Here is a 452,805-nt window from a genome sequence, read left to right as displayed (position 1 = left end):
GCATCACGGCAAGACTGGTCATCGCACAGCGAGCTCTCCGGCGGCTTCCGGTAAGACTCAAACGACAAGCCGTCGCACACGCCTTTGCAACCGGTCTGGTTGTCCCGCCACAAGGTCTTGACGCCGGCCCGCTCCAGCACATGCAGTAGCGAGTCGGAGCCCACGATGTTTTCGCGGTCGTAGTTGCGCCGGCCTGCGAGGGAGAACATGCAGGGCACGGAGACTTCCGTGTTGGACCCGCACGCGGTGACGTCGCTGAAATTGATGACATTCAGCTTGGACAGCTGTGGTGTGGTCTGCCGCGTGTAGCCATTGAGTCCCCAGTTCTGTGCGCGTACGGTTTCGCCAACCACCACGACCAGCAGGTGGGGTTTGGTCGACGGTGCGTGCGCCTGCTGCTTGGCATCGGCCGCCACGATCTGGCGTGGCCCCTCCGGACTCCTAGCCTCCTGACTGAGCACGCGCGTGATGGACGCCAGGTAGTTGCCCGGAGCGATCAGGTAGCGCAGCGCCTTGTCATTGCGCATCAGCGAGGAGATGTCCTGGAAGGTGGCCATCACCCCCACGCACGTGAGCAGCAACATCGCGCCCAGAAACAGCGTCCGGCGTAGCAGGGCCTGCTTGAGCGTGAAGCGGGGGAAGTGCAGCAGCCACAACGCGGTCGCCGGCAGCACGCCCATCAGCACGACCGTGCCCACCATGTCCCAGGTCAACAGCTCGCGAGCCTCGGCCACATCGGTCCGGATCACGTTGCGGACCATGCTCGGGTCCAGATATACCGCGTACATGCTGGCGAAGTACGCCGCTGAAGCGGTGGCCACCAGCAGGACCGCCAGAACAGGTCGGGCAATCCAGCGGTTGATCACCAAGCCGAACAGCAACGCATGCAAGCCGACCAGGGCGGCGGTCACCCCGATGTAGAAACGCAGTTCTCTCGCGCCACTCAGGACGCCTGACTCTTTGACACTGGCCCAGAAGGCGCCGTTTGCGGTGAACGCAAAGAAGACGGCAACCAACAGGATGACCAGCTCCAGGCTCAGCGCCACCCGCCAACGCGGACGGTGTGCGCTTGTTGACCCTCGGAGCGATGTGTCTTGGAATCGGGCGAAAACCTTGCGGAAACTCGCTCGATTCCGGTCAGGCATGGCCCACCTCGCTTTTGCACGAGGTGCGTTCCACCTGCAAGGTCACGTCGTGGATATCGAACTGCTGCTCGATCACCCGGGTGAGCTCGACCTGGATCGTCTCCGGATCGGGCACATCGGCGGCCAGCACGATGTGGGCCGTCAGCACGACCTGGCGCGTCCCCAACGACCACACATGAAGGTCGTGGACCTCTTGCACGGCCGGCATCTCGATCAACCGCTTACGGATGGCCGCCACATCCATGCCTTCCGGAACGCCTTGCATCAGGACATGCCCGGCCTGCCGGAGCAGGGTCCAGGTACGGGGCAGCACCCACAGGCCGATCAACACCGCAATGATCGGATCGACCAGTGTCCAACCCGTTACCTTGATGACGATCGCGCCAATGATCACGCCCACCGATCCGAGCATGTCGCTCCACACCTCCAGGTAGGCACCCTTCACATTCAGGCTGGTGCCACTGCCAGCGCGTAGCAGGCGCATGGAGATCAGGTTGACGATCAAACCTAGGGTGGCGATGACCAACATGCCCGTGGACGCAACTTCCGGCGGCTCACGAAAACGTCCCACCGCCTCCCACAGGATGTAACCGGCGACCACGAACAACAGACCGCCGTTGATGATCGCGCCGATGGCTTCCATACGGGCATAGCCATAGGTACGGCGAGCATCGGCCGGACGTCGACTCATACGCACCGCGATCAACGACACGGTGAGGGCGATGACATCAGTCATCATGTGCGCCGCATCGGATAGCAGCGCCAAACTATTTGTTACCAGACCGCCGATGATCTCGGCGATGAGGAACGTGGAAGTCAGGCCGAGCGCCCACCATAGGAGCTTCTCGTACCGGATCTCGGACGTTCCATGATCATGCCCTGTGCTCATGCGTGTTCTCCTAAGAACAGATGCAAAAGAGCGGCTAGGAACGGGGTAGGGCGACGGTGCGTACACCGCCGCCGTGCCCTGTCACGATTTCATGTGCGCCGGGGTGCGATTGAAGCGGGTGTGCACCCACCGGTAGAACACCGGCAGTACCACCAGCGTCAGCAACGTGGAGGAGATGATTCCGCCGATGACCACGGTGGCGAGCGGACGCTGCACCTCCGAGCCGGCACCCACGTTCAGCGCCATCGGCACGAAGCCCAGCGAGGCCACCAACGCCGTCATCAGCACCGGTCGAAGACGCGTGAGCGCACCTTCCCGAATGGCTTCGGCCATCGGCTGGCCGCTCTCACGCAGGCTTCGGATGAAGCTGATCATCACCAGGCCGTTGAGCACCGCCACACCTGAGAGCGCGATAAAGCCCACGCCCGCCGAGATCGACAGAGGAATCCCGCGCAGCGCCAACGCCAGCACGCCACCGGTCAAGGCCAGCGGGACACCGCTGAAGACGATGAGCGCGTCCTTGGCCGAACCAAAGGCCATGAATAGCAGGGCAAAGATTAGCACCAGGGTCACCGGCACCACGATGGACAGACGCTTACTGGCCGAGATCAGCTGCTCGAAGCTGCCGCCGTACTCGATCCAGTAGCCGGTAGGCACCGTCACCTGTTGATCGATGGTGGACTGCAGTTCGGAGACGAAGCTGCCCAGATCGCGGTCACGGACATTGGCGGTCACGATGATGCGCCGCTTGCCGTTCTCACGATTGATCTGGTTGGCTCCCTCGGAGATCTCCACGCGTGCCACCGAACTCAGCGGTACGACCTGCGCCTGAGCGGCGTTGGCCTGTGTACCCACCGACTCATCAGCCTGGTTGGCCGCGATGGCCGCCGTCAGCGAGATGGGTAATGCTGAGAGCGCCGTGGGATCCAGTCGCTGCTGTTCTGGCAAACGGACCACGATGTCGAAGCGTCGATCGCCCTCAAACAGCTGGCCGGCGACTTCACCCCCTATGGCCGTGGCCACGTTGCGCTGCACGTCAGCCGGATTCAGACCATAGCGTGCCAAGGCATCCCGATCGGGCAGCACCGAGAGCATGGGCAGGCCAGCAGCCTGTTCCAGGCGAACGTCAGCTGCACCGGGTACCTTGCGGGCGGCGGCCTCGATCTTCTGGCCCACTTCCAGCAACGTATCCAGGTCATCGCCGTACAGGTTGATCGCCACGTCCGCGCGCACGCCCGAAATCAGCTCGTTGGTACGCATTTGGATCGGCTGGGTGAACTCGTAGTTGTTGCCGGGGATCTTCTTCATCTCCGCCTCAACTTCCGCCACCAGGTCCGCCTTGAGCTTGCGCGGGTTGGGCCACTGATCACGCGGCTTGACCATCACGAAGGTGTCAGCCACCGACGGCGGCATCGGGTCGGAGGCGACCTCAGCCGTACCAATCTTCGACCACACTCGCTCCACTTCCGGGAACTGCAGCAAACGTTCTTCCACGATGCGTTGCATGCCCAAGGACTGGGTCATGCTGGTACCGGGAATACGCATGGCCTGAAGCGCGAAGTCGCCCTCATCCAGGCTGGGAACAAACTCGCTACCCATGCGAGAGGCGAGCAGACCACTGCCAACCAGCAGGGCGATCGCGCCGACGGCCACCAGCTTGCCGCTACGCAGGCTCAGATCCAGCAAAGGCTCATAGCGCCCGCGGAACCAGCGCATCAGCCAGTTTTCCTTCTCTTCGACCTTGCCACCGAGCAACATCGCCACGGCAGCCGGTACGAAGGTCAGGGACAGGATCATCGCGCCCGTCAGCGCCAGCACCACGGTGATGGCCATCGGGTGGAACATCTTTCCTTCCACACCGGTCAGGGCAAAGATCGGCAGGTAGACGGCGGTGATGATGCCCAGACCGAACAAGCTCGGACGGATCACTTCAGCCGAGGCGCTGGAGGCCACTTCAAAGCGCTCTTCCAGCGTCATCTCACGCCCGAGTTCATGCTGACGTTCGCCAAAGCGACGCAGGCAGTTCTCGATGATGATGACGGCACCGTCGACGATCAGACCGAAGTCCAGGGCGCCCAGGCTCATCAGGTTGGCCGACACGCCGCCACGCGCCATACCGGTCAGGGTGAACAGCATCGACAGCGGAATCACCGCGGCCGTAATCAACGCCGCACGGAAGTTACCTAGCAGCAAGAACAGGATGACGATGACCAGCAACGCGCCTTCGATCAGGTTCTTGGCAACCGTGGTGATCGTGCGATCCACCAGCGAGGTTCGGTCGTAGACCGGCGTGGCAGTCACACCCTTGGGCAGACTCTTGGCCGCTTCCTGAAGCTTGGCGGCCGCGGCTTGGGAGACGTCACGGCTGTTGGAGCCCACCAGCATGACCACCGAACCGAGCACGACCTCGTGGCCGTTCTGGGTCGCCGCACCCGTACGCAGTTCTTCACCGTCGGCCACATTGGCCAGATCACGAACCCGAATCGGCACGCCATCACGACGGGTGACGACGATCTTCTGGATGGCGGGAATGTCCGAGACCTGTGCCGGCACACGCACCAGGAACTGCTGGCCGTTACGTTCGATGTAGCCGGCACCCACGTTCTGATTGTTGGCCTGCAGGGCCGTGACCACATCTTCAAAGGTCAGGTCCAGCGAGCGCAGCTTGGCCGGATCGGGCGTGACGTGAACCTCACGCTTGAAGCCGCCCATGGTGTTGACTTCGGTCACACCGGGAACGTTGCGCAGCTGCGGACGAATCACCCAGTCTTGCAGCGTGCGCAGATCCGTGGCGGTGTAGGGCTTGCCATCGGGTTTGCGGGCTTTGGGATCAGCATCGATGGTGTAGGAGAAGATCTCGCCCATACCGGTGGCAATCGGACCCAGGGTGGGTTCGATACCTTCGGGCATTTGCGCCTTCACCTGCGCCACGCGCTCGGAGACCTGCTGACGGGCAAAGTAGATGTCCGTCCCGTCCTTGAACACGACGGTGACCTGAGACAGGCCGTAGCGGGAGATCGAGCGGAAGTACTCCATCTTCGGCAGACCGGCCATGGCCGTCTCGATGGGGAACGTAACGCGTTGCTCGGCTTCCAGCGGTGAGTAACCGGCCGCTTCGGTGTTGATCTGAACCTGGACGTTGGTGATGTCGGGGGTGACATCGATAGGGATCTGACGGGCACTCCAGATGCCGATGGCGATCAAGGCCACCGTCAACGTCATGACCAGCCAGCGATGATTAATCGCGACTTTTATGATTTTTTCGAGCATGACGGTCTCCTTAGTGCGCGTGTGTCGCGCCGGACTTTTCGATGTCCGCCTTGACCAAGTAGCTCTGGGTCACCACGATGTCCTCGCCGGCCTTCACGCCTTCCAGCACGGCCACTTGCGTGGAGTCACGATCACCCAGCTTCACCGGCCGCGCCGTGTAGGTATCGCCGTCACGCACAAACACCACGTCCTTGCCGTCCATGCTCTGGATGGCCGACTGCGGAATCACAACGCCCGCATCGCTGGTGGACATCGTGATTTGCGCTTTGACTGCAGTGCCTGGACGCCAGAAGCCATCCTCGTTGGGCAGTGCGGCACGGGCGATCAGGCTCTGGCTGGCCGTTGACGTGCTGGGCAGCACGCGTTCGATGGTCGTCGTAGCGCTGACGTTGTCGTACAGGCGACTGACCGTGACGGCCACACCCGGACGCAGGTATTGCGCATCGGCGCCGAACACATGCAGGTCGACCCAGACCTTGGACAGGTTGCCGATCTCAAACAGGGGCTGACCTTCGGCGGCTACGCCACCGACACTCCCTTGTCGACTGAGGACGACGCCGCTGATGGGTGCGGTGATGGTGTAGGTGGTGAGGCTGAGATTGCTGTGCACCACGGCCAGCGCCTGGCCTTGACGAACGGTGTCGCCCACGTTGGCGCGCAGGGCACGCACCACACCGGGGTAGCGAGCGGTGACTTGGGCCACGCCGCCCTCCATCGGCGTCAGCACGCCTTGGACTTCCAGTTCGTTCTTGATGGCACCCTCACCGACCTTGGCCACTTTCACGCCACTCTTGTCAGCTTCTTCCTGCGGGATCGTGGTCTTCTCGGCACCTTCTTCTTCATGACCGCCGGCTTCCTCACCGTGACCAGCTTCCCCTTCCTCGTGCCCGGCTTCGCCTTCGGCGCCGTGATCGTCACCCTCTGTGCTGGCTTCTTTAGCCGGTGCAGGTGCCGCTTTCTCTTCGGCGGCGTCCTTGGAACCACCACAAGCGGCCAGCATCAGGACAGCGCTCAGCAGCAACGTCGGAGCTGCAATCTTTGCAACGTTCTTCATTTGAAAATCCTTATGGGGTGGTGGTGCCGCTGGCGACGATCGGCTGCCCGGTCAGGCGCTGGATCTCGATCAGGGCAGCTTGTGCGTCGACGGCCACTTGCAGCTGGCGCACGCTGGCTTCCACGCGTTGCGCCTGCAGCTGCGACCACTCCAAATAGCTGATCGCACCGGCTTTCCACGCGTACTCGGCGGCCTTCTCAGCCTTCTCCAAGCGCGGGATCACGTCGGTACGCAGGCGACCGACTTCCAAACGGGCGGTGGAGTAGTTGCCGTAGGCGTTGGTCAGCGCGGAGTACAGATCGATGCGCAGGGATTCGCGCTCGATCGGCGTCATGGCCAGTTCGGCTTCAGCCGCCCGGATACCCGGTGCGGCACGGCGTGCCGACCCCAGCGGAATGCTGATGCCGGCCATGAACCCCACATCGCTGGTGGCACGGTTGTAGCGTCCACCGGCCTGCCACTGCAGATCAGGCGTTGCTTGCGTGCGGGCCAGGCGTAGCTGAGCCTCACGCACACGCTCCACACCCGCCAACTCAGCGAGTTCGGGCGTGTTCTGCAGGTAGTCACTCAGTGCATCGAAGCTCTGCAGTTCCGGCAGCACCAAGGGATTGCCCGCGGCCACGGTGAAGCTTGGCGTACGCTCATTCCACAGCGCCGCCAGGTTCTGGCGCGTGGCCGCTTCATCGGCAATGGCACGATCGCGATCCAGCTCGGCCGTGGCCAAGGCAGCCTGTGCGGTGAGCACGACCGACTCGGGCGAGGCGCCGGCGGTCAGGCGGGTACGTGCCGCATCGACAGCGCGCCTGCGTTGGACGATATCCAACTCGGCGATGCTCTTGCGCTTGGTCGCCGCGGTAACCGCCAGATAGCGCTGTGCCGTCTCGGCCAGCAGGTCCAGCCGTGCCATCTCGCGCTGCGGCGCCAACGTATCAATGTTGGCCAACGCCAGGGCTTGCCGGGCATTGAGCTTGCCGCCGCGCTCGATCACCCCGGCCAGGGTGACGGTGAGCTCGGCCTCGCTGAAACCGCGATAGTTGCCGGTGCCGAGCGTGTTTTCGATGGTTGCGCCGAGGGTCATCGGGGGCTTGAGGGCCGCCGATGCCAAGTTGGCATCCAGGACCTGACGACGCCCGTCGAAGATGCGCAGGTCAGGGTGTGTCGTGGCAACGCGCGCGATGGCGTCGTCCAACGAAAGGGTAGAAGAAGGCGCCGTCCCCGTCTGCGCGTACGCAACGGGCACGACCAAAAAGGCAGCGCATGCTGCCAGTCGCAACCACATGAGGTATCTCCGATTAGGCGAAAAAACGATGCACCGGCAAGCCGGCGTGCAGCGTTAGGCCGTAATCGGAGGACGGGTCAGGGACAGCGGCTGCAGGGAATCCAGCGGCTGGATCTCGTGCACAGGCGCGATCGCCTGAGGAGCGAGCGGTTCGACCACAAGGGCGGGCGAGGGAATAGCCACCGGGTGGCCGCAGGCATGGGCGCCATGGACCAGCGCGTGCAGCAGATCGCCGGCCGAACCCTCGTCCTGATCGCCGGCATCCTGATCAGCCACCGCGCTGGTGGCGTCATCGCTGACATCGCAGTGCTCGGGATCGGCATGATCGGCCACAGCTTGGGCCGACTCGTGGATATCGCCCACGGCCGCCAGCACCGGATTGGCCACCACCGCGAACAACAGCAGTGCCAGCGCCGGCAGGCGCAGGAATCGGCTGAGTTGGCGTAGGGCACGCGTCATGGTGCGCGCATGGTAGTCAGTCCCTTGCGCGTTAGACAATCACGCAATTCAGGAAACTGTCATCGCGCTGCAGCGTTAGGGTGTAACAGCGCTTGGCGTGCGTGACCGGGTTGGGTATCGTCGGGCCATTCGTGCAGCCCGGGACCCCCGCGTGCGCCTTCTGACCGCCCATCCCCGATCCTGGCTCGCCTTGGGCGCGCTGTGGCTGATCGTGGCGGCGGTGCTGGCCCATCCGGTCCTGACCCAGCTCGGGCAGCTGCATGGTCTGGAGCACAGCGCACCGCACCTGCGCGCAGCCGCGCATGCGCACGATGCCAAGGGCGAGGTGCCCGATGAGCACGCCACGGGGGCGCACAGCCTGTTCCATCACTCGGACGTGTGCGCACACGCGGTGATCCTGCCGGACTTCCCGGCCCTTGGGCCGCTCATCCCCGGGCAGGCCTATACGCCCATCGCCGCGGTCCTGGCGCTGGCCCAGCGCTCTACGCATCCCTTACGCCCACCCATCGCGTGATCGCGCCGGCGCACGCCGCCTTGGCGTAGCCGCTGCTTCGGGATCGCGTGCGCCGGTCGCAACGACCGTGCTGTCGCGTGGCACTCACTTGCGCTGTGGACACTCAGGTTCATCTGCGCAGCACTGACGAGATCGATATGGATACCTCCCTTGGCAAGTTGCGCCTGGACATTCCCGTTGTGCTTCCCCACGTGCGGGATGCCGCCGATGCGTGCATCGAGCGCCTGCAGAGCGAACTGCTCGCACGCCCTGGGGTGGACCGCGTCCACATCCGACCTGCCGAGGGGGAGGGCCCCGGCCAACTCTGCGTGCACTTCGATCCGCAGGTGATGTCGCTGGCCCGCATTCGCGAGCTGGCCCAAGCCGCGGGCGCACGCGTCACCGAAAGCTTCGGCCACCTCACCTGGACGGTCACCGGCATCGGACATGAGCGACGCGCCCGCACTGTGGCCGAACAGATGAGCTCGGTGTTCGGCGTGCTGGAGGCCCGCGCCAGCTCGGCCGGCACGGTGTATCTGGAGTTCGAGCGCGAGAAGATCGACGAGGGCGGGTTGGAGGCCTCTCTCAAGCGCATGGGCGTTACACGCGTGGTGACGGGCAAGCCGTCCCAGCACGAGGATCATGCCGGTCATGCGCATGACGGCAAACAAGGGGAGCACGGAGAGGAGAAGCACGACCACGACCACACCGGCGGCCTGCTCGGCCCCAACACCGAGCTGATCTTCGCCCTGACCTGTGGTGCGTTGCTGCTGGTGGGCTTTCTGATCGAGAAGTTCGCCGCTTCATTGCCGGGGTGGTTGCCCACAGCCTGCTATATCGGTGCGTATGTCTTTGGCGGCGCCTACACGCTGCGCGAGGCCTACGACAACCTCAAGCTCAAGCGCTTTGAAATCGACACCTTGATGCTGGTCGCCGCCGCCGGCGCCGCCGCGCTGGGCTCCTGGGCCGAAGGTGCGTTGCTGCTATTCCTTTTCAGCTTGGGTCATGCGCTGGAGCACTACGCGATGGGACGCGCCAAGCGCGCCATCGAGGCGCTGGCCGAGCTCGCGCCGGATACGGCGATCGTCATCCGCGGCGAGTCCACCACCGAGATTCCGGTCGGCGACCTGCAGCTCGGTGATCGGGTACTGGTGCGTCCCAACGAGCGCCTGCCGGCCGATGGATTCCTGCTGAAGGGCAACTCCAGCATCAACCAGGCACCGGTGACCGGCGAGTCCATCCCGGTGGACAAGCGGCCGGTGGAAGATGCCGCGCTGGCACGAAGCAGGCCCGACAGCGTCGATGCGGCCAGTCGGGTCTTCGCAGGCACCATCAATGGGGCCGGTGCGATCGAAGTGGAAGTGACCAAGCGCGCCGAGGACTCCGCGCTGGCGCGGGTGGTGAAGATGGTGAGCGAGGCCGAGACACGCAAGTCGGCCACCCAGCGCTTCACCGATCGCTTCGAGCGGATCTTCGTACCCGCGGTACTGGCGCTGGCGTTCCTGCTGCTGTTTGCCTGGGTGATGGTGGATGAGCCGTTCCGCGACAGCTTCTATCGCGCCATGGCCGTGCTGGTGGCCGCCAGTCCGTGCGCGTTGGCCATCGCCACCCCGAGCGCGGTCCTGTCCGGTATCGCCCGCGCGGCGCGTGGGGGCGTGCTCATCAAGGGCGGCGCGCCGCTGGAGGATCTGGGGTCGTTGAAGGCGATGGCCTTCGACAAGACCGGCACCCTGACCGAAGGGCGCCCGCGCATCACCGATGTGGTGGCGGTTGACGGGGCGTCGGAGACCGAGCTGCTGCAGGTAGCGGTCGCGGTGGAGTCGCTGAGCGATCATCCGTTGGCCGCCGCGATCGCGCGTGATGGTCGCAGCCGATTGGATACGGGCAAGTTGCCAACGGCCTCGGACTTGGAAAACCTGATCGGCCGCGGCGTCAAAGCCCGTCTGGGCGATCAGCCGGTATGGATCGGCAAGGCCGAGATGTTCGGCGCGGACGGGGTTCCCGCCCTGGGCGCCGCCGCGGCAGCGGCCATCGCCGCGTTGCGCGAGCAGGGCAGGACGACCATGGTCGTGCGGTTGGGCGATCGGGAGCTCGGCGCGATCGGCTTGATGGACACGCCACGCGAGGCGGCCAAGCAGGCGCTGATGCGCCTGAAGGCCATGGGCATCGAGCGCATGATCATGATCTCCGGCGATCACCAGAAGGTGGCCCAGGCCGTGGCCAAGGAGGTCGGCCTGGACGAGGCGTGGGGCGACCTGATGCCCGAAGACAAGGTCGAGGCGATCCGCAAGCTGCGCGATCAGGACAAGGTCGCCATGGTTGGCGACGGCGTCAACGATGCGCCTGCGATGGCCAATGCCACCGTCGGCATCGCCATGGGCGCGGCCGGCTCGGACGTGGCCCTGGAAACGGCCGATGTGGCATTGATGGCCGATGACCTGAAGCACCTGCCATTCGCCGTGGGTTTAAGTCGTCACACGCGCGGCATCATCCGGCAGAACGTCTTCGTCAGCCTCGGCATCGTCGCCTTCCTGGTGCCGGCCACAATTTTCGGGCTCGGCATCGGTCCGGCGGTGGCCGTGCACGAAGGCTCCACACTTTTGGTGGTCTTCAACGCACTGCGTCTGTTGGCCTATAAGGACAGGTCCTAGCGCCACAGCCTCAAGCTGATGACATCACGGTCGCGGCGGTGCCACATCGTGATCCTTCGCCGCGTCGTCACGGCCTGCCGAGTACCTCGGCAGGCCGCGCCAAGATCAGGGCTTCTTTCGGGTGCGCTGGAGCTCGGCTGCCACGAGCGCGCTCAATTGCTGAGGACCCAGTTCGGATAGCAGCTTGCCGTTGACGAAGAACGTTGGCGTGCCACGAATGTCGGCCGCTTCCACGGCGGCCACATCGCGTTTGATCAGGGTCTCGACCGCCCCGGTCGCCAGATAGCGCTGTGCACGCGCACGGTCCAAACCGACGGCGACAGCAAACTCCCATACCTTTTTCGGATCCGGCGCGCCATGGCTGGCCCACACAGGCTGCTTTCTCATCAAGGTCTCCAGCACCGGCTCGAACTTCTTCTGTTCCCGGGCCGCTTCCAGCACACCAATGGCCTCCTTGGAGACCTGTCCATGGAAGGGCACATAGCGGATCACCAGACGCACGTCCTTAGGATGGGCGGCCAGCAGTTGCTTCACGTGGGGATACATCGCACAGCAGGAGTCGCAGGCCGGGTCGAAGAACTCCACGATCGTGCCTGGCGCAGTCACCGGCCCCATGGGCGGTGCGCCGGCAGGCCAGTGAAAGAGCGCGCGGAATCAATCAAGGATACCGGCCGCACCCCGGTTTTACATAAGCGACGTTATGCGAAGTAAGTTATTGATTATACCGGATTAATTTGGAAATCGCAAGGTCTGTAGTTGCACCGTGCGCTAGCCGGCCACAGACGCGATAAGCTAAGCATTCCTTAGTTCCAGCCATTCTTGATGTCATGACGACGCCATCTGAGCGCACCCGCAATGTGTTGCAGGCGGGCGCGTTCCTCCGGCAGCTAGCGGCCAGCCAAGCCGTGCCCAAAGAGGTGCGGCAAGAGGCATATCGACTGCTGCGGCACTATCCAACCGTCAGCGACATCGAGGCGATTGCTGAGCACGAAGAGCGGCTGCGAGCGCTGACCCAGTCGGCCTTCGTACGACCCTACCTGAGCAGCGAGATCGAGGCGGATTGGTTCTCCGGATACCCGCTTGGCCCTCATCGCATCTGACTATGAAGCAACCGAGCAGGCCGCGTGCAAGAGGGACTACGTCCGCAGAGGCAGCGCTGGAGGCTTCCTTTGAACGGGCCCGCGACAGCGCAGCCGAGGAACGCGCATTCTTCAAGCGACTGATGGATGCGATCGTGTACGTGCATGCGCCCGTCTCGGATGACGCGCGGACACTGCGGCTGGTCCAGTTCCGCCATCCTGACGGTTTCGATGCGATCCCCTTCTTTACCTCGCTCGACAAGGCGCAGGCGGCCAGTTCGGCTGCTGTCAGAATTCTGGGAGTTCCAGGCCGTGAGCTGCTAACCGGTACTCGCGGCGCTACGTTGATGCTCAATCCCAACGACGACGGCGTTGTCCTCTACCCGGAAGAGGTTGCGGCATTGTTGGATACGGGCTTTCTGGCCAGGGTGGAACGGCTGGAGCCGGCGGAGTTCGCGGTGAGACCTGCCCAAGCCGCACCGGCTTGGCTCGCTCCGGCCATCAGCGGCAGCCTTGAACACGCCGACTTCGTCTCGTCGGCGTATCTCCTGGAAACTCACTCGTCGGGGGGCGTCGAACAGCCTCCCGGTCTGTTGATCTGGCTGGTGGTCGACCTGGCTTTCGCCGAGCGGGCGGCTCGTCTGGTGACCACCGCCATACAGCCCTTATGCTCAGATTTGGACGTCATCATCGACTTGGCGGTCCACGACGTATCGCAGCCTTTGCCGGCGGGCCTGGATGATCCCCAGATCGTGCCCATGTTCACGAGAATCAAGCCAACTTGAGCGCAGCTCATCGGCCTATGAGCCCTGAAGACAAACTGCTAGCACTCCTTCCGGAATTGACCGAGGAAGAGAAGGATCGGCGGACCCGCGAAGGTATCGCCGACGTCGACGCTGGACGTACGATCCCGCACGAGGAACTACTGCAATGGATCAGGCGATGGTCGGAGCCTTCTTGAGGGTTTCCGTTGGGTCAGGAGCGTGGAAACTCTTGAATCCAATATTCAAGAAGGGCACGCGTGCCTAAGCAGCACTTCAGAAATGCCTGGGTCACGCGGCTTCTGGTTCGATCAAGCCTAAGTCTGTAATCCACGCACTGCCTGACGTCGAGGGGTGTTTCCTCGTTGAATCATGGTGTTAGAGCCGATTCGGCTGTTTTTCTCACGAATCCCTGCCGACCCTCGACTTGGATCCACGCAGCTTCCATGCCAGCCACCAGCGCAGGAGCCAGGCCCACCAGCCTCAATCCCCCGGAATGCGCTCTGACATAATAGGCATTATGCGAAATTAGATAAATGCCGGGAGGCACCCACCTATTTGACCCGCCGCTTCTCCAGCTTCCGCGCCAAGGTTCGTCGATGCAGGCCCAACCGTCTGGCAGCTTCCGAGATGTTGAAATCGCTGGCTGCCAGGGCTTCGTGGATGTGCTCCCACTCCAGCGTCTTGATCGATGTGGTGCGGGCGGTCAGTTCCACGTCGGCATCTCCCGCGGCGCGCTGGAAGGCGGCCTCGATGTCGTCGGTGTTCGAGGGCTTGGCCAGATAGTGGCGCGCGCCCAGTTTGATCGCTTCCACGGCGGTGGCGATGCTGGCGTAGCCGGTCAAGACCACGATCACCATGTCGGGGTCGGCGTCGTGGAGATGCCTCACGCTGGACAGGCCGGATGCGCCGCCGGCCAGCTTGAGGTCCACGACGGCGTGGGTCGGCGCGAACTCTTCCAGCAACGCCGGCATGCCGTCCTCGCCCGCCAGGTGGCGCACCTGATATCCCCGCCGCTCGAACGAACGCACCAGCGTGCGTGCGAACGCCGCGTCGTCTTCGACGATCAGCAATCGTCGTTCAGCCGAGGTCGTCATAACGGCCCTCCTCGATCGCGATTCCGGCCAGCGGCAACGTCACGGTCACCACCGCCCCGCCCTGCGGCCGATTCCGTGCATCGAGCCGCCCGCCCAGCGTACGCGCCACATTGACCGACAGGAACAGGCCCAGCCCACCGCCCGGCCGTCCCTTGCTGCTGTTGTAAGGCGTGCCGAGCCGCTGCAGGACGCCGGGCTCGAAGCCGGGACCGGCGTCGGTCACCTCGACCACCACTGCATCGTCACGGCAGCGCACGTCCAGCCGGACCCATTCCGGCGAGGCTTCCAGCGCGTTGTCCAGCACGTTGAACACCATCTGCCGCAAACCCGCATCGGTGACGATACGCCGATCAAGGGCGCTTTGGATCCGGTAGTCGAAGCGATGCGGACTGCGCGCCTGCTCCCATTCATGCGCCAATTCGTCGAACAACGCATGCAGCGTGGTTTCCGTGGGCGCCTCGGCGCGGGTCTCGCCGGCAGCCATCAGGATATTGGTGACGATGGACTTGCAGCGCGCCACCTGAGCCTGCATTTCCAGCACGTCGTTGTGCAGCTCGCCGTCAGACGCCATGGTGGGCAGGTGCTCCCAATCGCCCAGGATCACCGACAGCGTGGACAGCGGCGTACCCAGTTCGTGAGCGGCCCCGGATGCCAGCAGGCCGATACGCACGATGTGCTCCTCCTCCACCGCCCGCTGCCGCAGTTCAGCCAGGCGCGCATCGCGTTCGCGGAGGATGCCGCCGATGCGGGTGATGAACACCACCAGCAGGCCGGCGACCAGCAGGAAGCAAATGAGCAACCCCTGCACATAGTGGTCGGCCAGGCCGCGCGCCGGTTCGACCGCCAGCTTCAGCGGCGCCGGCACCGCGGCCAGCCCGACCACGCACAGGGCCGCGGCCGCCGCGATCACCCAGCTCCGCGGCGACGGCAGCAGCACGGTGCCGATCACCACCTGCAGCAGGAAAAGGAACACGAACGGATTGCCGATACCGCCTGACAGGTACAGCTGGATGGTCAGCGAGGCGACGTCCACCAACAGGCCCAGCAGCAATGCGGCCTGCGACACATATGCGTGGCGGCGGCACCAAGCCTGGCTGGCCAGGTTGAACAGCACCAGCGCGGCGAGCACGGTGAACATCGGTGCCAGCGGCAGCGCGATGTCCATGCCGTATTGCACGACCAGGATCGTCGCCACCTGCCCTACCACCGCGATCCAGCGCAGTTGGATCAACTGCTGCAGGTTACGCAGACCGGAGCGGTCGTGCAGACCCTCCAGACGCGATGCGGCGTGGTCGGGAGGCGCGGCGGAATCAGCCTGGCGGAAGTACATGCGGGTCCGGAGGATGGCGCGGCCTTCGATGATCGCGCAATCGGTGCTCGGACGCGAACAGAAGGCCGCCCGCGACCCCCGTCAACAGCGCCATCCCGAACCAGGTCAGCGCGTAGGAAAGGTGCGCATCGCGGAACCTCACCACCGTCATGCCGCCGCGCGGCCATTCGCGCACGGCCGGATCGCGCTCGGCATCGATGAAGAAAGGCGCCACGCGCTCGGCGGGCAGTCCTCGCTTCCGCGCGATGGCGGTGACGTCGCGCGAGTACCAGCGGTCCTGCGCTGGGACGTTGCGGCGCAGGAAGCCGCCTCCGGGTTCGCTGATCCGCAGCAGTCCTTCCACCGACACCCTGCCTTTCGGAGCGGGCGCGAGCGTACCGCCGATCGGCACGAAGCCGCGATTGACGAGTACATAGTTCCCATCATCGGTCTGCAGCGGTTGCAGCACCCAGAAGCCACCGCCGAGTTCGGTGACAGCCTGTGTACGCGTCTCGCTGCCCGCTACGAAACGCCCCGTGATCGACACGCGCCGGTAGCTGTCGGTCGCGTCGGTGATCGTGGGCCATTGCGCGCGGGACGGCGCCGGCCTCGCATCGGCATGGACGCGGGCGTCGACACGCGCGATCAGTTCATGCTTCCAGGCCATCCGCTGCAGTTGCCAGACGCCCAGCGCGACGAATCCGCAGAACGCGATCGTCAGCAGCCCGGCGAAAGCGAGCCGCCACCGTCTGCTCGGCCGCGGTGACGGAACCGGTACCGCGGATGCCGGACCGTTCACGGCAGGCTCTGCGCCGCTTCCTGCGCGTGATGCATGTCGTGCGTGCCCGGCATCATGTGGGTGTTCATGTTGTGCATGACCCACAACGTACCGCTCAGCACGATTACCAGAAGCACGGCGGTGAAGATCAGGGCGAACAGGTTCCAGCCGCCTTCCGATTTCGGATTCATGTGCAGGAAATAGACCATGTGCACGACCACCTGCACCATCGCGAAAGCCAGGATCACCAGCGTGGTGATCGCGGGCGTGGGCAGCACCTTGTTCATCACCAGCCAGAACGGGATCGCGGTGAGAATGACCGACAGCACGAAGCCGGTCACGTACTCCTTCACGCTGACGTGCGGAATGCCGTCCTCAAGGAAGTCGTCGTGGTGCGAATCGGAGGAAGCGTTGCTCATCACTGCACGCCCATCAGGTAGACGAAGGTGAAGACGCCGATCCAGACGACGTCCAGAAAATGCCAGAACATCGACAGGCAGGCGATGCGGCGCGTGGTGGTCCGGTTCAGGCCCCACTTGCGCACCTGTACGCACAGCACGGCCAGCCAGATGACGCCGAACAGCACGTGCAGGCCGTGCGTGCCGACCAGGGTAAAGAACGCCGACAGGAACGCGCTGCGCTGCGGTCCCGCACCGATGTGGATCAGGTGGTGGAACTCGTAGAGCTCGATCGACAGGAAGCCCAGGCCCAGCAGGCCGGTGACCAGCAGCCAGCCGACCGTAGCGCGGCTGTTGCGCTTCATCATCGCCAGCATGGCGAAGCCGTAGGTGATCGACGACACCAGCAGGAGGCCGGTGTTGATCGCGATCAGGTGCAGGTTGGGCAGGAACAGGTCGCGACCGGACGGGCCGGCGGCATAGCTGCCGGAGAACACCCCGAACGTGGCGAATAGACTGCCGAAGATCATCAGGTCGCTGAGCAGGTAGATCCAGAAGCCCAGCAGCGTGCCGTTTTCCGGGTGGTGCCTGCCCTCGGTGTCCAGGAACACCGGCGAGCCGTCGGGTCGATGGAGGGCGATGGACTCAGACATGGGCGTGCTTCGCAAGGCCTTGGTTCAGGAGCGCGCGTTCCAGCTGTTCGGTGCGCGCCTGCTCGGTGCGGGCGACCTCGTCGGCCGGGATGTAGTAGTCGCGGTCGCGATCGAAGCTGTGCCAGACCGCATAGGCGATCGTCGCCAGCAGGGACACGCCCGCCAGCCACCAGACATGCCAGATCAGGGCGAAACCGCAGGCGGTGCTCAGCGCGGACAGGATGACGCCGGCGCCCGTGTTGCGCGGCATGTGGATGGCCTTGAAGCCCTCGCGCGGACGCTGGAAGCCCCGCTGCTTCATGTCCGTCCAGGCGTCGGTGTCGTGCACGACCGGCGTGAAGGCGAAGTTGTAGTCCGGCGGTGGCGACGAAGTCGACCACTCCAGCGTGCGGCCACCCCACGGATCGCCGGTGTGATCGCGCAGCTGTTCGCGGCGGCGGAAGCTGATGTAGATGCAGTACAGGAACGCGGCGATGCCAACCGCCACCAGCACCGCGCCGAAGGCCGCGATCTGGAACCAGATCTGCAGCGAAGGGTCCTCGAAGTGGCTCATGCGCCGGGTCACGCCCATCAGGCCCAGCACGTACAGTGGCGTGAACGCGAACCAGTAGCCGGCCAGCCAGAACCAGAACGAGACCTTGCCCCAGAAATCGTCGAGCCGGAAGCCGAAGGCCTTCGGGAACCAATGCGTCATCGCCGCGAACAGGCCGAACACAACGCCGCCGATGATGACGTTGTGGAAGTGCGCCACCAGGAACAATGAGTTGTGCAGCACGAAGTCCGCCGGCGGGACCGCCAGCAGCACGCCGGTCATGCCGCCGATCACGAAGGTGACCATGAAGCCCATCGTCCACAGCATCGGCACTTCGAAGCGGATGCGGCCGCGATACATGGTGAACAACCAATTGAAGATCTTCGCGCCCGTCGGGATCGAGATGATCATCGTGGTGATGCCGAAGAACGAATTAACGCTGGCGCCCGAGCCCATGGTGAAGAAGTGGTGCAACCACACCAGATACGACAGCACGGTGATGCAGACCGTGGCGTACACCATCGATGAGTAGCCGAACAGGCGCTTGCCCGAGTAGGTCGACACGATCTCGGAGAACACGCCGAACAGCGGCAGGATCAGGATGTAGACCTCCGGATGGCCCCAGATCCAGATCAGGTTGACGTACAGCATGGCGTTGCCGCCAAGATCGGTGGTGAAGAAGTTGGTGCCGACGTAGCGGTCCAGCGTCATCAGCGCCAGCACGGCGGTCAGCACCGGGAACGACACCACGATCAGCACGTTGGTGCACAGCGCCGTCCAGGTGAACACCGGCATCTTCATCATGCCCATGCCGGGCGCACGCATCTTCAGGATGGTCACCAACAGGTTGACGCCGGATAACAGTGTGCCCACGCCCGCTATCTGCAGCGCCCAGATGTAGTAGTCCAGCCCTACCCCGGGGTCCTGATTGCCCAAGTTGGACAGCGCTAGCCAGCCGGAGGTCGAGAATTCACCCAGGAACAGCGACAGCATGACCAGTGCTGCCCCGGCGGTGGTCATCCAGAAGCTGAAATTGTTGAGGAACGGGAACGCCACGTCGCGGGCGCCGATCTGCAGCGGCACCAGGTAGTTCATCAGGCCGGTGACCAGCGGCATGGCCACGAAGAAGATCATGATCACGCCGTGGGCGGTGAAGATCTGGTCGTAGTGGTGCGGCGGCAGGTAGCCCATGTTGTCGCCGAACGCCATCGCCTGATGCAGACGCATCATGATCGCGTCGGCGAATCCGCGCAGCAGCATCACCAAACCCAGCACCATGTACATGATGCCGATCTTCTTGTGGTCGATGCTGGTGAACCACTCGCGCCACAGCCAGCCCCACAGCTTGTACCTGGTGATCACCGCGAGCAGTGCGAGGCCGCCAAGGCAGGTGCCGATGAACGTCGCGGCGATGATCGGGTCGTGCAGCATGGGAATCGCGTCCCAGGCCAGGCGACCGGTGATCGGAGAGTGGGTGACGGTGCTGGTATCGAAAGCCATCGGGCGAATCCGGTGATCCAGGGGTGCGGCGGCGAGGCGCCTCAGGGCGCTTTCAAGCCGCCCGCAGTGGTGACAGGCGATGCGAGGGCCGCTGCCTGCGCGGTCTCGACCGTGCAGAGCTCGGAACGGACGAACGGACCGGCTGCGAGGTTGCCGCGGCGGGGGCGCTGCAGCGGATCGGCACTGTCCAGCCCGCGCCCGCCCATCGCGTCGTAAGCCATCATCTGGTCCATGCACAGGCGGTCGGTGTCGACGCAGCGGTTGACCACGGCATCGAACAGGCCCGGATCGACCGATGCGTACAGCCGAGCCGGCTCGCGCGAACTCGGGACTTCCAGCTGCAGATACTCCGCGCGCGTCAGCGCCTTGCCGTCGGCGCGGGCTTGCTCGATCCAGCGGCCGAAGCCTTCATCGGACAACGCATGGAAGCGGAACCGCATGTGCGAGAACCCCTCACCGCTGTAGTGCGACGAGAAACCTTCGTACTCGCCCTCCTTGTTGATCACCGCGTGGAGCTTGGTCTCCATCGCCGGCATCGTATAGATCATGCCCGCCAGCGCCGGCACGTAGAACGCGTTCATCGTGGACGACGACGTGAGGCGGAAGGTGATCGGCCGGTCGACCGGCGCGGCCATCTGGTTGACCGAGGCCACGCCATATTCCGGATAGACGAACAGCCACTTCCAGTCCAGCGCCACCACCTGCACTTCCAGCGGCTTGACCTCGGCGGGTACCGGACGCCCCTCGGCGATGCGGCCCAGCGGTCGGTACGGATCCAGCAGGTGCGTGCCGATCCACGTCACCGCACCCAGCGCGATGATGATCAGCAGCGGTACGCCCCAGATGACCAGTTCCAACTGCGTGGAGTGGTCCCAATCGGGCTTGTAGGTGGCCTGCGTGTTCGACGCGCGGTAGCGCCAGGCGAACCAGAACGTCAGCGCGATCACCGGAATGATCACGACCAGCATCAGCGCCGTCGCCACCAGGATCAGGTTGCCCTGGCGAGCGGCGATATCGCCGGCGGGATGGAGGACCTGCAGATTGCAGCCCGACAGCACGGCGGCGGCGGACATCGCCACGGCGGCCTGCAGGACTCTGCGTATGAGGGACATGGGGGGTGGGGGCTTACGGATTGATCGAGATCAATGTAGTGCGCCGGGCCCGCGCAGAGTATTGGACGTTTTGTCCTATCGCGACGGCGGGTCCAGTCTGCGACCCTATGGGCGTACCCTCCCCTGGTCCGATCCGGTAGTCCGTCCCCATGGCGTCCACCCTCCCCACGACTTCCACCCACGACCACGGCACCAAGGCGCATGCCGATGTCGCCCCGGGCGAGATCGCCGTGGGCGTGGTGATCGGGCGCGCATCGGAATACTTCGACTTCTTCGTCTTCGGCATCGCCTCGGCGCTGATCTTCCCGGCGGTGTTCTTCCCGTTCGTGGACCGGCTTGAAGGGACGCTGTGGTCGTTCGCCCTGTTCGCGCTGGCGTTCGTAGCGCGGCCGTTCGGCACCATGCTGTCGATGAAGATCCAGGCGCGCTGGGGCCGCGGCCTCAAGCTGACGGTTGCCCTGTTCTTGCTGGGTACCGCCACCGCCGGCATCGCCTTCCTGCCGGGTTACGCCTCGCTGGGCGCCGCCTCGATCGTCCTGCTCGCCCTGCTCCGAGTCCTACAGGGGCTTGCGCTGGGCGGCTCGTGGGATGGCCTGCCGTCGCTGCTCGCGCTGAATGCACCCAAGGAGCGCCGCGGCTGGTACGCCATGCTCGGCCAGCTGGGCGCGCCGGTGGGCTTCATCGTGGCCGCCGGCGTGTTTGCCTTCCTCTATGCCAGCCTGGAACAAGCCGACCTGTTGACCTGGGGCTGGCGCTATCCGTTCTTCGTCGCGTTCGCGATCAACGTGGTGGCGCTGTTCGCACGGCTGCGCATCGTGGTGGCGGACGAGTACCAGGACAAAATGGGCGAGCTGGAACTGGAACCCACGCCGATCCGCGAGCTGTTCCAGGCCAAGGGCCGCCACGTGGTGATCGGCGCATTCGCCGCGCTGGCGAGCTACGCCCTCTTCCACATCGTGACGATCTTCCCGCTGTCCTGGATCCTGCTGTATTCGCAGCAGTCCATCGTCAGCTTCCTGCTGGTGCAGATACTGGGCGCGTTCATCGCCGCCGGCGCGATCGTGGCCTCGGGCCTGATCGCCGACCGCGTCGGCCGTGCGCGCACGCTGGGCGGACTGGCGGTGGGCATCGCGATGTTCAGCGGCTTCGCGCCCACGTTGATGGAAGGCGGCCCGGTCGGCCAGGGCGCCTTCATCCTGATCGGCTTCGCGCTACTCGGCCTGTCCTATGGTCAGGCGGCGGGTGCGGTGACCGCGAACTTCGGCCGTCGGTATCGCTATACCGGTGCGGCACTGACGTCCGACCTTGCCTGGCTGATCGGCGCCGGATTCGCGCCTCTGGTCGCGCTGGGCTTGTGCGCGCGGTTCGGGCTGGAATGGCTCGGTGCTTATCTGCTGTCGGGTGCCATCGGCACGCTGCTTGCGCTCGGAATCAACCGCGCCCGCAACTACAAGAGCTGATTCGCACGGGCTTGCGTTGTGACTGCGTGCGGCGGCCGGGAATCCGGCTGGGCCACGAACGGATGGCGCAGATCCGCCGGGCGCGTCAGGGCGCCCGGACTCGGTTTAAAACGAAGGCGAACTGCCGAACACGGCAGAGGATACTTGCGTCCGATACGCCGGTACCGCCCTCACCGGCACCTCAGCGGTCGGTCGTGCAAATGACGAACGCACGCAGTTCCGCCATCTTTCCTTCGCGGAAACGCCACACATCGCAGTAGGCGTGCGGGGCTGGCGCGCCATCCACCTCCACCTCGATCGTGCCCAGCGCAACGACGAGGTCGCCGTCGGCAATCAGCTCATCGACGGTGAAGGACGGAGGACTTGCGTAGTTGTCGCGCATCCAGGCACGCACCGCCGCCTTTCCGGTGAGGCTGTCCTGGCCTACCGTGGTCCACACGAGATCGTCGACGCAGCAGGCCAGGAAGCCCTCGTGATCGCCCGCCCTGATGGCGGCGTTGGCCCGTTGAAGCGTCGCTTTGTTCTGCTCGGACATCGGCATGCTCCCGGTTGATACGTCGATTGGAGCAGCCTTGGCGTGGGCGCCGCGTGGAGGCGGCGCGCCGCATGCCGGTTGACTGATCGATCCGGGCTTAAACGCTTCTTAAAGTCGCCGCCGCAGGATGTCATCGAGCGATGCGGCAGTCCCCTCTTCGCTCCCGCGACGGACACGCCGGTCCGCATCGCATGCCCTTTTCCCCTTCCCCTCGCAAGGTAGGCTCATGCCAAGTTGGACCACATCCGATATTCCGTCGCAGATCGGGCGGACCGCCATCGTCACGGGCACCGGGGGCATTGGCTTCCACGTGTCGTTGGCACTGGCGCGTGCCGGCGCCCACGTCATCGTGGCCGGCCGCAACGCCGCGAAAGGCGCCGCAGCGGTCGACCAGATCCGGCATGCCGCCCCGCGTGCCAACGTGCGCTTCGGTTCGGTGGACCTGGCCAGCCTGGAGTCCGTCGAGGCCTTCAGCGACAACGTGCGGCGTTCGCTGGGCAGCCTGGACCTCCTGGTCAACAACGCGGCCGTGATGACGCCCCCTGAGCGCAAGGAAACCGTTGACGGTTTCGAGCTGCAACTGGGCACCAACTATCTGGGCCACTTCGCCCTGACGGCGCGCCTGCTGCCCCTGTTGCGCGAAGCCCCCGGCGCGCGTGTTGTCTCGCTGTCCAGTATCGCCGCGCGCAACGGTGCGATCGACTTCGACGACTTGCAGTCGCGTCGGCATTACGCGCCGATGGTGGCCTACAGCCAATCGAAGTTGGCCTGCCTCATGTTCGCCCTCGAACTGCAGCGACGGAGCGCCGCACAGGAATGGCGGCTCCAGAGCATGGCAGCGCATCCGGGCATCTCCCGCACGGAGCTCCTTCCGAACGGCGCCGGCCCCGGCAGCCTGCCGGGCCTGGCCAGACGATATCTGTGGTTCCTGTTCCAACCCGCTGAACAGGGTGCCCTGCCGCCTCTGTTCGCGGGAACTGCGCCGACCGCGCAGGCCGGCGCGTATTACGGCCCGGACCGGCTCGGCGAAACACGCGGCCGTCCGGCCCTGGCCAAGCTGCCACCGCAGGCGACAGATTCCGGCGTTGCGCAACGCCTGTGGCAGGAATCGGAACGCCTGACAGGCGCTGCTTTTCCGGCGCCTATGCGCGTGCCCTGATCCAGGGCGCGAGGAATCGCAGCCATTGCGGTCGCCAGCTCAGCGTGAAGGCCACCGCGAGCGCGGCACCAGCCAGGGCCATGAACCACACCAGCACGGCCATCGTGGCGTGGTCAGCGCCCAGGCAGAGCGCGAACGCGGCGAGCGCTGCGGCACTGCCCAACCCACGCAGCCCTCTGAGCACCGAGGGCGACGGGACATGGTTCCAGGCCTGCTGCGCGTGAACCGGCATGGAAAGCGCCAGCCAGCCCATGCCGGCGACGCTAGCGATCAGGGCAAGCGACAATAGGCTGCTGTGGGAGGCCGGATCAGGCACGCGCCGCCTCCTGCGAAGCCGCGCGCCCCTGCTCCGCGTGTTGCGCGCCTCGATGCAGCCTCACCGCCGCAAGGATCGCGACCATGCCGCCCGCGAGGATGAAAAGATCCACGCCCGCGACCGGCCAGTAGCCGCGCGCCAGCGTGCGCAGCAGATGGTCGCCCGTCGTCACCCAGTTCAAGACCACCACGGCGATCGCGAGTACGGCGATCGCCCAGCATTGTTCGCGCCACGCCGGATTCGGCAGGCCGCGTGCCACCGGTGCGCTGCGCAGACCCGCATGCACGAAGGCCACGGCCCAGGTACCCCAGAACGCGTAGCGCTCCCAGTCGCCGCGCGCAGGCAGGGCTTCCGGCAACAGCCGATTCGCCGCCAGGATGCCCAACGTCGCCAGCACCATGCCGGTCACCGTGGTGACCGCCAGCGCGTCGACGATCCGCGCGCCCTGGCTGCCCGTCTGCGCATGCTGGCGCTTGCGCTTTTCGACGAAGAAGACGAAGCCGGTCGCGATGCACACCGCGCCCGCCAGCCCGCCCAGCACGTACAGCCAGCGCAGCAGCCAATGACGGAAATGCTGCAGGTGCAGTCCGGTCAGGAATTCGGCCATGCGGCCCACCGGCGTTGCGGCGGGATCCTCGCGGATCAGTTCGCCGGTGGAGGCCTTGTAGTGGATCCCATCGCCGACCAGGGCGATGCGGTCGGTGCCGGCGCGGTAGACGCTGACGTACCCGTTGGCGTCACCGACATGCTGGAGCACCAGGAAGCCCACGTCGCCCGCCTTGTCGTTGGCTTCCCAACGGCGCTGCGCGTCGGCGACCATCGCATCGATGTTCGCCAGCCCCGCCGGCACGCCGGCGCGCTGGTGCGGCAGGCCGGTTTCGCGTGCTTCGATCTCGGCATGCAGATCGTGCAGCTCATGCAACTGCGTGTGGCCCAGCGGGAAGTAGTACGTCGCCGCGAAGATCAGCAGGCCCGTAAGCGCGAAGAAAAAATGGAACGGCAGCGCCACCACGCCGGTGAGGTTGTGCAGGTCCAGCACGCTGCGCAAGCGTGCCTTCCCCGGACGGAAGGTGAAGAACTCGCGGAAGATCTTGCGGTGCATGACCACGCCGCTGACCAGCGCGGCAAGCATCACCAGCGCGGACAGGCCAACGATGAAGATGCCCAGGTTCTTCCAGTCCAGCGTCAGGCTGTAATGCATCGGGTAGAAGAAACCGCTGCCGATCTTGAGGCGGTCGTTCGGTAGCGGCGTGCCATCGCGCGGGTCGATCGTGGCGTCCGCCCAGATCGCCTCTTCGGGGTCCTTGGCGTTGGGTACCTGGTAGCCGGCGAACAGCGCCAGCACCGGGTCGCGATGCGTGGTGTAGGCGCTCCAGTTCACCACGGTGTCGAACCGTTCCGGCATCGCGCCATTGACGCGCGGCGCCATCGCATCGATGGCGTGCTGCGTGGGCTGCATGCGTTCGAACGCCGGCCGCAGCACTTTCTCGAACGACGGCATGGGTTGCGGCTCGATGCGCGTGCTGGGGATCGCCCAGCGGTCGATTTCGCGATCGAAGACCGACAACGCGCCGAAGAAGAACGCCGCCATCAACACGAACCCCAGCACCAGGCCGAACCAGGTGTGGAGCCAGGCCATGGCCTGTCGGAAGCTCTGGAACATGATGTCCTCTCCCGCCTCAGACCAGCAGGGACTGCACGAAGGAGCCGGTGGCCGCGAGCGCGCCGCCACCGACCACCGTCACCAACCATACCCATCGCAGCCGACGCGCTGCGATGGCCCACAGGAACACGCCGAGGAACGCCAGCACGCCGATCATGCTGCCGAGGAACTCGGCGTCATGGAAATCCATACCGGCGGCGACCATCAGACTGGCGCCGGCGGCGACCACGCCCCAGGCGAAGGCATAACCGCCGAGGATGGCAGCCGCGACGCGGGCGATGACCTGGGGGCGATGCGAACGGGATGGGATCGTGGTGGTGTTCATGGTGGCGTCGGCTACCCTCTTGCGTACAGGCCGGTCCGGATCAGAACCGGTATTCCAGGCTCAGCGACCAGTGGCGCGGGGCGCCGTAGTAGCCGATCTGGTACAGCGTATTGATGTACTTCTCGTCGGTCAGGTTGCCGATGTTGGCGCGCAGGGTGGCATTCTCCAGGAAATCCCACGCCGCGAACGCATTCACCACCGCGTAACTGCCCTGGCGCACGGTCTGCTGCGTGTAGCTTTCGACATTCGAGATGTCGCTCTGCCAGCGGCCGCCGAGGCCGAACGAGAAGGCCTCGTAGCTCGGCAAGCGTGCGCTCAGCAGCAGGTTGGCCGTGCGGCGCGGTACCCAGTTGTAGGTCAGCGTGCCCTCTTCGCCGTCCATCTTCAGGTGCGTGTAGCCGAACACCAGATCCAGATGATCGGTGAGCTTGCCGGTGGCTTCGAACTCCCAGCCCTTCGACTCGACGTCCTTGGCGACGTAGTAGTTCATCAGGGTGTCGGGGTTATAGCCCTGGTACGTCGCCAGGCCTTCCTGCTCGGCGGTGAAGTACGCCAGCGTGGTCAACAGTCGGCCGTCCAGCCATTCCGCCTTCACGCCGGCTTCGTAATTCACGCCCTTCGACGGCGCCAGGTAGAAGCCGTCGAAGTTGCGCTGGTCCTGCGGCTGGTAGATGTCCGAGTAGCTGACGTATCCCAGGATGTTCTGGTTGAAATCGTAGGTCAGGCCGGCGTACGGGCTGGTGTTGCTCTCGGTTTCGGCGAACGGCACGCCGTCGTTATTGCCATCGCGGTGATACTCGGCGAAGTTGACGCCAACAATCGCCTTGAAGTCTTCGCTCAGGGCAATGCGGGCGGCGCCGAACGCGCGCTTCAGGCGCTGGTTGAACTGGCTCGACGGCACCTGCGCGCCCCACACCGGTTCGGGCACGGAATTGCCCGCGTACGGGAACCCGGGAAGCAGGCCGAACGCCGGCGAATCAGCGGGAGCCGGATTGAACCAGTACCCCTGCTCGCTCTCCGCCTGGCTGATGCCGAACATCGCTTCATGCTCGCGACCAAACAACTGGAAGCGGCCGTTGAGGGTCAGGTCGACCAGGTCCGACGTCAGTTCGTCCTGGCCCTTGTAGGCCCAGCCCAGTAGGCCGGTGCCGGTGACGGGATCGAGGCCGGTCAACGAATAAGCGAAGAACAGTTCGTCGTCGTTGTCGCCTTCGCGATGGTTGTAGGTCGCCTTCAGCTGCCAGTCGTCGCCGAGCTGGTGCGTGTATTCCACGAAGGCGGTCTGGGTGTTGGTGTTCCAGTAGGTCCAGTCGACCGTGGTGGAGGCGCCGACATCCCACGAGGGTTGCGTGCCGTCCGCGTTCACGAACGGCAGCGCGCCCCACATGTTGCCGGTGGTGTCGGCCTGCTGCCACGAATAACCGAACGCAAGCGTGCCGTTTTCGCCGATCTGGCCGTCGATGACCGCATAGCCGAAGGTACGCTCGGTTTCGAAGTCGCGCGGGTAGGAGTCGCCCTCTTCGCGCGCCACGATCACGCGGCCGGCCCATGTGCCGATCTCGTTGAACGGCATGGAGTAATCGAATTCCACGCGGCGCTCGCCCCAGGAACCGACCTTCACGCCTACCTTGCCTTCAGCCTCGTTGGTCGGGCGCTTGCGCACATAGTTGATCGTGCCCGCGGAGTTGCCGACACCGGTGAGCAAGCCGTTCGCGCCGCGGATCACTTCGATCTTCTCGTAACCGAAGGCATCCATCGCGCCGGTGGCGATGCCCCAGTCGTTGGGCATGCCGACGCCGTCGATCTGGGTGCTCTTGATCTCGAACCCGCGGGCCAGGTAGTTGGTGCGGTTGGTTTCCCACTCCTCCACCTGGATGCCGGTGGCCAGTCGCAATGCGTCGTTGAGGCTGTCGGCACCGAACTGGATCATCTGCTCGTTGCTGACCACGCTGATGGACTGCGGGGTTTCCTTGATGGCGAGATCGAGGTTGGTCGCGCCGTTGCTGACGCGGTTGGCGCGCTGCCCGCGGACCAGGACGGTGTCGAGGTCGGTCGCGCTCATGCCGCTGCCCTGCCCGCCTGCCGCGTCCTGCGGAGCCGCCAGCGCGGCCGCCGTGCCGCTTGCCAGCGCAAGGCAGATGGCGGCGCGCAGCGCGTTACGGGCAGTCAGGGAGGAGGTCGCCGGGCGGGCGCGGAGCGGGTACGAACGCGAAAGGCTCATTGGATAGGGGGCTTCGGAGACGTGGGGTGAGGAAGGCGCACGCTCACGCGCGCCGGAGCCGCGCGCTCCTCGGCAGCGCGTCTTCAGCGCAAGTGGCTGGGCACTTGATGCCCCTATTAAATGCGAATGATTGTCATTTTGCAAGTTGCGCCGGTGCCAGGCCCTCAGCGCTCAGTCTCTCGGCATGGCTGTAGACCACATGCCGGCCGGTGCGGGCGAAGCCCACTAGCGTCATGCCGCAGCGCTGGGCCAGGTCGACGGCCAGCGCCGTGGGCGCGGACATTGCCGCCAGCAACGGGATGCCGGCCGTGGCGGCCTTCGCCACCATCTCGTAGCTGGCGCGGCTGGTGACGACGGCGAACCCCGTGCCGCCATCAATGCCGGCGCGTTGCAGTGCGCCGACCAGCTTGTCGAGCGCGTTGTGGCGGCCGACGTCCTCGCGAACCAACTGCACCGTTCCGTCCAGCGCCACGAACGCTGCCGCATGGACCGCGCCGGAGGCGGCGTTCAACGGTTGATGCTCGGCCACCGCGTGCAGGGCAGCGTCCAGGGTGGCGGAGGCGATCACGCTGCCCTGCCCCACGGCGTCGGGCTGCCTGACCACATCTTCCAGACGCCGGTTGCCGCAGATGCCGCATCCGCTGCGGCCGGGCAACCAGCGGTGTTCCTCGGGCGGATGCGGTGGGCGCTCGGCGGAGACGGTGCGGATGTCCACGTGCAGGCCTTCCAGCAGCGTCCGGATATGCACGCCCATCAACTCGCCCGCCGGGAGCCCTAACTCCGTCAGCGCGAAGCCGTAGGCGAAATCCTCCAGGTCGCACGGCGTCACCATCATCACCGCCAGCGGCTCGCCATCGAGGTGGATGGCGAGTGGCACCTCTTCGGCCAAGAGGTCCTGTCGGTCCGAGCCCAGACCGTTGCGGACATCGCGCACGCCGCGGCGCGCGAGCCCGGGCCTGTGATCGCTGTTACCTGTCGACATGCGCGCCGGCGTCGTGCGATTTCGTGATGCGCACGGGAATCGACTTATAGGCAGGTGTCCCCGACTGGGGGTCGTGACTGTCCAACGGCACCAGGCGGTTGCCCTCGGGGTAGTACATCGCCGCCGATCCGCGCGGCAGGTCGTACTGCACCGCCATGAAGCCGCTCAGCTGCCGACGCATGCCGTCGCCGCCGGCCATGTGCGACTCGATGTCGATGCGGTCGCCATGTTGCAGGCCGCGCGCCCGGAGATCGTCGGCGTTCATGAACACCACGTCGCGCCGGCCGCTGACGCCACGGTAGCGGTCGTCGAAGCCGTAGATGGTGGTGTTGTACTGATCGTGCGAACGGACCGTGGTCAGTGTCAGCAGGTCCTGCGTGCGCGTCGACGGGTCTTCGTCGAGTCCCGGCGCGACCAGGAAGCGCGCTTTGCCCACCGCGCCCCAGTCGCGCTCCGATGCGCCAACGTAGAGCCGGAAGCCGCCGGGCTGGCGCACGCGCAGGTTGTAGTCCTTGAATATCGGGAACACGGCTTCGATCGCATCACGGATGCGGTCGTAATCCTCCACCAGCCACGCCCAATCCACTTTCGTCTGCGGCAGCGTCGCGCGCGCGATGCCGGCGACGATGGCCGGCTCCGACAGCAGGTGTTGCGAGGCCGGCGCCAGGCCGCCCTGCGAGGCATGCACCATCGACATCGAATCCTCAACCGTGACCGACTGCAGGCCGCCGGTCTGCACGTCGCGCTCGGTGCGGCCCAGGCACGGCAGCAGGAACATCTGTTTCGCCGTGATGAGGTGCGAGCGGTTCAATTTGGTGGCGATGTGCACCGCCAGATCGAGATTCCGCATGGCCGGAATTGTGGTGTCCGGGTCCGGCATCGCCACGGCCAGGTTGCCGCCCATGCAGACGAGCGCACGCGAACGACCGTCGCGGATCGCGCGCACCGCCTCCACCGCGTCGTGGCCGTGGGTCAGCGGGAACTCGAAACCAAACCGTTGCTTGATCGCATCGACCAGCGCCTGCGTGGGCTTCTCGGTGATGCCGACCGTGCGGTCCCCCTGCACGTTGGAGTGCCCGCGGATGGGCGCGATACCGGCGCCCGGGCGACCGATGTTCCCGCGCAGCAGCAACAGGTTGGCCATCTGCTGGACGTTCTGGGTGCCGCGCCGGTGTTGGGTCATGCCCATGCCGTAGCAGAGGATGACGCGCTCGGCGCGTGCGTAGAGCCGCGCCGCCGCGGTGATGTCGTCGCGCGAAAGCCCGGACTGCGCGACGATGTCGTCCCACGAGGTGCGCGCCAGGTCCTCGCGCAACGCATCCAGCCCCTGTGTGTGCTCGGCGATGAACGCGTGGTCGAGCACCCCCGGCCCGCCTGCCGCCAGATCGTCGGCATCGGTGTCGATGAGCCACTTCATCATGCCCTTGAGCAGGGCAAGATCGCCGCCGATCCGGACCTGGTAGTAGGTCTGAGCGATCGACGTGGCCCGGTTGGTCAGCATCTCGGCCGGATCCTGCGGCGAGGTGAAGCGCTCCAGGCCGCGTTCGCGCAATGGATTCACCGCGACAATCGGCACGCCGCGTCGCGACACCTCGCGCAACGTGGACAGCATGCGCGGGTGGTTCGTACCGGGATTGTGGCCGAAGCTGAAAAGCGCGTCGCAATGCGCGAAGTCCTCGAGGGTCACCGTGCCCTTGCCCACCCCGATGGATTCGGGAAGGCCGACGCTCGTGGCCTCGTGGCACATGTTCGAGCAGTCCGGGAAATTGTTGGTGCCGTACTCGCGCACCATCAGTTGGTAGAGGAACGCGGCCTCGTTGGAGGTGCGGCCGGACGTGTAGAACTCGGCCATGTCCGGGTCCGGCAAGGCACGCAGTGCCTCACCGATGCGGGCGAACACATCTTCCCAACTGATCGGAACATACCGATCGGAATCTGCGTCGTACATCATCGGATGGGTGAGCCGGCCTTCGTCCTCCAGCGCATGGTCGCTCCACTCCCACAGCTCGGACACCGTGTGCTCGGCGAAGAACTCCGGCGTCGCCCGCTTTCCCGTCGCTTCCCACGACACCGCCTTGGCGCCGTTTTCGCAGAACTCGAACGAGGATGTGTGGCGCGGGTCGGGCCAGGCACAGCCGGGGCAATCGAAACCGGTCGGCTGGTTGACGCGGCGCAGGGCGGCGGTCTCGCGTCCGACGGCCATCTGGCTTTTCACCGCGCGCGCGACGGCGGCCAGGGCGCCCCATCCGCCTGCCGCGCCGTCGTAGTCGTCGATGCCTGGAACCTTCCGCTCAGTCATCCGAAAAACTCCCTGCAGCAGCTTCATCCGGCTACCTCGCGCGAGGATACTCCAATGCCGCTTGCAGCATGGCGCAACGCCTAGCCCTGCGCGGATTGATCCCGATCAATGCGGCCTTCCGAACGTCGTCCTAGCCTGTGCGACATGGGCATCGTTTCTCTCTCCCCGCTGTTCGATGCGGACCTGCTGCGGCGCTACGACACGCCGGGCCCGCGCTATACCTCCTACCCCACCGCTCCGCAGTTCAGTGCGGCGTTCGGTGCGCAGCAACTGCGCGCGCAAGCCGACGCAAGCAACCAGGCCGGCCACACCCGGCCCCTGTCGCTTTACGTGCACGTCCCGTTCTGCACAAGTCCCTGCTTCTACTGCGGCTGCAACCGAGTGATCACCCGCGACCGCGCGCGGGGCGAGCTGTACCTGGATTACCTCTACCGCGAGATCTCGCGCATGGCGCCCCTGTTCGATAGCGGCCGGCCGGTTACCCAACTGCACTTCGGCGGCGGCACACCGAACTTCCTGACACCCGCGCAGATCGCCGATTGCGTGGCCGAACTCCGCAGCCAGTTCAGTTTCCTCCCGTCAGCGCGGATGGACTTCTCGATCGAACTGGATCCGCGTTCGGTCACGCCCGATGACATCGCCGAACTGGCCCGCATCGGTTTCAACCGGGCGAGCCTGGGGGTGCAGGACTTCGATCCGGTCGTGCAGAAAGCGGTGAACCGCGTGCAGGGCATCGATGAGACGCTGGCCATCCTCGCGGCCTGCCGCGTGCACGGGATGCGCTCGGTGAACATCGACCTGATCTACGGACTGCCCAAGCAGACCCGGACGGGCTTCGAACGCACGCTGGACGTCGTGCTCGAGGCACGTCCGGACCGCATCGCGGTCTACAGTTACGCGCACCTGCCGCAGCTCTTCAAGCCCCAGCAACGTATCGCGCTGGAGGACCTGCCGGACCCGGAAGCCAAGCTCGGCCTGCTGGAGTGCGCCATCGAACGCCTGGTCGCGGCCGGCTATGTCTACATCGGCATGGACCATTTCGCGCTGCCGGACGATGACCTGGCGCGCGCGCAAGCGCGGGGCGACTTGCATCGGAACTTCATGGGCTACACGACGCATGCCGAAAGCGATCTGATCGGCTTCGGCGTCAGCGCGATCAGTCATATCGGCGACAGCTTCAGCCAGAATCCGCGCGACATCGCCAGTTGGGAGCGGGCCATCGACGACGGCCGCCTGCCCGTCTGGCGCGGGATGCCACTGGACCACGACGACGTGGTACGCGCGGACGTCATTCAGGAACTCATGTGCCATGGCCGGCTGGATTTCGCGCGCCTGGGACGACGCCATAGCATCGATTTCGGCGCCTACTTCGCCGATGCCCTGCCCCGGCTCAAGCGGCTTGAGGATGACGGCCTGCTGGAGTTCACCAAGGCCGGCATCCGCGCCACGCCGCGTGGCCGACTGCTGCTGCGGGTAATCGCGATGTGCTTCGACCGTTACCTGCAACCATCGACAGGGCAGGACGCGCCGCGCTTTTCGCGGACGGTCTAAGCATCAGCGACAGGCTTCGTTGACACGATCGTCGAAGCGGCGGCTCGTAGCGAAGTCTCGCTTCAGGCCGAGGCGTGCGTAGGCGCGATCGCGCGCCACCTTGGCGCGTTCGCAGGCCTCGGGGTCGCGGTGGATCGAGATGACCGCACCCAACGATGCCGGGCGGATGCGCGCGTGTTTCTTATGTGGTGCCGCCACGCCCGTCCTGTTCGCCGTGCTGGGCGTGGCGCCGGTGACGGGGAGCGGCGGGTCTTTCGGGTAGTCGCGTACCCACTCCGTGCGCTGGTTTGCCGCGCAAGGCGTGGCCTGATAGGTCGTGGCCCCGTTCGTGTCGCGGCATTTGTGGATGGGATCGTCCGCCCAGGTGGACGTGCCGATACACACCAGGACGCACGCCAGCACGACGCGCGATTCGTGCGAGGACGACGAAAGGGTCATGGGGGCGCCTTGGGACGGAGGATGCAGGATCCCGCCTCCCGGCGCCGCATCGGGATAGGCACAGGCCGCGACGGGCTATCAGGAATTCCCGCCCGTTCACCGGTTCGTCACCCGACGCGGTGCGAGATGGCGGTGTCCCCTTCATGGGCTTCGCCATGACGACCGCTTACCTTTACCTCAATGCCGGGCTTTATTTGCTGCTCGCAGGCTGGTGTACCTTCGCACCGGCACGCACCGCAGCGGCCCTGGGCTATAGGGCGCTCAGCCGTTCCGGGCAGACCGAGTACCTGACGATCTACGGAGGCCTGCAACTGGGGTTGGCGTTCCTGTTCGCCTGGTTCGCCTGGACGCAGCAGATGCGCACGGGGCTGGTGATCGCGATCGCGGTCTACCTACCCATCGTGGTCTACCGCAACCTGAGCCTGCTGCGCTGGTGGCCCGTGGAGCCCACCACGCTGCTGCTGGCCATCACCGAATGGCTGATGCTGGCCGCGGCCCTGTGGCTGTGGTGGCAGGGCCGCGCCGTCTAAAGCAGGTTACGATCAGAAGCTGATCGGCAGGCGCGCCGTGAAGGTCAGGTCCGGCGTGTCGCGGGTCACGCCGACACCCAGCGCGACGTTGAGCGAGGTGCGGTCGCTGAAGCGGTAGGTGCCGCCGAGCAGCAACGTGCCGAGGGTCGTGCGTACCGCGCCGGCAACCTCCTGGCCGTCCTGCTCGGTCTTGTCGACGATGCTCTGGTCGTAGCCGATGCTGATGGCGGCCTTCTCGTTGAGAGCCAGGCCCATGCCCAGGTTGAAGCCCAGGATGTCGCCCGCCTTGATGTCGCCGAGGAATTCCGTCTGCCCGCCGAGCACGCGCCGCGACACATCGCTGCGCTTGAAGTTGTGCAGGTAGCTGAGGCTGCCGAAGAACACGACCGGGTCGGACGGGTACAGCCAGGTGATGCCCGGTTGCACGGCGTTGAAACCGCTGCCGGTGGGCAGGTCCAGCGGCAGGCCCGTGCCGGTGGTGTTGGCCACGCAGCGCGTCACGCAGTCCGTCGTCACCTCGAACAGGTCCTTGCCGGTACGGCTCTTGTAGCGCAGCCATGCGATGTAGAACGGCTTGTCGGGCCCGCCCCGGTTGAGCTGGTAACGCCCGGTGAGCTCGACATCGCCGATGCCGCTACCGCGCGCGTTGAACACGCGGTCCTGCGCCGAACCGGTGAAGATCTCGCGGCTCACGGTATCGCTGTGGATGTAAACGTAAGGCAGCTTGGCTTCCACTTCCATCCGTCGACTGACACCATAGCGGCCGGTGAGCGTCGCGACGGCGGTCGTGGTCTTGACCTGGCGTACGTCGATCAGGCCGATCAGGATCGCCGGGATGATGGTGTAGCCCACCAGCGCCACGCGATCGTTGGCCGAGTAGCCGTACTGCAGCGACGGCTCCAGCACCAGTTTGCCCTTGGGTGTCAGCACGCCGGGCTGATCGAAGATCTGGGCCACTTCCGGCGGGCGCGAATCGCTTTCCGGTGCCTGACCGACCCGTTCGGGCGCCTGTGCCTGGGCCGTCTGCGTGCCTTGGGCCTGCGCCACGGGACGTGTCTGCGGCGCTGCGGCTTGCGCATACGCTGGCGCTTGTGGCGCGTGCTGTGCTTGCGCGCCCTGTTGCGGCGCGGGCCCCACCACGATGTAGGGCTGCGATGGCGGCACGTCGCGGAAGGTCGGGGCCTGGTTGAGCGAGGGCACTATCACCGGCGTGGGCGCGCCGCGCGCGCGCGCGTTGGCGAGCACTTCTTCGTTGAGTGCGTTCTGCAGGTTGAAGATCTGCTGCTCCTGCGCCTGCATCAGCGCGCGCATCTGCTCCAGGCGCTGGGTCTGCTCGTTGAGCTGCCGCTGCAACGCGTCCAGCCGCGCGTCCGCGGTGATTTCGTAGGGCTGCAACGGAACGGGCGGCGATTCCGCTACCGGGATCGGCACGACGCCGAGCGGCTCCTGTGCCCTCGCCTGCCCCGCCACGCCCAGTCCCACGGCCAGCGCGAGCGGTGCCACCTCGATCAACGACGTCCCTTTCATGATGTTCCCCTTGTATAGGTAGGTGCCGCGTCGGTTGGGGCTCAAGGCCCGCCGGGTGCGCGGAGCAGCGCGTCCGTCAGCGCGCCGTTGGCGTTGAGGTTCTGGTATGCGCCGAGCGCGTCGGTGCCGACCTCGACACGTGTCAGCGTGCGGATGTCCTGGTCGTCGAGCGTGTTCTGGATGACGATGCCGCCGGCGATCTGGGCCGGATCGAAACGGTTGCCTTCGCCGATCTGCACCACCAGCCCACGGTTGAAGTCGGCTAGTGCCTGCGCCTGCTCGGGCGTGATGCGTGCCACGTCGGGTACCTGCACGGCGATGCGCGCGGTGACTTCACCATTGAGGTAGACCACGCGCTCGATGCCGAACGACAGCATCATGCCCGAGGGCATCTGGAAGCCGCCGCGCATCTGCGCCAGGCGGGCCGGGTCTACCGGACGCCATTCCGCGCCAAGCTCACCGCTCTGCCCTCGCGCACCGGAAGGTGCAAACAACACGGCCGCGAGCAACGCGACCCGCCATGCGGGGTGTCGGATCCTGTCCATGTCAGATGTCTCCTGGTCCGCGCCGGGGCACGGTGATGTTGCGCAGGCCATCGCGCTGGATTCCCATGTCGAGCGGCGCCGGAGGTGCGGTCTGCCAGTCGCGGGCCTGGTTGAAGCGGGCTTCGTCCCGTCGGTTGTGGACAACGAACATCACCCGGTTGTCCCACAGCGCTTCGAAGCGCGAGCGCGGCATCGCCCGGGTACCGCGAGCGGGGTCGCCGAGCAGCACGCGTCCGTTGCGCAACCCCTTCACCACCACGAAGTGCCGGTAGCCGCGGTCGTTGAGCAGCACAATCGCCGGCACGTTCTCTTCCTGCAGCTTGTCCAATGGCAATTCGAAGCCATCGGCCTCGTAGCCTTTGGAGCGCAGGTAACGACGCATGTCGAGCAGGGAGAAACCTTCCTTTCGGATCCTCGCTTGGTCGCCGTTGTTGTACATCTGCACGAAGACGTCCACCTCGCTGACGGGGTGGCCGTACTGGTGCGTGAGCAGCGTCGCGGTGGCCGCCGAGCCGCAGCTGAAGTCGTACTGCTGCGGCTGCGTGGTCTTGAAGCGCGCTTCCTTCAGGCTGGTCAGGCGTATCTGGTAACCCCCATGCGGAATGCGCAGGTCGGTGGTGGCTGCCGACGCACCGCCCAGCACCGCGAACGCGCAGGCGATCGCGACGCTACGCAGCCTGTGGCGCGGCCGCCGTGTCATGGCGGTCCGCCGCCGACGAAATCGACGGTCACGATCATCGCGTTCTGGATCAACACGTTGTTGCCGGTGTTCTGAATGACGGTGTTGATGCCGCTGGCATTGTTGAATGCGCCGTCCGCAATGCTGTTCGTGCCGGTGTTGACGTGGTGCGCGGTATTGCCGTCCACCGAACCGTCCACGTCCACCAGGTTTTCCACCTGCGTGCCATCACCGCCGCGAAGTCCTGCCAACCGGCCAGGATCGACGGTGCGCCCGAGCTCACTGACGGGCTTGAACGGCACCTGCATCGGCGCGGGTTCGATGATCGGTTCCTGCCGTGGCGCTACGCCCACCACCACCACATCCGCGGCCCACGCCGCAGATGCGAAAGCGCAAGCGCCCAGGACTGCCAGGCGCAGTCCGTTCCGTTGATGCGTAAGCATGGTCAGTCTCCCTTGCCATGCGTTCCCCGTGCAGCCAGGCAACGTCCCGCCGTCGGCGGGACGTTGGCGTCCGCGCGGAATGCCCCGGCCGCGAGACCGGGGCATCTGCGGAGCGCTTATGGGCCTACGGTCAGGTTGGCTTGCACGGTGATGCCTTGCTGGATCAGCGAGGCCATGCCGCTGTTTTGTGCGGCCACCATGATGCCGGCTGCGGATTGGCCGACGCTCGTCATGTTGTTGGACATGTCGAACGTGCCGGCGTCGACGGTAAGTGCACCGCCCGCGCCGCCTGCCCCACCGGTTGCGCCGTTGCCGACGCCGCCATTGCCGTCACCGCCGTTGCCGTCGCCGCCGTTGCCGACGCCGCCTGCGCCGCCGGTCGCACCGACCGCACCACTGGCGCCGTCGCCGGCCGTGGCATCGCCGTTGCTCGCACTCGATGATGCGCCGCCGTTGGTGGCATCGCCGTTGGTGGCATCGCCACCGTCGCCGCCGTCGCCCGCGGTCGCCGTCAGCGTGCCGCCCGCGCCACCGGTCGCGGTACCGGCACCGCCGGTGGACGTGGCGTCGCCGCCCGTGCCACTGCCAGCGCCGCCCGTGCCCGAGCCGTCGCCACCGGTCCCGGTGCCGTCGCCGGACATGCCCGCCCCGGCCGTTGCCGTGCTCGCGCCACCGGTCGAAGTCGCATCGCCCGAAGTGCCTGCGCCGCCGGTGGCCGTGCCGTCGCCGCTCGTGCCGTCACCGGCACCGCGTTCGCGTACATTGCCGCTGCCGGCGCCCGCATCGCCACCGGACGCACCGGCGATCGAGCCGGTATCGCCGCTCGCGCTGCCAGCGTCGCCGCCGGATGCGCCACTGGCGCCGCCGCCGTCACCGCCCCAGCCACCGGCGTCGCCGCCGCGACCACGACCGTTACCTGCCGTCGCATCGCCGTCGCCGCCCCAACCGCCTGCGTCGCCGCCATTCGCGCCACGGGTGTCGTCGGTGTTGCCGCCGCGTCCACCGTTGCCGGCCGTCGCATCGCCGATGGTCGCGCTGCCGTTGGACGAATCGCCCGCGGTCGCACTGCCGTTGTTGGCGTCGCCGCCGCTGCCGCCATTGCCACCGCTGCCGCCGTCGCCGCCATCGCCACCGTTACCGGTGCCGCCATCCGCCGATCCGCCGTAGCCCTTGCCGCCGTAGCCCGCGCCGCCGCGTCCACCGTCGCCACCGTTGGCGTTGCCCCAGTTGTTGGCGACATTGCCGATGCCGTACACGGTCACGCCCGAAACGCTGCCTTCGAGCCGCGTTTCGGCCACGGCCTTGCTGTGGTTGAAGGAGTTGGAGAAGGTCGAGGTCGCGGTGCTGCCGTTGTTGGCGGCGGTGGAACCGAAGCCTTCCGCATTCGCGCGCCCGCGGTTGTCGCGGTTGTCGCCGTCATGCGTGCTGTTGTCGCTGTGGTCCGAGTTGTCGGAGTTGTCGCTGTTGTCCGAGTTGTCCGAGTTGTCCGTGTTCGTACTGTTGTTGCTCAGATCCGCGGCGATGTTGACGAGGATGTCGTCGCCCCGCCCGTTCTCGGTGTTGGTCTGTTGAGCGAAGGCCTGTCCCGTCGTTCCGAGCGCCAGCAGCACGGCTGATGCGATCAGTGTCTTGCGAATGCACATAGTGAGTCTCCTTGTGGCCGCTCCGGAGCCCAGGGGAAGCCCTGAAAAGCGACGGGGGTCACATTCCCATAGCATTCGTTAGCCGTTTTCGGCTCAGACGTTAAATTTCCGTTTTCCTATAAGCCGCTCGTCCGCGCACTGCAGGTAACTGAAACATAGGGAATTCTGGTGGCCGCGCCGTGGCTGAGCCTGCGTTTCCGCCTGCGCGGTCTCAGCTGGGCATCGATACGGCATCGGCCAGCCGCGCGCCCATCCAGACCAGCAGCAGTCCCGCGACCAGGGTGATGGCGAGGTAGCCCATCATCATCGGCGGACGACCGCTTCGCGCGAACAGCAGGCACTCCACCATCAGTGCGGAATAGGTGGTCAACGCGCCCAGTACGCCCACGACAAGGAAGGCGCGCCAGTACACCGCGGACGCACCGCGCGCTTCGAGCCAGATGACGAGGAAGCCGGCCGCGAACGAGCCGATCATGTTCACGGCGAACGTGCCCCAGGGGAATCCGTTGCCGAGGTGTCGGAGCAGCAGGCCGCCGAGCGCGAAACGCCCCGCCGCGCCCAACGCGCCGCCGGCCATCACCAGCAGCAGTTGCTGCCACCCCACCATCGCGCTCACCGGCATGCAGCCACTCCCCTCGTGATCAGTCGTCGCGGCCGGCCTGCCGGCGCGCCTGGCGGCGTGCGTCGCGCAGGCGGTCGAGTTTTTCCTTCAGCTTGATCTCCAGACCGCGTTCGACGGGCTGGTAGTACACGCGCTCCCCCATCGCGTCGGGGAACGCCGTCTGGTCCAGCGCGATTCCGCCTTCCGCATCGTGGTCGTACTGATAGCCTGTGCCGTAACCCAGCGACTTCATCAGTTTGGTCGGCGCGTTGCGCAGATGCATAGGCACTTCTTGCGTGCCGTGCTCGCGCACGTCGGCCTTGGCTGCATTGAAGGCCATATACCCTGCGTTCGACTTGGCGGTACTCGCCAGGTAGATCACCAGTTGCGCGAGGGCAAGATCGCCCTCCGGGCTGCCGAGGCGTTCATAGGTATCCCACGCATCGATCGCCATCTGCAGGGCGCGCGGATCGGCCAGGCCGATGTCCTCCACCGCCATCCGGGTCATGCGGCGCGCCAGATAGGCCGGATCGCAACCGCCGTCGAGCATGCGGGCCAGCCAGTACACCGCGCCGTCCGGATTGGAGCTGCGCACCGCCTTGTGCAGGGCGGAGATCTGGTCGTAGAACTGTTCGCCGCCCTTGTCGAAGCGGCGTGTGCGGTCGGCCAGCACCTGCACTAGTGTCTGTGGCGTGATGCGGCCGCCTTCGTCGACGGCCAGTTCCGCCGCGATTTCCAGCAGCGTGAGCGCGCGCCGCACATCGCCATCGGCCGCGCCCGCGATTTCAAGCAGGGCGGCGGCGTCGACCTGCAGCCCTTGCCCACCCAGGCCATGTTCGGCGTCGTCGAGGGCAGCCTGCAGCGCCTGGCGGATGTCGTCGGGCGAGACGGCCTCCATCACGTGCACGCGGCACCGCGACAGCAAGGCGGAGTTCAATTCGAACGACGGGTTCTCGGTGGTGGCACCGACGAAGATGATCGTGCCTCGCTCGATATGCGGCAGGAACGCATCCTGCTGCGCCTTGTTGAAGCGATGCACTTCGTCCACGAACAACACGGTGCGACGCCCGCTGGCGAAACGCTGGGCGGCTTCCGCAAGCACCTGACGCACCTCCGGCAGGCCGGAAAGCACCGCGGAAATCGCCTTGAACTCGGCGTCGGCATAACGCGCCAGCAGCAGCGACAACGTCGTCTTGCCGCACCCCGGCGGGCCCCACAGGATCATCGAATGGACACGCCCGCTTTCCACGGCGCGACGCAATGCACTGCCAGGCGCGAGCAGCCGTCGCTGCCCGACCATATCGTCGAGGGTGCGCGGACGCATGCGCTCGGCAAGCGGGCGCAGCGTCTCGGTATCGACACTCAACAGATCGGGCGGCGGTTCAATGGGAGTGCGTGTCCTGGCCACGCGTCATTGTAACGTCGCCCCCGAGCCACTTGGCTGGATGTTCAATCAGGGGCCGCCGACCACATCCACGCCTTTACCCGGCGCGTACTTGAAAGTGCCCGCGGAGAAGGCCGGATTGCGCTTCCAGCCGGTGAAGCTGATCTCGGTGCGCTGGCCCACGGCGTCCTTCACTTCCATCTTGACCAGCGTGCCGTTGGTGAAGGCCAGGCGCGCGGTCTGGAAGCTGGCATCGCCTTCCTGCTTCGGCGTCAGGGTCAGCCACTGCACCCCGCCTTGTCCCGCGGCCTCGGCGACCTTGAACTGCTGGTCGAGCTTGCCCGGGTCGATCAACGCGGCAAGCGGGCTGTTCTCTTCCTCGATGCCCTGCTCGCGCACCGTCGCCTGCTGCAGGTCCGGGTCGTAGACCCACACCTTCTTGCCATCGGCGACGATCAGCTGTTCGTACGGCTTGTTGTATTCCCAACGAAACAGGCGCGGCGCGGACAAGGCTACGCGACCGCTCGAACTTTCTTTCAGCTTGCCGCCGCCGTCGTACACCTTCTGGGTGAACTGGCCATCCAGCCCCTTCAGGCCGGTGGTGAACGCCTTCAGCTCATCGCGCGCGCCGGCGAAGGCGCTGGTGGCGAACAGGGCGGTAGCAAGGACGGCAAAGCGTGCGGTGCGGAGCATGATGCGTTCCGGGTTGGGGACGTGGTACGGAGTGTGCGGGGATGAAACTGAACAGGCTGCAGACTCGGCGGCGCTGCCGACGGGTTCGTTCAGCCGGCAGGTCAGCGCGGCGGGGGCGGCGCCAGCACCTGGCGGTCGCCATTGTGTTCCGGCGGGCTCACCACCCCCGCGGCTTCCATGGCTTCGATCAAGCGCGCAGCGCGGTTGTAGCCGATCTTGAGACGGCGCTGAACGCCAGAAATCGACGCGCGACGGCTTTCGGTCACGATCTTGACCGCCTCGTCGTACAGCGGGTCGGACTCGTCGCCACCGCCGCCACCGGATTCGGGCAGACCGGTCGGACCGACGACGATGCCGTCGCCCATCGTCTGGATTTCTTCCAGCACGCCTTCGATGTAGTCGGCGCTGCCGCTGGCCTTGAGGTGTTCGACAACGCGGTGCACTTCCTCGTCGCTGACGAAGGCACCGTGGATACGCTCCGGCATCGCCGTGCCCGGCGGGAGGTAGAGCATGTCGCCATGGCCGAGCAGCGTCTCCGCGCCCGACTGGTCGAGGATCGTGCGCGAATCGATCTTCGAGCTGACCTGAAACGCGATGCGGGTGGGAATGTTGGCCTTGATCAGGCCGGTGATGACGTCCACGGAGGGGCGCTGTGTGGCCAGGATCAGGTGGATGCCCGCAGCGCGCGCCTTCTGCGCCAGCCGTGCGATCAGCTCCTCCACCTTCTTGCCGACGATCATCATCATGTCGGCGAATTCGTCGATGAAGATGACGATGAACGGCATCGGCTCCAGCGGGCGCGGCGCCTCGGCCAGGTCCGGGTTGGGCTTGAACAGCGGGTCCATCAAGGGCTGGCCGGCGTCCATCGCGTCCTTGACCTTCTTGTTGAAGCCGGCCAGGTTGCGCACGCCCACCGCGCTCATCAGCTTGTAGCGGCGCTCCATCTCCGCCACGCACCATCGAAGGCCGTTGGCGGCCTCCTTCATGTCGGTGACCACCGGCGCCAGCAGATGCGGGATGCCCTGGTAGACGCTCAGCTCCAGCATCTTCGGGTCGATCATCAGCATGCGCAGGTCTTTCGGCGAGGCCTTGTACAGCAGGCTCAGCACCATCGCATTGACCGCCACCGACTTGCCCGACCCGGTGGTACCGGCGACCAGCAGGTGCGGCATGCGCGCAAGGTCGGCCACGGTCGGGCGCCCGGCGATGTCCTTGCCCAACGCCAGCGTCAGCACGCTGCCGGACTTGTCGTATTCCTTGGAGCGCAGCAGCTCGGAGAGGAAGATCATCTCACGGCTGGTGTTGGGGATCTCCAGGCCGATCACCGACTTGCCGGGGATCACGTCCACCACGCGCACCGACTTCACCGACAGGCCGCGGGCGATGTCCTTGTCCAACGAACTGATCTGGCTGACTTTCACGCCGGGGGCCGGCTCCATCTCGAAGCGGGTGATCACCGGGCCTGGATAGGCGCCGACCACCTGGGCGTCGATGCGGAAATCCTTGAGCTTGAACTCGATCTGTCGCGACAGGGTTTCCAGGGTTTCTTCCGAATACCCTTTGGTCTGCGGCTTGGGATCGTCCAGCAGGGACAGCGGCGGCAAGCCGGACTCGTCACCGCCGGTGCCGTGGAACAACGGGATCTGCTGCTCGCGCTTGGCGCGCTCGCTCTTCTCGACGACCGCCGGTGCGGGCGGTTCGATCTTGACCGGCTCGCGCTTGGCGCGGGCGATGGCGTCGGTCTTGCGGACGGTCTCGCGCTCTTCGCGCATCGCGCGCGTCTGCTGCCATTCGTTGGCCTGCTGGCTGCCGCGACGGAACAGGTCCGGCAGTATCAGCACGTACTTGCCGATGCGCTCCATCACCGCGAACCACGACAGTCCGGTGGCCAGCGTTACCGAGGTGAGGAACAGCACCAGCAGGAACAGGTTGCCCCCGAGCCCGCCGAACAGCTTGAGCAGCGACTTGCCGACCAGCGTGCCGAGGATGCCGCCTGCGCCTGCGGAAAAGTGCTCGGCAGGTACGCCGCGCAGATGCAGCAGGCCGGTGGCTGAGATCAGGAAGGCCACCATGCCGATGAGTCGCAGCGCCGGGCCGAGATCCGCGTTGCCGTCCCCGTCGGTGTCCATGCCGAACAGTGCGATCCAGGCGATCGCGCCCAGGATCAGGGGCAGCAGGAAGGCCACGTAGCCGAACAGCCACAGCAACATGTCGGCCAGGTAGGCCCCGGCCAAGCCGCCCATGTTGTGCACCGGTGCGGTCAGGCTGCCGGATTGCGACCAACTGGGGTCTTGCGGCGAGAAGGTGAAAAGGCTGGCCAGCAGATACAACAACAAAGGGGCAATGGCGATCAGCGCGAGGTCGCGCCATAAGCGCTGCCGGCGCGGGTTGGGCGCGGCCGTCTGCTTACGCGTGGCCGCGGGGGCAGCTTTCGTTTTGCCATTGTCCGGGAGCTGCTTCGCCACCTTTGGACCAGACCTTAGGAAATTTCTGTTAGTGATTGATAGTAAACGAATCGTAGGCGCTACAACAGCGGGTATTTCGGGACAGGTTATCGGCTGGCCGAACGCCGGATAGCAAAAACGCCGCGCAGTCGCGCAGCGTCTTCGATAAAGCGTATCGGGGTCCGGCCCGCATCACCGCTTTCCATCTGCGTGCCTTGATTCGCCGGATACGCACCGCCACTCTATGGGCCGGCGAACGATGCGTTGATGCGTCGTTGCCTGCCCGATCACCCTTTTCGCGAGTATACATGAGCACTTCGAAGCACTGCCGCCTGTTGATCCTGGGCTCCGGCCCCGCTGGCTGGACCGCTGCCGTCTACGCGGCCCGTGCCAACCTCAAGCCTGTCGTGATCACCGGCCTGCAGCAGGGCGGCCAGCTGATGACGACCACCGAAGTGGATAACTGGCCTGGCGATGCGCACGGGCTCATGGGGCCGGACCTGATGACCCGCATGCAGGCGCATGCCGAACGCTTCGAAACCGAGGTCATTTTCGACCACATCCATACCGCCGACCTGTCCAAGCGCCCCTTTAAACTGATCGGCGACAGCGGCGAGTACACCGCCGACGCACTGATCATCGCCACTGGCGCCACGGCCAAGTACCTGGGCCTGCCGTCGGAGGAAGCGTTCAAGGGCCGCGGCGTGTCCGCGTGCGCCACCTGCGACGGCTTCTTCTACCGCGACCAGGACGTGGCGGTCATCGGCGGCGGCAATACGGCCGTGGAAGAGGCGCTGTACCTGGCCAATATCGCGCGCAAGGTCTACCTGGTGCACCGCCGCGACACGCTGCGTGCGGAGAAGATCATGCAGGACAAGCTGTTCGCCAAGATCCAGGCGGGCAAGATCGAGCCGGTGTGGCACCACACGGTGGACGAGGTGCTGGGCAACGAGGCCGGCGTGACCGGCCTGCGGGTGAAGTCGGTGCTGGACGACAGCACGCGCGAGATCGATATCCACGGCTTCTTCGTGGCCATCGGGCACACACCCAATACCAGCCTCTTCGAGGGCCAGCTCGACATGAGCAATGGCTACCTGAAGATCCGCTCGGGCATCGAGGGCAACGCGACTGCCACCACCATTCCGGGTGTATTCGCTGCAGGCGACGTGACCGACCAGCACTACCGGCAGGCCATCACCTCCGCCGGCTTCGGCTGCATGGCGGCGCTGGATGCGGAGCGCTTCCTCGACAAGGACGCCTGATACGCGGCGCGAGCGCTCCCACGGATGGACAAGCTCCAACTCAAGTACTGCATCTATTACGGAAGCTGGCTGGTCTGGCCGTTCATGGCCTGGCTGGCCTGGCGACTACGCCAGCGCGAGCGGCGCTGGCTGGTCGCGACGCTGTTGGTGGGCTGCCTGGTCTTCGCCTGGGCGCGCTTTGTCGAGCCGCAACGCATCCGTGTGCAGGAGACCGTGCTCGCCGGTACCGGCAGCACCGCGCGCGTGGTGCTGATCAGCGATATCCACCTGGGTGTGTACAAAGACCGCGCTTACCTCCAGCGGCTGGTCAATCGCATCAATACCCTGCAGGCCAATGCGGTGGTGATCGCCGGCGATTTCACCTACGAACCCGATCGTCAGCCACTGGCGCCGATGTTCGCCCCGCTGGCGGCGCTGCAGGTGCCTACCTATGCCGTGCTCGGCAACCATGATCAGCAGGCGCCGGGCCCGGATGTCGATGCGGAACTGCGCGCGGCCTTGGCTTCGCATGCGGTACAGATCATTGAAGGTCGTTCGGTGACGCTGAAGGGCTTTCGCCTTGCCGGCTTGGGGGATCGCTGGGCCCACAACGACGATCCGACGTTCCTCTTCGCGGCGCCCTCCTCCTTGCCCACGCTGGTGCTGACCCACAATCCCGATAGCGCGATCGCGCTGGGACCGGACCAGGCGGCGCTGGTCATGGCCGGACACACACACGGTGGGCAGATCCGCATTCCGTGGCTATACCGGAAGGTGATCCCGAGCCGGTACGGCTTCGATCGCGGGCAACAGTACCTGCGCACACCCCACGGCTCGGTGCGTGTCTACACCACCGTCGGGACGGGCGAGATCGGCCTGCCGATGCGACTATTCAACCCGCCGACCATCGACGTGTTGGACCTGCGTCCGTAGCATCGCCATGATGCCGGCCGTTCGTTTCCTCGCTTCGCTTGCCGATGTGCCCGCTTCCGCCTGGGATGCGCTGCACGATGCCCGCAATCCGTTCGTATCCCACGCGTTCCTGCAGGGGCTGGAGGCCACCGGCTGCCTGCGAGCGGACTGGGGATGGCGTCCGCACCATGCCTCGCTATGGGACGGCGATCGGCTGGTCGCTGCGGCGCCGGGTTACCTCAAGGACAACTCGCACGGCGAGTTCGTGTTCGACCATGCCTGGGCGCACGCGTATGCACAGCACGGGCTGGACTACTACCCGAAATGGCTGGGCGCAGTGCCGTACTCACCGGTCACCGGCCCGCGTCTGCTTGCGTCGGACCCGGCAGATCGTCCGGCCCTGCTGGCGGCGATCCAAGACGAGGCGCGGCGGCTGGGGGTGTCGTCCGCCCACGTCAATTTTCACGCCGATGGCGACGATGAGGCGTTCTCCGACGCGTGGTCGCCCCGTCTCGACGTGCAATACCACTGGAGAAACCCCGGTCACTGGCGCGCGTTCGATGACTTCCTGGCCGACCTGGACCACAAGCATCGCAAGAACATCAGACAGGAACGCGCCAAGGTCGAACGCGCGGGCGTGACGTTCCGCATCGTCCATGGCGACGAGGCACAGGACGCCGATCTGGAGGCGATGTACCGGTTCTACCTGGGGACGTTCCGCGATTACGGCAACTCGCCCGCGCTGACGCTGGCCTTCCTGCGCCACCTCGCGTCGACCCTGCGACGCGGGCTGGTGATCTTCCTCGCCGAGCACGCTGGCAGGCCGATCGCGGGCGCGCTATGCCTGCGCGGAGGCGAGACCCTATATGGCCGCTACTGGGGCGGCGATGTGCAGCTGCCCGGACTGCATTTCGAAACCTGTTACTACCAGGGCATCGCCTATTGCCTGCGCGAGGGGCTCACGACGTTCGAACCCGGCGCGCAGGGCGAGCACAAGATCGCCCGCGGGTTCCTGCCCACCTTTGTGCGGTCGCGGCACTGGATCTCGCAACCGGATTTCGCGCGGGCCCTGGCGGCCTGGTGCGAAGAAGAGGCCACGGCGGTGCGTCGCTACGCCCGAACGCTGCAAGGCCATTCGCCGTTCAAGCAACGCGACTGACGCCGCGATCTAGGCGGCGACTACAATCCTGCGCATGCGCCATCGGCCCTTCGTGCTGCCCTCCGATCCCTACGCACCGTTTCCTCCGGCAAGCAGCGCCCTGCGCGATCCGGACGGTTTGCTGGCCATCGGGGGCGATCTGTCGCTGCCTCGCCTGCTCAACGCCTATCGCGCGGGCGTGTTCCCATGGTTCTCATCGGGCCAGCCGCCGTTGTGGTGGTCGCCCGACCCGCGCACCGTCTTCGCGACGACGGGCGTCCGCCTGTCCTCGCGCTTTCGACGCGAGCTACGCCGATCCCCCTGGACGATCCGCGCCGATACCGCCTTCGAGCGCGTGATCACCGCTTGCGCGCAGGCGCCCCGGGCGGGACAGGACGGCACTTGGATTACGTCAGGCATGCGACAGGCCTATATCGACCTGCACCATGCCGGGCACGCGCATTCGGTCGAGGTCTACGAGGGCGATACGTTGGTCGGGGGCATCTACGGCGTCGCGTTGGGCCGGATGTTCTTTGGCGAGAGCATGTTCAGCGCACGCTCCGGCGGATCGAAAACCGCGCTGGCGGGTCTGGCGCATCGTTTGCATGCCTGGGGATGGCCCCTGATAGATGCGCAGGTGGAGAACCCCCACCTGCTGTCGCTGGGCGCGCAGAGGATGCCGCGCGCGGCATTCCTGGAGGCGGTGACGAGGCTGGTCGAGCGCCCCGGGATTGAAGGTGCATGGACATCGTCGTTTGACGTCCTGACGGCCGCCGAGCTGGCGCAAGTCCGGGCGCCATAACGGAATTTTTGCACCTGGGCCGTTGCGGGCGTACAATACCCGGCTTTATGGCATCCGCCATTCCTCGCGGCTCAGCACAGGCTTACATGTCGAAAGACGATTCCATTGAGTTCGAAGGCACCGTCACCGAGACGCTGCCCAACACCATGTTCCGGGTCAAACTGGAAAACGGGCACGAAATCATCGCCCACATCTCCGGCCGCATGCGCAAGAACTACATCCGCATCCTGACCGGCGACAAGGTGAAAGTCGAAATGACTCCGTACGACCTGACCAAGGGTCGCATCACTTATCGCATGAAGTAATTCTTGCAAGCATTTGATCTGCAAGGCGGCCGACAGCCGCCTTGTTTGTTTTTGGCGCAGTGGCGGCCGGCCCGGAAGGCCTCGTGACTTCCTTCATTGGGCCACAGGTCACTGGTTCCTCAGGCAGATTCGCGGACTCGCGCCAGCCCCTAACGTGGGCGCCGGCCAATCCAGGCCGCCACCTGACCCCACGCCATGAACGTCCGTCCCGTCCTCACCCTGGCCCTGCTGGGCCTGGCCTCCTTCGCGTCGCACGCGTCTGCCAGCGAATCCGCCACCGAGTGCGTCGATCTGGGTTCCGATCAGGAAATCGTACGGGCCGGCAGTGGCCAGCAAATTTTCCTGCGCGATGGCCAGGCCCATTACCGGATCGGCTTTGCCCGCGCCTGCGATTCCATCCAGCTGACGCCCAGCATCAAGATCAGCACCGACGGGCAGGATAATCGCCTGTGCCCGTCCGGGACCAAGGTCCGCACCAAGCAGGCGAACTGCGCGGTCGACGCGGTGGAGCTGATCAGCGCGGAAGAATTCGCAAAGCGCAAAAAGCGCAGTTCGCGCTGAGTTTATACGGCAACGATGCAATGAAAAGGCGGCCCGAGGGCCGCCTTTTTTCGTCGCCGTAACGCGGCAGACGGTTCACACCGTCGCCGGCAACAGCCGCTCCGGCTCCGCCTGCGCGTCGACCACCAGTTCGCCATCGCGCGCGTCGATGCTGACCCGGCCGCCGTTGACCAGCTTGCCGAACAGCAGCTCGTCGGCGAGCGGCCGCTTCACCTTGTCCTGGATAAGACGCGCCATCGGACGCGCACCCATCAGCGGGTCGAAGCCGTGCTGGGCCAGCCAGTCGCGCGCCGCCGGCGTGGCCGACAGGCTGACATGCTTCTCCTGCAGCAGCATTTCCAGCTCGATGATGAACTTGTCCACCACACGCAGGATGTGGTCGAAGCCCAGACCCTGGAACTGCACGATGGCATCCAGGCGGTTGCGGAACTCCGGCGTGAAGCTGCGGCGGATCACCTCCATCGCATCGGTGGAATGGTCCTGCTGCGTGAAACCGATCGTCCGCCGCGAGGCCTGCGCCGCGCCCGCGTTGGTGGTCATCACCAGGATGACGTTCTTGAAGTTCGCTTCGCGACCGTTGGTATCCGTCAGCACGCCGCGGTCCATGACCTGCAACAGGATGTTGAAGATATCCGGATGCGCCTTTTCCACTTCGTCCAGCAGCAACACACAGTGCGGCGTCTTGACGATCTTCTCGGTCAGCAGGCCGCCCTGGTCGAACCCGACGTAGCCCGGAGGCGCACCGATCAGGCGGCTGACCGAATGCGGTTCCATGTACTCGGACATGTCGAAGCGCACCAGTTCGATGCCCAACTGCAGCGCGAGCTGCTTGGTCACCTCGGTCTTGCCGACGCCGGTCGGGCCAGCGAACAGGAAGTTGCCGATCGGCTTGTCCGGGTTTCCCAGGCCGCTGCGCGCCAGCTTGATGGCCGAGGCAAGCGTCTCGATGGCCGGATCCTGGCCGAAGATCACCATCTTGAGGTTGCGCTCCAGATGCTGCAGCACGTCCTTGTCGGACGAAGACACCTGCTTGGCCGGAATGCGCGCCATCTTGGCGATGATGGTCTCGATCTCCTCGACGTCGATCAGCTCCTTGCGCGTCTCCAGCGGCAACAGCCGCTGGCGGGCACCAGCCTCGTCGATCACGTCAATGGCCTTGTCCGGCAGCAGGCGGTCGCCGATGTGCTTGACCGACAGGTCGACCGCGGCCTGCAGCGCATCGTCGGCATAGGTGACGCCGTGGTGCGCCTCGTACTTGGGCTTGAGGCCCTGCAGGATCTGGTAGGCCTCGCCCACCGTGGGTTCCACGATGTCGATCTTCTGGAAACGGCGTGCGAGTGCGCGGTCCTTCTCGAAGATACCGCGGTATTCCTGGAACGTCGTTGAGCCGATGCAGCGCAACTCGCCGGACGCCAGCGCGGGCTTGATCAGGTTGGACGCATCCATGGTGCCGCCTGAAGCGGAACCGGCGCCGATGATGGTGTGGATCTCGTCGACGAACAGGATGGCGCCGGGGATTTTCTTGATCGAGGCCAGCACGCCCTTCAGGCGCTTCTCGAAGTCGCCGCGGTACTTGGTGCCGGCGACCAAGGCGCCGAGGTCCAATGAGTAGATGACGGCGTCCAGCAGCACGTCGGGCACGTCGCCCTCGACGATGCGCTTGGCCAGCCCCTCAGCCAGCGCGGTCTTGCCCACGCCGGCTTCGCCGACGTACAGCGGATTGTTCTTGCGGCGGCGGCACAGAACCTGGATGGTGCGCTCGATTTCGTCGCCACGCCCCACCAGCGGGTCGATCTTGCCCTGGCGGGCCAGGTCATTGAGATTGCTGGCGAACTCGGTCAGGGCGTCGCCCTTGCCCTCGCCTTCCGCACCCTCGGCCTTGCCTTCGCCTTCCGGATGGCCGGCGGCGTCGTTCTCCTCGCCCTGCTTGGCGATGCCATGCGACAGGTAGTTGACGATGTCCAGCCGGGTCACGTCCTGCTGGTTGAGGAAGTAGACCGCGTGGGAGTCCTTCTCGCCGAAGATGGCCACCAGCACGTTGGCGCCGGTGACCTCCTTCTTGCCCGAGGACTGCACATGGTAGACGGCGCGCTGGAGCACGCGCTGGAAGCCCAGCGTTGGCTGGGTGTCGCGACCGTCGTCTTCCGCCAGGCGGGAAACCGAAGCTTCGATCGCCTGTTCCAGGTCGGCGCGCAGGCGGTTGGCGTCCGCACCCGTGGCTTTCAGGACGGCCTGTGCCGACGGGTTTTCGAGAAGTGCGAGCAGCAGGTGCTCGACGGTCATGAATTCGTGTCGAGCTTCTCGGGCGCGCTTGTAGCACTGGCCGATGGTCTGCTCGAGGTCTTTGCTGAACATGGTTGCCTCCGGGGCCGATGCCGACAATATGCGGCTTGGCGGGCGGTTTTCCATCACCCTACCGGATTTCAGTGTTCAGGGATCGTTACCTTGTGCCACGCGGCGGCGCCCCCACACCGTTCATGCCGGCCCGGCTGTCCCTGCCGGATCCCTCAGGACTTCTCCATCGTGCACAGCAAGGGATGCTGGTTCATACGGGAAAACTCGTTGACCTGGGCCACCTTGGACTCGGCGACTTCGCGGGTGTAGACCCCGCAGACGCCCCGGCCGCGGGTATGCACGTGCAGCATGACCTGGGTGGCCTTTTCCAGGTCCATCGCGAAGAACTGCTGGAGGACCGTGACCACGAAGTCCATCGGGGTGTAATCGTCGTTGAGCAACAGCACCTGGTACAGGGGCGGCGGCGCGACCTCGGGCCGGCTGGTCTCCACCAGCAAGCCGTGGTCGCGTTCGTTTTCGTTCTTGCGGGCCATGCGGCGATTATAGGCGCTGGCGCCGTTCGCCGCCGCAGCCGCGCGTTGGACGCCATGCGTGACCCCCGCCACAATGCACGCTCCCGTACACCGAGTCCGCCACGACCATGACATTCGCCCGCTCCGCTGCCGCCGCCCTCGCCTGCGCCGCCCTCGTGGCTGGCATTGCGCATGCCGCCGATGCTTCGGTCGAGGCGCGGCTGAATGCCCGTGGCCTGAAGTTCGAAGTCGATGCCGATGGCGACTACCGGGTGATGTACTCCTACCAGCAGGAGAAGCGGACCCAGTTGGTCTTCGTTTCCGGTTCTACCGAGCAGGTCGGCGGCCTGAGCATCCGCGAGGTGTTCTCGCCCGCCGGCCGGGTGGGGGCCGACGGCATCGACGGTAAGAAGGCGCTTGCCCTGATGGCCGCCAGCCGCGCGCTGAAGCTCGGCAGTTGGGAGATCGACGGCGACGTGCTGGTGTTCGTGATCAAGGTACCCGACAACGTGGATGCCGCCGCCCTGGAAGCAGCCATGGACATCGCCGCGGAAACGGCGGACAACAAGGAAATCGAACTCTCCGGCAACAAGGACGACCTGTAAGTGAGCTATCGCGAAGGACGCTTCTGGCAACCCGACGTCACTGTCGCCACGGTGGTGGTGCGTGACGGCAAGCTGCTGATGGTCGAGGAGCGGGCCCAGGGCCGCCTGGTGTTCAACCAGCCGGCCGGCCACCTGGAGCCTGACGAAAGCCTGCTGGAGGCCGCCCGCCGCGAGACCCTCGAGGAAACCGGCTGGGAGGTCGAATTGACGGCTTTCATCGGCGCTTACCAGTGGAAGGCCGAGAGCGGCCGGCACTATCTGCGTTTCGCCTTCGCCGCCACCCCCGTTCGCCACCAGCCCGAGCGTCCGCTAGACGATGGCATCGTGCAGGCGCACTGGCTGAGCCCGGAGGAACTGCAGCAGCGGGCCGACCGCCATCGCAGCCCGCTCGTGTGGCAGGTCGTCCAGGATTACCTGGGCGGCCGGCGCTCGCCGCTGTCCCTGCTCCAGCACGTGCCGTGAGCGCGCCGCGCATCATCGTCGGCGTGTCGGGGGGCGTCGATTCGTCGGTGGCCGCGTTGCGGCTCGTCCAGCAGGACGAAGCCGTCGCCGGACTCTTCATGCAGAACTGGGCCGACGACGGCACCGGTGAGTGCCGGGCCGAGGACGACCGCCGCGATGCGGTCGCCGTCTGCGGTCGCCTCGGCATCCCGTTTCATTTCCGTGATTTCTCGTCGGAATACTGGCGGGGCGTGTTCGAGCACTTCCTGGCCGAGTACGCGGCCGGCCGTACCCCGAATCCGGACGTGCTGTGCAATCGCGAAGTGAAGTTCAAGCACTTCCTCGACGCTGCCCGCGAGCTGGGCGCCGAAAAGATCGCCACCGGACACTACGCGCGCGTCGACCAGGTCGGCGGACGCTGGCGGCTGCTGCGCGGCATCGATCGCGGCAAGGACCAGAGCTATTTCCTGCACCAGTTGGGCCAGGCGCAGCTGTCGGCGACGTTGTTTCCCATCGGCGAGCTGCAGAAGTCGGACCTGCGCCGCATCGCCCGCGAAGCCGGCCTGCAAACGCACGACAAGAAGGACTCCACCGGCATCTGCTTCATCGGCGAGCGCGATTTCCGCGAGTTCCTCGGCCGTTACCTGCCCGCGCGGCGCGGTGAGATGCGCGACCCGCAAGGCCAGGTGATTGGCGAGCATCCGGGGGTCTTCTACTTCACGCTGGGCCAGCGCGAGGGCCTGCAGATCGGCGGCGTGCGCGGCCGGCCGCAGGCGCCGTGGTATGTCGTGGGCAAGGATGTGGCCCACAACGTGCTGTACGTCGACCAGGACACGCAGAGCCCTTACCTGATGTCCACGCGACTGTGGACCGAATCGGCGCACTGGGTCGCCGGCAGCCCGCCCGCCGGCCATTTCGACTGCACGGCACAGACGCGCTACCGGCAACCGGACGAGCCGTGCCGGGTGCAGGTCCTGGAGGACGGCACGGTCGCGGTGGAATTCGCCACGCCCCAGCGTGCCGTCACGCCGGGACAGTCGCTGGTGCTGTATGACGGGGATGCATGCTTGGGCGGCGCGGTGATCGCGCGCACCGACGCCCCTCTTGAACTGAAACTTGCGGAGCAGGCAGCTTGAGCAATCGATATTCCGACCGCGTGCTCGCCCTCGCCGGGCTGGCGCAGGCCCTCCACCAGGTTCGGCGCATCGCCGAAACCGGCCAGTCCGAATCCTCGGCCGTGCAGGCGTCGCTGGAGAGCGTGTTCCGCATCGATGCCGCCACGCCCGTGGCGGTGTACGGCCGCCTCGGCGACATCGCGCCCGGCCTGCGGGTGCTGCGCAACTACCTGGCGAAGGAAGCCGGCGACGACGCCCTGCCCCGCCTGGCGATGTCGGTACTGCAACTAGAACGGCGCTTCGTGAGCGAAGACAACACGGTACATGCGGTATCGCGGGGCCTGAAGGAGATCGCGCCGCGCGCCGAACAGCAGGGCAGCACGCACCCCGATGTGCTGTCCGCGCTCGGCGGGCTGTACGCCGATACGATCAGCCACCTGCGCCCGCGCGTGATGGTCCAGGGCAATCCGCATTACTTGGGTCAGCCGGGCGTGGTGGCCGAGATCCGGGCCATCCTGTTGGCCGCGGTGCGCTCGGCCGTGCTGTGGCGTCAGTTGGGCGGCACGATGTGGGACTTCGTCTTCGGTCGCCGGCAGATGCTCGAGGCCGTGGACGACTGGTTGGACTGACGTCTCAAGCCGGCACAAAAAAAGGCCCGGCTTTGCCGGGCCTTTTCGCTTCGTGCCGGTCGATCAGGCGGCCACGGTCTTGGCAACGTCCTGGTATTCCTCGATCTGGTCGAAGTTCATGTAGCGATAGATCTCGGCGCCCTTTTCGTTGATCACGCCGATGTCAGCCATGTACTCGGCCTTCGAGGGGATCTTGCCCAGGCGCGAGCAGATCGCGGCCAGCTCGGCCGACCCCAGGAACACGTTGGAGTTGCGGCCCAGGCGGTTCGGGAAGTTGCGGGTCGAGGTGGAGAACACCGTCGCGCCCTCGCGCACCTGCGCCTGATTGCCCATGCACAGCGAGCAGCCCGGCATTTCCATGCGCGCACCGGCGGTGCCGAACGTGCCGTAGTGGCCTTCCTTGGTCAGCTCGGAGGCGTCCATCTTGGTCGGCGGCGCGACCCACAGGCGCGTCGGGATGTCGCGCTTGCCTTCCAGCAACTTGGCGGCCGCGCGGAAGTGGCCGATGTTGGTCATGCACGAGCCGATGAACACTTCATCGATCTTGGTGCCGGCCACGTCGGACAGCGTCTTCACGTCGTCCGGATCGTTCGGACAGGCCAGCAGCGGCTCGTGCACCTCCGCCAGGTCGATCTCGATGACGGCGGCGTACTCGGCATCGGCATCGGGCTCGAGCAGCTGCGGGTCGGCCAGCCACGCCTCCATCTTGGCGATGCGGCGGCTGAGCGAACGGGCATCGGCGTAGCCTTCGGCGATCATCCACTTCAGCAGCGTGATATTGCTGGTGAGGTACTCGATGATCGGCTCCTTGTTCAGGCGCACGGTGCAGCCGGCGGCCGAGCGTTCGGCCGAGGCGTCGGACAGTTCGAACGCCTGCTCCACCTTCAGGTCCGGCAGGCCTTCGATCTCGAGAATGCGGCCGGAGAAGATGTTCTTCTTGCCCTGCTTGGCGACCGTCAGCAGGCCGGCCTTGATCGCGTAGTACGGGATCGCGTTGACCAGGTCGCGCAAGGTCACGCCCGGCTGCATCTCGCCCTTGAAGCGCACCAGCACCGATTCCGGCATGTCCAGCGGCATCACACCGGTGGCCGCGGCGAACGCGACCAAGCCCGAGCCCGCCGGGAAGGAAATACCCACCGGGAAGCGCGTGTGCGAGTCGCCGCCGGTGCCGACGGTGTCGGGCAGCAGCATGCGGTTGAGCCAGCTGTGGATCACGCCGTCGCCGGGACGCAGCGAGATGCCGCCACGGGTGGAGATGAATTCCGGCAGCGTGTGGTGCGTCTTCACGTCCACCGGCTTCGGATAGGCCGCCGTGTGGCAGAACGACTGCATCACCAGATCGGCGGAGAAGCCCAGGCAGGCTAGGTCCTTCAGTTCGTCACGCGTCATCGGGCCGGTGGTGTCCTGCGAGCCCACCGAGGTCATCTTCGGTTCGCAGTACGTGCCCGGACGCACGCCCTGGCCTTCCGGCAGGCCGCAGGCGCGGCCGACCATCTTCTGCGCCAGCGAGAACCCCTTGCCGCTGTCGGCTGGCTGCTGCGGCCGGCGGAACAGGTCCGTCGGCGGCAGCTTCAGCGCCTCACGCGCCTTCGCGGTCAGGCCGCGACCGATGATCAACGGAATACGGCCACCGGCGCGCACTTCGTCGAAAAGCACGTCGGACTTCACCTGGAACTCGGCGATCACTTCACCGTTCTTCAGCGCCTTGCCGTCGTACGGACGCAGCTCGACCACGTCGCCGTGGTTCATCCGCGACACGTCGAGTTCGATCGGCAGCGCGCCGGCGTCTTCCATCGTGTTGTAGAAGATCGGGGCGATCTTGCTGCCCAGGCAGACGCCGCCGAAGCGCTTATTCGGAATGAACGGGATGTCCTCACCGGTGAACCACAGCACGCTATTGGTCGCCGACTTGCGCGAGGAACCGGTTCCGACCACGTCGCCGACGTAGGCGACCAAATGGCCCTTGTCCTTCAGCGAGAGGATTTCCTGGATCGGCCCGCGCTTGCCGTCTTCTTCCGGCACGAACGGCGCATCGGGGCGCTTGTTCTTCAGCATCGCCAGCGCGTGCAGCGGGATGTCGGGGCGCGTGGTAGCGTCCGGCGCCGGCGACAGGTCGTCGGTGTTGGTCTCGCCCGGCACCTTGAACACGGTGACCGTCAGGCTCTGCGGCACTTCCGGCTTGCTGGTGAACCACTCGGCATCAGCCCAGCTTCGCAGCACGGCCTGCGCATGCGCGTTGCCCTGCTCGGCCTTTTCTTGCACGTCGTGGAAGCTGTCGAACATCAGCAGCGTGTGCTTCAGGCCCTCGGCGGCGGTCGCGCCCAACTCAGCGTTGTCGAGCAGCTCGATCAGCGGGTGGATGTTGTAACCGCCCAGCATGGTGCCCAGCAGTTCGGTGGCGCGCTGGGGTGTGATCAGCGGGGTCTTCTCGGTGCCGAAAGCCACGGCGGCGAGGTAAGACGCCTTGACCTTGGCGGCGTCGTCGACGCCGGCGGGCACGCGGTGCGTGATCAGCTCGACCAGAACGTCTTCCTCACCGGCTGGCGGGTTCTTCAGCAATTCGACGACCTCGGCCGTCTGCTGGGCCGACAGCGGCAGCGGCGGGATGCCCAGCGCGGCGCGCTCGGCTACGTGGTGGCGATAGGCTTCCAACATGGGTGGCTCCGGTCGTTCGATAGTGCGGTGGAAAGGGAAAACAGAGGGGTGCTTATTCGTTCGCGGGCACGATCAGCTTCAAACCCTTGAAGTAGTCGCGATGGAAAGCGGTGTCGAAGGTGATCAGGCCATCACATTGCAACAGCGCGTGCGCACCGACCAGGAAGTCGGCGATCGGCCGGGATTCGCCGGAGCGCTGCCGGTGCCGGCGCTGCATCTCGCCGGCCCGCAGCGCGGACTTGGCTTCGATGGCGTTGAAATGCACGCCCATCTCCTCGACGGCCGCCAGCGCATCCGCGCCATTGCGTAGCGAAGCGCACAGCTGCGCCAGTGCGGCATCGCACACGACCACGCGCCCGCTGCCCAGGCTCTGCCGCAGGCCGGCCTCCACCGCATCCGCTCGGGGGCCGTCGGTCAGCAGTTCGATCAGGACAGGCGCGTCGACGGCGATCATTCGCTGCCGGTGTCCGCGTCGAGGGAGAACTTGCCGCGCACGCGCGAAATAGCGTCGTCGACACTCTTCCGCAACACGATGCGGCTACCTTCCAGCTCGACCTTCAGTACGCTGCCCTTGGTCAGACCCAGCGCGTCGCGCACGGCCTTTGGCAGGGTGATCTGTCCGCGTTCGGCAACGATGGCTTCCATCAGCGGCCCCTCTTGAGTATGGAAGAATTGTACATACTTCTGAAGGCATACTCCAGCCAGGGTCGTCACGCCAGCAGCCAGACCGCCTCCCTTTCCGCCTGCGGCTTTGGTCGGATCACCGCCGTCTCAGTCTTGGCGGATAATCCGGGCAAGCCTCGACAAGACGCGCCGGGCGCAACGCTTATCCTGCACCTGCGCCCCTCCCCATGAAAAAGCTACAGGAGCCTCCCCGATGAGTGATTCCTTCGCCACCCGCCGCACCCTGGACATCAACGGCAGGTCGTACGCCTATTACAGCCTGCCGGCCCTCGCCGAACGGCTGGATCCCGCAGGCGGGTTCGCCCGCCTGCCCTACTCACTGAAGATCCTGCTCGAGAACCTGCTGCGCTGCGAGGACGGGGTCACCGTACTGCCCGAGCACATCCAGGCCGTGGCGCAGTGGGAGGCGACGCGGGAGCCCGATACCGAGATCGCCTTCATGCCGGCGCGCGTGGTGCTGCAGGACTTCACCGGTGTGCCCTGCGTGGTCGACCTGGCCGCCATGCGCGATGCCGTAGTGAAACTGGGCGGCAGCCCGGACCAGATCAACCCGCTGATCCCGTCCGAGCTGGTCATCGACCACTCCGTGCAGGTGGATGTCTTCGGCAGCCCCGATGCGCTGGATCTCAACGGCAAGATCGAATTCGATCGCAACAAGGAACGCTACGGCTTCCTGCGCTGGGGCCAGAAGGCGTTCGACAACTTCAAGGTGGTGCCGCCGAACACCGGCATCGTCCACCAGGTGAACCTGGAGAACCTGGCACGCGTGGTGATGACGGGCGAGCAGGATGGCCAAGCCATCGCCTATCCCGATACCGTCTTCGGCACCGACAGCCACACCACGATGATCAACGGTATCGGCGTACTTGGCTGGGGCGTGGGCGGCATCGAGGCCGAAGCCGCGATGCTCGGCCAGCCGTCTTCGATGCTGATCCCGCAGGTGGTGGGCTTCAAGCTGACCGGCAAGTTGCCCGAAGGCGCCACCGCCACCGATCTGGTGCTGACCGTCACCCAGATGCTGCGCAAACTGGGTGTGGTGGGCAAGTTCGTCGAGTTCTACGGCGACGGGTTGCAGCATCTGCCGCTCGCCGACCGCGCCACCATCGGCAACATGGCGCCGGAGTACGGCGCGACCTGCGGCATCTTCCCCATCGATCACGAATCACTGAACTACCTGCGTCTGTCAGGCCGCAGCGAAGACCAGATCGCCCTGGTCGAGGCGTATGCCAAGGCCCAGGGGCTGTGGCACACGCCCGACAGCCCGCATGCCGACTACAGTGCCACGCTGCATCTGGACATGGGCGACGTGAAGCCCTCGCTCGCCGGCCCCAAGCGCCCGCAGGACCGCGTGCTGTTGCAGGACGTCAAGCAGAACTTCCGCGACAACCTGGTGCCGTTCGCCGATGCCCGCCGCAAGCGCATCGACCTGGTGCAGGAAGACCGGTTGAAGAACGAAGGCGGTGGCGGCACCGCTGTCGGCGCCAAGGAAGCCGCCCACGAATCCGCGCCCGACAGCGGGGCGACGAAGAAGCTGCGCGACGGTGACGTGGTGATCGCGGCGATCACGTCGTGCACCAACACCTCCAACCCTGCGGTGATGCTCGGTGCGGGCCTGCTGGCGCGCAATGCGGCTGCAAAAGGCTTGAAAGCACAGCCGTGGGTGAAGACTTCGCTCGGGCCAGGCTCGCGCGTGGTCACCGACTATCTCCAGAAGGCGGGCGTCCTCGACGATCTCGAGAAGCTGGGCTTCTACGTCGTCGGCTACGGCTGCACCACCTGCATCGGCAACTCCGGTCCGCTGCCGGACGATGTCTCGGCCGCGATCGCCGCCGACGATCTGGTGGTCGCCTCGGTGCTGTCGGGCAACCGCAACTTCGAAGGCCGCGTGCACCCCGAAGTGAAGATGAACTACCTGGCCAGCCCGCCCCTGGTCGTGGCTTACGCCATCGCCGGCACCACCAACATCGACCTCATGACCGAACCGCTGGGTACCGGCAGCGACGGCCAGCCCGTCTTCCTCAAGGACATCTGGCCCAGTAACAAGGAGATCGGCGATTTCATCGCGGCGACGATCGGGCCGGAGATGTTTGCGAAGAACTACGCCGACGTGTTCAAGGGCGACTCGCGCTGGAATACCATCGCCTCGCCCGACGGCGATCTCTATGCGTGGGATGGCGATTCCACCTACATCAAGAACCCGCCTTACTTCGACGGCATGTCGATGGCGGTCGGCCGCATCGATGATGTGCACGGCGCGCGCGTACTGGGCCTGTTCGGCGACTCGATCACCACCGACCACATCTCGCCGGCCGGCAACATCAAGAAGGATTCGCCTGCGGGCCGCTTCCTGATCTCACGTGGCGTGCAGCCGGCCGATTTCAACAGCTACGGGAGCCGTCGCGGCAACGACGATGTCATGGTGCGCGGCACGTTCGCCAATATCCGCATCAAGAACCTGATGCTCGGCGGCGAGGAAGGTGGCAATACGCTGTACTACGGTAGCGGCGCGCCGGAGAAACTGTCCATCTACGATGCGGCGATGAAGTACAAGGCCGACGGCGTGCCGCTGGTGGTCATCGCCGGCAAGGAATACGGCACCGGCTCGTCCCGCGACTGGGCGGCCAAGGGCACCAACCTGTTGGGTGTGAAGGCAGTGATCGCGGAGAGCTTCGAGCGCATCCACCGTTCCAACCTCGTCGGCATGGGCGTGTTGCCCCTGCAGTTCGTCGATGGCCAGAACGCACAGTCGCTGGGCCTGGATGGTACGGAGACGTTCGATGTGACCGGTCTACAGGACGGCGCCGCGAAGACCGCGACGGTCACGGCGCGCAAGGCCGACGGCAGGACGGTCGAGTTCCAGGCCAAGGTCTTGCTGCTGACGCCGAAGGAAGTCGAGTACTTCCGCCATGGCGGCCTGCTCCACTATGTGCTGCGCCAACTGGCCGCAAGAAAAGCCGCCTGATCCTTCTTGGCAAAAAAAAGGCCGCCCTTGGGCGGCCTTTTTCATGCATACGCGTCAAGCGTCAGCGAGCGGCCGCCGGCGCGGCGCCTGTCGCCTGGCCTTTGTTCTTCACGTAGCGCTCGAGCCACTGATCCTGCTCCCACAGCAGATGCAGGACCGATTCCTTCGCCGCATAGCCATGGCTTTCCTTCGGCAGCAGGACCAGGCGCGCGGGTGCGCCGAAGCCCTTGAGGGCGTTGAAGTATCGCTCGCTTTGCATGGTGAACGTGCCGGAATTGTTGTCGGCCTCGCCATGCACCAGCAGCAGCGGCGTCTTCATCTTCTCCACGTGCATGAAGGGCGACATGTCGTTGTAGACGCCGGGCGCTTCCCAGTAGTTGCGTTCCTCCTGCTGGAAGCCGAACGGCGTCAACGTGCGGTTGTAGGCGCCGCTGCGCGCGATGCCGGCCGCGAACAGATCCGAATGCGTGAGCAGGTTCGCCGTCATGAACGCCCCGTACGAATGGCCGCCCACGGCCACGCGCGAACGGTCGATGTAGCCCAGCGCATCCACCGCATCGATGGCGGCCTTGGCGTTGGCGACGAGTTGGGTGATGAAGGTGTCGTTCGGCTCGTCCTTGCCCTCGCCTACGATCGGGAATGCGGCGTCATCGAGCACGGCATAACCACGCGCCACCCAGTACACCGGCGAACCGTAGCTCGGGAAAATGAACTCGTTCGGGTTGGTGGTGTTCTGGCCCGCGCTGTCCCGATCCTTGTATTCGGTGGGATAGGCCCACATCACCAGCGGCAGCTTTTCACGCTTGGCCGCGCGGTCGTAGCCGGCCGGCAGGTACAGCGTGCCGGTCAACGGCAAGCCATCGGAGCGTTTGTACGTAAGGACTTCCTTGTACACGCCCTGCAGGGCCTTGAACGGATTCTCGAAGCGCGTCACCGGCACGGGCGCGATGCGCTGCTTCAGATGACGCACGTAGTAGTTGGGGAACTCGGTCGGTGATTCGATGCGTACCAGCGCCGTACCCTGCGAGGGATCCAACAGCGCCTGGATGCTTTCCTTCTGGCCGTCCAGGCGCGAGGTGTACAGGCGCTCCTTCCTGCCGGTGGCCAGGTCCATCCGGTCGATGAAGGGGAACTGCCCTTCGGGCGTGAAGCCCTCGCCGATCAGGTGCGCCTGGCCGTTATCCAGCGCCAGTACGGCTTCACCTGCTGCGTTGCGCCGCGTCTCGAACTGGCCCGGATCGCTGTACTGGTCCTGATAGCTGCGGCTCACGAGCTCGCGCAGCGGTAATTCCACCTTCGAAGGATCGAACAGATAGGTGCGGGTATGGCGGGTATTCCACCAATAGTCGGTGACGATGGCATGCGTGTCGTCGCCCCACAGGATGCCCTGCAGGCGGTCGACGGTTTTGAACAACGACTGCGGCGTGCCCGTGAACGGTGCCTGCCAGGCGAACGCCTCGTCTCGGAACGGGACCTCCACTGCGGGATCGCCCTTGTCCAGCGCTTCGGTCCAGACCAGCGTGGCGGGCTGGTCCGCGCGCCATTCGACATCGCGACGGCCCGGGCGTACTGCCATGAAGCCCTTTGGCAGGTTTTCCGCCAGCGGCGCCTCGACGACGGTGGTCACCGGTTTGCCGGTGGTCTCCACGACTTCCGCGCGGTACGGGAAGCGGCCGTACGGCACCAGATAAGAGAACGGCTTCTGCAGGGTACGCAGCAGAACGTAGCGGCCGTCCGGCGAGAACGATTCCCCGGTGTACATCGCCGCGGCACGCCAGAGCGTCGCGCGTCCCTTCAGCGGAACGCGATGCAGTTCGGAGGTGGACAAGACGGCGAAGTTGCTCTCGTCCGACGGGTTCTTGAGCAGGTCCTGGTAAGTGCGGTTCTGGGCCTTGCTGCCATCGCTCACCGATACGGTCGGGCCGGTCGGCACGGCGCGTGCAGTATCGAGCAGCGCAGGACGCTGCGCCGGCAGCATGCGCACCAGCAGCGCCTGATTGTCGCGGAACCAGGTGAGCGGATTGCCCACGTTGCCGTTGACCCGCGCCTCGGTCAGGCGCCTGGCCTGTGCCGTGGCGAGCTCGACCACCCAAGCTTCCACGCCGGTACGCGTCGTGTGGGTAAAGGCCAGCCAGTGCTCGTCGGGCGACCAGACGAAGTTCGCCAGACGCGGACTGGCGGGCAGGCCCGCCACTTGCCGGGCCTTGCCGCCCTGCAGGTCTTGGATCTGCAAGTTGGTGAAGTAGGTCGTGGTGCTGGCGATGTTGGTGCGCGGGTTGACGCGCAAACCACCCAAGCGGAGCTCCTCGTCGGACAGTTCCGCCAGCGACTTGAACGTGTCGCGGTAGAACAACACCAGTTGCTGCTTACGACTGTCCGTGACCACGCTCGGAGGACGCTGTACATCGGCGAGCTGCAGGATCTCCGCAGGTGGTGTCTGGTACGGCAGGGCGTCTTGCGCAACAGCGTTTCCGGCGGCCAGCCACAGGCACGCCAGCAGTTTCCAGCGAATCGACATGAATGGTTTCCCCTTTGGACCAGCCGATCATCACGGCTCTCCCCCTGTCGTAGCAAGTCCGGTCGGGCGCGCTTACGGCGTTCCGCAGCTTGAAGGCCTTTGTCGAAGGTCGTCTGAGACGCCGCTATGGGAACTGACGTCCTGCGTTTCGCCTCCCTACTCCTTGTTCTCGCCTTGTCTGCCCGCGCACTTGCCGCACCGCCCGAGGCCGTCCAGGCCAGGCGCGTCGCCGAACAGTTCATCGCCACCAAACAAGCCGCGGCCAGCCCGCAGGAGGCTTATGAGGCGGGCGACATCGCCACCGCCGATCTGGACGGCGACGGCAAGGCGGAGGTCGTCGTGCTGTGGACGATGCTGGGCCCCACTTACTGGCACCACGGCGTCTCGGTGCTCGCGCGCAACGGGCAACGCTACGTACCCGCCGGCGAAGCCGAAGAACCGCTGGGCAGCGTGGAAGGCATGTCGGTGCGTAACGGGATTATCGAGCTGAAGACGAAATGGCCCGGGCCCAACGATGCCCGCTGCTGCCCCACCGTTCCCAAGACGTTGCGCTATCGCTGGAGCGGCGGCCGGCTTGCCCCAACGAAGTAGCGTTCAGCGCGGTGCGTTCCATTGCGCGTGATAGATCCGCCAGTCCCCCTCTTCGCGCCGCCACGCCGTCGTGACGTTGTAGGTGCGGGCCTCTTCCGGCAGCAGGCGGCCGCTGCCGCCCGTCAGCAGCACGTGGAAGGATACCGTCGCGTTGTCGCCCTCGACGCGTACCTCCAGCGGCCCGGTCGTCGCGCCCACCCGCGCATTCGCGAACGTGCGCGCACGCACGAGGTTGTGCAGCGCAGCACGGTCCATGCCCGCCGGCCCGGTGAAGTCGGCGCTGACGCCCTCCATAAAATCGCCGACACGCTTGTCCTCGACCGCCTGCTGCATGGCATCGAAGCGCTGCCTCAGCTGGGCCTCCGGCGCCTCCCGGCCGCAGCCCGCCAACCCTGCCATCAGCAGCATCGCCGCGGCCACGTAATTCAGACCCGTCTTCGCCATCGAAACCTTCGCCTTTTCCATCCGGAACGGTATGCTCCCGACAGGCGCCCTTTCGGCGCTTGCCCACACGCATGCCGCGAGGCAGCCCGAAGACCCTGGGGAGGGAGCAGAACGATGAGTCAGGAACGTCCGTGGTTCAAGAGTTACCCGCAAGGCGTGCCGCATGCGGTTGACCTGGAGCAGTACCGCTCCATCGTGTCCGTGTTCGATGAAGCGATCAGCAAGTACCGCGACCGCCCGGCGTTTCGCAACTTCGGCAAGACCCTGACCTACGGCCAGATCGACACGCTGAGCCGCCAGTTCGCCGCCTACCTGCTTGGCGAGCTGAAGCTCAAGAAGGGCGACCGCGTCGCCATCATGATGCCGAACTGCCTGCAGTATCCGATCGCGATCTTCGGCGTGCTGCGCGCCGGGCTGACCGTGGTGAACGTCAACCCGATGTACACCCCGCGCGAGCTCAAGCACCAGTTGACCGATTCCGGCGCCAGCGTGCTGCTGGTCGTCGACAACTTCGGCAAGACCGCGCAGGAGGCCCTGGCAGGCACGCAGGTCAAGCAGGTCATCACCACCGCGCTGGGCGACCTGGTCGGTTTCCCGAAGGGCGCCATCGTCAACTTCGTACTGAAGTACGTGAAAAAGATGGTGCCGGACTACGACATCCCGGGCGCCGTCCGCTTCAAGGACACGCTGACGCTGGGGCAGTTGCACGCGCTGCCCGAGGTCGACATCGATTCCGGCGACATCGCGTTCCTGCAATACACCGGTGGCACCACGGGCGTCGCCAAGGGCGCCATGCTGACGCACCGCAACCTCGTCGCGAACATGCAACAAGCCGGCGTGTGGGTCGGCACCGGGCTGGACTACGGCAACGAAGTGATCATCACCGCGTTGCCGCTCTACCATATCTTCGCGTTGACGGCGAACTGCCTGGTCTTCATGAAACTCGGCGGCCTCAACCATCTCATCACCAACCCACGCGACATGCCGGGCTTCGTCAAGGAGCTCAAGGCCACGCGGTTCACCGCAATCACCGGCGTCAACACGCTGTTCAACGGCCTGTTGAACACGCCCGGTTTCGATGAGGTCGATTTCTCCAATCTCAAGATGACGCTGGGTGGCGGCATGGCCGTGCAGCGCGCCGTCGCCGAGAAATGGAAGAAGGTCACGGGCGTCACGCTGGTCGAGGCGTATGGCCTGACCGAGACCTCGCCGGCCGCGTGCATCAATCCGATGAACCTGCAGGACTACAACGGCGCGATCGGCCTGCCGGTTCCGTCGACCGACGCCTGCGTCAAGGACGACGACGGCAACATGCTGCCCACCGGCGAAGTCGGCGAGCTCTGCATCAAGGGACCCCAAGTGATGAAGGGCTACTGGCAGCGTCCGGAAGAGACGGCCAATGTCATCGATGCCGATGGCTGGTTGCATACGGGCGACATGGCGAAGATGGACGAGAACGGCTTCTTCTACATCGTCGACCGCAAGAAGGACATGATTCTGGTCTCCGGCTTCAACGTGTATCCGAACGAGGTGGAAGACGTCATCGCCGGCATGGACGGTGTGCTGGAAGTCGCCGCGATCGGCGTGCCCGACGAGAAGTCCGGCGAAGCGGTGAAGGTCTTTATCGTGAAGAAGGACCCCGCGCTCACCGCCGAGCAGGTGAAAGCCTATTGCCGCGACAACCTGACCGGCTACAAGCAACCGCGGCAGATCGAGTTCCGTACCGAACTGCCGAAGACCAACGTCGGCAAGATCCTGCGCAAGGAGCTTCGCGATCCGCCGAAGCACAGCTGATTGCCCTATTCAGCTTGAGAGAAGGCCGGCCCAGCGCCGGCCTTTTTCTTTTTGTTCAGGACTTTAGGCGCCAATTCTAGACGGCTGTCACAAATCACGAGGCTCAATGCTCCCCGACGGGGTTTCCTTGCCGCAAGCGCGCGCATGCACTGGATTTTAATTATTCGTTCAGGTGTAGGATCGGCGCGTGATGCCACCTGCGTCACACAATCCGCCTCACCCGCATCCCCTGCCGCGCGGGAAAAACCCCTCCAAGGAGCTCTCCATGAACAACGTCGAAAAACTGCAGCGCACCCGTTCCTTCCCGACCATCCGCGTCGAGTCCGAACCCAGCGGTGATGCCCACTGGATGTACATGCACTCCGATGTCGCGCCGGGCGTGCGTCCGTGCTTCCGCAGCCAGATGCTCGACGACGTGCTGAGCTTCATGAATTCGATCACCCTGCGCGAGTCGCAGCGCCAGCCCGGCAAGCTGCGTCACCTCGTTGTCGCGTCCGATGCCACCGCGTTCAACCTCGGCGGCGACCTGGAACTGTTCTCGCAGCTGATCCGCGAAAACAACCGCGATCGCCTGTTGAGCTACGCGCGCCGCTGCATCGATGGCGTTTACCACCTCAACACCGGGCTGGGCGGCGACGTGCGCACCATCGCGCTGATCCAGGGTGATGCGCTGGGCGGTGGTCTCGAGATCGCCCTGTCCTGCCACACCATCGTGGCCGAAGAAGGCGTCGACATGGGCCTACCGGAAGTGCTGTTCGGCCTGTTCCCGGGCATGGGCGCGTACTCCTTCCTGTGCAAGCGCGTGTCGCCGCAGGTCGCCGAAAAGATCATCCTGGAAGGCAACATCTACACCAGCGACGAGCTGTACAAGCTGGGCGTGGTCGATGTGCTCGTGCCGAAGGGCCAGGGTGCCGCCGCGGTGCAGTCGATCATCGACAAGCAGCGCCGTTCCCCGCATGCGCACCTGGCACTGAACGCCTGCCGCAACCTGGCGCAGCCGGTCGGCTACGATGAACTGATGGGCATCACCGAGGTGTGGGTCGATACCGCGCTGACGCTGGGCGACAAGTCGCTGAAGATGATGGAACGCATCGTGCGCGCCCAGGAAAAACGCTCCACCCGCGCGGCTTGATGCACCGCCCGTAGTCCGCTGTCGCAGTACCGCACAGGGAATACAGGGGAAATCAGGGGGTTGAAGCGCGCAGCGTGCTTCAAGGGCGAGTCCGGATTATCGTACTCGCCTGGGACCCGCCTTCGGGCGGGCCTGCCGCTTCCGTCCAGAACGCAGACTCATTGCCAGACGTTGGATCAGGACGAGGAGCCTTCGCCGCCCTTTTCGACCGCGCCCCGCAACCGCTGGCGCGCTTCCAGCGCCGCACGGCCATGGCTCAGGTGCGAGTTCAGCGCCGCCAGGCGATGGCGCCACTCGCGGGTAATCTGCCAGTCGGCCAACCGCATCATCTCGCCGGCCGCCGCGGCCAGCTTCACCAGGCCCAGGTTGCTCGCCACGCCTTTCAGCGCATGCGCGTGCTCGCGCAGATGTTCGCCGTCGCCCCGCTCCATCGCATGCGCCATGGCGCCGATGCATCCGTCCGCATCGTTGAGGCACTGTTCGATGAACTCGCGTTCGAATGCTTCGCCCATGCCGAGCGCGGTGAGCTCGTCCAGCACGCTGACATCCAGCACGCCGTCGGACACTTCCGCGCGGGCCGGCACCACCGTCGCCGTCGCCGACACGCGGCCCGACGTGGCGATGTCCGCCAGCGCGTCCAGCAGCCGCGAGGCGACGACCGGCTTGGCGAGGAAGGCACGCGCGCCGGCCTGCTCGCAGCGCTGGATGGATTCGGGCGTGACGTCCGCGCTCAGGATCAGCACTGGCGTGCGGCTGCCGCTGCCCGCTTCCATCACGCGCAGTTGCTTCAGCAGGTCCAGGCCACTCAGGCCGGGCATGTGCAGGTCGCAGATCACGGCGTCGTAGGATGCCGACTCCAGCGCATCCAGCACTTCCTCCCCACCGTTCACACAGGTGATGCGATGGCCGGCCTTCTGCAGCAGGCGCTGCACGACCATGCGGTTCGCCTCGTGGTCGTCGGCGACCAGGATCTGCATGCTGCGCACGCGGGCGCGGTGACGGAGGAACGGATCCGAGAACGCGATGATGTTTTCGGCACTGTTGGCGTCGGGCTCTTCCTGCAGCCATTCGGCATGCCCCTGCACTGCCGGCACGATGACGCGCTCGGGCACGGCGTCAAACGGCAACTCGACCCAGAAGCAACTGCCGCGTTGTTCGTTGCTTTCGAACCCGATCGTGCCGCCCATGGCCTCGGTGAGACCCTTGGCGATCGTCGTGCCCAGGCCGGTGCCGCCGTAGCGGCGCGACAGGCTGACGTCGGCCTGCTCGAACGCTTCGAACAGCCGCTCGCGCAGCGCGACGGGCACGCCGATGCCGGTATCGGTGACGGTGAACCGCAGGCGCACGTGCTGGCCATCGACCAGGGTCGGGGCCACGGTCAGGCGTACTTCGCCCTCGTCGGTGAACTTGACCGCGTTGCCGGCCAGGTTCAGCAGCACCTGGCGCAGGTGGCCGGCATCGCCGCGCAGCTTGGCCGGGATGGCGTCGTCGACGACGCCTTCGTAGCGCACCTGCTTGCCGCGGGCCTGCGGCATCAGGATCAGGCCGATGCTGTCCACCAGCTCGCGCGGCGAGAACTCCACCACGTTGAGCTTGACCTTGCCGGCCTCGATCGCGGAGATGTCCAGCACATCCTCGACCAGGCCCAGCAGGGTCCGCGTGGAGGCCTGGATCGTCGAGAGGCATTCGCGCTGCTCGGTGTCCAGCCGCGTGGTGGCCAGCAGTTCGGACATGCCCGCCAGGCCGTTCAGGGGCGTGCGGAATTCGTGGCTCATGTTGGCCAGGAAGCGGCTCTTGGCCTCATTCGCGCGACGCGCTTCGTCGGTGGCGCGGGTGAGGTCGCGCAGCAGGCCCGACAGGTACATCGGCACCGCGATCAGGCCCAGCACCAAGCCGACACCGAGCGTCATGTTGCTGCGCCAGTAGTCGTTGGACGCGACCACCACCGCGAACGCGGCGCTGGCCATCGCAACCGCGACCACCAGGTAACGGTTGCCGTAGCGCAGGCCGTTGCCCACCGTGATCCACATCAGCACCACGTAGGCCCACGACAGCGGCTCGCCCATGCCGTTCATGGCGGCGGCGAGGAGGCCGTAATCGGCGATCATGCCCAGGCCACGACGCACATGCGACTTGCCGGGCTGTACCAGCAGCCAGGCGAAGATGCCCAGACCATTGACCAGGCCCGAGATGATGATCGTCAGGACGATGGCGTATTCGTCGGCCGGCAACGCGGCGCGCGAAGACGGCAGCAGCGCGTAGAACAGGATGATCGAGATGACCGCGATACGGATCGCGGCCTGGCCGTGCTCGCTGTCGCCGCGATGCGCCAAGCGGGATTTCACCCAGGTGAGGACGTTGGACATGGCTCACTCCATCCCTGGACGGCTCTGCACCGTCGAGTAGCGTTCGCAAATGTCGTCCAGCCGCACTCGCCCACGGATCAGCGCGTCGACACATGCAGGATCGAACAGGCGGCCACGCTGGGCGTACAGGTAGGCCAGGGCGGCGTCCTTCTCCCAGGCCTTCTTGTACGGGCGTGGCGAAATCAGCGCATCGAACACGTCTGCAACCGCGACTATCCTGGCTTCCAACGGGATCTCGTCCCCAACGAGGCCATCGGGATAGCCGCTGCCGTCGTAGCGTTCGTGGTGGCGCAGCGCGATCACCGCGCCGGCCTGGATGAAGCGGTTCTGGCTGCCGGAGAGCAACTGGTGGCCGATCTTCGGGTGGCGCCGCATGACCTCGGTTTCTTCCTCGGTCAGCGGACCGGCCTTCATCAGGACCGAATCGGGAATGGCGATCTTGCCCATGTCGTGCAGCGGCGCAGCCATTTCGATGGCGCGCACCTCGTCTTCGGGCAAGCCCAGTTGCTCGGCGATCAGGCCGGCCACGTGGGCCATGCGCTCCAGGTACGCGCTGGTGCCGCTGTCGCGGTATTCGATCGCGCGAGCCAGGCGCGACAGCGTCTCGCGTTCGCGCTCCTCGACCTCATGCATGCTGGACAGCAGGCGCTGTTCCAGCGACAGGGCACGCTGCTTGACGTTCTCAGATTGCTGGCGCAGTTGGAGCAGGTTACGGCAGCGGGCGCGCAGTTCGCGCGGGCGCACCGGCTTGACCAGGAAATCGATGACGCCCGCTTCGAGCGCGGCCTGGCGAATGGGCTCGTCGCCCACCACGGTGATCAGGATGATCGCGATGTCGCGGTGCATCGGCAGCCGGCGGAACCGGCGGGCGAACTCCAGCCCATCCATGCCGGGCATGCGGTAGTCGAGCAGCAGCAGGTCGGTGCGGTTCTTCTCGCACCATTCCAGGGCCGCCAGGGGATCGCCGAAATCGTGGACGGCCAGCTCGGACGCGATGTCCTCGATGACGTGACGCAGCATCGTGCGCGCAGACGTCTGATCGTCGACGATGACGATATTCAAAGCGTTACCCACCCCTTGGGGCCACATCATGTGGCTGTCGGGCAAGGATACTCCGGTGGTGGCAGCGCTCGCATCTAACATGTCGGCAGTCCTGTTCGACGACGCAGACCCTGGGAGGGTCCGTGATCCACGAAGGGAACCGATGCGAATCGCGGGGCCCCCTCCCCCGATCTCTATCGGCGCGGACGGCCTGAAGTTGACCGCCCTGCGGGTGAATCCACGCAGAAAGCGTGCCAGCCGGGGCCAGGGCGTCTTGGGCTGGAACAACGGGACCTCCGTCACGGAAAGAGGCCGTTCCGTCCATCCGTGACGGGCGACACGCCTGCGGGGGCGACGGTCCGGCGGCGACCCTGCCGCCGGGGGTGGACCCGCCGCGTCACACCGGCCGTAGCCGATACTGCCCCGGTGCGTCACTATCTTGACGCACCGGGCCTGCCCGTCAACCCTGGTTTTCGGGCCGCATGTAGGGGAACAGCAGCACGTCCCGGATCGAATCCGAGCCCGTCAACAACATGATCAGGCGATCGATGCCGATGCCCAGGCCGCCGGTGGGCGGCAGGCCGACTTCCAGGGCGCGGATGTAGTCGGCATCGAAGTGCATGGCTTCGTCGTCCCCGCCCTCCTTCGCCTGCACCTGCGCCATGAAGCGTGCGGCCTGGTCCTCGGGGTCGTTCAGTTCGGAGAAGCCGTTGGCCACCTCCTTGCCATTGATGAACAGCTCGAAGCGATCGGTGTAGCCCGGGTCGTTGTCGTTGGCGCGGGCCAGCGGCGAGACCTCCACCGGGTGGTCGGTGATGAAGGTGGGCTGCACCAGCGTGTGTTCCACGGTCTTCTCGAAGATCTCCAGCAGCAGCTTGCCCCAGCCATAGACCGGCTTCACATGGATCTTCAGCCGCTCGCAGTGGCGCACCAGTGCCTCGCGGTCGGTGCAGTCGGCGACGCTGATCTCCGGGTTGTGGTGGCGTACCGCCTCATCCATGCGCCAGCGGCGGAACGCGGGCTCCAGGTCGATATCCTGACCATCCCAGGTGACCTGGCCTGTGCCCAGGACCTCGTGGGCGACATCGCGGATCACGCCTTCCGTCAGATCCATGATTTCGGTGTACGTGGCGTAAGCCTCGTACAGCTCCAGCATCGTGAACTCGGGGTTGTGCCGCGTGCTGACGCCTTCGTTGCGGAAGTTGCGATTGATTTCATAGACGCGCTCCAGTCCGCCGACGACCAGGCGCTTGAGGTACAGCTCGGGCGCCACGCGCAGGTAGAGATCAAGGTCCAGCGCGTTGTGGTGAGTGGTGAACGGCTTGGCCGCGGCGCCGCCGGGGATGTAATGCATCATCGGCGTCTCCACTTCCAGGAAGCGCCTGGTGTCCAGCCACTCGCGGATCGCGCGGATGATGCGCGAGCGCTTGATGAAGACATCGCGCGCTTCCGGCGTGACGATCAGGTCCACGTACCGCTGGCGGTAGCGCTGCTCGACATCGGACAAGCCATGCCATTTGTCCGGCAGCGGGCGCAGCGACTTGGTCAGCAGGCGCAGGGCTTCGGCCTTCACCGACAGCTCGCCAGTGCGGGTGCGCGTCAGGCTTCCCTCGACGCCGACGATGTCGCCGATGTCCCATCCCTTGAACGCATCGTAGGTGTCGCCCAGCGTATTCGCCTGCAGGAACAGCTGGATGCGCCCGGACTCGTCCTGGATCTGGACGAAACTGGCCTTGCCCATCACCCGCTTGGCCATCAGGCGGCCCGCCAGTTTCACGTGCCGGCCCGCGCCTTCCAGCGCTTCCACCGTCCACAGGTCGGCGTCGCCGTACTGGGTCTGTAGGTCGCCCGCGTAATCGCTGCGGCGGAAGTCGTTGGGGAAGGCAATGCCCTGCCCGCGCAACGCCGTCAGTTTGGCGCGGCGCTCGGCGATGAGGCTGTTCTCGTCGGCGGGAGGCGTGGCGCTGGTGTGGTCGGTCATGGCGTTGGGAGGAGTGAGTGGGGAGGAGTGAGGAGTGAGGGAAGCCGGGATGAGGGAGCGGACCGCCGCTCACTCTTCACCCCTCTCCACTCACTCCTGCTTTCAGGCGTCGATGCGTTTGGCGCCGGCTTCCAGGCCGGACTTCAGGCTGGCCTCGACGAACTCGTCCAGGTCGCCATCCAGTACCTTCTGGGTATCCGAGCGCTCCACGCCGGTGCGCAGGTCCTTGATGCGGCTCTGGTCCAGCACGTAATTGCGGATCTGGCTGCCCCAGCCGATGTCGGACTTGGTCGCTTCCACCGCGTCGCGTTCCGCGTTCCGCTTCTGGATCTCCAGCTCGTACAGCTTCGCGGCCAGCATCTTCATCGCGTTGTCGCGGTTCTGGTGCTGGCTGCGGCCGGTCTGGCAAGCCACCACGATGCCGGTCGGCACGTGGGTGATGCGCACCGCGGACTCGGTCTTGTTGACGTGCTGGCCGCCCGCGCCGGACGAGCGGTACACGTCGGTCTTCAGGTCGGCCGGATTGATGTCGATGTCGATGTTGTCGTCGACTTCCGGCGATACGAAGACCGAAGTGAAGCTGGTGTGGCGCCGGTTGTCGGAGTCGAAAGGCGACTTGCGCACCAGGCGGTGCACACCGGTTTCGGTCTTCAGCCAGCCGTAGGCGAAATCGCCTTCCACGCGCAGCGTGGCCGACTTGATGCCGGCGACGTCGCCACCGCTGGCCTCCATCAGCTCGGTCTTCCAGCCGCGCGACTCGCACCAGCGCAGATACATGCGCAGCAGGATTTCCGCCCAGTCCTGGGCCTCGGTGCCGCCGGCGCCGGCCTGGATGTCCACGAAGGCGTTCGCGCTGTCCATCTTGCCGGAGAACATGCGCTGGAATTCCAGCTTGTCCACGCGGACGGCATAGCGCTCGACATCGGCGACGACGGCCTGCGCGGTGTCCTCGTCGTTCTCCATCTCCGCCAGCTCGAGCAGCTCCAGACCGCCGACGAGGCCTTCGTCGATCTCGCGGATGCCGTTGACGGTCTTGTCCAGCAGCGAGCGCTCGCGACCCAGCTGCTGCGCGTACTCGGGGTTGTTCCAGACATCCGGGCTTTCCAGCTCGCGGTTTACTTCTTCCAGGCGTTCGCGCTTGGAATCGTAGTCAAAGATACCCCCGGAGCGAGGCCAGCCTGTCCTGCAGGTCGGCGATGCGCTGGCGGATGGGGTTCAGCTCGATCATGGTGCGTAAGGAGGGGGGACGGGATCGGCCGGCAAGGATACCAGAGCCCGCCGCTGCGCCGGCCGGAAGCGTTTCCGGAACAGGACTTGCATCGTCAGGGCCGCCCCCGCCCCAAGCCGTCGCCGGTCATGCCCATGGTTATCCCGCCGCCACGTCACCTGCTGTCGGCACTGCTCGGCCTGTCGATGCTGGCGACCCTGCCCGCGTCCGCGGCCGCGCCACACGAGGAGCGTGCCGCCCAGGTCACCCTGTGCCTCAAGCTGCGAAGGGACGAACCGGTCAAGGCCGTCGCGCTCGCGCACCGCCTCCTGCAGGCGACGGATCTTTCGCTGGAGGACGAGCTGAAAACGCTCAGCTGCCTCGGCATCGCCGCGGGCCTGAGCGGCGAGCCCGAGCAGGCCCTGATCGCCGCGGAGCGGATGGAGCGGCGCGTGGGCGAGCGTCCGGACCTGGCCCCCGACCTGCAAATGCGCGCCTATTCGCACGCAGGCTCGATCTACCAAGGCGCCGGGCACATCCACGCCGCGGAAGCGGCTTACCTGCGTGCGGTCGAGGTGGCCTCACGCCTGGACGCGAGAGAAGCGGCGCTGGTGCAGGCCGCGACGCTGACCAACATCGGCCTCATCCACGCGGACTATCTGGATTCGCCGGATGTGGCGGACGAGTACTACCGCAAGGCCTTGGCCATCGCAGCCACGGTCGATCTCGAAGATCCGGTGATCGTGCACAACCACGCGCTGAACCTCGTGGCACTGGGCCGCACGACTGAAGCCTTGAAGGTCATCGCGCAGGGCGAAGCGATGGCCGAACGCAAGCAGGCCCACGCTGTGCTCGACCGCCTGCGCGCCGAGCGTGCCGGCCTATGGATCCGGCAAGGCAAGCTGGCGGACGCCACGCCTCTGCTCGACGCGGCGATCCGGTCGCAGGAAGTGAGCCAGGATGTCCCGGGCCTGGCGGGATCGCTGGCCAAACGCTCGGTCCTGCAGCGCCAGTCGGGCGATGCGCGCGGCGCCTTGGCGACCGCGCAGCGCGCCTGGTCGCTCGTGGATCACCAGCCGCAGCCGCAGAAACAGCGCGAAGTGCTGCTCGCCTGGATGGCCGCGCACGCAGCGCTGGGCGAGGCCGACAAGGCGCTGGCCGTGGGTTCGCGCCTGCATGCCCTGGAGATGGCATCACTCAAGCAGCAGCGGATGGAACTGCTGGCCGATCTTCAGGCGCGCAGCGAAAGCGCCGATGCCCAGCGCGAACTGGAACAGATGCGCCACGACGCGCAGATCAGTGCCCTCAACGACGACAAGGCGAAACTGGTGCGACGCGCCGGCGGCGCCCTGCTTGGGCTGCTCGTCGTCGCCGGCGTGGGCTTTGGCCTGCTGCAGCGACGCAAGAACCGCCAGCTGCGCGCGGTAAGCGCAACAGATCCGCTCACCGGCCTGCGCAACCGTCGCGCCGCCGGTGCCGCGCTACAGGCCATGTCCGCGCAACGCGCGTCGCCGGGGATGCGCCACGTGCTGTTCCTGATCGACATCGACCATTTCAAGAAGGTCAACGACAGCTTCGGCCACCACGCCGGCGACGACGTGCTGGTCGACATCGCCGATGCCTTGCGGGCGCTGTGCCGGCCGGGCGATGTGATCGCCCGCTGGGGCGGCGAGGAATTCCTGATGGCCTGCCCCGATCTGACAACGGCGCAGGCATGCACCGTGGCCGCACGCCTCCACGAACGACTGGGCGGCGCACGCGAACTCGCGCCGGGCCGTGCGTGGGACCTCACCGTGTCGCTGGGTTTCGCGCCTTTCCCGTTCTTCGAAGACGGGCGCGAGGGGTGGGAATACGCCATCCGCCTGGCCGACCGCGCACTTTACGCCGCCAAGGACCGCCGCAACGCCTGGGCCGGCCTCTGGGGCCGCTCGCTGCCCGACGGCACGACGGCCGCCGCCGTCCTCGAGGAACCCGAGAACGCCGTGCGCAGCGGCCATGTGGATCTGGTGGCGAGCTACGCCATCGAGCGTCTGCCCAAGGCGGTGCTGCGCGTGGCGTGAGCGGCTAGGCCTGCTCCGCCCCGGTCCGCGCGCGCAGGTCCTGCCGGTAGCGCCGGCTGCAGGGAAGCGTTGTGCCATCGCGCAGGTGCACGCGCGCATCGCCCGTCTCCAGCGGCTCGATGGACGCCACGTGGTCCAGCGCGACCAAATAGCTGCGATGGATGCGGGCGAACCGGCGGGGATCCAGCCTGGCCTCGATACCGGCGATGGTGCTGCGTAGCGGGTAGTCGTGGCCGCGCACACGCAGGTTCACGTAATTGCCGGCCGCCTGCAGCCACTCGATGTCGTTGGCCGCGACCAGGAACTCGCGCCCCAGCTTGCGGATCAGGAAACGCTCGGGACGGTCCACGGACTCCAATGCAGGCCCCTCATCCGGCTCGGCGAGCAGGCTGGCTTCGCCCTGCCAACGGCGCAGCAGCAGCCGATACGCCTCCATCGTCAGCACGATGTATACGAAGCTGCGGATGTCCTTCAGGTATTCATAGAACAGCTCGCGCGGCCACGGCCCGAAGTCGTAAGTCATGCCCTGGGTCCGGTAGGCCAGCATGCGCAGCCCCACCATCCCCACCACGTGGACGACGCACACCACCAGGCTCGCCCCGGCGTACCGGGCCAGCTGCCGCCGCCAGGCGCCCCAGTGGAAGGGGTAGCGACGGGTGAACCACGCCATGGCCGGGATGATCACCAGCACCCACATCAGCGCGCTGCTGATCTCCCAGACGGCAGGTTCCCAGGCCTGTACGGTCGAGTGCCCGCGCCTTAGTTCGATCAGGGTCGTGATGCTGTTGGCAATGCAGTTCGCGCCGGTGAGCGTGACCCAGAAGCCGGCCTCTGCGACGCGCCGCCAGGGCAGATAACGCTCGTAGGTCAATGAGGCGGTTTCCGTCATGCACGCATTCTAGCCTCGCGCTGTACGGCGCCCTCCGCGACTCGTCCCCGGATTCCCGCCGCTGGCCCCCAACCCGCCACGGCGCGTCCCTTCGTCGTGGCAGCAGACGGCGCGGCGGGCGACGCTGGTCTCCTCGCATAACCGGGGAGCCCCGATGCAACGTCGTCATGATCTGGACTGGGTCCGCGTAAGCGCCTTCACACTGCTCGTGCTTTACCACGTGGGCATGTACTACGTGACCTGGGACTGGCACGTGAAAAGCCCAGCGGCCAGCGACACGCTGGAACCCTTCATGCTGCTCAGTTCGCCTTGGCGGCTGGCGTTGCTGTTCCTGGTGTCGGGCGCGGCCACCGCGTTCTTGCTTGAGAAGGCCCGGCACACGGCCGCGGGGAACGGCACCCGGACGCGCTTCCTCGGCAGCCGCTCCTGGCGCCTGCTGGTACCGCTGGTGTTCGGCATGCTGGTGATCGTGCCGCCCCAGTCCTATTACGAAGTCGTAGAGCAACTGCCGGGCGGTTACCACGCGGGTTACCTGGCGTTCTATGCCCGCTACCTGACCGGCTACGGCGGCTTCTGCGATACGGACGGGTGCCTCGACATGCCGACCTGGAACCATCTGTGGTTCGTCGCCTACCTCTGGGCGTACACCGCGGTGTTGTGGCTCATCTGGCGCTTGGCGCCACGCGCCCTCGCCGCCACGGGACGTAGCCTCGACAAGGGGCTTGCCGGTGTCGGGGTATTGGTGTGGCCTGCGCTCTTCCTCGGCCTGGCGCGCATCCTGCTGGTGGGCCGCTTCGAACAGACGCATGCGCTGGTCGACGACTGGTACAACCATGCGCAGTATTTCAGCGTGTTCCTGCTGGGCTTCCTGATCGCACGTAGCGAGTCCGTGTGGACGGCGATGGCGCGGGTGCGCTGGACCGCCCTGCTGCTCTGGCTGGCCAGCTGGGCGGGCCTGATCGCCTATTTCGTCCGTTACGCCGATGGGCAGCCGCCCGAACTGCTCCGGAACGCCATGCGCATGATCTGGGGGCTGGACCAATGGTGCGCGATCGTGGCGGTGCTCGGCTTCGCCCGTCACTGGAATCCCGGCGACAGCCGCGTGTTGCGTTACCTCGTGCCCGCGGTGTTCCCGCTCTACATCCTGCACCAGACGGTCACCGTCGTTGCGGCCCATCACCTGAAGCCGCTGGCGATCCCGCCGCCGACAGAAGGCCTCCTGCTGATACTCATCACCTTCGTCGCGTGCTTCGCAGGCTACGAGGTCGTTCGCCGGATCAGCTGGCTGCGCCCCCTGTTCGGCCTGAAGCGTACCGTCGATGCACGGACCGATGGATCGCCGGCGATGGCCGGTTCCAGCGAGGCGTGAGAGCTCAGTCGACGGCCTGCCAGTGGCGGATCAGCAACTGGATGCCACGACGGTTCTGCCAGTCGTCGGTGTCCAGTTGATAGGCCGCATGGATGCGGACCGGCGGGGCCTGGTCCTGCCAGCCGTTGAAGTGGATCGCGTTGAGCGGCGCCGGATGCCCCGCCAGACGCAGCGAGAACTTCAGGTGCTTCTCGCCCAGCACGCGCCAGTCGAGCACGTCGAAGCGGCCATCGAACATGGGCTCCGGGAAGCCCTGCCCCCACGGCCCCGCGCCGCGCAAGGCTTCGGCGTGCGCGCGGTCGAGTTCTTCGGCCTTCAGCTCGCCGTCGCTCAACAGCACGTCCTGCAGCATGGCCTCATCGAGCAGTCTTGAGGCCTGCGCATGGAAGGCCTGGCGGAACGCAGGAAGCGCCCTTTCGTCCAGCGACAGGCCGGCTGCCATCGCGTGGCCGCCGAAGCGTTGCATGAGCCCCGGCTGCGCCGCGTCGATCGCGGCGAGCGCGTCGCGGATGTGGAAACCGGGAATGGAACGCGCTGAACCCCTGAGTGTCGTGCTGCCCGGTTCTGCGGGTGCGAACGCGATCACCGGACGGTGCAGGCGTTCCTTGATCTTCGACGCCACCAGCCCGACCACGCCTGGATGCCAATCGGCGTCGAACAGGCACGGCGCGAGCGGCACCTCGCCCTCCGAATCGATACGGGCGAGCGCCGCATGCGCTTCGTCCACCATCTGCTGCTGCACACCCCGGCGTTCGGCGTTGATGCCGTCCAGCACGCGCGCCATCTCGTCGGCCTGGGTGGCGTCGTCGGTCAGCAGGCAGGCGATGCCCAGGGCCATGTCTTCCAGCCGGCCCGCGGCATTCAAGCGTGGCGCGATGGCGAAGCCGATGTCCGATGCCGTCAACCGTGCGGGGTCGCGCCCGGCGACGCGCACCAGCGCCCGCAGGCCCTCACACCCCTGCCCCGCACGCAGGCGACGCAACCCCGCACCGACCAGGGCACGGTTGTTCGCATCCAGCGGAACCAAGTCGGCGACCGTGCCGACCGCGACGAGATCGAGCAGGGAGGTCAGGTCCGGTTCCGGACCGTCGAAGGCTCCGCGTTCGCGCAATACGCGGCGCAACGCAAGCAGCACGTAGAACATCACCCCCACGCCGGCCAACACCTTGCTGGGAAACGGATCGCCGCGCAGGTTGGGATTGACGATGGCATCCGCCGGCGGGAGTGCGTCGCCGGGCAGGTGGTGGTCCGTCACCAACACCTGCCAGCCGCGCGATTTCGCCGCGGCAATGCCCGCATGGCAGGCGATGCCGTGATCGACGGTGACAAGCAGATCCGGCTTCAGCGCATCCAGTTCCTCCACCAGCGAGGGCGACAGGCCGTACCCGTGGACGATCCGGTTGGGCACCGCCGGTGTGACCCGCTGCGCGCCCAGCAGGCAGAGACCGCGGACACCGACCGCGCAGGCCGTGGCGCCGTCGCAATCGAAGTCGCCGACGATGACGATGTGGCGGCCATCCGCGATGGCATCGGCGAGCAGCGTCGTCGCTGCGTCGATGCCGCCGAGGAGGTCGGGCGGAACCAGCTGCGCGAGCCTGGGCTGGGCCTGCTCCATCGAACAGGCGCCCCGGGCTTCGTAGACACGCTGCAGCAGCAGGGGCACGGTCGCCGGCCAGGTACCGGCCACGCCCGCGTCGCGTCGCCGGATCCGCGCAACGGACCTCATGCGGGCACGTGGTCCGGGCGCGCCGTATCGAGCCGCGGCAAGGCACGGCGCCAGAAACGCCAACGCTGGTCGCGACGCAGCGTGAAGAGGGCGCCGTCTTCGAAATCGAGCGTCAACGTGTCCAGCTCGCCCTTGCGCAGTGCCGCGAGCAGCGGGCGCAGCCCGTCGCTGCAGAACAGGTCCAGGTTGCGCAGATGGCGCAGGTCGATCAGCGCATCCACCCCGCCTTCGCCATCGGCATGGCTGGCATCGATACCGGCGGCCTGCGCGACCGCCTGCAGCAGGATGTCGTTGCCTTTCACCTGCCGGAACCCGGTGCGCACGAAATCCGGCAGGATGCCCGCGCCCCAGAACCACAGCGAGTTCACCGGTGGTTTGCCCTGGGCCACTCGCTGGGCGTTCCAGGGATGGTTGTGCAGCAGCACCTGCGCTTCGCTCAGCAGGGCGCGCCATCGCCGGCCGGCGTCACCGTGCGGGAGATGGGCGAGCAAGTCGTCGCCGAGCACCTCGTCCACCGGCGTGAACTCGGGCAGCTTCGCCTCCAGCGGCAGCCGCAGATACCAGCGCGCCGGGTGCGGCGCATCCAGCAACATGCCCGCGTCGCCAAACAAGGGTTTGAGCACCGGCAGCAGGTGCGCGGTGTCTTCGGCGGACAGGCCCAGCGACTCGCCATGCGCCAGCATGCGCGCACCGGTCATGTCCGGCGACACCCGTGCGGGATCGGCGCGCAGCCAACGGGCACCCGCGGCGTCGCCGGCATCGCGCTGGCGGGTCAGTGCGGCGATCGGCCAATGGTCCGGCACCAGTTGAAACTGACGACGCAGCTGCGCACGTTCGCCTGCCTCCACGTCCTGCCTGTCGCTGCGACCCAGCGCACGCGCCACGTCGTCGGGCAGCGCCTGCCCGACGAGGCGGGTCCGCGCGGGCAGCAGCAGCGTGGCCTGGGCCATCGTGGCTCAGTCGTCGCTGTAGGAGACGCCGACGATTTCGTATTCGCGCTGGCCGGCCGGCGCATCGATGGTGACCGAGTCGCCTTCGTGCTTGCCGATCAGGGCGCGGGCCAGCGGCGAGGAAATCGCGATCAGGCCCAGCTTGATGTCCGCCTCCAGGTCGCCGACGACCTGGTAGCGCTTCTCTTCGTCCGTATCCACGTCGGCCAGCACGACCTTGGCGCCGAACACGATGCGCGAGCCGGCATTGAGCTTGCTGACGTCGATGATCTCGGAGTGCGACAGCTCGCTCTCCAACTGTTTGATGCGGCCTTCGATGAAGCCCTGCTGTTCGCGGGCGGCATGGTACTCGGCGTTCTCCTTCAGGTCGCCGTGCGCACGCGCCTCGGCGATCGCGGTGATCACCTCGGGACGCTTGACCGTCTTCAGAAGGTCCAGTTCCTGGCGCAGGCGCTGGGCGCCCTGCATCGTCAATGGGGCTCTCACCCTTGCAGCTCCTTGTGCAGTTCCTGCAACGCCAGTACCGGGCCGGTGCCGCGGTATTCCAGCGAATGCACCAGCGCCTTGGCGCCGGCGACGGTGGTTGAATAGGTGACGCGGTGCTGCAGGGCCTCGCGCCGGATCGAGAAGGAGTCGGCGATGGCCTGGCGCCCTTCCGTCGTGTTGACGATATACACGATTTCGCCGTTCTTGATCAGATCCACCACGTGCGGACGGCCTTCCAGCACCTTGTTGATCTGCTCGCAGGCAATGCCGTGCTCGCGCAGCCACGATGCGGTGCCGGCGGTCGCAACGATCGAGTAGCCACGGCCCACCAAGTCCTGCGCCACCGGCAGCACGCGCTTCTTGTCCGGGTCGCGCACCGAGATGAACACCTTGCCCACCGGCGGCGCCTTGATGCCGCCGGCTTCCTGCGCGCGCGCCATGGCGGCGCCGAAGCTGCGACCCACGCCCATCACTTCGCCGGTGGAACGCATCTCCGGCCCAAGGATCGGGTCCACGCCCTGGAACTTGGCGAACGGGAAGATCGCTTCCTTGACCGAGTAGTAGTCCGGCACGATCTCTTTCGTCGCGCCCTGCCCGGCCAGCGTCTTGCCGGCCATGCAGCGGGCCGCAATCTTCGCCAGCGGCATGCCGGTGGCCTTGGAGACGAATGGCACGGTGCGCGAGGCACGCGGGTTCACTTCCAGCAGGTAGACGATGTCGTCGCTGCCGTCCTCGCTCGCCTGGATGGCGAACTGGGTGTTCATCAAGCCGACGACCTTCAGAGCCTTGGCCAGTTCGACCACTTGGCGACGCAGTTCGTCCTGCGTCTTCGCCGACAACGAGTAAGGCGGTAGCGAGCACGAGGAGTCGCCGGAATGCACGCCGGCTTCTTCGATGTGCTCCATCACGCCGCCGATCAGGACGTTGCCTTCGGCGTCGGCGATGATGTCCACGTCCACTTCCACCGCGTTGTCGAGGAAGCGGTCCAGCAGCACCGGCGAATCATTGGAGACCTTCACCGCATCGCGCACGTAGCGGGCCAGGTCGGATTCGCCGTACACAATTTCCATCGCACGGCCGCCCAGCACGTAAGACGGACGCACGACCAACGGATAGCCGATCTCTCGCGCCAGCAGCAGGGCTTCTTGGTCGTTACGGGCGATGCGGTTCGGCGGCTGCTTCAGACCGAGCTTGTCGACCAGTTGCTGGAAGCGTTCGCGGTCCTCGGCCAGGTCGATCGAATCCGGGCTGGTGCCGATAACCGGCACGCCGTTGGCTTCGAGCGCACGCGCGAGCTTGAGCGGGGTCTGGCCGCCGTACTGCACGATGACGCCCTTGGGCTGCTCCAGTTCGACGATCTCGAGCACGTCTTCCAGCGTCAGCGGCTCGAAGTACAGGCGGTCGGAGGTGTCGTAGTCGGTGGAGACGGTTTCCGGGTTGCAGTTGACCATGATGGTCTCGAACCCGTCCTCGCGCAGGGCGAGCGCCGCATGCACGCAGCAGTAGTCGAACTCGATGCCCTGACCGATGCGGTTGGGACCGCCGCCTAGGATCATGATCTTCTCGCGGCCGGTCGGCTGCGCTTCGCACTCGTCCTCGTAGGTCGAATACAGGTAGGCGGTGCTGGTGGCGAACTCGGCCGCGCAGGAGTCCACGCGCTTGTACACCGGCTTCACGCCCAGCGCCTTGCGCAACACGCGCACGGCGGCTTCATCGGTACCGGCCAGCTGGGCCAGGCGCGCATCGGAGAAGCCCATGCGCTTCAGACGGCGCATGCGCGCCTTGTCGAGCGAGCCCAGGCCATCGGTGGCGAGCTGCTGCTCGGCGGCGATGATCTCTTCCATCTGGTCGAGGAACCAGGGGTCGATGAAGGACAGCGCATGCACCTGCTCGACCGTCATGCCGGCGCGGAACGCATCGGCCACGTAGAACAGACGTTCCGGGCCCGGCGCCTTCAGCTCGCGACGCAGCTTCGCCAGGTCGTCCTCATCAGCCAGGTTCAGGCCGGTCGGGTCGAGGCCGACCTTACCGGTCTCCAGACCGCGCAAGGCCTTCTGCAGGGATTCCTGGAAGGTGCGGCCCATCGCCATCACCTCGCCCACCGACTTCATCTGTGTGGTCAGACGGGCGTCGGCCTGCGGGAACTTCTCGAACGCGAAGCGCGGGATCTTGGTGACGACGTAGTCGATCGCCGGCTCGAACGAGGCCGGCGTCTTGCCGCCGGTGATCTCGTTCTTCAGTTCGTCCAGCGTATAACCCACTGCCAGCTTGGCCGCGACCTTGGCGATCGGGAAGCCGGTGGCCTTCGACGCCAGGGCCGACGAACGCGACACGCGCGGATTCATCTCGATGACGACGACGCGGCCGGTCTGCGCGTTGATGCCGAACTGCACGTTCGAGCCACCGGTATCCACGCCGATCTTGCGCAGCACGGCGATGGAGGCATCGCGCAGGCGCTGGTATTCCTTGTCGGTCAGCGTCTGCGCTGGGGCGACGGTGATGCTGTCGCCGGTGTGCACGCCCATCGGGTCGAGGTTCTCGATGGAGCAGACGATGATGCAGTTGTCCGCGGTGTCGCGGACCACCTCCATCTCGAACTCCTTCCAGCCCAGCACCGATTCTTCCACCAGCACTTCGGTGGTGGGCGACAGTTCCAGGCCACGGGTGACGATGTCGACCAGTTCCTCACGGTTGTAGGCGATACCGCCGCCGCTGCCGCCCAGGGTGAAGCTGGGGCGGATGATGGTCGGGTAGCCGACGCGGGTCTGGATCTCCAGTGCTTCTTCCAGCGTGTGGGCGACGGCCGCCTTCGGGCACTCCAGGCCGATCTCGCCCATCGCCACGCGGAACAGCTCGCGGTCTTCAGCCATGCGGATCGCATCGCGCTTGGCGCCGATCAGCTCGACGCCGTACTTCTCGAGCACACCGTTGTCGGCCAGGTCCAGGGCGCAGTTCAACGCCGTCTGCCCACCCATGGTGGGCAGTAGCGCATCGGGCTTCTCCTTGGCGATGATCTTCTCGACCGTCTGCCAGTTGATCGGCTCGATGTAGACCGCGTCCGCCATCTCCGGGTCGGTCATGATGGTCGCGGGGTTGCTGTTGACCAGCACCACCCGATACCCCTCCTCGCACAACGCCTTGCACGCCTGAGCGCCGGAATAATCGAATTCGCAGGCCTGGCCGATGACGATCGGGCCTGCACCGATGATCAGGATGGTTTTGAGGTCGTTGCGCTTGGGCATGGTGCTCTCGGAGAAATGACTTACTTGGCGACGGCCTGGCCGGTGGTGGCGGATGGGCCGATGTAGCGGTTGAAGAAGGTAAGCATCCGCGTATAGAGCTCGACCTTGTTCTCCAGGCCGGCAAAGCCGTGGGCTTCCTTCTTCTCGACGAGCACGTCGTCCGGCTTCTTGCCGACTTTGGCCATCGCGTCGATCAGGGCGTGCATATTGCGAATAGGCACGCGCACATCCTTCTCGCCATGCACCAGCATGACGGCGGCTTTGAGGCGCGAAACACCGTAGATCGGAGACTGCGCTCGACGTTCGGCGGTCGTCGGTGGGAACACATCCTTCAGGTAATGGCGGCCGTACTCGCCATCCGCCGTGTCGCTATCGGTACGCTGGATATCCAGATCGTAGACACCGACAAAGCCCACAGCGCACTTGTACAGGTCTGGTTCGCGGACTGGGCTCATCAGCGCCGCGTAGCCGCCGTAAGATGCGCCATAGATGCACACCCGCTCGCGATCCACGAAACCCTTGGCCACCGCCCAGTTGACGGCGTCGGTAAGATCGTCCTGCATGGACGTACCCCATTTCCGGTAGCCCATACCTTCGAATGCGCTGCCGTAGCCACCCGAGCCGCGGAAATTCACCTGCAGGACCGCAAATCCACGGTTGGCCAAGAACTGCACCTCCGGATTGAAGCCCCACTCATCGCGGGGGCCATGTGGACCACCATGAGGATGCACGATCAACGGCACGCGCTTGCCCTCGCTACCGCGCGGCAAGGTGAGGTACCCATGCAGCGGAACGCCGTCCCGTGCCTTGAAGTCGATGGGCTGCATCTGCGCCATCTCATCAGGCTTGATCCAACTGCGGCTGGACGTCAGGAACTGGGCCTGGCCCGTCTGACGGTCGAACAGATACATTTCGGAGGGCATGGTGTCGGCATACACGCGCATCGTGATGTATCGACCGTCCTCGGAGCCGTGCTGGAACCAGACCGCCTTGCCGGGGAACGCCTTCACCAAACCTGCGTACACCTTGGTCTCGGGATGATTTGGTGCAACCCAGTCCCAGTAAGGAACGCCATCTTCGTACCAGACACCGAGCAACGTACGCTCGTCACTGCTCCACAGGTAACCCGCCGGGCTCACCGTTCCATTGTTCGACAGTTGCTCTTCCTCACGGGTCTCGGGGTCCACGAGCACCACACTCTCAGGCTTGCCGTCCGCGCTCTTAGCCATATAGACGCGCTTGTTGTCAGCGGAGAACCCGAGCGGCTGGTACGTGGCGCCGTTACGCTCACTCTCGTGCACCAGTGTCCACTTGTCTCCGTCGCGACGGTACGTGACGTTGCGGCCATCGTTCATCGCGCCGTAGACATAGCGGACCTTGCGGTCATGGTCGACGAGGAAGGTGCCGTTCTCGACGGGCGCAGTCGCCACGGTCATCAGGCGGCCGTTGTTGACGTTGAGCTTGGAGAGGAAGGACGTCTCCACCGAACGCTCGATAAGAATCGTATCGGGGTCTTCGGGCGTCGTGCTGACGATGCCGTACGTACTGCCGTTGGGCAGGTCGAGGCGGTTCGAGCCGTCCATGTTGGCAGCGTAGAGATCGCCCCTGGACGTCTCGAAATCGTAGCGATCGCGCTTGAAGGTGACGAAGAAGATCAATCGCTTATCGCTGACCCAGATCACTTCGCGGAAGTGGCGGTTCTCGCCGTAGTCGAACTTGCCGACGAGGGCCTGGTCCGACACGCGCAGGATGGCGAGCACCGTGCGATCGGCCTGGGGCACGTTAACGGCCATATGCTTGCCGTCGGGGGACAACGCCACCGAGGTAAACTGGGCATCTTTGAAGAAATCCTGGATCGGCACTTCGCGCGCGAAGCCCTGCAACGGAAGCAGCGCGAGCAGCAACAGTAAACGGACCATCACTTTCATCTTCCACTCCCTGAGATGGGGCGGCGTCCCCCGCCACCCGGTACGGACAATCGATGGCACGGGGCCATCCCCCTCACGATGACCGTGCCTGCTCCATGCAGGCGACGAAACGGTCGAACAGCGGTGCGACATCATGCGGCCCCGGCGAGGCTTCCGGATGGCCCTGGAACGAGAACGCCGGTGCGTCGGTCAGTTCGATGCCCTGGTTGGTGCCGTCGAACAGCGAGCGATGGATCACGCGCACGTTGGCCGGCAGCGAGGCCTCGTCTACGGCGAAACCGTGGTTCTGCGACGTGATCATCACGCGACCGGTATCGATGTCCTGCACCGGATGGTTCGCGCCATGGTGGCCGTGGCCCATCTTCATGGTCTTCGCACCGGCGGCGAGCGCCAGCAGCTGGTGGCCCAGGCAGATCCCGAAGGTCGGCGTCTTCTTCGCGATGAACTCGCGGATGGCCGTGATCGCGTAGTCGCACGGTTCCGGGTCGCCCGGGCCGTTGGACAGGAACACGCCATCGGGCTGCAGCGCGAGCACGTCCGCCGCGCTGGTCTGCGCCGGCACCACGGTCACGTCGCAACCGCGCTCGGCCAGCATGCGCAGGATGTTGTGCTTCACGCCGAAGTCGTAGGCCACGACCTTGTACTTCGCCGGCGCCTGCACGAAGGCGTTGCGGTCCAGGTCCAGCTGGCCGTCGCGCCACGGATACGCCTTATCGGTCGTGACGACCTTGGCCAGATCCATGCCCTTCAGGCCGGGGAACTTGCGCGCGGCTTCCAGCGCTTTTTCGACGTTGAGGTCGTCGCCGGCCATCAGCGCGCCGTTCTGGGCGCCGCGCTCGCGCAGCAGGCGGGTCAGCTTGCGGGTGTCGATGCCGGCGATGGCCACGATGCCACGGGTCTGCAGCCATTCCGGCAGCGCCTGCTGGTTGCGCCAACTGCTGGGGCGGCGCGGCACGTCGCGCACGATCAGGCCGGCACACCAGACCTTCGAGGCTTCGTCGTCCTGGTCGGTGCAGCCGGTGTTGCCGATATGGGGGTACGTTAGGGTGACGAGCTGGCGGGCATAGGACGGGTCCGTCAGGACCTCCTGGTAGCCGGTCATCGCGGTGTTGAACACCACTTCGCCGACCGACAGGCCATCTGCGCCTACGGATTCGCCCTCGAATACGGTGCCGTCTTCGAGTACGAGGATTGCGGGTCGAGTCACGGGGTTCGCCTTGGGGTAGAAGGAACCCTGCCCCACCGACTTGCGGCTGCAAGAAACCGCGGACGCGGCGTTTATCCGGTCCGTGGCGATGGGTAACAGGCGAGCGGGAATTGTACGGGGAAGCCCTGTTCAGCGCCACCGTTTTTTGCATCCCGACGCTGCAGAATGGGCCGCTGCCGGCGTTGCGCGTTCAGGTTACGGAGCGATCGGGCATGCGCCTTGGCGCATCAATCCAGCAGGTCCCGCACGCGATAGGCGCCCGGCGCCCGGTCGACCAGCATCCGCGCCACGTGCAAGGCGCCACGGGCAAAAATATCGCGGTGGGTGGCCCGGTGGATCAGCTCGACCCGCTCGCCGAGCCCGGCAAACTGCACCGTATGTTCGCCCACGATGTCGCCGGCCCGCAGGCTGGCGTAGTGGACAGGCTGCCCGGCGCTGCCCGCGGCCTGGCCCAGCGTCAGCGCGGTGCCGGAGGGCGCATCCTTCTTGTGGACGTGATGGGATTCGACGATGTCCACGTCCCAGCCCGGCAACGCCGATGCCGCCCGTTCCACCAGCTCCGCGAGCACGGCGACGCCGAGGCTGAAATTGGTCGCCCAGACCAGCGGGATGCGTGTGGCCGCCTTCGCCAGCGCGCCCTGCTGCGCGGCATCGATCCCCGTTGTACCGGACACCAGCGGCGCGCCCCGCTCGACGCATAACGCGAGGATCGGGTCGAATCCCTCGGGCAGGCTGAAGTCGATCGCCACGTCGAATGGCGGTGCGCCCGACAGCTCCGTGGCGGCGAAGTGCGGCACGCCGCCGACCACGCGCTGTGCCGGCGCGCGACGGGTGACGGCGGCAGCAACGCTGTACAGGGCGGGCTGCTCGGCAGCAAGTCGAAGCAGGGCCTGGCCCATGCGGCCGGAAGCGCCGTGGATCAGCAGGCGGGTTGGCAAGGTATCCATGGGGCCATGGTAGCGGGCCCCTGCGATGCGGCGAAGCCCCTGCGCTCAGGGCACCTGCGGATACCCCAGATGGAAGCCCTGCGCGAACGGAACACCAAGCGCCTTGAGCGTCTCCAACTGGCGCTCGTTTTCGACGCCCTCGGCGATCAGGTCGGCCCGCGTGCCCTGCGCGAACGTCAGCAACGCGGCGATGAGCGCCTGCATGCGCGGCCGCTGGTCGACCTCACGAACCAGGGTGATGTCGAGCTTGATGATGTCCGGTGCGAGCCGGAGCACGTGCCGCAGGCTCGCGAAACCGGCCCCGGTATCGTCCACGGCGATGCGTGCGCCCGCGTCCTGCAGGGCCGAGAGGCTCTGGTTCAACCGCCCGTAGTCGTCGACCGCGGTGTGCTCGGTGATTTCCAGCACCAGCCGGCGCAGGTCGTGCGCGCCGATGACGTTAGCCAGCCGATCGCTGCACGCGGTTTCCGGTGAAATGTTGATCGACAGGAAGGCCTGCGCCGGCAGCGAGGCCAGGTGCCCGAGCGCCGCCTCGGCGGCCGCGAGTTCGAGCTCGACGCTGAGCCCGCTACGCGCCGCGTCCTCGAACCAACGCCCGGTCGACAGGTCGTACTCGAGCGGAAAGCGCGCGAGCGCCTCGTAACCCACCACCGCGCCGTCGGCAAGGCGGACGACGGGTTGCAGCGCGCTCGTGATCTGCCGATGCTCCAGCACCTCCAGCAGGCGCGCGCGAGCGTCGTGTACATGCTTGCGGTCGCGCTCGCCATGGCCTATGCGGGCATCGAGTGCAGCACGCATCTGCGCATGTTCGATGGCCTTGTACATGCTCGCGGCGGCCAGGGTGCTCAGGTGTTCGAGCGTCCTGCAGTCGGTGTCGCCGTAGGCGCCGGGCGTGGTGGCCAGCACCTTCAAAACGCCGACGACCTGGTCACGAAACCGCAAGGGCGCTACCAACATCGAGCGCAGGCCCACGCGGCGGCACGCATCGCGGTTGACGCGCGGATCCTCTTCGCTGTCGTCGCACCTCAATACCCTCGCCTCGCCGATGCAGCGCCCCGACAGGCTGCCTTCTACCGGCAACGTGAGCCCGACCTGGCTTTGTGCGATGCCACTGGCCGACCAGTAACGCATCAGGTCGCCGTCGCGGATCTCAAGCACGGCGCCCGCCGAGCCCGTCAGTTCCTGCGCACGATAAGTGATGGCGTCGACGACATCCTGCGGTTCCGGCCCCGCGGCCGCGATCTCGCCCTGGGCGGCCACGATGCGGGTCAGCAGGGTGATGGCTTCATCGTCCGACGCGCGTTTGCCAGGTATCGAGACCGGCACCCTGACCGACGACAAGGACGTCACTTTGCGATCCCGACTCATCTCCGACACTCCCTGCGGATGATGAACATGATGCATGCCCCATGCATGGAGGCCGTGATGCTAGAGCGATGCGCACAAGGCTGTCGAGTAAACACATTTACAGTTGCGCAACATCACGAAGCCCGCCTTATTGCTCGGGCGCCGTGCCGGTCAGCCGCTTGCGCCAATCCTCCACCGTGCCGTGCTCGAGCCGTCGTTCGAACAGCACGCGCCACGACGGCACCAGGGGCAACGCCGTGACTTCTTGCAACTCGCCGGCATCGACCGTGCGCCGGTAGAGCAGATCGATGAGGCGTACGAGCGGCCATTGCGGATGCGGCCTCGCCTCCAGCGCGATCCGGTCGCCCTGCTGCACGCGGCCTTCCTCCACCACGCGGTAATACCAGCCGGTGCGGCCGGTGTCCTGCACGCGCCGCGCCATGTCAGGAACGCCAAACCGGTCCGACAGCTTCCAGCACGGCTGCCGCGATTGCGACACCTCTACCAGCGCCGAGCCCAGTCGGTAGCGGTCACCCAGGCACACGAGCTCTTCCGTCATGCCATACGTGCTGATGTTCTCGCCGAATGCACCCGGTCTCTCGAGCAAGGGATGCGGCCCCATATCGGACCGCCACAGCGCGTAATGATCCATGGGGTAGTGATGGATCGCCTTGTCCGGGCCACCATGCACGCGCAGATCGCCCTGTTCGTCGCCGCCGATGCCCAGCGTGGTGACGCGTTGCGGTCCGATGACGGCGGTCTTCGCGATCGCGCTGCGGCTGCCTGGCCTCGTGAACGCGACCGCCTTGCCGGCCAGCACCTCGTCCACCACGCACGATGGCGTCGTCACGGCAGCACCCTCCCCAGCCCCGACGCATCGATCTCCCGGGCTGCGGCGGCGAGGGACAGCGCCTCCACGTTCGCATCGAAACCGATCCGGAAATGCACTTCGCCCTCCGGTGTTCGCGAGGAATGGATGGAAGACAAGCTGACGCCATGCCGTTCGAACACATGGAGTAGCGCACGCAGCGAGCCAGGGCGATCTTCCGGCAGATGCACGCTGAGCGCTTCGCGGCCGGCCAGATCGGCCAACAGGTAGCCGATCCGTTCGTAACTGTAGTTGCCATCGGCCAGCATGGCTGGCCCGACCGCATCGCGGTTGTCGGTGAGGAATTCCGTGCGGAACGCGGTTCTCGCGGCGTCACTGCCCTCGCCCACCAGCTGCGCCATCCGTTCGATCTGCTGGCCGAGCGCGCGCAATACATCGCCCGCGTACGGATTGCCGAACTGGATGTCCTCGTAGATCGCCGGGTTCAATGAGAGGATGCGGGCGAGGATGGCGGCGTCCATCTCGAACGACGCCGAGCGGTACGGCATCAGTGCCGCCAGGTCGCCGACGCGCGCAGCTTCACCGCGCAACACGCCCGCTTGGGCGAGGTGCGTGGCATGGACCATCGCCTGCACCAGTGCCATCACGCGGTCATGCTGCTCGGGCGTGGCCTGCACGCATTCGGCTTCAAGCGCCGCCAGCAACGACGCCACCCACGGCCGCCACGCATCCAACCTCGCCTCACTGACCACCATCACCCGGCCTTTCAGCGTCGGGGTTTTCGGCGGCGCCGTCATCGGATGCAGGCCGACCACTTCGGCGCGCGAGGCGAGCATTTCGGATACAGGCGCAGCCTTGATCGAGGTGACGTCCAGCCACAACCGCCCCACCTCGGTTCCCGCAGCCAGTGTGCGGTAGCGCGCGATCAGTTCGGCGGTGTGGCGAATGGGCGCCGAGAAAACCAATACATCGGCGAGCTGCGCTAGTGCGGCTTCATCCACCGACGCAGGATCGGCCGGATCATGGCCGATGACGTCCAGGCCCATACGCACGCGGAAAAAGCGCGTGAGCCAGCGTCCGTAGGCGCCCGCGCTACCGACGATGCCCACGCGCGGCGTGTCGTGGCCGCGTGTGGGCATGGTGGGCGGGGTGCGGTCGATCATTCCCGGCTCATCGCGACGAGGCGCCCTCCGCCTCGCTTAGATAGACGACCTGCGCACGCAGGTCCGGCATGATCCGGCGCATCACCTGGGAGAAACCCGCGTTGTACTCGGGCGAGCACACCGGTCCGGGCGTCCGATCATCCAGCGTGCGACGGACGTGCAGGCGGCTGCCCTCCTGGCGGAACGTCGAGACGTAACTCAGCGTGCCCTCGCGCAGGCTCACGTCTTTCGGCACGGCGAGGATGCGCATGGAAGCCGGAAACTCGAACGTGTACTCCTCGTCCGAGTGGTAGGCACCACAGCTGCTCTCGCCCGCCGGCTGGTCTGGGTCGCCGAGTTGCGAGGCCACCAGCATCGCGACCGGCGTGAAGCTGAGGAACCAGGGCTGCACCTGAAAGCCACCCGTCGTCGGAATCATCCGGTCGACCTCGAAGTCCGCATCCAGATTGAACGTCTCCAGCATCGGCACCGGATCGTCGTACTTCACCTTGCCGTTCGCGCTCAGTGCGTTACCGCGGAAGTAGTTGCGCACCAGTTTGTCCGCGTCGCTTGCGCCGACGTTGCGGAACTGCGTACGCGCCGCGACCGCCATGCGCCCGCTCAGTTCCACCCGCTGCGTTCCCTTGATCGAGCCATCCGGCTGGATGCGGATGGTCGTGCGGAGCTTCTGCCACTCCGAACCCACCTGCGTCACCGGCGTCGTGGTGCCATCGCGATGGCCGTCCACCAGCAGCACTGGCTTGCCCGCAGCGCCGTCCGGCAAGCTGCCGAAGGGCACCGTGGCCGCGGTGGAGTCCACGTACAGATCCAGGCTGGGGATGTAGTTGATCACGTGGTTGACGACCGACGCGACCGGAATGTCCGGCAGCGTGTAGGTCCCGCCCGCATTGATCAGCGCCTGGGTACTGTCGATGCCGCGCGCCTTCAGCAGCGCCTGTAAGAGAGTCGCGTGGTCCTTGCAGTCGCCCATGCGGTTGTCGAGGACCACGTCCAGGTCGCGCGGCACCACTGCCCCCAGCCCGATGCAGTTGCCCGCGTAGGTGATCTTCGTGGACACCCACTCGTAGAGCTTCTTCGCCGTCTCGCGCGAGTCCTTGCTCTTGCCGGCGATCTCAGCCGCGAGCGTTCGTAACCGCGGGGTCAGGGCCGCCTTGGCATTGGCCGGTCCACCGTAGGCCGCCGCAATGTCGGCGTAGCTGGCGAACGTGGAGAACGCATAGCCCGGGTAGCGATCGGCGGTGAAGACCGTGTCGCGCAGGCTCTCGCGATCGACCGGCTGACGGTTACTCCATTGCCAGCGGACGATACGTCGCCCCTCGCCCGTCTCGACGGCGGGCTGGGTCATCTGCCAGTTGCGCCACGTCGCCTTCATGGCCTCCGGCGCGTCGATGGTCACCTGCACGTCGCCGTAGTACGACGCCGGGCTGTAGTTGCGGATCACCGAGAAGTGGCCCGGGAACATCGGCTGGGTCGCCGTCACCCGGTACGCGAACACCGTGGTGTCGCCGACGGCGAGTTCGGGGAACACCACCGTGAGCGTGGTCTGGTCCGAATAGATAGGCGAATCGCCCTCGCGCCCCGAACTGCTGCTGACCTGGTAGTTGCCCCGCGGCACGTCGACGCGGCGCCCGTCGGGCTTCAGCGTGTAGGCCTCGATCACCTCGGCCTTCTGGATGCTGGTGCTGTAGCTCACGGAAGCGTCCTTGGCCGCCTCGAGCGCGCTGTCCTTCAGCACCTTGATCGCGGTCTCCTGCTCCTGCACGAAACTGCCGTCGGCATCGAGGACGAAACGCGTCGACTCGCGCTCGACCTGCAACGGCCGGTCATCGGCCGCCCATGCAGGCGCCAGCACGACCAGCGCCAAGATCCCCCACCACTTCCCCATGTTCGTACGCACGCGACCTCCCTTCATCGTGGACGTGAATGAAAACGGCCCCGGGGTCTCCGGGGCCGTCGCAGGATGCCACAAGCCGCTCGCGTCCGCGGGCGGCCGAAGGTCGCAGGGTCAGGACGTCATGCGGTCCCAGAAGCCCTTCACGCCATCGAGAAAGGTGGCCGATTTCGGCGAGTGCTTGCGTGCCTCCTCGCCGACGAACGTGGCTTCGAACTTCTCGAGCAACTCGCGCTGCTCGGGGGTCAGGTTGACGGGTGTTTCAACCACGACGCGGCAGTAAAGATCGCCCTCGCTGCGGCTGCGCACGGACTTCACGCCCTTGCCGCGCAGGCGGAACAGCTTGCCGGTCTGGGTTTCAGCGGGAATGCGGATCTCCGCCTCGCCCTTCAGCGTGGGCACGCGGACGGTATCGCCCAGCGCGGCCTGCGAGATGCGGATCGGCACTTCGCAGTGCAGGTCATCGCCGTCGCGCTGGAAGATGTCGTGCTCGCGCACGCGCACTTCCACGTACAGGTCGCCCGGCGGCGTGCCGGGCGGGCCGGCCTCGCCTTCGCCGGTCAGGCGGATGCGGTCGCCGTTGTCCACGCCGGCCGGGATCTTGACCGACAGGACCTTTTCTTCCTCGACGCGACCGGCACCGTGGCACTCGGTGCAGGGATTCTTGATGGTCTGGCCGCGGCCGCCGCAGGCCGGACACGCCTGCTGCATGGCGAAGATGCCACGCTGCATGCGCACGTTGCCGCGACCGCCGCAGGTGCCGCAGGTCTCGACCTTGCCGTCGGCCGAGCCCGAGCCCTTGCAGGGTTCGCAGGCGACCAGCGACGGGATCTCGATGCGTTTCTCGACGCCCGCGACCGCTTCTTCCAGGTCCAGCTCCATCACGTAGCCGACGTCGGCACCGCGCCGAGCCGCGCGTGCGCCACCGCCGCCGAAGATGTTGCCGAAGATGTCGCCGAAGATGTCGCCCATGTCCGGGCCGCCGGGACCGCCGCCGCCCATGCCGTGCTCGAATGCGGCATGACCGTGTGCGTCGTAGGCACGGCGCTTGGCGCCGTCGGACAGCACTTCGTAGGCTTCCTTGCATTCCTTGAACGCGACCTCAGCGGCCGCATCGCCGGGATTGCGATCAGGGTGGTGTTTCATCGCGCAGCGGCGGTAGGCCTTCTTCAGGTCCTCGTCGCTGGCGTCGCGGGCCACGCCCAGGACTTCGTAGTAATCGCGTTTGCTCATGTGCGGTCAGGCTGGTCTGGCGGGGGCGCCGGATGGCAGAACGGGAGCCCGTGGCAGGCCACGTCTCCCGTTCGCCGCATCCCGGGGCCGGGATTACTTCTTGTCGTCCTTCACCTCGGTGAACTCCGCGTCGACCACGTCGTCCGCGGGCGCCGAGGGACCACCGGTGCCGCCGGCACCCGGCTGTTCGGACGAGGCCGCCGCCGCGTACAGCGACTGGCCGGCCTCCTCGAGTGCCTTGGCCTTGGCTTCGATCTGCGTCTTCTCGTCGCCCTTCATGGCCGACTCCAGTTCGGCGATCGCCGATTCCACGCGACCGATCACGTCGCCCGGCACCTTGCTGCCGTGCTCGGTGATGGCGCTGCGGGTGGCGTGGATCAGGCCGTCGGCGTGGTTGCGCGCCTGGACCAGCTCCTGGAACTTCTTGTCCTCTTCGCGATGCGCCTCGGCGTCGGCGACCATGCGCGCGATCTCGTCCTCGGACAGGCCCGAACCGGCCTTGATCTCGACCTTCTGTTCCTTGTTGGTCTTCTTGTCCTTGGCCGACACGTGCAGGATGCCGTTGGCGTCGATGTCGAAGGACACTTCCACCTGCGGCATGCCACGCGGGGCCGGCTCGATGCCGGACAGGTCGAACTTGGCCAGCGACTTGTTGAAGCGGGCCTGTTCGCGCTCACCCTGCAGCACGTGCACCGTCACCGCGGACTGGTTGTCCTCGGCGGTGGAGAAGGTCTGCGAGGCTTTGGTCGGGATGGTGGTGTTCTTCTCGATGATCTTGGTGAACACACCGCCCAGGGTCTCGATGCCTAGGCTCAGCGGGGTCACGTCGAGCAGCAGCACGTCCTTGACATCGCCGGCCAGCACGCCGCCCTGGATCGCGGCGCCCAGCGCCACGGCCTCATCCGGGTTGACGTCCTTGCGCGGTTCCTTGCCGAAGAACTCGGCCACCGCCTGCTGCACCTTCGGCATGCGGGTCTGGCCACCGACCAGGATCACCTCGCCGATGTCGCTGGCGCGCAGGCCCGCATCGTTCAGCGCGATACGGCACGGCTCGATGGTCTTCTTCACCAGGTCCTCGACCAGCGCTTCCAGCTTGGCGCGGGTGAGCTTGATGTTGAGGTGCTTCGGGCCCGAGGCGTCGGCGGTGACGTACGGCAGGTTCACTTCGGTCTGCTGCGAGCTGGAGAGCTCGATCTTCGCGCGCTCGGCCGCGTCCTTCAGGCGCTGCAGCGCCAGCGGGTCCTTGCGCAGGTCGATGCCCTGGTCCTTCTGGAACTCCTCGACGAGGTAGTCGATGACGCGCTTGTCGAAGTCCTCGCCACCCAGGAAGGTGTCGCCGTTGGTCGCCAGCACTTCGAACTGCTTCTCGCCGTCGACGTTGGCGATCTCGATGATCGACACGTCGAACGTACCGCCGCCCAGGTCATAGACGACGATCTTGCGGTCCGCCCCGCCCTCGCCCTTGTCCAGGCCATAGGCCAGCGCGGCCGCGGTGGGCTCGTTGATGATGCGCTTGACGTCCAGGCCGGCGATCTTGCCGGCGTCCTTGGTGGCCTGGCGCTGGCTGTCGTTGAAGTAGGCCGGCACGGTGATGACGGCTTCGGTGACGGTCTCGCCCAGGAAGGCTTCGGCCGTCTTCTTCATCTTCTCCAGCACGCGCGCGGAGATTTCCTGCGGCGCCATCTTCTTGCCGTCGCTGGTCTGCACCCAGGCGTCGCCGTTGTCGTGGGCGACGATGCCGTAGGGCACCAGGTCCAGGTCCTTCTTCACTTCAGCGTCGGTGAACTTGCGGCCGATCAGGCGCTTCACCGCGTAGAAGGTGTTCTTCGGATTGGTCACGGCCTGGCGCTTGGCCGAGGCGCCAACCAGTACTTCGCCGTCCTTGGTGTAGGCGACGATGGACGGCGTGGTGCGGTCGCCTTCCGAGTTTTCGATGACGCGGGCCTTGCCGCCGTCCATGATCGCCACGCACGAGTTCGTCGTGCCCAGGTCGATGCCGATGATCTTGCCCATGATGGATCTCGCTCCCTAGCAAATGCTGATGTTGGTCCCGGCGATCGGCCGGATGGATGGTCCCGATATAGGGGTGCGATGGCGCCGTTCAAGCGCCACCGCGCAGGCGTTCAGTCGTGCTTGGCCACGACCACGAGGGCCGGGCGCAGCAGGCGGCCGTTGAGCACATAGCCCTTCTGGAACACCTGCACCACACTGCCGGGCGCCGCGCCGGGCGCGTCGGTCTGGCTGATGGCCTGGTGGTGTTCGGGGTTGAACGCTTCGCCGGTGGGGTCCAGCAGGGTCAGGCCGTTGTCGCCGGCCACCTTCAGCAACTGCTTGAAGGTCAGTTCCAGCCCGTCCTTGAGCGGGCTGGGTTCGGTCCCCGCGGCCGCGAGGCCGGCATCCAGGCTGTCGAATACAGGCAGCAGGTCGCCCAGCAGGCGCTCGTTGGCGAACTTGCGGGCCTGCTCGATGTCGCGCGCCACGCGCTTGCGCTGGTTCTCCAGGTCGGCACGCTCCAGCAGCGTGGTCGCGCGCAACTGGTCCAGCTCGTTGCGCAGGGTTTCCAGCTCGGCCAGCAGGGCGGCGTCGGTATCTGGGGATTCGGGCGCGTGGCCCGGCGTGGCGTCGTGTTCGTGCGGTTCGTTCATCTCGGTTCCCTGGCGGCGGGTCCAGCCGCCCAACCGGGAACCTATGGGGCCGGCGTTTCAGGATTCAAGGCGGCGCCCAGGACATCGGCGGCCGCCTGCACCACCGGAATCACCCGGTCGTAGGCCATCCGCGTAGGTCCGATCACCCCCAGTACGCCCAGTACCTGTCCCCCCGCCATATACGGCGCGGTCACCACCGACACGCCGTCGTGGGGGGCGAGGCCGGTATCCTCGCCGATGAAGATGCGCACGCCCGGCGCGCGGATCGTACGCTCCAGCAATTGCAGGATTTCGCGCTTGCGGGCAAACGCTTCGAACAGGTCGCGCAACCGCTCCAGGTCGGACAGTTCCTGCACCCCCATCAGGCGGGTCTGCCCAGCCAGCACCACGTCGTCGTTCGGCGGCGTGAGCGCCTGCTCGGCCAACTCGATGGACTCGGCCAGCAGCCCCTCCATCTCGGTCTGGGCGGTGCGTAGGTCGCGCAGGAGGGTCGCGCGGATGTCCGCCAACGACCGGCCGGCGAAATGGGCATTCAAGTAGTTGGACACCCGCTCCAGTTCGGAGCGCTCGTACGGACGCCGGGTTTCGATGACCCGGTTCTGGACGTCGTTGTCAGCGAACACCAGGATTGCCATCACCCGCTTGCCGTCCAGCGGGACGAAGTCGATGTAGCGGAAGGCGAATTGCTCGCGCCGGGGCACGCTGACTACGCCGACGAAATGGGTCATCGCCGACAGCAGTTCCGACGCGTTGCCCAGCAGGGCCTGGGTGCCCGCACCGCTGGGCAACTCCGAACGCAGCCTTGCGACCTCGCCTTCGCCCAGCGACTTCACCTGCACCAGGCTGTCGACGAACACCCGGTACCCCTGCGCCGTCGGAATCCGCCCGGCCGAGGTATGGGGCGAACTGAGCAGGCCGACTTCCTCCAGCTCGGCCAGGATGTTGCGGATGGTGGCCGGGCTGACCTCCAGCCCCGCATGCCGGGCCAGGGTCTGGGAACCCACCGGTTCGCCATCGCGGATGTAGCGCGATATCAGCGTGCGCAGCAGGTGGCGGGCCCGGGGATCCAGCGGCGGCGACGGCGACGGCGAAGACATGACGCATAGATAGCGCCAACGCCGCGGCGCCTGCAAGGGTCCGGCGCTGAACCGTCTCGACACGTGCGACGCGGGGCGGCGAGCATCGCGCGCCTTCGAACCGACATCGCCCGGCCCTACACTATCGCCATGCTGACCCATCTTGCGATCAAGGATTTTGCCGTCGTCCGCTCCGCCGAACTGGAGTTCGGCGAGGGCATGACCGTCATTTCGGGCGAAACCGGTGCAGGCAAGTCGCTGCTGGTGGATGCGCTGGGCTTCCTGTCCGGCCTGCGCGCCGACAGCGGCGTGGTCCGCCACGGCGCCGAACGCGCCGAGTTGTCCGCCGAATTCCAGCCGTCCCCCGGCTCGCCCGCGCTGGCTTGGCTGGCCGAGCACGAACTGGACGACGACGGCCAGTGCCAGCTGCGCCGGGTCATCCGCGCTGACGGAGGCTCGCGCGCGTGGATCAACGGCCGCAGCGTGACCCTCTCGCAGCTGGGCGACCTGGCCGGCCGGCTGGTCGAGATCCATGGCCAGCACGAGCACCAGGCCCTGCTTGCCCGTCACAGCCAGTTGGAACTGCTGGATGCCTACGCAGGCAACCAGGCCGAAGCCCGCGCCGTGCGTGACGCCGCGCGCCAGTGGAGTGCCCTGCTCGGCGAACGCGACCAGCTCTCCGGCCAAGGCGACGTGTCCGACCGGATCAATTACCTGGAGCATCAGCTGGCAGAACTGCAGCGCGAGGACCTCGCGCCCGCCGCCCTCGAGGCGTTGGTCGCAGGCCATCGCCGGCAGGCGCACGCGGCCAGCCTGATCGCCGCCTGCGATGCGGCGCTGGTGAGCCTGTCGGGCGAGGAGGCGCCTTCCCTGAGCCGGCAACTGCAGCATACCCGGGCCGATCTCGCCCGCCAGATCGAGCACGAACCGCGCCTCAGGGACGTGGACGGCATGCTGGAAGGTGCCGCCATCCAGATCGAGGAAGCCTTGGGGTTGCTCGGCCAGGTCCGCGACGACCTGGAGGCCGATCCGGGCCAGTTCGAGGAACTCGAACGCCGCCTGGCACGCGTCCACGACCTCGCCCGCAAGCACCGCGTACCACTGGACGGCCTGCAGGACCAGCATGATCGGCTCGCCGCAGAACTCGACTCGCTGCGCGGCGCGGGCGAACGCCTGCTCAAGCTCAACGACGAGATCGAGGCCGCGCGCCAGCGCTGGCGTGATGCGGCCGATGCGTTGAGCCGCACGCGCCAGCGGGCCGCCAGGTCGTTGGGCGAGACCACCACCGCGCTGATCGCCGAACTGGGCATGGGCGGCGGCCGTTTCGAAGTGGCGCTCGAGGCGCACGAGGCCGAGCGCCCCGACCCGTCAGGCGCCGAGCGCACGGAATTCCTGGTCTCGGCGAACGCTGGCCAGCCCCCGCGGCCGCTGCGCAAGGTCGCCTCGGGCGGCGAGCTCGCCCGCATCTCGCTCGCTATCGAAGTGGCTGCGCTGGGATTGGATGCCGTGCCCACGATGGTCTTCGATGAAGTCGACACCGGCATCGGCGGCGCCGTCGCGGAGATCGTCGGCCAGAAACTCCGGGCCCTCGGCGCCCAGCGGCAGGTGCTGTGCGTCACCCACCTGCCCCAGGTCGCGGCGCAGGGCCACGCGCACTACCGCGTCAGCAAGGCGCCGGTCGACGGCATGACCCAGAGCGCGGTGGAGAAGCTCGGCGCGAAGCAGCGCGAAGAAGAACTGGCCCGCATGCTGGGCGGCGTGGAAGTGAGCAAGGAAGCCCACGCCGCGGCCAAGCGACTGCTGGCCAATGCGGTCTGACAGCGTCAGTCTTCCAATTATGGGAGCGACGTCAGTCGCGATGACCGGCAGCGGTGCTTCATCGCGACTGACGTCGCTCCCACAGCCGGGACTTCCGAAGCACTAGCGCTTCTTGCGCACGTAGAGCACCAGCGAATGCTCTTCCAGTTCGTAGCCGTGCTTGGCGGCGATCTCGCGCTGGAGCTTCTCGATCTCGGTGCTTTCGAACTCGATGATCTTGCCGGTGTCGACATCGACCATGTGGTCGTGGTGGCCGCCGCGGTCCAGCTCGTAGACGGCCTGGCCGCCTTCGAAGTTGTGCTTGAGCACCAAGCCGGCGGCCTCGAACTGGGTCAGCACGCGGTACACCGTGGCCAGTCCGATCTCGTCGCCGTGTTCCAGCAACTGCCGGTAGATGTCTTCCGCACTCAGGTGATGCTGGGAGTTCTTCTGCTCCAGCAGCTCCAGGATGCGCATGCGCGGGTGGGTGACCTTGAGGCCGACTTTGCGTAGATCCTGCGATTCCATGGCGTCTCCGTTCACTCTCGGTTTAGCGCCAGCTGCCTGAAGCTCGGTTGCGGCGGTCCGCGGGAGTGTATCATCGGCCCGGTTTCCCACCGTACCCGTCCCAATGCGCAAATTCCTGCTGGTTGCCGCCCTCGCTTCCGCCACTGCCGGCTGCGGCATCCTCTACAAGCAGCCGATCTACCAGGGCAACCTGATCGAGAAGAGCGCGGTGGACCAGTTGGCGGTGGGCCAGAGCAAGCAGCAAGTGCAGTCGCTGCTGGGCAGCCCGTCCATCGCCGATCCGTTCCACGCGCAACGCTGGGACTACACCGCGAGCAACCGCACCAACCGCCGCGGCACGACGGAAGTGAAGAACCTGACGCTGACGTTCAATGGCGACACGCTCGCCAGTTGGGAAGGCGAATACTTCCCCGAAGCCGACCTGCAACTGTCGCAGGACGTGCGCAAGTTCGGCCCGAACCTGGCCAAGGAAAAGAAGAAGGGCGGCCGCCGCCGCTAAGGCGTCACTTGCGCGCCCGCCGGCGGCGCGCTTCCTTCGGGTCCAGCAACAAGGGGCGTAGCACTTCGACGCGGTCGCCCTCGCGCAACACCGCATCGTCTTCCACCATCAGGCCATGGACGGCGAGCGGCTGTCCGGGCGTCAGCCCATCGAAGCCGCAGGCTGCGACAGCCGCCGCCACCGTCGACCCGTCAGGCAGATCCAGCTCCACCGATTCGAAGCGATGCGGCCAGGCGCGGATCACTTCCACCCGCATCTCAGGCCCCGCGGTCCGCAGCACGCACGAAATCGTCGACCATCCGGTCGGCCAGGCTCTGGAAGCCCAGCGCCATCGCCGGCGCCAGCAGGCGGCTGCTCGGCTCGAACTCCAGCGTCAGCGTCACCTTGCAGGCGGACTCGTCCAGGGCGTGGAAATCCCAGCGCCCATGCAGTTTGCGGAACGGGCCGTCGACCAGGTTCATGTCGATCCGATGCGGGCGGTCCAGGATGTTTTCGGTGGTGAACCAGGTCCGCAGCGAACCCAGCCCCAGGTCGAGGCGCGCCACCAGCCGCTCCTCGCCCTGCTCGATCAGCTGCGCGGCGCTGCACCAGTCGAAGCGGCGCGGATAGGCCGCCACGTCGTTGACCAGGTCGAACATCCGGGTGGCCGAGTGTTCGACCAGGGCGCTGCGGCGGATCGTATGCATGTGGCTCGCGTGGAATTCCGCCTTCGGCGACAATAGGACGGATGGCAAAGAAACCGGACAAGAATAAAGCAACGGGCACGATCGCGCTGAACAAGCGTGCGCGGCACGAATACCACCTGGAACAACGCCACGAGGCGGGCCTCGCCCTGCAGGGCTGGGAACTCAAGGCCATCCGTGCCGGCCGCGCCAACATCACCGAGGCGTACGCGACGATTCGCAACGGCGAGATCTTCCTGTTCGGCGCGCAGATCACGCCGCTGATCCAGGCCTCCACCCACGTGGTGGCCGACGATCGCCGCACACGCAAGCTGCTATTGCACCGGAACGAGATCGACAGCCTGATCGGTAAGGTCGAACGCGACGGCTACACGCTGGTGCCCACCTCGCTCTACTGGAAGGGCAACAAGGTGAAGGCCGAGATCGCCCTCGCCAAGGGCAAGCAGACGCACGACAAGCGCGCCAGCGAGAAGGACCGCGACTGGGCCCGCGAGAAATCGCGGGTGATGCGTCAGCACAACAAAGATGCGTGAGCATACGGAATCGGTTGTCGATGTTGGATGTGGGAGCGACGTAAGTCGCGAGCTCTACGACTAGAGCCCCGATCCCATCGGGCTTGCACACCAAACCTGCCTGTCGGGAACAGGGATCGCGACTGACGTCGCTCCCACGGCCGGCTTCCACGATGCTTAGGCTGAATGGCCGCTCCGATGCGCCTTGTGAAGCGGGGTACCCGCCCCTACACTGTCTTTCGTCAGGACGTTTCTGACTCCCGGGGGTGCACTGGCTTCGACGGGGGTTGCGAAGTTGCCTGGTGCATGCCGAGGGGGCAGCTTTCCTCGTAAATCCAGCGGCAAAACTCTAGTTGCCAACGACGACAACTACGCTCTGGCCGCTTAAGGCCTAAGCCCTGAAACTGCTTGTGTCCGTGCTCGCAGCGTAAGGTCATTATCACGGAATCGCCGGGAGTGGCTGCCTGTCAGCACCCGGTCAACCTAAAACAGGCTGGTCCTGCGGTGCGCTTTGCCCACCGTGCTGCTGCAGGACGAGATCCAACGGTGGGATAAGCATGTAGTACCGGGGATGGAGTGCCTTCGGACGGCGGTTCAATTCCGCCCACCTCCACCATTCAGCCAAAAGGCCGGGCCCGAAAGGGTCCGGCCTTTTCGTTCGGGGATTCTTGAGGCGGGTCATTGCGCAGGGCGTTCCTGTAAAATCCCCGCTCTTTTGAGCCACCGTGTGACCACAGTGCAGTACCGGACGCCCGCGGCGGCCCCCGCCTTCGTCCGTCTCCTCGCCCGCCTGGGCGGGACCGACCTGCCCGATGCCGGCCCGGCGCTGTCCGAGCGGCTGGGCCAGTGGATCGACTGGAACCGTGCCGTCTCGCTGTCGCGGGCGCTCGATGGCGCCGTTGCGCCCGAAGCCACCGTGCCCGCATCCGACGCCCCTCACGCCGACGCCGTCGCCCGGGTTCGCACATCGCTGTCGGAGGCCATCCTGCGCGGACCGCCGGCCGACGCGGGTGAAGAGGACTTTGCGCCGTATCGCCGTTTCTGCCTGGAGCGCCAGCGCGCCATGCTGACCGGCACCGGTCCCCTGCGAGGCCGTTTGCGCGATGCTCTGGCGCAGCGTGGCGGCGACCAGGCGCGGCTGGCCGAGGTCGACGCCGTGATGGAGATGACCCTCAGCCCGCGCGAGCAGGCACTGCTGGCCCACACACCCGCCCTGCTCGGTCTGCAGTTCGAACGCCTGCGCACGGCGGCGGCCGGTACGCCCGGAAGCCCCTGGCTGGCGCTGTTCCAGCGCGACCTGCAGGACGCGCTGCTGGCCGAACTCGACCTCCGTTTCCACCCTCTCGAGGCGCTGCTCGCCGCGCTTCGATCCTCGTAATGCCTGGATGCCCTTGATGAAACAGCCCCTCTCCACCGCCCTCTTCCTCATCGGCCTGGCCATCGTCGGCTGGATCGGCGTCGGCTATGTCGGCACCCATGCGCTGGGCGTGGTGGTCACCCTTGTGATCGGGGCGTGCTACATCGCCGGCGCCGTGGAGCTGCAGCGGTACCGCCAGGCGACCGCCACGCTGGCGCAGGCGCTCACCGACACCTCGCCCGCGGGCAACGGCCTGCAGGCCTGGCTGGCCCCACTGCATCCCAGCCTGCGCCAGGCCGTGCGCCTGCGCGTGGAAGGCGAACGCGTCGCGCTGCCGGCGCCGGCGCTGACGCCCTACCTCGTCGGCCTGCTGGTGCTGCTGGGCATGCTGGGCACGCTGCTGGGCATGATGGTCACCCTGCGCGGCACCGGGCTGGCGCTGGAAGGCGCCACCGACATCGACGCCCTCCGCGGTTCGCTGGCCGCGCCGGTCAAGGGCCTGGGCTTCGCGTTCGGCACCTCGATCGCCGGCGTCGCCGCGTCGGCGGTGCTCGGCCTGCTGTCCGCGCTCAGCCGCCGTGAGCGCGTGCTGGTCGCGCAGCGGCTCGACGACGAGATCGCGACCTCGCTGCACGTGCATTCGCAGTCGTTCCAGCGCGAGACCTCCTTCCGCCTGCTGCAGCAGCAGGCCGCGCTGATGCCGGAACTCGTCGAGCGCCTACAGGCGATGGTGGCTTCCATCGAACAGCAGACCACCGACGCCGCCACCCAACAGGCCGCGCGCCAGGAAACCTTCCACGCCCGCACCGAAGCCGCGCAGGCGCAACTCGCGTCCACGCTGGTCACCTCGATGCAGGCCGGTGTGGAGGCCAGCGCCCGCGCGGTCGGCGCTGCGCTGCAACCGGCCGTGGACGCCACCCTCGCCGGGCTGGCGCGCGAAACCGGCGCCCTGCAACAGACCGTCGGCACCGCCGTGCAGCAGCAGTTGGATGCGCTGACCGCGGGCTTCGGCATGGCCACCACCGCGGCGGCCGGCGCATGGGATAGCGCCCTCGCCCGCCAGCAGGAGGCCCACGACACGCTCATCGCACGCCTGCAGGAGCACGCCGAACGCCAGGCAACGGCGTTCGACCAACGCTCGCAGGCCTGGCTCGAGGCAGCCTCCGGCCAGCTCGAGCGTACCGCGACCGCGCTGGCCGACGGCTGGACCCAGGCCCTCGCCCAGCAAGCCACCGCCGCCGATGGCATCGCCGCACGCAACGCGGAGGCGCTGGTCGCGGCGGGCGCCGATTTCCGCACGCAGGCCACCGCACTGGTGCAGGCGGTGGACGCCTCGCACGCTTCGCTGCAGCGCACGCTGGCCGAGCAGGATGAAGCCCGCCTGGCCGCCTGGGCCGCGCAGCTGGCGACGATGAGCACCACGCTGCGTGGCGACTGGGAACGCACCGCCGCCGACGCGGCGCGCCTGCAGCAGGAGATCTGCGACGCGCTCGCGCGCAGCGCCGGCGACATCACCACCCAAGCGCAGATCCACGCGCAGCAGACCATCGCGGAGATTTCGCAGCTGGTGCAGGTCGCCTCGGAAGCACCGCGCGCCGCCGCCGACGTGGTGGCCGAACTGCGCCAGAAGCTCTCCGACAGCATGGTCCGCGACACCGCCCTGCTGGAAGAACGCACCCAAATGATGGGCACGCTGCAGACGCTGCTCGATGCGGTGAACCACGCCTCCACCGAACAGCGCACCGCCATCGACGCGCTGGTGGCCACCTCGGCCGATCTGCTCGAACGCGTGGGCACCCGCTTCACCGACCACGTGCAGGCCGAAACCGGCAAGCTCGAACACGTCGCCGCGCAGGTCGCCGCCGGGGCTACCGAAGTCGCCGGTCTCGGCGATGCGCTCGAGGCGGTCGTCGCGCGCTTTGGCCAATCCAATGACGCGCTGCTGGAACGCCTGCAGGCCATCGAAGGTGCGCTGGAGCGCTCGCTGGTGCGCAGCGACGAGCAGCTCGCTTACTACGTCGCGCAGGCGCGCGAAGTGGTCGACCTGAGCCTGTCCGCACAGCGCCAGATCACCGTCGACCTGCAGCGCCTGGCCGGGGCCGACGCCGCATGAGCGTGGAAACCGGAGACGACGCCGACCTCGGCGCACCCGTCTGGGCCAGCTTCGGCGACCTGATGTCGGTGCTGCTGGGCGCCTTCGTGCTGGTGCTGGTGGGCGTGATCGCTGTGCAGGCGCAACTCGCCCAGCGCCTGGACGAGGAAACCCGCCGCCGCGAACAAGAAGCGCAGCAGCGCAAGGCGCTGGAAGACGCGCTCGCCGCGCCACTGGCCGAAGGCCGGGTGACGCTGGTAGACGGCCGCATCGGCATCCGCGGCAACGTGCTGTTCGCGCTGAACTCCGACCAGCTGCAGCCGGAAGGCCGCGACCTGCTGAAGAGCCTGGCCGCGCCGCTGGCCGATTACCTGCGCACGCGCGACGAGATCCTGATGGTCAGCGGCTTCACCGATGATCGCCAGGTCAGCGGCAGCAACCGCCAGTTCGCCGACAACTGGGACCTCTCCGCGCAACGCGCGCTCACCGTCACCCGCACGCTGATCGACGAGGGCGTGCCGTCGTCCTCGGTGTTCGCCGCGGCGTTCGGCGCTGAGCAACCGGTCAGCGCCAACACCAGCGAAGAAGGCCGTGCGCGCAACCGTCGCGTCGAGATCGCCCCGATTCCCCGCCCCACGTCCAAGCGCAGCGGTGACGATGGACGGTGATGCGCTGCCGCTGACGGCGCAGCTGCAGGCTTGGCGCAGCCAGGGCGCCGATCGCGCCGACCCGGCGCGCTTCGACATCCTGCAAGCGCTGGCCACGCGGATGCGCACGCAGGAAGGCGAACCCCGTCGCCTGCTGGAAGCGCGTCTGGCCGGGCTGATGCGGGCGTATGCGGAGGCGTTGGCGCAGCGCCCGGCACTCGCGCCTGCGACGGAGCGCGGGAGCGAGGCCGTCTCCGCATTGCGTGCGCTGGTCGCCACGCTGCAGGCACGCGCGGGCGACGTTCCGGACGCGGAAGCCCCACCCGTGCCGCCGCCGATGCTGATCGAAGCACGCGACACCTGGGCCCAAGTACGCACCGACAGCCAGCTGCGTGCGTCGCTGCACGACGTACCCGCCGACGCCGGCCCGCTCAATTCCGGCATGCTCGTGCACCGTGCCCTGCACCTGATGCGCGCGGTGTCACCGGGCTATCTGCAGCACTTCATCGCCTATGCCGACACGCTGTCCTCGCTGGAACGGCTGCAGCAGGCGGTGGCCCCGCTGACGACGGCCAGCGACGCACCCGCCAAGCCGAAACGCGCGCCGCGCAAACGGAAGCCGGCGGCGACCTGACCTTGGCAGGCCTGGGAGCACTTCCTGGACGCAAGCTGATGCGAGGTGTGGGAGCGAGGTCAGTCGCGATGAAGCGTTGCCGATAGCTCATCGCGACTGACGTCGCTCCCACAGACAGGCCTTCTGGCGCCTGGGCATTCATGTCATCCCTGGCGTCCACGCCCTGCCGATCGCACGCAGAACGCCCTCGACGGCCCTCCATGTGAGATCGATGCATCCCGAGCCCCGTGGATCGCGCTCAATGTGAGACAGATCGGGCTCCGAGCTCGATCCGCAAGGCACTGAGCGCCATGATCGCCTTCGGAGTGTCATTCGCCGACCCCCAGAGCCCCATCGATCGCGCTCCGAATGCCATCGATGGCTCTCTGTGTGAGACAGATCGCATTCCGAGTCCCATCCGCAAGGCTCGGAGCTCCATCGATCACACTCGGAATGCCATCGATGGCTCTCTGTGTGAGACAGATCGCATTCCGAGTCCCATCCGCAAGGCTCGGAGCTCCATCGATCACATTCGGAATGCCATCGATGGCTCTCTGTGTGAGACAGATCGCATTCCGAGCCCCATCCGCAAGGCTCGGAGCTCCATCGATCACATTCGGAATGCCATCGATGGCTCTCTGTGTGAGACAGATCGCTTTCCGAGCCCCATCCGCAAGGCTCGGAGCTCCATCAATCACATTCGGAATGCCATCGATGGCTCTCTGTGTGAGAAAGATCGCTTTCCGGGTGACATCGATGGCGCTATGCGCCCCGTCGCTCACGCTCAGCGCCCCCGCGTGGGGTGCTCAGTGTGAGATGGCTGGCGATCATGGCATCGGATACAGCAGGTGTTGCCGGCGCAGGGTGTCGAATGCTGTCAGCTGACGTTGCCACCGGGCTTCGATCGCCTCCAGCGTGTCGCCGCGCATGATCGCGGCGCGCAGGTCGCCCACGCCGGCCAGCCGGTCGAAGAACGGCGGCTCGCCGGGCAGGAACGCGAAATCCTTCGGGTGCTGGTCGTGCAGGGCTTTCAGCATGGCAAGCCCGGTGCGCACGGGGCGGAAGGCCGCCGAGTCGGTCACATGCAACTGCACGCCGGCACACGCCTTGCCGGCATGCTTGGAGAAGGTCGGTGTGAACCAGGTCGGACGGAAGCGCACGCCCGGCAAGTCCATCGCATTGAGCCGCGCCGCCAAGGCCGGCGCATCTACCCAGGGCGCGCCGATGGTTTCGAACGGCCGCGTGGTGCCGCGGCCCTCGGAGACGTTGGTGCCTTCCAGCAGACCCATGCCCGGATAGACCAAGGCGGTATCCGGCGTGGGCATGTTCGGCGACGGCGGCACCCACGGCAGCGTGCCGCGCCACGGATCGTCGCCGCGTCGCCAGCCCTGCATCGCCACCACATGCAGCTCGGCGCCGATGCCGAAGGCGCGGTTGAACAGCGTGGCCAGTTCGCCCAGCGTCATGCCGTGGCGGATCGGGATCGGGAACTGGCCGACGAACGAGGCCAAGACGGGATCGAGCACCGGGCCTTCGATACGCACGCCGCCCAAGGGATCGGGACGATCGGCGACGATGACCGGAATCCGTGCCCGCTTCGCCGCGCGCATCACGCCGGCCAGCGTGTACGGATAGGTATAGAAGCGCGTGCCGACGTCCTGGATATCGAACACCAGCACGTCGATGCCGTCGAGCATCGCCGGCGTCGGTTCGCGGTGCTCGCCGTACAGGCTGTGCACCGGCAGCCCGGTGGCCGCATCGCGCGCGGAGGCGACGTGATCGCCAGCCTGCACGTCGCCGCGCACGCCGTGCTCGGGCCCGAACAGCGCGACCAGGGTGAAGTCCTTCCGCTCGGCGAAGCGATCCACGTTGCTGCGCAGCTCGCGGTCCACGCCGGTGGCGTTCGTCACCAGGCCCACGCGCTTGCCGCGCAGCAGGTCCAGACGCTCCCCCAGCAGCACCTCAATGCCCAGCTTCGGCGCGGCCACGGCGCAGTCGCAGGCGGGCGCCGCCGCAACCTCGCCTGCCCCGACCGAGCCGTGGGCCAGCAGCAGTCCCAGGCAGACGGCGCGCAGTGCAGCGTGCAGCGGACGACGGGACCGGGGCATAGTGTCATCACCGTTTGCTATCGTGGTCGCGACGATAGCAGCCTGCGTGCGATGCCGTGCAAGGGGAGTTTCCGCCGGTCTCGACGCATTCTTCCGTTGTCAGGTGAGGGATCCGATGTCCCGCAAGGCGAACCGCTTCATGCGCAGCATGTCTTTCCTCGTGATGGCCTCGGCGGCGGTGCCCGCCAGCGCGCAGCCGGCGGCCAACCGCCTCGGCATCACACCGTCCGCGCAATCGCAGGACTTCGTGGCGAACAAGCCGCAGTTCCAGCTGCACAGCCTGCTGACCGAGCAGCGCCATCCGCGCAGCTTCGACCTGAGCACGCGCATCGCCGCCGACACCGCGGATGGCCTGTCGGCCCTGCTGGCGGTGGACGAGGACATCGCACGCGCCTTGCAGGGTGTGGCCGACGATCCGGCGCGGCTGGCCGCGCTGGAGGCGGCCTCGGGCGAGATCACCCGCGCACTGCGCGAGGGCCATCGCTTGTACTTCTACGGCACCGGCTCCACCGGGCGGCTCGCCGAGACGATCGAGAGCGGACTGTGGCGGCCGTTCTGGCAGCGCACGGCGGCCACGCCGGCGATGGCGAAGATCGACGCGCGTTTCCCCGGCCTTGGCGAGGGCGTGCGCGGCGAGATCACCGGCGGCGATCGCGCGTTGATCGCCTCGCTGGAAGGCTTCGAGGACATCCCCGAGATCGGTCGCCTGCAGCTGCAGGACAACCGCATCCAGCCGCAGGACCTGGTGTTCGCCGTCACCGAGGGCGGCGAAACCTCCGCGGTGATCGGTACCGCGCTGGCCGCGGCCGACCAGGCCGGCGCGGACGCGCGCCGCACGTGGTTCGTCTACAACAATCCCGACAGCGTGCTGCGGCCGTTCGAACGCAGCCGCCGCGTGCTGGACGATGCGCGCATCACCAAGATCCCGCTGCCGACCGGGCCGCAGGCGATCACCGGCTCCACCCGCATGCAGGCCACCACCACCAGCCTGTACGTGCTGGGCGTGGTGCTGGAAGACGCCACGCGCGCGCTGCTGCGCGAGGTGCTGACGGGCGAGGAACTCAGTGCACTGGGCTTCAATGACGCCAGCATCGCCGACCGCCTGCGCAGCTTCGCCGACATTCAGCGCACGGCCGCCGCGGCCGCGCCGAAACTCGCTGCCTGGACCGACCGCGAAGCCGCCAGCTACGCCGCCGGCCGCCATGCCACCTACCTGGCCACGCGCGCGCTGATGCCGGTGTTCGTCGACGTCACCGAACGCGCGCCCACCTTCCGCCTGTCGCCGCTGGACACGGTGAGTGCACCGGAACGGCGGTCGTGGATCCAGGTGTGGACGCCGGCGGCCGATGGCGCGCAGGCGTGGCAGGCCTTGCTGCACCGTCCTTTCCATGGCCTGGACAAGGCGCTGTACTTGCCGCCGTTCGAGACCGGCATCCAGGACCCCTATCTGAAGGAAGCCGCCTTGCGCGGCCTGTCCAATGCCGGCGACGAGCAACAGGCGCTCTACGACCTCTCGTATTCGCCCGCCAACATGCAGCGCGGGCGCCCGCAGCCGGGCGACGCCGGCGCCCTGATCCTGCTCGGCGGCGAAGCGCACCACGACGCCAACCGCCAATGGCTGCAGGCGTTTGCGGCCGCCGGTGCGGACCCGGTGCTGGTGTCGGTGTCGGCGCGTCCGGTGGCGAGCGACGTGCTGGCCGACGTGGCCGCCCTGCCCCGACCGGTGCCGGTGATCGCGGTCACGGTGCCGCAGCGCGATGCCTTCGAACTCAACCAGACCATCGCGCTGAAAATGCTGCTCAACGCGCATTCCACCGGCGTCATGGCCAAGCGCGGGCGCGTGGTCGGCAACACGATGACCAGCGTGCAGCCGGGCAACCTGAAGCTGATCGGCCGGGCGACGTGGCTGATCCTCTCCCACGTCAATGCCGTGCTGCAGAGCCCCGCATGGCGCGATGCGCACGGCCGGACCGCGCCGCTGGGCTATGCCGACGCTAATGCGGTGCTGTTCGAGGCGATCGAACAGCGCCGCAACGCACCGGGCGCGAGCGGCCTGCCGGAAGTGGAGCTGTCGGTGGTGGCGGTGCTGGACGCGCTCAAGACGAACGCACCGGTCGACTGGTCCTCGGCAGCGACGCGACTGCGGGCCGAAGGCCTCAATCGCTATCTCGCGCCGTACGCCGTGACGACGCCCTGACACACGGTCCCGGCGTAGAGTCGAGCTTGCTCGACTGCTTTTTTGCCGCGTCGTGGCGCCGCCCAGTCTCTCGTTACTCGCAACCCATAGCCGGAGCGGAGAGCAGCGGAGCAAGCTCCGCTCTACAAAACAAGGAACCCGTAGAGTCGAGCTTGCTCGACTGCTTTTTCTACCGCGTCGCGGCGCTTGCCTCAGCCTCACGGTAGCGGCAACCCGTGACCGGAGCGGAGAGCAGCGGAGCAAGCTCCGCTCTACAGAGCAAGGAGCCCGTAGAGTCGAGCTTGCTCGACTGCTTTTTGCCTCCGTCGTTGCTGACCCACGGTCCCGGCGTTGCGTCGAGCTTGCTCGACTCCGTCTGTTAAGACGGCGCGTCTGCCTCTTTCCGCATCAACTGCCAATGCCCAGCGGAGCAAGCTCCGCTTTACGTGGGTCCATTGCCCTTCGCCCTCGCGAACGCGGCGGCGAGCGCGTTGTCGGCCGGCGGTGCACTCGCCTTGGTCGGCGCCGGACCGCGTCGCGCATCGCGCGGATGGCCACGATCCGGACCTCGCGGCGGACGCGGGTCGTTCGCGCGGGATTCGCGCGGCGCCTGCGGTGCCGGCGCGTCGTCGAGGCGGCGCGTCAGGGCGATGCGCTTGCGGGCCACGTCGACCTCCAGCACCTTCACCTTGACGATGTCGCCGGCCTTCACGACCTCGCGCGGATCCTTCACGTAGCGGTCGGACAGCGCCGAGATGTGGATCAGGCCGTCCTGGTGCACGCCGATGTCGACGAACGCTCCGAACGCGGCCACGTTGCTGACCACGCCTTCCAGGATCATGCCCTCGCGCAGGTCCTTGATGTCCTCCACGCCGTCGGCGAAGCGCGCGGCCTTGAACTCGGGGCGCGGATCACGGCCGGGCTTCTCCAACTCCTTCAGGATGTCGCGGATGGTGGGCACGCCGAACTTGTCGTCGGTGTATTGCTCCGCCTTCACGCTGCGCAGGAACGCGGTGTCACCGACGATCTGCTTCACCTGCCGGCCGCTGCCGGCGAGGATGCGCTCCACAACGGGATACGCTTCCGGGTGCACGGACGAGGCATCCAGCGGTTCGTCGCCGTCGGCGATGCGCAGGAAGCCGGCGCACTGCTCGAAGGTCTTCTCGCCCAGGCGCGGCACACCCAGCAAGGCTTTGCGCGTGCGGAAGGCGCCATGTTCGTCGCGGAAGCGCACGATGTTCTCCGCCACGCTGGAGGACAGGCCGGAGACGCGCGTCAGCAGCGCGGCCGAGGCGGTGTTGACGTCGACGCCGACCGCGTTCACGCAGTCCTCCACGCGCGCATCGAGCGCACGTGCCAGGCGGAACTGGTCCACGTCGTGCTGGTACTGGCCGACACCGATCGCCTTGGGTTCGATCTTCACCAGTTCGGCCAGCGGATCCTGCAGACGGCGCGCAATCGAGACCGCGCCACGGATGCTGACGTCGAGATCGGGGAACTCCTTCGCCGCGAACTCCGACGCGGAATACACCGAGGCGCCGGCTTCGCTGACGACGATCTTTTCCAGCTTCCGTTCCGGCACCTGTTTGATCAGGTCGCCCGCCAGCTTGTCGGTTTCGCGCGAGGCGGTGCCGTTGCCGATGGCGATCAGATCCACCTGGTGCTTCATGCACAACGCGCGCAGCACGTGCAGCGACTGTTCCCACTGGCGCTTGGGTTCGTGCGGGTAGATCGTGGCGTGGTCGACCAGCTTGCCGGTGCGGTCCACGACGGCGACCTTCACGCCGGTACGCAGGCCCGGGTCGAGGCCGAGCACGGCCTTCGGCCCGGCAGGCGCGGCCAGCAGCAGATCCTTGAGGTTGTCGCCGAACACCGCGATGGCTTCGGCCTCGGCTTTCTCGCGCGCCTGGTTGAACAGGTCGAGCAACAGGTGCATGTGCAGCTTGGCGCGCCAGGTCAGGCGGCAGGTGTCCAGCAGCCACTTGTCGGCGGCGCGGCCTTGCGCGGAGACGCCGGCATGTACGGCCACGCGCCCTTCGGCCTGCAAATGGCCAGCGTCGGCCTCCATGCCCGGGTCGAGGTCGAGCAGCAGGATTTCCTCGCGGCGCGCGCGGAACAGTGCGAGCAGGCGGTGCGAGGGAATCTTCGCCAGCGGTTCGGCGTGGTCGAAATAGTCGCGGTACTTCGCCCCTTCGTTCTCCTTGCCCGTTGCGACCTTGGCGCGGATCACGCCGACGTCGTTCATCCACGCGCGCAGTTCGCCGACCAGCGCGGCATTCTCGCCCCATCGCTCCATCAGGATGGCACGCGCGCCGTCGAGCGCGGCCTTGGCATCGGCGATGCCTTTCTCGGCGTCGACGTAGGCTGCGGCGGCGGTTTCCGGTACTTGGGTCGGATCCGCGAGCAGGCCATCGGCCAGCGGCTCCAGGCCGGCTTCGCGCGCGATCTGCGCACGGGTGCGGCGCTTGGGCTTGTAAGGCAGGTACAGGTCTTCGAGGCGGGCCTTGCTGTCGGCGCCTTCGATGTCGGCACGCAGTGCGTCCGTGAGCTTGCCCTGTTCCTCGATGCTCGCCAGGACGGCGGCGCGACGGTCTTCGAGTTCGCGCAGGTAGGTCAGGCGCGTTTCCAGGTTGCGCAGTTGGGTGTCGTCCAGGCCGCCGGTGACTTCCTTGCGGTAGCGGGCGATGAAGGGCACGGTGGCGCCTTCGTCGAGCAGGGCGATGGCGGCCTTGGCCTGGGCGGTCTGCGCGCCGATCTCGGCGGCGATGGTGGTGGCGATGTGCAGGGCGATCTGGGGCGTGCGGTCTTGCATTGCGTCCGTACTGAAAAACCCGATGGACCGGGTGGGACCGGGATTGTGGCAACGGACGGCCGCGCGGGAAACGGGTTGACAGCCGCGCCGGATGCGGGCTGACGAGGGCGGCGCCGCTGGCTATGCTCGGACGCCCTGCGAGGACCCTGGCCATGCGCACGCTGTATCCCGACATCGCGCCGTACCGCACGCACCGGCTGGCCGTCGATGCGCTGCACACGCTTCATGTGGAGGAATGCGGCAATCCCGCCGGCATTCCCGTGATCTTTCTCCACGGCGGCCCCGGTGCCGGGCTGTCGCCGGTGCACCGGCGTTTCTTCGATCCGACGCGCTACCGCATCGTCCTGTTCGACCAGCGCGGCACCGGCCAGTCGACGCCGTTCGGCGAGCTGCGCGACAACACCACCGCGCACCTGGTCGCCGACATCGAGGCCATTCGCGAACACGTAGGCGTCGAGCGCTGGCTGGTGTTCGGCGGTTCGTGGGGTTCCACGCTGGCGCTGGCCTACGCACAGGGGCATCCGGAGCGCGCCACGGGCCTGATCGTGCGCGGCGTCTACCTGGGCCGCGCGGAAGAGAACCGCTGGTTCAACGAAGCCGATGGCGGTGCGCGCTGGGTGTTCCCGGAGCGCTGGGTGCGTTACGAAGCGCATATTCCGGCCGATGAGCGTGGGGCGATGATCGAAGCGTACTGGCGTCGCCTGGACAGCGCCGATGCGCAGGTGGCCCAGGTCGCGGCGCAGGCGTGGCTGGGTTGGGAAGACGGCGCCGCGACCCTGCTGCATGAGCCGGATGTGGTGTCCGATGAAGACCCGGCCAAGGTGCTGGCCAAGGCGCGGATCGAGGCGCACTACTTCCGCCACAACGCCTTCCTCGCGCACGGCCAACTACTACGCGACATCGACCGTATCCGCCACTTGCCCGGCGTGATCGTCCAGGGCCGCTACGACATCATCTGTCCGCCGCGCAGCGCCTGGGAGCTGGCGCAGGCCTGGCCCGAGGCCCGGCTGGAGATGGTGCTCGCCGGCCACGGCGCGACCGAACCTGCAATCACCGATGCCCTGGTGCGCGCGACGGACGCGTTCGCGGATCGCTGAAACGAAGACGGGCCGCGCGAGGCGGCCCGTCAGTGGTGCGACGTGCGGGGTGCTTACGAACGGACCGGCAGCACGCGGATTTCGACGCGGCGGTTGAGCGCACGGCCGGCGTCGGTGTCGTTGCTGGCCACCGGATAGCGCTTGCCCATGCCAACGATTTCGAAGCGCTCGCGCTGCAGCCCCTGGCCGATCAGATAGTTGCCGACCGAGGCGGCGCGCTGCTCGGACAGGCGCTGGTTGACCGCGTCCGTACCGATGCTGTCGGTGTGGCCGCTGACTTCCACGATGGTCTGGTTGTATTCGCGCAAGGTCGCGGCGACGTTGTTGAGCGCCGGATAGAACTGCGACTTCAACTCGGCCTTGCCGAAGTCGAAGGTCACGCCATCGGGCAGGTTGAGCTTGATGACGTCGCCGTCGCGGCTGACGTCGATGCCCGTGCCCGCGGTCTGGCGGCGCAGTTCGGCTTCCTGGCGGTCCTGGTAGGCGCCGATGGAGCCGCCGGCGATACCGCCGATGCCCGCGCCCACCAGGGCGCGCTGGCGACGCTCGGTGGCATCACTACCGCTCAGCAGGCCGGCCACCGCGCCGATGCCTGCGCCGATCAGGGCGCCGGTGCGGGTACGGTTCGGATCGTTCGGGTCGTTCGTCTGGCCGGTGTAGCTGGCGCAGCCGCCGAGTAGGGTGACGGTGAGTGCCGCGAGGGCACCGGTCTTCAGCATCGCATTCATACATCCTCCTTGGTGGCGTGCGGGGGAATACCCGGAACGGTCGCAAGCCTACCCAGCGAAATGTTTACAACGCGCGATTTGACCCCTGTTCATTCAGGTGCCGTCGGGCTTCAATCGACCAGCGCCGCGGCGCCCTCGGCATCCAGGGTGTGCTCCCAGCTCCCCATCAACGACAAGTACAGCAGCTTCTCGAACTCAGGACCGAAGCGGCGGATCACGGCATCCGGGTCCGGGATCAGCTTGGCGTCGGCGATCAACCCGAAATGCACGCGGCCGTTGTAACTGAGGATGGACACGCCGATGCCGATGGATCCGGTCTGCGGCACCCAGAACATCATCTCCCGCAGACGGGACCCGCCCATGTAGAGCGGCTGCTGCGGACCCGGCACGTTGGTCGCCACGGCGGTCGCCTTCCGGGAAAAAAGCTCGAGGGCCACGCTCTGCAACGCCGAGGGCGCCATGCCGAGTGCCGCAAGAAGTCCGAAGGCCACAATGGCCTGGCGTGAATTCTTCAGGTCACGCATGCACTCAGCGACGCGTTCCAGGCGACGGATCGGATTGTCCTCGCCCACCGGCAGATCCAGGAACACCAGGCCGAAATGGTTGCCCAGCTTGCGGGCATGCTCCAGCGGCCGCAGGTTCACCGGCACGGTGGCGCGCAGGGTGACGCCTTCGAGCTGCTCCCCGCGTTCCAGCATGTAGCTGCGCAACGCGCCCGCAGCGGCGGCCATCAGCACATCGTTGACGGTACAGTCGCAGGCACGGCCTACTGCTTTCACATCTTCCAGGTCCAGCGGTTCGGCCCAGGCCACGCGCTTGCTCACGCCCAACTTGCCGCGCAGCAGCGTGGGCGGGTCGTCGGACAGCGACAGCGCGTGCAGCAATTCGCGGCCGATCTCGCCGCCCTCCTTCGCCAGCATGGTGGCCAGCGTTGGGTCCTGCATCATCTCCATACCCTTGCCGATCACCTTGCCGCCGATCTGCACGTAGCGATCGATGGCGCCGACACGTCGCACGACTTCCACGCCATCCTTCTTCAGCCACGCCGAGCGCAGGTCCTTGCCCGCATCCGGCTTGCGGCTGGTGTCGGTCAGCGAGAGCAACACCTGCACCAGGGCGATGCCATCGGCATAGCTGTGGTGGATGCGGGCCACGAGCGCGGAACCGGTGCCATAACGCTCGATCAGGTGGAACTGCCACAGCGGCTTGGTCTTGTCCAAGGGCGTGGAGGCCATCTGGCTGGTGAAGCGCTCCAGCGCCTTCTTCTCGGACTTCGGATCATGCCGCCCGGGCAGCGCGGACAGGCGCACATGCCAGTCCAGATCGAAGTCGGGATCGGTCACCCACGAAGCGCCTGCCGGCGTGTCGACCGCCTTCTGCAGGAAACGCGGATAGGCGAGGAAGCGCTTCCTGATGACCTGCTTCAACCGGTCGAGCGTCATCGGCTCATCGAACATCAGCACGCCGGTGATCATCATCGGATTGGTCGGACGACACATCCGCAACCAGGCGGTGTCCACCCGCGACATCGGCTCGCGACGCGGCTTTGCCGGCGCCTTCTTCGTGGCCATGCTTGCCCTCCTCTCCCGCGTCGAGTGAAGCACGCGGCCCCGAAAGGCGTCAACGCGGTTCAGTCGCCGGTCTTGCGGTAGGCGGCCAACGCGGCGTCGCGCCCTTCTGTGAGGTCGACCAGCGGCCGGCGCGGATAGCGCGGGGCGAGGCGTGAGAGGACATCCGGCTTCTCCCACGGAGAGAAGCGCAACGGAACCGGAACGCCGGAGAGTTCCGGCACCCAGCGAGCGATGTAGGTCCCGTTCGGATCGAACTTCGCCGCCTGCGTTACCGGGTTGAACACGCGGAAATACGGCGCGGCATCGGCACCTGTGCCTGCGGTCCACTGCCAACCTAGCGTGTTGTTGGCCAGGTCCGCATCCACCAGCGTGTCCCAGAACCAGCGTGCCCCGTGCAGCCAGTGATAGCGCAGGTGTTTGACCAGATAACTGGCCACGATCATCCGCACGCGATTGTGCATGTAGCCCGTCGCCCACAGCTCGCGCAGGCCCGCATCCACGATGGGCACGCCGGTGCGGCCCTGCTGCCAAGCAGCGAGCGCCTCGGGATCCGCTTCGGCCCATTCGAAATGCGCGAACCGGGGATTGAGGTTCTCCGTCGGTGTATGCGGGAAGTGGTGCAGCAGGTGGTAACCGAATTCGCGCCAACCCAGCTCGCGGATGTAGCCGTCCATGTCCGCGCTGTTTGCCGCGGTGCGTGCGCGTTCCAGGTGGGCGGTGATGCGCCAGGGTGCTATCTCGCCGAAATGCAGGTGCGGCGATAGCCTGGAGGTGCCGATGCGGTCCGGCCGGTCGCGGTCGGTACGGTAGCCGTTGAGCGCGCCCTCGACGAAGACCTCCAGCGCCTCGCGCGCACCGGCCTCGCCGGGTGTCCAGACCTCCCAGAACCCCGCATCCCAGCCCAGCGCCGGTGCCAGGCACCAAGCATCGAGCGGTTCGGCCGGCAAGCCAGTGTCGAACGCGGGCAGCGCCCCGGGTGCGTCCCAGGTCGCCGGTGCGCGCCACTGCGCGAGCGCCGACCGCCAGAACGGGGTGAACACCTTGTAGGGCCCGCCTTGCTGCGTGGCGAGATCCCAGGGTTCGAACAGCAGGCTGCCATTGAAACTCTCCACCCGCAGGCCGCGTTCGCGCAGCGCCTTCTTGAGGGCGGCGTCGCGCGGCTGGGTGGCCGGTTCGTACTTGCGGTTCCAGAACACCGCCTCGGCGCCGGTCTCCTCGAGCAAGGCATCCAGCACGGACGCGCTGGCGCCGCTGCGCAGCAGCAGGCGCGAACCGCGTGCGCGCAGGTCGGCGTCGAGCGCGGCCAGCGAGCGATGCAGCCACGCATCCGATGCGCCGCCCGGCGCCCACTCGCCTTCTTCCGTCGGCGCGCGAATGTAGACCGGGATCGGCGTATAGCCTTCGTCGAACGCGGCGCGGAACGCGGGATTGTCGTCCAGGCGCAGATCGTGCCGGAACCAGACCAGGGCGTGAGACATCGGCATGACCTGCGTGGAGTACGTTTTCTACGGATCGCGCGCTTCGTCGGATGCAGCGCCGCCGGTGTACTCGCGGGGGATGCGCTCGTTCAGGCCGGTCAGGATCTCGTAGGGAATCGTGCCGGCCGCCTGCGCGACGGCTTCGCAACGGATCGTCAATCCGTCCTGCTCACCGATCAGCACCACCTCGTCCTCGTTATACGCGGTGCCGTCGGCGCCCACGTCCACCATGAACTGGTCCATGCAGATGCGGCCGACGATGGGCCGGCGCACGCCACGCACCAGCACCTCGCCGCGCGAAGACAGCGCCCGCGGAAAGCCGTCGCCATAGCCAATCGGCACGGTGATCACGCGAGTATCGTGTGGCGCGGTCCACGTGGCGCCGTAACTGACGGTGCGACCGGCGCGCACGATCTTGAAATAGACCACCTGGGAGACAAGCGACAACGCGGGTCGAAGATCGATCGTGGCGCGGGACACCGGGTCCGGCAGCACGCCGTACAGCGCGATTCCGGGTCGCACCATGTCCAGCCAGGTGTCGGGGAAGTGCAGCACACCACCGGAGTTGGCCAGGTGCCGGATCGGCATCGGCGCGCCCAGGCGGTCGAAGTGCGCGCAGGCGATGAGGAAACGCTCACGCTGTTCAGCCGTCATCGGCGAGGCCGGATCGTCCGCGCAGGCCAGGTGCGAGTAGATGCCTTTCACGATGCAGTGCCGGGAAGCCACGGCGGCTTCGATGAAGGCCGCCGCGTTCTCGCTGTGCACGCCGATGCGCTCCATGCCGGTGTCCACCTTGAGGTGCACCACCGCCTTGCGTCCGATGGACTCTGCCGCCGCCTCGACCTGCCGCAGCTTGGCGATCGACGATACCGTCACTTCCAGGTCGTGGGCGAGGAACTGCGTCACCTGCGGCGCGTGGATGCCGCCCAACACGAGGATCGGCACCGTGATGCCGGCCCGGCGCAGCGCGATACCCTCTTCCACGAACGCGACGCCCAGTTGCTCGACGCCCTGCGCTTGCAGATGGCGCGCCACCGGCACGAGTCCGTGGCCATACGCATTCGCCTTCACGATGCCCATGACGGGCACGCCCACGTGCGCGCGGATCGCCCGTGCGTTGTGCGTCAGCGCACCGAGATCGACGCGGATGCGCGTGGGCCGGTCGTTGGCTTCGGGGCGCGTGTGCGGGACGGACAAGGCAGCTTCCACCGGAATATCCATGCGGCGATTGTAGCGTCCGGGCCTTGGCCCCCGTTCATGCCAGCACGGGAACGCGTGGGGTACGCTGGCGGCAGGTTCCAGGGATCGGCTCCGATGGCGCTACGCTCGAAGTCCACCGCGGTGATCGTCGTTGGCGTGATCGTGCTCGCGGCCGTCGGCGTCTGGCTCTGGACACGCACCGCCCACCGGGACGCCGCATCGATCATCGAGGGTCGGTCCCCTCCCCTGGCGACCATCCCATCGTCAATATCCGCCGGGCCGGCAGCTGCCAGCGATACAGCGGCCCTCCCGGCCGGCATGCACGACACCGCCAGAAACCCGATCGCGGCGACAGCCGATGCCAAACCCGACCTGTTGCCCGCACCGGCCATCGGACCGCATGCGGGTGCGCGTCCGCTGTCCGCAGAAGGCGAACGCAGGCTGGAGAAATTCCTGGCTGGGCTTCGGACCACCAGCACGGACGCGAACGATTACGAAACGTTGGGCCGTTCCGAACCCGCCGACCCCGATTGGTCGCCACGATTGGAGGCCCTGATCCGGCAGACGATCGAGCGCCATGCCCACGAGTTTGGGCGCCTGGAGATCGGACGGCCACGCTGCAGCAAGAGCCTGTGCATGCTGACGGCGGTAGCGACCACGCGGGATCCACAGGCATTGCCGCAGGCCGACTTCCAGCGCCTGATCTACACCTACATGATGCAGGAACCGTGGTTCCGCGCATCCTTCTTCGATGCCAGCACGACTGTGGCCGGCGATGCGACGGGTGATGTCTACGTGAGCTACTTCATCCGCAAGTAGCGGTCACTCGAAGCTGCCCACCGAATCGTGGGCCAGGTTGTCGAAGCGCGTGTACTCGCCGAAGAACCGCAGCTTGCACGAGCCGGTCGGGCCGGAGCGCTGCTTGCCGATGATGATCTCCGCCAGGCCTTTGTCCGGCGAGGTTTCCTTGTTGTAGTAGTCGTCGCGGTAGATGAAGACGATCATGTCCGCGTCCTGCTCGATTGCGCCGGATTCGCGCAGGTCGGCCATCACCGGGCGCTTGTCGGTACGCGTCTCCAGCGAGCGGTTGAGCTGCGAGAGCGCGATCACCGGCACGTTGAGCTCCTTCGCAAGGCCCTTCAGCGAACGCGAGATCTCGGAGATCTCGGTGGCGCGGTTCTCGCTGTTGCCGGGCACCGACATCAGCTGCAGGTAGTCGATGACGATCAGGCCCAGGTCGTGCTCGCGCTTGAGCCGGCGGGCCTTGGAACGCAGCACGTCCGGCGAGAGGCCCGGCGTATCGTCGATGAAGACCTTGGCCTGGTCCTTCAGGATGCGGATCGCGCTGGTGACGCGGCTCCAGTCTTCGTCTTCCAGCTGGCCGGTACGCAGGCGGGTGGCATTGATGCGGCCCACCGAGGAGATCAGGCGCATGGCCAGCTGGCCGGCCGACATTTCCATCGAGAAGACGGCCACCGCCTTCTTCGACTTGATGGCCGCGTACTCGGCGATGTTCAGCGCGAACGTGGTCTTGCCCATGGCAGGACGGGCGGCCAGGATCACCAGGTCGGTCGGCTGCAGGCCGGCCGTCATCATGTCGAACTCGGTGTAACCCGTCGGCAGGCCGGTAACGGTGCCACCACTCTCCGAACGGATGCGCAGGACCTCGAAGGCGTCCTTCAGCGCGTCGTTCATCGCCACGAAGTCGGTGCGGCCGCGGGCGCCCTGCTCGGCGATGGCGAACACCTTCTGCTCGGCGATCGCTAGCATCTCGTCGCTTTCCTTGCCCTCGGGCTGGAATGCGTCGTTGACGATCTCGGTGCCCACTTCGATCAGCTGGCGCATCACCGCCTTGTCGCGGACGATCTCGGCGTAAGCGGTGATGTTCGCGGCGGACGGCGTGGTGCTGGCCAGTTCGACCAGGTACGCGCCACCGGCCACCAGGTCGGTCTGGCCCTGGGATTCGAACCACTCGCCCAGCGTGACCGCGTCGAAGGGGCGGCTACGTTCCGCGAGCTCCGCGATCGCGCGGTAGATCAACTGGTGGTCGCGGCGGTAGAAATCGTTGGCCGTGAGCTTGTCGTTGATGCGGTCGTAGGCTTCCGGCGCGAGCATGAGCCCGCCCAGCACAGCCTGCTCCGCCTCGATGGAGTGCGGCGGCACGCGGAGCTGCTCGATGCGCGAATCGTGGGGATCCTGGCGGAAACCAGTGCGTGCGGACATGGGCGGTGCGAGCTCCTGCGGCACATGCGGGCGAACGCCCGCACGGCCGGACATGGTAGGCACTCCATGCCCAGGGGTGTTGCAGATAAGTGTGTGGATAACCGGTGGGCATCTCAGCACCTGAGACAGGCACCCGGCCCCACAAACAGAACGGGCGCCTTGCGGCGCCCGTCTGTCGGCATCACGGGGTGATTCAGGCTTCGGCCTGCACCACGACCTTGACGGTCGTCTGCACGTCGGCGTGCAGCTTCACGACGATGTCGTACTCGCCGATGTTGCGCAGGGCACCTTCGCCCATGATGACCTCGCTCTTCTCGAGCGGCAGGCCGGCGGCCGTGAAGGCGTCGGCGATGTCGCGCGGGCCGACCGAGCCGAACAGCTTGCCTTCGGTCGCGGCGTTGGCGGTGATCGTGACGCTCGCACCCTCGAGCTTGGCGGCGCGGCCTTCGGCCTCGTCGTGCACGGCCTTGGCCTTGGCTTCGTACTCGGCGCGCTTGGCTTCGAACTCGGCGACGTTGGCGGCGGTCGCCGGCACGGCCTTGCCCTGCGGCACGAGGTAGTTGCGGCCGTAGCCCGGCTTCACCTTGACCTTGTCGCCCAGGACGCCGAGGTTGGTGACTTTCTGCAGAAGAATCAATTCCATCGTGTATCTCCGATTCGTTAGCGGCCGGCGTGCGGCCGCAACTGGTTGCTGTCCGAATGGACGGGATTTGAAGCCAGGCGTGAGTGCGGAGGAGCGAGAAGTGAGGAAGAACACCCCTCAGCACTCACTCCTCGCGGCGAAGCCGCCACTCACTTCCCCGCTCAGACGTCGTGGTTGTCCGTGTACGGGATCAGCGCCAGGAAACGGGCGCGCTTGACCGCGGCGGACAGCTGGCGCTGGTAGCGCGACTTGGTGCCGGTGACGCGGCTCGGGACGATCTTGCCGTTCTCGGTCAGGTACTGGCGCAGGGTGTTGAGATCCTTGTAGTCGATCTCTTTCACGCCTTCGGCGGTGAACTTGCAGAACTTGCGGCGGCGGAAGAACTTGGACATGAGCAGGCTCCTTAGGCGGCTTCGGCGTTGTCGGAATCGGTCGAGGCTTCGTTGCCGGCCTCGTCGTCGTCACGGCGGCGGCGCTCGCCACGCTCGGGCTTGTCGCCCTTCTCGTCCTTGTTCTTCATGATCAGCGACTGCTCGGTGTCCGGGCCATCGCGCTTGATGACCAGGTTGCGCAGGACCGCATCGTTGAAGCGGAAGCTCTCGACGAGCTCGTTCAGCACGGCCTGGTCGGCCTCGATGTTGAGCAGCACGTAGTGGGCCTTCACCAGGTTCTGGATCGGGTACGCCAGCTGGCGGCGGCCCCAGTCTTCCAGACGGTGGATCTTGCCGTTGCCGCCTTCGATCAGCGCCTTGTAGCGCTCGATCATGGCCGGCACCTGCTCGCTCTGGTCCGGGTGGACCAGGAACACGACTTCATAGTGACGCATCGTTTTTACCTTTCGGATGTGGGCCCGGCGGGGTATTCCGCGGGCGGAACAGCCCCCCGAACGCCCTGGACGGACGCGGTGGGGCAAGGACCCGGATGCCTGACAGGCGGCCGAGAGCAGGAAAGTATGGCAGGTCAACCACTTAGGGGCAAGTCCTGCCCCGGAGTGGCTCAGGCGGCGTCCGCCGCGGTCGTGAAGCTCTCGCCGCAGCCGCATTCGGCGGCCGCGTTGGGGTTGCGGAAGGTGAACGTCTCCGACAAACCCTGCTTGGCGAAGTCGATCTCGGTCCCGTCCACCAGCGGCAGGCTGTCGGCATCCACGTAGATGCGCACGCCCTCGAACTCGAACACGGTGTCGCCCTCGCGCTGGTCCCGGGCCAGGTCAGCCACGTGGCCCCAGCCCGAACATCCAGTGCGGGTCACCCCGAAGCGCAAGCCGAGCGCACCCGGCGTCTGCGCGACGAAACGCTGCACGCGTTCGAGAGCGACGGGGGTGAGGGTGATGGCCATGGGGAACTCCTGCTGCGACGCGGTCGATTATAGCCGCGGGGGCGCCGTCGGCTGCGCGGCTCTTGTAAACTCCGCGTTCCATAGATATGTCTGTAACCGAAGGATTCAAGCCATGACGGTGGTGAGCGTCGAACATGCGCTGGCGGGCAAGCTCCCGGCCGGCGGCGAGGTCACGGTGCGCGGCTGGGTGCGCACGCGGCGCGACTCCAAGGCGGGACTGTCCTTCGTCAACGTCAGCGACGGTTCTTGCTTCGCGCCGATTCAGGTCGTGGCCCCCGACTCGCTGTCCAACTACGAATCCGAGATCAAACACCTGACCACCGGGTGTTCGGTGATCGCCACGGGGACGCTGGTGGCCTCCCAGGGTCAGGGCCAGAGCTTCGAGATTCAGGCCTCTTCGGTCGAGGTGGTCGGCTGGGTCGAGGATCCGCTCACCTACCCGATGCAGCCCAAACAGCATTCGCTGGAGTACCTGCGCGAGTTCGCCCACCTGCGCCCGCGCACCAACCTGTTCGGTGCGGTCACCCGCATCCGTCACTGCCTGGCCCAGGCCGTGCACCGGTTCTTCCACGAGCGCGGCTTCTACTGGATCAGCACGCCGATCATCACCACGTCCGACGCCGAGGGCGCCGGGCAGATGTTCCGTGTGTCCACGCTGGACCTGGCCAATCTGCCGCGCAACGGCAAGGGCGAGGTGGACTTCTCGCGCGACTTCTTCGGCAAGGAGACCTTCCTGACCGTGTCCGGCCAGCTGAACGTCGAGGCCTATTGCCTCAGCCTCAGCAAGGTGTACACCTTCGGCCCGACGTTTCGCGCCGAGAACAGCAACACCACTCGCCACTTGGCCGAGTTCTGGATGATCGAGCCGGAGATCGCCTTCGCCGACCTGACCGCCGACGCCGACTTGGCCGAGGATTTCCTCAAGTACCTGTTCCGTACGGTGCTGTCCGAGCGCGCCGACGACATGGCGTTCATCGCCGAACGCGTGCAGAAAGACGCGATCACCCGCCTCGAGTCATTCATCAATGCACCGTTCGAGCGGATCGACTACACCGATGCGATCGGCATGCTGCAGAAGTCGGGCAAGAAGTTCGACTTCCCGGTCGAATGGGGCCTGGACCTGCAGACCGAGCACGAGCGCTGGCTGACCGAGGAGCACGTCGGTCGTCCGGTGGTGGTGATGAACTACCCCGAGCACATCAAGGCCTTCTACATGCGCCTGAACGATGATGGCCGCACGGTCGCGGCGATGGACGTGCTGGCGCCCGGCATCGGCGAGATCATCGGCGGCAGCCAGCGCGAAGAACGCCTGGACGTGCTCGACGCGCGCATGGCGCAGTTCGGCCTGGACCCCGAGCACTACCAGTGGTACCGCGACTTCCGCCGCTACGGCGGCGTGCCGCACGCCGGCTTCGGCCTGGGCTTCGAGCGCCTGGTGGTTTACGTCTGCGGCCTGGCCAACATCCGCGACGCGATCGCCTATCCGCGCGCGCCGGGCACCGCGGAGTTCTGATGATCCTGTTCTTCGCGCTGTGCTTCGTCGGCGTGGCGATCGCCGGGTTCTGCGCCTTCGTCATCTTCTGGCCCCTCACCCTGGTCCACGTCCGCGACCGCCACGGTGCGCTCGGCGTGCAGTGGGGCGAGGGCGCATTCCTCAAGCCTGCCGCCTTGCGCTGGCTGCTCGGCGGAGGTTATCGGGCCATTCCCGACCCTTCGCTGTCGGGTCTGGCGACACCGGCGCGGATCTCGCTGTGCGTGATCCTGTTCGGCCTGGCGATGGCGGGGATGCTCTGGCTGTGGGCGGAGGCGCTGGCATGAATCCTTTCCTGCGCGAAGACTGGTACCTGGCCTCGCTCGGCCGCACCCTGATCTGGGCACGTCTGCGCGTGCTCGACGCGGGCACGGCCGAAGTGCTGGACAGCGACGGCAACACCCTGCCCTACGACAGCGAAGACAGCGCGCGCGCGGCGCTGTTCGACGCGGAATTCGTGGCCTTCGATGGGCTGGACGAAGACGACGCGCTGGCACGCGGTTTCGCTTTGAGCGACATCGCGCCGCCGCAGGGCGACGACGATGCGGCGCTCGTGCCGCAGATGGTGCGGTCGCTGGGCGCGCGCGCCTGAGGCCCGCGTGTACACGCCGCGCGCGTTCGCCGAAACCGATCTCGCCGCGCTCGACGGGCTGATCACGCGCGACGCGTTCGTCACCCTCGTCACCGTCGCGGACGGGCTGCCCGTCGTGAGCCACCTGCCGGTGCTGTATGCGCGCGATGGCGGACACGTCGTCCTCGAAGGCCACTGGGCCAAGCCCAATCTGCAAGCGCGTCATGCCGGTCCGGCCCTGGTCATCGTGCATGGCCCACACGCCTACATTTCGCCCGGCTGGTACGTGGACAAGGAAGAAGCCGCGCGTGTGCCGACCTGGAACTATGCGGTCGCCCACCTGCATGGCGCGCTGGAGACCACCGACGACGCGGCCGCTCTGGCCTCCATCGTCGACCGCCTCAGTCACGTGAACGAGGCGAAGGCAGGCAACGACTGGCGTTTCGAACACGATCGCGAGGACCACGTGCGCCAGTTGCGCGGCATCGTGGGATTCCGCTTCGTCGCCGAACGCGTCGAGCTGAAGTTCAAGCTCAGCCAGAACCATCCCGCCGCGAACGTCCAGGGTGCCGCCGATGCACTGCAGCGGCTGGGTGGCGAAGGCAACGTCGAGATCGCGGCACTGATGCGCGACCGGCTGGGCCGCCGGCCGGCCTGACCTCTCGGCGATCACCTGTGGATCGGTACACTCGACGCATCCCGACTCCCGGAACCTCGCATGGACCTCAACCTCGCCGGCCGCCACGCGCTGGTGTGCGGCGCCTCCGAAGGCATCGGCCGCGCCGCCGCGTTCGAACTCGCGCTGCTCGGCGCCGACGTCACCGTCCTGGCCCGCCGCGCCACCGTGCTGGCGGACGTGGTGGCTTCCCTGCCCCTCGTTACGGAAGGCCAACGGCACGGTGCAATCGCGCAAGACGTGGCCAATACCGCGGCACTCGCTGCTGCCGTCGGCGCCGCGCTGGTGGATCATTCCGTCCATATCCTGATCAACAACACCGGCGGCCCACCCGGCGGCCGCGCGCTTGATGCCGACGCCGACGACTATCTCTCGGCCTTCCAGCGCCACCTGCTGGCCAACCAGGCGCTCGCACAGGCCGTCGTGCCCGGCATGCGCCAGGCCCGCTGGGGCCGCATCATCAACGTGGTCTCCACGTCGGTGAAGGAACCCATCGCCAACCTCGGCGTGTCCAACACCGTCCGCGGCGCGGTGGCGAGTTGGGCCAAGACGCTGTCGAAAGAACTGGGCGCCGACGGCATCACCGTCAACAACGTGCTGCCCGGCTATACGCGCACCCAGCGGCTGGAGCAGATCCTGCGCGACCGGGTGCAGGCGACCGGCAAGGACGAAGCCGCCGTCAGCGCAGCGATGCTGGCATCGGTGCCGGCCGGCCGCTTCGCCGACGCGCATGAAGTGGCGGCGGCGATCGCCTTCCTGGCCACGCCCGCGGCCGGCTATGTCAACGGTGTCAGCCTGGCCGTCGACGGCGGCCGCATGCAGTCGCTGTGATCCCGTCCCGGGGGGCTTGCCAGCCGGGTTAAGCTAATGGCCATGGAACGCTACGGCCACTTCATCGATGGCGAACCGCGCCCCGGTGGCGCCTGGCGTCCTGTCTTCGAGCCGGCCTTGGCCGAGGTCTATGCCGAAGTCGCTGACGGCAGCGAAAGCGACGTGTTGCAGGCCATCGATGCTGCCGAAGCGGCCTTTCCCGCCTGGGGCGCCCTGCCGCCCACCGCACGGGCGCGCTGGCTGGAACGACTGGCCGGTGCGTTGGAAACGCGAATGGCTGTGTTCGCCGCAGCGGAATCGCGCGACGCCGGCAAACCGCTGGCGCTGGCGCGCGACATCGAGATTCCCCGCGCAGTGGCCAATCTGCGCTTCTTCGCGCATGCGGCCACGCAGTTCGCCAGCGAGTCGCACCATGGCGAGGCGGGCCTCAACTACACCCTGCGCGCACCGCTGGGCGTGGTGGCCGCGATCTCGCCTTGGAACCTTCCTCTTTACCTCTTCACCTGGAAGATCGCCCCCGCACTTGCCGCCGGCAACACGGTGGTCGCCAAACCGTCGGAGATCACCCCGGCGACCGCGACGATGCTGGGTGCGCTGGCCGCAGAGATCGGCCTGCCGCGCGGCGTGCTGAACATCGTGCATGGCAGTGGACACGCCGTGGGCGAGCCGCTCGTGCTGCACCCGGCGGTGAAGGCCGTGTCGTTCACCGGCAGCACGGCGGTCGGGCGACGCATCGCCGGGCTCGCCGGCCCGCAGTTGAAAAAGGTGTCGCTGGAACTGGGCGGCAAGAACGCTACGCTCGTGTTCGCCAACAGTGACTGGCGCGCGCATCTGGACACCCTGCTCCGCTCAGCGTTCCAGAATGCGGGCCAGATTTGCCTGTGTGGCTCGCGCCTGCTCGTGCAGCAGGCGATCTACGAGGAGTTCCGCGATGCGCTGGTCGACCGCGCGCGCACTTTGCAGGCGGGACCTCTCGACGATCCGGGCACCCGCCTCGGTGCAATGGTGTCGCAGGCGCACTTTGAAAAGGTGCTGGGGTGCATTGCCCGTGCCCGCGTCGAAGGCGGCCGTGTGCTCACCGGCGGGCATGCGCTGGAACGGCCGGGCTGGTTCATCGCGCCCACCGTCATCGAAGGTCTGGGGCCGGAAGCGGCGACCAACCGGGAGGAGATCTTCGGGCCGGTCGTCACCCTGCAGCCGTTTGAAGACGAGGCGCATGCAATGTCGCTGGCTAATGCCGGCGAATACGGCTTGGCGGCGACTGTCTGGACGCGCGACCTGGACCGCGCACACCGCCTGGCCGCGCAGCTGCGCGCCGGCATCGTCTGGATCAATACCTGGATGACCCGCGACTTGCGCACGCCGTTCGGCGGCACCGGCTCGTCGGGCCTGGGCCGCGAGGGCGGCCTGGAGGCCATGCGTTTCTTCACTGAACCTAAGAACATCTGCGTGGCGTTACGCTAAGGACAACACCGAATGCCTGAACTTTCCGAACTCGAACAGTTGCTGCAAAACAACCGCGATTGGGCCGCCCGCATCAAGCAGGAGGATCCCGGCTTCTTCAAGCGGCTCTCGCAGCAGCAGTCCCCGCGCTATCTGTGGATCGGTTGCTCCGATTCGCGCGTACCGGCCAACCAGATCCTGGGCCTGGATCCTGGCGAAGTCTTCGTCCACCGCAACATCGCCAACGTGATGTCGCATGGCGACCTCAATGCGTTGTCGGTAGTGCAGTTCGCCGTGGACATCCTGAAGGTCGAACATATCCTGCTGGTGGGCCACTACGGCTGCGGCGGCGTACACGCGGCGATGACCGGCCTGCGCGTGGGCCTGGCCGACAACTGGCTGCGCCACGTGGCAGACGTGGCGATGAAGCACGCGGACCTGCTGGAGCAGGTCGATACCGAATCCCTGCGCCACGCACGCCTGTGCGAGCTCAACGTGATCGAACAGGTGTTCAACGTCTGCCAGACCACCGTCGTCCAGGACGCGTGGGCGCGTGGGCAGCCACTGGCGATCCACGGCTGGGTGTACAGCCTGTTCGACGGCCGCGTTCGCGAACTGGGCATGGACGTGACCTCAGCGGACGAGCTGCAGCCCGCCTACCAGCGCGCCCTCGCGGGCGTACCGCCGCAGGGCAAATGCGATGAGTGACATCGTCCAGGCGGGCGACGCCCCTAAGCCGGTCGGCCACTACCCGCACGCGCGGCGCGTCGGCGACCTGCTGTTCCTGTCCGGCATCGGCCCGCGCGACCCGGCGAGCAACGCCATCGTCGGTAATGTGCATGACGCCGATGGACGGCTGATCAGCTACGACATCGATGCGCAGTGCCGTGCCGTTTTCAACAATGTGCGCGCGGTCCTGAAGGCCAGCGGCGCACATTGGGAAGACCTGGTGGACGTCACCGTGTATCTCACCGACATGACGCACGATTTCAAGGCGTACAACCGGGTATGGGCGGAGTATTTTCCCGATGCCGCTTCCGCGCCCTGCCGCACCACGGTCGGCATCACCGCTCTGCCCACACCCATCGCCATCGAACTCAAGTGCGTCGCGCACCTGCCGGAGCGTCGCTGACATGCTGCCCCACCCGCTCAACCTGCAGGCCTGGATCGAAGAGCACCGCCACCTGCTGAAGCCGCCTGTCGGCAACAAGGTCATCTATGCCGGCGACTTCATCGTCATGGTGGTGGGCGGACCCAACCAGCGCACCGACTACCACTACGACGAAGGCCCGGAGTGGTTCTACCAGCTGGAGGGCGAGATGGTCCTGCGCATCCAGGAGGACGGCGCTCCACGCGATATCCCAATCCGGGCCGGCGAGATTTTCCTGCTCCCTCCGCGCGTGCCGCATTCCCCGCAGCGCATGCCCGACTCCGTCGGTCTGGTGATCGAACGCAAGCGCCTCCCGCACGAGGACGACGGCCTGCTGTGGTTCTGCGAACGCTGCAACGCGAAGGTCTACGAGGAATACTTCCACCTCAATGACATCGAACAGGATTTTTTCAGGGTGTTCGAAGCCTTCTACCGCAACGACGACCTGCGCACCTGCAAGGCCTGCGGGCACCTGAACCCCCGGCCCAGCCGCTACGAAATGCAAGCGGACTCTCAAGCCGACATCACCTGAATTCTCAAGGAGAGAGATCACTCACATGCGCATCTTCCCGCAGTTGCTCGCTGCCTCCTTTGTCCTATCCGCGGCAGCACCAACGCACGCACAGAACCCCGAGCTTGTCGCGCTCTACCAAGCGGACCAGGCAGCCCGCTCCAATCCCGCGAGCATCGATTGGGACGCCCTTGCTCCCGAAGACAAGAAGCGGCGCGAACGCGTACTCGATATCCTGCGCGCAGGTGCGGTGAAGACGGCCGCCGATTACCATCGTGCGGCGATGGTGTTCCAGCACGGCGAAAGCCTGGAAGACATCCGTTTGGCCCACGCACTGTCGACCATCGCGATGTCCCTGGCGCCTGATGAGAAGCAGTACCGATGGCTGACCGCGGCTTCCTGGGACAGAATCATGACCACGCAGTTGCAGCCACAGTGGTATGGAACTCAGTTCCAGTCCGACGATAAGGGCATGTTTCTCTATCCCCTGGAAGAAGGCGCTGTGAGCGACGATGAACGCAGGGCCATGCAGGTCCCGACGCTGGCGGAGGCGCGCGCGCAGCTACTCGAGATGGGCAGGATGCATGGGCAATCGGTGAATCCGGAGCCGCCTACCATTGAGCAACTCCGGAAAGCGCGGCAGGAAACGGTGCAGCAAGGACAGAGCGGCAGGTGATGACCTCTCTCCTGGCTCGACCACCCTCGTTTTTCACTACGTCGACGCGCTGGAGCCTGATGCCCATGCATACTGCCGACAACGCAGCGATGGGCTTGGTGGGCCCGTCGAACAAGGCTGGAAGGTCCTGCCGCGAGATCCGGGTCGTGACCACCATTCGACTTACATATCGCACTGCGACCGCCGTCCTACTTCTGGCCACGGCGGCGGCTTCGTCTGCGCAGCCGATGTCCGGAGCGGCCAAGTCGGCGCCCGCGGTGATCCTCGCAGGCCATCTGATCGCCGAACCCGGCGAGCCGACACTGGGGCCGCACACGTTGCTGGTCCGAGACGGCCGCATCGAGAAGGTGGTGGCCGGGCTACAGCGCGAGCTGAGTCCGGGTGCTCGGATCGTCGATCTCAGCGACGCCCATGTATTGCCCGGGCTCATTGACGCGCATATGCATCTGGCCATCGACATGCACGCGGACACGCCCACCAGCACGTCGGAGTCGCGGCTCGCCCTGTCGACGGCAGGGTATGCGCGCCGCCTGCTGCGCGCCGGCGTGACCACCGTGCGCGACGTGGGCGACAACGGGGGCGTGGTCTATGCCGTCCGCGATGCGATCAATGCCGGATTGATCGAAGGGCCCCGGATACTCGCCGCGGGACGCGTGGTCTCGCGCACCGGCGGCCATGGCGCGAAGCGTCCCTCCGCCGTCGAGCTCCCGTTCGTTCCCGCTTCGTGCGATGGCGCCGAATCGTGCCGTCGGGTGGTACGGGAGAACATTGAAGCAGGCGCGGACTGGATCAAGATCACCGTCTCCGGCTCCGGCAGGGAGGCCGGTGGTCGCCCCGACGCCCAGCCGAATCTGTTCGATGACGAAGTGGAAAGCGCCATCGCTGCGGCGCGCCAGGCCGCGCGACCGGTCGCGGCGCATGCTCACAGCACGGCCGCCATCAACCTTGCGCTGCGCGCCGGTGCGCGCACCATCGAACACGGCACCTACTTCGACGATGCCTCGGTCACCCTGTTCAAGCGAAAGCAGGCGTATCTGGTGCCGACGGCGTTCGTCGCCGATTACGTGGGCTCCCGGCTCGACATGTTCGCCGGCGGCCGCGATGGCCGTTCGCAGGATGATCTGCGCCAATGGGTCGAGGCGGCCAAGGCCGGACCCGGGCGCGCCTGGCGGGCCGGGGTGCCGTTGGCGCTCGGCACGGATGGCGGGCCCAGTTTCGACGTCACCGCTACCGCGCGCGAAGTGGCGCTGTATGTGGCCTCCGGCGTCCCCGCGCCGGCCGCACTGCGCGCCGCCACGGCAGGCAATGCGGACGCACTGGCGGTGGGCAACACATTGGGACGGCTTCGTGCCGGCGCGGGCGCCGACATCATCGCGGTGCCCGGGGATCCGCAGAGGGATGCAGCGCAGCTCTTGGATGTCCGTATGGTGATGAAGGACGGACACGTCGTGTGCCTGGACGATTGCGGCGATGCAGCGTCGCCAGCCGGTGAACCGGCGAAGTAGACTCGCGGCATGCTGAAGATCGATACCCACGCGCATTTCCTGCCCCGCGACTGGCCAGACCTGGCCACGAAGTACGGAGACGTGCGGTTTCCCGTCATCCACCACGGCGACGACGGCCGCCATCGTATCTACAAGGACGGCAAGTTCTTCCGCGAGATCTGGCCCAAGACCTGGGATCCGGAGGAGCGCGTCGCCGACTACGCGCGTTTCGGCGTGCAGGTGCAGGTCATCAGCACCGTGCCGGTGATGTTCAGTTACTGGGCCAAGCCGCACCACGCGCTGGAGCTGCACCAGGCGCTCAACGACCACACCGCCGCCGCCTGCCGCGACTACCCGCGCCACTACGCGGGCATCGGCACGGTGCCGCTGCAGTCGCCGCGCTTGGCCGTGCAGGAACTGGAACGCTGCATGGACCAGCTCGGCCTGCAGGGCGTGCAGATCGGCAGCCACGTCAACGACTGGAACCTGGACGCACCCGAGTTGTTCGAGTTCTTCCAGGCCGCGAGCGAGCTCGGTGCCGCGATCCTCGTGCACCCCTGGGACATGATGGGGGCCGCGTCGATGCCGAAGTACTGGCTGCCGTGGCTGGTCGGCATGCCGGCCGAACAATCGCGCGCGGCATGCTGCCTGATCTTCGGTGGCGTGCTGGAGCGCCTGCCCGAACTGAAAGTCTGTTTCGCCCACGGCGGCGGCAGCTTTCCCTACACCATCGGCCGCATCGAGCATGGCTTCAACATGCGGCCGGACCTGGTCGCGACCGACAACCCGCGCAACCCGCGCGACTACCTGGGCCGGGTGTATTTCGATTCCTGGGTCGCCGATCCCCGGGCGCTGCGCTACCTGCTGGACACGGTCGGCCACGAGCGGGTCATGCTGGGCACCGACTATCCCTTCCCGTTGGGCGAACAGGAACCCGGCGCCGGCATCGCCGCGCTCGGGCTCGACGACGGGCAACAGGCCCGCCTGTACCACGGCACTGCGCTGGAATGGCTGGGCCTGCCGGCATCGAGGTTCCTGTGACCCCACCTGTGGGAGCGACGTAAGTCGCGATTGACCATCCACGGTAAAGCTTCTTCGCGACTTACGTCGCTCCCACAACAACCTCTCCAATCCATCTCAGCCTTCATGACCGACCCGCTGTCCCGCACCCACATCATCGCCCTGGACGCTGCCGATCCGCTGCGCCCGCTCCGCAACGAGTTCCTGATCCCGCGCCACAAGCACAACGACCAGATCTATTTCTGCGGCAACTCGCTGGGCCTGCAGCCCAAGGGCGCGCGCGGCTACGTCAACGAAGTGCTGGACAAGTGGGCCAACGAAGCCGTGGAAGGCCACTTCACCGGCAATGCGCAGTGGATGACCTACCACGAGCTGGTCCGCGAGCCGCTGGCGCGCGTGGTCGGCGCCGAGCCGGCCGAGGTGGTCGCGATGAACACGCTGACCACCAACCTGCACCTGATGATGGTCAGCTTCTATCGCCCCACGGCGGAGCGGCCGGCGATCCTGATGGAAGCGGGCGCGTTTCCATCCGACCGGCACGCGATGGAGTCGCAGGTGCGCTTCCATGGGTTCGATCCCGCCACCGATCTGATCGAAGTGGAGCCGGACCAGCCCGACGGCACGTTGTCGATGGCGGCAATCGAGCGCGCCATCGCCGAGCATGGCCCGCGCCTGGCGCTGGTGCTGTGGCCCGGCATTCAGTACCGCACCGGCCAGGCGTTCGAGCTGTCCGAGATCGCGCGGCTCGGTCACGCGCAGGGAGCCGTCGTCGGCTTCGACCTCGCGCATGCGGTCGGTAACCTGCCGCTGCGCTTGCATGACAGCGACGTGGATTTCGCGGTCTGGTGCCACTACAAGTACCTCAACTCCGGCCCTGGCGCGGTGGCCGGCTGCTTCGTGCATGCACGCCACGCCCATACCGACCGACCGCGCTTCGCGGGCTGGTGGGGCCACGAAAAGGAAACCCGCTTCCGCATGGCGCCCGAGTTCGTACCCACCCCGGGCGCCGAAGGTTGGCAGCTCAGCAACCCACCCATCCTCGGACTGGCGCCCCTTCGCGCCTCGCTCGAGCTTTTCGAGAAAGCGGGTGGCATGGAGGCGATCCGCGCCAAATCCCTGAAGATTACCGGGCTGCTCGAAGCCCTGATCCGGGCGCGGCTGTCCGACGTGCTGCAGATCATCACGCCTGCCGACCCGACGCAGCGCGGCGCCCAGTTGTCGCTGCGCGTGATCGGCGGCCGTGAGCGCGGTCGCGAGTTGTTCGAATACCTGCTGTCGGTCGGTACCGTCGGCGACTGGCGCGAACCGGACGTGATCCGCATCTCGCCTGTCCCCCTGTATAACCGCTACATGGACGTCCATCGCTTCATCGAGGAAGTCGAGACGTGGCGGGGGTTCTGATCCGGAGGAATGGCCTTGGGCGCTGAAGGCACGCGGCACATCACCCTCATCGGCGCCGGGCTGGCCGGCGCCCTGCTGGCCACGCTTATGGCGCGCGCGGGCTGGCGCGTCGACGTGTACGAGAAGCGCGGCGATCCGCGGATAAAAGGCTACGAGGGCGGCCGCTCGATCAACCTCGCGCTGGCCGAGCGCGGCCGGCACGCGCTGCGGATGGCCGACGCCGATACCGCGGTGATGCGTCAGGCGGTGATGATGCGCGGCCGCATGGTGCATGCCCTGGACGGTCGCCAGCAGCTGCAGCGCTACGGCCGCGACGATTCCGAGGTGATCTGGTCGATCCATCGCGGCGACCTCAACATCACCCTGCTCGACCTTGCCGAGCAAGCAGGTGCCACACTGCACTTCCACCACCGGCTGGAGCGCGTCGACTTCGACGCGTCGATAGCCGAGTTCGTCGACGACCGCGACGGCCGCCGGATCGGTGCCGCGTTCTCGGCTCTGGTCGGCGCCGATGGCGCGGGCTCGGCACTGCGCGCAACGATGCAGGCGCGGGAGGATCTGGGCGAGCGTACCGAGTTTCTCGACCACGCCTACAAGGAACTGGAAATCCCACCGGCAGCGGACGGCGGGTTCATCATGGAACCGAACGCGCTGCACATCTGGCCCCGCGGCCACTACATGTGCATCGCGCTGCCCAACGACGAGCGCACCTTCACGGTCACCCTGTTCCTGCCGAACGACGGCGATCCGAGTTTCGCCAGCGTGCGCACGGGCGCGGAAGCGAAGGCGCTGTTCCTGCGCGACTTCCCCGACGCCGTGCCGCTGATTCCCGATCTGGAACAGGACTGGGAGGCCAATCCGGTCGGCCTGCTCGCCACGCTGTACCTGGACCGGTGGCACTTGGGCGGCCAGGCGGTATTGCTCGGCGATGCCGCGCACGCGATGGTGCCGTTCCACGGGCAAGGCATGAACTGCGCCTTCGAGGACTGCGTCGCGCTGGCGCGCCACCTGCAGGGCAACGAGGATCGCGCCGCCGCCTTCGCCGCCTTCGAGGCCGAACGCAAGCCGAACGCGCTCGCGATCCAGGAGATGGCGCTGGAGAATTACGTCGAAATGCGCGACAAGGTCGACGACCGCGGCTTCCTGCTCCAGCGCGAACTCGAACTGGCCTTGCAGCAGCGACACCCTGGCCGCTTCGTGCCCCATTACACGATGGTGAGCTTCATGCGGATTCCCTACGCCCTGGCCCAGCATCGGAGCGAACTCCAGCGTTCGTTGCTGGTGCGCCACACCGCCGGACGCGCCGGTATCGACCAGGTGGATTGGGCGGCCGTCGATGCCGACGTGTTGGCCACCCTGCCCCCGCTGGAAGACCCCGCGGCGTGAGCGCGAGCTTCCTCTTCTACGACCTCGAGACCTTCGGCGCCGACCCGCGCCGTAGCCGCGTGGCCCAGTTCGCAGCGGTGCGTACCACGCCGGCGCTGGACGTGGTGGAAGAGCCCATCAGCTTCTTCGTGCAGCCGGCCGACGACCTGCTGCCTTCCCCGGTCGCCACGCTGATCACCGGCATCACGCCACAGCGCGCCCTGCGCGAAGGCGTCAACGAAGCCGAAGCCTTCGCCCGGATCGCCGACGAGATGGGCCGACCGGAGACATGCACGCTGGGTTACAACAGCCTGCGCTTCGACGACGAGTTCGTCCGCCACGGCCTGTTCCGCAACTTCCACGAGCCCTACGAGCGAGAATGGCGCGGCGGCAATTCGCGCTGGGACCTGCTGGACGTCATGCGCCTGATGCACGCGCTGCGCCCGGACGGCATCGCGTGGCCTCGGCGCGAAGATGGCGCCACGTCCTTCAAGCTGGAACACCTGGCGTTGGCGAACCGCGTCCGCGATGGCGATGCGCATGAGGCGTTGTCGGACGTGCTCGCCACCCTCGGCCTCGCCCGACTGATGCGCCAGGCGCAGCCGCGCCTCTGGGACTACGCCCTGCAACTGCGCGACAAGCGTTTCGCCGCGCGGCTGCTGGACACCACCGCGATGCAGCCGGTCCTGCACGTGTCCCAGCGCTATCCCGCCAGCCGCCTGTGCGCCGCGCCGGTCCTGCCGCTCGCCCGGCACCCGCGCTTCGACAGCCGCGTGATCGTGTTCGATCTGGACAGCGATCCTGCGCCACTGCTGGCCATGTCGCCGACCGACATTGCCGACCGGCTCTACACGCCGGTCAGCGATCTCCCGGAGGGCGAGCAGCGCATTCCGCTGAAAGAGGTCCACCTCAACAAGGCGCCCGCCCTGGTGGCCTGGGCGCACTTGCGCCCCGACGACCTGCAACGGCTCGGCGTCGAGGCGGATCGCATCGCACGCCACGCGGACACCCTGCGGCATGCCGGTCCCGACCTGGCCGAGAAGGTACGCCAGGTATTCGCGGCGGCGCAGGATTTCGCGCCGGGCGATGTCGACGGCTCGCTCTACGACGGCTTCCTTGCAGACGCCGACAAGCGACGCTTCACGGACGTGCGCACCACCCCGCCCGCCCTGCTCGGGCAGCGGGACTTCGGCTTTCGCGATCCGCGCCTGCCCGAACTCCTGTTCCGCTACCGCGCACGCAACTGGCCGGGCACGCTGGATGCAACCGAGCGCGCGCGCTGGGACGACTATCGCCGACTGCGCCTGCAGACGGAGAGTGGCCTGTCGGAGCTGAGCTTTGCCGCATTCGACCAGGAACTTGCGACGCTGCGCGCGGCCCATGCCGGCGATGCTCCTCGCCTGGCGCTGCTCGACCACCTGCAACAATGGCGCAGCGACCTGGGTGAAACGCTCTGAGAGGCCGCCCGCAGACACCGGGGTGCATCGAGGGCAACGTTGTCGGCCATTTGACGCCGTCCTGACTACAATCGGTCCATGGCTACCTACTTTTCAGACGCCAGCTTCAAGTTCCTGCGCGGACTGGCGCGACACAACGACAAGACCTGGTTCAACGCGCACAAGGCCCAGTACGAGGAGCATGTGCGACAGCCGTTCCTCCGCCTGCTGACCGACCTGCAGCCCGACCTGGCGGCGGTCAGCCTGCATTTCCGGTCGGACCCCAAGACGGTCGGCGGTTCGCTGTTCCGGATCTACCGCGATGCGCGCTTTTCCAACGACAAGTCACCGTACAAGTCCTGGCAGGGCGCGCGCCTGTTCCACGAGCGCCACAAGCAGGTGCCCGCACCGTCGTTCTACCTGCACCTGCAGCCGGGCGAATGCTTTGTCGGCGCCGGGCTGTGGCATCCGGAACCGGATACCCAGCGTCGCGTGCGGCAGTTCATCCTCGACAACCCGGGCAGTTGGAAGAAGGCCGCCCACGAGACCGCCTTCCGGCGCAAGTTCGAGTTCGAGGAAAGCGAGAAGCTGGTGCGGGCACCGCGCGGGTTTCCCGCCGACTTTGAGTTCATCGAGGATCTCAAGCATCGCAACTTCGTCTTCTGGCGGTCGCTGGACGATGCGACCATGACCGGGCCGAGGCTGCGACAGACCGTGGCCGGCGACCTGAAGGCCCTCGGGCCGTTCGTCGACTACCTTTGTGCGGCGTTGGATCTGGAGTTCTGAGCGGGAGGCGTTACCCATGAAGAAGTCGCTCGTGATCGGACTGCTGCTGGCCGCCGTCCTTGGCCTGGCCGCCTACGTCGCCGCTGGACCGTACCTGGCCATCCATGGCATCCGCACGGCCCTGGCCGAGCAGGACACGGGTCGACTGCAGAAACACGTCGACTTTGCCGCGTTGCGGGTGAATCTGCGGGCCCAGGTGGAGGACGCGCTGGCACGACGCGCGGGTACCGACGTCGCGTCCAGCCTGTTCGGCGCCGCCGCGCTTTCGATCGCGAACAGCCTGCTCGGCCGCGGCGTGGACACCCTGGTCACGCCGATGGGCATCGCCGCGGTCCTGGAAGGCCGTGCGACGTGGAAGCGCGCCGTCGGCGAGACCGTGGGCGGAGACACGTACGCGCCCGCTGTACCGGCCGATCCGCTGAAAGAGGCCACCCACCGGTACGAATCGCTGTCGCGGTTCACCGCCACCATCCACGACGCCGACGGCGATCCGCTCGTGTTCGTGTTCACCCGCCAGGGAGTGCGCTGGCGGCTTACCGACATTCGACTGCCGCTGTAGCGCGGATTCCCCGGGCGTCAGGGATTGGCCACACCGTGCGGTACGTGGCCGGCGGCAACGTGCTGGCGGGCGCTGTCGATGTTGTGCTGGGAGTCGTCGAAGAAGATGTCGGCACCGAACGCCTCCAGAAACGGCCCCTTGTGGCGCCCACCAAGGAACAGTGCCTCGTCCAGGCGCACGCCCCACTCGCGCAGCGTGCGGATTACCCGCTCGTGCGCAGGCGCCGAGCGCGCCGTCACCAGTGCCGTGCGGATGGGCGAACGCTCGTCCGCCGGAAACACCTGCTGCAACTGATGCAGCGCTGACAGGAAGTTGCGGAACGGGCCACCAGACAGCGGTTCGCGTGCGCGCGCCTGCTCGTGCTTGCCGAAGGCCTCCACGCCTTGCTCGCGCGAGATCCGTTCGCTTTCGTCGCCGAAGATCACCGCGTCGCCGTCGAACGCGATCCGCAGTTGGTGCTCGTGGCGCTGCTGCTGGGGCGCGCTGGCCGGCAGGATGGTCGCGGCGGCGATGCCGTGCTCCAGCGAGCGGCGCACCGATTCCGGATTGGCCGACAGGAACAGGTCCGTGCCGAACGGCTTGACGTACGGCCAGGTCGCCTCGCCTGCGGTGAACGTGGCGCGCACGATGCCCAGGCCGTAATGCTGGATCGAGTTGAAGATGCGCAAGCCGGTATCGGCGGAGTTCCGCGACAGCAGGATCACCTCCACCCTGGGCGTATCGACGGGAGCGCCGACGTTGAGCCCCAGCAACTTGCGCACGACCGGAAACGCGATGCCAGGCGCAAGCAGGTCGTCCTCGTGGGCGCGCTGGTAATCGCTGTAGGCCTCGACGCCCTCGCGCTCGTAAAGTGCATGGCTCTCTTCCAGGTCGAAGAGCGCACGCGAGGTGACGGCGACGGTCAGCAGTCGGGGAGTGTTGTCGGGCATGCGCACAGTATCCGCCATCCGTACGCCCTGCGTGAGACGCTAGCTGCCCGGTGGCGCCGCGATGCGCACCTGGGCGGGCGGGCCGCGCCGGTTGTCCGGCGTGACCGCTCGCACTTCCACCACCAGATCGATGGGCCGCTGCTCCGCTGGCGGGCCGTCCTGCCAGAGAAAGACGAACTCGCTGCGGCGCCCGTCCACCCGTCCGGTCACCGGCGTCTTCGGAAAGATCGACCAGCGGTCTTCGCCGCCTACCACTCTGAACTCGAAACCCAGCTCACGCAACTTGTAGTCGGTACCGCGCGGCCACTCCACGCTGAGCGTCAGCAGGCCGCTGGCGTCGCAGGATGCACGCCCGTTGATGCCGCGCGTCAGACTGACCATCTCCAGCCCAGGCGCACGCAGCGCATCCCCTGTTTCGACCGCGGACGGGCCGGCGACGGCAAAGGGCGTGGTGCCGGTGGACAGGTTGCAGGCCGCCGCATCGGCCACCGCAAGGCAGGCGCAGATCGCCAACGCGCATTTCAACTGCATCGGAACCCCTCCCCGGGTGGATGCGAACCGAACCGCTACGCGGCGCTGGATAACATGCGCATGCAAGGGCGGCAAGCCGCACTGCGGCGGAATCGCGCTGTCCGCGTGGACAATGCGACTCAGGTCATGAATTGCTCGCTGAGGATCCGCTCTTCGAGGTTGTGCTCGCGATCGAACAGCAGCGTGACCATGCGGTCGCGGGATTCGCGGATCGTCACTTCGACCACGTCGCGTACTTCATGCGAATCGGCCGTGGCGCTGACCGGTCGCTTGTAGGGGTCGAGCACGCGGAAGCGCACTTCGGTGTCGGCCTTCAGGATCGCCCCCCGCCAGCGACGCGGACGGAACGGCGCGATCGGCGTCAGCGCGATGGTGTTCGAGCCCAGCGGCAGGATCGGGCCGTGGGCCGAAAAGTTGTACGCCGTGCTCCCGGCCGGGGTGGCGGTAAGCACACCGTCGCAGATCAGTTCGTCCAGGCGAGTCTCGCCGTTGAGGTCGATGCGGATATGCGCGGCCTGGCGCGTCTGCCGCAGCAGCGAGACTTCGTTGTAGGCCAGCGACGACGTCGTGGTGCCGGATTCGGTCAGCGCCTGCATCTCCAGCGGGCGCAACTTGGCGGGTTCGGCCGCCGCGATCCGTTCGAGCAGCCCGTCGGGCCGGTGGTGGTTCATCAGGAAGCCAACCGTCCCCAGCTTCATGCCGAACACCGGCTTGCCGAGCGCGCCATGCCGGTGCAGCGTATGCAGCATGAAGCCGTCGCCGCCGAGCGCGCACAGCACATCGGCCTGGTCCGGCGCGTGGGTACCATGCTCGCGCAGCAGGACCGCCAGCGCTTCCTGCGCTTCGGGCGTCGGACTGGCGAGAAAGGCGATGCGTGGATCGGACATCCGTTGCTCCAGGTCGGCACGTGGATCAGGCGGGACAACGCGCAATCAATGATGTCACGTCGAGGGCGTCGGCGATCTTGCCGGGATCGGTGATCATGAAGGCGCCATGGTCGCGGGTCCAGTAGTCGTAGGCCAATGCCCTGACATCGGGATCGGTGATGGAGAAGCCTCCCTCGGCTTCGCGCGATTCCAGCATCCTGCGCGTCGCATCGAAGGCTTCCACGCCTGCCTGCTGGAACAGCAGGCGACCGCCGCCGTACGTGTCGTGAAGTTGTTTCTGCAGCTTCACGTTGCCGATCAGCATCGTCAGCACCGCCTCTTTCTGCGCTGGCTCATCGGGCAATGCATAACCATTGCCGCTACAGGCGGCGTAGGCGGCGATCGCGGCTTCGGCCCGCTGCTTTTCCACGCGCGTCGGGCGCGCCGCATCGGCATGCTGTCGCATCCATTGGCGGAGGACCGGGGCCATGAATACCGCGCGCGCACTGTCCGCACGTGCCCGCCCCTCGCCCACGATCTGGTCGGCATAGACCGGCTCGCCATCGACCTGCCCGATCTGCCGCCGCGGCTCCGTCGCGCCCGCCGTCAGCGCCCATGCCAGCAATACCCATGCTGCCTGCCTGCGCATACCCTGCTCTCCCTGCAAAGAAAAAAGGCGGCCCCGGGGGCCGCCTCGATTCTAGCCAGTCTTCGGCACCGGCATCACGCCTGCGACGCCAGCTGCCCCAGTCGCTGCACCGCCACGGATGCCGTCGGATAGTCCAGCGTCTTCTGCGCGGCCAGCTCATTGAGCATGTTGAGCGTGAAGCGCAGGCCCGCATCGTCGCGGCCCAGCCAGGCCTTGACCTTGGCGTCGGCGTTGCCTCCGGGCAGCGAGAGCACCTGGTTGGTCAGGGTGCGCTGATGGGCGGCGAGCTCGTCCCGCAGCACGCCGCGGGCCACTGCATGCCAGCGGCCATCGACCTTCAGGGCTTCGATCTGGTCCTGCAGCCACGGCAGGTGCAGCGCCTCGCCCAGGCGGTAATGGACCTTCGATACCTCGACCGGCTTGAGCTTGCGCGCACGCGCCAGTTCAATGATGTCGCAGGACGGCTCCAGGTAGGGCAGCGCGGCGATCTGACCCGCCAGCGCAGCCGGCAGACCCTTGTCCTTCCAGGTCTGCAGACTGGCGTTGTAGGCCGGGCGCAGCGAATCCGGCAGCACGCCGTCGGCGGCCCGGATCTCGTTGAAGCCGTCGTGGTAGCGCTCCACCGCGGTCGCGATGGCCGGGATCGGACCCTGGCGGGTCAGCAGCCAGCGGGTGAAGTTGCGCTGCACCTGCCAGATGACCTGCAGGGCATCGATCTGCACGGACTCGGGCACCTTGCCGTCCAACGCATCGATCTGGTTCCACAGCGCCCGCGCATCCAGTGTCTCGCGGGTGATGGTGAAGGCCTTGGCGACTTCCGCCGGCGAACGGCCGGTGTCTTCCTGCATGCGCAGCAGGAAGGTGGCGCCCATGCGGTTGATGGTCGTGTTGGTGACCGCCGTGGCGATGATTTCGCGCTTGAGGCGATGCTTCTCCATCTCCGAGGCGTACTTCTTCTGCAACGGCTGCGGGAAGTACCGCTGCAGCTCCTTGGACAGGTACGGATCTTCGGGGATATCCGACTCGAGCAGCTGCTGGAACGCGACCAGCTTGGAATACGACAGCAGCACCGACAGCTCGGGACGCGTCAGGCCCTGGCCGCGCGCCTTGCGCTCGGCGAGCTCGGCGTCGGAGGGGAGGAACTCGATCTGGCGGTCCAGCAGGCCCTGCGATTCCAGGGTCTGGATGAAGTGCTGCTTGGAGCCCAGGCGGGAGACGCTCATCCGCTCCATCAGGCTGATGGCCTGGTTCTGGCGGTAGTTGTCCCACAGCACCAAGTCGGCCACTTCGTCCGTCATATCGGCGAGCAGCTTGTTGCGGGCGTCCATCGACAGCTTCTTCGCCTGCACCACGCCGTTGAGCAGGATCTTGATGTTCACCTCGTGATCGGAGGTGTCCACGCCGGCGGAATTGTCGATGAAATCGGTGTTGAGCAAGACGCCGTGCTGCGCGGCCTCGATGCGACCCAGCTGGGTCAGGCCCAGGTTGCCGCCCTCGCCTACCACCTTGCAGCGCAGGTCGCGGCCATCGACGCGCAGGCCGTTGTTGGCACGATCGCCCACGTCCGCATGGGTCTCGCTGGCGGCCTTGACGTAGGTACCGATGCCGCCGTTCCACAGCAGGTCGACCGGCGACTTCAGGATCGCGCTCATCAGCTCGTTCGGGGTCATCGACTTCACGCCGTCGGCGATGCCGAGCGCGGCGCGCACTTCCGGCGTGATTTCGATGGACTTCGCGCTACGCGGATGGATGCCACCGCCCTTGGAGATCAGCTTGGCGTCATAGTCCGCCCAGCTGGAACGCGGCACCTTGAACATCCGCTCGCGTTCCTTGAAAGACTTCGCCGCGTCCGGATTCGGGTCCAGGAAGATGTGGCGGTGGTCGAATGCGGCCAGCAGGCGGATATGCTCCGAGAGCAGCATGCCGTTGCCGAACACGTCGCCGGACATGTCGCCGATGCCCACGCAGGTGAAATCCTGCGTCTGCGAATCGCGGCCCAGGGCGCGGAAGTGGCGCTTCACCGATTCCCACGCACCGCGGGCGGTGATGCCCATACCTTTATGGTCGTAGCCCACCGAACCGCCGGAGGCGAACGCATCGCCCATCCAGAAGCCGTGCGCGATAGCCAGGCCATTGGCGATGTCGGAGAACGTCGCCGTGCCCTTGTCCGCGGCGACGACCAGGTACGGGTCGTCCTGGTCGTGCCGCACCACGTCCACCGGCGGCACGATCTTGTTGCCGACGATGTTGTCGGTGATGTCCAGCAGGCCCTGGATGAACAGCTTGTAGCAGGCGATGCCCTCGGCCAGCACGGCGTCGCGGTCGCCGCCCACCGGCGGGCGCTTGACGAAGAAGCCGCCCTTCGCGCCGACCGGCACGATGACGGTGTTCTTGACCATCTGCGCCTTCACCAGGCCGAGCACTTCGGTACGGAAATCCTCGCGACGGTCGGACCAGCGCAGGCCACCGCGGGCCACCGGACCGAAGCGCAGGTGCACACCTTCCACGCGCGGGCCGTACACGAAGATCTCGCGGTACGGACGCGGCTTGGGCAGGTCCGGCACCTTCGCCGAATCGAACTTGAAGCTGATCGTGTGGGCGGGTTGGCCGTCCTTGCCGCGCTGGTAGAAGCTCGTGCGCAGCGTGGCTTCGATCGCGCCCATGAAGCCGCGCAGGATGCGGTCTTCGTCCAGGCTGGACACGCGGTCCATCAGCTTCAGCAGCGACTGGTGCGCGGCCTCGATCTGCTGCTCGCGTTTGCCGCCGCGGGCCTCGACCAGCACCGCCAGCGTTTTGGCCGCGGCCTCGTCGTCGCCGGCCAGCGGCTTGAGCTGCGCGGCGAAGCGCTCCTGGCCTTCCTTGATCTGCGCCTTGCTTTCGCTGCCGGTCGCCGGATCGAAACGGGCTTCGAACAGCTCCACCAGCAAGCGGGCGAGCAGCGGGTAGCGGTTGAGCGTCTCTTCGACGTAGCTCTGCGAGAACGGCACGCCGGTCTGCAGCAGGTACTTGCAGTAGCCGCGCAGCAGCGCGACCTGGCGCCACGCCAGGCCAGCGCCCAGGACCAGCTTATTGAAGCCGTCGTTCTCCGCATCGCCGCGCCAGATGCAGGCGAACGCCTCCTCGAAAGCCGGCGCCAGCCGTTCCACGTCGAACGCGCCGTTGACCGGTTCGACCTCGAACTCCTGGATGTAGCGGGCGCCCTGCGCCGTCTCGAGGCGGAACGGGTGCTCGGAGATCACGCGCAAGCCCATGTTCTCCATCAGCGGCAGCGCGTCGGACAGCGGGATGTCCGTCTCCTGGCGATACAGGTTCAGCCGCAGTCGGCCCTGGCCCGGGCGCTTGCGGCGCGACTCGTGCAGGCTCAGGCGCAGGTCGTCCTTGCCGGTCAGCGCGGCCAGGTGTTCGACGTCGCGCGCGGCGCCTTCCGGCGACACCACTTCGATGTAGCCCGCCGGCAGCGCACGGCCGTAACCGCCGGCCAGCAGCAGGCCCTTGGATTCGCCGTGGCGGGCGATCAGGGTTTCGCGCAGGTCGTCCTGCCAGTTGCGCAGCAGGTGGGCGATGTCGCTCTCGAGCGAGGCCGTGTTCACGTCGACCTGCTCGCCTGCCTTCGGGCGGATCGTCAGGTGCAACTGGGCCAGCGGCGATTCGCCGAGCAGCACGCTGCTGTCGACGTACTCGCCGCGCATGGCGTCTTTCAGTAGCGACTCGATGCGCAGGCGCACGTCGGTGTTGAAGCGCTCGCGCGGAATATAGACCAGCGCCGAATAGAAGCGGCCGTAGCGGTCGCGACGCAGGAACAGCTTGCTGCGCACGCGCTCCTGCAGGCCGAGGATGCCCATCGCGGTGCGGTACAGTTCCTCGTCGCTGGACTGGAACAGTTCCTCGCGCGGGAGCGTCTCCAGGATATGGCGCAGCGCTTTGCCGCTGTGGCCGCTGGGCGACAGGCCGGATTTCTGCATCACGTATTCGTGGCGCTCGCGCACCAGCGGGATTTCCCACGGGCGGCGGTTGTAGGCGCTGGAGGTGTACAGACCGATGAAGCGCTGTTCGGCGATCGGGTTGCCCTGCGCATCGAACTCGAGCACACCGATGTAGTCCATGTTGCCCGGACGGTGCACGGTGGAGCGGCGGTTGGTCTTGGTCAGTATCAGCGCATCCACCGAGCCGCCTTGCGGCAGGTAATGCGCGGCCAGGGTCTTGATGTTGCGCGGCGGCGTGGTGTCGCCTTCGCGCAGCAAGCCCAGCCCGCTGTCCTCGACGGCGCCGAGGATGCCGGTGCCCTTCTCAACGCGATATTCGCGGTAACCGAAGAAGGTGAAGTGGTCCGCAGCGGCCCAGCGCAGGAATTCCTGTGCCTCGTGGCGGCCGTCGTCGTCCACCGGCATGCGGCGGGTCGCAAGGTCGTCAGCCAGGGCGAGCATCTTCTCGCGCATGGCGCTCCAGTCGCGGACGATCGAGCGCACTTCTTCCAGCACGGTGCGGATGCGCTTCTCGATCAGCGCCATTTCCTCGGCGGGCAGGCGATCGATTTCCAGCAGCATCAGCGATTCGGGCTTGCCCTCGCCCACGGCCGACACCTTGCCGGCCTTGTCGCGGGTGAAGCGCACCAGCGGGTGGCCCAGCACGTGCACGCCCACGCTCATCTCGGCCAACGCCATGCTGACCGAGTCCACCAGGAACGGCATGTCCTCGTTGACGATCTGCAGGACGGTATGCGGCGATTCCCAGCCGTGCGTCTTCTGGGTGGCGTTGAACACGCGCACGTTCGCCGTGCCCGCCTTGCGGGTGCGCGCGAACGCCAGCATGTCGGTGGCGATGGCCGCCCAACCTTCCGCGCTGTGGTGCGGGTACTCGTCCTCCTCCATGCGCTTGTAGAAGGCTTCGGCGAAGGTCTGCGCCTCGGCCTGCGCTGCCGCGCCGGACACGCGCTTGCGGATCGCATCGAGGATCGGCGACAGCGAGAACGCATCGCCCGCCTTCGCCACCACAGCCTTGCCCTTCGCGGCCTTCGCCGCCTGCACCGGTCGGGCCGCCACCTTCTTGGTGGGGGTCGCCTTCGGGGTCACCGACTTGGTGGCCTTCGTGGCTTCCGATTTGGACGACGGTTTCGGGGCTTTTTTCGGGCTGCGCGCAGCGTTCATGCAGGAAGTGACTCAACGATTGGTAGTCGAATGGTCATTGTATCCCTCGGCGCCATGACAAAACTTGCTGCGAGGCGTCATTGCCCGGCTTGCAATCGCATGCGGGATTGACTAGCGCGAGCCGCGATAGCGCAGCGATCGACATGCCATTCGGCGGATCGACGAGAACGGCTCCAACATTCGGCAGCGCACGGATGGGTCCAGGGCCCGATACGCGAGCCCCACGTATCGGCACCGCCTTTGTGCACGGAAATGCCGTATTTTCAAGCCTGGCATAATTCTAAACTGGACGGTATAGTCCAAATCCATGCGAGCTTCCCCTCCCCCTTCGGCCGCGGATCTGCGCCGTGCCCGCGTCCACCAAGCGGTGCGCGACCTGATGGCCGAGCAGGGTTTTCGCATCAGCATGGACACCGTTGCCGCGCGTGCCGGCTGTTCCAAACAGACGCTCTATGCGCACTTCGGCAGCAAGCAGGCATTGCTGCGCAGCGTGATCGCCGAACACCAGGATCTGGCGACCGTGCCGCTGTCGCCGGTCGTGGAAGATCCTCGCGCCGCGCTGTTGGCCTTCGCCATCGAACACCTCAGGCACCTCTGCGATCCGACCGTTGTGGCCGCCGGCCGTCTGCTGACGGCGGAAGCGCACCAATTTCCCAATGAAGCACGCGATCTCTTCCATCAGGCCTGCGATACTCTGGTCCGGCGCCTCGCCACTTGGCTGCAGCATGCGATGGACCAGGGCCGGCTGAGGCATGACGATCCGCACCACGCCGCGGAGTTGCTGCTCAGCATGATCCTGGGAATGGACTTCGATCGTCAGCGCTTCGGTGTCCCCCACCGCGCAAGCGACCGCGCGCGCCGCCGGTGGGCCGAGTTTGCGGTGGACACCTTCCTGCGGGCCTTCGCCCCCGTGCCGGACACGCCCGATTCCGCACGTTCCGACGCCCCCGCGGGGCGCCGCATCCGCTCACCGCACCCCCTCCCCACGTCTCCAAGAAAAAGAAACGGAGCTTCCCCATGACGTCCCCCGTCCGTTCCCTCGTCCTGGCCAGCGCCCTGCTCGCGGCCCTCGCCGCCTGCAGCAAGCCCGAACAACAGCAGATGCCCCCGCCGGAGGTGGTGGTGTTGAGCGCCACGCCGCAGAACGTACCCCTGCAGCGCGACCTGGTCGGCCGGCTGTCGCCGTTTCGCAGCTCCGATGTGCGCGCCCGCGTGGCCGGCGTCGTGCAGAAGCGCGTCTACCAGGAAGGCAGCGACGTGAAGGAAGGCCAAGTGCTGTTCCTGATCGACCCGGCACCGCTGCAGGCGTCGCTGAGTGCGGCGCAGGCCAATCTGGCTTCGGCGCAGGCCACGTATGCCAACGCCAAGGTGTCGGCCGACCGCGCCCGCCAGCTGGCGCCGCAGAAGTTCGTCTCCAAGTCCGACCTCGACAACGCCGAAGCCGCCGAGCGCAGCGCCGCCGCCGCCGTGCAGCAGGCCCGCGCCAACGTCGAGACCGCCCGCATCAACCTGGGCTATGCCAGCGTGACCGCGCCGATCTCCGGCCGTGCCGGCAAGCAGCAGGTCACCGAAGGCGCGCTGGTCGGCCAGGGCGACGCCACCCTGCTGACCACGATCGACCAGATCGATCCGCTGTACGCCAACTTCTCGATGAGCTCCAGCGAGATGCAGTCCATCCAGCAGGCGCAGGGCGAAGGCAAGGTCGAACTGGCCGGCGCCGGCCAGCGCACGGTGCAGATCGTGTTGCCGAACGGCCAGGTCATCGACCAGACCGGCACGCTGGACTTCTCCGACACCGTGGTCGATCCGGCCACCGGCAGCGTGTCGTTGCGCGCGACCGTGCCGAACCCGAGCCGCACGCTGCTGCCCGGCACCTTCGTCACCCTGCGTGCGACGCTTGGCGAGCAGAAGGGCGCGTTCCTGATCCCGCAAGGTGCGATCCAGCGCGACACCGCCAGCGCCTACGCGATGGTGATCGGCAAGGACGGCAACGTCGTGCGCAAGAACGTCACCACGCAGCAAGCCGTGGGGGCCAACTGGCTGATCACCGACGGCCTGGCGGCCGGCGACCAGGTCATCGTCGAGGGGTTGCAGAAGGTCAAGGAAGGCGCGCCCGCGAAGGGCATCACCGCCGAACAGGCCGCCGCCGCCAAGGCCGCGCAGGCCAAGCAGGCGCCCGCACAAGGCAAGGCCGAGTAAGAAGGACCCGCCCCCATGCCCAAGTTCTTCATCAACCACCCGGTCTTCGCCTGGGTTGTGTCGATCCTGATCTCGCTCGCCGGCGTGATCTCGATCCTCAACCTCGGCGTGGAGTCCTATCCGTCCATCGCGCCGCCGCAGGTCGTCGTCAACGCGACCTACCCCGGCGCCAGCGCCGAAACCACCGAACGCTCGGTCACCCAGGTGATCGAGCAGCAGCTGACCGGCATCGACAACCTGCTGTACTTCAGTTCCACCTCGAGCTCGTCGGGTCAGGCGTCGATCACGCTGACGTTCCAGACCGGCACCGACCCGGATATCGCCCAGGTCCAGGTGCAGAACAAGGTCTCGCTGGCCACGCCGCGCCTGCCCAGTGAAGTGACCGCCCAAGGCGTCGTCGTAGCCAAGGCCAATGCCGGCTTCCTGATGGTGGTCGGCCTGCAATCCGAAAACCCGAGCATCGACCGCAATCGCCTGAACGACATCGTCGCTTCGCGCGTGCTCGATCAGATCGCCCGCGTGCCCGGCGTCGGCAGCACCCAGCACTTCGGTTCCGAGTACGCCATGAACCTGTGGCTGGACCCGGGCAAGCTGCAGGGCTACAACCTGTCGGCGACGGAGGTGCTCACCGCCGTGCGCGGCCAGAACGTGCAGTTCGCCGCCGGCTCGGTGGGTTCGGACCCGGCGCCTGAAGGCCAAGCCTTCACGGCGACCGTGTCCGCCGAGGGCCGCTTCACCTCGCCCGAGCAGTTCGAGCAGATCATCCTGCGCGCGAACAACGACGGCTCCACCGTGCGCTTGAAGGATGTGGCCCGCGTCGAGTTCGGCGCGCAGAACTTCGGCTTCGATACCCAGTTCAACGGCAAGCCGGTCGGCGCATTCGCCATCCAGCTGCTGCCGGGCGCCAACGCGCTGAACGTGGCCGAGGCCGTGCGCGCCAAGATGGACGAGCTGCAGCCCAGCTTCCCGCAGGGCGTCACCTGGTTCTCCCCGTACGACACCACCACGTTCGTGAAGATCTCGATCGAGGAAGTGGTCAAGACGCTGATCGAAGCGGTGATCCTGGTGTTCCTGGTGATGCTGGTGTTCCTGCAGAACTTCCGCGCCACGATCATCCCCACCCTGGTAATCCCGGTCGCCCTGCTGGGCACGTTCTGGGGCCTGAGCGTCATCGGCTTCACCATCAACCAGCTGACGATGTTCGCGCTGGTGCTGGCCATCGGCATCGTGGTCGACGACGCGATCGTGGTGATCGAGAACGTCGAGCGCATCATGGCCGAGGAGAAGCTGCCGCCGCGCGAGGCCACCATCAAGGCGATGGGCCAGATCACCGGCGCGGTGATCGCAATCACGGTGGTGCTGGCGGCGGTGTTCATCCCGTCGGCGCTGCAGGGCGGCGCCTCGGGCGAGATCTACAAGCAGTTCGCGCTGACCATCGCCATCTCGATGGCCTTCTCGGCGTTCCTGGCGCTGGGCTTCACACCCGCGTTGTGCGCGACCTTCCTCAAGCAGCACGAGCACGACAGCCACGAGAAGAAGAACATCGTCTTCCGCACGTTCGAGAAGTACTACGGCAAGATCGAGAGAACCTACGTGGGCCACATCGGCGCGGCGATCAAGCATGCGCCGCGCTGGATGGTGGTGTTCGCGCTGTTGACGGTGCTGGCTGGTTTCCTGTTCACCAGGCTGCCGAGCAGTTTCGTGCCGGAGGAAGACCAGGGCTACGCGTTGGCCATCGTCCAGTTGCCGCCGGGCAACTCGTTGCAGAAGACCAAGCAGGTCTTCAACCAGGTGCGCGGCACGCTGCAGCAGATGGACGGCTTCGACGGCGTGATGGAAGTGGCGGGCTTCAGCTTCCTCGGCCGCGGCGAAAACGTCGGCATGGCCTTCATCCGCCTGAAGCCCTGGGACGAACGCGACGTGACGGTGCCTGAATTCATCCAGCAGGCCAACCAGCGCTTCTACGGCATCAAGGGGGCGCAGATCTTCGTGGTGAACCTGCCGACGATCCAGGGCCTGGGCCAGTTCGGCGGCTTCGACATGTGGCTGCAGGACCGCGCCGGCCTGGGCCAGGACGCCCTGATGTCCGCGCGCAACCAGCTGCTCGGTGCCGCCTCGCAGGACAAGAGCCTGATGGCGGTACGCCCGAATACGCTGGAGAACGCGCCGCAGCTGCAACTGCACGTGGACCGCGTGCAGGCGCAGGCGATGGGCCTGTCGGTCAGCGACATCTACAACGGCATCCAGCTCATGCTGGCGCCGGTGTATGTCAACGATTTCTTCTACGAGGGCCGCATCAAGCGCGTAAACATGCGTGCCGACGCGCCCTATCGCACGGGGGCGGAATCGCTGGCCCGCATCTACACGCCCAGCAGCCAGCAAACCGACGCTTCCGGCGGCCGCGCGATGATCCCGCTGTCCAACGTGGTGCAGTCCGAATGGGCCTCGGTGCCGCCGGCGCTGTCGCGCTACAACGGCTATTCGGCGGTGAACATCAACGGTTCGGCCGCGCCGGGCAGCTCATCCGGTCAGGCGATGAGCACGATGGAGCACATCGTCACCGACCAGTTGCCGGCGGGCTTCGGCTATGACTGGAGCGGCATGTCCTATCAGGAGATCCTGGCCGGCAACAGCGCCACCCTGCTGATGGTGCTGTCCATCGTGGTGGTGTTCCTCTGCCTAGCGGCACTGTACGAAAGCTGGTCCATCCCGGTGGCCGTGCTGCTGGTGGTGCCGTTGGGCGCGCTGGGCGCGGTGCTGTTCACCATGTTGCGCCCCGGCCTGTCCAACGACCTGTTCTTCAAGATCGGCCTGATCACCATCATCGGCCTGGCCGCGAAGAACGCGATCCTGATCGTCGAGTTCGCGGTGATGGAGCGCAAGCAGGGCAAGACGCTGCGCGAGGCGGTGATCTCGGCGGCGCATCTGCGCTTCCGTCCGATCCTGATGACATCCTTCGCCTTCATCATGGGCGTGCTGCCGATGGCCATCTCCACCGGCGCAGGCGCCAATGCCCGCCACGCCATCGGCACCGGTGTCATCGGCGGCATGATGTTCGCCACCTTCCTGGGGTTGCTGCTGATCCCGGTGTTCTTCGTGTCGGTCCGCCGGATGCTGGGCGACAGGATGGACGAACCCTCGAAGGAATACCTGCTGGAGCGGGACAAGCCGGCCTCGCGCTGAACCGGCACGCCCTGCGACACGCCAGACGCCCCGCCCCGCCGGGGCGTCTGGCTTTCCGGCGATCGCGGGCACGATGGGCCGCATACTGTCCGCATGGGTGGCATCCGGGCCCGCTGCCGCTTCGTAATAAGCCGGTCCTACACTCCCCCTGACGTCCCGCACTTCTGGTGACTGTCTCAATTCGTGATAATCGACCGATTGATCCTGTCGATCGCGGCCCACGCCGCTCGTCGTCCAAACGACCTCCCTGACCTGCCGAAGACCTCCCCATGACACGGAAAGACCCTAACGCACGGAAAAAGCCCTCCACTACCAAACGCATGATCCTGATGCTCGTGGGAGTGGTGGTGATCTTCGGCGGCGTATTCGCCGTCAAGGCCATCATGGGCAAGGGCATGAACGACTTCTTCGATAACATGCCCCAACCCGCCTCCACGGTCACCGACTGGACGGCCAAGGAAGAGGAATGGGTCGACGCGCAGCAGGCGGTGGGCACGTTCGTGGCCATCAACGGCACGGATGTCACCACCGAAGCCGGCGGCGTCGTGCGCAGCCTTTCCATCGATGTGGGCAAGCCGGTCAAGGCCGGCACGGTGCTGGCCCAGCTCAACACCGCCAATGAACTGGCCGTGCTTAGGTCGCTGGAAGCCTCGGCGAAACTGGCCGCCGTGCAGCGCGACCGCTGGCAGGCCCTGGCGCGCGACAAGCTGGTTTCGCAGGCGGAAGCCGAAGAACGGTCCACCGTGGCGGCCACCTCGCTTGCACAGGTCGAGGCACAGCGGGCACTGATTGCGCAGAAGACCATCCGCGCGCCGTTCGACGGCGTACTCGGCATCCGCCAGGTCAACCTGGGCCAGTTCATCAACCCGGGCGATCCGATCGTCAGCCTGCAGGCGCTGGACCCGATCTACCTCGACTTCACCCTGCCCGAGCGCCAGGTGGGCCAAGTGCTGCCCGGCATGACCATCCGCGCCACCGTCGATGCGCTTCCGGGCCAGGTCTTCGAAGGCAAGGTCACCGCCGTCGAACCGCAGGTCGATGCCGCCACCCGCAACTTCAAGGTGCAGGCCACGCTCGACAACGGCGAATACAACCTCCGCCCGGGTGCGTTCGCGCACGTTGGCTTCGACACCGGCGACAGCCGCAAGGTCGTGGTGGTGCCGCAGACCGCGATCAGCTTCAACCCGTATGGCAACGCGGTGTACGTGATCCAGGAAGTGCAGCGTGCCGAAGGCGAGAAGGACATGCAGGGCAAGCCGCTGACCGGCAAAAAGCTGGTGGTGCGGCAGCGCTTCGTGAAGACCGGGGCCACCCGCGGCGACCTGATCGCCGTCACTGAGGGCCTGAAGCCCGGTGAACGCGTCGCGACCACCGGCCTGCTGAAGCTGCGCAACGACGCCGAGGTGGTGGTGAACAACAAGGTGCAGCCGGTGACCGAGGCCCAGCCGAAGCCCGAAAACCGCTGACGGAGCGCCGGCATGAAATTCACCGACATCTTCATCAACAAGCCGGTGCTGGCGATCGTCGTCAGCCTGTTCATCCTGCTGTTCGGCCTGCGTTCGTTCACCGAATTGAACGTGCGTCAGTACCCCGAACTGCGCAACGCCGTGGTCAACATCAGCACCGTTTACTACGGCGCCGATGCCGACCTGATCCAGGGCTTCATCACGACGCCGCTGGAGCGGGAAGTCGCAAGCGCCGAGGGTATCGAGTACCTCAGCTCGACCAGCTCCGCCGGTGTCAGCCAGATCCAGGCCTATATCCGCCTAGACCAGGACCCGAACGAAGCGCTCACCCAGATCGCCGCGAAGGTCAACAAGATGCGCGGCCAGCTGCCACCCGAGTCGGAAGACCCGGTGATCGACCTGCAGCAGGGCCAGCAGATCGCGGCGATGTACGTGTCCTTCGCCAGTGAAACCTTGGACAACAACCAGATCACCGACTACCTGACCCGTGTGGTCCAGCCCAAGCTGGTCACCGTGTCGGGCGTGCAGCGCGCCGACATCCTCGGCGCCGGCACGTTCGCCATGCGCGTCTGGCTGAAGCCGGACCGCATGACGGCGCTGCAGGTGACCGCCAGCGATGTGTCCACGGCCCTGTCCTCGAATAACGTGCTTGCCGCGGTGGGCTCGACCAAGGGCCAGATGGTCGCCATCGACATGACGGCCCGCACCGACCTGCGCAATGCCGACGAGTTCCGCCAGCTGATCATCCGCGAACAGAACGGCGCCATCGTCCGCCTCGGCGACGTGGCCGACGTGCAACTGGGCTCGGAGAGCTACGGCACCTCGGTCCGCATCAACGGCGAAGCCGCGACGTTCATGGGCATCTTCGTGTCGCCCGACGCGAATTCGCTGGACGTCATCAAGAACGTGCGCACACTGTGGGACAACGAAATCGTGCCGCAGCTGCCCGAGGGCATCAAGGCGACCATCCCCTACGACAGCACCGAGCAGATCCAGGACGCGATCGACGAAGTCGTCAGCACGATCGTGGAGGCGGTGATCATCGTCATCGTGGTGATCTTCCTGTTCCTGGGCTCGCTGCGCAGCGTGCTGATCCCGGCAGTGACGGTGCCCCTGTCCCTGGTGGGCTCGCTGTTCCTGATGCTGTTGATGGGCTTTACCATCAACCTGCTGACGCTGCTGGCGATGGTGCTGGCGATCGGCATCGTGGTCGACGACGCGATCATCGTGCTGGAGAACATCCACCGCCACATCGAGGAAGGCATGTCGCCCTACGATGCGGCGATCAAGGGTGCACGCGAACTGGCCTGGCCGGTCGTAGCGATGACGACCACGCTGGTGGCGGTGTACCTACCCATCGGCTTCCAGGGCGGCCTGACCGGCGTGCTGTTCACCGAGTTCGCCTTCACCCTCGCCGGCTCGGTGCTGCTATCCGGCGTGATCGCGCTGACGCTGAGCCCGATGATGTGCGCCAAGATGCTCAAGCCGCACAGCGAGGGCGGCAAGGGCAAGCTGGAGAAGTGGCTGGATGCGCGCTTCGACAGGCTCAACGCCGGCTACCAGCGGCGCCTGCACGGCACGCTGGAGACCAAATCGGTGATCGGTGTGCTCGGCGTGCTGGTGCTGGTGTCGTGCGTGTTCCTGTACATCACCGCGCCGAAGGAGCCCGCGCCGCTGGAAGACGAGGGCTTCATCTTCTCGGTCGCCAGCGCGGACCCCTACTCCACCCTGGACTACGTGGAGCGCTACACCGAGGAAGTCACCTCGATCGCCAAGGGCGTGCCGGAAGTGCAGGACTACTTCCTGTTCAACGGCGGCTTCGGCGGCAGCGGCGGCGGCGCCAGCCCGATGGCGATGGCCGGCTTCGTGCTGAAGCCCTGGAGCGAACGCGAGCGTTCGACGAACGCGGTGCTGCAGCAGGAGCTGCAGCCGAAGATGAGCCAGGTCAGCGGCCTGAATATCTTCGCCCTGGTGCCGCCCTCGCTCCCGAGTGCGGGCGGCGACGGCGGCGGTGGTGAGTTCGTCATCGGCGGCGTCGGCGAACTGAGCCAGCTCGCTGAACTCGCCGACCAGATCCTGATGAAGGCGATGGAGAGCAAGCGCTTCATCTTCCTCGACAAGGATCTGAAGATCGACAAGCCGCGCATCGAGGTCAACATCGACCGCGACAAGGCCGCCAGCTTGGGCATCGACATGCGTACGCTGGCGGCGGACATGGCGGCGATGCTGTCCGGCGGCTACACCAACCGCTTCGCGATGCAGAACCGCTCGTACCTGGTGATCCCGCAGGTGCAGCGCAGCGACCGCCTGAACGCCAGCGACCTGGAGAACTACTACACGCGCACGCGCGACGGCGAGCTGATCCCGCTGTCCACCATCGTGACGCTGAAGGAAAGCGCGCAGCCGCAGTCGCTCAAGCGCTTCCAGCAGCTCAACGCGGTGTCCATCACCTTCGCCCCCCGCCCTGGCGTGAGCAAGGGTGAGGCGCTGGCCATCCTCGACCAGGCGGCCAAGGAGATCCTGCCGCAGGGCTATTCGGTGGATTACGCGGGCGAGTCGCGCCAGTTCAAACAGGAAGGCGCCGCGATGCTGGTGACGCTGGCGCTGGCGCTGATCGTCATCTTCCTGGTGCTGTCGGCGCAGTTCGAGAGCTTCCGCGATGCGTTGATCATGCTGCTCACCGTGCCGATGGCGATCTGCGGCGCGCTGCTGACGCTCAACGTCCTGGCCTTGCTCAGCGGCATCCTGGGGTTCATGCAGATCGAAGCTTTCCCCGGCATGAGCATCAACATCTACACCCAAGTAGGGTTGGTGACACTGGTCGGTGTGATCTCCAAGCACGGCATCCTGATCGTTGAATTCGCCAACAAGCTGCAGGTCGAGCGCGGCCTGTCGAAGCGGGAAGCCATCGAGGAAGCCGCGGCCATCCGCCTGCGCCCGGTGCTGATGACCACCGCGGCGTTGGTGTTCGCGATGATCCCGCTGCTGATCGCCAGCGGCCCTGGCGCAGCCTCGCGCTTCTCCATGGGCGTGGTGATCGCCTCAGGCATGACCATCGGCACGATGTTCACCCTGTTCGTGCTGCCGGCGTTCTACCTGTACCTGGCTCGCGACCATGCGCACGACCGTGATCGCGAACCGGCACGCGACGCCGATGACGCGTTGCCGGCAGAACCCGCCAGCGGCCACTGAGCTGTTCGCAAGCGGAAGGAAAAGCCCCGGTCATGCCGGGGCTTTTTTCATGCGCCTACTTCGGCGCATTGGCCGCCGGCGCCACATAAGCCCTGCGCGCGGCGCGGACTTCGTCGTGGTGATCCGATGCCCACTGCGCCAGCATCTCCACGCGCTCGAAGAACGATTCGCCGAGCTTCGTCAGCGCATAGTCGACCCGCGGCGGTACCGTCGGGAAGACCGCACGACTGACCAGGCCATCCTGCTCCAAGTGCCGCAGCGTCTGCGCGAGCATGCGCGGCGAGATGTCGGCGACGCGCTTGCGGATCTCGGAGAAGCGCAGCGTTCCCATCGCCAACTCGTGCAGGACGAGTACCGTCCAGCGATCGCCGAGGCGGTCCAGGACGTCGCGGATCGGGCAGTTTTCCACGAGGATCAGGGATTGGCGGTGCAGGGTCATGCTCGGGCTCCGGCATCGGTTACCGCGCGGTAACCGGGTTACTTCCAACGCCCTGCTTGTGGGCGCGAAAGCCATTACTACCATAGGGTAACCAATGTCCTTTCCGTTACCAAGCCAAGGAGTTCCCATGTCCGCCCCCACCCTGCTCGTCACCGGCGCCTCCGGCCACCTCGGCCGCGCCGTTGTGCGCCATTTGCTGGACACCCTCCACGTCCCGCCAGCCCGCATCATCGCCACCAGCCGGAAACCTGATGCACTAGCCGACCTCGCCGCGCAAGGCGTGACCGTGCGCGCTGCCGACTTCGACCAGCCCGGCACGCTGGCCGATGCGTTCCGTGGTGCCGACCGCCTTCTGCTGGTGAGCACTGACGCCTTGCTGGAGCCGGGCAAGCGCCTGGTGCAGCACCGCGCCGCGGTCCAGGCCGCGGCCGAGGCCGGCGTGAAGCACGTCGTTTACACCTCACTCCCCTCGCCCGCCACGTCGCATGTGTCGTTCGCGCCCGATCATCTCGGCACCGAGCAGGCGCTAGCCGCGTCCGGCCTCGGTTGGACCTTCCTGCGCAATGCCTGGTATGCCGAGAACCTGGCCTACACGCTGCCGTCGGCGTTGGCCTCCGGCGAGTGGGTCACGGCTGCGGGCGAAGGCGGCATCGCCTACATCGTCCGTGACGACCTGGCCCGTGCCGCTGCCGTCGCCCTGGCAGCCGACAGCAGCGACAACCGTATCTTCACGCTGACCGGCACACAGGCGTTGACCGCACGCGATATCGCCACCAAGGTCGCCGCCGCGACCGGAAAGCCGTTAGCCGTAGTCGGCGTGACGCCCGAGCAGTTGGCCGACGGGCTGCGCGGGCATGGCTTCCCGCCGGTGCTGGCGGATGTTTTCACTTCGTTCGACGTCGCGACTGCCACGGGCGACCTGGGCGAAGTGACGGACGACTTCACCGCGCTGACCGGCGATGCGCCGTCAACGTTCGACGCTTGGCTGCCCGGGCATCTCGCGCTGCTGACGACCCCGCACTGATCGCACAAACAAGAACCCCGGCCGAAGCCGGGGTTCTCTGTGTTGCTCTGAGGAACGCCTCAGGCCTGCTTGGCCTTTTCCTTCGCGATCCACTGGTCCACGCGACGCTCCAGCAACGTCAGCGGCAGTGCGCCGCCACCCAGCACGGTGTCGTGGAAGCCCTTGATGTCGAACTTGTCGCCCAGCTCGGCCTCGGCCTTCTTGCGCAGGTCCTGGATCTTGATCATGCCGACCTTATAGGCGGTCGCCTGGCCCGGCATGATCAGGTAGCGCTTCACTTCCGACTCGATCGCCGCGCGCGGCACAGCGCTGTTGGCGTCGAAGTACTCCACGGCCTGCTCTTCGGTCCAGCCCTTGGCATGCAGGCCGGTGTCGACCACCAGGCGGATCGCGCGCCACATCTCCGAGCTCAGGCGGCCGAATTCGGAATACGGATCCTGGTAGGTACCCGGCATTTCCTTCGCCAGCCATTCCGCGTACAGGCCCCAGCCTTCCGCGTACGCGGTGACGCCGTACTGGGTGCGGAACTTCGGCACGCCCGTCAGCTCCTGCGCGATGGAGATCTGCATGTGGTGGCCGGGAATGCCCTCGTGGTACGCGATGACTTCCAGCTCCGGCTTCGGCATCGCGTTCATGTCGGACAGGTGCGCGTAGTACACGCCCGGGCGCGAACCGTCCGGCGTGCCAGGGTAATAGTGCTGCGCGGCACCGTCCTGCTCACGGAAGGCTTCGACGCGCTTCACGACGAGATCGGCCTTCGGCTTCAGGCCGAAGTACTCGGGCAGCACCTTCTTGATGTTATCGATCGCGCGCGTGGCGTCGTCGATGTAAGCCTGGCGGCCGGCATCGGTGTTCGGGTACTTGAACTGCTTGTCGCTGTCGATGAAAGCGAAGAAGGCATCCAGGTCACCCTTGAAGCCGACCTTGTCCTTCAGCGCGGTCATCTCGCCCTTGATGCGCTCCACTTCCTTCAGGCCGAGCGCATGGATCTCGTCGGCGGTCATGCCGGTGGTGGTCATCTGGCGCAGCTGGTACTCGTAGTACGCCTTGCCGTTCGGATGGGTACCGCCCACGCCCGTGGCGTTCACCGCGGCCTTCGGCAGCTCTTCCTCGCTCCACGCGATCACGCGGTCATACGCCGGCTTGAACTGCTCCAGCAGCGCCTTGCGGGCTTCTTCCTTCAGCGCGGCGGCGCGGGCGGCGTCGATCTTGCCCGCCTTCACCAGCCCGTCGGCCTTGGCCTGCGCATCGGCCCAGATGGCCGCGTCCTTACCGGCCGAGAACGGCGCACCGGTGATGACCTTCTTCGCCTGGTCGATGACGCCTTCGTACGCGAACTTGGGCGGACGGATGCCCTGCCCGGCCGAGGCGCGAGCACGCTCCAGCAACTGGTCGAACGCGCGGCCGGTGGCCGTGATGCGCGCAACGTAGGCGGTGTAGTCGGATTCCTCGTCGACCTTGTGGAAGCTGATCAGGAACGTCGGCCAGAAGCCCTGCGCGCCGTTCATCTGATCGAACGCGTACCCATCCACCATGAACGGCAGGCCGTCGCGGGCGTTCTCGTACTGCAGCTTCCACAGGTCGTAGGAGAGCTTCGCCTCGTCGTCGAGCTTGGCGTAGTCGAACGTCTTCTCCATTTCCTCGACGCTGGCCTTCTGCCACGCGACCTGGTCGCGCGTCGCTTTCTCTGACATGTCGTCGACCTGGTCGTACAGGTCCTTGCGGCCCTGGAACGTCAGCTGGATGGGGCTGAACTTCAGTTGCTCCTCGTACTTCTTGTCGAACCACTCGTTCAGCCGCTTGCTCTCGGCGGCGATGTCGGCAGCGGACGCTGCCGGAGCGGCCGCATCGGGAGTGGCGCCGGCAGCCGGGGCATTGCCCTTGTCGCAGGCGGCGAGGGCCAGGGTGAGGGCACAGACGATCAGGGTTTTGCGCATCGGGGTCTCCAGGAGGAAAACGGGGGACAGAACCCCGCATCAGGCCACTCTAGCGGACCGCCCGGCCTCCGGTCCCATGACCAAAGACGGGGGTCGCGTATGCACGTGTCCCAGAACGAAGAACGCCGCCCTGTGGCGGCGTCCTTTCCCCGACCGGACGAGACTTCAGCGCAGGCCGGTCTCGTTGCGGGCGATCACCAGGCGCTGGATCTCGCTGGTGCCTTCATAGATCTCGGTGATCTTCGCGTCGCGGAAGTAACGCTCGATCGGCATTTCCTTCGAATACCCCATCCCGCCGTGGATCTGCAGGGCCTGATGGGTGATCCACATGGCCGATTCGGAGGCGGTGAGCTTGGCGATGGCCGCTTCGTTGCTGAAACGCTGGCCCTGGCCCTTCACCCACGCCGCGCGCAATGTCAGCAGCGTGGCGGCGTCCAGCCTGCACTTCATGTCGGCGATCTTGGCCTGGGTCATCTGGAAGGTGCCGATCGGCGCACCGAAGGCCTTGCGCTCCTTCACGTACGCAATCGTCGCCTCGTAGGCCGCGCGCGCGATGCCGATGGCCTGGCTGGCGATGCCGATGCGGCCGGCATCCAGCACGCCCATCGCGATCTTGAAGCCCTCGCCTTCCTTGCCCAGCACGTCTTCCGGGCCCACCACGTAGTCGGTGAACTCGATCTCGCAGGTCGCCGACGCGCGGATGCCGAGCTTCGGTTCGGTCTTGCCGCGATGGAAGCCCGCCTTGGCGGTATCGATCAGGAACGCGGTGATCCCACGCGCACCCTTGTCCGGCTCGCTCATCGCGAACAGCACGATGTACTTGGCCACCGGGCCGGAGGTGATCCAGCTCTTCTTGCCGTTGACGACGAAGCTGCCGTCGGCCTGCTTCACGGCGCGGCAGCGCATCGCGGTGGCGTCGGAGCCGGACTGCGGCTCGGTCAGCGCGAACGCACCGATCTCGCGGCCTTCGGCGATGGCGCGCACGTATTTCTGCTTCTGCTCCTCCATACCGAAGGTCAGGATGCCGTTGCAGAACAGCGAGTTGTTGACCGACACGATGGTCGAATGGGCGGCGTCGCCGGCGGCGATCTCGATCATCGCCAGCACATAGGCGATCGGGTCCATGCCGGCGCCGCCGTACTCGGCCGGCACTTCGATGCCCATCAGGCCGTTCTCGCCGAGCAGGCGGATGTTCTCCAGCGGAAATTCACCCGTCTTGTCGTGGTGCTCGGCACTGGGGGCGATCTTCTCCTGGGCGATCCGGCGCGCGACGTCCTGGATCATCAACTGCTCTTCGTTAAACGCGAAATCCACGGCTACCCCTCGGCAAGCAAATTTTGAATACCAATTGTAACCCGCGACCATCCGCGGCCGTATGCCAAGGGTTGACCCAGCCCATGGCAGGCCGTCAAAATATCTCTATATCGCGATAGGAAGATATTTATGGATCTGGAAGCCTGGTCGACCCGGCTGAAGGTCTTTGCCGACGCCACCCGTGTCCGCCTGCTGGCCCTGCTGGCGCGGGAGGAGCTGACCGTGGCCGAACTGTCCGCCATCACCCAGCTGGCACAGCCGCGGGTCTCCACCCATTTGGCCAAGCTGAAGGAAGCGGGCCTGGTGCGGGACCGCCGCGCCGGGGTGTCGGCCTACTACCGTTTCGACGAGGACAACCTCGACACCGTCCAGCGCGAACTCTGGCGCAGCCTGCGCGACGGCAGCGACGACCCGCTGCTGCGCCAGGATGCCGAGCGCGTGGCCAGCGTGCTCGCCAACCGCGCCGCGGACCAGAACTGGGCCGACAGCGTGGCCGGCGATATGGAGCGCCACTACTCGCCGGGGCGCACCTGGGAAGCACTGGCGCGTACCGCCCTGCCCCTGCTGGAGACCGGCGACGTCCTCGACATCGCCTCCGGTGACGGCGTGCTGGCGGAACTGCTCTCACCGCACGCCAACCGCTACGTCTGCATCGATACCAGCGCCCGCGTGGTGGCGGCCGCCGGCGAGCGCCTTCGCCGTTTCCCCAACGTGGAAGTGCGCGAAGGGGATATGCATGCGCTGCCGTTCAAGGACGCCAGTTTCGACCTGGTCGTGCTGATGCATGCGCTCACCTACTCCACCAAGCCCGCGCAGGCCGTGTCGGAAGCGGCGCGCGTATTGCGCCGGGGCGGCCGCCTGCTGCTCAGCAGCCTGGGCAAGCATGAGCATCGTTCCGTGGTGGAAGCCTATGGCCACGTCAACCTGGGCTTCTCGGAAAAGGAACTGCGCAGGTTCGCCGAGAAGGCCGGGCTGGAGATCGCCAATGCCGAAACGGTCACCCGTGAACGCCGCCCGCCCCATTTCGAAGTGCTGTCGCTGACCGCCCAGAAGCCATGAAGACCCTTCCCTGGTTGCACCCCACCCGCGCCGCGCTGCTGCTCAAGGCCCTCGAAGAACGCATCCTGATCATCGACGGCGCCATGGGCACGATGATCCAGCGCCATGGCCTGCAGGAAGCCGACTATCGCGGCGAACGTTTCGCGAATGGCTGCGATGCGCATCACACGCACGAACACGGCCCGGGCTGCGACCACGACCTCAAGGGCAACAACGATCTGTTGCTGCTGACCAAGCCGGAGGTGATTGCCGGCGTGCATACCGCCTACCTGGAGGCCGGTGCCGACCTGGTCGAGACCAACACCTTCAACGCGACCTCGGTCAGCCAGGCCGATTACCACCTGGAACACCTGGTATACGAGCTCAACAAGGCCGGCGCCCACGTCGCGCGCGCATGCTGCGATGCCGCCGAGGCCAAGACGCCGGACAAGCCGCGCTTCGTCATCGGTGTGCTCGGCCCGACCAGCCGCACCGCTTCCATCAGCCCCGACGTCAATGACCCGGGCTTCCGCAACACCAGCTTCGACGAGCTGCGCCGCACCTACCGCGAGGCCATCGAAGGCCTGATCGACGGCGGCGCCGATACGCTGATGGTGGAAACGATCTTCGATACGCTCAACGCGAAGGCCGCCCTCTACGCGATCGAGGAAGTCTTCGATGCGCGCGGCGGCCGCCTGCCGGTCATGATCTCCGGCACCATCACCGACGCCTCGGGCCGTACGCTGTCGGGCCAGACCGCAGAGGCGTTCTACACCTCGGTCGCGCACAGCCGCCCATTGTCGGTCGGCCTGAATTGCGCGCTTGGCGCGAAGGACCTGCGCGAGCACGTCGATACCCTGGCCACGGTTGCCGATGCCTATGTCAGCGCGCATCCGAACGCCGGTCTGCCCAATGCCTTCGGCGAGTACGACGAGACGCCGGAAGAAATGGCCGCCACGCTGAAGGAATTCGCCCAGTCCGGCCTGCTCAACCTGGTGGGTGGCTGCTGCGGCACCACGCCCGCGCACATCAAGGCGATCGCCGAGGCCGTCGCCGGTGTGCCGCCGCGGCGCCTCGGTGCAGCGCTGGAGCAGGCCGCGTGAGCGCACCCGCCCGTCACACCCGCCTGTCGGGCCTGGAGCCGCTGGTCATCACGCCCGACCTGCTGTTCGTCAACGTCGGCGAACGCACCAACGTCACCGGCAGCGCGCAGTTCCGCAAGCTGATCAAGGAAGAACGCTACGAGGAAGCCGTCGAGGTCGCCCGCCAGCAGGTCGCCAACGGCGCCCAGATCCTCGACGTGAACATGGACGAAGGGCTGATCGACTCCGAGAAGGCGATGGTCCGCTTCCTCAACCTGATCGCCTCCGAACCCGACATCGCGCGCATCCCGGTGATGGTGGACTCGTCCAAGTGGAGCGTGATCGAGGCCGGCCTGAAGTGCCTCCAGGGCAAGGGTGTGGTCAACTCGATCTCGCTGAAGGAAGGCGAAGAAGCCTTCGTCGAACACGCCCGCAAGGTACTGCGCTACGGCGCGGCGGCGGTGGTCATGGCTTTCGACGAGACCGGCCAGGCGGACACCTGCGCGCGCAAGGTCGAGATCTGCACGCGCGCCTACCGTATCCTCACCGAAGAGGTAGGCTTCCCGCCGGAAGACATCATCTTCGACCCCAACATCTTCGCCGTCGCCACGGGCATCGAAGAGCACGACAACTACGCGGTGGACTTCATCGAGGCCACCCGCATCATCAAGCGGACGCTGCCGCACTGCCACGTGTCCGGTGGCGTCTCGAACGTGTCGTTCTCGTTCCGCGGCAACGAGCCGGTGCGCGCGGCCATCCACTCGGTGTTCCTGTACCACGCCATCCAGGCCGGCATGGACATGGGCATCGTCAATGCCGGCGGCCTGCCGGTCTACGACGATCTCGACGCCGAACTGCGCGAGCGCGTGGAGGATGTGATCCTCAACCGCCGCAAGGACGCCACCGAGCGATTGCTGGAGATCGCCGACCGCTACAAGGGCAAGAAGGGCGAAGCGCCGGTCGAGAACCTGGCCTGGCGCGAGAAACCGGTGCGCGAGCGCCTGGCGCATGCGCTGGTGCACGGCATCGACGCCTTCGTCGACGAGGACACCGAGGAGGCGCGCCAGCTGGCCGCGCGTCCGCTGGACGTCATCGAGGGCCCGCTGATGGACGGCATGAACGTGGTCGGCGACCTGTTCGGCGCCGGCAAGATGTTCCTGCCCCAGGTAGTGAAGTCCGCTCGCGTGATGAAGAAGGCGGTCGCCTACCTGCTGCCCTTCATCGAAGAAGAAAAGCTGCGTACCGGCGACGTCGGGAAATCCAACGGAAAGATCGTCATGGCCACGGTCAAGGGCGACGTGCACGACATCGGCAAGAACATCGTCGGCGTGGTCCTGGCCTGTAACAACTTCGACGTCGTCGACCTGGGCGTCATGGTGCCCACGCAGAAGATCCTGGACACCGCCCGCGCCGAGAACGCCGACCTGATCGGCCTGTCCGGCCTGATCACGCCGTCGCTGGAGGAGATGACCCATGTGGCGCGCGAAATGCAGCGCCAAGGCTTCGACACCCCATTGCTGATCGGTGGCGCCACCACGTCGCGCGCGCACACCGCGCTGAAGATCGACCCGCATTATCAGGCGCCGACCGTCTGGGTGAAGGATGCTTCGCGCGCCGTTGGCGTCGCCCAATCGCTGATCTCCCGCGACATGCGCGCCGCCTTCGTCGCCGCCAACGACGCCGACTACGCCGAGATCCGCGAGCGCCACAAGAACCGGGGCGACGCCAAGCGCCTGGTGTCGCTGGAGAAGGCACGCGCACAGAAGTTCGATGGCAGATGGGCCGACTATGCGCCGCCCGCGCCGCACCAGCCGGGGCTGCACGTATTCGACGACTACCCGCTGGATGAGCTGGTGGACTGCATCGACTGGACGCCGTTCTTCAACGCTTGGGAACTGTTCGGCAAATATCCGGCGATCCTGACCGACGAGGTTGTCGGCGCGCAGGCCAGCGAGTTGTACCGGGATGCGCGGGCGATGCTGGCGAAGATCATCGACGAGAAATGGCTGACGGCGAAGGCGGTATTCGGCCTGTGGCCGGCGAACAGCGTGGGCGACGACGTCGAACTGACGCACGAAGGCCGCACCGAGCGATTGCACTTCCTGCGCCAGCAAGTCGACAAGCCGGTGGAACGCCCTGATTTCTGCCTGGCCGATTTCATCGCGCCGAAGGATTCCGGCCGACAGGACTGGATCGGCATGTTCGCCGTCACTGCGGGCATCGGCATCGAGGCGCACGTGGCGCGCTTCGAGGCCGACCACGATGACTACAACGCGATCCTGCTGAAGGCGCTGGCCGACCGCCTGGCCGAAGCGTTGGCCGAACGGCTGCACCAGCGTGTGCGTACCGAGTTCTGGGGCTACGTCGCGGATGAAGCGCTCGACAACGACGCGCTGATCGCCGAGAAGTACGTCGGCATCCGGCCGGCGCCGGGTTACCCGGCCTGCCCCGAGCACAGCGAAAAGGGCACGCTGTTCCGCCTGCTCGATGCGGGCGCGAACGCGGGCATGTCGCTGACGGAGAGCTTCGCGATGCTGCCCACGGCTGCGGTGTCCGGCTACTACTTCAGCCACCCGCAGAGCCAGTATTTCGTCGTCGGACGCGTCTCCAAGGAACAGGTGGCCGACTATGCCCGGCGCAAGGGCGTGGACGTCGCCCAGGTCGAGCGCTGGCTGGCGTCGAACCTGGACTACGATCCCGACTGAGGCCGCGCTCCCGGCTAGAATGCGCCACCTCTCCTGTGGTCCTGCCGTGACGCCGCCTCTTCCACCCCGCCCGGTCCTGATGGCGTCCTGCGTGGCGACGACGGGGCGCGCGCCGTGAGCACGTCGACGGGCGCTTCGGGGTATCCCGCGGCCCGACTGTCCAGCTTCTATTTCTTCTACTACGCCACGCTGGGCGCGTTCACGCCGTACTGGAGCCTGTACCTCGAATCACGCGGGTTGAGCGTCGCCGCGATCAGCGTGCTGATGAGCCTGTGGTACGCCACGCGCATTGTCTCGCCTTCGCTGTGGACGACATTGGCGGCACGCTCACCGCACCCGATCCGCTGGCTGCACCTGGGCTGCGCGCTCGCGGTCGGCAGCTTCGCCCTGTTCCTGCTGCCATGGGGTTACGTTGGTCTCTTCGCGGTGATGGCGGCGTTCTGCTTTGCCTACAACGCGGTGATGCCACAGTTCGAATCGATCACGATGTCGCACCTGGCGACGCGCAGCGACCGATACGGATTGATCCGCGTCTGGGGCTCGATCGGTTTCATCGTGGTCGTCGCCTCATTCGGCTGGCTGATCGACGCGCGTCGATTGGGCGTCGACGCCCTGCCGTGGCTGATGCTGCCGGTACTGGCCGCGGTGCTGGGCTCCGCGCTGGCCAATCGCTACGCGCACGAACCGGATGTCCGCCGCAACGCCGCCGATGACGGCTTCCGTGCGCGACTGCGACAACCCCGCGTCATCGCCTTCTTCGTCGCAGCCTTCCTCACCCAGATCTCGTTCGGGCCGTTCTACACGTTCTTTTCGATCTACCTGTCCGAGCACGGCTACAGCACCGGCACGCAGGGCATGTTGTGGACCGTGGGCGTGCTCGCCGAGATCGTGGTGTTCTTCCTTTCCAGCCGGATCTTCCGCCGCTGGGACGCCACCCGCGTGCTGATGCTGGCCTTGCTCAGCGCCTCGATCCGCTGGTTGGTGACCGCCCTGTTCCCGGACAACACACCGGTGATGGTGCTGGCGCAGTTGACCCACGCGCTCAACTTCGGCGCGTTCTTCGCCGCCGCGATGCAGCTGCTGGTGCGCTTCTTCCCGGGCCGCCTCAACGGCCACGGCCAGGGCGTGTTCTACGGCGTGTCGTCAGGCGTCGGCGGCGTCTGCGGCGCCCTGCTCGCCGGGCAGCTCTGGCGCTTCGGTGGCGAGATCGCCTTCTTCGCGTCGTCGGCCATCGCCTTGCTTGCAGCCATGATCGTCTGGCGATGGCTGGTCCGTCCGTCGACGTCGGCCGTCACCTGACGCTTCTCGATTCAGCCGAGCGAGCCGAGAAAACGCCGGATCGCCGCGGCCGCCTCCACCGGGGCAAGCTGGAACAGGAAATGGGGCGCCTTGATGCGCTCCAATCGGGCGTTCCGCGCCAACCGCAGTACCTCCCGACCCGCGTGTGGCCAGATCAAGCGGTCGTGCCGCCCCTGCAGGTAAAGGATAGGCGTCGGTAGGCCCGCCAGTTCTATGCGCACGTCGACACGCAGCGCCGCGAGCGCACGGCGGCGCAACACCTCGAACGACATGGCATCCAGGACACCATCGAGTTCCTTGCGCAATGGCGGCGGCAATCCTTTCGCCGCCAGCATGCGCTCGAGTACGAACAACGGGGGCACGATGGCCGGTGCCCGCTGCAGCACGTGCGCGCATACGCCACTGGCGGGTAACGGGCGATGCACGAACGTTGCCGCGAGGACCAGCGCCTTGACGCGTTCCGGATGCCGATGCGCCAGCACCACGGCCAACGGTCCAGCAAAGGATTCTGCCACCAGCACGACACCGTCGTGGCGCAGGATCGCCGGCTCCCACGCATCCGCCAACGCGGCATAGCCTTCGAAACGGGTGCTGTCGTATGTCCAGGGCTCGACGGCCGTGTCTGCACCGAGCGCCTCGATCAGCGGCCCATACAAGCGACCCGTTCCGTCAAGGCCCGGCAACAGGCAGAGGCGCATGCGGTCGCCCGACGGGCTCACCACACCAGGTCGTCAGGCACCTGGTACTGCGGATCGGCGTAGGGATCGTCTTCGGCGGCCGCGTTCGGGTCGACCTTCAGGGCCACGGCGGGCGCGAAGATGGCTTCGGCTTCGGCCAAAACGGCGGACGTGACGAGTACATAGCGCCCGTTCTGCTGCACCACGCCCAGGTCGCCGGCATTGAGCGCCTTCAACTGGTCCGCATTGACATAGATGCGCTTGATCTTGCCACCGTAGGGGAAGTGCCGCGCGATGTCGGCCTCGGCGTCATTCAACGCCTTGTCCTTGAGGAAAGCCTCGAGCTTGGCCTTCGCCTCGCGACGCAGGCGCGCTTCTTGCTGCTTCACGCGCTCGGCTTCGATCCGCTCGTCCTTCTCGCGCTGCGCACGGATGGCGTACGCCTTCGCGAGGTCGATGTCTTCCTGCGAACGCGGCTTGCGCGCCTGGGCCTGGCCCTGTGCGTGGGACGGGCGCGGCTTGCTGGCCTGCCCGTCACGTGGCGGCGGTGCGCCGTTGCCGGGCGGCCTCGGGCCGGGTTTGCGTGCGTCGGGCTTGCGTTCGGGCTTGGGCGCGGGCTTGAAGCCCAGGCCCAGCAGCTGGTCGCGGAGGGAATCGCTCATCGGTCTTTCAAGTGGGGACGTACTGCGCGACAGCGTATCAATAATGGGGCGGCGGCGGCTCGTTGGCGGGGTCCTCGAACAATGAGGACCGCACCTTGCCCAGTTCTTCCACCATGTGCCGCAGCAGCAGCGCGGTGCGCTGGTTCTCGGCCCGTGCGTCGGCCAGGGCCTCGCTCAGTTCACCCAGCGCGTGCTCCTGGAACGCCAGGCGCGTTTCCAGTTCCACCAGGCGATGCTCCAGCGCGTCGCGCTGCAGCGGCAGGTCAGCCTGCATGCACCGATCTCCCTCGTCCAATCCCGTAATAGGCGACGCCCGCGGCTTCGACTTCGCCGGGATCGTAAAGGTTGCGGCCGTCGAAGACCACCGCATCGGCCAGCGTCGCGCGCAGCCGTGCGAAATCGGGGCTGCGGAACTGCTTCCACTCCGTCACCACCACCAGCGCATCGGCGCCTTCCAGCGCGGCACGGGCGTCGTCGCACAACACCAGGTCATCGCGCTCGCCGAAGATGCGGCCGGCCTCTTCGCGGGCCTCGGGGTCGTAGGCGCGGACACGGGCACCGGCTTCCCAGAGTTCGGCCAGCAAGCGGCGACTGCTCGCCTCGCGCATGTCGTCAGTGTTGGGCTTGAACGCCAGGCCCCACACGGCGAACGTCTTGCCGCGCACCCCTTCGTCCTCGCCCCGGTCGTAATGACGCTGGATAAGTTCGAACAGATGGCCCTTCTGACGTTCGTTGACGCCTTCCACCGCCTGCAGCAACGCCGGCGCGTAACCGTATTGCTGCGCGGTCTTGGCCAGCGCCTGCACGTCCTTCGGGAAACACGAGCCGCCGTAGCCGGCGCCCGGGTAGATGAAGTGCCAGCCGATACGCGGGTCGGAACCGATGCCCTGCCGCACGTGCTCCACGTCGGCGCCCACGCGCTCGGCGATATTGGCGATCTCGTTCATGAAGCTGATCTTCGTGGCCAGCATCGCGTTGGCCGCATACTTCGTCAGCTCGGCCGAACGTACGTCCATCACCACGATGCGTTCGTGGTTGCGGTTGAACGGCGCGTACAGCCGGCGCAACTTGTCCACCGCCTGCGGGCGCGCGGCACCGATGATGATGCGGTCCGGCCGCATGCAGTCGTTGACCGCGTCGCCTTCCTTCAGGAATTCGGGGTTGGACACGACGTCGAAGGCCACGTCGACGCCGCGCGACGCCAGTTCGGCCTCGATCGTAGCCTTGACCTTGTCCGCGGTGCCGACCGGCACCGTGGACTTGTTCACCACGGTGCAGGGACCTTCGATGTGGCGGCCGATGGTACGCGCCACGGCCAGCACGTACTGCAGATCCGCGCTGCCGTCTTCGTCCGGCGGCGTGCCCACGGCGATGAAGAGCACGTCGCCGTGCGCGATGGCCGCTGCAGCATCCGTCGTGAAGTTGAGGCGGCCCGCTGCATGGTTGGCCTTCACCATCGGCGACAGGCCAGGCTCGTAGATCGGCACGACACCCTGGTTCAGACCATCGACCTTGGCCGGATCGATATCGACGCAGACCACGTCATGTCCGACTTCCGCCAGGCATGTGCCCGTCACCAACCCAACGTAACCCGTGCCGAAAATGGCAACTCGCATGCGGCGGCCTCCTGGACCCAGTCGTGGCTATTACAACCGACGACTATTGCAGGATGCCCATCAACTCCACGTCAAACGTGAGCGTCGCATCCGGACCGATCTTGCCGCCCGGCGCGCCATTCGCGCCGTATGCCAGCCCGGACGGGATCCAGAAGCGGTATTTCGCACCGACCGGCATCAGCGAGACGCCCTCGGTCCAGCCCGCGATCACGCCATTGAGCGGGAATTCAGCCGGCTGGCCACGCGCGTACGAACTGTCGAAGACGTCGCCATTGAGCAGCTTGCCCTCGTAATTGACGCGCACGCGGCTGGTCGCCATCGGACGCTGGCCATTGCCCTGGCGCAGCACCATGTACTGCAGGCCCGACGGGGTGGTGATCACGCCGGGCTTGCTCTTGTTCTCGGCGAGGAATTTCGCACCCTCGTCACGGTTGCGCTGGGCGACGCCAGCCTGGCGCTTGGCCAGGTACGCCTTCATCTCGGCCTGCGCCTGTTCCGCCGTCATCAACGGCGTGCCGTCCTTGCCTGCCACCGCGCGCACGGCCTGCGCGAGCACGGACGGATCGACTTCGTCCTTGAACGGCAGCAGCGACGGACCGACGACGTACGTGCCGAGGAACAGGCCGACCTTCGTCTTGTCGACCGGCGGCGGCGTGCTGCCCGGCGGCATGCCGGGGATCGGCTGGCCGTCGGCCACGGCCAGGTTCACGCGCAGCAACTGGTCGGTGGCTTGCGCTTCCTGCTCCGTGATGAGCGGCGGCTTGCCGGCGAAGGTGTTGACGATCGCGCGTTCGAACGCGGCGGTGTCGAGGAACGGACCCACGGGCTGCAGCGAGCTGCCGACGTCCACGCCGATGGCGTAGCTGACCTTGTCGCGCTCGGTGGTCAGCGTGGTTTTTTCCTGTGCGGACACGCTGCCTCCCAGCATCGAAAACGAGATTCCCAACAACGCGGCAATGCCGCGGACCGACCGCTTCATCCTTCTCACTCCTGGAGCCTGCGCCGGGCAGATGGCGCTAACTGCTTATTGTGGCATGCCTGCCGCCCTGCACGGCAGCAGACCTCAGCGCTTCGCCGCCAGTTCGCGCTCGATCGCCGCGACCAGCGCGGGATCGTCGGGCTTGATCTTGCTGGGGAAATTCGCCACCACGCGTCCGTCGCGGGAGATCAGGTACTTGTGGAAGTTCCATCCCGGTGCGGTGCCGGTTGCCTGGGTGAGCGACTTGTACAAGGGCGTGGCGTTCTCACCGATCACGGACACCTTTTCGAACATCGGGAACTTCACGCCATAAGTGAGCGTGCAGAACTCCTGGATTTCCTTCTCCGTGCCTGGCTCCTGGCCCCTGAAGTCGTTGGAAGGAAAGCCCAGCACCGCGAAACCCTTCGCCGCGTATCGCTGGTTCAGCGCTTCCAATCCCTCGTACTGAGGCGTGTAACCGCACTTGCTCGCCGTATTGACCACCAGCAGCACCTGCCCGGTGTACTTTTCCTTCAGGTTCACGGGGGTCTTTCCGCCCAGCGGACGGTAGCTGACATCGAGCAAACCGGCCGCCAAAGCCGACGCGGCGAGCCCGAGCATGGCCACAAAGGCAAACGATTTCAATAACTTGGGTGTCATGAGACGCTCCGGTAGTACGAACATGACAAGTATGCCGTCAGTTGGGTGACAAAACCCCACAAGGCAGTTGACGGCCTGTGTTTTGGTGTTATAGTTGAATACAACACCACTCACCCAACTCAGGGGGGGATGCCATGAACCAGAAACTGACCCACACCTTGCCCAGCCTGGCCGTCGGCGGCCTGTTGCTGGCGATCGGGGTGCTGGCGACCGTCACCGGCGCCCGCACGGCCGAGGCGGATTCCGCCGCGCTGGTAAGCGCGCTGGAATCCGATGCCCGCGAGATCGGAGGCGATGATCGCACCCCGGAGGCGCAGCAGCACAAGCGTCGGGCCCGGGCTTCGCTGGCCATGCCTTACTTCTCCTTTGGCCAATCGCTGCGTCCGAGGAGCTGAGCCATGACGTCCATCCAATGGAGCGACGGCGCTCCCATCTACCGCCAGCTGAAGGACCGCGTGATCGCCATGATGCTGGACGGGATCCTCAAGCCGGGCGACGCCCTGCCCTCCGTGCGCCAGGTGGCGGCGGAGTACCAGCTGAATCCGATCACCGTATCCCGCGCCTACCAGGAACTGGCCGACGAGGCCCTGGTGGAGAAGCGCCGCGGCCTGGGCATGTTCGTCACCGACGAAGCGTCCAAGAAGCTGCGCGGCAGCGAGCGCGAGCGGTTCCTGACAGAAGAGTGGCCGGCCGTCGCCGAGCGCATCGAGCGCCTGGGCCTGTCCATCGAAGAGTTGCTGCAATCCAAGGGGAACAAGTGATGAATGCCGCAATCGCCAACACCGTGGTCACCGCCCACGGTCTACGCAAGGCCTACAGGAACAAGCTTGCGCTGGATAACACCAGCTTCGAGATCGAGGCGGGCAAGATCATCGGCCTGATCGGTCCGAACGGCGCTGGCAAGACCACCGCTTTGAAGGCCATCCTCGGGCTGACGCCGTTCGAGGGCCAGCTGAAGGTGCTTGGCCTGGATCCGCGCAAGGACCGCGACGAACTGATGAAGGATGTCTGCTTCATCGCCGACGTAGCCGTGCTGCCGCGCTGGATGAAAGTCAAGGAAGCCATCGACTTCGTCGAAGGCGTGCACCCCCGCTTCGATCGCACCAAGTGCGAGCGCTTCATCGCCAACACCCAGCTCAAGCCCAACCTGCGCGTGCGCGAGATGTCCAAGGGCATGATCGTGCAGTTGCACCTGGCACTGGTGATGGCCATCGACGCCAAGCTGCTGGTACTGGACGAACCCACGCTGGGCCTGGACATCCTGTATCGCAAGCAGTTCTACCAGCGCCTGCTGGAAGACTATTTCGACGAGCAGAAGACCATCATCGTCACCACCCACCAGGTGGAAGAGATCGAACACATCCTCACCGACGTGATGTTCATCCGCGATGGCAAGATCGTGTTGACCGCGCAGATGGACGAAGTCGCCGAGCGCTATACCGAGGTCCTCGTCGGCAGTCCGGAAGCAGCCGACCAGGCGCGCACCCTGAAGCCCATCGATGAGCGGGCGCTGCCCTTCGGCAAGACCGTCTTGCTCTTCGACGGCGTGCCGCAGGCGCAACTCACCGCGCTGGGTGAAACCCGAACCCCTGGCCTGGCCGATCTGTTCGTCGCCATCATGAAAGGAACCTACGCATGAACGCCGTGACTTCGACACTGGGCAAATCCTCCAAGCCGGGCGCGTTCACGTGGTTGGTCAAGCGCGAGTTCTGGGAGAACCGCGGCGGGTTCTTCTGGGCGCCCATGATCACCGGCGGCATCTTCGTGGTGCTGAACATGATCCTGGCCGTCATCGGTAGCATCGCCGCGCGCGGCTCCATGGACGGCGGCGGCTTCAACGTCGATGAAGCGCCGGAAAAAGCGCACCAGATCGTCGGGGGTATCGGCGACGGCATGCTGCTGGGCGGCGTGATCCTGGCCTGCGTGGTGCTGGCATTCGTGGTGTTCTTCTACGCGCTGGGCACGCTGTACGACGACCGCCGCGACCGCAGTGTCCTGTTCTGGAAGTCGCTGCCGGTGTCGGACACCCACATGGTGCTGTCGAAGCTGGCATGGGCGCTGGTCCTGGCGCCGCTGCTGGCGGTGATCGTCGGCATCCTGATCGGCTTGTCCATGTGGCTGATCTCGGCGCTGACCATCAGCATCAACGGCTTGCCGGCCGGCGGCGCGATCTTCACCCACTCGCATCCCCTGCGCGTCATCGGCGGTGTGCTGAGCTCGCTGCCTGTGTACGTGTTCTGGGCGCTGCCGGCGATCGGCTGGCTGATGTTCTGCTCCGCCTGGGCGCGCAGCAAGCCGTTCCTGTGGGCCGTGCTGGTGCCGGTGCTGGCGTGCGTGATCATCAGCATGACCGACATCCTGCCGGGCCTGAACATCCGCCATGACCTTGTCTGGTACACGGTCGTCTACCGCGGCCTGCTGAGCGTGGTGCCGGGTGCGTGGTTCCCCACCTTGTCGGGCGGCGCCGCCAATCCGCACGCCGAAATCAACTCGCCGGACGAACTGGCCAATGCCATCGACCTGACCCGCAGCTGGCAGGCCTTCGCCTCGGCCGACATCTGGATCGGTGCGGTCATCGGCGTTGCCCTGATTGTCGGCGCGATCTATCTGCGTCGCTGGCGCGAAAGCGAGTAAGCCTGGACCCGGTGGCGGCTGCGGCCGCCACCTTCTCTCCACCCCCACGAGGACGCCCCATGCTCCGCACTGCCTTCCTGCGTACGCTCCCTCTGGTCGCCGCGCTCGCGCTGATGGCCTGCCAACCGGCGCAGGACAAGAACGACAATGCACCCACCGGCATCGCCGCGAAGGCGATGGACGAAGCCCGCAAGGGCCTGGGCGAAGCCAGCCAGGAGCTGCAGAAGGCCCAGAGCGAGATCAATGCGGCGCGCGGCAAGCTGGCGACCGAGAACCTCACCCTCAACCGCAACGAAAACCAGCATCTGCCGAAGGCGGAGATCACCCCAGCCGGCGACCTGCTGATCGAAGGCAAGGCTGTGGCCACCACGCCCGAGCAGAAAGAAAAGGTGCTGGCCTACCGCGGCGCGATGATCGCCGTGGTCGGCGACGGCATGGCGATCGGCATGGAAGGCGCCAAAGTCGGGATCGACGCGGCGGCGAGCGCGCTCAAGGGCGTGCTGTCCGGGCAGTCCGGCGACGAGATCGGCAAGCAGGTCGGGGCGGAAGCCAAGACCAAGATCAAGCCGATGGTCGACCAGCTCTGCAGTCGCCTGCCGGCCCTGCTCACCGCGCAGCAAGCGCTCGCGGCCTCCGTGCCGGAGTTCAAGCCCTACGCGAGCATGGACCAGGCGGACGTGGACGATTGCGCCAACCAGTCCGACTGGAACTTCTGATCCTCGCGACACGGAGACCACCGCATGCGCCTGCCGACCACCCTCTCCCTGCTGTTCCTTGCCACGGCGCTGCTGGCCGCGCCCGCTTTCGCGCAGGACGAACACTGCAAGCACTCCGCCCCGCGCCAACTGAAGCTGGATACGGCTGGCGCCAAGGCGATCGTGTTCGACATCACCAACAACGACTTGCGAGTCGATGCCTCGCCCGGCGCGGCCGTCTCGCTTCAAGGCAAGGCCTGCGCCTCGCAGGCCGATGCGCTGCCCAGCCTGAAGCTGACCCAGGAACGCGTCGGCGACAAGCTGGTGGTGCGAGTCTGGCGCGAGGGGCGCTTCAGTGGCGTGTTCTTCGGTAACACCTACGCCTACCAGACCCTGTCGGTCACCCTGCCCGACACCCTTCCCGTGCAGCTCAAGGTCGGCTCCGGCGATGCGGTCGTGGCCGGCGCGCCGGTGCTGAGCGCGGACGTGGGGTCCGGCGATGTCGCCGCGCGCGGAATCCGCGGACTGGCGGCGGTGTCGGTCGGTTCCGGCGACATCGAACTGGACGATGTCGGCGCGGTACGCGTCATTTCCATCGGTTCTGGCGACGTCACCGCGCGTGGCGTGCGCGGCATGGTGCATGTCGGCAGCATCGGCTCGGGCGACTTCACCCTGCAACGCGGCGGCGGCAGCGTCGAGATCGGCTCGATCGGCTCTGGCGATGCCGAACTTCGCGATGTCGGTGGCGACGTCGTGGTCGGGTCGGTCGGCTCCGGCGGCGTGGAAGCCCGCAACGTCGCGGGCGCATTGACGGTGCGCTCCATCGGCAGCGGCGATGTGCATCATGAAGGCGTCAAGGGCGCCATCGATCTCCCGAAACAGCACTGAGTCCCAGGAATGACCATGATCCGATTCGCACCGTTTGCCTTCGTGCTCTCGCTGGCCCTGCTGACGGCCTGCAAGGGCCGCGACGATGTACCGCACGCCGACAGCGGCGATGGTGTCGCCGTCGCGCGCGCGTTGTGGGGCCAGAAGCTCACGCTGAACGCGAGTGGGCATCCGCAAGCCGAAATCTCGGCCGCCGGCGACTTCACCATCGGCGGCAAGAAGGTGGACGTCAGCGATGCGCAGCGCGCGCTGTTGGTCGCCTATCACAGCGAACTGAGCGGCATCGCCGACGCCGGCATCGCCACCGGCAAGGAAGGCGCCAAGCTGGCCGGCAAGGCTGTCGGCGCTGCGGTGAAGGGCATCTTCAGCGGCGACCCGGATCAGATCGACAAGGAAATCGAGGCCGAGACCAAGAAGGTGGAAGCCGAAGCGATGAAGATTTGCGATCGCCTGTCTGGCCTGTACAAGGCACAGCAGGATCTCGCGGCCGCCCTGCCGGCATTCCAGCCGTATGCGTCGATGGACGAAGGCGATGTCGAGGATTGCCGCAACGATCAGACCGGCAGCCACGAGGCTGGCAAAGATGTCGGCCACGCCATCGGTCAGGCGATCAAGGGCGAGGACGGCACCGCGAAGGATGCCGCGACGGAAGCCGATGCAGCCGCCGCGGAGCCCGCCAAGCCCTGACGCCGCCAATGCCTGTTCGGCGCTCGACCTCGGCGAACGGGTTCACCCCCCTCCGCCGCCCGCCTTGCCGTGGATACCGCCCTTGGCGAGCACGGCCGGATCCAGCAGCGGCTTCAGTGTCTTCTCCGGCAACCCGGTGACTTCGCGCGCCACCTCGAGCACGGGCCGGTTCTGCTTGTAAGCCTGCTTGGCGATGGCGGCACCTTTCTCGTAACCGATCACTGGATTCAGCGCGGTGACCAGGATCGGATTGCGGTCCAGCGCTTCCTTTACCCGGGCATCGCGCACCTTCAGCCCCGCGATGCAGTCGTCGGCCAGCAGCCGCGACACGTTGGACAGCAGGTGCATCGCCTCCAACAGGTTGTGCGCGATCAGCGGCAGGGTGACGTTGAGCTGGAAGTTGCCGGTCTGGCCGGCCACCGTCACCGCCGTGTGGTAGCCCATGACCTGTGCGCAGACCATCACAGTCGCTTCGGGGATCACCGGGTTCACCTTGCCCGGCATGATCGAACTCCCCGGCTGCAGCGACGGCAGCTCCACTTCGCCCAGGCCGGCCAGCGGTCCGGAGTTCATCCAGCGCAGATCATTGGCGATCTTGGTCAGGGCGACGGCCAGCGCACTGAGCTGGCCCGACAGTTCCACGGCGTCATCCTGCGCCGCGAGGCCCTCGAACTTGTTGGCCGCGCTTTCGAAGCGGGCACCCGTGATGGACGACAGCGCCTTCGCCACGCGCGCGCCGAAGCGTGCGTCGGCGTTGATGCCGGTACCGATCGCCGTGCCGCCCAGCGGCAGCCGCCGCACGCGCTTGAGCGTGTCCTCGATGCGCGCCTGTGCGGACGCCAGCTGCGCCGACCAGGCGGAGAACTCCTGGCCGAACGTCAGCGGCATCGCATCCATCAAATGCGTGCGGCCGGTCTTGACCACCTTGCCCAGCGCGCGACCGCGCGCATCGATCGTCTTGCGCAAATGCTTGATCGCCGGCAGCAGGTCCTCCACCGCCGCCAGCTGCGCGGCGACGCGGATCGCCGTCGGGATGACGTCGTTCGAGCTTTGGCCGAGGTTGACGTGATCGTTCGGGTGGATCTGCGCCTTGCCCGCGCGCGAGGCCAGCGTGGCGATCACCTCGTTGGCATTCATGTTGGACGAGGTGCCTGAACCGGTCTGGTAGACATCGATCGGGAAGTGGGCGTCGTGGTCGCCGCGCGCGACCTCGTTCGCGGCCACCTGCACGGCCCTGGCGATGCCCTTGGGCAGCAAGCCCAGGCCTGCGTTGACCTCCGCGGCGGCCGACTTCACCAGGCCCAGCGCACGAATGAACCCGCGCGGCATCGGCCGGCCGGAAATGGGGAAGTTCTGCACAGCGCGCTGCGTCTGGGCGCCCCAGAGGGCGTCCGCGGGGACCTGCAGTTCGCCCATGCTGTCGTGTTCGATGCGGGTGCGGCCCGCGGTCTTCTTGCTGGTCATTCACCGTCTCCTGGAAGGAATTCACGGCTTGCGCGCCGGCGCGGAGCCGGTGGCTGGCGGGGCCGACAGGATACGCCAGGCCGGTCGGGCCGCTTCCCGGGGTAAAATGAAACGATCCTTTTCAGCCCTCCCCGCCCCCATGTCGGAATCGTCCCTGCTCGCCCTCTCCCCGCTCGACGGCCGCTACGCCGGCAAGGTCGACGCGCTGCGCCCGATCTTTTCCGAGTACGGCCTGATCCGCGCCCGCGTGAAAGTCGAGATCGAGTGGCTGCTGGCGCTGGCGGCCGAACCCGGCATCGTCGAACTGGCCGCGTTCTCCGACGGCGCGAAGGCCCGCCTGCGTTCGCTGGCCGATGGCTTCAGCGTCGCCCACGCGGCCCGCGTGAAGGACATCGAGCGCACGACCAACCATGACGTCAAGGCGGTGGAGTACTTCATCAAGGAACAGCTGAAGGACGATGCCGAACTCGCGCCCGCACTGGAGTTCGTGCACTTCGCCTGCACCAGCGAAGACATCAACAACCTGTCCTACGGCCTGATGCTGGAGCAGGCCCGCCGCGAGGTGCTGCTGCCGGCGTTCGATGGCATTGCCGCCACGCTGCGCACGCTGGCCCACGCGCAGGCGGCGCAGCCGATGCTGTCGCGCACGCATGGCCAGACCGCCTCGCCGACCACGCTCGGCAAGGAGATCGCCAACGTCGTCGCCCGCCTGGAGCGTCAGCGCGCACAGATCGCCGCCGTGGAACTGACCGGCAAGATCAATGGTGCGGTGGGCAACTACAACGCCCATGTCGCCAGCTACCCGGACATCGACTGGCCGGCCTTCGCCCAGCGCTTCGTCGAGAGCCTCGGCCTGGTATTCAACCCGTACACCACCCAGATCGAGCCGCACGACAACGTCGCCGAGATCGGCGATGCGGCGCGCCGCGCCAATACCATCCTGGTCGACCTGGCCCGCGATATCTGGGGCTACATCTCGCTGGGCTATTTCAAGCAGAAGCTCAAGGAAGGCGAAGTCGGCAGCTCCACCATGCCGCACAAGGTCAATCCGATCGACTTCGAGAATGCGGAAGGCAACTTCGGCATCGCCAATGCCTTGTTCGAGCACTTCAGCGCCAAGCTGCCGATCAGCCGCTGGCAGCGCGACCTGACCGACTCCACCGTACTGCGTGCGCTCGGCACCGCGTTCGGCCACACCCAGGTCGCACTGGATTCTCTGGCCAAGGGCTTGGGCAAGCTGGAAGTGAACCCGCAGCGTCTGGACGCCGACCTCGACGCGGCCTGGGAAGTGCTGGCCGAAGCCGTGCAGACGGTCATGCGCCGCCACGGCCTGCCGAACCCGTACGAACAACTGAAGGCGCTGACGCGTGGCCAGGGGATCACCGCCGATTCGATGCGCAGCTTCATCGAATCGCTCGAGCTGCCGGCCGCCGACAAGCAGCGCCTGCGCGAAATGACGCCGGGCAGCTACACCGGCCTGGCCGCGCGGCTCGCACGGGACATCTGACCTGCAGAGGCGGGAACGACGATGCACCTGCTGATCAACATCGACGTGCCCGATTTGCCTGCCGCCGAGGCGCTCTATGCCAGCGCCTTCGGGCTCACGGCAGGGCGCCGCTTCGGTAGGGGCGGCGTGGAATTGCTCGGTGCGCAGGCGCCGATCTACCTGCTGCAGAATCCGGCCGCCTCGGTGGCCGCCGCCGAGGCCCGGCGCGACTACACACGCCACTGGACGCCGGTGCACCTGGATATCGTGGTGGACCTGCTTGAACCTGCCCTCGACCGCGCCCTCGCGGCCGGAATGCTGCAGGAAACCGACATCCGTGAAGCGAACTGGGGCCGCATCGTTCGCCTGGCCGACCCGTGGGGCCATGGTTGGTGCCTGCTGCAGTTCGTCAATCGCGGCTACGACGAGATCGCCACATGACCCTGCGGTACGCCTTCATCGCCTGCCTGTTCGCCTTCGCCTTCGCCTTGCCGTTGGCGGCCTCCGCCGCCGACGCGCCCGCCGCGAAAGCCTGCGCTACGGATGCCGGTTGGAACGACCCGGCCACCCCGCTGCGCGTGTACGGCAATACCTGGTTCGTCGGCACCTGCGGGATCAGCGCATTGCTGGTGACCTCCGATGCCGGCCACATCCTGATCGATGCCGCCACGCCGCAGGCCGGTCCGCAGATCCTGGCCAATATCCGTGCGCTGGGCTTCAAGCCCGAGGACGTGCGCGCCATCGTTTTCTCGCATGAGCACCACGATCATGCAGGCAGCCTGGCCGAACTGCAGCGGGCCACGGGTGCGCCTGTCTATGCGCGCGCACCGGCCGTGGGCGTGCTGACGCGTGGCAAGCCCGACCGCAGCGATCCGCAATTCGAAGTGTCCGAGCCCATCGTCCCGGTCGAACGCGTCATCACCCTGGCCGACGGTGGCGTTGTGCGCGTTGGTCCGTTGGTCCTGCAGGCCATCGCTTCGGCCGGCCACACGCCTGGCGGCACCAGCTGGACCTGGCGCAGCTGCGAAGGCGATATCTGCCACCAGATGGTCTATGCCGACAGCCTGACGGCCATCTCGGACGACGTGTTCCGTTACAGCGACGAACGCGCGCATCCCGGCTACGTGGCGGCCTTCCGCGACACGCTGGCGCGGATCGCCGCCCTGGACTGCGACGTGCTGGTCACGCCGCATCCGTCGGCGAGCCAGCTGTGGACCCGGATCGGCCCCAGGGCCAGCGCACCGCTTTCGGACACAGGCGCCTGCCGTGCGTACGCGAACGCCGCTACCCAGCGCCTGGACAAGCGTTTGGCGGATGAAGCGGCCTCCGCTACGCCTAAGCCTTGATCGGCATCAATGACGGTCCTCGCGGCCTGTCGCGATCCTTGTTCCCTCATTTCATGCTGTACCGAACGGCCCCTCATCGCCCATGACCAAGAAGACCGCCGCCTCCCGTACCGCCACCGCGCTGCCGTTCGAAATCCAGGCCACGCGCGAGCACCCGCTCGGCATGCCGGCCGAGCGCTTCCTGCGCGACTACTGGCACAAGCGCCCGCTGTTGATCCGCAATGCCTTCCCCGGCTTCGAGACGCCCGTGCAACCCGAAGACCTCGCCGGCCTGGCCTGCGAAGAAGGTGTGCTGGCGCGGATGATCAGCTTCGATCGCGCCACCGGCACCTGGGACGTGCGCACCGGCCCGTTCCAGGAAGCGGATTTCCCCGGCCTGCCCGACCACGACTGGACCCTGCTCGTGCAGGACGTCGACAAGTGGGATGCCGACGTGCGCGCGCTGCTGGAGCAGTTCCGCTTCCTGCCGCGCTGGCGCGTAGACGACATCATGATCAGCTTCGCGGCTACCGGCGGATCGGTCGGCGCACACGTGGACCACTACGATGTATTCCTGCTGCAGGCGCAGGGCGAACGCCGCTGGATGATCGACGCGCGCGTGGCGATGGGGAAGCCGGCGCCCGACCTGGGCTTCCAGGAAGACGTAGCGATCAAGCTGCTGCGCACCTTCGAGCCCACCCACGAATGGGTGCTCTCGCCCGGCGACATGCTGTACCTGCCGCCGCTGGTCCCGCACCACGGGGTGGCGGAGAACCCGTGCCTGACCTTCTCGGTAGGCATGCGCGCGCCCTCGTCGGCCGAACTTATCGCCGACTACCTCGACACCCTGGTCGCGGATGCCGATGAGGCGGTGCGCTACCACGACGAGGACCTGGCCCCGCCACAGGATCCCTACGAAATCGATGCGCGCGCGATGGAGCGCGTGGTCGAGGCCCTCAACGCGCTGCGCATGAATGACCCGGACCGCCTGGGCGACTGGTTCGGCCGCTTCATCACCACCTATCGCGCCTCGGGCGACGTGATGCCGGGCCCGGACGCGCGCTCACGGATCGAACTGGAATGGGACCTGCAACAGGGCGCGCAGCTGCTCCGCCATCCCTTCTCGCGCGTCGCCTGGCGACGCCGGCACAAGGACGCGACGCTGTTCTGCAATGGCGTGGACTACGTCGTGCCGGTGAAGGATGCCCGCCAGCTTGCGTTGCTCGAAGCGCTCGACGGTGCCACCTATGCCGCGCTCAGTGCCGCCGGCCGTGATGCCGTCATGGCCCTCGCTGCGCAGGGCCACTATCAGCTCGCCCTGGATGATGATGACCCGGACAGGGAGGACGAAGACGCATGAGCACCGACTATCGCGTCGAGGCGGTCGACTACACCGCCGCGCTGGATGACCTGCGACGGATCCGTGACGTGGTGTTCATCGAGGAACAGGGGGTGCCTGCCGATCTCGAGCGGGACGCCCTGGACCCGCTATGCCACCACGTGATCGCCCGCGACGCCGGTGGCCAGCCCATCGGCACGGGGCGGCTCACCCCCGATCACCGCATCGGGCGCATGGCGGTCCTGCCGGCCTGGCGCAACCGCGGCGTCGGAGAGGCCCTGCTGCAGGCCTTGTTGGACGAAGCCCGCCAGCGTCACTGGCCGGCGGTGTCCCTCCATGCCCAGGTCGACGCCGAACGGTTCTACGCCCGCCAGGGCTTCCTGCCGGAGGGCGAGCGCTTCTTCGAGGCCGGCATCGAGCATCAGGGCATGCGCCGAGTGCTGGGCGCTACGGCCACCCTCGCCCACCGGGCCGAGGCCGTGGCCATCACCACGGCCATCGTCGCCCAGGCCCGCCGATCGCTGGTGATCTACAGCCGCGCGCTCGATCCCGGGTTGTGGGACGCGTCGCCGGTGCTGGACGCGCTGCGCCGGTTCGCTACCCACCGCACCGGCGTGCAGGTCCAGGTCCTGCTGCAGGACGCTGCCACGCCCCGGCACGCGCTCGCACCCCTGATTGGGCTGGGCCAACGGCTGCCCAGCGTCTTCCTGTTCCGCGAAGTGCAGGACCCGGTGGACCTGTCCTATGCGGCGGCCTTCGTCGCCAACGACGACCACGGGTACTACTTCCGCCCCCTGGGCCATCGCTACGATGGCGAGGCCGGCCTCGAGCATGCCGGACGCGTCCGCCAGCTGCGCGACGAATTCACGCAGATGTGGGAACGCGCGCGTCCGGTCACCGAATTCCGCGCGCTCGGCCTCTGATCGACGCCGCGGAAACCGCGCCACGAGAGCCTCTGCGGGGCGGCGCCCTGCGTCTTTAGTCCAATCGGGTTACGCCCCCTTCCCGGCATGGGGGTATAATTTCTGGGTTTTCGTCCATGTCCGTCGGACATCGCGCCACATGGACCGTAAGCGCCTCCCCGACTACCCCACAGCACGCCATCGCCATCGTGGACAATCTCCTGAAGCAGTTCGCGCAATCCTCGCAGCTCAGCGGGGGCAACGCCTCCTACGTCGAAGACCTGTACGAGCAGTACCTCGTCGCTCCGGACAGCGTGGGCCCCAAGTGGAAGGCCTACTTCGACGGCTTCAAGGGCCACGAAGCGGGTGACGTTCCGCATTCGGTCGTCATCCAGCAGATCGCCGAGGCTGCCCGCCAGGCCGCCAACAACGGTCATGTCGTGGCTGCCGGCGGCGACGAGCGCGAGCGCAACATCGGCCGCCTGATCACCGCCTACCGCTCTCGCGGCCACCTAGGCGCGCAGATCGATCCGCTGGGCCTGACCCCGCCGGTGAATCCCCCGGACCTGGAACTGTCGTTCCACAACCTGTCCGATCGGGACCTGGACAGCGAGTTCAGCACCGGCAACGTCGGCGGCCACGCCCGCATGAAGTTGCGCGACCTGCTGGCGCGGCTGAAGGCGACCTACACCGGCCCGATCGGTGTGGAATTCATGCACATCTCGGAAGTCGAGCAGCGCCAGTGGCTGTACCAGCGCCTCGAAACCGCCGGCGGCCAGTTCGGCCTGTCCGACGACGCCAAGCGCCGCACGCTCGAGCGCCTGACCGCGGCCGAGGGCCTGGAGCGCTACCTCCACACCAAGTACGTGGGCCAGAAGCGCTTCTCGCTGGAAGGCGGCGACGCGCTGATCCCGTTGCTTGACACCACCATCCGCAGCGCCGGCCAGGGTGGCGTGAAGGACATCGTGGTGGGCATGGCCCACCGCGGCCGACTCAACGTGCTGGTCAATACGCTCGGCAAGAACCCGCGCAAGCTGTTCGACGAGTTCGAAGGCAAGTTCGAACACGACAACAGCCTGGCCCACGCCGGCGACGTGAAGTACCACATGGGTTTCTCCGCCGACATCGCGACCCCGGGCGGCCCCGTCCACCTGGCGCTGGCGTTCAACCCCTCGCACCTCGAGATCGTCGACCCGGTCGTGGCGGGCAGCGTCCGTTCGCGCCAGGAACGCCGCAACGATGCCGCGCGCCAGGCCGTGCTGCCGATCATCATGCATGGCGACGCCGCGTTCGCCGGCCAGGGCGTGGTGATGGAGCTGTTCCAGATGTCGCAGGCGCGCGGTTTCGCCGTCGGCGGCACGCTGCACATCGTCATCAACAACCAGATCGGCTTCACCACCAGCAACAAGGAAGACTCGCGCTCCACGCTGTACTGCACCGACGTGGCCAAGATGGTCGGCGCGCCGGTGTTCCACGTGAACGGCGACGATCCGGAAGCCGTTGTCTTCGTGGCCCAGCTGGCCTACGACTTCCGCCAGCAGTTCAAGAAGGACGTGGTCATCGACCTGGTGTGCTACCGCCGCCACGGCCACAACGAGGCCGACGAACCGGCGGCTACGCAGCCGGTCATGTACCAGACCATCCGCAAGCACGCGACGACGCGCGAGATGTACGCCGCCAAGCTGGAAGGCGCCGGCGTGATCCCGGCCGAGGGCGGCAAGGCAATGGCCGACGAATACCGCAACAAGCTGGATTCCGGCGAAGTCACCACCGAACTGGCCAAGCAGAAGGGCGACGAGTTGGCGATCGACTGGTCGCGCTACCTGTCCGGCAAGCTCAGCGATCCGGTGGATACCAAGGTCAAGCGCAAGTCGCTGGACGCGTTGGCCAAGATCATCACCACGATCCCCGCCGGCGTGGCGCTGCACCCGCGCGTGGCCAAGATCTACGAGGATCGCGTGAAGATGGCCGCCGGCGAACTCCCGGGCGACTGGGGCTTCGCCGAGAACCTGGCCTACGCCACGCTGCTGGCCGAAGGCCACGGCCTGCGCCTGGTCGGCCAGGACGCCGGCCGCGGCACGTTCTTCCACCGTCACGCGATCCTGCACGACCAGAAGACCGACAGCTACTACCTGCCGCTGCGCCAGCTGGTGGAGCAACCCGAGCAGGCCACCGTCATCGATTCGCTGCTGAGCGAAGAAGCGGTGATGGCGTTCGAATACGGCTTCTCGACCACCGATCCCAATACCCTGTGCATCTGGGAAGCGCAGTTCGGCGACTTCGCCAATGGCGCGCAGGTGGTCATCGACCAGTTCATCGCCGCTGGCGAAGCCAAGTGGGGCCGCATCAGTGGCCTCACCCTGCTGCTGCCGCACGGTTACGAAGGCCAAGGCCCGGAGCACAGCTCGGCGCGCCTGGAGCGCTTCCTGCAGTTGTGCGCGCTGGAGAACATGCTGGTCTGCGTGCCGACCACGCCCGCACAGGCCTATCACATGCTGCGCCGGCAGATGCGCATGACCACGCGCAAGCCGCTGGTGGTGATGACGCCCAAGTCGCTGCTGCGCCACAAGCTGGCCGTGTCCACGCTGGACGAACTGGCCAATGGCGAGTTCCAGCACCTGATCCCTGACGCCACCGCCGACGCCAAGAAGGTCAAGCGCGTCGTTGCATGCTCGGGCAAGGTCTACTACGACCTGCTGGAAGATGCACAGAAGCGCGGCCAGGACGACGTCGCCATCCTGCGCATCGAACAGCTGTATCCGTTCCCGCGCGAGCAGTTGGCGGCCGAACTCAAGCGCTACGGCAAGGCCACCGAGGTGGTCTGGTGCCAGGAAGAGCCGCAGAACCAGGGTGCGTGGTACCAGATCAAGCACCATCTGCAAGCCTGCCTGGCCGACAAGCAATCGCTGCATTACGCGGGCCGTCCGCGTTCGCCCTCGCCCGCCGCCGGCCACTTCGCCGAGCACGTCGAGGAACAGCTGAAGCTGGTGGCCGATGCGCTGGTCAACAAGCTCGGCAGCGACAACGTCGCCGAATAAGCACGCACCCCCATTCCAACGAACAACAACACCACCAGGACGCCCCATCCAATGGCCACTGAAGTCAAAGTTCCGGTTCTTCCCGAGTCCGTCTCCGACGCCACCATCGCCGCCTGGCACAAGAAGGTGGGCGATGCGGTCAAGCGCGACGAGAACCTGATGGACCTGGAAACCGACAAGGTCGTGCTGGAAGTGCCCTCGCCCGTCGACGGCGTGCTGAAGGAGATCAAGTTCAAGGAAGGCGACACGGTGACCAGCCAGCAGCTGCTGGCGATCATCGAGGAAGGCGCGGCCGCCGCCGCTCCCGCTCCCGCCGCCGAGGAGAAGACGCCGGCCGCAGGCGCGCAGGAAGTGCAGCCGAAGGCGGAGGCCGCCAAGGCCGACGCCGCCGCGCCGTCCAGCACCAAGCCCGCGCCGGCTGGCGCCGACGCGCTGCCGCCGGGCGCGCGCTTCACCGCGATCACCCAGGGCATCGATCCGGCGAACGTGGAAGGCACCGGCCGCCGCGGCGCCGTGACCAAGGAAGACCTGGTCAACTACGCCAGTGGCAAGACCGCCGGCGTGTCCGGTGGCGCCCGTCCGGAAGAGCGCGTGCCGATGACCCGTATCCGCACGCGCATCGCCGAGCGCCTGATGCAGTCCAAGAACTCCATCGCCATGCTGACCTCGTTCAACGAAGTCAACCTCAGCAAGGTCATGGAAATGCGCAAGGAGCTGCAGGACGACTTCGTGAAGGCCAACGGCATCAAGCTCGGTTTCATGAGCTTCTTCGCCAAGGCCGCCGCCAACGCGCTGCAGCGCCATCCGATCGTCAACGCGTCGGTCGACGGCAACGACATCATCTATCACGGCTATGCCGACATCTCCATCGCCGTTTCCACCGACAAGGGCCTGGTGACCCCGGTGCTGCGCAACGTCGAGCGCATGGGCTTCGGCGACATCGAAAAGGGCATCGCCGAGTACGCCAAGAAGGCGCGCGACGGCAAGCTGGGCCTGGAAGACCTGCAGGGCGGCACGTTCACCATCACCAACGGCGGCACCTTCGGTTCGCTGATGTCCACGCCGATCGTCAACCCGCCGCAGAGCGCCATCCTGGGCATGCACGCCATCAAGGACCGCGCCATCGTCGAGAACGGCCAGGTGATCGCCGCGCCGATGATGTACATCGCACTGTCCTACGACCACCGCATCATCGACGGCAAGGACGCGGTGCTGTTCCTGGTCGACATCAAGAACCAACTGGAAAATCCGCATCGCATGCTCCTGGGCATGTGATGCACTGAGCCCCTCTCCCGGCGGGAGAGGGGTTGGGGGCGCCCCACCAGCAACCCGGGGCCCGTCACGATGAACGAGCCGCAGCGAGTTGTAGAGGCGACCTGTCGGCTGTTCGTTTCCTTTACTCGCTGTGGCTCGCTCACCCCCACATCCACCGGATAAGCGACTGCGGCACCCCTCATCCGGCGCTTCGCGCCACCTTCTCCCGACGGGAGAAGGGAAAAGCAAAGGACCACCAAATGGCTGAACAATTCGACGTCGTCGTCATCGGTGCCGGCCCGGCCGGCTACCACGCCGCCATCCGCGCCGCGCAGCTGGGCATGAAGGTCGCGTGCATCGATGCCGCGCTGGGCAAGGACGGCAAGCCCGCGCTGGGCGGTACCTGCCTGCGCGTCGGTTGCGTGCCCTCCAAGGCGCTGCTCGACTCCTCGCGCCAGTACTGGAACATGAGCCACCTGTTCGGCGACCACGGCATCACCTTCAAGGATGCCAAGATCGACGTCGAGGCGATGGTCGGCCGCAAGGACAAGATCGTGAAGCAGTTCACCGGCGGCATCGCGATGCTGTTCAAGGCGAACAAGATCACCCCTTACTACGGCTTCGGCCAGCTGCAGCCCAGCAACGTCGTCAAGGTCAAGCAGCACGACGGCAGCGAAGTGGAACTCAAGGGCACCAACGTCATCATCGCCTCGGGTTCGGATTCGATCGAACTGCCGTTCGCGAAGTTCGACAACGAGACCATCGTCGACAACGTCGGCGCGCTCGACTTCACCGAGGTACCGAAGCGTCTGGCCGTGATCGGCGCCGGCGTGATCGGCCTTGAACTGGGCAGCGTGTGGAAGCGCCTCGGCGCCGAGGTCGTGATCCTGGAAGCGCTGCCGGATTTCCTGGCCGCCGCCGATACCGAGATCGCCAAGGTCGCCGCGAAGGAATTCAAGAAGCAGGGGCTCGACATCCGCCTTGGCGCCAAGGTCAGCAAGACCGAAGTCACCGGCAAGGGCAAGAAGAAAGAAGTCGTGGTCACCTACAGCGACGCCGAAGGCGAGAAGACGCTGACGGTGGACAAGCTGCTGGTCGCCGTGGGCCGCAAGGCCGCGAGCAAGGGCCTGCTGGCCGACGGCACCGGCGTGAAGCTGACCGAGCGTGGCCAGATCGAAGTCGACGACCACTGCCACACCGGCGTGGACGGCGTGTGGGCCATCGGCGACTGCGTGCGTGGCCCGATGCTGGCGCACAAGGGCTTCGAGGAGGGCATCGCCGTGGCGGAACTGATCGCCGGCCTGCCGGGCCACGTCAATTTCGACACCGTGCCGTGGGTCATCTACACCGAGCCGGAAATCGCCTGGGTCGGCAAGACCGAGCAGCAGCTCAAGGCTGAGGGCGTGCCGTACAAGGTGGGCACGTTCCCGTTCGCCGCCATTGCGCGTGCAGTCGCGATGGGCGAACCGGCCGGCCTGGTGAAGGTCATCGCCCATGAAGAAACCGACCTGATCCTGGGCCTGCATGCCGTCGGCGTGGGCGTGTCGGAACTGGTCCACGAAGGCGTGATCGCGATGGAGTTCAAGGGCTCGGCCGACGACCTCGCGCGCATCTGCCACGCGCACCCGACCCTGTCGGAAGCCATCCACGACGCCGCGATGGCCGTACACAAGCGTTCGATCCACAAGGCCAACTGAGGCCCGCACGGCGGCCGCGCGAACGCGGGGCCGCTGAGACACCGCATGCGCCAGGCGAAGCCTGGCGTTTTGCGTTTCAGACAACACGCACTACAGGACAGCGACATGAAGAGCATCTGCGTCTACTGCGGCTCCAACGCCGGCAGCAAGCCCGCCTACACCGAACGCGCGATCGCCCTCGGCGACCGCATCGCCAAGGAAGGCCTGCAGCTGGTCTACGGCGGCGGCAACGTCGGCCTGATGGGCATCGTCGCCGACGCGGTACTGGCGGCCGGCGGTGAAGTCATCGGTGTGATCCCCGAGCAACTGGTGGGCTGGGAAGTGGCACACAAGGGCGTCACCCGGCTGGAAGTGGTCGCCAACATGCACGAGCGCAAGAAGCGCATGTTCGACCTGTCCGACGCCTTCGTCGCCCTGCCCGGCGGCTTCGGCACGCTGGACGAGATGTTCGAGATGCTGACCTGGCGCCAGCTCGGCATCGGCGACAAGCCCTGTGCCTTCCTCGACGTGGAAGGCTTTTACACGCCGCTGATGGGCATGATCGACCGCATGGTGGAGGAGCGCTTCCTGCACCCGGAACAGCGCAACGACCTGTGGCACGGCGACGACCTCGACGCGATGATCGCCTGGATGCGCGCCTACTCCCCGGCGCAGGCCGACAAGTGGATGGACGACAAGCGGAGGAAGTCGCTGCGGTGATGGTGGCTGCGGTAGTTTCCCTGCTGGAATCGCCAGTCGCTGGGTCCCGGCTTTCGCCGGGATGACGAGTACCGTTGTTTGCGATCCACCAGCTTGGAAAAGGCGCTGCCAAAGCGCCGAGTGTCCTCACTCCACCGCTGGCCGTCATCCCGGCGAAAGCCGGGACCCAGCGACTGGCGCTTGGCCGGGTCTCGTAACAACGCCAATATCCAGATCGAAGGAACGCAATACACCACGGAGCATACGATGCGGGAAAGGATTCCCTGCGTTTACATTCTGGCGAGCAAACGCAACGGCACGCTGTACGTCGGCGTCACTTCCAACCTACCCTCTCGCATATGGCAGCATAAGAATGACCTAGCCACCGGATTCACCCAGCGCTATCGCGTACATATGCTGGTCTGGTACGAGATCCACCCGACCATGCAAGCTGCCATCATCCGTGAGAAAGCGCTGAAGGAATGGAAGCGCGCATGGAAGATCCAACTTATCGAAGATCGGAATCCATATTGGCATGACCTGAGCAACGAGCTTGCGTGAGTGCTCCATCGCCGAAGCCTACCGCGGTTCCGACCAAAGTCGCAGGATCTTGCCTTTGCTTTTCCTTGATCTGACCGCAAGAATCGTAGTCACTGGGTCCCGGACTTCGCCGGGATGACGAGCAGGCTATGACCCTCCCCACCGCCTTCAACGCCTTCCGCATCCACAACGACGACGCTGGCTATCGCGCGGGCATCGAGACGCTGACGCTTGACGGATTGAATCCCGGCGAAGTGGTCATCAAGACCGCGTACTCTTCGGTCAACTACAAGGATGCGCTCGCCGGTACCGGCGAAGGCAAGATCCTGCGGCGCTTCCCGCTGGTGGGCGGCATCGATGTCGCGGGGCATGTGGTGGCCTCGACCGATCAGGCCTTCAAGGAAGGCGATGCCGTGCTCGTCACTGGCTGCGGTCTCAGCGAGACGCGCGATGGCGGCTATGCCGAGTACGCGCGCCTGGAAGCGCAGTGGGTCATTCACCTGCCAGCGGGCCTGAGCCTGCGCGAGAGCATGATCCTCGGTACGGCCGGCTTCACCGCCGCGCTCGCGTTGTTCCGAATGCGCGAGAACCGGCAGACGCCCGAGCTGGGGCCGCTGGCGGTCACCGGCGCCACCGGCGGTGTGGGCTCGCTGGCCGTGGACATCTTCAGCAAGGCGGGGTTCGAGGTGCACGCGATCAGCGGAAAGCCGGAAAACAGCGACTATCTGACGTCCATCGGGGCCAGCCAGGTGCTTGGACGCGACGCCCTCGCCACAACGCGCCCCATGGAGTCGGCACGCTTCGGCGGCGGTCTGGACAACGTTGGCGGCCCGATGCTCGCCAGCCTGCTGGCGCAGACCACGCCCTACGGTAACGTCGCCACCGCGGGCCTTGCCGCCAGTCACGACCTGCCCACCACGGTGATGCCCTTCATCATCCGCGGTGTCTCGCTGCTGGGCGTGGCCTCGGCGGGCACCGCGCGGGACATCCGCGAGGCGGTCTGGGCCCACCTGGCCAGCGACTGGAAGCCGGCCCATCTGGACACCATCTGCACGCGTGAAACCACCCTGGACGGCCTGCCCGAGGTCTTCCGGGCCATGCTGGCCGGACAGTCCTTTGGTCGCACGCTCGTGCGAATGGGATGAACGGCAGTGGCGGCGCGACGGGCGTCGCGCCCTGGCCGCCATCCCCATTTGTCTTGTCCCAAAGTCGCTCTACAATCCTCGGCGGGGACAACTTGGGGAACTCCATGGCAAAGATTCTGATCGTCGACGATTCACCGTCGCAGCTGCTGGGCATCCAGCGTATCGTCGAGAAACTCGGGCACGAATCCATCACCGCCGAAGATGGCGCCGCGGGCGTGGAAGTCGCCAAGCGCGAGCTGCCGGACATGGTCCTGATGGACGTGGTGATGCCCAACCTGAATGGGTTCCAGGCCACCCGTACCCTGAGCCGCGAGGCGACGACCAAGCACATCCCGGTGATCCTGGTGACCACCAAGGACCAGGACACGGACCGCATGTGGGGCCTGCGCCAGGGCGCCAAGGCCTACCTGACCAAGCCGTTCTCGGAAGACGAACTGGCGGAGGTCATCGAGCGCATCTTCAACGCCCGCGAACTGCCCTCGCCGCCTTCGGCCTGAGCACAGACCGCGCGGCATGCACAAAGAGCAGGCCCCCGCATGCTCTTTTCGTTTCCGCCCTCACCGCGGCGCCGCATAGCCGCCCCGCACGCCGCGCGGCGACAGCACCAACTGCCACAACTGGGAACGGCGGCTGCGGAACGTGGCCATCGACGCGCTCAGGTAGTAGCGCCACATCCGACGGAAGCGCGCGTCGTAGCGCGCATCCAGCCGTTCCCACGCCGCCTCCACGTTGCCCCGCCAGGCCTGAAGCGTGCGGTCGTAGTCGGCCCCGAAGCTGTGCCAATCCTCCAGCACGAAGCGTCCCTCGACCGCGTGTGCGATCTGTGCAGCGGACGGCAGCATCGAGTTCGGGAAGATGTAGCGCGCGATCCACGGATCGGTCCGGTGCACCGATCGGTTCGTGCCGATGGTATGCAGCAGGAACAGGCCGTCAGCGGGCAGGCAGCGGCGAACCACATCGAAGTACGTCGCGTAGTTCTTCACCCCGACGTGCTCGAACATGCCCAGCGAGAATGCGGCATCGAAACGCTCGTCCAGGTCGCGATAGTCCTGCAGACGGATCTCGACAGGCAGCCCCCTGCACAGGCGGCGCGCGTACTCGGCCTGCTCGGAAGAGATGGTCACGCCGACGCCGGTGACGCCGTAGCGTTCGGCGGCGAACTTCAGGGCCTCGCCCCACCCGCAGCCGATGTCGAGTACCCGCATGCCGGGCGCAAGGCGCAACTTGCGGCACACCAGGTCGAGCTTCGCTTCCTGGGCCGCGTCGAGGTCCTGCGCGTCGCGCCAGTAGGCGCAGCTGTACACCAGGCGACGCCCGAGCATGGCGGCATACAGGTCGTTGCCGAGATCGTAGTGGCGACGCCCCACCTCACCGCTGCGGCGACGCGACTGCAGGTTGGTCAGGCGCGCGCGTAGCGCATCGAAGAGCTCGCCTGGCCCATGCACGCGCTCGTCCAGTCGTGCGTCCAGCAGGCGGAACAGCAGACCGTCGAGTGCATCGGCGTCCCACCAGCCATCCATGTAGCTCTCTCCCAGCCCCAGCGAGCCTTGCCCGAGCACGCGCGCATGCACGCGAGAATCGTGCGCCCGGAAATCCCAGGGTCTGTCGCCATCGATCCGCACGTCCGCTTCGGCCAACAGGGTTCGCATCCTGTGCTCGAAGCGGGCGTGGGGCATGGCGGGCTCAGCGGGCGAACAGCCCCGCGTACTCCGGAGCGACGTGCGGCAGCAGGACGCTGGCGGGGACGTCCACCGTCTGCGTGCCATCCGCGTACGGGCCCACCTGATAAGGCGGGAACACGAAGCGCAGCGCGGTGATGTGGCCGGCAGCGTCCAGGACGGGTACAAATTCGCTGAAGTTGGAGGGCTCGGGCTCCGTGCCCTCATCGATCATCCGCGAGGTGCTCTTGATGAGCGCGGCGCGGTCGGTGGCCGCCAGTTCGTCCTCGTCGGCCCGCGTGACCACGGCGGTGTGCAGTTGCTCACGTACGTAGTCGCTGATCGCCTGCCAACCCTTCGGGTCCGGCACCAGCGCGGCGGAGGTCAAACGCTTGTCCTGCTGCGGCAACCAGACGAAGCGCGCGATGAGCGGCTGGCCGTGTGCGCCGCCGGTGTACCGGCTGCCGTCGGCCGCGATCGCGACGATCTGCGGCGTGTCCACGACCTGTTCGAAAGCCAACGACAGCTCATAGGGCGCGGTGGGCTTGTCGTTGCCGAAAGCATCGACTGCCTCCATCAGTTCGGCACGCTCGGCGGCCGCATAGTCGGACAACGCCTTCGCCAGGCCTGGGTACCGGTCGGCGGCGGGGGGATAGCTGATGCCGACCACGTATCGGTCGGTCGTCTCAATGGCGTCCTTCAGCGCCACGGGTGCGGTGGCCGTTCCCGTCGGCGCAGTGGCCGCGGGCGGGGTGCCATCGCCGGGTGCCGCGGGTGCGGATTCGCGCTTGCAGGCAGCCAGGAAAACTGTCGCACAAACGGCCAACAGGGCCGCGCGCGCCAGGGGGGAGGACTTGCTGGGGGACACTTCGGGCTCCTTCCGCGTGTGTGATGGGCGTCATTCTAGGGCGCACCACCCTCGCCCTCCAGCCGATTCAGCCCTCGACCAGACCGGCGTACTCAGGATGCCGCTGGACGTAAGCGGCGGAGTAGGAGCACGCCGGGACCACCCGCCAGCCTTGCGCGCGCGCCAACTCCAACGCCGCCTTCACCAGCGCCGCGGCCACGCCGCGCCCACCGATTTCGTCCGGGACGCCGGTGTGGTTGATGGTCATCCGTCCGTCCCGGAGCGAATACAGCAATTCGGCCTCGTAGCCGTCCACCGAGGTGTGGAACCGGTGGGCATCGGCATCGTGATGCACGTCTGGGGAAGGCGCGTCGGGGGTCATGGCATCTCCGTGGCGGGGGGCTCATCGGCATTGTGACCCAATGCCCAGGGTCGATCGGGGCAAAACTGACGCAACACGTCACATTCATCCTTGTGAACGGTTTCTTCGCGCAACTGAAACGTGATCCGGTTCGCGAAACCGAAGTTGGCACGATTGCTGCGTGTACCGGGCCATAGACCCGCACTTCGGAGTTCCGCCATGAGCCTGATCGAAGAAATGCCCGACGTCTCCAACGCCAGCGATTTCACGCTGCTGGAGGGCCTGTTCCAACTTACCGTCACGGGCCACACCAGCGATTGGGAATTCGAGCGTCTCAACAACGCCGTCTACGAACGCCTGATGTCCGCCTACTCCAGCGCCGAGATCGGCAGCGTGCACGCCGTGCACTCGCTGGTGGACTGAGCCGCAAACGCTTTTTACCGGGTGCTCCGGCGCGGCGCAGGGGTCCGCCTTCGGGTGCGACTGCCGCGCCGGAGTCCCGTCCCTCCCGGCCTCGCCGGAGGCCCTGATATACCCCACTCCTGTCGTGAGAGCCGTGGCCTCAGTCGCCGCGGTGATCGCGCTTGCCCTGATTGCGCCGATCCTGCGTCCCGGAACTGCCCTGGATCGCCTTCAGCCGGCTTTCGGCCGCGTGGAGTTCCACGGCCTTGTCTGCGGCTTCCGTCGAGACGAACCCGGCGCCCGGCGCGGCCCCGTGTGCGTTCTCATCGAGTTGCTGCCACGGCGCCTGCTGGCGATCGTGCTCCTGCTTCTGCTCCAGTAGCGCACGTGCATTGGCCAGCGCCTGATCGGGCGTGATCTTTTCGGGCGGGCGCTTGCGTGCCACGGCTTTTCGGGGCTCGGGCGTGGCCTTGCGAACCTCCGCCGCACGCGGCGTGACGGCGGCTTTCGTCACTTTCTTCCCGGCCTTCTCAAGGGTCTTCTTCACCACGGCCTTGCGCGCGGTCTTCGTCGCCGTCTTTTTCACAGGCCCGGGTTTCCCCACGACCTTGCGCGATGTCTTCTTCGCCGCAGCCTCATTCGCGGCCTTGCGCACCGGAGTCGTCTTCACCGTCTTCGTCGCGGTCTTGCCTGCCGCCTTTTTCGCCGCTCGGGTCGGCGTCTTCTTCACCGCCTTCGCAACCGTTTTCTTCACCGCTTTCCTGGCCGCTGTCTTGCCCGTCGCCTTGCGTGCCGTTGCCATGCGCTGCTCCACGTGGGGACATGGAGCCGGGATAACACGGCTCACCTTCAGTGCGGGTGAGCGCGACGGCAAGGGCCACTTAACCGAAGCTGGGACGCGACAGCGCCTCGAGAAAGTGCGTCAGCACGCGCGGCTCCATCGCGATCAGGAACAAGACGCCATACGCGGCGCCGGCGAGGTGCGCGCCATGGTTGATGTTGTCGCCGCCGCGACGGTCCATCCAGATGCTGTAGGCGATGTAGAGCACCGCGAACACGATCGCCGGCATCGGGATGAAGAACACGCCGATCATCGCCCAGGGATCGATCAGGATGTAGGCGAACAACACGGCGGACACCGCACCGGACGCACCCAGGCTGCGGTAGTTCGGGTCCTTCTGGTGCTTCAGGTACGTGGGCAGGATCGACACCACGAGCGCCGAGAAGTAGAACGCCACGAAGGTCAGACGCGTCCCGCTGAGCTGGGTGATGATCTCCTCCATCAACCGGCCGAAGAAGAACAGCGTGACCATGTTGAACAGCAGGTGCCAGAAATCGGCGTGGACGAAGCCGTAGGTCACCAGACGATCGTACTGGCGGTGGCGGTCGATCGCCGGTGGCCACAGGATCAGCCGCATCAGCAGCGACGGGGTGCGGAAAGCGACGAAGCTGATCACGCAGGTGACCGCGATCAGCAGCAGGGTGATCGGTGCGCTCATCGTGTCCTCAGGCCGCAGTGCGATAGTTGTCCTGCATCGGATAAGTCCGCGCGTACAGCGCGAACGCCAGCGCCGCCACGAAGGCGAAACCGGCGAAGAAGAACATCAGGAAGGCGTTCTCGGTCCAGCCCTGCGATTGGATCCAGCCGATCACCGCCGGGTCGCGCACGCTGGCGTTCGTCAGCAGCACCCACAGCCCGCCGAAGGTGCTGGTCAGGTACCAGAACGCCATGATTACGCCCTTCATCGCCATCGGCGCTTGGCTGTAGGCGAACTCCAGCGCCGTCGCCGACACCAGCACCTCGCCGAAGGTCAGCAGCAGGTACGGCAGCGTCTGCCACGCCAGCGACACCTGCTCGCCCTCGTCCATCTGCAGCTGCAGCAGGCCCGCGACGATCCACGACAGCGCGGAAATCGCGATGCCCCACCCCATCCGACGCAATGCCGTGACGTTGAAGCCCATCTTCCGCAGCGCCGGGTACAGCACCAGGTTGTTGAACGGAATCAGCAGCATGACCATCAGCGGATTCAGCGCCTGCATCTGGGTGGCGTCCTTTACCAGCCAGCTCGGCCACCACCAGAGGTCATGTGGAATCACCATCGCCTTGCCCTGGATGACCCAGGTGGAGGCTTTCTGGTCGAACAGCGACCAGAACGGCGTGACCAGCGCGAACACGATCAGGATCCGCAGCACCGAGCGCACGCCTTCGATGGCGGCATCCGGATGCAGGCCGCGCGCGCGCTCGAGCTGAAGCGAGGCGCCGAAGCCGACACCGGCGATGATCGCGCCCAACGCCAGGCACGCCGTGATGACGAACCCCCATGCCTCGGGCCAGATTCCGACCCCTGCGAACTTCAGCGCCCATAGCGCCAGCATGGCCACGGCGCCGACGATGCCGACGGCGGCGACCCACGTGCCGATGCCTGCGCCCATGCCCAGCAGCGCGCTGCGCACGATGGTGAGGAAGGCGTCCGGATCGGTCCCGCGCGACGGCGGCACGTTGACGTACTTCTTGCGGCCCGCCCAAAAGATCAGCGTGGCGATGAACATCAGGATGCCCGGGATGCCGAACGCCCAGGCCGGTCCCCAGCTGCGCAGCACCAGCGGCATCAGCAGCGAGGCGAAGAACGAACCGAAGTTGATGATCCAGTAGAAGGCATCGAAGACGACCTTGGCCTTGCTCTTGTTGGTCTGGTCGAACTGGTCGCCGCAGAAGGTGACCACCAGCGGTTTGATGCCACCCGAGCCCAGCGCGATCAGGAACAGGCCCGTATAGAAGCCGGTCGCGTTGCTTTCGAACATCGCCAGACATGCGTGGCCGGCGCAGTAGATCAGCGAGAACCACAGGACGGTGTTGTACTTCCCGAAGAAACGGTCGGAGAGCCAACCGCCGAGCAGCGGGAAGAAGTACACGCCGATGACGAAGCTGTGGAACAGGTCTTTCGCCGCGCCTTCGCGCGCCGCCTGGTCCGGCAGATAGGCCAGCAGCACCGAGCTGATCAGGAAGGGCACCAGGATGTTGCGCATCCCGTAGAAGCTGAACCGCTCGCACGCCTCGTTACCGATGATGTAGGGAATCTGGCGGGGCATGCGGCCCTGGCTGGCTTCTGCGGTCGTGCTCATCCGATCTTCCGGTGAAAAATTTCCGGAAGGTTACCGTATCCCCCCGCGACGGGTCGAACCGCCACGGCGCGGACACACGGGCGCAACGGGGACTGGGACTGACCGCGATTGCCGGGCATCATGCGCGCTGCCCTGTTCAGGATATGACCATGTCGCGCCTGCCCTGCATCATGCTGCTGCTCGCCCTCGCACCGCTCGCGCATGCCCAGTCGACGCTGACCACGGTGTCGGAACGTTCGGGGTTCGTGGACACCGGCCGCTACGACGAGGTCATCGCCCTCTGCGACGCGTTCGCGCGCCAGTATCCCAAGGCCGTGCGTTGCACCACGTTCGGCACCACGCCCGAAGGCCGACCGATGAAGGCCATCGTCGCTTCCACCAGCGGCGCCCTGACCCCCGAGCAGGCGCAGCGCCGCCAGTTGCCGGTGGTGCTGGTCCAGGGCGGCATCCACGCGGGCGAGATCGATGGCAAGGACGCGGGCTTCCTCGCGCTGCGCGAAGTGCTGGAAGGCAAGGCGGCATCCGGCGCACTGGACAAGCTGGTATGGGTGTTCGTGCCGGTCTTCAACGTCGACGGCCATGAGCGTTTCGGCGTATGGAATCGCCCGAACCAGCGCGGACCGAGGGAAATGGGGTGGCGCACCACCGCGCAGAACTACAACCTCAACCGCGACTACGTGAAGGCCGACACCGCCGAGATGCAGGCCATGCTGCAGCTGGTGCAGCGCTGGGATCCTATCGTCGCGGTCGACCTGCACGCGACCAACGGCGCGCAGTTCGAACACGACATCTCCATCCAGGTCGAACCCGTGCACGCTGGCGATGCCGGCCTGCGCCAGGCCGGCCTCACGCTGCGCACCGCCGTCATCGACGACCTGGCCAAGCAAGGCTCGCTGCCCCTGCCCTACTACCCGTCGTTTGTCGTGAATGACGATCCCACCTCGGGCTTCGAGGACGGCGTGCCACCGCCGCGCTTCTCGCACGGCTATTTCCTGCTGCGCAACCGCATCGGCATGCTGGTGGAAACGCATTCCTGGAAGGAATACCCGGTACGCGTGCGCATCACCCGCAACACCGTCGTCTCGGTGCTGGAACACGTCGCCCGTGACGGCGCCGCCTGGCAGGCGGCCGCGAAGCAGGCCGATGCGGCGGCCAAGCAGCTGGCCGGCAACGCCGAACCCCTGACCTGGGTCGCGGCACCGACCGCACGCACGGTCGACTTCCGCGGCTACGCGTACACGCGCGCGAAGTCCGATGTGTCCGGTGCGCTGATGACGCGCTACGACGAAACCACGCCGCAGATCTGGAAGGTGCCGCTGAAGGACGAGATCCGCCCGGGCATCGTCGTGGATGCGCCGCGCGGTGGCTATCTGGTGCCTGCAGCGGAAGCCGCATGGGTGGCGCCGCTACTGAAGATGCATGGCATCGACTACCGCCTGCTGGGCAAGGCCTGGCAGGGCGATGCGCAGGTGTTCCGGGCGACCAAGAGCAGCTTCGGTGGCACATCGGTCGAAACCCACCAGCGCCTGACGGTCGAAGGCGACTGGACGCGCGAAACCCGCAGCACGCCCACCGGCGCGCTGTTCGTGCCGATCGCCCAACCCAAGGCCCGCCTGGTGATAGCGTTGCTGGAACCGAAAGCGCCGGATTCGCTGCTCGCCTGGGGCCGCTTCAACAATGCGTTCGAGCGCAAGGAATACATGGAAGACTACGTGGCCGAAACCGTCGCGCGCGAGATGCTGCGCGACCCGGCGGTGAAAGCCGAGTTCGAACGCCGGCTGCGCGAAGACAAGGCTTTCGCGGACGATCCCGCCGCACGGCTGGAGTTCTTCTACCGTCGTCATCCTTCGTGGGACGAGCGCTACCAGCTGTACCCGGTGCTGCGCGTGGATGCGACGCCCTGAAAAAGCGCCGCCGCGCATAGGCGTGATCGTCAGCCCAGGCGCATCACCCCGTAGCGCGGCGCCGCGTTGCCGCAGGTCGTCGCGGTCAGCGGCGCACCCATCTCGGCCAGCACGGCACGCTGTTCCGGCAATGGCGTGCGCAGGGTGCGGTCTTCGAACGCCGCCAGCCTGGCGAATGCGGGCAGGGCCAGCGCACGCTCTAGGAAGGCCGCCACGCGTGGCCAGCGCTGCGGGTCCACGTGGTACTTCACGAACGCAGCGTTGCGGAAGAAGCTGGCCACACTGATGTCGGCAATCGACAGCGCGCCGAAGATCCAGCCTTCGCCCGGCACCCGCGCTTCGAGATAGTCCAGCGCGACCGGCAATTCCTCTTCGCGCGCCTTGCGGACCACGTCCTCGTCGGTGCCTTCGTTGAACAGGAAACGCCGCACGCCCTTCTGGAAGAACATCCGCCAGATCACCACGTCGCCGAGATAGGAATCCGCGTACTCCTCCAGCCAACGCGCCTGCGCGCGTTGCACCGGATCGGCGGGATACAGCGACGGAGTGGGGAACCTGTCCTGCAGGTATTCGCAGATCACCGTGGAATCGTTGAGGACCAGGTCGCCATCGATCAGGACCGGGATGCGACGCAACGGACTGAGCCGACTGAACTCCTCATCACCCACGAACGGCGCGATCGGATCGATGCGATAAGGGACGCCCTTCAGGTCCAGGCACACCAGCACCTTTCGCACATAGGGCGAGATGTAGTTGCCGATGATCGTCAGCGGTTCGGTCATGTCCCTGCTCCGTCGAAGTCCCGACGCAGGGTGCGCACTCGGCGCGGCCGGGTCAACCCAGGGCGGTATCCAGCGCCATCATCAGGCAGAAGCCGATGGCCAGGCCCCAGGAGGCGATCGCGCCATGCCCGTGGCGGTTGGATTCGGGAATGACGCTGTGCCCCACGGCGATCAGCATCGCGCCGGCTGCAAACGCCAGTCCCCATGGCAGCAGGATCGATGACAGCCCCACGGCCCATGCGCTGGGCACGGCCGCCAGCGGCTCGGCCACGCCCGACAGCGTGCCGATGAAGACCGCCTTGCTGCGCGCCATGCCGGCGGTGGCGAGCACGAGCGCCACCACCAGGCCTTCGGGGATGTCCTGCAAGGCGATGCCCATGGCCAGGCCCTCTGCCCCGCTGAGGCGACCGCCCGCCGACACGCCCACCGCCATGCCTTCCGGCACGTTGTGCAGCACGATCGCCAACACGAACAGCATCACCCGTGACGACACCAGATGCCGCTGCGCATCCAGCGGATCATCGACGAGCATGCGGTCCATCATCAGCAGCACGCCCGCACCCAACAGCACGCCGCCGCTGACGAGCGCCGCGGCGCCCCAAGGCGAGTAGCCTGCGCCAGTCGCGGCTTCAAGACCCGGAAGGACCAGCGAGAACGCGGTGGCCGCCAGCATCACGCCGGCACCGAAGCCCAGCAGGCCATCGGAGACGCGCTGCGGGATGGATCGCACAACCAGGACCGGCAGCGCACCGAGCGCGGTGGCCAGTGCACACAGCGCGCCGCCGCGTAGCGCTTGTCGCACGCCGGCGGCGGCGGGGTTCGACGGGATCTCGGCCACGCACCATACCGCGGCCACGATGATCGCGGCCACGGCCAGCAGGTAGGGCCAGGCGGTCTGCGTGCGGGTGTAGGCGAACGGCTGCAGGACGCGGTTCATGCCGGGGGCTCCGGGACACGGTGCGTTTCGTCGTAAGTCCGCATCCTAGCGCCGCTGCAGCGGCGGGCGTCATCGCAAAACTGAATCGCTGCGATGGAGGCGTTCAATCCAGGCCAGCCTCACCCGCGCCGCGCGTACTTCCAGTTGCGCGTCTTGCCCTCGGCCAACCAGGCGATGGCCTGTTCGAGCCGGCGCGTGCGGGTCTCCGCGCGCTTGGCGTCGGTGATCCACTCGATGTAATCGCGACGCGCGCTCGGGCTGAAACCGTCGAACGATTTTTTCGCGGCGGCATTCCCCGCCAGCGCATCGCGCAGGTCCGCCGGCACACGCAGCGCGGGCTTGGTGGCGCGAGGCGTGCGAGTGGTACCAGGCTTCGCCCCGGCGTCGATCAGCGCCATCGCCTTGCGGATCAGCGAGACCAGGGTGCGCCGCGCTGGAAAGTCGCGGACCGTCGTCATCTTGCCGAAGCTGCCCATGCCCGTGCGCTCACCGGTCTCCATTACCTGGGCGTGCTGCCAGAAGCCGAACGAAGCATGCTGCTTGAACGCCGCCATGCTGCAGAGGATGCGTCCGCCGTACTGGAACGTCGGCATGCCCCACTTCACCGTTTCCTCCACCTGCGGGCATGCCTCGTGCACCACGGCACGCGCATGCGCGAGGATCGGCTGGGCGAACCCGGCCGCCTGGGCGATGTAGGCATCGATGCGCGGATCGGTCGTCGGCATGTCGGACTTCCCTTGGGCTGGCGCACTGTAGCGCGGCACGCTCCATCCCCGCATTGACGATCCATTACACGAGGGATAGCTATGCTGGGCCACCTCGAACGCGGGAGCGCCCTCGATGATCCGTCCCCTTCTGGCCATCGCCTGGTTGGCGCTGGCAGCGTGCACGCCACGCCCCGCCACCGATCCGGGCCAACCCGTGCCTGGACCCGCAACCGACACGCCACGGCCGCCCGCCACCATCGAAGGTCGGGCCACCTATCTCGAACGGATTGCCCCGCCGCCCGGCGCGCGCTTAAGCGTGCAACTGGTGGACGCGCAGCTGGCCGATACGCCGGCCGCCGTGGTCGCCAGCCAGGAGTTCACCGACCTGCCGGGACCGCCCTACGCGTTCTCGCTGACCTACGACCCGGCCAAGCTGCGACCCAACGGCCGCTACGGCCTGCATGCCGGGCTGCGGGATGGGCAAGGCAAGCTGTGGTTCGTCACCGACACGCGCGTGCCCGTCACGCTGGGCGCGACAACCCCGGTCGAGTTCCGCATGGTGCGCGCCGGTGGCGACCCCGTGCCGCCGAACGGCTCACCCTGGGACCAGGCGAAGGCGCGTGGCATCGTCTTTCGCGGTATCGGGACCGAACCGGGCTGGCTGGTCGAAGTCGGTGCCGGTGCCACGCCGCCGCTGCATGCCGAACTCGACTATGGCGAACGCCAGATCGACGTGGCGCATCTGGAACGCATCCCCGATGGCTATCGCGGCAAAATGGCCGACCAGACGACGGTATCGCTGACCACTCGGCGTGAGGCCTGCAGCGACGGCATGAGCGACACCGCATACCCGGCCTCTGCGACGCTTGTCGTCGGCGACCGGACCTACCGCGGTTGCGGCCGCTTCCTGACCGAATGAGTTCCCGATGAGCCGACGTTCCCGCCGCCGCCAAGCCTCCGGCCTACGCCTGCCCCTGCTCGCTTTTGTCGCCCTGCTGCTGATCGGCGCAGGCGCGTGGTGGTGGACGCAGCGGAGCGATGTCCCGGATGCGCCGACGCCCGAGGTAGCACAGCAGATCGGCGATCCGCAACGCGTGAACGAGGCGCTGTCGCTGCCGCCGGTCGAACAGACGCGGCCCGGCGCGTTGGCTGGCGAGGTACCGGCCGTGGCGCCGACACCTGCGCCAACCACACCCACACCCTCGGCAGCCGCACTGCCCGCCTTCCTGCCGCCGGAAGCCCGCATCACGCTGGACCTGATCCAGCGCGGCGGTCCGTTCCCGCACCGGCAGGATGGCGCGGTGTTCCAGAACCGCGAAGGCCGGCTGCCGCGCCAGGCGCGTGGTTACTACCACGAGTACACGGTGGACACGCCCGGCCTGGACCATCGCGGCGCGCGGCGCATCGTCACCGGCGGCACGCCGCCGAGCGAGTACTACTACACGGACGACCACTACGACAGTTTCCGCCGGTTCGAGATCGGTGAGGGCACCGCACCATGAGCGATTCCGGCTTCGATCCCGGCCTGACCGATCCCGCGCATGCGGGCGTGTTCTTCGTCACCGAAGACGATCTCGGCGCGCTCGCCGCCGTCGGCCGCGATGCAGGACTGCTGGCCCGCCGGGTGGACCTCTCCGGTTGCGACGGCAAGGCCGCGCTGCTGCTGCGCATCGCCACGGTGCTGGACTTCCCGGACACGTCCGGGCGCAACTGGGATGCCCTGTCCGACAGCCTGCGCGATCTGTCATGGCTGCCGGCGCCGGGCTATGTGCTGCTGTTCGAGGAAGCCCACGCGTTGCGCGAACACAACGAAGCCGACTTCGACACGCTGCTGGACATCCTGGACGAAGCTTCGCAGGCCTGGGCCGCGGACGAGGTGCCGTTCTGGGCCTTCATCGCCCTGCCGGAAGAGCATTTCCCCGACCTGCAGTAGGTTTCCGGCGGCCGGCGCGCCGATCTGCGAAAATGCCGCATGCTCGATTTCAAACATCTCCCGCTGGCGCCCGGCCTGCAGCAGGGCGTCGACGCGCTCGGTTACACCCAGCCGACCCCCATCCAGGCGCAGAGCCTGCCCGCCATCCTCGACGGCCGCGACGTCATCGCGCAGGCGCCGACCGGCAGCGGCAAGACCGCCGCGTTCGGCATCGGCCTGTTGCACCGGCTCGACCTGGGCATCGTGCGCACGCAGGCGCTGGTGCTGTGTCCCACGCGCGAACTGGCCGACCAGGTCGCGCAGCAGATACGCAAGCTGGCCGTCGGCCTGCCCAACCTGAAAGTGCTGACCCTGTGCGGCGGTTTGCCGCTGGAACCGCAGATCCGTTCGCTGGAGGCGCACGACCCGCACGTCGTCGTCGGCACGCCTGGCCGCATCCAGGAGCTGCTGCGCAAGAAGGTGCTGCACCTGGGCGGCGTGCGCACGCTGGTGCTGGACGAAGCGGACCGCATGCTCGACATGGGATTCGAGGAGCCGATCCGCGAGATCATCGGCAAGACGCCGAAGGACCGGCAAGGCCTGCTGTTCTCGGCCACGTTCGATGATGCGATCCGCACGATCGCACGCACTACATTGCGCGACCCGCTCGAAGTCACCGTCGACGGACCGCAGGAACGCGCCGCCATCGAACAGCGCTTCGTGCAGGTCGAACCCGCGCGCAAGCAGATAGCGCTGGCGGCACTGATCGCGCAGCAGCGCATCGAGACCTGCGTGGTGTTCTGCAACATGCGCAAAGACGTGGACGAGGTCGCCGGCTCGCTGCAGCACTTCGGCTTCTCCGCCCTCGCCCTGCACGGCGACATGGAGCAGCGCGACCGCGACGAAGTGCTGGTGCGCTTCGCCAACCGCAGCTGCAACGTGCTGGTAGCCAGCGACGTGGCCGCCCGCGGCTTGGATATCGAAGACCTGGGCCTGGTGGTCAACTTCGACATGCCCAGCGATGCCGATACCTACATCCACCGCATCGGCCGTACCGGCCGCGCCGGCCGCGATGGTTTGGCGATCAGCCTGTGCACCCCGCGCGAACTGCCCCGCGCGACAATGCTGGAAGAACGCCTCGGCGCCCCCCTGCTATGGGACCGCAACGTGCCTACCGCGCCCAAGGCGCATGCCGCACCGCCGGCGGCCATGACCACGCTGCGCATCGATGCGGGCAAGACCGACAAGCTGCGCCCGGGCGATGTGCTCGGTGCGTTGACCGGCGACGCCGGCCTGTCGGCCACCGCCATCGGCAAGATCAACGTCTTCCCTACCCGCACCTATGTGGCGGTCGCGCGCGACCAGGCCGCGGCCGCGCTGGCCCGGCTCAATGCCGGCAAGATCAAGGGCCGCAGCTTCCGCGTCCGCAAGCTTTGACGCGCACAAACAAAAACGCCGGCGCTTGCGCACCGGCGTTTTCTTGAACCGTCGGGTTCAGGGCTGGATTACAGCGCCTGCACCTGGTCGGCCTGCATGCCCTTCTGGCCCTGCACGGCGACGAAGGTGACCTGCTGGCCTTCCTTCAGCGACTTGAAGCCATTGCCCTGGATCGAGCGGAAGTGCACGAACAGGTCGGGGCCGCTCTGCGGGGTGATGAAGCCGAAGCCCTTGGCGTCGTTGAACCACTTGACGGTGCCGGTCTGACGTTCAGACATCTTTACTAACTCCTGAAACATGGATGAAAGGACCACAATTCCAGCATGGGCTGGAACGGGACTGGGTTTGCAGGCGTTGGTAAAGCGGGAAGATGTAGCAGATGTATCTACCGCATCAGGCTCACGATTCACGGTGACCCTGGCAAGCACAGTGCCGCGCACTCTACCGGGCTTTTCAAGTAAAAGCGAATCCCTTTTCCGAGAAAGCTGAACAGGCGTCTCCCCGGGCGGGGCTGTAACCGCTTGCAAGCGACGGCGGGCGGGCCGCGCGGCCAGCGTATGATGGCGCCCCTTTAGCCGAACCCCTGCCATGGCGCTCAAGTCCACCGTCGTCAAAGCCGAACTGCAGATCAGCGACATGGACCGGCATTACTACGGCACCCATGGGCTGACCCTCGCCCAGCATCCCTCCGAGACCGACGAACGGCTGATGGTGCGCCTGATCGCCTTCGCCCTGATGTCGCAGGATCGTCTGGAATTCGGCAAGGGCCTCAGCAACGAGGAGGAGCCCGACCTGTGGCGCAAGGACTACACCGGGCTGATCGAGCAGTGGATCGACCTTGGCCAGCCTGACGAATCGCGTATCCGCAAGGCCTGCGGGCGGGCCAACGAGGTGATCGTGGTCAACTACGGGGGCCGTGCCGCCGATCTCTGGTGGGACAGGAATGCGGCCTTGCTGGCCCGCCACCGCAACCTGACCGTGCTGGACATCGCGCCGGAGTCGGTCGCGGCGATCACGGCCCTCATGGTGCGCAGCATGCGCTTCCACGTGATGATCCAGGACGGCGAGATGCAATGGATGACCGACGAGCAGGTGGTCAGCGTCGTGCCGACCGTCCGCCAGGCGGGTCTCGCCCGGGCCGCCTGACCGCATGGTGCCCACCCACGACGTACTGGTGGTCGGAGGCGGTGCGGCCGGCCTGATGGCCGCCCTGACCGCCGGCCAGCGGGGCCTGCGCGTGCTGGTCGTGGAGCACGCCAACAAGGTCGGCAAGAAGATCCTGATGTCCGGCGGCGGGCGCTGCAACTTCACCAATACCGGCACCGCGCCGGCCAACTTCATCTCCGCCAATCCGCACTTCTGCAAGTCGGCGCTGGCGCGCTACACGCCGGGCGATTTCATCGGACTGGTCGAGCGGCACCGCATCGCTTACCACGAGAAGGAACTCGGGCAACTGTTCTGCGACGTCTCGTCGAAACTGATCGTGAAGCTGCTGGTGGACGAATGCCTGGCTGCCGGCGTGCGTATCGAAACCGACTGCAGTGTCGGCGGCGTCGAGCAGGCGGACGGCGTGTTCCGCCTGGACACGACGCTGGGACGCGTGGCCGCGCCCTCGCTGATCGTGGCCACCGGCGGACTGTCCATCCCGAGCATGGGCGCCACCGGCTTCGGCTACGACCTGGCGCGGCGGTTCGGGCACGACGTGCTGCCGACCCGCGCCGGCCTGGTGCCGCTCACGCTGAGCGGCAAGCATCAGGAACGCCTGGCGGACCTGAGCGGCGTGTCGTTCCCGGTGGAAGCACGCTGCGGCAAGGCGCGCTTCCGCAACTTCATGCTGCTGACCCACCGCGGCGTCAGCGGCCCGTCGATCCTACAGATCTCGTCCTACTGGCAGCCGGGCGACGACCTGCGCCTGGACCTGCTGCCGGACCGCGACACGCTGGCATGGCTGCAGGCGCAACAGCAGCAGCGGCCGGATGCCGAACTGAAGACCGTCCTGGCCGACGCCTTGCCGCGCCGTTTCGCCCAGCGCCTGTGCGAGGTCTGGATGTCCAACCGTCCGATGAGGCAGTTCAATGCGCCTCAGCTGAAAGAAGCGGCGACGCTGCTTTCCGATTGGCCGCTGGTCGCCAGTGGGACCGAGGGCTATCGCACCGCCGAAGTCACCCTCGGGGGCGTGGACACCGACGGCGTCTCCAGCAGCACGATGATGTCCAAGCGCGTGCCGGGCCTGTTCTTCGTCGGCGAAGTGCTCGACGTCACCGGCTGGCTGGGCGGCTACAACTTCCAGTGGGCGTGGGCATCGGGCCATGCTGCGGGCATGGCCGCCTGACGCAGTGCGGCGTTTCTCTGAGGAGCCGGTTTGCTAGCCTTGGAAACCGGTGTCATTCCGAGGTTTCCATGGCGGCTTGTCCTCCCTCCTCACGCAGGCAGTTTTTGGCGCAGGTCGCGGGCACGTCGGGGCTGGCCCTGCTGGCCTCCGGCTTCCCCCTGCACGCCAGCGCGCAGAAACGACCCGTTGCGACGACGCGCAGCGGTCGCGTGGCGGGGACCGCCGACGGCGGTGTGCAGGTGTTCCGCGGGATTCCCTACGCGGGCGACACGGCCCGCCGACGCTTCCAGCGCGCCCTGCGCGAGACCGGCTGGACCGGCGTGCGGGATGCCTCCCGCTTCGGTGCCTCGGCGCCACAGCGCGGTGATGCGGACGGACAAGCGGTCAGCGAAAACTGCCTGTTCCTCAACGTCTACACCCCTGCCCTGGGCGACCGCGGCTTGCGGCCGATCCTGGTCTATATCCATGGCGGCGGCTACAACAACGGTTCCGGCTCGCATCCGCTATACGACGGCACGCATCTCTGCCGTCGTGGCGATGTCGTCGTGGTCACCGTCAATCACCGGCTCAACGCGTTCGGCTATCTGTACCTGGGCGAGAGCGGCGACGAGCGCGTGCAGGACTCGGGCAACGTCGGGCAACTCGATCTGATCGACGCGCTGCACTGGGTCCGCGAGCACGCGCACGCCTTCGGTGGCGACGCGGGCAACATCACCGTGTTCGGCCAATCAGGGGGTGGCGCGAAGATCGCCACGCTGATGGCGATGCCGGAAGCCGACGGGCTGTTCCACAAGGCGATGACGATGAGCGGCCAGCAGGTCACCGCGGCCGGCCCGCGTGCCGCGGCCCAGCGCACCGCGCTGCTCATGGCCGAACTGGGTCTGGGCCCTCGTGACGTGGATCGCCTGCTGGCGATGCCGATGGCGCGCCTGCTGGAAGCCACGCGCGTGCGCGACCCGTCGCGCGTGGAGGACACCGCGCTCTACTTCGGCCCGGTGCTGGATGCCCGCAATCTGCCGCGGCATCCCTTCTACCCAGATGCGCCCGCGCAGTCCGCCGGCATCCCGATGATCATCGGCAATACGCGCGACGAGACGCGTGCCTTCCTTGGCAACGATCCGGCGCACTTCAGCCTGACGTGGGAACAGCTCCCGCAGAAACTCCGCGAACAGCAGTTCGTGGATCTGTCGCCGGACGTCGTGATCGCCGAATATCGCCGCCTGTATCCGGCCTACACGCCATCGGAGGTGTTCTTCGCGGCGACAACCGCCGGCCGCTCGTGGCGCGGCGCGATCGTCGAGGCCGAAGCGCGCGCGCGACAGGGATCACCGGCGTGGGTCTACCAGCTCGATTGGCGTTCACCGGCGGACGACGGAAAGTTGCGCGCTTTCCACACGCTCGACATCCCGCTGGTGTTCGACAACACCAGGGTCGAAGGATCGAAGACGGGGAACGATGCCCGTGCGCGCGCCATGGCGGCGCGCATGAGCGATGCGTTGATCGCCTTCGCGCGCCACGGCGACCCGAACCATGCCGGCATTCCCGCATGGCGTCCGTACACGCTGCCGCAGCGCCAGACCATGGTGTTCGACGACGAATCGTCCCTGCAGGACGATCCACGTGGCGGTGAGCGCAGGCTCTACGAGCGCGTGCCCTTCATCCAGCGGGGCACGATGTAGCGTGCGCCACGCGCACGACGGCGAGACCCTCATGCTTGCGGTCGTGCACGGCGCACATTACGACATGACCTCGGCGGCGATCTCGAAGGATCGCAGGCGCTTGCCGTGATCGAAGATGTTGGCGGTCAGCATCAGCTCGTCCGGGCGATGCCGCTGGATGAACTCCGCGATCCCCTTGCGCACGTTATCCCGGCTGCCGACGACGGCACACGCTAGCGCCTGCGCGACGCCGGCCTTCTCGTGAGGCTCCCAGAATGCCTCGATGTCGTCGATCGGCGGCGGCACCAGGCCTGCGCGGCCGCGTCGCAGGTTGACGAAGGCCTGCTGCTGGGTGGTGAACAGGTACCGCGCTTCCTCGTCCGTCTCGGCCGCCACGACATTCAGGGCGAGCATCGCGTGCGGCTTCGCGAGCCGCTTAGAGGGACGGAAATCGCGGTGGTACAGCGCCGGTGCCTGGTCCATCGCGTCCGGCGCGAAATGCGACGCGAACGCGTAGGGCAAGCCGAGCGCGGCCGAGAGCTGCGCACCGAACAGGCTGGAGCCCAACACCCACACCGGCACATCGAGTCCGGCGCCCGGCACGGCACGCACGGCCTGGCCTTCCTGCACCGGTTCGAAGTAGCGCAGCACTTCCTGCACGTCCTGCGGGAACTGCTCCGCGCTGTCGAAGTAGCGCCGCAAGGCGCGTGCGGTGGCCTGGTCGGTACCCGGCGCGCGGCCCAGGCCGAGGTCGATGCGACCCGGATACAGCGACGCGAGCGTGCCGAACTGCTCAGCCACCTGCAGCGGTGAATGGTTTGGCAGCATGATGCCGCCGGACCCGACGCGGATCGTCGAGGTCGCCCCGGCGACGTGACCGATCAACACCGCTGTCGCCGCGCTGGCGATGCCCGGCATGTTGTGGTGTTCGGCCAGCCAGTAACGCGTGTAGCCCCAGCGTTCGGCGTGCTGCGCCAGGTCGCGCATGTGCACGAACGCCTGCGTGGTGTCGCTGCCCTCGCAAACGGGGGCGAGGTCGAGAAGCGAATACGGGATCATGAAAGCACCGGCAATGACGATGTCATCGTCATGGGGGCGCATCATGGCGCGTACCAGCCGCCGCAGCGGGATGCAGCATCCCACGCATTCACTGGAACAGGTGACGGAGGTCCGGCAGGTACTTTTCAGCCGATCCGGTATTCACGGCGACCACACGCTCTCCGCGTTTCACCAGTCCACGGTCCAGCAACTGGGGCAGCGCCGCCAGACAGGCGGCGCCTTCGGGCCCCACCCAACCTTCCGGCCGCATGCGCCACAGTCGCGCGGACTCGGCGGCGATGTCGGCCTCTTCGACTGCGACGGCGCTTCCGCCACTCGCCCGCAGGATCTGCAGCACGCGGAAGTGACCCACGCCACCGGGCACGTTGAGCCCGACCGCCAGCGTCCTGCCCGCGTCCAGCGCGGTGGTGTCGTCCGCACCCGCTTCGAACGCCCGCACCAAGGGCGTGGTGGCGGCGCTCTGCACGCAGATCATGCGCGGCCGCTGCGCACCGATCACGCCGAGCGCCTGCAGTTCGTCCCAGGCCTTCCACATGCCCAGCACGCCCGTCCCGCCGCCCGTGGGATAGACCACCACGTCGGGCAGCGACCAGCGTCGCGCGCCGGGTGCGGGTTCGGCCAGTTCCAGGCCCAGCGACTTCTTGCCTTCGATGCGCCAGCCCGGTTCCTGGAACGTTGCCACCGAGAACCAGCCCTGCGGCAGGTAATGCTGCTTGAGGAAGGCACCGGCCTCGCGGATCGTCGGCCCTTTCAGCACCAGTTCGATCCTGTCCGGATGCCGGTGCGCCGCCGCGGCCACGCTGCCGACGATGGGCGCAGGCGTGTCGTCCGGCATCGCCACGACCACCGACAGCCCGCCTGCGAGCGCGTACCGGACCAGGGAGTCGCCGGCGTTGCCCTGCGTCGGGACGGTCAGGCGCGTTAGCCCCAGCCGACGCGCCTGGGCGACCACCATCGCCATGCCACGGTCCTTGAAACTCTGGGTGGGGTTTGCGCCGTAGCCGGGATGCGCTCTGCCCTCGTCCTTGAGTTGCAGCATCAGGCCGGCCTGCCGCGCTACCGGGTGATCCCGGTAGTCCAGCAATGGCGTGGCGCCCTCGCCAAGCGGCACGAGGTGCGCCGCGTCGCGCGGATCGTTCGCGTCCAGCGCCATCAGTGCGCCGAATCGCCACATGTCCCGGCGCACGGGCCGATACCAGGCGAAATCCGGCTGCTCCGCCGCGAGGCGCTCCAGATCGAGCACCATTTCCACCGGGCGGCCATCGATCGGATCGAGATTCATCGGCCGGTCGACCGGATAGTCGATCCCCGAGCCCAGCCCACGCAGACAACACACGTACGACATCGTCACTCCGGCGATACGGTCACGCGCAGCATAGCCGCGCAGCGCGCGCATGCGTCATGACGGTGGCTCATGACGCCCGCGCGATGCGGCCTTCAGGCCAGCAGATCGAATGGGCCGCCCTGTGCCAGGGCACGCTGGTAGGCAGGTCGGGCGTGGATGCGCTGCAGGAACCCGGCGAGACTCGGATACGCGTCGAGTCCGGCACGCACCGCGGCGGCTTCCACCGGGAAGCTCATCTGGATGTCGGCCGCACTGAACTGATCGCCCGCGAACCAGGCGGTCTTGCCCAGTTCGGCGTTCATGTAGTCCAGATGCAGTTTCACCTGGGGCCCCACGAAGGTTCTCATGGACTTGTCGGCAATGCCGCGCGCCACCGGCCGTGCGAAGAACGGCATGGGCGCTTTCTTCAGGCGCGAGAACACCAGGCTCAGCAGCATCGGCGGCATCGCCGAGCCTTCGGCGTAGTGCAGCCAGTAGCGATAGCGCAGGTGCTCGGCCGTGCCGGGCGACGGCGCGAACCGGCGTGCGGCGTCGTAGCGTTCCACCAGGTATTCGAGCACCGCACCGGATTCGGCGAGCACGTGCTCGCCGTCCACGACCACCGGCGACTTGCCCAGGGGATGCACCTTCTTCAATTCCGGCGGCGCCAGCATCGTCTTCGGGTCGCGCTGGTAGCGCACCACGGTGTAATCCAGCCCCAGCTCCTCAAGCAGCCAGAGCACGCGCTGGGAACGGGAGTTGTTGAGGTGGTGGACGGTGATCATGCGCCAGCGCTCCGCGTGGGGTTCGCCATCCTACCTCGCGGCATATGCCGTTGTGGGAGCGACGTGAGTCGCGATGACGCAGCACGGAAAGCGATCGCGACTCACGTCGCTCCCACACCAATCACCACGCCCTACGAACTGCACGAAAGCATCGAACATCCCGCCCGCTCGCGTGCCCAGTCCGGCCGGCGCTGCGCGAATCGCTCACGGCCGGGCTGGTCGTCGTAGGGCCGACGCATCACGTCCAGCAGCTCGTGTACCTCGGACAGATCGCCGGCTTCGGCCGCGTCGATCGCCTGCTGCGCAAGGTAGTTGCGCAGCACGTAGCGTGGATTGGCCAGGCGCATGCGTTCGCGGCGCGTCGCGGGGTCGAGCGGATCGTCGTCGAGTCGGCGCGCGTGCGCTGCCAGCCAGTCAAGGAGCGCCGGTGCCACGGTTGCGCGCTTTCCGGCGTCATAGAACGCGTCGTCGAACGCCCTCAACGTCGCATCGCGCGGATCCGCGTCAATCAGCCCGCGGAAGAACAGGGTCATGTCGACCTCGCCCTGATGCAGCAACGCCTGCAGGGCCTGCATATGCTCGAGATCGCCGTCGCGACATGCTGCCAGGCCCAGCTTGCGCGCGGCGGTCTCGCGCTCCTCATGCGCGTAGGTGTCGGCAAAGGCCTGCAGACCGTCCTGCAATGCGTCCACCCCTTCGAACAGCGGCGACAACGCGTGGGCGAAGCGGGTCAGGTTCCAGCCCGCAACGCGCGGCTGCCAGCCGAAGCGGTAGCGACGGCCCTGCGCGTCGGTGGTGTTGGGCGTCCAGTCCGGATCGTAGTCGTCGACCCAGCCATAGGGACCGTAGTCGATGGTCAGCCCCAGCACTGACATGTTGTCGGTATTCATCACGCCGTGGACGAAGCCCACGCGCATCCAGTGCGCCACCATCACCGCGGTGCGTCGGCAGACATCCGCGAACCATGCGCCGTACAGCGCTTCGCCTTCGCCCGACAGGTGGGGGAAGTCGCGGTGGAGGGTGAAGTCCACCAGCGCACGCAGGAGATCGTTCTCGCCGCGCGATGCCGGCAATTGGTAGTGGCCGAAGCGCAGGAACGACGGCGCCACCCGGCAGACGATCGCGCCTGGTTCGGGCGTCGGATGACCGTCGTAGAACATGTCGCGCACCACCTGTTCCCCGGTACCGACGAGGCTCAATGCCCGCGTCGTGGGCACGCCAAGATGGTGCATGGCCTCGCTGCAGAGGAACTCGCGGATCGACGATCGCAACACCGCGCGTCCATCGGCGGTACGTGAGTACGGCGTGGGCCCTGCGCCCTTCAGCTGTAGCTCCCAGCGCTCGCCCCGCGCATTGATCGCCTCGCCGAGCGTGATGGCGCGGCCGTCGCCGAGTTGTCCGGCCCAGTGGCCGAACTGGTGGCCACCGTAGTTGCCGGCGTAGGGCTGCATGCCCGGCAGCAGGGCGTTGCCGCCGAACACCTCGGCGAAGGCCGGAGACGCGACATCGGTTTCGTCCAGACCCAGCAGCGCTGCGACTTCCCGCGAATGCGCCAGCAGCGTCGGCGCAGCGACGGGCGTGGGCTCGATCGACGACCACACCGCGCCGCGAACCTCGCGACGCCGGTCCCCCTGCTCCGGATCCCCCGGCAGTTCGCGGACGAAACGGTTATCGAAACGCAGGGTATCCAGCCCGCTCATGCGGCGCCCGCGGGCTCGTCCACCAGCGGTGTCAGATCGGGCCGCAGCGCCACCCGCTCGTCGAACACGAAACAGGCACCGTCGTAACCGAAGCCGCCGACCTGCTCGAAGTAGCCGAGGATGCCGTCGTCCAACTGCATCACGTTGTCCATGCCGTCGGCCTGCATCCACAGCGCGGCTTTCTCGCAGCGGATGCCGCCGGTGCAGAAGCTGACGACGGTGGCGTCCTTGAGCGCATCGCGATGCGGCGCCAACGCCGCCGGAAGATCCGTGAACTTGTCGATCGGCAGGGTCAGCGCGCCCGCGAAGGTGCCGTGTTCGATCTCCTGCGCATTGCGCGTATCCAGCATCACCACCCGGCGGCCGGTGTCGTCGTGGCCCTGGTCCAGCCAGCGCGCCAGGGTGCGCGGCTCGACGACCGGCGCCCGTGCGGACTCCGGCGTCGTGCCGGGTCGGCGGAAGCTGATGATCTCCGGCTTCACCTTCACCTTGAGGCGGGCGAAGGGAATCCGCCGGCTGCGGCTGTACTTCACGCGCAGGCCGGCGAAGCGCGCATCCGCATGCAGCGGCGCCAGGAAAGAGGCGATGGCCTCGGCATCGCCCGCCAGGAACAAGTTCAACCCCTCGCCCGCCACCAGCACCGACCCACGTAGCGACAGCGCTGCGGCGCGCTCGCGCAAGGTGTCCGCGAACGCAGCGGGTGCATCGATGGGTGTGAAGTGATAGGCAGCGATGTTCGTAACCATGCGGCGATTTTACCGCCCGTCGGCAGTCCGCCTCTTCATTCAACCAGATGGTTGACAGTTCTTTGCCGGCAGCCCAATACTCAACCCTATGGTTCAACATGACGCCCAGCGGCTCGACGCCCTCTTCCACGCCCTCGCGGATGGCACGCGGCGGCGCATGCTCAGCAGCCTCCGTGGGCAGTCGCGCAGCGTCGGCGAACTGGCGGCGCCGTTCCAGATCTCGCTGGCGGCCGCCTCCAAGCACATCAAGGTCCTCGAACGCGCCGGCCTAGTCACGCGCCAGATCCAGGGCCGCACCCACCTGTGCCACCTGCAGCCGCAGGCGCTGGCCGAAGGCGAGGCGTGGCTGCGCGAGTACGCCCAGCTCTGGACCGCGCGCCTCGACGCGCTCGATGCCGTGCTGCAAGCGGATATCCCCTCCCCCGCCACGCCCATCCGGAAACCGTCATGACGCCTCCCGCCTCCGACACGGTCGATGTCACCGTGCATCGCCGCTTCACCGCATCCGCCGAACGTGTTTTCGATGCCTGGCTGACGCCGCGCCTGCTGGGCCAGTGGATGATGGGCCCGGGGATTCGCGACGAGAAACTGCTGCGCCTGGACGTCGACCCGCGCGTCGGCGGCCGCTTCTCGATGTTGGTCGAACGCGACGGCGAGCGCATCGACCATGTCGGCGAGTATCTCGTCATTGACCGGCCACGCCGGCTGTCGTTCACCTGGACCATCGCCGGCGAGGCCGATCAGGACGGCAGCCGGGTCGATATCGTGCTCACGCCGACCCCCACCGGCTGCGAACTGTGCCTGACCCATACCCTGCCGCGCGCCTGGGCCGACTATGCCGACCGCACACAGCAAGGCTGGGGCACCATGCTGGATGCCCTGCAGTCTTTGTTCTGATCCGCTACGCGGAAATCACCCAGGCCAGACCGCTCGCGTGACCCGCGGGAACGGCATGGACGGCGCGCCATGGCCCAGCGTCAGAGCAGCAACCAGGGCAATGCCAGCGTCACCGCGACGATGAAGAGCATCACCGCCAGGATGCCGACGACATACAGCGGCCGGTCGCGCAACAGCCCGGCGAAGGTCTCGGCGCGCCCTTCGCGCGCGGCGGCGGCGCGTTCGGACCGTGCGTGGTCGCGACGCTGCGCCTGGTAGCCCGCCATCAACGTCTTCGCGCGCGTCAGCTGGTCCGCATCGTCGATCCACAGGCCGCCGGCGGAAATGCCCCACGGACTGGGCGGGGTTTCGTAGAAGTCGATCGCGTTCGCGCGCAGCAGTTCGCGCACGTCGTCGGCTTCGTCGCCTGGGACGTTGCGCAGGTTGAGGAAGAGTTTCGCCATCCCGACAGTCTAGCGGGTCAGCGTCGGACGCACCGGCGTGCGTTACTCTGCACGCCCCTTTCATCCGGACGATCCATGCGCTCCCTGCTGCTCGCCTTCTCGCTGACCCTGCTCGCTGCCTGCACGCCTCCCGGCCCGCCGCCCGGCGGCAGCGTGGCCGAGCTGCAACGCCTCGATACGCAGGCAGGCACCGGCACCGTCGCCGCCAGCGGCAGCGACGTCACCGTGCACTACACCGGCTGGCTGTACGACGAGACAGCTCCACAGCAACGCGGCATGAAGTTCGACAGCTCGGTCGACCGCGGCGAGCCCTTCACCTTCCTATTGGGCGCCGGCCAGGTCATCCGTGGCTGGGACGAGGGCGTGGCCGGCATGAAGGTGGGCGGCAAGCGCACGCTGAAGATCCCCGGCGACCTCGCTTACGGCAGCAGCGGTGCCGGGGGCGTCATTCCGCCGAACGCCTCGCTCGTGTTCGACGTGGAACTGCTGGATGTGAAGCCGCACGAGTGACGGCATGGGTTCTGCAGGAGCGACGTCAGTCGCGACCGCGAGAAAGAAGGACACGTGAACCGTCGACGCCGCGAGCGAGCTTCCGCGCCGTGTGGTCAGGCCGTGCGGTCGCGACTGACGTCGCTCCTACAGAGGAGGCCGCGGCTACTCCACCGGCGTCAGCCGCAGGTCGTGGAAGTCGAAACTGAAATCGGTCAGCGGCGAGATCGCCTCCATCCGCGCTTCTCGGATGCCGCCATCCGGTTTCAACGAGAACGTCAGGAAGGCATCGGCATTGAGCCAGCGCTCGCGCCACCGGACCACGAAGGTATCGTGCTGCCAGTGCTGCAGATCGCCGACTAGTTCCGGCGTTCGGCTGAAGCGCAGCACCAAGTCCCCGCCTTCCTGCGCCACGACCACATCGCCGTACCAGGGGTCGCGCAGCGTGCCGGCGTACTTCGCCAGCGGCAACGAGGGCTTCGACGTGGCATCGCGCGCCGCCTGCAGTTTCTGCCAGTGTCCGTCGGCGCTGCCTTTGGCCTGCGCGACCTGCGCCTGGTAGGCGGCCAGCCAGTCGGTGCCGCTGTTCGCCAGGTAGGCATCCAGCACCTTCAGCGTGATCGCGTGGAAGGCCGCGCCGACTTCCTGATTCGTCAGCACGACGACGCCCAGTTTCAGCTCCGGTACCAGCGTCACGCGCGAGACCATGCCCGGCCAGCCGCCGGTGTGCCACACCAGCTTACGGCCCTGGAAATCCGAGACCATCCAGCCCTCGCCGTAGCCGAGGAAGTTCGGCTTGGCGGCCTTCAGCGCCTCCACCTTGGGTTCCGGGATTGGGATCGGCGTCACCAGCGACCACATCGCCTTCTGCCGCTCGGGCGTGAACAGCGCCTGCTCGCGTCCCTGCGCATCCCGATACGTGCCGCCGGCAAGCTGGGCGTTCATCCATTTCGCCATGTCGTTCACGCTGGCATAGATTCCACCCGCGCCGGCGACATTGCGCCACGTCATCCGCGGCGCCGGCTGCAGCGTGGTGAAATCGGCCATGGCATGCCCGGTGGCGACGTTGTCGCCCGGCTTCAGCGCATCGCTGTTGTAGCGCGTCTCGCGCATGCCCAGCGGCTGGAAGAAACGCGTGCGCAGGAACTGTTCGTAGGACTGATCGCTGGCTTGTTCCACCACCAACTGGGCGACGCCGTACAGGATGTTGTCGTAGGCATAGCGCTCGCGGAACCCGCCGCTGAGCGGCACATCGCGCAGGCGCTCCGCCACCTCGCGGTTGCTGTAGGTGGTGGTGGGCCAGTACAGCAGGTCGCCCGCGCCCAGGCCAAGGCCGCTGCGATGAACCAGTAGATCGCGAATGCGCATCTCGCGGGTAACGTAAGGATCGGCCATGCGGAACCATGGCAGGTGGTCGATCACCCGATCTTCCAGGGTGAGCTTGCCTTCGTCGGCGAGTACCGACAGCGAGGCCGAGGTGAACGCCTTGGTGTTCGAGGCGATGGCGAACATCGTGTGCGCGTCGACCTTGGCCGGCTTGCCCATCTCGCGCTCGCCCCACCCCTTGGCCAGCACCACCTCGCCATCCTTCACCACTGCCACCGCGATGCCCGGCACGTCGAAGGCCTTGCGTACCGACTCGACGTACGCGTCAAGGTCCTGCAACTCGGGCGGCGGCGATGCCTGTTTCGCGAAGGCCGTGGGCGAGGCGAGACAGAGCAACAGCAAGGCGCGGCGCACGACCGCAGGCGACATCGACATCGGCAAATCCCCTTCAAGCGTTGCGCATGACGATACCGCAGGCCATGCGCCGGCCGGGAGTGCTCGCCGGGCACGGCATACTATGCTGATGCCTTTGCCAAGCACCGATGCTCCGACCGCCCCGCACACCGTCGCCATCATCGGCGGTGGGCCGGCCGGCCTGATGGCCGCCGAAACGCTGCGCGCGGCGGGGCTGCAGGTCGATCTGTACGACGCGAAGGGATCGGTGGGACGCAAGTTCCTGATCGCCGGCAAGGGCGGCATGAACCTGACCCACTCCGATCCGTTCGACGTGTTCGTCACCCGCTACGGCACGCGCGCGCATGAGGTCGCCGCGTGGCTGCGCGAATTCGATGCCGACGCGTTGCGCACCTGGGCGCGTGGACTGGGCGTGGACACCTTCGTCGGGACCTCGGGCCGGGTGTTTCCCACCGATCTCAAGGCCGCGCCGCTGCTGCGTGGTTGGGTGCGGCGCCTGCGCGAACAGGGCGTGCGCTTCCACGTGCTCCACCGCTGGACCGGCTGGCGTGCGGACGACGCCCTGCAATTCGCCACACCCAACGGCGATGTGGACGTGCGGGCCGACGCCGTGGTGCTCGCGATGGGCGGCGGCAGCTGGCCGGAACTCGGTTCGGACGGCGCCTGGGTCAACGCCCTGCAGGCGCGCGGGGTCGAGATCGCGCCGCTGCAGCCGTCCAATTGCGGCTTCGACATCGGCTGGAGCGAGCACCTGGCGAGCCGTTTCGCCGGCGAACCGCTGAAGCCGGTCACCGCCCATTGGCAGGATGCCGAGGGGACGCCGCACCGACGCCAGGGCGAGTGCGTCCTCACCGCCGCCGGCATCGAGGGCAGCCTGGTCTATGCGCTGTCGCCGATGCTGCGCGATGCCATTGCGCGCGATGGCCAGGCCACCCTGGTGCTGGACCTGCTGCCGGGGCGTGAGGAACACGACCTCGTGCGCCGCTTGGCCAAGCCACGCGGTTCGCGCAGCCTGAGCGAGCACCTGCGTCGCGAAGCCGGCGTGAGCGGCGTGCGGGCGGCGCTGCTGTATGAGGTGCTCGACAAGGCGGCACTGTCCGACCCCGCGAAGATCGCCGCGACGCTGAAGCGCTTCCCGTTCCGCCTGCAGCGCCCCCGCCCGATCGCGGAGGCCATCAGCAGCGCCGGCGGCGTGCCGCTGGAAGCGCTGGACGGCCGCCTGATGTTGCGCGGGCTGCCCGGTGTCTTCGCCGCCGGCGAGATGCTCGACTGGGAGGCCCCCACCGGCGGCTACCTGCTGACGGCGTGCTTCGCCAGCGGTCGTCACGCCGCGCTTGGCGTGGTCGACTGGCTGGCAAACCGCAACGCCTGATTGGTCGTCCGCAGGGGCTGCGGCGCGCACCCCGGGAAGTGCGTGCCGCAGCGGCTGCGGAGCGTGCGCGCACGATACGCGACCGGTTGTTGACGTCTGGTTAGCGTTTCAAAGCAGTTTTATTACAGACATTTACGGCTGCATGTGCATGCTGCATCTGAGGCCGCTGAATCCTCATTCAGTCTCGTCTTTCACCCGCTTTTTTGCCTGGCCTTCGCGCCGCGCCTTGGCCGCGACATACATGTTGTCGACCAGGTTGGGATAGCGACGGCCCGCGGCCACGGCCCGGGCGCGCGCCTCTTCCACCTGTGCAGGCGTGAGCGTGAGGCCGCCCCCACGACGCTTCGGCGCAGGTCGCTGCCAAGGACCGGGTTTGCGCGAGGCCACCGATCAGACCGCTGCGGTCACCACGATCTCGATCAGCCAGCCCGGCCGCGCCAGATTCGCCTGCATCGTCGCGCGCGGCGGCGCGTTGCCTTCCGGCACCCATGCGTCCCACACCCGGTTCATCGCCTCGAAATCGTGCAGATCCTTGAGGAAGATCTCCGCGCGCAGGATCTTCGCCTTGTCGCTACCGGCACGCGCGAGCAGCGCGTCGATCTCGGCAAGCACCTGCTGGGTCTGCCCCGCGATGCCTTGCGTCGCGTCATCGGCCACCTGCCCGGCCAGGTAGATCACGCCGTTGTGGATCGCCATTTCGGACAGGCGCGTGCCTACGTCGAACCGCTGGATCATGAGTCGTTCTCCCTTGGGGTGCCCGGGAGCTTAGCGCCCCGCTCCGCCGCCCGCACGACCGGCGCGCCACAACCAGGTGCCGGCGAGCAGCATCGCCATCACGATCAGCGCGATCAGCAGCTTCTGCACCCAGCCGCGGCCGGCCGGTGCCCACAACGCGTGCACCCACAGCAGCACGAAGCACCCAAGCGACCACGTGGCCGCGACGGGAAAGTAGCCACGCCATGCGGTATCAAGGCGGAAGCGCCATGCCTGCAACACCATGCCGGTGATCACGCACAGGAAGGCCGTGATCGCGCAGGTGTGGTGGAACCAGGCGTGAAAGTCCGGCGCGATCGCCGGCAGCCAGGAATCCCCGACCGCTACCCCCGCGAGCGCCACCGCGCCGATGCAGAACAGCAGCAGCGGTGCGGCGCTACGGGCCCGCGCCGCCAGCTGCCCGTAGAGGCCGCAGGCCAGCGCCACGATGGCCGCGGCCAGCAGGCAATAGGTGGTGCGGAGGACCAGGCCGTACGGTCCCGAGAGGTATTGGCTCAGCGTGGCCTGCGGCCAGGCCAGGTCGTGGCGGACGACCTGCAACGTGCCCGCCACGCCCAGGAACAGCAGGGCCCCGAGGATCGCCACGGCTGCCGCGGCGCGGGCGCCTGGGCGAGGTTTGGCCACGGGATGCGAGAAGACGTCTTCGGACATGTAGTGGGGACTATGGGAACACCTCCGATTATCGTCGAGGACTCAAGAATTCCCGCCCGGGGCCGCTGCCGTAGGCAGAAGTCCGCGACGAGCCCGCCGTCACGGTTTGACCTACACTCCGCCTTCCCCGGCGCACCGGGGATGTGGCCGCCACGAGCAAGGGGACTCCACGCGCCAATGCCGTTCGACGCAGCACCCACCGACGCCCTTCCGGCGCGCCACCACGCCCAGCGCCTGCCCCGCCGGATCTACCGGCTGCGCATGCTGGGCATGGGGTTGGCCGCCCTGCCCGTGGGCGCCGTGCTGCTGGAGAACGGTGCTGGCTGGGCCACTTGGGCCTGGCTGGGCTTCACCGCGCTGGTGTGGCCGCAACTGGCGTACTGGCTCGCCCTGCGCCATCCCGAGCCCTACCGTGGCGAGATCCGCAACCTGCTGGTGGATTCGGCGCTGGCCGGCATGTGGGTCCCGCTGATGGCGTTCAACCTGTTGCCCAGCGTGCTGCTGCTGACGCTGGCGACCGTCGACAAGATCAGCACCGGCATCGATCGCCTCTGGTACTGGTCGATGCCCTTCATGCTCGGCGGCGCCCTGCTGGCCGGTGCGATCACCGGGTTCGAGCTGCGGCCGGTGACCAGCATGACGGTGATGCTGGCCTGCCTGCCGATGCTGCTGATCCATTCGATCGCCGTCAGCCAGGCCAGCTACCGACTCGTGCGCAAGGTGAAGCGGCAGAACCGCCTACTGGACGAACTCAGCCGCCGCGACACGCTGACCGGCTTGGACAGCCGGGGCCACTGGCAGGAGCAGGCTTCGCGGCTGCTCGCGCAATGCGCGGAAACCAGCGAACAGGCCACGCTGATGATGATCGACATCGATCACTTCAAGACGATCAACGATCGCCACGGCCATGCCGCAGGCGACGACATGCTGCGCGCGGTCGCCGACGTGATCCGCCACAGCATCCGCACGCTGGATTGTGCCGGCCGGTTGGGTGGCGACGAGTTCGCCGTGCTGCTGCGGGGCAGCGACCTGGTCGCCGCCGAGAAGGTCGCGCGCCGCATCCGCGAGGGCGTGGAAGCGCTGCGCCTGGAAAGCGCACCCGGCCTGCATCCCACGGTCAGCCTCGGGCTGGCCAGCGCGGACGCATCGTCCTCTGGCCTGCGCGCCTGGCTGGAAGCCGCCGACCGCGCGCTCTACCGGGCCAAGAGCAACGGCCGTAACCAGTGGGCGATCCACGAAGGTCTTCACCCGGCGACCGTGGCGCCTTGAGCGCCACAGCCCCGCGATTCGGATGATCCTGCCGGGCCGCTGCCGGCGGTCCGGTCTCAGGTGCCGACGTGGTGTTCGGCGCGGCCTTCGCGTGAGGGCAATTCCAGCACGTTGCTGGCTTCGCGCACCTGCTCGTGGGTCGGTTCGTAGACGCAGACGCGATTACGACCGAGGTGCTTGGCGCGGTAGAGCTGCTTGTCGGCGTGCGACAGCAGCTTGGCCAGGCTGTAGCCGGACTGCATGCTGGAGCTCACGCCGAAGCTGCCGGTGATCGCGAACACGTGGCCGGTCTCGCGAGTGTCGATCTGGGCCAGGCGGACGCGGCAATCCTCGGCAACGCGGGCGGCGGCGCGCAGGTCGCAGCCGTACATCAGGATCGCGAACTCTTCGCCGCCCAGGCGGCCGATCACGTCGATCCGCCGGCAGAAGCCCTTGCTGGCCTCCGAAACTTCCTTCAACGCCCAGTCGCCGGTGCCGTGGCCGAAGCGGTCGTTGATGTTCTTGAAGTGGTCCAGGTCGAACATGATCAACGCAGCCTGTTCGCCGTTGCGCGCGCACTCGGCCAGCGCGCGCTCGGCGCGGATGGTGAAGTGGTGGCGGTTGCAGATGCCGGTCAGGGCATCAGTCTCGGCCATCTTCTTCAGCGACAGCTGCACGCGCTTGATCTTGAACGCCCAGTAGCCGATGGAGGCCACCAGCACGATCAGAAGGATCACGATCAGGCGAGTGTTCTGCGCCGCCTGCTGATCGACCTTGCGCTGCAGCTGCAGCACCTGGTTTTCCTGATCGAGCATACTGATCTGCTGCGTCTTTTGCAGGATTTGCTGCCGCACGATCTGGTACGCGAGCTGGCGGGTTTTGACGTCGTTGAGATAGGCCTTGTCCGCTTCGGCGTACTGCTGGTAACGCAGCAGAGCAACCTCGGCATTACCCTGTTTGTTGGCGATCTCGTAAAGCGACTTGTAAGCCACCACCAAGGGCAGCGAGGTCATGCCGACGCCGCGCTTCACCGCTTCGTCGGCATGGGACTGTGCCGTCCGCATGTCGCCAAGCTTCAGATACATGCTGGCGAGCATGGCGTGGTATTCGCTGATGACCAGAGGGTATCCCGTGGCAGTGACGGTGGGCAGGTACCGCTCCAGCAACTCGATCGCCTGATCGATCTTGCCGTCGTCCACCCACTTGCGCGCCAGATAGGTACGGGTGAGACCGCCGAGGATGGGTTCTTTCTGTTCTTCGCAGACTTTGATCGTGCGGAAGATCATCTCTTCCGATGGCGCCTTCTTCAGGCCGAGAGCAGCCTCGGCCACCAGATTGCCGGCGGCACACCGGTTGCGTCCCTCCGGAGCATCCGCCAGTACCTGATTGGCATACTGCTGGCCAAGCGTGTACTCGCCCACCTGGTTGTACAGGAGGCCAGCCACCAGCAGGCCGCGATGGCGGATGTCCTTCTTTTCGACCCTGCTCGCCAGCGGGAGTATTTCGTTGAGCGTGGTGAGGCCCTGCTCGAACTTGCGCGTCAGAGCGTACGTGTTGACGAGCAGCGAGCCCGTCCAGAACAGCATCTCCGGATCCTTGGTCTCCTGCTGGATCTGTCGGAGCTCGCGAATCGCAGGCTCCGACTTCCCCTTCATGAGGAACCCATGGGCCCGGAGCAATCGCAGCTTTAGCCGCTGTTCGGGGGTTGCCTCTTCGACACGCTTCTCGAGACGCTCCAGCACACCGTAGAACTTCGCCGGCTGGGATGTCTTGATCGCTTCAGCCTGCTCGATCAATGCATCGATGTCCGATGAAACCTGGGCATGGACGGACGACGTGGCGAAGACGCTCGCCAGCAGCGCTGCCATCCACAATACACGTCCTTTTCCGAGTTTCATGTCCTTCTCCTGACCAACGATGCCGCCTGGGCGAACCGCCCTGGGAGGCTACTCCTTTTCGCCGGGTTCTTCGTCCCCACCCGTCTGCTCGTCCGCCTGTTCCTGCGCCTCGTCCTCCTTGCCCTCGTCCGGCGCCAGGATCATGCAGAACATCGACGGACGCCCATCAAGCAGACGCGAGAGCAAGTCGACGTCCCGGTCCAACAATGCCGCCCGCTGGGCAGGCTCGACATCGAGAGCCGCCACCGCGGCCGCATAGTCCGCCGCCGCACGCACCGAGGCGGACGTTCCCATGGCCTCAAGAAACCGGATTGCATTGGACACGCAGTATTCCCCTAATGAGATGTGTACATTCCGGCCGACGCAGCCCAGCCGCTCCGGCCCCCCAACATGACAATACTCACTTTTCCGACCCCATGCCACGATCAGGTGGGGCCGCCCGCTCCCAATGCGCGCAGGCGGCTGATCATCTCCTCGTTCCGGCGCATCGGAAAGGCGGGAGGGATCACGAGTGTGGTGGCAGCGGCCAGGGAGGCATCCGGCAAGCGATCCAGGGCGAAGCGGTCGATCCTGGGAGCCGAGATGGGCAAGGTGGCAGCCTCATAAGCGATCACCTCATGCGCTGGCGGGTAATCCGCCATCAAGAGGTCCACCAGCAGGCGTTTCATCGCCGCCCCGGTCGTCAAGCGACCCGTCGTCAGGTCGCCCGCGACCCCGATCTGCCAAAGAACCAGGTAAGCCGAAGGGTCTACCCGCCTCAGGTAGAACATGAACTGGCTGGCTTCAAAATGCTGGCACCCCACCGCGCCGGGATCGATCCCCAGGTCGGCGTACAGGCAATCCTCCGCCGAGACCGCGGCCTCCATCACGGCTTCGTACCCTTCCTCACGCGCCTTTGCGATGGCTGCGTGCGGCACCTGGGCGAAAACTCCGGGATGACCATAGAAAGCGCCGCATACCCGCAGTCCCCGACGGACTTCCGTCATCATGGCGTCCACCATCTCGCGGTATGTCTCGCGACGTGGTTTGCCCTCCTGATAGAGCGGCTGGAGACTCCTGACGTCCTTGTTCATGCCTTGGACCCAGAGCTCCACGATCGGATCAGACATCGCGCTGAACACTACGTCAGCCTGTTCGATATGGCTGCGGGCACGCGGCGCCAGGTGCGAACCCATGGTCATGCCTACGCCGACGCAGGCCAGTGTTCCGGAAGGGGCATCGATGTTCGGAATGGTGATCATGGATTGAACCGATTGTCTTCGCGCACACGTAGCAGCCATTCGCTCCGGGTAATTTCCCAGCCACGGAACGCGTCTCCGCCCGGTACGTCCTCCATCTCATGGAACCCGAGTCTGCGCATCACTCCCGCACCCGCTTCGTTGGCACGAATATGCCGACTGAACGTGCGAGGCCAGGATGTATGAAGGAACAGATAGGAGGACAGGAAGCCGATGGTCTCCTGCGCCACTTTCCTCCCTTGCCAGCATGCCGTCACCATCACACCGATCTCCGCAGCCGCCGTGTGCGGCAGGAGCGCCAGCAGCCCAGCCCGCTCAGCCGTGTCCTGATGATCCTCGACAACCCAGCAGCAGGCCTGGTGGAGATTTCCCCGCTCATTGGACTTTATAAACGCACGAAACGCTGCGGTGGCCGCACGGTGCGTCATGGGCTCCCCCACGAACCGCATCAGTTCGGGATTCGAATAAATAGACACATAGAAGGATTCGTCGATACCCATCAATGGTCGCAAGCGGAAACGCGGCGTCGTCAGCGTCGGCAACACTGCGCCGGCGCGTTCTGTGGCATTGGAACATCTCAAACCTTCGTTCCCCTCTGTAGCAGCGCTCCCGAGCGCCGCTCCTCCCTCGTGAATCACGCCTGCCCCCGCGCCCAGCGCACGATCGCCTCCATCCCCATCGCCCCACTCTGGCGGGCGACCTCGCGGCCGCCCTGCAGCAGCACCATGGTCGGGATGCTGCGGATGCCGAAGCGATTCCCCAGTCCCGGACAGGCCTCGGTATCGACCTTGGCCAGGCGCATCGCCGGCTCCAGCACGCCGGCGGCCTGCTGAAAGTGCGGGGCCATCTGCAGGCAGGGCCCACACCACGGCGCCCAGAAATCCACCAGCAGCGGCAGCGTGCTGCGCAGCGCATGACGGTCGAAATCGGCCTCGCCCAGCGCCAACGGCAGACCAGTGAACAACGGATGATGGCAGCGCCCGCAGTTGGGCGCCTCGGCCAGCCGCGCCGGCGGCACGCGGTTCATCGCCGCGCAGTGCGGGCAGGCGATCAGGTGGGCGTCGGCGCTCATGCGGGCATCCTACCGCCCGCGCGTCGGGCGCGTCACCGCACCATGTGCCGAGGCTACGAGCCGCGCCTCCAGACAGCCCCGCCTGAAGGCCGCGGAATGCCGCCGTCTGCTCCAGCTCGACCCGTGCAGGGGGCCATGCCGCACTGCGATGCAGGACTACACTCGGGCCACGCGGACGCGTCCCGAAGCGGGACCCGGAGGTGGGCGATGTGGACGAAATGGCTCGGCACCCTGCTGCTGGCATCGTCGGCCCTGTCGGCGCTCGCCCAGCCCGCTACGCCCCCTGCTCCCAACGATGTGCTGGCCGTACCGGAGCCGCTGAAGCGCCAGTTCCGTGAGCAGGTCCTCGACCATACCCATCTGCCGAGCGCCCGGCTGGAGCGCTTGGTGGACTTCCTCTTCAGCGCCCAAGGGCTGGGCATGCGCTACGAGCCCGACGCCCACCACACGGTCGCCGAGGCCTACGCCACGCGCGAGGCCAACTGCATGAGCTTCACCCTGCTGACCGTTGCCCTGGCGCGCGAAGCGGGGCTCGACGCCTATGCGCAGCAGACCGAGGAAACCCTGGCCTGGCGACAAGACCGAAACACGCTCTACCGCACCCAGCACGTCAACGCCGGCGTGCGCATCCGCGAACGCCGCTTCACCGTCGACGTGGCTTGGAACGAAGTCATCACCCGCAAACCCCCGGAACCGATCCGCGACAACCGGCTTATCGCCCACTACTTCAACAACCGCGCCGCAGCGCTGCTCGAACAGGGCTCGGTGGACGACGCCCTGCGCCATGCGGCGATCGCGCTCAGGCTCGACCCCGACTACGCCACCAGTTGGAGCAACACCGGCGTGATGTACCTGCGCAGCGGCGACGACGCCCGCGCCGAGCAGGCCTACCGGCATGCGCTCGACCTCGATCCCGACAATCCCGGCGCCCTGTTCAACCTGGTCTCGTTCTATCAGCGGGCCGGCGATGCGGTCGCGGCCCGGCCGCTGCAGAAGCGCCTGGACGCCGTGCAGGCCCGCGACCCGTTCCATCACTTCCTGCTGGCCGCGGGCTTCGAGCGAGATGGCGACCTCGGGCAGGCGGCGAACCACTACCGCAAGGCCATCCGCCTGTACGACGGCGAACACCGGTTCCACTTCGGCCTGGCGCGCGTCTATTTCCTGCTGGGCGATACGCGGCGCGCCGGCAAGGCGCTGGCGCACGCGCGCGAACTCAGCCAAGGCGACACCCGTGCGCTCTACCAAGCCAAGTTGGACACGCTGCGCCGGCAGGGCCACTGAGGCGGCTCAGTCGAGCGGCCATTCCCCGAGCAAGCCATAGTCGGCTTCGCCTTCGACGCTCTGCAGCAAGTGGACCGCCTGCGGATGCAGCACCACCGGCGGTACGTCCACCGGGGCGGTACGCGGGGGCACATAGGCCAGCGTCAGGTGCGGCACGAAGCTGCGGCCGACGTGCTGTTTGAAGCCCGCACGCAGCAGGCGTTGCTGCAGGCTGCGCCAGAACGCAACGACCGTCGGCGACGGGTGCAGCGCCGCGAGGGTCAACGCGGGGTTCTTGGGGTTGCCCAGGCACAGCAGGTGGTCGAGCGTGATGCCCACCGGTTCGGGCTGCCAGTCGCGCATCGCCTCGTGCGCGGCGGCGACCATGTCGTCGCGGGGCCCATCGCTTTCGCCGAGAAAATGCAGGGTCAAGTGGAAGCGCTCCGGCCGCACCCAGCGCGCCTGCGGGAACGCGGCCACGAGGTCTTCGACCCGATGCCGCAGCGCCTCGCGCTCACCGGCCGACGGCAGCAACGCAAAGAACAGACGATGCAGCCGCCCCGGCAGCGGGTCGCCGAACAGATCGCCTTGCTGGGATGACGCGGGTGTGGCGGGCATGACGCGAACGGCATGGGACGACGACGATGGGCTGCATCATCGGCGCGATAGCCATGTCGTGCAACCCGCGACAGGGCGGGACGCCTCCGTCCCCGCCCTGCTCCAGTCAACGGATTACCAGATCCGCACGCGATCCTGCGGGGCGATGTACAGCGGGTCACCCGGCTTCACGCCGAACGCGTCGTACCAGGCATCGATGTTGCGCAGGGGGGCGAAAGACCGGATGTGGCCGGGCGAATGGGTGCCATTTACGAGCTGCTGGCGCAGCGCGTCGTCGCGCCACAGGGTGCGCCAGACCTGGCCCCAGCCCATGAAGAAACGCTGGTCGCCGGTGAAGCCGTCGATCACCGGCGCCGGCTTGCCGGTCAGCGAGCGGTGGTAGGCTTCAAGCGCGATCGTCAGGCCGCCCAGGTCGCCGATGTTCTCGCCCATCGCCACACGGCCGTTGATGTGCATGCCGGGAAGCTGCGGGAATGTGTAGGCCTCGTACTGCGCGCCGAGCTTGGCCGCCTGCACTTCGAACTTGGCCGCATCCTCGGCGGTCCACCAGTCGCGCAGCACGCCCGCACCATCCGATTTGCGGCCCTGGTCGTCGAAGCCGTGGATGATCTCGTGGCCGATCACGCCGCCAATGGCGCCGTAGTTCACCGCCGGATCGGCGTCCGGATCGAAGAACGGCGGCTGCAGGATGGCCGCGGGGAAGACGATCTCGTTCTTGACCGAGTTGTAGTAGGCGTTGACGGTCTGCGGGGTCATGCCCCACTCGCCCTTGTCCACGGCCTTACCGATGCGTGCGCGGCGGTATTCCCACTCGAACTGGGCGGCGCGCTGTGCGTTGCCGAACAGGTCGCCGTTTTTCACCACCAGCGCGCTGTAGTCGCGGTAGGTGTCCGGGTGGCCGATCTTCAGGCCGAAACCGGCGAGCTTGGCGTGCGCCTCCTTCTTGGTCGCCGGGCTCATCCAGGCCAGCGTGTCCAGGCGCGCGCCCATGGCGGCCTTCACGTTGGCGACCAGCGCGTCCATCTTCGCCTTGGCATCCGGCGGGAAATACAGCGCCACGTAGTCGCGGCCGATCGCCTCGCCCATCGCCGATTCGGCGAAGGACACGCCGCGCTTCCAGCGCTCGCGTTGCTGCGGCTGGCCGGACAGGAACTTGTCGCGGAATTCGTACTGCGCCACCGAGAAATCTTTCGACAGCAGCGGCGCCGCGTTGTCGGTCGCATGGAAGGCCTGCCAGGCCTGCAGCGTGGCGACATCGGTGTCGGCGAAGATCGCGGCGATCTTCGGGATCGCGGAATCCTGGCGGATCACCGCACGGCCGGCGCCGTCGACGCCGGCGGCCTTGAAGAAATCCGCCCACGGGAAGCCCGGCGACGTCGTCGCGAAGTCCGCCATGGCCAGCGGGTTGTAGGTCTTGTCGCGGTTACGGCTCTCGGCGCGCGTCCAGTGCGCATCGGCGATGCGGGTCTCGAGGGCCAGGATCGCCTTCGCGTTCTCCTGCGGCTTGTCCCAAGCCGCCAGCTGCAGCATCTGCGCGATATAAGCCTCGTAGCGCTCGCGCTGCGGCTTGAAGGTGTCGCGCAGGTACATTTCGCGATCGCCCAGGCCCAGGCCGCCCTGGCTCAGGTACAGCGTGTAGCGGTCCGGATCCTTCTGGTCGTCGCTGACGCCCAGGTTGAAGAAGCTGTCGTAGAAGCCGCCACGCTGGCCCATCAACAGGCCGACGGCGCGCTTGTCCTTCGCCGCGCGGATGCTGGCCAGCACCGGCTGCAGCGGCTTGGCGCCGAGGGCGTCGATCGTGTCCTCATCCATGAAGCCCCAGTACAGCGCGGCGATCTTGGCCGCGTCGCCGCCGGTGGCCGGATCGCCCAGCGCGTAACCTTCCACCAGCACGCGCAGGCGCGCTTCGGACAGGTCGCGCAAGATCGCGAAGCCGCCGTAGCTGGAGCGGTCGGCGGGGATCTGCGTGGTGTCGGCCCAGGTACCGCTGACGTAACGGAAGAAGTCGCTGCCGGGCTTGGCGTTGCGATCCATGCCGGCGGTATCGAGACCCCATGCGCCGAAGCGGCGGGCAGCGATCGTCGAGCCCGCTGACCCGGTGGCGCCGGCGTCGGCGAACAAGGCCTGCACGGTGCAGCCATCGTCCAGACAGCCGGAATCGGCGTCGTGCGCGGCCAAGGGGCCAGCCAGGGTCAGGGCCAGCCACGTCGCGCTGGACAGCAGGGTCTTCTTCAAAACGGCACTCCGGAACGGTCGCGCCTGCGCGCGGGCCCGACAGCGTAGCGGCAGCCCTCCGCGGAGACCCGTGCCAGAGGTTGGCCTGGCGAGGTCAGTCCGCCAGCCGCTTCTCGAACCAGTGGTCCGCGTACGGGTTGTCGTTGTACGCGGGGATCTCCCGATAGCCGTTGCGCGCGTACAGCGCCCGCGCCTCGACCAGCGTGCGATTGGTATCCAGCCTCACGCACAGGAGCGACAGCGCCCGCGCGTGGCCCTCCAGCGCATCGAGCAGGCGCTGCGCGACGCCCAGGCCGCGCGCCTCGGAGGCGACCCACATGCGCTTGATCTCGCCCGTCCCCTCACCCAGCACCTTCAGCCCGCCGCAGCCGATCGCCGTGCCGTCCAGCCAGGCGAGCAGGAACACCCCTTGCGGCGGCACGAGCTCATGCGGGTTCGCCGACACGCTGCGCGCCGCATCGAAGCCCGTCTCGAAGCGGGCATCGAGTTCGTCGAGGTACGCCCCGATGCACGCCTGCGCCTCCGCTCCGGCGGGGTCGGCCATGCGGATCTCCACCGCCGAAGCCCGCAACAGCGCCTCCACCTCGTCCATCGCCGCGAGCATCCGCGTGCGCTGGCGCTCGGACAAGGGCGCGAGCAGCGCATCGGCGAGCGCCTTCGAATCGCGATCCAGGGCATCCACTTCGCGCCGGCCTTTCGCCGTCAGCAGGACGCGGCGGGCACGCGCGTCGGCGGATGAGGTCTGCACGCGGACCAGACCCTGCGCTTCCAGCGCGCGCAGCAGCCGGCTCGCATAGCCCGAATCCAGCGCCAAGCGCACGCGCAGGTCGCGCACATCCGCGCCCTCGTGGCCCACCTCGAACAGCAGGCGCGACTCGGCCAGCGGGCGTCCGTGTCCGAGGTAATCCTCGTTGAGGACGCCGATTCGGCGAGTGACGGTCCGGTTGAAGCGACGCAGGCGCTGGGTATCGTCCATTATCTGACTTTAGTCAGACGATTGGGCGAGGTCAATCAGGACCCAGTCGATCAGCCCGCTTCAAGACCCAAGGCGTCGCGCTCGTCCGCGCTGAGCGGATACGCGGTGCGCAGCGGCTGTCCGGCCGGCGTAAAGAACAAACTGGGCGTCTGCTGGCGGAGCTTGGCCCCCAGGATGCCCGCGGCGATCCGCGCCCCGCCCAGCACGAAGGCAAGCGGCGTGCGCCGCACCTCGCCGATGGCCGATCCGGTGTTGAGCACCACGCGCCCGGCTGGCCCGAATGCAGCGTCTACGGCTGCCGGCGGCGTCAGACAGGCCGTGACCACGCCGACGTAGGCCACGCGGCCGTCATGCGGCGTGTTGCCCAGCGGCGTGCGACAGCACGCGGCGTACCAGCGGTACAGGCCGCCCTTGCGCAGGCACAGGCCGGCAATGTGTTCTTCGCCCGCGGTGAACCGCACGGCGAGCGGATTCATCGCCACGATGTCGGTACCGCCGTGCGCGTCGAGCAGGCCGGGCTGGCCCAGGTGGCGCGCATAGGCCTGGCAGTCCCTGCAGTAGCACGTCGCGCGCACGTAGGCGCGGTCGGTGGCGACGATTCCTTCGACCTGCCCGCATCGGCAGCGCAATGCCAGCGTCATCGGTGCACCTCGCGTGAATCCTGACGATGCAGGAATACCGCAGCGTTTATGAGTGCGACGTCAATCCAGCGCGTGGTGCCTGACTGGCACGCAACCGGGCGGTCAGGCAGCGTCCGCGACCCGCGCGGACGCCATCGCCGCAGTCGCGTGCGGGGCCGCCACGGCCAAAGCGCGGCCCAAGCCGCTCATGCGCGCGGTGTCATCGATCGCCTGATCGTCCAGGCCGTCCAACAGGCGCTCGGACAGCCCCCACTCGCGGGCGACGGCGCGACCCAGGCGCGGCGCGGCTTCCTGCAGGAGCCGCGCGGCGATGCCGGCGTCCGGTACCCCTCCCTGTTGCACGCACGCATCGCGCAGTGCCTGCGCTACCAGGATGGCGCCGAGTCCGTGCAGCAGCGCGAGCATCTGCGCGGCGAAGGGGTCTTCGCGCTCCACCGTCTTGGCGAACTGCGCCGCCGCCAGGGCCGTACGCTGGGTATGGTCCCAGATCAGATCGGGCAAGGCGCCGAGCGCGCCGCCATCCATGCGCATGACCGGTTGCATCACCGCCATCGCGACCAGTTGGCGCAGACCCTCCGTGCCGACCAGGGCGACGGCGCGGTCGAGGTTCTCCACCGGCGCCGGCTGGGTGCGGTAGAGCGCGCTGTTCGCGAGCCGCAGCAGATGGGCCGCCAGGGCCGGATCGCGCGCGATCACGCCGGCGATCTCGCGACCGGAGGCATCGTCGTCGTTGAGCGCACTGAGCAGTTGCGGCAGCAACTGCGGGCGGCGCGGCAGCCGCTGTGGCGCATCGGCGAAGCGGGCGAGCGCCTCCTCGGCCGCCCATCCCAGCGGTGCGCTGTCCTCCGGCGACAGCGGCGCCGGCTGGCCGTCATACGCCAGCTCCAGTAGCCCGGTCGCCCAATCGCGACCGACGGCGGCAGGGACGTTGCCTGTCGCGGGAACGGACAGCGGGATCGCGGAAGCCACGCGCGGCGCGATGGGCTGCGTGCGACCCCGTTGCCACCACGATGTCAGTGCCCCCAGCAGTGCCACGCGCGCCCCCGACGCCACCCGTCGACACGGTAGCGGCAGGCGCCGGCAGAACTTGAGGGTGGGCTACTCCGCCGAATAGATCGTCGCCTGGCGCACGACGAGCTTCCATTCGCCGCTCTCATCCGACCAGATTTCAGTGGTCCGCCGCTTGACCTGCTTGCCGGCGAACCGGGCCTTGCCGACGGGCGTCAGGTGCTCTTCTCCCATCAACACCACATCGTGGGGCCCGCGCGTGGCCGCGTACTCGATCACCCGCTCCAGCGTGGTGTAGTCGATCAGACCGCGGGCCAGGTTCGCCACGGCGTCCGGCTTGCGCGCGATGCGGTTGAACGGATTGTTGACCACGGCGTCGTCGGCGAACGCGTCGGCGAACCCTTTCGCATCGTGCGAGAGGATCGCCTTGTCCAACCGCATCGCGGCCTCGATGGCCGCGGCGATGCGGGGTTGCTTCGCCGCCTCCTGCACCTGCGGCGTGGCGGCTTTCCAGCCAGCCAGGGCGGGAGCGGCCACCACTGGCAGGCTCAACAGGGCGGACAGAAAGATGCTGCGTGCGCGCATGGGGCGGACCCTCGTCGTCGGCTAAGCCCGACCCTTCACCCAACGCCGTGCCCGCAGCGCACAGGCCATCAGCGCAACTGGCTGTCCTTGCTGCCCCGGCGGTTGTAGAGGCCGGTCGCCTGTTCATCGTGGTCGGCGGCTTCCTGGCAGGCGACGCAGAGGCGCACTCCGGGTACCGCCTTCTGCCGCGCGAGCGGGATCGGCTTGCCGCACTCCTCGCAGTGGCTGAGGCTCGGTCCCGTCGGCAATGCATGCCTCGCCCGCTCGATGCCATCCTTCACGGTCGCATCGATCTGGTCCTGTACCGCGCCATCGCCCGCCCATCCGGTCGCCATGACGTTCTCCTGCCGTGGGGTCTTGCCGCCAGCTTACGCCTCGCGGCGCAACGTGCCTTCACCTACCCATACAGGGCCACGACACTGCCATCAGGCATGCGCCAGCGCGTAGTCGATCGCGGCGACCACCGCCGCGACCTGCGCGTCGTTGCACTGGATCGGCGTGGCCTTCGGGCTGTCCGGATAGACCTCGGTGATGGTGGTGTAGCGCGCATCGGTGATGCCGGTGCACAGGCCCAACGACTTCACCGGGTACTCGATAATGCCTTCGGCCACCACCGGCGAGCCGATGATCTCGCCCTGCGCGTCGGCGGGGGCGATGTGGGTGACGCGTGCGACGGCGGCGATGACCGCCTGCTGGAAAGCGGGCTGACGGTTTTCGCTGTCGTCCACCAGATAGAACCCGTCCGGAATCTCGCCCGGCTCGAACGGCTTGCCGTCGCGCGCCGCCAACGCGGGCCTGAATTCGGTCTCGTCGCTGTCGGTGGTCTCGTGCAGGTCGATATGCATCCGCACGCGGCCCTTCACCGGTGCGACCAGCGCCATCAGCGCGGCGGACTCCTGCGCGGGGCTGTCCGCACGGAACGAGCGGTTCGGGTCCAGCGCATCCGCGTTCCAGCGGTGGATGCGTTCGTAGCCCCAGGGGCTCACGCAGGGCACCACCAGCAGGTTGGCGCGGCCGGTGTAGTCGGCCGCGCGCTGTTCGAGGAACTGCAGCGCACCGTGCACGCCGCTGGTCTCGTAGCCATGCACGCCGCCGGTGACGAGCATCAGCGGCAGGGCGTCGTCCCAGCCACGGTTGCGCACCGCGTACAGCGGATAGGTTTCGCCCGGGCCATAGTCGAGCGTGCCATAGGCCTCCACGTCGAAGCGTTCGCGCAGCCGGTCGATGGACGCCACTACGTCGTCCGCGTAGCGCCGCCGCACGCGCTGCTGCGCGCGCCAGGCCGCTTTCTCGGCCGGCCCCCAGGGCTGGCCCGGCGTACCGATCATGGGAGAGGTCGCGATTTGCATGCGTCGTTCACGTACAGGCGGCAGGAAGTGCGGCACTTTAGCATCGTGCCGGCAGGCGACCCCCGCCGCGGCCGGCGTGTTCCACCGGTTGCGTTCTCTTCGCGACGCACCCGCAATGCCGAGGCCACCCGCGCGTGATGAAGCCGCCTGTCCACTATGTGACGACCGACGACGGGATTCGCCTGGCCTGGGCCGAGATGGGCCGTGGCCTGCCGCTGGTGAAGGCGGCCACCTGGCTCACGCACCTGCAGTACGACCTCGAAAGTCCGGTGTGGTCGCACTGGGCGCGCTTCTTCGGCGAGCACTTCCGCTACATCCGCCATGACGAACGCGGCTGCGGGATGTCCGACTGGAACGCCGGCGCGTTAGATGCCACCCATTGGGTGGACGACCTGGAACGGGTGGTGGACGCCGCCGGGATCGATCGTCCGTTCGCCCTGCTCGGCATCAGCCAGGGCGCAGCCACCGCGATCCGGTACGCCGTGCGGCACCCGCAACGCGTCTCGCACCTGATCCTCTACGGCGGTTATGCGATGGGCGGCAACCGCAGCGAGAACCCGGAGCGCCGCAGCCTGTTCAACGCGGTCATGGACGTGATCGGCCATGGCTGGGGGAACGACAACCCGGCGTTCCGCCAGTTGTTCACCTCCCGCTTCGTGCCGCAGGGCAGCCGTGCCCAGCTGGACTGGTTCAACGAACTGTGCCGGCGCACGACCTCGCCGGAGAACGCGCGCGCCCTGCTGGCCGCGCGCGGCGATATCGACGTGCGCGAGGTGCTGCCCCAGGTGCGCGTACCGACCCTGGTGCTGCACAGCGCCGAGGACCAGATCGCACCGCTGGCCCAGGGCAAGCGGCTGGCGAGCGCGATCCCGGGCGCCACGTTCGTCCAGCTGGACTCGTGCAACCACGTGCTGCTGGAGCATGAACCGGCCTGGCAGCAGTTCCAGCAGGCGGTGCTGGCGTTCACCGGCCAATACGTCGCCGATCCGCCTGGTGAGGGCGATGTCGCCGCCTCGCTGACCGCACGCGAGCGTGCCGCCCTGTCGCTGCTGTGCGAAGGCCGCAGCAACGCGCAGATCGGCTGGCAGCTGGGTATCGCCGAAAAGACCGTGCGCAACCACATTTCCCACCTGTACCGGAAGCTGGGCGTGCGCAGCCGTGCCGAAGCCATCGTGAAGACCTACGGGCATCGGCCCGGCGCCGCGGACTAGAACCGGGACATTTGTCCCGCATCGGCTCGGGCGACGCCACCGACCCGGGACAAGGTTCCCATGGTGACGCCCGCGGCCGCTGCCCAAACTGCGCGCACTGTCTTCCCCCGGAGATCCCGATGTCCCGCCTGCTTGCCCTGCTGTATGGCACCGCGTGTTACGTGGTGTTCCTCGCCACCTTCCTGTACGCCGTCGCCTTCGTCACCGGCGCGGGCGTGCCCAAGCACATCGACAACGGCGCCGCGACGCCGACCCTCCTCGCGCTCGCCATCGACCTGGCGTTGATGACGCTCTTCGCCTTGCAGCACAGCGTGATGGCGCGCCCGGCCTTCAAACGCTGGTGGACCCGCTTCGTGTCCGTGCCCATCGAGCGCAGCACCTACGTACTGGCCTCTAGCCTCGCCCTGGCCCTGCTGTTCTGGCAGTGGCGCCCGTTGCCGTCGATCGTGTGGGAGGTCGACGGCGGGCCCGCGCAGGGTGTCGTGTACGCGATTTCCGCGCTGGGCTGGTTGCTGGTGCTCGCCAGCACCTTCCTGATCAGCCATTTCGAACTGTTCGGCCTGCGCCAGGTCTGGGACCTTGCCCGCAAGCGCGCGCCCGCACCGGAGACACCCTTCGTCGTGCGCGCGCTCTATCGCATCGTGCGCCACCCGCTGATGCTCGGCTTCCTGATCGCCTTCTGGGCCGCCCCGACGATGACCGCCGGCCACCTGCTGTTCGCGGCGGTGACCACCGCCTACATCATCGTGGCCGTGAAGTGCTTCGAAGAGCGCGACCTGATCGCCCAGCACGGCGAGGCCTACCGCCGCTACCAGCGCGAGGTGCCGATGCTGCTGCCGGGACGGGTGCGGCCTTCCCGTTACGAGAATCCCGCCGAGCGTTCGCCGGGTCTCGCGCGTGGCCGTCCTGCGCGCTGAACATCGCGAAACCGGAAGGACCGCCCGGTAGCGGGTTGCCAAGCTCAGATCAGGCCTCAGACTAGGGGCTGCACCGTTCGAGCGTCTCCCGCATGCCCCACTACACCGGCCCCCTCCTCACCCGCGATATCGCGAAAGCGCTGCACACGGCGCGCGATCGTAGGGACGGCACGTGGACAGGGTCGCTGGACCTCGGGCGCACGCAGGCGGAGATCGAACTGGGCATCGAGTCCTGGCGCTGGCGCGACGTCGCCTATCCGTATCCGGACGGTCTGAAGGACCGCACGCTGTACTACTGGGATGGCGAGGACTTCGCGCCGATCTCGCGCTATGCCGGCTCGCTGATCAAGCTCGTGCCTACCGAGTGGGGCGTGCCCACGTTCGAGATCGACGGCATCAAGATGCTGCCGACCTCGAAGGCGTCGCCACTGGACGATGCGCAGCGCAAGGTTGCCCTGGTCGAACCGCGCGGCAAGGCCGTGCTGGACACCTGCGGCGGGCTGGGCTATTTCGCCGCCTGCTGTCTGGCCGCCGGCGCCGCGCGCATCCAATCGTTCGAAAAGAACGAAGACGTGCTGTGGCTGCGCACGCTCAACCCGTGGTCGCCCGATCCTGACGCGCCGGAGCATGGTGGCCGCCTTGGGCTGGTCCATGCGGACATCTCACAGGCCATTGCGCAGGTGGCCGATGCCTCGTCCGATGCGGTTCTGCACGACCCGCCACGCTTCGGCATCGCGGGCGAGCTCTACGCGCAGGTGTTTTACGACCAACTGGCGCGGGTACTGCGCCGCGGCGGCAAGCTGTTCCATTACACCGGCACGCCGAACAAGCTCACCAGCGGGCGCGACGTGCCCGGCGAAGTCGTCAAGCGCCTGGAAAAGGCCGGCTTCAAGGCGCAGCGGGCGCTGGACGGCGTGGTCGCCCAGCGCCGTTGAGCGGCGCGGCCCAATGCGCGGCCTGCATCACGCTTGCGCGATGGTGCGTTGCAGCTTTCCCCTTTGGCCAATGCCCCCGCGGCAGGGCCTGTGGCCCACTGCCGGCACTTCACACCGGAGGTGCCGTCGATGTCGATCGCTGCGCTGCTGTGTCGTTCCCTCCCGCGCGCCCGTTTCCGCCGCGCGGGCTTGGTGCTCTCCTCGCTGTTCCTGATGCTGACCAGCGGCCACGCGCTGGCGCTGACCGAAGTCACCGGCTTCGGCAGCAATCCTGGCAACCTGCGCATGCACAAATACGTTCCCACCGGCCTGCCGGCGGATGCGCCCCTGGTCGTGGCCTTGCATGGCTGCGCGCAGTCGGCGTCCAACTACGATGCCGAGACGGGCTGGGAGCTGCTGGCCAACCGCTTCAGCTTCGCCCTGCTGCTGCCCGAGCAACAGACCGGCAACAACAGCAGCCGTTGCTTCAACTGGTTCGAGACCGCCGACACCACGCGTGGCCAGGGCGAACCGCTGTCGATCAAGCAGATGGTTGATCGCATGATCGTCGACCATGCGATCAATCCCGCCCGCGTCTACGTCACCGGTCTGTCTGCGGGCGGCGCAATGACCTCGGTGATGCTGGCCACCTACCCCGACGTCTTCGCGGGCGGCGCCATCGTGGCGGGCCTGCCCTACCGCTGCGCGACCACCCAGACCGCGGCCTTCAGCTGCATGAATCCCGGCAGCGACCTCACGCCCGCGCAATGGGGCGCGAAGGTGCGCGCGGCCAGCAGCTGGACCGGGCCCTGGCCCCTCGTGTCGATCTGGCATGGCGATGCCGACTACACCGTGCGCCCGGCCAACCTCACCGAGAGCCTGGACCAGTGGGCCGACGTGCACGGCATCGATACCGTGGCCGACGCCACCGACACGGTCAGCGGCTATCCGCACAAGGTCTACAAGGACGCGGCCGGCAACGCCAAGGTGGAAACCTATGTCATCACCGGCATGGGCCACGGTACGCCGGTGGATCCGGGTACCGGTGAAACGCAGTGCGGCACCGCGGGCGCTTACATCCTCGATGTGAACATCTGCTCCAGCTACCACATCGCCCGCTTCTTCGGCCTGGACAACCTCGACGGTGTGCCGCCGACTGTCGCCCTGACCTCGCCCGCCAACGGCGCCACCGTCAGCGGCACGGTGACGCTGTCGGCCGCGGCCAGCGACGATATCGGCGTGGCGCGCGTGGACTTCCTGCTGGACGGTGCCCTGCTCGGCAGCGACGCCAGCGCGCCCTACAGCCTGGCCTGGAACAGCAGCGGCACCAGCAACGGCGCACACGTCTTGCAGGCGCGCGCGCTCGACCTTGCCGGCAATACCGGCACGTCCGCCGCGGTGAACGTCACCGTCAGCGGCGGCGGCAGTGGCGGCTCGCCGGTCACGGTCGTGTTCAACAACGAAGACGCCAACGACGGCTACGTGAAGGCCAGCGCCACCGGCGGCAGTCCCGCGGTGGGCACGCTGGAGGCCTACTACGGCCTGGCGATCGGGCGCGGCACCGATGGCAACCACAATCGCGCGGTACTGTCCTTCGATACGTCGTCGCTGCCGGACAACGCGTTGGTCACCTCGGCCACGCTGACGGTAGCGTATCGCAGCGCGAGTGGCGATCCGTGGAGCAATCCTGCTGGCAACACCCTGGTCGTCGACGTCCGCAGTGGCTGCCTCGGCGCATGCACCATCGAAGCGGCGGACTGGGCCGCTGCCACGACCACCACTGGCAGCGCGCAGGTGCCGGCCTTCAGCGGCGGCAACCAGACCAGCACCGTGTTCGACACCGCCGGGCGCGCGGCAATCAACCGCACCGGGCGCACGCAACTGAAGTTGCGCTTCGCCGCCAACCCCACGGCGACCCACTATCTGTGGATCGACCGCGGCGCGACCGCCAAGCTCTCGGTCACCTACACGCTGCCGTGACCCGTGCGACCTGCCGCCGCGTCATGGCGGCGGCAGGATCTTCCAGAACATGCCGGCCCCCAGCTTCACCGACTGCAGCGGCTTGCGCTGCGCGGCGGGCTGGTTGGCGCGGAACATCTCGCGGATGTCGCCCATCACCTTGTCCGACTCCATGAAGTAGGAGTGCGCCAGCACGCTCTGGTCCACGCCGGACACGTCGATGGTGTCCACGCCGGAGACCAGCACCACGCCTTCGCTGGTGTCGCCGGCGCGCGGTCCACGATTGACCTGCTTGGAGGCTTTCAGCGCGAGGTCCTCCGACGAGGCGTACAGGGTGACGCGCCCGCTGGCCTGTTTCAGGACGGGCGCCAGGTCGTTGCGGAACACCTTCGCATCGATGTCGGGCGCCGCCAGGATGATGCCGCGGAAGCGACCACGCAGGTCGGGGCGCTTCGTCACCAGGTTGCGGATCGCCTGGGTCAGCCCGCGCGTCCCCATGCTGTGGCCGATGATGTAGAGATTCTGCGCGCCGGAGCGGTCGGCCATGTCGGCCAGGAAGCTTTCGATCATCGGCACCGAGCGCGCGATGGTCTGCTCGTCGGTGAAATAGCCGGCCAGCGCCGCCTGCGAAGGCCAGCTGTAGAACACCGGTGCGCCGTCGAAGCGCAGGTCGTACGCGAGCTGGGCGGTACGCCGGGCCGCATCTCGGAAACTGACGTTGTACCCGTGCACGAAAACGAAGGCATTGCGGCCGCGCGAGGCGCCCACGCGGTCGTACAGGCGCGCGAAGAACGGTGATTTATCCAGCCGCGCGACATCTTGCAGGATGACGTGCTGCTTGGGGTCTTCCTTGAACTCCAGCAGGTACCAGCGCGGGGATTCCAGTTCGCCGGCGACGTGGACCTTCGGGATGCTGATGCGCGCCGTGCCGTAGGTCAGCTGTCGGGCCGACGTGGCGGTGAAGCGGTCGCCGGGCGGTAGCGAAGCGAACGCAGCCACGGGCGTGCGATTGGTTGCATAGAACACGTCGACGTTGACGAAATCGGCTTTCGGCGGCGGGACATCACGCGGCGGTGGCGGAGGCGGTGGCGGCGGAGGCGGTGGCGGCACCGACGTCTGCTCCGGCGGCGGCGGCGGCGGCTCGTGGATGACGCGTTTCGAACAGCCGGCCAGCACCAGGGCCACCAGCACCAGGCAGAGGATCCGCCGCATTATTCACCCCGTGGAAGTACGTCCTGGCCCCCTCGTCCCCGGGAAGCCGACGCTCGGATGGTATAGCAATGACCGGCCCTGGCGTGCCCGCATTCGCCAGCCACAGCGCATGCGGGCTATCGTGTGCAGGTACGGACCGCCCGCCGGCGGCCCCTTGATCTCAGGATGCCGCTGCCATGCCGACCCCCAACTACTCGTTCGAGAAACGCCAGCGCGAGCTGGCCAAAAAGAAGAAAAAAGAAGAGAAGGACGCCAAGAAGCGGGCCGAGCGCGATGCCGCCCAGGCCGATACCGCGCCCGAGGACGCACCGGCCGACGCCGCGGAATGAATGAGGATGCGACCCCGGCCCCGCAGGTCTGGGTAGACGCCGACGCCTGCCCGGGTCCGGTGAAGGAGATCCTGTTCCGCGCCGCTGAACGTGCACAGGTGCAGGTCACCCTCGTTGCCAATCAGTGGTTACGCACCCCGCCCTCGCGCTTCATCCGCGCGTTGCAGGTACAGGGGGGCTACGACGTGGCCGACGATGCGATCGTCGAGCGCGCGAAGGCCGGCGATCTGGTGGTGACCCAGGACATCCCGCTGGCGGCGCGCGTGCTGGCCAACGGCGCCCAGGCGATCAATCCGCGCGGCGATCGCTTCACGCCCGACAACATCGCCGAACGCCTGTCGATGCGGAACTTCATGGACGAGCTGCGCGGCGCCGGCGTGCAGACCGGCGGCCCGGCCGCCTTCAATGCCCGCGACCGTCAGGCCTTCGCCAACCAGCTCGACCGCTGGCTGGCCACGCGACGCTGAGACGATGTCAGACCTTGAGTTCCGCCCCATCTTCCACTTGCTGCTGCATGTCATCGTGCCGCTGGTGGTAGCCCGCATGTTCTGGCCACAGCCGTGGAAACGCGCAGCGCTGTGGATGCTGGCTGCGTGGGTGATCGACCTGGACCACCTGCTGGCCGACCCGATCTACGCACCCGGCCGCTGCAGCATCGGCTTCCATCCCCTGCACACCTGGCCGGCCATCGCCGTCTATGCGGGCCTGACTGTGCCGAAGAAGACCAGGTGGTTCGGCATCGGCCTGCTGATCCACGTGGCGTTGGATGGCATCGACTGCCTGATGATGTAACCCGGCGTCGGCGCGCCTACATCTTCTCGCCCGGCAAGCGGCTCGCCTGTGCGATCCAGTCAGCCAGTTGTGCGTCGTCGACGTTGCCTTCTTCGCGCAGGTGTACGTAGCGCACGCCGGCCACCTTGGACGCTTCGGGCGGTACCGGGTGCAGCGACTGGCCGCGGAAGAAGGTCACCTTCAGGTAGCGCTCGAAGCAGTGGAACGAGAGGAACCAGCCTTCGGCATCCGGTGCGCCATAGAAGGGCGAGTTCCACTTCACCGCCTTGCGAGCGCCAGGCACGGTCTTGCCGACCAGCGCATCAAGGTGCTTGGCGACCGCCTGCTTCCACCCGGGCACGGCGGCAAGGTAGGCGCGCACCGGCGCATCGCCCTCGCCTTTCGGGATCTGCGGATTGCCGCCGGACAGCAGGCGCGGCGTCGCCCCTTTCTTCGCAGAGGCCTTCTTCGCGGCGACCTTCCGCGCGGCCATCTCAGGCCTTAGCCTTCTTCGCCGCGTTGAACTTCACTGCACGCAGGAACAGCGCCTTGAAGGCCGCGCCGTCCAGCACATCGCGCTCGCGCAGGTCGATCGCCCGGCGCGTGCCGCCGTCCAGGCTGGCGTTGAACAGCTCATCGGGGTCCTCGATCTCAGCGCCATGGGCGAAGGTCAGCTTCACGTAGGCCTTGTAGACCTCGCCCGTGCAGACCAGGCCGTCGTGCGACCACGTCGGCACGCCATGCGGATTGGTCGGCTTGACCCACTTCACGTCCTCTACCACCGCCGGATCGGCCTGGTGGATCAGCGCCCGCACGCGCGACAGCACGTCCCCGCGCCAGTCGCGCAATTCATCGATGCGCGCGTCGATGCGCCGCGATGCGTCGCCGGTGTCCTTCGGGGTCGGGCTCATGCGGTGCTCCTTGCGGGTGATGGCGGCCGGGCGGCCACGGTAGCAGGTTGAGGATCGAATGCCGTGCGTTCACGGCGTGCGAAATCCTGCGCTTACGACTGGAACACCGGCTCCAGCATCCGGAACGTCCCGGCATCCGCATCCATCTCCACTTTGCCGCCCACCGGCACGATGAACTGCTGGCGGATGTGGCCGATCATCGCGCCGCGGTAAGCCGGTACCTTCAGCGGCTTGAAGTAGTCGTCGAAGATCTGCGGCAGGGTCAGCGAGCCGTAGCCGTTGCCCGGGTCGCAGTCGGTGCACTCGCCGAAGATCACGCCCGCTACCTGGTCCAGCGCGCCCATCAAGCGCAGCGTGCTGAGCATGCGGTCGATGCGGTACGGCGCTTCCGACACGTCTTCGAGGAACAGGATCTTGCCGCGGAAATCCGGCAGGTACGGCGAGCCGGCCAGCGCCACCAGCACGGAAAGGTTGCCGCCCACCAGTTCGCCCTGCGCCTTGCCACCGGTAATGGTGACCGTGCGGTTGCGTCGCTGGACCAGTTCGTCGCCCTTGTCGGCGCTGTTGCGGTAGTCCATCTGCTCGCGCTGGAAGAACACCCGGCGGAACTGGTCGGCGTTGAAGGCGTTCCAGCTGCCGGAGCCGATGGGCCCATGGAAACTCACCAGCGCGGCCTGCGATAGCAGCGCGTTGTGCAGCGCAGTGATGTCCGAATAGCCGAGCAGGATCTTCGGGTTGCGGCGGATCGTCGCGTAATCCAGCAGTGGCAGCACGCGCGCGGCACCGGAACCGCCACGTGCGCAGATGATCGCCTTGACCTCGCGGTCGGCGAACATCGCGTTGAGGTCGCCGGCGCGTTCGGCGTCCGTGCCGGCCAGGTGGCCGCGACGCGCGCCGAGGTGCGGGCCTACCTTCACCTTCAGGCCCAAGGCTTCCATCGCTTCCTGCGCCAGTTGCAGGTCCAGCGGTTCGTCGGTGGCGGCCGAGGGGCTGACCAGGCCGACGGTGTCGCCGGGATTCAGCGCCGGCGGCAGCAGGCGCTTGCGCGGTGCGGCGGCGAACGCGTGCGCGTTGCCCGCCAGCGGCAGCATCAGGGCCGAAGCTGCCAATGCCGCCGTTCCGAGGAAATTCCGCCTGCTGTGCATGTCACCGCCTGTCGAGGGAAGTCGGGCCCAGCTTAACAAGCCCGGCGCATCGGCCTGAACGACGGACGTCACTGGTTGTCGATTCCCGCCGCGCCCGCTCGTCGCAGGGCAAAGGCGGACATTCCGGTCCGCGAGGACACACCGACATGCGCAAGCTCATCGTGGCCGTCATGGTCAGTCTCGACGGCGTCATCCAGGCCCCCGGCGGGCCCGACGAAGACCGCAGCGGCGGCTTCGCCCACGGTGGCTGGGCCTGGCCCTATGCTAGCGAGGACGAAGCGATGGACGGGCTGTTCGCGCGCCCTTTCGCGCTGGTCCTGGGGCGCCGCACCTACGACATCTTTGCCGGCTACTGGCCGCAGGTGCCCAGCGACGCGCCGCACGGCGGGATCGCCGATGCGTTCAACGCCGCGACCAAGCACGTGGCCACGCATCACCCGGACACGCTGGCGTGGACGCACAGCCATGCACTCGGCGAGGACGTGGTCGGCGCGCTGCGCACGCTCAAGCAGCAGGACGGCCCGGATCTGGTCACCCAGGGCAGCAGCGAATTGCTGCACCAGCTGCTGGCCAGCGATGTGGTCGACGAGTTGCGGCTGCTGGTCTATCCGGTGCTGCTGGGCCGCGGCAAGCGCGTGTTCGACGACACCACGCGGGCCGCCGCGTTCCGGCTGGCGAGCTCTCGCAGCACCACGACCGGCATCGTCATTTCCCGCTACCTGCGCGAAGGCGAGGTGCGCACCGGCTCGTTCGCCGAAGACTGAAACAGCGCGACACCATCGCATTCACCCCGCTTTCCCATCGGGCCGGGATGATCGGCCCTCTCCCCTGCCACGTCCTTTCCTGGAGACCACCATGACCCCGAAGAACACCATCTGCCTCTGGTACAACCACGACGCCGAAGAGGCCGCCAACTTCTACGCGAAGACCTTCCCCGACAGTCAGGTGACCGCCGTGCACCGTGCCCCAGGCGACTATCCGTCCGGCAAGGAGGGCGACGTGCTGACGGTGGAATTCACCGTGTACGGCATTCCGTGCATCGGCCTGAACGGCGGCGATGCGTTCAAGCACAGTGAGGCGTTCTCGTTCCAGATCGCGACCGACGACCAGGAGGAAACCGACCGCCTGTGGAATGCCATCGTCGGCAACGGCGGCCAGGAAAGCGCCTGCGGCTGGTGCAAGGACAAGTGGGGCCTGAACTGGCAGATCACCCCGCGCGTGCTCACTGACGCGTTCACGAGCCCGGATAAAGCCGTGGCCAAGCGTGCGTTCGCCGCGATGATGGAGATGCGCAAGATCGACATCGCCCGGATCGAAGCCGCGATCCGCGGCTGAGGCGCACGACGCTCAGAGCCCGAGGTGGTCGTGCAGGGCGCGGCGCACGCGGTCGGCGTAATCGCTCGATCCATAGGAACCGGCGTCGAACACGCCGCCGGGGCCGGCGAAGGCAGCCAGGCCGGAGAACGTCGGCCGGGGGATGATGACGACCTGCCACGGCGCATCGTCATGGTCGCTGTCCTCGTGGCGGCGCACCTCGACGGCCGCCACGTTCGTCGCGCTCAGGCGGGTGCTCGTCGAGCGGCCCCAGGCACGGCGTTGGACGACGATGGTGTGGGCCGAGTACGTCCAGGTGTCGCCCCAACCGGACAACCCGGCGCGGATGAACTGCACGCCGACGTAGCATGCACCGCCCACGATGACGGCGAAGAACGGCGTGGCGACATTCAGCGGCCACAGGCCGCGACCCAGTTCCCACAGCGTGACGCCGACGGCGAAGGCGCCCGCAAGCACGCAACCCACGCGGATCGGCCATGGGAACTCGCGCCGGACCAGCGGCAGGTCGTCGTCGGGGAGCACGGTGATGTCGTCGGTGGACACGCGCCGATGGTAGCCAGAAAACGCGACCGCGGGATGACGGCCCGCGGCATGACCTCTGCGCCATGAAGCCTGCGTATCGCTCTGTATACTCGGGCCGGCATGGCGGGGCCCTTCCCGCCTCAGAATCACGGAGCGATGTCATGGGTCTTGTACAGGCAGTGGTGGGTGCGGTCGGCGGCGTGCTGGGCGACCAGTGGAAGGACTTCTACACCGTGCCGGCAGGCCTGCCGGCGACGGCCGCGCTGTTTGCCGCGGTCCCGCAGGGCACCAATGCCGGCCGTGGTTCCAACACCCGCGGCTCCTCCAACATCATCACCAACGGCTCGAAGATCATCGTGCCCGAAGGCTACGGCCTGTTGCTGATGCAGGACGGCGCGATCACCGCGTTCGTCGCCGAGCCGGGCGGCTACGAATGGCGCTCGGACGACATCAATTCCAAGTCGATCTTCGCCGGTGACGGCATCGTCTCCACCTTCATCACCCAGAGCTGGGAGCGCTTCAAGTTCGGCGGCCAGCCGGGCTCGCAGCAGGCGGCGTTCTTCGTCTCGCTGAAGGAACTGCCGGAGAACCGCTTCGGTACCCAGTCGGAGATCTACTGGGACGACGGTTTCCTCAACACCCAGGTCGGCGCGATCACGCGCGGCTCGTACACGCTGAAGATCGTCGACCCGATCCTGTTCGTGAAGAACTTCGTGCCGGCCGCCTACCTGCAGCCGGGCAAGGTCTTCGACTTCACCGATCTGGACAACGCCGCCGCCGGCCAGCTGTTCAACGAAGTCGTCGGCTCGCTCGCGCCGGCCTTCAGCCTGTATACGAACGATCCGTCCAAGGGCAACCGCATCACCAAGATCCAGCAGGATTCGCTGGGCTTCGCGCAGAGCCTGTCGGCGGCGGTGGAACAGGGCTACCACTGGAGTTCGGACCGCGGCCTGGCCATCGTCAAGACCGCCATCGTCTCCATCGAATACGACGCCAACACGCGCGAACTGCTGAAGACCGTGCAGCGCGCCGATGCGCTGTCCGGTTCGCGCGGGAATTCCAACCTGCAGGCCAGCGTGGCCCAGGGTATCCAGTCCGCGGGCGAAACCGGCGGGGCTGCCGGCCTGGTCGGCGTGGGCATGGCCTCGGGCATGGTCGGCGGTCTGGGCGCGCTGCAGCAGCCGGCCACCCCCGCCGCACCCGCGGCCGAGGATCCGGTGGCCAAACTGCAGAAGGCAAAGCAGATGCTCGACCTGGGCCTGATCACCCAGGCCGACTACGACGCGCTGAAGGCGAAGGCGCTGGGCTTGTAAGCGGAAGCGCGCATGTCCACCCCGAACCGTCCGGCGCCACCGCCGTTGCCGCCGGTCCCTCCTGCGTTGGGCCCCGGCTCGCCGCAGGAGGTGCCCCCGCTGCCCGGCACCTTCCCGGTCGATCCCGCCACCCTGCCCGACGCCATCCGCGACGAGTTGCAGGCGCCCGACCCGGTCGCCATCGACACCGCCTCGGCCGAACTGCGCGACGGGCAGAACCACTGCCCGAAATGCGGCGCCACCGACATCCGCCACAAGATCGGCAGCGACCTGCTGGTCTGCCTGTACTGCCGTCACGAGTGGGACGGCGCCCGCGTGGAGGAAGCGTTCGGCTTCGGCACCGGCCACGCCGACCTGCGCGGCACCGTCATCGCCTCCGGCGCGCGCAACATCGACGTCGACGCCGCGCTGCTGATGACCTTCAAGTGCACCGGCTGCGGCGCGGAGGTGACCGTCAACACCGAGAACGCGATGACGGCGCGCTGCCACTGGTGCCGCCACGTGTTCGGGGTGAACGAGCAGATCGCCAACGGCGCCGTGCCCGACGCGGTACTGCCCTTCCATATCAGGAAGGACGATGCGGTCGCGCGCATCCGCCAGTTCGTCGACAAACGGCGGATGTTCGCGCTGAAGGAATTCAAGGAACAGTTCACGCCCGAGAACGTCGTCGGCGTCTACCTGCCCTACATGATCGTGGACGGCAACGCGAGCGCCGAGGTGTCGGGCAAGGGCGAGATCCTTATCCGCCGCTACACCCGCGGCACCGAGAAGAACAAGAAGACCTACTACGACGCCGACCTTTACCAGGTCGAGCGCCAGGTGGACTTCACCGTGGACGACCTGCCGCTGGAGTCCTCGCGCGAGCGCGGCAACCTCAACACCGCCGTCAACACGCAGAACATCATCAACACCATCCTGCCGTTCGACACCAAGAACGCGGTGAAGTGGAACGCCTCCTACCTGTCCGGCTTCACGTCGGAAAAGCGCGACACCGATGTGGAGCAGCTGCGGCCCCGGCTGGAAGACCAGCTGCTGTCCATCGCCCGCGCGCAGATCGAGGATTCGGTGAACCGCTACGACCGCGGCGTGCGCTGGGAACAGGAACGCCTGGACGTGCACGGCACCCGCTGGGTGTCGATGTACCTGCCGGTGTGGCTGTACTCGTACCACCAGCCCGGCAAGAACGGCGGCATGCTGCACTACATCGCCGTCAACGGCCGCACCGGCGAGACGATGGGTAGCGTGCCCGTGCAGCACTGGAAGTTGCTGCTGGCCGCGCTGACGGTAGGTACATTCCTGGAGGGCATCGCCCTCGCGATCATCTGGGCGGGCGCATGAGCGACGACAACGGTCTATGGCTGCTGGCACTGGGTCCCGCGGGCGCCAGCGCGCTGTACTGGGCGCTGTACCGCTACTACCGCAACACCGACAAGTCGCACGCCTTCGAGCGCGAGACCGACGTCGTGGCCCAGCCGGTCACCGGCTCGGACCGCAAGATCGACGAGATCCGCGGCACCCAGCGCAGCGGCATCGACGGCGATAACGTCAGCGCCTACCGCCAGCGCGTGGAGCGCGTGCGCGGCGACAGCGGTTAGCGACCCCGCCTACGACAGCTGGAGCGCGGGGCGCCGCTCGATCTCGGCGATCACGTCCGGCAGCACGGTCGCATCCACGGGCGGGGAGAACCAGTAGCCCTGCGCGGCGAAGCAATGCATCCTGCGCAGCGCCGCGGCGGTACCGGCGTCTTCCACCCCTTCGGCCACCACGTGCATGCCCAGCTTGCGCGCCAGGCGGATCGTCGAGCCGACGATGGCGGCGCTGGCCTCGTGGCGCACCAGCTTGCCGATGAAGCTCTTGTCCAGCTTCAGTTCTTCCACCGGCATGTCCTGCAGGTAGGCCAGCGAACTGTGGCCGGTGCCGTAGTCGTCGATCGACAAGTGAATGCCGCTGGCCGATAGCGCGCGCAGCGTATCCAGACTCCGGCCGGGGTCGGACATCGCCGCAGATTCGGTGATCTCCAGCGCGAGCTGCCGTGGCGCGACCTTCGACTGCGCCAGCTGCATGCCCACGTCGACCGGCAGCGCTGCGTCCAGCAGGCTGCACATCGACAGGTTCACCGCGACCGTCAGCCCCATGCCGCTGCGCTGCCATAGGGCGCACTGCTCCAACGCCATGCGCAGCACATGGCGGGTCAGTTCCGGCATCAACGCGGTGTGCTCGACCAGCGGGATGAACTCGCCCGGCGGCACCAGGCCATTCACCGGATGCTGCCAGCGCAGCAACGCCTCCACGCCGATCACCCGCATGTCGCGCAAGCGGACCTTCGGCTGGTACTGCAACGTCAGCTGTCCTTCGGCCAGCGCATCGCGCAGATCGTTCAGCACCAGCAGCGTGCGCGGATCCTCCCGACGATGGTCGGCGGTGAACCGCACCACCCCGCCCGCCTGCTGCTGCGCCTGCCGCATCGCCAGCGTGGCGTGCTGTACCAGCCCCCACGGATCGCGCCCGTCCTGCGGCCCGACGGCCAGGCCCATACTGGCTGAAACGTTCAACGACGTGCCATCGATCGGGATCGGCGTATCCAGCGCGTCCTGCAGACGCTGCGCCGCGGCCAGCGCCTGCGCCTCCCCATCCACCGCGCGCATCACCACGCAGAACGCATCCCCGCCGAGGTGGGCGATGGCATCGCGCGCCGGCAGTGCCACTCGCCAGCGCACCGCCAGTTCGTGCAGCACCGCATCGCCGACGCGGTGTCCGTACGCTTCGTTCACCGCCCCGAAGCGATCGACGTCGATCACCAGCACACCCACCGGTACGCCACTGTCCAGCGCGGCGGCGATCATCTCCTGCAAACGGCGCCGATTCGGCAAACCGGTCACCGGATCGGTCTCCGCGACCAGCGTCAGCGCATCGCGCTGGCGGTCTTCCCATGCACGCAGGCCCCGCAGGCGCCACCACAGCAGCAGCGCGGCAACCCCGGTCACCAGCACCGCGGCGATCGTCGCGGTAACTGCGTCCGGGCGCGACGGCGCCAGCAGGCTGACCGGCGTGGCCAGCAACGCCAGCGCCACCAGCCAGAGCCGGCCCGCCGTGCCGTGCACGCGCGCGGCGTCGCGGACGGCCAACAGGCGGTGTCGAGAGGGATGCAACGCGGCCGCTCCCCAGCTGACATAGGAGAAGAGCCACATCAGCAACAGCGGCTGCACTGGCGTCTCCACGCCGAAACTCATCGCGTGGTACAGCGCATCGCCCGCCGTCCAGAACACCAGCCCCAGTACCAGCAGCGTGAGCGACGGCGAGCGCGTCTCCGGCGCACTGGCCAGCCAAGCCGCCAACGCCAGCAGCGCGAGGTCGGCCGCCGGATACAGCATGCGGAAACGTTCCGGCGACGGGAACGCCGGCGCCTGGTCCAGCGTGGGCTGGACGAACAACCACCAGCCCACCAAGCCGGCGCACAGCAGGATCACCGCGCCATCCAGCGCGCCCCGCCAGGGAATGGCGCCCGCGTGGCGGTCGCGGATGAAGCCGAGCAGCGCCCACGCGAACACCAGTGTCGCGAGCGTGTAGAACAGATCGGCTGCGGTCAGTCCGGCCGCTGACGTGCCAGCCTCATCGGTAACGGCCTGCACGAACGCACCCGCGACGAACAACGCGTGCGCCAGCGCCAGCGCCCACCACGGCCCCCAGCGCCGTCCATGCACCTCCGCCGCACCGATGACCAGGCCCACCGTGCCGCACCACATCAACAAGCGGCCATACCACGGAAAGCCGAGCAGCCCGACGGCGATCGCGAACACCATGAGCATCCACCACACTTCTCCGAGCGTGGTGGACGCGAGCGGAAGCCACGCACGTCGGCGTGCCTGCAACCAGCGTTCGAGGCTGCGCGGGATCAACACGAACGTGTTCCGTGTGCGCGCATGTGCGTAACGGCCGTCGTTGCGACCGAGTGCTGCGGGGCCATGCCTCAATCCTTGAAACGACCATGTCCGGCGCGGAATCTAGCATGCGATTCCACGCAGACCCGGGGTATTTCAAGTCACGATTGCAGCGGGAAATGTGAGGCGAAATGGAGGCGCGATACGCGCGCTATGCGCACTACGTGCGGCGCACCGTTTACGACAGTTCCAACGCACGTGCCGTCGCGCGATGCGCCGCGCGATACGCCGTCGGCGTGCAGCCCATCGCGGTCTTGAACGCGCGGTTGAACGGGCCCAGCGAAGCGAAGCCGGCGTCGCCGCTGATGTCGAGGATGGTGGCATCGTCACCTGCATCCGCCAGGCGGCTGCAGGCGTAGGCGATGCGATGGCGGTTGAGCATCTGGTTGAAGTTCTTCTCGCCCAACGCCTGGGTGATCAACCGGCTCAGTTTGTGTTCGGCGGTGCCGATGCGATGCGCCAGGTCGATCACCTTCAGCTCCGGCTCGCGATAGACCTGCAGTACCTCCAGCTGATGACGCAATGCGCGCACCAGGCGAATCTCTTCCGCACCCTGCGGACCGGCCGGGATGCGCACGGGCTGTGGCGCTTCGGCCGGCGGCCACGGCACGCGGCGGCGGTGCCACAACGCACCGTGGGTGAACAGGATCATCGCCATCGCGCACAGCGGGATCACCCCGCCGCGCACCTGCGCCAGCCATGGCCAGGGGCTGGCCAGCGCGCCCATCAGCGTGGTGGTCAGCACACAGGCGGCGAACAGCAGCATGAAGGCCGACCGCAATCGGCGTTCGCCCCGCGGCAGCGTGGTCCAGCCCCCGCGCAGCGCTTCCAGGAACGTCAGCACCAGCAAGGTGGAACTGGCCAGCGTCAGCAGGCTGTCCAGCCCGGACGCCCAGGGCGATACCGCCCCGTGCGTACCGAGGGTGGCGCCGCGGTAGGCGGCGATCAGCAGGGCGACGCCGGCCGCGACCAGTACATGCACGCGGCCCACGCCGCCGTCGCCGCGAAACAGCGCCCGCGACACCAGCCAGAAGCCGTTGCACGTGGCGCTGCCGCCGATCGCCACCGCCCAACGCATCCAGGTGGGCGCGCCGTCCATCCACGGCGACATCAACGAAAGCGCCATCGAGCCGCTGACCACGGCGAAGATCACCTCGGCATCGCGCTTGGGCCGCTGCCACAGCAGCATCAGCAGCGACACCACCGCCACCGTGACGGCAACGCCCGTGGTGATGGTCGGCCAGGTCGGCATGGCGGTGTCCTCGTGGGGTCCGCCACAGAGTGCGTCGGCCGGTGTCCGGCGCCAAGCGCCATCGGTCATGGGCGCCGCGCCGAATCCACATGCACGATCCAGCTGGCCGAATTCCGAATCGGCAAGACGGCCGCGGCCGGCGCTCCCCATCGTGCGGCTCCCTTCCCCGGAGCCGTTGCCATGCCCGTACCGCCTTCCCTCCCCGCCCCATCCCGAGTGCTCTCGCTGGGCGCCACCGCCTGGTTCGTCGCCGCCACGTTCGGGCAATGGGCCTTCGTGGCGTTCATCGTGCTGTTCTTCGGTGGGCCAGTGCTGGGCGGCGATCTATCGCCACTCAACGCCAAGCCGCATGTCACCGGCTATGTGCCGGGCGATGTCGTGGGCAACCTGCAGTTCGTCGGCCACGCGCTGCTGGCCGGGCTGGTGACCTTCGCCGGGGCCTGGCAGCTGGTGCCGGCGCTGCGGCGTCGGTGGCCGCCGCTGCACCGGTGGAACGGGCGGGTGTTCCTGTCGGTGGCCCTGGTGGTCACGCTGACCGGCTTCTATCTGGTGTGGGTGCGCGGCTCGCAGCTGGGGCCGGCCAGCAATCTGTCGATCTCGTTGAACGGGCTGTTGATCGTGGTCTTCGCGCTGCTGGCCTGGCGCAGTGCGCGGCGCAAGGACTTCGCGGCGCACCGGCGGCATGCGCTGCGCGCGTACCTGCTGGTGAATGGGGTGTGGTTCCTGCGCATCGGCATCATGCTGGCCGGGCTGGTGCTGACGCCGCTGGGCATCACGATCGATTACACCGGCGCGCCCTTCCTCCTGGTCAGCTTCGGCAGCTGGCTGGTGCCGTTGGCGGTGCTGGCGCTGTACTTCGCCGCCGAGCGCTCGCCGCATGCGGCGGTGAAGGTCGCGATGGGCGGCCTGTTGGCGCTGCTGGCCCTGCTCACCCTGGCCGGCAGCGTGGCCGCGATGGTCTTCATGTGGTGGCCGGTGTTGTAAGCCGAGCGGAGCGCTGGCGGCCCTTTTGTCCCTGCTGGCGCTGTTACGCCGCCTGTCTCCTTCTCCCCGTGCGACGGGGAGAAGGTGCCGGGCGGATGAGGGGCGCTTTTCCGTCCGCTCACGTGACGCCTTCGCCGCGCACTTTGTTCTAGCGCATCCTCGTCCGCGGTCTACGGGTACGCCGCGCACTACGCCACCCCGCGCCTGCCCCTCATCCGCCCTCTGGGCACCTTCTCCCCGCAAGCAGGGAGAAGGAAAAGCATATCGCCCCGGTCGGTGTGGGGTATGCGGGCGTGAACGCGATGCAGGTACGACGTACGGTAGGCCGTCGCCTCCCAGGGGCGGCGTTGGACCGGATGCACGGCATGTCGCCGAAGGAGTCGCATCATGGCCGACCGTCCCCGTTTTCCCGGCAACACCCTCGGCAATCCCGCCATCGACGGCGAGGTGCTACCACCGCCCATCGATCCGGAACGCTTCCGGCACATCCAGTTGCTCAACGAAGCGGTGCTGGTCAACTTCGCGGCCTCGCCCAATCCACGCACGCCGTGGGGCTGGTCGACGCTGGCGTGGGACGTGACGATGCCCACCACCTTCCTGCCCGGCGTGCACGTGGAGGCGGTGCTGTTCGGTGAAGGCGAGCAGATCGTGCCGGCGCAGGGCACGCGGCCCGCGCGGCCGTACAACGAGACCACCTACACGCTGTCGCTGCGCACGCCGCTGGCGGTGCGGATGATGGGCCAGGTGACACTGGGCATCGATTTCGGCAGCTGCTTCGAGATTCCGCAGCGCATCGACGTGATCCGCGACCTGATCCGCACCGAAGTGCGCCGCGCGTTCCCTTCGTCGGGCCAAGTGACGTTGCGTGACAGCGAAATCGGGGTGGATTTCGGCATCAACAGTTTCGTCGTCGACATCCCGCTGACCGCGGACGTGCCGAACTGGTTCGATGCCGACATCGACATGACGCTGGGCTTCGAGGTGTTCCCGGTGGATGGACGGGTCGCCGCGCGCTACGGGTTCGCGCGGACCAACGTGTCGTTCGGCACCGCGTCGGCCATCCTTTCGGGCGGGTGTTCCTCGGCCGTGGCGAAGGCGCTGGAAGCGGCCTGCGATGGCTTCTTTGATGGCTTCATCGGCCCGGCCATTGCGCGACAGCTACGCGATCAGGTACAGGCAGGCCTCAACGCGGCGCTGACCGAATTCAACCAGGGCCGCTCGCCGCCGTTCAAGGTGCACGACTTCACGCTGACCGACTCGAACCTGCTGGTCCGCATCTGCCCGGTCAGCGCGCCGCCCCCACCGCCGGACCCCAATCGTCCGGGCCGCGATGGCGATTTCGAACCGCTCAACGGGTGAGGCGCTGCGTCACTTCGCTGGTGCCGTCCTGAAATCCGTGCGCCCCGCCTGCGCCAGGGTGAAGGCGTAGATGTCCGTCCACACTTCGTCCAGCTGGCTGCGGCTCGATCCCATGCCATGGCCGGCACCGAAATCCAGCCGCAGCAGCACGGGCACCTTCCCGTCCTGCGCGGCGGCCAGGCGCGCGGCGTACTTGGCGCTGTGGAAGGTGGCCGCGCGCGGATCATTGAGGCCGGACACGACCAGCGTGGGCGGATACTTGGTACCCGCCCGGATGTGCTGGTACGGATCCAGGTCGAACATGGTCTTGAACGAGGCCGCATCGGTGATCGGCCCGCCCCATTCCTCGATGTCGGCGTAGTTCTGCTCGGACACGTAGCGCACCGGATTCATGAAGCCGACATTGGCGATGGCGCCGGCGAACAGATCCGGGCGCTCGTTGATCGCGCCGCCCAGCATCACGCCGCCGGCGGACGTGCCGATCAGCGTCATCGTCTTCGACGAGCCCACCTTCTTGCGCATCAGCTGCTCGGCCACGTCGATGGCGTCGCGCCAGGTGTTGGCCTTGGTGGCCGCCTTGCCGGCGTAGTGCCAGTCGCGGCCGAACTCCCCGCCGCCGCGCACGTTCGCCAGCGCGTACACGCCACCGCGGTCGAGGAACGCGAGGATGCGCGCGTTGAAGCGCGGCAGCGCCGCATAGCCATAGGAGCCGTAGGCTTCCAGCAACACGGGCGTATCGGCATCCAGCGTGGCGCCACGCTTCATCACCAGCGTGTACGGCACGCGTGTGCCGTCGCGCACGGCAGCCTCGCTGCGGCGCGCCTCGTAACCGGCGGTATCGAACGGAAGCGGCGGCACCAGGGCCAGGTCCTTCAACTGGCCGTCGCGCAAGTCGAGGCGATAAATCGTCGACGGCGTGAACCAGCCCGTCATCGCGACCAGCACCTGCGGCGATACGGCCCAACCCTGCAACGAGGTGACCTGGCCGTCAAACGGCAGGGCCAGCTTCTCGGCCTTGCCGTCCTCGCCGACGCGCCACAGGCCGGAAGCCGGCCCGTCGATAGTGCGCACCAGCAGCCCGCCCTGCACGGCCAGGATCGATTCGATCACGGGGGTGCCCGGCAGCGCGACCACGCGCGCGGTCTTCAGGTCGGGCGCGCTTGCCGAGGTCTGCAGGACCTGCCCACCGGAGGCGTGTTTCTTCGATACGAGATACAGGCGGTCGCCATCGAGACTGGAATCCACCACCACGTCCTCGAAGCCGGCCACCGGCGTCCACGTCGCCTGACCGGTCATCGCGGTGTCGGCATCGGCGCGGTAGATCGCGATCTCGTTGCGGCCATCGCGCACGAAGGCCAGCGCCGTGCGGCTGTCGGGATCGAAGGCCACCGGCACGAACTGCTCGGCCTTTGCGCGAATACCACCCTGCCCGCGCTGGGCCAGCAGCACGTCCTGCGCGTTGCCCTCCAGGCGATGCAGGCGCGCTTCGTTGCCGACGAAGTAGGTGGGCGTGCCGGGTTCACCGACGAACTTGAGGTAGCTGAAGGCCTCGCCATTGCGGGTCCAGCTCATCATCCAGGCGTGTGGAATGGCGACGGGCAGGAAGCCGCCCTTCTCCACATCCAGCACGCGCAGCGTGGAATGCTCGGTGCCGCGCTTGGACAGGGCGACCAGCACGTGGCGGCCGGTCGGCGAGGCGGCCCAGCGGTCGATCACCTGGTCGCCGTCGGCGCTCTTGAGCGTGGTCGGGTCGAGCAGCACGCGGGTGCGGCCGTCGGCCTCGCGCACCATCAGCTTGGTGTCCTGCTCGCCGGCGGCGCGGATCTCGTGGAAGACGCGTCCGCCGGCCTGTTCGGCCTGACCCACGGTGGTCAGTTCGCCGGAGCGGGCGGCCACGTCGGCCAGCAGCGAGGCCCGGCCGGGCATGGCGGCAAAGACGCGGTGGGTGTGTTGGGCCTGCGCCTGCAGCCATGGCATCCAGTCCGGGTCCTTACCGCTTTCCATCCAGCGGTACGGGTCGGTGACCCGGGCGCCGTAGTAGTCGTCGGTGACGGGCTGGACCTTGGCGACGGGCGCTTGCGCCAGGGCGGCAGCGAACGGGAGCAGCAAGGCCCCGAGCAGCAGGGGGCGGACGACTCGGGCGGTCGGCATTCGGTGTCTCTCCGGTGGGGCCCGCGTTCCCCGGCGGGCATTGTGAGTATGCACGGCCCCACCGGCCGGAACCGGACACCGCGGCGCAGGGCCGCCCACCTTCAGCGCAAGCGCAACGTCTTCGCCCTGCTCGTTGCCATGCGGACCGCCGGTTGACGGCCGTCACTACGCGGGCGTCGGCCGTGCAGGGCCAGGTTCACACCTGCCCCGCCCTCACCGCATCCGCCAGCCGCGGGTACAACGGCTGGAAACCCAGGTTCTCGCGCAGGCGGTGGCCGTCCATGACGGCGGCGAAGGCTTTCGCGCGTTCGGGCTCGGTGCCGTCGGGCGAGGGTTCGCCGACGGATGCGAACAGCGTGGCCAGGTCGGGCGCTTCATCGTCCGTCACGTTGTAGATCCGGTATGCCGGCGATGGCGCGTCGAGCAGGCGGATCACGGCCTGCGCCACGTCCGCGTGATGGCCCAGCGACATGCGTTGCGCAGGCGGGAAGCTGCGCATGAACGGCACCACGTCCTGGATGTGCGGGTCGCCGTCGCCGTAGACGAACGGCAGGCGCAGGATGCGCACGTCCAGGCCGTCGATGGCCAGCAGCAGGCGCTCGGCCGCGAGCTTGCTCTGCGGGTAGGCGTCGATCGGCGCGCAGCCGTCGTCTTCGTGCGCGGGCACGCCGCCGTTGGGGCCGTAGACCAGGCCGGTGCTGGTGAAGACGAAGCGCCCCACGCCCGCCGCGCGTGCGGCATGCGCCAGGTGCTGGGTGCCCTGGTGGTTCACCGCGTGCGCTTCTTCCGGGGTGGCGCCGCGGAAGAAGGCGGCGCAATGCACCACCGCCTCCACGCCGCGAACGGCCGCGGTCAGGGAGTGCGGCTGCATCAGGTCGCCGGGGATCAGGGTGATGCCGTGGTCCGACAGGTCGGTCGCACGGGCGGGGTCGCGTACCAGGGCGCGCACGGTGTGTCCGTGCTGCACCAGCCGCTTCGCGAGTCTGCTGCCTACTTTTCCGGTGGCGCCGGTGATCAGTATGTTCATGCGGGCCACGATAGGCCGCGCACGGCCGGCTGCATTGGAAAAAACGGCCATGACCGCGCGGGTTGCGACGCGGCGGACGCGGCCACCACAATGCCGGCATGCCCGCCTTCCCTGCCCGTGACGCCGTGACGCCTGCCGTGGGTGCGCTGCGCCCGATCGTGGCGATGACGGCGCGGGATTTCGTGGAGGACTTCCAGCGGGTGGCGATGCCGCAGGTGGAGGCGCAGGTGGTGGTGCGCTTCGGGCCCTCGTTTCCGGGCGGTGTCGATCTGCATGCGATGGGTCCGCGCACGCAGGTGCACCGCAAGTTCATCCGCGGCGGCCAACGCGCGGTGCTGGCGCGGTTACAGCCGGGCCTGTACGCGGCGGCACTGGGCGTGTCCGCGGCGGAGCTGAAAGGCGCGCCGGTGCCGCTGGAAGATCTGTGGGGACACGCGCGCGTGCAGCGATTGCGCGAGCAACTGGCGACGGCGCCGGAGGCCTCCGCGGCGGGCGCGTTGCTTCAGCGGGCGGTGTCGGAACGGGTAACGCGCACGGGCGCGGTCGGCGCGATGCCGGCGCTGCTGCATGCGGCGCTGGAGCGCTTGCAGGCTTCCAGTGTGGGTGCGGTGGCGCGTGCATTGGGCGTCAGCGAGCGCCAGCTGCGGCGCGTGCTGCAGGAAGCGTTGGGTCTGGGCCCGAAAACGTACGCGCGGGTGAAGCGCTTCGGCCACGCGTTGCAAGCAGCGCAGGCCGGTGGCGAGGTGAACTGGTCGGCCATCGCGGCCGATGCGGGGTATTACGACCAGGCGCACCTGATCGCGGAGTGCCAGGCGATGGCCGGCTGCACGCCGCGCGCGTTGTTGGCGGAGTTGCGCGGGGGCGAAGGCGGGGCGGCCGGCCGCGCCCGCCCCACGTAGCGGTCGCCGCGCGTCAGCGGCAGATGAAGAAGCAGCCCAGCATCGACTTGTCCAGGCTCACCTGCAGCGCCTCGCCTTCCTTGAGGTGCACGGTCTTGGAGAACGTGGTGTTCTTCCTGACGTCTTCGAACCAGTAGGCCACCTGGTCGTTGGAGCCGATGTACCGGTTGCCGGCGTACACGTCGGTGCGGCCGGTCACTTCGCTGCGGGTCACGGTTTCCTTGTACGAGAAGTCGGCGATCAGCAGGTATTCGCCGGCGGGCAGCTTGGTGAAACGGAAGCCCCCCTGGTCGTCCAGGATGGTGGCGAACATGAAGTGCTTGGCGATGCGCTCGGGGATCCGGTCCGGCATCTTCTGGCTCTGCTTGACCGTCTCGAACCACTGCTTGAATTCATCGCTCATGTGGATCAGGCCCACTCGTTGGCTGCCCTTGGGCGGGTACTGCTTCTTGGCCAGCACCGCGCCCTTGTAAAAGGCGGTGCCGGCGATGGAGCCGGTGCCCATCAGGCGGATCTCCGCGGTGGCCTCGGCCAGGCTCTTGCCGCCGGTGAAGCGCTTGCCCGCCAGGCAGTCGAGCATCGCGCTGCGCGCCTGGTCCAGCCCGTCGTAGGACAGGCCGAACACGTCCACGCCGTCCACCCGCGCGGTCATGCCGGTTTCCTTGGCGCGCATGGAGGCCATGGTCTGCTTCAGGTCGCCGACGGGGATCATCACGAAGCCGCCGCCCTGGCCCCCGGCGGGCGGCATCAGCGCCCCGCGCAGGGTGGCCGGCGGCAGGCCGTCCTGCTGCACCTGCACGCTGACCTCGCGGGCGGCCTTCGGCGCGGCAATGCGCGGGCCGTGCAGCAGGATGGCGGCGGTGGGCGATGTGGCGCTGGGGCCGACCAGGGCCAGTTGCGACGCATCCTTCTTGGCGGCGGTGAAGCGCGCCACGCAGCCCTTGCCCGGTGTGCCCTCGGGTTGCTGCAGGAACCAGGCGCCATCGCCATTGCGGGTGATCAGGCGGCTTTCGTCGTCGGCGCCGGTGGCGTGCACCGCTCCGGCAAGGCCGAACGTGGCGGCCAGCAAGGCGAGCAGCGCGGGGGTCAGGCGGCGAAGGGGCATCACGGGCATCCGTTGTCCAGGTGCGCGGGATTGTGACAAGTCGGCGGAGCGGATACGAGTGACGGGGTCCCCAAGGAAATGCGACCCGTCGTGCGTCGGTACGGTGGGCTCAAGCGCACCTTTACGGGTTGCGGGTAGCCCGGGTAAGGCCGCAGGCCGCACCCGGGGCGATACCTCCACGTCCATGACGTCCCTCAACGCCCCCTCTTCTCACTGACGCGCCCGTGCTTGTGTGAGTACACACACCTTCTTCCGCCAGCGCGCGCACCTTTTTGGTGAATCGCTGGATGTTTTTCGGCCTCGCGACACCGTTAGTGTGAGAAGAGAGGACCTTTTTGGTGGAACGTTGGACCTTAGTGAGAGAAGAGAGGCTCTTTTAGATGGAACGTTGGACCTTAATGAGAGAAGAGAGGCTCTTTTAGGTGGAACGTTGGACCTTAGTGAGAGAAGAGAGGCTCTTTTAGATGGAACGTTGGACCTTAATGAGAGAAGAGAGGCTCTTTTAGGTGGAGCGTTGGATCTTTCTCTGCCTCAAGATGCCCTTAGCGAGAGAAGAAACACCCTGAGTGTGAGAAGAAACGCTCTCGGAGGTCATGCGAGTCCGTGTTTGGTGTCGTGAGGGTGTTTGTCTAACAGCGCGCGGTTGGCGGCGGCGTGTGGAAGGCCGGCCAGGGCCCGCCCGCAGGCAGCGGCGACGCTCCAGCAGGTTCACCGTAAAAAGTGGTTGCCGCCCGGCACCCCTACGCGACGATGGTTCGACATACCGGCAGCGTGCCGTGGTCATCGCGCGCCCACCCGGGCTGCAGACCGCGCATCCAGGTCAAAAAAACTAACCCGCGCAGGTGCGCCCAGGCCCAGCCTACACACCATCCCCCACACCCGCTCGCGCCGCCCTACGTAGCGCGGGCTTAAGCACGCCTTACGCATTTAGATTTAGGCATTGCCGTTGAGTCGCTGAGCTAATTCGTTCTTGTATCGTGTCCAGCGCTCCAGACTCGCTCTAAAGCGATCCTCTTTAACGAAGACGATATTCAACGGCTGCGCAACCGAACCGAAAATCTCGTCAACAATCTCAGCGGCAGGCTCTCCCGTCGCCATATGAGACTCCTGAGCTACCACGGCATACATTCCAAGCATCCGATCTGGCAACTTTCCTTCGTCAGACAGAGCTGCAGACTTCGCCAAGTTCAAGTATGCCTCTGAGTACCGCTGCAGGAAAAATAGGGTAATCCCCAAGTTGCTGCGCGCAACCGCTCCATCATCAGCCTCAACAACCGCCCGAAACGCGGCTGAAGACTCAGCAATCTTACCAACCCCAAAGAACGAAAGACCTACTGCACCTTGCAACAAAGGACTAGCAATGCCTATCTCCGAGAATCGCTCGTAGTTCGCAATCGCTTGCTCATAGTCTCCAACCTGATTCTGACCTCGCAGCACGCTTAACGCAGAGCTAATAGAGAACACATTACTAGAGTCCTTATCTGCAGCCAATGCAGAAATAGCTGCGTACTCGTAAGAATAATCTTGATTGAGCGCACATCCCTCACTGGTCATTTCTTCGATAGAGGAGCCATGGAAAACGCCCACCTTGAACTCCGCTACCTCATTGCAAATAGACACACACGCAGCCACAAGGGCAGTCATTGCTTCCTCCGACGCAATATCATCAGCGGAATAAACTGCACCGAATTGACCAATCTCGGTTTGAATTATCTTCGCGGCCGGCGGCAGGGCGCCGGATATCGCAGCACTCAGCGACGCAAGTAGCTCATTAGCCTTCACCTGACCAAATCTTTTTTCCACCTCTCGAATGTCATCGACTGTCAGCACGAGAATTCTTGCAAGTGATATTTGCAGAGCCTTGAATCGCTTCAAAAGTACAGCTCTTCCATCAACACCAGACAAAAAGGCGGAATCGCCGTGAGGCGCCGAGAGTCCTCCAAAACAAACCCAACGGAACTGATTCCAGCAAACAGCCGCTTTCAATCTCCGTTCTATCTTTTCGCTCAGCAATCGAGCAAAACGAAATTTCAGGCTGGACATCAAACGCGACAAGTCGCGCGACTTTCATTCTCGGAAACTTTCCCAATACTCGCTGCGAGCGCCCGTCGTCGGTGACGTAGCTAACATCGCCGGTATAACGCTCAGGGACGACGAAGAACTCACGACCTGGAACGACGCCAACTTCCGAGCCAATGTCGATAATTATGGTATTTACAGCCTTATCATACTCTATAACTCTCCCATACCTTTTCAAGATATCAGGAAAGTATCTAACCCTGTTCCTGCCAGAGTTCTTCGCTGAATATAATGCTTTATCGGCCTGAGTTTTTATTCTGCCGCTCAACGACGGTATGTCGCCGAACCTTATTCCTCCCGCCACCCGGGATACACCAAGACTTGCCGTAACCCTTCGCTCCCCCTCTATAGGGGCTGCGATTGTCGTACCCGAGTCGGCTTCTATCGTTTGGATTTGCGCCCCAGAGGGAATGTATGACTTCTCAATTCTTACTCTTACCTGTTCAACCCAGCCAAGCAAGGCAGGCTCTTCAAGCTCCCCATGGACCAGAATATTGAACTCTTCGCCACCAAGCCTAAACAAACTAAATTCGACGCCAGGATATTGAATTATCGCTTCGTCGCAAACATCTTCAAGCAGCCAAGCAAAACTACGTAGAACCACGTCCCCGTAGTCGTGCCCCAAGCTGTCATTCACCCTTTTGAAGTAGTCTATATCCAACGTAATCAATGACAGTGATTTAACGCCAGTCCCTCCTAGCTCTGGCGTGGCGATCGTGCCTGATCCCGCCAAACTTTGGAGTGCCGCTTGCAGTGCAGCATCGAATGATTTTCGATTCTTACAACTCGTTAGCGAGTCATGAAGAGCGTCAAACTTGTGCTGCGCCCCGCGCTTTCGTTTTGCAATGAGATCTTTTATCGCGTCAAGTGTAGATGTCTTCGGAAAGGCTATGAATCCCACATCGATAGCGACGCCAACATCGTTTAGCGGGAAGAGATACCTTTTTTGTTTACCGACTTTGATGTAGTCACCTTTCTTTTCTGCCTTTTCCAGCTCTCCTGCGGGCACGGAAGCAGAATCTAGTGACGTCCACGTACCGCCGCTTTTGTAGTGAACAGCAATTGATGACACTGATGCCTGTTCATTGGCTAGCTCATGCAGATCTTTGCCGAACTCATGAATCCAAGTGGCCTTCATCCCCCCCCCCCGATCTAGTCGATGACATCGCTCACTACACATGAGAAGTCGACCCTATTGGCCGAACTCTATCCATTAGGTTTGACTCACCCCAGTCACGCACAACCCGTGAGAGCCTAAAGCAGGTAGCTACAGGTTTTCCAGATTAATGCTGCTGCGAGAATTCTAAGCAGGGAGTTCGCCAAGCGACCCTATAATGGCAATGTCCCTCTGCCGCTCTCTTTCATGCCCTCCCCCGCCCCCGCCCTCACCCCCACATGAGCGACGCGCCCAGCCGCTTGCGCGCGGCGTTGCTAGGCCCGCTGGACAGGGAAGACGTCTACATCAAACAGAGGGAGCGCCGGATCGGCGCCCTGGTCAGCCTGTTGGTGCACGTGTTGTTCGTGCTGGCCCTGCTGTACTCCTCCAAGCTGGAACTGGCCCCGCCCGAGGGCAGCAGCAGCGGTGGCGCGCGGGTGAAGGTGGACTTCCTGGGCGAGACCGACCGCGACGACCAGCGCCCGCCCGTGCCGCCGACCGGCGTCCAGGCCCCGCGCGAACGCCCCAAGCCGCTCAAACCCCTGGTGACCACCCCCGTCACCTCGCCCGTCGACGCCACCCGCGTGACCGAGGCCGAGAACCCCGTGGCCGAAGAAGAGACCGTCCCCCAGCCCACCTCTTCCGAACAGGCCCTGCCCAACCCCCAGACCCAACCCCCGGCCAGCCAACCCGCCTGGCGCCGCTCCGCCCAATGGGGCCAACCGCCCGGCATGCTCGCCCAGGACACCGCCCCCGAAAACCGCGGCTACACCGCCGGCACCGGCCGCAGCGAAGGCCGCGGCCAGGACAACGCCGCCAGCCCCAGCATGGACGTCGAGGGCCACCAGATCTATTACGACCTGCGCAACGAGATCCGCGTGCAGGAATGGCAGGCGCGCGGCATGACCGAACTCTTCTTCCCCCTGCCCGGCCGCCGCGAATACATGGTCTGCCCGCTGGAGATCGTCGCCCGCCGCGGCTCCGGCGGCTGCCGCCTGGTGGAACCCAACGACCCCGCCATGGCCGGCATCGGCGACGCCCGCGACGTGGTCACCGTCGAACGCGTCTACCGCCGCGGCGAATTGATCTGGCGGGGGCCGGGGGCGTATCGCTAGCGCGCACCAATGCGTTTCCTTCGCCCCGCGCAGCGGGGAGAAGGTGCCCGGAGAGCCTGCCCCGTACTTGATACGGGGGCGGATGAGGGGCAGAGCGCGGCACGTCATCAGGCGCCGAAACACACCCCTCTCCGTTCGCCCCTCACCCGCCTTCGGCACCCTCTCCCCGCTACGCAGGGAGAGGGGCGCTTCGGTAAGGCCGCGGGAAGGGAATCACCGCGGAGCCCGTAGGCTGGGTGAAACCCAGCATCCCGGGCGCAGCGTATCCGGTGCTGGGATTGTCATCCCAGCCTACGAAGCTGACGAGGACCGCGCTTCCTTCTCCCAGCAGCGCGGGGAGAAGGTGCCCGGAGAGCCTGCCCCGTACTTGATACGGGGGCGGATGAGAGGCCAAGCGCGGCACGTCATCAGGCGCCGAAACACATCCCTCTCCGTTCGCCCCTCACCCGCCTTCGGCACCCTCTCCCCGCTGCGCAGGGAGAGGGACGCTTCGGTAAGGCCGCGGGAAGGGAATCACCGCAAACCCCGTAGGCTGGGTGTAACCCAGCCTCCCGGGCGCAGCGTTATCCGGTGCTGGGATTGTCATCCCAGCCTACGAAGCACCCTCATCCACACACTCAAAGAAAAACCCCGCGAGGCGGGGTTTTGACCACTCGACGACTGCACACCCTGTACTTACGCCGCGATCCGCTCGATCCGGTCGATCGCCTTCCCCAACACGCGGTGCGCCTCTTCCAGATCGTAGTCCGCCTGCAGACCCAGCCAGAACCGCTCGCTGGTGCCCAGCGCGGCGGCCAGCCTAACCGCCGTGTCGGCGGTGATGCCGCGCTTTCCGAGCACGATCTCGTTGATACGGCGCGGCGGGACGTCCGCGGCACGCGCCAGCGCGTTCTGGCTGATGCCCATTGGCAACAGGAACTCTTCCAGCAGCACTTCACCGGGATGGATATTGGGCAGGGTCTTCATGGAAGAACTCCTCTCTGACAGTTCAGTGGTAATCGACGATTTCCACGTCGTGCGCGTCGCCATTCTTCCAGCGGAAGCAGACGCGCCATTGATCATTGATCCGGATGCTGTGCTGGCCCTTGCGGTTGCCCTTCAACGCCTCCAGCCGGTTCGCTGGCGGAATGCGCAGATCGTCCAGCGTGGCCGCGTTGTTCAACATACGCAGCTTGCGACGGGCAACGGCCTGCATGTCGGCCGGCAGACGCCGCGAGGGCGTGCCGTTCCAGACTTTTTCGGCTTCCTTGTCGGCGAAGTCCCGGATCACGGGCTCACCATAACGCCACCCGTCATGTAACGCAACCCGTCATAGCGCCATCACCCTCCCCGCACCCAAAGAAAAACCCCGCCAAGGCGGGGTTTTTCTTGTCATCGGCTTACATGTTCCGCCGGTACTCGCCACCCACATCGTACAGCGCGTGGCTGATCTGCCCCAGGCTGTGCGTCTTCACCGCTTCGACCAGCGCGGCGAACACGTTGCGGCGCTCGCGGGCGGTGCGCTGCAGGTAGGCCAGGCCGTGGCCGTCGTGCACTTCGGGGTCGGCGTGTTCTTCCAGCGCGGTGGCGTGGCTGTGGTCGGTCTCGCCTTCCGGCGCCAGGCCGTTGCGCGAGGCCTGCCAGGCGCGGACGTTGGCGATCTGCTGGGCCTTCTCTTCCTCGGTCGAACGGATCAGCTCGATCTCGGTGGCGATCTCGCCACCGTGCTCGCGCGGCAGGAAGGTGTTCACGCCCACCAGCGGCAGGCTGCCGTCGTGCTTCTTGTGCTCGTAGTACAGCGACTCTTCCTGGATCTTGCCGCGCTGGTACATGGTGTCCATGGCGCCGAGCACTCCGCCGCGCTCGCTGATCGCCTCGAACTCCTTGTAGACCGCCTCTTCTACGATGTCCGTCAGCTGGTCGACGACGAAGCTGCCCTGCCAGGGGTTCTCGTTGAAGTTCAGCCCCAGCTCCTTGTTGATGATCATCTGGATGGCCACCGCGCGCCGCACGCTCTCTTCCGTCGGCGTGGTGATGGCCTCGTCGTAGGCGTTGGTGTGCAGGCTGTTGCAGTTGTCGAACAGCGCATACAACGCCTGCAGCGTGGTACGGATGTCGTTGAACTGGATTTCCTGCGCATGCAGCGAGCGGCCCGACGTCTGGATGTGGTACTTCATCATCTGGCTGCGCTCGTTGGCGCCGTAGCGCTCGCGCATGGCGCGGGCCCAGATGCGGCGGGCAACGCGGCCGATGACGGTGTACTCCGGGTCCATGCCGTTGCTGAAGAAGAACGACAGGTTGGGCGCGAAGTCGTCGATCTTCATGCCGCGCGCCAGGTAGTACTCCACGATGGTGAAGCCGTTGGACAGCGTGAAAGCCAGCTGGCTGATCGGGTTCGCCCCCGCCTCGGCGATGTGGTAGCCGCTGATGCTCACCGAGTAGAAGTTGCGCACCGCGTGGTCGACGAAGTACTGCTGGATGTCGCCCATCATGCGCAGGGCGAACTCGGTGCTGAAGATGCAGGTGTTCTGCGCCTGGTCTTCCTTGAGGATGTCGGCCTGCACGGTGCCACGCACGGTGGCCAACGTTTCGGCCTTGATGCGCGCGTAGGTGTCTTCGTCCACCAGCTGGTCGCCGGTGATGCCGAGCAGCCCCAGGCCCAGCCCGTTGTTCGTCGGCGGCAACTCGCCGTGGTACTGCGGCCGCGCGCGGCCTTCGAAGAAGGCGTTGATCTTCTGCTGCGCCTCGGCCCAGCGCGCGTCATCGGCCTTCAGGTACTTCTCCACCTGCTGGTCGATGGCGGTGTTCATGAACATCGCCAGGATGATGGGCGCCGGGCCGTTGATCGTCATCGACACCGAGGTGGTGGGCGCGCACAGGTCGAAGCCGGAGTACAGCTTCTTCATGTCGTCCAGCGTGGGGATGTTGACGCCGGAGTTGCCGATCTTGCCGTAGATGTCCGGGCGCGGCGCGGGGTCTTCGCCGTACAGCGTGACGCTGTCGAAGGCGGTGGACAGGCGCGCGGCCGGCTGGCCGACGGACAGGTAGTGGAAGCGGCGATTGGTGCGCTCTGGCGTGCCTTCGCCGGCGAACATGCGGATCGGGTCCTCGCCGGTGCGGCGGTACGGATACACGCCGCCGGTGTACGGATAGCTGCCCGGCAGGTTCTCTTTCTGCAGGAACGTCAGCAGTTCACCCCAGCCCTGGTAGGGCGGCGGCGCGATCTTCGGGATCTGCTGGTGGCTCAGCGAGGTGGTGTAGTTGTCGATGCGGATGGTCTTGCCGCGTACCTGGTACTCGTTGACCGGATCGGTGACGGCCTTGTGGCGGGCCGGCCATTCGCGCAGCAGCTTGAGCGCTTCGGACGACAGCGATTGAATCGCGTCGTTGTAGCGCTGGCGGAGGGTGAGCAGCGAGCGGTCGACGAGGTGAGCCCCTCTCCCTTCACGGGAGAGGGGTTGGGGAGAGGGTGAGCCCGCGCCCGCCCCCTCTCCCGCCGCGCGGGGCGCGGCGACCTCTCCCGCGAGGGGAGAGGTGGGAAGCAATGCATCGGACGCATACAACTCCAGCGCCTTCGGCAGCGCCGGATCTTCCAAGTCCTTCAAGGCATTCCAGTAGTGCTGCGCGCGGCTGGCGGTCTCGGCTTCGCTCTCGATGCGGCGGTTGATGCCGCGTCCCTGCTCGGCGATCTCGGCCAGGTAGCGCACGCGGCTGCCGGGGATCAGCACGGTGGCGCGCGGCTCCTTCAGCGTGGTGTCGAGGGCGGGCGTCCACTTCTCCGCCGGCAGCTGCAGCTTCTCGCGCAGCAGGCGGCACAGGTTGGCGAACATCCAGCTGACGCCGGGGTCGTTGAACTGGCTGGCGATCGTGGGATACACAGGCACGTCGGCATCCGCGGTCTGGAACGCCACGCGGTTGCGCTTCCACTGCTTGCGCACGTCGCGCAGCGCGTCCTCGGCGCCGCGCTTGTCGTACTTGTTCAACACGATCAGCTCGGCGAAGTCGATCATGTCGATCTTCTCCAACTGGCTGGCCGCGCCGTAGTCGCTGGTCATCACGTACATCGGGAAGTCGACCAGGTCGACGATCTCCGAATCGCTCTGGCCGATGCCGGCGGTCTCGACGATCACCAGGTCGAAGCCCAGCGACTTGAGGAACGCGATGCAGTCCTTCAGCACGGCATTGGTGGCCACATGCTGGCGGCGGGTGGCCATCGAACGCATGTAGATGCGGTCGCTGCGCAGCGCGTTCATACGGATGCGGTCGCCCAGCAGCGCGCCACCGGTGCGGCGGCGGGTGGGATCGACCGAGATCACCGCGATGTGCATCTGCGGGAAGCAGGACAGGAAGCGGTTCATCAGTTCGTCGGTGACCGACGACTTGCCGGCGCCGCCGGTGCCGGTGATGCCGACCACCGGCGTGGGTCGCGCGGGGAACGGCGCGTGCGGACCCTTGGCCCACTGCGCGCGCAGCTTCTCCAGGTCCGCGTCGGAATAGCGGCCATCCTCGATGGCGCTGAGCACGCGGCCGATGCCGGCCTCGTCGGTGAGCTTGGGCTGCGCAGGCGCGGCGTCGCGATCGGCCGCGACCTGTACGCGGCCTCCCTCGGCGCGCTTGACCACGTCCTGGATCATTTCCACCAGGCCCATCTTCATGCCGTCGTTGGGGTGGTAGATGCGTTCCACACCGTAGGCCTGCAGTTCGGCGATCTCTTCCGGCGTGATGGTGCCGCCGCCGCCGCCGAACACGCGCACGTGGCCGGCGCCGCGTTCCTTCAGCATGTCGACCATGTACTTGAAGTACTCGACATGGCCGCCCTGGTAGCTGGACAGCGCGATGCCGTTGGCGTCTTCCTGCAGCGCGGCGCGGACGACGTCCTCGACGCTGCGGTTGTGGCCCAGGTGGATGACTTCCGCGCCCTCGCCCTGGATCAGGCGGCGCATGATGTTGATGGCCGCGTCATGCCCGTCGAACAGGCTGGCGGCGGTGACGAAGCGCAACGGCGTGGCGTCGGCCTGGGTGGCGGGAAACTGGCTGGCGGGTGTGCTCACGCGGACTCACTTGCAGGGCTGACAGACGCGGGATTGTAGCCGCTCGCGCGTTTGCACCTCACCAATTGCACACCAGTGGACGCCGCACGCGCACCCTACGGTGGCGTGCGGTTACCGGGTGTCAGCAGAGCCCAAACGGCAGATCGCGCGTGGACACCACGCGCTGGCCGACGGCTTCGCCACGCAGGAAGCGCAGCGCGGCGTCGAGGGTCTCCGGCGCGATGGTCAGGCGGTGGTGGCCCAGGCCGGTGGTGCTGAGCAGCGTGGCCTGCGGCCAGTAGCGCGCGTAGCGCTCGCCTTCGCACCACGGCACGTCGGTGTCCTCCAGGTCGTGCACGACCAGGCCGGGGCGGCCGATCTGCGGCGCGGTCGCGTGCGCATGCAGCGCGCGCACGTCGTGGGCGGTGAGTTCCTGGTATTCGTCGAACAGGCGGCGGCTGAGGAACTGCGCTAGCCCGACCATGCCGCCGAAACGGCGCGCGGCATCGAAGGGATCGGCGGCGGGTGCCAGCAGGATCACACGGTCGGCCTGCAGCCCGCGCGCCATGGCGATGGCGGTGGCGGCGCCGCCGAGCGAATGGCCGACGACCGCAGCCAGCGGCCCGGTGTGTTCGGCCACGCGCGCGATCGCCTCGGCGAACATCGGCAGCGTGGCGCGGCGCCCGCTGCTGCGGCCATGCGCGGGCTGGTCGAACGTCACCACCGCATAGCCGGCACGGCGCAGCGGTTCCACCCACGGCAGGAAGCGCAGGCCGAAGCTGGACCAGCCATGCGCGAGCAGTACGGTCGGCTGTTGCGCGGGATCGCCCCAGGTGTACGTGGCCAGGCGTTCGCGGCCGAAGGCGAATTCGCCGATGCGCGCACCGGCGGTCTCGCTCTGCCGCGCACGCGTCCGGGCGCCCGGCATGGGCGTGCAGAACAGCTGGAAGGCGCGGGCCAGCGTGCTGCGCGGCGCCAGCCAGCTACCGACGGCGAAGCGCGCGCTCAGCAGCGACAGCGCCAGGGGTTTACGAACGGTCGTGCTATTTTGGCGGACAGTGACAGCGGCCATGGCGGTGGACCTCGGGGTGTCAGGCGGGGGTGGAAACGGCAGGGGCGCCGTAGGACGCCAGCAGGCGGTCCAGGGAACGGCGGGCGAGCAACGGCGCTTGTTGTGCGTCGTAGAGCCGGGCGTCATGCAGGCCCTGGGCGACGGCGAACAGTTCGAACGCGAGCAGGAGGGGGTCGGTCTTCGGCGAGAGCTCGCCGGTGTCGATGCACATGCCGATCGCCTTCACCAGCTGCTGGCGCAGCTGCAGCAGCCAATCGACGATGCGATCGCGCAGCAGGCCCGGGCGGGCGTCGTACTCGTGGGCGGCGGCCAGGATCACGCAGCCGTCCGGGTTGTCGCAGACCCACTGGAACCAGTTTTCCATGATTGCCCGCAGGCGCGGGAGGCCGCGCGGCTGGCTGATCGCGGGCGCGATCACGGCCCGGGCATAGCGGTCGGCGGTCCACTCCAGCACGGTCAACTGCAGGTCCTCCCGGGACCCGAAGTGGGCGAACACGCCGCTCTTGGACATGCCGGCCGCGGTGGCCAGCTCGCCGATGGACAGGCCTTCCAACCCATGCCGGGCGGCGATGTCGTACGCCCGCGCCACGATCATCTCGCGGGTGGCGTTGCCTTTGTGGGTGGCGGCCTGGGGACTCATGGCGACAGGAATAGCACGGTCGTTCGAAACTCACAATAGGCCGGAAATCCGCCCTCCCTGCCCGACTGTCATCTCGGCCGAGGGCGATTGGATTAAACTGGCGCCCAGCGACGACCACGGCGGAATCCGGAAACGTCGCTTTTTTCTTTTCTGACAACCCGTTAGCCGTGAAGGCAAGCCCGCGCCGGCCCCCACCCGCGCACCGGAGCCCACCCATGATCTTCGAAACGCTCGACACGTCCGGCCACGAACAGGTCGTCTTCTGCCACAACCCGGATGCCGGGCTGAAGGCCATCATCGCCATCCACAGCACGGTGCTGGGCCCCGCGCTGGGCGGCGTGCGCATGCGCCCCTACGCCGACAGCGCGCTGGCGCTGACCGACGCGCTGCGCCTGAGCCGCACCATGACCTACAAGAACGCGCTGGCCGGCCTAAACGTCGGCGGCGGCAAGGCGGTGATCATCGGCGACAGCAGCCAGGACAAGACCGAGGTGCTGTTCCGCAGCTTCGGCCGCTATGTCGATTCGCTGGGCGGGCGCTACATCACCGCCGAGGACGTGGGCACCGATGTCAACGACATGGAGAATGTCTACCGCGAGACCGAATACGTGGTGGGCGTGCACCAGGTGCACGGCGGCTCCGGCGACCCGGCGCCGTTCACCGCCTACGGCGCGCTGCAGGGCCTGATGGCCACGCTGAACCGCAAGTTCGGCAACGAAGAGATCGGCAAGTACAGCTATGCGGTGCAGGGCCTGGGCCACATCGGCATGGAGTTCGTGAAGCTGCTGAAGGAACGCGGCGCGAAGCTCTTCGTCACCGACCTCAACCCGGCGCTCGTCGAGCACGCCGTCGAGGAATACGGTGCCGAAGCGGTGAAGCCGGACGAGATCTACGATCTGCCGGTCGATGTCTTCAGCCCGTGCGCGCTGGAATACGCCATCAACGAGCAGACCCTGCCCCGCCTGAAGGCCAAGGTGATCTGCGGCACGGCCAACAACCAGATGTCGCACGTCACCGGCGTGGAAGCGGCCAAGCGCGGCATCCTGTACGCGCCGGACTACGCAGTGAACGCTGGCGGCGTGATGAACGTGTCGCTGGAGATCGACGGTTACAACCGCGAACGCGCCATGCGCATGATGCGGACGATCTACCATACGGTCGGCAAGATCTTCGACCTGGCCGAGAAGGAAGGCATCGCCCCGCAGTACGCGGCCGACCGCATCGCCGAGGCCCGCATGAAGGCGATCGGCAAGCTGAAGCTGCCGCTGGGCCGCACCGCGCCGCGCTTCATGGGGCATCTGCGCGGCGAACACTGACGTACGACGCAGTACCGAAAACTGGATGTTGGCCGCAATAGGAGGGAGGACCGAATGCGACCGGATACCGTCAGCGGGTTTCCGCTGGGCGAAGAGTTGGATGCGCTGCGTGAGGCCGTGCAGCGGTTTGCGCAGACCGAGATCGCGCCGCGTGCGGCGCAGATCGACCACGACAACGCGTTCCCGCAGGACCTGTGGCCCAAGCTGGGCGAACTGGGTTTGCTGGGCATCACCGTCGACCCCGAGTTCGGCGGCAGCGGCATGGGCTACCTGGCCCATCTGGTGGCGATGGAGGAGATCTCGCGCGCCTCGGGCTCGGTGGGCCTGAGTTACGGCGCGCACTCCAACCTGTGCGTATCCAATCTCTATTTGAACGGCAATGCCGCGCAACGCGCGAAGTACCTGCCGAAGCTGTGCAGCGGCGAGTGGAAGGGCGCGCTGGCGATGAGCGAGCCGGGTGCCGGTTCGGACGTGGTGGGCTCGATGAGCTGCCGTGCCGAACTCAAGGACGGTGTGTGGGTCGCCAACGGCAACAAGATGTGGATCACCAACGGACCGGAAGCCGACGTGCTGCTGGTCTACATGCGCACCGCCGGCAAGGACGCGGGCAGCAAGTGCATGACCGCCTTCATCGTCGAGCGCGGCATGAAGGGCTTCTCCACCGCGCAGAAGCTGGACAAGCTGGGCATGCGCGGCAGCAACACCTGCGAGCTGGTGTTCGAGAACTGCGAGATCCCCGCCGAGAACGTGCTGGGCGAGGTCAACCAGGGCGTGCGCGTGCTGATGAGCGGCCTGAACACCGAGCGTTTGGTGCTGAGCGGCGGACCCATCGGCCTGATGCAGGCCGCGCTCGACATCACCCTGCCCTACGTGCGCGAGCGCAAGCAGTTCGACGCGGCCATCGGCACCTTCGGACTGATGCAGGGCAAGCTGGCCGACATGTACACCGCGCTGCAATCCAGCCGCGCCTTCGCCTACCAGGTGGCGCGCGGTTTCGACGAAGGCCAGGGCTCGCGCGCCGCGGCGGCCGGCTGCCTGCTGCATGCGTCGGAGGCCGCCGTGCAGGTCACGCTGGAAGCGATCCAGTCGCTGGGCGGCAACGGCTACATCAACGAGTACCCGGCTGGCCGCCTGCTGCGCGATGCCAAGCTGTACGCCATCGGCGCGGGTACCAATGAGATCCGCCGCATGCTGATCGGACGGGAGCTGTTCGACGGTCGCGGTTGAACCTGTCAGTGCCCTACGCGGGCGGGTCAAGCGCCGGCCACGCCGTCAACCAGAGGCTGTTCGGCGCCGGCCACCATGCCGGCACCGACCCGCACGATCATCCACCGAACGGCAGGGACAAGCCCCGTCGCATGTCCTGCCAGCCGGCTCGCGGCCAGCGCCACGGCGCGCGCAACCTGGGTGGCGCGGGGCACCGCGAAAGCGCGAATCTCCGCATTGGTGGCTGGTTCGTCTGACATAGAGGTCCCCCTTCGGACCGGAGAAGACGCCGCAGCGGGGGTTGCGGCCCTGTACGAACGGCCGATTTGCCGGCCGTCGGGGCGCGGCAGGATAATCGCGCCCTCACTCCACGCGGGAAGTCCCCCATGTCCGACATCGTCATCGCCGCCGCCAAGCGCACCGCCATCGGTTCGTTCCTCGGCCAGTTCAACGGCGTTCCCACCCCGACCCTGGGTGCCACCGCCATCGCCGCGGCATTGGAGCAGTCGGGTATCCCGGCCGCGGACGTGTCCGAGGTCATCATGGGCTGCGTGCTGCCCGCCAACCTCGGTCAGGCCCCCGCGCGACAGGCCTCGCGCGCCGCCGGCATCCCTGACGCCGCGGGCGCGACCACCATCAACAAGGTCTGCGGCTCGGGCATGAAGGCGATCATGCTCGGCCACGACCTGATCAAGGCCGGCTCGGCCAGCATCGTGGTTGCCGGCGGCATGGAGTCCATGAGCAATGCCCCGCACCTGATCCCGAACTCGCGTACCGGCAACCGCTACGGCAACTTCCAGGCGGTCGACCACATGGCCTGGGACGGCCTGACCAACCCCTATGACGGCCAGGCCATGGGCGTGTTCGCCGAGGCCACCGTCGCCAAGTTCGGCTTCACCCGCGAGGAGCAGGACGCCTACGCCATCGAATCGGTGACCCGTGCGCAGGCCGCGCAGGCGTCCGGCGCGTTCAACGACGAAATCGTTCCGGTCAAGGTCGCGACCCGCAAGGGCGAGGTCGAGGTGGCTACCGACGAACAGCCGGGCAAATCCGACATCGCCAAGATTCCGACCCTCAAGCCCGCCTTCAAGAAGGATGGCAGCGTCACCGCCGCCAGCTCGTCGAGCATCTCCGACGGCGCCGCGGCCACCGTGCTGTGCAGTGCAGACGAAGCCGCCAAGCGCGGCCTGCAGCCACTGGCCAAGATCGTCGGCCACGCCACCTACTCGCAACAGCCGGAGTGGTTCACCACCGCCCCGGTCGCGGCCATCGACAAGCTGCTGAAGCAGGTCGGCTGGACCGTGGACCAGGTGGACCTGTTCGAAGTCAACGAGGCCTTCGCCGTCGTCGCAATGGCACCGATCAAGGAGCTGGGCATCCCGCACGCCAAGGTCAACGTCAATGGCGGTGCCTGCGCCCTGGGCCATCCGATCGGTGCGTCGGGGGCCCGCCTGGTGGTCACCCTGATCAACGCGCTGCGCGTCCGTGGCCTCAAGCGGGGCATCGCGACCCTGTGCATCGGCGGCGGCGAAGCGACCGCGATCGCGGTCGAGGTGGCCTGAGTTTTTGCGCAGTTTGGGGCGAAGACGCGCGCGTTTTAATTCGCCCCATAGGGTTTAACAACGGATTGACAAAGATAACCGGCCAACCGCTTGACAGCGGTAATGGGCTTGTCATCATGTTGCAGGCGCGCAATTGCGCGTTGCCTAACTAACGACGAGGAAATGCAAAGATGACCATGAACAAGGCTCTGATCGCGCTGGCTCTGGGTTTCGCCCTGGCTGCGTGCTCGAACCAGGAGCAGGCTGCTGACGCCGCCGCCGACGCCGCCGCCGCTTCGACCGAAGCCCAGGCTGCTGCCGACGCCTCCGCCGCCGCTGGCGAAGCGACCGCCGACGCCGCCCAGCAGTCGGCTGACGCCGCTGCCGCCGCCGCCGACGCCGCTGCCACCGCCGCGACCGACGCTGCCGCCGCCACCACCGGCGAAGCCGCTGACGCTGCTGCCGACGCCGCTGCCCAGGCTGCCGACACCGCCGAAGCCGCGACCGACGCTGCCAAGGAAGCCACCAAGCAGTAATCTGCTGGCGGTTGCCTGATTTAGCGTTAAACTGAGGAAGCCGCCAGTTCGCTGGCGGCTTTTTCTGTATCCGGGTCCGGCACCCCGGTTCGGCCTCCTCAACGGACGAACACAGTCGCCTTCCCGGCGTCACCTTCCACACACATACCGATTTGGGGATCCCCTATGAAGATCAAGAGCACCGTCCTGCTGGTCGCCGCCGTCCTGGCCCTGAGCGCCTGCACCAAGAGCGAGTCCACCGACGCCGCTGCCGCCGACGCCGCTGCTTCGGCCGACCAGGCCGCCGCCGCTGCCGGTGACGCCGCTTCCGCCGCCGGCGACGCCGCCGCCGCTGCGGGCGATGCCGCTGCCGCCGCCACCGCCGACGCCGCCGCTGCCGCCACGGCCGCCGCCTCCGACGCCGCTGCCGCGACCGAAGCCGCCGCCACCGACGCTGCTGCCACCGCCGCTGCCGCCACCGCCGATGCCGCCCAGGCGACCGCCGACAAGGCCGCCGAAGTCGCCGACAAGGCCGAAGCCAAGGCTGAAGAAGCCAAGAAGTAATCGATCCGCCACTGCGCGAATCAAAAAGGCCCGCGCAAGCGGGCCTTTTCTTTTGCACTGCGGTTTGGCGCGTACGGGGCTTTGTGGTCTGATGCCGCCTTTCCCGCTTCTGCGTGCCGCATGCCTGCCATTGCTTCGCAACTCGATCCGCGCTCGCCCGACTTCATCGCCAACGCGGCGTATCACCGCGTCCTGGTGCAGGAACTGGACCGTCGACTCGCGCGCGCTGCGGATGGCGGCGGCGAGAAGGCGCGCAACAAGCACACCGAGCGCGGCAAGCTGCTCGCGCGCGACCGCATCACCGCCCTGCTCGATCCCGGTTCGCCGTTCCTGGAGATCGCGCCGCTGGCCGCCGAGGACATGTACGACGGCGCCGCACCGGCGGCCGGCATGGTCTGCGGCATCGGTCGCGTGATGGGGCTGGAGGTCGTCGTTGTCGCCAACGATGCCACCGTCAAGGGCGGCACCTATTTCCCGATGACGGTGAAGAAGCACCTTCGCGCGCAGGAGATCGCGCGCGAGAACCGGCTGCCGTGCATCTACCTGGTCGACTCCGGTGGCGCGTTCCTGCCGCTGCAGGACGAGGTGTTCCCGGACCGCGAGCATTTCGGCCGAATCTTCTACAACCAGGCCCGGCTCAGCGCGGAGAACATCCCACAGGTCGCGGTGGTGATGGGCAGCTGCACCGCCGGCGGGGCCTACGTACCGGCGATGTGCGACGAGAGCGTCATCGTGCGCGAACAGGGCACGATCTTCCTCGGGGGCCCGCCCCTGGTGAAGGCCGCCACCGGCGAGGTCGTGGATGCCGAAGCGCTCGGCGGCGCCGACGTGCACACCAGCGTGTCGGGCGTGGCCGACCATTTCGCCGAGGACGACCGGCATGCGCTGGAGATCGCGCGCGGCATCGTCGGGCACCTCAACCGCCGCAAGACGGTGCCGGTCGCACTGCGCGAGGCGCGCGAGCCGCTGTACGCCGCCGAAGAGCTGTATGGCATCGTGCCGAAGGACACCCGCCGGCCGTTCGATATCCGCGAAGTCATCGCCCGCATCACCGACGGCAGCGAACTGGACGAGTTCAAGGCGCGCTACGGCAAGACGCTCGTCACCGGTTTCGCCCACCTGCACGGTTATCCGGTCGGCATCGTGGCCAACAACGGCATCCTGTTCGGCGAAAGCGCGCTGAAGGGCGCGCATTTCATCGAGTTGTGCAACCAGCGCGGCATCCCGCTGGTGTTCCTGCAGAACATCACCGGCTTCATGGTCGGCCGCAAATACGAGAACGCCGGCATCGCCAAGGACGGGGCCAAGATGGTCACCGCGGTGGCGTGTTCGTCCGTGCCAAAGTTCACCGTGGTGATCGGCGGCAGCTTCGGCGCCGGCAATTACGCCATGTGCGGTCGCGCCTATGGCGCACGCTTCCTGTGGATGTGGCCGAACGCACGCATCAGCGTGATGGGCGGCGAGCAGGCCGCCAGCGTGCTGGCCACGGTCAAGCGCGACGGCATCGAGGCCGCCGGCAAGGCGTGGTCGTCGGAGGACGAGGACGCGTTCAAGGCGCCCATCCGCGACCAGTACGAAACCCAAGGCAGCCCCTGGTACGCCACCGCGCGCTTGTGGGACGACGGCATCATCGACCCCGCCGACACCCGCCGCGTCTTGGGATTGGGCATTTCGGCATCGCTGAACGCGCCGATCGAGCCGGCGAAGTTCGGCGTGTTCCGGATGTAACTGCGGGCATCGCGACCGCCGTCGCGCAGCGCCTCTTCAGCCTCGTGACAACGATGTGCACAACCCCGACTCATCGATGAACCGCGGGGTTCATCGTTGTGTCGCGGCCGTGATTGTCCGCACCGGTCACAACGCGATCGGCGGAGGCCGGCGATAGTCCGGTGTCCACGTCACCCGGAGCATCCCCTGCAATGTCCATCTGGAAAGACCAAGGCCCCGCGAAGAAAGAGGCCGTCCCGCCGCCCTCCGATGCCACGCCCGCAGGCGTGCGCGAAGCCCCGGCCGTCGCCGACTTCTCCCCCACCGTGACCGCCCCGCCCGGCACGCGTGCGCCGGAACGCGCGCCGCAGGAGACACTGAAGGAATCGCTGATCGCCTCCGACCTGACCATCGAAGGCAAGATCGAAGGCACCGGCCATATCCGCATCGCGGGCAAGTTCAAGGGCGACGTCAACGTGCAGGGCGACCTCACCATCGAGACCGGCGCCAAGCTCAACGGCGGCGTGCGGGCGAAGAAGGTCACCATCGCCGGCGAGCTCGAGGGCAATATCGAATCGGCCGCGCGTGTCGAACTGCTCGCCTCCGGCGTGCTGATCGGCGACGTCAAGGCGGGTTCGCTCACCGTCGCCGCGGGTTCGCGGATGCGCGGCCAGGCCGACTTCGGCTGGGACGAGCCCGCGGCGAAGGCCGGCAAGTCCGGCGGCACGGAGTCCGGCGCCGCCGCATGAGCCAACCCCGCCCTGGCAGTGCCGGCGCCACCCGCACCTGCCCGCACTGCAAGGCGACCATCCTGGAGAGCGCGGCGGTCTGTCCTGGCTGCCGCCACCACCTGCGCTTCGAACCCGGCGCGGGCGCCAACGCGGCGCCTGCGCTCACCCCGCTGCGCATCGAGGGCACGCTGCAACCGCCCGCCGAGGGCGCCGCCTGGGAATACAGCGTAGTCTTGTCCATCCGCAACGACCGTGGCGAAGAAGTGACCCGCCAGGTCGTCGGCGTCGGCGCCATGCAGCCGCACGAACAGCGCAGCTTCGTCCTGTCGGTCGAACTCAACCCTGCCACCGGCAAGGCGGCCGGCCGCCGCACCCGGCACTGACGCCCTCCCCGCGGCCACGTCGCCCGGCTACACTCGGCGTCGACAAGGACGCCAGCAGGGGGCTGGATGATCGTCGGCATCGATCTGGGGACCACGCATTCGTTGTTGGGCATTTACGAGGATGGCGGGCCTCGACTGATTCCGAATGCGCTGGGCAAGTTGCTGACACCCTCGGTGGTCAGCGTCGCGGATGACGGGACCATCCTGGTCGGGGATGCCGCCCGGGATCGGCTCATTAGCCATCCACAAGCCAGTGTCGCCAGCTTCAAACGATGGATGGGCTCCCGACGGGAAACCCGCCTCGGCCAGCGCGCTTACCTGCCGGAAGAACTGTCGGCCCTGGTGATCCGCTCGCTGCTCGACGATGCCGAGGTCGCGCTGGGTCGTCGACCGCAAGAAGCCGTCATCAGCGTGCCGGCGTACTTCAGCGATGCCCAACGCCGGGCCACCCGCCGGGCCGGCGAACTGGCCGGCGTGCGAGTGGAGCGCCTGATCAATGAGCCGACCGCCGCTGCACTGGCTTACGGCTTGGCGCAGAAGCTCGACGACGCCCACATCCTGGTTCTGGATCTCGGCGGCGGCACGTTCGACGTGTCCATCCTGGACTTGTTCGACGGCGTGGTGAAAGTCCATGCCAGCGCCGGTGACAACTACCTGGGCGGCGACGATTTCACCGAGGCGATCGAAAAGCACTGGCTGAGCGAACACAGCCTGCGCGGCGAAGCGCTCAAACCCCACGAAGCGAGCCAACTGCGCCAACGTGCCGAGGCCGCCAAGCGAAGCCTCGCGACCGGCCAGGCGGCGGAGATCGCCCTGCTGGTCGATGGAAAGCCGTACTCACTGACCCTCGACGAAAGCGGCTTCGAACAGATCGTGGCTCCGTTGGTGACGCGCATGCGCTCACCGATCGAGCGGGCGATGCGCGATGCCGGACTGCGCGGTGGAGACCTGGCCGAGGTCGTCATGGTCGGCGGGGCATCGCGCATGCAACAGCTGTCCAAGCTGGCCGCGCGCCTGCTGGGCAGGCTCCCGTTGCGGCATGTGGCGCCGGATGAAGCCATCGCGCACGGGACTTGCGTGGCCGCGGGGCTCAAGGCCCGCCACGAAGCCCTAGAAGAAATCATCCTGACCGATGTGTGTCCGCATTCCTTGGGCGTGGCCGTCAGCATGGAACTCGGTCAGGGCATGCGCAGCCATGGGCATTTCGATCCGATCATCGAACGCAACTGCACCGTCCCGGTAAGTCGAGTTCGCGAGTACTTCCCGGTGCACGACCAGCAGAACGCGATCACGCTGCGGGTTTACCAGGGCGAAAACCCCTGGGCGGAGAACAACATTGCGCTGGGGGAACTGGAGGTCCCGGTCCCCCCAGGCGCCACCCAGGACCGCGGCGTCGATGTCCGCTTTACCTACGACATCAACGGTGTCCTCCAGGTGGAGGCGCGCGTGCAGAAGACCGGCATCGTGCGCGAGCTGTTGCTGATGCAGGGCGATGGCGGCCTCAGCGAGGAAGAAGCGCGTACACGCTTGGCCGAGCTTGCAGGCCTGAAGACGCATCCGCGGGACGAGCAACCGAACATCGCGGCGCTGGCCCGGGCCGAACGCCTGTACGCGGAGTCGCTCGGCGACGAACGCCGTCATGTGCAAGGTCTGATCCTTGAATTCCAGGCCGCGCTCGCCACTCAGGACAAGGCCCTTGTCGCACGCCAGCGTGATGCACTGCTGCGGGCGCTGGACCAGCACGAGACGCGCAGCCCTCTATGACTCAGAGCGCATGGGACATCCTCGGCATAGAAGCGTCCGCCGACAGCCGCACCATCCGCCGGGCCTACGCCGCACGCCTCAAGACCACGCGACCAGAAGACGATGCCGCCGCGTTTCAGCTGCTGACCGATGCCTATGAGTGGGCCATGGGCGATGCGCGCCGGCGCTCTCTGGAACCCCCGTCGGAACCCCCACCCATTCCGCCCGTCGCACAGGCCGAGGCCGCCGCGGATACGGCGTTGCCTGAACTGGGCCGCGCCCTAGAGCCCTCCGACCCTGCCGTGTCCGCCGATCCGGAACCGGCATCGTCGGGCGACGAAGGCTTCGCATTCGGCCCTTTCTTCAACGCACTGGCCGACCTGATCCGGGAGCGCGATCCGAAACATCTGCGCCGCTGGCTGGACGAACATCCGGACCTGTATTCGCTCGAGCTCAAATGGGCATTGATGCCGCACATCTTCGACACGCTCGCGCACAATGCGAGCGCGTTGGACCCGCATCGTGGGCATTTGGAAACGCTGACGGGGTTTTTCGGCATCGACGCGAGGCTACGGCGCCACCCTGCCCTGGCTCCCGCCCTGGATTTTCTCGAACGCGCGCAATGGCGGCAGGATGCGGCTTCGTCGTCCGGGTCATCGATGCCCAAAGGTTGGGAGAATCTCGCCAACGTCCTGGACGACGCCCGACAAGGCCCGCCGCGCCCGCGCAAGCCAATCCAGACGACGTGGGCGGCGAAGATCGCGGACTACTGGTGGGTGCTCTTCCTGATCCTGATTCTGGGCAAGCTCGGCCGATTCTTCAGCCAATAGCGACAGCTCCCGGATCGACGACGGGAGGGAGGCCGGTGGTCTCAACCACACCCATCGCAGCCGCCGCAGTCCTTGCCACCGATCCGGCCGTTCACCAGGCTGCCGGCCGGTGCGATCCACCGGCCCAAGGCCTGCTGCCACTCCGCCCTACCTTCGCGTAGCAGTGGCAGCGCCAGCGCGATCCGCGTCTTGCGCAGCGGGCCGGGGAACTGCTTCTTCAGCACCACGCACAGGCTGGCCGCTACCAGGACGGCGATGATGGCGTATTGCAGGGCGAGCGAGGCGTCCATGGCTCAGCCCGCCCCGAGTGCCTTGGCGACCTGGTACGTCAGCAACGACGCAAGATACGCCAGCGCGAACAGATAGAACGTCGCGAAGCCCATCCGCTTCCACGAGTTGGTCTCGCGCTTGATCGTCGCCAGCGTGGAAATGCACATCGGCGCGTAGATGAACCAGACCAGCAACGACAGTGCGGTCGCGAGCGACCAGCCGTCGCTGATCACCGGGGTCAGCGCCTGGATGGCGGCGTCGTCATCGGCGGCGGACAGCGCATAGATTGTCGCCAGGGAAGACACTGCGACTTCGCGCGCGGCCAAGCCGGGGATCAGTGCGATGCAGATCTGCCAATTGAAGCCCAGCGGCGCAAAGAACACGGCCATGGCATGGCCGATGCGTCCCGCGAAGCTGTAGTCGATCGCCGGCCCGATGGCCCCTTCCGGCGGCGCGGGGAAGTTCAGCAGGAACCACAGCAGGATGGTCAGCGCCAGGATGATGCCGCCGACGCGCTTGAGGAAGATCATCGCGCGTTCCCACAACCCGATCAGCAGATCGCGCGGGTGCGGGATGCGGTAGGACGGCAATTCCAGCAGCAACGCGTGCTCGCTCTTGTCGCGACGCCACTTCTTCATCACCCACGACACGACCAGCGCGCTGGCGATACCGGCGGCGTAGAGCCCGAACAGCACCAGACCCTGCTGGTTGAAGACGCCCCACACGGTCTTCTGCGGAATGAACGCGCCGATCAGGAGCGCGTACACCGGCAGCCGTGCTGAGCAGGTCATCAGCGGTGCGACGAGGATCGTCGCCAGCCGGTCGCGCGGATCCTGGATGCTGCGCGTGGCCATGATGCCGGGAATGGCGCAGGCGAAGCTGGACAACAGCGGGATGAACGAACGGCCCGAGAGACCGGCCGACGCCATCATCCGGTCGAGCAGGAACGCGGCTCGCGGCAGGTAGCCGCTCTCTTCCAGCGCCAGGATGAAGGCGAACAGGATCAGGATCTGCGGCAGGAACACGACCACGCCGCCGAGGCCGGCGATGACGCCATCGACGAGCAGACTGTTGAGTGGACCCTCCGGCAGCAGGCCACCGGCCCACGCACCCAAGGCGCCACTGCCCGCCTCGATGAGGTCCATCAGTGGCGTGGCCCAGGCGTACACCGCCTGGAAAATCAGGAACATCACCACCGCCAACGCCAGCAGGCCGAACACCGGATGCAGCAGCCAGCGGTCCAGCGCATCGTCGATCTTGGCGGTGCGGGTCGGCATGCTCACCGCCAGCGACAGCAGGCGGCGCGTCTCGGCGTGGAGGTCGGCGCCCTCGGCCAGGCGCTGGGTGGGTTCGTGCGGTTTCGCCGCGGTGCGATCGATCTGCTCGACCAGGGCGCGTGCACCGTTGTGCTTCACCGCGACCGTCTCGACGACCGGCACGCCGAGTTCGCGCTCCAGCGCGGCCAGATCGATGGCGATGCCGCGGCGCTGAGCAGCATCCATCATGTTGACGGCGAGGATCATCGGCTTGCCGAGTTCGCGCACTTCCAGGGCGAACCGCAGGTGCAGGCGCAGGTTGGTCGCATCGACCACGCAGACGAGCACGTCGGGCGCGGGTTCGCCCGGATAGAAGCCGCGGCAGACATCGCGCGTGACGGCCTCGTCCAGGCTTGCCGCCTGCAGGCTGTAGGCGCCCGGCAGGTCAAGCACGGCGTACTGCCGCCCCGAGGCCGCAGAATGCAACCGGCCTTCCTTGCGTTCCACCGTCACGCCGGCGTAGTTGGCCACTTTCTGTCGGCTGCCGGTCAACTGGTTGAACAACGCGGTCTTGCCGCAGTTCGGGTTGCCGACCAGCGCCAGCCGTAGCGTCGAGGCATCGGCCGCGGTCATGTGGCCGCTCCGTTGCGCAGGCGGATGCGCGCGGCTTCGGACCGGCGCAGCGCGAAGCGGGTGAACCCCACCTGCACCAGCAGCGGCTCCGCGCCGAGCGGGCCCTTCGCCACCACTTCCACTTCCTCGCCGTTGACGAAGCCCAGTTCGCGCAGGCGACGGGCAATCGTGTCCTGGGGACCTTGGTCTTCCACGGTGTCGACGATGGCGGGGGTACGCGAAGGCAGCTCTGTCAGGATCACGCCGGGCTCTCAAATGCGAACTATTCTCATTGTAGCATCGCCGCAGTGCAGGAAGGCCGCAACGCAGCGTGCCGTTATCATTCGGCGACTTCGCAAGGAACGGTCGCCATGGCGGAATTGCCGCAGGAACACCCCCTCGTGCTGGAACGCACCGGCGCCGTGGCACGCCTGCGGCTGGACCGCCCCGCCCTCCACAACGCCTTCGATGCCGGCCTGATCACGGCCCTGACCACCGCGCTGGAACAGCTGGCTGCGGACGCCGCCGTGCGCGTGGTCGTGCTGGAAGGCAGCGGGGCGTCGTTCTCGGCCGGCGCGGACCTGAACTGGATGCGCGGCATGGCCTCCGCCGGCGAGGCCGAGAACCGGCAGGACGCCCTCGCCCTGGCCCGCCTCATGCGCACGCTGGACGAACTGGCCAAGCCGACGATCGCCCGCGTGCACGGCGCCGCTTTCGGTGGCGGCGTGGGCCTGGTGGCCTGCTGCGACATCGCCATCGGGGTGCCGGCGGCGAAGTTCGGCTTGACCGAAAGCAAGCTGGGCCTGCTGCCGGCGGTGATCTCGCCCTACGTCATCGCCGCCATCGGTATGCGCGAAGCGCGGCGCTGGTTCGCCACCGCGGAAATCTTCGACGCCGCCACGGCGCTACGGATCGGCCTGCTGCACGAGGTGGTCGAGGCGGAGGCGCTGGATGCCGCCATCGAACGGCAGACCGCGCTGCTGTTGAAGGCGGGGCCGCTGGCTGCCGCCGGCGCGAAGCGACTGGTCGCGCGTGTCGCGGCCACGGCCGACCGCGACCGCACCGACAGCGACAATGCCGACCTGATCGCCCGCCTGCGGGTTTCCGTGGAGGGACAGGAAGGCCTGTCCGCGTTCCTCGACAAGCGCGTGCCCGCCTGGGCCAAGGAATGAACCGATGATCGACCATCTGGGCATCGAGGTCGCCGACTACGCGCGCAGTCGCGTGTTCTACACACGTGTGCTCGCCACCCTCGGTTACGACGTCGTCATGGAGGTGACGCGCGAGATGAGTGGCGGCTATGAAGGCTGCGGTTTCGGTCCGCCCAACCGCCCGCATTTCTGGGTCGGTAAAGGAAGCGGCGAGCCCGGCCGCGGTTCGCACATCGCATTCACCGCGGCCAGCCGCGCGCAGGTGGACGCGTTCCACGCGGCGGCGCTGGCCGCCGGCGCACACGACAACGGCGCGCCCGGACTGCGCCCGCACTATCACCCGAACTACTACGGCGCCTTCGCCATCGATCCGGACGGCCACAATATCGAGGCCGTCTGCCACCTGCCCGCGGACACCGACGCCTGATGTTCTCAAAGATCCTGATCGCCAATCGCGGCGAGATTGCCTGCCGCGTGATGCGCACCTGCCGTCGGCTGGGCATCGCCACCGTCGCCGTGTACTCCGAGGCGGACGCCGACGCGCAGCACGTGCGCCAGGCCGACGAGGCCTATCTGATCGGCGGACCGCGGCCGGCGGACAGCTACTTGCGGGCCGACGCCGTCATCGCGGCAGCCAAGGAGGCTGGCGCGCAAGCCATCCATCCCGGTTATGGCTTCCTGTCCGAGAATGCCGACTTCGCCGATGCGGTCGCGGCCGCGGGCCTGGTGTTCATCGGGCCCTCCGGTGCGTCGATGCGGAAGATGGGCAGCAAGGCCGGCGCGAAGGAGCTGATGGCGGCGGCCGGCGTGCCCGTCGTGCCTGGCTACACCGGTGAGGACCAGTCGCCGAACACGCTGTCCCGCGAGGCGGCGCGCATCGGCTTCCCGCTGATGATCAAGGCCGCCCACGGCGGCGGCGGCAAGGGCATGCGCGTCGTGCACCGACTGGAGGACTTCATCGCCCAGCTGGAAAGCTGCCAACGCGAGGCCGCCAATGCGTTCGGCCGCGACCGCGTGCTGCTGGAGCGCTACGTGTCGTCGCCGCGCCACATCGAGATCCAGGTGTTCGCCGACGCGCACGGCCACACGCTGCACCTCAACGAACGCGAATGCTCGGCGCAACGCCGGTACCAGAAGGTGCTCGAAGAATCGCCCTCGCCGTTCCTGACGCCCGCGCTGCGCGCGGCGATGGGCGATGCCGCGGTGAAGGCCGCGCAGGCCATCGATTACGTCAACGCCGGCACGGTGGAATTCATCGTCGATCCCGACGGGCAGTTCTACTTCATGGAGATCAACACCCGCCTGCAGGTGGAGCATCCGGTCACCGAGCTGGTCACCGGCCTGGACCTGGTGGAATGGCAGCTGCGCGTCGCCGCCGGCGAGCCGCTGCCGCTCGCGCAGGACGACATCCGCCAGCGCGGCCAAGCCATCGAAGTTCGCCTGTACGCGGAAGATCCGGAAGCCGGTTTCCTTCCCGGTTCCGGTCGTCTCGAGCGGCTCGTCCTGCCCGACGCGTCGTCGGGCGTACGGATCGATGCCGGCGTGGTGGAAGGCGATACGGTGACGATCTTCTACGACCCGATGATCGCCAAGCTGATCGTGCATGGCGCAGACCGCGACGAAGCGCTCGCCCGCCTCCGCGACGCGCTGGCCGGGTGCGATATCGCCGGGCCCAAATCCAACATCGCCTTCCTGGAGCGGCTGGTCCGCCATCCGGCCGTCGTCGAGGGTCGGATCGATACCGGTTACCTGGACCGTCACCTGGACGAGTTCATGCCCGCGTCGGTATTGCCCGCCGGCCATCGCATCGCCATCGCCGTGGCCGAACTGCTCCGCCAGGAAACCGAAGCGCAGGCCGCTGCCGCGCGCAGCCACGAGCCGGGCTCCCCCTGGGCCATCACCGATGGCTGGCGGCTCGGCCATGCCGGCGCCCGTCCGCTGGCCTTCCAGCACCGCGGCGAGGCTTGGGAAGGCCTGGCGCACGGCCATGGCGGCCGCTACCGGGTCGAGCTGGCCGACGGCCAGCACCAGGTGGAGGCGGCGCAGCTGACCGGCGACCAACTCGGATTGCGTATTCATGGACAGGCGCGGCGATTCCGCGTCCTGCGCCACGGCACCCGGCTGACGCTGCATGATGGGGAACAACGGACGACGGTGGAGACGGTGCCTGCCTTCCGGCGCGCGGATGCGGCCGAGGCGGCGGGCAGCGGGAAGATCGTCGCGCCGATGCCGGGACGCGTGGTGCTGGTGAAGGCGCAGCCTGGGGATGCGGTCGCGGCCGGACAGGAGTTGCTGGTGATGGAAGCGATGAAAATGGAACTTGCCGTCAAGGCGCCGCGCGATGGCGTGGTGGCGGACGTGCGCGCAAGTGCCGGCGATTTCGTCGAGGCCGACACCGTCCTCGTGGCGCTGGAATGAGGGTCGCCATGGCGCCGCTGCGTCCGTTGACCGCTTTGCTGCTGGCGGCCAGCCTGTTGACCGGATGCGTCATGTTCGAACAGGCCCCCGCCCCGCTCGCCTGCGATCCGGAGCTGGTCGGTCGCTGGACGCCGCTGCCCGACAGTCCGCAGGATCGCGTGCCGCTGGGCAAGGACGATGTCGCGGAGGTCGACGCACGCTGCCACGTCCGCCTGCGTGACAACAACCGTCAGGACGAGCCCGGCTTCGATGCGCTGGGCTTCGCGGTGGATGGCGACCGCTATCTCGCCCTCGGCTTCAAGGAACTGGAAGGCCTGTTCGGCACCGGCAAGGCCGCAGCACCGCCGATACCGAAAGGCATGCCCGCGGGTGCCGTCACGTTGCTGAAATACCGCATCCACGACGATACGCTGCAGATCGCGATGCTCGACACGGTGACCATCATGCAGCGGGTCCAACAGGGCGGCCTCCAAGCGCGCGAGACCGACGCCAGCACCTACCTGTTCGAAGGCAAGCCCGAGCAGCTGCGTGACCTGCTGCGCAAGCATCCGGAACTGTTCGACGCGTTCGACGGCAAGGGCAAGACGCTGCGCATGCGACGCGCGAAGGTGGGTGCATGACGCTGCCCTCACCTCCCGCGGGCGACGACTTCGTCCGCATCGTCGAAGTCGGCCCGCGCGACGGCCTGCAGAACGAGAAGACGCAGGTTGCCACGGCGGACAAGGTCGAACTCATCGACCGCCTTTCGCGCACGGGCCTGCTCACCATCGAGGCCACCAGTTTCGTCAGCCCCAAGTGGGTGCCTCAGCTGGCGGATGCGGCCGAGGTGTTCGCCACCATCACCCGGCGCCCCGGTACGTCATACCCCGTGCTGGTGCCGAACGAAACCGGCTATGACCGCGCACGCGCTGTCGGCGTGGAGGAAGTGGCGGTGTTCACCGCCGCCTCCGAGGCCTTCAACCAGAAGAACATCAACGCGTCGATCGACGAATCCATCGAACGCTTCCGTCCGGTGCTTGCGCGAGCCGCTGCCGACGGCGTCAAAGTCCGAGGCTATGTATCGACCGTGCTCGGCTGTCCCTACCAGGGCGATGTGCCGCTGGCGGACGTGGTGCGCGTGGCGAAACGGCTGCACGCACTGGGCTGCTACGAGATCTCGCTGGGTGACACCATCGGCGTGGGCACGCCGCGCAAGGCCGCGGACATGCTGAAGGCGGTCGCCGGCGAAGTGCCGATGCCGGCGTTGGCGGTGCACTTCCATGACACCTACGGTCAGGCGCTGGCGAACCTGCTGGCATGCCTCGACGTTGGCGTGCGCGTGGTCGATGCCGCGGTGTCCGGTGCCGGTGGCTGCCCGTATGCGAAGGGCGCGAGCGGCAACGTCGCCAGCGAGGACGTGGTCTACCTGCTGCATGGCCAAGGCCTGCGCACCGGCGTGGACCTGGATCTGCTCGCCGAGACCGGACGCTGGCTGGCCGCGCGCCTGGGTCGCGAAACCGGCAGCCGCGTCGGCAAGGCATTGGCGGCCGCGGCATGACCCACGTCGCGGCCAGCGGCGGCTTCGACCTGCAGGCGCTCGTCGCCGCGCTAGAGCGCGCCGCCGCCAAACGCGATCAGGACGATGCCACGACCGCCCTTCTGCGACAGGCGCGCGAAGCGTTGCTTGCCAAGCAGCAGGAGGCCGACACCGAGCGTTCGCGCTACCGCAACCTGTTCGATGCCGTGCCCGACCCGGTCAGCATCATTGCCGAGGACGGTACCGTGCTGGACCTCAACAAAGCCGGCATGCAGGCGTACAAGCGACCGCGGGAAGAGATCGTTGGCCGCAACATCAACGTGCTGAACCCGGACCTGCCGCGCGACCACCTGGTCCCGGTATGGGAAACGTTGAACCGCGGCGAGACCTACGTCATCGAAGTCACCAACATGCGCGGCGACGGGACTCGGTTCCCGGTCGAAGTGCACTCGGCGAACATCAACTTCGACGGTCGCAAGAGCATCGTCGCCGTGGCGCGCGACATCAGCAGCCGCCGCCTCGCGGAAATGCGCTACCGCGAACTCATGGAGACCATCGACAAGGGCATCGTGGTGAACAACCGCGACCTGGTGGTGCAGTACTGCAATGGCGCCGCCATGCGCATCTTCGGCATCCGCGAGGACCAGCGCGTCGGCCACGAACTGTCGATGGATCGCTGGCATGTCGTTGACGAGCACGGCCGCGAGATGCAGCGCAACGAACTGCCCGCCCAGCGCGCCCTCGACACCGGGCAGATGGTGGAAAGCGTGCTGCTGGGGATGTACCACCGCGAGCGCAAGCACCTGATCTGGCTGACGGCGACGTCGGTGCCGCAGTTCGCACCCGGCGAAAGCCGCCCCTCCCAGGTGATCACGCTCTTCAGCGACGTCACCGAGCTCAAGCGCGACAGCGCGCTGTTCGACCGCGCGCAATCGCTGGCCCACATCGGCGGCTGGGAATGGGACATCGGCCGCGACCGCATGTACTTGACCGACGAGGCCCAGCGCATCCTCGGTGCGGCACGCCCGCTGATCACCCTGGACGACATGCTTACCTGCCTGCGCGAGGCCGACCGCCGCCGCCTGCGCGGCGCGCTGGACCTCATCACGGCCGGCGGCAAGGGCTTCGACCTGGAGCTGCAGGGCACCCAGGCCGACGGCCATCCGTTCTGGATCCGCGTGATCGGCGATGCGGAGCCCGGCGACCCCGGCGCCTCCCGCATCACCGGCACCATGCAGGACATTTCGCAGGACAAGCAGGCGGAAGAAACGCTGCGCATCCAGGCCCGGACCGATCCGCTCACCGGGCTCATGAACCGCGACGCGGTGCTGACCGAATTGGGCGCGCGCCTGTCCGATCCCGAGCGCGCGCAAGTGGCGGTGCTCTACATCGATCTCGACCGCTTCAAGATGGTCAACGACGTCCTCGGCCACAACGCCGGCGACGAACTGCTGGTGCAGGCCTCCGACCGTATCCGCGGCGCGGTGGGCACCGATGGCATGATCGCGCGCTTCGGCGGCGACGAATTCCTGGTCATCTGCGACGCCGGCGACGACCCGCATATGCCGGAGCAGCTGGCCCATGCGGTGCTGGGGGCATTCGCGGACGCGTTCCGCTTCGGCAAGGACGAATTCGCCATCACCGCGAGCATCGGCCTGGCCGTGGCGCCGGGTGACGGCCTGCGCCCGCAGCAGCTGATCCAGAATGCCGACATCGCGATGTACGACAGCAAGCATCGCGCGCGCAACGGCTGGCAGAGCTTCACCCAAGAGCTCGCGCAGCGTCAGCAGGACCGCCTGCAGATCGAAACGCAACTGCGGCGCGCGGTGGACAACGAAGAATTCCGGCTCGTTTACCAGCCGCAGGTCGATTTGCGCAACGGCCACATCATCGCGGCCGAGGCACTGATCCGCTGGCAGAACCATCAACTGGGCGAGCTGCGCCCGGACGTGTTCATCAGCCACGCGGAGACCACCGGCGACATCGTGCGGATCGGCAGCTGGGTGCTGCGCGAAGCCTGCCGCCAGGTGGCCGCGTGGCGCGACCAAGGCCTGGGCATCGTGCGGGTGGCGGTCAACGTGTCCTACCGTCAGTTCGCCGGCGACGACCTCGCCGACCGCGTGCGCGCGATCCTCGCCGAGTTCGACCTGCCGGGCGCCGCGTTGGAGCTGGAATTCACCGAGCGCGTGCTGATCGAGGATGCGCCTGCCACGTTGCGCACCTTCGCCGACCTGCGCCAGTTGGGCGTGGTGCTGACGATCGATGACTTCGGCGAGGGCTACAGCGCGCTGAACTACCTGCGCCGCCTGCCCATCCACGGCCTGAAGCTCAGCCCGCTGTTCACCGAAGGCGTGCCGAACAACCGGTCCGACGTGGCGGTCTGCCAGGCTGTCTCGGCCATCGCGCGCAGCCTGGGGCTGGGCCTGGTCGCCGAGGGTGTCGAATCCGAGGCGCAGCGCCAGTTCCTGCTCAACCTGGGCGTTCCGGTGGGCCAGGGCTTCCTGTTCGCGCCGGGCCTGTCGCCGGACGAATTCGCGCGGCGGCTGGCCGACACTCCGCTGGAGCGGGCGCTGCACGCCTGAACCCCGCCTGGAATGTTCGGTGTGGGAGCGACGTCAGTCGCGATGAGGTTTTACGCAGAAGGCTTCTTCGCGACTGACGTCGCTCCCACAGGACACGCCGCGTCGCCGGCATAGCCTCCCTCCATCGCGTAAAATGCGGCCCTTTCCGCAGCAGGTCCGCCGCATGCAGCTTTCCGAAACCCGCGCCGTCATCACCGGCGGCGTCTCCGGCCTGGGGCTGGCCGTCGCCCGCCACCTGGTCCAGCACGGCGGCAAGGCCGCGCTGTTCGACGTCAACGACGACAAGGGTGCCGCAGCCGTCGCCGAACTGGGCGAGGCCAACGTCCGCTACTTCCGCACCGACGTGACCGATGAAGCCGGCGTGGCCGCCAACATTGCCGCGGCACAAGCGCTCCTCGGCGGCCTGAACGCCGCGATCAACTGTGCCGGCATCCTCGGCGCGGGGCGTGTGCTCGGCAAGGAAGCGCCCATGCCGCTGTCCACCTTCCAGTCGACCGTGATGGTCAATCTGGTGGGCAGCTTCAACGTGGCCAAGGCCGCGGCGGATGCGATGCAGCACAACACGCCGAATGCCGACGGCGAGCGCGGCGTCATCGTCAACACCGCGAGTGTAGCGGCGTACGAAGGACAGATCGGCCAGGCGGCGTATTCCGCCTCCAAGGGCGGTGTGGTCGGCATGACCCTGCCGATGGCGCGCGAGCTCTCGCGCTTCGGCATCCGCGTGATGACCGTGGCGCCGGGCATCTTCTGGACGCCGATGGTCGATGGCATGCCAGAGGCCGTCCAGCAGTCGCTCAGCGCCTCGATCCCCTTCCCGTCCCGCCTGGGCAAGCCGGAAGAGTTCGCCGATCTCGTCGCGTACATCCTCGGCAACCCCTACCTCAACGGCGAGACGATCCGCCTGGACGGCGCTGTGCGCCTGGCGCCGAAGTAAAGCGGCAACGAGTGGAGAGGAGCGAGAAGCGAGTTCAAGCCCACCTCCGCCCTTCCGCTCACTTTTCACTCCTCTCCACTCATTCCTCTCACTCATATGAAAGCTTTCGACATCAAGAAGGGCAACGTCGTCGAACACAACGGCGGCGTGTACCAGATCCGCGACATCGAGCGCAGCTCGCCACAGGGTCGAGGCGGCAACGTGCGTTTCCGTTTCATCATGTACAGCGTGCCGGGCGGCAACAAGCTGGACGCCAGCTTCGACGCCGATGACAACTTGTCCGAAGTGGAGCTGCTGCGCCGTCAGGCGACGTACTCCTACAAGGACGGCGATGCGTTCGTGTTCCTCGATGACGAGGACTACACGCCGTACACCCTCGACGCGAACGTGATCGGCGACGACGCCGGATACATCACCGAGGGCCTGAGCGGCTGCTACGTGCAGGTGATCGACGAACTGCCGGTCGCGCTGCAGCTGCCGCAGCACGTGACCTTGGAAGTGGTGGACACCCCGCCGGAACTGAAGGGCGGCACCGCCACCAAGCGCCCGAAGCCGGCCAAGCTCAACACCGGCATCGAGATCATGGTGCCGGAGTACATCACCAACGGCGAGCGCATCCTGGTCAACACGACCACGGGCGAATTCGGCGGCCGCGCCGACTGACGCGCCGTCACGACGCGCCTGCGGCCGCCAGGGCCCGCAGGCGTGCGCCGATCGTCTCCAGGTTGGCTTCGATGCCGCGCAGCGCTTCGCGCTGATCCGCCGGAAGCCAGCGCTCCAGCTCGCGACGCAGCGCTGCGTCATCGCTTCGCAGTTTCGTCACCCTCGCCTGCGCTTCGGCCACGATGCGGGTACGCTCCACCGCCTGCGGCAATCCGTACCCCTCCCGCGCGAGTTCCGAAGGCCGGCTGACGAAGCTGGTATCGCCCAGCCAGGCCTTCAGCGCCTGCACGGCGAGCGCGGCATCTTCAGGAACGTCGCCGCCGAGGTAGCGCCGCTTCAGTTCGTCACGCAACAACAGTTGCTGTCGACGCAGCGCCGCATTCTCCAGCACCAGCAGCGCGGCACTGGCTTTCAGGTCCGCTTGAGGCATCCAGCGCGCACGCTCGGCGGGCGCCAGCGCCAGCCAGGCCTGGGCATCGCGTTGCGGCAGCGCCAGCGTGTCGCGCGCGACCGCGAACAACGCGTCGTAGCGCGCACTCGCCGGTTCGAAGTAATACCCCTTGTGCCGGGCTTGTTCTGCATCGTCGAGCAGGCTGCGATCGGCAACGCCTTCACGCGCCAGCTTCTCCAGCAGGCCCGTAGGCGTGATGCTCGCCAAGGGCGCCTCCGCGAGTCGCGGCACGCCGTCGTGCAGGAGTTTCCAGGTCTCGACGGCGCAGTTGTTGCTGATGAAGTAATAGCGTCCGTCGTAGCTCCAGTGCAGCTGCGCGGCGCGCTCCAGCAGCGAGGCGATCTCGTCCCGACGCAGCCGCAACGGAAGGGATTGCAGGCCACGCAGCTCGATCTTGGTGTATTCCTCGATCACCTGGTCCAGCGGCAGCAGGAACAACCTCGACGGATAGGATCCGGTCAACCCGCGCCAGCTTGAGATCTGCACATCGCCCACGAATGCGCGAAACGACAGCACACGATGATGGGACAGATCCAAGCGACAGTCTGGACCGGGCGCGCGTCCCGGCGCGCAGATCACCAGCCGCAGCATGCTGTGGCCCCAGCGGCTCATCGCTTCGCTGTTGCCCTCGGCCAGCAGGTAGTCGACTTCGTAGATGCGCGCGGGATCCAGCGCCAGCAGCGTCGCATCGCCGCGGGCGGCGTCGGCTTCCAGGAACGGCAGCCCGGGCGCACATGCCACCTCAGACGCGGGATCGCCGAAATGCTGGGCGAAATGGCGATACAGCGCCGGACGTCGGCACGGGTAGCTTGCGTCCAGCACGTAGTGCTCGAGATTCACCGCCACGAATTCAGATGGGCGCGTCAGCTCGTACCGGTCCGGGCTGCGGGCGGTGAACTCGTTGCGGCTGCGCCGGCCTACGGCGGGGAACACGCTGCGCTGCCATCCGGCCAGGTCGCGCAGGCGCGTATCGCCAGACAACACGTTGCGATATGTGCGGTCATACGCGTGGGCAAGCTCGTGCACGAGCGCCTTGCGTACGGCGAGTGCGCGCGGATCGTCCACGGTCGCAAGATCGCGCGCCTGCCAATCGGCCAGCAACGCACGATTCAGCAGGACCTGTCGCCCGACGCGACGGCCCTGCACGTCATGCGGAAGATCGGCGCGCCACGCCAGGACCAGATCGCTCGGCAACCCCTCCCGCCATGCGCGCGGCAGGCGGGCGAGGACGTCGTCGACGAGTGCCTGCGTGGCCGCGACCTGCGCCGCATCCAGCCCGGCGGGATCGACGCGGACGGCGAAGGCAGGGGTCGCATGGCCCAGCAGCGCACAGGCCAGGACCACGCCGATGCGCCGGCCCCATGGCCGACGCGGGATCATCAACGTGCCAGGATCGCCTGCGCCAGCTGCATGTCGCTGGCACGACGCGCGGCTTCGTCCGTCTCGCGCAGGTGGCGCAGCGCGGCTTCCAGCTGTGCACCGCGGATGCGGCCGTTGCTGGCGACGAAGCTGGCGGCATCCTCGCGCGCCTGCAAGACGATCTTGTCGTCGCCGGACGAACTGTCGGAGGACGCGGAGGAACCCGCGGACGAGGCGCCCGCGGAGCTGCCGGCGAAGCTGCCCGCCAGGGCGGGGACGGAGAGCGCCAGCAGCACGCCGGCCAGGAGCAATCGGGACATGGAATCTTCCGGAGGGGACGCCGTCGCCGGCGCGGTGCGCAAAGCCTACCCGCAAACGGTGCGCGCAGGATGAATCCGCATCACCCTTGCGCGTCGAAGACCTTGCCGGGATTCATCAGGCCGTTGGGGTCGAGCACGCGCTTCACGCCGCGCATCACCGCGATTTCCTCGGGGCTGCGCGTGCTCTCCAGATAGCCCTTCTTCACTAGGCCGATGCCGTGCTCGGCGGAAATGCTGCCCTGGTGGCGCTGCAACGACGCGGCCAGCAGCTTGGTGACCTGCTCGCACTGGGTGACGAACTCGGCATCGCCGACATCGTCGGGCTTGAGCACGTTGATGTGCAGGTTGCCGTCGCCGATGTGGCCGAACCAGACCACGTCGAACTGCGGGTAGGCTTCGCCCAGCAGGGCCTGGGTCTCGGCGAGGAAGGCCGGCATCGCGGAAATCCGCACCGACACATCGTTCTTGTAAGGCTTGTAGCGGGCGAGCGCTTCGGTGATGCCCTCGCGCAGGCGCCACAGCTGCGCCGCCTGGGCGCCGGACTGGCTGATAACGCCGTCGCTGACCCAGCCCTCTTCCATGCAGGCTTCGAACGCCGCCATCGCGGCCGCTTCCTTCGCCTCGTCGCCGATGGCGAATTCGGTGACCACGTAATACGGGTGCACCTCGTCGAACGGCTTCTGCGCCCCATGCGCCAGCACGTGGTGCAGCGCGCGGTCGGTGAAGAACTCGAAGGCTTCCAGTTGCAGGCGCTCGCGGAACGCCGCGAACACCTGCATCAGCACGTCGAAGGACGGCAGCGCCAGCAGCATGACGTTGGTCGGCGGTGGCGGATCGGTCAGGCGGACAGTGGCTTCGACCACCACGCCCAGCGTGCCTTCCGAACCGATGAAGAGATGGCGCAGGTCGTAGCCGCTGGAATTCTTGATCAGCGCCTTGTTGAGCTCCAGCACTTCGCCGGCGCCGGTGACGACCTTCAGGCCGGCGATCCATTCGCGGGTGTTGCCGTAGCGGATCACCCGGATGCCGCCGGCATTGGTCGCGATGTTGCCGCCGATGGCGCAGGAGCCGCGCGCGGCGAAATCCACGGGATAGACCAGCCCGTGCTCGCGCGCCGCGTTGTGCACGGCTTCCAGCGGCATGCCGGCCTGCACGGTCAGCGTGCGGTCCACCGCATCGAACTCGAGCACCTGGTTCATGCGCTCCAGGCTCAGCACCAGTTCGCCGTTCGCCGCGACGGCGCCGCCGGACAGGCCCGTGCGCCCACCCGAGGGTACGACCGCTACGCCGTGCACGTTCGCCCAGCGCACCACGGCCTGCACCTCATCCACCGTCGCCGGTAGCACGATCGCCAGCGGGGCCGGCGTCCAGCGCCGGGTCCAGTCGCGGCCGTAGTGTTCGAGGTCGGCGGGGTCGGTCTTCAGGCGCAGCGCCGGGGCGGCGTCGAGCAGGGATTGCAGGCGCGGATCGCTCATTGCGGGGGCGGATCTTCGGGGGCGCTCAGGGTGCCAGCGATGCTGTGCTGCGTCCAGCCGAGACGGGTCCGTTTCAGGGGCAACCAAACGGGAAAAACGGCAACCGAGCATTCCATTCCGCGCCGCAGCATCGGCGGCGTGCATCTGGCATAGTGACGGCCCTTTCCCCTCCCCCGCTGCGACCTTCCGGCATGTCGAACAAGAAGACCTCGTACCCGAAGCAGGACATCCGCGTACTGTTGCTGGAGGGGGTCAGCCAGACTGCGGTGGAGACCTTCCGCGCGGCGGGCTATACGCAGATCGAGTTCCACGAAAAGTCGCTGCCGGAAGCCGAACTCAAGCAGCGCATCGCCGAAGCGCACATCGTCGGCATCCGCTCGCGCACCCACCTCACCGACGACGTCCTGGCGCAGGCGCGCCGGTTGATCGCCGTGGGCTGCTTCTGCATCGGCACCAACCAGGTGGATCTGGAAGCCGCCGAGCTGGCCGGGATTCCCGTCTTCAATGCGCCCTACTCCAATACCCGCAGCGTGGCCGAACTGGTCATCGCGCAGGCCATCCTGCTGATGCGCGGCATCCCGCAGAAGAACGCCGAATGCCACCGCGGCGGCTGGAGCAAGTCGGCCGCCGGCAGCCACGAGGTGCGCGGCAAGACGCTGGGCATCATCGGCTACGGCCACATCGGTACCCAGGTGGGCGTGCTGGCCGAAGCGCTGGGCATGCATGTGCTCTTCCACGACATCGAGACCAAGCTGTCGTTGGGCAACGCCCGCCCGGCCGTCAGCCTCGACGACCTGCTGGAACTCAGCGACGTGGTCACGTTGCACGTGCCGGAAACCGCGGCGACGAAGGACATGTTCGGTGCGGCGCAGATCGCGAAGATGAAGCGCGGCGCCCACCTGATCAATGCCTCGCGCGGCACGGTCGTCGACATCGATGCGCTGGCCGATGCGTTGAAGTCCGGCCACGTCGGTGGCGCGGCGGTGGACGTGTTCCCGGTGGAGCCCAAGGGCAATGCCGAGTCGTTCGAATCGCCGCTGCGCGGGCTGGACAACGTCATCCTGACCCCGCACGTCGGCGGTTCGACGCTGGAGGCGCAGGACAACATCGGCATCGAGGTGGCGGCCAAGCTGGTGCGCTACAGCGACAACGGCAGCACGCTGTCGGCGGTGAACTTCCCCGAGGTCACCCTGCCCGGCCACGATGGCAGCCGCCGCATCCTGCACATCCATCGCAACGTGCCGGGCGTGCTGTCGCAGATCAACGACATCTTCCGCGACCGTGGCATCAACATCGACGGCCAGTTCCTGCGCACCGACCCCAAGGTCGGCTACGTGGTCATCGATGTCACCGCCGACGAGGAACAGACCGCCAGCCTGCGCGAAGCGATGGCGGCCATCCCGGGCACGCTGCGGGTCCGCGTTCTGTATTGAGTCGCGAGCAGCGGCGGGCCAAGGCCCGCCCTAAGCGTCTGAGGATCAGCCCGCCTCTCGCGCCAGCCACTTGCGGGCCATGCGGCTCAGCGATTCATCGGGCTCGTCGGCGATGGGCGCGATCTCGCGCCAGGCCAGGTCCAGCGATTCCTCGCTGATCGCGTAGTCCTCGCTGCCGGTGGCCCGGACCACGTAGCGCACGTCGTAATGCCAGTGGCCCGGCACGTCCTTGCGTTCCGGTATCCAGTGGCGGTCCAGGTCGAAGATGCCGCCTTCCACGGACAGGTCCGCGAGCCCGGACTCCTCTTCGGCTTCCTTCAGCGCCACCCGCGCCATGTCGGTATCGCCATCGGCATGCCCACCCAGTTGCAGCCAGCGGCCGAGCTTGCGGTGGTGGGTCATCAGGATGCGTCGGCCGTCGCGGCTCACCAACCAGCACCCGCTGGTCAGGTGGCCTTCCAGCCGCTCGCGTACGAACGGGTCGGCCGGGTCGTCGAGCAGCGCCAGGAATTGCGCCACCACCGGCTGTTCGTCGGGCCAGCGGCGGCCGTAATCGGCCAGGTCTGCACGGAGGTGAGCGTAAGCGGCTGACACGGCGTGGATTTTCCTTTCGATGCGTGGCGGAAGCGCGGCGATTATCGCCCGCCATGCTGCAACCGCGCTTGTGATCCCCCGCCTGCTTTGGCAAGGTACGGCCTTCCGTGGGGACGGTCCCCATGACAGTCGCCACCGCCGGGCGGGCCTTTCCGCCGGCACTCAGTCATCCAAGGGGACGCTGCGAATGCTCAAAGCTCTGTTCAGGGTCAAGCCGGTTGCGCCGGCAGGCCACGTCGATGCCGGTGAACCCTTTGAAGGCAGCCTGGACGGCGAAGCCACCCTGAAACGGACGCTGACGGCAAGGCAGCTGGTGTTGCTGGGCGTCGGGGCGGTGATTGGCGCCGGCATCTTCGTGCTCAGCGGCCACGCCGCGGCCGAGCATGCGGGACCCGCGGTGATCCTGAGCTACATCCTCGCCGGCGTGGCCTGCGCGCTGGCAGGCCTGTGCTACGCGGAGTTCGCCGCCATGCTGCCGGTGTCCGGCAGCGCGTATTCCTATTCCTACGCGACCCTGGGCGAGTTCGTGGCCTGGTTCATCGGCTGGAACCTGGTGCTGGAGTACATGTTCGCCGCAGCCACGGTGGCCGTGGGCTGGTCCGGCTACCTCAACAGCTTCCTCGCCAATTTCGGGATGGATCTGCCGGTCTCGCTCGCCGCGGCGCCGCTGAACGTCGTCGAGGGGTCGCTGGTCTACACCGGCGGCCTGATCAATCTTCCAGCCGTGCTGATCATCGCCGCCGTCACCGGCTTGTGCTACGTGGGCATCACTCAGTCGGCGTTCGTCAACTCCATCGTGGTGGCGATCAAGGTCACGGTGATCGTGCTGTTCGTGGCACTCGCCGCCCGCTACGTCAACCCCGACAACTGGGTACCCTTCATTCCCGAGAATCAGGGGCCGGGCAAGTACGGCTTCGACGGCGTGATGCGCGCGGCCGCCGTGGTGTTCTTCTCCTACATCGGCTTCGACGCGGTATCCACCGCCGCGGGCGAGGCCAAGAACCCGCAGCGCGACATGCCCATCGGCATCCTCGGCTCGCTGGCGATCTGCACGATCATCTACATCATCGTGTCCGCCGTACTGACGGGCCTGCTGCCGTATCCTCAGCTGTCCACGCCTAAGCCGGTGGCTACCGCGTTGGAACAGTATGCGAGCCAAGATGGCATGATCCATTTCCTCAAGTACGCTGTAGAGATCGGCGCAATTGCCGGTCTGACCTCGGTGATCCTGGTCATGCTGATGGCGCAGCCGCGCATCTTCTATTCCATGTCCAAGGATGGCCTGCTGCCCGGCTTCCTGGCCAAGGTGCATCCGAAGTTCCAGACCCCGTACGTCGGTACCGTCATCGTGGGCGTGTTCGCGGCGCTGCTGGCCGGCTTCCTGCCGATCGGCCTGCTGGGCGAACTCGTTTCGATGGGCACGCTGCTGGCGTTCGCCACCGTCTGCATCGGCATCGTCGTGCTGCGCCGCACCCGTCCGGACCTGCAGCGTCCGTTCCGCGTTCCGCTCTACTGGCTGATCGCGCCGCTGGGCGCCGCGGCGTGCTTGTATCTGTTCTGGCAGCCGTTCCAGGAGCACTGGCACCTGATGGTGGGCTGGACGATCCTGGGCATGGTGATCTACTTCGCCTACGGATTCAGGAACAGCAAGCTCAGGCGCGCATCCGCCTGATCCATCTGCAGGCCGGCGGGCACACCGCCGGCCTTTTTGGTTGCACTCCTCGCTACCGCTCCGAGACCACGCACGATGTTCCGACAGCTCCTGGCCACCAAACATCCACACGCCGCCCACGACGAAGCCGAAGGCCTCAGCCTGCGTCGTACGCTCGGCCCCTGGGGCCTGACGGCGTTGGGCATCGGCGCCGTGATCGGCGGCGGCATCTTCGTCATCACCGGTCAGGCCGCGGCCAACCACGCCGGTCCGGCGATCATGCTGTCGTTCGTGCTGGCCGCGATCTGCTGCACTTTCTGCGCGCTGGCCTATGCGGAATTCGCCGCGATGGTGCCCGTCTCGGGCAGCGCCTACACCTACACCTATGCGACCCTGGGCGAACTGGCCGCGTGGTTCATCGGCTGGATGCTCGTGCTGGAATACGGCGTATCGGCCTCCGCGGTCGCGGTCAGCTGGACCGGCTACCTGCTGAGCCTGCTCGAACACGCGAACATTTATTTGCCCGAAGCTTTCGTCAGCGCGCCACTGGACGCACAGCTCCGCCCCACCGGCGCGATCGCCAACGTGCCTGCCGCTGTCCTGGTGCTGCTGCTGACCTGGCTGTGCTACGTCGGCATCCGCAAGTCGTCGGCGATGAACATGGCGATGGTGGTGCTGAAGACCGGCCTGATCATCCTGGTCATCATCGCCGGCTGGCAGTACGTCGACCCGGGCAACTGGCAGCCCTTCATCCCGGCCAACGAAGGCCCCGGCAAGTTCGGCTGGGACGGCGTACTGCGCGGTGCGGCGATGGTGTTCTTCGCCTACATCGGCTTCGAGGCGGTATCGGTCGCGGCGCAGGAGTCGCACCGTCCGCAGAAGGACCTGCCCGTCGGCATGCTGGCGTCGCTGGCCATCTGCACCATCCTCTACATCGCCATGGCCGCGGTGATGACGGGCCTGGTGCCCTACACCGCGCTGGGCACCGCCGAGCCGGTGGTCACCGCGGTGGCAGCGCACCCGGAGCTTGGCTGGTTGCGCGTGACGGTGGAAATCGGCGCGCTGATCGGCCTGTCGTCGGTGGTGCTGGTGATGATCATCGGCCAGCCCCGCATCTTCATGATCATGGGACGCGATGGCCTGCTGCCGCCGGTGTTCACCAAGATCCATCCGGAATACCGCACGCCGCACATCAACACCGTCATCACCGGCATCGGCATCGCCCTGCTGGCGGCGCTCTTCCCGCTGGACATCCTGGGCGAACTGACGTCGATGGGCACCCTGATCGCGTTCGCTTCGGTGTGCGTCGGCGTGCTGGTGCTCCGCCGCACGCAGCCTGACCTGCCGCGTCCGTTCCGCATCCCCGCCGCATGGCTGGTCTGCTCGCTGGGCGTGCTCAGCTGCCTGGCGCTGCTCTCGGCGATGACGGCCCACAACTGGATGCTGATGGCCGGCTGGACCGCGGCCGGCTTCTTGATCTACTTCCTGTACGGCTACCGCCACAGCCGCCTGCGCAAGCCGCGCTGAGCCCCACCCGTACGCAGGCGCTAGAATGGGCGGCATGAACGCCGCCCTGCCCTACGACGCCGACAAGTTGCGCGAACGCGCGCACTCCATCATCGCCAACGTGCGCGAGCTGTCGCAGCTCGGCTGGACGCCTGCGACCAGCAGCAACTTCTCCGAGCGCCTGGATGAACGCCATGCGGCCATCACCGTCTCTGGCCGCGACAAGGGCCGGCTGGTGGAGGCCGACATCATGGTCGTGGACTTCGACGGCAAGGCGGTCGGCAGCGACCACCGGCCGTCGGCGGAAACCCTGCTGCACACCCAGCTGTACCGCCGCTACCCCGAGATCGGCTGCGTGCTGCATACGCATTCGCTGGTGCAGACGGTGGCCTCGCGCCTGTTCGCGGGCGCCGGCCACGTCCGGCTGGAGGGTTTCGAGCTGCTGAAGGCGTTCCAGGGCAACCAGACCCACGAGATGGCGATCGACGTGCCGGTGTTCGCCAACACCCAGGACATGCCGACCCTGGCCGCCCAGGTCGACGCGCTGCTGGACCGCCAGCCGCTGTGGGGCTATCTGATCGACGGCCACGGCCTGTACGCCTGGGGCCGCACCATGGCCGAGGCGCGCCGACACCTGGAAGCCTTCGAATTCCTGTTCGCGGCCGAGCTGGAACTGCGCAAGCTCGGCTGCCGCCGCTGATAACCGCCGGTTATCGCAGCGTTCCGTTTCCGCAACAGGGCGCGCGGACCGGGTTTGCTACCCTAACCTCCCCTCGCTGCCTCACGCCATCGCCATGAGCCGCCTGCGCATCTTCAAGGAATCCGACCCGGCCACGCCGGAGTTCGCCAGCTACGATCCCGACTTCATCGCCACCGAGCTGAAGAAGATCGGCGTGACGTTCGAGCGCTGGAAAGCGAACAAACCGGTCGAACCGGGCGCGACGCCGGAAGCGGTCATGGACGCTTACCGCGCCGACATCGACAGGCTGGTCGCCGAGCGCGGTTTCAAGACCGTCGACGTGGTCAGCATCGCGCCGGACAACCCGCAGCGCGACGCCATGCGTGCCAAGTTCCTCGACGAGCATTATCACAAGGAAGACGAAGTGCGCTTCTTCGTCGCGGGATCGGGCCTGTTCACGCTGCACGTGGACGGCAAGGTCTACGAGATCGAGTGCGTGCAGGACGACCTGATCGGCGTGCCGGACAGCACCCTGCACTGGTTCGACATGGGCCCTGAGCCGCGTTTCGTCGCCATCCGCTTCTTCACCGAGCCGGACGGCTGGGTGGGCCACTTCACCGGCACCACCATCGCGCAGGATTTCCCCCGCTACGAAGGCCTGACGCAAGGCCACCACTGAGCCGTCGCGCCCGCATCCCCCAGACATCCGCACCATGCCCGTTTCCGCGATCCTCACCGACATCGAAGGCACCACCAGCAGCATTTCGTTCGTGAAGGACGTGCTGTTCCCATATGCGCGGCGCGCCCTGCCGAGCTTCGTGCGCGAGCACGGCGACGATCCGGAGGTTCGGCGCTGGCTGGACGTGGTGGCGACCGAGCACGGCAGCATCTGCAGCGATGACGTCATCGTGGAGACGCTGCAGGGCTGGATCGACCAGGACCGCAAGCACACCGCGTTGAAGGCGCTGCAGGGCCTGGTGTGGGAAGCCGGCTACCGCGATGCCGATTTCACCGCGCATATCTATCCCGACGCCGCGCCCGCACTCCGCAGGTGGTACGACGCGGGGTATCCGTTGTACGTGTACTCGTCCGGCTCGGTGCCGGCGCAGAAGCTGTTCTTCGGCCACAGCGACGCCGGCGACCTGACGCCAATGTTCTCCGGCTGGTTCGACACCGAAGTGGGCGGCAAGCGCGAGGCGGACAGCTACCGCGTGATCGCAGACCGCATCGGCCTGCCGGCCGAAAAGATCCTGTTCCTGTCGGACGTGGTCGAGGAACTCGACGCCGCACGCGAGGCCGGCCTGCAGACCGTCCTGATCGACCGCCTGGAAGACTATCCGGCGCCGCGCGAAGGCGATGCCGCGCACGGCCATCCGCGCGTCGACGCGTTCGACGCGATCGCACTGCCGCACTGAATCGCTTCATGGCATCGCAACGCACGGCCACGCTGATCGGGCTGGCGGCGATCCTGCTGTGGGCTTCGCTGGCCGTACTCACCACGGCCACCGGCACCTTGCCGCCCTTCCAGGTGCTGGCGATCAGTTTCGGCGTTGCAGCCTTGCTCGGTCTTGGCCGCGCAGCGTCGCGTGGGCGCGCCGGCTGGCATGAGCTGCGCCAGCCCTGGGCGGCGCTGGCCCTTTCCACGCTGGCCCTGTTCGGCTACCACGCGTTGTACTTCATCGCGCTCAAGCGCGCGCCCGCCGTGGAAGCGAACCTGCTCAACTACCTGTGGCCGCTGCTGATCGTCGTGTTCGCCGGCCTGCTGGGCGGTGTGGCCGTGCGTGCCGGGCAATGGGTGGGCACGCTGCTGGGGTTGGGCGCCGCGGTCCTGCTGGTCACACGGGGCCGTGGACTGCAGGTGGATCCGGCGCATGTGCCCGGATATCTCGCCGCCCTGGGTGCCGCGGTGATCTGGGCGTCGTACTCCGTGCTCAACCGCCGCTTCGCCGATGTCCCGACCGCCGCGATCACCGTGGCCTGCGCCGGTGTTTCCGTCCTGGGCGGCATCGCACACCTGCTGTTCGAACGCACGGTCGCGCCGGACGCGATCCAGTGGCTGGTCCTCGCCGTGATGGGCGCCGGCCCCGTGGGCGCAGCCTTCTGGCTGTGGGACTACGGCACCAAGCGCGGCGACATCGCGCTGCTGGGCAGCTTGTCGTATCTCGCGCCCTTGTTGTCGACGCTGCTGCTGGTCGCGTCGGGACGCGCGCAGGCGCACTGGATGCAGGCCGTCGCGATCGCGCTGCTGCTGACGGGTGCGTGGCTCAGCGTGCGCGCCGCCGCGGCGCGATGAGAGCGATTCGCGTTCCTTCACGCACAGGCGGTTCTGACTAGACTGCACGCCACGTCGCCCGCCAGCCGCCGCCAGCCGCCGCCAGCCCGCCACGTACGCCTCGCCCGCCAGCCTCCGCTCGCTCGCCAGGTTCCAGGGCTCCTCCTCCGGGAGGCGTTTCCGTTTTCAGGATCCGTGGATCTTCTCGCCACGCGCGAGCATCGCCACTAGCTTCTCCACGCGGGCCTGCCGGGTCTCCGGCTTCGCCGCCGTCTGCACGCGCCAGCACACGGCATACCGGTTGGTCTTGTCGAGCGTGTCGAAGAAGGTCTTGGCCTTGCGGTTCTTCGCCAGGGCCTTGGCGAGCTCGGGCGGCACCTCCATCGATCTGGAGCCGTCGTAGGCCGCGTCCCAGCGGCCGTCGGCCTTGGCCGCCTCGACCTCGCGCAGTCCGCCTGGACGCATCCTTCCCGCGGCGACCAGGCCATCGATCTTGGCGACGTTGATCTTGGACCACGTACTGCGCGGGCGGCGCGGGGTGAAGCGCTGCAGGAAATGCTGCGCATCGAAGCCTTTCTTCTGTCCGTCGATCCAGCCGTGGCACAGGGCCACATCGAGTGCGTCGGCATAGCTCATCGACACGATGCCCGAATCCTTCTTCGCGATCTTCAGCCACACACCCTCCGACGCGGGGTGGCGCTCCAGCCAGCGCTCCCACGCGGCGGCGTCGACGAAGAGCTCGATGGGCAGGTCGGCGGCGGCCACGCTCAGGGTTCCGCGAGTTGCAGGCGATACGACGTGCGGGCGGACTGCTCGCCGCGCCAGCGATCGAACGCGCGCACCTCGACCGCGTGCTCGCCTTCGGCCAGGTCGGTGGGCAGCGCGCCGCGCCAGAGGTGCTGCGACGCCTCGGCTTCCGGTGAACGGTCATAGCCGCGCAGCATGTCGGCGGTGTCGTCGCGCATGTTTTCTACCAGCAGGCGTGGATCGGGCTGTTCGACGCGCTTCATCGGTTTCCACGCACCGCCATCGACGCGATACTCCACCCGCGTGTCGGCATCGCCCATGTAGACATTGGCGAACACGCCCCACGCCGGGTATGCGCCCTTGCGCAGCACACGCGGTGCGTGCAGGCCGATGCCACTGTCGTCCGCTGCGCGCGCGGGATGCCACGAGAGAGCGTATTCGCCAACGGCGCGCACGCGCAGACGTGCGTAGCCATTGGGCGTGCCATCGGCCATTGTCGTGTCGGGAATGCCCTCGGCATCCTTCACGCCCGACCAGTAGGCGCCGCAGGCGGCACCGACGTTGTACTCGTGCAGCGGCGCCAGGCCGTGCCAGCCGGTCGAGGCGTCGTGGTACCAGTGCCGCTGCGTGTGCGTGTGGCCGCTTAGCAGCAGGACATGCGGAAAATCCTTCAACAAGGCGAACAGGCGCTCGCGGTCCCGCGGACGGAAGCCGCGCGCGCCGGACTCGTAGAACGGGATATGCACGCCGATCACCAGCAGCCGATTCTTGCGTACTGTAGGCAGGTAAGCCTGCAGGAACGCGAACTGGTCCTCGCGCAAGCCGCCGACGTACGCCGGCGATTGGCCGGGCTGGTAGATCACGTCGTCCAGGCCGATGAAGGTCGCCGCGTCTTCTTCCCAGGCGAACGTGTCCGGCCCCAGGTGATGGCGGAAGGTGCGCAGCGATTCCTCATCGCTGGCTGCATCGAAATCCAGGTCGTGGTTACCGGGGATGAACAGCCACGGAACCTGCAGGCTCATCGTCGTGCGCAGGATCTCCGGATACAGCGACAGGTCGTCGTTGGTCACATCGCCCAGCGTCAGGCCCAGCGACGCGCCATGATGCCCCACCAGCGGCTGCACGATGTCGCGCCAGTAGTAGTCCACATCCTTCACGGTGGACGTCTGGCTGTCGGCGAACAACAGCACGTCGAGTTCGTCCTGCGCGGCTGCCGCGCGGGGTCGCAAGCCGAAGTGCGTGCAGTCGGGCTGGCGCTGCGGGATGCCACCGTACTTCAGCGCGGGCCCGGCGTGGTATTGCAGGTTGCGCCAACGGGCCGGCAGGCCGTCGCGCCGTACCGCCAGGTCGTAGCCCGCCGGCTTGATGATGAAGACGGTGCGACCATCGACGTAATCGAGCGTGTAATCGCCGCGCGCATCGGTGATGGCGATCTCGATGCCGTTGGACACCTTGACACCCGCCAGCCCGGGCTCGCCCGCATCGCGGACGCCATTGCCGTTGCGGTCCTCGAACACCTGTCCGCCGCCGCACGGTGGCGGCAAGGCGTGGGCCGGAACGGACAGGCAGGCCAGCAGCAGGACGATGAGCGAAGCGCGCACGGCGACTCCAGCGGGGGCGACCGCCGGATTATGGCGCAGGGAGGGTGCCTTGTAGGAGCGACGCGAGTCGCGACCGCACGAATGAAGCGCCGGCGTGCACAAGGCACGATGGGACATCACGTCCAATCCCGCCGCGCGGTCGCGACATACGTCGCTCCTGCCATGAAGCAGAAAGCATCACGTGACGCCGTGGCGCTCGCGGAGCACGCCGACCGCATCGGCGAGCGACAGTCCGCGCGAACGCAGCAGCACGGTGAGGTGGTAAAGCAGATCGGCACTCTCTCCCAGCAACGCCGATTCATCCTGTGCCACCGCCGCGAGCGCGGTTTCCACGCCTTCCTCGCCTACCTTCTGTGCGATACGGCGCACACCGGCCTCGAACAGCCGCGTGGTATAGCTGTCCGCGGGACGCTCGCGTTCTCGCTGCGCGACCAGCGTATCGAGTTCGGACAGGAACGCGGACGGCGCCGACGGAAAACAGCTCGCGCGTTGCAGGTGGCAGGTAGGCCCGCGCGGTTGCGCGAGGAGCAGCAAGGTGTCGTTGTCGCAATCGGCCTCGACCGCGACCAGTTCCAGCACATGGCCCGAGCTCTCTCCCTTGGTCCATAGCCGCTGCTTGCTGCGGCTGAAGAACGTCACCTTGCCGCTCGCCAATGTGGCGTCCAGCGCCTCACGGCTCATGTAGCCGAGCATCAGCACACGCAGCGTGGTGGCGTCCTGCACGATGGCCGGCAGCAGCCCGTCCCCCTTGGCCCAGTCCAGTTGCGCGGGATCCAGTCCGCGTTCCGCTGTTTCAGTCGCCACGTCGCACCTCGATGCCCTGTCCTGCCAATGCCTGCTTCAATGCCGGAATCCGGATGTGCCCGCTATGGAAAACGCTGGCCGCCAGTGCACCGTCCACGTCCGCCCGTCGGAAGACATCGGTGAAGTGCTCCACCTCACCGGCGCCCCCGGAAGCGATCAGCGGCACCTCGCACAGGGCACGCACGGCCTGCAATTGGGCGAGGTCGTACCCGCGCCGCACGCCGTCCTGGTCCATGCAGTTGAGCACGATCTCGCCCGCACCGAGTCGTTGCGCTTGTGCTACCCAATCCAGCGTACGCAGACCGGCGCCCCGCATTTTCGTGGGATCGCCGGTGTAGCGACGCACGCGCCATTCGCCATCGGCCTCGAGGATCGAGTCCACGCCCACCACTACGCACTGCACGCCGAACGCCTGCGCCAGTTCGCCGATCAGGTCGGGACGTTCCAGCGCGGGTGTATTGACCGAGACCTTGTCGGCCCCGCTGTACAGCACGCGCCGCGCCGTTTCCACATCGCGGATGCCGCCGGCCACGCAGAACGGAATGTCGAGCAGGCGCGAGACGCGCTCGATCCACGCATAGTCCACGGAACGCCCTTCCGGACTGGCGCTGATGTCGTAGAACACCAGTTCGTCGGCGCCTTCGTCGCGGTAGCGCAGCGCCAGGTCGGCGATGTCGCCCATATCGACGTGGTCGCGGAACCTGACGCCCTTGACCACGCGCCCTTCGCGCACATCGAGGCACGGAATGACGCGGCGACTCAGCACGCCAGGGCCTCCGGCAGGGCGAACCGGCCTTCGAGCAGCGCACGCCCGAGGACGATGCCGGAGCACCCCGCCTCACGCGCACCCGCAATGTCGGCAACGGCGCTGACGCCTCCCGACGCCTGCACCGCCAGCGCCGGCACCGTGTCGTGCAGGTAGGCGTACAGCGCCAGGTTCGGGCCGGTCAGCATGCCGTCGCGGGCGATGTCGGTACACAGCAGGTGGCGCAGGCCGGCATCGGCGTAGCGCAGGACGAGTTCGTCCAGCGTCTCCGACGCTGTTTCGGTCCAGCCGTGCACGGGCAGCCGCCAGATGCCGTCGCGGTCGCGCCGCGAATCCAGCGCCACGGTGATGCGCTCGCTGCCAAACTCGGCCAGCCACGCGATCACGGCCTCCGGTTCACGGACGGCCAGCGAACCCACCACGACGCGCTGTGCGCCGGCATCGAGGATGCGCGCGACATCATCGCGCCCGCGCACGCCGCCTCCGGTCTGGACCTTCAGGCCTGTCGTGCTTGCGAGCTCGGCCAGCAACGGCGCCAGGGTATAGCCCCCGCACCGCGCGGCATCCAGATCGACCAGATGTAGCCAGGTGGCTCCCTGCTCGTCATAGCGCACAGCCACGTCCAGCGGCGTGCCGTCGTAGCGCGTCTCGCGCGCATAGTCGCCCTGTGCCAGGCGCACGACGCGACCGTCGCGGACGTCGATCGCGGGATAAACGGTGAAACCGGTCATTGCAGTCCGTACTCGATGAAGTTCTTCAGCAGGCGTGCGCCCACTCCAGCCGATCGCTCAGGGTGGAACTGCGCCCCGGCCACGCGCCCACGCTGCACCACGGCCGCGAAACGCTCACCGTGTTCGCTGCTGCACAGGCAATCCTCGTCGACCGGCGCGGCGTAGCTGTGGACGAAGTAGGCGTGGTCACCCTCGGCGATGCCGTCCACCAGCGAGCTGTCGCGTCGGCGCTGCAATGTGTTCCAGCCCATGTGCGGCACGCGGATGCCGGGCGACACCGGCAGCTTGCGCACCCGGCCCGGCAGCAGGCCCAGGCACGGCGTGTCGTCCTCTTCGGAGTGGGCGAACAGCAACTGCACGCCCACGCACACACCGAGCAAAGGACGTTCCAGCGTGCGCAGGGTATCGACCAGGTCCAGGTCGCGCAGGCGCACCATGCAGACGGCCGCCGCGCCGACGCCCGGCAGGATCACCCGATCCGCCGCGCGAATCGCCGCGGCGTCGCCGGTCAGTTCCGCTTCGACACCGAGCCGTTGCAGGGCATAGCGCACTGACCCGATGTTGGAGCCCCCGGCATCGACCAGTACCACCCGCATCAGAGGGCACCCTTGGTCGACGGCAACTCTGCGCCTTCGCGCCGGATGGCCTGGCGCAACGCGCGCGCCAGCGCCTTGAAGCTGGCTTCGACCTTGTGGTGATCGTTCTCGCCTTGCACCTTCAGGTTGAGGTTCAGCCCGGACGCATCGCAGAGCGAACGGAAGAAGTGCGGCACCAGTTCCGTCGGCAGGTCGCCGACGCGCTCGCGGCGGAATTCGCCGTCGAAAACGAAATAGGGGCGTCCACTGAAATCGAGCGCCGCGCTGGCCAGCGTCTCGTCCATCGGCAGCGTGAAGCCGTAACGGCCGATCCCGCGCTTGTCGCCCAGCGCCTCCTTCAGCGCCTGGCCCAGCGCCAGCCCGGTGTCCTCCACCGTGTGGTGCTCGTCGATGTGCAGGTCGCCATCGGCGCGCACGTCGAGGGCGAAGCCGCCGTGCTTGCCGATCTGTTCCAGCATGTGGTCGAAGAACGGAAGCCCAGTCTTGGCCACCGGCTCGGCAACGCGATCCAGGTCGACTTCGACGCGGATCTTGGTCTCCTTCGTATTGCGCTGGACAACGGCGCGTCGCGGCGCATCGGCCAAGGCGTGTGCAATGCCGCACCAGTCCCACTCGCCGCCGAACTGCGCCGTCTTGAGCTGGAACGCACGGATCTTCAGGTTCTCGGCGAACTGGTTGTCCGTCGGCCGGTCGCCGACCATCGCCGAGCGTGCCCAGTCGATGCTGCGGTCCTGCAGATACGGGATCACCAGACCGATGCCCGGCTTGCGTGTCGGCTTGTTCTCATGCGGCCAGCTCTCATCGATCAAGACGTCGCGGAAGCGGATGCCCTGGCTTTCGAAGACCTGCATCATCAGCGCGTGCGGACCCTCGAACGAGGCGCGCGGAAACTGTTCCGAGCCAAGGCCATCCTGGTTGCTGACCATCACGAACTGGTAGCCCGCGTCGCGCAGTTTCAGCAGCGCCGGAATCACGCCGGCGACGAAGCGCAGCTTCTCGTAGGCATCGATCTGGAAGTCTTCGGGCTCCTCGATCAGGGTGCCGTCGCGGTCGATGAAGAGGATGGGCGTCACGCGGCCTGCTCCCGGGCGTTGAGGGCCGCGATGACGCGGTCGTTCTGGAGGGACGAGCCGACGGTGATGCGCAGCGCGTCGCCCAGTTGCGGGGCAGCGCGCTGGTCGCGCACCACGACACCCGCGGCGAGCAGCGCGCGGAATGCAGTTTCGGCATCGTCGAAGCGCGCCAGCAGATAGTTGCCCTGCGACGGATACACGCGTGCCACGCCTGGCGTGCGCGCCAACGCGTCGTGCAGGCGGCCCCGCTCGCGACGCACCAGCGCAATCCGCTCGCGCGTCTGCGCCAGTGCCGCATCCGACAGGCCCTCCAGAGCCAGATCGGCGCACGGCGTCGGCACGGGATACGGCGCCTGGCAGCGCTGCAGGACGGCGATCAGGTCCTCGTGGGCGATCACGACGCCGATCCGCGCAGCCGCCAGCGCATGCGCCTTGGACAGCGTGCGCAGCACGGCGATGTTGGAGTGCGTGGCAAGCAGCGTCGTCGCGGAGGGGCCGTCGGCGAACTCGCCATAGGCCTCGTCCACCACGACAACGGCCTTGCCCTCCAAGGCGGAGGCCAGCGCAGCGATGTCCGCGAGCGGAATGGCGCTGCCCGCGGGATTGGACGGCGAACACAGGAAAACCAGCTTCGCACGCCGTGCCAGTGCGGCGTCGCGGATCGCATCCAGATCCGCCGAAAAACCCGCGGCACCGTCCACGAGCGGCACTTCGATCAGGGGCGCCCCCTGCAGCCGGGCGCAGACGGCATACATGCCAAAGACAGGCGGAGTGACGACGATGGCGTCCTGGCCGGGCACGCACAGCACGCGCACGAGCAAATCGATGGCCTCGTCGCTGCCACGGCCGACCAGCAACGCGGCAGGCGCAACGCCGTACAGGTCTGCGAGGCGCGCACGCAGGGCCGGCGGTTGCGGATCCGGATAGCGACGGCTGCGCCCGTCCCCATCCGCGGGATTGGCCCAGGCCGACTCGTTCGCGTTGAGCCACACATCGCCGCGCAAGGCTTCGCTGCGCGCGGACTTGTATCCGGCGAAGTCGCGCAGGTCCGGGCGCACCAGCGGCAGGATGGCACTCATGCGGCCACCTTGCGCAAGCGCAGTGCCACCGCATTGGCGTGCGCGTCCAATCCTTCGGCCTGCGCGAGCGTCACCGCGCAGCCGCCGATGGCGCCGATACCGGCACGGCTGGCGGACTGCACGCTGACGAAGTTCTGGAAGCTCGCGACGCTGACACCACTGTAGGCGCGGGCCGCGCCCGCCGTGGGCAGGACGTGGTTGGTACCGCTGCAGTAATCGCCCAGCGCTTCCGGCGTGTAGTCACCCAGGAAAACGGAGCCCGCGGCCTCCACGTGTGCCAGCCACGCACGCGGTTCGCGCAGCGCGAGGATCAGGTGCTCGGGCGCATACCGGTTGCTGATGGCGAACGCCTCCTCCAGCGCAGCGACCTGCACCAGCCGCGAAGACGACAGCGCCTGCTGGGCGATGTCGGCGCGGTCCAGGGCTGCGAGTTGCACGGCGAGTTCGTCCTGCACGCGCGCGATCAGGCCGGCGTCGTCGGACAGCAGCAGTACCTGCGAATCAGGCCCGTGCTCGGCCTGCGACAACAGGTCGGCCGCGACGAATGCCGCATCGGCCCCTGCGTCGGCGATGACCAGCACTTCCGACGGACCCGCGGGCATGTCGATGGCGGCGGCACCGCTTTGCGCGACCTGCTGCTTGGCCTCGGTGACGTAGCTGTTGCCGGGCCCGAACAACTTGTCGCACTTGGGCACGCTGTCGGTGCCGAACGCCATCGCAGCGATGGCTTGCGCCCCGCCCAGCTTGTACACGCGGCGAATGCCGGTCAGCTGCGCAGCCACCAACACCGCGGGATCGGCGGTGCCGTCCTTGCGCGGCGGCGTGCACAGCACCACTTCACGACAGCCGGCCAGCCGCGCAGGCACGCCCAGCATCAGCGCCGTGGACGGCAGCGGAGCCGTACCCGCGGGGACGTACAGCCCCACGCGCGGAATCGGCCGGATCATCCGTTCGCACACCACGCCGGGCGCGGTTTCCACGGCATACGGCTGCGCCATGCCGGCACGGTGGAAGGCGTCGATCCGTCCGGCGGCATCCAGCATCGCCTGTCGCAGTTCTGCGGACACCGACGCTTGTGCCGCCGCGAATTCCTCATCGCTGACGGCGAAGTCGGCCAGTTCGACGCCATCGAACCGCGCAGTGATCTCGCGCAACGCCGCGTCGCCGCGCGTTCGCACGTCCGCCAGCAGGTCGGCGACGGCGTCGCGCGTGCGCTGCGCGACGGTCTGCACCGGCCGCGCGAGCAGCGCGGTGCGTGCGGCTTCGTCGAGCGTGGCCCAATCGTAACGCGGTGCGATGGAAGCGCTCATGCCAGCGACCTCTCGACGGACAGCACCATCAGGCCTTGCGCACCGGCACGCTGCAGTTCCTCCAACCGCTGCCAGGTGATGGCGCCGTGGCACATCGCCTGCAGCGACACGGGACCTTCGCCGTTGCCCGGCAGCGTGACCACGCCCTCGCTATCCGTCAGCAGGCGGGCGAGCGCCGGCACGGTCTCGCGTTCGGCGCGGAACATCAGCAGCTTGCTGTCCTTCAACTTCAGCACGCCATCGAGGCGGCGCAGCAGCATATCGGCCAAGCCTGCACGGGCATCATCGAAAACGCGCGCCGGGCCGGCGAGCACCGCCTCGCTTTCGAGCAGCGTCTCCACCGGTTTCAGCTGGTTGGCGGCCAGCGTTGCGCCGCTGGAAACGAGGTCGCAGATGAGATCGGCGGTGCCCAGCTTCGGCGCGATCTCCACCGAACCGGAGAGCTCGACCACGGCCGCGTCGATCCCGCGCGCCTGCAGCCACTGGCGCAGGACGGAGGGGTAGCTGGTGGCGATCCGCAGGCCTTGCAGTTGCTCGGGACCGGTCCATTCCCAGCTCTCCGGGATGGCCAGCATCAACCGGCAGTTGCCGAACCCGAGTGGGCGCAGTTCGCGGTACGCCTGCGGCAGGCCGATCAGGGCGCGTTCGCCCGCCTGCTCGTCCAGCTCATTGCGACCCACGATGCCGAAATCGCAGACGCCATCGGCGATCAGGCCCGGGATGTCGTCATCGCGGACCAGCAGCAGGTCGACCGGCAGTGATTCGCCGTAGCAGAACAGCTTGTCGCGGCTTTCGCGCCAGCTCAGGCCGCAAGCCGCCAGTAGCGTGCGTGCCGGCTCGGCCAGCCGCCCGCTCTTCTGGATGGCGATGCGCAGACGCTCGCGCGTCGCGGGGGTCAGGGTGGGACTCATGGGGAATGCTCAGTGGGAGGCGGTCGCCGTCGCCGCCTGCTGGCGATGCACGGCCGCGGCGTAGCCGCCCGCGCCCCGCTCGAGGGTGCGGGCGACGCGGCCGATGGTGGTCACGCTGACCTGGGTGAGGTCGTGGATTTCCCGGTACGGCACGCCCTTGAGCAGCAGGGGCACCACGCGCCAACGGTCGGCCATGGCCTCCAGCTCCGCGGGTGTGCACAGGTCTTCCAGAAAGGCGCGCACCTCGCCCGGTTCCGACAACGCCGCCAAGGCCTCGGACAGGGCCTGGAGCGGGCCGTTGTCGGCGACTTCGTCCTGGGGCGAGCGGCGCTTCATGGGGAGAGATCACGCACTAATGTATTAACGTGTTAATACACTAATCGACCGCCCGGTCACTCGTCAACCCGGGGGCTGTCTGGAATGCAGGCCGTTTTCCGTTACTTTCGGCATGGCCGTGCCAGGGGACGACGATGGGCTGGAGTGGGCAAGGACGATGAGTACACTGCCAAGGACGCCGCAGGGCCAGACCGCCGGCACGCGGACAGGCCACCCGGGGGGGATGGGCATGCAGGGACGACGTACCGACACGACAAGCCATCCGCGCTGGAGGGTATGGTTGTTCGCGGCGCTGTTGTGGCCCATGGCCGCCATGGCCTCCACATCGGCCCGCATCGGACCGGACGCGAGCTACGCGGCGTTGGCACCGCACACCACCTACCTGCACGATGCGGGCGGCGCGGCCACCCTCGATGAGGCCCAGCGGCTACTGGATAGCGGCCACTTCGCTCCGCTGCCGAACGGCGATGCGTCCTTCGGCTTCCAGCCCGGGGCATTCTGGTTCCATGTGGCGGTCACCAATACCAACGCGCGCGAACAACGCTGGCTGCTGGTCCAGCAGTATGCGCTGAGCGACCGGATCGACATCTACGCGCGCTACCCGAATGGCCGCACGGTCCACCACATCGGCGGCGACACCTTCCCGTTCGAACAGCGCAGCATCCGCTACCGGCATCCGAACTTCTGGCTGGACCTGCCTACCGGCCAGCCGGTCGACCTGCTGGTCCGGGTGCAGAGCCAGAGCTCAATGCAGGTGCCGCTGTTCCTCTACACGCCTGCCGCCTTCGCCGAGCTCTCACGCGACGGCCAACTCGGCATCGGCATCTACTACGGCATCCTGGTCGCGCTGTTCTTCTACAACCTGGTGCTATGGCTGGTGCTGCGTGATGGCAGCTACTTCTGGTACCTGTTCCACATCACGGCGTTCGGGCTGGTGCTGTTCACCCTCAACGGCCTGGGCTTCGAATACTTCTGGCCGCACTCCACCTGGTTGGCCGACAAATCGGTGCCGCTGTCGGTCTGCCTGGCGCAGATCGGCATGCAACAGTTCGCGCGGACCTTCCTCGGCTTGGGCACGCGATGGCGGCTGGGCGACCGCATCAGCAAGGGCATCATCGCGTTCTTCGTGCTGCTGGGCATCGCCGCTACCCAACTCCCGTACCACGTGGCCACGCCGATCGCGTCGGCGGCGGTATTCCCGAGCATCGCGTGGATCGCGGTGATCGCACTGGTGGTGGTGCGCAGCGGCTACCGCCCGGCCAAGGTGTTCCTGCTCGCCTGGACGATGTTCCTGCTGGGTACGGGCATCTTCGTGGCGTTGGCGTTCGGCTTGCTGCCGAAGACCTTCATGACCGAATACGGCGTGCAGATCGGCTCCGCGCTGGAGATGCTGCTGCTGTCGGTCGCCCTGGGCTACCGTTACGCAGCGCTGCGCAACGAGAACGACCGTATCGTGCGCGACGCGAAGAACCAGTTGGAGGAACAGGTCATCACCCGCACGGCCGAGCTGCGCCAGGCGATGTCCGAACTGGAGAGCGCGCACCACCGGCTACGCGAATCCAGCCGCCTCGACGGCCTGACCGACCTGTACAACCGCACGCACTTCCGCGAGGCCTTCGAGCACCTGCTGTCGCAATCGCGCAATTCGCGTCGACCGATCTCGCTGCTGATGATCGACCTGGACCACTTCAAGCGCATCAACGATACCTACGGCCATCTGGTGGGAGACGATTGCCTGCGCTGCACGTCGAACACACTGGCCGAGACGCTGCGGCCGCATGGTGCCCTGCTCGCACGGTTCGGCGGCGAGGAATTCATCGCCGCCCTGCCCGGCATGGGCCTGGGCGAGGCCAGCGTGGTGGCCGAGGATCTGCGCCAGGCCCTGAGGGCGCAGCCGTGCCGCAGCGGTGCGCTGGAGATCGCGGTATCCGCGAGCATCGGCGTGCACTGCGTGGACCTGGAAGCGCGCAACAGCCTGGAGTCCGCACTGCAGGTCGCGGACCAGGCGCTCTACACCGCAAAGGCGGAAGGGCGCGACTGCGTGCGGACGCTATAGGGCCGGGGATTTCAAGTGTGGGAGCGACGTAAGTCGCGATGGCTTCAAAGCTCGCGACTTACGTCGCTCCCACACCTGGCCTCACCGGAACTCAGCGGTTGCGCACCGCCGAGAGGATCTCGCCCGACTCCACCAACCGCACGGCGGTGGCGACTTCGCCATCGAGTGCGCGATCGCGGTCAAGGAAGGGAATCCGGGCGCGTATCGCCGCATGCGCCGCCGCCACGGCATGGCCCGGATGGAAGGCCTCGCTGTCCGCCAATGCGGCGCGCAGCGCATCCACTTCTCGCAGGAAGCCTTCGCGACCGTCCGCACCGGGCAGTGGGCCGCCCGCGACCTTGGTCGCCAGCCCCTCGGCATCGGTGCGGGCCGCCAGCGCACGCGCGGCGTTGATCATGTCCCGACGCAGGTTGAGCGCCTGCGCGGCGGTATAGAGCTCCAGCGCCAGCACCTTGCCCAGATCCTGCGTCATCGCCAGCACGTGGCGCGCTTCGTTGGCACCCATCGACACATGATCTTCCGCGTTCGCACTGGTCGGCACCGAAAACACGCTGGCCGGATGCGCGCGGCTGGCCAGGTCGTTGACGATGGCGGCTGCGGTGTACTGCACGATCATGTGGCCCGACTCGGTGCCGTCCTCGTTGCCGATCAGGAAGGCCGGCAGGCCGTCATTGGTGGCCGGATCGACCAGTTTGTTGAGGCGGCGCTCAGAGATCGACGCCAACGTGGGAATGGCGGCCTTCACGTAGCTCATCGCCAACGCCAGCGGCATGCCATGGAAATGGCCGGCCGAGATCACCTGCTCCTCGACGTGCGCGGCTTCGCGATCCGGGAACACCAGCGGGTTGTCGGTGACCGCGTTGAGTTCGATCTCCAGCACGCGCTTGGCCTGCTCCACTGCATCGCGCACGGCGCCATGCACCTGCGGGATGCAGCGCAGCGAATAGCTGTCCTGGGGCTGGTGCTTCTTGCCGCCGCGGAACGGCATGAAGCGTCGGTAGAACTTCTCGCGCCCGTGGCGCTGCCCCGTCGGCACCCAGTCCCAGCCGATGTCGAAGCGCAGCGCCTGCGCTTCCGGCGTATCCCAGCTGCCGGGTAGCCAGGTGCGGAAGCGCGGCACCAGGTGGTACGGGATGTCGGCCAGCGTCGAGCCGGCCAGCAGATCGCGCAGCCGCGCAGCGACATGCACCTGCCCGGGATGCGGGCGCAACTCATGCACTTCCTCGGCGAACGCACCCAGGCGGCCGGCGAAGGCGTCGATCGTCATCGCGGCGGCCAGATCCGCGGTATCCAGCAATTGGTCCAGGCGGTACGTGGCCAGCACGCCCATGGCGAGCATCTGCGCGGTGCCGTTATTGAGCGCCAGGCCCTCCTTGTACGACAGCGACACCGGCGCCAACCCGGCTCGCTTGAGGGCGTCGGCGCCCGGCATGCGCTCGTCCTGATAGAACGCTTCGCCGCCGCCGAGCAGCACGATGGCCAGATGCGACAGCGGCGCCAGGTCGCCCGACGCACCCACCGAGCCCAGCGACGGCACCACCGGCACGATGCCGGCGTTGAGCATCGCCGCGAGGGCCTGCAGCGTTTCCACGCGGATCCCGGAGTGTCCCTTCAACAACGTGTTGATGCGGATGCCCAGCATGGCGCGGACGATCTCCGGCGCCATCGGTTCGCCCACGCAGACGGCATGGGTGACGATCAGGTTGTATTGCAGTTCCTCATGCAGCGAGCGCCCGGATTTCGCCGCGCCCGGCAGTTCGTCGCGCAGCGGATGCGCGCCCAGCAGCTTGTCGGCATTGCTGCCGAAGCCGGTGGACACGCCGTAGATCGGTTCCTCCCGGCGGACCTGTTCGGCCAGGAAATCGGCGGCGCGTGCCACCGCTTTCAGTGCCGTCCTGTCGAGTTCGACGGTGGCGCCGAACGCGATCTCGACCAACCTATCGCGCGTCAGCGACGTGCCATCCAGCAGGATCGGTTTCATGTCAGCGCCCCGCCAGTGCGCGGGCCTGTTCCAGCTCGACCTTCAGGCTGCTGGCCAGATCTTCGCGCTTCACTTCGAACTGCTGCTCGCGCACCAGGTCCTTGACGGTCACTGCGCCGCGCGCACGCTCGTCCTCGCCCGCCAGCACCACGAAGCGGATGCCCGCCCGCGAGGCGTACTGGAACTGCTTGGCCAGCTTGCGGCCTTCCATCTGCACTTCGGTGTTGATGCCGGCCGCGCGCAGGCGACGGGCGATGTCCAGCGATTCGGCCAACGGGTCCTCGTCCATCAGGGCAACCATCACCTGTACGCTGCTCTCGTCGCTGCCGGCGATCAGGCCGGCTTCGCGCAGTTGCCAGAACAGGCGGGTGAGCCCGATCGAGATGCCCACGCCGGGCAGCTTCGACCTGGTGTAGTGGCTGGCCAGGTCCTCGTAGCGGCCGCCGGAGCAGATCGAGCCGATGTGCGGATAGCCGTCCAACTGCGTCTCGTACACCGTGCCGGTGTAGTAATCGAGGCCGCGAGCGATGGAGAAGTTGAGACAGTACGCGCTTTCGGGCACGCCCAACGCCTTCACCAGATCCAGTACCTCGCGCAATTCGGCGATGCCCTGGTTGAAGATCTCGCTCCCCTGCCCCAGCGCGTCCAGTTTGGCCAGCGCATCGGCGTGGCTGCTGCTGCGCATGGCGACGAAGTCCAGAATGCGGTCCACGCCCTCGGCCGACATGCCGAAGCCTTCCCCCGTCAGCGTTTCGCGCACGTAGTCGGCGCCGCGCTTGTCGAGCTTGTCGACCTCGCGCAGCACCAGCGCCTGCTGCTCGCCGTCGGTCACGCCCTGTGCTTCGAAAAAGCCGCGCATCAGCTTGCGATTGTTCAACTGGATGGTGAATTCGCCAATGCCCAGGTCGCTGAACACCGCGTGGATCACCGCCAGGATTTCGGCATCGAAGCGTACGCTGAGCGCGTCCTTGCCGATCACGTCGATGTCGCACTGGTAGAACTCGCGGAAGCGACCGCGCTGCTGGCGTTCGCCGCGATAGACGCGCTGGATCTGGTAGCGACGGAACGGGAACGTCAGCGCGTGCTCGTGTTCGGCCACGTAGCGCGCCAGCGGCACGGTCAGGTCGAAACGCAACGCCAGTTCGGGCAGGCCTTCGCCTTCCTTCGCCAGCGCGCCGGTGGACTGGACGAAGTACACCTGCCGCTCGGTTTCGCCGCCGGACTTGGTCAGCAGTGTCTCGGACAGCTCGAACACCGGCGTTTCCACCGGCAGGAAACCGAAGCGCTCGTAATTGCGGCGGATGGTGTCCAGCATGCGCTGGAAGGCAATCTGCTCGCGCGGAAGCAGTTCCATCACTCCAGGCGGCGTACGGGGCTTGATCAAGCGAAACACTCCGGCAAAAGGCAACAGCGCATTCTAAATGGGAAGGCTGCGGGCCGACAGGAAAAGCATCCGCCCTATTGCCGCCCGTGCGACGACTGCATACAATGCGCGGCTCACGGGGTGTAGCTCAGTCTGGTAGAGCGCTACGTTCGGGACGTAGAGGTCGCAGGTTCGAATCCTGTCTCCCCGACCAACACATGAAACCCGGGAAACGAAAGTTTCCCGGGTTTTTTGTTGCCCGCCTGGTAGCCACCCCGGCGCCGTTCACGCGTGCCGGCGTGTCCTCCGCCGACACCCTTCGGCCACGTTCCGTCACGCCGGACAGCGCGCGGCCACATCGCTCAAACAGTGTCGATCATCACAGAAACGTGCCGCCCAGCGTCACTCTTTGTCCGCACATGACGGCATCATGACCACCGGGTGTCCTGCTGAATGCTGCATTCCGGCGCTGCCTGGAGCCCTGCCGCATGTCTTGCGCGAATTTCCCAGAAGAATTGTTCATGTATATTTACGAAAAATAAACATTTTCGCGGCCCAGCTGACCTGCCAGGCGCACGTGTGGAGAATTGGCAGAGTTTTTGCTTTAAACGGTCCTTGAAGGACCGCGCCCCCCGCGCCCGTACACCAGGCCCGCTCTTGAAACTCCGCTTGCTACCGCTCGCCCTCGCCTGCGCCTCGGGTTTTACCCTGCAACTTCCGTCCGCCCTGGCGGCTTCCGTCGACGCCCAGCCCGCGTCGCGCGATGCCCAGCTGGCTGACGCCGCGCGGCTGCGCGACGAACGCCGCTGGCTCGCGGCGTTGTCGATCTACGAGCGCCTGCTCGCGGCGACGCCGGGGGACGACGAGGCTTATCGGCTGCGTACGCTGACGTTGGCCGATCTGGGCAATGCCCAGCGCGCCTGGCAGCTGTACAGCGAGCGACCCGACGCATTCACCGCCGAACAAGCGGCCCGCCTGGAGAACGATCGTCTGGCGCGACTGATCGTATGGGGGGGCCTGTACGCGCAGGAAACCTCGTCGCGGCTCGACGAGATGCGGTATGCCGAACGCGCGATGGCCAAGCATCTCGCCGGCCTGACACCAGGCGAACGCGCCGATGCGACACGCGCGCGCCTGGATACGCTGATCATCCTCAACACACTGGAAAAGCATGAAGAGGTGGTCGCCGCCTATCGCGCCCTCCAGGCCGACGGCGTGCGCGTGCCGCCGTACGCCCTGGCGAAGGTCGGCGATTCGCTGCTGGCGACGCGCCACCCCGAAGAAGCCGCCACGGCGCTCGAAGCTTCCCTGGCGGACATGCCGGGCGAGTTCGACATCCAGTTGCTGCTTGCCTACGCCTACCTCGAATCGGAACAGCACGAGCGCGCCCTGGCGCAGCTCGAAGCCCTGGCCAAGGCCAACGACCCCTGGCCGCGCGCCGCGGGCGCGCGTCGTGGCCACCAGAACTGGCAGCGATTCGAAGCCGACACGAACCATGCGATGGTGACCGCGTACGGCAATCGACTTCGCGAGGCGGAAGCGGCACTCCAGGCGCTCGTCGCGCTGGCGCCCAACAACGCCGGCCTCCAGTCGCGCCTCGGCGCGGTCTTCAGCATGCGCGGGTGGACCGAGCGCGCGCTCGAACGGCAGCGCATGGCGATGACCCTGGATCCGCGCAGCACCGAAGCGCGTATCGGCGCGACCGAGTCGCTGTTGTCGCTCGACCGCGTCGAAGAGGCGCGAGCGCTCCGTGACGGACTGATCCAGCAATACCCCGGCAATACGCACGTGCGCCGGCTAGAACGCTACTGGAATGCGCGCCAAGGCTGGCACGGGCGCGCGTGGGCGGCGACGGGTCGAAGCGATGCCACCGGCAACGGCGGCACCGCGTCGCCGCTCGGCAATCGCGATGGCGAGTACGGTGTAACCGTGGAGAGTCCGTTACTGGGCGACCGCTGGCGCGTCACCGCACAGGCCAGTGACGCGTGGGCGGACTTCCAGGGCGAGCGCGTCCATGGTCGTTACGCCGGCATGGGGCTGCGCTATGTGCACGATCGCCTTTCGCTGGAGGCGCAGGCCCTGCGCCCCGACGATCGCTATCTTGATGATACGGCCATCGGCCTGCAGGCCGGCTGGCGTTTCAGCGACACTTGGTCTGCCAGCGCCGCGGCGTTCCGGGCAGATCCGGAGGCTTCCTTGCAGGCGCGCCGCAGCGGGATCGGTGCGGACGCATGGCAGGCGGCGGTGACGTGGACGCCTTCCGAGCAGGGCCAGTTGGGTCTTCGCTACAAGCATTGGGACTACGACGACGGCAACCGGCGCCAGGAACTAGGGCTTGTCGGCCAGCGCCGATGGATCACCCGGCCGCACCTGCTGATCGACGTGATCGGTGACGCGTATGCCTCGCGCGGCAGCCGGGACGACGCGCCGTACTTCAATCCTTCCAGCGACCACGCCTTCAACGGCGGCTTGCGCCTCGACCACATCGCCTGGCGCCGCTACGAGCGCCACCTGCGGCAACGCCTGGAGGTCACCGCCGGCACGTACTGGCAGGAAGGGTATGGCACCGCCTGGGTGCCGCGGGCGAGCTATCGGCACGAATGGAAGCTGGGCATGGGCCACCTGCTCGACTACGGCGTGTCCTGGTCGCGTCCCGTGTACGACGGACAGCGGGAACAGCGCGTTGCGCTGGATATCGAATACCGGTGGGGAGAATGACCATGACGCGCATCCTGTTCGCACTCGTGCTGCGCGCCTGCCTCGCCCTGGTCGCGGCATCGCCCCTCGCGGCCTTCGCCGGCGGTACGGGCGTGGGCGCCAGTACGCTCCAGGTGGGCGGCAATCGCCTGCTGGTCCTGAGCTACCACGACATCCGCGACGACGTCGCCCGCAAGGGAGACCCGGACGGTTACGCCGTCAGTGCACAGAACTTCGCCGCCCACCTCGACTGGCTGTCGGGTCATGGCTATCACCCGGTCAGCCTGGGCGATGTGATGGCCGCCTCCCGCGGCGAACGCCCACTGCCGGACAAGGCCGTGCTGCTCACCTTCGACGACGGCCTCCGCAGCGTGTACACGCATGCGTTTCCGCTGTTGCGCGCATACGGCTACCCGGCACTGGTGGCGGTAGTGACCGACTGGGTCGAACTGCCCAAGGACCGCCAGGTCGACTACGGCCCGCGCATGTTCACACGCGACGATTTCCTGACCTGGTCGCAACTGCGCGAAATGCAGGCCACCGGCCTGGTCGAAGTCGCCTCCCACAGCCACGACCTTCACCACGGCGTGCAGTCGAACCCGCAGGGCAACATGACGCCGGCGGCCATCACCCGCCGCTACGACGCAGGCACGCACCGCTACGAGAGCGAAGCCGACTACCGCGCACGCATCCGGGCCGACCTGCAGACCAGCGCCGACCTGCTCCAGCGTGAGCTTGGCGTGCGGCCGCGCGCGATCGTCTGGCCGTATGCCGCCTACAACAGCATCAGCAACGGGATCGCCGAAACGCTTGGCATGACGGTCTCGTTCGATCTGGAAGGCCGTGAGCAGCTGCTGGGCAGCGATCTGCACGGACTGGCGCGCCTGCTGCTGAGCGACAACCCGAGCGTCAACGACCTCGCTTACGAGCTGCGACGCGACGAGAACGTGGCCGGCGTGCGCGCCATGCAGGTCGACCTGGACTACGTCTACGACGCGGACCCGGCGCAGCTGAATCGCAATCTCGACGTGCTGCTGGAGCGCGTCAAGCGGATCGGCCCCACCCATGTGTTCCTGCAGGCCTTCGCCGACCCCGACGGCAACGGCTCCGCGGATGCGCTGTACTTCCCGAACCGCCACCTACCGGTGCGCGCCGACCTGTTCAACCGCGTGGCATGGCAGCTGCGCACGCGCGCAGGCGTCAAGGTGCTGGCGTGGCTGCCGGTGCTGGGTTTCGAGCCAGCCGATCCGGCGCAGCGACGGGCTCTCGCCCTGCCCGAGCGCACGGGCGACGTCTTCCGCCTCGATCCGAGCAATCCGCGCGCCCGCGCGATGATCAGCGACATCTACGAGGACCTCGCGATCGCGAGCTACTTCGAGGGCTTGCTGTTCCACGATGACGCCTATCTGCGCGACGACGAAGTGCCTGCGGTCGGCGATGCCGACGCGCGCGCGCAGCTGCTGGTGGACTTCACCCTCGAGCTGAAGCGCTCCGCCGAGCGCTGGCGCCCCAAGCTGCTCACCGTACGCAACCTTTATGCGCGCACGGTGCTGGAACCGGAGAGCCAGCAATGGTTCGGTCAGCGCCTGGACACGTTCCTCACCGCCTATGACTACACCGCCCTGATGGCCATGCCGTGGATGGAAGGCGAACATCGCCGTCCCGCCGCCTGGATGCGCGAACTGGCCGACGCCGTGCGCACGCACGATCCCTCGTTCAACAAGACCCTGTTCGAACTGCAGACGCGCGATTGGCGGACCAACACGCCGATTCAGGGCGAGAAGCTGCAGGCCCTGGTCCGCCAGTTGCAGGCGGACGGCGTGCGCCACCTCGGCTGGTACCCGGACGACTTCATCGGCGACCACCCGCGCCTGCCCGACGTGCGCGGCAGCCTGTCGGCGCGCAGCTTCCCGTACGAGGAACGATGATGGGCACGTACCTCGAGACGCTGTTCCAGTTCGCGTTCCTGTATCCGATCGTGATGTCCTTCTTCTGGATGTCCGGTGGGCTCTATTACTACTTCCGCCGCGAACGGCACGCGCGTCCGCGCAACGATCCGCCGCCGATGGCGGTGATGCCGTTCGCCACGCTGCTGATTCCCTGCCACAACGAGGGCGACAACGTCGAGGACACGATCGGCGGCGCGCTCGCGCAGCAGTATCCGGACTTCGAGGTGATCGCCATCAACGACGGCAGCCGCGACGACACCGGCGACCGGCTGAACGCCCTGGCGGCAAAGCACCCGCGCCTGCGCGTGATCCACCTGGACCGCAACCTCGGCAAGGCGAATGCGCTGCGCATGGGGGCCCTGGCCGCGCGCAGCGAATACCTCGTCTGCATCGACGGCGACGCGCTGCTGGACGAATACGCCACCCATTGGATGATCTGGCACCTGACATCCGGCCCCCGCGTGGGCGCAGTGACCGGCAATCCACGCATCCGCAACCGCTCCACGCTGCTCGGCCGCCTGCAGGTCGGCGAGTTTTCGTCGATCATCGGCATGATCAAGCGCGCGCAACGCGTCTACGGCCGGATCTTCACCGTGTCGGGCGTGATCAGCGGCTTCCGCCGCACTGCCCTGCACCGCATCGGCTATTGGGCCGACGACATGGTGACCGAGGACATCGACATCAGCTGGCGCTTGCAGCTCGACCATTGGGATATCCGCTACGAGCCCAATGCGCTGTGCTTTATCCTGATGCCGGAGACCCTCAAGGGCTTGTGGCGCCAACGCCTGCGCTGGGCGCAAGGCGGCGTCGAAGTCCTGATCCGCCACAGCGTAGACATGTTCACCTGGCGCAAGCGCCGGATGTGGGCGGTGCTGGTCGAATACCTGCTCAGCGTGGTCTGGGCCTACACGATGCTGCTCATCATCGTGCTCTGGGCGCTGGGCAAGTTCGTGCCGATGCCGCCCGGCCTCTACGTGCAAACCCTGCTGCCATCCTGGCACGGCGTGATTCTGGCCCTGATCTGCATGCTGCAGTTCGCCAGCAGCATCGTCATCGACCGCCGCTACGAAACGGCCGTCGGCCGCAACTATTTCTGGATGATCTGGTACCCGATGGCGTACTGGATGCTGAGCTTGTTCACCACCGTCGTGGCGGTGCCGAAGACGCTGATGCGTCGCCGGCGCGGACGCGCCACATGGGTCAGCCCTGACCGGGGGATACGATGAAATTCGATTCGCGCTTGATCCGCAAACCCATGAAGCAGCCGCGCCTGCAACGCGCGGCATGGGGTTTCGTCACCCTGGGCTTCTGGATGATGTATGTCTACCTGTGGACGCCGCTGGTCACCCTGGTGCTCTGGCTGCTGGGCGTCCGCACGGCGTTCTTCGAACTCTATGTGCGCGAGCACACGATCGAGCCGTTCCTGCTGTTCACCCTGCCTGTGCTCGCGGTGGCATGCGCGCTGCTGCTGATCGCGTGGGCCGAGTACAACCGGTTCCGGTTCGGGCGTGCGGATCGGCGCAGCCAACCGCGCAGCGCGACCTTGCCCGAAGTCGCCAACGCCCTCGGCGCTCCGCCCGCGGTCGCGCGCGCCCTCGTGCATGGCAAGGTGACCCTGCTGCACATGGGCGATGACGCCCGCCCGCAAGGTTTTACGGCGCTGTCCGAGCCCGCCTGACGCCTACGATCAGCGCAGGTCCGGGTGTCTGACCTGGCCCTCGCCGCGGACGACGAAACGCTCCACCGTCAGCGCCTCCAGCCCCATCGGACCGTAAGAATGCAGGCGGGTCGTGGAGATGCCGATCTCGGCACCCAGGCCCAGCTCGCCGCCGTCCGAGAAACGGGAAGACGCATTCACCATGACCACGGCGGAACGCAGGGCGTGGATGAAGGCTTCCGCGTGCGCCGGGGTGCGGGTCACGATCACCTCGGTGTGGTCGGACGTGTGCTTGCGCACATGGGCAATCGCGGCGTCCAGGTCGTCGACGACGCCGATAGCGAGCACCAGGTCGAGAAACTCGGCAGCGAAGTCGTCTTCGGTCGCTGCGGCGGCATCGGGCACCCATGCCCTGCCGGCTTCGTCGATGCGCACTTCCACGCCACGCGCGCGCAAGGCTTCCACCGCACGCGGCAGGAACGTCGGTGCGATGTCGCGATGGACCAGTAGCGTTTCCAGCGCGTTGCAGGCGGACGGACGCGACACCTTGCCGTCCAACAGCAGGCCCAGCGCGACATCCTCGTCCGCATCGGCGTCGACGTACTGGTGGCACACGCCCTTGTAGTGCTTGATGACCGGCACGCGCGCATGCTCGGCGACGAAGCGGATCAGGCCCTCGCCACCACGCGGGATCACCAGGTCGATGATGTCGCTGAGCTGGATCAGTTCGAGGATGGTCTCGCGGCGCAGGTCTTCCACCAGGGTCAGCACGGCCTCGGGCAATCCGGCCTGGCGCAGGGCGCGACGCAATGCACCCGCGATGGCGGTATTGGAATGGATGGCCTCGCCCCCCCCGCGCAGGATCGCCGCGTTGCCCGCCTTCAGGCACAGCGCGGCGGCGTCCGCCGTCACGTTGGGCCGCGCCTCGTAGATCATCGCGATCACGCCCAGCGGCACGCGCACGCGCTCCACGTGGATGCCATTGGGCCGGTCGTAGGCACGGGTAACCTGCCCGACCGGATCCGGGAGTTCGGCGACCTCGCGCACGGCGGCCGCAATGCCCTGCAGCCGCCTGGCGTCCAGGCGCAGGCGATCGAGCATGGCCCTGCCGATGCCCTTTTCCTCCGCCGCCGCGATGTCGCGTGCGTTGGCCGCCAGGATGCCGGCCTCGTCGGCGAGCAACGCATCTGCCATGGCACGCAACAGCGTGTTCTTCGCGTCGGTCGCCAGTGTGGCGATGGCGTTCGCAGCGTCGCGGCACTGCAGGGCTTGCTGGGTGATCGCGCCAGTCATGCGGACTCCGGGGAGGCGTCAGAGAAGGACCAGATCGTCGCGATGCACGACGTTCTCGCCGTAGGTATAGCCGAGGATGCTTTCGATGTCGCGCGAGTGGCGCCGCGCGATGCGGCGGATGTCCACTGCCGAGTACTGGCTCACGCCACGCGCCACGGGGCGGTCGCCCTCACTGTCGCGCAGCACCACCTCGACCATGTCGCCACGGCGGAAATCGCCTTCGGCCGTGGTCACGCCACCCGGCAGCAAGGACGCGCCCTTCCCGGCCATCGCGTCGGCGGCGCCAGTGTCGACGATGATCGCGCCCGCCTCGACCGGCACGTTGCGCAACCAGTACTTGCGTGCGGCAAGGCGGTTCTGCGCTGGCCGGAATCGAGTGCCGACCAGGCCACCCCGCGCGAGCGCCGACACCGTGCTCGCCTGGGTACCGTTGAACAACAGGGTCTCGATGCCCGCTGCGGCCGCCTTGGCCGCCGCCTCCAGCTTGGTGTGCATGCCACCCGTGCCGACGCCGCTGCCCGCACCGCCGGCCATCGCGTAGAACGCGGGGGTCAGCGCTTCGACGTCCTGGATCGGCTGCGCATCGGCGTACGTGCGCGGGTTGGCGGTATAGAAGCCGTCGATGTCGGTAGCGATGAACAACGCATCGGCATCGATGAGCGCGGCAACAACGGCCGCCAGGTTGTCGTTGTCGCCCAGCTTGAGCTCGTCGACCGATACGGTGTCGTTCTCGTTCACCACCGGCATCGCGCCGAGCGACAACAGTTCCTGCAAGGTTGCACGCGCATTGAGGTAACGCCGGCGGTTGCGCAGGTCGTCATGGGTCAACAGCACCTGCGCGACCGGCCGATCGAAGAAGCGCTGCCACAGCGCGATCAACTGGGCCTGGCCCAACGCCGCCAGTGCCTGGCGTTCGGCCATCGCCGTGCCTGCCTGCGGCTTCCTATGCAACAAGCCGCGCCCGGCAGCCACCGCGCCGGACGAGACGATCACCACTTCCTTGCCTGCCGCGATGCTGGAAGAGACGAACTGCGCCAGATTCAGTGCATGGCGCGGCGTCAGTCCCTCGTCGCCGCCGGCCAGCAGGCTGCTGCCGACTTTCAACACGGCGCGGCGCCACACCGGCAGCGGTTGTTCTTCGAACGCGAGCGGCGCGGCGTGGGTCATGGGATCAACTCAGCGGGTGTTCCATTCGTAGACAGTAAGGTCGGACGTGCCCCGGGTCGCGAGCGGATCGCGCGCGGCGATTGCACGGGCCTGCTCCAGCGAGTCGACGTTGACGAGCACGTACGCGCCGCCGGTCTTGTCGCTGAAACCCCCGGTCATCTCCAGGTGTCCGCTGGCACGCAGTTCGTCGAGGAAAGCCAGGTGTGGGGCGACCACGCCCTCGTCGAACGTGGGCCGGCGCATCGCCATGACGAGGTAGCGCTTCATAGGGCGTCCCAACGCGCGGCCAGCACCTCCAGACGCAGGTCGGCGCCCGCGCCCGGCGATACCCGCGCCGCCAGGCTGCCCTCGGGAGTGCGGCCCTGGCCCGCGCTGTCTGCGGATGCCGCAGCGGCCTTGTAGGCTTCGCGGAACGGCACGCCGGCCACGGCCGCTTCCACGGCCACGTCCGTGGCGTACATGCCCGAATCGATCGCCGCACGCAGGCGGTCTTCGCGCCACTCCAGGTTCGCGAGCAGCGCGGGCAGCAGTTCGAGCGCCGGCAGGCCGCGGCCGAAACCATGAAAGATCGCGCCCTTGCTGGCCTGCAAATCGCGGTGGTAGCCGGACGGCAGCGACAGCAGCTGTTCGATCTCCATCCGCGCCGCCGCGACGCTGGCGTGGGTGGCGCGCATCAACTCGATGACGTCGGGGTTGCGCTTGTTCGGCATGATGGAACTGCCCGTGGTGTACTGCGCGGGCAACGCGACGAAGCCGAATTCGGCGCTGGTGAACAGCGACAGATCCCAGGCGATGCGACGCAGGTCCAGGGTCGCGCCACCGAGCGCTTCGAGTGCGGCCAGCTCGAATTTGCCGCGCGAGAGTTGCGCATAGATCGGGCTGACCTGCATGCGCGCGAAACCGAGTGCGGCGGTCGTGTGTTCGCGGTCCAGCTTGAGGTTGACGCCGTATCCGGCGGCCGTGCCCAGCGGATTGGCGTCCACCAGCTTCAGCGTGTCGCGGGCGCGCACCGTGTTGTCGATGAAGGCTTCCGCCCAGCCTGCCCACCACATGCCGGCGGACGACACCACGGCGCGCTGGATGTGCGTATAGCCGGGGATCGGCAGGTCGCGCTCGGCATGCGCGCGATCCAGCGCGATCTTGGCCACTTCGCGCGAGAGCACGGCCACGCGCGCGAGCTTTTCCTTCAGCCACAACCGGGTGGCGACCAGGATCTGGTCGTTGCGGCTGCGCCCGGTGTGGATCTTGCGCCCGGCATCGCCGAGGCGCTCGGTCAGGCGCGCCTCGATGGCCGAGTGTCCGTCTTCGAAGCGTTCGTCCAGCACGAAATCGCCGCGACGGAAGTCGTCCGCCAGCACTGCCAGTTCGCGCTTCAGGCCGGCGAGCTCGTCGCCCGAGAGGATGCCGATGCGCTGCAGGCCTTCCGCGTGCGCGGTGCTGGCCTGGATGTCGTGCAGGAAGAACTCGCGGTCCAACACCACGTCGTCGCCGGCCAGGAAACGCTGGATTTCCGCATCCACCGCCACGCCGGGCTTCTGCCACAACAGGTCGCTCATGCCGTCGTCTCCTGCGGAATGCTGTCCAATTCGTCGAATCCGAAGGCCAGGTTGAGGTTCTGCATCGCCTGCGTCGCCGCACCCTTGAGCAGGTTGTCGAGCGTCGCGACCACGACCAGGCGCTTGCCGCCGGGGGCCAGGGTGAAGCCACCGATCTCGACGCCGTGCCGGCCGGCGATGCGGCTGACCCAGGGGGCTTCGTCCAGCACGCGGATCAGCGGTTCGTTTGCGTAGCGCTCGCGATAGAGCGCGCGGATGTCGTCGACTTTGGCGGCCTGCTGCAACCAGAGATTGATCGTCATCGTGATGCCGCGGAAGTGCGGGGCCACATGCGGCATGAACTCCACCGGCACGCCCAAGTGACGGCTGACCTCGCGCTCGTGCATGTGGTCGGTGAGCGCATACGGCATCAGGTTGTCGCGCAGCAGCTCGGTATTGTTCTTGTCCGAGGGCGTGGTGCCCGCACCGGAATAGCCGGAGACGCCGAAGCACTGCGGCGGGCCCGCCAGACGACCGAGGAGCGGCGCGATCGCGAGCTGCATCGCGGTGGCGTAGCAGCCCGGGTTGCTGATCCGCGCCTGGCCGGCATAGTCCTGTCGGCTCAATTCCGGCAAACCGTAGTACCAGTGCGGGTCGAAACGGTAGTCCGCTGACAGGTCCACGATGACCGTGTCAGGCGCGCGCGCATCAATCGCTGCCACCAACTCGGCCGCCTTACCGTTAGGCAAAGCCAGAATCACCGCGTCTGCGCCCTTCGCGCCGACCTGCTCATGACTCAGGTTCTCGTAGCGCAGCTCGCCCGAAAATTCTTCGATGTGGTCGCTGACCTTCTGCCCGTCCAGCTCGCGGGAGGACACGAACGCAAGCGTGAGGCGCGGATGGCGGGCGATCAGGCGGATCAGCTCCGCGCCGGTATGGCCGCGGGCGCCGACGATGCCGACGGTCTTCGGGGTACTCATGGGGTGTCCTGTTCGTGCCGGGCGAGTTCCGCCAGCAGGTTGCGTTTCACCGCCGGCCATTCGCCATCGATGATCGAGAAGACGACGGTGTCGCGCGGCGAGCCGTCGGCATGGCGCTTGTGGTTGCGCAGCACGCCGTCCTGCTTCGCCCCGAGCCGCGCGATCGCCGCGCGCGAGCGATGGTTGAACCAGCTGGTCTCGAACACCACGCTGATGCAGCCCAGCGTCTCGAACGCATGCGTGAGCAGCAACAGCTTGGTCTCGGTATTGATGCCGGTGCGCTGCACATCCGGCGCGTACCAGGTATAACCGATGCTGAGCTTGGGTACGTCGGCTTCCAGTCCGTAGAAGCGTGTGCTGCCGACCACGCGATCGTCTGCATCCCGCACCACGAACGGCAGCACGCGACCGTCGGCCTGCGCCGCCAGCACTGCATCGACATAGCCGTCCACGTCCGCTGCCTTCGGCACTTGCGCGAACCACAGTGCCGCAAGTTCATCGCCCGCCAAGGCGGCGCGCAGGCCCTCGATATGGTCGGACGACATCGGCTCGAGGCGTGCATGGCGCCCCACCAGGGTCGGGACGTGCTGCCAAGCAGTAGGGAGTGTGGCGGCCATCTCAGTCCTTCAGCGTGGGCAGGCGAGTGCGGCAATGCACGACGCAGCGCTCGATATCGGCGAAATCCTCGATGCCGTACCAGAACACCTTCCACTTCTCCTGCTTGTAGCAGCCGTCGGACTCGGCGTAGTAGAAGATATTGACCTGGTTGTTGTGGCGCGAGCGCCAGAACAGCTGCGGATTCTCTTCGCGCATCACATGCCACACGGCGCGGCCAAGGCCCTCGCCCTGTGCGTCGTCGAGCACGGCGAACTTGTCCAGGTAAGCGAACCCTTCCTCTTGCGTGAGGATCAGCGCGGTGCGGTAGTTCTCGCTGATGTAGACGCGATAAGGCGTGGTGCGCTCGAAGTAGTCCGGCAACAGCGTGCGTCCGAAACTGGATTCGATCAGCGTCCGCAGGCGCGGCAGGTCCACGCCTTCCCAACCGCCCTCGAAGCGCAATACGCGCTCACCACGGCGCACCAGCGTGCCGGAACCGCGATGGGTGAACAGCTCCTTGGCCAGTTCCGCCGGCTTGGTGATGGACACCGAGGAGGTCAGCGGCAACCGGTCCAGCAGATCCTTGATCTGCTCGATCTTCACCCGCATGCCGCCGTTGATCCATGGCTGCGCCATCAGCTCGTCGTACTCGGTCGACAGGTTGATGGAGTCGATCACCCGCCCTTCCGCGTCCAGCAGACCGCCGGTGCCGGTCAGGAAGATGATCTTGTACGGTTGCAGGACCTGCACCAGCTCGTTGGCGGCGAAGTCGGCATTAATGTTGAGGATCTGCCCGCCGACGGTTTCGCCCATGCTGGCGATCACCGGGATGGAGCCGGCCTTCAGACTCGCTTCGATCGGCGCCTGGTTGATCCGGGTGACGTCGCCGACCAGGCCGTAGGTGGCCTGATCCTTGTACTCCGCCTCGAATACACCCGACACGATCGACGTCGCGCGCGCACCCACCTGCTGCAGCGCCTCGACCAAGGCGAGGTTCTGCTGCAGGAACACCTTGCGCACGATGGCCAGCACTTCGGGCGTCGTCACGCGCAGCCCGTTGACGGTCTGCTTGGTAATGCCCGCCGCCGTCATCTCTTCGTCCAGCTGCGGCCCGGCGCCATGCACGACGATCGGCGTCAGGCCGACTTCCTGCAGGAACGTCAGCGAAGAGGTCAGCGCATCGAGATCGTCGCGCAGCACCGCACCGCCGACCTTGACCACGGCGAAGCGCTTGGCGTCCAGCTGCGAGAAACGCTTGACGTACTGCGAGATCTCCTTTGCGCTGGCCATGCTGGACAGCAACCGGATGATGGTCTGGCGGGTTTGCTTGTTGGATTCCATCGTGTCGTTTCGGTGCGTGTTCGGGGTGCGTGGATCAAGCGAGGATGCGGGCGACGCTGTCGGCGTACTGCTGGAGTTGCGCCAGGGCGACCCACTCATCGGCGGTGTGCGCCTGCGCGATATCGCCCGGGCCATAGACGAAGGCGGTCAGCCCAGCAGCGGAGAACAACGAGGCCTCCGTCCAGAAGTCGACGGCATTGCCGATCGGCAGGCCGAGCTCGTCGGCCAGGTCGCGTGCGGCCAGCCGGCGCTCTTCGGCGCGGGCGACGTCGCCGGACGGCAACGAGGGGCCGCGGAAGGTCTCTTCGTACTCGGCCAGCGCATCGGCACTGGCGAAGCCGCGGAACGTGGCGTGCAGTTCGGCAGGATCCTGCGAGGGCAGCGGACGGAAGCCGAAGCGCACTTCGGCACTCGGCGCGATCATGTTCGCCTTGATGCCGCCTTCCACCCGGCCGATGTTGAAGCGCAGGCCGGTCAACCCGCCGAAACGCAGGTGGTGCTGGGTCTGCACGAAATCCAGCGCCGACGTGCCCCAGCGCATCGCGTTGTGCAGTGCGCTGAGCGTGAGGGCGTTCTCGGCGGACGCGTGCCCGGCCTGGCCCTTGAACGCCATGCGGACGGCGCTGATGCCACGATGCGCGAGCACCGCCTGGCACTGCGTCGGCTCGGCGATGATGGCTTCGCTGAAGCCATGGTCGCGCGCGAGGAAGGCGGCAATGCAGCGCGCGTCGTTCGCTTCCTCGTCCGTCGTGAACAGGAAAGCCGCATCGCCCTGGGTAACCTGCGCCGCCGCCACCAGCGCCGCCGCCGCACCCTTGATGTCGCACGCACCCAGGCCGATGGCGCGGTCGCCCTCGATGCGCAGGGTGTGCGGATCGGCGCTCCACGCGGGCGAAGACGGCACTGTATCCAGGTGCACGTTGAACACGCGCTTGGGCTGCCCGCGCACGGCGAACAGGGTCACCGCGCCGGCGCCGTGGTCGATAACCTCCACCTGGAAGTCCGGCAATTGGGCGCGCAGATAGTCGAAGATGCCGCCGGTGCCGATGTCGCGCGGCGGATTGCGGGTGTCGAACGACACCAGCGCTTCGAGGTGCTTGAGCGTGGTCGCGAGCAAGGTCATGCGGTTTTTGTCTCGGCGTAGATGTCCGGCTTGGACACTTCCATCAGCGTCTGCGGCTTGGCCGGCGCGGCGAAGCCGTACTGCGCGTACAACCCGTGCGCATCGGACGTGGCCAGCATGAAACGGCGCAACCCCTGCAGCTGCGGGTGCGTCATCACCTCGGCGACCAGGGTCTTGCTGTAGCCGCGGCCGCGATGCTCTGGCAACACGAACACGTCGGCCAGGTAGGCGAACGTCGCATAGTCGGACACGACCCGCGCGAACGCGACCTGTCCCACGCCTTCGACGTAACCGCCGAAGCACAGCGAGCCCGCGACCGCACGCGCCACCGTCTCCTCCGGAATGCCCTGGCTCCAGTACGCCTGGGTCGAGAGGAAACGATGGATCAACGGCAGGTCCAGTTCCGCCTTGTCCGTGCTGATGCGCAGGGCACTCATCGGGGCGTTCCGGTCAGCGGTTGATCTCGGCCCACAGGGTCGAGCTCATGCCGAACAGCTTGATGAAGCCTTCGGCTTCCTCCACGCCCCAGTCGGCGGACTGTGCATACGTCGCGCCCTTGGCGTTGAGGATGTGCGGGGACTTGACCGCCACCGCATCGACGCGGCCGCCGCGGGTCTCCAGTACCACCTCGCCGTTGACGGTGGCCTGCGAGGACTGCAGGAACGCCTCCAGGTCGGCCTTCAGCGGATCGTGGTAGAAGCCTTCGTACACCAGCTCGACCCACTTGCGCGCGATCTCGGGCTTGAAGCGGTTCTGCTGCTTGGTCAGCACGGTTTCTTCCAGCGCGCGATGCGCGGCCAGCAGCGACACCAGGCCGGGCGCTTCGAACACGATGCGGCCCTTCAGGCCGATCACCGTGTCGCCGGTGTACACGCCGCGGCCCACGCCGTACGGCGCGAACAAGGCGTTCAACTTCGCCAGCAACGCGGCGCCGCCGATGGCCTGGCCATCCAGGCTGACCGCTTCACCGTTCTTGAAGCCGACCTTGACGCGCAGCGGCTCCACCGGCCACTCGGCGCGCGGCGCGCACCAGCCGCGGGCACCCTCGCCCGGCGCTTCCCATTTGTCGATCTCGCCGCCGGACATGGTCAGGCCCAGCAGGTTCTCGTTGATGGTGTAGCTCTTCTGCTTGGCGCGCACGCCGAAGCCGCGTTCTTCCAGGTAGGCCTGCTCGTAGGCGCGGGTCTGCGTGTGTTCCTTCTGGATCTCGCGGATCGGCGCCACGATGCGGTAGTCGCCGCTGGCCTTCACGGCGAGGTCGAAGCGCACCTGGTCGTTGCCCATGCCGGTGCAACCATGCGCGATCGCGTTCGTGCCCAGCTCGGCCGCGCGCTTCAGCGCGGCGTCGACGATCAGATAGCGGTCGGACACCAGCAGCGGGTACTGGCCCTGGTAGCCCTCGCCCGCCCACACGAACGGCTTGACGAAGCCGTCCCAGATCGCAGGACCGCCATTGACGGTGACGTGGCTGGCCACGCCCAGGTCAGCGGCGCGCTGTTCGATGTAGGCGCGTTCTTCGGCATCCACGCCGCCGGTGTCGGCGAACACGGTGTGCACGTTCCAGCCGCGTTCCTTCAGATAGGGCACGCAGAAGCTGGTGTCGAGGCCGCCGGAGAAGGCGAGGACGATGTCGCGGCTTTCAGCCGCGGGATTGGGGATTCGGGATTCGGGATTCGTAGAAGTGCTTTGCTGCGACATGGGGGTATCTCTGTGAGGTAAAGATCTGGTCGAACTTCGGATGCGCTTTTGCGAATCCCTAATGCCGAATCCCTAATCCCGGCCGCCCACCAGGGCGGCCATGATCGCCTTCTGCACGTGCAGGCGGTTCTCGGCTTCGTCGATGGCGATGCACTGCGGCGAGTCCATCACGCCGTCGGTGGCCTTCACGTTGCGGCGCAGCGGCAGGCAGTGGCTGAAGACGCCGTTGTTGGTGAGCGCCATCTTGGCTTCGTCGACGATGAAGTGCTTGTACTGGTCGCGGATCGGCTTCTCGGGTTCCCAGTTCCCGAAGAACGGCAGCGCCCCCCAGCTCTTGGCGTAGACGACGTCGGCACCGCGGTAGGCGCTCTCGATGTCGTGGCTGACGCGCAGCGAACCGCCGCTTTCGGCGACGTTCTGCTCGGCCCAGCCCATGTAGCGCTCATCGAGCACATAGTCCGGGGTCGGACACAGCAGGGTCACATCCATGCCCAGACGGGTCGCGATGGTCAGCGCGGAGTTGGCGACCGCGGTGTTCAGCGGCTTGGGGTGGTAGGTCCAGGTAAGCACGTATTTCTTGCCGCGCAGATCGGACGTGCCGAAATGTTCCTGCAGCGCCAGCGCGTGCGCCAGTTCCTGGCAGGGATGGGTGATCGTCTCCATGTTGATCACCGGTACCGGCGAGTACTTGGCGAAGGACTTCAGGACAATGTCCTCACGGTCGTAGGCCCAGTCGACGAACTTCGGGAACGCACGCACGCCGATCAGGTCCACGTAGCGGCCGAGCACCTTGGCCACCTCGGCGATGTGCTCTTCGGTGTCGCCGTCCATCACCGTGCCCAGGTTGAACTCGATGGGCCATGCGTCCTTGCCCGGCTGCAGCACCACCGCATGACCACCCAGCTGGAACGCGCCCAGTTCGAAGCTGGTGCGGGTGCGCATGGACGGATTGAAGAACACCAGCGCGATCGACTTGCCCTTCAGCGCATCGCCCAGCTTGTGCTGCTTGTAGAGGGCGGCCTGCGTGAGCAAGGCGTCCAGTTCGCTGCGGCTCCAGTCCTGCGTGTTCAAGAAGTGCTTCATTACGGCATCCTGGTTTCGGGAATGTGGCATTGCGGGGATCAGAAACGAAAAAACCCAGCCTCTGGCTGGGTTTCCGGTGAACAAGCGACGACGTCCGGGGTACCCAGCTAGTGGCAGGATTCCGGTCGACGGGCACGCGACGTCATGCTCGAGGCCTGGGAGGCCGCGCTGGCTGCATGGGCGTGTGCGTTCATCTTCATGGGCGCGAATGCTCGCATGTGCTGCGGCGCAGCGCAAGGCTACGTTGGTCGGAGCCGCAGTCAGGGCGTGCTGGCGGCTGGCTGCATCGGGGTGACGTAGGGCACCACGGAGACTCGGATCCGAAGACGGTTGCCGGGATCCTCGGCAAGGCGGGAGCGATACTTCACGCCTTTGTAGATGTAGTCCACGTCATAGGCGATGGGGCGCTGGAACTCCCGTTCCACCGGCACCACCCGGCAGTTGGTGCGGACCGTCGTGGTCGGCGCAGCCACCGGCGGCGACGCCGCCTGCTCGCCACCGCCGAACCAACCCTTCACCGAACTGACCACCTTCGACCAGCGGCTCTCGTCCTGGGTGACGGGTTCGGGTTTGGGCGCGGGGACTTCGTCGCACCGCTGCTCGGTACGGGTCGCCCGCAGGGTCTGGTACACCGGCTCCACGCTCAGCACCTGTGCGTAGTCCAGCCGCACGTTCTCCGTCGGGATCACCCGCTCCTGCGCCATGGCGGGCGCGCAGGCGAGCAAGCAGGACAGGAGAAGGACGGCGCGGAAGCGGTGCATGTGGCCTGTAAGTGGTATCCCGGTGTCACAGTGTAGGCGTCGCGCCTTGAGTGGGGCTGAATATCGGACATCGAACGCGACCAAGTGCCCGCCGCGGACGCAAAAGGTAGAATCGGTCGGGTATCCCCTGCCCCACGCCCATGACCCTGCGCCTGCACAACAACCTGACGCGCCGGGTCGAGCCGTTCGCGCCGCTCGATCCCGCTTGCCCCACGATGTACGTCTGCGGGCCCACCGTCTACAACTACGTCCATATCGGCAACGCGCGTGGCCCCGTGGTGTTCGGCGTGCTGGCCGCCCTGCTGCGGCGCCGCTACGGCCAGCTGCGCTACGCGCGCAACATCACCGACGTGGACGACAAGATCAACGCCGCCGCCAAGGAACTGGGCGTGGCGATCTCGGCCATCACCGACCGCTACGCCGCGGCCTACCGCGAGGACATGGCCGGGCTTGGCGTGACAGGCGAATTCGCTCCGGACATCGAGCCGGCGGCGACCGCTCATATCCCGCACATCATCGCGATGATCGAGCAGCTGATCGCCGGCGGGCACGCCTATGCGGCCCAAGGTCATGTGCTGTTTGCGGTAGGCAGCTTTGCCGAGTACGGCAAGCTCTCGCGTCGCGATCCGGAAGAAATGCTGGCCGGCGCCCGCGTCGAGGTGGCACCGTACAAGCGCGACCCGGGCGATTTCGTGCTGTGGAAGCCCTCCACGCCGGACCTGCCGGGCTGGGACTCGCCCTGGGGCGTCGGCCGACCCGGCTGGCATATCGAATGCTCGGCGATGGCCGCCGCGCACCTCGGCGAGACCATCGACATCCACGCCGGCGGCGTGGACCTGCAGTTCCCGCACCACGAGAACGAAGTGGCGCAGAGCGAATGCGCGCATAAGCACGCCGATGGCTCGCACAAGACGTTCGCGCGCTTCTGGCTGCACAACGGCATGCTGAATTTCGGCGGTGCCAAGATGAGCAAGTCGCTGGGCAATATCGAGAAAGTGAACGACCTGCTGCAGCAGCATCCGCCGGAAGCGCTCCGCTACGCCCTGCTCTCGGCGCACTACCGGCAGCCGCTGGACTGGTCGGAGGCGCTGGTGGAGCAATCGAAGAACACGCTGGATCGGCTGTACGGCACCTTGCGCGACCTGGACGTTGTGGAGGCTGTCGCGGTGACGCCGCAGGTCATCGAGAACGCACTCGACGATGATCTGAATACGCCGCAGGCGCTGGCCGAGATCGCGCGCATCGCATCCGAGGCACGCAAGGCGTTCGGCGACGCGGAGAAACAGCGCCTGAAAAGCGAGCTGCTCGGCGCCGGTCGCGTGCTCGGCCTGTTGCAGCAGGATCCCGCCGAATGGTTCGGCCGTGGCACCTCGTCCGCTGACGACGCGCGCATCCAGGCGCTGATCGACGAACGCGCGGCGGCGAAGCAGTCGCGCGACTTCGCCCGTTCCGACGCAATCCGTGATCAGCTGGCGGCCGAGGGCATCCTGCTGGAAGACACGCCGCAGGGCGTGCGCTGGAAGCGGGCCTGATCCATCCCCATCAGGGAGCCGGCGACGCCGCGCTCCCGGAATTCCCATGACCGACACGATCTTCCCGCTCGAACCGACCGCCGCCGATGCGCAAGCGGCCATCAAGGACGAATTCGCCTTCTTCAGCGATTGGTCCGAACGCTACCAGTACCTGATCGACCTGGGCCGCAAGCTGCCGCCGTTCCCGGACGATTGGAAGCGCGAGGAGCATCGCCTGCTCGGCTGCCAGTCGATGGTCTGGATCGTGCCCCAGGGCGATGCCGCGAAGCTGGATTTCCACGCCGTCAGCGACTCAGCGATCGTCTCGGGCCTGATCTTCCTGGCTCTGCGCGTCTATTCGGGACGATCGGCCGCCGAGATCCTGGAAACCACGCCGGACTACATCGCCGACATCGGCCTGGCCAAGCACCTCTCGCCTACCCGCAGCAACGGCCTGGCCTCACTGCTGGCCTTCATCCGCGAGACGGCCGCACACGCGAAGTGAGCGACGGCCGGGCCCCTTCCGCCTTCTCGCTGCTGCGCAACCGCGGCTATGCGGCGGTATTGGCGTACCGCATCTGCGCGCTGCTGTCGTACCAGATCGTCGCGGTCACGGTCGGCTGGCATATTTACGAACTGACCCGCGACACCTTCTCGCTGGGCTTGGTGGGCCTGGCTGAAGTGCTGCCGTTCTTCTGCGTGGCGCCGTTCGCGGGCTATCTGGTCGACCACCTGCCGCGGCGCCGCGTCGGCATGGTGGCATGCGCGGCACTGGCGACGACCGCGGTGATCCTGGTGGCGGTGTCCGCCGGCTGGCTGCCTTTCCGCGGGACCTGGCCGATCTACGCTGCGATCGCGCTGACGGGCATGGCGCGCTCGTTCCTCAGTCCCGTCTACAACGCGCTGTTCGCCAAGGTACTGCCACGCGAGGATTTCGTGCGCGCAGCCGGTCTGGGCAGTGTGATCTTCCAGGCCGCACTGGTCACCGGGCCGGCGCTGGGCGGCGTGCTGGTGGGATTCGGCGGCAAGACGCTTTCGTATGCGATCGCCGTGGTGTTCGCCCTGCTGGCCGCGAGCGTGCTGGCCCGGCTGAAGGTGGAAGAGCCCGGTCCTCCGGCCGTGAGCCTGCCCGTGTTCGCGAGCATCGCGCAGGGCGCGCGATTCGTCTGGAACAACCAGATCATGCTCGGCGCGATGGCGCTGGACATGTTCTCGGTACTGCTCGGCGGCGTGGTGGCGATGCTGCCGGCGTTCATCCACGACATCCTGCATTACGGCCCGGAGGGCCTGGGCATCCTCCGCGGGATGCCGGCGGCGGGCTCGGTCTGCGTCGGCCTCTGGCTGGCGCGCCACCCGCTTCAGAAGCACGCCGGTCGTGTGCTGCTGTTCGCGGTGATGGGCTTCGGCCTGAGCGTGATCGCGTTCGGCCTGTCGCGGAGCTTCTGGCTGTCGGCGGCCATCCTGCTGTTCTACGGCATGTGCGATGGCGTGTCGGTGGTGGTGCGCTCGACCATCCTGCAGCTGTCCACGCCGGACGAGATGCGTGGGCGCGTGTCATCGATCAATGGCATCTTCGTCAGCTCGTCGAACGAGCTGGGCGCGTTCTACGCCGGGACGATGGCCAAACTGCTCGGCCTGGTGCCTGCCGTCATCATCGGGGGCTTCGCCATCCTCTCCGTCGCTGGTATCACCGCCTGGACGGCGCCGCGACTGCGGCGACTGGACCTGCGCGAACTGCAATAGCCGGCACGCCGCAGCCCCGCAAAGAAAAACCCCGCCGAGGCGGGGTTCTTCATGTGCGGAACCGGCAGGACTCAGTCGCCCTGCTGCTTCTGCAGGTGCTCCCAGCGCTCCTGGGCATCGATGGTGCGCTCGGCCGTCAGGCGCGCCTCAAGGCGATCCAGGCCGATCTCTTCGCCGGTGTCGACGCAGTAGCCGTAGTCGCCGCCTTCCAGGCGCTTGAGCGTGCTGTCGATCTTGCCGATCAGCTTGCGGTAGCGGTCGCGGGTGCGCAGCTCCAGGGAGTTCTCGGTCTCGCGGGTCGCACGCTCGGCTTCGTCGCCGATGTCGCGGACTTCGTCCTTGAGGTTCTCGATGGTCTGCTTGGACTCCTCGACCAGATCAGCGCGCCACTGCAACAGGCGCTGGCGGAAGTACTCGAGCTGCAACGGGCTCATGTACTCCTCTTCGGGCGAGGGCTTGTAACCGGTCGGCACGATCGGACGGCCGGTGGCTTCGTCGGTCTTGTAGGGCACTTCTTTCACCTTGCCGCGCACGACCGGCGCCGCAGGCTTGGCGGCCACGGCCACCGCGACCTTGCCCACGGGGCGAGGGGTGACGGCGGGACGTGCGCTCACGGGAACTGCAGCGGGGGTCGGGGCTTTGGCGGGTTTGCTATTGGATTTCGGGACTGGCACAGGCTTCGGGGGGGACGGAACCTTGGCGGCGGGGGCCGGAGCCGGGGCGGCTGCCTTGGGGGCAGGCGCCGGGGCGGGAGACTTGGTCGCTGCCGCGGTGGGGGCGGACTTTGCCGGAGCCGGCTTGGCGGCGGGCTTCGGTGCAGGCTTGGCGGGAGCGGGCTTCGTGGCCTTAGCCGGCGCCTTCACGGGCGCTGCCTTGGCCGCGGGCGCCTTGAGGGCCGGTGCGGGCTTCTTGGCGACTGCGGGCTTGACCGTTTGCTTGACCGGTGCGGCCTTCTTCGCCACCGGCTTGGCAGCCGGCTTCTTCACCGGCGCCGCCTTCTGGGCGACGGGTTTCTTGGCGACGGGCTTGGCGGCCGCTTTCTTCGTCACCGGCTTGGGGGCCGGCTTCTTGGCGACAGCCTTCTTGGCGACAGCCTTCTTGGCGACGGTCTGAGCGGGTTTCTTGGCGGCCTTGGCGGCCTTCTTCGCAGGTTTCTTTGCAGCCACGAACAGCGCTTCCTTGTTCTTCCCGAGCATCGGGAAAGCGCGCTTTTATAGCCTACCCGGGAGGCAGCGGCAACCCGACGGGGTATCATCGGACGCATGCTCTCCCGCCTGCTCATCCTTTTGCTGAAGGGCTACAAGCGCTTCATCAGCCCTATGCTAGGGCCGCGCTGCCGCTTCGTGCCCTCCTGTTCGGAGTACGCCATGGAGGCGATCGGCCGGTTCGGACCAGTGAAGGGCGGCTGGCTGGCGATGCTGCGGATCGCCCGCTGCCACCCGCTGCACCCCGGCGGCCATGATCCTGTACCGTCCGCGTGCGGCCACGCGCACCCCTCTTCCCCCCGCTCCTCCAGGAACTCCTGATGCCCGCCACCGTCATCGTCAACGCCCGCCTGGTCAACGAAGGTCGCGTCACCGAGGGTGACCTGCGCATCGAAAACGGCCGCATCGCCCGCATTGCCGCCGAGATCCGTCCCCAGGGCGAGGACACCGTGATCGACGCCGCCGGCCGCCTGCTGCTGCCGGGGATGATCGACGACCAGGTGCATTTCCGTGAGCCCGGCATGCCCCACAAGGGCGACATGGCCACCGAATCGGCAGCGGCCGTGGCCGGTGGCCTGACCACGTTCATGGACATGCCCAACACCAGCCCGCCGACGCTGGATGCCGCGGCGCTGGAGGACAAGTACCAGCGTGCGAAGGGCCGGGCCTGGGGCAACTACGGTTTCTACTTGGGCGCCAGCAACGACAACCTGGAAGCGATCCGCACGCTGGACCCCAAGACTGCGCCGGGCATCAAGGTGTTCATGGGCGCCTCCACCGGCAATATGCTGGTCGACAATCCGGACACGCTGGACGCGATCTTCCGCGAGGCGCCCACACCGATCATCACCCACTGCGAAGACACGCCGACCATCGACGCCAACCTTGCCGCGTTCCAGGCCAAGTACGGCGACGCGTTGAACGCGGAACACCACCCGGACATCCGCAGCCGCGAGGCCTGCATAAAGTCCACGCGATTGGCGATGTCGCTGGCGCGCAAGCACGGCACCCGGCTGCACGTGCTGCACATCTCCACCGCCGACGAGCTGGCGCTGTTCACGCCCGGCCCGCTGGTGCACCCGGACGGCGCGCGCAAGCGCATCACCGCAGAGACCTGCATCCACTTCCTGCGCTTCGACCGCGCGGACTACGCCGCGCTGGGCAACCTGATCAAGTGCAATCCCGCCATCAAGGACGCCAGCGACCGCGAGGCGTTGATCAAGGCCCTGGTGGACGACGTGATCGACGTGCTCGCCACCGACCATGCGCCGCATACGCTGGAAGAGAAGGAAAAGCCCTACGTGCAGGCGCCGTCCGGCCTGCCGCTGGTGCAGTACGCGCTGGTCGCCGCATTGGAGCTGGTGCACGAGAAGCGCATGGACGTCACCCGCGTGGTGCAGAAGTTCGCCCACGCGCCGGCGCAGTTGTTCGACGTGAAGGAGCGCGGTTACCTGCGCGAAGGCTATTTCGCGGACCTGGTCCTGATCGATGACGAGCCCTTCACGGTGAAGCGCGAGGACGTGCTGTCCAAGGTGGGCTGGTCGCCGTTCGAGGGCCGCACCTTCCGCTCGCGGATCGGCGCCACCTGGGTCAACGGCCGCATGGTCTGGAACGGCGAACACCTCGTGGGCACGCCGAACGGCCAGCGTCTGGAGTTCGAACGTTGAAGACGGCGGTCGCGGCGCTGCTCGCCGCGATCTGCATGGGCGGTTCGGCGCGCGTGGTGGCGCAGGACGTCTCGGTCGCGCCGGCGACCGACGAACGCGTGATCTTCCCTACAAGCGTGTCCCAAGGAGCCCTGGTCTTCGGCAAGGTGCCGCCCGGCAGTCAGGTTGACTACCGGGGACGGATCCTGCGCACAACGGCCTACGGTACGGTGGTATTCGGCGTGGGCCGCGACGAAACCGGGCCGCTCTTGGTGCAGGTGACTTCGCCGTCCGGCCGCAGCGAGTCGGCCACGGTCCATGTGACGCCGCGCGACTGGCCCGTCGAGCACGTCAACGGCGTGCCACCCAAAGCGGTCAATCCACCGCCCGAGATCGCCGCGCGCGTCGAGCGCGAACAGGCGCTGGTGACCGCCGCGCGCCTGCGCGACGACGAGCGCACCGATTTCGCCTAACCCTTCCAGTGGCCAGTGCAGGGCCGCATCAGTGGACGCTTCGACAATGCGCGCGTCTACAACGGGCAGCCCGGCGCCGGTCATTCCGGGATGGACATCGCCGCGCCGACCGGCACGCCGGTGAAGGCACCGGCAGGTGACGTGGTGACGTTCGCCGCGCCGGACCTCTACCTCACGGGAGGCACGGTGCTGCTCGACCAAGGGTATGGCATCAGCTCGAACTTCCTGCACCTGTCGCGCATCGACGTGAAGGTGGGCGACCGCATCGAGCCCGGACAGGTGATCGGCGCCGTCGGCGCCACCGGCCGCGCGACGGGGCCGCATCTGCATTGGGGGATGAACTGGTTCGATACCCGCATCGACCCGCTGCTGGTGCTCGAACGCGGGAAGTGACCCACCCTGCTGTCGTGGGAGCGACGTAAGTCGCGAAGCTTTGCTTTGAGAGCGATCGCGACTTACGTCGCTCCCACATCCGGCAACCGAGGCCTCAGTCGTTGCTGCCGCTGACGCGGGCGACCGCGTCGTGCGGGTGTAGGCTCTCGTAGTGCGCCACGGTGGCGTCGTAACGGGCGATGCGCGGATCGCCGGCGAGCACGGAAGCGACGCGACGGGCCGCGTCTTCGCAGAACATCAGGTTTTCGGCGTTGAGGCGGGCGAAGGCCTGCTCGTCCACGCGCTTGACGGCCGTCTGCACCGGAGTGGCCAGCGCGGCCTCAAGCGCATCCACCAAGGCCACCAGCGGAAGTTCGTCGAACTGCGGACGCAGTTCGACGCGCACGCTGGCACGGCTGCGCTGCGCATGCGGCGTGGCGGCCAGGCCGCGCTCGGAGGCGAGCCAGTCATGCACCACGTTTACCGACAGCGGGCGCGCGGCGGCGAAATCTTCGGCGAAGCGCTCCGCGTTGGCCTGGCGCGACAGCGCGGCCGACGCCGGGCAGGTGCTGGAATACTCGACGGCGAACGACAGCGCCAGCACGAGATGGCCATCGGCAAGGGTGGCTTCGATCTCGACCGGATAGCGCTTCCAGCCCGCGTAATCGCTCTCCAGCGCCTTGCGCTGAAGCAGGGCTTCGTAGCGGATGCGCAGGCGCGCCTGCGTCGCCAGGCCCGCTTGGGACTCGACGCTGGTCTGCAGCAGGTGGCGCAGCCCTGCGGGGGTGATGGCCTCACGCGCCAGGCCGTCCTGCAGTTCTAGGTAGAGCCGGGACATGTGGATACCGCGTGCATCCGCATTGGCCAGGTTCACCGACAGGTCGATGCTGGCGGCGACCTGCAGTTGCCCGCCCTGCCCGTCCGGAATGCGGACCGGCAAGGCGATGTTCTCCATGCCCACCCAGTCCAGCGGACGCGCCAGCGGCACGCGCTGGTGGGCGACGTCAGGCAGGTCGGCGCGGGGCGCTACGGGGAGCGAGGAGGTCATCGTCATGCACGGGGGAGTGGGTGCCGCGCATTGTACCCCCAGCCCTGAATCGCCAGATGAAACAGTCCGTTACGACACCTTCCGCAGGCTATCGCGGCGATAGGCTGCGCGTTCAGTCGCCGCGCGCGGCACGCCAGCCGGTGAACAGCAGCGCCGCTCGCGACGGCAGCGGCGCGGGTTCGCCGCGGCGGGCGAATCGACGCAAGCGCCCCTGCGCGTAAGCCGACAACAGGCGACGCTCGCGGGCGCACGGGGCGGACGGCCACCGCTCGTCCAGCAATGCAGACCACGCACGCAGGCTGTCGGTATCGCCCCTGCCCTGCGTGACGTCCATCGGAACCGCGCTCGGCCCCACTTCCGCGAGTCGCGTGGCCAGCATCTGCGCCACGACCGCCTTCGACGCGGGCGCACGGCCGAGTACGCCAGCCTCCACGGCTGCGACCGCTTCCCCGTAATGCGATAGGGAACCGAAAGCCGCGTCGGTGCTCACCGCGCGCGCGCGCGCCTCGGCCAGCGACGGCAGCGCGTCGGCCAGCCGCGCCCATTCGGCGCGCACGGGCTCAAGGCGACGCCCTAAAGGATGGCGCGAGCGGTGGGTAGCCCAGCCACGCAATTCCTCGCCCCACCACGCCAGCTTGGCGTCCGCCGGCAGCGGATCGCCGGCGATGTTCAGGACGGCGTCGAACTCCTGCAGCAACGCGAACCACGCCACTGCGATGTCGCGTCGAGCCGGCGCGACGAACACTTCGGCCACCGACCATTCCGGCCAGCGGGCACGCCATTTGTCCATGAAGCTGTCGAGGGCGGCGGAATCGGACATGCGGTGGAACTCTGTAGGAGCGATGTAGGTCGCGACCGTGGTGCCCATGCACACGAGCGACCGAACGCAGCGCGTTTTTGCCTATGCCAGTGAAACAACCGAACCCGCAGCCGTGCGGTCGCGACTTACCGGCCCCGGCATGCCGGGGCCACTCCTACAACGGCTGGGGTCGTGGGCCACGCTGCCGGCTCGATCAGCATCCGGGCCTCTTCAACCATCACGTCCGCCAACCACAGCGCAGGCTCTTCGTGCGCCTGCCGGTATCCCCACAACGCTGCGATGGACGGCATGCCCGCGGCACGCGCGGACACGATGTCGCGCTCGTCGTCGCCCACGTACACGCAGTCAGCGATGGCGATGCCGATGCGCTGGGCCGCGACCTGCAGCGGCAGCGGATGCGGCTTCTTCTCGGCCAAGGTGTCGCCACCGATCAGCACGGCGCAGCGGGTTTCCCAGCCGAGCTGCGGCAGGATGTCGCGCGCCAAGTATTCCGGCTTGTTGGTGACGATACCCCACGTGCTGCCCGCCGCCTCCAGCGCGGCCAGCATCTCGGCGACGCCGTCGAACAGCACGCTGTGCCGGCCCAGTTCCTCGTGGTAGATCGCCAGGAATTCGGGAACCATCGCCTCGCGGGGCGCCTGCTCCATATCGGGGAACGCGGCGGCGAGCATCGCGCGCGCGCCCTTGGACACGTGCGGCCGCAGAACCTCCAGCGTCATCGGCGCGACGCCGCGCGACGCACGCATGCGGTTGGCGGTGGCGAGCATGTCCGGCGCGCTGTCCAGCAGAGTGCCGTCCAGGTCGAACAACGCAGCGCGCGGAAACCCCGCGACGGTCATGCCTTCACCGCGCAGGCCAGGTAGTTCACGTCGGTACGCGAGGACAACCGCGCGCGGTGGCGCCACGGCTCGTAGGCCAGTCCCGTCACGTTCTCCAACTGGAACCCCGCTTCGCGCAGCCAACGAGCGAGTTCGGAAGGCCGTATGAATTCCTGGTAGTGGTGCGTGCCCTTGGGCAGCAGGCGTGCGATGTACTCTGCGCCGACGATCGCCAGCGCGAACGCGGCAGGCGTGCGGTTGAGCGTGGACAGGAACAGCCGGCCGCCAGGCTTCAGCAGCGTGTGGCAGGCGCGGATGATCGAGGCCGGATCGGGCACGTGCTCCAGCATTTCCATGCAGGTGACGACGTCGAAGGTGCCGGGACGTTCCTCGGCCAGCGATTCCACCGAGCGCAGCTGATAGTCCACCTGTACGCCGGACTCGAGGCGATGCAGGCGCGCCACCTTCACCAGTTCGGGCGCCAGGTCGATCGCGGTGACCTGCGCGCCTTCCCGCGCCAGGGCTTCGCTCAGCAACCCGCCACCGCAGCCGACGTCCAGGGCGGTGGCGCCGGCGAGACGGGCGCGGTCGCGCACGTACTGCACGCGGACGGGGTTGAGCGCATGCAGCGCCTTCTGGGGACCATCGGGGTCCCACCAGCGGTTGGCGAGCGCGCCGAACTTGTCGAGCTCGGCCTGGCTGAAGTTGTCGTCGCGGGGCGCAGTCGTGGTCGTCATGGGGTCATTGTAGATCGGACCCGGCCACGACGCCGTCACGCACGGCTCAGGACAGGCGGATGCCGGCGATCCGCTCGCGCCACTGGCGCGCGTTCGCGATCACGCCGTCGATGTCGATATCCACCAAGGTGCGCTGCAGCAGCTTGGCCCGCCCCGCGATCCACACGTCGCTGACGTGCTGACGCCCGGTTGCGTAAATCAGCTGCGACACCACGTGGTGGAGCGGCTGGGTTTCCAGCGCGGACAGGTCCACGCAGACCAGATCGGCCTGCTTGCCCGGTTCGATGGAACCCACCTGGTCGTCGAAACCGATCGCCTTCGCGCCGCCCAGCGTGGCCGCGCGCAGTGCGGAGAACGCATCCAGCGCCGCCGCATCCTGGGCGACCGCCTTCGCCAGCAACGCGGCCGTGCGGGTCTCGCTGAACATGTCCAGGTCGTTGTTGCTGGCGCAGCCGTCGGTGCCTACGGCCAGGTTCACGCCGGCGCGCTCCAGCGCACAGGCCGGGCAGAAACCGGAGGCAAGCTTGAGGTTGGATTCCGGGCAATGCACCACGCTGACGCCGCGCTCGGCGCAGAGATGGATCTCGGCCTCGGTGAGCTGGGTCATGTGGATGGCGATCAGGCGGTCGTTGACCAGGCCCAGCCGGTCCAGGCGCGCGATCGGACGCTGGCCGTGCTTCTCGATCGACTGCTCCACTTCCTGCGCTGTCTCGTGCAGGTGCAGGTGCACCGGCACATCCAGCTGGTCGGCCAGCATCCGCACCCGTTCGAAGTTGGCATCGTTGACGGTGTAAGGCGCGTGCGGGGCGAAGGCGGTCGCGATCAGGGCGTCGTCACGCCACTGGTCGTGTACTTCGCCGGCCTTCTCGAAGTATTCGTCGTCCGAGGTCGCCCAGGCGGTGGGGAAGTCGATCACCGGCAGGCCGACCCGCGCACGGAAACCGTAGCGCTTGTACGTGGCCGCCTGCACATCCGGGAAGAAGTAGTTCTCGTTGACGCAGGTGGTGCCGCCGCGGAGCATTTCCGCGATGGCCAGGGTGATGCCGTCGGCCACGAAATCCGGACCGATCACCGCGCCCTCGATGGGCCAGATGTGCTGCTGCAGCCATACCTTGAGCGGCAGGTCGTCGGCGACGCCACGCAGCAGGGTCATCGGGTTGTGCGTGTGCGCGTTCACCAGACCGGGGATCAGCGCCGCGTCCGGGCGCGACACGGTCTCGCGAGGCGCGAAGCGGGACCGCGCGTCCTGGCGCGGCAGGATCGCCACGATGCGGCCGCCGCTGACGGCAACCGCATGGTCTTCCAGCACGACCCCGTGCGGGACGACCGGCACCACGAAGCCGGCTTCAATCAACAGGTCGCAGGCGTCGGGGGTGCGGTCGCTCATGGGGCCTCGGCTCAGAATCCCAGCGTGTAGCTCAGGCCGATGGCGCCGGCGCCGAACAGCAGCCAGCACAGCAGCATCAGGGCCAGGGCACGTCCATAGCCCAGCCGCGGCACACTGGGGAACAGCCGCGGAAGGGTCGCGTTCCAGCACAGCATCACGCCCAGACCGGCGAGCAGCACGCCCACGGCCCAGCCGCCGAGATAGATCGCCAATGGCGGGATCACGTCGGGATCACTTCACGCGGCTGACGTATTCGCCGGTGCGGGTGTCGACCTTGATGACCTCGTCCTGGCCGACGAACAGCGGCACGCGCACGACGGCACCGGTTTCCAGCGTCGCCGGCTTGCCGCCGGTGCCGGCGGTGTCGCCCTTCACGCCGGGGTCGGTTTCGGTGATCTGCAGTTCGACGAAGTTCGGCGGGGTCACCTGGATCGGGTTGCCGTTCCACAGGGTCACGACGCAGTCCTCCTCGCCCTTCAACCACTTCTCGGCGCCGCCCATGCCGTTCTTGTCGGCCTGCACCTGCTCGAAGGTTTCCTGCTGCATGAAGTGCCAGTACTCGCCATCGGAGTAGAGGTACTGCATGTCGGTATCCACCACGTCCGCCGCCTCGACCGAGTCGGTGCTCTTCATGGTGATTTCCTGCACGCGGCCGCTCTTGATCAGGCGGTACTTCACGCGGGTGAAGGCCTGGCCCTTGCCCGGTTTGACGTACTCGGTGTCGCTGATGACCGCCGGTTCGTTGTTGATCAGGATCTTCATCCCGTTCTTGACGTCGTTCATGCCGTAACTGGCCATGGGTAAACTCCTTGGGTAAGACAAACCCGCCGCGCGACACGGCCGGCCGGATAGAATGGGGAGCCCGCCGGACCCGGCGGGTGCTTGTTTCCAGACCCGACATGATAACCGCAGCCCCCGACCCCCGACAGCCTGCCGCGCTGCAGCCCGCCCGCTGGCAGCAGGCCCTGAGGGAGGCCGTGCGCGATCCGCGCGAGCTGCTGGACCTGCTGGGACTGGCCTCGCTGGCCCCGCGCCTGTCGAATGCCGCCGCGGCGCAGTTCCCGCTGCGCGTGCCTCGGGGCTTCGTGGCCCGCATGCGCCATGGCGACCCGCACGACCCGCTGTTGCGGCAGGTGCTGCCACTGGACGATGAGATGAAACCGGCCTCCGGCTACGGCCTGGACGCGGTCGGCGACGGCGCGGCCCGGACCGGGACCGGCGTCATCCAGAAATACCGTGGACGCGCCCTGCTGGTCGCCACCGGCAGTTGCGCGATCAACTGCCGCTACTGCTTCCGGCGCCATTTCCCGTACGCGGACGAGACCGCCGCCCGCGAGGGTTGGCGCGAGGCCGTGGAGCTCATCCGCCACGATCCGACGATCGAGGAAGTGCTGCTGTCCGGCGGCGATCCTCTGTCGCTGTCCAACGGCAAGCTGGCCGAGTTGACCGATGCCCTGGCCGGTGTTCCGCACCTGCGTCGCCTGCGCATCCACAGCCGCCTGCCCATCGTGCTGCCCGAACGCGTCGACGAGGGCCTGCTGGCCTGGCTGGCTGCCCTGCCCTGGCCGGTCGCCCTGGTGGTGCATGCCAACCACGCCAACGAATTCGACCCTGCCGTCGACGCCGCCCTCGCCCGCCTGCGCGGGGCCGGCGTGCACCTCTTGAACCAGGCCGTCCTGCTCAGGGGCGTGAACGATAGCGTGGACGCGCTGGCTGCCCTGAGCGAACGCGGATTCGCCGCCGGCGTGCTGCCGTACTACCTGCACCAGCTCGACCGCGTCGCCGGCGTGGCCCACTTCGAAGTGGACGATGCGCAGGCGCGGGAGCTTCACGCCGCACTCGCCGCGCGCCTGTCGGGTTACCTGGTGCCCCGGTTGGTGCGTGAAGTCCCCGGCGACACGGGCAAGCGCCCACTCTAGGCCGCGCAAGCTGCGATGGCGCGCCGCATCTGCGACGCCTGCATTGGACGCTCCGCGCCCCATCGTGTATTAAACCCGCACCTCCGGCGGACCCGCTGCATGCAGATCGGCAAAGACACCACCCTTCGATTGACCCTCGTGGACGACAGCGCCGAGGACGCCGAGGCCATCGTCTCCGCCCTACGCAACGGCGGTATCGCCGTTCGCCCGCTACGCCCGCTGGACCCGGCCGAACTGGCGCAGATGGTCGCCTCACAGCCGATGGACCTGTTGCTGGCGTCCCGCTCGGCCAAGGGAATTCCGCTGGCCACCGTGCTGTCGCAAGTCGATGCCAGCGGCAAGGACATCCCGGTGATCGTGCTGGCCGACAGCTTGAACGAAGCCGACCTGCTCGCCGACCAGGCCGCCGGCGCCCGGGCCAGCGCCTTGCGCGGACGCTTCGACCACGTGCTGACGGTGCTGCGCCGCGAATGGGGCGACCTGGATGCGCGCCGTTCCCAACGCCGCCTGGAAGGCCAGCTGCGCGAAACCGAACGCCGTTGCGATGCGCTGATCTCTTCGTCGCGCGACCCGATCGCCTACATCCACGAAGGCATGCACATCCGGGCGAACGACGCCTACCTGGAGATGTTCGGCTTCGAATCCTTCGAGGATGTCGAAGGCCTGTCGCTGCTCGACCTGGTGGGGCCGCAGTACGTCAACGATTTCAAGACCCTGCTGAAGAAGCTCAGCAAGGGCGAACCGCCACCGCCGCGCTTCGAGCTGGAGGCACGCAGCATCGACGGCGACAGCTTCCCGGCCACGCTCGAGTTCGCCACCGCCACCTACGAGGGCGAACCCTGCGTGCAGGTGGTGTTCCGCCGGCGCGAGGAGTTCGACCCGGAACTGGCGCGCGAGGTCGAAGACCTGCGCCAGCGCGACATGGTCACCGGCCTGATGAACCGCCCCACCTTCCTGCGCGAACTGGAGACGGCGGTCGCCCAGGTCGCCCGCGGCGAGGACCAATACGCCCTGTTGCTGGTCGAACCGGACCATTACCAGCGGCTGCTGCAGGACATCGGCATCGATTCCGCCGACGCGCTGGCGGCCGCGCTGGCCGCCCGCCTGTCGGAGAAGCTCGACGACACGTGTACGGCCGCCCGTTTCGGCGAGCGCACCTTCGCCATCCTGCTCCGGGGCAACCACGCGCACACCGCCGCGCTGGCCGACAAGCTGCGCGCGGCGTACGCCTCGCACGTCTTCAACGTGGGCGAGCGCTCGGCTTCGGTGACCACCAGCATCGGCGGCGTGCAGATCGGCGAAAAGATCGCCAGCGTCGGCCAGGTGCTGACGCGGGCGACCGACTGCCTCCAGACCGCCAACAATCTGGGCGGCAACCGCTCCGAGATCTTCGACCCCGGCGCCGTGGACCGCGCCGAGGAAGAGCGCGTGCAGAGTTGGGTCCAGCGTATCCAGCAAGCGTTGCAGGACGACAGCTTCCGTCTTCACTTCCAGCCCGTGGTCAGTCTGCAGGGCGAGCCCGGCGAGGTCTACGAGGCCCTGCTGCGGATGGAGACGAACGGCGAGGTGGTGCTGCCGCAGTCCTTCATCGGCATCGCCGAGGACAACGGCCTGCTGGACGACATCGATCGCTGGGTGGTGAACCGCGCCATCGACGTGCTGGCCGAACGCAAGCGCGCCGGCCACGACACGCGCATGGTGGTGAAGGTCAGCCCGGCGTCCTTCGCCGATAACCGCTTGCTCGACCTGATCGCCCGCCAGCTCGCCGCGCTCGACGTGCCTGGCGACCGCCTGTGGCTGCAGACGCCGGAGGCCAAGGTGTTTACCCACCTGCGCCAGGCGCAGGCCTTCCAGGCCGCGGCGGCGAAGCTCGGCTGCCAGGTGGGCCTGGAGCACTTCGGCGCGGGCCTGGATTCGTTCCAGCTGCTCTCGCACTTCCAGCCGACCTTCCTGAAGATCGACCGCGTTTTCAGCGAAGACCTGGGCAAGACGGCGGAGCACCAGCAGAAGATCCGCGAGATCGCCGAGCGTGCGCAGGCGCTGGGCATCCTCACCGTGGCCGAGCACGTCCAGGATGCAGCCACCATGGCGTTCCTGTTCACCACCGGGGTGGACTACGTGGAAGGCAACTTCCTGGCGGCACCCGGACCGGCGATGAACTACGACTTCGGCTGAGGTCCGCGTTATCCCGACCAGAAAAAAGAAACCCGCCGGAAGGCGGGTTTCTTGTCTTTCGTGCCGGCGACGTGACTCAGGCGAACGTGCCCTGCTGCGCGCGCAGCGCGGCGATGCGCTCTTCCAGCGGCGGGTGGCTCAGGAACAGCTTCTTCATGCCCTGGCCGATGCCGCCGGCGATGCCGAAGGCCTCGACCTGCGCCGGCAGCGTGCTGGGACGCTGCTGCTGCGACAGGCGCTCCAGCGCGGCGATCATCTTCTGGCGGCCCGCCAACGACGCGCCACCATGGTCGGCACGGAATTCACGGCGACGCGAGAACCACATCGCGATCATCGTGGCGAACAGGCCGAACACCACCTCCAGCACCATCACGATGATGTAGTAGCCGAACCCGCGTCCGCCGCCCTCGCGGTTGCCGGACAGGAAACCGTCGACGATGCCGCCCACCACGCGGGCCAGCACGATGACGAAGGTGTTCAGCACGCCCTGCAACAGCGCCATGGTGACCATGTCGCCGTTGGCGACGTGGCTGACTTCGTGGCCGAGCACGGCTTCGGCTTCATCGCGGCTCATCGAGCGCAACAGGCCGGTCGACACCGCGACCAGCGCGTTGTTCCGGTTGGCGCCGGTAGCGAAGGCGTTGATCTCGGGCGCGTCGTAGATGGCAACTTCCGGCATGCCGATGCCCGCCGCCTGGGCCTGGCGCTGCACGGTCGCGACCAGCCAGCGCTCGGCGTCGTTGCGCGGCTGCTCGATCACTTGCGCACCGGTGGCGCGCTTGGCCACCCACTTCGACGTCAGCAGGGAAATCAGCGAGCCACCGAAGCCGAACACCGCTGCCATCACCAGCAGGCCACCCATCTGGTTGGGATCGACGCGCAGCAGGGACATGACGACGCCCGCCAGGACCAGCACGGCGAGATTGGTGGCGAGGAACAACGCGACACGCGTGAACACGACAGGTACTCCAGAAGAATATGCGAAGGTATACGGACGCAGACCTGCGGTTGCCGACGGGTGAATTCAAGCAGCCGCCTGACTGCATGGTTCAGCTTTCCTTACTTTCCGACGAATGACCGACGCCGATCCCTCCCCCCGCTACCGCGGACGGTTTGCGCCCTCGCCCACCGGCCGCCTGCATTTCGGCTCGCTGGTCGCAGCACTGGGGAGCTGGTTGCTGGCGCGCTACCACGATGGTGAGTGGCTGGTGCGCGTGGAGGACCTCGACCCGCCACGTGAAGTCCCGGGCGCGGCGGAGTCGCAGTTGGCGACACTGGCCGCGTTCGGCATGACCTCCGATCTGCCGGTCGCGTGGCAGAGCCGGCGGCACGACCTTTACGCACAAGCTCTCGACGCGTTGCTGGCCGACGCGGCTGCGTTCGAATGCCGCTGCAGCCGTACCGACCTGGCTGCCGTCGGCGGCATCCACCGTGCCTGCGTCCCCCGCGACCGCGCGCGCGCGCCGGCCTTCCGCCTGCGCGTGACCGACGACTGCTGCGTCGGTTTCATCGACGGCCTGCAGGGCCATGTCGAACAGGCGGTCGACCGCGACGTCGGCGACGTCGTCCTGCGCCGGGCGGACGGTTTCTGGGCCTATCAGCTGGCCGTGGTGGTCGACGATGCCGACCAGGGCATCACCAACATCGTGCGCGGCGCGGATCTGCTCGATTCGACGCCGCGCCAGATCCTGCTGCAACGTGCCCTCGGCCTGCCCACGCCACGCTACCTGCACCTGCCGCTGATCGTCGATGCCGACGGCCAGAAGCTGTCCAAATCGATGGCCGCGTTACCGGTGGATGACGATGCCCCATTGCCCGCCCTGCGTGCCGCCTGGCACGTTCTGGGACAGCCGGAGGGCGTGCTGGCCGGTGCGGCTTCCGTCGCCGGCGCGCTGACCACCGCACAACGGCATTTCGACCCGGCACGGCTGCCTAAAGTGACACGCGTGACGTTCGCTGCAGCGCACAACAAACCTGTCGCAGGCGCTGTCTAGAATCGAGGGGCCGTCGGCTTGCGACGGTATCTGGAGGATTCCCCACATGACAGCGCGCGTCGCCCTGGTCACCGGCGGCACCGGAGGTATCGGTACCGCCATCTGCAAGAAGCTGGCCGACATGGGCCACAAGGTCGCCACCAACTACCGCAACGAGGAAAAGGCGCGTGCGTGGCAGGCGCAGATGAAGGCCGACGGCTACGACATCGCGCTGGTGAAAGGCGACGTGACCTCGCCCGATGAAGCCCAGGCGATGGTGAAGGAAGTCGAGCAGACACTGGGCCCGATCGAAGTGCTCATCAACAACGCCGGCATCACCCGCGACGGCACCTTCCACAAGATGTCCGCCGCCCAATGGGGCGATGTCATCAACACCAACCTCAATTCGGTGTTCAACGTCACCCGCCCGGTCATCGACGGGATGCGCGAGCGCAAGTGGGGCCGCATCATCCAGATCAGTTCGATCAACGGCCTGAAGGGCCAATACGGCCAGGCCAACTACGCCGCGGCGAAGGCCGGCATGCATGGCTTCACGATTTCGTTGGCGCGCGAGAACGCCAAGCTCGGCATCACCGTCAACACCGTGTCCCCCGGCTACGTGGCCACGGACATGGTGATGGCCGTGCCGGAAGAAGTACGCGCCAAGATCGCCGCCGACATCCCCACCGGCCGCCTCGGCAAGCCCGAGGAAATCGCATACGCCGTGGCCTTCCTGGTCGACGAGCAGGCCAGCTGGATCACCGGCTCCAACCTGGACATCAACGGTGGCCACCACATGGGCTGGTAAGCCGGCCCGCCCGGCCACGCCCGCTCCCACGACGCCCCGCAAGGGGCGTCATACGTTTCGATGCTGCGCAGCATTTTTCGGTTGCCTGAACAGGGAGTCCCTGCCTTGTGGCCTGTTGCAAGGGCTGTTGCGCTGCGTCATGCTGCCGCCATACGCGTTTAGAGCGAAGACTCAATGGCTGCGATCCGCATCATCAAGAAGTACCCCAACCGTCGTCTGTACGACACGGAGATCTCGAGCTACATCACCATCGAGGACGTGCGCCAGCTGATCGTCGACGGTGAGGATTTCGAGGTCCGCGACGCCAAGACCGGCGACGACCTGACCCGCACCGTGCTGCTGCAGATCATCAGCGAGCAGGAACAGGACGGCGAGCCGGTCCTGTCGACCCAGTTGCTCAGCCAGATCATCCGTTTCTACGGCGACTCGCTGCAGGGCTTCATGGGCAACTACCTGGAGCGCAGCATGCAGCTGTTCATGGAGCAGCAGCAGCAGTTCCGCAGCCAGATGGGCAACCTGCTGGGCCAGACTCCGTGGACCATGATGAACCAACTGACCGAGCGCAACCTGGAGTTGTGGCAGGAGTTCCAGCGCAACCTCAGCGGCGGCCTGGGTCGTCCGACGACGGTCAAGCCGAAGGAAGCGCCGCAGCGCGAAACACCCAAGACGCGCGCGCGCTGACCCTCCCCGTAGTGAAACCCGGCCCGCGCAGGTTGCGCGGGCCTTTTTTTAGTCCGCGACACAGGAATTCCGCATGACCCAACGCATCGCCGTGGTGACCGGGGGCCTGGGTGGCCTGGGGCTGGCCATCTGCCAGGCGCTCGCCCGGGCCGGCCGCAAGGTGATCGCCGCCGACCTGCCCGCCTCGCCGGAGCGGCTGGCCCAGTTCCGCGCGCAGACGGCCTCGCTCGACATCGAGACCGCCGCCGTCGACGTCGCCGACTTCGATGCCTGCGCCGCGTTCGTGAAGGGCGTCGAGGCGAGGCATGGTGCGCTCGACATCCTGGTCAACAACGCCGGCATCACCCGCGACGCGACCCTGCGCAAGATGGACAAGGCCCAGTGGGACGCCGTCATCGGCGTGAACCTGGACAGCGTGTTCAACCTGTGCCGGCACGCCGTGGACGGCATGCAGGCACGTGGCTTCGGCCGCATCGTCAACATCAGCTCGGTGAGCGGCCAGACCGGGAATTTCGGCCAGGTGAACTACGCCGCGGCCAAAGCGGGCCTGCACGGCTTTTCGATGTCGCTGGCGCGCGAGGTCGCGCGCAAGGGTGTCACCGTCAACAGCGTTTCGCCCGGTTACGTGGAAACGCCGATGACGCGGGCGATGCCCGACGACGTCCGTGACCGCACCGTCGCCGCCGTGCCGGTGGGCCGGATCGGCCAACCCGACGACATCGCGCGTGCCGTCGCCTTCCTCACCGCCGACGACGCCGGCTACATCACCGGCGCCAACCTGCCGGTCAACGGCGGCCTGTTCATGAGCTTCTGACCGGATTTCCGGTCGCACCACGACATTTTCACAAACCTTCACGAGGCACTCCGATGAAACTGACCCCTCCCACCTTCGGTGTCTGGCTGATCGCGCTGCTGCTCGGCGGCGGCGGTATCGCTGCGAAGTTCGGCTACGTGCCCGTACTGGCTCCGCATGCGTTCTGGCTGGTGGTCGCGGGCTTCGGCCTGCTGGTGGCCGCGACGGTCTTCAGCAAGCTCTGACGTCGGCCGGTTGCCTCCTTGCGGGCGACGCGGTAGCGTGATCCGAAGATGGTGTGCAGAAGGCCCCACCGGAGAGGATGCGTGCGTATTTCCTGTTCGCTCAGCATGTTGTCCGCTGCACTCATCCTGTCCACCTTGGCGGGTTGCGCCAGCAACGCTACCGCACGCACTGACGCACTCCGGTGTACCTCGGCGGGATGCATCGAACCACTCGATCTTGCGCTGGCCGGCCCCGGCTCGACCGTGCTCATCGTCCAGTGTGCGGAAGGCGTGCAGACCTCGCGCCGCTATGTGCACGCGCTGGATGGGTGGCGGCTGCAGATGTACGAAACCGGTAGTCCCGGCACCTGCACCAATGCAAAGTCCTCGCCCTGAGCCAATGGATCTTGTTGCTTCATGGGTAGGCGAGCTGTGTTTCAGGCCGCGTTTCGCCATCCCGCTGCTGCTCGGGATCGGCGCCGGCCTGGCGCTGTTCCACCTGACGGGCCAGGAGCCCTCGTCCGCGGCAATGGCCGCGGGGTGCATCCTCCTAAGCCTGCTCATCGGATTCGCGCTGGAATACCTGCGCGAACCGGACGATCCGTCGGCCTGACGTCACTCCATCTCGAAGCGTTCGAATGCGATCTCCAGCGTCTCGAACAGCGTGTCCCCCGCCGCTGCCTCCAGCGGCGAAGGCGTGTACGCCGCCGGCCGCGCACGCAGCAAGAGCCAGCGCATCGCCGGGTTGCCCTGCTCGTCCAGCAGTGTGATGGTGATGTTGCGCCGCGCGTCGCCGCCGTTGCGTGCCTCATCCCACCACTGGTACCACGCCAGCGAGCCGATCACGCCCCGGCGCAGTACCAGGTTGTCGTAGTGGGTCAGCGTGGAGAGCTTCGTCGCCTCCAGCACCTTGTCGTTGCCGTTGCGGTACTCGTTGACCTGTAGGCGCGCTTCGGGAAACAGCACCTCCGCCACACCCGCATCGGGCCCATCGCCCAGGCCCAGATCGACGTGGAAGTTCATTCCGGCATAGGGGCGATCGCGCTGTACAGGCATGGCAAGGTTCCATGTGGGAAGGGGGATGCCCACGCGCGGGCACATTCCTCCCAACGCGATCCTTTGCCCGCAGAGGTCAGGCGGAGGTCGCCTGCCCGATCCACAACCGGTTGCCGTCAGGATCCTCGATCCGGAACTCGCGCATGCCGTAGAACGTCGTGTCCAGGTCGGGCACGTCGAGGCCGCTCGCGCGTGCCTGCGCGTGAAAGGCGGCGATGTCGTCCGGATACAGGTACAGCACCGCGCTGCGCGGCGCGCCCCGGTCCACGTTGATCGACTGGTCCAGCATCACCCGGCAATCGCCCCAGCGCAGCTTCGCCCAGCCCCAATCGTCGCGCCGGTCCTCGACCGTGAAGCCCAACCGTTCGTAGAACGCGATCGCTCTCGGCAGATGGCGGACGGGTTGCATGGGGATGATGTGGGACACGCGGATGCCTCGCTCGACGCCCTACTCCGCCGCCCACACCACATCCACGCCCTCCGACTCGCCCACCGCCGCGCGCAGCAGCGCAACGAAACCGGCGCTCGCACCGAGGCCTTCCAGCGCATCGATGGCGGTGTGTTCGACGTAGTAATCCTGGTCCTTGGAGGACTCTTCCTCCATGTAGTCCACCAGCATCTGGAAGTCCGCCTGCGAGATGCTGCCCAGCGTGCGGCCTCTGTCCTTTTCAGACAAACGAATGCTCATGCGGTCTTCCTTTCCTCGACGTTGGGAGGGATGTCAGCGTGGAGCGCCAGCGGTATCCTGCCGCAGGAAGGCGGCCAGCCCGCCGAGTTGCAGGCCCTGCACCTTGTCCACGACGGGCGCGAACTTGCTCATGTCGTCCGGCGTATAGCCGCCGGCGCGGTACCACAGGGTGATGCGGGTGCCGCCTTTCTCTTCGACGAAGCGCCATTCCAGCGCCCCGTGCAGGCCCATGCCCTGCAGGGGGCCGAGGCCGCCGGTCATGCGCATCAGCTTGCCCGGATCGGTGAATGTCACCGTCATGTGCCAGGCCTGCTGCGCGCCGTTGATCTCGCAAAAGCAGCCGCCGACCTTGTCGCTGATGGACAGTTTCGACGCATCGCCCCACCAGGTGTGATCGGCCGGCCACCAGCGGCCGACATCGTTCACCAGGGCCGCGTACGCCACCTGTGGCGCGACGGGCACCCATTCGGAATTCTCGATGGTGAACCCGTTCGGCTGTGCGTCCTTGATCGCCGCCTGAGCCGGCAGCGCGAGTGCCCCGGCGACAACAAACGCGAGCCCGGCGAGCGCCTTCACTGCGCCGCTCCCTGCGGGCAGAACTTGGCGCGGTAGGCCATCGCCTTGGGCATCAGTGCGGTGAGGTTCTGGATGCGCGTGCCGGGATTGGGGTGAGTGGACGAGAATTCCGGTGGCGCCTGCCCGCCGCTGGCTTCGCTCATGCGCTGCCACAGCGGCACGGCTTCTTCCGGATTGAAGCAGGCGGCGGCGGCCAGCATCAGGCCGACTTCATCGGCCTGCGTCTCGTGCTCGCGCGCGTAGGGCAGCAGGTAGCCATAGCCCATCGCGGCCATCACCATCTGCTGCTGTTGCGGGTCCATGCCGCTCATCGCGCCCGCCATCTGGCCGATCTGGGTGAGCTTTTGCTGCGACATGCGCTGCGCACCGTGGCGAAGGAGGGCGTGGGCGATCTCGTGGCCCATCACCACGGCGACCGCGTCGGCGTTCTGCGCCACCGGGATCAACCCGGTGTAGACCGCCATCTTGCCGCCGGGCAGGCAAAACGCGTTGGCCTGGTCGGACTGGATGACATTCACGTCCCAATCGAAGGATTTCCAGTTGCCGCTGGGCTGGGTGCCCTTCTCCGCCGCGATGGCGGCCTCGACCTCGGGCACCTTGGCGATCAGCCGCTCGGCGATACTGCGTACCTGTTGGGCGATCTGCGAGTTGGGATCGACCGGGCGCTCCTGCTGCAGGATTTCCTCGTAGGCCTGCAGGCCGAGCGCCTTCTCCTCCTCCACACCGATCGAGTTGTCGATCAGCACCTTCTCGCCGGTGTAGGGATCGACAACGCGGTTATTCAGGTAGTAGCAGCCGCCGTAGACCAGGAACCCAAGCAGGATGATCCAGCGGAGGTTGCCCAGTCCGCCACCCCGCCGCCCGCCGCCCTGCCCGTACTGCGAGCGCCCGTAAGGATCTTGCCTCATCACCCTCTCCCTGGCGGCTAGATGCCGCGAACGACGCGGAAACCCACCCGCGCATTAGTCATATCCGAATCCGATGACGAACGCCACGCAGCGCGCGCCTGCGCCGGCGAACTGGCCCAGGAGCCACCGCGCACGACTCGCGACCGGCAGCCCGGATTGAACCACGCGGCACCGTCCGCCGGGGCACGGCGGTAGCTGGCATGCCAGCAGTCGCCGACCCATTCGCTGGTGTTGCCGTCGAGGTCCTTCAGGCCGAAGGCATTGGCCCGGAAACGCCCCACCGGCGCCGGTCCCCAGTAGCCATCGCCGTAGCCGATGAACGCGTTGTTCCACGACCGCCCGCTGGGCGAACGGTCGTTGCCGCCCGTCAGGTTCGCCACGCCGCGCGGAGGTTGAGCATTGCCCCAAGGGTAACGCCCTTGCTGCCCTGCGCGCAGTGCGTATTCGTATTCGGCCTCGCTCGGCAACCGATAGCCGCGGCCGGTCTGCCCCGCCAGCCACTCGGCGTAGGCCTCGGCGTCGTACACGCTGACGTGCAGCACCGGCATATCGTCGCTGGCCGGGTCGCCGGCATAGTCCGACTGCCAGTCCACCCCGCTGCGACGGACGAAATTGCCGCTGCGCTCGTCGTAGACGATGGAGTGGCCGCGACGGGTCGCGCGCGGCCGGTACTGGGTCGCCTGGACGAAACGGCGGAACTCGCCCACCGTCACCGGGTGCCGTGCCATCGCGAAACCGCGGTCGAACCGCACGTAATGCGCAGGCTTCTCGGCATCGGCGGCGGCGGCCTCGTCGTCGGCCGCGCCCATCAGGAAGCCGCCATGCGGCACCACCACCATCTCCGGCCCGCGGCCACCGTAGTGCAGCGCATCGGTGAAGACCTGCCCCGGTCGGAACAGACCGTAATACGTTGCCAGATCGATGCGCTGGCGGAAGTCGGCGGCCACGCGGTTGCCAGGTTCGGCAATGCGCAGCACCTCCGCCAGTTTTTCACGGGCAGCCTTGAGGCCCTGCGGCGTCGCGATATCGCGCACACCGGCATCGCGCAGCTCGACGATGCGGGCGATGCGGATGGCCTCGACCCGGACGCGGGCGTCGGCCACGGTCTGGGCGTCTTCGCGCACGTGCGCCGCAGCCTCCAGCCAGCGACGGGCGGTATCGAAGTCGCTGGCGAGCGCAGCATCCTCGGCCCGCCGGATCAACGCGCTTTCCACGGCGGCGACACCCTGCATCGCCCGGGGCTGGCCCGGCTTCCACTTCAGTACTTCGCGGAAACCCGCCAGCGCACCGCCGCCCTCCTCGCCCAAGCGCCCTTCGCGCAAGGCGCGCTCGGCAGCCACGTTGAGACGGGTCAGTTGGTCGGCATCGTCCACCCGTGCCAGGTAGACGGTGACCGCGGGATCGGTCGGCGCCAGCGTGCGGGCCACGGCGGCGATCTGGCGCGCTCGGCGCAGGGCCTCGGTGCGGTCCTCGGCGTGCCGCAGGGCCTGCGCGCCCTGGTCCAGCAGGGCGTCCAGGCTGCGCTCCAGACTGGCTTGGGTCCGCGCATCGGCGGGGTCCAGCCGCTGCAGGGCGAGGTACAGCGGAATCGCATCGTCCGCCCCGTCGAACAGGCGACCCTCGGCCAAGGCGCGCGCCGCGCGCTGGCGTGCGCCGGCCACGTCATCGGCAGTCAGCACGATGGGCGGCGGACGCCAGGTCAGTTCGTCCATGCTGCTGTCGTCGCCACTGACGGTGACGCGCGGCATGCGCACGTCGTCGTCGGTGGCCTGCGCGTCGTGCGATGCGACGTCGTCACGCGAACACGCAGCCAGGCACGTCAGCAGGATCAACAGGGCGGCAGGGAGCGCGCGCAAACATCCTCCGTGAAGGGGGCCACCGGCACCCATGAGAGAATGCCTGCGGACGATACCGGCAGAGACCGGACCTTAGGTTATTGTCCCCTGACTGAGCAAACGACGCATCACGCGGAGACTACGTGCCCCACTGGATCGACACGCCCACGGCGCTGGACGCGCATCTGCAACGCCGCCCGACGCGGATCGGCTTGGATACCGAGTTCGTCCGCGAACGCACCTTCTGGCCCCAGCTCGCCCTGGTGCAGATCGCCCTCGATGACGATGTGCTGCTCATCGACCCGCTGGCGCCCGCCATGACCGATGCACTGCGGCCCTGGCTGGCCGACCCGTCGATCACCAAAGTGATGCACAGCGCCAGCGAAGACCTGGTGGCGTTCAAGGTGGCATGCGGCGTGCTGCCCGCACCGCTGTTCGACACGCAGATCGCCGCCGCGCTGGCCGGCGTCGCCGCCGGGATCGGTTACCAGAAGCTGGTCGAACGCGTCACGGGCGTGGTGCTGCCGAAGGGCGAGACGCGTTCGGACTGGCTGCGCCGTCCGCTCAGCGAAGCGCAGCTGCACTACGCCGCGGATGACGTGCGCTATCTGTTCGCCGTCCATGACGCGCTGCGGACCGAACTGATGTCCGTCAATCGCCTGGGCTGGCTCGAGGAAGACTGCGCGCGCTTCGTCGAAAACGCCGCGCAGGACGATGGCGAGCGCTGGCCGCACCTGTCGATGCGCAGCGCGCAGTTCCTCGACATCGACGCGCAGCGCCGACTGGTGCGGCTGCTGCGCTGGCGCGAGGGACAGGCGCGCCATAGCGATAAGCCCCGCAGTTGGATCCTCGACAACGAATTGGCCGTGGCGCTGGCACGCACGCCGCCGATCGACAAGGCGGCGTTGCTGCGCTTCTTCGACACCCAGCCCAAGGCGCCGCGCAAGCTCGCGGACGCGATCTGGCAGGCGCTGGAGAGCCCGCTGGACGATGAGGCGGCCATGCCGGTGGCGCGCAACGCGACCGACGGCGACAAGGCCCGCTTGAAGCGCCTGCAGGACGCCGTCGCCCTCCGCAGCGGCGAACTGGGCCTGCCCGACGGCGTGCTCGCCTCGCGCCGCTACCTGGAAGGCTTGCTGGAATCGGGCCAGTGGCCCGCCGCACTCAGTGGCTGGCGGCGCCGCGAACTGGAGCCCGTCCTGGCGCCGGTGCTCGAGGGCGCAGGCTTGGCACAACCAGCCCCCGCGGGCTAGAATGGCGCCGCTCTTGTGGGGCCATAGCTCAGCTGGGAGAGCGCGTCGTTCGCAATGACGAGGTCGGGAGTTCGATCCTCCCTGGCTCCACCATCCAATACGAAAGGCCAGGCGAATGCCTGGCCTTTTTCTTTGTGCCCTCCCCTCCTCCCAAAGAAAAAGCCCGCCAGCAGAACGCCGGCGGGCTGGGAGAGCAAGGTAACCGGTGATTCAGAACTTGTAGCTGACGCCCAGCAGGTAGGTGCGGCCCCACTCGACGTATTCCAGCGGCCGGTCCTTGGTACCCGCGTAGGTCCGGTAAGCCTCGTCGGTCAGGTTGCTGGCCTGGAACAGGAAGCTCAGGCCGCTGAGGGCATGCCCGTCCGGGAACGAGTAGCTGACCTGCGCGTCGGTGATGTTCTCGCCGACCACGTAGCGCAGCGTGCGGTTGCCGTTGAAGTTGCCGATCTCGCCGATGAAGTCCGAACGCCGACGCTGGTTGATGCGTGCTTCGAAGCCGTTCTTCTCGAAGTACACCGTCAGGTTGTAGACGCGCTTGGACAGCCCCGGCAGGTCGATGTCGCCGCTACCCACGCTGGATGCACTTTCCGGGTCGCGGATCTTGATGTTGCTGTCGTTGAAGGTGGCGCTGGCGATCGCACCGAAGCCCTGCAGCGCGTCGCTGAACATCTCGAACGGCAGCGAAGCTGTGAGCTCCAGGCCTTGCAGCCTGCCGCCCTTGCCATTCTGCGGCGTGGTGAGCTTGCCGATCGGGTTGACCTCGATACCGTTGATCGGGGCGAAGCCGGCCGTATATTCGGACAGATCGTGGAAGGGATCGTCCTGCGTATAGATGTACGACTTCAGGTCCTTGTAGAAGTAGGCTGCTGCCACGTACGCCCGGGTACCGAAATACTTCTCGTAGGAAATATCGAATGCGTTGGCACGCCACGGATCGAGCTCCGGGTTGCCGCCATTGGCGAAACTGTCGCGCAAGCCGGTCTCGGTGTTCACATTATCCGAAGCGCTCACCTCAAGCGACGCGCGCAGCTGGTCAACGCGCGGACGCGCGACCTGCCTGGCCAGGGCGACGCGCAGGGTCTGATCGTTCTCGAATCCGAACGCCAGGTTCATGCTCGGCAGCACGTCGGTAAAGGTCTTGCCAATGCTGATCGGCTGCGGATTGCCACCGTTCGAGAGGCGGATCGCGTCGGAGGACTGGTCCACGTGCTGGACCTGCACGCCCGCGTTGCCGCGCACGCTGACGTTACCCCATTGGGTGTCGATGTTGCCTCGCAGATAAGCGGTCGTGGTCTTCTCCTTGACGTCCCACGCCTTGGCGACGAGGTATGGGAAGGCCGAATCGCTCGGCTCGAAGGTCATGTAGCGCGCCACCGCACCCGGTACGTTCCAGGACGGAATGTAGCCAATGCCGGCAAACCTCAAGTCGACCGGCGCGTACTGCAGGTCGGAGGCGATCGTGGTGATGCCCTGGGCGCCAAGATTGATGTTGCCCTCGGGCTGGCGCTTGTTCTTCTCGCGGTCGGCGAAATTCACACCGAGGTCGATATCGGAGAAACCCTTGAGGAAACCCGGCGCCGGCAGCGACGCCGCAAGCTTGGCCGTCCGCAGCTCGTCGACCACGTTCGGCACCTTGCCGTAACCCGAGCCGTAGATGGTGCCGGTCAGGTACAGCGAATTGGGATCCGAGTAGTCGCGGCCCGGGTTCAACTGCGAGAACCCGTTGTTCCGGATCTGCAATTGAAGGGTATCGAGTTGCGGCGCCGGCAGGATCTGGGTGTTGTTCTCAAGATTAAGCTCATCGCGCTTGGCGCGCGACCAACCAAGATCGGCCACGATACGCGCTTGGCCCACCGTGAACTCGTTGTTCCACCCGAACGCATTGATCTCGTCCTCGCGGCGGTTGTACATGCCGCGCACCAGCGGATACACGTTGCCGACGGTGCCGCCGGTGAACGTGTTGTCGCCATTGATGGCCGGATTGGCCACCTCCAGGCGGCCATAGCCACCGTTGTAGTCGCCGATGTGGACTTCGAACTGGTTCGCCGTATCGACCTGCTCCGCTTCCGAATGGAAGAGGTCCAGCGTGCTGGTCCATGCGTTCGACGGGCGGAACTGCAACGTCGCCATCACGCCATCACGCTTGGTCTCGCCGGTGCGACGCAGCGCCTTGATGCCGTCTGAGTAGAACGTGCCAGCCGGCACGCCCGGGCGCCAGTTGTCGCCGATCGCCTGCCACGGCTCGTACAGGCCCACCTGGTTCTCCTGGATCGGCGTCGTGGTGTGCGAATAGCCGATCGAGAAACCAAACGTACGCGCTTCGTTCTGGGTGATGTAACTGGCATTGACGCGCTCGCCATAGGCAGAGGCATTCGCAGCATTGCCCAGCGAGTTGCGCTGACCGCGCACGCCCACCGTACCGACAGGCGCATCGAAGCTCAACGGGCGCACGGTCTGCATGTCGATCGTGCCAGACAGGCCTTGGCCAATGAGGCCGGCGTCGGGCGTCTTGTACACCGTCACGCCAGCCACCAGTTCCGACGGATACTGGTCGAACTCAACGCTGCGATTGTCGCCGGTGCTGACCATCTCACGGCCGTTCAGCAGCGTGGTGGCGAAGTCGGGTGACAGGCCACGGACGCTGATCACTTGCGCACGGCCTGCAACACGCTGAGCGGCAAGACCCGGCAGGCGGCCGATGGACTCACCGATACTGACGTCGGGCAGCTTGCCGATGTCCTCCGCGGATACCGCTTCGACGATGGAGGTGGAATCGCGCTTGACCGAGATCGCGCTCTCGATGCCGCGGCGGATGCCGGTGACGACCACCGTGTCCAGCTCGGTGGCTTCGGCCTGTTCGTTGGTTGGTTCGGCGGGCTGGGCCGTCTGGGCGTTCACGCCGGTCGCGGTGAGCGCGATGGCAGACGCCAACGCCGCGCTCAGCAGGTTGCGCTTGAGTTGCATGTTCCCCTCTCCAAGGACGTTGTATGCGACGAACCGGGTGCGCCGCATGGTGCGGTCGCCCGGGTCTTACACGTTGGGACACGGGGCCCCGAAACGTGCGGCCATGGTAGTGGTGCGTGCAGCTGCACAAACCGCCCTGCATACGTATTCATGCATATTCCGCGCGGCGGTGTAACGCGCGTTCCGTACGCCCGCGCAGGCGCGCGTATGCATGTCGCAGCGACGCGCGACCCGGTTCAGTTACGTGCTGGAGATGGCCAGGGCGCCTACGGATTCAGGGCTGCAGCAGGAACATCAGGGGCACTTCGATCCTGTCGCGCCACGCGGCCTCGTTGTGGGTGGCGCCCAGGTAGCGATGACTCAACAGATCGACGCCCGGCCGATAACCGCGCGTGCGCATCAGCGCATCAATGCGCTGCTGGTAGGGCTCGTACATCGCATCGATGGCTTCGGTGCCGTAGTCGAAGTAGAAACGGTTGCCGCCCGGCGCTGGCAGGTGTTCCGCGAGATAGCCCTCGACGATGCCGCCGGCGATCGGCCAGTGCGTGGATACGCACCCTGCCCCGCCGAATACCTGCGGATACTCCAGCACCGCGTAGGCGGAAATCAGCCCGCCCATGCTGGAGCCCATCACGAACGTGTTGTTCGGACCGGTCAGCGTGCGGTACTGCGCATCGATGAACGGCTTCAACTCGGTGACGAGGAAGGCGAGGTAGTCGTCCGCGACGATCTCGGCCGTCGGGAAGGGCGGATCGCCCGGTGTAGGGACGAACGCGTCGCCCTCGATCGCCTTGCGCGGCATGTACTCCTGCAGGCGCTTGGGCGTGTTCCACACAGCGACGACGATGGCCGCACGTGCATACCCGTTGGCGATCAGGCGGGTCATCGCCTCATCCACGCCCCAATCCACTTTCGTGTACGAGGTCGACGGATCGAACACGTTCTGTCCGTCGTGCATGTAGAGCACCGGGTACCGCGTGCCGGTCGCCTCCGCATAGCCGGGCGGCAACCACACATCTACGTTCCGCGCGGCCACGTGACGCGAGGGGAACTGCGCATGACGCAGCAGCGTGCCGGTCACGCCTTCGCCGGTCACTGCTTGGGCGCCGGGAGCGGCAGCCCGTTTCGATTGCGCGTGCGCGGTCGCTGCGACGAGCATCAGCAGTGCGATGCCGAAGGCGCCCATGCGAATGCCCATCTTCATGCCTCGTTGCTCAGTCGATGAGAGCGTAGTACACGCCGCGGGCCGGCAACGCGAGCGTGTCCTCATGCAGGGTGCCCGACAGCAGGCCAGGGCCCTCCAGCGGACGCGGCGACAGGCCGTCCGGCAGCGTCCAACGGGTGTCCTGCGACGACAGGTTGAATACGACGAGCATGGACGCGTCCTCGACCTCGCGCACGAAGGCAAGCACCGGCTCAGGCGCATCGAGGAAGCGGATGGTGCCCACGCGCAGGGCCGGCTGGCTACGCCGCCACGCCAGGAAACGCCGCACCTGATGGAGGACAGAGTCGGGATCGTGCTCCTGGACGGCGACATTGATCGCCCGATGTTCCGCCGGGATCGGCAACCACGGCTGGCCGCTGCTGAAGCCAGCCTGTGCGCCGTCCTGCCACGGCATCGGCGTACGGCATCCGTCGCGGCCCTTGAACTTGGGCCAGAACGTCTTTCCGTAGGGATCCTGCAGGGCCTCGTAAGGCACATCGGCCTCGGGCAGGCCCAGTTCTTCGCCTTGGTACAGGCAGACCGAGCCGCGCAGCGAGCAGACCAGCGCGACCAGCTGCGCAGCGAGCGCGGGCGAGTGGTCGCCGCGGCCCCAGCGCGTCACCGCGCGCTGCACGTCATGGTTGGAGATCGCCCAACAGGGCCAGCCTTCGACCATGGCCGCTTCCAGACGCTCAACGGTGTCGCGGATGTACGCGGCCGTGCCGTCGTCGGTCAGCAGCTCGAAGCTGTAGCCCATGTGCAGGCGCTGGTCGGTGACGTACTCGGCAGTGGTCGCCAGCGAGTCTTCCGATGAGATCTCGCCCAGCGCGCCCGCGTCGGGGTACTGGTCCAGCAGCCCACGCAGGCGCTCGAGGAAGCCGATGTTCTCCGGCTGCGTGTTGTTGTGGAAGTGGTACTGATAGGCGTAAGGATTGTCCGGGCTGAAACCGCGCCCCACCCGCTTTTCCTTCGGCTTCGGCGGGTTGTCGCGCAGCTGCGCGTCGTGGAAGCAGAAGTTGATCGCGTCCAGGCGGAGACCATCGACGCCCTTGTCGAGCCAGAACTTCACGTTGTCCAGCGTCGCGTCCTGCACGGCAGGGTTGTGGAAGTTCAGGTCCGGCTGGCTGGCCAGGAAGTTATGCAGGTAGTACTGCTCGCGGCGCGGCTCCCAACGCCAGGCCACGCCGCCGAAGAGCGACATCCAGTTGTTCGGCGGGGTGCCGTCCTCCTTCGGGTCCGCCCACACGTACCAGTCGGCCTTCGGGTTGTCCCGGCTCTCGCGGCTTTCCTTGAACCAGGCGTGCTCCACGGAACAGTGGCTCAGCACCTGGTCGATCATGACCTTGATGCCCAGCGAATGAGCCTTAGCAAGCAGGCGATCGAAGTCGGACAGCGTGCCGAACAGCGGATCCACGTCGCGGTAGTCGGCGATGTCGTAGCCGAAATCGGCCATCGGCGACTTGAAGAACGGCGAGATCCAGATCGCGTCCACGCCCAGGCCGGCGATATAGTCGAGCTTCTCGACGATGCCCGGCAGGTCGCCGACGCCATCGCCATTGGTGTCCAGGAAGCTGCGGGGGTAGATCTGGTAGATCACCGCGCCGCGCCACCACGTGTTCTTCTTCATCGCAATACCGGCTCGCATGCATGGCGCACCCCTCCGGTGCGCACGGCGGGCGCCACTATTCCACGCGCCACCCGCATACGTGAGACCACCACGGCCCCGTCCCGCATGAATACGTATGCAGGCATCCGCCGCCAGCGCACGCGCAGCACGCCACGCGGCTACGGGCAGCGTGCGGGACTATGCGCGCAAACCCATGCAGCGCAAGGGTTTGCGCATGCCGCGTGGCATTCGGCACTGCCGACGCAGGGGATGCACGCAAAGCCCGGCTTGTTTGCGGTGCAGCATGGAAACGCCTGCGCTTGTCGGCAAGATGCCGCCACGCCCGCACCTTCGCGCCGTCTTCCTTCCGCTCCGCCAGGAAACCTGCATGACCGCCAAGCCGCGCCTGTCCTTCTGGCAGATCTGGAATATGTCGTTTGGCTTCCTCGGCATCCAGTTCGGCTTCGCGCTGCAGGGCGGCTTCATGTCCCGCATCTTCCAGACGCTCGGCGCGGAGAAGGATGCGCTGCCGTTGCTGTGGATCGCCGCCCCGCTCACTGGTCTGCTGGTGCAGCCCATCATCGGCTACCTCAGCGACCGCACCTGGCATCCGCGGCTGGGCCGTCGCCGGCCGTTCTTCCTGATCGGCGCCGTCCTCAGCTCGATCGCCCTGGTGTTCATGCCCCACTCGCCCACGCTGTGGATCGCCGCGGGCCTGCTGTGGGTGCTGGATGCGAGCATCAACATCAGCATGGAACCGTTCCGTGCGCTGGTGGCCGACAAGCTGCCCGAAGAACAACGCTCCTTCGGCTTCGTGCTGCAGACGTTGATCATCGGCGTGGGCACCTGGGTGGCCAGCAACCTGCCGTGGTTCATCACCCAACTCGGCGTACCGAACGAAGCCGGACCGGGCGTGGTGCCACCCTCGGTGAAGGTGGCGTTCGCCATCGGCGCCTTCGTCTTCATGGTGAGCATCCTGGTCACCATCCTCACCACACCGGAGTATCCGCCGGAGGATCTGCAGCGCTTCCGCGACGAACAGAAGCGGCGCGGCAACTTTGCGGGCGAGATCGTCCACCACGTGGTCCACATGCCCGCGCAGATGCGCCGCCTGGGCCTGGTGCAGTTCTTCAGCTGGCTGGCGTTCTTCGCCATGTGGAGCATGGCCACGCCCGGCCTGACCGAACACGTATTCAAGGCGCCCGCGCCCGACCCTGCCGCGTTCGACATGGCCATGCCCGCGCAAGCCGCCGCGTTCCAGTCTGCGAATGCCGCCTTCCAGAACGCGGCCGACCTCGTCGGCTCCTACATGGGCTACTACGGCCTGTCGTCGATGCTGGTCGCGCTGCTGCTGAGTTTCTATGCCGCGCGCTTCCCGCTCAACCGCAAGGCCGTGCACGCGGGCTCGCTGGTTCTGGGCGGCCTCGGTTTCCTGTCGATGGGGCTCGTGCCCAGCCCGGCGTGGCTGATCGGCTCCTTCGCGTTGGTCGGCGTCGCCTGGGCCAGCATCCTGTCGATGCCCTATGCCTTGCTCTCAAGCCACGTGCCGGCCGAGAAGATGGGCATCTACATGGGCATCTTCAACATGTTCATCGTGATCCCGCAGATCGTCGCCGCCACCCTGCTGGGTCCCGCACTGCGCGCGTTCTTCGCGAATCAGGCCATCTTCGCCCTGGTCATCAGCGGCGCGAGCCTGCTGCTGGCCGCGCTGGCCCTGTTCCGCGTGCACGAAGCCCCCGGCGCTCCCGCCCCCCTTCCCTCGCAGGCCCATTGATGACGCTCGCCCGCCATGCCCTGACCACCGCCCTGTTCGCCGTCCTCGGCGTACCCGGCCTTGCGCTGGCCGCAGACGACTTCTACGGCACCACCGAGCCCTTCGCAAAGGAAGCGGTTTATTTCGTGCTGACGGATCGCTTCGTCAATGGCGATCCGTCCAACGACCACCGTGACCAGGGTGGCGCGAACCGTACCTTCGATCGCCCGACCCCGGGCGCGCCGGCAGGCCAGACCGACAACGTCGGCTACCTCGGCGGCGACTTCAAGGGCGTGCTCGACAACGCCGGCTACATCCGCGACCTCGGTTTCACCTCGGTCTGGATCACGCCCATCATCGACAATCCGGATGAGGCCTTCACCGGTGGCGAAGAGGTGAAGTGGGCCGGCATGTTCACTGACCGCGGCAAGACCGGCTACCACGGCTACTGGGGCATCAACTTCTACAAGCTCGACGAACACCTGCCCAGCGAAGGGCTGGATTTCGCCGGGTTCACGCGCGCCATGAAGGAACAGCAGCTCGATGTCGTGCTGGATATCGTCGGCAACCACGGTTCGCCTGCGTACTCCATGCCGAAGAAGCAGGCGCAGTACGGCAAGGTCTGGGACAAGGACGGGACGCTGGTCGCCGACCACCAGAACCTCGATCCGGACAAGCTGGACCCACGCGGCAAGCCGTTGCATGCGTTCTACAACACCGGCGGCGGACTGGCCCAACTATCGGACTTCAACGAGAACAACCCGGCCGTCATGGAATACCTGGTCGGCGCCTACGAACAGTGGATCGACCAGGGTGCCGCGGCCTTCCGCGTGGATACCATTGCGTGGATGCCGCACACGTTCTGGAAGGAGTTCGCCGACCGCATCCGCGCGAAGAAGCCCGGCTTCTTCATGTTCGGCGAGAACTTCAACTACGACGCCGCCAGCATTGCCGGCCACACCTGGGCCCGCAACGGTAATTACAGCGTGCTGGACTTCCCGCTCAAGGGAAAGCTGACGGAGGTCTTCGAGAAGCCGGGCAGCAGCTACGAGGAGATCGGCAAGGCGCTGTACCTCGAAGACGGCCCGTATGCCAATCCGTATGAACTGATGACGTTCTATGACAACCACGACATGGCGCGCATGAATGCCAGCGATGCGGGTTTCATCGATGCGCACAACTGGCTGTTCACCGCGCGCGGCATTCCGGTGGTCTATTACGGCTCGGAGATCGGGTTCGAACGCGGCCGCGCCGAACACGCTGGCAACCGCAACTATTTCGGGCAGGAACGCATCGACGCCGCGCCGAAGAGCCCCATCTTTTCTCCGCTCAAGCGGATCGCCCACCTGCGCCGCGATACGCCGGCGCTGCAGCGCGGCCTGCAGCTCAATATCCGCATGAAGGGCGACCAGGCCATCTTCTACCGTGTCCTGCAGCACGAAGGCGTCAATCAGACCGCACTGGTGCTGCTGAACAAGGCCGACACGCCGGCGAAGCTGTCGGTCTCCGACCACCTGCAACCAGGCCAATGGCGCGATGCGTTCACCGGCAAGCAGCAGCGCGTGCGCAACCGCCTGCAGGCCGAAGTGCCGGCGCATGGCGTGCGCGTGTTCCTGCTCGATGCGCCGATTACCCGTGCCGACACCCGCGCCCGACTTGCGGAGCTGATGGCCCGCAAGGCGCCCAAAGCGGACTAAGGTCGGTGCTGTCTGTAGGAGCGACGTAAGTCGCGACCGCTGACCTCACACGCCATGAGCGCATGTTCGCAACGAAACTTCGCGCACGACATCAAGCACCAAGCAGGCTGATGGCATCCGGTCGCGATTCACGTCGCTCCTACTACGGCGCCTTCACTTCGCAGCGGTGGATCCGCGCAGCGCCAGCCTGACCGGGATCGTCTGGCTCTCGGCGGGCTCGCCATGGATCAGCGCGAGCAGTGTTTCCACCAGCAACGCGCCGGCGAGCTTGGTGTCCTGCTGCACGGTGGACAGGCCCGGGTTGACGAAGCTGGCCAGCGGGATGTCGTCGAAGCCGGCCACGGCGACGTCGTCCGGCACGCGCAGGCCACGCTCCAGCAGGGCCTTCATTGCGCCAACGGCAATCAGGTCGCTGGCGGCGAAGATCGCATCGAACGGCACGCCACGCGCCAACAACGCGGTCGCTGCTTCGTGGCCGGATTGTTCGGTGGTGATGGCATCTACCTGCAGCAGCGGATCGGCGGTCAGACCGGCTTCTTCCAATGCCTGTCGGTGGCCGAGGTAGCGCTCGAAGAATTCCGGGTAGTGGTTCGACGCGTGCCCGAGGAAGGCGATGCGGCGACGCCCCTGCGCGATCAGGTGCGCGGTGATGTCGTGCCCGCCCTGGGTGTTGTCGCAGCCGATCGACACGCCCGGCGTATCCGGCTGCACGGCACCCCAGCGCACGAAATGCGTGCCCTGCTCCACCAGGCGCTCCAGCCGGCTGCGCGATTCCAGATAGTCGCCATAGCCGAGCAGGATGATGCCGTCGGCCTTCTTGCTGTCCTCGTAATCCGCCTGCCAGTCGTTGGACAGCTGCTGGAACGAGATCAGCAGGTCGTAGCCGCGCAACGCGCACGCGCGGGTGATGCTGCCCAGCATGGAAAGGAAGAAGGGATTGATCGCCGATTCGTCCGGGGTCGGATCTTCGAAGAACAGCAGGGCCAGCGTGCCCGAATGCTGGCGGCGCAGGTTCGAGGCGTTCTTGTCGACCTTGTAGTTCAGCTGCTCCGCGATCGCCAGGATCCGCTTGCGCGTCTCTTCGTTGACCATCGGGCTGCCGCGCAGCGCGCGCGACACGGTGGGCTGGGAGACGCCCGCCAGGTGGGCGATGTCCAGGGAAGTGGCTTTCCCCTTGATGGGCGCGATCACGGACTCAGGAACCAGGCAACGGGAGCCAGAATGATGACATGCCCCCGGCAGGGGTTCGACCCCGCACCGGGCCGTAAGCGGTTACATCTGTTCACGCGACCGGTGCGGGCGCGACGCCATGCAGTTGGACGCCGTCGGCATCGGTAATGCTGACCGAGACTTCGACGCCGTGGCGGACGCTCTCCGTCACCACGCAGAAGTTCTCAAACTGGGCCAGGATGCGTTCCAACGATGCGTGCGCCGCGCCGGGTTCCGCCAGGCGGATATCGGCATGGATATGGCCCACGCGCAGCCTGCCCTGCTCGTTGCGCACCAGCTCCGCGGTGGCGTGGGTCACCAGCTTGCCGGGCGTGTTCTTGAATTTGCGCAGGGCGAACAACAGGCTGGCCGACAGGCAGTTCGCCACAGCCGACAACAGCAGCCGGGTCGGATTCGGCCCCTCGCCCTGACCCAGCGGCGGCGGCTCATCAGTCATCAGATCGGCAATGCCGGTTTCGTCGAATCGGATGCGGAAGGCGTAGTCGTCCTCCTGCTCCAGGGTGAGGCTGATGCGTTGGGTGTCGCTCATGGCGGTGTCCTGGCATGGTTGGCGTCGGCGCACATCATCCCACGCGCATGCTCCCGGCGTTGATGATGACGCAAAGCTTTAGAATGGCCGCCTCTCGCTGCCGGAGGGTCTATGGCCATCCCCACCCTGCACGCCCAGTTCGACGAAGCCACCAACACCGTCAGCTACGTGGTATGGGATGCGGCCACGCGCCAGGCGGCGATCATCGACCCGGTGCTCGACTACGACCACCGTGCCGGCCGCGCGTCGTACCGCTCGGCGGATGCGCTGCTCGGCTTCGTCGCGGACCAGGGGCTGTCCGTCGCCTGGATTCTGGAAACGCACGCGCACGCCGATCACCTCAGTGCGGCGCCCTACCTGAAAGAGAAGACCGGCGCCCCCATCGGTATCGGCGAGCACATCACGGAGGTGCAGCGCACCTTCGCGCCGGTCTTCGGCATGGACGATGTCAGCGGCGACGGCCGCGAGTTCGATCGCCTGTTCCGCGATGGCGACAGTTTTCCGCTCGGCGACCTGCGGGTCGACGTGATCCACACCCCCGGCCACACCCCGGCCTGCGTCTCGTATCGCATCGGCGATGCGGTGTTCGTCGGCGACACCCTGTTCATGCCCGACTACGGCACCGCCCGCGCAGATTTCCCCGGCGGGGACGCGCGCACCCTGTACCGCTCGATCCAACGCTTGCTCGCCCTGCCGGACGAGACGCGACTCTACCTGTGCCACGACTACAAGGCGCCCGGTCGCGACCATTTCGCCTGGGAAACCACAGTAGCCGACGAAAAGGCGCGCAACGTGCACGTCGGCGGCGGTGTGGACGAGGCCAGCTTCGTCGCCATGCGCGAAGCGCGCGATGCCACGCTGTCGGCCCCGGTGCTGTTGCTGCCTGCGCTGCAGGTGAACATCCGCGCCGGCCGCCTGCCGGACCCGGAAGACAACGGGCGCCGCTATCTGAAGATCCCGCTCAAGCTCTGAGCGGCGCTCAGCCGCCCGCACCCGCCGCCGAGGGATGCGTGGCCACGCCTTCGCCGCAATCGACGCTCAGCAGCGAGGACCGCTTCAGCCATTCGGCATCCGGGTAATACGCGAACACGAAAGAGCCCCCGCGGATCGTGTCGATCAGCGGGCGCGCCACGGCCGTGCGCACCGCAGGGCAGCCCAGGCTGCGGCCCAGGCGACCCTGCGCGCGGATCAGCGCATCGCTCACATAGGGCGCGCCGTGGATGACGATCGCGCGCTCGCGGGCATTGTCGTTGAAGCCGGGCTCCAGGCCCTGCAGGCGCAGCGAATAGCCGTTGGATCCGCTGTAGGACTCCTGCGTCACGAAGGCACCCAGGCTGGACATGTAGCTGCCACTGGCGTTCGAGAACTTCTTCGCCAGGTTCTCGCCGGTGTTGCGCCCGTGCGCCACCCACTCTTCGAACAACAGGCGCTGGCGCTCCAGATCGAACACCCACAGCCGCGGCTGCGTGGACGGTCGCGAGTAATCGATCACGCTGAGTCGCTGCGACGGCACGGGCCCATCGCGCTTGATCGAGCAGGCCATCGCCCGCGCCGCCATCGACAACACCTTGCGGTCCAGCGCAGGCGCGGCGCGATGGAGCGTCTCAACCAAGCGCTCGGTATTGTCGTTGGCCGTAGCCGCCATCGCGGGCACGGCGAATGCCACCGGGCACACGGCCACGAAGGAAAGACGACGCAGGAACGGGATCGGGCGGAGATTCATGGCGGACAGACCTGGGGAAACAACGCCGACCTCCCGAATCCGTCCGCGACTCAGCGTACGGCCGTTGTGGGGGCCGCCTCGTCCGATTCCAACACCGGGACGGGCGCCTGTTCGGCCGGCGTTGCGTGAACGCCCGGCAGGTCCGACAACAACACGGTGGTGCCCGGCGTCAGGATGCCGTACAGCCGGCGGGCGAAGTCTTGCGGAATCCAGAACGCCTCGCCCAGTCGCCGCAACGGCGGCATCGGCGCGTCCGCCTCGCCCAGCACGCGGTGGGCGACCCAGCGGTGCTCCTTCTGCCGCGGATCCAGCAGGCTGGGAATGTCCTCCATTTCCGTCGTCATCACCAGCAACACGGTGCCGTTCAGCGCGAAGTCCTGGACCATCTGCAACGGCGCCGAGCCGATCAGCACGCCGTTGCGCAGCACCGAGACGCGCTGGTCGTAAAGGCTGACGAGAATGCTCACCGGTCCCTCGGGCGAGGCGGCTTCGTTCCAGTACACCTCGTAGGCCGAGAGCTCGGGATGCGCCGACTGCCCGGCCGCCGTGACCGGTGCGAGCACCGCCGGATGCACGACGCTCGCCGGCGATGCCTTCGCATTGGCCACCACCACCGAATCGCCATACCGGGTGATGCCGAACAGCTTCTCGGCGAACGCCTGGGGTAGGCGCACGCAGCCATGCGAGGCCGGATAGCCCGGCAGGTTGCCGCCATGCAGGGCGATGCCATCCCAGGTGAGCCGTTGCATGTACGGCATCGGCGCGTTGTTGTAGAGGTTGGAGCGGTGGTCCTTGTTCTTCTGCAGGATGGTGAACACGCCCGTGGGCGTCTCCTTGCCCTCCTTGCCCGAACTGATCGTCGAGACGCCGATCGCGATGCCGTTGCGGTACACGTAGGCGCGCTGCTCATCCAGGCTGACTACCAGCACCACCGGACCGTCAGGTGCGATCTGCGGATACCAGAGGAATTCGCCCGGCTTCAGTGCGCGCACGTCCGGCGTGGAGACGGCGATGGCGGTTGCGGGCTTCGTCTGCGCCCCGCCGGGCACGGCGAAGGCCAGCAGGCAAGCGAGGGCGAGCGGCGTCAGGATTCGGGACATACGTCCAGCTTACACGCCGGCCAGCACGGCATCGCGCAAGGCTGCGTACGCATCGGGCACCGGCGCGGCGCGGGCAGGCCGGGCCAGCAGGTCGGCCAACGCCGGCGGCACGTCGACCTCCCGCCCGATCAGCGGCTCGACCACGCTCTCGAACTTGGCCGGATGCGCGGTGGCGGCCACGGCCCAGTCGCCGGCCTCGCCCTGCGCACGCAGGTCTTCCAGCACCTTGATCGCGGTGGCGGTGTGCGGGCAGTGCACTTCGCCATGGTCGCGATAGCGGCGCGCGATCACCTCGCGGATGGTGGCGTCGTCGACACGCGTGGCGGTGAACGCCGCACGCAGCGCCGCGTCGTCGCCGGCATACAGCCAGCGCAGGCGTTCGAAATTGCTCGGCGCCCCCACGTCCATCGCGTTGGCCAGGGTCGGCACGCTGGCGGCAGGTGCGTAGTCGTTGCCGGCGAAGAAATCCGGCAGCACCTGGTTGGCATTGGTGGCCAGCGCGATGCGGCCCAGCGGCACGCCCAGCGCGCGCGCCAGGATCGCGGCGAGCGCATTGCCGAGGTTGCCGGTCGGGACAACGAGGTTCAACGAATGTCCGGTGGCCGCGTGGTGGGTCAGCGACGCGTGGGCGTAGTAACTCATCTGCGGCAGCAGGCGACCCAGGCTGATGCTGTTGGCGGAGCTCAGCGGTGCCTGCGCCTGAAGCTCAGCGTCGTTGAGCGCCCGCTTCACCAGTGCCTGGCAATCGTCGAACGATCCGGCCACGCGCAGTGCGGTGATGTTGTCGCCGAAGCAGCCCAACTGGTGCGCCTGCCGTGGCGACACGCGGCCGTCGGGGTAGAGCACGATCACGCGCAAGCCCGGCTGGCGATGGAACGCGGCCGCGACGGCCGCACCGGTATCGCCCGAGGTCGCCACCAGGATCGTCAGCGGCTTGGCTTCGCTGCGGCGCAGGCGCGCCATGCTGGCCGCCAGGAAGCGTGCACCAAAATCCTTGAAGGCCGCGGTCGGACCATGGAACAGCTCGAGCACATGGTCGCCCGGCGTGCCGAGCGCATGCAGCGGCGCAGGGAAATCGAACGCTTCGCGGCAGATCGCCGCCAGTTCGCCTTCCAGGCCGTCGCCGGCGAAGAACGGGGCCAACAGCGTCGTTGCGGTCTCGGCGATGTCGTGGCCCGGTGCCAAGTCGCGTGGCGCCGGTAGCGCTTCGGGCACGTACAGGCCGCCATCGGGCGCCAATCCGGCGGCGATGGCCTGGCTGAGGCTGGCGGCGGGCGCGGTGTTGCGGGTCGAAATGAAGTTCATGAGCAATGAAGGTCAGGAGGCGGACACGAGCTGCGCGCCCGTGGCATTAATCGGCGACACCCAGGCCTGGCTGTCGAAACCGGCGGCGGCGAACGCGGCCTGCACCGCGGGCGCGGCCCCTTCGGCCTCGGCGCGCGACGCGAACCACGCGAACACGCTGGGGCCCGCACCGGAAATGCTGGCGCCCATCGCGCCGGCATCCAGCGCGGCCTGTTTGGCGGCATCGAAGCCCGCGATCAACGGCGCGCGGCGCGGTTCCACCAGGATGTCCTGCAGGCCCGCGCGGACCAGCGAAGCATTACCGGCATGGCAGCCGGCCAGCACCAGGGACAGGTTCGCGCTTTGGGCGACGAAGTCCTTCAGCGCGTAGTCGCCTTGCAGCGCGGCGCGCGCGCGGCGCGTTTCCAGGATCGCGTCCGGATGCACCAGCACGCTGTGCCAGGCCTCCGGCACGGGGATGCGCACCAGGTGCTCGGCCGTGGCGAGCACCAGGCCACCCAGCAGCATCGGGCCGAGGTTGTCGCCGTGCTTGCCGCCGCTGGCCACGGCCTCGCCCACGAGCGCATGCGGATACAACTGTTCGCGAGACAGCGGTGCATCGAGCAGCGCGTTGGCGGCCACCAACGCGGCCACGCAGGATGCCGCAGAGCCGCCCATGCCCGATCCGAGCGGAATGCCCTTCTCGATTTCCACCTCGAAACCGAACGGCAGGTCGAGCGCCTCGCGCAGCGAGATCAGCGCCGCGCCGGCGGTGTTGCCCGGCGCGTCCAGCGGCAGATCCACGGTGGCGCCGGTGATGGACGCGATGCGTACCTCCGGCGCGTCGATGCGCCGCACAGTAACGGTATCGCCTACTCCTTCGATCACGTGGCCCAGGATGTCGAACCCCACGCCCACATTGCCCACCGACGCGGGCGAAAACGCACTTGCCTGCTGCCTCATGCCCACGACGCTCCCGATGACGTGCCCAGATTCCGCTTCACAGCTTCGCGCCCTGCCCGGCCGCCACGCGCAGCACATCGGCGAACACGCCGGCGGCGGTCACTTCCGGCCCGGCGCCCGGGCCCTGCACGATCAGCGGATTGTCGCAGTAACGCCGGGTGGTGAACTGGACGATGTTGTCGGTCAGGCGCAGATTGGCGAACGCGTGACTGGCCGGCAGTTCCACCAGTCCGACGCGGGCCCGGCCCTCGGCATCCAGCTGCGCGACATAGCGCAGCACGTTGCCGGCCGCGCGCGCATGCGCCAGCCGCTCAGCGAACGCCGCGTCCACCTTGCCCAGGCGCGCCATGAAATCGTCCACGCTGGCCTGCCGCAAGGATTCCGGCACCAGGCTTTCCACCTGCACATCGTCCAGGGCGAGTTCGCGGCCGGCTTCGCGGGCCAGGATCACGAGCTTGCGGGCCACGTCGGTGCCCGACAGGTCGTCGCGCGGATCCGGCTCGGTATAGCCCAGGCCACGCGCCTCGGTGACCAGCTGCGAGAATGGCACGCTGCCGTCGTACTTGTTGAACAGCCAGGCCAGCGTGCCGGAGAAGATGCCTTCCACCGACACCACGACATCGCCGGTATCCAACAGGTCGCGCAATGTGGAGATCACCGGCAGGCCCGCGCCGACCGTCGCCTCGTAGCGGAAGCGCGCGCCGCTGGTCGATGCCGCCTCGCGGATGGCGTGATAGCGCTCGAGTGCGCCGGCGCCGGCCTGCTTGTTCGGGGTGACCACGTGGATGCCGGCGGCCAGCCACTCCGCGTAGCGGTCCGCCACGAGCGGACTCGCGCTGCAATCCACGATCACCGCGTGCGGCATGTGCGCCGACAGCAAGTGCTGGGTGAAGCGGTCGAGATCGGTGGCCTGCGCACTGGCATCGAAGCGCGCGCGCCAGTCGTCGCCCAGCGAGCGCTCGTCCAGCAGCATCTTGCTGCTCGAGGCGACGGCCCGAAGACGCAGGTCAAGATTGGCCTTGGCGAGCAGTTGCGGTTGCTCGGCACGCAGCTGCTCGATCAGCGCCGCGCCCACGTTGCCCGGCCCGATCACGCCGATGGCGAACGTCTGCGGCGACAGCCAGAACCCGGCGTGCGCGGCACGCAAGGCCTTGGTGGCATCGGCACTGTCGATGGCCACGGAGATGTTCCGCTCCGACGAGCCCTGGGCGATTGCCAGAATGTTGACCTGGGCGTGGCCCAGTGCGCCGAACAGCCGCGCCGACACGCCGGGCGTGCCGGCCATGCCGTCGCCGACCGCAGCCAGCACGCTGACGCCATCGCGACGCTGGACGCGCTGGATCTGGCGGGTATCGAGTTCGTGGGCGAAGGCGTCCAGCAATGCAGCCTGTCCTTTCGCCGCCTCACTGGCCCTCACGACGCAGCAGATCGAATGCTCCGACGAGCCTTGCGAAATCATCACCACCGACACGTGCGCATTGCGCAACGCGGCGAAGACGCGCTCGGCCGTGCCGGGCACGCCGATCAGACCGGTGCCCTCCAGGTTCAGCAAGGCCAGGTCGGCGCTCAGCGTCAGTCCCTTCACGGGGCCGACGGCATCGCGTTCGGCGGTGATGCGCGTGCCCGGGTGTTCCGGATGGAAGGTGTTGCGGATGATGATCGGTAGGCCGCGCTCCATCGCCGGCGACATGGTCTGCGGATGCACGACCTTGGCGCCGAAGTAGGCCAGTTCGCAGGCTTCGTCGTAGCTCAGGGCGCCGAGTTGCACGGCTTCCGGGACCACCCGCGGGTCGGCCGACAGCACGCCGTCCACGTCGGTCCAGATATGCAATTCGGCGGCGTCGTACAGCGCGGCGAAGATGGCGCCGGAGTAATCGCTGCCGTTGCGGCCCAGCGTGGTGAAACGCCCTTCGCGATCGCGGGCAACGAAGCCGGTGACCACCACGCGGCGCTGCGGATGCGCGGCGCGCCACACCGCCAAGCGCTGTGCGCTGTCTTCCCAGTCGACCACCACACCGAGCTCGCCGTGGTCGACGCGCAGCACGTCGCGCGCATCAAGCACAGCGCAATCTTCGCCCTGCAGTTTCAGGTACTCGCCCAGCAGGCGCGCCGAACACACTTCGCCCAGGCCCTGCACGCGCTGCAGCACCACTTCCGGCAGGCCACCGATGACGATCAGCGCATTGAGGATTTCCTCCAACCGCTGGAAGCGCTCGTCGACCCATTCGATCACCGGACCCGCTTCTTCGCCCAGCAGCGCGACCGCCGCGCCGCGATGTCGCGCACGCAGGGCATGCCAGCTTTCGTGCCATTCCGGGCGATTGGCGGCGGCCAGTTCGCAAAGTTCGATCAGCGCATCGGTCACGCCCTTCATGGCCGACACGACGGTGACCTGCACCTCCTCGTCGCGCGCCAGCAGCAGCTTCGCGACATGGCGATAGCGTTCGGCATCGGCGACGGACGTGCCGCCGAATTTGTGGACGACGGTGCGGGGCTTGGCGTGTTCGACTTCGGCGCTGCGGGACGACATGGGTCAGGAACCTCGGTTGGGAGGCCCGGCACGCATCAGGAATCGGGGTGGCCCTGCATCCTGATCCGGGTGCGGGGCCGTGGGTTGCGAGTTACGCGAACACGACCAACCGCACCCGACGAGTCAGGGTGGTAATGGTCGTAATCAGGGTCGTGCGTCCGCCGGACGCGCGCACCGACACCGGCATCGGGGCCGTGGTCGAATTCGCGGATGCGTGGGCAATGGAGCGCATGGGTGAAGAAAACCACGGCACCCCCGGGGGCTGTCAAGCGTTGCGACGCAACAAAGCCAATGATTTCAGTTGGATGCAACTGAAACCAATCCACTGCACTACAACGTGCGGGTCATGAAGACGCTGTTCGGGTCGTCGATGTAGTCGCCGAACGGCGCGCACGGACTGAAACCGGCGCGCGCATACAGCGCGCGTGCTGGGGCGAAGTAGGCCATCGAGCCCGTCTCGAGGCTGAGGCGCCCGTATCCGCGTCGACGCGCCTCGGCCAGGATGTGCTCGAGCATGCGCGCTGCCACGCCACGCCGCAGGTGCGTCTGCGCCGTGCGCATCGACTTCACTTCGCCATGCCCCTGCGCCAGTTCGCGCAGCGCACCGCAGCCCGCCAGCGCGTCGCCGTCCCACAGCGTCCAGAAGGTGATGTCGGGGCGTCGCAGCGCCGCCAGGTCGAGCGCATGCACACTCTCGGGCGGCGAGATGCGATGCATCCAATCGAGGTGCTCCTGCAGCAGCGCGATCACGGCAGGATGGCGGAGGTCATCGAGGCGCAGGTCCATGGCGTCCAGGCTCATTCGGCGCAGTCGTGGTCCAGGTTCAAGACGAAGCGCTGCCCCTGGCGCGTCTGTTCGAGCTCCGCCAGCTCCACGCCCCTGACGCCGCCATCATCCATCGCGCGCATGGCATCGGAAACCCGGGATTGCGTTTCCGCGTGCCCTTCCAGCGTGCAGCGCCGCGCGGTGCATTGCACGCGGGTAATGTCCAGCAGCCCGCCCACGTGCTCGCCCAGTTTCCGGGTCAGTGGGGCGCACATCGCCACGCTGGCATCGGGCGTGGGGGCGGGCACTTCGTCCATGGCGCCGCTGAGGTACTTCTGAGCCAGCAGGCGCGCATCCCGCTGCTCCTGGGTCTGGTACGGCATGAACACGCCGTCCTGGTACATCTCGCGCGCCGCCAGCGGTCGATCGTCGTTGGCCACCCACTTCGCCCAGTCGATCGGCGTGATCTCGGCGGCCGGCGCGGGCGCGGCATGCCACCAATACGCACGTTCGCCTTCTCCCAAGTCGATATCGGGCTTGCAGCCGTCGCCGCACCAGAGAGAAAAGCTCTGCCGGACCTTGTAGCGCGCCACGGCCACCAGGCCGCCATCTTCGGCCCGCGTCATCCTCACCTCGGCCTGGCCCATGTGATCGGCCTCCGGCCTTTCTTCACCGCTGAAGACCACCCAACCTTGCTCGCAGGTGTAGGCCATGTTGCTGATCGAGGTGGTCAGCCGCTGCGTCAACATCGGTGGCGGGACGCGCACCTTGCGGGGATCACGCTCCAGGCGCAGCCCGCCCACGGCCTGGCGCGCCACCAGGGATCCGGCCCACAGGGCGTACTGGTACGGCTCTTCGCGACGCCATGCCTTGAACGCCTCGTGCGTGTCTTCCGTACTGCTCCAACTGCTGAGGACGATCTGCTCCTCGTCGATGGCGTCGACGCTCCAGACGCCGTAGCGATCCGGCACTCTGTCGAACGCGCCTTCCATCGCCTTGCCCAGGAACCGCTGCCGCCGCCCCTCGGCGTGATTGAAGGTGTAAGTGCCGCGCAGATCGGGGCATCCGTCCTTGAAGCGGGCGAACAGGCCGGGATCGGGGCCGGGCATGCCGTCGGGATGCTCGGAGCAGCCGGCCAGCAACGCCACCATCAGCACCGTTCCCCATCGCCGCATGCATCGCCCCCTTCCCCTGAGTCGGACCAGATGTAACGCAAAACGCGTCCCGCCGCATCGTATGGCCCGTGGATTTCTTGGGCGGCCCCGCAGCCATGCGCTATCCTTCCGCTCATCTTGGCCCCGTAGCTCAGCTGGATAGAGCGTCCCCCTCCTAAGGGGAAGGTCGCACGTTCGAATCGTGTCGGGGCCGCCACTTCTCCTCGTGCGGGCTCCGCACCGCATCGGCAGATCGCCGACAACGCCAGTTCCGGCTCGGCAATCCGAACAGACGCCGACAGCGAATCAACGGCGCTGTAACCGATTGAAATACACAGGGTTTCCAGCAGGTCGGGCGCGGCCGCTCTGGTAGAATCATGCCCCCGCGATGGGGCCCTTCGGCCGCATCCCCTGCATTCGATCCCTGGAGCACTTCATGCCCGCAGACCTTCTCAAGGCCCTTGGCCTTGCCAGCACCAACTCCGGCACCTACCTCGGCAGCGGCGAGTGGTCCACGACCACGGACGCCGGCTTGCTGCAGTCGATCAACCCGACCACCAACGAGGTGATCGCCGAGGTCCACGCCAGCAGCCAGGCCGACTACGAGAAGGTCATCGCCCGCGCCCAGGCCGCGTTCAAGATCTGGCGCACCACGCCAGCGCCGCGCCGCGGCGAAGCCGTGCGCCTGTGCGGCGAAGCGCTGCGCAAGCACAAGGACGCGCTGGGTTCGCTGGTCGCGCTGGAAATGGGCAAGAGCAAGCCGGAAGGCGACGGCGAAGTGCAGGAGATGATCGACATCGCCGACTTCGCCGTGGGCCAGAGCCGCATGCTGTACGGCTACACCATGCACTCGGAGCGTCCCGGCCACCGCATGTACGAGCAGTACCAGCCGCTGGGCCTGGTCGGCATCATCAGCGCGTTCAACTTCCCGGTCGCGGTGTGGGCGTGGAACTCCTTCCTGGCCGCGATCTGCGGCGACATCTGCATCTGGAAGCCGTCCAACAAGACGCCGCTGACCGCGATCGCCAGCATGAAGATCTGCAACGACGCGCTCAAGGCCGGCGGCTTCCCGGACATCTTCTTCCTGATCAACGATGCCGGCGTCGAACTGGCGCAGCAGTTCGTCGACGACACGCGCATCCCGCTGATCAGCTTCACCGGCTCCACCCAGGTCGGGCGCACCGTCGGTGAGCGCGTCGCGCGCCGCATGGGCCGCAGCCTGCTGGAACTGGGCGGCAACAACGCCATCATCCTGGACGAAACCGCCGACCTGAAGCTGGCCATCCCCGGCATCGTGTTCGGCGCCGTCGGCACCGCCGGCCAGCGTTGCACCACCACGCGCCGCCTGATCGTGCACGAATCCATCTACGACACCGTGCTGGCCACGCTGATCAAGGCGTACAAGCAGGTGGAAGGCAAGATCGGCGACCCGACCGACCCGGCCAACCTGATGGGGCCGCTCAACAGCCACGGCGCGGTGCAGCAGTTCCTGGATTCCATCGCCAAGGCCAAGGCCAGCGGCGGCACCGTCGAGACCGGCGGCACCGCGATCGACCGTCCGGGCAACTTCGTCCTTCCGGCGATCGTCACCGGCTTGAAGAACTCCGACGAAGTCGTGCAGCACGAGACCTTCGCGCCGATCCTGTACGTGATGAAGTACAAGACGCTGGACGAAGCCATCGACATGCAGAACGCCGTGCCGCAAGGCCTGTCGTCGTCGATCTTCACCCAGAACCTCAAGGCGGCCGAGCAGTTCCTGTCGGCGGCCGGCAGCGACTGCGGCATCGCCAACGTCAACATCGGCACCAGCGGCGCCGAGATCGGTGGCGCGTTCGGCGGCGAGAAGGAGACCGGCGGCGGCCGCGAGTCCGGCTCGGATGCCTGGAAGGTCTACATGCGCCGCCAGACCAACACCATCAATTACTCCGACTCGCTACCGCTGGCCCAAGGCATCAAGTTCGACCTGTGATGCACGCAAGGCCGGCATGTCCGCATGCCGGCCGCCCTGAACGGGCCGTCATCTGGGATAATCGCGCCACCCCAACGGGTGGCGCTTTTGTTTCGTGTGCCCGATTCAGCGCCCTCGCGTCTCCCTGACCCCTGCACGGAGCTCCTGATGAACCAAGCCCGCACGACCAGCAGCCTCGCCATCGCCAGCCTCGTCTCCGGCATCCTCGGCTGGACGCTGCTGCCCTTCATCGGCACGATCGTGGCCATCGTGACCGGGCACATGGCCCGCGGCGAGATCCGCCGCAGCGGTGGCGCGCTGGACGGCGATGGACTCGCGGTCGGTGGCCTGATCCTGGGCTGGCTGTCGGCGCTGCTGTGGATCGTGGGCCTGGTGGTGATCTTCATGTTCCTGGGCGGGCTGGCCTGGCTGGCGACGCTGAACTGAGCCCGCCCGCCTCCATGTATCCCCTCGCCCGACCTTTCCTGTTCGGCCTGGATGCCGAAACCGCCCATGGCCTGGGCTTGAAGGCCCTGGATCTCGCCTACCGCACCGGTACCACGCCGCTGGTGGCTCGGCCGATCACGCCGATGCCGACCAAGGTGATGGGGCTGACCTTCCCCAATCCTGTCGGCCTGGCCGCCGGCATGGACAAGAACGGCGCGCACATCGATGCGCTGTTCGCGCTGGGCTTCGGCTTCGTCGAGATCGGTACCGTCACGCCAAAGCCGCAGCCGGGCAACCCGAAGCCACGCATGTTCCGCCTGCCGCAGCACCAGGCCGTCATCAACCGCCTGGGCTTCAACAACGAGGGCGTCGACGCGCTGGTGCGCAATGTCGAAGCCGCGCGCCGCGACCGTGGCCTGCTCGGCATCAACATCGGCAAGAACAAGGACACCTCCAACGAACGCGCGGCGTCGGATTATCTGTACTGCCTTGAACGCGTCTACCGGCTGGCCGACTACATCACCGTCAACATCTCCTCGCCCAACACGGCCGGGCTGCGCGAACTGCAGGAAGAGCAAGCGCTGCGCCAGCTGATCGGCACGCTGCGCGACGCGCAGGAAGACCTCGCGGCCCAGCACGGCAAGCGCGTGCCGATGCTGGTGAAGATCGCACCGGACCTGTCCGACAGCGACATCGATGCCGTGGCCCGCGTCCTGGGCGACATGCAGGTGGATGGCGTGATCGCCACCAACACCACCGTCTCGCGCCTGAGCGTGCAGGAGCACCCGCAGGCCCGCGAAACCGGGGGCCTCTCCGGTGCTCCGCTGATGGGCCAGGCCACGCTGGTACTGCGCCGCATGCGCACGCGCCTGCCCGACACCATCCCGCTGATCGGCGTGGGCGGCATCCTGTCTGGCGCCGATGCGGTGGCGAAGATGTCCGCCGGCGCGTCGCTGGTGCAGTGCTACACCGGCCTGGTCTACCGTGGGCCGGAACTGGTGCGCGAATGCGTCGAAGCCATCCGTCGTCGCCGCGAAGCACCGAGCCGCGGGCCGGTGGCGCCCGAATGACCCAGGGGTACCGTCTCACCGCCAACGCGTCGCTGCGGGATCGCAACACGTTCGGCGTACCGGCGAGGGCGCCGTGGCTGATTGAGGTGGACGACGCCGCGGCCCTGGCCGACGTGCTGGCGCTGCCGCAGGTCGCCGGCACCGACAGTCTGGTGATCGGCGGCGGCAGCAACCTGCTGTTCGCCGGCGATGCGCCGGGCGCCGTCATCACGATGGCCACGCGTGGCCTGCAGGTGCTCTCCGACGATGGCCAGCAAGCGCGTGTGCGCGCCGATGCCGGCGTCGCCTGGCATCCGTTGGTGATGTGGACGCTGGAACAGGGCCTGTGCGGGCTGGAGAACCTCGCGCTCATTCCCGGGACCGCGGGTGCATCGCCGATCCAGAACATCGGCGCCTACGGCACCGAAGTCGGCGAGTTCATCGACATCGTCGAAGCGCTCGACCGCCGCACCGGCACGCTGGTGCGGCTCGATCGCACGGCCTGCGCGTTCGCCTACCGCGACAGCGTGTTCAAGCGGGAGGCCGACCGCTACCTGGTGACGGCAGTGGAGTTCGTGCTGCCGCGCACGGCGCAGCTGCGCCTGGATTACGCCGGCATCCGCGAGGAACTGACCGCGATGGGTATCACCTCGCCCACTGCGCGCAACGTAGGCGACGCCGTCGTCCGCATCCGCCAACGCAAGTTGCCGGACCCAGCCATCGTCGGCAACGCCGGCAGCTTCTTCAAGAACCCGATCCTCTCGCAGGCGCAGGCCGACGCGCTGCAGGTCGACTATCCCACCCTGCCCGTGTTCCGCGGCAATGCCGAGCACAACCGCAAGCTGTCCGCGGCGTGGATGATCGAAGCCTGCGGCTGGAAGGGCCATCGCGACGGCGATGCCGGCGTGTCCGCCGCGCATGCGCTGGTGCTGGTGAACCACGGGCTGGCCACGGGCGCGCAGCTGCTCTCGCTGGCGCGGCGCATCGCGGAATCGGTACAGGCCCGCTTCGGCGTGGCGATCGAACCCGAGCCCAAGATCATCGGCGCCCGCTGGTAGGCCGTCCCCGTCCCATGCCCGTCGTTCCCGCCCACTTCCGCGCCGCGCTGCTGATGCTGGGCAGCACGGTGCTGTTCGCGCTGATGGTGGTGGCGATCCGCCTCGCCTCGGCGACGCTGCACACGTTCGAGATCGCGTTCTTCCGCAACTTCTTCGGCCTGATCGCCGCCGCGCCGCTGATCCTGCGGCACGGCCCGGGCTTCCTGAAGACCACCCAGTTCCCGCGCTACCTGTTCCGCTGCCTCATCGGCATCTGCTCGATGCTCGCCGGCTTCTGGGCGATCGGCCACCTGCCGCTGGCGCAGGCGGTATCGCTGTCCTACTCAACACCGCTGTTCGTGACGCTGGCCGCGGCGGCAATGCTCAACGAACAAGTCCGTGCGCGACGCTGGACCGCCGTGGGGCTCGGCTTCATCGGCGTGCTGGTGATCGTGCGGCCGGGCACCGCCGAGTTCACCGTGGACGCGCTGATCGCGGTACTCGCCGCGGTGATGAGCGCGCTCGTCGCCATCCAGATCAAGCAGCTGTCCCACACGGAACCGGCCGACCGCATCGTCATCTACACCACCCTGCTGTGGGTGCCGATGTCGCTGCTGCCGGCGCTGGCCGTATGGGAGTGGCCGCAAGGCATCACCTGGGTCTGGGTGATCGCCGCCGGCGTGCTCGGTACCGGCGGCCACATGCTCTGGACGCGCGCTTTGAAGCTGGGCGAAGTGTCGGCACTGACGCCGATCAGCTTCATGCAGCTGCCGGTGGTCGCGCTGTTCGGCTGGCTGCTGTTCGACGAATCGCTCGACGCCTGGACACTGGTCGGCGCCGGCATCATCTTCGGCGCCAATGCCTACATCGCGCACCGCGAGGCCGTGCTGGCGCGCCGCGCCGCCTCCGAGGCACCCAGCGCCGCGGCCAAGCCGGGCGAATGACGCGACCGCTCAGCCCCGCTGGGTGGGCTGCTTGCCGGGCCGCTTGCCTTCGCGGTAGAGCTCGACGAATCGCGCATCGTCATCGCCCAGCGTCTTCGGATCCGCCGCCAGCAGCGGCGCGACGTACTGGCGGTACAGCGGCTCAGCGTCCGCCTTGCGTCCCAATTCGTTGTACGTGTCGATCAGGTTCCAGGCGGCGATGCGGGTTTCCAGGTGCGTCTCGCCCAGCACGCGGCGGCGCAGTTCGAACAGACGCTGATACTCCGGCACGGCCTCCTCGGTGCGGCCCAGCACGCGCAGTGCTTCGGCGCGGATGACCATGGTGATCTGGGCTTGCGGGTGCTTTTCGCCGAGCGTCTTCAACGCCAGCGGTTGCACGTCGCCCAGCAGGCGCAGCGCCGCTTCCGCCTGGCCGGCATTGAGCAGCGTGCCCGCGTGGTTGACCAGAATCGACAGCGTGTCCGGATGCGCGGCGCCCTGGGTGCGGCTGCGCGCAGTGATGACCTGCTCTTCCAGCGGAAGGGCGGCGGCGAAGTCGTCGAGCCTCGCGTAGGCCGTCGCAAGGTTCAGGCGGGTGCGCACGGTCTGCGGATGGTCGCGACCGAGCACGCGTTCGCGCGCGGCGAGCACCTCCTGCAGCGCGGGAAGCGCGGCCTTCACCGCCTTCTGGTCGCCGCCATCGATCATCATCGTGGCCAGCGTGCTGCGTGCCTGCAGCGTGGTGGGATGCTCGCTGCCGAACTTGCGCGTGTAGCGCTGGGTGAGGTCGCGCTGCATCGCGATCGCCTCGTCGCGCTCGCGGTTCATGATCCGCAACACCGCCAGGTTGCCCATCGCGGATAGGGTCTCCTCGTCGTCCGGCCCCAGGGTGGCCGTGCGCAGCGCGACGACCTTCTCCATGTTGGCGCGCGCCTCGGGCAGTTCGCCGAGGTTGCGCTGCACGGCCGCCAGGTTGTTGGTGGCTTCCAGCGTAGCCGGATCGCTTTCGCCCGCGCTGGCGAGCAGGCGCGCCTGGATGGCCTGCACGACGGCTTTCGCGCGCGGGCGGTCACCGCGCGCCGAGATGACCTGCGCCTGCGCCAGTTCCAGCTTGACCCGCACGCGATCGTTCACGGGCAGGCCGAACGCGCGCGGCAGCGCTTTCTGCAGGACCGCCTCGGCTTCGTCGATGTGGGCGCCCTCCAGCAACGCCTGCACCTGTTCGTTGCGCGCGCGCAGCGTTTCCGGTGCGGCATCGCCAAGCGTGGCCGCGCGGTGCTCGGCGACCCGGCCGAAGTGCTCCGCCGCCTTGTCGAAGCGGCCGATGGCGGCATACACCCGCGCGACCGATTCGCGGAGGCTGGCCGCGACGTCAGGCTGGTCGGCGAAGTCGCGGGCGATCGCGTCCTCGGCATTGGCCAGCAGCTGGCGGTCCACCAGGTCGCGCGCCAGGTCGCCGGTGCTGGCCTTGGCCAGCGTCGCACCGAAGGTCGCGGAGGCCGCCGGATCCACGTTCGCGATCTGCCGCACCAGTCCCTCGGACAGGCCCACGCCCATCGTCTCGATGTCGATGCCTTCCAGCATCGATTGCTGGAACGCGGCGACCTTTTCCAGCTCCGCACTGCGCGACTCGGCCACCGCACGCTGCGCCCGTGCCTGCTGCAGGCCGTAGAGCGACAGCCCCAATCCGGCGAACAGCGCGAGCAGCACCACGGCCGCTGCCGCGGTCGCGGTGCGGTGGCGACGGAGGAACTTGCGCGCAGCGTAGCCGCGGCTCGGCGGCACCGCACCGACCACGCGCCCATCGAGATACCGCTGAAGGTCGTCCGCCAGCGCGGCGACCGACCCGTAGCGCGCGTCGCGGTCGTGCTGCATCGCCTTCAGCACGATCCAGTCCAGGTCGCCACGCAGGCGCTCGCGCATGCCGGACAAGGACAGTTGGCGTTCGTCGGCGACCTGTTTGGCCTGTTCCGCGGGCAAGGCCGCCAGCCGGGATGAAGGCGCCACCGCGGTCGGCGTTTCCGCCGCCCAGGTCTCGCCCACCGCATCCGGACGCACGCCGGCGATCAGTTCGTACAGCACGACGCCGAGCGAATAGACATCGCTGCGCGTGTCCACCTGGTGCGCATCGCCGTGCGCCTGCTCCGGGCTCATGTATTCGGGGGTGCCGGCGCGCTCCAACGCAGCCTCGCCGGCCAGCGAGGCCGCCATCGCGATGCCGAAGTCGATGATCTTCGGTACCGGCCTGCCATCCAACGTATCGACCAGCAGGTTGCCCGGTTTCAGGTCGCGGTGGACCACGCCCTTGTGGTGCGCGTGCTGCACGCCTTCGCAGACGCGGATGAACAACGCGACGCGCGCGTCCAGCGACAACCGCTGCTCGCGACAATAGCGTGTGATCGGGCTGCCTTCGATCAATTCCATCGCGAAGAAGGGGAAGCCCTCTTCGGTGGCGCCCGCGTCGTAGATCTGGGCGATGGCCGGGTGGCGCATCTGCGCCAGGACCTGCCGTTCCACCTCGAAGTGCGCCAGATGGCGGGCTTGCAGCTTCTGCGCGCGCAGCAGCTTCAGCGCCACCTCGCGGCGGACCGGTTCCAACTGCGCGGCGCGGTAGACCTCGCCCATCCCGCCGCGGCCGAGCAGACCCTCGATGCGGTAATGGCCCAGCCGCGCGCCGGGCGCCAGCGTGCCGTCGGGCGCGGTGGGCGCGTCCTGCAGGCGCGTGGCCAGCTGCTCGGTAGGCGCGAGCTCGTCGTAAGGTTGCGAAGTCATGCCACTATCCCCGGTGGTCCCGGCCATGGTAGCGGAAGCGTGAGTTGACCGACCGATCCGGTACACTCGGCCCCGCATCTGCCTGCCGCCCTCGCATGTCCCGGGACCCTCTCGACCCGCATACCACGCTCCGGACCGTCCTCAGCGACGGCCCGCGCCCGCTCTCGCCCCGCTCCGCCTGCGTGGTGGTGATCCAGGGCGAGGGCCTGGGCCGGCGGGCCGACATCGGCGACCGGCGCGTGGTGGTGGGCCGTTCGCAGGAAGCGGACCTCCATATCCCGCACAACAGCGTGTCGCGCCTGCATTGCGAGCTGTGGCGCGAGGGCGAGACCTACCGCGTGCGCGATCTCGGCGCCACCAACGCCACGCGCCTGAACGATGTGCCGGTGCAGGAAGCCGCACTGGCCGACGGCGACCACCTGACGCTGGGCGAAAGCGTCCTGAAGTTCATCAGCCACAGCAGCGTGGAAGCGCATTACCACGAAGAGATCTACCAGCTCGCCACCCACGATGCGCTGACGGAGATGTACAACCGCCGGCATTTCATCGAGACGGTGGAGAAGGAGATCGCGCGGGCGATGCGCCACCAGCGGGCGCTGACGATGTGCATCATCGATGTGGACCTGTTCAAGCCGATCAACGACCGCTACGGCCACATTTCCGGCGACCACGTGCTGAAGCAGATCGCGGGGCTGGTACGCCGGCACGTGCGCAACGACGATGCCGCCGCGCGCATCGGCGGGGAGGAGTTCGCCGTGCTGTTGCCCGAATGCGGGCCGGAGGCGGCCTACGGATTCGCCGAGCGTCTGCGCGAAGCGGTGGAAGCGGTGGTGTTCCGCCCCGGCGGCGAAGCGCAGCGCATCACCGTGAGTATCGGCATCGCCTCGCTGACGCCGGAGCGCGATACCTGCAGCCGGATGATGGCGGCGGCCGACGCCGCTCTGTACCGCGCCAAGAGCGAAGGCCGCAACCGGGTCTGCATCGAGCACTGAGCCGGGGGAGATCAGTCGCCGAGCCGGTCCACCCCGTAGCCGGCCGCGCGCCAGGCATCGATGCCGCCGCGCAGCGGCAGCACGTCGCGGAAGCCCGCCGCGCGCAGCCGGCCGGCCATCCAGGCCGCCGATACTTCGTCCGGGCAGGCGCAATAGATGACGATTTTCCCATCTCTCGGATAGGTGGCGAGGATGCCGTCGAGCTGGCGTTCGTCGGCGAACACCGCACCGGGAATCACGTACGGGTCCACATCGCGGAAGCCGGGCGCGCGGATGTCGAACACCACCGGCGGCTGGCCGGCCCGCACCAGCGCGTCGAGCGCCGGCGGATCGATGCGCGCGGCTTCCAGCGATCTCAGCAGCGTGCGCCGGCGCCACCAGCGCCAGCCGACATAGGCCGCCAGCGCCACGCCGATCACCACACCCGCGCCGGTGCCGAGTTGCGACAGGGCGTCGATCACGGACTCCACCTGGTCGGCGAATACCACGCCCAAGCCAAGGCCCAACGCCGCCCACAGCGCGGCGCCCAGACCGTCGTAGCGCAAGAAGCGCGGCACGCCCGCCTGCATTGCGCCGGCCAGCGGCACCGACACCATCGACAAGCCGGGAATGAACTTCGCCACCGAAAGCACGCGAATGCCGAAGCGGCCGTAGAAACGTTCCGTGCGCTTCATGCAGGTATCGCGCGACAGCGACAGCCGGCACAGCGACTGCAGCGTGCGGTTGCCATAACGGCGGCCCGCATAGAACCACACGCTGTCGCCGATCAGGCTGGCCAGCACCGACACCCCGAGCACGCCCGCCAGCGGCAGCCACAGCGGATCGGCGTGCAGCGCCAGGCCGGCGCCGACCAGGATCAGGGTGGGCATCGCGGGCACCGGCAGGCCGAGCGACAACGCGAGCACGTTGACGAATACCAGCAGCACGCCGTATCGGTCGACCAGTTCCTGCATTGCCATCCCCGAAAGTCCACGCCGCGTCCCACGGCGTGCATCGGCATGTTCGACCCCGCGCGCAGCGCGGGCAAGCGGCGGGCCTGCAACGATCCGTTGCCCGGCGGGATCGCGCACGCCTGTACCACCCCGCTGCGCCCCACGTCTGCTGCGCTGCATGATCGCGGCCGTCTGCGGGGGCTTCGAAACGCGCCGGAAGGGGGGGCATTCCGGCCAATCGAGGGGGCATCGGCAGCCAAAGCCGTTCCCCTCACGCCGGCTTAATCCCCTTGCCGCGGTAGCGGCCGACCATGCGCCGCTGTACGGTCGTCGCCCCCACGCGTGCCGCACGCCAAGGCAGTCCATCCCGTTGAACGTCCACAGACTCTCGCCGGAGGATCCGATCATGGTTGCACCCGTACGACCCGCGCGCCTGTCCCTCGTCCTGGCCACCGCCGGCCTCACCCTGATGGTGGCGGCGCCGCTGAAGGCCGAAGAAGGCGACTACAGCTTCTGGCAAACCCTGGTGAACCTGGTGTCGCCGCCCAAGGCCGACAACAAGGTCACCGCCGCGCAACGCACCGGCACCTACCCGCTGCTGGCCAATCCCGCCGGCTTCAACGACGGGTTCCAGCCCGGCCGCTACGATGCCTGGCAGACCATCCAGCTCGCCCCGCAGACCGGCGCGGTCTGTGGCGATGGTTCGCCGTTCAAGTTCTTCGTCAACCGCGTGGCCGACACGCGCAACACGATCATCTACATGGAAGGCGGCGGCGCCTGCTGGGACTACGCCAGCTGCACCGGGCAGACCGGCGTGCGTGGCGCCCGCAATCCCAACGGGATTCCGGACGACTACATGAGCCTGCTGAATCCCGGTGCGAGCCTGGTCAGCCCGTTCGTCACCCGCGTCAGTCCTTTCGATGCGGTGAAGACTCAGGGTTGGAACATGGTCTACGTGCCCTACTGCACCGGCGACATCTATAGCGGCGACCGCGTCGCGGTGTACAACGACCCGAGCGGCCAGAACGCACCGCTGGTGTGGCACCACAATGGCGTACGCAATGTGCGCGCGGTTGTCGGCTGGTTGAAGGACAACCTGCCGCGTCCCACCCAGATGCTGTCCACCGGCTGCAGCGCCGGCGGCGCCGGCAGCCTGACCAGCTATCACCCGCTGCGCCGCGACCTGGCGCCCACGCGCAGCTTCCTGATCGACGACTCCGGCCCGATCTTCCCCACGCTGAAGAACGGCAGTCCGGTGGATTACCCGTCGCAACCGCTGATGGCGCTGATCCGCAGCGCCTGGGGCCTGGACCAGCCCAACGGCCCACTGCCCTACCTCGCCAGCGGCCTGCCGCAGCTCGATCTCAACGAACTGGGCAGCCTGTACCCGGCGCTGTCCAGCAAGTACGCCAACGATCGTCTTGGCCACACGCACTTCTGGAAGGACCTGAACTACTCCTCGTACTCGTACGAGCGGTTCTATCCCGACATCGCCAATGCACCGGACCAGGCGACCAAGGAAGCCCGCATCCACGCACGCTGGAACACCGACACGACGCGCCTGCGCGACCGCCTGAACACGCTGAACAATTTCGGCGGCTACTTCCCGCAGTATCGCGCGCTGAACGAAAGCCACTGCACCACCATCGTCGACTTCAAGAACGCCGACGTGCAGGCGCAGAACCTGGAGCTGAAGCACTTCATCGACAGCGTGCTCGATGGTCAGGGCAAGGTGATCGACGCCAGCGAGCAGGACGATAAGGCCGACAAGGCCAAACCATTCAATCCACTGTACTGGCTGGTCGATCAGTTGCTGGGTTGATGTCAACGGCCGGGACCGTTCCACAGCGACGGTCCCGGCGTCCAGGAAGTCGTGCATGAAGAAGCTGCTGACGCTGCTGGTGCCCTGCCTGGTTTTCGCCGCCGCCGTGTTCTGGTGGAAGCGCGAGGATGCGGGCGTGTCGGCAGATGCCCACCCATCCTCGGCGACACTCGACGCACCCTCGCCGGCGCTGGCGTCGTTGCAGGCGACGCCGCAAGCACGGGCGTACCGCGACCGGCAACGCTTCGAAGCCGATGCGAGGGATTTTTTCGCGCGCGCTGCCTCCCTGCGTGCCGTGGAGCGTAGCGAACGCGCCGACTCGCTGACACGCCAGATCGATGCATACGAAGCCGCGGGTGGCCTGTCCGCTGGCGAAGCGGTGCTGCTGTGGACCGCCCTGGTGAGAGCAACAGTCGACGACCCCGCGCGGCAGGCCGAGGAAGTCGCGGCCATTGCCGAGCGCTACCGCACGCATGCCGACCAGCGCATGGCCGCCTTCGTCGCGCAGCAGGCGAACGATCCCCGCTTCACGGCCTACAAGACGCGCGAGGCGCAGGTGGTGGCCGAAGTGATGTCGATGACGTCGGTCCCGGCCGGCCTCACCCGCGATCAGTACCTGCGCCAGCGGTTGCAGAAAGAACGCGAACGGGCGTATGCGCCCTGAAGAACTGGTGCATGCGGAAACAGGTGTGGGAGCGACGTAAGTCGCGATGAGGCTTTACAGGTGGGCCATCGCGACTCACGTCGCTCCCACGACCGGCCTTTTAGCCTCTGACCTGCCAGGGCCGCTCGCGAATGCGGTACAGCACCAGGTAGACGCCGGACACCCAGGCGACGCCGGCGGCCCAGCCGCCGAGGATGTCGGATGGGTAATGCACGCCCAGGTAGATCCGCGAAGCACCCACGGCGAGCGCGAACAGCGCCGCCAGGGCGGCGACCGGCCAGCGCCAGCGCGTATGCCAGCACAGCAGCACGACCACCATCGCCAGCGTGGCCGACCCCATCGCGTGGCCGCTGGGGAAACTGAAGGTGTGTTCGGGCGCGATGGATTCCCACAGCGTCGGCCGGTCGCGCTGGAAGAACTGTTTCGTCGCCATGTTCAGCAGCGCCGACCCCGCGAAGGACGCCCCGGCGAACGTCGCTTCGCGCCAGCGTCGCGCAATCAGCAAGCCCACCGTCAGCGCGATATCCGCCGGCACCACACCCCACTGGTAGCCGATCGCGGAGATGAAGACGAAGAACCGGTCCAGCGCCGGGCCTGCCAGCGCATGGGCGCGCCACAGCAGCGGGTCGTCGAAGTAGAACACTTCCAGTTCGTGGACTTCATCGGCGAGTTCGACGAACAGCCACAGCGGCGCCAGCAGGCACAGGAACAACAGGACCAGGCGGCCGCCATGCTCGCGCAGCAGGCTGGCGATGAAGCGCCCGCCTTGGACCAGCCTCTCAGCCGGCGACACGCGCGTACTTGGCCTCGACGTAGTCGTCGATCAGCGCGACGAACTCCTGCGCGATGTTCTCGCCGCGCAGCGTCACCTTCTTCTCGCCATCGACGAACACCGGCGCCGCAGGCGCCTCGCCGGTCCCCGGCAAGGAAATGCCGATGTTGGCGTGGCGCGATTCGCCCGGCCCGTTCACCACGCAGCCCATTACGGCCAGCGTCATGGTCTCCGCGCCGGGATGGGTGATCTTCCACTCGGGCATCTTGCCGCGCACGTGTTCCTGCACGACCTTCGCCAATTCCTGGAAGAACTCGGAGGTGGTGCGGCCGCAGCCGGGACAGGCGGTGACCATCGGCGTGAAGGCGCGCAAGCCGGTGGTCTGCAGCAGCTCCTGCGCGACGATGACTTCCTGCGTGCGCGACTGGCCGGGCTCCGGCGTCAGCGAGATGCGGATGGTGTCGCCGATGCCTTCTTGCAGCAGCACCGCCAGTGCGGCGCTCGAGGCGACGATGCCCTTGCTGCCGATGCCGGCCTCGGTCAGGCCCAGGTGCAGGGCGAAGTCGGTGCGGCTGGCCATGTCGCGGTAGACCGCGATCAGTTCCTGCACGCCGCTGACCTTGGCCGACAGCACGATGCGGTCGCGCGGCAATCCCAGTTCGACGGCGCGCTCGCCGGAATCCACCGCCGAGCGGATCAGCGCCTCGCGCAGCACGCGCCCCGCATCCCACGGCGTCTCGCGCGCGTGGTTCTCGTCCATCAGCTGCGCGGCCAGCGCCTGGTCCAGCGAGCCCCAGTTGGCGCCGATGCGCACCGGCTTGCCGTAACGGATCGCGAATTCGATGAGCTGGGCGAACTGGGTGTCCTTCTTCTTGCCGAAGCCAACGTTGCCCGGGTTGATGCGGTACTTGGCCAGCGCTTCGGCGCAGGCCGGCTCACCCGCGAGCAGCTGGTGGCCGTTGTAGTGGAAATCGCCGATCAGCGGCACCGAGATGCCCATCATCTCCAGCTTGTCGCGGATGCGCGGGATGGCGGCGGCGGACTCGGGATTGTTGACGGTCAGGCGGACCATTTCCGAGCCGGCGCGCCAGAGTTCGGCCACCTGCTTCACGCTGCCGGCGATGTCGGCGGTGTCGGTATTGGTCATCGACTGCACCACCACCGGGCGGCCGCCGCCGACGACGGCGTTGCCGATCTGGACGGCCTGGGTGATGCGGCGCGGCCAAGGCGCGGCGTCGGTGGGGGGCGTGGGGCGGGTGACGGCGTCGTGCATGGCGCCATTGTAGCGTGGGCGCCCCGCCGCCCTGCGACGCCATGCCGCAGGCCCCGCGCGCACGCTTGCTCTAGCATGTACCGATGCCGAATACCCTGCTGACCACCACGCCGTCGTTCCTGCGCACCTTGTGCAATCTGCGCTGGGTGGCGATCGTGGGCCAGGCAGTGACGGTGCTGGTCGCACTGGGCCCGCTAGGTATCGCCCTGCCCCGCTGGCCGCTGTGGGGCGGCATCGCGGCGCTGGCCCTGTTCAACGTCTACGCCACCTGGCGCAGCCGCCACCCCGGCGAGGAGACCCCCGCCGAGGCCTTCACCCACATGCTGGTCGACGTGGCCGTGCTGTCCTGGCTGGTGGCCTGGAGCGGCGGCATCGGCAATCCGTTCAGCTCGATGTTCCTGCTGCTGATCGCGGTCTCCTCGCTGGCGCTGCCGTTGCGCTGGGTGCTGGCCACCGGCGTGGCCTGCCTGTTGGGCTATGTGCTGACCGCGGCCTTCGGCCGCCCGCTGCCGCACCTGCACGGCAACAACTTCAACGTGCACCTGTGGGGCATGGCGGTGAACTTCGTGCTTTCCGCCGGCGTGGTGCTGTACTTCTCCACGCGGCTGGTGGCCGCGTTGCGCATGCGCGAACAGGAGCTGGCACGCTTGCGCGAGCGCTTCGCGCGCAACGAAGGCATTGTCGCGCTGGCCACCCATGCCGCCGCCGTGGCGCATGAACTCAACACGCCGCTCGCGACGATGACGCTGCTCACCGAGGACATCCGCGAGCATGCAAGCGAGCCGGACATTCGCGAAGACGCCACCACGATGCGCCAGCTGATCGACCTGTGCCGCGACCGCGTGCGCGCGCTCGCTGCGTCCGCCGACATGGGCGTGCGCCAGCGCGTGGACCTGGACGACGTCGTGCAGCGCTGGCAGCTGATCCGCCCCACCGTGGAACTGCAGCGCACCGGCGCGCTGCCGCCGTGGCTGGCGACCGATGCCTCCACTGGCCACCTGCTGCAGGCGCTGCTGAACAACGCCGCCGATGCCAGCCGGCAGGCCGGCTCGCAGCGCGTAGACCTGGACCTGCGCTGCGAGGGCGACGAACTCGTCGGCACGGTGCGCGATTACGGCAACGGCTTTCATGAAGCGCTGCCGTTCCAGTCCGAGCAACTCTTCCGCACCAGCAAGCCCGAGGGCATGGGCGTGGGCCTGGCCCTGTCGCACGCCACGATCGAGCGGCTGGGCGGGCGCATGACCATGCGCGCCGTGCCGCCCAAGGGCGTGCAGGTGCAATTCCGCCTGCCGGTGGCCGGCCACGACGAAACACCCTGACGCGAGGTTCCGGATGAAAGGCCTGCTGGTCGACGACGACGAACTCTATGCCCGCACGCTGCAGCGCAGCCTGGCGCGCAAGGGCATCGAGACCCAGATCGCGCTGGACGCGCCGAGCGCGTTGGCGCGCGCGCGCGAATTCCAGCCGGATTTCGCCCTGGTCGACCTCAAGCTCGGCAGCGATTCCGGCCTGGCCCTGATCGAACCGTTGCGCGGCATCCGTACCGACATGCAGATCCTGCTCGTCACCGGCTACGCCAGCGTGGCCACGGCGGTGGAGTCGATCAAGCGCGGCGCCGACGACTACCTGCCCAAACCGGCCACGGTGCCGACGATCCTCCGCGCGCTCGGCCTGGAAGCGCCGACCACGCCCGTGGACGATGCCGACGCCGCCGAGGACACCATGACACCGCTCAGCCGGCTGGAGTGGGAGCACATCCAGCAGGCCCTGGCCGAAACCGAGGGCAACATCTCCGCCGCCGCGCGCCTGCTGGGCATGCACCGGCGTTCGCTGCAGCGCAAGCTGGCCAAGCGTCCGGGTCCCGAGCGCCGCTGGATCGACGAGTAGCCTTCAACCCGGTGGATCGCGGTCCGGATCCACCGCCAGCCCTGCGCCCAGGCCCATGCCGGCGCCCGCCCCCATGCCAGCACCCATGCCGCCTGCACCGCCACCGCCGCGCCCGCTGCCTTGGCGATCCTCGCCCTTCCCGCCCTCGCCCTTGCCCTTCGCGTTGGGCACCGGACGCGCCGGCCCCTGGCGCGGGATGTCGAGATCGGACGGGACCGGCTCGAGGTCCAGCACGCCGCGGATGAAATCGCGCAGCGACACGACCAGCGTATGCGTGTGGATCGGCTTCCCCGCGGCAAGATCGCGGGCGGCCTGGGCCGCGAGCCTGACCTGTTCGTCGGTGCCCAGCAGGATGATGTCCGACAACGCGGCTTCCACCGCATCGCGGATGCGGCGTGCGCGATCGCTTCCGCTCTCCTCCTCGACACCTTCGTCGCGCATGCGCTGGCGCAGTTCGCGCAGATGGGTGGGATCGACTTCCAGGTCACCGCTGAACGAGCCGCCCAACGTTTTGTAGGCGGCGATCAGCGTGCGCAGGCGCTCGTTGATCTGCCGGTTCTCCCGTGCGCGCCGCTCCTGCACGGTCTGCATGACCAGCAAGCGGATGCCCACGCCGATCAGCGTGATCAGCGCCAGGCCCGCCAGCGTGGTCAGCAGGCCTTGCCATGAACTGAAGTCGAGACCGCGCATGGCAGGAGTCCTCCGGATGTTCGAGCGCTACCTTACCGAACCGGCTGCAACCCAATGTCGTGGCCGCGTCACGGCGGGAACGTCACCCGCGCGCCGCGCACCTGCGGAGTGCCCTCGGCCACATCGGTCCAGGCCAGCCAGGCGGCGCCATGCGACCACTGCAGGCGCGGAATGCCGCTGGCGCGCCCCCGCGCGGCGAGCGTGGCGACCTCGGCGCGCCGTGCGCCCGTCCACTCGCCGTCGTAGCGCGTCAGCACCAGTCGCTGCGCCTCGCCGGCCTGTTCCAGCCAGCTGACCAGCAGGTGCCCGTCGCCCCGCGCCAACCCCACCCGTCCCAGTACCTGCTCACCCTTGGCCAGGGTGGCCGGGGCGGTGAACGTGTCGCCGGCATCGTCGGAACGCGCCGCCCGAATTTCCGGCAGTCCCTCGGCTTCGGTGTACCACGCGACCCACACGCGTGATCCATCGGCCACCACGACGGGACCGTTGACCGGGCAGCCCGCGATTTCCCAGCCATCGGTGTGCACATCGCGCGGAACGGTCCAGGCGTTGCCATCGAAGCGCACCAGGCGCGTATCGCGGACTTCGCCGGCGCTGCGGCCACGGTAGACGACCACGGTGCCGCGGTCGGTGATCGCGGACGCGGTGGTGCAGCAGTCGCAGGTGGAGGCATCGAGGGCCCATTCGGCCTGCTGCGTCGCCTCGGTGTCGAACAGCGCCGCGCGCAGCATCATCGCGCCAGTGCCGTGATCGTCGTGATGCGCGTGGTCATCGCCGGGCGACTTCTGCCGGCTGTCGAGCCAGGCGATGCCCAACCGATCGCGGCCCTGCGGCCAGAACGTCACGAAGCCGTTGTCGCCCTGCTTCGCCGTGGGCGGCACCAGCGTCGGCGCCGACCAGGTGGCACCGCCGTCGGCGGAGCGGACCAGATCGATGCCGTAATCCATCCGCGACGGCCCCGTGCTGCGCAACCAGTGCGCCCACAGCGACCCGTCCGGCAACGCGTAGACATGCGGGGTATCGGCCCAATTGACGAACCAGCCCGACCCTTCGGCGATGGTGCGCGGGGCCGTCCACGCGGCTTCGTTTTCGGCCAGGCGACTGAAGCGCAAGCGGTGGCCGCCGTCGCCGATCGGCTCCACCCAGCTCAACAGCAGCGACCCGTCCGACGTGGCGACCAGATCGGGCTGCGCCGCGCCCGCGGTCGACGGCAGCCCCTGCGCGTCCACCCGCGGCGACGCATCGGCCTTTACCGTGGGCGGCACGTCGGCTGGAGCGCATGCGGTGAGCGCAGCGAGAAGAAGCGGCACCACGGGGAAACACCAGCGGCGTAGGGGCATGCGGACGACTCCGACCGTCGGGACCCACGCATTCCACCACGGATTGCGCCCGGGCGACCGCGACCGCGTGTCGCAAGCGTTCGCGGCGGCGTCCGGCGCCAGCGTTTATCCTTTCCGCATGACCGACACCGCCCGCGACATCCTCTCGCCCAGCCAGTTGAACGCGCTTGCGCGGAACCTGCTGGAGGACACGTTCCCGCTGATCTGGGTGGAAGGCGAGCTCGGCAACGTCACCCGGCCGGCGTCGGGACACCTGTACTTCACCCTGAAGGACGCGCGCGCGCAGGTGAAGTGCGCGATGTTCAAGCCGAAGAGCCAGTGGCTGAAGTTCGCCCCGCGCGAAGGCTTGCGCGTGCTCGCGCGCGGCCGACTGACGCTGTACGAGGCGCGCGGTGACTACCAACTGGTGGTCGACCACATGGAAGAGGCCGGCGAAGGCGCGCTGCGGCGCGCGTTCGAGGACTTGAAGGCGAAACTCGCGGCCGAAGGCCTGTTCGATGCGGACCGCAAGCGCCCGCTGCCGGCGCATGTGCGGCGCCTTGCGGTGCTGACCTCGCCCACCGGCGCGGCGGTGCGCGACGTGCTGAGCGTGCTGCAGCGGCGCTACCCGTTGCTGGAGGTGGACGTGCTGCCGGTGCAGGTGCAGGGCGAGACGGCCGCGGCGCAGATGGTGGACATGCTGCAGAGGGCGGCGCGCAGCGGTCGCTATGACGTGGTGCTGGTCACCCGCGGCGGCGGATCGCTGGAAGACCTGTGGGCGTTCAACGATGAACGCCTGGCACGCACGATCGCCGCCTCGCCGGTACCGGTGGTGTCCGCCGTAGGCCACGAAACCGACTTCAGCCTGGCCGACTTCGCCGCCGATCTGCGCGCGCCCACGCCGTCGGTCGCCGCCGAGCTGCTGGTGCCGGATCGCCGCGACCTGCTCACCCGTGTGCACCACCTGCAGCGCCGCCTGGCCACCGCGCATGCGCATCGCCTGCGCAACCTGATGCAGCGCGCGGATCGCGCCGCCCTGCGCTTGAACGCACTGCGCCCTCAGGCACGGCTGGACCTGCTGCGGCGGCGTCAGGACGACGCGGTACGTCGCCTGCACGCGCTGTGGCGCGACCGCCACGCACGGCGCCTGGCCGCGCTCCGGCATGCCGACGCCATCCTGCGCGCGCACGCGCCCCAGCGCCGCCTCGAGCACCTGCGCGCACGCCTGCTCGCCCTCGCGCCGCGCCCGCAAGCCGCGATCGCACGCACCCTGCAACGCGAAGCCCTGCACCTGCGCGGCCTCGCCCGCTCACTGGAAGCCGTCAGCCCCCTGGCCACCGTCGCCCGCGGCTATGCGCTGGTAACGAAGGACGACGGCACGCTCGTGCGGTCGGTGACGCAGGTGGAGACGGGAGACCGGGTCACGGCGCGTGTCGCCGATGGGCAGATCGCGCTACGTGTGGCATCGAAAACGTAGGGTCAACATGGTCTAGCGCTAGTGGAATGTCGGCACGAAGGGAATGAAGATCTCGAGACGAAGGACCAACCATGCACCCCGCCACCTGGATTCCCACCCTGCTGATGACCCTCGGCCTGATGATCGCCGTCGCATTCCCGCTGTGGTTTGCGTGGATTGTCGCTTGGCGGTCCGGTATGACGCGCAGCCTCCGTCGTTCGTTCGCCATGGTGTGCGGATTGCTCACTTATGGCGTGGTGCTGATGGTCGATGCCCTGTTTCTGCCGTTCGACATGTTCGCCACCTTTGCTGCGCCGTCGCTGATAAACGCCGGACATGACGCCACAGCCAATGTCATCGTTCTGGTCTCCCGGGAAGTGGGTACCTGGGTGGGTGCCGCCTGCGCACTCATCGTAGCGGTCGCGCTGCCGGTGAAACTCCGCCTGCGCTGGCCGGCGGTATACGCAACGCTTCGACATTCGGCCTAACCCCACTTCCCAACCCCATGCGTTCGACCTTCCGTCCCCGCCACGGAGTCACGCCATGTCGCACCGTCGTCTGAGCTTCACCCTGCTTGCCGTCGCCGTCCTCGCCGGCTGCAATTCGAACCCCACCGCCCAGCAAGCGCCCACTGGGAAAGCGGATACCACCTTGCCCGCCGAGCTTGTGGTCGCCGAAGCGGATGCCGCTGCAGCGTCCGCCGTTGCCAGCGCGGACGCCGAACGCCGCGAGCGCGCGACGCTCGATAGCGTCGTCGTCACCGGCGCACGCCTCTCGCGACAGGCCAAGACCGTCGCGCCCGGGTATGCGTATGCGCCCCCGCCGCCGCCCGCGCCGGCCGCGGTGGCTTATCAGGAGAACTTTTCCGCGGGCGTGCTGGCGTACCCGCAAGCGCAGCCTGCCAATACGGAGAAGTACGCCGAACGCGACGACAATCCTGTGCGGCGCACGCTGGATGAGCCCGTGTCGACGTTCTCCGTGGACGTGGATACCGGCAGCTACAGCAACGTGCGGCGCATGCTGCGCGATGGCCAGCGGCCGCCCGCCGATGCGGTGCGCGCGGAGGAGTTCATCAACTACTTCCGCTACGGCCACGCCGCTCCCACCGACCGCAGCCGGCCTTTCCGCGTGAGCACCGAACTCGCGCCTGCGCCGTGGAACGCCAAGCGCCAAGTGCTGATGGTCGGCATCAAGGGCTACGACGTGCCGAAGGCGACGCTGCCGCCGGCGAACCTCGTGTTCCTGCTGGATACGTCCGGCTCGATGGAGTCGCCCGACAAGCTGCCGCTGCTCAAGCAGTCCTTCGCCCAGTTGGTACCGCAGTTACGGGCGCAGGACCGGGTCAGCATCGTGGTCTACGCCGGCTCGGCCGGTCTGGTGCTGCCACCCACGCCGGGTGACCGCCACGACGAGATCCTCGCCGCGCTGGACCGCTTGCAGGCCGGCGGCAGCACGAATGGCGGCGACGGCATCCGCCTGGCCTACGCGATGGCGAAGCAGGCCTTCGTGCCCGAGGGTGTCAACCGGGTGATCCTGGCGACCGATGGCGACTTCAACGTCGGCACCGTCAGCCAGGACGCACTGGAGACGATGGTGGCCGACCAGCGCAAGTCCGGCATCGCCCTGACCACGCTGGGCTTCGGCACCGGCAACTATAACGACGCGCTGGCGGAGAAGCTGGCCGATGTCGGCGATGGCAACCACGCCTACATCGACACCCTGCAGGAAGGCCGCAAGGTGCTGGTGGAAGAGATGCAATCCACTTTGCTGACCATCGCGCGCGACGTGAAGATCCAGGTCGAGTTCAATCCGGCGGTCGTTGCCGAGTACCGGCTGATCGGTTACGAAAACCGCGTGCTGGCGAACGAGGACTTCGCCAACGACAAGGTCGACGCGGGCGATATCGGCGCCGGGCATGAGGTCACCGCCCTGTACGAGATCACTCCGGTGGGTTCCGGTGCGGATCGTCTGCCGGCGCTGCGTTACGGTGGCAAAGCGTTGGCGGCGGGTACGGCGACCGACGAAGTCGCCCACCTGCGCCTGCGCTACAAACTGCCCGGCCAGGACACCAGCCGGCTGATCGAAGCCCCGATCGCGCGCAGCACGCTGACGTCGCAGCCCAGCGAGGCGTTCCGCTTCGCCGCGGCGGTCGCCGCGTATGCGGACCTGCTCCGCGGCGGTCAGCGCATCGATGGTTGGGCCTGGACCGATGTCGCACGCACGGCGCGTGGCGCAACCGGTCGCGATCCGCACGGGCTGAAGGCCGAGTTCATCGGCATGATTGACCAGGCGCACCGTTTGGTCGCCACGCAGACGGATGCGCCGGCGATCGCCGGCGAGTAAGGCTGCAAGCGGTGGCGGCAGGGATGCCGCGCCGCGCCTTCGGCAGGCGCCTCAAAGTGTGTCGAGCGCCGCGGCCTGGTCTAGGCTGGCCGCCGGGCGTCCCAGCAGGTAGCCCTGCCCCAGATGGCAGCCCAGTTCCACCAAGGACTGGCGCTGCTCTTCGGTTTCCACGCCCTCGGCGATCGTTTCGATGCCCAGGGTACCGGCCAGCGCGAGGATCGCGCGCACCAGCGCCAGGCTCTCGGGACGCGCTTCGCTGCCCAGTCCGGAAACGAAACTGCGATCGATCTTGAGAACCGAGATCGGGAAGCGGTGCAGATAGGACAGCGCCGAGAAGCCGGTGCCGAAGTCGTCCAGCTGGGCGAGGATGCCGTGCTGGCGCAGCGTGCGCAGGATGCGCAGCGTGCGGGGCGCGTCGTCGAGCAGAGCGACTTCGGTGATTTCCAGGCGCAGCTGGGCCGGGTCGGCGCCCTGGGCGTCGAACATGGCCAGCAAGCGGTCGGCGAAATCCGGTGAACGGAAATGCCGCGGCGAGACGTTGACCGAGATGTAGCCTTCCACGCCGCGGGCGATCTGCCGCACGACCTGTTCGTAGAGCAGCCAGTCGACCTGCTCGATCAGTCCGCTGTCCTCGCCCAGACCGATGAACTCGGCCGGCAGCAGCAGACCGCGCCGCTCGTGCTGCCAACGCAGCAGCGCTTCGTGGCCGATCACGCGGCCGTCGTCCATCCGCCGGATCGGCTGGTAGAACGGCAGGAAGTCGCGATTATTGATGGCGCGGCGCAGGTCGGCTTCCAAGTCCAGGCTCTGCATGGCCGCTTCGCGCATCGCCTCGTCGAACAGCGCGGAACGATCGCGTCCCTGCTCCTTCGCGCGGTACATCGCCGCATCGGCGTCGCGCAGCAGCTCTTCGCCATTGCGGTAGCGCGGATGCCAGATCGCGATGCCGAGGCTGGCCGACGGGAACAGCTCGCGCCCGGCCACCCACATCGGCCGGCCCAGCACGGCAAGCAGGCGCTGGGCGAAATCGCGCACGTTCTCCACGCCGTCGGCGTACTCGACCAGCAACGCGAATTCATCACCGCCCAGCCGCGCGACCACGTCGTCGCCGCGCACGCTCATGGTGATCCGGCGCGCGACCTCCACCAGCAACTCGTCGCCGGCGGCATGGCCCATGCTGTCGTTGACCAGCTTGAAGCGGTCCAGGTCCAGGAACAGCACGGCGAACGCCTGGCCGTCTCCGTGCCGTGCGCGTTCGATGGCGGCGGAGAGGCGGTCGAGCAGGTGCGGCCGGTTCGGCAACCCGGTCAGGGCGTCGTGCGTGGCCTGGTAGGTGAGCTGCTGTTCGGCACGCAGGCGCTCGCTGATCTGGGCGCGCAGCTGGTGGTTCGCCTCGTTCAATTCGCGGGTGCGCTCGTCGACGCGGCGCTCCAAGTCCGCGTGCGCGCTACGCAGGCGGTCCTGCGTGCGCTGCCGGTCCAGGCCGTTGCCGATGTGGTGGGCGACGAACGTCAGCAGGTTCTGGTCGTGCGAGGTGAATTTCACCTCATCGGTGTAGCTCTGCACGACCACCGTACCGACCACGTCCTCGCCGCGGAACAGCGGCACGCCCAGCCAGCTGTGCGCCGGGGGGCCGTGCTGCAGCACCTTGCCGGCCTCGGCCAGTTGCCCGATGACCTCGCGATCGGCCAGCAGCGGGCGGCCGGTGGCGACCACGTATTCGGTCAGGCCGTTGGTCATGCGCCGCGACTTTCGCATCGGGTCGCGTTCGTCGATGGAGTACGGGAAGGTCAGCTCCTCGCCATCGTCGGAGACCAGCGCGATGTAGAAGTTGCGCGCGTTGATCAGTTCGTCCACCACCACGTGCACGTCGGCGTAGAAGCGCTCCAGCGTCTCGGAGGTAATGGCCAGGTCGGTGATGCGGAACAGCGCGCGCTGCAGCTTCTCGGCGCGCTTGCGCTCCATGATCTCCGCCTGCAGTTCGCGGTTGGCGCGCTGCAGCTCGTGCGTGCGTACCGCCACGCGGTGCTCCAGCTCGACATGCGCATGCTTGCGGTCCAGCGCGGTCAGGATGTGCTGGGCCACGTAGCCGAGCAGTGCGCGGTCTTCGTCCGCGTAGCTGGCCGGCGTGTCGTAGCTCTGCACCACGATGGCGCCGCAGACGCGGTCGTCGCGCCGCATCGGCACGCCCAGCCAGTCCAGGCTGTCGGGGCCGTGGGACGGATCGCGCATCACGCCCAGCTTCTGCCGGATCACCGCCGAGGGACCGCGCAGCGGCTGGCCGTGGCGCAGCAGCGCGAAGGTCATGCTGTTGGCCATTTCCTCTTCGCCGAACTCGCGCTCGGGCTCGGCGATATACGGGTCGCGCTGGTCGGCGAAGTACAGGAAGCGGACCGTGCGGCGCTGGTCGTCGTAGAGGACGATGTAGCAGTTCTCCGCATACATCAGCGAATTCACCACCGCGTGGATGCGGCGAAGCATCTCCGGCATTTCCAGGTCGGCGCCCGCCAGGTCGGCGATTTCGTACAGCGCCTGCTGCAACCGCTTGGACTTCTCCAGCGAGACGATGCGCGCTTGCGCGCGCGATGCATCCAGCGTGGTGACCAGCAGGGTGCGGGCCAGCAGCAGCCAGGATTCCTCTTCCACCGTCGACAGCGGATTCGGCAGCGCCAGCGCGAGGGCGACGCGCGCGTTGCCGTCGGCGTTGTCCCAGGCGTGCACGCGCAGCTCGGGACCGTCATGTTCGACGATGGCCTCGGCCAGGGCGTGTTCGGCACGTCGGCGCAGTGCGGCCGACGCGCCCGGCGTGGCGCCGGCGCCGTTACCCAGCGCCCAGTCTCGCCAGCACACCGCCAGCTCGGCACCGGCCGGCAGCAGCGCACGCAGGATCGACGCGATCCGCTCTGCGGGCGACGCGGGCGTGCTGGCCGGATTGTCTGCGCTGACCGATGGCGTAGGCATGACCGTGTCCCGACAGAGACGGTGCTGTATCTGGATATCCCCCCGCCGAGCATACCGCCTGCCACCCCCTGAACGGAAACCGCCGCCCAACCCCATCCTCGGCCGCGAGGCGTTCTTTTCCCTGTGTGCCCGCCTATCGTCCCTGCCATGTCGTCCCGCGCAGCCGAGCGAATCCGCGCGACCGGATGGCTGAACCAGACCGCCTCGCACCCCTGCGGCGGCTTCACGCCCGTGCACGGACCGCTTACGCTGGTGGCGGTGAACGACCTTGCCGAACCTGCCGATGAGACCCTGATGCTGGCCTACGCGGCCGGTGACGCATCGGCCTTCGAGCAGCTCTATGCACGCCATCGCGGCCCGCTCTATCGCTTCCTGCTGCGCCACCTGCGCGACGCGTCGATGGCGGACGAGTTCTTCCAGGACACCTGGCAGCGGGTGATCGCCGCGCGCCAAGGCTGGAAACCGGAAGCTGCGTTCGGGACCTGGCTGTACCGGATCGCGCACAATCGATTGAACGACCACTGGCGCGCCCTGAAGCACCGGCCGGCGGCGCCCGAGGACGCCGAGGCCCGCACGGAACGCGTGCCCGACCCGGATACGCCCGAGCGTCAGCTGTCGGAATTCGAGCAGCGCCGGCGCTTGCAGGTGGCCATGGACGCATTGCCGCCCGAGCAGCGCGAGGTGCTGCTGCTGCGGCTGGAGCAGGAACTGACCCTGGAGGAAATCGGCGAGATCACCGGCGTGGGCCGGGAAACCGTGAAATCGCGGTTGCGGTATGCGATGGACCGGTTGCGGACGAGATTGAACGAATGAAGACGCCCCACGAACCCCTGTCGCCCGAAGAGCGCGCCCTCGCGCAGGCCCTGTCCAAGCTGGGCCCCCACGGCGGACCGTCGCCCGGCCTGGATGCCCGCATCCTCGGCGCCGCGCGTGCCGCCGTGCAGGAGGCGCCCGCCGCGCACGGCGCGACGGTGCCGCCGACGCGCCGGCGCTGGCCGCTGGGCATGGGTGTCGCTGCTTCGGTGCTGTTGGCCGCCGGGATCGCCTGGCAACTGCGACCCACCCAGCAGGTGCCGGTCGCCAGCGAAGTGCCGGCGCTGGCCACGCCCGAGACTGCTGTCATGTCCGCGCCCGCAGAACAGGCCGCCGATGCGGCGGCCGCTCCGGAGCTGGACGCGGCGGCGGCAGCGCCCGCCGTCGAGCCCTACGACCCCTCGCCGTCCGTCCGACAGCTCGCCCCACCCACCATTGAGGCCCCGCCGGCGTCGCCCGCATCCGCGAGCCCGGCCCGCCGGAATGCCGAGGCCGCCGCGCGCCAGGAAGCGCCGCCCAAGCGCGGGCCGCTGTCGATGATTCCCGCTGTCCCGGGCTTGCCCGCACCCGCCGAGCCGACGCTGGCGCGCAAGGCGACGGCGCCGCAGGCCTTTCCTGAGGCCGTCGAGGACCGCGCTGTTGTGGAGGAAGGCGTCCTGCAACAGCAGGCCCGCCAACGCGCCCTGGCCGAACAGCAACGCGAGCAACAGCAGCGCAGTGAAAGCGAACGACGCGCAAGCGAGGCCAAGGCCGCCGCCGACACCTCGGGCACCCTCGACTCCATCATGGTCACCGGATCCCGCATCTCCCGGCAGGACGGCTTCAGCAGCACGCCTGCCGCGGCGCCACCGCCCCCGCCTCCGCCGGCTCCGGCCGTGAGTGGCGGCGCCCCGGCACCCAGCGTCGCGCGCAACACCCTGCGCCGCACCGAACTGCAGGTGCCGGTGGACGAAGATACCCGGCTGGCACCGGACGAATGGCTGGACCGCATCCGCCTGCGCCGCGACCTGGGCGACAGCGCCAATGCCCTGCGGAGCCTGCAGCTGTTCGTGCAGGAGCATCCCTTCCAGCGCGTACCGGACGACCTGCGGCCGCTGTTGGGCACCCCGTGACCGACACGCTCGCGGCGCGGGCCTCCCATCTGCTGGAGGTGAAACACAGCCGTTTCCGCGCCCTGGCCGCCCCGGTCGCCAGACCGGACGACGCGCTGGCCTTCCCGCGCGAGGTCGCCACGCCCAATGCCACGCACAACTGCTGGGCGTACCGGATCGGTGGCGAATACCGGTCCAGCGACGATGGCGAGCCGGCCGGCACCGCGGGCCGCCCGATCCTGGCCGCCATCGACGGCCAAGGCTACGACCGGGTGATGGTGGTGGTGACCCGCTGGTACGGAGGCATCAAGTTGGGGGCTGGCGGCTTGGTCCGCGCCTACGGTGGTGCCGCGGCGGAGTGCCTACGGCAGGCAGAGCGCTTGCCGGTGGTGGCGATGGCGACACTTGAGGTCGCCTGCCCGTTCGACGATCTCGGCAGCGTGCATGCGGCACTGGTTGCCCATCATGCGGTGAAACGCGAGGAATCGTTCGACGAATCCGGCGCCCGGCTGGTGCTCGAACTGCCCGCCGACCGCGTGGATGCCTTGAAAACCCTGCTGCGCGACGCCACCCGTAATCGGGTGCGCGTGATGCCGACCATGGCCTGACGGTGCGCGAGGCGCATGCGGGAGGCGTTGCGACCGTCAACGGACGTGCAGCGCCTCCCACAGCCGCCTTGATCCGACCTTCCCGATGAACGACAGCGCCGCCGACACCTCCGCCACCTCGAAACAAAAGGCCAAGCTCGGCACGCTGCGCGCGCTGTGGCCGTTCGTGCGCCAGCACGGCGGCCTGTTTGCCGCCTGGTTGTGCGCACTGGGCCTGGCCTCGGCAGCGACACTGAGTTTCCCGGTGGCGTTCAAGCAGATGATCGATGGCGGCTTCCACAGCGGCGGCAACATCGACCGGGTGTTCCTGGGCGTCTTCATTGTCGTGCTCGTCCTCGCCGTGGCGAGCGCAGCGCGTTTCTACTTCGTCTCCCTGCTGGGCGAACGGGTCGTGGCCGACCTGCGTCGGCAGTTGTACGGACACCTGGTCGGCCTGGACGCGGAATTCCACGACCGCACCCGCAGCGGCGAACTGGTGTCGCGGCTTTCCGCCGACAGCGAACTGCTGCGCAGCGTCGTCGGCAGCAGCATGTCAGTGGCCCTGCGCAGCAGCATCACCGTCATCGGCAGCGTCGTGATGCTGTTCGTCACCAGCCCCAAGCTGGCGGCCTATGCTCTGGTCGGCATTCCGCTCGCGGTCCTGCCGATCGTGCTCGGCGCACGCCGTCTGGAGAAGGCCTCGCGCGCCAGCCAGGACCGCGTGGCCGACGCCAACACGCTCGCCAGTGAGACTTTGGGCGCGGTGCGCACCGTGCAGGCGCATGCGCGCGAGGGCTACGAGCTCAAGCGTTTCAGCGATGCCGTCGCGGTCGCCGTGGAGACCGCCCGCAAGCGCATCCGCGCACAGTCGCTGGTCACGGCCACGGTCATCACCCTGGTGTTCGGCGCGGTCGTGCTGGTGCTGTGGTCCGGCGCGCACGACGTGATCGCCGGGCGCATGACGACCGGCGAACTCGGTCAGTTCGTGTTCTACGCGCTGATCGGCGGCGGCTCGGTGGGCGCGCTGGCGGAAGTCTGGAACGAACTGCAGCGCGCGGCCGGCGGCATGGGCCGCATCGCCGAATTGCTCAATGAGTCTCCGGCCATCCATGCGCCCGCCACGCCGCGCGCCCTGCCCTCACCGGTGAAGGGTGAGATCCGCTTCGACGACGTCTCCTTTCACTACCCTTCGCGCCCCGACCTCCCTGCGCTGGACGAATTCAGCCTGACCATCCATCCGGGCGAGACCGTCGCCCTGGTCGGCCCGTCCGGCGCCGGCAAGAGCACGGTGTTCTCGATGCTGCTGCGCTTCCATGACGCGCAGACCGGCAGCGTGCGCATGGACGGCGTGGACCTGCGCGAGCTCGACCCGGCCGACCTGCGTGAACAGATCGCGCTGGTGCCGCAGCAGCCGACGATCTTCGCGGCCAGCGCGGCGGAGAACATCCGCTATGGCAAGCTGGACGCCACCGATGCCGAACTGCAGGCCGCGGCCGAAGCCGCCGAAGCGGACGACTTCATCCGCGAACTGCCGGAAGGGTTCGACAGCCCGCTCGGCGAACGCGGCGCGCGCCTGTCCGGCGGCCAGCAACAGCGCATCGCCATCGCCCGCGCCCTGTTGAAGAATGCGCCGGTGCTGCTGCTGGACGAAGCCACCAGCGCGCTCGACGCGCAAAGCGAACGCGCGGTGCAGCACGCGCTGGAGCGCCTGATGGACGGCCGCACCACGCTGGTGATCGCCCATCGCCTGGCCACCGTGCTGAAGGCAGACCGCATCGTCGTGATGGACCGCGGCCGCATCGTCGCGCAAGGCACCCATGCCGAGCTACTGGCGCAAGGCGGCCTGTACGCCGAACTCGCGCGTCTGCAATTCCTCGACTGAGGCCATCGCGGCACGACATCCTGCCGCGCGTGGTCTAGGATGCCGGCGTCGCCTCCGGGAGCCCCGCCCGATGTCCGAATCGTTGCCGCCGCTGCTGCGTGGCCTGGGCACGCTGCTGATCCTGCTGACCAGCGCGCTGGTCGTCACCGTGGAGCGCCGCGACAACGCGCACCGGGCGGAACAGATCCATCTTGCGCGGCTCGCATCGAAGGCAGAAGCGTCTTTGCCCGAGCCCCCCGGCGACGCGAACGCGCTCGCCACCGAAGTTCGGCTGCTGCGCCTGCAGTTGCAGGACAACGACCTGGCCGATGATGTCTTCGAGAACCCGTGGTTCCAATGGCTGGGCCTGCTGGGCACCGGCCTGATCGCGTCGTCGTTCTTCGCCGAATGGCGGCTCAAGCGCCGCATCGCGCGCGCGGCGCGGGCGACCGCGCCGCCGGAGGCGTCCTAGACGCTCAGGCGACGGCGTCGGCCGTCGCCAGTGCCGGCATGCGGCGCGGACGGCTGGGGAAGGCGTGGCGCAGGATCCGCCAACACACCTGGCCGAACTGGGTCAGCAGCGTGCCGGTGTTGTAATGCTGGCCGTAGCGCGCGCAGATGGCGCGCACTTCCTTGGCCATCTCCGCATAGCGATTGGCCGGGATGTCGGGGAAGAAGTGGTGTTCGATCTGGTGGCTCAGGTTGCCCGACATGACGTTCATCAGGAAGCCGCCGCGCAGGTTCGATGAACCACGCAGCTGGCGCAGGTACCAGTGGCCGCGCGATTCGTTCTTGATGCATTCCTTCGGGAACGTCTCCGCATGGGCGGTGAAGTGGCCGCAGAAGATGATCACGTAGGTCCATACGTTGCGCAGGCCGTTGGCGACCATGTTGCCGAACAGCACCGGCAGGAAGAACGGACCGGCCAGGGCCGGATAGATCACGTAGTCCTTGGCCAGCTGCTTGCCCATCTTGCGGACCACCGGCGCAGACTTGCGGCGCAGCTGCGCATTGCTCATCTTGCCGCTCCACCAGCGGCCCAGCTTCAGGTCCTGGATGGCGATGCCCCACTGGAACAGCAGCGCGAACACCACGGCGACGAACGGCTGCACCAGGTAGAACGGACGCCATTTCTGCTCGGGGAAGATGCGCAGCAGGCCATAGCCGATGTCATCGTCCAGCCCACGCACGTTGGTGTAGGTGTGGTGGCGGAAGTTGTGGGTGTGGCGCCAGTTCTCCGAGGTGGCCACGATGTCCCAGTCGTAGGTCTTGCCGTTGAGCTGCGCATCGCCCATCCAGTCGTACTGCCCGTGGATGACGTTGTGGCCCAGTTCCATGTTGTCCAGGATCTTGCCCAGGCCCAGCGAGAATGCGCCCAGCGCCCACAGCACCCAGAACAGCCAGCCGACGGCGCTGTCGGCCAGCCACAGTCCACCGGCGATGGCAGCGGCGAACAGCAGTACACGGCCGATGAGGTTGCTGAAACGCACCGCCTTCACCACGTTCCGGATGTAACGCGCATCGCGCGCGCCCAGCGTGGCGATCGTGCGTGCGCGCAGCGCATCGAGCTCTTCGCCGAAGCGGTCCAGTTCTTCGACCGATAGCTTGCGATTGCGGGAGGGGGAAGTGGCCATCAGAGATCCAGCTCGAGATCGGTGGCGGCGCTGTGGATGCACAGCTTCAACGCCTGGGTGGGTTCATGGGACAGATCGCCGCTGGGCAGGTGGCGCACGCTGCCGGCGGACTTGCCGCAGGCGCAGGTGTTGCAGATGCCCATGCGGCAGCCCGATGGCGGTTTCAGGCCGTGCTGCTCCAGCGCGACCAGCAGGGATTCGCCGCGCGCCACGCGCAGCGTGCGCCCGCTGCGTTGCAGACGGATGTCGACCTCGCCCTCGTCCACCACGGTGACAGGGGGCGGCGTGAAGGCTTCGGCCTGGAACGAAGCTGACTGTGTTGCGAGCAGCCCGCGCGCCGTTTCGACGAAGCCGCCTGGGCCGCAGGCCAGCACCGTTGAGGTCGCCACATCGCCGGCATGGGCGGCCAGCAAGGCGTCACCGATGCGGCCTTCGGCTTCGTCGGCGGCCGCGGCGGCCTCGCGCGTCAGCAGCAGGCGGAAACGGAAGCGCGGCTGGGTGGCGGCGAGCGCGCGCAGTTCCGGCAGGAAGCAGGCCTCCTCCCGCGTGCGGACCCAATACAGCAGCGTAGCGTCGGCCGGCATGCCCTGCGAGGCCAGCTCACGCACCAGCGCGATCATCGGCGTGATGCCGCTGCCTGCCGCCAGCAACAGGTAAGCGCCTTGCGGCTGCGTCGGCAGCGTCATGTCGCCGAAGGCCTGGCCGAGTTCGACGACGTCGCCGATGCGGGCGTCGTGGCAGAGATGCCGGCTGACCTTGCCACCCTCAATCGCCTTCACGGTGATAGGCAACAAGCCGTCCGCGCGCGGCGGCGCGGTCAGGCTGTAGCTGCGCGTCACGCGCACCCCGCCGATCTCCACGCCCACGTTCACGTGCTGGCCGGCGCGATGGCCGGCCCAGTGGCGGTTGGGCTTTAAGAGGAGGGTGACGGCATCGGCCGAGGCGGCTTCGCGCGAGACCAGGCGCGCCAGCGGCCGCTCCCAGGTCCAGGTGCGGTGGACGCGCGTGGCCCAGAAATCGAAGACATCCGGCTTCACGAGCGGCCGAATGAGGCGTTTCAGGGCACCGGGCCGGCGGGGGGACGGGCGGAACTGGGCGTTCATGGCCCCACTATACCCACCGGGAGACGATTGTGTATACAGTTGTACATTAATTTACCCGGCTATGATGCCCCTACCACCCCGTATGCCCGGCCCGCCCGAGTGACCCTGCACCCGCACCCGCTGACCCACGATGACCACGGCCCCGGCCGGAAGGCCACGATTTCACGCGAGGATCTGCTGGCGGCCGCGCTGAAACTGGTGGGCCCGCACCGCAGCGTCTCCACGCTCAGCCTGCGCGAGGTGGCCCGTGAAGCCGGCATCGCGCCGAACAGTTTCTACCGCCAGTTCCGCGACATGGACGAATTGGCCGTGGCGCTGATCGACCTCGCCGGCCGCTCGCTGCGCAAGATCATCGGCGAGGCGCGCCACCGCGCCGCCAGCACCGACCGCAGCGTCGTGCGGGGCTCGGTGGAGGCGTTCATCGAGCAGCTGCGGGCGGACGACAAACTGCTGCACGTGCTGCTGCGCGAGGGCAACGTCGGCTCGGACGCATTCAAGCACGCGGTGGAGCGCGAGCTGCAGTTCTTCGAGGAGGAACTGCATGTGGACCTGGTCCGCCTGGCCGCCCGCGACAATGCGCCGCTGCACGAGCCGGCCCTGGTGTCCCGCGCGATCACCCGTCTGGTGTTCGCAATGGGGGCGACGGCCATGGACCTGCCGCCCGAACGCGACGGCGAGCTCATCGACGAACTCTCCGAGATGGTGCGCCTGATCCTGACCGGCTCGCGCGCCCTCGCCTCGCGCTCGGCGCCGCGCTGACGCGGCGTCAGGGGTCGATGCGGATCGGCGTTCCCACCGGAACGCGCTGCCAGATCGCTTCCATCTCCGCATCGGTGACCGCGATGCAGCCTTCGGTCCAGTCCGTGCGCGAACCCGCTGGCGTCGCCCCGTGGATCATGATGTCGCCGCCCGGGTCCACGCCGCGCGACACGGCCTGGCGACGGTCGGCGTCACTCGGATAGGAAATGCGCAGCGACAGGTGGAAGCGGCTGCGGTCGTTTCGGTAAGTGATGCGGTAATCGCCTTCCGGCGTGCGCTGGTCGCCCTGCTGCCGCTTGTGGCCCACCGGTGCACCGCCCAGCACGATGGGGTACGTGGCGATGACGCGCCCGCCGCGCAGCAGGTCCATGCGCCGCTGCGCCTTGTAGACGCGGATGGCATCGGCCTGCTGCGCCGCAGGCAGCAACGCGGGCGCGGGATGGCCCTCGTCGTGCGCCTGCACCGGCCGCAGCCCGCAGGCCACCAAAAGAGCGGTCAGTCCGCTTGCGAGGCGACGGCTCACGCGGGCAGCGCCCGTTCGAGTACCTCCGCCACCGCGGCCTCCGGCGGCAACGTCCCGAACACCTGTCCCCGTTCGCCGCCCAGGCGACTGCGGACGAACAAGGCCGCGATGGGACTGTCCGCGCGCATCAACACCGCGGCCTGCAGCGCCAACGCCAGGCGTTCGACCAGCAGGCGCGCGCCCGCTTCGTTCGCATGCGCGAGCTGTGCCGGCAGCTTGGCCACGAAACCATCGAAGACCGCGTCGCGGCCCGCGGCAACCTGCAGCTCCGCCTCCAGCACGCGTATGGCCTCCGGTTCGCGCGCCAGCGCACGCAGTACATCCAGGCATTGCACGTTGCCGCTGCCTTCCCAGATGGAGTTCAACGGCGCTTGCCGGTAGAGGCGCGGCAGGATCGATTCCTCGACATAGCCCGCGCCGCCCAGGCATTCCTGCGCCTCGTTGACGAACGTCGGCGCGCGCTTGCAGATCCAGAACTTGCCCGCCGCGGTGGCGATACGCGCGAACGCCGCTTCGCCCGCATCGCGGGGGGCGGCATCGACCGCACGCGCGACCCGAAGCGCGAATGCCGTGGCCGCCTCCGATTCCAACGCCAGGTCAGCGAGCACGTGCTGCATCAGGGCATGCTCCACCAGTCGCTTCCCGAATGCCCGACGGTGCCGCGCATGATGCAGGGCCTGCGCCAGCGCCATTCGCATCTCGGCCGCCGAGCCCAACATGCAATCCAGGCGCGTGAGCATGACCATCTCGATGATCGTCGCCACGCCGCGCCCCTCATCGCCCACGCGCCACGCGTGCGCGCCGGTGAACTCGACCTCGCTGGACGCGTTCGACCAGTCGCCCAGCTTGTCCTTCAGGCGCATCAGCCGGAACGCATTTTTCGTTCCGTCCTCCCGACGGCGCGGCATCAGCAGGCAGGTGAGCCCGCCCGGGGCTTGGGCCAGCACCAGGAAGCCGTCGCACATCGGCGCGGAGAAAAACCATTTGTGGCCGACCAGGCTGTAGCTACCGTCGGCCTGTGGCGTGGCGACGGTGGCGTTCGCGCGCACGTCCGAGCCACCCTGCTTCTCCGTCATCCCCATGCCCAGGCTGATGCCGGCCTTGTCCGCGATGGGCACGTCGCGCGGATCGTAGTGGGGGGCTGCAGCTTTCGCGGCCCATGCCTGCAGCGCGGGGACACGTTGCAGCACGGGCACTGCCGCATGCGTCATCGTCAGCGGGCAACTGGTGCCGGCATCGGCCTGGTGGTGCAGGTAGCTGAGCGCGGCGCGCGCAACGTGCGCGCCAGGCGCCGGTTCGTGCCATGACAGTCCCGCGACGCCGTGGGCCTTCGCGAGCTCCATCAGGCGGTGATAGGCCGGATGGAACTCGACCACATCGATGCGGTGCCCATGGCGATCATGTGTGCGCAGCCGCGGACGGTCGCGGTTGGCGTCGAAACCGAGGCGGTACAGCTCGTCGCCGGCCAGGGAACCGTAGGCTGCCAGACGCGCGGCGAACGCGCCGCCTCCCTCGCGCTGCAAGGCCTCGCGCAGCGCGACATCGTCCGCCCACAGGTTGCGCGGCTCGAATGGCGGCGGCTGATTGTCCACGCGATGCGTTTCGAACGGAGGCAGGTCGTCCATTGTCGGCTCCTGGTGCATGTCGCGATTCTCGCGCAATCGCGCGCACTGCGCTGGCTTAAGCAGGGACCGAGCCGGCCGGTCTGCCATCCGATCGAGGTGATCGGCACGTACGCAAAAGCGCCTGATCGCCGCTGATGCGCACCGGATTCGCGTTCGATGCGCCTAGGGGGCTGGAGGCAGGTCGTCGAGCGCGCGAAGGAACGCGGCCTGCAGCTTCAGTCGGCCGAAGAATCCGTGCTGGGTGCCGCTCAGCACCCGCAGCATGTGGCCGTGCCCACCGGGCAGGCGGCCGGCGGGCAGGAAGGCGACATCGCGCGCATGCGCGATCCAGTCGTGGTCCGACTGGAAGATCGGCGTCAGCCAGCGGCTCCAGAACTGGTAGACGCCCACGTGCGCCTGGCGTACGCGCTGGTAGGCCGCCAATGCCGACCCGATCTCCTCGTGTGCGCGCAGCTGATCGCGCAAGGCCGTCGCGTCCATCAGTGCCATGTTCACGCCCTGCCCCAGCTGCGGGCTCATGCCGTGCGCGGCATCACCCAGCACCACGAGGCGATCGCGGTACCACTGCCTCAAGGTGACGTCCCGATAGCTCGCTCGCGCCAACTGGCCGGACTCCACCGTGTCGGCCAGGCACGCATCCGCTTCGGGCCACAGGCGAGCCACCTCGTCGCGCCATGCCGGCAGGCCACGCGTGCGCCATGGGTCGAACTCGGCGACCGGCAGGCTCCAGAAGAAACTCAGCCGCGGCACCGGATCGCCCGGGCGCGTGCCCACCGGCAGCAGGCCGATCATCTTGCGCGCGGCCACGTAGCGCTGGCGCAACTCGTCGGGCCACGGCCAGGCGTGCTGCGGCACCAGACGCCACAGCGCGCCCCAGGGATAGTCCGCTTGGCGCTTCACCGCACCGGTCCCGGCGCGCAGGCGCGACGCCGAACCGTCGGCCGCCACCACCAGGTCGAAAGGGCCATGCCACTGGCCATGCTGGTCGTGAACGCGGCGCGTGTCCTCGCTGATCCCGACGATGGCATGGCCGCGGTGCAACACACCTTGCCCACGCCAGGCCTCATGCAGCAGCGTGAACAACGCGCCGCGCTGCATGCCGAGGCCGAACAGGCGCGCATCCAGCCCCCGATAACGCATGTCCATCACCGCACGCCCGCACGGCGTTTCGCCGTACAGCCGGTTGACGCGGCGGCCGTGCGCCATCGCATCCGCGAACAGGCCCATCTCCCACAGCACCTGCAAGCCGGTCGGTTGCAGCAGGAATCCCGCGCCTACCGGCCCGGGTTCCGGCGCGCGTTCGAAGACCTCGACGCGATGCCCATCGCGCGCGAGCAGCAGCGCGGCCGCTTGGCCGGCGGTGCCGTAGCCGACGATCGCGATATGCAAGGGCTTCATGCGGGGGCGGTCATCGCGCCGGGCGTGGAGTGGCGCAGGAATCGCGCCCGTAAAAAACCCCGCCGGAGCGGGGTTCAAGAAAAGAGAAGTGCGGGCTCAGGCAGCGGGCGCGACGTTGCCGGCCTGTGCGCCCTTCGGACCCTGGGTCACTTCATAGGTGACGCGCTGGCCTTCCTGCAGGCTGCGGAAGCCCTTGGCATTGATGGCGGTGTGATGCACGAAGACATCGGCGCTGCCATCTTCTGGCGCGATGAATCCGAAGCCCTTGGCATCGTTGAACCATTTCACGGTACCGTACGGCATAGCGCTTGCGTTTCCTTTTCTGGATGCGGGTGGTGTGTGTGACAGAGCGTCACACGCGCCGAGTATGCAAAGCCCGGCGCAAGTTGACAATCACCCGCGTGCCAGCGCCCCGATCAGGGCCGGGATGCCCGCCGAGGCCGCGGCGACATTCGCCAGCACCTCGTCCATCGTGATTTCCTCATCGGTCCCGCACCCCGCCGCCCAGTTGGCGACGATGGCCAGGCACGCGTATTCCAGGCCCATTTCGCGTGCGAGACCCGCTTCCGGCATGCCGGTCATGCCAACCAGATCGCAGCCGTCGCGGCGCATGCGGCGGATCTCCGCACGGGTCTCCAGGCGCGGCCCCTGCGTGGCGCCGTAGCAGCCTCCATCGACCAGCGCCACGCCCGTCGTGCGGGCGGCCGCGAGGATCTGCTGGCGAAGTAAATGCGTGTATGGATCGCCGAAGTCGACATGCAGCACGTCGGTGCCCGGCTCTTCGCAGATCGTCGAGACGCGGCCCCAGGTGTAGTCGATCAGTTGGTCCGGACATGCCAGCACACGCGGACCGCAAGCATCGGTGATGCCGCCCACCGTGTTCAACGCGAGCACCCGGGTGGCGCCTAAGTCCTTCAGCGCCTGCAGGTTGGCACGGTAGTTGATCTTGTGCGGCGGCACCGAATGACCCTCGCCATGGCGCGCGAGGAAGGCCACCCGCTGCCCGCCCAGCAGGCCGACACGGACCGGTCCCGACGGTGCGCCGAAGCGGGTATCGACGTCATGGGCCTGCACGTCCTGCAGATCTGCCAGCTTGTAGACGCCGGTACCGCCGATGACGGCGAGCGCGATGTCGCCCATGGCTCAGTCCTTCAACGCGTAGATGCCCGGCAGGTTGCGGCCCTGCTCGTGATAGTCCATGCCGAAGCCGAACACGTAACGGTCGGCGACTTCCAGGCCCACGTAGTCGGCGCAGATGCCCGCCACGCAGCGGTCGTGCTGCTTGGTGGCCAGCGCGGCGATGCGCACATCGGTGGCGCCCTGCTCCAGGCACCACTGCTTCACGGCGAGCAGCGTATGCCCCTCGTCGAGGATGTCGTCCACCAGCAACACGCGACGGCCGTACAGGGCGGTGGCGGGCCGGTGCTTCCATACCAGTTCGCCCCCGGTAGTCTCGCCGCGGTAACGGGTCGCGTGCAGGTAGTCGAACTCCAGGTCCAGGCCCAGCGCACCCAGCGCCAGCGACAGCTGGCCGGCGAACGGCAGCGCGCCATGCATGATGGTCAGGTAGACCGGCACCTCGCCGGCGTAGTCGCGCGCGATCGGCGCGGCCATCTCCGCGATGGCACGGTCGATCGTCGCGCGGTCGACCAGCAGGTCGGCGTTGGCCAGCGCATCGGCCAGCTTCGGCCTCGGATTGCCCAGCGATTCCATCAAGCCACTCCTTTCAAACTCTCGACCACGCGTGACTGCGTTTCGCCGTAGCGCACGTCCGCGATCAACCCATCCCATCCCAGGGCGCCACGACCCAGCACGCCGAGCACGGCGGCGGTGTTCAGCGCGCGGCCTTCCACCGCCTTCAGCGATTCGTCCACCAGCTTCGGCGAGCAGACCAGCACCACGTCGCAGCCCGCGTCGAGGTGATCGTGGATGCGCTGCTTCACGCCACCGGCCGAGAACGCCGCGGCCATGCCGATGTCGTCCGAGAACACCACGCCGCGGAAACCCATCTCGTCGCGCAGCACCTTCTGGATCCAGAACGGCGAATAGCCGGCCGGTTCCGGGGCGACCGCCGGATACTTCACGTGGCCCATCATCACCGCGTCGGCCTTGGCTTCGATGCCGGCGACGAACGGGACGAGATCCTCGGCGCGCAGCACGTCCAGCGGTCGCGGATCGACGGCATCGTCGAAGTGCGTGTCTTCCAGCACCGTGCCATGGCCCGGGAAGTGCTTCAGCGTGGCGGCCATGCCGGCGCTGTGCATGCCCCGCACGTAAGCGCGGGTGAATTCGGCCACGACTTGCGGATCCGCGTCGAACGCCCGGTTGCCGATGGCGCGGTTGCCGCGCGCCAGGTCCACGACCGGGGCGAAGCTCAGATCCACACCGCTGGCGATGATCTCGCTGGCCATCAACCAGGCGTGTTGTTCCGCACGCTGCAGGGCCAGCGACGGGTCCTGCGCATACAGCTTACCGAAGCCTTCCAGCGCGGGCAGGTCGCTGTAGCCCTCGCGGAAGCGCTGCACACGCCCGCCTTCCTGGTCCACGCAGACCAGCTGCGGGCGCGGCGCGGCGGCGCGGATGGCCTGCGAGAGTTCGGCGATCTGTGCGCGCGAGGCGAAATTGCGGGTGAACAGGATGACGCCGGCCACGGCGTCGTGCTGCAGCCAGTCGCGCTCCTGCGCGGTGAGTTCGGTGCCGGCGATGCCGATGACGAGCATTGCGGGGGAAGCCTCGTGACGGCGCCCTCGGGGCGCGGAGCCCGCATTGTCGCAGAAGCCTGCGCGCCCGTCAGATCGCGGCCATTCACGTGGCGGGCGGGACGCGCGGCCTCACAGGGTCTCCAGCGCAGCCCGCACACGGCGGGCGTGCGCGGACAGTGCTTCGCGCGTGCTCGCGTCCATCCGCGCAAGCTGGCGGTAAGGCAGCGCGAGGCGCGGATTGCACGAGAGCGCGTCGTGATGCCGGTCCAGGAAATCCCAGTACAGGGCATTGAACGGACATGCGCGCGCGCCCGTACGCTGGCGGCGGTCGTAGGGACAGCCGGCGCAGTAATCGCTCATGCGGTGGATGTAAGCGCTGCCGCTGACGTAGGGCTTGCTGGCCAACAGGCCGCCATCGCCGAACTGGCTCATGCCCAACGTGTTCGGCAGTTCGACCCACTCGAACGCATCGATGTACACCCCCAGGTACCAGCGATGCAGCGCCTGCGGATCCAGACCCGCCAGCAGCGAAAAATTGCCGATCACCATCAACCGCTGGATGTGGTGCGCATGCGCCTGGGACAACGACTGGCCGATCGCTTCGGCCATGCAGCGCATGCGCACGCGGCCGGTCCAGAACCAGTCGGGCAGCGGCGTGTCGTGCCCAAAATGATTCTGCTCGGCGTAGTCCGGCATCTTCGCCCAGTACACCCCGCGGACGTACTCTCGCCATCCAAGGATCTGGCGGATGAACCCCTCCACTGCCGCCAGCGGCGCACGTCCCTCGCGCCAGGCCGCCTCCGCGCGTGCGATCACCTCCGCCGGGCGCAGCATCTTGGCGTTGAGCGCGAAGGAGAGCAACGAGTGGAACATCCGTGGCGCCAGCGTGCTCATCGCGTCCTGGTACTGTCCGAACCAGGGCAATGCCTGCTCCATGAACGCCTCCAGATCGGCCAGCGCCTCATCGCGATCCAGGGGCCAGCGCAAGGCATCAGCCTGTGGATCGCCGAAGCTGGCGATGCCGGCCGCCTCGATCGTCTCCCACAGCGCGCGGTGGTCGTGCGCTTGCCGCCAGTCCGCCGGCGCAGGCGGCGTGCCGGGCCAGGCGGCGCGATTGTCATGGTCGAAGTTCCAGCGTCCGCCTGCCGGGGTCCCGTCGGGCTCCAGCAACACGCCGTGCCGACGGCGCATCTGGCGGTAGAAGGTTTCCATGCGCCACTGCCGGCGCGTGCCGAACAAACGGGCCGCCTCTTCGCGCGCCGCGAGGAAATGCGTATCGGCCGCGCGTTCCACCGTGATCGGCAAGGTCGCCGCCCAGTGCCGCAACTGTGTATCCAGCCGCCACTCGTCGGCAGGCTGGTAGGCGAACGCCGACGCACCATGCAGGGCCAGTACGGCATCGAGGTTGGCCGTGAGGCGCTGCCGGTTGCTGGGGTCATCGATGGCGATGTAACGCACCCGGTGTCCGCGCGCACGCAGGCGGGCGGCAAAGGCGCGCATGGCGGCGAAGATCGCCAGGATCTTCTGCGCGTGGTGCAGTACGTAGTCGGTCTCCTGTCGTACTTCCATCAGGACGTAAAGGACACCGGCGTCCACGCGCGCGAACCACGGATGCTGCGGGTCCAGTTGGTCACCCAGGATGAGGCGCACCGTGTGCGCGGGCCGTGCCCCCGGCCGGGCGGACGAGGTCATGTGCGGCGGCCGCGCTGGCGCCGGCAGCGTTCCGAGCAATGGGCCACCTCGTCCCAGACATCGCGCCATTTGCGGCGCCAGGCGAAGGGACGTCCGCACGTACGACAGGGCTTGCTGGGCAGGTCGGACTTGCGGCGCATGGCGGGACGAGGAAGAAAACGTCCCCTCTCCTACGCACCACCCGGCTGGGCGGATGCGCGCATGCGGCGTCGGTCAGCCAGCGGCCCACCGCACGTACGGGTGGCTGGCCAATGCGAGGTTGTAGTAGCGGGGCTCGTAGGTCACTTCGCTCCCGATCCAGTCGGGCCGCTCGAAGGCCTCATCGGCGTGCCCCAGTTCGATCTCGGCTACCACCAGTCCGGCGTTGTCGCCCAGGAACTCGTCGACTTCCCACAGATGGCCCGCGTGCTCCACGTAATGGCGCCGCTTTTCGATCACGCCGCCCACGCACAGTGCCAGCAACGCACGCGCATCGTCGACGGGGATCGGATAGTCGAACTCCTGCCGCGTGTGGCCCAGCTCGCGCGATTTCAGGTTCAGGAAGGCTGTCTCGCCCTGGATCCGCACGCGCACCGAGGCCTTCTGTTCGCCACGGTCCATCGCGCCCACGTCGTTGATGTAGCCCTGCGCCATCGGCACGATCTCGCGCGCGGCCGCACGCCAGCCGTCGCCCGCCACCAGGAATTTCCGCTCGATCTCGACGCCCATCAGCGCTTCTCGAACAACGCGATGGATTCCACGTGCGCCGTATGCGGGAACATGTCCATGGCCCCCGCCGACACCAACGTATATCCCTGCTCATTGACCAGGTAACCGGCATCGCGCGCCAGCGAACCCGGGTGGCAGCTGACGTAGACGATGCGGCCGAACTGCTTGAGCGGCAGCTGCTGCAGCACCTCGATCGCACCGGAGCGCGGCGGGTCCAGCAACAGCTTGTCGAATCCCTGCCGCATCCACGGCGCATTGCGCTGGTCCTGGGTCAGGTCGGCCGCATGGAACTGCGCGTTGGGCAACGTGTTGCGCTCGGCGTTCTCGCGGGCGCGGGCCACCAGCCCGGCATCGCCCTCGACGCCCACCACCTCGCGCACCAGGCGCGCCATGGGTAGGGTGAAGTTGCCCAGGCCGCAGAACAGGTCGAGCACGCGGTCGTTCGGGTGCAGGTCGAGCAGGTGGAAGGTGTGGGCGATCATCTTCTCGTTGAGCGCCGCGTTGACCTGGATGAAGTCCAGCGGACGGAACGCGAGCGAGACCTCCCACAGCGCGAGCCGGAACGCCAGCTGCGGCGCTTCAGGCCACAGCGGATGCACGCTCTCCACGCCACCGGGCTGCAGGAAGATCGCGAACCGGTGCGCCTGACCGAAGGCGACCAGGCGCGCACGGTCGGCATCGCCCAGCGGCTGCAGGTGGCGGAACACCAGCGCGACACCGTCGAAGTCGGCCTCGGCATCGCCGGCGATGAACTCGATCTGCGGGATGTGCTCGCGCGCCTCCATCCCTTCGACGAGCTGCGCGAAGGCCGTCACCTTCCCACCGATCTCGGGAATGACGGTGTGGCATTCGGCCAGGTCGGCGACGAAGCGCGGATCCTGCTCGCGGAAGCCGACCAGCGTCTTGTCCTTCTTGTTGACGCGACGCACCGAGAAGCGACCCTTGCGGCGGTAGCCCCAGTTGGCGCCGGTCAATGAGGGCAGCACGGTGCCGGGCGTGACATGGCCGATGCGTTCCAGGTTCTCCAGCAGCACGCGCTGCTTGGCTTCGATCTGGCGGTCTTCGTCCAGGTGCTGCAGCACGCAGCCGCCGCAGGTACCGAAATGCGGGCAGCGGGGCGCCACACGGTCCGGTGAAGCCTCCAGCACCTCCAGCGTCTTCGCCTCGTCGAAATGGCGGTTCTTGGCGGTCTGTTCGGCCATCACCCGCTCGCCCGGCAACGCGCCGGCGACGAAAACGGCCTTGCCGTCGCGGCGGGCGACGCCGCGCCCGTCATGGGTCAGGTCGGTGATCTGGGCTTCAAAGGGAGTCTTGTCGATGCGGGGGGAGCGTGAACGTGCCACGTGGCGTCAGGCTGCGTGTGTCGGCGGGGCCGCATTGTCGCATGGCCGACGGCGTGCCCTGCCGGCGCTAAGATGACCACACCCCTGCAGGAAGCCCCCATGTCCGCCTCTTCCGGCACCCCTCCCCGCCTGCTGCTGGTGGAAGACGACCCCATCAGCGCCCAGTTCATGCGCGCCGCGCTGGCAGCGCTGCCCGCCGCCGTCGAACTGGCGACCGACGGCGCCCAGGCCCTGGCCGCGGGCGGCGCGTTCGACCTGTGGCTGATCGACGCCAACCTGCCCGATGCCAGCGGCAGCGTCCTGCTCCAGCACCTGCGCGCGCGTCACGCGCATACGCCTGCCCTCGCCCACACGGCGGACGCGACGCCCGGACTGCGCACGGCATTGCGGGAGGCCGGTTTCCTGGAGGTGCTGGTCAAGCCGATGGGTGTGCAGTCACTGCAGGACGCCGTGCGTGCGGCGCTTGGCGCGCGCGCGCCGACGGACCAGGACTGGGACGATGCCGCCGCGCTCGCCGCACTGGGCGGTCACCGCGAGCACGCGATGCTCCTGCGCCAGTTGTTCCTCACGGAATTGCCGGCGACACGCACCGCCTGTCTTGCCAGCTTCGAACATGGCGACGAAGCCGCGCTGCGCGGCCATCTCCATCGCCTGCAGGCGAGTTGCGGCTTCGCCGGCGCGCGTGCGCTGGCCGGCATCGCAGCCCGCTGGCACGCATCGCCGGGCGATGCCGAGGTGCGCGATGCCTTCGCAACCGCCACGGACCGCCTGCTGGCGAGCCGGCAGGATTAGTCCGCGCGCGGCGCCGGCGTGCGGCGCAGCTTTCCCAGGTCGCCGATCATTTCCCACGACTTGAGGCCGCGCGGCCCCAGGTGGTGCGCCAGCACGCCACGCAGCGGCAGGCGCAAGCTGGCGAGATCGTCGGCCGGTGGTGGCGTATCGCCTGCGAGCGCCAGCAACGCACGACCGGTCGCGGCGCGACTGCGCTCTTCGTGGCCGCGGTCGCTGAACATCCTGCGCGGACCCTGCTCGGGATCGAGCCGGTAACGCGCGGCGGGATCGATCGGCTCGCCATCGGCATCTGCGTCGAGCGCGAAGCCCACGCCGAGCGCCTCCAGCAGGTCGCGTTCGAAGCGGCGCAGCGTCCACGCCAGCCCGTCGCGCTGGCGCAGGCCCTCGCGCGCGTCCGCATAGGCTTCGAACAGGGCCGGTAGCGGGTCGTGGCGCGGCGCCAGCCGCAACACCAGTTCGTTGAGGTAGAACGCCGCCAGCATCCCGTCGCCGGCCGGCTGCGGCGCGGCGTCCAGCGCCTCGGCCGCCACCAGCCGTCCCAGTTCGCCGCGCAGGTCGACGTCCAACCGGATGCATTGCAGGGGCTGCAGCGCCGCGCGCAACACATGTTTCTTCGGCCCCTGCACGCCGCGGGCGACCAAACCGATGCGGCCCTGCTCGCTGCCGAGTACCTCGACCAGCAGGCTGGTCTCGCGCCAGGGACGCGCGTGCAGGACGAAGGCGGTCTCGCCGGTGATGCGCATCAGCGCGTCATTCGTAACCGAATGCCTTGAGCGCGGTTTCGTCGTCGGACCACCCTTCGCGCACGCGCACCCAGGTTTCCAGGAAGACCTTGCGGCCGAACAGATGCTCCATCTGCTGGCGCGACTTGCTGCCGATCTCCTTCAGCCGGGCACCGCCCTTGCCGATGACGATGGCCTTCTGGCTTTCGCGTTCCACCCAGATCACCGCGCCGATCCGCGCAAGCTCGCCCTTCGGCGAATCCTCGGTGGTGAAACGTTCGATCTCCACCGTGGTGGCATACGGCAGTTCCGCCCCCAACTGCCGCATCAGTTGCTCGCGCACCAGTTCGGCGGCGAGGAAGCGTTCGCTGCGGTCGGTGATCTCGTCCTCGCCGAACATCGGCGGCTGTTCCGGCAGCAATGCCAGCACGTCCTTGACCAGCGCCTCCAGGCCATTGCGCTTCAGCGCGGACACCGGATGCACCGCCGCGAATTCACGGCCCTGCCCTACCTCTGCGAGGAACGGCAGCATCGCCGCCTTCTCCTTGATGCGGTCGACCTTGTTGACCACCAGCACGACCGGGATGCCGGCGTCGCGCAGGACGTTGTAGGCCAGCGTGTCCTCCTCGTCCCAGCGACCGGCCTCCACGACCATCAGGGCCGCATCGACCTCCTCCAGCGCACCGCGCGCGGCGCGGTTCATCACCCGGCTCATCGCCGAGGCCGAGAACTTGCCCTGCTGCTTGTGCAGGCCCGGCGTATCCACCAGCACGATCTGCCCCGCAGGCCGCTCCTTCGTTGCCGTGAACGTGGCGATGCCGAGCAGGCGATGCCGTGTGGTCTGCGGCCGGTTGGACGTGATGCTGACCTTGGCGCCCACCAGGGCGTTGGTCAGGGTGGACTTGCCGACGTTGGGACGGCCGATGACCGCCACGCTGCCGCTGCGGTAGGGAGAGGAATCGCTCACCGGGGGGTACTCACTTCGAAATATCGAGCTTGTCGAGCAGGGCCGCTGCGGCCACCTGTTCCGCATTGCGGCGCGAGGTGCCCTCGCCTTCCGCCGTCAGCGGCGGATCCAACGTGGTGCAGCGCGCGAGAAAGACCTTGGCGTGGTCGTCGCCGCTTTCGGAGACCAGATCATAGACCGGGAGCGGACGCTGGCGGCCCTGCAGCCATTCCTGAAGGCGCGTCTTGGCGTCCTTCTCCGGTCGGCCGACCGGCAGGGCGGCCAGCGAGGCTTCGAACCAGGGCAGCACCACGCGGCGGCAGCCCTCGAAGCCGGCGTCCAGGTAGACCGCGGCAACCACGGCTTCGAGCGCGTCGGCCAGGATGGAATCGCGGCGATGGCCCCCGGACTTCATTTCGCCCGGCCCCATGGTCAGGCGCTCACCCAGTTGCAGTTCGCGCGCGATGACGGCCAGCGCGGCCTCGCGCACCAGTTCGGCACGGGCGCGCGTCAATGCCCCTTCATCGGCCTTGGGCCAGCGCTGGAACAACGCTTCGGCGACCAGCAGGTTGACCACGCTGTCGCCGAGGAACTCCAGCCGCTCGTTGTGAGGCGCGCCGGCGCTGCGATGCGTCAGGGCCTGCGCGAGCAGGCCCTGGTCGGCGAAGGCGTGGCCGATGCGGTCAACCGCCAAACCCTTATTCCGGCGCGCGGCGCGTCAGATCCTGCGACGCATCGAACTTGCCGACGACGTCCAGGTTACCCACCAGCGGGCGTCGGACTTCATAGTTGACGCTCATCTTCCAGCCCCCGTCCATGCGCTCGATCTTGACGTTGGCGGGTTTCACGTTCTCGGAATAGTTGATGTACAGCCGCCGAAAGAACAAATCCTGGATCTTCGCCGGGTCCATGTCGGACACGCCTGCTTCCGAAGAAAGCCCCTTGAGCGCGGACTTGACGGAGTAGTACTCCTGGTACATCGGGAACAACCGCATGGCGATGAAGGCCGCGAAGCCGACCACCACCAGCACCACGATAAAACTCATGAGCGTAATGCCACTTTGATTGCGCTTCATTGCCATCTCCCCAGCACCCCTGTTGCGGTTGGATTGCCTATTCGATGCCGTTGCCGATCCGCGAGGCATCGAAGCCATTCTTGCAGACCCAGCCTTCGCAGTTCAGCCAGATCAGGAAGGCCTTCCCGCGGAGATTCTCCTCCGGCAGGAAATGGTAGTCCCAGAACCGGCCGTCCAGGCTGTTGTCGCGGTTGTCGCCCATCACGAAATAGCGGCCCGGGGGCACGATCCAGTCGCCCTCGCCGCCGCCCGGAGGCGGCACCCCGACACTCTCCAGGATCGTATGCGGACGGCCCGGCAGGTCTTCGCGGAGCAAGGTGGCGCCCGGCGCCTCGGTGTTGCCGCCCGTCCCCTCGTAGGGGCCCAGCGTCTGGTACTTCAGCGGCTGGCCATTCAGATAGACGGTGTCGCCGTGGAAGCCGATCCTGTCGCCGGGCAGGCCGATGACGCGCTTGATCCAGTTGTTTTCCGGGTCGTGCGGCGGCTTGAACACCACCACGTCGCCGCGGGCCGGCTCGCCGAGGGCCAAGAACTTCTGGTTGGTGATCGGCAGGCGGAGGCCGTAAGAGAATTTGTTGACCAGGATGAAGTCGCCGATCAACAGGTTCGGCATCATCGAACTGGAGGGAATCTTGTACGGCTCGGCGATGAAGCTGCGCAGCACCAGCACGACCGCCAGTACCGGGAAGAAGGCCCGCGAGTAATCGACGAGCACGGGCTCTTCGTCCAGCAACCCGCTTTTGGCCTGGCGGCGCTTGGCGAGGAACAGCTTGTCGGCCAACCACACCACGCCGGTCAGCAGGGTGAGCACCACCAGGATCGTTTCAAACCAGACCATCTGTGTTCCTTCGGAACGGGATTCGATATTAGGGAGTCGGGATTCGCGAAGGCGGGGCCGGAGCGGCTGTTCCGAATCCCGTATCCCGACTCCCCATTCCCGGCTTCACTACTTGCTGTCCACCTGCAGCACTGCCAGGAAGGCTTCCTGCGGAATCTCCACGCGGCCCACCTGCTTCATCCGCTTCTTGCCCTCTTTCTGCTTCTCGAGGAGCTTCTTCTTGCGGGTGATGTCGCCACCATAGCACTTGGCCAGCACGTTCTTGCGCATCGCCTTGACCGTGCTGCGGGCGATGATCTGTGAGCCGACTGCGGCCTGGATGGCGACGTCGAACATCTGCCGCGGAATCAACTCCTTCATCTTTTCGCACAGCTCGCGGCCGCGCCGGTCGGCGTGGCTGCGGTGCACGATCAGGCTGAGCGCGTCGACCTTGTCACCGTTGATCAGCGTGTCCAGGCGCACGAACGGGCCGGGCTGGAAGCGCAGGAACGAATAGTCCAGCGAGGCGTAGCCACGGCTGACCGACTTCAGCTTGTCGAAGAAGTCCAGCACCACCTCGGCCATCGGTAGCTCGTAGCTGATCTGCACCTGGCTGGCCAGGTACTGGATGCCGATCTGCACGCCTCGCTTCTCTTCGCACAGCTTGATGATGGCGCCGATGTAGGCCTCGGGGGTGAGGATGTTGGCGCGGATGATGGGTTCGCGCACCTCGTCGATCAGGTTGGATTGCGGCAGTTTGGCCGGGTTGTCCAGCGAAAGCACCGTGCCATCGGTCTTGAGGACTTCATACACGACGGTCGGCGCCGTGGTGATCAGGTCCAGGTCGTATTCGCGCTCCAGGCGCTCCTGCACGATCTCCATGTGGAGCATGCCGAGGAAGCCACAGCGGAAACCGAAGCCCATGGCCTCGGAGCTCTCCGGTTCGAAGCGCAGCGCGGCGTCGTTGAGGCGCAGCTTCTCCAGCGCTTCGCGCAGCGCCGGGTAGTCTTCGGCGTTCACCGGGAACAGGCCGGCGAACACGCGCGGCTGCATCTCCTGGAACCCCGGCAGCGGGCCCGGCGCGGGGTCGCCCGCGAGCGTCAGGGTGTCGCCGACGGGCGCACCGTGGACGTCTTTGATCGAGGCGGTGATCCAGCCCACCTCGCCCGCGCCGAGCTTCTTCAGCTCCTTGCGCTTGGGGGTGAACACGCCGACCTTGTCCACCTCGTGGGTGCGGCCGGTGGACATCACCAGGATCTTGCTCTTCGGGCCGATCTCGCCCTGCATCACGCGCACCAGCGAGACCACGCCCAGATAGTTGTCGAACCACGAGTCGATGATCAGCGCCTGCAGCTTGTCGGTGTCGCGTGGCTGCGGCGGCGGGATGCGCTGGACGATGGCTTCCAGCACCAGGTCCACGTTGAGGCCGGTCTTGGCGCTGACGGCGACGGCGTCGTCGGCGTCGATGCCGATGACGGCTTCGATCTCGGCCTTGGCACGCTCGATGTCGGCGGTCGGCAGATCGATCTTGTTCAGCACCGGCACCACTTCCAGGCCCTGCTCCACCGCGGTGTAGCAGTTGGCGACAGACTGCGCCTCCACGCCCTGGGCGGCGTCCACCACCAGCAGCGCGCCTTCGCAGGCGGCCAGCGAGCGGCTGACTTCGTAGGAGAAATCAACGTGGCCGGGGGTGTCGATGAAGTTGAGCTGGTAGACCTGACCGTCCTTCGCCTTGTACGGCAGGGACACGGACTGGGCCTTGATGGTGATGCCGCGCTCGCGCTCGATAGGATTGGAATCGAGCACCTGCGCTTCCATCTCGCGGGCCTCGAGGCCGCCGCAGAGCTGGATGATGCGGTCGGCCAGGGTCGACTTGCCGTGGTCGACGTGCGCGATGATCGAGAAGTTGCGGATATTCCGCATGGAATCAGAAGACATGGGGGGCGGCGGCCTGTGCCGTCGTCAGGAATAACGGGACATTATCGCACGGACCCGGCCCGAAGCCCGCTAGCCGCCCTGAAAAGGGAACGCCCCGCAGTCGCGGGGCGTTCCGGATTCCGGCAATACAGGCCGATCAGCCCTTTTCCACCGTGACAGCGATGAATCGGGTCACGCCACCCCGGATACGAACCAGCAACATCACCGTGTCGCCGGGCTTGGCGGCGGCGAGTTCGCGATCCAGTGCAGCCGGGCTGTTCACCTTGGCACGCCCCACCTGCAGGACCACGTCGCCCGCATCGAGACCCGCTTCCCGGGTGGCCGCATTGTTGATGCGGGTCACCAGCACGCCGTCATTGCCGTCGATGCCCAGGCGCTTGCGCGCCGTGGCATCCAGCGGCTGGCTGACGATTCCCAGCGGATTGCCGCCCGACGTCGCCGGGGGCGCGTCAGGGGAGGATGCCGGGCCGGCCGAGGCAGTCTGGCCCTCGTCGAGCTCGGTCAAAGTCACCGACACCTCACGCGGCTTGCCGTCGCGAATCAGGGTCACCTTGGCCTTGGAACCCGGCGGCAGCACCCCCACGAGCGGAGGGAGGTCGCTGGACTGGTTGATCGGCGCCCCATTGAACGAGGTGATCACATCACCGATCTCGATACCGGCCTTGCCGGCGGGGCTGCCCGACAGCACCTGGTTGACCAACGCGCCTCGGGCATCAGGGACGTTCAGGCCGCGAGCTTTGGCGGCATCGAGCGGCTCGACGATGACACCCAACTGCCCGCGACTGACCTTGCCGGTGCTCTTCAGCTGCTCCACCGCGCCCATCGCCAGGTCGATCGGGATCGCGAAACTGATGCCCATGTAGCCGCCGGACACCGAGAAGATCTGCGAGTTGATGCCCACCACTTCGCCGCGGGTGTTGAGCAGCGGACCGCCCGAGTTGCCTTGGTTGATCGCCACGTCGGTCTGGATGAAGGGCACGTAGCGCTGCTCCGGCGAGGCGCTGCGGCCCACGGCGCTGACGATGCCGGCGGTCACCGAGTGGTCCAGGCCCAGCGGCGAACCGATCGCCACGACCCACTGGCCGGGCTTCAGCACCGCGGAGTTGCCGATGCGCACCGTCGGCAGGCCCTTGGCCTCCACCTTCAACAGGGCCACGTCGTACTGCTGGTCGCTGCCCACCACCTTCGCGGTCAGCTCGCGGCGGTCCGGCAGGGTGACTTTCACTTCATCGGCGCCGTCCACCACGTGGTGATTGGTTAGCACGTAGCCGTCGGCGGAAATGATGAAGCCCGAACCGATCGACGTGCCGCCGCGGCGTTGCGGCCCCTGGCCGGGACCCGGCATCTGGAATTCCGGCGGCAGCATGCGGCGGAAGATTTCAGGGATATTCCCCTCATCCGCCTGCGCACTGGCGCGCGTCCCGACCTTGGCCTCGACGTTCACCACGCCCGGGCCCACCTGCTCGACCAGCTGAGTAAAGTCGGGCAGGCCCGTCACCAGTTGCGGGGCAGAGGACTGGGCAACGGCCGGTGCGACGGCGGCGGCTGGCGCGGGCGACGCGGCCTGCTGGGCACAGGCGGCCAGCGGCGTCGTCAGCATCAGCAGAGTCAACAGGCCATGACGGGCGTGGGGAGTCATCGAACGCAAGCCTCGATAGGAAAGGGAACAGGGGAAGAAGCGCCGGCAACAACCGGCACCCGGGAAAGATCAGTCGCGCGTGGCGTCGCTGGGCAGCTCGACGGGCGGCACCTGCTGCAGGCGCGGTTCGAACGGATAGAACGTCCTGCCCGCCGATTCGCTGCTGTACCCGGTCGTCAACGCGCCCGTTGCCGACGGATAGGCCGACAGCGCGGAGCGCGGCCAGGGTCGTGCGGGCACGGCGGACGTGTCCTGCGACGGCTGGGAGAACGGGTTGGCTGACGCATGCAGCGGCGCGGTGGCCAGCGCGTTCGTGGCGCCGGCCGTGACAGGCAGCGTGCCGGTCGCGCGAACGGACGATTCGGCCCGGGCCACGCGCTGGGCGGACCGGGCGGTTTGCTGGCTTCGCGTGGCGCTGCGGCGGGTCGCGTTGTCCTGGCGGCGCGGCAAGCTGGCGGCGGCGACAACGGCCGCCGCCGCATAGGCCTCCGCGTCCGGCGCAGGCGCGGCGGGATTCTGGGCAGGAGCCACGGACGGCGTGGCCTGGGCCGAAGCAACTTGGGTTTCCTCGCCCGCCGGCGCCGGTTGCGGCCCCTGCTGGCGCGCCATGAACAGCGCGATCAAGGCAACAGACGCGGCCAGCGCTCCGCCGCCCCAGCGGGCCAGCAGGTTGCGCGACCGGCCGGTGGAGGCCAGCGCGCCGGACGCGGTGTTCGCGGACTCGGCGGCGACCGCCTTCGCCACGCGCTCGGCGAAACCGCTGGGCGCCGGGGCACGGCCCTGGCCGCGCAGCACGTCGGCGCACAGCTGCCAGCGCTCCCAACAGCCGGCCAGCTCCTGGTCGTGCTGCAGGCGGCGCAGCAGGAAGCGGGCTTCGTCCGCCACCAGCTCGCCGTCCATCAGGGCGGACAGTTGCTGGCGGTGGTGGATATCGAGCTTGTCGATGGTCGGAGTCTCGTTACGGGCCGTCATGAGCGGGCACGCTCCCGGGTTGCACTGTCGGTGTCCAGCAGGGGACGCAATTGTTCGTCGATGGCCTCGCGCGCCCGGAAGATGCGCGAACGCACCGTGCCGATCGGGCAATCCATCTTCTGCGCGATTTCCTCGTAGCTCAGCCCCTCCACCTCGCGCAGGGTGATGGCGGTGCGCAGCTCTTCCGGCAGACCGTCCACGGCCTTCATCACCGTGGTCTCCAGCTCCTGGCGCATGAGCTCGCGTTCGGGCGTGTCGGTATCGCGCAGCCGCACGCCGATGTCGTATTGCTCGGCGTCGGCGGCATCCACGTCGTCCGTGGGGGGACGGCGGTTGTGCGCGACCAGGTGGTTCTTGGCGGTGTTCACGGCGATGCGGTGCAGCCACGTATAGAACTGGGAATCGCCCCGGAAGTTGCCCAGCGCGCGGTAAGCGCGCAGGAACGTCTCCTGGGCCACGTCCTGGCACTCGCTCCAGTCATGGATGTAACGCCCGATCAGCGCCACCACGCGATGCTGGTACTTACGAACCAGCAGGTCGAAGGCCGCGCTGTCGCCGCGTTGCACGCGTCTGACCAGCTCGAGGTCCAGCTCCTGGGTTGGATCTGTTTCGGCCATGCCGGGCCGCACTCCTGTCGGCTCGGCGGTGGCCGTGCCCTGTGACCGCGCTAGCGGGGGAAAGTTCAACGCCTTGTCCAAACCGTTGCCCTATCAAGAATTTAACCGGCGCAACGGGAACATCCCCGGTGCCGTGGTCACGCCCGTGACGACGTTCCCTTTCCATATGTGGATTTGACGGGGACGAAACAACCTCGGGATGATAGCGGCCTTATCCATACGTCAACGGATGGTCCCTGCATGGCCGCGAACTTCGATGGGCTGCGATTCAGTCACTGGCAGACCGAGCTGCGCGAGGACGGCATCGTGGTGCTGGCCTTCGACCGCCAGGGCGCCAGCGTCAATGCATTCTCGCAGGACGTGCTGATCGAACTGTCTGACATCATCGAACGCCTGGCCATCGATCCGCCCAAGGGCGTGGTGCTGCGTTCGGCGAAAGCGTCGGGCTTCATCGCCGGCGCGGACCTGAAGGAATTCCAGGAGTTCGACCGCAAGGGCACCGTCAACGACGCCATCCGCCGTGGCCAGGCCGTGTTCCAGAAACTGGCCGAACTGCCCTGCCCCACGGTCTCCGCGATCCACGGCTTCTGCATGGGCGGCGGCACGGAGATTTCGCTGGCGTGCGACTACCGCGTGGCTAGCAGCGATCCGTCCACCCGCATCGGCCTGCCCGAAGTGAAGCTGGGCATCTTCCCGGGCTGGGGCGGCAGCGCGCGCCTGCCGCGCCTGATGGGTGCGCCGAAGGCGATGGACATGATGCTCACCGGCCGCACGCTGTCGGCGAGCTCGGCCAAGGCGATGGGCCTGGTCGACAAGATCGCCGAGCCGGCCGTGTTGGTCGACGCCGCGGTCGCGCTGATCGCCTCGCGCCCGCAACGCCCGTTCAAGCAGCGCTTCACCGGCTGGATCAGCAACAGCTGGCTCGCCCGCCAACTGCTGGCGCCGCAGATGCTCAAGCAGGTCGCGCGCAAGGCGCCGAAGGCGCACTACCCGGCGCCCTATGCGCTGATCAATGTGTGGAAGACCGCCGGCGGCAAGGGCATCCAGGCGCGCCTGGATGCCGAGCGCAAGGCGGTGGTGAAGCTCGCCGGTACGCCGACCGCACGCAACCTGATCCGCATCTTCTTCCTCACCGAGCGTCTGAAGGGCCTCGGCGGCAAGGACCATGGCATCGCGAACGTGCACGTCGTCGGCGCCGGCGTGATGGGCGGCGACATCGCCGCGTGGTCGGCCTACAAGGGCTTCAACGTCACCCTGCAGGACCGTGAGCAGCGCTTCATCGACGGCGCGCTGTCGCGCGCGCAGGACCTGTTCGCGAAGAAGGTGAAGGACGAGAGCAAGCGTCCCGCCGTGGCCGCGCGCCTGAAGGGCGATTTGGCCGGCGACGGCGTGCCGCAAGCCGATCTGGTGATCGAAGCGATCATCGAGAACCCGGAAGCCAAGCGCGATCTCTACCAGACCGTCGAGCCGCGCCTGAAGGCCGACGCGCTGCTGACCACCAACACCTCGTCGATCCCGCTGACCGAACTGCGCGAGCACATCCAGCGTCCGGCGCAGTTCGCCGGCCTGCACTATTTCAATCCGGTCGCGCTGATGCCGCTGGTGGAGATCGTGCAGCACGATGCGCTCGACGAAGCCAACGTCCGTCGCCTGGCCGCGTTCTGCAAGGCGCTGGACAAGTTCCCGGTGCCGGTCGCCGGCACGCCGGGCTTCCTGGTCAACCGCGTGCTGTTCCCGTACATGCTGGAAGCCGCCACCGCCTATGCCGAAGGCATCCCCGGCCCGGTGATCGACAAGGCCGCGGTGAAATTCGGCATGCCGATGGGCCCGATCGAACTGATCGACACCGTGGGCCTGGATGTGGCGCAGGGCGTGGGCGCGGAACTCTCGCCGTTCCTCGGCCTGCAGCTGCCCGCAGCACTGGCGACGGTGGAACCCGGCAAGCGCGGCAAGAAAGATGGCCAGGGCCTGTACAAGTGGGAGAACGGAAAGCCAGTGAAGCCGCAGGTACCGTCCGACTACAAGGCGCCGGACGACCTGGAAGACCGCCTGATCCTGCCGCTGCTCAACGAAGCGGTCGCCTGCCTGCACGATGGCGTGGTCGCCGATGCGGACCTGCTCGATGCCGGCGTGATCTTCGGCACCGGCTTCGCGCCGTTCCGTGGCGGCCCGATTGAACACGTGAAGGCCGTCGGCCCCGACGCGCTCTTGGAGAAGCTCAAGGCGCTGCAGGCCCGCCACGGCGACCGCTTCGCACCGCGCCCGGGCTGGGACAACCCCGCCCTGCGCACGCCCACCGTCTGACCACCGGACGCGCGCCATGCCGCTCGCTTCCCTGATCCTGGCGCTCTTGCTGGGCGCCACGCCCGAAGCGGCGCCAGAGACCGCCACATTGTCGGGCCTGCTGGAAGTGCACGAGCACGACAGCGGCTGCAGCGGCAGCGCGAACACCGACCTGCGCGTGCAGGTCGATGGCACGCGTACCACCTTCGAACAGGATGTCTGGCTGTCCGCGCGCGAATCGCTGGACCCGATGGACGTCCTGGAGGTCAAGCGCGACGGCAGCACGCTCACCGCCACGGTGAACGTCCACGTCGCGCCCATCGAACCCGGCCGCCCGGTGCCGGCCTGCATCCGCCCGGTCAACGTGCGCCTGCACATCGACGGTCTGCCGCCGGGCGACTACACGCTGCAGCTCAAGCGCGCGGAATCCTGAGCCGGGCCGATCACCCGCCCGGCAGCGCCTGCGTCATCACCCAGTCTTCCTTGGGGTCGTCGCCGACGTAGAAGATCGAACGGCCCACGATCTGGAAGCCATGCTTGCGGTAAAAGCGGATGGCCTGCGCCGATTCCTGCCAGACGTTGAGCCACACCGAACGCGACTTGCGCAGTTGCGCGGCGGCCAGCAGATGCGAGACCAGCACGGCGGCGATGCCCTGGCCGTGGAAGGCCTCGTCCAGGTAGATGCGGCCCAGTTCCACGGTGGGCCGCACCAGCACGTCGGCCGGCGGCACCGTGCCCCAGCGCAGTTGCGCGAAACCCGCCCACACGCCGTCGTGCTCGACGATCAGGGTGAGCGTATCGGGGTCGCGGATTTCCTGGGCCTGCCGCGCCGGCGTATACACCGCATCGAGGAAGGCGGCCACGTTCTCCGGCGTGCTGCAATGGCCGTTGGCGGCCACGAACGTGCGCCGCATTATCGCCGAGAGTTCGGCGGCCTCATTCGCCCGCGCTGGGCGGACCACGGTACCGGCCTTCATGCCGCGAGCAATGTCCTTGTTGCCATCCATGCCGACCATAACGCACGCCGCACACGGGAAAGGCCAGACGCGATGCCGCGGCGCTCAGCGGCGCGCATGGACCTCGGGCGGCGCACGCAGCGGGCGACGGCTTGGCTCGGTATCGCCCGCAGTGCCCAGCTGGGCGGCGAAATCGGCCAGGCGCGACCAGACGTAAGGCTGCAGATCGTCGGGCGCAGCGTCGTAGACCTGGCGCCACAGCTGGTCCATGAACACACGCGGGTCCTCCCGCAACGCACCGCGTTCGATGCGCTCTCCCGCCAGGGCCAGGACGGCCCGGATGTCGGCCAACGTGTCCATGCCTCCAGCGTAAGGGGGCTGCATGCCCGTTGTGTTACACGAAGCCCGTTCATCCGACGACCGGTCCCATTCCGTGAACGCCGTTACGGTTCAGCCACGCCAACGGGGCCACGCCGGCCCCGCATCGCGGAACAGCCACAGCATCGCGCGCCGGCAGCCCTCGCCAATGCTGGCGGCAATGATTGCGGCCCACGATCTATGTTGCGGTTCAACGCCGGCAGGTTTTTTGCGGCCCGAGCCCCATCGCTTGTCGGCCGGTCGATGCCGACGAGGCCACCACGCACGAGCATCCGCACGCTCAGAGTATCGGCCGCCGCGTACGCAACGCCTCACGATGCGTTTACGCCGTGGAGCCCATGGTGCAGCGACACGCATCGGACACCCAGCCATGACCCACGACTCCCGACCGGCACCGGACGCACCCAACGCCTTCGAAAAATCCCGTCGTCCCGACAGGCCCGGCGTGCCGGGCGAAGCGCCCGGCAAACGGACCAACGAAGAACGCAACGACCCCGAACGCGAACCAGGCGCGACCGACGGCCAGCCGCGCAACCATCCCGCCCAGATCTGAGCTGCCCATGACGACACCGTTGGATAAACCGCTGCGCCGCGAAATCACCGTCGACGACAAGGCTTACACCCTGACCCTCGATCCGACCGGTCTGAAACTGGTCGAGAAAGGACGCCGCAACGGCGTCGAACTGCGCTGGAAGGACGTGCTCTCGGGCGATGCCGGACTGGCGGCGGCGCTGCAGGCGTCCACCCAGGGCTGACGTCCGCGCGCCATCGCCGCCTGAGCGCGATCGGCGTAGTCTCGTGCGACGGCGTGGACGGCAGGTCGATGAGCGTCAGGACGATCACAGATAACGGGCATTCGCTCACAGTGCAGACGGTCGAGAAGACCGACGCCTTCGGCGCGGTCTACTGGCAGGGGCGGGCGATGTTCCGCGTCGCTGACGCACGTGCACGCGTTGATGTGGTCACCACCGCGCACCACGCCACCCGCGAGAGCGCCGAACGCGCAGCCCTGGCGCTGGCACGCAGCAACGGGTGGGGCGCCAGCTGAACGGTTCAGACATGCCGCGCGACACGCATGCTAGTGTCCGAAGCTTCTGCTGCATCCGCAGCCCTACGCGGTCAGGACCGCACAGGCCCTGCCCATGAGATTGCACCTCTATCGCGTCGACGGTGGTTACTTCGTTTGCCCCGCCGACAAGCGTGTCCCCGATTCCCACGCCGAACTCCAGGGCCGCTCGCCCGACATGCTGTTCCTGTCGCGCGACACGGCAGGCCGCACCTTCATCGAAAACCACATGCGCACGAATGGTGCGGTGCTGATGGACGAACGCGTCGCCGACATCATGCTCGCCGGATATCCGGGCTGGGACAGCCGCGCCTTCTAGGCGCGCGTCGCGGCTAGGCCGCGGCCTTGTTCGTGCGAGGGGGCAGGCCGATCTCGGCGATGCGGTAGCCGGTGTTCTGCACGGTATGCAGCAGCGGCTGGTCGAAGCCCTTGTCGATCACCTTGCGCAGGTTGTACAGGTGGCTGCGCAGGGTATCCGATTCGGGCAGGTCGTCGCCCCAGATCTCCCGCTCGATCTCGCGGCGCGACACCACGCGCGGCGATTCGCGCATCAGGATGGTCAGCAGCTTGACCGACACCGGCGACAGCTCCAACTCCTTGTCGCCGCGGCGTACGCGGTGGCAGGCCGGATCGAACGTCAGATCGCCGACGGTCAGTACTTCGCGCCCCACTTCCTTGCGGTTCCGGCGGATCACCGCGGTCAGGCGCGCTTCCAGTTCCTGGGTGGCGAAGGGCTTGGTCAGATAATCGTCCACGCCGCGTTCCAGCCCCTCCAGCTTGTCTTCCAACGCGTCGCGCCCGGTGACCATGATGATCGGCGTCGCCACGCGCGCGACTTCGCGAAGGCCGCGCACCACCTCCAACCCGTCCATCCGGGGCAGATGGCCGTCCAGCACGATCGCGTCGTAGCGGTTCTCCGCTGCCAGCCGATACCCTTCTTCGCCGTCAGCGGCGTAATCGACTTCCATCCCGCGCGTTTCGAGATAGGTGCCGACGGTCTCGGCGAGCCCGCGGTTATCTTCAATGATCAGAATGCTGGCCAAAATGGACATCGCGTCCCCTCTTCCTGAATCGACCCCGTGAACGTGCCGTATCGCGCGTCATCACGACGTGAACACGGCATTCGGGCGACCCGCCACGCGCGCTTCTTCTCTCCTATCGTGGCCCGCGCTCCTCGCGCGATCGTGCGCGGTGATCGCTCAGCAGCGAACTGACGATGATGCTCGTCCCCAGAGCCACGCCCAGCAGGAACAACACCAGGGCCACCACGGGGTAGCCCCAGACCGTGTGCGACGACGGCACCCGCATCATCATCGCCGAGGCGAGGATCAGCGAGGCAGTGATGACGCCGACGGAGATGCGGTTCGCGATCTTCTGCAGGTTTTCCATCAGGCGCGACTCTTCTAGGCCGGTAACCCGCATCTGGAAGCGGTTCTCGGCCACCAGCGACAGGATGTCGGACAACTTGCGCGGCCCGTCCCGCAGCAACGCCTGCAGCTCCATCAGCTCGCTGGCCAGGCTGGGCGAGGACAGCGATTTGCGCAGCCGCGCCCGCATGACGTGTTGCAGCTGGTCTTCCACGACCCGTTGCGTGTCCAGACCCGGCGCCAGCAGTTGGCAGGCGGTGTCCAGGTTGAGCAACGTCTTGCCCAGCAGGCTGAGCTCCGGCGGTGGGCGCAGCCCGCACTGGGTGGCGATGCGCACCAGGTCCAACACCACCCGTCCTTCGGACATCGATGACTGGTGGGCGCCATAGCGCGCGATCAGCTGGCCCACTTCGCGCAGGAAGCGCGGCTCGTCGTAATCCTCCAGGCGGATGCCGAGCGCAATGCACTCCTCCGCCACCTGCTCGCCTCGCCCATCGACGGCGGCGAACAGCAGCTTGAGCAACCGGTCGCGCTGCCGCGGCGGCACGTTGGCCACCATCCCGAGGTCGAAGATCGCCAGCCGTCCGTCCTCGGTCACGCGCAGGTTGCCCGGGTGCGGATCGGCGTGGATCTCGCCATGCACGAACACCTGGTCCAGATACCCCCGCAGCAAATCCTCGGCCAGCGGCGTCATGCCCTGCTCCGTGCGCCGCAATCCGGAGATCTGGTCCACGCGACGGCCATCGGCCAGTTCCATGGTCAGCACGCGCTTGGCCGTGTAGTCCCAGATGGGCGCGGGCACCCACAGTTGCCGGAACGGCGCCAGGTGCTCCCTGAAGCGCTCGAGATTCTCCGCTTCCGCCACGTAATCCAGTTCGGCGGTCAACGAGCGCGAAAACTCGCCCATCCATTCGGAGAAACGCACATGGCGCCCGACGTCGGTGAACCGGTCGGCCGTGCCGGTGATCCCGCGCAGCAGGTCAAGATCGGCCATCAACTGCTGCCCCACGCCTGGCCGCTGCACCTTGACCGCCACTTCGCGACCGTCCCGCAGCGTGGCGCGGTGCACCTGCGCCAGCGAGGCGCACCCCAGCGGCGTCTCGTCGAAGCTGGCGTACGCCTTGCTGATGCGCACGCCGAGAGCGTCTTCCACCTGCTCGCGGATGACGTCGAACGGCACGGGGGTGACCCTTTCCTGCATCCGCTCCAATGCCGCTGCGTAGGGCGCGGGCACCAGGTCCGGACGCGTGGACAGCATCTGTCCCAGCTTCACGAAGGTAGGGCCGAGCGCTTCGAGGTCGTCGGCGAACTTCTCCGGACTGCCCTCCTCGATGGTGTCTTCCTCCAGCATCGCGGGTTCGAGCGAGAGCCCGTTGAAGACACCGGACTTCCGGTACCGGAACAAGAAACGCAGGATGGCCGCCCGACGGGGCAGCCGACGCTCGCCGCCGGCTGCGGCAGAAGGGGATGCGTGCGCGGATTCGTGATTCATGGCGATGTTGTCGCGCGCATCCAGTGAGTGCGGAGTGAATGCAGTGCGCGCGGACTCACACCCTCGTAACCCTGCCCCGCATGCAATCGGTGCTCACCGAGACAACAGGCGAAAAAAAACCATGACACAGTCCCTCACCCACAAACCCAATCCGCATAGCGACGGCGAGAAGGCCAACACGCCCGACAAGTACCGGAACGACAAGGCGCACGGGAAGGAGCACGACCAACCCGACGACCCACGAACGGACGGGCCCGATCCCGAGCGGGACTATCCCGGCGCGCGGGACAGCGTGCCCCGCTGATCTGCGGCGCAGTCGCCTTACAGCGGCGGTACGACCGGTCGCTCGCGTACCACGGTGGTGGGCGCCGCGGGATAGCTTTCCGCCAGGGCCTGCTGGCGCTGCGCGAGCGTCGCCAGCCATTCATTCGTCCGGCGCTGCTCCTCGATCTGTCGCCGCAACAGACCCTTGATGCCGAAGACCGCAAAGGGCACCAGGATCCACAGGATCGAAAGCACCAGCCCCAACGCGAGCAGGAAAAATCCGAGGAAGGTGTAGCTGGCGGTGAGGTTGTCCATGCGGTACTCCTTGATCAGTGGAGGGAGCGCACAAGCCTGCGCGCGATAGTGTCCTCGCGGCCCGCGATGGCCGCGCGGCAGCCTTTCTTATCTCCGCCTGACGATCGGCGGGCGTTCGGACAACGTCTGCGGCGCGTCGCGCAGCACGTCACGTGTTCGCATGCGCAGCGAGCGCGTCCTCAACCGGCTGCAGGTCTGCCGGCCTTTCGGGCCGCACCACCCGCGCACGCTCCACGCCCTCGTCCAGCACGATCACGGTAGGCCACAGCCTGATGCCGAAAGAACGCCCGAGGGGACGGCCCTTTCCATCCTCTACCTTGAGGTGGGTGACGGCGGGGTGGCGGGCCAGCAGGTCATGCAGCAACGGCTGCGCGGCATGGCAGTGTCCGCACCACGGCGCGCCGAACTCCAGGACAACCACCCCCGCCAGGCGATCCACCTCGGATCGCAGCGGCTCGGCGACCCCGTAACGCGCTTGGTAGCTCATGCCGCCGCCAACGTGCGCTCGATGCCTTCCAGCGGAACGTTGGTGAGGTCTTTGCCGACCTCGGCCAGCAGGCGCCGCGTGGCTTCCTTGTGCAGCAGCGGACGCATGCGCCCCAGCGTGGTGGGATCCGCCACCAGCACAAGGTGCTCGTACTGCTGTTTGAGGGCTGCGTCGTTCAGTCCCTTGGCCAACTGCTTGGCGAAGGTCGCTTCATCCAGCTGCCGGCTGGTGGATTCGCCCGGCATGCTGCCGGCCGGCCCGTCGTCGTTGAGATTCATCAGTTCGAGCAGGTCGTACTGATGCAGCGAGACCGCACCGCGCTCGCCGCGATTGCGGAAGATGCGCGCGCCTTCACCATCGGCGACGACGACCAGCGCATCGACAGGCAGTTGTTTCATGGCTTCCTCCCGGTGTGATGGCGTCGCCACTCCCCGCAGGAAGTGGCGACGCTCCCGCACTCAGTGCGGACGCTGGCGATCCAGCGTGAAGGCATCGGCGACCGCATGTTTGGCGCGTTCCCAACCCAGGCGCGAGGAGCCCTTGAAGCGTTCCCAGCCGCGCTCCAGGTCCGAGGCAAGGCTGTCGTCCCATTCGCGGTCGGCATACTCGCCGCGCGCATAGGTGCCGTAGCGGTACGCGGGGCGGAAGTCCTCGAACTCATCGCCATCCTCGCGGTACGCCGCCTGCTCGAAGCGGCGCGCATGCGTGTCGTCGCTCCAGGCGTAGGCCCCGTACGTGCGGTCGGCGCGCTCCCACGCGTCCTGCGCGGCCGGCCGTGCGCGCCCCCAGTCCAGGCGCGATTCGCCGCGGTTGGCGTCCCAGTCCGCCTGCAGGCGCTGTTCTGCCTCTTCCCACGATTCGTTGGGATACTCGCCGCGCGCCACGGCGCCGGCCTGGTAGACACCTGCATAGTCGCGCTGGAAGTCGTACTCGCCCGTGTAGTACGGACGCGTCGGTGCCGCCTGGCGCCAATATTCGACCTCACCGGTGGGATCGATGCGCTCAGCCACGCCCTTGCCCGCGGCCGCGCCGGCGATCGTGCCCGCAGCCGCGCCGATCAGCGTGCCGATCGGGCCGAACACCGTGCCGGCCAACGCACCCGCCGCCACGCCGCCGGCTACGCCACCGACGCCCACACCGACCGGGTGCGAGCCCGGTGCGCCGGTGATGGGATCCCTGTTTGCATCTCGTTGCGAAGTGTCGCGTGCCATGTACGTTGTCCTCTGTGCTGTCCGGTGCGCGCCAATCGCGTATCCGGTACGGACTCCGCATGTTCCACACCGCACGTGACCGCGATGTGCACCGCAGGTCACGTAGGTGAACATCGTGTCGATCATGCGGAGACGTGCGAGCACGCGCGTCGCTACTGCCGCGCATTCGTGCGCTGCGATGCGAGGAATCGCGTAGCGAAGATGCAATGCACTGCGTGCATTCATCGCGCAGTTCACTTCGTGTCGACCTCATGTACGCAAGGGTACGGGAACCCCCACGCATGGAGCACCTCGTGAAAATGCCCCGTTCCCCACGCACCACCCGCATCGCCTCGCTGCTGGCCTGCGTCCCGCTTTGCTGCATCGGGCTGGAAGCCGCCGCCCAGGAGGCCGCCGATGACGCGCGCTTCGAACTGCGGCTCTCGGCGTTCAATCCGGAAGCCAACATCCGTTTCGACGGCACCGGCACCGCTACCGACGGCACCCGCACGGAGGATCTGGCGGCGTCGGGCGAGGTCGATTCTGACGGGCGCTGGCGGCCGCGCGGCGAGCTCGCGTTCAACCTGACGCCGCGTCAGTCGTTGCGCTTGAACTACTACGATTACCGGCGCGACCAGTCCTGGCAGTTCGATGGCGACTGGGTCGATCCCGGCAACGTCTTCGACGAAGTCGAGATCCCGGGCGAACCCGTCGAGATTCCTGCCATCGACGTCGAAGGCCGTCTGAGCTTCGAACTGGCCAGCCTCAACTACGAGTTCGCCGTCGTCGAGACGCCGCGTTTCCAGTGGGGACTGGGCGCCGGCGTCACCCATGCCACGCTGGCCGCGCGCGGCACCGGCACGAGCACGGGCACCGGCGAGCTGGAACCGCAATGGCAGGACCTGGACTGGAAACGCGACGGCACCTCGCCCAACCTTCATACCCGTATCGGGTGGTCGCCGACGCCGCGGCTGCGCGTGGAGGCGCAGGCGCAGTACCTGGATACGCGCTGGGGCGACTTCATCGACGAGCGCGGCCATTTCGAGCGCGGCGGCCTGCTGATCGAGTACCTCGTCACCGAACGCCTGGGCATCCACGTGGGTTACGACTGGTTCCGCCTGAAGCTGAGCGACGACTACCGGGGTTCGTTCGAAGCCCCGCCCGAGTCCGGCGTGGGCACGGTCGACGTGGCAGGCAGGCTCACCGGACAGTTCAAGGTGCACGGCCCGATGGCCGGTGTGACCTTCAGGTTCTGATCCGCAGCCGCAACCGTACCTCGCGCGCCAGCGTCTTCCGCTTTCGGAATGGCTGGCGCGCGAGGCTTGGCGAGCAAAGAACGAGGCGTAAGACGCGGCGTCGCGTCTTTATGTGAGCAGAGCGAGCCAAAAAGATTGACGCGTCAGTCTTAGTGAGAGAAGAACGAGGCAAAAAGGCTCAACGTCGCGTCTTTGTGTGAGTAGAACGAGCCCAAAAGACTCACCCACCACTCTTAGTGAGAGAAGAACGAGGCAAAAAGGCTCAACGTCGCGTCTTCGTGTGAGTAGAACGAGCCCAAAAGACTCACGCGTCAGTCTTAGTGAGAGAAGAGCGAGGCAAAAAGACTTGGCGTCGCGTCCTTGTGTGAGTAGAACGAGCCAAAAAGACTCACGCCTCAATCTTAGTGAGAGAAGAACCAGGCAAAAAGACTCGGCGTTGAGGTTTTGTGTGAGTAGAACGAGGCCAGCACGCCGAGGCGTGAGGTGGGAGAAGAGCACCGCCACCCGAAAAGCTTGAACGCCCAGCTGGCGGGCCTGGTCAGTGAATTTGCGCTCGGCGAACAGCACCGTGCGAACAACACCTCCCGTCCCACTCGCTCTCGACATCCTTGACCGGCGACGTAGGGTTTGTGAAGGCTGGGCATACGCGACGCTCACGTGCGCTTTTCATCTCCGGCGCAACCATGGAATCCCCTTCCCACACAGGAGCGCCCCATGGCCCGGTCTGCCCGTATCAACACCGAACAGGTCCACGAACTGCTGCTGCAGGCGATCGAAACCGAGCGCGGCGGCATCCAGATCTACACCGCCGCCGTGAAGGCCGCCGTCAATGAAGACCTCAAGAAGGAATGG

The 452,805-nt window shown here is 67.2% G+C and carries 421 protein-coding genes, 3 tRNA genes, 1 other RNA gene and 2 pseudogenes (2 of these 427 only partly in view); 193 read left to right on the top strand and 234 right to left on the bottom strand.

The genetic code is table 11. From position 1 onward, the window contains the following. The 6 genes from AC23D6_RS09560 to AC23D6_RS09535 all read right to left on the bottom strand — a co-directional run. Positions 1-1,046 carry the 5' portion of a phosphoethanolamine transferase gene (locus AC23D6_RS09560; RefSeq protein ID WP_487752515.1) on the bottom strand. Its footprint begins 574 nt before the window's first position, so the window shows 1,046 of its 1,620 coding nt (coding positions 1-1,046); the start codon lies at positions 1,044-1,046; the stop codon falls past the left edge of the window. A gap of 91 nt (positions 1,047-1,137) precedes the next feature. Further along, entirely contained in the window at positions 1,138-2,034 is an 897-nt protein-coding gene (locus AC23D6_RS09555) for a cation diffusion facilitator family transporter (RefSeq protein ID WP_487752514.1), read from the bottom strand. An 81-nt stretch (positions 2,035-2,115) separates the two neighbouring features. Beyond that, positions 2,116-5,304: an efflux RND transporter permease subunit gene (locus AC23D6_RS09550; protein ID WP_487752513.1), complete on the bottom strand. Its 3,189-nt coding sequence runs from the start codon at positions 5,302-5,304 to the stop codon at positions 2,116-2,118. A 10-nt stretch (positions 5,305-5,314) separates the two neighbouring features. Further along, on the bottom strand, positions 5,315-6,358 hold the full coding sequence (locus AC23D6_RS09545; RefSeq protein WP_487752512.1) for an efflux RND transporter periplasmic adaptor subunit: 1,044 nt from the start codon (positions 6,356-6,358) through the stop codon (positions 5,315-5,317). 10 nt (positions 6,359-6,368) lie between these two features. Continuing rightward, positions 6,369-7,637, bottom strand: coding sequence for a TolC family protein (locus tag AC23D6_RS09540; RefSeq protein WP_187572538.1), 1,269 nt, complete (start codon positions 7,635-7,637; stop codon positions 6,369-6,371). Positions 7,638-7,691: 54 nt separating this feature from the next. Next, positions 7,692-8,096: a hypothetical protein gene (locus tag AC23D6_RS09535; RefSeq protein ID WP_487752511.1), complete on the bottom strand. Its 405-nt coding sequence runs from the start codon at positions 8,094-8,096 to the stop codon at positions 7,692-7,694. A gap of 151 nt (positions 8,097-8,247) precedes the next feature. On the opposite strand from AC23D6_RS09535, the gene AC23D6_RS09530 reads away from it, so the two are divergent. Further along, positions 8,248-8,610, top strand: a complete 363-nt coding sequence (locus AC23D6_RS09530) for a hypothetical protein (RefSeq protein ID WP_487752510.1) — start codon at positions 8,248-8,250, stop codon at positions 8,608-8,610. Positions 8,611-8,747: 137 nt separating this feature from the next. Then, positions 8,748-11,240, top strand: coding sequence for a heavy metal translocating P-type ATPase (locus AC23D6_RS09525; protein WP_487752509.1), 2,493 nt, complete (start codon positions 8,748-8,750; stop codon positions 11,238-11,240). A gap of 105 nt (positions 11,241-11,345) precedes the next feature. Here the strand turns inward: AC23D6_RS09525 and AC23D6_RS09520 are convergent, their stop codons facing one another. Next, on the bottom strand, positions 11,346-11,825 hold the full coding sequence (locus AC23D6_RS09520; protein ID WP_487752508.1) for a DsbA family protein: 480 nt from the start codon (positions 11,823-11,825) through the stop codon (positions 11,346-11,348). Positions 11,826-12,067: 242 nt separating this feature from the next. Here AC23D6_RS09520 and AC23D6_RS09515 point away from each other — a divergent pair, with 242 nt between their 5' ends. Continuing rightward, the gene (locus AC23D6_RS09515; RefSeq protein WP_046933515.1) at positions 12,068-12,340 is read left to right on the top strand and encodes a BPSL0761 family protein; all 273 of its coding nucleotides are present in this window, start codon (positions 12,068-12,070) and stop codon (positions 12,338-12,340) included. A 2-nt stretch (positions 12,341-12,342) separates the two neighbouring features. Then, positions 12,343-13,104, top strand: a complete 762-nt coding sequence (locus AC23D6_RS09510) for an SseB family protein (protein ID WP_162109351.1) — start codon at positions 12,343-12,345, stop codon at positions 13,102-13,104. A 530-nt stretch (positions 13,105-13,634) separates the two neighbouring features. Here the strand turns inward: AC23D6_RS09510 and AC23D6_RS09505 are convergent. Genes AC23D6_RS09505 through cyoA form a run of 7 tightly spaced genes read right to left on the bottom strand, consistent with a single transcriptional unit; the run spans position 13,635 to position 20,459 of the window. After that, on the bottom strand, positions 13,635-14,177 hold the full coding sequence (locus tag AC23D6_RS09505) for a response regulator transcription factor (RefSeq protein WP_487752507.1): 543 nt from the start codon (positions 14,175-14,177) through the stop codon (positions 13,635-13,637). Then, positions 14,161-15,507, bottom strand: coding sequence for an ATP-binding protein (locus AC23D6_RS09500; RefSeq protein ID WP_487752506.1), 1,347 nt, complete (start codon positions 15,505-15,507; stop codon positions 14,161-14,163). Before AC23D6_RS09500 ends, AC23D6_RS09505 begins: the two co-directional genes overlap by 17 nt. Then, positions 15,488-16,285 carry an SURF1 family protein gene (locus tag AC23D6_RS09495; RefSeq protein WP_487752505.1) on the bottom strand — a complete coding sequence of 266 codons (798 nt, stop codon included), beginning with the start codon at positions 16,283-16,285 and terminating at the stop codon, positions 15,488-15,490. Before AC23D6_RS09495 ends, AC23D6_RS09500 begins: the two co-directional genes overlap by 20 nt. Beyond that, entirely contained in the window at positions 16,282-16,683 is a 402-nt protein-coding gene (cyoD, locus tag AC23D6_RS09490; RefSeq protein WP_487752504.1) for a cytochrome o ubiquinol oxidase subunit IV, read from the bottom strand. The genes AC23D6_RS09495 and cyoD overlap by 4 nt, the downstream gene beginning before the upstream one ends. After that, positions 16,683-17,315, bottom strand: coding sequence for a cytochrome o ubiquinol oxidase subunit III (cyoC, locus tag AC23D6_RS09485; protein WP_487752503.1), 633 nt, complete (start codon positions 17,313-17,315; stop codon positions 16,683-16,685). The genes cyoD and cyoC overlap by 1 nt, the downstream gene beginning before the upstream one ends. Then, positions 17,308-19,347 (bottom strand): cytochrome o ubiquinol oxidase subunit I, encoded by a 2,040-nt coding sequence (gene cyoB / locus AC23D6_RS09480; RefSeq protein ID WP_487752502.1) that lies wholly within the window; start codon positions 19,345-19,347, stop codon positions 17,308-17,310. The genes cyoC and cyoB overlap by 8 nt, the downstream gene beginning before the upstream one ends. 41 nt (positions 19,348-19,388) lie before the next feature. Then, positions 19,389-20,459, bottom strand: a complete 1,071-nt coding sequence (cyoA, locus tag AC23D6_RS09475) for a ubiquinol oxidase subunit II (protein ID WP_487752501.1) — start codon at positions 20,457-20,459, stop codon at positions 19,389-19,391. A 149-nt stretch (positions 20,460-20,608) separates the two neighbouring features. Between cyoA and AC23D6_RS09470 the strand changes: the two genes are divergently transcribed. Next, a complete protein-coding gene (locus AC23D6_RS09470) occupies positions 20,609-21,919 on the top strand; it encodes an MFS transporter (RefSeq protein WP_487752500.1) in 1,311 nt (436 codons plus the stop codon). Between the two features lie 181 nt (positions 21,920-22,100). Here the strand turns inward: AC23D6_RS09470 and AC23D6_RS09465 are convergent, their stop codons facing one another. Further along, positions 22,101-22,454 carry a nuclear transport factor 2 family protein gene (locus AC23D6_RS09465; protein ID WP_487752499.1) on the bottom strand — a complete coding sequence of 118 codons (354 nt, stop codon included), beginning with the start codon at positions 22,452-22,454 and terminating at the stop codon, positions 22,101-22,103. Positions 22,455-22,680: 226 nt separating this feature from the next. Between AC23D6_RS09465 and AC23D6_RS09460 the strand changes: the two genes are divergently transcribed. Then, a complete protein-coding gene (locus AC23D6_RS09460; protein WP_487752498.1) occupies positions 22,681-23,613 on the top strand; it encodes an SDR family oxidoreductase in 933 nt (310 codons plus the stop codon). Here the strand turns inward: AC23D6_RS09460 and AC23D6_RS09455 are convergent. The 6 genes from AC23D6_RS09455 to AC23D6_RS09430 form a co-directional block, all read right to left on the bottom strand. After that, the gene (locus AC23D6_RS09455) at positions 23,597-23,929 is read right to left on the bottom strand and encodes a DUF3325 domain-containing protein (RefSeq protein WP_487752497.1); all 333 of its coding nucleotides are present in this window, start codon (positions 23,927-23,929) and stop codon (positions 23,597-23,599) included. The genes AC23D6_RS09460 and AC23D6_RS09455 overlap by 17 nt on opposite strands. Beyond that, the gene (locus tag AC23D6_RS09450) at positions 23,922-25,592 is read right to left on the bottom strand and encodes a PepSY-associated TM helix domain-containing protein (RefSeq protein WP_487752496.1); all 1,671 of its coding nucleotides are present in this window, start codon (positions 25,590-25,592) and stop codon (positions 23,922-23,924) included. Before AC23D6_RS09450 ends, AC23D6_RS09455 begins: the two co-directional genes overlap by 8 nt. Positions 25,593-25,608: 16 nt before the next feature. Beyond that, the gene (locus tag AC23D6_RS09445; RefSeq protein WP_487752495.1) at positions 25,609-25,917 is read right to left on the bottom strand and encodes an iron uptake protein; all 309 of its coding nucleotides are present in this window, start codon (positions 25,915-25,917) and stop codon (positions 25,609-25,611) included. A 40-nt stretch (positions 25,918-25,957) separates the two neighbouring features. Further along, positions 25,958-28,138, bottom strand: coding sequence for a TonB-dependent siderophore receptor (locus tag AC23D6_RS09440; RefSeq protein ID WP_487752494.1), 2,181 nt, complete (start codon positions 28,136-28,138; stop codon positions 25,958-25,960). Between the two features lie 133 nt (positions 28,139-28,271). Continuing rightward, positions 28,272-29,120 (bottom strand): formate dehydrogenase accessory sulfurtransferase FdhD, encoded by an 849-nt coding sequence (gene fdhD / locus AC23D6_RS09435; protein WP_487752493.1) that lies wholly within the window; start codon positions 29,118-29,120, stop codon positions 28,272-28,274. Next, positions 29,107-31,419, bottom strand: a complete 2,313-nt coding sequence (locus AC23D6_RS09430) for an FdhF/YdeP family oxidoreductase (RefSeq protein WP_487752492.1) — start codon at positions 31,417-31,419, stop codon at positions 29,107-29,109. The genes fdhD and AC23D6_RS09430 overlap by 14 nt, the downstream gene beginning before the upstream one ends. A 144-nt stretch (positions 31,420-31,563) precedes the next feature. Here AC23D6_RS09430 and hemN point away from each other — a divergent pair, with 144 nt between their 5' ends. Then, a complete protein-coding gene (gene hemN / locus AC23D6_RS09425; protein ID WP_487752491.1) occupies positions 31,564-32,970 on the top strand; it encodes an oxygen-independent coproporphyrinogen III oxidase in 1,407 nt (468 codons plus the stop codon). Positions 32,971-32,973: 3 nt separating this feature from the next. Here the strand turns inward: hemN and AC23D6_RS09420 are convergent, their stop codons facing one another. Further along, the gene (locus tag AC23D6_RS09420; RefSeq protein ID WP_487752490.1) at positions 32,974-33,408 is read right to left on the bottom strand and encodes a hypothetical protein; all 435 of its coding nucleotides are present in this window, start codon (positions 33,406-33,408) and stop codon (positions 32,974-32,976) included. 155 nt (positions 33,409-33,563) lie between these two features. Here AC23D6_RS09420 and AC23D6_RS09415 point away from each other — a divergent pair, with 155 nt between their 5' ends. Further along, the gene (locus tag AC23D6_RS09415) at positions 33,564-33,938 is read left to right on the top strand and encodes a DUF4345 domain-containing protein (protein WP_487752489.1); all 375 of its coding nucleotides are present in this window, start codon (positions 33,564-33,566) and stop codon (positions 33,936-33,938) included. Positions 33,939-33,950: 12 nt separating this feature from the next. Here the strand turns inward: AC23D6_RS09415 and AC23D6_RS09410 are convergent, their stop codons facing one another. The 9 genes from AC23D6_RS09410 to AC23D6_RS09370 form a co-directional block, all read right to left on the bottom strand. Next, the gene (locus AC23D6_RS09410) at positions 33,951-35,465 is read right to left on the bottom strand and encodes a transporter (RefSeq protein WP_487752488.1); all 1,515 of its coding nucleotides are present in this window, start codon (positions 35,463-35,465) and stop codon (positions 33,951-33,953) included. A 41-nt stretch (positions 35,466-35,506) separates the two neighbouring features. Further along, positions 35,507-36,010 carry a hypothetical protein gene (locus AC23D6_RS09405; protein WP_487752487.1) on the bottom strand — a complete coding sequence of 168 codons (504 nt, stop codon included), beginning with the start codon at positions 36,008-36,010 and terminating at the stop codon, positions 35,507-35,509. A 1-nt stretch (position 36,011) separates the two neighbouring features. Next, the gene (locus AC23D6_RS09400) at positions 36,012-36,710 is read right to left on the bottom strand and encodes a C39 family peptidase (protein ID WP_487752486.1); all 699 of its coding nucleotides are present in this window, start codon (positions 36,708-36,710) and stop codon (positions 36,012-36,014) included. Beyond that, complete coding sequence (locus tag AC23D6_RS09395) at positions 36,707-37,132, bottom strand: hypothetical protein (protein WP_487752485.1); 426 nt, start codon at positions 37,130-37,132, stop codon at positions 36,707-36,709. The genes AC23D6_RS09400 and AC23D6_RS09395 overlap by 4 nt, the downstream gene beginning before the upstream one ends. A 116-nt stretch (positions 37,133-37,248) precedes the next feature. Then, complete coding sequence (locus AC23D6_RS09390; RefSeq protein ID WP_487752484.1) at positions 37,249-38,775, bottom strand: hypothetical protein; 1,527 nt, start codon at positions 38,773-38,775, stop codon at positions 37,249-37,251. A gap of 211 nt (positions 38,776-38,986) precedes the next feature. Continuing rightward, positions 38,987-39,391, bottom strand: a complete 405-nt coding sequence (crcB, locus tag AC23D6_RS09385; protein ID WP_487752604.1) for a fluoride efflux transporter CrcB — start codon at positions 39,389-39,391, stop codon at positions 38,987-38,989. Positions 39,392-39,416: 25 nt separating this feature from the next. Next, positions 39,417-40,784: a replication-associated recombination protein A gene (locus AC23D6_RS09380; RefSeq protein WP_487752483.1), complete on the bottom strand. Its 1,368-nt coding sequence runs from the start codon at positions 40,782-40,784 to the stop codon at positions 39,417-39,419. Between the two features lie 45 nt (positions 40,785-40,829). Next, positions 40,830-41,453 carry an outer membrane lipoprotein periplasmic chaperone LolA gene (gene lolA / locus AC23D6_RS09375; protein WP_487752482.1) on the bottom strand — a complete coding sequence of 208 codons (624 nt, stop codon included), beginning with the start codon at positions 41,451-41,453 and terminating at the stop codon, positions 40,830-40,832. Between the two features lie 101 nt (positions 41,454-41,554). Continuing rightward, positions 41,555-43,918, bottom strand: coding sequence for a DNA translocase FtsK (locus tag AC23D6_RS09370; protein WP_487752481.1), 2,364 nt, complete (start codon positions 43,916-43,918; stop codon positions 41,555-41,557). A 287-nt stretch (positions 43,919-44,205) separates the two neighbouring features. Between AC23D6_RS09370 and trxB the strand changes: the two genes are divergently transcribed. The 6 genes from trxB to AC23D6_RS09340 all read left to right on the top strand — a co-directional run bounded on the left by trxB (position 44,206) and on the right by AC23D6_RS09340 (position 48,856). After that, positions 44,206-45,159 (top strand): thioredoxin-disulfide reductase, encoded by a 954-nt coding sequence (trxB, locus tag AC23D6_RS09365; RefSeq protein ID WP_487752480.1) that lies wholly within the window; start codon positions 44,206-44,208, stop codon positions 45,157-45,159. Between the two features lie 24 nt (positions 45,160-45,183). Then, entirely contained in the window at positions 45,184-46,071 is an 888-nt protein-coding gene (locus AC23D6_RS09360) for a metallophosphoesterase (RefSeq protein ID WP_487752479.1), read from the top strand. A gap of 10 nt (positions 46,072-46,081) precedes the next feature. After that, the gene (locus AC23D6_RS09355; RefSeq protein WP_487752478.1) at positions 46,082-47,209 is read left to right on the top strand and encodes a GNAT family N-acetyltransferase; all 1,128 of its coding nucleotides are present in this window, start codon (positions 46,082-46,084) and stop codon (positions 47,207-47,209) included. Positions 47,210-47,243: 34 nt separating this feature from the next. Then, on the top strand, positions 47,244-47,990 hold the full coding sequence (aat, locus tag AC23D6_RS09350; protein WP_487752477.1) for a leucyl/phenylalanyl-tRNA--protein transferase: 747 nt from the start codon (positions 47,244-47,246) through the stop codon (positions 47,988-47,990). An 86-nt stretch (positions 47,991-48,076) separates the two neighbouring features. Continuing rightward, positions 48,077-48,295: a translation initiation factor IF-1 gene (infA, locus tag AC23D6_RS09345; RefSeq protein WP_079726088.1), complete on the top strand. Its 219-nt coding sequence runs from the start codon at positions 48,077-48,079 to the stop codon at positions 48,293-48,295. Between the two features lie 195 nt (positions 48,296-48,490). Next, the gene (locus tag AC23D6_RS09340) at positions 48,491-48,856 is read left to right on the top strand and encodes a hypothetical protein (protein WP_487752476.1); all 366 of its coding nucleotides are present in this window, start codon (positions 48,491-48,493) and stop codon (positions 48,854-48,856) included. Positions 48,857-48,931: 75 nt separating this feature from the next. On the opposite strand, the gene clpA is transcribed toward AC23D6_RS09340, so the two are convergent. Together clpA and clpS are read right to left on the bottom strand one after the other, a co-directional pair. Beyond that, entirely contained in the window at positions 48,932-51,211 is a 2,280-nt protein-coding gene (gene clpA, locus AC23D6_RS09335) for an ATP-dependent Clp protease ATP-binding subunit ClpA (RefSeq protein WP_487752475.1), read from the bottom strand. Positions 51,212-51,363: 152 nt separating this feature from the next. After that, complete coding sequence (gene clpS / locus AC23D6_RS09330; protein ID WP_487752474.1) at positions 51,364-51,684, bottom strand: ATP-dependent Clp protease adapter ClpS; 321 nt, start codon at positions 51,682-51,684, stop codon at positions 51,364-51,366. Positions 51,685-51,791: 107 nt separating this feature from the next. Here clpS and AC23D6_RS09325 point away from each other — a divergent pair, with 107 nt between their 5' ends. From AC23D6_RS09325 to hflD, 4 genes are read left to right on the top strand one after another with little or no spacing between them, the layout of a single operon-like run. Continuing rightward, entirely contained in the window at positions 51,792-52,268 is a 477-nt protein-coding gene (locus AC23D6_RS09325; protein WP_487752473.1) for a hypothetical protein, read from the top strand. Beyond that, a complete protein-coding gene (locus AC23D6_RS09320; protein ID WP_487752472.1) occupies positions 52,269-52,730 on the top strand; it encodes an NUDIX hydrolase in 462 nt (153 codons plus the stop codon). Beyond that, positions 52,727-53,845: a tRNA 2-thiouridine(34) synthase MnmA gene (gene mnmA, locus AC23D6_RS09315; RefSeq protein ID WP_487752471.1), complete on the top strand. Its 1,119-nt coding sequence runs from the start codon at positions 52,727-52,729 to the stop codon at positions 53,843-53,845. The genes AC23D6_RS09320 and mnmA overlap by 4 nt, the downstream gene beginning before the upstream one ends. Continuing rightward, entirely contained in the window at positions 53,842-54,453 is a 612-nt protein-coding gene (gene hflD / locus AC23D6_RS09310) for a high frequency lysogenization protein HflD (protein ID WP_487752470.1), read from the top strand. The genes mnmA and hflD overlap by 4 nt, the downstream gene beginning before the upstream one ends. Before the next feature lie 63 nt (positions 54,454-54,516). Here hflD and acnB read toward each other — a convergent pair whose 3' ends face one another. The 3 genes from acnB to AC23D6_RS09295 are packed head-to-tail and all read right to left on the bottom strand — an operon-like array spanning position 54,517 to position 57,753. Beyond that, positions 54,517-57,108 carry a bifunctional aconitate hydratase 2/2-methylisocitrate dehydratase gene (gene acnB, locus AC23D6_RS09305; protein WP_487752469.1) on the bottom strand — a complete coding sequence of 864 codons (2,592 nt, stop codon included), beginning with the start codon at positions 57,106-57,108 and terminating at the stop codon, positions 54,517-54,519. Between the two features lie 52 nt (positions 57,109-57,160). Beyond that, positions 57,161-57,562 carry a type II toxin-antitoxin system VapC family toxin gene (locus AC23D6_RS09300; protein ID WP_487752468.1) on the bottom strand — a complete coding sequence of 134 codons (402 nt, stop codon included), beginning with the start codon at positions 57,560-57,562 and terminating at the stop codon, positions 57,161-57,163. Beyond that, positions 57,559-57,753, bottom strand: a complete 195-nt coding sequence (locus tag AC23D6_RS09295) for an AbrB/MazE/SpoVT family DNA-binding domain-containing protein (protein ID WP_487752467.1) — start codon at positions 57,751-57,753, stop codon at positions 57,559-57,561. Before AC23D6_RS09295 ends, AC23D6_RS09300 begins: the two co-directional genes overlap by 4 nt. Before the next feature lie 232 nt (positions 57,754-57,985). Between AC23D6_RS09295 and acnA the strand changes: the two genes are divergently transcribed. Then, complete coding sequence (gene acnA / locus AC23D6_RS09290) at positions 57,986-60,754, top strand: aconitate hydratase AcnA (RefSeq protein ID WP_487752466.1); 2,769 nt, start codon at positions 57,986-57,988, stop codon at positions 60,752-60,754. A gap of 61 nt (positions 60,755-60,815) precedes the next feature. On the opposite strand, the gene AC23D6_RS09285 is transcribed toward acnA, so the two are convergent. Then, positions 60,816-63,272: a S9 family peptidase gene (locus AC23D6_RS09285; protein WP_487752465.1), complete on the bottom strand. Its 2,457-nt coding sequence runs from the start codon at positions 63,270-63,272 to the stop codon at positions 60,816-60,818. A gap of 126 nt (positions 63,273-63,398) precedes the next feature. On the opposite strand from AC23D6_RS09285, the gene AC23D6_RS09280 reads away from it, so the two are divergent. Beyond that, positions 63,399-63,863 carry a hypothetical protein gene (locus tag AC23D6_RS09280; RefSeq protein ID WP_487752464.1) on the top strand — a complete coding sequence of 155 codons (465 nt, stop codon included), beginning with the start codon at positions 63,399-63,401 and terminating at the stop codon, positions 63,861-63,863. A 3-nt stretch (positions 63,864-63,866) separates the two neighbouring features. On the opposite strand, the gene AC23D6_RS09275 is transcribed toward AC23D6_RS09280, so the two are convergent. Continuing rightward, positions 63,867-64,307, bottom strand: a complete 441-nt coding sequence (locus tag AC23D6_RS09275) for a nuclear transport factor 2 family protein (protein ID WP_487752463.1) — start codon at positions 64,305-64,307, stop codon at positions 63,867-63,869. A gap of 114 nt (positions 64,308-64,421) precedes the next feature. Between AC23D6_RS09275 and AC23D6_RS09270 the strand changes: the two genes are divergently transcribed. Together AC23D6_RS09270 and AC23D6_RS09265 are read left to right on the top strand one after the other, a co-directional pair. Next, positions 64,422-66,101 (top strand): long-chain fatty acid--CoA ligase, encoded by a 1,680-nt coding sequence (locus AC23D6_RS09270; RefSeq protein ID WP_487752462.1) that lies wholly within the window; start codon positions 64,422-64,424, stop codon positions 66,099-66,101. A 265-nt stretch (positions 66,102-66,366) separates the two neighbouring features. Next, positions 66,367-67,233, top strand: coding sequence for a crotonase/enoyl-CoA hydratase family protein (locus tag AC23D6_RS09265; RefSeq protein ID WP_487752461.1), 867 nt, complete (start codon positions 66,367-66,369; stop codon positions 67,231-67,233). 176 nt (positions 67,234-67,409) lie between these two features. On the opposite strand, the gene AC23D6_RS09260 is transcribed toward AC23D6_RS09265, so the two are convergent. The 4 genes from AC23D6_RS09260 to prfB form a co-directional block, all read right to left on the bottom strand. Then, a complete protein-coding gene (locus AC23D6_RS09260; RefSeq protein ID WP_487752460.1) occupies positions 67,410-69,599 on the bottom strand; it encodes an ATP-binding protein in 2,190 nt (729 codons plus the stop codon). A 3-nt stretch (positions 69,600-69,602) separates the two neighbouring features. Beyond that, positions 69,603-70,691, bottom strand: a complete 1,089-nt coding sequence (gene rpfG / locus AC23D6_RS09255) for a cyclic di-GMP phosphodiesterase response regulator RpfG (RefSeq protein ID WP_487752459.1) — start codon at positions 70,689-70,691, stop codon at positions 69,603-69,605. Between the two features lie 409 nt (positions 70,692-71,100). Continuing rightward, positions 71,101-72,621 carry a lysine--tRNA ligase gene (gene lysS / locus AC23D6_RS09250; protein ID WP_487752458.1) on the bottom strand — a complete coding sequence of 507 codons (1,521 nt, stop codon included), beginning with the start codon at positions 72,619-72,621 and terminating at the stop codon, positions 71,101-71,103. A 102-nt stretch (positions 72,622-72,723) separates the two neighbouring features. Further along, positions 72,724-73,849, bottom strand: a protein-coding gene (prfB, locus tag AC23D6_RS09245) for a peptide chain release factor 2 (protein ID WP_487752457.1) whose coding sequence is annotated in 2 segments (ribosomal slippage) — positions 72,724-73,773 and positions 73,775-73,849 — 1,125 coding nt in all. Because the reading frame shifts where the segments join, the coding sequence is not laid out codon by codon here. Positions 73,850-73,977: 128 nt separating this feature from the next. Between prfB and AC23D6_RS09240 the strand changes: the two genes are divergently transcribed. Beyond that, the gene (locus AC23D6_RS09240) at positions 73,978-75,888 is read left to right on the top strand and encodes a tetratricopeptide repeat-containing diguanylate cyclase (protein ID WP_487752456.1); all 1,911 of its coding nucleotides are present in this window, start codon (positions 73,978-73,980) and stop codon (positions 75,886-75,888) included. A 4-nt stretch (positions 75,889-75,892) separates the two neighbouring features. On the opposite strand, the gene AC23D6_RS09235 is transcribed toward AC23D6_RS09240, so the two are convergent. Further along, positions 75,893-76,777 (bottom strand): LytTR family DNA-binding domain-containing protein, encoded by an 885-nt coding sequence (locus tag AC23D6_RS09235; RefSeq protein WP_487752455.1) that lies wholly within the window; start codon positions 76,775-76,777, stop codon positions 75,893-75,895. Between the two features lie 154 nt (positions 76,778-76,931). On the opposite strand from AC23D6_RS09235, the gene AC23D6_RS09230 reads away from it, so the two are divergent. Then, positions 76,932-78,146: an acyltransferase family protein gene (locus AC23D6_RS09230; RefSeq protein ID WP_487752454.1), complete on the top strand. Its 1,215-nt coding sequence runs from the start codon at positions 76,932-76,934 to the stop codon at positions 78,144-78,146. A gap of 4 nt (positions 78,147-78,150) precedes the next feature. Here AC23D6_RS09230 and recJ read toward each other — a convergent pair whose 3' ends face one another. The 15 genes from recJ to hrcA form a co-directional block, all read right to left on the bottom strand. Beyond that, positions 78,151-79,872, bottom strand: coding sequence for a single-stranded-DNA-specific exonuclease RecJ (recJ, locus tag AC23D6_RS09225; protein WP_487752453.1), 1,722 nt, complete (start codon positions 79,870-79,872; stop codon positions 78,151-78,153). Continuing rightward, positions 79,869-80,822, bottom strand: coding sequence for a phosphoglycerate mutase (locus AC23D6_RS09220; protein ID WP_487752452.1), 954 nt, complete (start codon positions 80,820-80,822; stop codon positions 79,869-79,871). Before AC23D6_RS09220 ends, recJ begins: the two co-directional genes overlap by 4 nt. A gap of 6 nt (positions 80,823-80,828) precedes the next feature. Next, positions 80,829-81,296 (bottom strand): transcription elongation factor GreA, encoded by a 468-nt coding sequence (gene greA, locus AC23D6_RS09215; RefSeq protein ID WP_487752603.1) that lies wholly within the window; start codon positions 81,294-81,296, stop codon positions 80,829-80,831. A gap of 8 nt (positions 81,297-81,304) precedes the next feature. Further along, positions 81,305-84,550 (bottom strand): carbamoyl-phosphate synthase large subunit, encoded by a 3,246-nt coding sequence (gene carB / locus AC23D6_RS09210; protein WP_487752451.1) that lies wholly within the window; start codon positions 84,548-84,550, stop codon positions 81,305-81,307. Positions 84,551-84,570: 20 nt separating this feature from the next. Further along, positions 84,571-86,478, bottom strand: coding sequence for a S9 family peptidase (locus AC23D6_RS09205; protein ID WP_487752450.1), 1,908 nt, complete (start codon positions 86,476-86,478; stop codon positions 84,571-84,573). A 73-nt stretch (positions 86,479-86,551) separates the two neighbouring features. Further along, positions 86,552-87,685 carry a glutamine-hydrolyzing carbamoyl-phosphate synthase small subunit gene (carA, locus tag AC23D6_RS09200; protein ID WP_487752449.1) on the bottom strand — a complete coding sequence of 378 codons (1,134 nt, stop codon included), beginning with the start codon at positions 87,683-87,685 and terminating at the stop codon, positions 86,552-86,554. A 227-nt stretch (positions 87,686-87,912) separates the two neighbouring features. Further along, positions 87,913-88,632 carry a 4-hydroxy-tetrahydrodipicolinate reductase gene (gene dapB, locus AC23D6_RS09195; RefSeq protein WP_487752448.1) on the bottom strand — a complete coding sequence of 240 codons (720 nt, stop codon included), beginning with the start codon at positions 88,630-88,632 and terminating at the stop codon, positions 87,913-87,915. A 45-nt stretch (positions 88,633-88,677) separates the two neighbouring features. Beyond that, positions 88,678-89,892, bottom strand: coding sequence for a sensor domain-containing phosphodiesterase (locus AC23D6_RS09190; protein ID WP_487752447.1), 1,215 nt, complete (start codon positions 89,890-89,892; stop codon positions 88,678-88,680). Positions 89,893-90,127: 235 nt separating this feature from the next. Then, complete coding sequence (locus tag AC23D6_RS09185; RefSeq protein WP_487752446.1) at positions 90,128-90,829, bottom strand: MOSC domain-containing protein; 702 nt, start codon at positions 90,827-90,829, stop codon at positions 90,128-90,130. Further along, positions 90,826-91,947 carry a prephenate dehydrogenase gene (locus tag AC23D6_RS09180; protein WP_487752602.1) on the bottom strand — a complete coding sequence of 374 codons (1,122 nt, stop codon included), beginning with the start codon at positions 91,945-91,947 and terminating at the stop codon, positions 90,826-90,828. Before AC23D6_RS09180 ends, AC23D6_RS09185 begins: the two co-directional genes overlap by 4 nt. Before the next feature lie 31 nt (positions 91,948-91,978). Beyond that, on the bottom strand, positions 91,979-93,868 hold the full coding sequence (locus tag AC23D6_RS09175) for a DUF3857 domain-containing transglutaminase family protein (RefSeq protein ID WP_487752445.1): 1,890 nt from the start codon (positions 93,866-93,868) through the stop codon (positions 91,979-91,981). 108 nt (positions 93,869-93,976) lie between these two features. After that, positions 93,977-95,095, bottom strand: a complete 1,119-nt coding sequence (dnaJ, locus tag AC23D6_RS09170) for a molecular chaperone DnaJ (protein WP_487752444.1) — start codon at positions 95,093-95,095, stop codon at positions 93,977-93,979. Positions 95,096-95,188: 93 nt separating this feature from the next. After that, positions 95,189-97,108: a molecular chaperone DnaK gene (gene dnaK / locus AC23D6_RS09165; protein ID WP_487752443.1), complete on the bottom strand. Its 1,920-nt coding sequence runs from the start codon at positions 97,106-97,108 to the stop codon at positions 95,189-95,191. A gap of 110 nt (positions 97,109-97,218) precedes the next feature. Further along, the gene (gene grpE, locus AC23D6_RS09160) at positions 97,219-97,740 is read right to left on the bottom strand and encodes a nucleotide exchange factor GrpE (RefSeq protein WP_487752442.1); all 522 of its coding nucleotides are present in this window, start codon (positions 97,738-97,740) and stop codon (positions 97,219-97,221) included. A 41-nt stretch (positions 97,741-97,781) separates the two neighbouring features. Then, positions 97,782-98,837 (bottom strand): heat-inducible transcriptional repressor HrcA, encoded by a 1,056-nt coding sequence (hrcA, locus tag AC23D6_RS09155; protein ID WP_487752441.1) that lies wholly within the window; start codon positions 98,835-98,837, stop codon positions 97,782-97,784. Positions 98,838-98,966: 129 nt separating this feature from the next. Between hrcA and recN the strand changes: the two genes are divergently transcribed. Beyond that, entirely contained in the window at positions 98,967-100,634 is a 1,668-nt protein-coding gene (recN, locus tag AC23D6_RS09150; RefSeq protein WP_487752440.1) for a DNA repair protein RecN, read from the top strand. Positions 100,635-100,736: 102 nt separating this feature from the next. On the opposite strand, the gene fur is transcribed toward recN, so the two are convergent. After that, positions 100,737-101,141, bottom strand: a complete 405-nt coding sequence (gene fur, locus AC23D6_RS09145) for a ferric iron uptake transcriptional regulator (RefSeq protein ID WP_093298022.1) — start codon at positions 101,139-101,141, stop codon at positions 100,737-100,739. Between the two features lie 103 nt (positions 101,142-101,244). On the opposite strand from fur, the gene AC23D6_RS09140 reads away from it, so the two are divergent. Further along, a complete protein-coding gene (locus AC23D6_RS09140; RefSeq protein WP_487752439.1) occupies positions 101,245-101,640 on the top strand; it encodes an outer membrane protein assembly factor BamE in 396 nt (131 codons plus the stop codon). Positions 101,641-101,644: 4 nt separating this feature from the next. Here the strand turns inward: AC23D6_RS09140 and AC23D6_RS09135 are convergent, their stop codons facing one another. Together AC23D6_RS09135 and AC23D6_RS09130 are read right to left on the bottom strand one after the other, a co-directional pair. Beyond that, positions 101,645-101,896 carry an RnfH family protein gene (locus AC23D6_RS09135; protein ID WP_487752601.1) on the bottom strand — a complete coding sequence of 84 codons (252 nt, stop codon included), beginning with the start codon at positions 101,894-101,896 and terminating at the stop codon, positions 101,645-101,647. A gap of 1 nt (position 101,897) precedes the next feature. Beyond that, positions 101,898-102,326, bottom strand: a complete 429-nt coding sequence (locus AC23D6_RS09130; RefSeq protein ID WP_487752438.1) for a type II toxin-antitoxin system RatA family toxin — start codon at positions 102,324-102,326, stop codon at positions 101,898-101,900. Positions 102,327-102,367: 41 nt separating this feature from the next. On the opposite strand from AC23D6_RS09130, the gene smpB reads away from it, so the two are divergent. The 6 genes from smpB (at position 102,368) to AC23D6_RS09100 (ending at position 107,565) form a co-directional block, all read left to right on the top strand. Beyond that, the gene (gene smpB, locus AC23D6_RS09125) at positions 102,368-102,856 is read left to right on the top strand and encodes an SsrA-binding protein SmpB (protein WP_093298012.1); all 489 of its coding nucleotides are present in this window, start codon (positions 102,368-102,370) and stop codon (positions 102,854-102,856) included. Positions 102,857-103,097: 241 nt separating this feature from the next. Beyond that, positions 103,098-103,451: a transfer-messenger RNA gene (gene ssrA / locus AC23D6_RS09120) on the top strand. Positions 103,452-103,550: 99 nt separating this feature from the next. Next, entirely contained in the window at positions 103,551-104,213 is a 663-nt protein-coding gene (locus AC23D6_RS09115; protein ID WP_487752437.1) for a DUF3348 family protein, read from the top strand. 16 nt (positions 104,214-104,229) lie between these two features. After that, positions 104,230-106,305 carry a DUF802 domain-containing protein gene (locus tag AC23D6_RS09110; protein ID WP_487752436.1) on the top strand — a complete coding sequence of 692 codons (2,076 nt, stop codon included), beginning with the start codon at positions 104,230-104,232 and terminating at the stop codon, positions 106,303-106,305. Next, positions 106,302-106,952 (top strand): OmpA family protein, encoded by a 651-nt coding sequence (locus AC23D6_RS09105; protein ID WP_487752435.1) that lies wholly within the window; start codon positions 106,302-106,304, stop codon positions 106,950-106,952. The genes AC23D6_RS09110 and AC23D6_RS09105 overlap by 4 nt, the downstream gene beginning before the upstream one ends. Continuing rightward, positions 106,942-107,565 (top strand): DUF2894 domain-containing protein, encoded by a 624-nt coding sequence (locus tag AC23D6_RS09100; protein WP_487752434.1) that lies wholly within the window; start codon positions 106,942-106,944, stop codon positions 107,563-107,565. The genes AC23D6_RS09105 and AC23D6_RS09100 overlap by 11 nt, the downstream gene beginning before the upstream one ends. 806 nt (positions 107,566-108,371) lie before the next feature. Here AC23D6_RS09100 and AC23D6_RS09095 read toward each other — a convergent pair. After that, the gene (locus AC23D6_RS09095) at positions 108,372-109,652 is read right to left on the bottom strand and encodes an exo-beta-N-acetylmuramidase NamZ family protein (protein WP_487752433.1); all 1,281 of its coding nucleotides are present in this window, start codon (positions 109,650-109,652) and stop codon (positions 108,372-108,374) included. Between the two features lie 115 nt (positions 109,653-109,767). On the opposite strand from AC23D6_RS09095, the gene AC23D6_RS09090 reads away from it, so the two are divergent. Then, positions 109,768-111,849: a hypothetical protein gene (locus AC23D6_RS09090; RefSeq protein WP_487752432.1), complete on the top strand. Its 2,082-nt coding sequence runs from the start codon at positions 109,768-109,770 to the stop codon at positions 111,847-111,849. A 421-nt stretch (positions 111,850-112,270) separates the two neighbouring features. Here the strand turns inward: AC23D6_RS09090 and AC23D6_RS09085 are convergent, their stop codons facing one another. Further along, entirely contained in the window at positions 112,271-114,640 is a 2,370-nt protein-coding gene (locus tag AC23D6_RS09085) for a Tex family protein (RefSeq protein WP_487752431.1), read from the bottom strand. Positions 114,641-114,792: 152 nt separating this feature from the next. Here AC23D6_RS09085 and pip point away from each other — a divergent pair, with 152 nt between their 5' ends. Next, a complete protein-coding gene (gene pip / locus AC23D6_RS09080) occupies positions 114,793-115,737 on the top strand; it encodes a prolyl aminopeptidase (protein WP_487752430.1) in 945 nt (314 codons plus the stop codon). A gap of 53 nt (positions 115,738-115,790) precedes the next feature. Here pip and AC23D6_RS09075 read toward each other — a convergent pair whose 3' ends face one another. The 4 genes from AC23D6_RS09075 to alr all read right to left on the bottom strand — a co-directional run bounded on the left by AC23D6_RS09075 (position 115,791) and on the right by alr (position 120,735). Beyond that, a complete protein-coding gene (locus AC23D6_RS09075; RefSeq protein ID WP_487752429.1) occupies positions 115,791-116,465 on the bottom strand; it encodes a YiaD family glycine zipper/OmpA-like lipoprotein in 675 nt (224 codons plus the stop codon). Positions 116,466-116,575: 110 nt separating this feature from the next. Then, complete coding sequence (locus AC23D6_RS09070; RefSeq protein ID WP_487752428.1) at positions 116,576-118,036, bottom strand: WS/DGAT/MGAT family O-acyltransferase; 1,461 nt, start codon at positions 118,034-118,036, stop codon at positions 116,576-116,578. Between the two features lie 59 nt (positions 118,037-118,095). Further along, positions 118,096-119,514, bottom strand: a complete 1,419-nt coding sequence (locus AC23D6_RS09065; RefSeq protein ID WP_487752427.1) for a cryptochrome/photolyase family protein — start codon at positions 119,512-119,514, stop codon at positions 118,096-118,098. A 27-nt stretch (positions 119,515-119,541) separates the two neighbouring features. Then, the gene (alr, locus tag AC23D6_RS09060; RefSeq protein WP_487752426.1) at positions 119,542-120,735 is read right to left on the bottom strand and encodes an alanine racemase; all 1,194 of its coding nucleotides are present in this window, start codon (positions 120,733-120,735) and stop codon (positions 119,542-119,544) included. Positions 120,736-120,828: 93 nt separating this feature from the next. On the opposite strand from alr, the gene AC23D6_RS09055 reads away from it, so the two are divergent. Continuing rightward, the gene (locus tag AC23D6_RS09055; RefSeq protein ID WP_487752425.1) at positions 120,829-121,533 is read left to right on the top strand and encodes a hypothetical protein; all 705 of its coding nucleotides are present in this window, start codon (positions 120,829-120,831) and stop codon (positions 121,531-121,533) included. Between the two features lie 3 nt (positions 121,534-121,536). On the opposite strand, the gene AC23D6_RS09050 is transcribed toward AC23D6_RS09055, so the two are convergent. From AC23D6_RS09050 to AC23D6_RS09030, 5 genes are all read right to left on the bottom strand, one after another. Beyond that, positions 121,537-122,937, bottom strand: coding sequence for a replicative DNA helicase (locus AC23D6_RS09050; protein WP_487752424.1), 1,401 nt, complete (start codon positions 122,935-122,937; stop codon positions 121,537-121,539). A 193-nt stretch (positions 122,938-123,130) separates the two neighbouring features. Beyond that, positions 123,131-123,580, bottom strand: a complete 450-nt coding sequence (gene rplI / locus AC23D6_RS09045; RefSeq protein ID WP_487752423.1) for a 50S ribosomal protein L9 — start codon at positions 123,578-123,580, stop codon at positions 123,131-123,133. A 161-nt stretch (positions 123,581-123,741) separates the two neighbouring features. Then, positions 123,742-123,972, bottom strand: coding sequence for a 30S ribosomal protein S18 (gene rpsR, locus AC23D6_RS09040; RefSeq protein WP_056880329.1), 231 nt, complete (start codon positions 123,970-123,972; stop codon positions 123,742-123,744). A gap of 11 nt (positions 123,973-123,983) precedes the next feature. Next, complete coding sequence (rpsF, locus tag AC23D6_RS09035) at positions 123,984-124,406, bottom strand: 30S ribosomal protein S6 (RefSeq protein ID WP_487752422.1); 423 nt, start codon at positions 124,404-124,406, stop codon at positions 123,984-123,986. A gap of 170 nt (positions 124,407-124,576) precedes the next feature. After that, a complete protein-coding gene (locus AC23D6_RS09030; protein ID WP_487752421.1) occupies positions 124,577-124,915 on the bottom strand; it encodes a HesB/IscA family protein in 339 nt (112 codons plus the stop codon). Positions 124,916-125,027: 112 nt separating this feature from the next. Between AC23D6_RS09030 and asnS the strand changes: the two genes are divergently transcribed. From asnS to AC23D6_RS08945, 17 genes are all read left to right on the top strand, one after another. Beyond that, positions 125,028-126,428: an asparagine--tRNA ligase gene (gene asnS / locus AC23D6_RS09025; protein ID WP_487752420.1), complete on the top strand. Its 1,401-nt coding sequence runs from the start codon at positions 125,028-125,030 to the stop codon at positions 126,426-126,428. Next, on the top strand, positions 126,428-126,733 hold the full coding sequence (locus tag AC23D6_RS09020; RefSeq protein WP_487752419.1) for a hypothetical protein: 306 nt from the start codon (positions 126,428-126,430) through the stop codon (positions 126,731-126,733). The genes asnS and AC23D6_RS09020 overlap by 1 nt, the downstream gene beginning before the upstream one ends. After that, positions 126,730-127,038 carry a hypothetical protein gene (locus tag AC23D6_RS09015; RefSeq protein ID WP_487752418.1) on the top strand — a complete coding sequence of 103 codons (309 nt, stop codon included), beginning with the start codon at positions 126,730-126,732 and terminating at the stop codon, positions 127,036-127,038. Before AC23D6_RS09020 ends, AC23D6_RS09015 begins: the two co-directional genes overlap by 4 nt. A 7-nt stretch (positions 127,039-127,045) precedes the next feature. After that, positions 127,046-127,675: an FMN-binding negative transcriptional regulator gene (locus AC23D6_RS09010; RefSeq protein WP_487752417.1), complete on the top strand. Its 630-nt coding sequence runs from the start codon at positions 127,046-127,048 to the stop codon at positions 127,673-127,675. 60 nt (positions 127,676-127,735) lie between these two features. Next, positions 127,736-128,524 carry an SDR family oxidoreductase gene (locus AC23D6_RS09005; protein WP_487752416.1) on the top strand — a complete coding sequence of 263 codons (789 nt, stop codon included), beginning with the start codon at positions 127,736-127,738 and terminating at the stop codon, positions 128,522-128,524. A 36-nt stretch (positions 128,525-128,560) separates the two neighbouring features. Then, positions 128,561-129,988, top strand: a complete 1,428-nt coding sequence (locus AC23D6_RS09000) for an aldehyde dehydrogenase (RefSeq protein WP_487752415.1) — start codon at positions 128,561-128,563, stop codon at positions 129,986-129,988. Between the two features lie 12 nt (positions 129,989-130,000). Continuing rightward, positions 130,001-130,675 (top strand): carbonate dehydratase, encoded by a 675-nt coding sequence (gene can / locus AC23D6_RS08995; protein ID WP_487752414.1) that lies wholly within the window; start codon positions 130,001-130,003, stop codon positions 130,673-130,675. After that, positions 130,668-131,099, top strand: coding sequence for a RidA family protein (locus AC23D6_RS08990; RefSeq protein ID WP_487752413.1), 432 nt, complete (start codon positions 130,668-130,670; stop codon positions 131,097-131,099). The genes can and AC23D6_RS08990 overlap by 8 nt, the downstream gene beginning before the upstream one ends. A gap of 1 nt (position 131,100) precedes the next feature. Next, the gene (locus AC23D6_RS08985) at positions 131,101-131,649 is read left to right on the top strand and encodes a 3-hydroxyanthranilate 3,4-dioxygenase (RefSeq protein WP_487752412.1); all 549 of its coding nucleotides are present in this window, start codon (positions 131,101-131,103) and stop codon (positions 131,647-131,649) included. Between the two features lie 25 nt (positions 131,650-131,674). Continuing rightward, complete coding sequence (locus AC23D6_RS08980) at positions 131,675-132,304, top strand: hypothetical protein (RefSeq protein ID WP_487752411.1); 630 nt, start codon at positions 131,675-131,677, stop codon at positions 132,302-132,304. After that, entirely contained in the window at positions 132,304-133,809 is a 1,506-nt protein-coding gene (locus tag AC23D6_RS08975) for an amidohydrolase family protein (protein ID WP_487752410.1), read from the top strand. Before AC23D6_RS08980 ends, AC23D6_RS08975 begins: the two co-directional genes overlap by 1 nt. A 9-nt stretch (positions 133,810-133,818) precedes the next feature. After that, positions 133,819-134,829: an amidohydrolase family protein gene (locus AC23D6_RS08970; RefSeq protein ID WP_487752409.1), complete on the top strand. Its 1,011-nt coding sequence runs from the start codon at positions 133,819-133,821 to the stop codon at positions 134,827-134,829. Between the two features lie 105 nt (positions 134,830-134,934). Beyond that, entirely contained in the window at positions 134,935-136,209 is a 1,275-nt protein-coding gene (gene kynU / locus AC23D6_RS08965) for a kynureninase (protein ID WP_487752408.1), read from the top strand. Positions 136,210-136,224: 15 nt separating this feature from the next. After that, positions 136,225-137,595 (top strand): FAD-dependent oxidoreductase, encoded by a 1,371-nt coding sequence (locus AC23D6_RS08960; protein WP_487752407.1) that lies wholly within the window; start codon positions 136,225-136,227, stop codon positions 137,593-137,595. Next, positions 137,592-139,031, top strand: a complete 1,440-nt coding sequence (gene sbcB, locus AC23D6_RS08955) for an exodeoxyribonuclease I (protein ID WP_487752406.1) — start codon at positions 137,592-137,594, stop codon at positions 139,029-139,031. Before AC23D6_RS08960 ends, sbcB begins: the two co-directional genes overlap by 4 nt. 78 nt (positions 139,032-139,109) lie before the next feature. Continuing rightward, complete coding sequence (locus AC23D6_RS08950) at positions 139,110-139,796, top strand: DUF2461 domain-containing protein (protein ID WP_487752405.1); 687 nt, start codon at positions 139,110-139,112, stop codon at positions 139,794-139,796. A 16-nt stretch (positions 139,797-139,812) separates the two neighbouring features. After that, entirely contained in the window at positions 139,813-140,355 is a 543-nt protein-coding gene (locus AC23D6_RS08945) for a DUF2939 domain-containing protein (protein ID WP_487752404.1), read from the top strand. Between the two features lie 17 nt (positions 140,356-140,372). Here AC23D6_RS08945 and AC23D6_RS08940 read toward each other — a convergent pair whose 3' ends face one another. The 5 genes from AC23D6_RS08940 to AC23D6_RS08920 form a co-directional block, all read right to left on the bottom strand. Further along, a complete protein-coding gene (locus AC23D6_RS08940; protein ID WP_487752403.1) occupies positions 140,373-141,284 on the bottom strand; it encodes a 5'-nucleotidase in 912 nt (303 codons plus the stop codon). 39 nt (positions 141,285-141,323) lie between these two features. Further along, the gene (locus AC23D6_RS08935; protein ID WP_487752402.1) at positions 141,324-141,815 is read right to left on the bottom strand and encodes a hypothetical protein; all 492 of its coding nucleotides are present in this window, start codon (positions 141,813-141,815) and stop codon (positions 141,324-141,326) included. 119 nt (positions 141,816-141,934) lie between these two features. Further along, on the bottom strand, positions 141,935-142,702 hold the full coding sequence (locus AC23D6_RS08930; RefSeq protein WP_487752401.1) for an NAD kinase: 768 nt from the start codon (positions 142,700-142,702) through the stop codon (positions 141,935-141,937). Positions 142,703-142,727: 25 nt separating this feature from the next. Then, complete coding sequence (locus AC23D6_RS08925) at positions 142,728-143,330, bottom strand: hypothetical protein (protein ID WP_487752400.1); 603 nt, start codon at positions 143,328-143,330, stop codon at positions 142,728-142,730. 74 nt (positions 143,331-143,404) lie between these two features. After that, positions 143,405-148,474: an NAD-glutamate dehydrogenase gene (locus AC23D6_RS08920; RefSeq protein ID WP_487752399.1), complete on the bottom strand. Its 5,070-nt coding sequence runs from the start codon at positions 148,472-148,474 to the stop codon at positions 143,405-143,407. 307 nt (positions 148,475-148,781) lie between these two features. Here AC23D6_RS08920 and AC23D6_RS08915 point away from each other — a divergent pair, with 307 nt between their 5' ends. From AC23D6_RS08915 to AC23D6_RS08895, 5 genes are all read left to right on the top strand, one after another. After that, entirely contained in the window at positions 148,782-149,495 is a 714-nt protein-coding gene (locus AC23D6_RS08915; protein ID WP_487752398.1) for a TetR/AcrR family transcriptional regulator, read from the top strand. Further along, positions 149,492-150,673: an efflux RND transporter periplasmic adaptor subunit gene (locus tag AC23D6_RS08910; RefSeq protein ID WP_487752397.1), complete on the top strand. Its 1,182-nt coding sequence runs from the start codon at positions 149,492-149,494 to the stop codon at positions 150,671-150,673. The genes AC23D6_RS08915 and AC23D6_RS08910 overlap by 4 nt, the downstream gene beginning before the upstream one ends. Positions 150,674-150,688: 15 nt before the next feature. Continuing rightward, the gene (locus AC23D6_RS08905; RefSeq protein ID WP_487752396.1) at positions 150,689-153,856 is read left to right on the top strand and encodes a multidrug efflux RND transporter permease subunit; all 3,168 of its coding nucleotides are present in this window, start codon (positions 150,689-150,691) and stop codon (positions 153,854-153,856) included. Between the two features lie 320 nt (positions 153,857-154,176). Beyond that, positions 154,177-155,322, top strand: a complete 1,146-nt coding sequence (locus AC23D6_RS08900) for an efflux RND transporter periplasmic adaptor subunit (RefSeq protein WP_487752395.1) — start codon at positions 154,177-154,179, stop codon at positions 155,320-155,322. Positions 155,323-155,334: 12 nt separating this feature from the next. Then, complete coding sequence (locus AC23D6_RS08895; protein ID WP_487752394.1) at positions 155,335-158,514, top strand: efflux RND transporter permease subunit; 3,180 nt, start codon at positions 155,335-155,337, stop codon at positions 158,512-158,514. Between the two features lie 55 nt (positions 158,515-158,569). Here AC23D6_RS08895 and AC23D6_RS08890 read toward each other — a convergent pair whose 3' ends face one another. After that, the gene (locus AC23D6_RS08890) at positions 158,570-158,953 is read right to left on the bottom strand and encodes a winged helix-turn-helix transcriptional regulator (protein ID WP_487752393.1); all 384 of its coding nucleotides are present in this window, start codon (positions 158,951-158,953) and stop codon (positions 158,570-158,572) included. Between the two features lie 127 nt (positions 158,954-159,080). Here AC23D6_RS08890 and AC23D6_RS08885 point away from each other — a divergent pair, with 127 nt between their 5' ends. Further along, on the top strand, positions 159,081-159,977 hold the full coding sequence (locus tag AC23D6_RS08885) for an NmrA family NAD(P)-binding protein (protein ID WP_487752392.1): 897 nt from the start codon (positions 159,081-159,083) through the stop codon (positions 159,975-159,977). Between the two features lie 59 nt (positions 159,978-160,036). Here the strand turns inward: AC23D6_RS08885 and AC23D6_RS08880 are convergent, their stop codons facing one another. Continuing rightward, positions 160,037-161,914, bottom strand: a complete 1,878-nt coding sequence (locus AC23D6_RS08880) for a DUF885 domain-containing protein (RefSeq protein WP_487752391.1) — start codon at positions 161,912-161,914, stop codon at positions 160,037-160,039. Positions 161,915-162,079: 165 nt separating this feature from the next. Next, positions 162,080-163,279 (bottom strand): acyl-CoA dehydrogenase family protein, encoded by a 1,200-nt coding sequence (locus AC23D6_RS08875; RefSeq protein WP_487752390.1) that lies wholly within the window; start codon positions 163,277-163,279, stop codon positions 162,080-162,082. A 78-nt stretch (positions 163,280-163,357) separates the two neighbouring features. Between AC23D6_RS08875 and AC23D6_RS08870 the strand changes: the two genes are divergently transcribed. The 4 genes from AC23D6_RS08870 (at position 163,358) to AC23D6_RS08855 (ending at position 169,352) form a co-directional block, all read left to right on the top strand. Next, positions 163,358-164,287 carry an ArsR/SmtB family transcription factor gene (locus tag AC23D6_RS08870; RefSeq protein WP_487752389.1) on the top strand — a complete coding sequence of 310 codons (930 nt, stop codon included), beginning with the start codon at positions 163,358-163,360 and terminating at the stop codon, positions 164,285-164,287. After that, positions 164,284-165,369 (top strand): homocysteine S-methyltransferase family protein, encoded by a 1,086-nt coding sequence (locus AC23D6_RS08865; RefSeq protein ID WP_487752388.1) that lies wholly within the window; start codon positions 164,284-164,286, stop codon positions 165,367-165,369. Before AC23D6_RS08870 ends, AC23D6_RS08865 begins: the two co-directional genes overlap by 4 nt. Further along, positions 165,366-168,053 (top strand): methionine synthase, encoded by a 2,688-nt coding sequence (metH, locus tag AC23D6_RS08860; RefSeq protein ID WP_487752387.1) that lies wholly within the window; start codon positions 165,366-165,368, stop codon positions 168,051-168,053. The genes AC23D6_RS08865 and metH overlap by 4 nt, the downstream gene beginning before the upstream one ends. A 114-nt stretch (positions 168,054-168,167) precedes the next feature. Then, the gene (locus tag AC23D6_RS08855) at positions 168,168-169,352 is read left to right on the top strand and encodes an MFS transporter (protein ID WP_487752386.1); all 1,185 of its coding nucleotides are present in this window, start codon (positions 168,168-168,170) and stop codon (positions 169,350-169,352) included. A gap of 11 nt (positions 169,353-169,363) precedes the next feature. Here the strand turns inward: AC23D6_RS08855 and AC23D6_RS08850 are convergent, their stop codons facing one another. From AC23D6_RS08850 to AC23D6_RS08825, 6 genes are all read right to left on the bottom strand, one after another. Beyond that, on the bottom strand, positions 169,364-170,071 hold the full coding sequence (locus AC23D6_RS08850) for an alpha/beta fold hydrolase (protein ID WP_487752385.1): 708 nt from the start codon (positions 170,069-170,071) through the stop codon (positions 169,364-169,366). Further along, positions 170,068-170,691, bottom strand: coding sequence for a DUF2058 domain-containing protein (locus AC23D6_RS08845; RefSeq protein WP_487752384.1), 624 nt, complete (start codon positions 170,689-170,691; stop codon positions 170,068-170,070). The genes AC23D6_RS08850 and AC23D6_RS08845 overlap by 4 nt, the downstream gene beginning before the upstream one ends. Positions 170,692-170,728: 37 nt before the next feature. Next, positions 170,729-170,965, bottom strand: coding sequence for a SlyX family protein (locus AC23D6_RS08840; protein ID WP_093486207.1), 237 nt, complete (start codon positions 170,963-170,965; stop codon positions 170,729-170,731). Then, on the bottom strand, positions 170,955-172,307 hold the full coding sequence (locus AC23D6_RS08835) for a UDP-glucose dehydrogenase family protein (protein WP_487752383.1): 1,353 nt from the start codon (positions 172,305-172,307) through the stop codon (positions 170,955-170,957). The genes AC23D6_RS08840 and AC23D6_RS08835 overlap by 11 nt, the downstream gene beginning before the upstream one ends. A 43-nt stretch (positions 172,308-172,350) precedes the next feature. Then, positions 172,351-173,286 carry an FKBP-type peptidyl-prolyl cis-trans isomerase N-terminal domain-containing protein gene (locus tag AC23D6_RS08830; RefSeq protein ID WP_487752382.1) on the bottom strand — a complete coding sequence of 312 codons (936 nt, stop codon included), beginning with the start codon at positions 173,284-173,286 and terminating at the stop codon, positions 172,351-172,353. Positions 173,287-173,370: 84 nt separating this feature from the next. Further along, positions 173,371-173,886 carry a glutathione peroxidase gene (locus tag AC23D6_RS08825; RefSeq protein WP_487752600.1) on the bottom strand — a complete coding sequence of 172 codons (516 nt, stop codon included), beginning with the start codon at positions 173,884-173,886 and terminating at the stop codon, positions 173,371-173,373. Between the two features lie 173 nt (positions 173,887-174,059). Between AC23D6_RS08825 and AC23D6_RS08820 the strand changes: the two genes are divergently transcribed. From AC23D6_RS08820 to AC23D6_RS08790, 7 genes are read left to right on the top strand one after another with little or no spacing between them, the layout of a single operon-like run. After that, the gene (locus tag AC23D6_RS08820; protein ID WP_487752381.1) at positions 174,060-174,320 is read left to right on the top strand and encodes a hypothetical protein; all 261 of its coding nucleotides are present in this window, start codon (positions 174,060-174,062) and stop codon (positions 174,318-174,320) included. Between the two features lie 3 nt (positions 174,321-174,323). After that, positions 174,324-174,686, top strand: coding sequence for a GntR family transcriptional regulator (locus AC23D6_RS08815; protein WP_093297801.1), 363 nt, complete (start codon positions 174,324-174,326; stop codon positions 174,684-174,686). Beyond that, positions 174,686-175,564, top strand: coding sequence for an ABC transporter ATP-binding protein (locus AC23D6_RS08810; protein ID WP_487752380.1), 879 nt, complete (start codon positions 174,686-174,688; stop codon positions 175,562-175,564). Before AC23D6_RS08815 ends, AC23D6_RS08810 begins: the two co-directional genes overlap by 1 nt. Then, complete coding sequence (locus AC23D6_RS08805) at positions 175,561-176,559, top strand: ABC transporter permease (protein WP_487752379.1); 999 nt, start codon at positions 175,561-175,563, stop codon at positions 176,557-176,559. Before AC23D6_RS08810 ends, AC23D6_RS08805 begins: the two co-directional genes overlap by 4 nt. Positions 176,560-176,618: 59 nt before the next feature. After that, positions 176,619-177,275, top strand: coding sequence for a hypothetical protein (locus AC23D6_RS08800; protein ID WP_487752378.1), 657 nt, complete (start codon positions 176,619-176,621; stop codon positions 177,273-177,275). A 24-nt stretch (positions 177,276-177,299) separates the two neighbouring features. Next, entirely contained in the window at positions 177,300-178,142 is an 843-nt protein-coding gene (locus AC23D6_RS08795; protein ID WP_487752377.1) for a DUF4097 family beta strand repeat-containing protein, read from the top strand. 15 nt (positions 178,143-178,157) lie between these two features. Next, positions 178,158-178,829, top strand: coding sequence for a DUF2884 family protein (locus AC23D6_RS08790; RefSeq protein ID WP_487752376.1), 672 nt, complete (start codon positions 178,158-178,160; stop codon positions 178,827-178,829). A 42-nt stretch (positions 178,830-178,871) separates the two neighbouring features. Here the strand turns inward: AC23D6_RS08790 and AC23D6_RS08785 are convergent, their stop codons facing one another. Beyond that, on the bottom strand, positions 178,872-180,293 hold the full coding sequence (locus AC23D6_RS08785; RefSeq protein ID WP_487752375.1) for a class II fumarate hydratase: 1,422 nt from the start codon (positions 180,291-180,293) through the stop codon (positions 178,872-178,874). Positions 180,294-180,432: 139 nt separating this feature from the next. Here AC23D6_RS08785 and purB point away from each other — a divergent pair, with 139 nt between their 5' ends. From purB to pilH, 12 genes are all read left to right on the top strand, one after another. Beyond that, the gene (purB, locus tag AC23D6_RS08780; RefSeq protein ID WP_487752374.1) at positions 180,433-181,800 is read left to right on the top strand and encodes an adenylosuccinate lyase; all 1,368 of its coding nucleotides are present in this window, start codon (positions 180,433-180,435) and stop codon (positions 181,798-181,800) included. Positions 181,801-181,821: 21 nt separating this feature from the next. Further along, positions 181,822-182,220, top strand: a complete 399-nt coding sequence (locus tag AC23D6_RS08775; RefSeq protein ID WP_487752373.1) for a VOC family protein — start codon at positions 181,822-181,824, stop codon at positions 182,218-182,220. After that, positions 182,217-183,125, top strand: a complete 909-nt coding sequence (gene bla, locus AC23D6_RS08770) for a subclass B3 metallo-beta-lactamase (RefSeq protein WP_487752372.1) — start codon at positions 182,217-182,219, stop codon at positions 183,123-183,125. Before AC23D6_RS08775 ends, bla begins: the two co-directional genes overlap by 4 nt. 82 nt (positions 183,126-183,207) lie before the next feature. Next, complete coding sequence (locus AC23D6_RS08765; protein WP_487752371.1) at positions 183,208-184,464, top strand: ribosomal protein uL16 3-hydroxylase; 1,257 nt, start codon at positions 183,208-183,210, stop codon at positions 184,462-184,464. Further along, entirely contained in the window at positions 184,461-185,366 is a 906-nt protein-coding gene (locus AC23D6_RS08760) for a GNAT family N-acetyltransferase (RefSeq protein WP_487752370.1), read from the top strand. The genes AC23D6_RS08765 and AC23D6_RS08760 overlap by 4 nt, the downstream gene beginning before the upstream one ends. Before the next feature lie 188 nt (positions 185,367-185,554). Then, positions 185,555-188,383, top strand: coding sequence for a 2-oxoglutarate dehydrogenase E1 component (locus AC23D6_RS08755; protein WP_487752369.1), 2,829 nt, complete (start codon positions 185,555-185,557; stop codon positions 188,381-188,383). 51 nt (positions 188,384-188,434) lie between these two features. Further along, entirely contained in the window at positions 188,435-189,658 is a 1,224-nt protein-coding gene (gene sucB / locus AC23D6_RS08750; protein WP_487752368.1) for a dihydrolipoyllysine-residue succinyltransferase, read from the top strand. A 239-nt stretch (positions 189,659-189,897) separates the two neighbouring features. Then, positions 189,898-191,334 carry a dihydrolipoyl dehydrogenase gene (lpdA, locus tag AC23D6_RS08745; RefSeq protein WP_487752367.1) on the top strand — a complete coding sequence of 479 codons (1,437 nt, stop codon included), beginning with the start codon at positions 189,898-189,900 and terminating at the stop codon, positions 191,332-191,334. Positions 191,335-191,439: 105 nt separating this feature from the next. Continuing rightward, positions 191,440-192,033, top strand: coding sequence for an LOG family protein (locus AC23D6_RS08740; RefSeq protein WP_487752366.1), 594 nt, complete (start codon positions 191,440-191,442; stop codon positions 192,031-192,033). A 93-nt stretch (positions 192,034-192,126) separates the two neighbouring features. Then, positions 192,127-192,573, top strand: coding sequence for a GIY-YIG nuclease family protein (locus AC23D6_RS08735; protein WP_487752365.1), 447 nt, complete (start codon positions 192,127-192,129; stop codon positions 192,571-192,573). 128 nt (positions 192,574-192,701) lie between these two features. After that, positions 192,702-193,697, top strand: a complete 996-nt coding sequence (locus AC23D6_RS08730; RefSeq protein WP_487752364.1) for an oxidoreductase — start codon at positions 192,702-192,704, stop codon at positions 193,695-193,697. A gap of 104 nt (positions 193,698-193,801) precedes the next feature. Beyond that, the gene (pilH, locus tag AC23D6_RS08725) at positions 193,802-194,194 is read left to right on the top strand and encodes a twitching motility response regulator PilH (RefSeq protein WP_093297747.1); all 393 of its coding nucleotides are present in this window, start codon (positions 193,802-193,804) and stop codon (positions 194,192-194,194) included. 60 nt (positions 194,195-194,254) lie between these two features. On the opposite strand, the gene cfa is transcribed toward pilH, so the two are convergent. The 3 genes from cfa to AC23D6_RS08710 all read right to left on the bottom strand — a co-directional run bounded on the left by cfa (position 194,255) and on the right by AC23D6_RS08710 (position 196,584). Then, the gene (cfa, locus tag AC23D6_RS08720) at positions 194,255-195,346 is read right to left on the bottom strand and encodes a cyclopropane fatty acyl phospholipid synthase (RefSeq protein WP_487752363.1); all 1,092 of its coding nucleotides are present in this window, start codon (positions 195,344-195,346) and stop codon (positions 194,255-194,257) included. A 34-nt stretch (positions 195,347-195,380) separates the two neighbouring features. After that, a complete protein-coding gene (locus AC23D6_RS08715; protein ID WP_487752362.1) occupies positions 195,381-196,223 on the bottom strand; it encodes a DUF3298 and DUF4163 domain-containing protein in 843 nt (280 codons plus the stop codon). A gap of 67 nt (positions 196,224-196,290) precedes the next feature. After that, a complete protein-coding gene (locus AC23D6_RS08710; protein ID WP_487752361.1) occupies positions 196,291-196,584 on the bottom strand; it encodes a GNAT family N-acetyltransferase in 294 nt (97 codons plus the stop codon). A 198-nt stretch (positions 196,585-196,782) separates the two neighbouring features. Between AC23D6_RS08710 and AC23D6_RS08705 the strand changes: the two genes are divergently transcribed. Then, positions 196,783-196,986: a hypothetical protein gene (locus AC23D6_RS08705; protein ID WP_487752360.1), complete on the top strand. Its 204-nt coding sequence runs from the start codon at positions 196,783-196,785 to the stop codon at positions 196,984-196,986. Positions 196,987-197,125: 139 nt separating this feature from the next. Here the strand turns inward: AC23D6_RS08705 and AC23D6_RS08700 are convergent, their stop codons facing one another. From AC23D6_RS08700 to AC23D6_RS08690, 3 genes are all read right to left on the bottom strand, one after another. Then, positions 197,126-197,767 carry a hypothetical protein gene (locus AC23D6_RS08700; protein ID WP_487752359.1) on the bottom strand — a complete coding sequence of 214 codons (642 nt, stop codon included), beginning with the start codon at positions 197,765-197,767 and terminating at the stop codon, positions 197,126-197,128. 79 nt (positions 197,768-197,846) lie between these two features. Further along, positions 197,847-198,464 carry a rhomboid family intramembrane serine protease gene (locus AC23D6_RS08695; protein WP_487752358.1) on the bottom strand — a complete coding sequence of 206 codons (618 nt, stop codon included), beginning with the start codon at positions 198,462-198,464 and terminating at the stop codon, positions 197,847-197,849. Positions 198,465-198,471: 7 nt separating this feature from the next. Beyond that, positions 198,472-200,088 carry a POT-type proton-dependent oligopeptide transporter gene (locus AC23D6_RS08690; RefSeq protein ID WP_487752357.1) on the bottom strand — a complete coding sequence of 539 codons (1,617 nt, stop codon included), beginning with the start codon at positions 200,086-200,088 and terminating at the stop codon, positions 198,472-198,474. A 143-nt stretch (positions 200,089-200,231) separates the two neighbouring features. On the opposite strand from AC23D6_RS08690, the gene AC23D6_RS08685 reads away from it, so the two are divergent. Then, entirely contained in the window at positions 200,232-201,992 is a 1,761-nt protein-coding gene (locus AC23D6_RS08685) for a M14 family metallopeptidase (RefSeq protein ID WP_487752356.1), read from the top strand. Positions 201,993-202,021: 29 nt separating this feature from the next. Here the strand turns inward: AC23D6_RS08685 and AC23D6_RS08680 are convergent, their stop codons facing one another. The 3 genes from AC23D6_RS08680 to AC23D6_RS08670 form a co-directional block, all read right to left on the bottom strand. Then, the gene (locus AC23D6_RS08680) at positions 202,022-202,774 is read right to left on the bottom strand and encodes a glutathione S-transferase family protein (RefSeq protein ID WP_487752355.1); all 753 of its coding nucleotides are present in this window, start codon (positions 202,772-202,774) and stop codon (positions 202,022-202,024) included. Positions 202,775-202,826: 52 nt separating this feature from the next. After that, the gene (locus AC23D6_RS08675; protein ID WP_487752354.1) at positions 202,827-203,711 is read right to left on the bottom strand and encodes a ZIP family metal transporter; all 885 of its coding nucleotides are present in this window, start codon (positions 203,709-203,711) and stop codon (positions 202,827-202,829) included. A 119-nt stretch (positions 203,712-203,830) separates the two neighbouring features. Continuing rightward, the gene (locus tag AC23D6_RS08670; RefSeq protein WP_487752353.1) at positions 203,831-204,436 is read right to left on the bottom strand and encodes a YdeI/OmpD-associated family protein; all 606 of its coding nucleotides are present in this window, start codon (positions 204,434-204,436) and stop codon (positions 203,831-203,833) included. Between the two features lie 115 nt (positions 204,437-204,551). Between AC23D6_RS08670 and AC23D6_RS08665 the strand changes: the two genes are divergently transcribed. The 4 genes from AC23D6_RS08665 to dbpA are packed head-to-tail and all read left to right on the top strand — an operon-like array spanning position 204,552 to position 207,767. Then, on the top strand, positions 204,552-205,337 hold the full coding sequence (locus AC23D6_RS08665; RefSeq protein WP_487752352.1) for a YbaY family lipoprotein: 786 nt from the start codon (positions 204,552-204,554) through the stop codon (positions 205,335-205,337). Positions 205,338-205,344: 7 nt separating this feature from the next. Next, entirely contained in the window at positions 205,345-205,920 is a 576-nt protein-coding gene (locus AC23D6_RS08660; RefSeq protein ID WP_487752351.1) for a guanyl-specific ribonuclease, read from the top strand. Continuing rightward, positions 205,917-206,351: a barstar family protein gene (locus AC23D6_RS08655; protein ID WP_487752350.1), complete on the top strand. Its 435-nt coding sequence runs from the start codon at positions 205,917-205,919 to the stop codon at positions 206,349-206,351. The genes AC23D6_RS08660 and AC23D6_RS08655 overlap by 4 nt, the downstream gene beginning before the upstream one ends. A 39-nt stretch (positions 206,352-206,390) precedes the next feature. After that, a complete protein-coding gene (gene dbpA, locus AC23D6_RS08650; RefSeq protein ID WP_487752349.1) occupies positions 206,391-207,767 on the top strand; it encodes an ATP-dependent RNA helicase DbpA in 1,377 nt (458 codons plus the stop codon). A gap of 68 nt (positions 207,768-207,835) precedes the next feature. Here dbpA and AC23D6_RS08645 read toward each other — a convergent pair whose 3' ends face one another. Further along, positions 207,836-208,045, bottom strand: a complete 210-nt coding sequence (locus AC23D6_RS08645) for a cold-shock protein (RefSeq protein ID WP_487752348.1) — start codon at positions 208,043-208,045, stop codon at positions 207,836-207,838. Positions 208,046-208,355: 310 nt separating this feature from the next. On the opposite strand from AC23D6_RS08645, the gene AC23D6_RS08640 reads away from it, so the two are divergent. The 3 genes from AC23D6_RS08640 (at position 208,356) to AC23D6_RS08630 (ending at position 211,778) form a co-directional block, all read left to right on the top strand. Further along, positions 208,356-208,913: a YaeQ family protein gene (locus AC23D6_RS08640; RefSeq protein WP_487752347.1), complete on the top strand. Its 558-nt coding sequence runs from the start codon at positions 208,356-208,358 to the stop codon at positions 208,911-208,913. A gap of 4 nt (positions 208,914-208,917) precedes the next feature. Continuing rightward, positions 208,918-210,099, top strand: a complete 1,182-nt coding sequence (locus tag AC23D6_RS08635; protein WP_487752346.1) for a BaiN/RdsA family NAD(P)/FAD-dependent oxidoreductase — start codon at positions 208,918-208,920, stop codon at positions 210,097-210,099. A gap of 68 nt (positions 210,100-210,167) precedes the next feature. Then, a complete protein-coding gene (locus tag AC23D6_RS08630; protein WP_487752345.1) occupies positions 210,168-211,778 on the top strand; it encodes a carboxylesterase/lipase family protein in 1,611 nt (536 codons plus the stop codon). Positions 211,779-211,835: 57 nt separating this feature from the next. Here AC23D6_RS08630 and AC23D6_RS08625 read toward each other — a convergent pair whose 3' ends face one another. From AC23D6_RS08625 to AC23D6_RS08605, 5 genes are all read right to left on the bottom strand, one after another. Continuing rightward, the gene (locus tag AC23D6_RS08625) at positions 211,836-212,816 is read right to left on the bottom strand and encodes an LLM class flavin-dependent oxidoreductase (protein ID WP_487752599.1); all 981 of its coding nucleotides are present in this window, start codon (positions 212,814-212,816) and stop codon (positions 211,836-211,838) included. 88 nt (positions 212,817-212,904) lie between these two features. Continuing rightward, positions 212,905-214,161 (bottom strand): threonine synthase, encoded by a 1,257-nt coding sequence (locus tag AC23D6_RS08620; protein WP_487752344.1) that lies wholly within the window; start codon positions 214,159-214,161, stop codon positions 212,905-212,907. 92 nt (positions 214,162-214,253) lie between these two features. Continuing rightward, the gene (locus AC23D6_RS08615) at positions 214,254-214,925 is read right to left on the bottom strand and encodes a glutathione S-transferase (protein WP_487752343.1); all 672 of its coding nucleotides are present in this window, start codon (positions 214,923-214,925) and stop codon (positions 214,254-214,256) included. A gap of 131 nt (positions 214,926-215,056) precedes the next feature. Further along, positions 215,057-216,616, bottom strand: coding sequence for a protein adenylyltransferase SelO (locus AC23D6_RS08610; RefSeq protein ID WP_487752598.1), 1,560 nt, complete (start codon positions 216,614-216,616; stop codon positions 215,057-215,059). A gap of 5 nt (positions 216,617-216,621) precedes the next feature. Further along, positions 216,622-217,371 (bottom strand): sulfurtransferase, encoded by a 750-nt coding sequence (locus AC23D6_RS08605; protein ID WP_487752342.1) that lies wholly within the window; start codon positions 217,369-217,371, stop codon positions 216,622-216,624. A gap of 157 nt (positions 217,372-217,528) precedes the next feature. On the opposite strand from AC23D6_RS08605, the gene AC23D6_RS08600 reads away from it, so the two are divergent. Beyond that, positions 217,529-217,822, top strand: coding sequence for an ArsR/SmtB family transcription factor (locus AC23D6_RS08600; protein WP_487752341.1), 294 nt, complete (start codon positions 217,529-217,531; stop codon positions 217,820-217,822). Beyond that, a complete protein-coding gene (locus tag AC23D6_RS08595; protein ID WP_487752340.1) occupies positions 217,819-218,268 on the top strand; it encodes an SRPBCC family protein in 450 nt (149 codons plus the stop codon). Before AC23D6_RS08600 ends, AC23D6_RS08595 begins: the two co-directional genes overlap by 4 nt. Positions 218,269-218,348: 80 nt before the next feature. Here AC23D6_RS08595 and AC23D6_RS08590 read toward each other — a convergent pair whose 3' ends face one another. Beyond that, positions 218,349-218,711, bottom strand: a complete 363-nt coding sequence (locus AC23D6_RS08590) for a DUF6164 family protein (RefSeq protein WP_487752339.1) — start codon at positions 218,709-218,711, stop codon at positions 218,349-218,351. A 75-nt stretch (positions 218,712-218,786) separates the two neighbouring features. Here AC23D6_RS08590 and AC23D6_RS08585 point away from each other — a divergent pair, with 75 nt between their 5' ends. Then, complete coding sequence (locus tag AC23D6_RS08585; RefSeq protein ID WP_487752338.1) at positions 218,787-219,221, top strand: FKBP-type peptidyl-prolyl cis-trans isomerase; 435 nt, start codon at positions 218,787-218,789, stop codon at positions 219,219-219,221. A gap of 144 nt (positions 219,222-219,365) precedes the next feature. On the opposite strand, the gene AC23D6_RS08580 is transcribed toward AC23D6_RS08585, so the two are convergent. After that, on the bottom strand, positions 219,366-220,961 hold the full coding sequence (locus tag AC23D6_RS08580; protein WP_487752337.1) for a serine hydrolase: 1,596 nt from the start codon (positions 220,959-220,961) through the stop codon (positions 219,366-219,368). An 88-nt stretch (positions 220,962-221,049) separates the two neighbouring features. Here AC23D6_RS08580 and AC23D6_RS08575 point away from each other — a divergent pair, with 88 nt between their 5' ends. Continuing rightward, complete coding sequence (locus AC23D6_RS08575; RefSeq protein WP_487752336.1) at positions 221,050-222,312, top strand: TIGR03862 family flavoprotein; 1,263 nt, start codon at positions 221,050-221,052, stop codon at positions 222,310-222,312. A 174-nt stretch (positions 222,313-222,486) separates the two neighbouring features. On the opposite strand, the gene AC23D6_RS08570 is transcribed toward AC23D6_RS08575, so the two are convergent. Genes AC23D6_RS08570 through AC23D6_RS08560 form a run of 3 tightly spaced genes read right to left on the bottom strand, consistent with a single transcriptional unit; the run spans position 222,487 to position 223,737 of the window. Next, positions 222,487-222,699 carry a hypothetical protein gene (locus AC23D6_RS08570; protein ID WP_487752335.1) on the bottom strand — a complete coding sequence of 71 codons (213 nt, stop codon included), beginning with the start codon at positions 222,697-222,699 and terminating at the stop codon, positions 222,487-222,489. A gap of 3 nt (positions 222,700-222,702) precedes the next feature. Beyond that, positions 222,703-223,047 (bottom strand): RidA family protein, encoded by a 345-nt coding sequence (locus AC23D6_RS08565; RefSeq protein WP_487752334.1) that lies wholly within the window; start codon positions 223,045-223,047, stop codon positions 222,703-222,705. A gap of 30 nt (positions 223,048-223,077) precedes the next feature. Beyond that, positions 223,078-223,737 carry a DUF998 domain-containing protein gene (locus AC23D6_RS08560; RefSeq protein ID WP_487752333.1) on the bottom strand — a complete coding sequence of 220 codons (660 nt, stop codon included), beginning with the start codon at positions 223,735-223,737 and terminating at the stop codon, positions 223,078-223,080. A 177-nt stretch (positions 223,738-223,914) separates the two neighbouring features. Between AC23D6_RS08560 and AC23D6_RS08555 the strand changes: the two genes are divergently transcribed. After that, on the top strand, positions 223,915-225,006 hold the full coding sequence (locus AC23D6_RS08555) for a diguanylate cyclase (RefSeq protein ID WP_487752332.1): 1,092 nt from the start codon (positions 223,915-223,917) through the stop codon (positions 225,004-225,006). A gap of 56 nt (positions 225,007-225,062) precedes the next feature. On the opposite strand, the gene AC23D6_RS08550 is transcribed toward AC23D6_RS08555, so the two are convergent. From AC23D6_RS08550 to trxC, 5 genes are all read right to left on the bottom strand, one after another. Further along, positions 225,063-226,883, bottom strand: a complete 1,821-nt coding sequence (locus AC23D6_RS08550) for a tetratricopeptide repeat-containing diguanylate cyclase (protein WP_487752331.1) — start codon at positions 226,881-226,883, stop codon at positions 225,063-225,065. Between the two features lie 48 nt (positions 226,884-226,931). Beyond that, positions 226,932-227,207 (bottom strand): hypothetical protein, encoded by a 276-nt coding sequence (locus tag AC23D6_RS08545; protein ID WP_487752330.1) that lies wholly within the window; start codon positions 227,205-227,207, stop codon positions 226,932-226,934. Positions 227,208-227,308: 101 nt separating this feature from the next. Further along, a complete protein-coding gene (locus AC23D6_RS08540; RefSeq protein ID WP_487752329.1) occupies positions 227,309-228,124 on the bottom strand; it encodes an SAM-dependent methyltransferase in 816 nt (271 codons plus the stop codon). Beyond that, a complete protein-coding gene (locus tag AC23D6_RS08535) occupies positions 228,121-228,621 on the bottom strand; it encodes a GNAT family N-acetyltransferase (RefSeq protein WP_487752328.1) in 501 nt (166 codons plus the stop codon). Before AC23D6_RS08535 ends, AC23D6_RS08540 begins: the two co-directional genes overlap by 4 nt. 134 nt (positions 228,622-228,755) lie before the next feature. Then, positions 228,756-229,193 (bottom strand): thioredoxin TrxC, encoded by a 438-nt coding sequence (trxC, locus tag AC23D6_RS08530; protein ID WP_487752327.1) that lies wholly within the window; start codon positions 229,191-229,193, stop codon positions 228,756-228,758. A gap of 207 nt (positions 229,194-229,400) precedes the next feature. Here trxC and AC23D6_RS08525 point away from each other — a divergent pair, with 207 nt between their 5' ends. Further along, positions 229,401-230,474: a tetratricopeptide repeat protein gene (locus AC23D6_RS08525; RefSeq protein WP_487752326.1), complete on the top strand. Its 1,074-nt coding sequence runs from the start codon at positions 229,401-229,403 to the stop codon at positions 230,472-230,474. Positions 230,475-230,480: 6 nt separating this feature from the next. Here the strand turns inward: AC23D6_RS08525 and thpR are convergent, their stop codons facing one another. From thpR to AC23D6_RS08485, 8 genes are all read right to left on the bottom strand, one after another. Further along, positions 230,481-231,071, bottom strand: a complete 591-nt coding sequence (gene thpR, locus AC23D6_RS08520) for an RNA 2',3'-cyclic phosphodiesterase (protein ID WP_487752325.1) — start codon at positions 231,069-231,071, stop codon at positions 230,481-230,483. 114 nt (positions 231,072-231,185) lie between these two features. After that, the gene (locus AC23D6_RS08515; protein WP_487752324.1) at positions 231,186-233,306 is read right to left on the bottom strand and encodes a M13 family metallopeptidase; all 2,121 of its coding nucleotides are present in this window, start codon (positions 233,304-233,306) and stop codon (positions 231,186-231,188) included. A gap of 94 nt (positions 233,307-233,400) precedes the next feature. Next, positions 233,401-234,282: a bifunctional helix-turn-helix transcriptional regulator/GNAT family N-acetyltransferase gene (locus AC23D6_RS08510; protein ID WP_487752323.1), complete on the bottom strand. Its 882-nt coding sequence runs from the start codon at positions 234,280-234,282 to the stop codon at positions 233,401-233,403. A 50-nt stretch (positions 234,283-234,332) separates the two neighbouring features. Continuing rightward, a complete protein-coding gene (locus tag AC23D6_RS08505; RefSeq protein ID WP_487752322.1) occupies positions 234,333-234,923 on the bottom strand; it encodes a DUF6151 family protein in 591 nt (196 codons plus the stop codon). A gap of 102 nt (positions 234,924-235,025) precedes the next feature. Beyond that, entirely contained in the window at positions 235,026-235,958 is a 933-nt protein-coding gene (locus AC23D6_RS08500; RefSeq protein WP_487752321.1) for an HDOD domain-containing protein, read from the bottom strand. 63 nt (positions 235,959-236,021) lie between these two features. Continuing rightward, positions 236,022-236,516 carry a nuclear transport factor 2 family protein gene (locus AC23D6_RS08495; RefSeq protein WP_487752320.1) on the bottom strand — a complete coding sequence of 165 codons (495 nt, stop codon included), beginning with the start codon at positions 236,514-236,516 and terminating at the stop codon, positions 236,022-236,024. Between the two features lie 68 nt (positions 236,517-236,584). Beyond that, positions 236,585-236,851, bottom strand: coding sequence for a DksA/TraR family C4-type zinc finger protein (locus AC23D6_RS08490; RefSeq protein ID WP_487752319.1), 267 nt, complete (start codon positions 236,849-236,851; stop codon positions 236,585-236,587). Between the two features lie 90 nt (positions 236,852-236,941). Next, on the bottom strand, positions 236,942-237,865 hold the full coding sequence (locus tag AC23D6_RS08485) for a M14 family metallopeptidase (RefSeq protein WP_487752318.1): 924 nt from the start codon (positions 237,863-237,865) through the stop codon (positions 236,942-236,944). A gap of 137 nt (positions 237,866-238,002) precedes the next feature. Between AC23D6_RS08485 and AC23D6_RS08480 the strand changes: the two genes are divergently transcribed. From AC23D6_RS08480 to AC23D6_RS08465, 4 genes are all read left to right on the top strand, one after another. Further along, positions 238,003-239,076: an alpha/beta fold hydrolase gene (locus AC23D6_RS08480; RefSeq protein WP_487752317.1), complete on the top strand. Its 1,074-nt coding sequence runs from the start codon at positions 238,003-238,005 to the stop codon at positions 239,074-239,076. A 119-nt stretch (positions 239,077-239,195) separates the two neighbouring features. Next, complete coding sequence (mddA, locus tag AC23D6_RS08475; RefSeq protein WP_487752316.1) at positions 239,196-239,993, top strand: methanethiol S-methyltransferase; 798 nt, start codon at positions 239,196-239,198, stop codon at positions 239,991-239,993. Between the two features lie 92 nt (positions 239,994-240,085). Then, positions 240,086-240,928 (top strand): class I SAM-dependent methyltransferase, encoded by an 843-nt coding sequence (locus tag AC23D6_RS08470; RefSeq protein WP_487752315.1) that lies wholly within the window; start codon positions 240,086-240,088, stop codon positions 240,926-240,928. Positions 240,929-241,057: 129 nt separating this feature from the next. Continuing rightward, positions 241,058-242,887, top strand: a complete 1,830-nt coding sequence (locus tag AC23D6_RS08465) for an extracellular catalytic domain type 1 short-chain-length polyhydroxyalkanoate depolymerase (protein ID WP_487752314.1) — start codon at positions 241,058-241,060, stop codon at positions 242,885-242,887. A 21-nt stretch (positions 242,888-242,908) separates the two neighbouring features. On the opposite strand, the gene AC23D6_RS08460 is transcribed toward AC23D6_RS08465, so the two are convergent. Next, complete coding sequence (locus AC23D6_RS08460; protein WP_487752313.1) at positions 242,909-244,078, bottom strand: alpha/beta hydrolase; 1,170 nt, start codon at positions 244,076-244,078, stop codon at positions 242,909-242,911. 176 nt (positions 244,079-244,254) lie between these two features. On the opposite strand from AC23D6_RS08460, the gene AC23D6_RS08455 reads away from it, so the two are divergent. The 3 genes from AC23D6_RS08455 to AC23D6_RS08445 are packed head-to-tail and all read left to right on the top strand — an operon-like array spanning position 244,255 to position 245,199. Further along, positions 244,255-244,407, top strand: coding sequence for a hypothetical protein (locus AC23D6_RS08455; protein ID WP_487752312.1), 153 nt, complete (start codon positions 244,255-244,257; stop codon positions 244,405-244,407). Beyond that, positions 244,404-244,874 (top strand): YaiI/YqxD family protein, encoded by a 471-nt coding sequence (locus AC23D6_RS08450; RefSeq protein ID WP_487752311.1) that lies wholly within the window; start codon positions 244,404-244,406, stop codon positions 244,872-244,874. Before AC23D6_RS08455 ends, AC23D6_RS08450 begins: the two co-directional genes overlap by 4 nt. A 4-nt stretch (positions 244,875-244,878) precedes the next feature. Continuing rightward, positions 244,879-245,199 (top strand): DUF6122 family protein, encoded by a 321-nt coding sequence (locus tag AC23D6_RS08445; protein WP_487752310.1) that lies wholly within the window; start codon positions 244,879-244,881, stop codon positions 245,197-245,199. 16 nt (positions 245,200-245,215) lie between these two features. Here the strand turns inward: AC23D6_RS08445 and AC23D6_RS08440 are convergent, their stop codons facing one another. The 3 genes from AC23D6_RS08440 to AC23D6_RS08430 all read right to left on the bottom strand — a co-directional run bounded on the left by AC23D6_RS08440 (position 245,216) and on the right by AC23D6_RS08430 (position 247,198). Further along, on the bottom strand, positions 245,216-245,671 hold the full coding sequence (locus AC23D6_RS08440) for a DUF1801 domain-containing protein (RefSeq protein ID WP_487752309.1): 456 nt from the start codon (positions 245,669-245,671) through the stop codon (positions 245,216-245,218). 1 nt (position 245,672) lies between these two features. Then, on the bottom strand, positions 245,673-246,089 hold the full coding sequence (locus AC23D6_RS08435; RefSeq protein WP_487752308.1) for a DUF1801 domain-containing protein: 417 nt from the start codon (positions 246,087-246,089) through the stop codon (positions 245,673-245,675). Between the two features lie 92 nt (positions 246,090-246,181). Next, a complete protein-coding gene (locus AC23D6_RS08430) occupies positions 246,182-247,198 on the bottom strand; it encodes a S66 peptidase family protein (RefSeq protein WP_487752307.1) in 1,017 nt (338 codons plus the stop codon). A gap of 182 nt (positions 247,199-247,380) precedes the next feature. Between AC23D6_RS08430 and AC23D6_RS08425 the strand changes: the two genes are divergently transcribed. Together AC23D6_RS08425 and AC23D6_RS08420 are read left to right on the top strand one after the other, a co-directional pair. Then, on the top strand, positions 247,381-247,998 hold the full coding sequence (locus AC23D6_RS08425; RefSeq protein ID WP_487752306.1) for a dihydrofolate reductase family protein: 618 nt from the start codon (positions 247,381-247,383) through the stop codon (positions 247,996-247,998). A 91-nt stretch (positions 247,999-248,089) separates the two neighbouring features. Then, positions 248,090-248,569: a VOC family protein gene (locus tag AC23D6_RS08420; protein WP_487752305.1), complete on the top strand. Its 480-nt coding sequence runs from the start codon at positions 248,090-248,092 to the stop codon at positions 248,567-248,569. A 12-nt stretch (positions 248,570-248,581) separates the two neighbouring features. Here the strand turns inward: AC23D6_RS08420 and AC23D6_RS08415 are convergent, their stop codons facing one another. After that, the gene (locus AC23D6_RS08415; protein ID WP_487752304.1) at positions 248,582-249,112 is read right to left on the bottom strand and encodes a hypothetical protein; all 531 of its coding nucleotides are present in this window, start codon (positions 249,110-249,112) and stop codon (positions 248,582-248,584) included. A 140-nt stretch (positions 249,113-249,252) separates the two neighbouring features. Here AC23D6_RS08415 and AC23D6_RS08410 point away from each other — a divergent pair, with 140 nt between their 5' ends. From AC23D6_RS08410 to AC23D6_RS08400, 3 genes are read left to right on the top strand one after another with little or no spacing between them, the layout of a single operon-like run. Then, positions 249,253-250,404, top strand: a complete 1,152-nt coding sequence (locus AC23D6_RS08410) for an SPFH domain-containing protein (protein ID WP_487752303.1) — start codon at positions 249,253-249,255, stop codon at positions 250,402-250,404. Between the two features lie 12 nt (positions 250,405-250,416). Beyond that, positions 250,417-251,742: a TFIIB-type zinc ribbon-containing protein gene (locus AC23D6_RS08405; RefSeq protein ID WP_487752302.1), complete on the top strand. Its 1,326-nt coding sequence runs from the start codon at positions 250,417-250,419 to the stop codon at positions 251,740-251,742. Beyond that, on the top strand, positions 251,739-251,999 hold the full coding sequence (locus tag AC23D6_RS08400; RefSeq protein ID WP_487752301.1) for a hypothetical protein: 261 nt from the start codon (positions 251,739-251,741) through the stop codon (positions 251,997-251,999). The genes AC23D6_RS08405 and AC23D6_RS08400 overlap by 4 nt, the downstream gene beginning before the upstream one ends. Positions 252,000-252,008: 9 nt before the next feature. Here AC23D6_RS08400 and AC23D6_RS08395 read toward each other — a convergent pair whose 3' ends face one another. Together AC23D6_RS08395 and AC23D6_RS08390 are read right to left on the bottom strand one after the other, a co-directional pair. Beyond that, positions 252,009-254,303: a putative bifunctional diguanylate cyclase/phosphodiesterase gene (locus AC23D6_RS08395; RefSeq protein ID WP_487752300.1), complete on the bottom strand. Its 2,295-nt coding sequence runs from the start codon at positions 254,301-254,303 to the stop codon at positions 252,009-252,011. Between the two features lie 217 nt (positions 254,304-254,520). Continuing rightward, complete coding sequence (locus AC23D6_RS08390; RefSeq protein WP_487752299.1) at positions 254,521-255,594, bottom strand: helix-turn-helix domain-containing protein; 1,074 nt, start codon at positions 255,592-255,594, stop codon at positions 254,521-254,523. A 180-nt stretch (positions 255,595-255,774) separates the two neighbouring features. On the opposite strand from AC23D6_RS08390, the gene AC23D6_RS08385 reads away from it, so the two are divergent. Continuing rightward, on the top strand, positions 255,775-256,578 hold the full coding sequence (locus AC23D6_RS08385; RefSeq protein ID WP_487752298.1) for a DUF2306 domain-containing protein: 804 nt from the start codon (positions 255,775-255,777) through the stop codon (positions 256,576-256,578). Positions 256,579-256,965: 387 nt separating this feature from the next. Further along, on the top strand, positions 256,966-257,937 hold the full coding sequence (locus AC23D6_RS08380; protein WP_487752297.1) for a hypothetical protein: 972 nt from the start codon (positions 256,966-256,968) through the stop codon (positions 257,935-257,937). A 9-nt stretch (positions 257,938-257,946) separates the two neighbouring features. On the opposite strand, the gene AC23D6_RS08375 is transcribed toward AC23D6_RS08380, so the two are convergent. After that, positions 257,947-260,088 (bottom strand): prolyl oligopeptidase family serine peptidase, encoded by a 2,142-nt coding sequence (locus tag AC23D6_RS08375; RefSeq protein ID WP_487752296.1) that lies wholly within the window; start codon positions 260,086-260,088, stop codon positions 257,947-257,949. 196 nt (positions 260,089-260,284) lie between these two features. Next, positions 260,285-261,115 carry an NAD-dependent epimerase/dehydratase family protein gene (locus tag AC23D6_RS08370; protein ID WP_487752295.1) on the bottom strand — a complete coding sequence of 277 codons (831 nt, stop codon included), beginning with the start codon at positions 261,113-261,115 and terminating at the stop codon, positions 260,285-260,287. A gap of 98 nt (positions 261,116-261,213) precedes the next feature. On the opposite strand from AC23D6_RS08370, the gene AC23D6_RS08365 reads away from it, so the two are divergent. Beyond that, positions 261,214-262,014 carry a helix-turn-helix domain-containing protein gene (locus AC23D6_RS08365; protein WP_487752294.1) on the top strand — a complete coding sequence of 267 codons (801 nt, stop codon included), beginning with the start codon at positions 261,214-261,216 and terminating at the stop codon, positions 262,012-262,014. Positions 262,015-262,027: 13 nt separating this feature from the next. Here AC23D6_RS08365 and AC23D6_RS08360 read toward each other — a convergent pair whose 3' ends face one another. The 3 genes from AC23D6_RS08360 to AC23D6_RS08350 form a co-directional block, all read right to left on the bottom strand. Continuing rightward, positions 262,028-263,119 carry a hypothetical protein gene (locus AC23D6_RS08360; RefSeq protein WP_487752293.1) on the bottom strand — a complete coding sequence of 364 codons (1,092 nt, stop codon included), beginning with the start codon at positions 263,117-263,119 and terminating at the stop codon, positions 262,028-262,030. 933 nt (positions 263,120-264,052) lie between these two features. Continuing rightward, positions 264,053-264,994: a tetratricopeptide repeat protein gene (locus AC23D6_RS08355; RefSeq protein WP_487752292.1), complete on the bottom strand. Its 942-nt coding sequence runs from the start codon at positions 264,992-264,994 to the stop codon at positions 264,053-264,055. A gap of 16 nt (positions 264,995-265,010) precedes the next feature. Then, positions 265,011-266,336, bottom strand: coding sequence for a GGDEF domain-containing protein (locus AC23D6_RS08350; RefSeq protein ID WP_487752291.1), 1,326 nt, complete (start codon positions 266,334-266,336; stop codon positions 265,011-265,013). Between the two features lie 257 nt (positions 266,337-266,593). On the opposite strand from AC23D6_RS08350, the gene AC23D6_RS08345 reads away from it, so the two are divergent. Beyond that, complete coding sequence (locus AC23D6_RS08345; protein WP_487752290.1) at positions 266,594-267,469, top strand: type II toxin-antitoxin system RelE/ParE family toxin; 876 nt, start codon at positions 266,594-266,596, stop codon at positions 267,467-267,469. Between the two features lie 675 nt (positions 267,470-268,144). Here AC23D6_RS08345 and AC23D6_RS08340 read toward each other — a convergent pair. From AC23D6_RS08340 to AC23D6_RS08320, 5 genes are all read right to left on the bottom strand, one after another. Next, positions 268,145-268,435 carry a HigA family addiction module antitoxin gene (locus AC23D6_RS08340; protein WP_487752289.1) on the bottom strand — a complete coding sequence of 97 codons (291 nt, stop codon included), beginning with the start codon at positions 268,433-268,435 and terminating at the stop codon, positions 268,145-268,147. Between the two features lie 22 nt (positions 268,436-268,457). Further along, positions 268,458-268,739, bottom strand: coding sequence for a type II toxin-antitoxin system RelE/ParE family toxin (locus AC23D6_RS08335; RefSeq protein ID WP_487752288.1), 282 nt, complete (start codon positions 268,737-268,739; stop codon positions 268,458-268,460). A 109-nt stretch (positions 268,740-268,848) separates the two neighbouring features. Continuing rightward, entirely contained in the window at positions 268,849-272,499 is a 3,651-nt protein-coding gene (locus AC23D6_RS08330) for a methylmalonyl-CoA mutase family protein (RefSeq protein ID WP_487752287.1), read from the bottom strand. A gap of 121 nt (positions 272,500-272,620) precedes the next feature. Beyond that, the gene (locus AC23D6_RS08325) at positions 272,621-273,550 is read right to left on the bottom strand and encodes an alpha/beta hydrolase (protein WP_487752286.1); all 930 of its coding nucleotides are present in this window, start codon (positions 273,548-273,550) and stop codon (positions 272,621-272,623) included. A gap of 19 nt (positions 273,551-273,569) precedes the next feature. After that, positions 273,570-274,190, bottom strand: coding sequence for a TetR/AcrR family transcriptional regulator (locus AC23D6_RS08320; protein WP_487752285.1), 621 nt, complete (start codon positions 274,188-274,190; stop codon positions 273,570-273,572). Positions 274,191-274,405: 215 nt separating this feature from the next. On the opposite strand from AC23D6_RS08320, the gene AC23D6_RS08315 reads away from it, so the two are divergent. Further along, entirely contained in the window at positions 274,406-275,506 is a 1,101-nt protein-coding gene (locus AC23D6_RS08315) for a Glu/Leu/Phe/Val dehydrogenase dimerization domain-containing protein (RefSeq protein WP_093297518.1), read from the top strand. Positions 275,507-275,560: 54 nt separating this feature from the next. Next, complete coding sequence (locus tag AC23D6_RS08310) at positions 275,561-276,733, top strand: isovaleryl-CoA dehydrogenase (RefSeq protein ID WP_245122801.1); 1,173 nt, start codon at positions 275,561-275,563, stop codon at positions 276,731-276,733. 26 nt (positions 276,734-276,759) lie between these two features. Here AC23D6_RS08310 and AC23D6_RS08305 read toward each other — a convergent pair whose 3' ends face one another. Then, on the bottom strand, positions 276,760-276,972 hold the full coding sequence (locus AC23D6_RS08305) for a hypothetical protein (RefSeq protein ID WP_487752284.1): 213 nt from the start codon (positions 276,970-276,972) through the stop codon (positions 276,760-276,762). 126 nt (positions 276,973-277,098) lie between these two features. On the opposite strand from AC23D6_RS08305, the gene AC23D6_RS08300 reads away from it, so the two are divergent. From AC23D6_RS08300 to AC23D6_RS08265, 8 genes are all read left to right on the top strand, one after another. After that, a complete protein-coding gene (locus tag AC23D6_RS08300; RefSeq protein WP_487752283.1) occupies positions 277,099-278,274 on the top strand; it encodes a thiolase family protein in 1,176 nt (391 codons plus the stop codon). A 170-nt stretch (positions 278,275-278,444) separates the two neighbouring features. Beyond that, positions 278,445-278,789, top strand: a complete 345-nt coding sequence (locus tag AC23D6_RS08295) for a hypothetical protein (protein WP_447939342.1) — start codon at positions 278,445-278,447, stop codon at positions 278,787-278,789. Between the two features lie 165 nt (positions 278,790-278,954). Then, entirely contained in the window at positions 278,955-279,332 is a 378-nt protein-coding gene (locus AC23D6_RS08290) for a hypothetical protein (RefSeq protein WP_487752282.1), read from the top strand. 120 nt (positions 279,333-279,452) lie between these two features. Continuing rightward, entirely contained in the window at positions 279,453-281,060 is a 1,608-nt protein-coding gene (locus AC23D6_RS08285; RefSeq protein WP_487752281.1) for a carboxyl transferase domain-containing protein, read from the top strand. A gap of 191 nt (positions 281,061-281,251) precedes the next feature. Beyond that, positions 281,252-281,788, top strand: coding sequence for a bactofilin family protein (locus AC23D6_RS08280; protein ID WP_487752280.1), 537 nt, complete (start codon positions 281,252-281,254; stop codon positions 281,786-281,788). Then, the gene (locus AC23D6_RS08275) at positions 281,785-282,153 is read left to right on the top strand and encodes a hypothetical protein (protein ID WP_093486409.1); all 369 of its coding nucleotides are present in this window, start codon (positions 281,785-281,787) and stop codon (positions 282,151-282,153) included. The genes AC23D6_RS08280 and AC23D6_RS08275 overlap by 4 nt, the downstream gene beginning before the upstream one ends. Positions 282,154-282,219: 66 nt before the next feature. Then, positions 282,220-283,917 (top strand): Hsp70 family protein, encoded by a 1,698-nt coding sequence (locus AC23D6_RS08270; RefSeq protein ID WP_487752279.1) that lies wholly within the window; start codon positions 282,220-282,222, stop codon positions 283,915-283,917. After that, positions 283,914-284,726, top strand: a complete 813-nt coding sequence (locus tag AC23D6_RS08265) for a hypothetical protein (RefSeq protein WP_487752278.1) — start codon at positions 283,914-283,916, stop codon at positions 284,724-284,726. Before AC23D6_RS08270 ends, AC23D6_RS08265 begins: the two co-directional genes overlap by 4 nt. A gap of 41 nt (positions 284,727-284,767) precedes the next feature. Here the strand turns inward: AC23D6_RS08265 and AC23D6_RS08260 are convergent, their stop codons facing one another. From AC23D6_RS08260 to AC23D6_RS08250, 3 genes are read right to left on the bottom strand one after another with little or no spacing between them, the layout of a single operon-like run. After that, positions 284,768-285,016, bottom strand: coding sequence for a DUF6587 family protein (locus AC23D6_RS08260; RefSeq protein WP_487752277.1), 249 nt, complete (start codon positions 285,014-285,016; stop codon positions 284,768-284,770). Positions 285,017-285,019: 3 nt separating this feature from the next. Continuing rightward, a complete protein-coding gene (feoB, locus tag AC23D6_RS08255; RefSeq protein ID WP_487752276.1) occupies positions 285,020-286,885 on the bottom strand; it encodes a ferrous iron transporter B in 1,866 nt (621 codons plus the stop codon). Further along, the gene (locus tag AC23D6_RS08250) at positions 286,882-287,127 is read right to left on the bottom strand and encodes a FeoA family protein (RefSeq protein ID WP_487752275.1); all 246 of its coding nucleotides are present in this window, start codon (positions 287,125-287,127) and stop codon (positions 286,882-286,884) included. Before AC23D6_RS08250 ends, feoB begins: the two co-directional genes overlap by 4 nt. 108 nt (positions 287,128-287,235) lie before the next feature. Here AC23D6_RS08250 and AC23D6_RS08245 point away from each other — a divergent pair, with 108 nt between their 5' ends. The 8 genes from AC23D6_RS08245 to yeiP all read left to right on the top strand — a co-directional run bounded on the left by AC23D6_RS08245 (position 287,236) and on the right by yeiP (position 296,128). Further along, a complete protein-coding gene (locus tag AC23D6_RS08245; RefSeq protein WP_487752274.1) occupies positions 287,236-288,036 on the top strand; it encodes an enoyl-CoA hydratase-related protein in 801 nt (266 codons plus the stop codon). Between the two features lie 4 nt (positions 288,037-288,040). Further along, positions 288,041-288,442: a VOC family protein gene (locus AC23D6_RS08240; protein WP_487752273.1), complete on the top strand. Its 402-nt coding sequence runs from the start codon at positions 288,041-288,043 to the stop codon at positions 288,440-288,442. Further along, positions 288,442-290,433 (top strand): acetyl-CoA carboxylase biotin carboxylase subunit, encoded by a 1,992-nt coding sequence (locus AC23D6_RS08235; RefSeq protein WP_487752272.1) that lies wholly within the window; start codon positions 288,442-288,444, stop codon positions 290,431-290,433. The genes AC23D6_RS08240 and AC23D6_RS08235 overlap by 1 nt, the downstream gene beginning before the upstream one ends. An 8-nt stretch (positions 290,434-290,441) precedes the next feature. Beyond that, positions 290,442-291,053 (top strand): hypothetical protein, encoded by a 612-nt coding sequence (locus tag AC23D6_RS08230; RefSeq protein ID WP_487752271.1) that lies wholly within the window; start codon positions 290,442-290,444, stop codon positions 291,051-291,053. Continuing rightward, positions 291,050-291,970 (top strand): hydroxymethylglutaryl-CoA lyase, encoded by a 921-nt coding sequence (locus AC23D6_RS08225; protein WP_487752270.1) that lies wholly within the window; start codon positions 291,050-291,052, stop codon positions 291,968-291,970. Before AC23D6_RS08230 ends, AC23D6_RS08225 begins: the two co-directional genes overlap by 4 nt. Continuing rightward, a complete protein-coding gene (locus AC23D6_RS08220) occupies positions 291,967-294,531 on the top strand; it encodes a sensor domain-containing protein (protein ID WP_487752269.1) in 2,565 nt (854 codons plus the stop codon). Before AC23D6_RS08225 ends, AC23D6_RS08220 begins: the two co-directional genes overlap by 4 nt. 163 nt (positions 294,532-294,694) lie before the next feature. After that, on the top strand, positions 294,695-295,465 hold the full coding sequence (locus AC23D6_RS08215) for an SDR family NAD(P)-dependent oxidoreductase (RefSeq protein ID WP_487752268.1): 771 nt from the start codon (positions 294,695-294,697) through the stop codon (positions 295,463-295,465). Positions 295,466-295,561: 96 nt separating this feature from the next. After that, complete coding sequence (gene yeiP / locus AC23D6_RS08210; RefSeq protein ID WP_487752267.1) at positions 295,562-296,128, top strand: elongation factor P-like protein YeiP; 567 nt, start codon at positions 295,562-295,564, stop codon at positions 296,126-296,128. A gap of 7 nt (positions 296,129-296,135) precedes the next feature. Here the strand turns inward: yeiP and AC23D6_RS08205 are convergent, their stop codons facing one another. From AC23D6_RS08205 to AC23D6_RS08195, 3 genes are all read right to left on the bottom strand, one after another. Continuing rightward, positions 296,136-297,959: a DUF7844 domain-containing protein gene (locus AC23D6_RS08205; RefSeq protein WP_487752266.1), complete on the bottom strand. Its 1,824-nt coding sequence runs from the start codon at positions 297,957-297,959 to the stop codon at positions 296,136-296,138. Then, the gene (locus AC23D6_RS08200; protein WP_487752265.1) at positions 297,959-298,258 is read right to left on the bottom strand and encodes a DUF2388 domain-containing protein; all 300 of its coding nucleotides are present in this window, start codon (positions 298,256-298,258) and stop codon (positions 297,959-297,961) included. Before AC23D6_RS08200 ends, AC23D6_RS08205 begins: the two co-directional genes overlap by 1 nt. Positions 298,259-298,338: 80 nt before the next feature. After that, positions 298,339-299,733, bottom strand: coding sequence for an FAD-binding oxidoreductase (locus AC23D6_RS08195; protein ID WP_487752264.1), 1,395 nt, complete (start codon positions 299,731-299,733; stop codon positions 298,339-298,341). A 191-nt stretch (positions 299,734-299,924) separates the two neighbouring features. Here AC23D6_RS08195 and serA point away from each other — a divergent pair, with 191 nt between their 5' ends. Further along, positions 299,925-301,166, top strand: coding sequence for a phosphoglycerate dehydrogenase (gene serA / locus AC23D6_RS08190; protein WP_487752263.1), 1,242 nt, complete (start codon positions 299,925-299,927; stop codon positions 301,164-301,166). Between the two features lie 45 nt (positions 301,167-301,211). Here the strand turns inward: serA and AC23D6_RS08185 are convergent, their stop codons facing one another. Further along, positions 301,212-301,802, bottom strand: a complete 591-nt coding sequence (locus tag AC23D6_RS08185) for an NUDIX hydrolase (RefSeq protein ID WP_487752597.1) — start codon at positions 301,800-301,802, stop codon at positions 301,212-301,214. Positions 301,803-301,947: 145 nt separating this feature from the next. On the opposite strand from AC23D6_RS08185, the gene AC23D6_RS08180 reads away from it, so the two are divergent. The 6 genes from AC23D6_RS08180 to yddG all read left to right on the top strand — a co-directional run bounded on the left by AC23D6_RS08180 (position 301,948) and on the right by yddG (position 307,889). Further along, a complete protein-coding gene (locus AC23D6_RS08180) occupies positions 301,948-303,432 on the top strand; it encodes an amino acid permease (protein WP_487752262.1) in 1,485 nt (494 codons plus the stop codon). 75 nt (positions 303,433-303,507) lie between these two features. Next, positions 303,508-304,938, top strand: a complete 1,431-nt coding sequence (locus tag AC23D6_RS08175; RefSeq protein WP_487752261.1) for an amino acid permease — start codon at positions 303,508-303,510, stop codon at positions 304,936-304,938. A 25-nt stretch (positions 304,939-304,963) separates the two neighbouring features. Beyond that, positions 304,964-305,617 (top strand): methylthioribulose 1-phosphate dehydratase, encoded by a 654-nt coding sequence (locus AC23D6_RS08170; protein ID WP_487752260.1) that lies wholly within the window; start codon positions 304,964-304,966, stop codon positions 305,615-305,617. A 94-nt stretch (positions 305,618-305,711) separates the two neighbouring features. Next, positions 305,712-306,275 (top strand): 1,2-dihydroxy-3-keto-5-methylthiopentene dioxygenase, encoded by a 564-nt coding sequence (locus AC23D6_RS08165; protein WP_487752259.1) that lies wholly within the window; start codon positions 305,712-305,714, stop codon positions 306,273-306,275. 34 nt (positions 306,276-306,309) lie between these two features. Further along, a complete protein-coding gene (mtnC, locus tag AC23D6_RS08160) occupies positions 306,310-307,011 on the top strand; it encodes an acireductone synthase (RefSeq protein ID WP_487752258.1) in 702 nt (233 codons plus the stop codon). Between the two features lie 8 nt (positions 307,012-307,019). Beyond that, complete coding sequence (gene yddG, locus AC23D6_RS08155; RefSeq protein ID WP_487752257.1) at positions 307,020-307,889, top strand: aromatic amino acid exporter YddG; 870 nt, start codon at positions 307,020-307,022, stop codon at positions 307,887-307,889. A 165-nt stretch (positions 307,890-308,054) separates the two neighbouring features. Here the strand turns inward: yddG and AC23D6_RS08150 are convergent, their stop codons facing one another. The 11 genes from AC23D6_RS08150 to AC23D6_RS08100 all read right to left on the bottom strand — a co-directional run bounded on the left by AC23D6_RS08150 (position 308,055) and on the right by AC23D6_RS08100 (position 317,822). Further along, on the bottom strand, positions 308,055-308,633 hold the full coding sequence (locus AC23D6_RS08150) for a YdeI/OmpD-associated family protein (protein WP_487752256.1): 579 nt from the start codon (positions 308,631-308,633) through the stop codon (positions 308,055-308,057). Between the two features lie 2 nt (positions 308,634-308,635). Continuing rightward, positions 308,636-310,216, bottom strand: a complete 1,581-nt coding sequence (locus AC23D6_RS08145) for a calcineurin-like phosphoesterase C-terminal domain-containing protein (protein WP_487752255.1) — start codon at positions 310,214-310,216, stop codon at positions 308,636-308,638. A 177-nt stretch (positions 310,217-310,393) separates the two neighbouring features. After that, entirely contained in the window at positions 310,394-311,020 is a 627-nt protein-coding gene (hisIE, locus tag AC23D6_RS08140) for a bifunctional phosphoribosyl-AMP cyclohydrolase/phosphoribosyl-ATP diphosphatase HisIE (protein WP_487752254.1), read from the bottom strand. After that, entirely contained in the window at positions 311,010-311,786 is a 777-nt protein-coding gene (hisF, locus tag AC23D6_RS08135; RefSeq protein ID WP_487752253.1) for an imidazole glycerol phosphate synthase subunit HisF, read from the bottom strand. Before hisF ends, hisIE begins: the two co-directional genes overlap by 11 nt. After that, positions 311,780-312,517 (bottom strand): 1-(5-phosphoribosyl)-5-[(5-phosphoribosylamino)methylideneamino]imidazole-4-carboxamide isomerase, encoded by a 738-nt coding sequence (gene hisA / locus AC23D6_RS08130; RefSeq protein WP_487752252.1) that lies wholly within the window; start codon positions 312,515-312,517, stop codon positions 311,780-311,782. Before hisA ends, hisF begins: the two co-directional genes overlap by 7 nt. Then, on the bottom strand, positions 312,514-313,113 hold the full coding sequence (hisH, locus tag AC23D6_RS08125; protein WP_487752251.1) for an imidazole glycerol phosphate synthase subunit HisH: 600 nt from the start codon (positions 313,111-313,113) through the stop codon (positions 312,514-312,516). Before hisH ends, hisA begins: the two co-directional genes overlap by 4 nt. Then, positions 313,113-314,186, bottom strand: a complete 1,074-nt coding sequence (gene hisB / locus AC23D6_RS08120) for a bifunctional histidinol-phosphatase/imidazoleglycerol-phosphate dehydratase HisB (RefSeq protein ID WP_487752250.1) — start codon at positions 314,184-314,186, stop codon at positions 313,113-313,115. Before hisB ends, hisH begins: the two co-directional genes overlap by 1 nt. Beyond that, positions 314,183-315,265, bottom strand: coding sequence for a histidinol-phosphate transaminase (hisC, locus tag AC23D6_RS08115; protein ID WP_487752249.1), 1,083 nt, complete (start codon positions 315,263-315,265; stop codon positions 314,183-314,185). The genes hisB and hisC overlap by 4 nt, the downstream gene beginning before the upstream one ends. After that, on the bottom strand, positions 315,262-316,575 hold the full coding sequence (gene hisD, locus AC23D6_RS08110; protein WP_487752248.1) for a histidinol dehydrogenase: 1,314 nt from the start codon (positions 316,573-316,575) through the stop codon (positions 315,262-315,264). The genes hisC and hisD overlap by 4 nt, the downstream gene beginning before the upstream one ends. Next, complete coding sequence (gene hisG / locus AC23D6_RS08105; protein WP_487752247.1) at positions 316,572-317,486, bottom strand: ATP phosphoribosyltransferase; 915 nt, start codon at positions 317,484-317,486, stop codon at positions 316,572-316,574. The genes hisD and hisG overlap by 4 nt, the downstream gene beginning before the upstream one ends. Before the next feature lie 9 nt (positions 317,487-317,495). Further along, the gene (locus AC23D6_RS08100) at positions 317,496-317,822 is read right to left on the bottom strand and encodes a YerC/YecD family TrpR-related protein (RefSeq protein ID WP_487752246.1); all 327 of its coding nucleotides are present in this window, start codon (positions 317,820-317,822) and stop codon (positions 317,496-317,498) included. A 157-nt stretch (positions 317,823-317,979) separates the two neighbouring features. Between AC23D6_RS08100 and AC23D6_RS08095 the strand changes: the two genes are divergently transcribed. Then, complete coding sequence (locus AC23D6_RS08095; RefSeq protein WP_487752245.1) at positions 317,980-319,878, top strand: sensor domain-containing diguanylate cyclase; 1,899 nt, start codon at positions 317,980-317,982, stop codon at positions 319,876-319,878. A 91-nt stretch (positions 319,879-319,969) separates the two neighbouring features. Here the strand turns inward: AC23D6_RS08095 and AC23D6_RS08090 are convergent, their stop codons facing one another. Together AC23D6_RS08090 and hisS are read right to left on the bottom strand one after the other, a co-directional pair. Then, positions 319,970-321,859 (bottom strand): HAL/PAL/TAL family ammonia-lyase, encoded by a 1,890-nt coding sequence (locus tag AC23D6_RS08090; protein ID WP_487752244.1) that lies wholly within the window; start codon positions 321,857-321,859, stop codon positions 319,970-319,972. A gap of 1 nt (position 321,860) precedes the next feature. After that, a complete protein-coding gene (gene hisS / locus AC23D6_RS08085) occupies positions 321,861-323,243 on the bottom strand; it encodes a histidine--tRNA ligase (RefSeq protein WP_487752243.1) in 1,383 nt (460 codons plus the stop codon). 116 nt (positions 323,244-323,359) lie between these two features. Here hisS and AC23D6_RS08080 point away from each other — a divergent pair. From AC23D6_RS08080 to pgaD, 5 genes are all read left to right on the top strand, one after another. Next, positions 323,360-323,436, top strand: a tRNA-Pro gene (locus AC23D6_RS08080). A 455-nt stretch (positions 323,437-323,891) separates the two neighbouring features. Next, positions 323,892-325,940, top strand: coding sequence for a poly-beta-1,6 N-acetyl-D-glucosamine export porin PgaA (gene pgaA / locus AC23D6_RS08075; RefSeq protein WP_487752242.1), 2,049 nt, complete (start codon positions 323,892-323,894; stop codon positions 325,938-325,940). Positions 325,941-325,942: 2 nt separating this feature from the next. After that, complete coding sequence (pgaB, locus tag AC23D6_RS08070; protein WP_487752241.1) at positions 325,943-327,847, top strand: poly-beta-1,6-N-acetyl-D-glucosamine N-deacetylase PgaB; 1,905 nt, start codon at positions 325,943-325,945, stop codon at positions 327,845-327,847. After that, entirely contained in the window at positions 327,844-329,094 is a 1,251-nt protein-coding gene (pgaC, locus tag AC23D6_RS08065; RefSeq protein ID WP_487752240.1) for a poly-beta-1,6-N-acetyl-D-glucosamine synthase, read from the top strand. The genes pgaB and pgaC overlap by 4 nt, the downstream gene beginning before the upstream one ends. Continuing rightward, the gene (gene pgaD / locus AC23D6_RS08060; RefSeq protein ID WP_487752239.1) at positions 329,091-329,546 is read left to right on the top strand and encodes a poly-beta-1,6-N-acetyl-D-glucosamine biosynthesis protein PgaD; all 456 of its coding nucleotides are present in this window, start codon (positions 329,091-329,093) and stop codon (positions 329,544-329,546) included. Before pgaC ends, pgaD begins: the two co-directional genes overlap by 4 nt. Positions 329,547-329,555: 9 nt before the next feature. Here pgaD and AC23D6_RS08055 read toward each other — a convergent pair whose 3' ends face one another. The 12 genes from AC23D6_RS08055 to AC23D6_RS08000 all read right to left on the bottom strand — a co-directional run bounded on the left by AC23D6_RS08055 (position 329,556) and on the right by AC23D6_RS08000 (position 341,103). Beyond that, positions 329,556-330,818: a glutamate-5-semialdehyde dehydrogenase gene (locus AC23D6_RS08055; protein ID WP_487752238.1), complete on the bottom strand. Its 1,263-nt coding sequence runs from the start codon at positions 330,816-330,818 to the stop codon at positions 329,556-329,558. An 18-nt stretch (positions 330,819-330,836) separates the two neighbouring features. Beyond that, positions 330,837-331,985 (bottom strand): glutamate 5-kinase, encoded by a 1,149-nt coding sequence (proB, locus tag AC23D6_RS08050; RefSeq protein WP_487752237.1) that lies wholly within the window; start codon positions 331,983-331,985, stop codon positions 330,837-330,839. A gap of 9 nt (positions 331,986-331,994) precedes the next feature. Beyond that, complete coding sequence (locus AC23D6_RS08045) at positions 331,995-332,252, bottom strand: YciI family protein (protein ID WP_487752236.1); 258 nt, start codon at positions 332,250-332,252, stop codon at positions 331,995-331,997. Continuing rightward, on the bottom strand, positions 332,249-333,541 hold the full coding sequence (argH, locus tag AC23D6_RS08040) for an argininosuccinate lyase (protein ID WP_487752235.1): 1,293 nt from the start codon (positions 333,539-333,541) through the stop codon (positions 332,249-332,251). Before argH ends, AC23D6_RS08045 begins: the two co-directional genes overlap by 4 nt. Then, a complete protein-coding gene (gene argC / locus AC23D6_RS08035) occupies positions 333,538-334,500 on the bottom strand; it encodes an N-acetyl-gamma-glutamyl-phosphate reductase (RefSeq protein ID WP_487752234.1) in 963 nt (320 codons plus the stop codon). The genes argH and argC overlap by 4 nt, the downstream gene beginning before the upstream one ends. After that, complete coding sequence (locus AC23D6_RS08030) at positions 334,497-335,117, bottom strand: GNAT family N-acetyltransferase (RefSeq protein WP_487752233.1); 621 nt, start codon at positions 335,115-335,117, stop codon at positions 334,497-334,499. The genes argC and AC23D6_RS08030 overlap by 4 nt, the downstream gene beginning before the upstream one ends. A 1-nt stretch (position 335,118) precedes the next feature. Further along, the gene (locus AC23D6_RS08025; RefSeq protein WP_487752232.1) at positions 335,119-336,438 is read right to left on the bottom strand and encodes an acetylglutamate kinase; all 1,320 of its coding nucleotides are present in this window, start codon (positions 336,436-336,438) and stop codon (positions 335,119-335,121) included. Positions 336,439-336,472: 34 nt separating this feature from the next. Then, on the bottom strand, positions 336,473-337,561 hold the full coding sequence (locus AC23D6_RS08020) for an acetylornithine deacetylase (RefSeq protein ID WP_487752231.1): 1,089 nt from the start codon (positions 337,559-337,561) through the stop codon (positions 336,473-336,475). After that, positions 337,558-337,998: a GNAT family N-acetyltransferase gene (locus AC23D6_RS08015; protein ID WP_487752230.1), complete on the bottom strand. Its 441-nt coding sequence runs from the start codon at positions 337,996-337,998 to the stop codon at positions 337,558-337,560. Before AC23D6_RS08015 ends, AC23D6_RS08020 begins: the two co-directional genes overlap by 4 nt. Before the next feature lie 13 nt (positions 337,999-338,011). After that, positions 338,012-339,259 (bottom strand): argininosuccinate synthase, encoded by a 1,248-nt coding sequence (locus AC23D6_RS08010; RefSeq protein ID WP_487752229.1) that lies wholly within the window; start codon positions 339,257-339,259, stop codon positions 338,012-338,014. A 72-nt stretch (positions 339,260-339,331) separates the two neighbouring features. After that, positions 339,332-340,342, bottom strand: a complete 1,011-nt coding sequence (locus AC23D6_RS08005) for an N-acetylornithine carbamoyltransferase (RefSeq protein WP_487752228.1) — start codon at positions 340,340-340,342, stop codon at positions 339,332-339,334. A 260-nt stretch (positions 340,343-340,602) separates the two neighbouring features. Beyond that, positions 340,603-341,103, bottom strand: a complete 501-nt coding sequence (locus AC23D6_RS08000) for a hypothetical protein (protein ID WP_487752227.1) — start codon at positions 341,101-341,103, stop codon at positions 340,603-340,605. Positions 341,104-341,243: 140 nt separating this feature from the next. On the opposite strand from AC23D6_RS08000, the gene cysS reads away from it, so the two are divergent. The 3 genes from cysS to AC23D6_RS07985 are packed head-to-tail and all read left to right on the top strand — an operon-like array spanning position 341,244 to position 344,357. Continuing rightward, positions 341,244-342,635 (top strand): cysteine--tRNA ligase, encoded by a 1,392-nt coding sequence (gene cysS, locus AC23D6_RS07995; RefSeq protein WP_487752226.1) that lies wholly within the window; start codon positions 341,244-341,246, stop codon positions 342,633-342,635. A gap of 46 nt (positions 342,636-342,681) precedes the next feature. Next, positions 342,682-343,119, top strand: a complete 438-nt coding sequence (locus tag AC23D6_RS07990; RefSeq protein ID WP_487752225.1) for a SufE family protein — start codon at positions 342,682-342,684, stop codon at positions 343,117-343,119. Next, entirely contained in the window at positions 343,116-344,357 is a 1,242-nt protein-coding gene (locus AC23D6_RS07985) for an MFS transporter (RefSeq protein ID WP_487752224.1), read from the top strand. The genes AC23D6_RS07990 and AC23D6_RS07985 overlap by 4 nt, the downstream gene beginning before the upstream one ends. Before the next feature lie 71 nt (positions 344,358-344,428). On the opposite strand, the gene dksA is transcribed toward AC23D6_RS07985, so the two are convergent. Further along, complete coding sequence (gene dksA / locus AC23D6_RS07980; RefSeq protein WP_487752596.1) at positions 344,429-345,523, bottom strand: RNA polymerase-binding protein DksA; 1,095 nt, start codon at positions 345,521-345,523, stop codon at positions 344,429-344,431. 96 nt (positions 345,524-345,619) lie between these two features. Between dksA and yidD the strand changes: the two genes are divergently transcribed. From yidD to AC23D6_RS07965, 3 genes and pseudogenes are all read left to right on the top strand, one after another. After that, positions 345,620-345,883, top strand: coding sequence for a membrane protein insertion efficiency factor YidD (gene yidD, locus AC23D6_RS07975; RefSeq protein WP_487752223.1), 264 nt, complete (start codon positions 345,620-345,622; stop codon positions 345,881-345,883). Then, positions 345,883-347,229, top strand: a complete 1,347-nt coding sequence (locus AC23D6_RS07970) for a dihydroorotase (RefSeq protein WP_487752222.1) — start codon at positions 345,883-345,885, stop codon at positions 347,227-347,229. The genes yidD and AC23D6_RS07970 overlap by 1 nt, the downstream gene beginning before the upstream one ends. A gap of 35 nt (positions 347,230-347,264) precedes the next feature. Then, positions 347,265-348,074: pseudogene (locus tag AC23D6_RS07965) on the top strand (M23 family metallopeptidase). Between the two features lie 94 nt (positions 348,075-348,168). Here the strand turns inward: AC23D6_RS07965 and folE2 are convergent. The 7 genes from folE2 to efp all read right to left on the bottom strand — a co-directional run bounded on the left by folE2 (position 348,169) and on the right by efp (position 353,661). Further along, positions 348,169-349,101, bottom strand: coding sequence for a GTP cyclohydrolase FolE2 (folE2, locus tag AC23D6_RS07960; RefSeq protein ID WP_487752221.1), 933 nt, complete (start codon positions 349,099-349,101; stop codon positions 348,169-348,171). Positions 349,102-349,213: 112 nt separating this feature from the next. Then, positions 349,214-349,921 (bottom strand): phytoene/squalene synthase family protein, encoded by a 708-nt coding sequence (locus AC23D6_RS07955; RefSeq protein WP_487752220.1) that lies wholly within the window; start codon positions 349,919-349,921, stop codon positions 349,214-349,216. Between the two features lie 125 nt (positions 349,922-350,046). Next, a complete protein-coding gene (locus tag AC23D6_RS07950; protein WP_487752219.1) occupies positions 350,047-350,760 on the bottom strand; it encodes a phosphoglycolate phosphatase in 714 nt (237 codons plus the stop codon). After that, positions 350,757-351,476, bottom strand: a complete 720-nt coding sequence (gene ubiG / locus AC23D6_RS07945) for a bifunctional 2-polyprenyl-6-hydroxyphenol methylase/3-demethylubiquinol 3-O-methyltransferase UbiG (RefSeq protein WP_487752218.1) — start codon at positions 351,474-351,476, stop codon at positions 350,757-350,759. Before ubiG ends, AC23D6_RS07950 begins: the two co-directional genes overlap by 4 nt. 46 nt (positions 351,477-351,522) lie before the next feature. Beyond that, positions 351,523-352,863, bottom strand: a complete 1,341-nt coding sequence (locus tag AC23D6_RS07940) for a TRZ/ATZ family hydrolase (protein ID WP_487752217.1) — start codon at positions 352,861-352,863, stop codon at positions 351,523-351,525. Positions 352,864-352,874: 11 nt separating this feature from the next. Further along, complete coding sequence (locus tag AC23D6_RS07935; RefSeq protein WP_487752216.1) at positions 352,875-353,087, bottom strand: hypothetical protein; 213 nt, start codon at positions 353,085-353,087, stop codon at positions 352,875-352,877. 7 nt (positions 353,088-353,094) lie between these two features. Beyond that, positions 353,095-353,661, bottom strand: coding sequence for an elongation factor P (gene efp / locus AC23D6_RS07930; protein ID WP_487752215.1), 567 nt, complete (start codon positions 353,659-353,661; stop codon positions 353,095-353,097). Positions 353,662-353,762: 101 nt separating this feature from the next. Here efp and epmB point away from each other — a divergent pair, with 101 nt between their 5' ends. Together epmB and AC23D6_RS07920 are read left to right on the top strand one after the other, a co-directional pair. Further along, the gene (gene epmB / locus AC23D6_RS07925; protein ID WP_487752214.1) at positions 353,763-354,782 is read left to right on the top strand and encodes an EF-P beta-lysylation protein EpmB; all 1,020 of its coding nucleotides are present in this window, start codon (positions 353,763-353,765) and stop codon (positions 354,780-354,782) included. 99 nt (positions 354,783-354,881) lie between these two features. Further along, positions 354,882-356,957: an EAL domain-containing response regulator gene (locus AC23D6_RS07920; protein WP_487752213.1), complete on the top strand. Its 2,076-nt coding sequence runs from the start codon at positions 354,882-354,884 to the stop codon at positions 356,955-356,957. 76 nt (positions 356,958-357,033) lie between these two features. Here the strand turns inward: AC23D6_RS07920 and htpX are convergent, their stop codons facing one another. Beyond that, a complete protein-coding gene (gene htpX / locus AC23D6_RS07915; RefSeq protein ID WP_487752212.1) occupies positions 357,034-357,915 on the bottom strand; it encodes a protease HtpX in 882 nt (293 codons plus the stop codon). A 115-nt stretch (positions 357,916-358,030) separates the two neighbouring features. On the opposite strand from htpX, the gene gluQRS reads away from it, so the two are divergent. From gluQRS to AC23D6_RS07880, 7 genes are all read left to right on the top strand, one after another. After that, positions 358,031-358,951, top strand: coding sequence for a tRNA glutamyl-Q(34) synthetase GluQRS (gluQRS, locus tag AC23D6_RS07910; protein WP_487752211.1), 921 nt, complete (start codon positions 358,031-358,033; stop codon positions 358,949-358,951). A gap of 46 nt (positions 358,952-358,997) precedes the next feature. Beyond that, complete coding sequence (phbB, locus tag AC23D6_RS07905; protein ID WP_487752210.1) at positions 358,998-359,738, top strand: acetoacetyl-CoA reductase; 741 nt, start codon at positions 358,998-359,000, stop codon at positions 359,736-359,738. A 174-nt stretch (positions 359,739-359,912) separates the two neighbouring features. Beyond that, the gene (gene phaR / locus AC23D6_RS07900; RefSeq protein WP_487752209.1) at positions 359,913-360,419 is read left to right on the top strand and encodes a polyhydroxyalkanoate synthesis repressor PhaR; all 507 of its coding nucleotides are present in this window, start codon (positions 359,913-359,915) and stop codon (positions 360,417-360,419) included. Between the two features lie 73 nt (positions 360,420-360,492). Further along, a complete protein-coding gene (gene phbB / locus AC23D6_RS07895; protein ID WP_487752208.1) occupies positions 360,493-361,233 on the top strand; it encodes an acetoacetyl-CoA reductase in 741 nt (246 codons plus the stop codon). Positions 361,234-361,286: 53 nt separating this feature from the next. After that, positions 361,287-361,457, top strand: coding sequence for a hypothetical protein (locus AC23D6_RS07890; RefSeq protein ID WP_155944648.1), 171 nt, complete (start codon positions 361,287-361,289; stop codon positions 361,455-361,457). 81 nt (positions 361,458-361,538) lie between these two features. Next, positions 361,539-361,832, top strand: a complete 294-nt coding sequence (locus AC23D6_RS07885; protein ID WP_487752207.1) for a hypothetical protein — start codon at positions 361,539-361,541, stop codon at positions 361,830-361,832. A 4-nt stretch (positions 361,833-361,836) separates the two neighbouring features. Next, positions 361,837-362,049 (top strand): hypothetical protein, encoded by a 213-nt coding sequence (locus AC23D6_RS07880; protein ID WP_487752206.1) that lies wholly within the window; start codon positions 361,837-361,839, stop codon positions 362,047-362,049. A 2-nt stretch (positions 362,050-362,051) separates the two neighbouring features. Here AC23D6_RS07880 and AC23D6_RS07875 read toward each other — a convergent pair whose 3' ends face one another. From AC23D6_RS07875 to AC23D6_RS07850, 6 genes are all read right to left on the bottom strand, one after another. Then, the gene (locus tag AC23D6_RS07875) at positions 362,052-362,492 is read right to left on the bottom strand and encodes a phage tail protein (protein ID WP_487752205.1); all 441 of its coding nucleotides are present in this window, start codon (positions 362,490-362,492) and stop codon (positions 362,052-362,054) included. 76 nt (positions 362,493-362,568) lie between these two features. Beyond that, entirely contained in the window at positions 362,569-362,919 is a 351-nt protein-coding gene (locus tag AC23D6_RS07870) for a bleomycin resistance protein (protein WP_487752204.1), read from the bottom strand. A gap of 21 nt (positions 362,920-362,940) precedes the next feature. Continuing rightward, on the bottom strand, positions 362,941-363,180 hold the full coding sequence (locus AC23D6_RS07865) for a hypothetical protein (protein WP_487752203.1): 240 nt from the start codon (positions 363,178-363,180) through the stop codon (positions 362,941-362,943). 33 nt (positions 363,181-363,213) lie between these two features. After that, the gene (locus tag AC23D6_RS07860; protein WP_487752202.1) at positions 363,214-363,756 is read right to left on the bottom strand and encodes an SRPBCC family protein; all 543 of its coding nucleotides are present in this window, start codon (positions 363,754-363,756) and stop codon (positions 363,214-363,216) included. Next, the gene (locus tag AC23D6_RS07855) at positions 363,753-364,664 is read right to left on the bottom strand and encodes a M48 family metallopeptidase (protein WP_487752201.1); all 912 of its coding nucleotides are present in this window, start codon (positions 364,662-364,664) and stop codon (positions 363,753-363,755) included. The genes AC23D6_RS07860 and AC23D6_RS07855 overlap by 4 nt, the downstream gene beginning before the upstream one ends. A gap of 17 nt (positions 364,665-364,681) precedes the next feature. Beyond that, positions 364,682-366,553: a formylglycine-generating enzyme family protein gene (locus tag AC23D6_RS07850; protein ID WP_487752200.1), complete on the bottom strand. Its 1,872-nt coding sequence runs from the start codon at positions 366,551-366,553 to the stop codon at positions 364,682-364,684. Positions 366,554-366,642: 89 nt separating this feature from the next. On the opposite strand from AC23D6_RS07850, the gene rnd reads away from it, so the two are divergent. After that, the gene (gene rnd / locus AC23D6_RS07845) at positions 366,643-367,752 is read left to right on the top strand and encodes a ribonuclease D (protein WP_487752199.1); all 1,110 of its coding nucleotides are present in this window, start codon (positions 366,643-366,645) and stop codon (positions 367,750-367,752) included. 17 nt (positions 367,753-367,769) lie between these two features. Next, positions 367,770-367,845: transfer RNA gene (locus AC23D6_RS07840), tRNA-Ala, on the top strand. A 117-nt stretch (positions 367,846-367,962) separates the two neighbouring features. Here the strand turns inward: AC23D6_RS07840 and AC23D6_RS07835 are convergent. From AC23D6_RS07835 to AC23D6_RS07825, 3 genes are all read right to left on the bottom strand, one after another. Beyond that, positions 367,963-370,716 carry a TonB-dependent receptor gene (locus AC23D6_RS07835; protein ID WP_487752198.1) on the bottom strand — a complete coding sequence of 918 codons (2,754 nt, stop codon included), beginning with the start codon at positions 370,714-370,716 and terminating at the stop codon, positions 367,963-367,965. Positions 370,717-370,990: 274 nt separating this feature from the next. Continuing rightward, positions 370,991-371,920: an alpha/beta hydrolase gene (locus AC23D6_RS07830; protein WP_487752197.1), complete on the bottom strand. Its 930-nt coding sequence runs from the start codon at positions 371,918-371,920 to the stop codon at positions 370,991-370,993. A 10-nt stretch (positions 371,921-371,930) separates the two neighbouring features. Continuing rightward, positions 371,931-373,547 carry an alpha-glucosidase family protein gene (locus AC23D6_RS07825; RefSeq protein ID WP_487752196.1) on the bottom strand — a complete coding sequence of 539 codons (1,617 nt, stop codon included), beginning with the start codon at positions 373,545-373,547 and terminating at the stop codon, positions 371,931-371,933. 367 nt (positions 373,548-373,914) lie between these two features. Here AC23D6_RS07825 and AC23D6_RS07820 point away from each other — a divergent pair, with 367 nt between their 5' ends. Continuing rightward, positions 373,915-375,300, top strand: coding sequence for an MFS transporter (locus tag AC23D6_RS07820; RefSeq protein ID WP_487752195.1), 1,386 nt, complete (start codon positions 373,915-373,917; stop codon positions 375,298-375,300). Continuing rightward, positions 375,300-376,976: an alpha-amylase family glycosyl hydrolase gene (locus AC23D6_RS07815; RefSeq protein ID WP_487752194.1), complete on the top strand. Its 1,677-nt coding sequence runs from the start codon at positions 375,300-375,302 to the stop codon at positions 376,974-376,976. Before AC23D6_RS07820 ends, AC23D6_RS07815 begins: the two co-directional genes overlap by 1 nt. Positions 376,977-377,129: 153 nt before the next feature. Here the strand turns inward: AC23D6_RS07815 and AC23D6_RS07810 are convergent, their stop codons facing one another. Both AC23D6_RS07810 and AC23D6_RS07805 read right to left on the bottom strand, forming a co-directional pair. Beyond that, positions 377,130-378,164, bottom strand: coding sequence for a LacI family DNA-binding transcriptional regulator (locus tag AC23D6_RS07810; RefSeq protein WP_487752595.1), 1,035 nt, complete (start codon positions 378,162-378,164; stop codon positions 377,130-377,132). 94 nt (positions 378,165-378,258) lie between these two features. Then, a complete protein-coding gene (locus AC23D6_RS07805; protein ID WP_487752193.1) occupies positions 378,259-378,735 on the bottom strand; it encodes an OsmC family protein in 477 nt (158 codons plus the stop codon). A 111-nt stretch (positions 378,736-378,846) separates the two neighbouring features. Here AC23D6_RS07805 and AC23D6_RS07800 point away from each other — a divergent pair, with 111 nt between their 5' ends. Further along, the gene (locus tag AC23D6_RS07800) at positions 378,847-379,707 is read left to right on the top strand and encodes an MBL fold metallo-hydrolase (protein ID WP_487752192.1); all 861 of its coding nucleotides are present in this window, start codon (positions 378,847-378,849) and stop codon (positions 379,705-379,707) included. Positions 379,708-379,714: 7 nt separating this feature from the next. Here the strand turns inward: AC23D6_RS07800 and AC23D6_RS07795 are convergent, their stop codons facing one another. From AC23D6_RS07795 to AC23D6_RS07765, 7 genes are all read right to left on the bottom strand, one after another. Then, a complete protein-coding gene (locus AC23D6_RS07795; RefSeq protein ID WP_487752594.1) occupies positions 379,715-380,380 on the bottom strand; it encodes a murein L,D-transpeptidase catalytic domain family protein in 666 nt (221 codons plus the stop codon). A 128-nt stretch (positions 380,381-380,508) separates the two neighbouring features. Beyond that, on the bottom strand, positions 380,509-381,558 hold the full coding sequence (locus tag AC23D6_RS07790) for a L,D-transpeptidase (RefSeq protein ID WP_487752191.1): 1,050 nt from the start codon (positions 381,556-381,558) through the stop codon (positions 380,509-380,511). A 9-nt stretch (positions 381,559-381,567) separates the two neighbouring features. After that, positions 381,568-382,863 (bottom strand): threonine synthase, encoded by a 1,296-nt coding sequence (thrC, locus tag AC23D6_RS07785; RefSeq protein WP_487752190.1) that lies wholly within the window; start codon positions 382,861-382,863, stop codon positions 381,568-381,570. Positions 382,864-382,875: 12 nt separating this feature from the next. Beyond that, positions 382,876-383,805: a homoserine kinase gene (locus tag AC23D6_RS07780; protein WP_487752189.1), complete on the bottom strand. Its 930-nt coding sequence runs from the start codon at positions 383,803-383,805 to the stop codon at positions 382,876-382,878. A 37-nt stretch (positions 383,806-383,842) separates the two neighbouring features. Next, positions 383,843-386,335, bottom strand: coding sequence for a bifunctional aspartate kinase/homoserine dehydrogenase I (gene thrA / locus AC23D6_RS07775; RefSeq protein WP_487752188.1), 2,493 nt, complete (start codon positions 386,333-386,335; stop codon positions 383,843-383,845). 330 nt (positions 386,336-386,665) lie between these two features. Further along, positions 386,666-387,136: a GNAT family N-acetyltransferase gene (locus AC23D6_RS07770; protein ID WP_487752187.1), complete on the bottom strand. Its 471-nt coding sequence runs from the start codon at positions 387,134-387,136 to the stop codon at positions 386,666-386,668. Next, positions 387,133-388,275: a hypothetical protein gene (locus AC23D6_RS07765; protein ID WP_487752186.1), complete on the bottom strand. Its 1,143-nt coding sequence runs from the start codon at positions 388,273-388,275 to the stop codon at positions 387,133-387,135. The genes AC23D6_RS07770 and AC23D6_RS07765 overlap by 4 nt, the downstream gene beginning before the upstream one ends. A gap of 119 nt (positions 388,276-388,394) precedes the next feature. On the opposite strand from AC23D6_RS07765, the gene AC23D6_RS07760 reads away from it, so the two are divergent. The 6 genes from AC23D6_RS07760 (at position 388,395) to AC23D6_RS07735 (ending at position 393,679) form a co-directional block, all read left to right on the top strand. Then, positions 388,395-388,471 (top strand) — tRNA-Arg (locus tag AC23D6_RS07760). 219 nt (positions 388,472-388,690) lie between these two features. Then, on the top strand, positions 388,691-390,223 hold the full coding sequence (gene amaB / locus AC23D6_RS07755; RefSeq protein WP_487752185.1) for an L-piperidine-6-carboxylate dehydrogenase: 1,533 nt from the start codon (positions 388,691-388,693) through the stop codon (positions 390,221-390,223). A 147-nt stretch (positions 390,224-390,370) separates the two neighbouring features. Continuing rightward, positions 390,371-390,649 carry a DUF4190 domain-containing protein gene (locus tag AC23D6_RS07750; RefSeq protein ID WP_487752184.1) on the top strand — a complete coding sequence of 93 codons (279 nt, stop codon included), beginning with the start codon at positions 390,371-390,373 and terminating at the stop codon, positions 390,647-390,649. A 14-nt stretch (positions 390,650-390,663) separates the two neighbouring features. Continuing rightward, the gene (locus AC23D6_RS07745; protein WP_487752183.1) at positions 390,664-391,719 is read left to right on the top strand and encodes a quinone-dependent dihydroorotate dehydrogenase; all 1,056 of its coding nucleotides are present in this window, start codon (positions 390,664-390,666) and stop codon (positions 391,717-391,719) included. Then, complete coding sequence (gene murB / locus AC23D6_RS07740) at positions 391,716-392,756, top strand: UDP-N-acetylmuramate dehydrogenase (RefSeq protein ID WP_487752182.1); 1,041 nt, start codon at positions 391,716-391,718, stop codon at positions 392,754-392,756. Before AC23D6_RS07745 ends, murB begins: the two co-directional genes overlap by 4 nt. Positions 392,757-392,770: 14 nt before the next feature. Continuing rightward, positions 392,771-393,679: a DMT family transporter gene (locus AC23D6_RS07735; RefSeq protein ID WP_487752181.1), complete on the top strand. Its 909-nt coding sequence runs from the start codon at positions 392,771-392,773 to the stop codon at positions 393,677-393,679. 9 nt (positions 393,680-393,688) lie between these two features. Here AC23D6_RS07735 and AC23D6_RS07730 read toward each other — a convergent pair whose 3' ends face one another. Beyond that, positions 393,689-396,430: a tetratricopeptide repeat protein gene (locus tag AC23D6_RS07730; RefSeq protein ID WP_487752180.1), complete on the bottom strand. Its 2,742-nt coding sequence runs from the start codon at positions 396,428-396,430 to the stop codon at positions 393,689-393,691. A 95-nt stretch (positions 396,431-396,525) separates the two neighbouring features. Here AC23D6_RS07730 and AC23D6_RS07725 point away from each other — a divergent pair, with 95 nt between their 5' ends. After that, complete coding sequence (locus AC23D6_RS07725; protein WP_487752179.1) at positions 396,526-397,422, top strand: diguanylate cyclase; 897 nt, start codon at positions 396,526-396,528, stop codon at positions 397,420-397,422. Between the two features lie 11 nt (positions 397,423-397,433). Here the strand turns inward: AC23D6_RS07725 and AC23D6_RS07720 are convergent, their stop codons facing one another. After that, the gene (locus tag AC23D6_RS07720) at positions 397,434-398,375 is read right to left on the bottom strand and encodes a DedA family protein/thiosulfate sulfurtransferase GlpE (RefSeq protein ID WP_487752593.1); all 942 of its coding nucleotides are present in this window, start codon (positions 398,373-398,375) and stop codon (positions 397,434-397,436) included. A 385-nt stretch (positions 398,376-398,760) separates the two neighbouring features. Here AC23D6_RS07720 and AC23D6_RS07715 point away from each other — a divergent pair, with 385 nt between their 5' ends. Together AC23D6_RS07715 and AC23D6_RS07710 are read left to right on the top strand one after the other, a co-directional pair. Further along, positions 398,761-400,176, top strand: a complete 1,416-nt coding sequence (locus tag AC23D6_RS07715) for a pectin acetylesterase-family hydrolase (protein WP_487752178.1) — start codon at positions 398,761-398,763, stop codon at positions 400,174-400,176. A 55-nt stretch (positions 400,177-400,231) separates the two neighbouring features. Beyond that, the gene (locus AC23D6_RS07710) at positions 400,232-400,840 is read left to right on the top strand and encodes a hypothetical protein (RefSeq protein WP_487752177.1); all 609 of its coding nucleotides are present in this window, start codon (positions 400,232-400,234) and stop codon (positions 400,838-400,840) included. 100 nt (positions 400,841-400,940) lie between these two features. Here the strand turns inward: AC23D6_RS07710 and AC23D6_RS07705 are convergent, their stop codons facing one another. Continuing rightward, on the bottom strand, positions 400,941-401,615 hold the full coding sequence (locus AC23D6_RS07705; protein ID WP_487752592.1) for a phosphatase PAP2 family protein: 675 nt from the start codon (positions 401,613-401,615) through the stop codon (positions 400,941-400,943). 4 nt (positions 401,616-401,619) lie between these two features. After that, positions 401,620-402,885 (bottom strand): flavodoxin-dependent (E)-4-hydroxy-3-methylbut-2-enyl-diphosphate synthase, encoded by a 1,266-nt coding sequence (gene ispG / locus AC23D6_RS07700; RefSeq protein ID WP_487752176.1) that lies wholly within the window; start codon positions 402,883-402,885, stop codon positions 401,620-401,622. Between the two features lie 83 nt (positions 402,886-402,968). Here ispG and AC23D6_RS07695 point away from each other — a divergent pair, with 83 nt between their 5' ends. Together AC23D6_RS07695 and AC23D6_RS07690 are read left to right on the top strand one after the other, a co-directional pair. Then, on the top strand, positions 402,969-404,204 hold the full coding sequence (locus AC23D6_RS07695; protein ID WP_487752175.1) for an ATP-binding protein: 1,236 nt from the start codon (positions 402,969-402,971) through the stop codon (positions 404,202-404,204). A 13-nt stretch (positions 404,205-404,217) separates the two neighbouring features. Further along, positions 404,218-404,772, top strand: a complete 555-nt coding sequence (locus AC23D6_RS07690; RefSeq protein WP_093297271.1) for a response regulator transcription factor — start codon at positions 404,218-404,220, stop codon at positions 404,770-404,772. 3 nt (positions 404,773-404,775) lie between these two features. Here AC23D6_RS07690 and AC23D6_RS07685 read toward each other — a convergent pair whose 3' ends face one another. Both AC23D6_RS07685 and AC23D6_RS07680 read right to left on the bottom strand, forming a co-directional pair. Further along, positions 404,776-405,462, bottom strand: coding sequence for a hypothetical protein (locus tag AC23D6_RS07685; protein WP_487752174.1), 687 nt, complete (start codon positions 405,460-405,462; stop codon positions 404,776-404,778). A gap of 68 nt (positions 405,463-405,530) precedes the next feature. Then, positions 405,531-406,802 (bottom strand): sialidase family protein, encoded by a 1,272-nt coding sequence (locus tag AC23D6_RS07680; protein WP_487752173.1) that lies wholly within the window; start codon positions 406,800-406,802, stop codon positions 405,531-405,533. A 118-nt stretch (positions 406,803-406,920) separates the two neighbouring features. Here AC23D6_RS07680 and xseA point away from each other — a divergent pair, with 118 nt between their 5' ends. From xseA to AC23D6_RS07665, 3 genes are all read left to right on the top strand, one after another. After that, on the top strand, positions 406,921-408,258 hold the full coding sequence (gene xseA, locus AC23D6_RS07675; protein WP_487752591.1) for an exodeoxyribonuclease VII large subunit: 1,338 nt from the start codon (positions 406,921-406,923) through the stop codon (positions 408,256-408,258). Between the two features lie 71 nt (positions 408,259-408,329). Further along, positions 408,330-408,725, top strand: a complete 396-nt coding sequence (locus AC23D6_RS07670; protein ID WP_487752172.1) for a hypothetical protein — start codon at positions 408,330-408,332, stop codon at positions 408,723-408,725. Positions 408,726-408,780: 55 nt separating this feature from the next. Then, positions 408,781-410,580 carry a vWA domain-containing protein gene (locus tag AC23D6_RS07665; RefSeq protein WP_487752171.1) on the top strand — a complete coding sequence of 600 codons (1,800 nt, stop codon included), beginning with the start codon at positions 408,781-408,783 and terminating at the stop codon, positions 410,578-410,580. Between the two features lie 51 nt (positions 410,581-410,631). On the opposite strand, the gene AC23D6_RS07660 is transcribed toward AC23D6_RS07665, so the two are convergent. After that, positions 410,632-413,541: a bifunctional diguanylate cyclase/phosphodiesterase gene (locus tag AC23D6_RS07660; protein ID WP_487752170.1), complete on the bottom strand. Its 2,910-nt coding sequence runs from the start codon at positions 413,539-413,541 to the stop codon at positions 410,632-410,634. 294 nt (positions 413,542-413,835) lie between these two features. On the opposite strand from AC23D6_RS07660, the gene AC23D6_RS07655 reads away from it, so the two are divergent. The 5 genes from AC23D6_RS07655 (at position 413,836) to AC23D6_RS07635 (ending at position 418,365) form a co-directional block, all read left to right on the top strand. Further along, a complete protein-coding gene (locus AC23D6_RS07655; RefSeq protein WP_487752590.1) occupies positions 413,836-414,354 on the top strand; it encodes an RNA polymerase sigma factor in 519 nt (172 codons plus the stop codon). Beyond that, positions 414,351-415,466, top strand: a complete 1,116-nt coding sequence (locus AC23D6_RS07650) for a hypothetical protein (protein WP_487752169.1) — start codon at positions 414,351-414,353, stop codon at positions 415,464-415,466. Before AC23D6_RS07655 ends, AC23D6_RS07650 begins: the two co-directional genes overlap by 4 nt. Next, the gene (locus AC23D6_RS07645; protein WP_487752168.1) at positions 415,463-416,053 is read left to right on the top strand and encodes an IMPACT family protein; all 591 of its coding nucleotides are present in this window, start codon (positions 415,463-415,465) and stop codon (positions 416,051-416,053) included. Before AC23D6_RS07650 ends, AC23D6_RS07645 begins: the two co-directional genes overlap by 4 nt. 85 nt (positions 416,054-416,138) lie before the next feature. After that, positions 416,139-417,914, top strand: coding sequence for an ABC transporter transmembrane domain-containing protein (locus AC23D6_RS07640; protein ID WP_487752167.1), 1,776 nt, complete (start codon positions 416,139-416,141; stop codon positions 417,912-417,914). 70 nt (positions 417,915-417,984) lie between these two features. Beyond that, the gene (locus AC23D6_RS07635; RefSeq protein ID WP_487752166.1) at positions 417,985-418,365 is read left to right on the top strand and encodes a hypothetical protein; all 381 of its coding nucleotides are present in this window, start codon (positions 417,985-417,987) and stop codon (positions 418,363-418,365) included. A 4-nt stretch (positions 418,366-418,369) separates the two neighbouring features. Here AC23D6_RS07635 and AC23D6_RS07630 read toward each other — a convergent pair. Then, positions 418,370-419,257: pseudogene (locus tag AC23D6_RS07630) on the bottom strand (fatty acid desaturase family protein); the annotation flags it as partial. Positions 419,258-419,526: 269 nt separating this feature from the next. Then, on the bottom strand, positions 419,527-420,630 hold the full coding sequence (locus tag AC23D6_RS07625) for a ferredoxin reductase (protein WP_487752165.1): 1,104 nt from the start codon (positions 420,628-420,630) through the stop codon (positions 419,527-419,529). Between the two features lie 105 nt (positions 420,631-420,735). Between AC23D6_RS07625 and fabR the strand changes: the two genes are divergently transcribed. Continuing rightward, positions 420,736-421,389: an HTH-type transcriptional repressor FabR gene (gene fabR / locus AC23D6_RS07620; RefSeq protein WP_487752589.1), complete on the top strand. Its 654-nt coding sequence runs from the start codon at positions 420,736-420,738 to the stop codon at positions 421,387-421,389. Positions 421,390-421,396: 7 nt separating this feature from the next. On the opposite strand, the gene AC23D6_RS07615 is transcribed toward fabR, so the two are convergent. From AC23D6_RS07615 to rlmD, 11 genes are all read right to left on the bottom strand, one after another. Beyond that, positions 421,397-421,912 (bottom strand): L,D-transpeptidase family protein, encoded by a 516-nt coding sequence (locus AC23D6_RS07615; protein ID WP_487752164.1) that lies wholly within the window; start codon positions 421,910-421,912, stop codon positions 421,397-421,399. After that, positions 421,909-423,537, bottom strand: coding sequence for an acyl-CoA dehydrogenase family protein (locus AC23D6_RS07610; protein ID WP_487752163.1), 1,629 nt, complete (start codon positions 423,535-423,537; stop codon positions 421,909-421,911). Before AC23D6_RS07610 ends, AC23D6_RS07615 begins: the two co-directional genes overlap by 4 nt. Before the next feature lie 162 nt (positions 423,538-423,699). Then, on the bottom strand, positions 423,700-424,935 hold the full coding sequence (locus AC23D6_RS07605; protein WP_487752162.1) for an FAD-dependent oxidoreductase: 1,236 nt from the start codon (positions 424,933-424,935) through the stop codon (positions 423,700-423,702). Positions 424,936-425,031: 96 nt separating this feature from the next. Beyond that, entirely contained in the window at positions 425,032-425,238 is a 207-nt protein-coding gene (locus AC23D6_RS07600; protein WP_487752161.1) for a cold-shock protein, read from the bottom strand. Positions 425,239-425,328: 90 nt separating this feature from the next. Beyond that, positions 425,329-426,075 (bottom strand): S-methyl-5'-thioinosine phosphorylase, encoded by a 747-nt coding sequence (locus AC23D6_RS07595; protein ID WP_487752160.1) that lies wholly within the window; start codon positions 426,073-426,075, stop codon positions 425,329-425,331. A 3-nt stretch (positions 426,076-426,078) separates the two neighbouring features. Beyond that, complete coding sequence (locus tag AC23D6_RS07590) at positions 426,079-426,648, bottom strand: hypoxanthine-guanine phosphoribosyltransferase (RefSeq protein WP_487752159.1); 570 nt, start codon at positions 426,646-426,648, stop codon at positions 426,079-426,081. Further along, a complete protein-coding gene (nagZ, locus tag AC23D6_RS07585; RefSeq protein WP_487752158.1) occupies positions 426,648-427,655 on the bottom strand; it encodes a beta-N-acetylhexosaminidase in 1,008 nt (335 codons plus the stop codon). Before nagZ ends, AC23D6_RS07590 begins: the two co-directional genes overlap by 1 nt. Before the next feature lie 111 nt (positions 427,656-427,766). Beyond that, on the bottom strand, positions 427,767-429,329 hold the full coding sequence (locus AC23D6_RS07580; RefSeq protein WP_487752157.1) for a cryptochrome/photolyase family protein: 1,563 nt from the start codon (positions 429,327-429,329) through the stop codon (positions 427,767-427,769). Continuing rightward, the gene (locus tag AC23D6_RS07575) at positions 429,326-429,469 is read right to left on the bottom strand and encodes a DUF2256 domain-containing protein (RefSeq protein ID WP_487752156.1); all 144 of its coding nucleotides are present in this window, start codon (positions 429,467-429,469) and stop codon (positions 429,326-429,328) included. The genes AC23D6_RS07580 and AC23D6_RS07575 overlap by 4 nt, the downstream gene beginning before the upstream one ends. 73 nt (positions 429,470-429,542) lie before the next feature. After that, positions 429,543-430,037, bottom strand: coding sequence for a CYTH domain-containing protein (locus tag AC23D6_RS07570; protein ID WP_487752155.1), 495 nt, complete (start codon positions 430,035-430,037; stop codon positions 429,543-429,545). Next, positions 430,037-431,380, bottom strand: a complete 1,344-nt coding sequence (rlmD, locus tag AC23D6_RS07565; RefSeq protein ID WP_487752154.1) for a 23S rRNA (uracil(1939)-C(5))-methyltransferase RlmD — start codon at positions 431,378-431,380, stop codon at positions 430,037-430,039. The genes AC23D6_RS07570 and rlmD overlap by 1 nt, the downstream gene beginning before the upstream one ends. 99 nt (positions 431,381-431,479) lie before the next feature. Here rlmD and AC23D6_RS07560 point away from each other — a divergent pair, with 99 nt between their 5' ends. Continuing rightward, entirely contained in the window at positions 431,480-432,172 is a 693-nt protein-coding gene (locus AC23D6_RS07560; RefSeq protein ID WP_487752153.1) for a response regulator, read from the top strand. Here AC23D6_RS07560 and recO read toward each other — a convergent pair. From recO to rpoE, 9 genes are all read right to left on the bottom strand, one after another. Then, positions 432,169-432,915 (bottom strand): DNA repair protein RecO, encoded by a 747-nt coding sequence (gene recO, locus AC23D6_RS07555; RefSeq protein ID WP_487752152.1) that lies wholly within the window; start codon positions 432,913-432,915, stop codon positions 432,169-432,171. The two genes, AC23D6_RS07560 and recO, sit on opposite strands and share 4 nt — an antisense overlap. Before the next feature lie 7 nt (positions 432,916-432,922). Continuing rightward, on the bottom strand, positions 432,923-433,828 hold the full coding sequence (gene era / locus AC23D6_RS07550; RefSeq protein WP_487752588.1) for a GTPase Era: 906 nt from the start codon (positions 433,826-433,828) through the stop codon (positions 432,923-432,925). 43 nt (positions 433,829-433,871) lie between these two features. After that, the gene (gene rnc, locus AC23D6_RS07545; RefSeq protein ID WP_487752151.1) at positions 433,872-434,534 is read right to left on the bottom strand and encodes a ribonuclease III; all 663 of its coding nucleotides are present in this window, start codon (positions 434,532-434,534) and stop codon (positions 433,872-433,874) included. A gap of 4 nt (positions 434,535-434,538) precedes the next feature. Beyond that, positions 434,539-434,916: a DUF4845 domain-containing protein gene (locus AC23D6_RS07540; protein WP_487752150.1), complete on the bottom strand. Its 378-nt coding sequence runs from the start codon at positions 434,914-434,916 to the stop codon at positions 434,539-434,541. Positions 434,917-434,953: 37 nt separating this feature from the next. After that, the gene (gene lepB, locus AC23D6_RS07535; RefSeq protein WP_487752149.1) at positions 434,954-435,754 is read right to left on the bottom strand and encodes a signal peptidase I; all 801 of its coding nucleotides are present in this window, start codon (positions 435,752-435,754) and stop codon (positions 434,954-434,956) included. Positions 435,755-435,862: 108 nt separating this feature from the next. Next, positions 435,863-437,671, bottom strand: coding sequence for a translation elongation factor 4 (lepA, locus tag AC23D6_RS07530; protein WP_487752148.1), 1,809 nt, complete (start codon positions 437,669-437,671; stop codon positions 435,863-435,865). A 136-nt stretch (positions 437,672-437,807) separates the two neighbouring features. Further along, positions 437,808-439,310: a DegQ family serine endoprotease gene (locus AC23D6_RS07525; RefSeq protein WP_487752147.1), complete on the bottom strand. Its 1,503-nt coding sequence runs from the start codon at positions 439,308-439,310 to the stop codon at positions 437,808-437,810. A 69-nt stretch (positions 439,311-439,379) separates the two neighbouring features. Beyond that, a complete protein-coding gene (locus tag AC23D6_RS07520) occupies positions 439,380-440,282 on the bottom strand; it encodes a sigma-E factor negative regulatory protein (protein WP_487752146.1) in 903 nt (300 codons plus the stop codon). Next, positions 440,279-440,899 carry an RNA polymerase sigma factor RpoE gene (gene rpoE / locus AC23D6_RS07515; protein ID WP_487752145.1) on the bottom strand — a complete coding sequence of 207 codons (621 nt, stop codon included), beginning with the start codon at positions 440,897-440,899 and terminating at the stop codon, positions 440,279-440,281. The genes AC23D6_RS07520 and rpoE overlap by 4 nt, the downstream gene beginning before the upstream one ends. 240 nt (positions 440,900-441,139) lie before the next feature. Here rpoE and AC23D6_RS07510 point away from each other — a divergent pair, with 240 nt between their 5' ends. Beyond that, positions 441,140-443,203, top strand: a complete 2,064-nt coding sequence (locus AC23D6_RS07510) for a 3-hydroxyacyl-CoA dehydrogenase NAD-binding domain-containing protein (protein ID WP_487752144.1) — start codon at positions 441,140-441,142, stop codon at positions 443,201-443,203. A gap of 16 nt (positions 443,204-443,219) precedes the next feature. Next, positions 443,220-443,615, top strand: a complete 396-nt coding sequence (locus tag AC23D6_RS07505; protein WP_487752143.1) for a hypothetical protein — start codon at positions 443,220-443,222, stop codon at positions 443,613-443,615. A gap of 10 nt (positions 443,616-443,625) precedes the next feature. On the opposite strand, the gene AC23D6_RS07500 is transcribed toward AC23D6_RS07505, so the two are convergent. After that, positions 443,626-444,159 carry an N-acetyltransferase family protein gene (locus AC23D6_RS07500; protein ID WP_487752142.1) on the bottom strand — a complete coding sequence of 178 codons (534 nt, stop codon included), beginning with the start codon at positions 444,157-444,159 and terminating at the stop codon, positions 443,626-443,628. A gap of 84 nt (positions 444,160-444,243) precedes the next feature. Further along, positions 444,244-444,498 carry a hypothetical protein gene (locus AC23D6_RS07495; RefSeq protein WP_487752141.1) on the bottom strand — a complete coding sequence of 85 codons (255 nt, stop codon included), beginning with the start codon at positions 444,496-444,498 and terminating at the stop codon, positions 444,244-444,246. Between the two features lie 388 nt (positions 444,499-444,886). On the opposite strand from AC23D6_RS07495, the gene AC23D6_RS07490 reads away from it, so the two are divergent. The 4 genes from AC23D6_RS07490 to AC23D6_RS07475 all read left to right on the top strand — a co-directional run bounded on the left by AC23D6_RS07490 (position 444,887) and on the right by AC23D6_RS07475 (position 445,901). Then, positions 444,887-445,069, top strand: coding sequence for a hypothetical protein (locus AC23D6_RS07490; RefSeq protein WP_487752140.1), 183 nt, complete (start codon positions 444,887-444,889; stop codon positions 445,067-445,069). A 7-nt stretch (positions 445,070-445,076) separates the two neighbouring features. Continuing rightward, entirely contained in the window at positions 445,077-445,271 is a 195-nt protein-coding gene (locus tag AC23D6_RS07485; protein WP_487752139.1) for a hypothetical protein, read from the top strand. Between the two features lie 68 nt (positions 445,272-445,339). Next, a complete protein-coding gene (locus AC23D6_RS07480) occupies positions 445,340-445,564 on the top strand; it encodes a hypothetical protein (protein WP_487752138.1) in 225 nt (74 codons plus the stop codon). 94 nt (positions 445,565-445,658) lie between these two features. After that, positions 445,659-445,901, top strand: coding sequence for a hypothetical protein (locus tag AC23D6_RS07475; RefSeq protein WP_487752137.1), 243 nt, complete (start codon positions 445,659-445,661; stop codon positions 445,899-445,901). 13 nt (positions 445,902-445,914) lie between these two features. Here the strand turns inward: AC23D6_RS07475 and AC23D6_RS07470 are convergent, their stop codons facing one another. Both AC23D6_RS07470 and AC23D6_RS07465 read right to left on the bottom strand, forming a co-directional pair. Then, positions 445,915-446,634, bottom strand: a complete 720-nt coding sequence (locus AC23D6_RS07470) for a response regulator transcription factor (protein ID WP_487752136.1) — start codon at positions 446,632-446,634, stop codon at positions 445,915-445,917. Between the two features lie 103 nt (positions 446,635-446,737). Next, entirely contained in the window at positions 446,738-448,447 is a 1,710-nt protein-coding gene (locus AC23D6_RS07465; RefSeq protein WP_487752587.1) for an ABC1 kinase family protein, read from the bottom strand. A gap of 115 nt (positions 448,448-448,562) precedes the next feature. On the opposite strand from AC23D6_RS07465, the gene AC23D6_RS07460 reads away from it, so the two are divergent. Then, a complete protein-coding gene (locus tag AC23D6_RS07460; RefSeq protein WP_487752135.1) occupies positions 448,563-448,745 on the top strand; it encodes a hypothetical protein in 183 nt (60 codons plus the stop codon). Between the two features lie 17 nt (positions 448,746-448,762). On the opposite strand, the gene AC23D6_RS07455 is transcribed toward AC23D6_RS07460, so the two are convergent. The 4 genes from AC23D6_RS07455 to AC23D6_RS07440 all read right to left on the bottom strand — a co-directional run bounded on the left by AC23D6_RS07455 (position 448,763) and on the right by AC23D6_RS07440 (position 450,718). Next, positions 448,763-449,020, bottom strand: a complete 258-nt coding sequence (locus AC23D6_RS07455) for a hypothetical protein (RefSeq protein ID WP_487752134.1) — start codon at positions 449,018-449,020, stop codon at positions 448,763-448,765. Between the two features lie 148 nt (positions 449,021-449,168). Further along, positions 449,169-449,507 (bottom strand): thioredoxin family protein, encoded by a 339-nt coding sequence (locus AC23D6_RS07450; protein WP_487752133.1) that lies wholly within the window; start codon positions 449,505-449,507, stop codon positions 449,169-449,171. Further along, a complete protein-coding gene (locus tag AC23D6_RS07445) occupies positions 449,504-449,905 on the bottom strand; it encodes a host attachment family protein (RefSeq protein WP_487752132.1) in 402 nt (133 codons plus the stop codon). The genes AC23D6_RS07450 and AC23D6_RS07445 overlap by 4 nt, the downstream gene beginning before the upstream one ends. 60 nt (positions 449,906-449,965) lie before the next feature. Next, positions 449,966-450,718: a hypothetical protein gene (locus AC23D6_RS07440; RefSeq protein ID WP_487752131.1), complete on the bottom strand. Its 753-nt coding sequence runs from the start codon at positions 450,716-450,718 to the stop codon at positions 449,966-449,968. A gap of 293 nt (positions 450,719-451,011) precedes the next feature. Between AC23D6_RS07440 and AC23D6_RS07435 the strand changes: the two genes are divergently transcribed. Then, positions 451,012-451,953 carry a hypothetical protein gene (locus AC23D6_RS07435; protein ID WP_487752130.1) on the top strand — a complete coding sequence of 314 codons (942 nt, stop codon included), beginning with the start codon at positions 451,012-451,014 and terminating at the stop codon, positions 451,951-451,953. Between the two features lie 714 nt (positions 451,954-452,667). Further along, a protein-coding gene (locus tag AC23D6_RS07430; protein WP_487752129.1) for a hypothetical protein crosses the window boundary here: on the top strand, positions 452,668-452,805 show its 5' portion. 486 nt of this gene lie beyond the right edge of the window; only the first 138 of its 624 coding nucleotides appear in the window; its start codon is at positions 452,668-452,670; its stop codon lies off the right edge, out of view.

The sequence above is a fragment of the Pseudoxanthomonas sp. G3 genome (assembly GCF_057654715.1).
This window is presented reverse-complemented; position numbering and strand designations above follow the sequence as displayed.

Coding starts and splice junctions, on each gene's coding strand:
- AC23D6_RS07770 (WP_487752187.1), bottom strand. CDS start 387,136: ATGAGCCTGGACGCCATGGACCTGCGCCTCGATGACCTCCGCCATCCT.
- AC23D6_RS08600 (WP_487752341.1), top strand. CDS start 217,529: ATGCTCAGCAGCCTCCGTGGGCAGTCGCGCAGCGTCGGCGAACTGGCG.
- AC23D6_RS09410 (WP_487752488.1), bottom strand. CDS start 35,465: ATGAAAGGGACGTCGTTGATCGAGGTGGCACCGCTCGCGCTGGCCGTG.
- AC23D6_RS07595 (WP_487752160.1), bottom strand. CDS start 426,075: ATGGGCGACATCGCGCTCGCCGTCATCGGCGGTACCGGCGTCTACAAG.
- AC23D6_RS09105 (WP_487752435.1), top strand. CDS start 106,302: ATGAGCGTGGAAACCGGAGACGACGCCGACCTCGGCGCACCCGTCTGG.
- AC23D6_RS07890 (WP_155944648.1), top strand. CDS start 361,287: ATGAAACTGACCCCTCCCACCTTCGGTGTCTGGCTGATCGCGCTGCTG.
- fur (WP_093298022.1), bottom strand. CDS start 101,141: ATGGAATCGCAGGATCTACGCAAAGTCGGCCTCAAGGTCACCCACCCG.
- AC23D6_RS09440 (WP_487752494.1), bottom strand. CDS start 28,138: ATGAGCCTTTCGCGTTCGTACCCGCTCCGCGCCCGCCCGGCGACCTCC.
- AC23D6_RS08945 (WP_487752404.1), top strand. CDS start 139,813: ATGAAGAAGTCGCTCGTGATCGGACTGCTGCTGGCCGCCGTCCTTGGC.
- AC23D6_RS08925 (WP_487752400.1), bottom strand. CDS start 143,330: ATGCGCAGGCAGGCAGCATGGGTATTGCTGGCATGGGCGCTGACGGCG.
- AC23D6_RS08510 (WP_487752323.1), bottom strand. CDS start 234,282: ATGGACGATACCCAGCGCCTGCGTCGCTTCAACCGGACCGTCACTCGC.
- AC23D6_RS07790 (WP_487752191.1), bottom strand. CDS start 381,558: ATGTCCCGAATCCTGACGCCGCTCGCCCTCGCTTGCCTGCTGGCCTTC.
- AC23D6_RS07495 (WP_487752141.1), bottom strand. CDS start 444,498: ATGGACACGTTGGCCGACATCCGGGCCGTCCTGGCCCTGGCGGGAGAG.
- AC23D6_RS08760 (WP_487752370.1), top strand. CDS start 184,461: ATGAGCACCGACTATCGCGTCGAGGCGGTCGACTACACCGCCGCGCTG.
- AC23D6_RS08675 (WP_487752354.1), bottom strand. CDS start 203,711: ATGAACCGCGTCCTGCAGCCGTTCGCCTACACCCGCACGCAGACCGCC.
- AC23D6_RS08170 (WP_487752260.1), top strand. CDS start 304,964: ATGGGCGGCATGAACGCCGCCCTGCCCTACGACGCCGACAAGTTGCGC.
- AC23D6_RS09065 (WP_487752427.1), bottom strand. CDS start 119,514: ATGTCTCACGCCCTGGTCTGGTTCCGGCACGATCTGCGCCTGGACGAC.
- AC23D6_RS08840 (WP_093486207.1), bottom strand. CDS start 170,965: ATGCAGGCTGACCTGCCGCTGCAGCGCGACGCGCTGGAGCATCGCCTG.
- AC23D6_RS08055 (WP_487752238.1), bottom strand. CDS start 330,818: ATGACTGGCGCGATCACCCAGCAAGCCCTGCAGTGCCGCGACGCTGCG.
- AC23D6_RS08030 (WP_487752233.1), bottom strand. CDS start 335,117: ATGGCCGCCACACTCCCTACTGCTTGGCAGCACGTCCCGACCCTGGTG.
- AC23D6_RS07475 (WP_487752137.1), top strand. CDS start 445,659: ATGAGATTGCACCTCTATCGCGTCGACGGTGGTTACTTCGTTTGCCCC.
- xseA (WP_487752591.1), top strand. CDS start 406,921: ATGACCGACACCGCCCGCGACATCCTCTCGCCCAGCCAGTTGAACGCG.
- AC23D6_RS08815 (WP_093297801.1), top strand. CDS start 174,324: ATGACGTCCATCCAATGGAGCGACGGCGCTCCCATCTACCGCCAGCTG.
- AC23D6_RS07725 (WP_487752179.1), top strand. CDS start 396,526: ATGTCCCGGGACCCTCTCGACCCGCATACCACGCTCCGGACCGTCCTC.
- AC23D6_RS08505 (WP_487752322.1), bottom strand. CDS start 234,923: ATGACGCTGGCATTGCGCTGCCGATGCGGGCAGGTCGAAGGAATCGTC.
- dnaJ (WP_487752444.1), bottom strand. CDS start 95,095: ATGAGCAAACGCGATTACTACGAAGTCCTGGGCGTGGCCCGCGACGCC.
- AC23D6_RS09020 (WP_487752419.1), top strand. CDS start 126,428: ATGATCCTGTTCTTCGCGCTGTGCTTCGTCGGCGTGGCGATCGCCGGG.
- AC23D6_RS07490 (WP_487752140.1), top strand. CDS start 444,887: ATGACCCACGACTCCCGACCGGCACCGGACGCACCCAACGCCTTCGAA.
- yeiP (WP_487752267.1), top strand. CDS start 295,562: ATGAAAGCTTTCGACATCAAGAAGGGCAACGTCGTCGAACACAACGGC.
- asnS (WP_487752420.1), top strand. CDS start 125,028: ATGACGGTGGTGAGCGTCGAACATGCGCTGGCGGGCAAGCTCCCGGCC.
- AC23D6_RS08550 (WP_487752331.1), bottom strand. CDS start 226,883: ATGAAACTCGGAAAAGGACGTGTATTGTGGATGGCAGCGCTGCTGGCG.
- AC23D6_RS08900 (WP_487752395.1), top strand. CDS start 154,177: ATGATCCTGATGCTCGTGGGAGTGGTGGTGATCTTCGGCGGCGTATTC.
- AC23D6_RS08940 (WP_487752403.1), bottom strand. CDS start 141,284: ATGCCCGACAACACTCCCCGACTGCTGACCGTCGCCGTCACCTCGCGT.
- hisH (WP_487752251.1), bottom strand. CDS start 313,113: ATGCGGGTGGTACTGGTCGATGCCGGGGGCTCCAACATCGGGTCAGTG.
- AC23D6_RS07570 (WP_487752155.1), bottom strand. CDS start 430,037: ATGGGCGTCGAGATCGAGCGGAAATTCCTGGTGGCGGGCGACGGCTGG.
- AC23D6_RS08100 (WP_487752246.1), bottom strand. CDS start 317,822: ATGAAGCGCCGCTCGCCCCAGGACGAAGTCGCCGACAACGGCCCGCTC.
- AC23D6_RS07765 (WP_487752186.1), bottom strand. CDS start 388,275: ATGCGGCGATGGGGAACGGTGCTGATGGTGGCGTTGCTGGCCGGCTGC.
- AC23D6_RS07485 (WP_487752139.1), top strand. CDS start 445,077: ATGACGACACCGTTGGATAAACCGCTGCGCCGCGAAATCACCGTCGAC.
- AC23D6_RS08630 (WP_487752345.1), top strand. CDS start 210,168: ATGGCGGCTTGTCCTCCCTCCTCACGCAGGCAGTTTTTGGCGCAGGTC.
- AC23D6_RS08340 (WP_487752289.1), bottom strand. CDS start 268,435: ATGAAGACCCTGCCCAATATCCATCCCGGTGAAGTGCTGCTGGAAGAG.
- AC23D6_RS07505 (WP_487752143.1), top strand. CDS start 443,220: ATGCCGCTCGCTTCCCTGATCCTGGCGCTCTTGCTGGGCGCCACGCCC.
- lolA (WP_487752482.1), bottom strand. CDS start 41,453: ATGCTCCGCACCGCACGCTTTGCCGTCCTTGCTACCGCCCTGTTCGCC.
- AC23D6_RS08265 (WP_487752278.1), top strand. CDS start 283,914: ATGACTCAGAGCGCATGGGACATCCTCGGCATAGAAGCGTCCGCCGAC.
- AC23D6_RS09050 (WP_487752424.1), bottom strand. CDS start 122,937: ATGTCCGCACGCACTGGTTTCCGCCAGGATCCCCACGATTCGCGCATC.
- AC23D6_RS08275 (WP_093486409.1), top strand. CDS start 281,785: ATGAGCCAACCCCGCCCTGGCAGTGCCGGCGCCACCCGCACCTGCCCG.
- thrC (WP_487752190.1), bottom strand. CDS start 382,863: ATGAACTTCATTTCGACCCGCAACACCGCGCCCGCCGCCAGCCTCAGC.
- alr (WP_487752426.1), bottom strand. CDS start 120,735: ATGGATATTCCGGTGGAAGCTGCCTTGTCCGTCCCGCACACGCGCCCC.
- AC23D6_RS07835 (WP_487752198.1), bottom strand. CDS start 370,716: ATGCAACTCAAGCGCAACCTGCTGAGCGCGGCGTTGGCGTCTGCCATC.
- AC23D6_RS09005 (WP_487752416.1), top strand. CDS start 127,736: ATGGACCTCAACCTCGCCGGCCGCCACGCGCTGGTGTGCGGCGCCTCC.
- AC23D6_RS08235 (WP_487752272.1), top strand. CDS start 288,442: ATGTTCTCAAAGATCCTGATCGCCAATCGCGGCGAGATTGCCTGCCGC.
- AC23D6_RS08880 (WP_487752391.1), bottom strand. CDS start 161,914: ATGCGCAAAACCCTGATCGTCTGTGCCCTCACCCTGGCCCTCGCCGCC.
- AC23D6_RS08830 (WP_487752382.1), bottom strand. CDS start 173,286: ATGAAGCGGTCGGTCCGCGGCATTGCCGCGTTGTTGGGAATCTCGTTT.
- sucB (WP_487752368.1), top strand. CDS start 188,435: ATGGCCACTGAAGTCAAAGTTCCGGTTCTTCCCGAGTCCGTCTCCGAC.
- AC23D6_RS07680 (WP_487752173.1), bottom strand. CDS start 406,802: ATGCCCCTACGCCGCTGGTGTTTCCCCGTGGTGCCGCTTCTTCTCGCT.
- AC23D6_RS08990 (WP_487752413.1), top strand. CDS start 130,668: ATGAGTGACATCGTCCAGGCGGGCGACGCCCCTAAGCCGGTCGGCCAC.
- AC23D6_RS09515 (WP_046933515.1), top strand. CDS start 12,068: ATGACGACGCCATCTGAGCGCACCCGCAATGTGTTGCAGGCGGGCGCG.
- grpE (WP_487752442.1), bottom strand. CDS start 97,740: ATGAACGAACCGCACGAACACGACGCCACGCCGGGCCACGCGCCCGAA.
- AC23D6_RS09430 (WP_487752492.1), bottom strand. CDS start 31,419: ATGACTGAGCGGAAGGTTCCAGGCATCGACGACTACGACGGCGCGGCA.
- phbB (WP_487752208.1), top strand. CDS start 360,493: ATGACCCAACGCATCGCCGTGGTGACCGGGGGCCTGGGTGGCCTGGGG.
- AC23D6_RS08350 (WP_487752291.1), bottom strand. CDS start 266,336: ATGAAGGCCACTTGGATTCATGAGTTCGGCAAAGATCTGCATGAGCTA.
- lepA (WP_487752148.1), bottom strand. CDS start 437,671: ATGTCTTCTGATTCCATGCGGAATATCCGCAACTTCTCGATCATCGCG.
- AC23D6_RS08220 (WP_487752269.1), top strand. CDS start 291,967: ATGACCCACGTCGCGGCCAGCGGCGGCTTCGACCTGCAGGCGCTCGTC.
- hisD (WP_487752248.1), bottom strand. CDS start 316,575: ATGAGCGCTTCCATCGCACCGCGTTACGATTGGGCCACGCTCGACGAA.
- AC23D6_RS08090 (WP_487752244.1), bottom strand. CDS start 321,859: ATGAAACCGATCCTGCTGGATGGCACGTCGCTGACGCGCGATAGGTTG.
- epmB (WP_487752214.1), top strand. CDS start 353,763: ATGATAACCGCAGCCCCCGACCCCCGACAGCCTGCCGCGCTGCAGCCC.
- AC23D6_RS08400 (WP_487752301.1), top strand. CDS start 251,739: ATGAGCGACGACAACGGTCTATGGCTGCTGGCACTGGGTCCCGCGGGC.
- AC23D6_RS08225 (WP_487752270.1), top strand. CDS start 291,050: ATGACGCTGCCCTCACCTCCCGCGGGCGACGACTTCGTCCGCATCGTC.
- AC23D6_RS08700 (WP_487752359.1), bottom strand. CDS start 197,767: ATGGCAACGGCACGCAAGGCGACGGGCAAGACAGCGGCCAGGAAAGCG.
- AC23D6_RS08680 (WP_487752355.1), bottom strand. CDS start 202,774: ATGACCGAACCGCTGACGATCATCGGCAACTACATCTCGCCCTATGTG.
- AC23D6_RS08665 (WP_487752352.1), top strand. CDS start 204,552: ATGATCCGTCCCCTTCTGGCCATCGCCTGGTTGGCGCTGGCAGCGTGC.
- recO (WP_487752152.1), bottom strand. CDS start 432,915: ATGCGCATCACCGGCGAGACCGCCTTCGTCCTGCACGCGCGTCCCTGG.
- can (WP_487752414.1), top strand. CDS start 130,001: ATGCCTGAACTTTCCGAACTCGAACAGTTGCTGCAAAACAACCGCGAT.
- AC23D6_RS09510 (WP_162109351.1), top strand. CDS start 12,343: ATGAAGCAACCGAGCAGGCCGCGTGCAAGAGGGACTACGTCCGCAGAG.
- AC23D6_RS08005 (WP_487752228.1), bottom strand. CDS start 340,342: ATGAAGCACTTCTTGAACACGCAGGACTGGAGCCGCAGCGAACTGGAC.
- phbB (WP_487752210.1), top strand. CDS start 358,998: ATGACAGCGCGCGTCGCCCTGGTCACCGGCGGCACCGGAGGTATCGGT.
- AC23D6_RS07695 (WP_487752175.1), top strand. CDS start 402,969: ATGCCGAATACCCTGCTGACCACCACGCCGTCGTTCCTGCGCACCTTG.
- AC23D6_RS07920 (WP_487752213.1), top strand. CDS start 354,882: ATGCAGATCGGCAAAGACACCACCCTTCGATTGACCCTCGTGGACGAC.
- AC23D6_RS08865 (WP_487752388.1), top strand. CDS start 164,284: ATGAAGACCCTTCCCTGGTTGCACCCCACCCGCGCCGCGCTGCTGCTC.
- AC23D6_RS08380 (WP_487752297.1), top strand. CDS start 256,966: ATGGCCGACCGTCCCCGTTTTCCCGGCAACACCCTCGGCAATCCCGCC.
- cysS (WP_487752226.1), top strand. CDS start 341,244: ATGACCCTGCGCCTGCACAACAACCTGACGCGCCGGGTCGAGCCGTTC.
- AC23D6_RS08825 (WP_487752600.1), bottom strand. CDS start 173,886: ATGCTCGGGCTCGCCGCGTCGGCTTTGGCGGCCGGTTTGCTCGATGTC.
- phaR (WP_487752209.1), top strand. CDS start 359,913: ATGGCTGCGATCCGCATCATCAAGAAGTACCCCAACCGTCGTCTGTAC.
- AC23D6_RS08710 (WP_487752361.1), bottom strand. CDS start 196,584: ATGACCCCCGACGCGCCTTCCCCAGACGTGCATCACGATGCCGATGCC.
- proB (WP_487752237.1), bottom strand. CDS start 331,985: ATGACCCACGCCGCGCCGCTCGCGTTCGAAGAACAACCGCTGCCGGTG.
- AC23D6_RS08200 (WP_487752265.1), bottom strand. CDS start 298,258: ATGTCCCGATTGCTCCTGGCCGGCGTGCTGCTGGCGCTCTCCGTCCCC.
- AC23D6_RS08605 (WP_487752342.1), bottom strand. CDS start 217,371: ATGGTTACGAACATCGCTGCCTATCACTTCACACCCATCGATGCACCC.
- AC23D6_RS09500 (WP_487752506.1), bottom strand. CDS start 15,507: ATGTACTTCCGCCAGGCTGATTCCGCCGCGCCTCCCGACCACGCCGCA.
- AC23D6_RS08810 (WP_487752380.1), top strand. CDS start 174,686: ATGAATGCCGCAATCGCCAACACCGTGGTCACCGCCCACGGTCTACGC.
- AC23D6_RS08180 (WP_487752262.1), top strand. CDS start 301,948: ATGCTCAAAGCTCTGTTCAGGGTCAAGCCGGTTGCGCCGGCAGGCCAC.
- AC23D6_RS09460 (WP_487752498.1), top strand. CDS start 22,681: ATGCCAAGTTGGACCACATCCGATATTCCGTCGCAGATCGGGCGGACC.
- AC23D6_RS07625 (WP_487752165.1), bottom strand. CDS start 420,630: ATGAACGCCCAGTTCCGCCCGTCCCCCCGCCGGCCCGGTGCCCTGAAA.
- AC23D6_RS08885 (WP_487752392.1), top strand. CDS start 159,081: ATGTCCGCCCCCACCCTGCTCGTCACCGGCGCCTCCGGCCACCTCGGC.
- AC23D6_RS09395 (WP_487752485.1), bottom strand. CDS start 37,132: ATGCTTACGCATCAACGGAACGGACTGCGCCTGGCAGTCCTGGGCGCT.
- AC23D6_RS08360 (WP_487752293.1), bottom strand. CDS start 263,119: ATGCCCCTTCGCCGCCTGACCCCCGCGCTGCTCGCCTTGCTGGCCGCC.
- AC23D6_RS08795 (WP_487752377.1), top strand. CDS start 177,300: ATGCGCCTGCCGACCACCCTCTCCCTGCTGTTCCTTGCCACGGCGCTG.
- AC23D6_RS08595 (WP_487752340.1), top strand. CDS start 217,819: ATGACGCCTCCCGCCTCCGACACGGTCGATGTCACCGTGCATCGCCGC.
- folE2 (WP_487752221.1), bottom strand. CDS start 349,101: ATGACCTCCTCGCTCCCCGTAGCGCCCCGCGCCGACCTGCCTGACGTC.
- AC23D6_RS09230 (WP_487752454.1), top strand. CDS start 76,932: ATGCAACGTCGTCATGATCTGGACTGGGTCCGCGTAAGCGCCTTCACA.
- AC23D6_RS09140 (WP_487752439.1), top strand. CDS start 101,245: ATGCGCAAATTCCTGCTGGTTGCCGCCCTCGCTTCCGCCACTGCCGGC.
- AC23D6_RS08730 (WP_487752364.1), top strand. CDS start 192,702: ATGACCCTCCCCACCGCCTTCAACGCCTTCCGCATCCACAACGACGAC.
- trxB (WP_487752480.1), top strand. CDS start 44,206: ATGAGCACTTCGAAGCACTGCCGCCTGTTGATCCTGGGCTCCGGCCCC.
- recN (WP_487752440.1), top strand. CDS start 98,967: ATGCTGACCCATCTTGCGATCAAGGATTTTGCCGTCGTCCGCTCCGCC.
- AC23D6_RS09540 (WP_187572538.1), bottom strand. CDS start 7,637: ATGTGGTTGCGACTGGCAGCATGCGCTGCCTTTTTGGTCGTGCCCGTT.
- AC23D6_RS09100 (WP_487752434.1), top strand. CDS start 106,942: ATGGACGGTGATGCGCTGCCGCTGACGGCGCAGCTGCAGGCTTGGCGC.
- AC23D6_RS09355 (WP_487752478.1), top strand. CDS start 46,082: ATGCCGGCCGTTCGTTTCCTCGCTTCGCTTGCCGATGTGCCCGCTTCC.
- AC23D6_RS07665 (WP_487752171.1), top strand. CDS start 408,781: ATGTCGCACCGTCGTCTGAGCTTCACCCTGCTTGCCGTCGCCGTCCTC.
- trxC (WP_487752327.1), bottom strand. CDS start 229,193: ATGAGCGCCGACGCCCACCTGATCGCCTGCCCGCACTGCGCGGCGATG.
- AC23D6_RS09415 (WP_487752489.1), top strand. CDS start 33,564: ATGACGACCGCTTACCTTTACCTCAATGCCGGGCTTTATTTGCTGCTC.
- AC23D6_RS07720 (WP_487752593.1), bottom strand. CDS start 398,375: ATGCAGGAACTGGTCGACCGATACGGCGTGCTGCTGGTATTCGTCAAC.
- AC23D6_RS09235 (WP_487752455.1), bottom strand. CDS start 76,777: ATGACGGAAACCGCCTCATTGACCTACGAGCGTTATCTGCCCTGGCGG.
- thrA (WP_487752188.1), bottom strand. CDS start 386,335: ATGTCGTCCCGCAGCGCCGAAGTCGAACACGCCAAGCCCCGCACCGTC.
- AC23D6_RS08370 (WP_487752295.1), bottom strand. CDS start 261,115: ATGAACATACTGATCACCGGCGCCACCGGAAAAGTAGGCAGCAGACTC.
- AC23D6_RS08950 (WP_487752405.1), top strand. CDS start 139,110: ATGGCTACCTACTTTTCAGACGCCAGCTTCAAGTTCCTGCGCGGACTG.
- cyoC (WP_487752503.1), bottom strand. CDS start 17,315: ATGTCTGAGTCCATCGCCCTCCATCGACCCGACGGCTCGCCGGTGTTC.
- AC23D6_RS09545 (WP_487752512.1), bottom strand. CDS start 6,358: ATGAAGAACGTTGCAAAGATTGCAGCTCCGACGTTGCTGCTGAGCGCT.
- AC23D6_RS08390 (WP_487752299.1), bottom strand. CDS start 255,594: ATGCCGACCTGGCCGACCATCACCACGGGCGTTGCCGTCACGGTGGCG.
- bla (WP_487752372.1), top strand. CDS start 182,217: ATGACCCTGCGGTACGCCTTCATCGCCTGCCTGTTCGCCTTCGCCTTC.
- AC23D6_RS08260 (WP_487752277.1), bottom strand. CDS start 285,016: ATGGACGCCTCGCTCGCCCTGCAATACGCCATCATCGCCGTCCTGGTA.
- hemN (WP_487752491.1), top strand. CDS start 31,564: ATGGGCATCGTTTCTCTCTCCCCGCTGTTCGATGCGGACCTGCTGCGG.
- yddG (WP_487752257.1), top strand. CDS start 307,020: ATGGCATCGCAACGCACGGCCACGCTGATCGGGCTGGCGGCGATCCTG.
- AC23D6_RS09295 (WP_487752467.1), bottom strand. CDS start 57,753: ATGGAAGCCATCGTTGCCGAACGCGGACAGATCACCCTGCCAAAGGCC.
- AC23D6_RS08245 (WP_487752274.1), top strand. CDS start 287,236: ATGGCGGAATTGCCGCAGGAACACCCCCTCGTGCTGGAACGCACCGGC.
- AC23D6_RS08655 (WP_487752350.1), top strand. CDS start 205,917: ATGAGCGATTCCGGCTTCGATCCCGGCCTGACCGATCCCGCGCATGCG.
- dnaK (WP_487752443.1), bottom strand. CDS start 97,108: ATGGGCAAGATCATCGGCATCGACCTGGGCACGACGAACTCGTGCGTG.
- AC23D6_RS07440 (WP_487752131.1), bottom strand. CDS start 450,718: ATGGCACGCGACACTTCGCAACGAGATGCAAACAGGGATCCCATCACC.
- AC23D6_RS08915 (WP_487752398.1), top strand. CDS start 148,782: ATGCGAGCTTCCCCTCCCCCTTCGGCCGCGGATCTGCGCCGTGCCCGC.
- AC23D6_RS08165 (WP_487752259.1), top strand. CDS start 305,712: ATGAGCCGCCTGCGCATCTTCAAGGAATCCGACCCGGCCACGCCGGAG.
- AC23D6_RS08095 (WP_487752245.1), top strand. CDS start 317,980: ATGAGTACACTGCCAAGGACGCCGCAGGGCCAGACCGCCGGCACGCGG.
- AC23D6_RS07445 (WP_487752132.1), bottom strand. CDS start 449,905: ATGAAACAACTGCCTGTCGATGCGCTGGTCGTCGTCGCCGATGGTGAA.
- AC23D6_RS09390 (WP_487752484.1), bottom strand. CDS start 38,775: ATGTGCATTCGCAAGACACTGATCGCATCAGCCGTGCTGCTGGCGCTC.
- AC23D6_RS09400 (WP_487752486.1), bottom strand. CDS start 36,710: ATGACACGGCGGCCGCGCCACAGGCTGCGTAGCGTCGCGATCGCCTGC.
- rpoE (WP_487752145.1), bottom strand. CDS start 440,899: ATGGCCGAAACAGATCCAACCCAGGAGCTGGACCTCGAGCTGGTCAGA.
- AC23D6_RS08020 (WP_487752231.1), bottom strand. CDS start 337,561: ATGACCTTGCTCGCGACCACGCTCAAGCACCTCGAAGCGCTGGTGTCG.
- rpsF (WP_487752422.1), bottom strand. CDS start 124,406: ATGCGTCACTATGAAGTCGTGTTCCTGGTCCACCCGGACCAGAGCGAG.
- AC23D6_RS08295 (WP_447939342.1), top strand. CDS start 278,445: ATGACCATGAACAAGGCTCTGATCGCGCTGGCTCTGGGTTTCGCCCTG.
- rpfG (WP_487752459.1), bottom strand. CDS start 70,691: ATGATGTGGCCCCAAGGGGTGGGTAACGCTTTGAATATCGTCATCGTC.
- AC23D6_RS08975 (WP_487752410.1), top strand. CDS start 132,304: ATGACCTCTCTCCTGGCTCGACCACCCTCGTTTTTCACTACGTCGACG.
- infA (WP_079726088.1), top strand. CDS start 48,077: ATGTCGAAAGACGATTCCATTGAGTTCGAAGGCACCGTCACCGAGACG.
- fdhD (WP_487752493.1), bottom strand. CDS start 29,120: ATGTCGACAGGTAACAGCGATCACAGGCCCGGGCTCGCGCGCCGCGGC.
- amaB (WP_487752185.1), top strand. CDS start 388,691: ATGCCCGCAGACCTTCTCAAGGCCCTTGGCCTTGCCAGCACCAACTCC.
- rpsR (WP_056880329.1), bottom strand. CDS start 123,972: ATGTCCAAGTTCTTCCGCCGCCGCAAGTTCTGCAAGTTCACCGCCGAA.
- AC23D6_RS07580 (WP_487752157.1), bottom strand. CDS start 429,329: ATGACCTCGTCCGCCCGGCCGGGGGCACGGCCCGCGCACACGGTGCGC.
- AC23D6_RS08980 (WP_487752411.1), top strand. CDS start 131,675: ATGCGCATCTTCCCGCAGTTGCTCGCTGCCTCCTTTGTCCTATCCGCG.
- ubiG (WP_487752218.1), bottom strand. CDS start 351,476: ATGACGACCACGACTGCGCCCCGCGACGACAACTTCAGCCAGGCCGAG.
- recJ (WP_487752453.1), bottom strand. CDS start 79,872: ATGAGGTCCGTTGCGCGGATCCGGCGACGCGACGCGGGCGTGGCCGGT.
- AC23D6_RS09470 (WP_487752500.1), top strand. CDS start 20,609: ATGGCGTCCACCCTCCCCACGACTTCCACCCACGACCACGGCACCAAG.
- AC23D6_RS09240 (WP_487752456.1), top strand. CDS start 73,978: ATGCCCATGGTTATCCCGCCGCCACGTCACCTGCTGTCGGCACTGCTC.
- ispG (WP_487752176.1), bottom strand. CDS start 402,885: ATGCACGACGCCGTCACCCGCCCCACGCCCCCCACCGACGCCGCGCCT.
- AC23D6_RS08635 (WP_487752346.1), top strand. CDS start 208,918: ATGGTGCCCACCCACGACGTACTGGTGGTCGGAGGCGGTGCGGCCGGC.
- AC23D6_RS07830 (WP_487752197.1), bottom strand. CDS start 371,920: ATGAAGATGGGCATTCGCATGGGCGCCTTCGGCATCGCACTGCTGATG.
- AC23D6_RS08480 (WP_487752317.1), top strand. CDS start 238,003: ATGAAGCCGCCTGTCCACTATGTGACGACCGACGACGGGATTCGCCTG.
- AC23D6_RS08010 (WP_487752229.1), bottom strand. CDS start 339,259: ATGTCGCAGCAAAGCACTTCTACGAATCCCGAATCCCGAATCCCCAAT.
- pip (WP_487752430.1), top strand. CDS start 114,793: ATGCGCACGCTGTATCCCGACATCGCGCCGTACCGCACGCACCGGCTG.
- serA (WP_487752263.1), top strand. CDS start 299,925: ATGTCGAACAAGAAGACCTCGTACCCGAAGCAGGACATCCGCGTACTG.
- purB (WP_487752374.1), top strand. CDS start 180,433: ATGTCGGAATCGTCCCTGCTCGCCCTCTCCCCGCTCGACGGCCGCTAC.
- AC23D6_RS09260 (WP_487752460.1), bottom strand. CDS start 69,599: ATGTCCAACGTCCTCACCTGGGTGAAATCCCGCTTGGCGCATCGCGGC.
- AC23D6_RS08620 (WP_487752344.1), bottom strand. CDS start 214,161: ATGTCGTACGTGTGTTGTCTGCGTGGGCTGGGCTCGGGGATCGACTAT.
- AC23D6_RS08935 (WP_487752402.1), bottom strand. CDS start 141,815: ATGCAGTTGAAATGCGCGTTGGCGATCTGCGCCTGCCTTGCGGTGGCC.
- AC23D6_RS08385 (WP_487752298.1), top strand. CDS start 255,775: ATGCCCGTACCGCCTTCCCTCCCCGCCCCATCCCGAGTGCTCTCGCTG.
- AC23D6_RS08875 (WP_487752390.1), bottom strand. CDS start 163,279: ATGGTCGCGGGTTACAATTGGTATTCAAAATTTGCTTGCCGAGGGGTA.
- lepB (WP_487752149.1), bottom strand. CDS start 435,754: ATGGTCTGGTTTGAAACGATCCTGGTGGTGCTCACCCTGCTGACCGGC.
- AC23D6_RS08290 (WP_487752282.1), top strand. CDS start 278,955: ATGAAGATCAAGAGCACCGTCCTGCTGGTCGCCGCCGTCCTGGCCCTG.
- AC23D6_RS07605 (WP_487752162.1), bottom strand. CDS start 424,935: ATGAAGCCCTTGCATATCGCGATCGTCGGCTACGGCACCGCCGGCCAA.
- AC23D6_RS08175 (WP_487752261.1), top strand. CDS start 303,508: ATGTTCCGACAGCTCCTGGCCACCAAACATCCACACGCCGCCCACGAC.
- AC23D6_RS09130 (WP_487752438.1), bottom strand. CDS start 102,326: ATGCATACGATCCGCCGCAGCGCCCTGGTCGAACACTCGGCCACCCGG.
- AC23D6_RS07750 (WP_487752184.1), top strand. CDS start 390,371: ATGAACCAAGCCCGCACGACCAGCAGCCTCGCCATCGCCAGCCTCGTC.
- AC23D6_RS08195 (WP_487752264.1), bottom strand. CDS start 299,733: ATGAGCGATCCGCGCCTGCAATCCCTGCTCGACGCCGCCCCGGCGCTG.
- AC23D6_RS08025 (WP_487752232.1), bottom strand. CDS start 336,438: ATGGAATCCAACAAGCAAACCCGCCAGACCATCATCCGGTTGCTGTCC.
- AC23D6_RS07640 (WP_487752167.1), top strand. CDS start 416,139: ATGAACGACAGCGCCGCCGACACCTCCGCCACCTCGAAACAAAAGGCC.
- cyoB (WP_487752502.1), bottom strand. CDS start 19,347: ATGGCTTTCGATACCAGCACCGTCACCCACTCTCCGATCACCGGTCGC.
- AC23D6_RS09085 (WP_487752431.1), bottom strand. CDS start 114,640: ATGCAAGACCGCACGCCCCAGATCGCCCTGCACATCGCCACCACCATC.
- AC23D6_RS08645 (WP_487752348.1), bottom strand. CDS start 208,045: ATGTCTGAACGTCAGACCGGCACCGTCAAGTGGTTCAACGACGCCAAG.
- clpS (WP_487752474.1), bottom strand. CDS start 51,684: ATGGCCCGCAAGAACGAAAACGAACGCGACCACGGCTTGCTGGTGGAG.
- AC23D6_RS07880 (WP_487752206.1), top strand. CDS start 361,837: ATGGATCTTGTTGCTTCATGGGTAGGCGAGCTGTGTTTCAGGCCGCGT.
- AC23D6_RS07520 (WP_487752146.1), bottom strand. CDS start 440,282: ATGACGGCCCGTAACGAGACTCCGACCATCGACAAGCTCGATATCCAC.
- AC23D6_RS08215 (WP_487752268.1), top strand. CDS start 294,695: ATGCAGCTTTCCGAAACCCGCGCCGTCATCACCGGCGGCGTCTCCGGC.
- AC23D6_RS08205 (WP_487752266.1), bottom strand. CDS start 297,959: ATGATCCCGCGTCGGCCATGGGGCCGGCGCATCGGCGTGGTCCTGGCC.
- AC23D6_RS09265 (WP_487752461.1), top strand. CDS start 66,367: ATGAACAACGTCGAAAAACTGCAGCGCACCCGTTCCTTCCCGACCATC.
- AC23D6_RS09075 (WP_487752429.1), bottom strand. CDS start 116,465: ATGAATGCGATGCTGAAGACCGGTGCCCTCGCGGCACTCACCGTCACC.
- AC23D6_RS08685 (WP_487752356.1), top strand. CDS start 200,232: ATGACCATGTCGCGCCTGCCCTGCATCATGCTGCTGCTCGCCCTCGCA.
- AC23D6_RS07875 (WP_487752205.1), bottom strand. CDS start 362,492: ATGCCTGTACAGCGCGATCGCCCCTATGCCGGAATGAACTTCCACGTC.
- AC23D6_RS08325 (WP_487752286.1), bottom strand. CDS start 273,550: ATGGCCGCTGTCACTGTCCGCCAAAATAGCACGACCGTTCGTAAACCC.
- AC23D6_RS08315 (WP_093297518.1), top strand. CDS start 274,406: ATGATCTTCGAAACGCTCGACACGTCCGGCCACGAACAGGTCGTCTTC.
- AC23D6_RS07540 (WP_487752150.1), bottom strand. CDS start 434,916: ATGAAGCGCAATCAAAGTGGCATTACGCTCATGAGTTTTATCGTGGTG.
- AC23D6_RS07715 (WP_487752178.1), top strand. CDS start 398,761: ATGGTTGCACCCGTACGACCCGCGCGCCTGTCCCTCGTCCTGGCCACC.
- AC23D6_RS09445 (WP_487752495.1), bottom strand. CDS start 25,917: ATGAACACCACCACGATCCCATCCCGTTCGCATCGCCCCCAGGTCATC.
- AC23D6_RS08410 (WP_487752303.1), top strand. CDS start 249,253: ATGGGTCTTGTACAGGCAGTGGTGGGTGCGGTCGGCGGCGTGCTGGGC.
- AC23D6_RS08670 (WP_487752353.1), bottom strand. CDS start 204,436: ATGCCGACGACCGATCCGCGCATCGATGCCTACATCGCCCAGGCGGCC.
- lpdA (WP_487752367.1), top strand. CDS start 189,898: ATGGCTGAACAATTCGACGTCGTCGTCATCGGTGCCGGCCCGGCCGGC.
- AC23D6_RS07745 (WP_487752183.1), top strand. CDS start 390,664: ATGTATCCCCTCGCCCGACCTTTCCTGTTCGGCCTGGATGCCGAAACC.
- AC23D6_RS07825 (WP_487752196.1), bottom strand. CDS start 373,547: ATGAAGAAGAACACGTGGTGGCGCGGCGCGGTGATCTACCAGATCTAC.
- AC23D6_RS09555 (WP_487752514.1), bottom strand. CDS start 2,034: ATGAGCACAGGGCATGATCATGGAACGTCCGAGATCCGGTACGAGAAG.
- murB (WP_487752182.1), top strand. CDS start 391,716: ATGACCCAGGGGTACCGTCTCACCGCCAACGCGTCGCTGCGGGATCGC.
- AC23D6_RS08465 (WP_487752314.1), top strand. CDS start 241,058: ATGTCGATCGCTGCGCTGCTGTGTCGTTCCCTCCCGCGCGCCCGTTTC.
- AC23D6_RS07455 (WP_487752134.1), bottom strand. CDS start 449,020: ATGGACAACCTCACCGCCAGCTACACCTTCCTCGGATTTTTCCTGCTC.
- AC23D6_RS07460 (WP_487752135.1), top strand. CDS start 448,563: ATGACACAGTCCCTCACCCACAAACCCAATCCGCATAGCGACGGCGAG.
- AC23D6_RS08765 (WP_487752371.1), top strand. CDS start 183,208: ATGACCAAGAAGACCGCCGCCTCCCGTACCGCCACCGCGCTGCCGTTC.
- pgaC (WP_487752240.1), top strand. CDS start 327,844: ATGATGGGCACGTACCTCGAGACGCTGTTCCAGTTCGCGTTCCTGTAT.
- AC23D6_RS08740 (WP_487752366.1), top strand. CDS start 191,440: ATGAAGAGCATCTGCGTCTACTGCGGCTCCAACGCCGGCAGCAAGCCC.
- AC23D6_RS09095 (WP_487752433.1), bottom strand. CDS start 109,652: ATGCCCCGGTCCCGTCGTCCGCTGCACGCTGCACTGCGCGCCGTCTGC.
- AC23D6_RS08310 (WP_245122801.1), top strand. CDS start 275,561: ATGCGACCGGATACCGTCAGCGGGTTTCCGCTGGGCGAAGAGTTGGAT.
- AC23D6_RS09070 (WP_487752428.1), bottom strand. CDS start 118,036: ATGGCCACGAAGAAGGCGCCGGCAAAGCCGCGTCGCGAGCCGATGTCG.
- AC23D6_RS09220 (WP_487752452.1), bottom strand. CDS start 80,822: ATGGCCCAGGCCACGCTGCTGCTGCCCGCGCGGACCCGCCTCGTCGGG.
- AC23D6_RS08485 (WP_487752318.1), bottom strand. CDS start 237,865: ATGCAAATCGCGACCTCTCCCATGATCGGTACGCCGGGCCAGCCCTGG.
- AC23D6_RS09270 (WP_487752462.1), top strand. CDS start 64,422: ATGAGTCAGGAACGTCCGTGGTTCAAGAGTTACCCGCAAGGCGTGCCG.
- hrcA (WP_487752441.1), bottom strand. CDS start 98,837: ATGTCTTCGCCGTCGCCGTCGCCGCCGCTGGATCCCCGGGCCCGCCAC.
- AC23D6_RS07735 (WP_487752181.1), top strand. CDS start 392,771: ATGCCCGTCGTTCCCGCCCACTTCCGCGCCGCGCTGCTGATGCTGGGC.
- AC23D6_RS08305 (WP_487752284.1), bottom strand. CDS start 276,972: ATGTCAGACGAACCAGCCACCAATGCGGAGATTCGCGCTTTCGCGGTG.
- AC23D6_RS08910 (WP_487752397.1), top strand. CDS start 149,492: ATGACGTCCCCCGTCCGTTCCCTCGTCCTGGCCAGCGCCCTGCTCGCG.
- AC23D6_RS08805 (WP_487752379.1), top strand. CDS start 175,561: ATGAACGCCGTGACTTCGACACTGGGCAAATCCTCCAAGCCGGGCGCG.
- AC23D6_RS08365 (WP_487752294.1), top strand. CDS start 261,214: ATGCCCGCCTTCCCTGCCCGTGACGCCGTGACGCCTGCCGTGGGTGCG.
- AC23D6_RS08230 (WP_487752271.1), top strand. CDS start 290,442: ATGGCGCCGCTGCGTCCGTTGACCGCTTTGCTGCTGGCGGCCAGCCTG.
- dbpA (WP_487752349.1), top strand. CDS start 206,391: ATGCTCGATTTCAAACATCTCCCGCTGGCGCCCGGCCTGCAGCAGGGC.
- AC23D6_RS08405 (WP_487752302.1), top strand. CDS start 250,417: ATGTCCACCCCGAACCGTCCGGCGCCACCGCCGTTGCCGCCGGTCCCT.
- AC23D6_RS07655 (WP_487752590.1), top strand. CDS start 413,836: ATGCTGGCCTACGCGGCCGGTGACGCATCGGCCTTCGAGCAGCTCTAT.
- AC23D6_RS08845 (WP_487752384.1), bottom strand. CDS start 170,691: ATGAGCGATTCCCTCCGCGACCAGCTGCTGGGCCTGGGCTTCAAGCCC.
- mtnC (WP_487752258.1), top strand. CDS start 306,310: ATGCCCGTTTCCGCGATCCTCACCGACATCGAAGGCACCACCAGCAGC.
- AC23D6_RS08790 (WP_487752376.1), top strand. CDS start 178,158: ATGATCCGATTCGCACCGTTTGCCTTCGTGCTCTCGCTGGCCCTGCTG.
- AC23D6_RS09405 (WP_487752487.1), bottom strand. CDS start 36,010: ATGGACAGGATCCGACACCCCGCATGGCGGGTCGCGTTGCTCGCGGCC.
- AC23D6_RS09285 (WP_487752465.1), bottom strand. CDS start 63,272: ATGTCGATTCGCTGGAAACTGCTGGCGTGCCTGTGGCTGGCCGCCGGA.
- AC23D6_RS09110 (WP_487752436.1), top strand. CDS start 104,230: ATGAAACAGCCCCTCTCCACCGCCCTCTTCCTCATCGGCCTGGCCATC.
- AC23D6_RS07805 (WP_487752193.1), bottom strand. CDS start 378,735: ATGAGCGACACCCAACGCATCAGCCTCACCCTGGAGCAGGAGGACGAC.
- AC23D6_RS08590 (WP_487752339.1), bottom strand. CDS start 218,711: ATGGCGAAACTCTTCCTCAACCTGCGCAACGTCCCAGGCGACGAAGCC.
- AC23D6_RS08425 (WP_487752306.1), top strand. CDS start 247,381: ATGCGCAAGCTCATCGTGGCCGTCATGGTCAGTCTCGACGGCGTCATC.
- AC23D6_RS08540 (WP_487752329.1), bottom strand. CDS start 228,124: ATGATCACCATTCCGAACATCGATGCCCCTTCCGGAACACTGGCCTGC.
- AC23D6_RS09420 (WP_487752490.1), bottom strand. CDS start 33,408: ATGACCCTTTCGTCGTCCTCGCACGAATCGCGCGTCGTGCTGGCGTGC.
- AC23D6_RS09505 (WP_487752507.1), bottom strand. CDS start 14,177: ATGACGACCTCGGCTGAACGACGATTGCTGATCGTCGAAGACGACGCG.
- AC23D6_RS08565 (WP_487752334.1), bottom strand. CDS start 223,047: ATGATCCAGCGGTTCGACGTAGGCACGCGCCTGTCCGAAATGGCGATC.
- AC23D6_RS08820 (WP_487752381.1), top strand. CDS start 174,060: ATGAACCAGAAACTGACCCACACCTTGCCCAGCCTGGCCGTCGGCGGC.
- AC23D6_RS08625 (WP_487752599.1), bottom strand. CDS start 212,816: ATGATCCCGTATTCGCTTCTCGACCTCGCCCCCGTTTGCGAGGGCAGC.
- cyoA (WP_487752501.1), bottom strand. CDS start 20,459: ATGTCCCTCATACGCAGAGTCCTGCAGGCCGCCGTGGCGATGTCCGCC.
- AC23D6_RS08490 (WP_487752319.1), bottom strand. CDS start 236,851: ATGGCGACCGGATGGGCGGGCGATGGCGCGGTACAGGACCAGATCGAT.
- thpR (WP_487752325.1), bottom strand. CDS start 231,071: ATGCCCGCCACACCCGCGTCATCCCAGCAAGGCGATCTGTTCGGCGAC.
- pilH (WP_093297747.1), top strand. CDS start 193,802: ATGGCAAAGATTCTGATCGTCGACGATTCACCGTCGCAGCTGCTGGGC.
- AC23D6_RS08440 (WP_487752309.1), bottom strand. CDS start 245,671: ATGGCCGCGCGGAAGGTCGCCGCGAAGAAGGCCTCTGCGAAGAAAGGG.
- AC23D6_RS08895 (WP_487752394.1), top strand. CDS start 155,335: ATGAAATTCACCGACATCTTCATCAACAAGCCGGTGCTGGCGATCGTC.
- AC23D6_RS08785 (WP_487752375.1), bottom strand. CDS start 180,293: ATGACCAGCAAGAAGACCGCGGGCCGCACCCGCATCGAACACGACAGC.
- AC23D6_RS07470 (WP_487752136.1), bottom strand. CDS start 446,634: ATGTCCATTTTGGCCAGCATTCTGATCATTGAAGATAACCGCGGGCTC.
- AC23D6_RS08445 (WP_487752310.1), top strand. CDS start 244,879: ATGTCAGACCTTGAGTTCCGCCCCATCTTCCACTTGCTGCTGCATGTC.
- AC23D6_RS09055 (WP_487752425.1), top strand. CDS start 120,829: ATGGCGCTACGCTCGAAGTCCACCGCGGTGATCGTCGTTGGCGTGATC.
- AC23D6_RS08555 (WP_487752332.1), top strand. CDS start 223,915: ATGCCGTTCGACGCAGCACCCACCGACGCCCTTCCGGCGCGCCACCAC.
- AC23D6_RS09000 (WP_487752415.1), top strand. CDS start 128,561: ATGGCCATGGAACGCTACGGCCACTTCATCGATGGCGAACCGCGCCCC.
- nagZ (WP_487752158.1), bottom strand. CDS start 427,655: ATGCTCGTCATCGGCATCGCCGGCACCGAACTCACCGCGCAGGAGCGC.
- AC23D6_RS09180 (WP_487752602.1), bottom strand. CDS start 91,947: ATGCCCACACGCGGCCACGACACGCCGCGCGTGGGCATCGTCGGTAGC.
- AC23D6_RS07940 (WP_487752217.1), bottom strand. CDS start 352,863: ATGAGCGACCGCACCCCCGACGCCTGCGACCTGTTGATTGAAGCCGGC.
- AC23D6_RS08000 (WP_487752227.1), bottom strand. CDS start 341,103: ATGCACCGCTTCCGCGCCGTCCTTCTCCTGTCCTGCTTGCTCGCCTGC.
- feoB (WP_487752276.1), bottom strand. CDS start 286,885: ATGACCGCGGCCGATGCCTCGACGCTACGGCTGGCGCTGGTCGGCAAC.
- AC23D6_RS08660 (WP_487752351.1), top strand. CDS start 205,345: ATGAGCCGACGTTCCCGCCGCCGCCAAGCCTCCGGCCTACGCCTGCCC.
- AC23D6_RS08930 (WP_487752401.1), bottom strand. CDS start 142,702: ATGTCCGATCCACGCATCGCCTTTCTCGCCAGTCCGACGCCCGAAGCG.
- AC23D6_RS08420 (WP_487752305.1), top strand. CDS start 248,090: ATGACCCCGAAGAACACCATCTGCCTCTGGTACAACCACGACGCCGAA.
- dapB (WP_487752448.1), bottom strand. CDS start 88,632: ATGGATACCTTGCCAACCCGCCTGCTGATCCACGGCGCTTCCGGCCGC.
- AC23D6_RS08470 (WP_487752315.1), top strand. CDS start 240,086: ATGCCCCACTACACCGGCCCCCTCCTCACCCGCGATATCGCGAAAGCG.
- AC23D6_RS09340 (WP_487752476.1), top strand. CDS start 48,491: ATGAACGTCCGTCCCGTCCTCACCCTGGCCCTGCTGGGCCTGGCCTCC.
- pgaD (WP_487752239.1), top strand. CDS start 329,091: ATGAAATTCGATTCGCGCTTGATCCGCAAACCCATGAAGCAGCCGCGC.
- AC23D6_RS08575 (WP_487752336.1), top strand. CDS start 221,050: ATGCCTTTGCCAAGCACCGATGCTCCGACCGCCCCGCACACCGTCGCC.
- AC23D6_RS07820 (WP_487752195.1), top strand. CDS start 373,915: ATGACCGCCAAGCCGCGCCTGTCCTTCTGGCAGATCTGGAATATGTCG.
- AC23D6_RS08615 (WP_487752343.1), bottom strand. CDS start 214,925: ATGATCACCGTCCACCACCTCAACAACTCCCGTTCCCAGCGCGTGCTC.
- AC23D6_RS07590 (WP_487752159.1), bottom strand. CDS start 426,648: ATGGAATCGCTGGGCAATCCGAGGCCGAAGCTGGCCGATGCGCTGGCC.
- AC23D6_RS08015 (WP_487752230.1), bottom strand. CDS start 337,998: ATGAGTGCCCTGCGCATCAGCACGGACAAGGCGGAACTGGACCTGCCG.
- AC23D6_RS08905 (WP_487752396.1), top strand. CDS start 150,689: ATGCCCAAGTTCTTCATCAACCACCCGGTCTTCGCCTGGGTTGTGTCG.
- AC23D6_RS08280 (WP_487752280.1), top strand. CDS start 281,252: ATGTCCATCTGGAAAGACCAAGGCCCCGCGAAGAAAGAGGCCGTCCCG.
- AC23D6_RS08375 (WP_487752296.1), bottom strand. CDS start 260,088: ATGCCGACCGCCCGAGTCGTCCGCCCCCTGCTGCTCGGGGCCTTGCTG.
- smpB (WP_093298012.1), top strand. CDS start 102,368: ATGGCAAAGAAACCGGACAAGAATAAAGCAACGGGCACGATCGCGCTG.
- argH (WP_487752235.1), bottom strand. CDS start 333,541: ATGAGCGACCTGTTGTGGCAGAAGCCCGGCGTGGCGGTGGATGCGGAA.
- AC23D6_RS07730 (WP_487752180.1), bottom strand. CDS start 396,430: ATGACTTCGCAACCTTACGACGAGCTCGCGCCTACCGAGCAGCTGGCC.
- AC23D6_RS07690 (WP_093297271.1), top strand. CDS start 404,218: ATGAAAGGCCTGCTGGTCGACGACGACGAACTCTATGCCCGCACGCTG.
- AC23D6_RS08695 (WP_487752358.1), bottom strand. CDS start 198,464: ATGAGCGCACCGATCACCCTGCTGCTGATCGCGGTCACCTGCGTGATC.
- AC23D6_RS09280 (WP_487752464.1), top strand. CDS start 63,399: ATGGGAACTGACGTCCTGCGTTTCGCCTCCCTACTCCTTGTTCTCGCC.
- hisC (WP_487752249.1), bottom strand. CDS start 315,265: ATGAGTGCCATCCTGCCGCTGGTGCGCCCGGACCTGCGCGACTTCGCC.
- AC23D6_RS07685 (WP_487752174.1), bottom strand. CDS start 405,462: ATGCGCGGTCTCGACTTCAGTTCATGGCAAGGCCTGCTGACCACGCTG.
- AC23D6_RS09450 (WP_487752496.1), bottom strand. CDS start 25,592: ATGTTCCAGAGCTTCCGACAGGCCATGGCCTGGCTCCACACCTGGTTC.
- AC23D6_RS07575 (WP_487752156.1), bottom strand. CDS start 429,469: ATGCGCCGCAAGTCCGACCTGCCCAGCAAGCCCTGTCGTACGTGCGGA.
- kynU (WP_487752408.1), top strand. CDS start 134,935: ATGACCGACCCGCTGTCCCGCACCCACATCATCGCCCTGGACGCTGCC.
- AC23D6_RS08270 (WP_487752279.1), top strand. CDS start 282,220: ATGATCGTCGGCATCGATCTGGGGACCACGCATTCGTTGTTGGGCATT.
- AC23D6_RS08320 (WP_487752285.1), bottom strand. CDS start 274,190: ATGAGTCCCCAGGCCGCCACCCACAAAGGCAACGCCACCCGCGAGATG.
- AC23D6_RS07670 (WP_487752172.1), top strand. CDS start 408,330: ATGCACCCCGCCACCTGGATTCCCACCCTGCTGATGACCCTCGGCCTG.
- AC23D6_RS09300 (WP_487752468.1), bottom strand. CDS start 57,562: ATGATCGCCGTCGACGCGCCTGTCCTGATCGAACTGCTGACCGACGGC.
- acnA (WP_487752466.1), top strand. CDS start 57,986: ATGAGTGATTCCTTCGCCACCCGCCGCACCCTGGACATCAACGGCAGG.
- AC23D6_RS08890 (WP_487752393.1), bottom strand. CDS start 158,953: ATGACCCTGCACCGCCAATCCCTGATCCTCGTGGAAAACTGCCCGATC.
- AC23D6_RS07815 (WP_487752194.1), top strand. CDS start 375,300: ATGACGCTCGCCCGCCATGCCCTGACCACCGCCCTGTTCGCCGTCCTC.
- AC23D6_RS07510 (WP_487752144.1), top strand. CDS start 441,140: ATGGCCGCGAACTTCGATGGGCTGCGATTCAGTCACTGGCAGACCGAG.
- AC23D6_RS07990 (WP_487752225.1), top strand. CDS start 342,682: ATGACCGACACGATCTTCCCGCTCGAACCGACCGCCGCCGATGCGCAA.
- AC23D6_RS09525 (WP_487752509.1), top strand. CDS start 8,748: ATGGATACCTCCCTTGGCAAGTTGCGCCTGGACATTCCCGTTGTGCTT.
- AC23D6_RS09205 (WP_487752450.1), bottom strand. CDS start 86,478: ATGAAAGTGATGGTCCGTTTACTGTTGCTGCTCGCGCTGCTTCCGTTG.
- AC23D6_RS08705 (WP_487752360.1), top strand. CDS start 196,783: ATGAGCCTGATCGAAGAAATGCCCGACGTCTCCAACGCCAGCGATTTC.
- AC23D6_RS08640 (WP_487752347.1), top strand. CDS start 208,356: ATGGCGCTCAAGTCCACCGTCGTCAAAGCCGAACTGCAGATCAGCGAC.
- AC23D6_RS07650 (WP_487752169.1), top strand. CDS start 414,351: ATGAAGACGCCCCACGAACCCCTGTCGCCCGAAGAGCGCGCCCTCGCG.
- AC23D6_RS08240 (WP_487752273.1), top strand. CDS start 288,041: ATGATCGACCATCTGGGCATCGAGGTCGCCGACTACGCGCGCAGTCGC.
- AC23D6_RS08300 (WP_487752283.1), top strand. CDS start 277,099: ATGTCCGACATCGTCATCGCCGCCGCCAAGCGCACCGCCATCGGTTCG.
- AC23D6_RS07710 (WP_487752177.1), top strand. CDS start 400,232: ATGAAGAAGCTGCTGACGCTGCTGGTGCCCTGCCTGGTTTTCGCCGCC.
- cyoD (WP_487752504.1), bottom strand. CDS start 16,683: ATGAGCAACGCTTCCTCCGATTCGCACCACGACGACTTCCTTGAGGAC.
- AC23D6_RS07865 (WP_487752203.1), bottom strand. CDS start 363,180: ATGAGCATTCGTTTGTCTGAAAAGGACAGAGGCCGCACGCTGGGCAGC.
- AC23D6_RS09465 (WP_487752499.1), bottom strand. CDS start 22,454: ATGTCCGAGCAGAACAAAGCGACGCTTCAACGGGCCAACGCCGCCATC.
- AC23D6_RS08495 (WP_487752320.1), bottom strand. CDS start 236,516: ATGCGCGCACGCAGCATCTTTCTGTCCGCCCTGTTGAGCCTGCCAGTG.
- acnB (WP_487752469.1), bottom strand. CDS start 57,108: ATGTTGGAAGCCTATCGCCACCACGTAGCCGAGCGCGCCGCGCTGGGC.
- AC23D6_RS08870 (WP_487752389.1), top strand. CDS start 163,358: ATGGATCTGGAAGCCTGGTCGACCCGGCTGAAGGTCTTTGCCGACGCC.
- AC23D6_RS07955 (WP_487752220.1), bottom strand. CDS start 349,921: ATGTCCGATTCCGCCGCCCTCGACAGCTTCATGGACAAATGGCGTGCC.
- AC23D6_RS08450 (WP_487752311.1), top strand. CDS start 244,404: ATGAATGAGGATGCGACCCCGGCCCCGCAGGTCTGGGTAGACGCCGAC.
- lysS (WP_487752458.1), bottom strand. CDS start 72,621: ATGACCGACCACACCAGCGCCACGCCTCCCGCCGACGAGAACAGCCTC.
- AC23D6_RS08800 (WP_487752378.1), top strand. CDS start 176,619: ATGCTCCGCACTGCCTTCCTGCGTACGCTCCCTCTGGTCGCCGCGCTC.
- AC23D6_RS08345 (WP_487752290.1), top strand. CDS start 266,594: ATGAGCGACGCGCCCAGCCGCTTGCGCGCGGCGTTGCTAGGCCCGCTG.
- AC23D6_RS08585 (WP_487752338.1), top strand. CDS start 218,787: ATGCGCTCCCTGCTGCTCGCCTTCTCGCTGACCCTGCTCGCTGCCTGC.
- AC23D6_RS07600 (WP_487752161.1), bottom strand. CDS start 425,238: ATGCCGTACGGTACCGTGAAATGGTTCAACGATGCCAAGGGCTTCGGA.
- hisA (WP_487752252.1), bottom strand. CDS start 312,517: ATGACCGGTTTCACCGTTTATCCCGCGATCGACGTCCGCGACGGTCGC.
- AC23D6_RS07660 (WP_487752170.1), bottom strand. CDS start 413,541: ATGCCTACGCCATCGGTCAGCGCAGACAATCCGGCCAGCACGCCCGCG.
- AC23D6_RS08835 (WP_487752383.1), bottom strand. CDS start 172,307: ATGCGAGTTGCCATTTTCGGCACGGGTTACGTTGGGTTGGTGACGGGC.
- AC23D6_RS07610 (WP_487752163.1), bottom strand. CDS start 423,537: ATGGACGACCTGCCTCCGTTCGAAACGCATCGCGTGGACAATCAGCCG.
- AC23D6_RS07635 (WP_487752166.1), top strand. CDS start 417,985: ATGTCCGAATCGTTGCCGCCGCTGCTGCGTGGCCTGGGCACGCTGCTG.
- gluQRS (WP_487752211.1), top strand. CDS start 358,031: ATGACCGACGCCGATCCCTCCCCCCGCTACCGCGGACGGTTTGCGCCC.
- carB (WP_487752451.1), bottom strand. CDS start 84,550: ATGCCCAAGCGCAACGACCTCAAAACCATCCTGATCATCGGTGCAGGC.
- AC23D6_RS07850 (WP_487752200.1), bottom strand. CDS start 366,553: ATGGGTGCCGGTGGCCCCCTTCACGGAGGATGTTTGCGCGCGCTCCCT.
- AC23D6_RS08455 (WP_487752312.1), top strand. CDS start 244,255: ATGCCGACCCCCAACTACTCGTTCGAGAAACGCCAGCGCGAGCTGGCC.
- AC23D6_RS07795 (WP_487752594.1), bottom strand. CDS start 380,380: ATGGCGGCTACGGCCAACGACAATACCGAGCGCTTGGTTGAGACGCTC.
- AC23D6_RS08460 (WP_487752313.1), bottom strand. CDS start 244,078: ATGCGGCGGATCCTCTGCCTGGTGCTGGTGGCCCTGGTGCTGGCCGGC.
- AC23D6_RS08920 (WP_487752399.1), bottom strand. CDS start 148,474: ATGAACGCTGCGCGCAGCCCGAAAAAAGCCCCGAAACCGTCGTCCAAA.
- AC23D6_RS08535 (WP_487752328.1), bottom strand. CDS start 228,621: ATGGGTATCGACGAATCCTTCTATGTGTCTATTTATTCGAATCCCGAA.
- aat (WP_487752477.1), top strand. CDS start 47,244: ATGCGCCATCGGCCCTTCGTGCTGCCCTCCGATCCCTACGCACCGTTT.
- efp (WP_487752215.1), bottom strand. CDS start 353,661: ATGGCCAGTTACGGCATGAACGACGTCAAGAACGGGATGAAGATCCTG.
- pgaB (WP_487752241.1), top strand. CDS start 325,943: ATGACGCGCATCCTGTTCGCACTCGTGCTGCGCGCCTGCCTCGCCCTG.
- AC23D6_RS09325 (WP_487752473.1), top strand. CDS start 51,792: ATGACATTCGCCCGCTCCGCTGCCGCCGCCCTCGCCTGCGCCGCCCTC.
- AC23D6_RS08970 (WP_487752409.1), top strand. CDS start 133,819: ATGCTGAAGATCGATACCCACGCGCATTTCCTGCCCCGCGACTGGCCA.
- clpA (WP_487752475.1), bottom strand. CDS start 51,211: ATGTTCAGCAAAGACCTCGAGCAGACCATCGGCCAGTGCTACAAGCGC.
- AC23D6_RS07525 (WP_487752147.1), bottom strand. CDS start 439,310: ATGACTCCCCACGCCCGTCATGGCCTGTTGACTCTGCTGATGCTGACG.
- AC23D6_RS07800 (WP_487752192.1), top strand. CDS start 378,847: ATGGCCATCCCCACCCTGCACGCCCAGTTCGACGAAGCCACCAACACC.
- AC23D6_RS08045 (WP_487752236.1), bottom strand. CDS start 332,252: ATGAAGCGCTACCTCGTCATGGCGATGCGCCGGCCCACGTTCGACGAG.
- AC23D6_RS08285 (WP_487752281.1), top strand. CDS start 279,453: ATGCCTGCCATTGCTTCGCAACTCGATCCGCGCTCGCCCGACTTCATC.
- AC23D6_RS08985 (WP_487752412.1), top strand. CDS start 131,101: ATGCTGCCCCACCCGCTCAACCTGCAGGCCTGGATCGAAGAGCACCGC.
- AC23D6_RS08560 (WP_487752333.1), bottom strand. CDS start 223,737: ATGTCCGAAGACGTCTTCTCGCATCCCGTGGCCAAACCTCGCCCAGGC.
- AC23D6_RS08775 (WP_487752373.1), top strand. CDS start 181,822: ATGCACCTGCTGATCAACATCGACGTGCCCGATTTGCCTGCCGCCGAG.
- AC23D6_RS08690 (WP_487752357.1), bottom strand. CDS start 200,088: ATGAGCACGACCGCAGAAGCCAGCCAGGGCCGCATGCCCCGCCAGATT.
- AC23D6_RS08580 (WP_487752337.1), bottom strand. CDS start 220,961: ATGTCGATGTCGCCTGCGGTCGTGCGCCGCGCCTTGCTGTTGCTCTGT.
- mddA (WP_487752316.1), top strand. CDS start 239,196: ATGTCCCGCCTGCTTGCCCTGCTGTATGGCACCGCGTGTTACGTGGTG.
- AC23D6_RS07970 (WP_487752222.1), top strand. CDS start 345,883: ATGCCCGCCACCGTCATCGTCAACGCCCGCCTGGTCAACGAAGGTCGC.
- AC23D6_RS09135 (WP_487752601.1), bottom strand. CDS start 101,896: ATGCGGGTGGAAGTGATCCGCGCCTGGCCGCATCGCTTCGAATCGGTG.
- hisG (WP_487752247.1), bottom strand. CDS start 317,486: ATGAGTCCCACCCTGACCCCCGCGACGCGCGAGCGTCTGCGCATCGCC.
- AC23D6_RS07780 (WP_487752189.1), bottom strand. CDS start 383,805: ATGAGGCAGCAGGCAAGTGCGTTTTCGCCCGCGTCGGTGGGCAATGTG.
- AC23D6_RS08525 (WP_487752326.1), top strand. CDS start 229,401: ATGTGGACGAAATGGCTCGGCACCCTGCTGCTGGCATCGTCGGCCCTG.
- AC23D6_RS07560 (WP_487752153.1), top strand. CDS start 431,480: ATGTCCGCCTCTTCCGGCACCCCTCCCCGCCTGCTGCTGGTGGAAGAC.
- argC (WP_487752234.1), bottom strand. CDS start 334,500: ATGAGTACCCCGAAGACCGTCGGCATCGTCGGCGCCCGCGGCCATACC.
- AC23D6_RS09275 (WP_487752463.1), bottom strand. CDS start 64,307: ATGGCGAAGACGGGTCTGAATTACGTGGCCGCGGCGATGCTGCTGATG.
- AC23D6_RS09090 (WP_487752432.1), top strand. CDS start 109,768: ATGTCCCGCAAGGCGAACCGCTTCATGCGCAGCATGTCTTTCCTCGTG.
- AC23D6_RS08435 (WP_487752308.1), bottom strand. CDS start 246,089: ATGAGCCCGACCCCGAAGGACACCGGCGACGCATCGCGGCGCATCGAC.
- AC23D6_RS07950 (WP_487752219.1), bottom strand. CDS start 350,760: ATGACCGTCGCGGGGTTTCCGCGCGCTGCGTTGTTCGACCTGGACGGC.
- cfa (WP_487752363.1), bottom strand. CDS start 195,346: ATGCGAACCCTGTTGGCCGAAGCGGACGTGCGGATCGATGGCGACAGA.
- AC23D6_RS09360 (WP_487752479.1), top strand. CDS start 45,184: ATGGACAAGCTCCAACTCAAGTACTGCATCTATTACGGAAGCTGGCTG.
- rplI (WP_487752423.1), bottom strand. CDS start 123,580: ATGGAATTGATTCTTCTGCAGAAAGTCACCAACCTCGGCGTCCTGGGC.
- AC23D6_RS09030 (WP_487752421.1), bottom strand. CDS start 124,915: ATGGCCATCACCCTCACCCCCGTCGCTCTCGAACGCGTGCAGCGTTTC.
- AC23D6_RS07480 (WP_487752138.1), top strand. CDS start 445,340: ATGAGCGTCAGGACGATCACAGATAACGGGCATTCGCTCACAGTGCAG.
- AC23D6_RS09550 (WP_487752513.1), bottom strand. CDS start 5,304: ATGCTCGAAAAAATCATAAAAGTCGCGATTAATCATCGCTGGCTGGTC.
- AC23D6_RS07500 (WP_487752142.1), bottom strand. CDS start 444,159: ATGAAGGCCGGTACCGTGGTCCGCCCAGCGCGGGCGAATGAGGCCGCC.
- yidD (WP_487752223.1), top strand. CDS start 345,620: ATGCTCTCCCGCCTGCTCATCCTTTTGCTGAAGGGCTACAAGCGCTTC.
- AC23D6_RS07450 (WP_487752133.1), bottom strand. CDS start 449,507: ATGAGCTACCAAGCGCGTTACGGGGTCGCCGAGCCGCTGCGATCCGAG.
- AC23D6_RS07855 (WP_487752201.1), bottom strand. CDS start 364,664: ATGAGGCAAGATCCTTACGGGCGCTCGCAGTACGGGCAGGGCGGCGGG.
- AC23D6_RS09535 (WP_487752511.1), bottom strand. CDS start 8,096: ATGACGCGTGCCCTACGCCAACTCAGCCGATTCCTGCGCCTGCCGGCG.
- AC23D6_RS09015 (WP_487752418.1), top strand. CDS start 126,730: ATGAATCCTTTCCTGCGCGAAGACTGGTACCTGGCCTCGCTCGGCCGC.